Annotated in this window: 388 protein-coding genes, 7 tRNA genes, 3 rRNA genes, 1 other RNA gene and 9 pseudogenes (2 of these 408 only partly in view); 198 read left to right on the top strand and 210 right to left on the bottom strand. The window is 58.8% G+C overall.

Translation table 11 applies throughout. From position 1 onward, the window contains the following. Window positions 1-641, bottom strand: partial view of a Glu/Leu/Phe/Val dehydrogenase family protein gene (locus ACMXYH_RS05680; RefSeq protein ID WP_415766554.1) — the 5' portion only. Its footprint begins 379 nt before the window's first position; 641 of the gene's 1,020 nt are visible here — the first part of the coding sequence; it begins with the start codon at window positions 639-641; its stop codon lies beyond the left edge, outside the window. Window positions 642-824: 183 nt separating this feature from the next. Between ACMXYH_RS05680 and ACMXYH_RS05675 the strand changes: the two genes are divergently transcribed. Then, on the top strand, window positions 825-1,628 hold the full coding sequence (locus tag ACMXYH_RS05675; RefSeq protein WP_415766553.1) for a SirB1 family protein: 804 nt from the start codon (window positions 825-827) through the stop codon (window positions 1,626-1,628). Between the two features lie 108 nt (window positions 1,629-1,736). On the opposite strand, the gene maiA is transcribed toward ACMXYH_RS05675, so the two are convergent. Genes maiA through hmgA form a run of 3 tightly spaced genes read right to left on the bottom strand, consistent with a single transcriptional unit; the run spans window position 1,737 to window position 4,997 of the window. After that, window positions 1,737-2,372 carry a maleylacetoacetate isomerase gene (maiA, locus tag ACMXYH_RS05670; RefSeq protein ID WP_129438374.1) on the bottom strand — a complete coding sequence of 212 codons (636 nt, stop codon included), beginning with the start codon at window positions 2,370-2,372 and terminating at the stop codon, window positions 1,737-1,739. A 12-nt stretch (window positions 2,373-2,384) separates the two neighbouring features. Further along, the gene (gene fahA / locus ACMXYH_RS05665) at window positions 2,385-3,689 is read right to left on the bottom strand and encodes a fumarylacetoacetase (RefSeq protein WP_415766552.1); all 1,305 of its coding nucleotides are present in this window, start codon (window positions 3,687-3,689) and stop codon (window positions 2,385-2,387) included. 3 nt (window positions 3,690-3,692) lie between these two features. After that, the gene (gene hmgA / locus ACMXYH_RS05660) at window positions 3,693-4,997 is read right to left on the bottom strand and encodes a homogentisate 1,2-dioxygenase (RefSeq protein ID WP_415766551.1); all 1,305 of its coding nucleotides are present in this window, start codon (window positions 4,995-4,997) and stop codon (window positions 3,693-3,695) included. 165 nt (window positions 4,998-5,162) lie between these two features. On the opposite strand from hmgA, the gene ACMXYH_RS05655 reads away from it, so the two are divergent. After that, complete coding sequence (locus ACMXYH_RS05655) at window positions 5,163-5,954, top strand: IclR family transcriptional regulator (protein WP_415766550.1); 792 nt, start codon at window positions 5,163-5,165, stop codon at window positions 5,952-5,954. A gap of 3 nt (window positions 5,955-5,957) precedes the next feature. Here ACMXYH_RS05655 and ACMXYH_RS05650 read toward each other — a convergent pair whose 3' ends face one another. From ACMXYH_RS05650 to ACMXYH_RS05635, 4 genes are all read right to left on the bottom strand, one after another. Then, on the bottom strand, window positions 5,958-8,363 hold the full coding sequence (locus tag ACMXYH_RS05650) for a dermonecrotic toxin domain-containing protein (protein ID WP_415766549.1): 2,406 nt from the start codon (window positions 8,361-8,363) through the stop codon (window positions 5,958-5,960). Between the two features lie 189 nt (window positions 8,364-8,552). Further along, on the bottom strand, window positions 8,553-11,108 hold the full coding sequence (locus tag ACMXYH_RS05645) for a LuxR C-terminal-related transcriptional regulator (protein WP_415766548.1): 2,556 nt from the start codon (window positions 11,106-11,108) through the stop codon (window positions 8,553-8,555). A gap of 306 nt (window positions 11,109-11,414) precedes the next feature. After that, a complete protein-coding gene (locus ACMXYH_RS05640; protein WP_415766547.1) occupies window positions 11,415-12,782 on the bottom strand; it encodes a DUF1329 domain-containing protein in 1,368 nt (455 codons plus the stop codon). A 23-nt stretch (window positions 12,783-12,805) separates the two neighbouring features. Next, entirely contained in the window at window positions 12,806-14,599 is a 1,794-nt protein-coding gene (locus tag ACMXYH_RS05635; protein ID WP_415766546.1) for a DUF1302 domain-containing protein, read from the bottom strand. A 754-nt stretch (window positions 14,600-15,353) separates the two neighbouring features. On the opposite strand from ACMXYH_RS05635, the gene ACMXYH_RS05630 reads away from it, so the two are divergent. The 3 genes and pseudogenes from ACMXYH_RS05630 to ACMXYH_RS05620 all read left to right on the top strand — a co-directional run. After that, window positions 15,354-17,525 carry an S-type pyocin domain-containing protein gene (locus ACMXYH_RS05630; RefSeq protein ID WP_415766545.1) on the top strand — a complete coding sequence of 724 codons (2,172 nt, stop codon included), beginning with the start codon at window positions 15,354-15,356 and terminating at the stop codon, window positions 17,523-17,525. Between the two features lie 2 nt (window positions 17,526-17,527). Further along, window positions 17,528-17,794 carry a bacteriocin immunity protein gene (locus ACMXYH_RS05625; RefSeq protein WP_134422118.1) on the top strand — a complete coding sequence of 89 codons (267 nt, stop codon included), beginning with the start codon at window positions 17,528-17,530 and terminating at the stop codon, window positions 17,792-17,794. Between the two features lie 224 nt (window positions 17,795-18,018). Then, a pseudogene (locus tag ACMXYH_RS05620) lies at window positions 18,019-18,483 on the top strand (N-acetylmuramoyl-L-alanine amidase); the annotation flags it as partial. Window positions 18,484-18,863: 380 nt separating this feature from the next. Here the strand turns inward: ACMXYH_RS05620 and ACMXYH_RS05615 are convergent. From ACMXYH_RS05615 to ACMXYH_RS05595, 5 genes are all read right to left on the bottom strand, one after another. After that, entirely contained in the window at window positions 18,864-19,775 is a 912-nt protein-coding gene (locus tag ACMXYH_RS05615; RefSeq protein ID WP_046052916.1) for an SDR family oxidoreductase, read from the bottom strand. A 111-nt stretch (window positions 19,776-19,886) separates the two neighbouring features. Continuing rightward, window positions 19,887-20,789 (bottom strand): alpha/beta fold hydrolase, encoded by a 903-nt coding sequence (locus ACMXYH_RS05610; RefSeq protein WP_415766544.1) that lies wholly within the window; start codon window positions 20,787-20,789, stop codon window positions 19,887-19,889. Continuing rightward, window positions 20,789-21,571 (bottom strand): class II aldolase/adducin family protein, encoded by a 783-nt coding sequence (locus ACMXYH_RS05605; protein ID WP_415766543.1) that lies wholly within the window; start codon window positions 21,569-21,571, stop codon window positions 20,789-20,791. Before ACMXYH_RS05605 ends, ACMXYH_RS05610 begins: the two co-directional genes overlap by 1 nt. A gap of 147 nt (window positions 21,572-21,718) precedes the next feature. Further along, window positions 21,719-22,405: an LrgB family protein gene (locus ACMXYH_RS05600; RefSeq protein WP_415766542.1), complete on the bottom strand. Its 687-nt coding sequence runs from the start codon at window positions 22,403-22,405 to the stop codon at window positions 21,719-21,721. Beyond that, entirely contained in the window at window positions 22,395-22,781 is a 387-nt protein-coding gene (locus ACMXYH_RS05595) for a CidA/LrgA family protein (protein ID WP_415766541.1), read from the bottom strand. The genes ACMXYH_RS05600 and ACMXYH_RS05595 overlap by 11 nt, the downstream gene beginning before the upstream one ends. Window positions 22,782-22,877: 96 nt before the next feature. On the opposite strand from ACMXYH_RS05595, the gene ACMXYH_RS05590 reads away from it, so the two are divergent. Continuing rightward, window positions 22,878-23,774 carry a LysR family transcriptional regulator gene (locus ACMXYH_RS05590; RefSeq protein WP_415766540.1) on the top strand — a complete coding sequence of 299 codons (897 nt, stop codon included), beginning with the start codon at window positions 22,878-22,880 and terminating at the stop codon, window positions 23,772-23,774. Here ACMXYH_RS05590 and ACMXYH_RS05585 read toward each other — a convergent pair. Then, on the bottom strand, window positions 23,755-24,210 hold the full coding sequence (locus tag ACMXYH_RS05585) for a flavodoxin (RefSeq protein ID WP_008150685.1): 456 nt from the start codon (window positions 24,208-24,210) through the stop codon (window positions 23,755-23,757). The two genes, ACMXYH_RS05590 and ACMXYH_RS05585, sit on opposite strands and share 20 nt — an antisense overlap. Before the next feature lie 154 nt (window positions 24,211-24,364). Between ACMXYH_RS05585 and ACMXYH_RS05580 the strand changes: the two genes are divergently transcribed. Continuing rightward, entirely contained in the window at window positions 24,365-24,841 is a 477-nt protein-coding gene (locus tag ACMXYH_RS05580) for a PAS domain-containing protein (protein ID WP_415766539.1), read from the top strand. Window positions 24,842-24,895: 54 nt separating this feature from the next. Further along, entirely contained in the window at window positions 24,896-25,501 is a 606-nt protein-coding gene (locus tag ACMXYH_RS05575) for a hypothetical protein (protein WP_129438411.1), read from the top strand. Window position 25,502: 1 nt separating this feature from the next. Here the strand turns inward: ACMXYH_RS05575 and ACMXYH_RS05570 are convergent, their stop codons facing one another. After that, window positions 25,503-26,462, bottom strand: coding sequence for a MerR family transcriptional regulator (locus ACMXYH_RS05570; protein ID WP_415766538.1), 960 nt, complete (start codon window positions 26,460-26,462; stop codon window positions 25,503-25,505). Between the two features lie 211 nt (window positions 26,463-26,673). Between ACMXYH_RS05570 and ACMXYH_RS05565 the strand changes: the two genes are divergently transcribed. The 11 genes from ACMXYH_RS05565 (at window position 26,674) to ACMXYH_RS05515 (ending at window position 35,438) form a co-directional block, all read left to right on the top strand. Beyond that, window positions 26,674-27,243 carry an antibiotic biosynthesis monooxygenase gene (locus ACMXYH_RS05565; RefSeq protein ID WP_129438415.1) on the top strand — a complete coding sequence of 190 codons (570 nt, stop codon included), beginning with the start codon at window positions 26,674-26,676 and terminating at the stop codon, window positions 27,241-27,243. A gap of 183 nt (window positions 27,244-27,426) precedes the next feature. Beyond that, window positions 27,427-28,137 (top strand): dihydromonapterin reductase, encoded by a 711-nt coding sequence (gene folM, locus ACMXYH_RS05560; protein WP_415766537.1) that lies wholly within the window; start codon window positions 27,427-27,429, stop codon window positions 28,135-28,137. 22 nt (window positions 28,138-28,159) lie between these two features. Further along, complete coding sequence (gene folE / locus ACMXYH_RS05555) at window positions 28,160-28,720, top strand: GTP cyclohydrolase I FolE (protein WP_129438419.1); 561 nt, start codon at window positions 28,160-28,162, stop codon at window positions 28,718-28,720. 2 nt (window positions 28,721-28,722) lie between these two features. Further along, window positions 28,723-29,094, top strand: coding sequence for a dihydroneopterin triphosphate 2'-epimerase (folX, locus tag ACMXYH_RS05550; protein WP_129438421.1), 372 nt, complete (start codon window positions 28,723-28,725; stop codon window positions 29,092-29,094). 69 nt (window positions 29,095-29,163) lie between these two features. After that, window positions 29,164-29,460 carry a DUF1244 domain-containing protein gene (locus ACMXYH_RS05545; RefSeq protein WP_095129425.1) on the top strand — a complete coding sequence of 99 codons (297 nt, stop codon included), beginning with the start codon at window positions 29,164-29,166 and terminating at the stop codon, window positions 29,458-29,460. Next, complete coding sequence (locus ACMXYH_RS05540; protein ID WP_033057919.1) at window positions 29,453-29,791, top strand: HopJ type III effector protein; 339 nt, start codon at window positions 29,453-29,455, stop codon at window positions 29,789-29,791. The genes ACMXYH_RS05545 and ACMXYH_RS05540 overlap by 8 nt, the downstream gene beginning before the upstream one ends. Window positions 29,792-30,009: 218 nt before the next feature. Next, window positions 30,010-31,260 (top strand): 2-aminoadipate transaminase, encoded by a 1,251-nt coding sequence (locus ACMXYH_RS05535; protein WP_415766536.1) that lies wholly within the window; start codon window positions 30,010-30,012, stop codon window positions 31,258-31,260. 131 nt (window positions 31,261-31,391) lie between these two features. Continuing rightward, window positions 31,392-32,366: an amino acid ABC transporter permease gene (locus ACMXYH_RS05530; protein ID WP_149630575.1), complete on the top strand. Its 975-nt coding sequence runs from the start codon at window positions 31,392-31,394 to the stop codon at window positions 32,364-32,366. A gap of 60 nt (window positions 32,367-32,426) precedes the next feature. Next, on the top strand, window positions 32,427-33,155 hold the full coding sequence (locus tag ACMXYH_RS05525; protein WP_415767656.1) for an amino acid ABC transporter ATP-binding protein: 729 nt from the start codon (window positions 32,427-32,429) through the stop codon (window positions 33,153-33,155). Window positions 33,156-33,201: 46 nt separating this feature from the next. Next, entirely contained in the window at window positions 33,202-34,029 is an 828-nt protein-coding gene (locus ACMXYH_RS05520) for a transporter substrate-binding domain-containing protein (RefSeq protein ID WP_415766535.1), read from the top strand. A 125-nt stretch (window positions 34,030-34,154) separates the two neighbouring features. Next, window positions 34,155-35,438, top strand: a complete 1,284-nt coding sequence (locus ACMXYH_RS05515; RefSeq protein ID WP_415766534.1) for an NAD(P)/FAD-dependent oxidoreductase — start codon at window positions 34,155-34,157, stop codon at window positions 35,436-35,438. A gap of 199 nt (window positions 35,439-35,637) precedes the next feature. Here ACMXYH_RS05515 and trxB read toward each other — a convergent pair whose 3' ends face one another. Next, window positions 35,638-36,600 (bottom strand): thioredoxin-disulfide reductase, encoded by a 963-nt coding sequence (gene trxB, locus ACMXYH_RS05510; protein WP_129438437.1) that lies wholly within the window; start codon window positions 36,598-36,600, stop codon window positions 35,638-35,640. A gap of 316 nt (window positions 36,601-36,916) precedes the next feature. Between trxB and cysZ the strand changes: the two genes are divergently transcribed. Then, window positions 36,917-37,672, top strand: coding sequence for a sulfate transporter CysZ (cysZ, locus tag ACMXYH_RS05505; protein ID WP_415766533.1), 756 nt, complete (start codon window positions 36,917-36,919; stop codon window positions 37,670-37,672). A 28-nt stretch (window positions 37,673-37,700) separates the two neighbouring features. On the opposite strand, the gene ACMXYH_RS05500 is transcribed toward cysZ, so the two are convergent. Then, the gene (locus tag ACMXYH_RS05500; RefSeq protein WP_415766532.1) at window positions 37,701-38,276 is read right to left on the bottom strand and encodes a hypothetical protein; all 576 of its coding nucleotides are present in this window, start codon (window positions 38,274-38,276) and stop codon (window positions 37,701-37,703) included. Window positions 38,277-38,393: 117 nt separating this feature from the next. Between ACMXYH_RS05500 and ACMXYH_RS05495 the strand changes: the two genes are divergently transcribed. After that, the gene (locus tag ACMXYH_RS05495) at window positions 38,394-39,593 is read left to right on the top strand and encodes a glycosyltransferase family 4 protein (RefSeq protein ID WP_415766531.1); all 1,200 of its coding nucleotides are present in this window, start codon (window positions 38,394-38,396) and stop codon (window positions 39,591-39,593) included. Between the two features lie 127 nt (window positions 39,594-39,720). On the opposite strand, the gene ACMXYH_RS05490 is transcribed toward ACMXYH_RS05495, so the two are convergent. From ACMXYH_RS05490 to ACMXYH_RS05480, 3 genes are all read right to left on the bottom strand, one after another. Further along, window positions 39,721-40,824, bottom strand: a complete 1,104-nt coding sequence (locus tag ACMXYH_RS05490) for an NADH:flavin oxidoreductase (RefSeq protein WP_415766530.1) — start codon at window positions 40,822-40,824, stop codon at window positions 39,721-39,723. Window positions 40,825-41,010: 186 nt separating this feature from the next. Next, a complete protein-coding gene (locus ACMXYH_RS05485; protein ID WP_134421995.1) occupies window positions 41,011-41,493 on the bottom strand; it encodes a glutathione peroxidase in 483 nt (160 codons plus the stop codon). Window positions 41,494-41,617: 124 nt separating this feature from the next. Then, window positions 41,618-42,103 carry an FKBP-type peptidyl-prolyl cis-trans isomerase gene (locus ACMXYH_RS05480; RefSeq protein WP_008150718.1) on the bottom strand — a complete coding sequence of 162 codons (486 nt, stop codon included), beginning with the start codon at window positions 42,101-42,103 and terminating at the stop codon, window positions 41,618-41,620. Here ACMXYH_RS05480 and ACMXYH_RS05475 point away from each other — a divergent pair. Genes ACMXYH_RS05475 through ACMXYH_RS05465 form a run of 3 tightly spaced genes read left to right on the top strand, consistent with a single transcriptional unit; the run spans window position 42,072 to window position 45,476 of the window. Continuing rightward, complete coding sequence (locus ACMXYH_RS05475; RefSeq protein ID WP_056742973.1) at window positions 42,072-42,410, top strand: DUF3565 domain-containing protein; 339 nt, start codon at window positions 42,072-42,074, stop codon at window positions 42,408-42,410. The genes ACMXYH_RS05480 and ACMXYH_RS05475 overlap by 32 nt on opposite strands. A 60-nt stretch (window positions 42,411-42,470) precedes the next feature. Continuing rightward, window positions 42,471-44,570, top strand: a complete 2,100-nt coding sequence (gene pta / locus ACMXYH_RS05470) for a phosphate acetyltransferase (RefSeq protein ID WP_415766529.1) — start codon at window positions 42,471-42,473, stop codon at window positions 44,568-44,570. Then, entirely contained in the window at window positions 44,571-45,476 is a 906-nt protein-coding gene (locus ACMXYH_RS05465) for an acyltransferase (RefSeq protein WP_415766528.1), read from the top strand. Window positions 45,477-45,661: 185 nt separating this feature from the next. Here the strand turns inward: ACMXYH_RS05465 and cysN are convergent, their stop codons facing one another. The 3 genes from cysN to ACMXYH_RS05450 all read right to left on the bottom strand — a co-directional run bounded on the left by cysN (window position 45,662) and on the right by ACMXYH_RS05450 (window position 49,492). Further along, on the bottom strand, window positions 45,662-47,560 hold the full coding sequence (gene cysN / locus ACMXYH_RS05460; protein WP_415766527.1) for a sulfate adenylyltransferase subunit CysN: 1,899 nt from the start codon (window positions 47,558-47,560) through the stop codon (window positions 45,662-45,664). A gap of 9 nt (window positions 47,561-47,569) precedes the next feature. Next, a complete protein-coding gene (gene cysD / locus ACMXYH_RS05455; RefSeq protein ID WP_131061189.1) occupies window positions 47,570-48,487 on the bottom strand; it encodes a sulfate adenylyltransferase subunit CysD in 918 nt (305 codons plus the stop codon). 246 nt (window positions 48,488-48,733) lie between these two features. After that, the gene (locus ACMXYH_RS05450; protein WP_134421999.1) at window positions 48,734-49,492 is read right to left on the bottom strand and encodes a Nif3-like dinuclear metal center hexameric protein; all 759 of its coding nucleotides are present in this window, start codon (window positions 49,490-49,492) and stop codon (window positions 48,734-48,736) included. 102 nt (window positions 49,493-49,594) lie between these two features. Between ACMXYH_RS05450 and algW the strand changes: the two genes are divergently transcribed. Then, window positions 49,595-50,755: a Do family serine endopeptidase AlgW gene (gene algW, locus ACMXYH_RS05445; protein ID WP_129438464.1), complete on the top strand. Its 1,161-nt coding sequence runs from the start codon at window positions 49,595-49,597 to the stop codon at window positions 50,753-50,755. Window positions 50,756-50,878: 123 nt separating this feature from the next. On the opposite strand, the gene hisC is transcribed toward algW, so the two are convergent. The 10 genes from hisC to ACMXYH_RS05395 form a co-directional block, all read right to left on the bottom strand. Beyond that, window positions 50,879-51,931: a histidinol-phosphate transaminase gene (hisC, locus tag ACMXYH_RS05440; protein WP_415766525.1), complete on the bottom strand. Its 1,053-nt coding sequence runs from the start codon at window positions 51,929-51,931 to the stop codon at window positions 50,879-50,881. A gap of 2 nt (window positions 51,932-51,933) precedes the next feature. Next, window positions 51,934-53,271 (bottom strand): histidinol dehydrogenase, encoded by a 1,338-nt coding sequence (gene hisD / locus ACMXYH_RS05435; RefSeq protein WP_415766524.1) that lies wholly within the window; start codon window positions 53,269-53,271, stop codon window positions 51,934-51,936. Between the two features lie 126 nt (window positions 53,272-53,397). Further along, a complete protein-coding gene (hisG, locus tag ACMXYH_RS05430) occupies window positions 53,398-54,033 on the bottom strand; it encodes an ATP phosphoribosyltransferase (protein WP_007901570.1) in 636 nt (211 codons plus the stop codon). A gap of 143 nt (window positions 54,034-54,176) precedes the next feature. Next, window positions 54,177-55,442, bottom strand: coding sequence for a UDP-N-acetylglucosamine 1-carboxyvinyltransferase (murA, locus tag ACMXYH_RS05425; protein WP_046045865.1), 1,266 nt, complete (start codon window positions 55,440-55,442; stop codon window positions 54,177-54,179). 22 nt (window positions 55,443-55,464) lie between these two features. Continuing rightward, window positions 55,465-55,704 (bottom strand): BolA family protein, encoded by a 240-nt coding sequence (locus tag ACMXYH_RS05420; protein ID WP_007912386.1) that lies wholly within the window; start codon window positions 55,702-55,704, stop codon window positions 55,465-55,467. 113 nt (window positions 55,705-55,817) lie between these two features. Further along, complete coding sequence (locus tag ACMXYH_RS05415; protein WP_134422002.1) at window positions 55,818-56,123, bottom strand: STAS domain-containing protein; 306 nt, start codon at window positions 56,121-56,123, stop codon at window positions 55,818-55,820. After that, on the bottom strand, window positions 56,120-56,776 hold the full coding sequence (locus ACMXYH_RS05410; protein WP_415766523.1) for an MlaC/ttg2D family ABC transporter substrate-binding protein: 657 nt from the start codon (window positions 56,774-56,776) through the stop codon (window positions 56,120-56,122). The genes ACMXYH_RS05415 and ACMXYH_RS05410 overlap by 4 nt, the downstream gene beginning before the upstream one ends. Window positions 56,777-56,787: 11 nt before the next feature. Continuing rightward, entirely contained in the window at window positions 56,788-57,255 is a 468-nt protein-coding gene (gene mlaD / locus ACMXYH_RS05405) for an outer membrane lipid asymmetry maintenance protein MlaD (protein ID WP_046045861.1), read from the bottom strand. Further along, a complete protein-coding gene (mlaE, locus tag ACMXYH_RS05400) occupies window positions 57,255-58,052 on the bottom strand; it encodes a lipid asymmetry maintenance ABC transporter permease subunit MlaE (RefSeq protein ID WP_008150745.1) in 798 nt (265 codons plus the stop codon). The genes mlaD and mlaE overlap by 1 nt, the downstream gene beginning before the upstream one ends. Further along, on the bottom strand, window positions 58,052-58,861 hold the full coding sequence (locus tag ACMXYH_RS05395) for an ATP-binding cassette domain-containing protein (protein WP_129438474.1): 810 nt from the start codon (window positions 58,859-58,861) through the stop codon (window positions 58,052-58,054). Before ACMXYH_RS05395 ends, mlaE begins: the two co-directional genes overlap by 1 nt. A gap of 276 nt (window positions 58,862-59,137) precedes the next feature. On the opposite strand from ACMXYH_RS05395, the gene ACMXYH_RS05390 reads away from it, so the two are divergent. The 10 genes from ACMXYH_RS05390 to ACMXYH_RS05345 all read left to right on the top strand — a co-directional run bounded on the left by ACMXYH_RS05390 (window position 59,138) and on the right by ACMXYH_RS05345 (window position 66,165). After that, the gene (locus tag ACMXYH_RS05390; protein ID WP_129438476.1) at window positions 59,138-60,112 is read left to right on the top strand and encodes a KpsF/GutQ family sugar-phosphate isomerase; all 975 of its coding nucleotides are present in this window, start codon (window positions 59,138-59,140) and stop codon (window positions 60,110-60,112) included. Then, complete coding sequence (locus ACMXYH_RS05385) at window positions 60,112-60,636, top strand: KdsC family phosphatase (RefSeq protein ID WP_134422004.1); 525 nt, start codon at window positions 60,112-60,114, stop codon at window positions 60,634-60,636. The genes ACMXYH_RS05390 and ACMXYH_RS05385 overlap by 1 nt, the downstream gene beginning before the upstream one ends. Window positions 60,637-60,643: 7 nt before the next feature. After that, window positions 60,644-61,216, top strand: a complete 573-nt coding sequence (gene lptC / locus ACMXYH_RS05380; RefSeq protein ID WP_129438478.1) for an LPS export ABC transporter periplasmic protein LptC — start codon at window positions 60,644-60,646, stop codon at window positions 61,214-61,216. Beyond that, a complete protein-coding gene (gene lptA / locus ACMXYH_RS05375; RefSeq protein WP_415766522.1) occupies window positions 61,203-61,751 on the top strand; it encodes a lipopolysaccharide transport periplasmic protein LptA in 549 nt (182 codons plus the stop codon). Before lptC ends, lptA begins: the two co-directional genes overlap by 14 nt. Beyond that, window positions 61,751-62,476, top strand: a complete 726-nt coding sequence (gene lptB / locus ACMXYH_RS05370) for an LPS export ABC transporter ATP-binding protein (protein ID WP_033057997.1) — start codon at window positions 61,751-61,753, stop codon at window positions 62,474-62,476. Before lptA ends, lptB begins: the two co-directional genes overlap by 1 nt. 184 nt (window positions 62,477-62,660) lie before the next feature. Then, window positions 62,661-64,154 carry an RNA polymerase factor sigma-54 gene (locus ACMXYH_RS05365; RefSeq protein ID WP_046045855.1) on the top strand — a complete coding sequence of 498 codons (1,494 nt, stop codon included), beginning with the start codon at window positions 62,661-62,663 and terminating at the stop codon, window positions 64,152-64,154. A gap of 74 nt (window positions 64,155-64,228) precedes the next feature. Beyond that, window positions 64,229-64,537 (top strand): ribosome hibernation-promoting factor, HPF/YfiA family, encoded by a 309-nt coding sequence (gene hpf, locus ACMXYH_RS05360; RefSeq protein WP_007941242.1) that lies wholly within the window; start codon window positions 64,229-64,231, stop codon window positions 64,535-64,537. Between the two features lie 12 nt (window positions 64,538-64,549). Beyond that, window positions 64,550-65,014, top strand: a complete 465-nt coding sequence (gene ptsN, locus ACMXYH_RS05355; RefSeq protein ID WP_008150761.1) for a PTS IIA-like nitrogen regulatory protein PtsN — start codon at window positions 64,550-64,552, stop codon at window positions 65,012-65,014. A 2-nt stretch (window positions 65,015-65,016) separates the two neighbouring features. Then, on the top strand, window positions 65,017-65,874 hold the full coding sequence (rapZ, locus tag ACMXYH_RS05350; RefSeq protein ID WP_046045854.1) for an RNase adapter RapZ: 858 nt from the start codon (window positions 65,017-65,019) through the stop codon (window positions 65,872-65,874). A 15-nt stretch (window positions 65,875-65,889) separates the two neighbouring features. Next, entirely contained in the window at window positions 65,890-66,165 is a 276-nt protein-coding gene (locus tag ACMXYH_RS05345) for an HPr family phosphocarrier protein (RefSeq protein ID WP_033058002.1), read from the top strand. 189 nt (window positions 66,166-66,354) lie between these two features. Here ACMXYH_RS05345 and ACMXYH_RS05340 read toward each other — a convergent pair whose 3' ends face one another. The 6 genes and pseudogenes from ACMXYH_RS05340 to pmbA form a co-directional block, all read right to left on the bottom strand. Further along, window positions 66,355-67,248: a ZIP family metal transporter gene (locus ACMXYH_RS05340; RefSeq protein ID WP_415766521.1), complete on the bottom strand. Its 894-nt coding sequence runs from the start codon at window positions 67,246-67,248 to the stop codon at window positions 66,355-66,357. Between the two features lie 30 nt (window positions 67,249-67,278). Further along, on the bottom strand, window positions 67,279-67,890 hold the full coding sequence (locus ACMXYH_RS05335) for a superoxide dismutase (protein ID WP_415766520.1): 612 nt from the start codon (window positions 67,888-67,890) through the stop codon (window positions 67,279-67,281). Window position 67,891: 1 nt separating this feature from the next. Then, window positions 67,892-68,320, bottom strand: a pseudogene (locus ACMXYH_RS05330) (hypothetical protein). A 27-nt stretch (window positions 68,321-68,347) separates the two neighbouring features. Continuing rightward, window positions 68,348-69,730, bottom strand: a complete 1,383-nt coding sequence (locus tag ACMXYH_RS05325) for a class II fumarate hydratase (RefSeq protein WP_415766518.1) — start codon at window positions 69,728-69,730, stop codon at window positions 68,348-68,350. Between the two features lie 252 nt (window positions 69,731-69,982). Continuing rightward, window positions 69,983-70,378 (bottom strand): FagA protein, encoded by a 396-nt coding sequence (locus ACMXYH_RS05320; protein ID WP_129438490.1) that lies wholly within the window; start codon window positions 70,376-70,378, stop codon window positions 69,983-69,985. A 179-nt stretch (window positions 70,379-70,557) separates the two neighbouring features. Beyond that, complete coding sequence (pmbA, locus tag ACMXYH_RS05315; RefSeq protein ID WP_134422008.1) at window positions 70,558-71,904, bottom strand: metalloprotease PmbA; 1,347 nt, start codon at window positions 71,902-71,904, stop codon at window positions 70,558-70,560. A gap of 108 nt (window positions 71,905-72,012) precedes the next feature. Between pmbA and yjgA the strand changes: the two genes are divergently transcribed. Then, a complete protein-coding gene (gene yjgA / locus ACMXYH_RS05310; RefSeq protein ID WP_033058015.1) occupies window positions 72,013-72,537 on the top strand; it encodes a ribosome biogenesis factor YjgA in 525 nt (174 codons plus the stop codon). A 48-nt stretch (window positions 72,538-72,585) separates the two neighbouring features. Here yjgA and tldD read toward each other — a convergent pair whose 3' ends face one another. The 8 genes from tldD to mreB form a co-directional block, all read right to left on the bottom strand. Beyond that, window positions 72,586-74,028, bottom strand: coding sequence for a metalloprotease TldD (gene tldD, locus ACMXYH_RS05305; RefSeq protein ID WP_008148876.1), 1,443 nt, complete (start codon window positions 74,026-74,028; stop codon window positions 72,586-72,588). Between the two features lie 18 nt (window positions 74,029-74,046). Beyond that, window positions 74,047-74,895: a carbon-nitrogen hydrolase family protein gene (locus tag ACMXYH_RS05300; protein WP_129438496.1), complete on the bottom strand. Its 849-nt coding sequence runs from the start codon at window positions 74,893-74,895 to the stop codon at window positions 74,047-74,049. 178 nt (window positions 74,896-75,073) lie between these two features. Beyond that, on the bottom strand, window positions 75,074-78,877 hold the full coding sequence (locus ACMXYH_RS05295) for a YhdP family protein (RefSeq protein ID WP_415766517.1): 3,804 nt from the start codon (window positions 78,875-78,877) through the stop codon (window positions 75,074-75,076). Window positions 78,878-78,952: 75 nt separating this feature from the next. Then, a complete protein-coding gene (rng, locus tag ACMXYH_RS05290) occupies window positions 78,953-80,410 on the bottom strand; it encodes a ribonuclease G (protein ID WP_033058026.1) in 1,458 nt (485 codons plus the stop codon). A 57-nt stretch (window positions 80,411-80,467) separates the two neighbouring features. Continuing rightward, window positions 80,468-81,064: a Maf family protein gene (locus ACMXYH_RS05285; protein ID WP_415766516.1), complete on the bottom strand. Its 597-nt coding sequence runs from the start codon at window positions 81,062-81,064 to the stop codon at window positions 80,468-80,470. 44 nt (window positions 81,065-81,108) lie between these two features. Next, window positions 81,109-81,600 (bottom strand): rod shape-determining protein MreD, encoded by a 492-nt coding sequence (mreD, locus tag ACMXYH_RS05280; RefSeq protein WP_129438504.1) that lies wholly within the window; start codon window positions 81,598-81,600, stop codon window positions 81,109-81,111. Beyond that, on the bottom strand, window positions 81,600-82,757 hold the full coding sequence (gene mreC / locus ACMXYH_RS05275) for a rod shape-determining protein MreC (RefSeq protein ID WP_129438506.1): 1,158 nt from the start codon (window positions 82,755-82,757) through the stop codon (window positions 81,600-81,602). Before mreC ends, mreD begins: the two co-directional genes overlap by 1 nt. A gap of 142 nt (window positions 82,758-82,899) precedes the next feature. Beyond that, the gene (gene mreB, locus ACMXYH_RS05270) at window positions 82,900-83,937 is read right to left on the bottom strand and encodes a rod shape-determining protein MreB (RefSeq protein WP_002555108.1); all 1,038 of its coding nucleotides are present in this window, start codon (window positions 83,935-83,937) and stop codon (window positions 82,900-82,902) included. 214 nt (window positions 83,938-84,151) lie between these two features. On the opposite strand from mreB, the gene gatC reads away from it, so the two are divergent. The 6 genes from gatC to ACMXYH_RS05240 all read left to right on the top strand — a co-directional run bounded on the left by gatC (window position 84,152) and on the right by ACMXYH_RS05240 (window position 89,515). Continuing rightward, window positions 84,152-84,439, top strand: coding sequence for an Asp-tRNA(Asn)/Glu-tRNA(Gln) amidotransferase subunit GatC (gene gatC, locus ACMXYH_RS05265; RefSeq protein WP_008026876.1), 288 nt, complete (start codon window positions 84,152-84,154; stop codon window positions 84,437-84,439). Window positions 84,440-84,455: 16 nt separating this feature from the next. After that, entirely contained in the window at window positions 84,456-85,907 is a 1,452-nt protein-coding gene (gatA, locus tag ACMXYH_RS05260; protein ID WP_415766515.1) for an Asp-tRNA(Asn)/Glu-tRNA(Gln) amidotransferase subunit GatA, read from the top strand. Between the two features lie 71 nt (window positions 85,908-85,978). Then, entirely contained in the window at window positions 85,979-87,502 is a 1,524-nt protein-coding gene (gatB, locus tag ACMXYH_RS05255; RefSeq protein WP_432760529.1) for an Asp-tRNA(Asn)/Glu-tRNA(Gln) amidotransferase subunit GatB, read from the top strand. Window positions 87,503-87,651: 149 nt separating this feature from the next. Then, the gene (locus ACMXYH_RS05250; RefSeq protein WP_134422013.1) at window positions 87,652-88,026 is read left to right on the top strand and encodes a septal ring lytic transglycosylase RlpA family protein; all 375 of its coding nucleotides are present in this window, start codon (window positions 87,652-87,654) and stop codon (window positions 88,024-88,026) included. Window positions 88,027-88,076: 50 nt separating this feature from the next. Next, a complete protein-coding gene (locus ACMXYH_RS05245; RefSeq protein ID WP_415766514.1) occupies window positions 88,077-89,138 on the top strand; it encodes a calcium/sodium antiporter in 1,062 nt (353 codons plus the stop codon). Next, the gene (locus tag ACMXYH_RS05240) at window positions 89,135-89,515 is read left to right on the top strand and encodes a carboxymuconolactone decarboxylase family protein (protein ID WP_123365263.1); all 381 of its coding nucleotides are present in this window, start codon (window positions 89,135-89,137) and stop codon (window positions 89,513-89,515) included. Before ACMXYH_RS05245 ends, ACMXYH_RS05240 begins: the two co-directional genes overlap by 4 nt. A 95-nt stretch (window positions 89,516-89,610) precedes the next feature. Here the strand turns inward: ACMXYH_RS05240 and ACMXYH_RS05235 are convergent, their stop codons facing one another. The 5 genes from ACMXYH_RS05235 to kdgD form a co-directional block, all read right to left on the bottom strand. Continuing rightward, window positions 89,611-90,552: an AEC family transporter gene (locus ACMXYH_RS05235; RefSeq protein ID WP_415766513.1), complete on the bottom strand. Its 942-nt coding sequence runs from the start codon at window positions 90,550-90,552 to the stop codon at window positions 89,611-89,613. Between the two features lie 159 nt (window positions 90,553-90,711). Then, window positions 90,712-92,265 carry a galactarate dehydratase gene (gene garD / locus ACMXYH_RS05230; protein WP_415766512.1) on the bottom strand — a complete coding sequence of 518 codons (1,554 nt, stop codon included), beginning with the start codon at window positions 92,263-92,265 and terminating at the stop codon, window positions 90,712-90,714. Between the two features lie 11 nt (window positions 92,266-92,276). Continuing rightward, entirely contained in the window at window positions 92,277-93,644 is a 1,368-nt protein-coding gene (locus ACMXYH_RS05225; protein ID WP_219095709.1) for an MFS transporter, read from the bottom strand. A 151-nt stretch (window positions 93,645-93,795) separates the two neighbouring features. Continuing rightward, entirely contained in the window at window positions 93,796-95,241 is a 1,446-nt protein-coding gene (locus tag ACMXYH_RS05220; protein ID WP_415766511.1) for an aldehyde dehydrogenase family protein, read from the bottom strand. A gap of 61 nt (window positions 95,242-95,302) precedes the next feature. Further along, the gene (kdgD, locus tag ACMXYH_RS05215; RefSeq protein ID WP_415766510.1) at window positions 95,303-96,214 is read right to left on the bottom strand and encodes a 5-dehydro-4-deoxyglucarate dehydratase; all 912 of its coding nucleotides are present in this window, start codon (window positions 96,212-96,214) and stop codon (window positions 95,303-95,305) included. A 238-nt stretch (window positions 96,215-96,452) separates the two neighbouring features. On the opposite strand from kdgD, the gene ACMXYH_RS05210 reads away from it, so the two are divergent. Next, window positions 96,453-97,769 carry a phospholipase gene (locus ACMXYH_RS05210; RefSeq protein WP_415766508.1) on the top strand — a complete coding sequence of 439 codons (1,317 nt, stop codon included), beginning with the start codon at window positions 96,453-96,455 and terminating at the stop codon, window positions 97,767-97,769. A 14-nt stretch (window positions 97,770-97,783) separates the two neighbouring features. Then, window positions 97,784-97,975 (top strand): hypothetical protein, encoded by a 192-nt coding sequence (locus ACMXYH_RS05205; protein ID WP_415766507.1) that lies wholly within the window; start codon window positions 97,784-97,786, stop codon window positions 97,973-97,975. A 166-nt stretch (window positions 97,976-98,141) separates the two neighbouring features. Here ACMXYH_RS05205 and ACMXYH_RS05200 read toward each other — a convergent pair whose 3' ends face one another. From ACMXYH_RS05200 to ACMXYH_RS05185, 4 genes are all read right to left on the bottom strand, one after another. Further along, a complete protein-coding gene (locus tag ACMXYH_RS05200; protein ID WP_046045828.1) occupies window positions 98,142-98,891 on the bottom strand; it encodes a FadR/GntR family transcriptional regulator in 750 nt (249 codons plus the stop codon). Between the two features lie 188 nt (window positions 98,892-99,079). Then, window positions 99,080-100,807: an ABC transporter ATP-binding protein/permease gene (locus ACMXYH_RS05195; RefSeq protein WP_129438527.1), complete on the bottom strand. Its 1,728-nt coding sequence runs from the start codon at window positions 100,805-100,807 to the stop codon at window positions 99,080-99,082. A gap of 97 nt (window positions 100,808-100,904) precedes the next feature. Then, complete coding sequence (locus tag ACMXYH_RS05190) at window positions 100,905-101,471, bottom strand: response regulator transcription factor (protein ID WP_008148925.1); 567 nt, start codon at window positions 101,469-101,471, stop codon at window positions 100,905-100,907. Beyond that, window positions 101,464-102,726, bottom strand: coding sequence for an ATP-binding protein (locus ACMXYH_RS05185; protein WP_046045825.1), 1,263 nt, complete (start codon window positions 102,724-102,726; stop codon window positions 101,464-101,466). Before ACMXYH_RS05185 ends, ACMXYH_RS05190 begins: the two co-directional genes overlap by 8 nt. 364 nt (window positions 102,727-103,090) lie before the next feature. On the opposite strand from ACMXYH_RS05185, the gene ACMXYH_RS05180 reads away from it, so the two are divergent. Then, window positions 103,091-103,807 carry an SIMPL domain-containing protein gene (locus ACMXYH_RS05180; protein WP_415766506.1) on the top strand — a complete coding sequence of 239 codons (717 nt, stop codon included), beginning with the start codon at window positions 103,091-103,093 and terminating at the stop codon, window positions 103,805-103,807. 310 nt (window positions 103,808-104,117) lie between these two features. On the opposite strand, the gene ACMXYH_RS05175 is transcribed toward ACMXYH_RS05180, so the two are convergent. Then, window positions 104,118-104,468 (bottom strand): NIPSNAP family protein, encoded by a 351-nt coding sequence (locus tag ACMXYH_RS05175; protein WP_129438533.1) that lies wholly within the window; start codon window positions 104,466-104,468, stop codon window positions 104,118-104,120. Window positions 104,469-104,613: 145 nt separating this feature from the next. Here ACMXYH_RS05175 and ACMXYH_RS05170 point away from each other — a divergent pair. The 9 genes and pseudogenes from ACMXYH_RS05170 to ACMXYH_RS05130 all read left to right on the top strand — a co-directional run. After that, window positions 104,614-104,934 (top strand): annotated as a pseudogene (locus ACMXYH_RS05170) (ABC transporter substrate-binding protein); the annotation flags it as partial. 259 nt (window positions 104,935-105,193) lie between these two features. Next, on the top strand, window positions 105,194-106,819 hold the full coding sequence (locus tag ACMXYH_RS05165; protein ID WP_415766505.1) for an ABC transporter substrate-binding protein: 1,626 nt from the start codon (window positions 105,194-105,196) through the stop codon (window positions 106,817-106,819). Between the two features lie 308 nt (window positions 106,820-107,127). After that, window positions 107,128-108,729: an ABC transporter substrate-binding protein gene (locus ACMXYH_RS05160; RefSeq protein ID WP_129438537.1), complete on the top strand. Its 1,602-nt coding sequence runs from the start codon at window positions 107,128-107,130 to the stop codon at window positions 108,727-108,729. Window positions 108,730-108,903: 174 nt separating this feature from the next. Next, window positions 108,904-110,322: an OprD family porin gene (locus ACMXYH_RS05155; protein WP_415766504.1), complete on the top strand. Its 1,419-nt coding sequence runs from the start codon at window positions 108,904-108,906 to the stop codon at window positions 110,320-110,322. A 78-nt stretch (window positions 110,323-110,400) separates the two neighbouring features. Beyond that, window positions 110,401-111,996 (top strand): ABC transporter substrate-binding protein, encoded by a 1,596-nt coding sequence (locus ACMXYH_RS05150; RefSeq protein WP_415766503.1) that lies wholly within the window; start codon window positions 110,401-110,403, stop codon window positions 111,994-111,996. A 72-nt stretch (window positions 111,997-112,068) separates the two neighbouring features. After that, a complete protein-coding gene (locus ACMXYH_RS05145) occupies window positions 112,069-113,079 on the top strand; it encodes an ABC transporter permease subunit (RefSeq protein WP_415766502.1) in 1,011 nt (336 codons plus the stop codon). Between the two features lie 13 nt (window positions 113,080-113,092). Then, window positions 113,093-114,004, top strand: coding sequence for an ABC transporter permease subunit (locus ACMXYH_RS05140; RefSeq protein ID WP_046046053.1), 912 nt, complete (start codon window positions 113,093-113,095; stop codon window positions 114,002-114,004). Between the two features lie 10 nt (window positions 114,005-114,014). Next, window positions 114,015-114,983, top strand: a complete 969-nt coding sequence (locus ACMXYH_RS05135) for an ABC transporter ATP-binding protein (RefSeq protein ID WP_129438545.1) — start codon at window positions 114,015-114,017, stop codon at window positions 114,981-114,983. Then, entirely contained in the window at window positions 114,983-115,963 is a 981-nt protein-coding gene (locus ACMXYH_RS05130) for a peptide ABC transporter ATP-binding protein (RefSeq protein ID WP_415766501.1), read from the top strand. The genes ACMXYH_RS05135 and ACMXYH_RS05130 overlap by 1 nt, the downstream gene beginning before the upstream one ends. Before the next feature lie 188 nt (window positions 115,964-116,151). Here ACMXYH_RS05130 and ACMXYH_RS05125 read toward each other — a convergent pair whose 3' ends face one another. Together ACMXYH_RS05125 and ACMXYH_RS05120 are read right to left on the bottom strand one after the other, a co-directional pair. After that, window positions 116,152-116,409: a hypothetical protein gene (locus ACMXYH_RS05125; protein WP_415766500.1), complete on the bottom strand. Its 258-nt coding sequence runs from the start codon at window positions 116,407-116,409 to the stop codon at window positions 116,152-116,154. Window positions 116,410-116,743: 334 nt separating this feature from the next. Beyond that, window positions 116,744-118,327, bottom strand: a complete 1,584-nt coding sequence (locus ACMXYH_RS05120) for a peptide chain release factor 3 (protein ID WP_131062973.1) — start codon at window positions 118,325-118,327, stop codon at window positions 116,744-116,746. Between the two features lie 441 nt (window positions 118,328-118,768). Between ACMXYH_RS05120 and ACMXYH_RS05115 the strand changes: the two genes are divergently transcribed. The 5 genes from ACMXYH_RS05115 to ACMXYH_RS05095 all read left to right on the top strand — a co-directional run bounded on the left by ACMXYH_RS05115 (window position 118,769) and on the right by ACMXYH_RS05095 (window position 124,134). After that, window positions 118,769-119,485, top strand: a complete 717-nt coding sequence (locus ACMXYH_RS05115) for an ABC transporter permease (protein WP_129438555.1) — start codon at window positions 118,769-118,771, stop codon at window positions 119,483-119,485. Between the two features lie 20 nt (window positions 119,486-119,505). Next, window positions 119,506-120,414, top strand: a complete 909-nt coding sequence (locus ACMXYH_RS05110) for a glycine betaine ABC transporter substrate-binding protein (protein WP_415766499.1) — start codon at window positions 119,506-119,508, stop codon at window positions 120,412-120,414. A gap of 12 nt (window positions 120,415-120,426) precedes the next feature. After that, a complete protein-coding gene (locus tag ACMXYH_RS05105) occupies window positions 120,427-121,080 on the top strand; it encodes an ABC transporter permease (protein WP_008148960.1) in 654 nt (217 codons plus the stop codon). Further along, a complete protein-coding gene (locus ACMXYH_RS05100) occupies window positions 121,077-122,234 on the top strand; it encodes an osmoprotectant ABC transporter ATP-binding protein OsmV (protein ID WP_008148962.1) in 1,158 nt (385 codons plus the stop codon). The genes ACMXYH_RS05105 and ACMXYH_RS05100 overlap by 4 nt, the downstream gene beginning before the upstream one ends. 736 nt (window positions 122,235-122,970) lie before the next feature. After that, window positions 122,971-124,134, top strand: a complete 1,164-nt coding sequence (locus tag ACMXYH_RS05095; protein WP_033058084.1) for a type III PLP-dependent enzyme — start codon at window positions 122,971-122,973, stop codon at window positions 124,132-124,134. Between the two features lie 61 nt (window positions 124,135-124,195). Here ACMXYH_RS05095 and ACMXYH_RS05090 read toward each other — a convergent pair whose 3' ends face one another. The 4 genes from ACMXYH_RS05090 to ACMXYH_RS05075 form a co-directional block, all read right to left on the bottom strand. Continuing rightward, window positions 124,196-125,089, bottom strand: coding sequence for a hypothetical protein (locus ACMXYH_RS05090; protein WP_415766498.1), 894 nt, complete (start codon window positions 125,087-125,089; stop codon window positions 124,196-124,198). A gap of 76 nt (window positions 125,090-125,165) precedes the next feature. Further along, entirely contained in the window at window positions 125,166-127,430 is a 2,265-nt protein-coding gene (locus ACMXYH_RS05085; protein WP_415766497.1) for an alpha-xenorhabdolysin family binary toxin subunit A, read from the bottom strand. A 212-nt stretch (window positions 127,431-127,642) separates the two neighbouring features. Next, window positions 127,643-128,398, bottom strand: a complete 756-nt coding sequence (locus ACMXYH_RS05080) for a tetratricopeptide repeat protein (protein ID WP_415766496.1) — start codon at window positions 128,396-128,398, stop codon at window positions 127,643-127,645. Continuing rightward, window positions 128,395-129,075, bottom strand: a complete 681-nt coding sequence (locus tag ACMXYH_RS05075) for a Fe2+-dependent dioxygenase (protein WP_415766495.1) — start codon at window positions 129,073-129,075, stop codon at window positions 128,395-128,397. Before ACMXYH_RS05075 ends, ACMXYH_RS05080 begins: the two co-directional genes overlap by 4 nt. A 206-nt stretch (window positions 129,076-129,281) precedes the next feature. Here ACMXYH_RS05075 and ACMXYH_RS05070 point away from each other — a divergent pair, with 206 nt between their 5' ends. After that, window positions 129,282-131,618 (top strand): TonB-dependent receptor, encoded by a 2,337-nt coding sequence (locus ACMXYH_RS05070; protein WP_415766494.1) that lies wholly within the window; start codon window positions 129,282-129,284, stop codon window positions 131,616-131,618. A 132-nt stretch (window positions 131,619-131,750) separates the two neighbouring features. Then, entirely contained in the window at window positions 131,751-134,279 is a 2,529-nt protein-coding gene (locus ACMXYH_RS05065) for a PepSY domain-containing protein (RefSeq protein ID WP_415766493.1), read from the top strand. Between the two features lie 148 nt (window positions 134,280-134,427). On the opposite strand, the gene ACMXYH_RS05060 is transcribed toward ACMXYH_RS05065, so the two are convergent. Both ACMXYH_RS05060 and ACMXYH_RS05055 read right to left on the bottom strand, forming a co-directional pair. Next, window positions 134,428-135,969 carry an alkaline phosphatase D family protein gene (locus tag ACMXYH_RS05060; protein ID WP_415766492.1) on the bottom strand — a complete coding sequence of 514 codons (1,542 nt, stop codon included), beginning with the start codon at window positions 135,967-135,969 and terminating at the stop codon, window positions 134,428-134,430. Window positions 135,970-136,154: 185 nt separating this feature from the next. Further along, window positions 136,155-136,484: a DUF6124 family protein gene (locus ACMXYH_RS05055; RefSeq protein ID WP_415766490.1), complete on the bottom strand. Its 330-nt coding sequence runs from the start codon at window positions 136,482-136,484 to the stop codon at window positions 136,155-136,157. 608 nt (window positions 136,485-137,092) lie between these two features. On the opposite strand from ACMXYH_RS05055, the pseudogene ACMXYH_RS05050 reads away from it, so the two are divergent. From ACMXYH_RS05050 to ACMXYH_RS05040, 3 genes and pseudogenes are all read left to right on the top strand, one after another. Continuing rightward, a pseudogene (locus ACMXYH_RS05050) lies at window positions 137,093-137,536 on the top strand (colicin E3/pyocin S6 family cytotoxin); the annotation flags it as partial. Continuing rightward, entirely contained in the window at window positions 137,533-137,763 is a 231-nt protein-coding gene (locus tag ACMXYH_RS05045; RefSeq protein WP_415766488.1) for a DUF7683 domain-containing protein, read from the top strand. The pseudogene ACMXYH_RS05050 and the gene ACMXYH_RS05045, both read left to right, overlap by 4 nt. Next, window positions 137,760-138,020 (top strand): hypothetical protein, encoded by a 261-nt coding sequence (locus ACMXYH_RS05040; protein WP_256657678.1) that lies wholly within the window; start codon window positions 137,760-137,762, stop codon window positions 138,018-138,020. The genes ACMXYH_RS05045 and ACMXYH_RS05040 overlap by 4 nt, the downstream gene beginning before the upstream one ends. Before the next feature lie 216 nt (window positions 138,021-138,236). On the opposite strand, the gene ACMXYH_RS05035 is transcribed toward ACMXYH_RS05040, so the two are convergent. From ACMXYH_RS05035 to ptsP, 3 genes are read right to left on the bottom strand one after another with little or no spacing between them, the layout of a single operon-like run. After that, window positions 138,237-139,976 (bottom strand): PTS fructose-like transporter subunit IIB, encoded by a 1,740-nt coding sequence (locus tag ACMXYH_RS05035; RefSeq protein ID WP_415766486.1) that lies wholly within the window; start codon window positions 139,974-139,976, stop codon window positions 138,237-138,239. An 11-nt stretch (window positions 139,977-139,987) separates the two neighbouring features. Further along, window positions 139,988-140,929 (bottom strand): 1-phosphofructokinase, encoded by a 942-nt coding sequence (pfkB, locus tag ACMXYH_RS05030; RefSeq protein WP_134422037.1) that lies wholly within the window; start codon window positions 140,927-140,929, stop codon window positions 139,988-139,990. Continuing rightward, window positions 140,929-143,790: a phosphoenolpyruvate--protein phosphotransferase gene (gene ptsP, locus ACMXYH_RS05025; protein WP_415766485.1), complete on the bottom strand. Its 2,862-nt coding sequence runs from the start codon at window positions 143,788-143,790 to the stop codon at window positions 140,929-140,931. Before ptsP ends, pfkB begins: the two co-directional genes overlap by 1 nt. A gap of 302 nt (window positions 143,791-144,092) precedes the next feature. Between ptsP and cra the strand changes: the two genes are divergently transcribed. Both cra and ACMXYH_RS05015 read left to right on the top strand, forming a co-directional pair. After that, window positions 144,093-145,088: a catabolite repressor/activator gene (cra, locus tag ACMXYH_RS05020; RefSeq protein ID WP_415766483.1), complete on the top strand. Its 996-nt coding sequence runs from the start codon at window positions 144,093-144,095 to the stop codon at window positions 145,086-145,088. 3 nt (window positions 145,089-145,091) lie between these two features. Beyond that, the gene (locus ACMXYH_RS05015) at window positions 145,092-145,868 is read left to right on the top strand and encodes a TatD family hydrolase (protein ID WP_415766482.1); all 777 of its coding nucleotides are present in this window, start codon (window positions 145,092-145,094) and stop codon (window positions 145,866-145,868) included. Here ACMXYH_RS05015 and ACMXYH_RS05010 read toward each other — a convergent pair whose 3' ends face one another. From ACMXYH_RS05010 to ACMXYH_RS04990, 5 genes are all read right to left on the bottom strand, one after another. Then, window positions 145,869-146,258, bottom strand: a complete 390-nt coding sequence (locus ACMXYH_RS05010) for a hypothetical protein (protein ID WP_415766481.1) — start codon at window positions 146,256-146,258, stop codon at window positions 145,869-145,871. It lies immediately after the preceding gene. 245 nt (window positions 146,259-146,503) lie between these two features. Next, window positions 146,504-148,534 carry a methyl-accepting chemotaxis protein gene (locus ACMXYH_RS05005; protein WP_415766480.1) on the bottom strand — a complete coding sequence of 677 codons (2,031 nt, stop codon included), beginning with the start codon at window positions 148,532-148,534 and terminating at the stop codon, window positions 146,504-146,506. A gap of 288 nt (window positions 148,535-148,822) precedes the next feature. Next, the gene (gene ampE, locus ACMXYH_RS05000; RefSeq protein ID WP_415766479.1) at window positions 148,823-149,659 is read right to left on the bottom strand and encodes a regulatory signaling modulator protein AmpE; all 837 of its coding nucleotides are present in this window, start codon (window positions 149,657-149,659) and stop codon (window positions 148,823-148,825) included. Further along, window positions 149,656-150,216 (bottom strand): 1,6-anhydro-N-acetylmuramyl-L-alanine amidase AmpD, encoded by a 561-nt coding sequence (ampD, locus tag ACMXYH_RS04995; protein ID WP_415766478.1) that lies wholly within the window; start codon window positions 150,214-150,216, stop codon window positions 149,656-149,658. Before ampD ends, ampE begins: the two co-directional genes overlap by 4 nt. 64 nt (window positions 150,217-150,280) lie before the next feature. Beyond that, window positions 150,281-152,491, bottom strand: coding sequence for a DUF1631 domain-containing protein (locus tag ACMXYH_RS04990; protein WP_415766477.1), 2,211 nt, complete (start codon window positions 152,489-152,491; stop codon window positions 150,281-150,283). A gap of 283 nt (window positions 152,492-152,774) precedes the next feature. Here ACMXYH_RS04990 and nadC point away from each other — a divergent pair, with 283 nt between their 5' ends. Beyond that, the gene (gene nadC, locus ACMXYH_RS04985; protein WP_129438593.1) at window positions 152,775-153,623 is read left to right on the top strand and encodes a carboxylating nicotinate-nucleotide diphosphorylase; all 849 of its coding nucleotides are present in this window, start codon (window positions 152,775-152,777) and stop codon (window positions 153,621-153,623) included. Between the two features lie 114 nt (window positions 153,624-153,737). Here nadC and ACMXYH_RS04980 read toward each other — a convergent pair whose 3' ends face one another. The 17 genes from ACMXYH_RS04980 to rlmE all read right to left on the bottom strand — a co-directional run bounded on the left by ACMXYH_RS04980 (window position 153,738) and on the right by rlmE (window position 169,841). Continuing rightward, window positions 153,738-154,043: a DUF6388 family protein gene (locus ACMXYH_RS04980; RefSeq protein WP_134422043.1), complete on the bottom strand. Its 306-nt coding sequence runs from the start codon at window positions 154,041-154,043 to the stop codon at window positions 153,738-153,740. A gap of 136 nt (window positions 154,044-154,179) precedes the next feature. Continuing rightward, a tRNA-Thr gene (locus ACMXYH_RS04975) sits at window positions 154,180-154,252 on the bottom strand. A 139-nt stretch (window positions 154,253-154,391) separates the two neighbouring features. After that, complete coding sequence (pnp, locus tag ACMXYH_RS04970; RefSeq protein WP_201114931.1) at window positions 154,392-156,497, bottom strand: polyribonucleotide nucleotidyltransferase; 2,106 nt, start codon at window positions 156,495-156,497, stop codon at window positions 154,392-154,394. 197 nt (window positions 156,498-156,694) lie between these two features. Next, entirely contained in the window at window positions 156,695-156,964 is a 270-nt protein-coding gene (gene rpsO / locus ACMXYH_RS04965; protein WP_003176135.1) for a 30S ribosomal protein S15, read from the bottom strand. A gap of 262 nt (window positions 156,965-157,226) precedes the next feature. Then, the gene (truB, locus tag ACMXYH_RS04960; protein ID WP_129438597.1) at window positions 157,227-158,144 is read right to left on the bottom strand and encodes a tRNA pseudouridine(55) synthase TruB; all 918 of its coding nucleotides are present in this window, start codon (window positions 158,142-158,144) and stop codon (window positions 157,227-157,229) included. 3 nt (window positions 158,145-158,147) lie between these two features. Then, entirely contained in the window at window positions 158,148-158,549 is a 402-nt protein-coding gene (gene rbfA, locus ACMXYH_RS04955; protein WP_008149016.1) for a 30S ribosome-binding factor RbfA, read from the bottom strand. 159 nt (window positions 158,550-158,708) lie between these two features. Next, a complete protein-coding gene (gene infB, locus ACMXYH_RS04950; RefSeq protein WP_129438599.1) occupies window positions 158,709-161,240 on the bottom strand; it encodes a translation initiation factor IF-2 in 2,532 nt (843 codons plus the stop codon). Between the two features lie 27 nt (window positions 161,241-161,267). Further along, entirely contained in the window at window positions 161,268-162,749 is a 1,482-nt protein-coding gene (gene nusA / locus ACMXYH_RS04945) for a transcription termination factor NusA (protein WP_008024459.1), read from the bottom strand. Window positions 162,750-162,796: 47 nt separating this feature from the next. After that, window positions 162,797-163,255: a ribosome maturation factor RimP gene (gene rimP, locus ACMXYH_RS04940; RefSeq protein ID WP_010463487.1), complete on the bottom strand. Its 459-nt coding sequence runs from the start codon at window positions 163,253-163,255 to the stop codon at window positions 162,797-162,799. A 138-nt stretch (window positions 163,256-163,393) separates the two neighbouring features. Further along, window positions 163,394-163,470: transfer RNA gene (locus ACMXYH_RS04935), tRNA-Met, on the bottom strand. Window positions 163,471-163,566: 96 nt separating this feature from the next. Then, window positions 163,567-163,652 (bottom strand) — tRNA-Leu (locus ACMXYH_RS04930). Between the two features lie 22 nt (window positions 163,653-163,674). Continuing rightward, a complete protein-coding gene (gene secG, locus ACMXYH_RS04925; protein ID WP_017336473.1) occupies window positions 163,675-164,058 on the bottom strand; it encodes a preprotein translocase subunit SecG in 384 nt (127 codons plus the stop codon). A gap of 4 nt (window positions 164,059-164,062) precedes the next feature. Continuing rightward, window positions 164,063-164,818: a triose-phosphate isomerase gene (gene tpiA, locus ACMXYH_RS04920; protein ID WP_415766476.1), complete on the bottom strand. Its 756-nt coding sequence runs from the start codon at window positions 164,816-164,818 to the stop codon at window positions 164,063-164,065. A 66-nt stretch (window positions 164,819-164,884) separates the two neighbouring features. Continuing rightward, a complete protein-coding gene (glmM, locus tag ACMXYH_RS04915; RefSeq protein ID WP_134422046.1) occupies window positions 164,885-166,222 on the bottom strand; it encodes a phosphoglucosamine mutase in 1,338 nt (445 codons plus the stop codon). Window positions 166,223-166,238: 16 nt separating this feature from the next. After that, complete coding sequence (folP, locus tag ACMXYH_RS04910; protein WP_415766475.1) at window positions 166,239-167,090, bottom strand: dihydropteroate synthase; 852 nt, start codon at window positions 167,088-167,090, stop codon at window positions 166,239-166,241. A gap of 8 nt (window positions 167,091-167,098) precedes the next feature. After that, entirely contained in the window at window positions 167,099-169,009 is a 1,911-nt protein-coding gene (ftsH, locus tag ACMXYH_RS04905; protein WP_129438606.1) for an ATP-dependent zinc metalloprotease FtsH, read from the bottom strand. A 202-nt stretch (window positions 169,010-169,211) separates the two neighbouring features. After that, a complete protein-coding gene (gene rlmE / locus ACMXYH_RS04900; protein WP_007900501.1) occupies window positions 169,212-169,841 on the bottom strand; it encodes a 23S rRNA (uridine(2552)-2'-O)-methyltransferase RlmE in 630 nt (209 codons plus the stop codon). Window positions 169,842-169,942: 101 nt separating this feature from the next. Here rlmE and ACMXYH_RS04895 point away from each other — a divergent pair, with 101 nt between their 5' ends. Beyond that, window positions 169,943-170,251, top strand: a complete 309-nt coding sequence (locus tag ACMXYH_RS04895; protein WP_008005472.1) for a YhbY family RNA-binding protein — start codon at window positions 169,943-169,945, stop codon at window positions 170,249-170,251. Window positions 170,252-170,260: 9 nt separating this feature from the next. On the opposite strand, the gene ACMXYH_RS04890 is transcribed toward ACMXYH_RS04895, so the two are convergent. The 8 genes from ACMXYH_RS04890 to grpE form a co-directional block, all read right to left on the bottom strand. Then, complete coding sequence (locus tag ACMXYH_RS04890) at window positions 170,261-170,665, bottom strand: MFS transporter (RefSeq protein WP_415766474.1); 405 nt, start codon at window positions 170,663-170,665, stop codon at window positions 170,261-170,263. Window positions 170,666-170,693: 28 nt separating this feature from the next. After that, on the bottom strand, window positions 170,694-171,170 hold the full coding sequence (gene greA / locus ACMXYH_RS04885; protein WP_046045786.1) for a transcription elongation factor GreA: 477 nt from the start codon (window positions 171,168-171,170) through the stop codon (window positions 170,694-170,696). After that, window positions 171,167-174,388 carry a carbamoyl-phosphate synthase large subunit gene (gene carB, locus ACMXYH_RS04880; RefSeq protein ID WP_129438612.1) on the bottom strand — a complete coding sequence of 1,074 codons (3,222 nt, stop codon included), beginning with the start codon at window positions 174,386-174,388 and terminating at the stop codon, window positions 171,167-171,169. The genes greA and carB overlap by 4 nt, the downstream gene beginning before the upstream one ends. A gap of 119 nt (window positions 174,389-174,507) precedes the next feature. Beyond that, window positions 174,508-175,644, bottom strand: a complete 1,137-nt coding sequence (gene carA, locus ACMXYH_RS04875; protein ID WP_415766473.1) for a glutamine-hydrolyzing carbamoyl-phosphate synthase small subunit — start codon at window positions 175,642-175,644, stop codon at window positions 174,508-174,510. Between the two features lie 259 nt (window positions 175,645-175,903). Next, on the bottom strand, window positions 175,904-176,710 hold the full coding sequence (gene dapB, locus ACMXYH_RS04870; protein ID WP_129438614.1) for a 4-hydroxy-tetrahydrodipicolinate reductase: 807 nt from the start codon (window positions 176,708-176,710) through the stop codon (window positions 175,904-175,906). Window positions 176,711-176,719: 9 nt separating this feature from the next. Further along, a complete protein-coding gene (gene dnaJ / locus ACMXYH_RS04865; protein WP_008149037.1) occupies window positions 176,720-177,844 on the bottom strand; it encodes a molecular chaperone DnaJ in 1,125 nt (374 codons plus the stop codon). A gap of 453 nt (window positions 177,845-178,297) precedes the next feature. Then, a complete protein-coding gene (dnaK, locus tag ACMXYH_RS04860; RefSeq protein ID WP_134422052.1) occupies window positions 178,298-180,214 on the bottom strand; it encodes a molecular chaperone DnaK in 1,917 nt (638 codons plus the stop codon). Window positions 180,215-180,316: 102 nt separating this feature from the next. Beyond that, complete coding sequence (gene grpE / locus ACMXYH_RS04855) at window positions 180,317-180,883, bottom strand: nucleotide exchange factor GrpE (RefSeq protein ID WP_129438618.1); 567 nt, start codon at window positions 180,881-180,883, stop codon at window positions 180,317-180,319. Between the two features lie 242 nt (window positions 180,884-181,125). Here grpE and recN point away from each other — a divergent pair, with 242 nt between their 5' ends. Then, a complete protein-coding gene (recN, locus tag ACMXYH_RS04850) occupies window positions 181,126-182,799 on the top strand; it encodes a DNA repair protein RecN (RefSeq protein ID WP_033058136.1) in 1,674 nt (557 codons plus the stop codon). 75 nt (window positions 182,800-182,874) lie between these two features. On the opposite strand, the gene fur is transcribed toward recN, so the two are convergent. Next, window positions 182,875-183,279 (bottom strand): ferric iron uptake transcriptional regulator, encoded by a 405-nt coding sequence (fur, locus tag ACMXYH_RS04845; RefSeq protein ID WP_003197684.1) that lies wholly within the window; start codon window positions 183,277-183,279, stop codon window positions 182,875-182,877. A gap of 97 nt (window positions 183,280-183,376) precedes the next feature. Here fur and ACMXYH_RS04840 point away from each other — a divergent pair, with 97 nt between their 5' ends. Beyond that, the gene (locus ACMXYH_RS04840) at window positions 183,377-183,904 is read left to right on the top strand and encodes an outer membrane protein assembly factor BamE (protein WP_033058138.1); all 528 of its coding nucleotides are present in this window, start codon (window positions 183,377-183,379) and stop codon (window positions 183,902-183,904) included. Window positions 183,905-183,964: 60 nt separating this feature from the next. Here ACMXYH_RS04840 and ACMXYH_RS04835 read toward each other — a convergent pair whose 3' ends face one another. The 3 genes from ACMXYH_RS04835 to ACMXYH_RS04825 are packed head-to-tail and all read right to left on the bottom strand — an operon-like array spanning window position 183,965 to window position 186,117. Beyond that, window positions 183,965-184,279, bottom strand: coding sequence for an RnfH family protein (locus ACMXYH_RS04835; protein ID WP_129438620.1), 315 nt, complete (start codon window positions 184,277-184,279; stop codon window positions 183,965-183,967). Then, on the bottom strand, window positions 184,272-184,706 hold the full coding sequence (locus ACMXYH_RS04830) for a type II toxin-antitoxin system RatA family toxin (protein WP_129438622.1): 435 nt from the start codon (window positions 184,704-184,706) through the stop codon (window positions 184,272-184,274). Before ACMXYH_RS04830 ends, ACMXYH_RS04835 begins: the two co-directional genes overlap by 8 nt. Before the next feature lie 7 nt (window positions 184,707-184,713). Next, window positions 184,714-186,117, bottom strand: coding sequence for a sodium-dependent transporter (locus tag ACMXYH_RS04825; RefSeq protein WP_129438624.1), 1,404 nt, complete (start codon window positions 186,115-186,117; stop codon window positions 184,714-184,716). 118 nt (window positions 186,118-186,235) lie between these two features. Here ACMXYH_RS04825 and smpB point away from each other — a divergent pair, with 118 nt between their 5' ends. Continuing rightward, window positions 186,236-186,718, top strand: coding sequence for an SsrA-binding protein SmpB (gene smpB, locus ACMXYH_RS04820; protein WP_008149046.1), 483 nt, complete (start codon window positions 186,236-186,238; stop codon window positions 186,716-186,718). Between the two features lie 159 nt (window positions 186,719-186,877). Here smpB and ACMXYH_RS04815 read toward each other — a convergent pair whose 3' ends face one another. Further along, window positions 186,878-187,645, bottom strand: coding sequence for a GntR family transcriptional regulator (locus ACMXYH_RS04815; RefSeq protein WP_008149047.1), 768 nt, complete (start codon window positions 187,643-187,645; stop codon window positions 186,878-186,880). 262 nt (window positions 187,646-187,907) lie between these two features. Between ACMXYH_RS04815 and ACMXYH_RS04810 the strand changes: the two genes are divergently transcribed. From ACMXYH_RS04810 to ACMXYH_RS04770, 9 genes are all read left to right on the top strand, one after another. After that, window positions 187,908-189,602 carry a lactate permease LctP family transporter gene (locus tag ACMXYH_RS04810; protein WP_415766472.1) on the top strand — a complete coding sequence of 565 codons (1,695 nt, stop codon included), beginning with the start codon at window positions 187,908-187,910 and terminating at the stop codon, window positions 189,600-189,602. A gap of 151 nt (window positions 189,603-189,753) precedes the next feature. Further along, a complete protein-coding gene (locus ACMXYH_RS04805) occupies window positions 189,754-190,578 on the top strand; it encodes a (Fe-S)-binding protein (protein WP_415766471.1) in 825 nt (274 codons plus the stop codon). After that, the gene (locus ACMXYH_RS04800) at window positions 190,575-192,029 is read left to right on the top strand and encodes a LutB/LldF family L-lactate oxidation iron-sulfur protein (protein WP_134422055.1); all 1,455 of its coding nucleotides are present in this window, start codon (window positions 190,575-190,577) and stop codon (window positions 192,027-192,029) included. Before ACMXYH_RS04805 ends, ACMXYH_RS04800 begins: the two co-directional genes overlap by 4 nt. Then, window positions 192,029-192,700: a LutC/YkgG family protein gene (locus ACMXYH_RS04795; RefSeq protein ID WP_415766470.1), complete on the top strand. Its 672-nt coding sequence runs from the start codon at window positions 192,029-192,031 to the stop codon at window positions 192,698-192,700. The genes ACMXYH_RS04800 and ACMXYH_RS04795 overlap by 1 nt, the downstream gene beginning before the upstream one ends. Further along, window positions 192,697-195,516 carry an FAD-binding and (Fe-S)-binding domain-containing protein gene (locus ACMXYH_RS04790; RefSeq protein WP_415766469.1) on the top strand — a complete coding sequence of 940 codons (2,820 nt, stop codon included), beginning with the start codon at window positions 192,697-192,699 and terminating at the stop codon, window positions 195,514-195,516. The genes ACMXYH_RS04795 and ACMXYH_RS04790 overlap by 4 nt, the downstream gene beginning before the upstream one ends. Before the next feature lie 119 nt (window positions 195,517-195,635). Next, on the top strand, window positions 195,636-195,911 hold the full coding sequence (locus ACMXYH_RS04785) for a hypothetical protein (protein WP_415766468.1): 276 nt from the start codon (window positions 195,636-195,638) through the stop codon (window positions 195,909-195,911). Window positions 195,912-196,252: 341 nt separating this feature from the next. Continuing rightward, complete coding sequence (locus ACMXYH_RS04780; protein ID WP_415766467.1) at window positions 196,253-196,531, top strand: hypothetical protein; 279 nt, start codon at window positions 196,253-196,255, stop codon at window positions 196,529-196,531. Window positions 196,532-196,626: 95 nt separating this feature from the next. Continuing rightward, window positions 196,627-197,020, top strand: a transfer-messenger RNA (tmRNA) gene (gene ssrA, locus ACMXYH_RS04775). A gap of 186 nt (window positions 197,021-197,206) precedes the next feature. Beyond that, window positions 197,207-198,463 (top strand): integrase domain-containing protein, encoded by a 1,257-nt coding sequence (locus tag ACMXYH_RS04770; protein ID WP_014719966.1) that lies wholly within the window; start codon window positions 197,207-197,209, stop codon window positions 198,461-198,463. Window positions 198,464-198,630: 167 nt separating this feature from the next. Here ACMXYH_RS04770 and ACMXYH_RS04765 read toward each other — a convergent pair whose 3' ends face one another. From ACMXYH_RS04765 to ACMXYH_RS04730, 8 genes are all read right to left on the bottom strand, one after another. Continuing rightward, window positions 198,631-198,900 (bottom strand): hypothetical protein, encoded by a 270-nt coding sequence (locus tag ACMXYH_RS04765; protein WP_415766466.1) that lies wholly within the window; start codon window positions 198,898-198,900, stop codon window positions 198,631-198,633. Continuing rightward, window positions 198,897-199,877: an integrase domain-containing protein gene (locus ACMXYH_RS04760; protein ID WP_415766465.1), complete on the bottom strand. Its 981-nt coding sequence runs from the start codon at window positions 199,875-199,877 to the stop codon at window positions 198,897-198,899. The genes ACMXYH_RS04765 and ACMXYH_RS04760 overlap by 4 nt, the downstream gene beginning before the upstream one ends. Next, window positions 199,861-200,214 carry a hypothetical protein gene (locus ACMXYH_RS04755; protein ID WP_415766464.1) on the bottom strand — a complete coding sequence of 118 codons (354 nt, stop codon included), beginning with the start codon at window positions 200,212-200,214 and terminating at the stop codon, window positions 199,861-199,863. Before ACMXYH_RS04755 ends, ACMXYH_RS04760 begins: the two co-directional genes overlap by 17 nt. After that, window positions 200,201-201,607 (bottom strand): YfjI family protein, encoded by a 1,407-nt coding sequence (locus ACMXYH_RS04750; protein WP_415766463.1) that lies wholly within the window; start codon window positions 201,605-201,607, stop codon window positions 200,201-200,203. Before ACMXYH_RS04750 ends, ACMXYH_RS04755 begins: the two co-directional genes overlap by 14 nt. Before the next feature lie 1,406 nt (window positions 201,608-203,013). Continuing rightward, a complete protein-coding gene (locus tag ACMXYH_RS04745) occupies window positions 203,014-204,195 on the bottom strand; it encodes an RES family NAD+ phosphorylase (RefSeq protein ID WP_415766462.1) in 1,182 nt (393 codons plus the stop codon). A 119-nt stretch (window positions 204,196-204,314) separates the two neighbouring features. Next, window positions 204,315-205,193, bottom strand: a complete 879-nt coding sequence (locus ACMXYH_RS04740; RefSeq protein ID WP_339518427.1) for a S8 family peptidase — start codon at window positions 205,191-205,193, stop codon at window positions 204,315-204,317. Window positions 205,194-205,544: 351 nt separating this feature from the next. Next, window positions 205,545-207,758 carry a S8 family peptidase gene (locus ACMXYH_RS04735; protein WP_339518426.1) on the bottom strand — a complete coding sequence of 738 codons (2,214 nt, stop codon included), beginning with the start codon at window positions 207,756-207,758 and terminating at the stop codon, window positions 205,545-205,547. After that, on the bottom strand, window positions 207,755-208,933 hold the full coding sequence (locus tag ACMXYH_RS04730) for an AAA family ATPase (RefSeq protein WP_339518424.1): 1,179 nt from the start codon (window positions 208,931-208,933) through the stop codon (window positions 207,755-207,757). The genes ACMXYH_RS04735 and ACMXYH_RS04730 overlap by 4 nt, the downstream gene beginning before the upstream one ends. Window positions 208,934-209,343: 410 nt before the next feature. Between ACMXYH_RS04730 and ACMXYH_RS04725 the strand changes: the two genes are divergently transcribed. From ACMXYH_RS04725 to rimJ, 16 genes are all read left to right on the top strand, one after another. Further along, window positions 209,344-210,660 carry a GTPase-associated system all-helical protein GASH gene (locus tag ACMXYH_RS04725; protein ID WP_415766461.1) on the top strand — a complete coding sequence of 439 codons (1,317 nt, stop codon included), beginning with the start codon at window positions 209,344-209,346 and terminating at the stop codon, window positions 210,658-210,660. A 5-nt stretch (window positions 210,661-210,665) separates the two neighbouring features. After that, window positions 210,666-211,613, top strand: a complete 948-nt coding sequence (locus ACMXYH_RS04720; protein WP_415766459.1) for a TRAFAC clade GTPase domain-containing protein — start codon at window positions 210,666-210,668, stop codon at window positions 211,611-211,613. A 2-nt stretch (window positions 211,614-211,615) separates the two neighbouring features. Next, window positions 211,616-212,455, top strand: a complete 840-nt coding sequence (locus ACMXYH_RS04715; RefSeq protein WP_415766458.1) for a hypothetical protein — start codon at window positions 211,616-211,618, stop codon at window positions 212,453-212,455. A 6-nt stretch (window positions 212,456-212,461) separates the two neighbouring features. After that, window positions 212,462-214,939, top strand: coding sequence for an effector-associated domain EAD1-containing protein (locus ACMXYH_RS04710; RefSeq protein WP_415766457.1), 2,478 nt, complete (start codon window positions 212,462-212,464; stop codon window positions 214,937-214,939). 49 nt (window positions 214,940-214,988) lie between these two features. Next, window positions 214,989-216,068, top strand: coding sequence for a caspase family protein (locus ACMXYH_RS04705; protein WP_415766456.1), 1,080 nt, complete (start codon window positions 214,989-214,991; stop codon window positions 216,066-216,068). Window positions 216,069-216,263: 195 nt separating this feature from the next. Continuing rightward, window positions 216,264-216,641 (top strand): IS66-like element accessory protein TnpA, encoded by a 378-nt coding sequence (tnpA, locus tag ACMXYH_RS04700; protein ID WP_415766455.1) that lies wholly within the window; start codon window positions 216,264-216,266, stop codon window positions 216,639-216,641. Next, window positions 216,638-216,982 (top strand): IS66 family insertion sequence element accessory protein TnpB, encoded by a 345-nt coding sequence (gene tnpB / locus ACMXYH_RS04695; RefSeq protein WP_415766454.1) that lies wholly within the window; start codon window positions 216,638-216,640, stop codon window positions 216,980-216,982. Before tnpA ends, tnpB begins: the two co-directional genes overlap by 4 nt. A 35-nt stretch (window positions 216,983-217,017) precedes the next feature. Further along, entirely contained in the window at window positions 217,018-218,523 is a 1,506-nt protein-coding gene (gene tnpC, locus ACMXYH_RS04690) for an IS66 family transposase (RefSeq protein WP_415766453.1), read from the top strand. Between the two features lie 3 nt (window positions 218,524-218,526). Next, entirely contained in the window at window positions 218,527-219,105 is a 579-nt protein-coding gene (locus ACMXYH_RS04685) for a plasmid pRiA4b ORF-3 family protein (RefSeq protein ID WP_415766452.1), read from the top strand. A gap of 483 nt (window positions 219,106-219,588) precedes the next feature. After that, window positions 219,589-220,050 (top strand): cysteine hydrolase family protein, encoded by a 462-nt coding sequence (locus ACMXYH_RS04680; RefSeq protein ID WP_415766451.1) that lies wholly within the window; start codon window positions 219,589-219,591, stop codon window positions 220,048-220,050. 92 nt (window positions 220,051-220,142) lie between these two features. Beyond that, window positions 220,143-221,066 (top strand): hypothetical protein, encoded by a 924-nt coding sequence (locus ACMXYH_RS04675; protein WP_415766450.1) that lies wholly within the window; start codon window positions 220,143-220,145, stop codon window positions 221,064-221,066. Window positions 221,067-221,192: 126 nt separating this feature from the next. Next, window positions 221,193-222,599: a DUF2252 domain-containing protein gene (locus tag ACMXYH_RS04670; protein WP_415766449.1), complete on the top strand. Its 1,407-nt coding sequence runs from the start codon at window positions 221,193-221,195 to the stop codon at window positions 222,597-222,599. 38 nt (window positions 222,600-222,637) lie between these two features. Then, window positions 222,638-223,306, top strand: a complete 669-nt coding sequence (locus tag ACMXYH_RS04665; protein WP_415766447.1) for a hypothetical protein — start codon at window positions 222,638-222,640, stop codon at window positions 223,304-223,306. Continuing rightward, the gene (locus tag ACMXYH_RS04660) at window positions 223,303-224,763 is read left to right on the top strand and encodes an RAD55 family ATPase (RefSeq protein ID WP_415766446.1); all 1,461 of its coding nucleotides are present in this window, start codon (window positions 223,303-223,305) and stop codon (window positions 224,761-224,763) included. Before ACMXYH_RS04665 ends, ACMXYH_RS04660 begins: the two co-directional genes overlap by 4 nt. 9 nt (window positions 224,764-224,772) lie before the next feature. Then, window positions 224,773-225,795, top strand: coding sequence for a sensor histidine kinase (locus ACMXYH_RS04655; RefSeq protein WP_415766445.1), 1,023 nt, complete (start codon window positions 224,773-224,775; stop codon window positions 225,793-225,795). A 57-nt stretch (window positions 225,796-225,852) separates the two neighbouring features. After that, entirely contained in the window at window positions 225,853-226,419 is a 567-nt protein-coding gene (gene rimJ, locus ACMXYH_RS04650; protein WP_415766443.1) for a ribosomal protein S5-alanine N-acetyltransferase, read from the top strand. Window positions 226,420-226,431: 12 nt separating this feature from the next. Here rimJ and ACMXYH_RS04645 read toward each other — a convergent pair whose 3' ends face one another. The 3 genes from ACMXYH_RS04645 to ACMXYH_RS04635 form a co-directional block, all read right to left on the bottom strand. Next, on the bottom strand, window positions 226,432-227,304 hold the full coding sequence (locus tag ACMXYH_RS04645) for a metallophosphoesterase (protein ID WP_415767655.1): 873 nt from the start codon (window positions 227,302-227,304) through the stop codon (window positions 226,432-226,434). A gap of 432 nt (window positions 227,305-227,736) precedes the next feature. Then, the gene (locus ACMXYH_RS04640) at window positions 227,737-228,570 is read right to left on the bottom strand and encodes a phosphatase PAP2 family protein (protein WP_415766442.1); all 834 of its coding nucleotides are present in this window, start codon (window positions 228,568-228,570) and stop codon (window positions 227,737-227,739) included. A 26-nt stretch (window positions 228,571-228,596) separates the two neighbouring features. After that, complete coding sequence (locus tag ACMXYH_RS04635; protein WP_415766441.1) at window positions 228,597-229,268, bottom strand: histidine phosphatase family protein; 672 nt, start codon at window positions 229,266-229,268, stop codon at window positions 228,597-228,599. A 261-nt stretch (window positions 229,269-229,529) separates the two neighbouring features. Between ACMXYH_RS04635 and ACMXYH_RS04630 the strand changes: the two are divergent. Together ACMXYH_RS04630 and ACMXYH_RS04625 are read left to right on the top strand one after the other, a co-directional pair. Then, window positions 229,530-230,591: pseudogene (locus tag ACMXYH_RS04630) on the top strand (methyl-accepting chemotaxis protein); the annotation flags it as partial. After that, entirely contained in the window at window positions 230,586-231,449 is an 864-nt protein-coding gene (locus ACMXYH_RS04625) for a methyl-accepting chemotaxis protein (protein WP_411741511.1), read from the top strand. The pseudogene ACMXYH_RS04630 and the gene ACMXYH_RS04625, both read left to right, overlap by 6 nt. A 180-nt stretch (window positions 231,450-231,629) precedes the next feature. Here ACMXYH_RS04625 and ACMXYH_RS04620 read toward each other — a convergent pair whose 3' ends face one another. From ACMXYH_RS04620 to ACMXYH_RS04585, 8 genes are all read right to left on the bottom strand, one after another. After that, window positions 231,630-231,998 carry a glyoxalase superfamily protein gene (locus ACMXYH_RS04620; protein ID WP_129438690.1) on the bottom strand — a complete coding sequence of 123 codons (369 nt, stop codon included), beginning with the start codon at window positions 231,996-231,998 and terminating at the stop codon, window positions 231,630-231,632. Window positions 231,999-232,118: 120 nt separating this feature from the next. Further along, complete coding sequence (locus ACMXYH_RS04615; protein WP_415766440.1) at window positions 232,119-233,576, bottom strand: N-acyl-D-amino-acid deacylase family protein; 1,458 nt, start codon at window positions 233,574-233,576, stop codon at window positions 232,119-232,121. Window position 233,577: 1 nt separating this feature from the next. Beyond that, window positions 233,578-234,438 carry a MurR/RpiR family transcriptional regulator gene (locus tag ACMXYH_RS04610; protein ID WP_415766439.1) on the bottom strand — a complete coding sequence of 287 codons (861 nt, stop codon included), beginning with the start codon at window positions 234,436-234,438 and terminating at the stop codon, window positions 233,578-233,580. A 15-nt stretch (window positions 234,439-234,453) separates the two neighbouring features. Beyond that, window positions 234,454-235,803 carry a GntP family permease gene (locus ACMXYH_RS04605; protein WP_111450494.1) on the bottom strand — a complete coding sequence of 450 codons (1,350 nt, stop codon included), beginning with the start codon at window positions 235,801-235,803 and terminating at the stop codon, window positions 234,454-234,456. A 203-nt stretch (window positions 235,804-236,006) separates the two neighbouring features. Next, window positions 236,007-237,452 carry a SulP family inorganic anion transporter gene (locus tag ACMXYH_RS04600; protein WP_415766437.1) on the bottom strand — a complete coding sequence of 482 codons (1,446 nt, stop codon included), beginning with the start codon at window positions 237,450-237,452 and terminating at the stop codon, window positions 236,007-236,009. Between the two features lie 207 nt (window positions 237,453-237,659). Continuing rightward, entirely contained in the window at window positions 237,660-238,553 is an 894-nt protein-coding gene (locus ACMXYH_RS04595) for an NAD-dependent epimerase/dehydratase family protein (RefSeq protein ID WP_415766436.1), read from the bottom strand. 103 nt (window positions 238,554-238,656) lie between these two features. After that, the gene (locus tag ACMXYH_RS04590) at window positions 238,657-239,568 is read right to left on the bottom strand and encodes a LysR substrate-binding domain-containing protein (RefSeq protein ID WP_415766435.1); all 912 of its coding nucleotides are present in this window, start codon (window positions 239,566-239,568) and stop codon (window positions 238,657-238,659) included. Between the two features lie 145 nt (window positions 239,569-239,713). Continuing rightward, the gene (locus tag ACMXYH_RS04585) at window positions 239,714-240,304 is read right to left on the bottom strand and encodes an NAD(P)H-dependent oxidoreductase (RefSeq protein WP_415766434.1); all 591 of its coding nucleotides are present in this window, start codon (window positions 240,302-240,304) and stop codon (window positions 239,714-239,716) included. Window positions 240,305-240,464: 160 nt separating this feature from the next. Here ACMXYH_RS04585 and ACMXYH_RS04580 point away from each other — a divergent pair, with 160 nt between their 5' ends. Beyond that, complete coding sequence (locus tag ACMXYH_RS04580) at window positions 240,465-240,779, top strand: putative quinol monooxygenase (RefSeq protein WP_415766433.1); 315 nt, start codon at window positions 240,465-240,467, stop codon at window positions 240,777-240,779. Here ACMXYH_RS04580 and ACMXYH_RS04575 read toward each other — a convergent pair. Beyond that, window positions 240,769-241,533: a sulfite exporter TauE/SafE family protein gene (locus tag ACMXYH_RS04575; protein WP_415766432.1), complete on the bottom strand. Its 765-nt coding sequence runs from the start codon at window positions 241,531-241,533 to the stop codon at window positions 240,769-240,771. The genes ACMXYH_RS04580 and ACMXYH_RS04575 overlap by 11 nt on opposite strands. Before the next feature lie 221 nt (window positions 241,534-241,754). On the opposite strand from ACMXYH_RS04575, the gene ACMXYH_RS04570 reads away from it, so the two are divergent. The 4 genes from ACMXYH_RS04570 to ACMXYH_RS04555 all read left to right on the top strand — a co-directional run bounded on the left by ACMXYH_RS04570 (window position 241,755) and on the right by ACMXYH_RS04555 (window position 244,132). After that, window positions 241,755-242,639, top strand: coding sequence for a LysR substrate-binding domain-containing protein (locus ACMXYH_RS04570; RefSeq protein ID WP_415766431.1), 885 nt, complete (start codon window positions 241,755-241,757; stop codon window positions 242,637-242,639). Between the two features lie 45 nt (window positions 242,640-242,684). Next, window positions 242,685-243,260 carry an NAD(P)H-dependent oxidoreductase gene (locus ACMXYH_RS04565; protein ID WP_129438708.1) on the top strand — a complete coding sequence of 192 codons (576 nt, stop codon included), beginning with the start codon at window positions 242,685-242,687 and terminating at the stop codon, window positions 243,258-243,260. A gap of 46 nt (window positions 243,261-243,306) precedes the next feature. Continuing rightward, window positions 243,307-243,678 (top strand): MerR family transcriptional regulator, encoded by a 372-nt coding sequence (locus ACMXYH_RS04560; protein ID WP_415766430.1) that lies wholly within the window; start codon window positions 243,307-243,309, stop codon window positions 243,676-243,678. Between the two features lie 109 nt (window positions 243,679-243,787). Further along, entirely contained in the window at window positions 243,788-244,132 is a 345-nt protein-coding gene (locus ACMXYH_RS04555) for a cupin domain-containing protein (protein ID WP_007946320.1), read from the top strand. A gap of 160 nt (window positions 244,133-244,292) precedes the next feature. On the opposite strand, the gene mmsB is transcribed toward ACMXYH_RS04555, so the two are convergent. Both mmsB and ACMXYH_RS04545 read right to left on the bottom strand, forming a co-directional pair. Beyond that, the gene (gene mmsB / locus ACMXYH_RS04550) at window positions 244,293-245,180 is read right to left on the bottom strand and encodes a 3-hydroxyisobutyrate dehydrogenase (protein ID WP_129438712.1); all 888 of its coding nucleotides are present in this window, start codon (window positions 245,178-245,180) and stop codon (window positions 244,293-244,295) included. A 10-nt stretch (window positions 245,181-245,190) separates the two neighbouring features. Then, the gene (locus tag ACMXYH_RS04545) at window positions 245,191-246,717 is read right to left on the bottom strand and encodes a CoA-acylating methylmalonate-semialdehyde dehydrogenase (RefSeq protein ID WP_415766429.1); all 1,527 of its coding nucleotides are present in this window, start codon (window positions 246,715-246,717) and stop codon (window positions 245,191-245,193) included. Between the two features lie 163 nt (window positions 246,718-246,880). On the opposite strand from ACMXYH_RS04545, the gene ACMXYH_RS04540 reads away from it, so the two are divergent. Further along, window positions 246,881-247,828: a LysR family transcriptional regulator gene (locus tag ACMXYH_RS04540; protein WP_129438716.1), complete on the top strand. Its 948-nt coding sequence runs from the start codon at window positions 246,881-246,883 to the stop codon at window positions 247,826-247,828. A 7-nt stretch (window positions 247,829-247,835) separates the two neighbouring features. On the opposite strand, the gene recD is transcribed toward ACMXYH_RS04540, so the two are convergent. From recD to ACMXYH_RS04490, 10 genes are all read right to left on the bottom strand, one after another. After that, entirely contained in the window at window positions 247,836-249,926 is a 2,091-nt protein-coding gene (gene recD, locus ACMXYH_RS04535) for an exodeoxyribonuclease V subunit alpha (protein WP_415766427.1), read from the bottom strand. Then, window positions 249,923-253,609 carry an exodeoxyribonuclease V subunit beta gene (gene recB, locus ACMXYH_RS04530; protein WP_415766426.1) on the bottom strand — a complete coding sequence of 1,229 codons (3,687 nt, stop codon included), beginning with the start codon at window positions 253,607-253,609 and terminating at the stop codon, window positions 249,923-249,925. Before recB ends, recD begins: the two co-directional genes overlap by 4 nt. Next, a complete protein-coding gene (recC, locus tag ACMXYH_RS04525; protein WP_415766425.1) occupies window positions 253,609-257,058 on the bottom strand; it encodes an exodeoxyribonuclease V subunit gamma in 3,450 nt (1,149 codons plus the stop codon). Before recC ends, recB begins: the two co-directional genes overlap by 1 nt. Window positions 257,059-257,214: 156 nt before the next feature. Beyond that, window positions 257,215-257,330 (bottom strand): 5S ribosomal RNA (gene rrf / locus ACMXYH_RS04520). A gap of 173 nt (window positions 257,331-257,503) precedes the next feature. Beyond that, window positions 257,504-260,395, bottom strand: a 23S ribosomal RNA gene (locus ACMXYH_RS04515). A 250-nt stretch (window positions 260,396-260,645) separates the two neighbouring features. Continuing rightward, window positions 260,646-260,721, bottom strand: a tRNA-Ala gene (locus tag ACMXYH_RS04510). Window positions 260,722-260,748: 27 nt separating this feature from the next. Further along, a tRNA-Ile gene (locus ACMXYH_RS04505) sits at window positions 260,749-260,825 on the bottom strand. A gap of 161 nt (window positions 260,826-260,986) precedes the next feature. Then, window positions 260,987-262,525 (bottom strand): 16S ribosomal RNA (locus tag ACMXYH_RS04500). Together the 16S, 23S and 5S rRNA genes with 2 tRNA genes alongside form the textbook arrangement of a ribosomal RNA operon. A 624-nt stretch (window positions 262,526-263,149) precedes the next feature. Next, window positions 263,150-264,643, bottom strand: a complete 1,494-nt coding sequence (locus ACMXYH_RS04495; RefSeq protein WP_129438724.1) for a CoA-acylating methylmalonate-semialdehyde dehydrogenase — start codon at window positions 264,641-264,643, stop codon at window positions 263,150-263,152. 65 nt (window positions 264,644-264,708) lie between these two features. After that, window positions 264,709-266,058 (bottom strand): aspartate aminotransferase family protein, encoded by a 1,350-nt coding sequence (locus ACMXYH_RS04490; RefSeq protein ID WP_415766424.1) that lies wholly within the window; start codon window positions 266,056-266,058, stop codon window positions 264,709-264,711. A 124-nt stretch (window positions 266,059-266,182) separates the two neighbouring features. Between ACMXYH_RS04490 and ACMXYH_RS04485 the strand changes: the two genes are divergently transcribed. The 6 genes from ACMXYH_RS04485 (at window position 266,183) to ACMXYH_RS04460 (ending at window position 272,563) form a co-directional block, all read left to right on the top strand. Further along, the gene (locus ACMXYH_RS04485) at window positions 266,183-267,103 is read left to right on the top strand and encodes a LysR family transcriptional regulator (protein ID WP_415766423.1); all 921 of its coding nucleotides are present in this window, start codon (window positions 266,183-266,185) and stop codon (window positions 267,101-267,103) included. An 85-nt stretch (window positions 267,104-267,188) separates the two neighbouring features. After that, window positions 267,189-267,839 (top strand): TetR/AcrR family transcriptional regulator, encoded by a 651-nt coding sequence (locus tag ACMXYH_RS04480; protein WP_056746120.1) that lies wholly within the window; start codon window positions 267,189-267,191, stop codon window positions 267,837-267,839. A 7-nt stretch (window positions 267,840-267,846) separates the two neighbouring features. Further along, window positions 267,847-268,428: an IMPACT family protein gene (locus tag ACMXYH_RS04475; protein WP_123369256.1), complete on the top strand. Its 582-nt coding sequence runs from the start codon at window positions 267,847-267,849 to the stop codon at window positions 268,426-268,428. A gap of 531 nt (window positions 268,429-268,959) precedes the next feature. Further along, on the top strand, window positions 268,960-270,519 hold the full coding sequence (locus tag ACMXYH_RS04470) for an ABC transporter ATP-binding protein (protein ID WP_415766422.1): 1,560 nt from the start codon (window positions 268,960-268,962) through the stop codon (window positions 270,517-270,519). 11 nt (window positions 270,520-270,530) lie between these two features. Continuing rightward, entirely contained in the window at window positions 270,531-271,637 is a 1,107-nt protein-coding gene (locus ACMXYH_RS04465) for an ABC transporter permease (protein WP_134418731.1), read from the top strand. Next, window positions 271,637-272,563, top strand: a complete 927-nt coding sequence (locus tag ACMXYH_RS04460; protein ID WP_134418730.1) for an ABC transporter permease — start codon at window positions 271,637-271,639, stop codon at window positions 272,561-272,563. The genes ACMXYH_RS04465 and ACMXYH_RS04460 overlap by 1 nt, the downstream gene beginning before the upstream one ends. An 85-nt stretch (window positions 272,564-272,648) precedes the next feature. Here the strand turns inward: ACMXYH_RS04460 and ACMXYH_RS04455 are convergent, their stop codons facing one another. Next, window positions 272,649-273,071, bottom strand: a complete 423-nt coding sequence (locus tag ACMXYH_RS04455) for a hypothetical protein (protein ID WP_415766421.1) — start codon at window positions 273,069-273,071, stop codon at window positions 272,649-272,651. 82 nt (window positions 273,072-273,153) lie between these two features. Between ACMXYH_RS04455 and ACMXYH_RS04450 the strand changes: the two genes are divergently transcribed. The 3 genes from ACMXYH_RS04450 (at window position 273,154) to ACMXYH_RS04440 (ending at window position 275,829) form a co-directional block, all read left to right on the top strand. Continuing rightward, window positions 273,154-273,504, top strand: a complete 351-nt coding sequence (locus ACMXYH_RS04450; protein WP_129445079.1) for a MerR family transcriptional regulator — start codon at window positions 273,154-273,156, stop codon at window positions 273,502-273,504. A 25-nt stretch (window positions 273,505-273,529) separates the two neighbouring features. Further along, window positions 273,530-274,216, top strand: coding sequence for an SDR family oxidoreductase (locus tag ACMXYH_RS04445; protein WP_415766419.1), 687 nt, complete (start codon window positions 273,530-273,532; stop codon window positions 274,214-274,216). A gap of 254 nt (window positions 274,217-274,470) precedes the next feature. After that, entirely contained in the window at window positions 274,471-275,829 is a 1,359-nt protein-coding gene (locus tag ACMXYH_RS04440) for an 8-oxoguanine deaminase (RefSeq protein WP_134418728.1), read from the top strand. Between the two features lie 138 nt (window positions 275,830-275,967). Here ACMXYH_RS04440 and ACMXYH_RS04435 read toward each other — a convergent pair whose 3' ends face one another. Next, window positions 275,968-277,056, bottom strand: coding sequence for a calcium:proton antiporter (locus ACMXYH_RS04435; RefSeq protein ID WP_129438732.1), 1,089 nt, complete (start codon window positions 277,054-277,056; stop codon window positions 275,968-275,970). A 298-nt stretch (window positions 277,057-277,354) separates the two neighbouring features. On the opposite strand from ACMXYH_RS04435, the gene ACMXYH_RS04430 reads away from it, so the two are divergent. The 3 genes from ACMXYH_RS04430 to ACMXYH_RS04420 all read left to right on the top strand — a co-directional run bounded on the left by ACMXYH_RS04430 (window position 277,355) and on the right by ACMXYH_RS04420 (window position 280,609). Further along, window positions 277,355-278,437: a BMP family ABC transporter substrate-binding protein gene (locus ACMXYH_RS04430; protein ID WP_415766418.1), complete on the top strand. Its 1,083-nt coding sequence runs from the start codon at window positions 277,355-277,357 to the stop codon at window positions 278,435-278,437. A gap of 170 nt (window positions 278,438-278,607) precedes the next feature. Further along, the gene (locus ACMXYH_RS04425) at window positions 278,608-279,573 is read left to right on the top strand and encodes a 2-oxoglutarate and iron-dependent oxygenase domain-containing protein (protein WP_415766417.1); all 966 of its coding nucleotides are present in this window, start codon (window positions 278,608-278,610) and stop codon (window positions 279,571-279,573) included. An 82-nt stretch (window positions 279,574-279,655) separates the two neighbouring features. Further along, on the top strand, window positions 279,656-280,609 hold the full coding sequence (locus ACMXYH_RS04420; RefSeq protein ID WP_415766416.1) for an adenosine deaminase: 954 nt from the start codon (window positions 279,656-279,658) through the stop codon (window positions 280,607-280,609). A gap of 71 nt (window positions 280,610-280,680) precedes the next feature. Here ACMXYH_RS04420 and ACMXYH_RS04415 read toward each other — a convergent pair whose 3' ends face one another. From ACMXYH_RS04415 to ACMXYH_RS04400, 4 genes are all read right to left on the bottom strand, one after another. Further along, window positions 280,681-281,676, bottom strand: a complete 996-nt coding sequence (locus ACMXYH_RS04415; RefSeq protein ID WP_415765780.1) for an IS110 family transposase — start codon at window positions 281,674-281,676, stop codon at window positions 280,681-280,683. A gap of 299 nt (window positions 281,677-281,975) precedes the next feature. Next, entirely contained in the window at window positions 281,976-283,355 is a 1,380-nt protein-coding gene (locus tag ACMXYH_RS04410; RefSeq protein ID WP_415766415.1) for an MFS transporter, read from the bottom strand. 127 nt (window positions 283,356-283,482) lie between these two features. Then, entirely contained in the window at window positions 283,483-284,217 is a 735-nt protein-coding gene (locus tag ACMXYH_RS04405) for an ArsR/SmtB family transcription factor (RefSeq protein WP_129438742.1), read from the bottom strand. A 317-nt stretch (window positions 284,218-284,534) separates the two neighbouring features. Beyond that, the gene (locus tag ACMXYH_RS04400) at window positions 284,535-285,464 is read right to left on the bottom strand and encodes a LysR family transcriptional regulator (RefSeq protein ID WP_129438744.1); all 930 of its coding nucleotides are present in this window, start codon (window positions 285,462-285,464) and stop codon (window positions 284,535-284,537) included. 119 nt (window positions 285,465-285,583) lie between these two features. Between ACMXYH_RS04400 and ACMXYH_RS04395 the strand changes: the two genes are divergently transcribed. The 3 genes from ACMXYH_RS04395 (at window position 285,584) to ACMXYH_RS04385 (ending at window position 287,317) form a co-directional block, all read left to right on the top strand. Further along, complete coding sequence (locus tag ACMXYH_RS04395) at window positions 285,584-285,877, top strand: putative quinol monooxygenase (RefSeq protein ID WP_134421269.1); 294 nt, start codon at window positions 285,584-285,586, stop codon at window positions 285,875-285,877. A 32-nt stretch (window positions 285,878-285,909) separates the two neighbouring features. Beyond that, the gene (locus ACMXYH_RS04390) at window positions 285,910-286,923 is read left to right on the top strand and encodes a zinc-binding alcohol dehydrogenase family protein (protein WP_415766414.1); all 1,014 of its coding nucleotides are present in this window, start codon (window positions 285,910-285,912) and stop codon (window positions 286,921-286,923) included. Between the two features lie 223 nt (window positions 286,924-287,146). Further along, window positions 287,147-287,317, top strand: a complete 171-nt coding sequence (locus tag ACMXYH_RS04385; protein ID WP_415766413.1) for a hypothetical protein — start codon at window positions 287,147-287,149, stop codon at window positions 287,315-287,317. Between the two features lie 8 nt (window positions 287,318-287,325). Here ACMXYH_RS04385 and ACMXYH_RS04380 read toward each other — a convergent pair whose 3' ends face one another. Next, the gene (locus ACMXYH_RS04380; RefSeq protein ID WP_415766412.1) at window positions 287,326-288,522 is read right to left on the bottom strand and encodes a multidrug effflux MFS transporter; all 1,197 of its coding nucleotides are present in this window, start codon (window positions 288,520-288,522) and stop codon (window positions 287,326-287,328) included. 233 nt (window positions 288,523-288,755) lie between these two features. After that, entirely contained in the window at window positions 288,756-288,953 is a 198-nt protein-coding gene (locus tag ACMXYH_RS04375) for a heavy-metal-associated domain-containing protein (protein WP_415766411.1), read from the bottom strand. A 147-nt stretch (window positions 288,954-289,100) separates the two neighbouring features. On the opposite strand from ACMXYH_RS04375, the gene ACMXYH_RS04370 reads away from it, so the two are divergent. From ACMXYH_RS04370 to cueR, 3 genes are all read left to right on the top strand, one after another. Further along, window positions 289,101-289,484: a hypothetical protein gene (locus tag ACMXYH_RS04370; RefSeq protein WP_046044720.1), complete on the top strand. Its 384-nt coding sequence runs from the start codon at window positions 289,101-289,103 to the stop codon at window positions 289,482-289,484. A gap of 187 nt (window positions 289,485-289,671) precedes the next feature. Continuing rightward, window positions 289,672-292,065 (top strand): heavy metal translocating P-type ATPase, encoded by a 2,394-nt coding sequence (locus ACMXYH_RS04365; protein ID WP_415766410.1) that lies wholly within the window; start codon window positions 289,672-289,674, stop codon window positions 292,063-292,065. After that, entirely contained in the window at window positions 292,062-292,475 is a 414-nt protein-coding gene (cueR, locus tag ACMXYH_RS04360; protein WP_008156539.1) for a Cu(I)-responsive transcriptional regulator, read from the top strand. The genes ACMXYH_RS04365 and cueR overlap by 4 nt, the downstream gene beginning before the upstream one ends. On the opposite strand, the gene ACMXYH_RS04355 is transcribed toward cueR, so the two are convergent. Both ACMXYH_RS04355 and ACMXYH_RS04350 read right to left on the bottom strand, forming a co-directional pair. Beyond that, on the bottom strand, window positions 292,429-293,649 hold the full coding sequence (locus ACMXYH_RS04355) for an MFS transporter (protein ID WP_415766409.1): 1,221 nt from the start codon (window positions 293,647-293,649) through the stop codon (window positions 292,429-292,431). The two genes, cueR and ACMXYH_RS04355, sit on opposite strands and share 47 nt — an antisense overlap. A 231-nt stretch (window positions 293,650-293,880) precedes the next feature. Beyond that, on the bottom strand, window positions 293,881-294,774 hold the full coding sequence (locus ACMXYH_RS04350; RefSeq protein WP_415766408.1) for a PA4780 family RIO1-like protein kinase: 894 nt from the start codon (window positions 294,772-294,774) through the stop codon (window positions 293,881-293,883). 402 nt (window positions 294,775-295,176) lie between these two features. Between ACMXYH_RS04350 and ACMXYH_RS04345 the strand changes: the two are divergent. Further along, window positions 295,177-296,265: pseudogene (locus tag ACMXYH_RS04345) on the top strand (cache domain-containing protein); the annotation flags it as partial. A 90-nt stretch (window positions 296,266-296,355) separates the two neighbouring features. Beyond that, complete coding sequence (locus tag ACMXYH_RS04340) at window positions 296,356-297,123, top strand: methyl-accepting chemotaxis protein (RefSeq protein ID WP_371916927.1); 768 nt, start codon at window positions 296,356-296,358, stop codon at window positions 297,121-297,123. A gap of 103 nt (window positions 297,124-297,226) precedes the next feature. Here the strand turns inward: ACMXYH_RS04340 and ACMXYH_RS04335 are convergent, their stop codons facing one another. Beyond that, complete coding sequence (locus ACMXYH_RS04335; protein WP_134421263.1) at window positions 297,227-298,018, bottom strand: AraC family transcriptional regulator; 792 nt, start codon at window positions 298,016-298,018, stop codon at window positions 297,227-297,229. A gap of 84 nt (window positions 298,019-298,102) precedes the next feature. Here ACMXYH_RS04335 and ACMXYH_RS04330 point away from each other — a divergent pair, with 84 nt between their 5' ends. After that, window positions 298,103-299,131, top strand: a complete 1,029-nt coding sequence (locus ACMXYH_RS04330) for a bile acid:sodium symporter family protein (protein WP_415766407.1) — start codon at window positions 298,103-298,105, stop codon at window positions 299,129-299,131. On the opposite strand, the gene ACMXYH_RS04325 is transcribed toward ACMXYH_RS04330, so the two are convergent. After that, window positions 299,118-300,395 carry an acetyl-CoA C-acetyltransferase gene (locus ACMXYH_RS04325; protein ID WP_415766406.1) on the bottom strand — a complete coding sequence of 426 codons (1,278 nt, stop codon included), beginning with the start codon at window positions 300,393-300,395 and terminating at the stop codon, window positions 299,118-299,120. The genes ACMXYH_RS04330 and ACMXYH_RS04325 overlap by 14 nt on opposite strands. A 218-nt stretch (window positions 300,396-300,613) precedes the next feature. Between ACMXYH_RS04325 and ACMXYH_RS04320 the strand changes: the two genes are divergently transcribed. Together ACMXYH_RS04320 and ACMXYH_RS04315 are read left to right on the top strand one after the other, a co-directional pair. Beyond that, window positions 300,614-301,966: a 3-oxoacyl-ACP reductase gene (locus ACMXYH_RS04320; protein WP_129438768.1), complete on the top strand. Its 1,353-nt coding sequence runs from the start codon at window positions 300,614-300,616 to the stop codon at window positions 301,964-301,966. 2 nt (window positions 301,967-301,968) lie between these two features. Further along, entirely contained in the window at window positions 301,969-302,823 is an 855-nt protein-coding gene (locus ACMXYH_RS04315) for a MaoC family dehydratase (protein ID WP_415766405.1), read from the top strand. 86 nt (window positions 302,824-302,909) lie between these two features. On the opposite strand, the gene ACMXYH_RS04310 is transcribed toward ACMXYH_RS04315, so the two are convergent. After that, a complete protein-coding gene (locus ACMXYH_RS04310; protein ID WP_129438772.1) occupies window positions 302,910-303,323 on the bottom strand; it encodes a response regulator in 414 nt (137 codons plus the stop codon). A 74-nt stretch (window positions 303,324-303,397) separates the two neighbouring features. After that, window positions 303,398-303,598 (bottom strand): Flp family type IVb pilin, encoded by a 201-nt coding sequence (locus tag ACMXYH_RS04305; protein ID WP_056746171.1) that lies wholly within the window; start codon window positions 303,596-303,598, stop codon window positions 303,398-303,400. A gap of 324 nt (window positions 303,599-303,922) precedes the next feature. Between ACMXYH_RS04305 and cpaB the strand changes: the two genes are divergently transcribed. The 8 genes from cpaB to ACMXYH_RS04265 are packed head-to-tail and all read left to right on the top strand — an operon-like array spanning window position 303,923 to window position 311,425. Next, window positions 303,923-304,870: a Flp pilus assembly protein CpaB gene (gene cpaB, locus ACMXYH_RS04300; protein WP_415766404.1), complete on the top strand. Its 948-nt coding sequence runs from the start codon at window positions 303,923-303,925 to the stop codon at window positions 304,868-304,870. Window positions 304,871-304,891: 21 nt separating this feature from the next. Beyond that, window positions 304,892-306,163 carry a type II and III secretion system protein family protein gene (locus ACMXYH_RS04295; RefSeq protein ID WP_415766403.1) on the top strand — a complete coding sequence of 424 codons (1,272 nt, stop codon included), beginning with the start codon at window positions 304,892-304,894 and terminating at the stop codon, window positions 306,161-306,163. Beyond that, window positions 306,160-307,356, top strand: coding sequence for an AAA family ATPase (locus ACMXYH_RS04290; protein ID WP_129438782.1), 1,197 nt, complete (start codon window positions 306,160-306,162; stop codon window positions 307,354-307,356). Before ACMXYH_RS04295 ends, ACMXYH_RS04290 begins: the two co-directional genes overlap by 4 nt. Continuing rightward, window positions 307,353-308,633: a CpaF family protein gene (locus tag ACMXYH_RS04285; RefSeq protein WP_129438784.1), complete on the top strand. Its 1,281-nt coding sequence runs from the start codon at window positions 307,353-307,355 to the stop codon at window positions 308,631-308,633. Before ACMXYH_RS04290 ends, ACMXYH_RS04285 begins: the two co-directional genes overlap by 4 nt. Before the next feature lie 10 nt (window positions 308,634-308,643). Continuing rightward, window positions 308,644-309,528 (top strand): type II secretion system F family protein, encoded by an 885-nt coding sequence (locus ACMXYH_RS04280; protein ID WP_415766402.1) that lies wholly within the window; start codon window positions 308,644-308,646, stop codon window positions 309,526-309,528. Then, window positions 309,525-310,415 (top strand): type II secretion system F family protein, encoded by an 891-nt coding sequence (locus tag ACMXYH_RS04275; protein ID WP_415766401.1) that lies wholly within the window; start codon window positions 309,525-309,527, stop codon window positions 310,413-310,415. The genes ACMXYH_RS04280 and ACMXYH_RS04275 overlap by 4 nt, the downstream gene beginning before the upstream one ends. A gap of 10 nt (window positions 310,416-310,425) precedes the next feature. Then, window positions 310,426-311,136 carry a hypothetical protein gene (locus tag ACMXYH_RS04270; RefSeq protein ID WP_415766400.1) on the top strand — a complete coding sequence of 237 codons (711 nt, stop codon included), beginning with the start codon at window positions 310,426-310,428 and terminating at the stop codon, window positions 311,134-311,136. Between the two features lie 13 nt (window positions 311,137-311,149). Then, the gene (locus ACMXYH_RS04265) at window positions 311,150-311,425 is read left to right on the top strand and encodes a DUF3613 domain-containing protein (protein WP_415766399.1); all 276 of its coding nucleotides are present in this window, start codon (window positions 311,150-311,152) and stop codon (window positions 311,423-311,425) included. Between the two features lie 247 nt (window positions 311,426-311,672). Here ACMXYH_RS04265 and ACMXYH_RS04260 read toward each other — a convergent pair whose 3' ends face one another. Both ACMXYH_RS04260 and ACMXYH_RS04255 read right to left on the bottom strand, forming a co-directional pair. Further along, window positions 311,673-312,443 (bottom strand): response regulator transcription factor, encoded by a 771-nt coding sequence (locus tag ACMXYH_RS04260; RefSeq protein WP_129438793.1) that lies wholly within the window; start codon window positions 312,441-312,443, stop codon window positions 311,673-311,675. Window positions 312,444-312,822: 379 nt separating this feature from the next. Then, the gene (locus ACMXYH_RS04255) at window positions 312,823-313,293 is read right to left on the bottom strand and encodes a prepilin peptidase (RefSeq protein WP_415766398.1); all 471 of its coding nucleotides are present in this window, start codon (window positions 313,291-313,293) and stop codon (window positions 312,823-312,825) included. A 75-nt stretch (window positions 313,294-313,368) separates the two neighbouring features. Here ACMXYH_RS04255 and ACMXYH_RS04250 point away from each other — a divergent pair, with 75 nt between their 5' ends. After that, complete coding sequence (locus ACMXYH_RS04250) at window positions 313,369-313,809, top strand: TadE/TadG family type IV pilus assembly protein (RefSeq protein ID WP_415766397.1); 441 nt, start codon at window positions 313,369-313,371, stop codon at window positions 313,807-313,809. Further along, a complete protein-coding gene (locus ACMXYH_RS04245) occupies window positions 313,806-316,559 on the top strand; it encodes an ATP-binding protein (protein ID WP_415766396.1) in 2,754 nt (917 codons plus the stop codon). The genes ACMXYH_RS04250 and ACMXYH_RS04245 overlap by 4 nt, the downstream gene beginning before the upstream one ends. Here the strand turns inward: ACMXYH_RS04245 and ACMXYH_RS04240 are convergent. From ACMXYH_RS04240 to ACMXYH_RS04220, 5 genes are all read right to left on the bottom strand, one after another. Further along, window positions 316,529-318,511, bottom strand: a complete 1,983-nt coding sequence (locus ACMXYH_RS04240) for a pilus assembly protein TadG-related protein (RefSeq protein ID WP_415766394.1) — start codon at window positions 318,509-318,511, stop codon at window positions 316,529-316,531. The genes ACMXYH_RS04245 and ACMXYH_RS04240 overlap by 31 nt on opposite strands. Before the next feature lie 112 nt (window positions 318,512-318,623). Next, entirely contained in the window at window positions 318,624-319,184 is a 561-nt protein-coding gene (locus ACMXYH_RS04235; protein ID WP_415766393.1) for a DUF4136 domain-containing protein, read from the bottom strand. Window positions 319,185-319,238: 54 nt separating this feature from the next. Then, entirely contained in the window at window positions 319,239-319,853 is a 615-nt protein-coding gene (locus ACMXYH_RS04230) for a DUF4136 domain-containing protein (RefSeq protein ID WP_415766392.1), read from the bottom strand. A gap of 12 nt (window positions 319,854-319,865) precedes the next feature. After that, a complete protein-coding gene (locus ACMXYH_RS04225; protein ID WP_129438807.1) occupies window positions 319,866-320,615 on the bottom strand; it encodes a methyltransferase in 750 nt (249 codons plus the stop codon). Beyond that, window positions 320,615-320,917, bottom strand: a complete 303-nt coding sequence (locus tag ACMXYH_RS04220) for a MazG-like family protein (protein WP_129438809.1) — start codon at window positions 320,915-320,917, stop codon at window positions 320,615-320,617. Before ACMXYH_RS04220 ends, ACMXYH_RS04225 begins: the two co-directional genes overlap by 1 nt. A 195-nt stretch (window positions 320,918-321,112) precedes the next feature. Here ACMXYH_RS04220 and ACMXYH_RS04215 point away from each other — a divergent pair, with 195 nt between their 5' ends. Further along, entirely contained in the window at window positions 321,113-321,406 is a 294-nt protein-coding gene (locus ACMXYH_RS04215; protein WP_109627794.1) for a hypothetical protein, read from the top strand. 160 nt (window positions 321,407-321,566) lie between these two features. Then, complete coding sequence (locus tag ACMXYH_RS04210; protein WP_415766391.1) at window positions 321,567-322,916, top strand: MATE family efflux transporter; 1,350 nt, start codon at window positions 321,567-321,569, stop codon at window positions 322,914-322,916. On the opposite strand, the gene ACMXYH_RS04205 is transcribed toward ACMXYH_RS04210, so the two are convergent. The 7 genes from ACMXYH_RS04205 to ACMXYH_RS04175 all read right to left on the bottom strand — a co-directional run bounded on the left by ACMXYH_RS04205 (window position 322,910) and on the right by ACMXYH_RS04175 (window position 330,546). Further along, the gene (locus ACMXYH_RS04205) at window positions 322,910-323,785 is read right to left on the bottom strand and encodes an alpha/beta hydrolase (RefSeq protein ID WP_415766390.1); all 876 of its coding nucleotides are present in this window, start codon (window positions 323,783-323,785) and stop codon (window positions 322,910-322,912) included. The genes ACMXYH_RS04210 and ACMXYH_RS04205 overlap by 7 nt on opposite strands. An 18-nt stretch (window positions 323,786-323,803) precedes the next feature. Next, window positions 323,804-324,586, bottom strand: a complete 783-nt coding sequence (locus tag ACMXYH_RS04200; RefSeq protein WP_415766389.1) for a DUF4123 domain-containing protein — start codon at window positions 324,584-324,586, stop codon at window positions 323,804-323,806. Further along, window positions 324,583-325,911, bottom strand: a complete 1,329-nt coding sequence (locus tag ACMXYH_RS04195; RefSeq protein WP_415766388.1) for a contractile injection system protein, VgrG/Pvc8 family — start codon at window positions 325,909-325,911, stop codon at window positions 324,583-324,585. The genes ACMXYH_RS04200 and ACMXYH_RS04195 overlap by 4 nt, the downstream gene beginning before the upstream one ends. A gap of 233 nt (window positions 325,912-326,144) precedes the next feature. Continuing rightward, the gene (gene speA, locus ACMXYH_RS04190; protein WP_008153741.1) at window positions 326,145-328,058 is read right to left on the bottom strand and encodes an arginine decarboxylase; all 1,914 of its coding nucleotides are present in this window, start codon (window positions 328,056-328,058) and stop codon (window positions 326,145-326,147) included. A 214-nt stretch (window positions 328,059-328,272) separates the two neighbouring features. Continuing rightward, a complete protein-coding gene (locus tag ACMXYH_RS04185; RefSeq protein WP_007907444.1) occupies window positions 328,273-328,644 on the bottom strand; it encodes a translation initiation factor Sui1 in 372 nt (123 codons plus the stop codon). A gap of 273 nt (window positions 328,645-328,917) precedes the next feature. Next, window positions 328,918-329,475, bottom strand: a complete 558-nt coding sequence (locus ACMXYH_RS04180; protein ID WP_415766387.1) for an NUDIX hydrolase — start codon at window positions 329,473-329,475, stop codon at window positions 328,918-328,920. Between the two features lie 3 nt (window positions 329,476-329,478). Beyond that, window positions 329,479-330,546, bottom strand: coding sequence for a DUF2333 family protein (locus ACMXYH_RS04175; protein ID WP_415766386.1), 1,068 nt, complete (start codon window positions 330,544-330,546; stop codon window positions 329,479-329,481). 287 nt (window positions 330,547-330,833) lie between these two features. Here ACMXYH_RS04175 and gcbA point away from each other — a divergent pair, with 287 nt between their 5' ends. From gcbA to ACMXYH_RS04110, 13 genes and pseudogenes are all read left to right on the top strand, one after another. Continuing rightward, window positions 330,834-332,504, top strand: coding sequence for a diguanylate cyclase GcbA (gcbA, locus tag ACMXYH_RS04170; RefSeq protein ID WP_134419939.1), 1,671 nt, complete (start codon window positions 330,834-330,836; stop codon window positions 332,502-332,504). Between the two features lie 1,492 nt (window positions 332,505-333,996). Beyond that, a pseudogene (locus ACMXYH_RS04165) lies at window positions 333,997-334,503 on the top strand (methyl-accepting chemotaxis protein); the annotation flags it as partial. A gap of 164 nt (window positions 334,504-334,667) precedes the next feature. After that, the gene (locus tag ACMXYH_RS04160; RefSeq protein ID WP_415766385.1) at window positions 334,668-336,407 is read left to right on the top strand and encodes a protein-disulfide reductase DsbD; all 1,740 of its coding nucleotides are present in this window, start codon (window positions 334,668-334,670) and stop codon (window positions 336,405-336,407) included. 131 nt (window positions 336,408-336,538) lie between these two features. Continuing rightward, window positions 336,539-336,991: a type II 3-dehydroquinate dehydratase gene (gene aroQ / locus ACMXYH_RS04155; RefSeq protein WP_129438831.1), complete on the top strand. Its 453-nt coding sequence runs from the start codon at window positions 336,539-336,541 to the stop codon at window positions 336,989-336,991. Window positions 336,992-337,037: 46 nt separating this feature from the next. Continuing rightward, window positions 337,038-337,499 (top strand): acetyl-CoA carboxylase biotin carboxyl carrier protein, encoded by a 462-nt coding sequence (gene accB, locus ACMXYH_RS04150; RefSeq protein ID WP_008153753.1) that lies wholly within the window; start codon window positions 337,038-337,040, stop codon window positions 337,497-337,499. Window positions 337,500-337,516: 17 nt separating this feature from the next. Next, window positions 337,517-338,875, top strand: coding sequence for an acetyl-CoA carboxylase biotin carboxylase subunit (gene accC / locus ACMXYH_RS04145; RefSeq protein ID WP_008153754.1), 1,359 nt, complete (start codon window positions 337,517-337,519; stop codon window positions 338,873-338,875). A 214-nt stretch (window positions 338,876-339,089) separates the two neighbouring features. Then, complete coding sequence (prmA, locus tag ACMXYH_RS04140; protein WP_129438833.1) at window positions 339,090-339,968, top strand: 50S ribosomal protein L11 methyltransferase; 879 nt, start codon at window positions 339,090-339,092, stop codon at window positions 339,966-339,968. Between the two features lie 30 nt (window positions 339,969-339,998). After that, entirely contained in the window at window positions 339,999-341,207 is a 1,209-nt protein-coding gene (locus ACMXYH_RS04135) for a DUF3426 domain-containing protein (protein WP_415766384.1), read from the top strand. 185 nt (window positions 341,208-341,392) lie between these two features. After that, the gene (gene dusB / locus ACMXYH_RS04130) at window positions 341,393-342,403 is read left to right on the top strand and encodes a tRNA dihydrouridine synthase DusB (RefSeq protein ID WP_008153758.1); all 1,011 of its coding nucleotides are present in this window, start codon (window positions 341,393-341,395) and stop codon (window positions 342,401-342,403) included. Further along, window positions 342,400-342,720 carry a DNA-binding transcriptional regulator Fis gene (fis, locus tag ACMXYH_RS04125; protein WP_007907419.1) on the top strand — a complete coding sequence of 107 codons (321 nt, stop codon included), beginning with the start codon at window positions 342,400-342,402 and terminating at the stop codon, window positions 342,718-342,720. Before dusB ends, fis begins: the two co-directional genes overlap by 4 nt. A gap of 81 nt (window positions 342,721-342,801) precedes the next feature. Beyond that, window positions 342,802-344,409: a bifunctional phosphoribosylaminoimidazolecarboxamide formyltransferase/IMP cyclohydrolase gene (purH, locus tag ACMXYH_RS04120; RefSeq protein WP_415766383.1), complete on the top strand. Its 1,608-nt coding sequence runs from the start codon at window positions 342,802-342,804 to the stop codon at window positions 344,407-344,409. 153 nt (window positions 344,410-344,562) lie between these two features. After that, window positions 344,563-345,858 (top strand): phosphoribosylamine--glycine ligase, encoded by a 1,296-nt coding sequence (gene purD / locus ACMXYH_RS04115; protein WP_129438839.1) that lies wholly within the window; start codon window positions 344,563-344,565, stop codon window positions 345,856-345,858. A 99-nt stretch (window positions 345,859-345,957) separates the two neighbouring features. Then, entirely contained in the window at window positions 345,958-348,732 is a 2,775-nt protein-coding gene (locus tag ACMXYH_RS04110; RefSeq protein ID WP_415766382.1) for a hybrid sensor histidine kinase/response regulator, read from the top strand. A gap of 22 nt (window positions 348,733-348,754) precedes the next feature. On the opposite strand, the gene ACMXYH_RS04105 is transcribed toward ACMXYH_RS04110, so the two are convergent. The 3 genes from ACMXYH_RS04105 to ACMXYH_RS04095 are packed head-to-tail and all read right to left on the bottom strand — an operon-like array spanning window position 348,755 to window position 350,957. Beyond that, entirely contained in the window at window positions 348,755-349,396 is a 642-nt protein-coding gene (locus ACMXYH_RS04105) for a hypothetical protein (RefSeq protein ID WP_415766381.1), read from the bottom strand. Then, window positions 349,393-350,121: a hypothetical protein gene (locus tag ACMXYH_RS04100; protein WP_415766380.1), complete on the bottom strand. Its 729-nt coding sequence runs from the start codon at window positions 350,119-350,121 to the stop codon at window positions 349,393-349,395. The genes ACMXYH_RS04105 and ACMXYH_RS04100 overlap by 4 nt, the downstream gene beginning before the upstream one ends. 59 nt (window positions 350,122-350,180) lie before the next feature. Further along, window positions 350,181-350,957: a hypothetical protein gene (locus tag ACMXYH_RS04095; protein WP_415767654.1), complete on the bottom strand. Its 777-nt coding sequence runs from the start codon at window positions 350,955-350,957 to the stop codon at window positions 350,181-350,183. Window positions 350,958-351,228: 271 nt separating this feature from the next. Here ACMXYH_RS04095 and ACMXYH_RS04090 point away from each other — a divergent pair, with 271 nt between their 5' ends. Beyond that, window positions 351,229-351,825 (top strand): MarC family protein, encoded by a 597-nt coding sequence (locus ACMXYH_RS04090; protein WP_007937197.1) that lies wholly within the window; start codon window positions 351,229-351,231, stop codon window positions 351,823-351,825. Here ACMXYH_RS04090 and ACMXYH_RS04085 read toward each other — a convergent pair. Beyond that, the gene (locus ACMXYH_RS04085) at window positions 351,794-358,876 is read right to left on the bottom strand and encodes a TcdA/TcdB pore-forming domain-containing protein (RefSeq protein ID WP_415766379.1); all 7,083 of its coding nucleotides are present in this window, start codon (window positions 358,874-358,876) and stop codon (window positions 351,794-351,796) included. The two genes, ACMXYH_RS04090 and ACMXYH_RS04085, sit on opposite strands and share 32 nt — an antisense overlap. Before the next feature lie 75 nt (window positions 358,877-358,951). Beyond that, the gene (locus ACMXYH_RS04080) at window positions 358,952-366,013 is read right to left on the bottom strand and encodes a TcdA/TcdB pore-forming domain-containing protein (protein ID WP_415766378.1); all 7,062 of its coding nucleotides are present in this window, start codon (window positions 366,011-366,013) and stop codon (window positions 358,952-358,954) included. Window positions 366,014-366,368: 355 nt separating this feature from the next. On the opposite strand from ACMXYH_RS04080, the gene ACMXYH_RS04075 reads away from it, so the two are divergent. Next, complete coding sequence (locus ACMXYH_RS04075) at window positions 366,369-366,533, top strand: hypothetical protein (RefSeq protein WP_415766376.1); 165 nt, start codon at window positions 366,369-366,371, stop codon at window positions 366,531-366,533. Here ACMXYH_RS04075 and cobJ read toward each other — a convergent pair. From cobJ to cobG, 4 genes are read right to left on the bottom strand one after another with little or no spacing between them, the layout of a single operon-like run. After that, window positions 366,530-368,233: a precorrin-3B C(17)-methyltransferase gene (gene cobJ, locus ACMXYH_RS04070; protein ID WP_415766375.1), complete on the bottom strand. Its 1,704-nt coding sequence runs from the start codon at window positions 368,231-368,233 to the stop codon at window positions 366,530-366,532. The genes ACMXYH_RS04075 and cobJ overlap by 4 nt on opposite strands. Further along, window positions 368,233-368,964, bottom strand: a complete 732-nt coding sequence (locus ACMXYH_RS04065) for a precorrin-2 C(20)-methyltransferase (RefSeq protein WP_033053597.1) — start codon at window positions 368,962-368,964, stop codon at window positions 368,233-368,235. Before ACMXYH_RS04065 ends, cobJ begins: the two co-directional genes overlap by 1 nt. Beyond that, window positions 368,964-369,590, bottom strand: a complete 627-nt coding sequence (locus ACMXYH_RS04060) for a precorrin-8X methylmutase (protein WP_008038718.1) — start codon at window positions 369,588-369,590, stop codon at window positions 368,964-368,966. The genes ACMXYH_RS04065 and ACMXYH_RS04060 overlap by 1 nt, the downstream gene beginning before the upstream one ends. Next, complete coding sequence (cobG, locus tag ACMXYH_RS04055) at window positions 369,583-370,902, bottom strand: precorrin-3B synthase (protein ID WP_415766374.1); 1,320 nt, start codon at window positions 370,900-370,902, stop codon at window positions 369,583-369,585. The genes ACMXYH_RS04060 and cobG overlap by 8 nt, the downstream gene beginning before the upstream one ends. A gap of 144 nt (window positions 370,903-371,046) precedes the next feature. Between cobG and cbiE the strand changes: the two genes are divergently transcribed. From cbiE to ACMXYH_RS03940, 23 genes are all read left to right on the top strand, one after another. Then, complete coding sequence (gene cbiE / locus ACMXYH_RS04050) at window positions 371,047-372,258, top strand: precorrin-6y C5,15-methyltransferase (decarboxylating) subunit CbiE (protein WP_415766373.1); 1,212 nt, start codon at window positions 371,047-371,049, stop codon at window positions 372,256-372,258. Next, the gene (locus ACMXYH_RS04045) at window positions 372,251-373,348 is read left to right on the top strand and encodes a cobalt-precorrin-5B (C(1))-methyltransferase (protein WP_415766372.1); all 1,098 of its coding nucleotides are present in this window, start codon (window positions 372,251-372,253) and stop codon (window positions 373,346-373,348) included. Before cbiE ends, ACMXYH_RS04045 begins: the two co-directional genes overlap by 8 nt. Then, window positions 373,345-374,073: a cobalt-precorrin-6A reductase gene (locus tag ACMXYH_RS04040; RefSeq protein WP_415766371.1), complete on the top strand. Its 729-nt coding sequence runs from the start codon at window positions 373,345-373,347 to the stop codon at window positions 374,071-374,073. The genes ACMXYH_RS04045 and ACMXYH_RS04040 overlap by 4 nt, the downstream gene beginning before the upstream one ends. Before the next feature lie 306 nt (window positions 374,074-374,379). After that, window positions 374,380-374,778 carry a DUF2946 domain-containing protein gene (locus tag ACMXYH_RS04035; RefSeq protein WP_415766370.1) on the top strand — a complete coding sequence of 133 codons (399 nt, stop codon included), beginning with the start codon at window positions 374,380-374,382 and terminating at the stop codon, window positions 374,776-374,778. 48 nt (window positions 374,779-374,826) lie between these two features. Next, on the top strand, window positions 374,827-375,306 hold the full coding sequence (locus ACMXYH_RS04030) for a copper chaperone PCu(A)C (protein WP_415766369.1): 480 nt from the start codon (window positions 374,827-374,829) through the stop codon (window positions 375,304-375,306). Window positions 375,307-375,326: 20 nt separating this feature from the next. Then, a complete protein-coding gene (locus ACMXYH_RS04025; RefSeq protein WP_415766368.1) occupies window positions 375,327-375,776 on the top strand; it encodes a DUF2946 domain-containing protein in 450 nt (149 codons plus the stop codon). A gap of 190 nt (window positions 375,777-375,966) precedes the next feature. Beyond that, entirely contained in the window at window positions 375,967-378,084 is a 2,118-nt protein-coding gene (locus ACMXYH_RS04020) for a TonB-dependent copper receptor (protein ID WP_415766366.1), read from the top strand. Between the two features lie 142 nt (window positions 378,085-378,226). After that, the gene (locus tag ACMXYH_RS04015) at window positions 378,227-379,606 is read left to right on the top strand and encodes a PepSY-associated TM helix domain-containing protein (protein WP_415766365.1); all 1,380 of its coding nucleotides are present in this window, start codon (window positions 378,227-378,229) and stop codon (window positions 379,604-379,606) included. A gap of 176 nt (window positions 379,607-379,782) precedes the next feature. Next, complete coding sequence (locus ACMXYH_RS04010) at window positions 379,783-380,571, top strand: ABC transporter ATP-binding protein (protein WP_415766364.1); 789 nt, start codon at window positions 379,783-379,785, stop codon at window positions 380,569-380,571. Then, on the top strand, window positions 380,568-381,515 hold the full coding sequence (locus ACMXYH_RS04005) for an ABC transporter substrate-binding protein (protein ID WP_129438878.1): 948 nt from the start codon (window positions 380,568-380,570) through the stop codon (window positions 381,513-381,515). The genes ACMXYH_RS04010 and ACMXYH_RS04005 overlap by 4 nt, the downstream gene beginning before the upstream one ends. After that, window positions 381,512-382,522, top strand: coding sequence for a FecCD family ABC transporter permease (locus ACMXYH_RS04000; RefSeq protein WP_415766363.1), 1,011 nt, complete (start codon window positions 381,512-381,514; stop codon window positions 382,520-382,522). Before ACMXYH_RS04005 ends, ACMXYH_RS04000 begins: the two co-directional genes overlap by 4 nt. Window positions 382,523-382,831: 309 nt before the next feature. Then, a complete protein-coding gene (gene urtA, locus ACMXYH_RS03995; protein WP_033055613.1) occupies window positions 382,832-384,097 on the top strand; it encodes an urea ABC transporter substrate-binding protein in 1,266 nt (421 codons plus the stop codon). A gap of 163 nt (window positions 384,098-384,260) precedes the next feature. Beyond that, on the top strand, window positions 384,261-385,763 hold the full coding sequence (gene urtB, locus ACMXYH_RS03990; protein WP_415766362.1) for an urea ABC transporter permease subunit UrtB: 1,503 nt from the start codon (window positions 384,261-384,263) through the stop codon (window positions 385,761-385,763). After that, entirely contained in the window at window positions 385,763-386,842 is a 1,080-nt protein-coding gene (gene urtC, locus ACMXYH_RS03985; RefSeq protein WP_046044782.1) for an urea ABC transporter permease subunit UrtC, read from the top strand. The genes urtB and urtC overlap by 1 nt, the downstream gene beginning before the upstream one ends. Further along, a complete protein-coding gene (urtD, locus tag ACMXYH_RS03980; protein ID WP_056746276.1) occupies window positions 386,839-387,711 on the top strand; it encodes an urea ABC transporter ATP-binding protein UrtD in 873 nt (290 codons plus the stop codon). Before urtC ends, urtD begins: the two co-directional genes overlap by 4 nt. 133 nt (window positions 387,712-387,844) lie before the next feature. Beyond that, window positions 387,845-388,543: an urea ABC transporter ATP-binding subunit UrtE gene (gene urtE, locus ACMXYH_RS03975; protein WP_129438890.1), complete on the top strand. Its 699-nt coding sequence runs from the start codon at window positions 387,845-387,847 to the stop codon at window positions 388,541-388,543. Between the two features lie 43 nt (window positions 388,544-388,586). Beyond that, window positions 388,587-389,426, top strand: a complete 840-nt coding sequence (locus tag ACMXYH_RS03970; RefSeq protein WP_415766361.1) for an urease accessory protein UreD — start codon at window positions 388,587-388,589, stop codon at window positions 389,424-389,426. A 156-nt stretch (window positions 389,427-389,582) separates the two neighbouring features. Beyond that, entirely contained in the window at window positions 389,583-389,885 is a 303-nt protein-coding gene (gene ureA, locus ACMXYH_RS03965) for an urease subunit gamma (protein ID WP_415766360.1), read from the top strand. 9 nt (window positions 389,886-389,894) lie between these two features. Further along, entirely contained in the window at window positions 389,895-390,428 is a 534-nt protein-coding gene (locus ACMXYH_RS03960; RefSeq protein WP_415766359.1) for a GNAT family N-acetyltransferase, read from the top strand. Between the two features lie 6 nt (window positions 390,429-390,434). Beyond that, window positions 390,435-390,968 (top strand): GNAT family N-acetyltransferase, encoded by a 534-nt coding sequence (locus ACMXYH_RS03955; protein WP_282481540.1) that lies wholly within the window; start codon window positions 390,435-390,437, stop codon window positions 390,966-390,968. Then, window positions 390,968-391,276 (top strand): urease subunit beta, encoded by a 309-nt coding sequence (locus tag ACMXYH_RS03950; RefSeq protein WP_008011171.1) that lies wholly within the window; start codon window positions 390,968-390,970, stop codon window positions 391,274-391,276. Before ACMXYH_RS03955 ends, ACMXYH_RS03950 begins: the two co-directional genes overlap by 1 nt. A 153-nt stretch (window positions 391,277-391,429) precedes the next feature. Next, window positions 391,430-393,130 carry an urease subunit alpha gene (gene ureC / locus ACMXYH_RS03945; protein ID WP_415766358.1) on the top strand — a complete coding sequence of 567 codons (1,701 nt, stop codon included), beginning with the start codon at window positions 391,430-391,432 and terminating at the stop codon, window positions 393,128-393,130. A 138-nt stretch (window positions 393,131-393,268) separates the two neighbouring features. Next, a complete protein-coding gene (locus tag ACMXYH_RS03940; RefSeq protein WP_415766356.1) occupies window positions 393,269-394,396 on the top strand; it encodes a sensor histidine kinase in 1,128 nt (375 codons plus the stop codon). Between the two features lie 153 nt (window positions 394,397-394,549). Here the strand turns inward: ACMXYH_RS03940 and ACMXYH_RS03935 are convergent, their stop codons facing one another. Together ACMXYH_RS03935 and ACMXYH_RS03930 are read right to left on the bottom strand one after the other, a co-directional pair. Next, a complete protein-coding gene (locus ACMXYH_RS03935; protein WP_129438902.1) occupies window positions 394,550-394,855 on the bottom strand; it encodes a chaperone modulator CbpM in 306 nt (101 codons plus the stop codon). Window positions 394,856-394,878: 23 nt separating this feature from the next. Beyond that, window positions 394,879-395,826, bottom strand: coding sequence for a DnaJ C-terminal domain-containing protein (locus ACMXYH_RS03930; RefSeq protein ID WP_129438904.1), 948 nt, complete (start codon window positions 395,824-395,826; stop codon window positions 394,879-394,881). Between the two features lie 299 nt (window positions 395,827-396,125). Here ACMXYH_RS03930 and ACMXYH_RS03925 point away from each other — a divergent pair, with 299 nt between their 5' ends. Continuing rightward, a complete protein-coding gene (locus ACMXYH_RS03925; protein WP_111449224.1) occupies window positions 396,126-397,400 on the top strand; it encodes an Hsp70 family protein in 1,275 nt (424 codons plus the stop codon). A 71-nt stretch (window positions 397,401-397,471) separates the two neighbouring features. Here ACMXYH_RS03925 and ACMXYH_RS03920 read toward each other — a convergent pair. Beyond that, window positions 397,472-398,433 (bottom strand): annotated as a pseudogene (locus tag ACMXYH_RS03920) (IS110 family transposase). A 960-nt stretch (window positions 398,434-399,393) separates the two neighbouring features. On the opposite strand from ACMXYH_RS03920, the gene ACMXYH_RS03915 reads away from it, so the two are divergent. After that, window positions 399,394-400,161, top strand: coding sequence for an SDR family oxidoreductase (locus tag ACMXYH_RS03915; RefSeq protein WP_056746308.1), 768 nt, complete (start codon window positions 399,394-399,396; stop codon window positions 400,159-400,161). Between the two features lie 101 nt (window positions 400,162-400,262). On the opposite strand, the gene ACMXYH_RS03910 is transcribed toward ACMXYH_RS03915, so the two are convergent. The 7 genes from ACMXYH_RS03910 to ACMXYH_RS03880 all read right to left on the bottom strand — a co-directional run bounded on the left by ACMXYH_RS03910 (window position 400,263) and on the right by ACMXYH_RS03880 (window position 405,531). After that, a complete protein-coding gene (locus tag ACMXYH_RS03910) occupies window positions 400,263-401,396 on the bottom strand; it encodes an AGE family epimerase/isomerase (protein ID WP_415766355.1) in 1,134 nt (377 codons plus the stop codon). Between the two features lie 167 nt (window positions 401,397-401,563). Continuing rightward, on the bottom strand, window positions 401,564-402,136 hold the full coding sequence (locus ACMXYH_RS03905) for a HupE/UreJ family protein (protein ID WP_129438924.1): 573 nt from the start codon (window positions 402,134-402,136) through the stop codon (window positions 401,564-401,566). Between the two features lie 33 nt (window positions 402,137-402,169). After that, window positions 402,170-402,784 (bottom strand): urease accessory protein UreG, encoded by a 615-nt coding sequence (gene ureG / locus ACMXYH_RS03900; protein WP_008157381.1) that lies wholly within the window; start codon window positions 402,782-402,784, stop codon window positions 402,170-402,172. A gap of 23 nt (window positions 402,785-402,807) precedes the next feature. Then, the gene (locus tag ACMXYH_RS03895) at window positions 402,808-403,482 is read right to left on the bottom strand and encodes an urease accessory protein UreF (RefSeq protein WP_415766354.1); all 675 of its coding nucleotides are present in this window, start codon (window positions 403,480-403,482) and stop codon (window positions 402,808-402,810) included. After that, window positions 403,479-403,979 carry an urease accessory protein UreE gene (gene ureE / locus ACMXYH_RS03890; protein WP_134419875.1) on the bottom strand — a complete coding sequence of 167 codons (501 nt, stop codon included), beginning with the start codon at window positions 403,977-403,979 and terminating at the stop codon, window positions 403,479-403,481. The genes ACMXYH_RS03895 and ureE overlap by 4 nt, the downstream gene beginning before the upstream one ends. A gap of 250 nt (window positions 403,980-404,229) precedes the next feature. Next, the gene (locus tag ACMXYH_RS03885; RefSeq protein WP_129438920.1) at window positions 404,230-404,862 is read right to left on the bottom strand and encodes a TetR family transcriptional regulator; all 633 of its coding nucleotides are present in this window, start codon (window positions 404,860-404,862) and stop codon (window positions 404,230-404,232) included. Window positions 404,863-405,018: 156 nt separating this feature from the next. Continuing rightward, entirely contained in the window at window positions 405,019-405,531 is a 513-nt protein-coding gene (locus ACMXYH_RS03880; RefSeq protein ID WP_415766353.1) for a hypothetical protein, read from the bottom strand. 387 nt (window positions 405,532-405,918) lie between these two features. On the opposite strand from ACMXYH_RS03880, the gene ACMXYH_RS03875 reads away from it, so the two are divergent. Next, the gene (locus ACMXYH_RS03875; RefSeq protein ID WP_415766352.1) at window positions 405,919-407,994 is read left to right on the top strand and encodes an AsmA family protein; all 2,076 of its coding nucleotides are present in this window, start codon (window positions 405,919-405,921) and stop codon (window positions 407,992-407,994) included. 156 nt (window positions 407,995-408,150) lie between these two features. Here the strand turns inward: ACMXYH_RS03875 and ACMXYH_RS03870 are convergent, their stop codons facing one another. Next, entirely contained in the window at window positions 408,151-409,095 is a 945-nt protein-coding gene (locus tag ACMXYH_RS03870) for a LysR substrate-binding domain-containing protein (protein WP_415766350.1), read from the bottom strand. 108 nt (window positions 409,096-409,203) lie between these two features. Between ACMXYH_RS03870 and ACMXYH_RS03865 the strand changes: the two genes are divergently transcribed. The 3 genes from ACMXYH_RS03865 to ACMXYH_RS03855 all read left to right on the top strand — a co-directional run bounded on the left by ACMXYH_RS03865 (window position 409,204) and on the right by ACMXYH_RS03855 (window position 411,148). After that, complete coding sequence (locus ACMXYH_RS03865) at window positions 409,204-409,842, top strand: FMN-dependent NADH-azoreductase (RefSeq protein ID WP_415766349.1); 639 nt, start codon at window positions 409,204-409,206, stop codon at window positions 409,840-409,842. Continuing rightward, window positions 409,843-410,148, top strand: coding sequence for a DMT family transporter (locus tag ACMXYH_RS03860; protein WP_415766348.1), 306 nt, complete (start codon window positions 409,843-409,845; stop codon window positions 410,146-410,148). It begins immediately after the preceding gene. Between the two features lie 109 nt (window positions 410,149-410,257). Continuing rightward, window positions 410,258-411,148 carry an alpha/beta fold hydrolase gene (locus ACMXYH_RS03855; RefSeq protein ID WP_415766347.1) on the top strand — a complete coding sequence of 297 codons (891 nt, stop codon included), beginning with the start codon at window positions 410,258-410,260 and terminating at the stop codon, window positions 411,146-411,148. A gap of 84 nt (window positions 411,149-411,232) precedes the next feature. Here ACMXYH_RS03855 and ACMXYH_RS03850 read toward each other — a convergent pair whose 3' ends face one another. Further along, window positions 411,233-412,120, bottom strand: a complete 888-nt coding sequence (locus tag ACMXYH_RS03850) for a DMT family transporter (protein ID WP_415766346.1) — start codon at window positions 412,118-412,120, stop codon at window positions 411,233-411,235. A 96-nt stretch (window positions 412,121-412,216) separates the two neighbouring features. Here ACMXYH_RS03850 and ACMXYH_RS03845 point away from each other — a divergent pair, with 96 nt between their 5' ends. From ACMXYH_RS03845 to ACMXYH_RS03830, 4 genes and pseudogenes are all read left to right on the top strand, one after another. After that, window positions 412,217-413,011 carry an AraC family transcriptional regulator gene (locus ACMXYH_RS03845; protein ID WP_415766345.1) on the top strand — a complete coding sequence of 265 codons (795 nt, stop codon included), beginning with the start codon at window positions 412,217-412,219 and terminating at the stop codon, window positions 413,009-413,011. Window positions 413,012-413,075: 64 nt separating this feature from the next. Next, window positions 413,076-413,381: a PsiF family protein gene (locus ACMXYH_RS03840; protein ID WP_033055593.1), complete on the top strand. Its 306-nt coding sequence runs from the start codon at window positions 413,076-413,078 to the stop codon at window positions 413,379-413,381. A 144-nt stretch (window positions 413,382-413,525) separates the two neighbouring features. Then, complete coding sequence (locus ACMXYH_RS03835) at window positions 413,526-414,539, top strand: AI-2E family transporter (RefSeq protein WP_129438906.1); 1,014 nt, start codon at window positions 413,526-413,528, stop codon at window positions 414,537-414,539. A gap of 249 nt (window positions 414,540-414,788) precedes the next feature. After that, window positions 414,789-415,750: pseudogene (locus ACMXYH_RS03830) on the top strand (IS110 family transposase). Between the two features lie 86 nt (window positions 415,751-415,836). On the opposite strand, the gene ACMXYH_RS03825 reads toward ACMXYH_RS03830, so the two are convergent. The 7 genes from ACMXYH_RS03825 to amaB form a co-directional block, all read right to left on the bottom strand. Further along, the gene (locus tag ACMXYH_RS03825) at window positions 415,837-416,553 is read right to left on the bottom strand and encodes an ABC transporter ATP-binding protein (protein WP_415766344.1); all 717 of its coding nucleotides are present in this window, start codon (window positions 416,551-416,553) and stop codon (window positions 415,837-415,839) included. Continuing rightward, window positions 416,550-417,425 carry an ATP-binding cassette domain-containing protein gene (locus tag ACMXYH_RS03820; protein WP_129438930.1) on the bottom strand — a complete coding sequence of 292 codons (876 nt, stop codon included), beginning with the start codon at window positions 417,423-417,425 and terminating at the stop codon, window positions 416,550-416,552. Before ACMXYH_RS03820 ends, ACMXYH_RS03825 begins: the two co-directional genes overlap by 4 nt. Further along, the gene (livM, locus tag ACMXYH_RS03815) at window positions 417,422-418,705 is read right to left on the bottom strand and encodes a high-affinity branched-chain amino acid ABC transporter permease LivM (protein ID WP_129438932.1); all 1,284 of its coding nucleotides are present in this window, start codon (window positions 418,703-418,705) and stop codon (window positions 417,422-417,424) included. The genes ACMXYH_RS03820 and livM overlap by 4 nt, the downstream gene beginning before the upstream one ends. A 3-nt stretch (window positions 418,706-418,708) precedes the next feature. Further along, complete coding sequence (locus tag ACMXYH_RS03810) at window positions 418,709-419,623, bottom strand: ABC transporter permease subunit (RefSeq protein WP_054044085.1); 915 nt, start codon at window positions 419,621-419,623, stop codon at window positions 418,709-418,711. A 170-nt stretch (window positions 419,624-419,793) separates the two neighbouring features. Beyond that, a complete protein-coding gene (locus ACMXYH_RS03805) occupies window positions 419,794-420,927 on the bottom strand; it encodes a branched-chain amino acid ABC transporter substrate-binding protein (protein ID WP_129438934.1) in 1,134 nt (377 codons plus the stop codon). 364 nt (window positions 420,928-421,291) lie between these two features. Then, window positions 421,292-422,575 carry an L-pipecolate oxidase gene (amaA, locus tag ACMXYH_RS03800; protein WP_008153371.1) on the bottom strand — a complete coding sequence of 428 codons (1,284 nt, stop codon included), beginning with the start codon at window positions 422,573-422,575 and terminating at the stop codon, window positions 421,292-421,294. A gap of 158 nt (window positions 422,576-422,733) precedes the next feature. Beyond that, window positions 422,734-424,224 carry an L-piperidine-6-carboxylate dehydrogenase gene (amaB, locus tag ACMXYH_RS03795; RefSeq protein WP_134419869.1) on the bottom strand — a complete coding sequence of 497 codons (1,491 nt, stop codon included), beginning with the start codon at window positions 424,222-424,224 and terminating at the stop codon, window positions 422,734-422,736. 174 nt (window positions 424,225-424,398) lie between these two features. Here amaB and ACMXYH_RS03790 point away from each other — a divergent pair, with 174 nt between their 5' ends. The 3 genes from ACMXYH_RS03790 to nadE all read left to right on the top strand — a co-directional run bounded on the left by ACMXYH_RS03790 (window position 424,399) and on the right by nadE (window position 427,608). Further along, window positions 424,399-425,310: a LysR family transcriptional regulator gene (locus tag ACMXYH_RS03790; protein ID WP_283182732.1), complete on the top strand. Its 912-nt coding sequence runs from the start codon at window positions 424,399-424,401 to the stop codon at window positions 425,308-425,310. A 230-nt stretch (window positions 425,311-425,540) separates the two neighbouring features. After that, window positions 425,541-426,776 (top strand): nicotinate phosphoribosyltransferase, encoded by a 1,236-nt coding sequence (gene pncB / locus ACMXYH_RS03785; RefSeq protein ID WP_415766343.1) that lies wholly within the window; start codon window positions 425,541-425,543, stop codon window positions 426,774-426,776. A 4-nt stretch (window positions 426,777-426,780) separates the two neighbouring features. Next, on the top strand, window positions 426,781-427,608 hold the full coding sequence (gene nadE, locus ACMXYH_RS03780) for an ammonia-dependent NAD(+) synthetase (RefSeq protein ID WP_415766342.1): 828 nt from the start codon (window positions 426,781-426,783) through the stop codon (window positions 427,606-427,608). A gap of 193 nt (window positions 427,609-427,801) precedes the next feature. On the opposite strand, the gene azu is transcribed toward nadE, so the two are convergent. After that, window positions 427,802-428,248, bottom strand: coding sequence for an azurin (azu, locus tag ACMXYH_RS03775; RefSeq protein WP_046054918.1), 447 nt, complete (start codon window positions 428,246-428,248; stop codon window positions 427,802-427,804). Between the two features lie 343 nt (window positions 428,249-428,591). Between azu and ACMXYH_RS03770 the strand changes: the two genes are divergently transcribed. Next, entirely contained in the window at window positions 428,592-429,179 is a 588-nt protein-coding gene (locus tag ACMXYH_RS03770) for a TIGR00730 family Rossman fold protein (protein WP_415766341.1), read from the top strand. A 68-nt stretch (window positions 429,180-429,247) separates the two neighbouring features. Next, window positions 429,248-429,439: a hypothetical protein gene (locus ACMXYH_RS03765; RefSeq protein WP_018928487.1), complete on the top strand. Its 192-nt coding sequence runs from the start codon at window positions 429,248-429,250 to the stop codon at window positions 429,437-429,439. 226 nt (window positions 429,440-429,665) lie between these two features. Here ACMXYH_RS03765 and ACMXYH_RS03760 read toward each other — a convergent pair whose 3' ends face one another. The 4 genes from ACMXYH_RS03760 to ACMXYH_RS03745 form a co-directional block, all read right to left on the bottom strand. Further along, entirely contained in the window at window positions 429,666-430,556 is an 891-nt protein-coding gene (locus tag ACMXYH_RS03760; RefSeq protein WP_415766340.1) for a transglutaminase family protein, read from the bottom strand. Beyond that, complete coding sequence (locus ACMXYH_RS03755) at window positions 430,556-433,042, bottom strand: circularly permuted type 2 ATP-grasp protein (RefSeq protein WP_134419855.1); 2,487 nt, start codon at window positions 433,040-433,042, stop codon at window positions 430,556-430,558. Before ACMXYH_RS03755 ends, ACMXYH_RS03760 begins: the two co-directional genes overlap by 1 nt. 88 nt (window positions 433,043-433,130) lie before the next feature. Further along, entirely contained in the window at window positions 433,131-436,406 is a 3,276-nt protein-coding gene (locus ACMXYH_RS03750; protein WP_129438954.1) for a DUF2126 domain-containing protein, read from the bottom strand. 387 nt (window positions 436,407-436,793) lie between these two features. Next, a complete protein-coding gene (locus ACMXYH_RS03745; RefSeq protein WP_415766339.1) occupies window positions 436,794-439,109 on the bottom strand; it encodes a YgiQ family radical SAM protein in 2,316 nt (771 codons plus the stop codon). 225 nt (window positions 439,110-439,334) lie between these two features. On the opposite strand from ACMXYH_RS03745, the gene ACMXYH_RS03740 reads away from it, so the two are divergent. Both ACMXYH_RS03740 and ACMXYH_RS03735 read left to right on the top strand, forming a co-directional pair. Next, window positions 439,335-442,295 (top strand): dermonecrotic toxin domain-containing protein, encoded by a 2,961-nt coding sequence (locus tag ACMXYH_RS03740; RefSeq protein ID WP_415766338.1) that lies wholly within the window; start codon window positions 439,335-439,337, stop codon window positions 442,293-442,295. Window positions 442,296-442,316: 21 nt separating this feature from the next. Then, entirely contained in the window at window positions 442,317-443,300 is a 984-nt protein-coding gene (locus ACMXYH_RS03735; protein ID WP_415766337.1) for a hypothetical protein, read from the top strand. 32 nt (window positions 443,301-443,332) lie between these two features. Here ACMXYH_RS03735 and dnaB read toward each other — a convergent pair whose 3' ends face one another. The 7 genes from dnaB to rnr form a co-directional block, all read right to left on the bottom strand. Continuing rightward, window positions 443,333-444,727, bottom strand: a complete 1,395-nt coding sequence (dnaB, locus tag ACMXYH_RS03730) for a replicative DNA helicase (RefSeq protein WP_415766336.1) — start codon at window positions 444,725-444,727, stop codon at window positions 443,333-443,335. Window positions 444,728-444,847: 120 nt separating this feature from the next. Next, window positions 444,848-445,294 (bottom strand): 50S ribosomal protein L9, encoded by a 447-nt coding sequence (rplI, locus tag ACMXYH_RS03725; RefSeq protein WP_003197251.1) that lies wholly within the window; start codon window positions 445,292-445,294, stop codon window positions 444,848-444,850. Between the two features lie 19 nt (window positions 445,295-445,313). Continuing rightward, window positions 445,314-446,207, bottom strand: a complete 894-nt coding sequence (locus ACMXYH_RS03720) for a hypothetical protein (RefSeq protein WP_415766335.1) — start codon at window positions 446,205-446,207, stop codon at window positions 445,314-445,316. Between the two features lie 36 nt (window positions 446,208-446,243). Beyond that, window positions 446,244-446,474: a 30S ribosomal protein S18 gene (gene rpsR / locus ACMXYH_RS03715; RefSeq protein WP_002551829.1), complete on the bottom strand. Its 231-nt coding sequence runs from the start codon at window positions 446,472-446,474 to the stop codon at window positions 446,244-446,246. Between the two features lie 28 nt (window positions 446,475-446,502). Further along, on the bottom strand, window positions 446,503-446,925 hold the full coding sequence (gene rpsF, locus ACMXYH_RS03710) for a 30S ribosomal protein S6 (protein ID WP_054595362.1): 423 nt from the start codon (window positions 446,923-446,925) through the stop codon (window positions 446,503-446,505). A gap of 315 nt (window positions 446,926-447,240) precedes the next feature. Next, entirely contained in the window at window positions 447,241-448,008 is a 768-nt protein-coding gene (gene rlmB / locus ACMXYH_RS03705) for a 23S rRNA (guanosine(2251)-2'-O)-methyltransferase RlmB (protein ID WP_415766334.1), read from the bottom strand. Beyond that, window positions 448,005-450,635, bottom strand: a complete 2,631-nt coding sequence (rnr, locus tag ACMXYH_RS03700; protein ID WP_134419843.1) for a ribonuclease R — start codon at window positions 450,633-450,635, stop codon at window positions 448,005-448,007. Before rnr ends, rlmB begins: the two co-directional genes overlap by 4 nt. Before the next feature lie 226 nt (window positions 450,636-450,861). On the opposite strand from rnr, the gene ACMXYH_RS03695 reads away from it, so the two are divergent. Both ACMXYH_RS03695 and ACMXYH_RS03690 read left to right on the top strand, forming a co-directional pair. After that, window positions 450,862-450,948: transfer RNA gene (locus ACMXYH_RS03695), tRNA-Leu, on the top strand. Window positions 450,949-451,114: 166 nt separating this feature from the next. Next, window positions 451,115-451,201: transfer RNA gene (locus ACMXYH_RS03690), tRNA-Leu, on the top strand. 28 nt (window positions 451,202-451,229) lie between these two features. On the opposite strand, the gene ACMXYH_RS03685 is transcribed toward ACMXYH_RS03690, so the two are convergent. Next, entirely contained in the window at window positions 451,230-451,439 is a 210-nt protein-coding gene (locus tag ACMXYH_RS03685; protein ID WP_129438964.1) for a hypothetical protein, read from the bottom strand. 23 nt (window positions 451,440-451,462) lie between these two features. Between ACMXYH_RS03685 and ACMXYH_RS03680 the strand changes: the two genes are divergently transcribed. Both ACMXYH_RS03680 and ACMXYH_RS03675 read left to right on the top strand, forming a co-directional pair. Continuing rightward, complete coding sequence (locus ACMXYH_RS03680) at window positions 451,463-452,473, top strand: iron ABC transporter substrate-binding protein (RefSeq protein ID WP_134419841.1); 1,011 nt, start codon at window positions 451,463-451,465, stop codon at window positions 452,471-452,473. Further along, window positions 452,473-454,038, top strand: coding sequence for an ABC transporter permease (locus tag ACMXYH_RS03675; RefSeq protein WP_415766333.1), 1,566 nt, complete (start codon window positions 452,473-452,475; stop codon window positions 454,036-454,038). Before ACMXYH_RS03680 ends, ACMXYH_RS03675 begins: the two co-directional genes overlap by 1 nt. A gap of 136 nt (window positions 454,039-454,174) precedes the next feature. Here ACMXYH_RS03675 and ACMXYH_RS03670 read toward each other — a convergent pair whose 3' ends face one another. From ACMXYH_RS03670 to hflX, 6 genes are all read right to left on the bottom strand, one after another. Further along, entirely contained in the window at window positions 454,175-456,109 is a 1,935-nt protein-coding gene (locus tag ACMXYH_RS03670) for a methyl-accepting chemotaxis protein (RefSeq protein WP_415766332.1), read from the bottom strand. A 150-nt stretch (window positions 456,110-456,259) separates the two neighbouring features. After that, the gene (locus ACMXYH_RS03665) at window positions 456,260-457,552 is read right to left on the bottom strand and encodes an adenylosuccinate synthase (RefSeq protein ID WP_010464193.1); all 1,293 of its coding nucleotides are present in this window, start codon (window positions 457,550-457,552) and stop codon (window positions 456,260-456,262) included. Window positions 457,553-457,606: 54 nt separating this feature from the next. Continuing rightward, the gene (locus ACMXYH_RS03660) at window positions 457,607-458,794 is read right to left on the bottom strand and encodes an ATP phosphoribosyltransferase regulatory subunit (RefSeq protein WP_415766331.1); all 1,188 of its coding nucleotides are present in this window, start codon (window positions 458,792-458,794) and stop codon (window positions 457,607-457,609) included. 317 nt (window positions 458,795-459,111) lie between these two features. After that, a complete protein-coding gene (gene hflC / locus ACMXYH_RS03655) occupies window positions 459,112-459,981 on the bottom strand; it encodes a protease modulator HflC (RefSeq protein ID WP_008156983.1) in 870 nt (289 codons plus the stop codon). Further along, window positions 459,981-461,150 (bottom strand): FtsH protease activity modulator HflK, encoded by a 1,170-nt coding sequence (gene hflK / locus ACMXYH_RS03650; RefSeq protein WP_129438974.1) that lies wholly within the window; start codon window positions 461,148-461,150, stop codon window positions 459,981-459,983. The genes hflC and hflK overlap by 1 nt, the downstream gene beginning before the upstream one ends. A 96-nt stretch (window positions 461,151-461,246) precedes the next feature. After that, window positions 461,247-461,373, bottom strand: partial view of a ribosome rescue GTPase HflX gene (hflX, locus tag ACMXYH_RS03645; protein ID WP_033055543.1) — the final stretch only. Its footprint extends 1,175 nt past the window's final position; only the last 127 of its 1,302 coding nucleotides appear in the window; its start codon lies beyond the right edge, outside the window; the stop codon is at window positions 461,247-461,249.

The following is a 461,373-nucleotide window of genomic DNA, read 5'->3' as shown; positions in this document are numbered from 1 at the left end:
GGGTGAGCGCCGAGTTGTTCCATCGCCAATTGCACTTTGCCGTGATCGATGTCACTGACCAGCAGCTCGGCACCGGCGGCGTGCAGTTGTTCGGCGAGGGCAAAACCAACGTTGCCGAGCCCTTGAATCGCCACTCGCAGGCCTTCGAGGTTATCGCTGCCCAGCCGGGCCATGGCGGTGGCACGAATACCGGTGAACACGCCCATCGCCGCGTGCGGTGCTGGGTCGCCCGCCGAGGTGGTGCTGGTGACGTGCTGGGTCTGTTGGGCGATGCAATCCATGTCCGCCACGGAGGTGCCACTGTCGATGGCGGTGATGTAACGGCCGTCGAGCTGATTGATGCAACGCCCGAAGGCTTCGAATAGCGCGGCGCGGTTTTCCACATGGACCGGGCGAACAATCACTGCAACGCCGCCACCCTGAGCCAGGCCAGCCAGCGCCGCCTTGTAACTCATGCCTTGGGCGAGGCGCACAGCATCCTCGACGGCGGACTCGTCGCTGGGATAGGCAAGGTAACGACACCCGCCGAGGGCAGGCCCCAGACGGCTGTTATGAATGGCAATGACCGCCTTCAACCCGGTGACCGAGTCGACGCTCAGATGCAGGGATTCAAGGCGAGTGCTTTGCATGAGAGCGAACATCGTAGGGCTCCCGAATCACTTCTTGTAGTCGCCAGTATAGGCTTGCGCCCGAAAATTGCAGAAGCGCACCGGAATAAGCGACGCCGCCATGCAGACTTTCGGACATAACCTGCAACCGCCTCTGTGCGGCACTGGACGAATGGCGGAGACGGGGCTAAAACGAGGCATTACCCGGAGATTTTGATGACCCCCCGCCAACGTTTCTTCGACTGCCTGCAACGTTCACCGCCTGCGCTGTTCGAGGCGGCGCTGTGGATTGCCGCCGAACACGACACTGAGGTAAACCCCGAGGCGGTGCTGAACGATTTCAAGGACCTGCAACAACGGGTCAGTTATGGCTTGCCGATGTTGCCGGTCAGCGAGTTGGCCCAGCCGTTGTTACGGCGTATGAATGACCTAGGATTCGCTCAGGACGACTCCACGCCATTGCGTCCGCAAGTCGCGCTGGTCAATAAAGTGCTGGAACGCAGACGTGGGCAGCCGCTGAGTCTGGGATTGATTGCCCTGGAACTGGCCAAAGGTCTGGAAATCCCCATGGTTGGAGTCAACTTCCCTGGGCATTTCCTGCTGCGGGTACCGGGCGCCGATCACTTGCTCGACCCTTGCGGCGGGCGTCGGTTGTACCCCAACGATTGCCGGGAGTTGCTGCAACGCCAGTACGGCCCGAACATGCAGCTTGGCGCCGAGCATTTGCTCACCGCCGAGCCGGTGCAAATGCTGCAGCGGCTGTCGCGCAACCTGCGTCAGTTACACCTTTCTAACGATGACTACATCGGCGCCCTGATCGACGCCGAACGTGTGCTGGAACTGGGCAATGCCAGTGCCTCCGACTACCTGGCCCGGGCCAGCCTCTATCAACGGCTGGATTGCCCGAACGCCGAACGCTTTGACCTGGAGCATGCCCTGCTGCTCAGTGACGACCCGATCCAGCGGATTCGCCTGACTGAGCGATTAGGGCACCTGCCGCCAAACTCCATCGTCCATTAAAAGCAAAAGATCGCAGCCTCGTTTCACTCGACAGCTCCTACAGGGGGTCGCGATTTCCTGTAGGAGTTGTCGAGTGAAACGAGGCTGCGATCTTTTGATCTGATGTTTTTAAGGGGTGTCTGGCTGGTTCGCCGGATGCGCCTTGATGAACGCCGGGTGCATGGTCGCCAACGCCGCCACTCGACGAATCCGCGGATACGCCTCAAGTGAAATGTTGAAGCGCTCGGCCGCGTACAGCTGCGGGATCAGGTAAACATCCGCCAGCCCAGGCGTCGGACCAAAGCAATAACCCTCATCGCCGATCAACTGCTCCACCGTCGCCAATCCTTGGCTGATCCAGTGCCCGATCCACTCCACCACTTGCGGTTCATCGTGCCCCAACTGCCGAAGTTTATTGAGCACGCTGACGTTGTGCAGCGGATGCACGTCGCAACCAATCACTGCCGCCACACCACGCTCATGGGCGCGAGCGGCGAGGTCTTTGGAGAGCAGCGGCACCTGTGGATAACGTTCTTCCAGGTATTCAATGATCGCCGGCGACTGGATCAACAGCTCACCTTCGTCAGTGCGCAAGGCCGGCACTCGGCCTTGCGGATTAATGCTCAGATACGGCGGCTGTCGATGTTCGCCACCTGGCGGTGCGATCAGATTGATCGGCAGCGCCTGGTAATCCAGCCCCTTGAGCGCCAACGCAATGCGCACCCGAAAGGACGAAGTCGAACGATAGTAGGTATAGAGTTCCATGACCCGATCCTCTTAGCGCGCCGGCAGCACTTTGCCGCGGCATTCGCCGAAACCGATGGAGGCAAAACCCTCGCGGTTGCAACGGGCGCGCAGGATGATTTCGTCGCCATCTTCAAGGAACTTACGCACCTCGCCGGACGCGAGTTCGATCGGCTTTTTACCGCCCTCGGTGATTTCCAGCAGGCTACCGAACTGACCGTTTTCCGGCCCCGACAAGGTGCCCGAACCGAACAGGTCACCGGCCTGCAACTGGCAGCCGTTGACGCTGTGGTGCGCGACCATTTGCGCCACGGTCCAGTACATGTGTTGGGTATTGCTCAGGGTCAGGCGATGGGCCGGCAGTTTTTGCTCGCGCAGACCTTCGGTGAGCAGCAGCACTTCCAGCTCGATATCGAACGCGCCCGCGGCTTGATCGCGCTTGTCGAACAGGTACGGCAGCGGCTGCGGATCGCCTTCCGGACGTGCCGGTTGAGCACGACGGAACGGCTCCAACGCTTCGGCAGTCACCACCCACGGCGAGATGCTGGTGATGAAACTCTTCGACAGGAACGGCCCCAGCGGCTGGTATTCCCAAGCCTGAATGTCTCGCGCCGACCAGTCGTTGAGCAGGCAGAAACCGGCGATGTGATCGGCGGCGTCACCGATGGCGATCGAGTCGCCCATCTCGTTGCCCTGACCGATCCAGATGCCCAGCTCCAGCTCATAATCCAGACGTGCACATGGACCAAACGTCGGCTCGGTCTGGCCGGCTGGCAGCGTCTGGCCTTTCGGACGGCGAACGTCGGTGCCGGACGGGCGAATGGTCGAGGCGCGGCCGTGGTAGCCGATCGGCACGTACTTGTAGTTCGGCAGCAATGGGTTGTCCGGACGGAACAGTTTGCCGACGTTCTGCGCGTGCTCGATGCCGACGTAGAAGTCGGTGTAGTCGTTGATTTTCGCTGGCAGGTGCATCTCGCAATTCGCCGCCAGTGGCAGCAATTTTGCACCTTGGGCTTCGATCTTGCCGTGCAGGGTGCTGCCTTCTTTGAACAGTTCCAGCAGGCGTTCGCGCAGGGCAACGCGAGCTTCACGACCCAGTTCGAAGAACGCGTTCAGCTGACCGCCACGGGTGGCTTCGACTGCAGTTTTTGCGACGCCATCGAACAGGCCGGCGTCCAGTGCAGCTTCCAGATCAAAGATATGTTCGCCAATGGCCACGCCACTGCGCGGTGCCGAACCCTTCACGCTGAACACGCCCAGCGGCAGGTTCTGCAGAGGGAAATCAGCATGGCCGTTGGCGGAGGCAACCCAGCTACGAGTGATGGAAGTCTGAGTCATGGGTTATCTCCGGGGCGGGTCGAAAGTGGCGGGCAGCGTGGCCCAGCAGGCATCGTAGTTGTTTTGCAGTTGCGGGCAATCCAGCGCGAAACGGCTCGGGCGCAGCACCTGGCTGGTCTCGAACATGAAGGCCATGGTGTTGTCGATTTTCGCTGGCGCGAGTTCGGCGTTGATCGCCTTGGTGCAGGTTTCGCCGTCCGGGCCGTGGGCGCTCATGCAACTGTGCAAGGACGCGCCGCCGGGCACGAAACCTTCGGCCTTGGCGTCGTACTCGCCCTTGATCAGGCCCATGAATTCGTTCATCAGGTTGCGGTGGAACCATGGTGGACGGAAGGTTTTCTCGGCGACCATCCAGCGTGGCGGGAAGATCACGAAGTCGAGATTGGCCAGACCGTGGACGCAGGTCGGCGACGTCAGGACAGTGAAGATCGATGGATCCGGGTGATCGAAGCTGACCGTGCCGATGGTATTGAAACGGCGCAGGTCATATTTGTACGGCACGTTATTGCCGTGCCAGGCGACCACGTTCAGCGGCGAATGATCGAGTTCGCAGCCCCACAATTGGCCAAGGAATTTCTGCACCAGCGTGGTCGGTTGCTTGAGGTTTTCGTAATGCGCGACCGGGGTCAGGAAGTCCCGCGCGTTGGCCAAACCGTTGCTGCCAATAGGCCCCAGGTCGGGCAGGCGCAGCGGCGCGCCGTGGTTCTCGGCAATGTAGCCGCGAGCTTGCGGGTCGAGCAGTTCGACGCGAAATTTCAGACCGCGCGGCAGCACGGCGATTTCCAGCGGTTCCAGTTCCAGCACGCCCAATTCGGTCGCAATACGCAAGCGTCCCAGCTCAGGCACCAACAGCAGTTCGCCGTCGGCGTTGAAAAACACGCGCTCCATGGAGCGGTTGGCGCGGTAGCTATAAATGCTGATCCCGGCTGGTTTTTCCGCGCCCGAGTTGGCGGCCATGCTCACCAGCCCGTCGATGAAATCGGTTGGCTCGGTCGGAACATCCAGCGGGTTCCAGCGCAGACGGTTGGGGGTCACTTCACCCAACGGGCCGCCAGCCAGTTGCCGATCCAGTTTGACGAATGCCGGGTGATTGGCCGACGGCTGAATCCGGTACATCCAAGTGCGCCGCGCTTCGCTGCGGGCCATGGTGAACGCGGTACCAGAGAACAGTTCGGTGTAGAGACCGTACGGGGCTTTTTGCGGGGAGTTCTGGCCGACGGGCAGTGCGTCGGGCAACGCTTCGCTGCTGAATTCGTTGCCGAAGCCGGACTGATAAGCCAGCGCGGGCGCCGTTGAATCGAGGTTCATGGAGCCTCCTGAACAGGGAGTAGGCAATGGCCTGTCGCTCCGTTTGAGAGGTCTCGGCACGCCCGGGTTGTTTTTATCGTAATTCGATTACGCTTAACGTAATTTGATTGGTATTGACCGTCAAGCTATAAAGACGCCCATTCGTCCCGGGATCAGACCGCCTCCATGGAAACGCCGCGCAGCAACGATAAACAGAAAGTCCGCTCGGCCGAGGTCGGCACCGACATCCTCAAGGCCCTGGCCGAGTTGTCGCCATCCACCTCGTTGTCACGCCTGGCCGAACACGTGCAGATGCCGGCAAGCAAGGTTCACCGCTATTTGCAGGCGCTGATTGCCAGCGGTTTTGCTGAACAGAATGCTGCCACCAACCATTACGGCCTGGGCCGCGAAGCCTTGCGCGTAGGTCTCGCCGCACTCAACAGTATGGATGTGCTGAAAGTCGGCGCCTTGCCCCTGGCCGAATTGCGCGATGAGTTGAACGAGACCTGCTTCCTGGCGGTGTGGGGCAACCAGGGCGCGACCGTGGTGCATATCGAACCGGCGGTGCGCGCGGTGACGGTGGTGACTCAGTTGGGTTCGGTGTTGCCGTTGCTCAGTTCGTCCACTGGCCTGGTGTTCAGCGCCTTTCTGCCACATCGGGAAACCGATGAATTGCGCGAACGGGAGATCGCCGTCGCCGACCACCTGCTGGCGGATGAAAAGGCCTACGCCATCTTGTGCGAACAGATCCGCGAACGCGGTCTGCATCATGTGCATGGCTTGCTGATGCCGGGGGTCGATGCTTTGTCGGCGCCGGTGTTCAACGCCATCGGGAATGTTGCGGCGGTGATGACTATTGTTGGCCCGGCATCGTTGTTCCACGCCGACGAAAACGGCCCGGCGGCGCAGCGATTGCTGGCGGCGACGCGGGCCGTTAGTTGGCGGATGGGGTATCAGAGCGAAGATACCCTTCCTTAATAGCTACACAATAGTTGTTTTGCTGGTGATGGATTCGGGATCATCAAGAATGCCTTGAATCACTTCCAGCGCCTGTAAAGGCAATCGCTTTTGTCCGGTTGCCTGGGAAAACAACTTCTCTACTGCGTACACATCGCCCAGCAACCCGATAAAGTCTTTCTGCAACTTGCTGGGTTGCGACCCGCTGTACCCCGCCTTGCCCAGCGACGCCAGTTCGATCAGTGCATCCAGAAAATGCGTTGCCGCAGTGGCGCGATCCCCGTCGTTATAGGCTTCGGCACCTTCCAGCACACTTTTGGTGAACAACACCACACCCATTGCAATGCCCACCGGCGGAATAACCACGCTGACAACGGTGGCCGCAGCCTGCACCGCGCCGAACACCAACTTGAAGATGACTTCGTCAAGGCTTTCGGTCTTTTCATCGACATCGGAAATCGTGCAATAAATCAGATCGTCATAACTGCTGCCCAGGTCTTTGACGCGACTGTCGCGTCGCAGAACCGGGGCCTCATTAAAGTTGCCAAGCTGTTCCAGATCGGTGATGTACGTACCCACCACCCGCTGATCCTTATAACGAACCCGGTCATAGAAATAGTTGCCGAATTTTAGTTTTTTGACGGCGGATACAAACTCCGAATGCGGACGAATCAGTCGGCCGTCAGGTGCGTCAGGCGCATACAGGAACTCCTCAATCCGATCACCAATGACCAATCGGAAAACGAATACGCCGACCACCAGTTTTTCTCGCAAATGCAACTTGAACATTGCGCTGAAGCGAACATCACTCGGATATTCACCCATGGGATGCGACGGTCGTGTGTCAATTTTTTCCAGGGCTTCAATCACATTCATCAGTTGCCGATACTGCTCGGCAGTCAAACGACCGTTAAAACGTTCCTGCATCACCCCCACTTTCATTTGGCGGCGCTGGACTTCCAGGTGAACCATTCGTTTAAGCGCACCCTCGGGATGGCTTCTATTCAAATGCTTCGAACGCAGCATTTCGATGTACTTTTCGCCCGGGCGCAGCGTACGCGACCAGCCGGCAATATCCCGGATATCAAGTTTGCTGATCGGCGGATGATCATGTTCCAGGGTAAATCGCGGATAGCTCCAAGGCGTTTGTCTTTCATCGGCGTAAAAATGCGTTTCGGTGCTGATCAGTTCGGTCAGCGTCATGCCCAATTGCGAACTGACGGATACAAAGATGCGATCAGGATTGACCGTTGCCCGCTCCCCCCTGTCAGCCAGCACTTGCTCGATACGCTGTTTAATCAGATCGAAGCAGAACTTGCCGTAGGGAATGAAACCGCCCTCACGTGTGGCAATGACCTGCAAGGCCTTGAGTTCACACCGAGTGCGGGCAAAGTTCTCGCGTTGAGCGTCAGAAGCCGTGCGATAACCGTAAGGTGTCCGGGACTCTTCCTCGGACACTCGCCAGGCGCGAATGTTTTCAATGATGGCGGTCAGTACTTCAGCGCCTTTGAAAGGCGATGCAACCAGGCTCACTCCCTTCCAGTTATTCGGCAGACGTTCGACCTGTTTCAGATAGGTGGCAATGGCTTCTCGATCCACACTGTGGGACTGCCAGGTCAGGTAGTCCCGACCTTTGCCGTCTATTGTCCATTCGCCAACCCGTATGCCTACTCCTCGCAAATCCTGGCATTCGTACCAGTCCTGTCCGCTTGGCGAGCCTGGCGCATACAGCAAGAAACCGTCCTGACCATCGCGTCTTGCGACCAGAATCAACTGCTGAAGCGCACGCGTGTTGTCGATGAGGCGCACGCCATCAATGGTGAATGCCTGGTCGCCGCGCACGGCGGAGACAATCCGTGCGAAGCTCTTGTCGTTGATGTGCCCTTGATGGCGAGCAGCCATCGCACTTAGAAACAGGCGCTCGATCATGACGTTCTTCAAGGCTTGCATGACTTCTTGGCGCTGATATTGAGAACGAAATTGGGCACCGTAGGCAGCCCGGGCATCGGCGCTCATCATCTCTTCAAACCATTGCTGATTCAGCTCGGCGGGAAGTCCATCACCCTTGAATACGAGTTTGGCCCTTTGTCCCTCCTCGTAAAGGCCGTAGATAAACTGCTCGGTCAGGGTACGAGTATCTTCCTGCTCGATCTTCCGCCCTCCCACCTGGAATGTATAACGGGCATTGCACACAATTTCATCGGCATCGCGGTCCTGGTCAAATTCCAGTTTAATGTTCTGATTGACAATACTACGGGCAAAGTCTTTGAGCGAGCTGAAGTGCCCCAACTGTATTTTCAACTCACTCTCACTCGCAACCAGCCGTTCTTCCTGACTTAAATAGTGCTCGCGATCATCCTGAGTTATTCCGTCCAGCCACGAAGGTCTTGCATTGGCAATCAACGTCTTTGCATCAAATAAACTGCTCATATTCATCGTCCTTTGTTAACACGTTTATGCCTGACTTGGCGTCAAAGCACTTAGCGAAACTTACTCCAGAACAATGCAAAGCAACACGAATCAAAAAGCACAAAATATTATAGAAGCGAACAACTTATTACCGAAAACAGAAACACACTAGAGCAAACACATATAAAAAAAATCAAACACAGACAACTTTTACGAACACACACCTAACAACTTAGCTTTGGCCACAGCTTGCGTTCTTCGTTCAACCCCCAACTTTCCATTAATTCTACGGGCATGAGTTTTTACTGTATGTAACGAGATGAACAATACATCGGCAATCTGTTGATTGGAGTTGCCCTGTGCGATCAACTGCAAAACTTCAAGTTCCCGTTTACTGAGGGGACTGGAACTGTGAGCCTCAACAGACAGTTCAGTGATCGACACCTCCGTTGCAGATATACGCAGCCACTGCGGTTGTCGTAATTGCAACTCGCGCCACGCTTGCCGCCCTTGGCAGCGGCTGATCATTTGCTCCCCTTCTTGCAAAGCTGCAGTGGCCAGATGCGATTCCCCCTGAAGCCAGATCACTTCGGTCCGCGCCAGATGCAATTCCGCTTCGAGAGCGTACATACCGTTGGCGTGCGCATTGTCGATCAGAGTTTGAAGCAGCGCTGCGGCGTTGCTGCGTTGTTGCAGATAAACCTCGGCCAGAATCAACAGATACTCAATCCGCGGAACAAGCTCCAGTGTTGCCGGGGGAGCCTGGCGAGCCTGCGGTCCACAATAATGACGCAGTACCCGCGTCAGGGCCTCATGGGCCAGTTGCGGTCGCCCCTGCTGCAACCAGAACTGACTACTGACTTGCAACAGGACGCCACGATAGACGGTATCCGGAATTTGCCGCTGCTGCATCAGCCGTTCAGCATCGCGCAATTGGACAAACGCCTGGGTGTAATCCCCCTGATTGGCCGCCAGTTGCGCGAGACCAAGAAATCCATATAACACACGCTTGTCGTGACTGCGCAGACACAACTCGAGACCGCGCTGAAAGCACTCGCGCGCGTGTTCATCCTGGCCCATGGTTAACGCCAGTCGCCCACGTCGCAAAGCGATACGCCCAAGCAACGGTGCGGGCCGGTCGGCCTGCTGGCAGAGCAGTTCATGTATGTTGAACAACAAACTCTCGGCGCGAGCCGGGGCGCCACGCTGCTCCAGCCATTGCGCATGATCGAGCTCCATCAGGCCCTCGAACACCAGCGAACCTTGCGCCCGCGCCAGACACAGCGCCTCGCGGTTGTGGGCTTGCGCCACGTCGAGTTCGCCCCTTAGCAATGCCTGTTGCGTCAAACCGGACAAACACATCAGGCGTGCCGTCCAACATTCGGGATCGAGCGCGCTCAACGCGTCAAGAATGTGCGCGCGCGAAGCCTCCATTCGTCCCTGTAAATGCAGCAACCAACCCTGCAGGGCCTGCCAACGTGCAATCAGTTGACGCTGAAGCACCGCCGAGGGTTGAGGCGTGAAATGCGCCAAATGAGCGATACAGGCAGTCGCCTGTTCGAAACGTCCGGCGAATAACAGCGCAGCTGAAATCAATCCGACCAATTGCGGGCTGCCCAGCGTCAGTTCTTCGCCTTGCTGCTCATGCAAACGCAACAACAGCACCACCGTTTGCTCCTCGAACAAATGCTCGAAACTGAAGTGCTGCAACAGGCTGACCGCCACTTCGTATTCCTCGGCGAGCAATGCCTGTTCGAAGGCCGATTTCCAGTCCTGTTCGGTACAGAACCATTGGCAGGCACGCCGATGCCAGGAGCGTCCCGCCGGCCATTGCTCATCGCGCAACAACTGCGTGAACGGGGTGAATATCTGCAGCCAATCGGTGGAGTCCCCCCAAGGTTCGATAAAACAGCCCAGCGCTTGCAAGGTCCGCAAGTACTGAGCGCCCTCTCCGGCCCCGAACAGGTGATCGCACAGCCGGGCATTGAAGCGGGGCAAGTGGGCCAGCACGCGCCAGGCCTCGCTCAACTCAGGCGTCAGCGAGCTAAACAACTCATGCTCCAGGTAATCGAGCAAGGTGTCCGCCCGTCCCAGGGGTTTGTCCTGACGCGACCAGTCGCACTTGTGCAGCAATGCAATCCGCACACCGGCACACCAGCCGCCGGTGCGCTGGATGATCCGACTGGCCACCTTGCTGGCCTGCTCCGGCACCCAGGGCTGCAGTATCTGCTCGACTTCACCTGGCTTGAAAGCCAGCGAAGTGCTTTCGCACTCGTACAACTCATCGTCGAGCAACAGCCGTGGCCAGTTGCAGGGCGGCCGGCGGCGAGCACCCAGCCACCAGGTCAGCATCGGGCTGCTGATCGCCAGCATGCGATCCAGTAGCAGGTCCAGCTCCGGGTTTGGCAGGCGGCAATAGTCATCGAGAAACAGCCAGGTTGGCGTCTGCAATCGTGACAGATACCCCAGCAAATCGGATTCGCCCGACGAAGCCAACCCCAGCGTTTCTGTCAGACGATGACGAAAATCCACCGCGCTCAACACCGTGCCAGACAATGGCAACCAGAACACGCGGCACTGCGGCGGTGCCTGCAACAGGCATTCGGCGAGCAGCGCTGTCTTGCCACTGCCGGCCGGCGCGCAAAGTAATTTCACCCGGGCCGTGGAGGCCAGTAACGGCTCGGTCAAGCGAACCCGCAACTGGTGATGAGTGGACAGACGGGGCAGAAATCCAGAACGGTCCAGACACGGGATCATGGCGGTCATTGCGGCGTGCCTTTTTATAATTGTCCGGCAACCCTAGCCCTCTCTAACCCGCTTGTTGAGAAGTATTCAGCACGCTGATTGGCAGCCATAAAAAAGGCGACCACCCGGTTAATGCCGGTCAGTTAAGGTGCAAAACCTGTGGGAGCGAGCTTGCTCGCGATGGCGGCGCAACATTCAACATCAATGCTGACTGACCTGCCGCTATCGCGAGCAAGCTCGCTCCCACAGAGGTTGCGGTGTTCACACCCTTAACTGACCGGCATTAACCAACCGGTCGCCTTTTGTACTGTCGATGTATCAAAACCCTTACCGAACGCCCTCGGCGCGCAAGGCCGATGGCGTGTAGTCGGCAGCCTTGGCTTCGAAGCCGAATTCGAAACTGTGCTTCTCTTCGTTCTTCATTCCCAGGGCAATGTATCGGCCGGCAATGATGTCGTAGAGCGCTTCGAGGGTGTAGGCCGGGGTCTGGTGATCGTAATAGTACTGAGCGTGACCCTCGGCCACCCGCCACAGCTGACCGCGACCGTCGTAGTGGTCCGCCAGCGCCACTTGCCAGCTGTCTTCGTCGAGGTACATGTGGCGTTTGGCGTAGATGTGCCGTTCGCTCGGCTTGACCGTACCGATCACTTCCCAGACCCGGTGCAACTCATAACGGGTCAGGTCCTGATTGATGTGGCCGGCTTTCACAATGTCATCGTACTTGAGGCTCGGCGAATCGAGTTTGTAGCTGTTGTAAGGGATGTACATTTCCTTCTTGCCGACCAGTTTCCAGTCGTAGCGATCCGGTGCACCGGAGAACATGTCGAAGTTGTCGGACGTGCGCAGGCCGTCAGCGGCAGTACCCGGCCCGTCATAAGCCACTTGCGGTGCGCGACGCACACGACGCTGGCCGGCGTTGTAGATCCAGGCCAGACGCGGCTCTTTCACCTGATCGAGGGTTTCGTGCACCAGCAGCACGTTACCCGCCAGTCGTGCAGGTGCCGTCACCGACTGTTTGAAGAAGGTCAGCACGTTGGCAGCTTTTTCCGGGTCCAGTTCCTTCATCAGTTGCGGTACGGCGATCTCTTCCTCGAAGCGGATCGGCGTGTAGCTGCCGTTCGTTTGCGGGGTCACCTGAGTGATGATGCGTCGCAGGTTGCCGCCGTGATAGCGGGTGATGTGGTTCCACAGCACCTCGACGCCGACCTTCGGAATCGGGAAGGCGTAGTAGCGGTTGCCGGTGAAGTTGGCCAGGCCGTTACCGTCGTTGATGCTGTTCACGTTCAGCGCGCTGCGCTTGGCCGACTCGTAAATCTCCGGGGGTACGGCCACGGTGCGGTGGGTCGGATAGACCGGGATCTTGTAGGTTTCCGGGTAGCGCTTGAACATCGCGACCTGACCTTCCGACAACTTGTCTTTGTACTTGTCGACGTTGGCAGGCGTGATGACGAACAGCGGTTTTTCGCTGGCGAACGGGTCGGCCAAGAAGCCTTTACTGTCCACCGCGCCGGCATTTTTCGGGATACCACCGGTCCAGGCCGGGATCGAGCCGTCGGCGTTGCCGGCCTTCTCGGCGCCCAGCGGAGTGAGGCTGGCGCCAAGCTTGTTGGCTTCTTCAGGCGAGACCGCCGCCATCACGTTGGCAGCCAGTAGACTCAAGGCCAGGGCGCCGCATTGCAGAATCATCTTGCGCATTAAAATCATCCTTCTCAGCCAGATCAGAAGTTCACGCCGAAGCTCAGCGCCAGGAAGTCGCGGTCCTCCAGGGTGTTGTAGTCACCGCCGAAGAAATCGGTGTAACTGAGGCTCGCGGTATAGGTGTTGCGGTAGTCGGCATCGACGCCGACGCTGACGGCCTTGGCGCCTTCGTTGAACAGCCCGTTGGGGCCGTAGCCGGCGACGTCGTGGGACCAGGACAGGTTGGGCTTGAGGTTGATCCCGCCAATCACGTTGGCGTAATCGAGGATCGCCCGGGCGCGGTAGCCCCAGGAGGTCGAGGTGACGAAGCCGTCGGTATCGCCGCCAAAACCGTACTGGCCATAGACCGAGTCACGGCCGTAACGCAGCTTGGTTCGAGACTCCAGACCACCCACGTGCACCACCGCCGCTTCGCCAACCAGGGTCAGCCGTTGGGCACCCAGCACTTGGTCGAAGAAGTGCGTCAGGGTGCTCTGGACCTGCGTCACTTCTTTGCGGCGGTAGCCTTTGTTGTCGGCACCTGGCGTGGTCGCGATAGGCGATGCCGCGCCGCCTGCGATCGGGTTGAGCAACGCCAGGGTCAGGTCGTTGGTGTTGACTTGCACCGGAGCGTTGGGGCGATAGCTGATCTCGCCGGTCCACGCCGTACCGGTAGGCAAGGTGGTGGAAAAGCTCGCACCGTAGAGACGAATGTCTTCCGGGTACTCAAGGTAATACTGGCCGCGTCCGAGCATCACACTCTGAGCCAGTGCAGACCCGGTACCGGGTGCGATTCTGTTGGCGGCACCGACGATGGCCGGGATCCGTGCCAGCGTTGTCAGGCCGGCAGTGGTGGTGCCGACCGTCGGAGTACGGCTGTGATAGTTCATGAAGTACAGGCCGTACTCGGTGTCGTCGCCGAGCCAGCGCAGCGCCGTCCCCCACTGCCCGGAATCGCGGGCATCGCGGTCCCCACCGCGCGGGACGATCACACCTTCCTTGCTGACTTCGAAGCCTTGGCCAAACGCTGCAGCGATCGGTTGCAACGGTGCAATCGCCGGGCTGGCAACCGTGTAATTCTTGTTGCAGCCGTCTGCCACCACGTCGTTGCCGAAGAAGGTGCCGCAGTTGTCGACGACGGTCTGGTCCCACTCCAATTGATAGAAACCTTCCACCGAGAGTTGGTCGGTCAGGCTTTGGGAGGCGAACAGCATGTTCACCGGAATCAGGCCTTCCTTGATTTCGGCGCCAGGACGACGGAACGCTGAAACGTCGATCGGGTTGATGCTGTTGATCGAGTTACCGATGAAGGTACTTTCACCCCAACTGACCACTTGTTTGCCGGCGCGCACAGTGCCCGGCAGGTCGGCGATGGAATAGTTGTGATAGACGAAGGCGTCGAGCAGCTGCGCACCGGAGGACTTGGCGCCTTCTTTACGACCGCTGTCACTGATCTGCTTGAATTCGCGATCTTCGTCCTTGAGTTCGAAGTCGTACCAGTACTTGCCACGCACGAACACCCCGGTGTCGCCGTACTTCAATTCAAGGTCATGAATACCCTTGAAGATCTTGGAGAAGGTTTCGCCCTTCTTGAAGTTCAGCCGCCCGTCATCCCCGGTCGAAGACTGGCCGGTCCCGCCATTGACGATGCCCACCAGGGATTTGTCGGCATCGCGCATGCCCCAGCTCGCGCCGACGGACAGCGAAGAGTCAAAGGTCCCCTCGATTTCCCCGATGTTGAATGAAACAGCCTGCGCCTGGGCGCAGCAACCCAAGGCAACCGCAGCGGCGAGCGCTTGCGGCGTGAAGATGGCGCGCATTGTTGTTTTTGTCATGCGTCTTCCCCGGTGAGTGACAGAAGGCCCCACCCTACTGCCGCACGTTGGGAGCGATAAGCGCACCAAGGAGGTATTCGCGGTGTACCTCCAAAGGATGAATGCCCGCATGGGACGGGGATTTGCGCGGGTTATGGATGGGCTGGATGGGGGGTTATCAACGCAGCGCATGGCGTGTGGGCGGGGCTTGTTGCGACTGTTACTCATGCTGCAACAGTTCATGTCATGAATCGCTATTTTTCCTTTTGGCTCAAGGCCTTATTCTTGCCGGGCTTTCACGGCAAACGGCCGGAAAGCACGAAGCAATGGCCAGTGTCCCGTCCACGCCATTGGTGACAGATTTCAGAAGAGTTGAAGATTTTCGACTCATCGCCCCGTGTTCACTGACGTTGATTTATTGCTCCTTGATCAATCGTCTTACTTTGGCCGCTGCGTTTGCAGCGGCCTTTTTTATGGGTGGTGGTTTTGTGACGGTGGTGAAGAGCAACTTTTGTTTAATACATTCCTACAGGATGTTTCCGATAACGCTATAAGAAACATCTTTTTACGCAAAAGATAATCATGCAGTTATTCCTATCCAATAGAAACTTCCCTCGATCTTATATGTAACGCCCCACACACCTCTCAGACCCATGATTCCCACTTCTGCTGTAGCTTTAAATGGCACGAAGCAATAGATGGCATCCGTTTTCGTAATGACTGACCAGCAAGTCGTTATTTTTAAAGCACCAAGCACATTCAAAAGGATATGAATATGCAAAAGCCTCCAAGGCCGCCCAATCAATCAAGGCCAGTTTATTATCTCGATGAAGCTGTCGATATAACAGCTGATGCACCCGATCACATGATTACCGTACCTCGAACATCAAGCACTTTGATGTCAGGTGCATTCGGCCGCAGCGTGCCGACCTATTATCAAAATCAAAACGCGGTAAAAGCCACAACTAAAGGGCTGGAACAGGAATATCAGGCGAAGGCCAGTCAACTACCGCAGTCCATCGAAGCCGAACTGGCAGCGACCCGACTTCAAGGCCCAACTGATCCACTTCCACCCTTGCAATCAATAGTCAGGGAACTGGGAGTTCTGAATAAACTTACACAACAGAAAACCGCTGAGTTTCACAGTAAAACAGTGATTGCCAATGCGTTTTATGGGGGCGACCCATCTAACCGGCATATCAATGAGTTCATGAAGAAAGCCACGACGATGGAAAAGCGGCCGGGGCCGACCGGCATTGCCATGCAAGCCTTGAATCAATCACTCAAAGCCGCGATCGAAGCCAGATTACTGTCTCAAACCTTGCAGTCGCTCCACCAGCGAACAGTCAATCTTCAACACACCCTCAGTGCCATGCAGGCCACTGAACAGACGCGATTGGCAGCGGAACAGGAAGCTCAACGTGTCGCTGCTGAACAGGCACGCATCAGGGCGGAAGCTGAAGCACTGGCCCATGCCCAAGAGCAGGCCCGGTTAGCAGCACTGGCAGAAGCCGAGCGATTGGCCGCCGAGCAAGCCCGGATTGCCGCTGAGGCTACTGCTCGATACATCGCTGCTGAACAGGCTCGCCTCAAAGCCGAGGCCGAAGTTCAAGCCGAACTACTACGCTTCCAAGCGCAACGGGAAGTAAACAGAAAAGCGCTTATGGAGGTGTTCGCCGAATTTCAAAGGCAAAACCAGCAGGAACGCATTGAAAAACAGCTGCGAGTGGAGAGAAAGGCACAAGAACAGAAACAGCAACAAGCTCTTCTGAATGCCCAGGCTGAGGCCCAACGACAAGCCGAGCAGGCACGCCTACTCGCGCAATGGCGAGAGGAAACAGAGGCTCGTTGGCAGAGCCCCACGTTTGCCAATGTCGGTTCGATGGCGGCATTCGGCCCAACGTTTACCGGCACACTCGGAACTGTAGGCGTTAGTCCAGCGACCTCCTTGGCACTCAGGACCGCGTTACGTGCAGCGGTATCCGCGGCTATCGCAGCACTCGCGTCAGTAGCAGCGCCGGTACTGGTCGGGTTCGCTGCCCTATTGGTTCCCTCCAGGCTGGGTAGCGGTGATCTTTTCTCCGTAAGTGTTCCGCTGTCAGAACTCGCTCCTGATTCAACGGCCGACCTGTATGAACTGGCAGCCGTCGGAGGGGAAATCGACCTGCCGGTGAGACTCGGCTCGAGGACGATAGGCAATAGCGTAGAGATTGTCGTTGTTGCCACTGACGGAGTGACAGTACCCGCCAGCGTGCCGGTAAGGCTTGCTCACTTTGACGCGCGCAAGAATGTTTACGTTTCCGGCAGCACCGTCTCCAACGGTCCCGTTATCACCTGGACACCGTTGGTTGAACCGCAGGATCCTTCAACGGAATTTCCTCTGATCGACACTGACCTGCCGATCTATGAAGGCGCTACCGTCACCCCCGCCGCGGGACGAATCGATCCGTTTCCGGAGCTTGACCGCTACGGGTTTGGCGGCTTCATCACCGTCTTTCCGATCGATTCCGGCATCCCTCCGACGTTCACGATGTTCAGGGATCGGCGGCAGGATCCCGGTATTGCCAGCGGGAGCGGACATTCGGTTTCAGGAAATTGGTTGGGTGCAGCCTCGACGCTGGAAGGGGCGCCGATCCCCAAGCAGATTGCGGATAAACTTCGGGGGCGGGAGTTTTCGAGCTTCAAAGCGTTTCGCAGAGTCTTTTGGAAGACAGTAGCAAGTGAGAGATTTTTGAATAGACAGTTCACTCCACTCAATAAAATTGATTTGAGAGATGGATTATCACCAAGTGCCAAGTCTTCGGAACAAGTGGGCAGACGGAAAAAATTTGAAATACACCACGTTAAACCTATCAGCGAAGGTGGCGCAGTCTACGATATAGACAATCTTCGTATACTGACACCAAAGCAGCACATCGAAGCCCACTCCAAAAAAGGAGAAATGTGAAAATGACACTTAAAGATAGATATGAAGATTACACAGAGTCCGAATACCTGAATATTATAAAACGTTTGTTCCAGGGGAGATTCTCATCAGAGAAAGAGCACGATGCTTTTGTGGATAATATTGTAAGCACTTCAGAACATCCAAACGGCACCGATATCTTATATTATCCAGAGAAGGGTGTTAAAGACGGTCCTGCCGGTGTACTAAAGGCCATAAAACAATGGCGAGCAGCCAACGGCAAACCAGGTTTCAAATCCGAAGCACAGTAATCCAAACAAAGAAGCAAGCATTCGTGCTTGCTTCTTATACTGCACCTTCACCGCCAGTCCTTATGCAAACTCGCGAGACTTCCTACCACCTACACATTTCTCGGAAAGCGACTACATAGTTCTGTAATAACGCGAAGCGTCCCAGCGATTAAGGTTAATCACAAGTCAGCCACTCGTTTAAAACCTTGCTGACTTCAACCTAATTCACTGCGAGCACTCTTTTCATGAAGCCTATTGACTACAACAAATACCGCTCCACCAAAAGTTTCAACACCCGAGTACGTTTTCTGATCTTTCACTACACAGCCGGCAACTTCTCCAGTTCGGTGAATGCACTCACCGGCCCGAATGTCAGCGCCCACTATCTGGTTCCCGACATCACCGATCCGAGCTACTTGAAAGCAGGTTATACCGGGCAGGAAGTTTTCAATCTCGTCGACGAAACCAAGCGTGCGTGGCATGCGGGCGTCAGTACCTGGGGCAATCGAAGCAATCTGAACGACACGTCTATCGGCGTTGAAATCGTCAACCTTGCAACGTTTAGCCAAGGGGTTTTCAATTTTCCGCCGTATCAGCCAGAACAAATTGCCGCCATTGAAGAGCTGGCGTTGAACATCCTTGAACGCTATCCGGATATCAGTCCGACTCTTGTTCTGGGGCACTCGGATATTGCGGTCGGCCGCAAGAGTGACCCAGGGCCGAAATTCCCCTGGCATGCCCTTTACTTGAAAGGCGTCGGTGCCTGGTTCGACGATGCCACCCGAAATACCTATCTGCAGCAATATTGCGAGACCGGCATTCCAGCCCGAAGCGACTTGCTCAAACTGTTCAAGACTTACGGGTACGACGTTTCCGGTGCGTCAACCGAACAAGGCTTCACACACCTGGTTCGGGCCTTTCAGCTGCACTTTCGCCCGGAAACGTACGACGGGATCATGGATGCGCAAACGGCCGCGAATCTGGCGGCATTGGTTCACAAGTATTTTTCTTGATCACCGCTGCAAACCAGATGTCGGGACCGATTATTAAGAACCAGCAAGGTCAAGAGCGGTGACCTTGCTGGTTTCCATTAAATCGAATACTTCTGCAAATTCGCCATCATTTCCTTCAGCGCTTCAAGGTTGTCCTGCGGGTGCGCCGCGCCTTCGAAATCACAAATCTGCTGCCAATGCGCCGCCACATCTTCGGGGGAGAAACCAACCCGAGGATCAAACCCCGCGCCGAGGCTTCGTTCCCAGCGCACCTTGCCCATCCAGCCGCCACCGACTTCAAACAGCCCGGAGGTTTCCTGGCAGTTCTCGCTGGCGAGGTACACCACCAGCGGGCTGACCAGTTCCGGTTTGAGTTGTTCAAAGACTTGCGGCGGGATCAGGCCTTCGGTCATGCGGGTGCCGCCGGTGGGGGCGATGGCGTTGACCAGGATGTTGTTCTTGCGGCCTTCGATGGCCAGGGTGCGGGTCAGGCCGTAGAGGCCGAGTTTGGCCATTCCGTAGTTGGACTGGCCGAAGTTGCCGTAAATGCCCGAGGTCGAAGCGGTGAAGATGACGCGGCCGTAGTTTTGCTCGCGCAGGTGCGGCCAGGCGGCACGGGTAACTTTGTAGGCGCCTTCGACGTGGACGCGGTAAACCAGGTCCCAGTCGCCGTCTTCCATTTTGTGGAAGGTTTTGTCCCGCAGGATCCCGGCGTTGTTGACCACTACATCGACACGGCCGAAGGTGTCCAAGGCGTTCTGAACGATTTTGTCGCCGTCGGTGACGGAGTCATGGTTGGCCTCGGCGATACCACCGGCCTCGCGAATTTCGGCCACCACCCGGTCGGCCGCCGAAGCGTTTGCGCCTTCGCCCTGAGCCGAGCCGCCGAGATCGTTGACCAGCACTTTGGCGCCCTGTTTGGCGAACAGCAGCGCGTGGGCCCGGCCCAGGCCGCCGCCAGCACCCGTGATGATCACGACTTTATCTTCGAAGCGCACAGACTCATTCATTGGGGGACTCCAGCAGGCCAGGGGACAATGAGTCCGAGTGTCAGGCACGGCGACGCGGGTCACAATGAACTGGGGTGAGGCTGAATGGTGCGCGATAAGGCAGAGGGATAATCAGGAGCAGGCGGCCTTGCGCGGCGGTGAAACCAGCTGATCGCGAAACTCCAGATAGTGCTTGAGTACCTGCCCCGGCGCCTCGGTTTGCGGGTAGTGGCCAATACCGGGCAACAAGACCGTGTCCGGGTTCGGGATCAGTTCCCGATAACGCTCGACCATGTGCGCACCGGAAATCGGATCGACCTCACCATCGATCACCCGCAACTGCACTTCACCACGCTGCATCGCCGCGACCCAACGCTCGCGCTGGGCACGCCGCTCAGGGATGTAGGCGATCAATTTGTGCATGATCCGTGGCCCGTGATTGCTCTCGATCAGGCTCCAGAAATCATCCATTTCGCTCTCGGTGGGACGGCTCTGCGGACCGAAGATCTGCCGGAAACTCTTCACCAGACCGTCACGGGAAAAGGCTCGCCCGATCATCCAGCCCAAGGGGCTGAGCAGGAGCTTTTGCATCAGTACCGGACGATGGGTTTCGGGAAAGAGGCCGCCATTGAGGAACACACAGCTGGCGATATGGATGCGCGCTTCGTAATGCCGGGCCAACAGTTCCTGAGCCACGCTGTCGCCATAATCGTGGGCCAACAGGTGCACCGGCTGCTCGACCTTCACATGCTCCAGCAAGGCCTGTTGCAGATCAGCCTGCTCCAGCAGGCTGTATTCGTGGTCCACCGGTTTTGCGGAGTCGCCAAAGCCGAGCATGTCGCAGGCAATCACCCGATAGCGCTGGGTCAGCGGCTGCCAGAGGAAATGCCAGTCCCAACTGGCGGTCGGGAAGCCATGAATGAGCAACAGTGGCTCACCCTGCCCGGCCGTCCAGTAACGGATGGTCTGGCCACGGAATACGAACGTCTGGCTGCGTTTGCGCCAGACACACAGGGGGATCTCGGCGAGTGCCATTAGAGTTTATAACCCGGGTCTTGTTTATCGAGTTTGCGCAGCAGCGCTGGCCATGCGAGTGCGCCGCCCATCCCTTGAGCACTTTTGGTGACGCCGGCGATCATTGCCTTGGCGCCTGCCAGAATCTGCGGTTCGATGGCGATCAACTCGGCGCCACCGTTCTGCGCCAGCACCTGGATATCGCAGGCGCGCTGGAAGGTAAACATCATCAGGAATGTGTCGGCGATGGTGCCGCCGCAGGTCAGCAGACCGTGGTTGTGCAGCATCAGGAAATTGTTTTCGCCGAGGTCGGCTTGCAGTCGCGCCTTCTCTTCATGGTTAAGCGCAACACCTTCGTAGGCGTGATAAGCCAGGCTCGACAGCACAAACAACGATTGTTGGCTGATCGGCAAAATGCCTTGTTTCTGCGCCGACACGGCGACACCGGCAGCGGTGTGGGTGTGCAGCACGCAGACGACATCGTGACGAACCTCGTGCACCGCGCTGTGGATGGTGTACCCGGCCGGGTTGATCTCGTAAGGGCTGTCCATCAGCTTGTTGCCGGCCTGATCGACCTTGACCAGGCTCGAGGCGGTAATTTCGTGGAACATCAGCCCGAACGGGTTGATCAGAAAGTCTTCGGTACCGGGGACCTTGGCCGAGATGTGGGTAAAAATCAGGTCATCCCAGCCATGCAGGGCGACCAGACGATAGCAGGCGGCAAGATCGACGCGGGTCTGCCACTCGGCGGCGCTGACCTGGTCTTTGACACTGTGTGGCGATGGGACGGGGGCTACGTTCACGGCAAGGAACCTCTAATTTTTATTCTTGGGGTTTCTATTGTTTACCGACGTTACAGCAGTCTAGTCACGCCCCGGGAATCGTGTAGTTGCATTGGCAGCCAGCTTGATGGCCTAGCGAGTCAGTACGCCGATGGTCCTGGATCCATGTCAAAGTACTGCCGCCAACAATGGTGCGGCGAACAGATTCAGCAGCCCCGTCAGAACCATGACTAACCCCGCCACCGAGCCCTCTTCACCCCCCACTTCATGTGCTCGACTAACCCCGGCACCGTGCGCGCCGACGCCAAACAATGCCCCTCGAGCCAAGGCACTGCGCAGGGGCAACCACTTGAGCAGAATGCCGCCGAGCATCGCCCCGAACACCCCGGTGAACATCACAAACACCGCCGTCAGTTCCGGTACGCCACCCAGCTCCTGGGCCAGCGGCATGGCAAAAGGCGTGGTGATCGAACGCGGCACCAGCGACATCGTCACCGAACTGTCCAGTGCCAGCGCCTTGGCCAACCCGAAGGAACTGCCGATGGACGCCGCGCTGCCCGCCATCATCCCAAGCAACAACGCCGACCAATGCCGCATCAGCATCTGCCGTTGCTGCCAGATCGGTACCGCAAAAGCGACGGTGACCGGTCCCAATACCAGCATCAGCCAATGGGTGTTGCTCGAATATTCGGCATACGCGGTGTGCAGCGGCACGGCGAGTGCCAACAAAAGGGCCGGGACCAGAATCAGTGGCGACAGTACATAGCGACCAGTGCGACGGTAGATCCAGCGGCTGAATAAATAAGCCAGCAGCGTGAAGGCCAGCCAGAACATCGGCATCAGCTCAAGCTTCACGAGATCTCCTCAACCGCACCACCAGTTCCACGGTAAAGGCGGTCACCAGCATCACCATCAGCGTGCTGACGCCGATCACCAGCAAAATCCGCCAACCGTCGCTGCGCAGCAGACCGCCGTAATCGAGCAGGCTCATCAGCGCCGGAATGAAGAACAACAGCATCTCGGCCATCAACAGGCCGGCGCCCATTTGCAGCGCTGCCGGTTTGACCACACCCAAAGCGAACGCCAGCAGCAACAGCACCATGCCGATGACACCACCGGGAATCGGCCAGGAAAACCAAACGGCCATCTGGCAGCCGAGCAGATAGATGGCCAGCAGCACGGCCAATTCGGTCGTCAGTCGAGCCAAGCTTTTTAAGGTTGATGCGTTCATGTCTTCGGTCCTCACAGGTGCTCATTTTACGGAGCGGGCTGCTATACCCGAAGCGAATTGTTAGACTCGAAAACATTCCAAAATGGAATCAGGCAGATGGAATTCAAACAGCTACGCAGCTTCGTCGAGGTCATGCATCAGGGTGGTTTTACTCAAGCCGCCAAGACCCTGCACATCAGTCAATCGGCGGTGAGCAAACAGGTCGCTCAACTGGAACAGAGCCTCGGCACTGCGCTGCTCGAACGGCAGGGTTCGCAGCTGCGCCTGACCGCTGCCGGCAGCGTGGTCCTTCTACGGGCCGAAGGCATGTTGCGGCAGCGCAACGAACTGCTCAGTGAGCTGGATGACTTGAGCCAACTGGCCCGCGGGGAATTGCGTCTGGGTTTGCCGCTACTGGGCAGTGACGCGCTGTTCGCCGGACTGTTCGCTGAGTACCGGCGACGCTACCCGAACATCAGCATTCAATTGCTGGAGGGTGGCAGCCTGAACATCGAACAGGCCGTTTTGAGTGGAGAGTTGGAACTGGGTGGCAGCCTGTTGACGAAAGACCCGCAATTCGCCTTCCAGCCTTTCTGCGACGAACCGCTCGACGCCCTGCTGCCCGCCGATCATCCGCTGGCGTCGAAGACGGTGATTGGCCTGGAGGAATTGGCCGACACGCCCTTCCTGCTGTATCAGCGCAGCTTCGTGCTCAACGACCGTTTGCTGCAAGCCTGCCAGCAGCTGGGGTTTACGCCGAAGGAAGGCGGTCGTAGCGGCCAGGCAGATTTTCTTGCAGCGCTGGTGGCGGCCGGTCAAGGCGTGGTGTTGTTGCCGCGCGTGGTGGCTCGCGGGCTGGTGCGGCCAGGCGTGGTGCGCCTGACCTTGAACGCGCCGAGCTATCTGCGTTGGGATATCGCCTTCATCTGGCGTCAGGGCGCGTACTTGTCAAAAGCCGCGCAAGCCTGGCTCGCCTTGCTGCGCGAGCGACCGGTCAGCCCCGCAGAGCGCTGACCAACTCCGCCAGCCAAGGCTCGGCGTCGGTTTCCGGCGTCACGCTTTCGCTGGCGTCCAGGCGCAGCATGGGCAGGACTTCGCGTAGGCCCAGTTCGCCGAACAATTCACGCATTTGCTCGCCGCCACCGCAGAACGTATCGCCGTAGCTCGCATCGCCCAGCCCAATCACGGCGCCCGGCAAGCCACGCCAGGCAGCCGGCAACTGATCACGGATTGCGAAATACAATGGTTGCAGGTTGTCCGGCAACTCGCCCATGCCGGTGGTCGAGGTCACCGCCAGGAAGGCTTCGGGGCCAAAGGCCTGAACATCGGCGAGGCTCGCACGCGGGTTGTGCCAGGTTTCGAAACCCGCAGCTTTTAAAATATTGGCGGCGTGGCGGGCGACTTCTTCAGCCGTGCCGTACACCGAGCCGGAAAGGATGGCGACTTTCATCAATCTGATCCTGAAGCTGAGTAAAAAGACGGGGGATATTAACAGCCGTGGCAAAAAAGCTGCGATTGACTCTCAATTAACGCTGGTGACCAGTAGAAAGTTCTCAGTGTTCTTTTAGAATGCATCCCACAATCAAATTGGAAAGGACTCTCCGATGATTAACGCCCAACTGCTGCAAATGGTGATCAACGCTTCCAACGACGGCATCGTGATTGCCGAAAAGGAAGGCGAGCAGGACTACATCCTGATTTACGTCAACCCGGCATTCGAACGCCTGACGGGTTACACCAGCGAAGAAATTCTCTACCAGGATTGCCGTTTTCTTCAGTCCGGTGACGGAGATCAGGAAGCTCTCCCGTTGATTCGCGAGGCATTGAGCAGTGGCGGTTCCTGCCGGGAAATCCTCAGAAATTACCGCAAGGACGGCACGCCATTCTGGAACGAGCTGTCCCTTTCGACTGTGAAGAACCCTGATGACGGACAGACTTATTTCGTCGGTGTGCAGAAAGATGTCACCCATCAGGTCAAGGCGCAGCAGCGAGTCGTGCAATTGGAGGCGCAGTTGGCCGAGGTCCAGGCCGAACTAGCCGCACTAAAAGCGACGAACGGCGAAAACAAATCAAAGAATTGATTGTCATTAACTACAATCACCAGTGACTTTGTAACTATTTCTGTCGAGCAGATTATGCAACGCGACGCACTCCTGACTCAGGATGAGCTGGATTTTATCCAGACCATGCAACACAACCCGCAACTCAATGTGCGGGATGCGACGTCGAGCCTGCTCGTCAACGGTGGTTCGCAGATCCGTGACCTGCTCACGCGCCTTGCCGCTCATGAGCAAGTCACCATCCAGGCCAACTTCGAAAATCAGCAAATGACCTTCCCGCTGCACCTGGTGGAAGACGAGTTTCATGCGCTGCATTTACGCCTCGGCGTCCCCAGCATCTATGAAGACGGACCGATGGTCCGGCCATGGCGCCTGGTACTCGAAGAACCGGTAGCGCTGGAGAATGCCAATGGCCAGCCCGGTACGATGTGGGTGCACGAAGTGTCGTTCAAAGGGGTCTTGCTGGAAGTTCGCAACAAGACCAAGCCGCCAAAGCATTTCGCCTTGTGGTTCAGCCCGTCTGGCTACGAGCGCATCGCGTTGCGCGGCACCTTCGAGAAAGAAACCGAGAGCGGCTTCTTTGCCTATCAGTTGAATCAGGGTGACAAGGACGAAACCGAGCGTCTGCGCCAGTACATCCTTCAACAGCATCGGCTGACGCATCCGGCCATGCATCTCTGATTCAAGTGTCCAGGTTGCCTGTCAGGAACTGTTTCAAACGCTGACGCATGACCAATCCTTCGTTACCCAGACATCCAATCGACGATCCAGCCAGGCTTTCCTGCACCAGATCGGACGCATCCCCCGCCAGCATCAACTGACAATCCAGGCTCAAGGCCAGGCGCTTCAATCGCCGTGGCAACTCGGGCGCAGGCGCGTGATTGGAAAACAGCACCAGCGCCTGGGGCTTGACCCGTTCGCAGACCAGGGCCAATTCGTCGAATGGCTGACCGATAGCCAGCACTTGAATAGCCGAATCGACACTGCTCAGAAACAGCGCCGCTACCAGCACTTCGAGTTCACGACACTGATCGTTCAAGGCGCAGACAATCACCCGTCGCGGCTGCATGACACGCACCAGCAGCAGGCGTTGCAACACTCGAGAACGCAGAAAACCATCCAGGAAAAACCACTCGCTGGCCTGACCGAACGCTTCATGGCGCTGCAGCAATTGCTTCCAGAGTGGAAGCAGAATGTCCTGAAACACGACAGTCAGGGGATAACTGGAAAAGATCTGTCCATAGACCTGCTCCAGTTGAACCTCGTCAAAGGCATTCACCGCCACCTGAACCTGTTGCTTCCATTGCGTGTAGTCAGCGTGTACGAGTTCATTCGGGATGATGTGCGACAGGGCCTGAAGCGGGGCAGTCCTGGCCAGTATCTTGCCGACTTTACTGACAGCAACGCCGCGTTCGATCCAGCGGATGATGCTGCGGACCCGATCGATATCGGTCATCGAATACAGTCGGTGCCCACCTTCGGTGCGCGTGGGCTGTATCAGTCCATAGCGGCGCTCCCATGCGCGTAGCGTGACCGGGTTGACCTTGGTCAGGCGCGCCACTTCGCGAATCGGAAACAGCTCTTCCTGTTCGAGAGGAGTTTCGGGCTGCATTACACGGACAACGTCAGTTGGCACAGGCATTTTATAATTCTACGTCCATGTATAAATTGGATCCCATTCTACCTCCGCTGCCCCCATACCATTCAAGACGTTGATGGCGACGAATGTCACTGACGTTCCAGGCAGAATCAGGAATAATCCTTGCTTGTTCCAAGACGCAGCCCACCACCCCGGCGCTGCGCCTGGCGAAACTCCTATCCGGAGCGACGCGATTGTCATACGGAGATACAAAATGTCTACTTCACCCGTCACGCTGATGGTTGCGCGCCGCGTCGCCGATGGGCGTTATCAAGACCTGATCGCCTGGTTGCGCGAAGGCGAACAACTGGCCACCGATTTTCCCGGCTACCTCGGTTCTGGCGTGCTCGCTCCGCCGCCCGACGATGACGAATTCCAGATTATTTTCCGCTTTGCCGACGAGCAGACGCTGCACGCCTGGGAGCACTCTGTATCGCGCACCGCATGGCTGGCACGCGGCAGCGACTTGTTTGCCCATCCAACGGAACATCGTGTCAGCGGCATCGAAGGCTGGTTCGGCGCGGCCGGCCAGCGACCACCACGCTGGAAACAGGCCGTGGCAATCTGGTTGGCATTCTTTCCGGTTTCCCTGCTGTTCAACTTTATCCTCGGGCCGTTGCTGAGCGACATGGGTCTGCTGAGCCGGGTGTTCATCAGCACCTTGTGCCTGACCCCGCTGATGGTCTACTTCTTCATTCCGCTGTCGACCCGCCTGCTGGCCAACTGGCTGAACACCGCTGCGACCCGACGTTTGCCCGCCGAGCCCTCCACCCAAAACCACTGATCCCCATGTGGGAGCGAGCTTGCTCCGGGCGGAGATCCGACGATGAGGCCATAACATTCAACATCTTTGTTGGCTGTGATACCGCCATCGCGAGCAAGCTCGCTCCCACAGAGGAAGCCCCACGGTAGGTGAATGCCGCCGCGCGCTGGTATAGTTTTGCTCTTACCGCGACGCGAGCCGTTCATGACCTTTTTCGTAGCCCCAATCCTCATCACCGGTGCCGGCCAACGTGTCGGCCTGCACTGTGCGCAGCGTTTGCTCGAGGATGGCCAGCCGGTGATCTTCAGCTACCGCAGTGAACGCCCCGGCGTGCAAGTTCTGCGCGACCTGGGGGCGACCGCGGTGTGTGCCGACTTCTCCACTGAAGCCGGAATCTTCGCGTTCATCAGCGAACTGAAAAACCACACCGACAGTCTGCGGGCGATTGTCCATAATGCCTCCGAATGGTTGGCCGAAACCCCGGACACCGACGCCACCGCCTTCACCCGCATGTTCAACGTACACATGCTGGCGCCCTACCTGATCAATCTGCATTGTGCCGACTTGCTGCAACGCTCAAGCCCGGCGGACATCGTGCACATCAGCGATGACGTAACCCGCAAGGGCAGCAGCAAGCACATTGGCTACTGCGCCAGCAAAGCCGGGCTCGACAGCCTCACCCTGTCCTTCGCCGCGAAATACGCGCCGACAATCAAGGTCAACGGTATCGCCCCAGCCCTGCTAATGTTCAACCCCGACGACGACGCGGCGTACCGCGCCAAGGCACTGGCCAAGTCCGCGCTGGGTATCGAACCCGGATGCGAAGTGATCTACCAGAGCCTGCGTTATTTGCTCGACAACCCTTATGTCACCGGCACGACCCTGACCGTCAACGGCGGACGGCACATCAAATAAGCGGCCCCCGCGAGGATGTTCCATGACGTTATCCCTGTCCCAGAGCTACCGCGAGATCCTCATCGGCCTTGGTGAAAACCCCGACCGCGAGGGCCTGCAAGACACCCCGGTTCGCGCGGCAAAAGCCATGCAGTACCTCTGCCATGGTTACGAGCAAAGTGTCGAAGAGATCGTCAACGGCGCGCTGTTCGCTTCCGATGCCGATGAAATGATCATCGTCGACAACATCGAGCTGTACTCGCTCTGCGAACATCACATGCTGCCCTTCATCGGCAAGGCGCATGTGGCTTATATTCCAACGGGCAAGGTGCTGGGCCTGTCGAAGATTGCACGACTGGTGGACATGTTCGCCCGTCGCCTGCAAATCCAGGAAAACCTCACCCGGCAAATCGCCGACGCGGTGCAGCAAGTGACCGGTGCGGCGGGCGTCGCGGTGGTCATCGAAGCCAAGCACATGTGCATGATGATGCGCGGCGTCGAGAAACAGAATTCGACCATGAACACCTCGGTGATGCTCGGCGCCTTCCGCGAGTCGAGCAACACCCGACAGGAGTTCCTGCAATTGATTGGACGGAGCAAGTAGCAATGCCACAACTTCAACCAGGAACGGCACGCATCCGGGTCAAGGACCTGTGCCTGCGGACCTTCATCGGGATCAACGAGGATGAAATCCTCAACAAGCAGGATGTACTGATCAACCTGACCATCCTGTATGCCGCTCAAGAAGCGGTGCGTGACAACGACATCGATCACGCGCTGAATTACCGCACCATCACCAAGGCAATCATCGCCCATGTGGAAGGCAATCGCTTCGCCCTGCTCGAGCGCCTGACTCAGGAAATTCTCGATCTGGTCATGGCCAACGAGTCGGTGTTGTACGCCGAGGTCGAAGTCGACAAGCCCCACGCCCTGCGATTCGCCGAGTCGGTGTCGATTACCCTGGCCGCGAGCCGCTGACCGCGTCTGGCGCATTGTTCGCCAGGCTTTTATCATCCGCGCCACGATTTGATTGCACAGAGCCCCGCCATGAACGACCAACAACGCCTGGAACTCGAAGCCGCCGCCTTTCGCCGGCTGGTCGCCCACCTGGACAGCCGCAAGGATGTGCAGAACATCGACCTGATGAACCTCTCCGGTTTCTGCCGCAACTGCCTGTCCAAGTGGTACAAGGCCGCTGCCGACGAACGCCAGATCGAGGTCAGCCTCGATGACGCCCGCGAAGTGGTTTACGGCATGCCGTACGCCGAGTGGAAAGCCCAATACCAGCAAGAAGCCAACGCCGAACAACAAGCGGCGTTCGCCAAAGGAAAACCCAATGAGTGATTTGAACACCCTGCGCGCCAGCCTCAAGAGCGGCGAACACGTTTTTGCCGACACCCTGGCGTTCATCGCCGCCGGCTACGACTATCAGCCTCAGGCTTTCAACAACGGCGGCGTGGAAAACGCAGCCGGGCAGAATGAAGGCTCGTGCAAGACCCTGGGTCTGGCGCTGCTGGAAGGCTTGAGCGATGAAGAAGCGCTGTTGGCGTTCGGCGAGCATTACCGTTCGGTGGTGGCGACGCCTGAAGGCAGCGATCACGGCAATATCCGCGCGTTGATTGCTCATGGATTAGCCGGTGTGAAGTTCTCGCAGCAACCGCTGACTCGCCGCTGACTCAAAATCAAAAGATCGCAGCCTCGTTTCACTCGACAGCTCCTACAGCGAAATACAATCCCTGTAGGAGCTGTCGAGTGAAACGAGGCTGCGATCTTTTGACCTTCACCGCACATCCCGACTTTTAAGATTGACCCGGCAACTTTATTTCGTTTGCCGGGCACCGCTGCTCACGGCTTAGATAAAAAGAAGCATCCCTTCTTCAGAGTCGGTCATCCATGAGCAGCGTAACCATCAGCCAGTCGATCAACATCGTTCATCCCGTCACGCTCAGCCACGGCAAAAATGCCGAGGTCTGGGACACCGATGGCAAACGCTACATCGACTTCGTCGGCGGCATCGGTGTATTGAACCTCGGCCATTGCCATCCGCGCATCGTCGAGGCCATTCGCGAACAAGCCACCCGGCTGACCCACTACGCGTTCAACGCCGCCCCGCATATGCCCTACATCGAACTGATGGATCGTCTTACCGCGTTTATTCCAGTGGACTACCCGGTCAGCGGCATGCTCACCAACAGCGGTGCGGAAGCGGCGGAAAACGCCCTGAAGATCGTGCGTGGTGCCACCGGTCGCACGGCCGTCATTGCCTTCGACGGCGCCTTCCACGGCCGCACCCTCGCCACGCTCAACCTCAACGGCAAAGTCGCGCCCTACAAACAGAAAGTCGGCGTGCTGCCGGGTCCGGTTTATCACCTGCCCTTCCCGAGCAAGGACAACGGCGTGACCTGCGCCGAGGCCCTGAAAGCCATGGACCGCCTCTTCAGCGTCGAGATCGACGTCGATGACGTCGCCTGTTTTATCGTCGAACCGGTGCAGGGCGAATCGGGTTTCCTGACGCTGGACGTGGAGTTCGCCCAAGCGCTACGTCGCTTCTGTGATAAAAAAAACATCCTGCTGATCGCTGATGAAATCCAGTCCGGCTTCGGTCGCACCGGCCAGCGCTTTGCATTTTCGCGACTGGGCATTGAGCCGGACCTGATTCTGCTGGGCAAAAGCATCGCCGGCGGTGTGCCGCTGGGTGCGGTGGTCGGGCGCAAGTCGCTGCTCGACACCTTGCCCAAGGGCGGACTGGGCGGCACCTATTCAGGCAACCCGATTGCCTGCGCCGCAGCACTGGCAACCCTGGACGAGATGACCGATGCGAACCTGCACGCCTGGGGCTCGCAACAGGAAGAAGCCATCGTCAGCCGCTATGAGGCCTGGCGCGCCAACAAGCTTTCCCCGTTTCTGGGCCGCTTGACCGGCGTTGGCGCGATGCGCGGTATCGAACTGATCAATCCCGACGGCACACCCGCCTCAGCGCAGTTGACCCAATTGCTGGCCCTGGCCCGCGACGCCGGTTTACTGCTGATGCCCAGCGGCAAGTCGCGCCACATCATTCGGCTGCTGGCACCACTGACTACTGAGGCAGCGGTGCTGGAGGAAGGGCTGGATATCCTCGAGGCTTGCCTGGCGAAGCTTTCCTGAAAAGCAAACTACGATCAGGGACTGACATAGCGAATTATGTTCGCTTGTAGTCCCCGATTTTGCGTCGCAATACTGGCCAAATACCCCTTTTACCAAGCGAGATCACTACCACCTACAAGCCTGAGGCATTCATGTATCACGACAATATAATTTATAAAAAAAAGTCCAATGATCCTCAATTCCTGCTTGGCGTAGCCGTGGTGCTGTTTCTCGGCTCCTACCTGATGAACCTGGGTAACAGCGCCCTCAGTCATTTCCTGCATCCGCTGCTGGGCAATGCCCCGGACAGCCTGACTGCTCGCAATATCGCCATCGGCCTGGCGATTGCCGCACTGGGCACGCTGAACTTTCACGTCCTCGGACGCTTGAAATTCAAAGTGCAGACCACCGTGGTATGGATCGAACTGCTGATCCTGTTTCTGGCGTTCTTCGACACATTCGACCTTTCCTACAGCTTCATCCTCGACAAGATCGGTTTCCTGATCATCCAGGGCGCCGCGACCACGCTGTACATCTCCGCCGTGGCGATCGTGATTGCCTTCGTGCTTGCGTTGATCGGTGCCGTGGCCAAGCTGTCGAACAACGGCTTGGCCAACGCCATCGCCTCGTTCTACACCTCGTTCTTTCGCGGTGTTCCGCTGCTGATCCAGATCTACCTGATTTACCTCGGACTGCCGCAACTGGGTTATGTGGTGGACGCAGTGCCGGCCGGCATCCTCGCGTTGTCGCTGTGCTACGGCGCCTACATGACCGAGATTTTTCGTGCGGGCATCCAGAGCATTCCGGTGGGTCAGTGGGAAGCCTCACGAGCCCTGGGCATTAGCCCGTTCAAGACCCTGAGCCGGGTGATCATGCCGCAAGCCTTGCGGGTGATCATCCCGCCCACCGGCAACCAGTTCATCGCCATGCTCAAGGACAGTTCGCTGGTGTCGGTGATCGGCGTCTGGGAATTGATGTACCTGGCCAAGACCCAGGGCCGAGCGGATTTTCGCCACCTGGAAATGCTGATCACCGCCGCGATGATTTACTGGGCCCTGTCGTTCATCCTCGAACGGGTGCAGGCGCGGATCGAAAAACGGGTCAACCGATCCATCGCAAGGGGCTGATGCGTGATGACTACGGCAGAACGAATCGAACTGGCACCTGTTGCGCAGACCAGTCCTTCGATGATTTCCATCATCGGTTTGAACAAGTGGTACGGCGACTTTCACGCGTTGCGCGATGTCGACCTGAACGTCGCCGCCGGCGAAATCCTGGTGGTGTGCGGACCGTCGGGCTCAGGAAAATCGACGATGATTCGCTGCATCAACCATCTGGAGAATTTCCAGAAAGGCCACATTCAGGTCAACGGCATCACACTCACCAGCGAAGCAGAAAGTGTCAGCGCGGTACGCCGGGAAATCGGCATGGTGTTTCAGAGCTTCAACCTGTTCCCACACTTAAGCGTGATGGACAACCTGACCCTGGCCCCGCAACTGGTGCAAGGCGTGTCGAGCGCCGAGGCGAAAAAACGCGCTCAGGTCTACCTGGAGCGGGTGCGAATTGCCGAGCATGCGCACAAGTACCCGTCGCAACTGTCCGGCGGTCAGCAGCAACGCGTGGCGATTGCCCGGGCGCTGTGCATGAACCCCAAAGTGATGCTGTTCGACGAACCCACCTCGGCCCTCGATCCGGAAATGGTCCACGAAGTGCTGGACGTGATGAGCGAGTTGGCCACCGACGGCATGACCATGATTTGCGTAACCCACGAAATGGGTTTTGCCAGCAAGGTCGCCGACCGCGTGCTGTTCATGGACCAGGGCCAGGTCATCGAACAAGCCACCCCTTCCGAGTTTTTCAACAACCCGCAAACCGAACGCGCACAGAAATTCCTGTCACAGATCATTGGTCACTGAGCACCGCTTTGCCCCTTCATAACAATAACGATAAGTGGAGATGGACATGGTCAGAAAAAAACACGTAATCGCAGCCGCAATGTCGCTGGTGTTCGTCGGCGCCGCCAACGCCGGAGCCGTACTGGACAAAATCCAGAGCAGTAAAACAATGACCGTCGCCACGTCGGCGACCTGGCCACCCCAAGGGTTTATCAACGACAAGAATGAAATCGACGGGTTTGATATCGATGTTTCCAAGGAGATCGCCAAGCGTCTCGGCGTCGAGGTCAAGTTCATTACCCCCGATTGGGACGTGATCACCGCCGGCAAGTGGAACGGGCGCTGGGACATGTCCGTGGGCTCGATGACCGCCACTAAAAGTCGCGCGCGAATTCTCGACTTCCCCGCGACCTACTACTACGTGCCCTACGTGTTTGCGGTTCACAACAAATCCACACTCACCGACCACAAAGCGCTCAATGGCAAAACTATCGGTGTCGAAGGCGGCACCACGTCCGAGGATTACCTGAACCAGGCGCTGGCCATCGAAGCGACGGACCTGCCCCCCGTCACCTACGACGTACAGACCAAAAAGATGAAAACCTATGCCGGCTCCCTTGGACCGTTGGATGACTTGCGACTGGGCGACGGTGTTCGTCTAGACGGCATCCTCACTCAGCGCAGCACGCTGGAAGCGGCCATCAAGAAAAATTACCCGCTGCGTGCGGTCGACAACGGCGTGGTGTTTTACGAACCCCTGGCCATTGCCACCGACAAGGGTGACGCAGAGTTGAAGGCCAAACTCGGTCAAATCATCGGCGAGATGCACAAGGACGGCACGCTGACCAAGCTGTCGACCAAGTGGTACGGCGTGGACTATTCGACCGTCAAGTAACCCCACACCCTGTGGGAGCGAGCTTGCTCGCGATGAGGCCATAACATTCAACATCGATGTTGTGTGTTCGACCGTCATCGCGAGCAAGCTCGCTCCCACAAAAAGCAATTTTTCAAGGATTGACCATGTCCTTCCCCACCACTTGGTATTCCCAAACCTCGCTGCCCCGCGCAGCCAGGCCCGAACTTCGCACTGACGAGACTTGCGACGTCTGCATCATCGGCGCCGGGATCGCGGGCCTTACCGCGGCCCTGGAGCTGACCCGGCGCGGCAAACGCGTGATCATCCTCGAAGCCCGGCAAGTCGCCTGGGGCGCCTCCGGTCGAAATGGCGGCGTGGTCTCGCCGGGCTGGGCTGAAGGGTCGGGAGCGATCCGCAAGAAACTTGGACTGGAACAGGCCAAGGCGCTCTTTCAAATGTCGGTCGAGGGTGTGGAGATTGTCCGCCGCAACATCGCCGAACTGGCATTGTCCGGTTGCGATCCATCCGCCGGTACGATTCGGATCAAGCGTTACGACGACAGTGCTGGTGTGAAAAACCACATCGAGAGCATGCGCCGGGACTTCGGCTATGAACTCAACTACCTCGACACCCCTCAGGTCCGCGAGCGGGCCCACACCCTGCGTTATTTCCAGGGCATCGAGGATCCGAAAGCGCTGCACTTTCACCCGCTGAATTATTGCCTGGGACTGGCCCTAGCCATCGAAGCAGCAGGAGGCCGGATCTTCGAACAATCAAAAATGCTGGCCTGGCATCGCGAAGGCGCCGACAAAATTGTCCAGACCGCTCACGGCACCGTGTGCTGCCAGGACCTGGTGTTCTGCGCCGGCGGTTACGGCGGCCCGGAGTTGCAAAAACTCAGCCGCGCCTACCTGCCCATCGCTACCTATGTGGTGCTGACCGAGCACCTTGGCGACTCGATCAAAAACGTCCTCGACTCCGGCGCCGCGTTCTCCGACGACCGCCGCGCCTCGGACTATTACCGCGTGGTCGAAGGCGACCGCCTGCTCTGGGGCGGACGCATCACCACCCGCAACGAACAGAACGAAAAGGCCCTCGCCGCCATGCTCAAGGCCGACATGGTGTCGGTCTATCCACAACTGGCCCCGGTCAAAATCGAATTGGCCTGGTCCGGCCTGATGGGTTACTCCACCAACAAGATGCCCAACCTGGGATTGCTCGAATCGGGCGTCTGGGCCTGCACCTCGTTTGGTGGCCATGGCTTGAATACCGGCTCGATTGGCGGCAGGGTCATCGCCGAAGCGGTGTGCGGGGAAAGTGCGCGTTATCAGTTGTTCAAACCGTACTTGCTGGACTGGAACGGCGGGCCGTTCGGGCGGATTGCCGCCAATGCCATCTATCAATCGTTGAAAGTCATGGACTTCGTCCAGGAGCGATTTCGCGGCTGATCGCAATCGACTTCGGCCAATGCAAAAACCTGTGGGAGCGAGCTTGCTCGCGATAGCGGTATGTCAGTCGATATCACTGCTGAATGATAAATGGCTATCGCGAGCAAGCTCGCTCCCACAAGGGCCGGGGTCGGCAATGCATCTTTTATATATGGGCACAAAAAAACCGGCCGAAGCCGGTTTTTTCATTTCAACACAATCAGAACGAAGCGTTCTGCAGGTCGTCAAGGTAACGCTCGGCGTCCAGTGCCGCCATGCAGCCAGCGCCGGCCGAGGTGATGGCCTGACGGTAAACGTGGTCAGCCACGTCACCGGCAGCAAAGATGCCTTCGAGGCTGGTGGCAGTAGCGTTGCCGTCACGGCCGCCCTGCACAACCAGGTAGCCGTCTTTCAAGGTCAGCTGACCTTCGAACAACGACGTGTTCGGGGTGTGGCCGATGGCGATGAACACGCCGTCAACTGTCAGCTCGTCGAAGCTGCCGTCATTGTTCTTCAGGCGGGCACCGGTTACGCCCATGTTGTCGCCCAACACTTCGTCCAGGGTCGAGTTCAGCTTCAGCTCGATTTTGCCTTCGGCAACCCGGGCATTCAGCTTGTCGATCAGGATCTTCTCGGCGCGGAAGGTTTCGCGACGGTGAATCAAGGTCACTTTGCTGGCGATGTTGGCCAGGTACAGCGCTTCTTCCACAGCAGTGTTACCGCCACCCACCACAGCCACTGGCTTGTTGCGATAGAAGAAACCATCGCAGGTCGCGCAGGCCGAAACGCCTTTGCCCATGAACGCTTCTTCCGACGGCAGACCCAGGTAACGAGCGCTGGCGCCGGTGGCAATGATCAGGGCGTCGCAGGTGTAGGTCGCGCTGTCGCCGGTCAGGGTGTACGGCTTGGCAGCGAAGTCCACGGCATTGATGTGATCGAAGACGATTTCGGTTTCAAAGCGCTCGGCGTGCTCTTTCATGCGGTCCATCAGCGCCGGGCCGGTCAGGCCGTGGACGTCGCCAGGCCAGTTATCGACTTCGGTGGTGGTGGTCAGTTGACCGCCGGCTTGCATGCCGGTGATCAGCAGTGGCTTGAGGTTGGCACGGGCGGCATAGACCGCGGCGCTGTAACCGGCAGGGCCGGAACCGAGAATAATCACTCGCGAATGACGGACTTCAGACATGACCTGCTCCTGTTGACCGGCCCGAAACTTCTGGCGCGGAACGCCGGGTTGTCGGCGGGAATAAAAAAGGACCGTTGAAAGCACTTGGGGAAGGCTTGAGCTCGACAGTCCTGTAAAAAGTATGGGGTGCAGCGTATCGAGGGGGCGAAGATTAAGGAAATACGGTTTAACAATCCAGCTCATAGGCGGTCTCTATCCCATCACGATGGATACATAGGCGCCTTTGTTACAGTTAATGTCGATGCTGCTACCGCGCTTTCGCCTGTCAGGCAAAGCCGGTAAGGTCGGCGCGTTTCCCCTTTGCTCGGAGCACGTTATGCCCGCCCCCGTTCTGTCCGGCCCGCAATACCTGCGCGAAGGCCTCAAGCTGGTCCTGAGCCCAAGCCTGCGTTTGTTTGTGCTGTTGCCGCTGGTGATCAACCTGGTGCTGTTCGTCGGATTGATCTACCTGGCCAGCCATCAATTCAGCCTGTGGGTCGATACGTTGATGCCGTCCCTGCCCGAATGGCTGAGTTTTCTCAGTTATGTCCTCTGGCCGTTGTTCGTGGTGCTGGTGGTGTTAATGGTGTTCTTCACCTTCACCATGCTGGCCAACGTCATCGCCGCGCCATTCAACGGTTTCCTCGCGGAAAAAGTCGAAGTCGTGGTGCGCGGCACTGACGACTTCCCGACCTTCAGCTGGGGCGAACTGATCGCCATGATCCCCCGCACCCTGGCCCGGGAAATGCGCAAGCTCGGCTACTTCCTGCCCCGCGCCATCGGGTTGTTCATCCTCTCGTTCATCCCGGTGGTTAACATCATTGCCGCACCATTGTGGCTGCTGTTCGGGGTGTGGATGATGGCGATCCAGTACATCGACTACCCGGCGGATAACCACAAACTGGGCTGGAACGAGATGCTCGCCTGGCTGCGCGCGAAGCGCTGGCAGAGCATGAGTTTTGGCGGCAGTGTTTATCTGGTGCTGCTGATTCCGGTGGTCAACATTCTGATGATGCCGGCGGCTGTGGCGGGGGCGACGTTGTTCTGGGTGCGTGAACGCGGCGCAGAAGCCATTGTGGTGGAGAGACGCTGAAAGGCGACCTCCACCACCGTGGGTTATTTCAATGGTGGATAATCCACACCCCGAAAAGAGTCATCGCCCAAAGCAGCACCCCTGGAATCATGAACAGGCAGTTCAACGCGGTGAAACGCGAATTGGTCAGTGCCTGCGGATCATTGGCAGCGAAGTTGATCATCGGCTGGCTTTTGCTCACCACAAAGGCCCTCAACGGGATCATCAACAGCAGCCAGCCGCCCAGGAATGCAAAGCCATCCACGCGCCGCACCACGGCATCAAGCAGGTTGGCACCCACCGTCAGCACCACGAAAACGGTCGCCCACTGCTCAAAGTCCCACTCAAAGGTGCGACCGCTGCCCTGAATTTTTTCATTCGCTCGACGATACAACTGATGAATGAAAAAAATGCACAACAGGCCACGTGCCCATGGCCAGATGTCCGCCTGAGTCGATTGTTTGTACAGGCTCCAGTTCTTAAACGACCAGTAATAGAAATACAGGCCGAATGTGAGGGTGGCCAGGATCATGAGCTTACGTGGCGAAACGACATAAAACTCGTAGGGCCGCTCAACAACCGGCTCCAGCTCTGCCAGTGGCGGCGCATAAACATTTTCGGACACGATCGCTTCCTTGTTGAGTGTGTTCAGCCAAGGTTAACGACCTGCCCCCCGGAAAATTGAGAGAGCGGCGAAAAAAACATCGTCACAAATCCATCATCCCCCCGTCACAACGGCGACATGACCTCAGCCGACACTGAGGTCATGACGACAGCTCTGCATATCACTCTGATCACCGAAACCTTCCCTCCCGAAATCAACGGAGTAGCCAATACCCTCGGCCGCTTGTGCGACGGCTTGCGCGCGCGCGGGCATCAGGTGGAATTGGTGCGACCGCGGCAGGGTTGCGATCAGCAGTTGGGCAGCGACGATGCGTTGTTGCTATGTCGGGGCTGGCCGCTGCCGGGTTATCCCGGCTTGCAATGGGGTCAGTCGTCGATGCACAAGTTGCTGCGGCGCTGGAAGCGTCATCGCCCGGACGTGCTGTACATCGCCACTGAAGGACCGCTGGGATTGTCCGCGTTGCGCGCGGCACGGCGCTTGGGGATTTCCGTGGTCAGCGGCTTTCACACTAATTTCCAGCAGTACTCCAGTCAGTATGGGCTTGGACTGCTGACGCGATTGCTGACCCACTACCTGCGCTGGTTTCATAATCGTTCGACGCTGACCCTTGTGCCGAGCGTGAGCCAAAGAATGGAACTGGAGCGCCGGCATTTCGAGCGCCTGGCGTTGCTGTCGCGTGGGGTCGACAGCCAGTTGTTTCACCCGACCAAGCGGATTAACGCCTTGCGTGAGAGCTGGGGGTTGGGTAGCGACGACATCGCTGTCATCCACGTAGGACGTCTGGCACCGGAGAAAAATCTGGGCCTGCTCAAGCGCTGCTTCGACGCACTGAAAGCCACTTATCCACAGCGCAACATTCAGTTGATTGTGATCGGCGACGGTCCGCAACGAGCGGCATTTGAGAAAGAACTGCCCGAGGCGATTTTCTGTGGCTCACAACGCGGCGAAGCCTTGGCCAGTCACTATGCGTCGGGAGATGTGTTTCTGTTTCCAAGCCTGACCGAAACCTTCGGCAATGTCGTGCTTGAGGCGCTGGCCTCGGGACTGGGTGTGGTGGCCTACGATCAGGCAGCAGCGGCTCAGCACATCCGCCATAGCTACAACGGCGTACTCGCGATGCCGGGGGACGAAGAGGCGTTCTGCGATGCGGCGTGTTGGCTGTTGGAAGAGCGCGAAACCTTGCGCTGCGTGCGGCTTAATGCGCGTCAGCATGCGAGTCGCCAAGGGTGGGCAGCGATTATCGAACAGTTTGAAGGGCAGTTGCGCGGGGCTTGTGTTGTGGAGCAGGTGGTTCCTGGCGCAGCGACCTTACCCTGAATCCTCGGTGACATTGAGTCAGTCTTCGCGAGCAAGCCCGCTCCCACATTCGACCGAGTTTCTACATGCAGAATACGGTTAATTGTGGGAGCGGGCTTGCTCGCGAAGGCGTCAGTCAAGGCGCCGCTTAAACCAGGGTCATCAACGCCTCACGACTGAACGGCAGGATGTCTTCTTCACGGCCGTCACGCACTTTCTGCGCCCAGTCCGGGTCCACCAGCAACGCACGACCTACCGCCACCAGGTCGAACTCATCATTGTTCAAACGCTCCAGCAGTTTTTCCAGGCTGGCCGGCTGCGCAATCTTGTCGGTGTTGACCATGAACTGCAGGAACTCGCCATCCAGGCCGACGCTGCCCACGGTGATGGTCGGTTTACCGGTGAGTTTGCGAGTCCAGCCGGCCAGGTTCAGCTCGGAACCGTCGAACTCCGGTTCCCAGAAACGGCGCGTCGAGCAGTGGAAAATATCCACGCCGGCGTCGGACAACGGCTTGAGGAACTCGCCCAGTGCTTCCGGGGTTTGTACCAGACGCGCGGTGTAATCCTGCTGCTTCCATTGAGAGAAACGGAAAATAATCGGGAAGCCTTCGCCGACCGCTGCACGCACCGCCTGGATCAGTTCAATGGCGAAACGCGAACGGTTGGCCAGGTTGCCGCCGTATTCGTCAGTGCGCTGGTTGCTGCCTTCCCAGAAGAACTGGTCCACGAGGTAGCCGTGGGCACCATGAATTTCCACGCCGTCCATGCCGATGCTCTGGGCATCTTGGGCGGCCTGGGCAAATGCGGCGATCACGTCCTGGATATCTTGCTGGGTCATGCCGTGAACCACGACCTGACCGTCCTTCAATTTCTCCGACGGACCGTAACCCGGCACGCTGGCGTCCGGCTCGGTGCCGATGCGGCGCACGCTGCCGACATGCCACAGCTGAGGAACGATCTTGCCGCCTTCAGCGTGAACCGCGTCGACCACTTTCTTCCAGCCGGCCAGCGCCGCTTCGCCGTAGAAATGCGGCACATTCGGGTAACCGTTGGAAGCCTTGTGGCCGACGGTGGTGCCTTCGGTGATGATCAAGCCAACGCCTGCAGCGGCGCGACGACGGTAGTACTCGATCACTTTGGAATTGGGAACGCCACCCGGCGAAAACGAGCGGGTCATCGGCGCCATGACGACGCGGGTCGGCAGTTCGAGAGTGCCGAGGTGGAACGGTTTGAACAGGGCTTTGACGGGCATGGGACGCTCCACGGGACATAGACTTTATGACGGCGATAATATGGAGAGTGCCAAGCATTGAACAGCACTATTGATTTAAGTGATTAAGGGTTAGAAACGAAAAGATCGCAGCCTTCGGCAGCTCCTACGGGTGTACTCATTCCCCTGTAGGAGATGCCGAAGGCTGCGATCTTTTGATCTTTCTCTTTAGCTCAGGGCTTTTTCGATCGCATGAACGACAGACGGATCATCCGGCGCCGTGCGCGGCGAGAACCGCGCCAGCACGCGACCATCCTTGCCCAGCAGGAATTTTTCGAAGTTCCAGGTAATGTCACCCGGGAATTCAGCACCCTCGCCCGCCAGCAGACGGTACAGCTGATGACGATCATGACCGTTGACTTCCAGCTTGCTGGACAACGGAAAACTCACGCCGTAGTTGAGGCTGCAAAACTCCTGAATCTCTTGCTCGGTACCCGGTTCCTGCCCGGCAAACTGGTTGCACGGCAGGCCGAGTACGCTGAAACCTTTGTCCTTGTATTGCTGGTAAAGGTTTTCCAGCGCCGCGTACTGTGGGGTCAAGCCGCATTTGGAGGCAACGTTGACCACCAGCACGACACGCCCCTTGAAAGGCGCCAGCGGTAGCTCCTGACCATCCAGGGCTGTCAATTTAAGGTCGTGAAAAGCACTCATGACGAACTCCAAATTCCCGTGTTCTTCTCGAAACAGCCACTTGGCGGTGTCACCAGGGACAGCCGCGGACTAAAAAGGCGCCCCTCGGGCGCCTCTCCAGTTCTCGAAAGCTTAGCGCAGAAAATCAGTGGTGATGGCCACCTTCGCCATGGACGTGACCATGAGCGATTTCTTCCTGGCTGGCATCACGGATGTCGATGATCTTGACCTGGAAATTCAGGCGCTGACCAGCCAACGGGTGGTTGCCGTCGACGGTGACATCGTCGCCGTCCAGATCGCGAATGGTGACGATCTGCATCTGGCCGTCCGGAGCGGATGCGTGGAACTGCATACCCACTTCCAGCTCGTCGACGCCTTCGAACATGCTGCGGCTCAAGGTGCTGACCAGTTCGGCAGCGTATTCGCCGTAGGCATCTTCAGGTTCTACGGCGACAGTCAGTTCGTCACCGACTGTTTTGCCTTCCAAAGCCTTTTCCAGGCCCGGAATGATGTTACCTGCGCCTTGCAGGTAGACCAGCGGCGCGCCGCCGGCGGAGCTGTCGATGACCTCACCAGCGTCGTTGGTCAGGGTATAGTCGATGGAGACAGCCTTATTGGCGGCGATCAGCATGGGGCGAGACCTTTTGCATAAGAATGAAGAATGGCCAAGTTTAGCGAAGCAATCGCCCGAAAGCGAACACAACCCGGACAGACGGGTGGCGGCGAAAGGCTCAACGGTCACAGGCTTCCATCAGGATGAGGACGGGCACTGGGTGGCCGAGCTTTCCTGCGGTCACACCCAGCACCTTCGCCACCAGCCACCGTGGCAATCGCGCGCCTGGGTCCTGGACCCCGCGCAACGTATTGAAAAAATAGGCCAGCCCTTTGATTGCGGTTGGTGCGCACAAGGCTCGGTTAGCGATAACCTTGGCGACTGAATTTCGGTAAACGGCCAGACATAGGTCGTCACCATTGCCATGCACCTCCAGAGAATACGCATGCAAACTTTTTTTATCGCGCCCACCGATTTTGGTGTGGGTCTGACCTCCATCAGCCTCGGGCTGGTGCGTACTCTTGAGCGGGCCGGCCTCAAGGTCGGCTTTTTCAAACCGATTGCCCAGCCGCATCCGGGTGACACCGGGCCTGAACGGTCCACTGAACTGGTGGCGCGCACTCACGGTTTGAAACCGCCTCAGCCGCTCGGTCTGGCGCACGTCGAGCGCATGCTCGGCGACGGTCAACTGGACGAGTTGCTCGAAGAAATCATCACCCTCTATCAGCAGGCGGCTGTCGGCAAAGATGTGCTGATCGTAGAAGGCATGGTTCCGACCCGCAGCGCCAGCTACGCCGCGCGGGTCAATTTGCACTTGGCGAAAAGCCTCGACGCCGAAGTGATCCTGGTCTCGGCGCCGGAAAACGAAGTGCTGACCGAACTGTCCGGCCGAGTGGAATTGCAGGCCCAATTGTTCGGCGGCCCGAAAGACCCGAAAGTCCTCGGCGTGATCCTCAACAAGGTCAAAACCGAGGAGAGCATGGAGGCTTTCGCTTCGCGTTTGAAGGAACACTCACCGTTGCTGCGCAGTGGCGACTTCCGTCTGCTGGGTTGCATCCCGTTCCAGCCGGAATTGAACGCCCCGCGCACTCGCGACGTCGCCGATCTGATGGGCGCGCAAATTCTCAATGCCGGTGATTACGAGACCCGGCGCATGACCAAAATCATCATCTGCGCCCGTACCATGCGCAACACCGTGGAGCTGCTCAAGCCCGGCGTGTTGGTGGTGACGCCCGGCGATCGCGACGACATCATCCTCGCCGTCAGCCTCGCTGCCATGAATGGCGTGCCGCTGGCCGGCCTGTTGCTGACCAGCGACACTTTGCCCGACCCGCGCATCATGGACCTCTGTCGTGGCGCCTTGCAGGCTGGCCTGCCGGTGTTGTCGGTGAGCACCGGTTCCTACGACACCGCCAACCAGTTGAACGGTTTGAACAAGGAAATCCCGATCGACGACCGCGAGCGCGCGGAGATCATCACCGACTTCGTCGCCAGCCACCTCGACGCCAAGTGGCTGCACCAACGCTGCGGCACTCCACGGGAAATGCGTCTGTCGCCCGCCGTGTTCCGTTATCAATTGATCCAGCGCGCCCAGGCTGCCAACAAACGCATCGTCCTGCCCGAAGGCAGCGAGCCGCTGACGGTGCAAGCCGCAGCGATCTGTCAGGCGCGCGGCATTGCCCGTTGCTTGCTACTGGCGAAACCGGCGGACGTCGAAGCCGTCGCTCGCGCCCAAGGCATCGAGCTGCCGCCGGGCTTGGAAATCCTCGACCCGGACCTGATTCGCGAGCGCTACGTCGAGCCGATGGTCGCCCTGCGCAAAACCAAAAGCCTCAACGCACCGATGGCCGAGCAGCAACTGGAAGACACCGTGGTGATCGGCACCATGATGCTGGCGCTGGATGAAGTCGACGGCCTCGTGTCGGGGGTCATTCACTCCACCGCCAACACCATCCGCCCGGCCCTGCAACTGATCAAGACCGCGCCGGGCTGCACGCTGGTGTCGTCAGTGTTCTTCATGCTCTTCCCCGAGGAAGTGCTGGTTTACGGCGACTGTGTGATGAACCCGCACCCGAGCGCCAGCGAACTGGCCGAGATCGCGCTGCAAAGCGCCGACTCGGCAGCCGCCTTCGGCATCACCCCGCGCGTGGCGATGATCAGCTACTCCAGCGGTGAATCGGCCAGCGGCGAAGAAGTCGAAAAGGTTCGCGAAGCGACATTGCTCGCCCACGAGCAACAAAACTCGCTACTGATCGACGGCCCATTGCAATACGACGCCGCCGCCAACGAAACCGTTGCCCGGCAACTGGCGCCGAACAGCCAAGTGGCCGGTCGCGCCACAGTGTTCGTGTTCCCCGACCTGAACACCGGCAACACCACCCACAAAGCCGTGCAGCGCAGCGCCGACTGCGTCAGCCTCGGGCCGATGCTGCAAGGCCTGCGCAAACCGGTGAACGACCTGCCGCGCGGCGCGCAAGTCGACGACATCGTCTACACCATCGCGTTGACCGCGATTCAAGCTGCCAACCGACCTTTGGATCTTTAAATGCTGGATTCCCTACCTGCACCGCTGCGAGGCGTCATTGCCTCGCTGCTGTTGGCACTGAACACGATTGCCTGCTGCACACCGCTGTTCATCGTGGCGATTTTCAAACTGCTGCTGCCCTTCCCCGCCGCCCAGCGTTTTACCGATTGGCTGATGAGCCACATCCACGAAGCCTGGATCAGCAACAACAAAGCGTGGATGGACTTGCTCGGACACACACGCTGGAAACTCAGCGGCCTGGAAGGCCTGGACTATCAGCACTCGTATTTGATCACCAGCAACCACCAGAGCTGGGTCGACATCATGGTGTTGCAGTACGTGCTGAACCGGAAGATTCGCCCGCTGAAGTTCTTCCTCAAACAGGAACTGATCTGGGTGCCGGTGATTGGTCTGGCGTGGTGGGCGCTCGGCTTTCCGTTCATGAAGCGCTACTCCAAGGCCTACCTGGAGAAGCACCCGGAGAAGAAAGGCAAAGACCTGGAAACCACCCGCAAGACCTGCGACAAGTTCCGCCATAACCCGGTGGGAATTTTCAACTTCGTCGAAGGCACGCGTTTCACCGAAGGCAAGCATGCCCAGCAGAAATCGCCGTTCCGCCACTTGCTCAAACCGAAGGCGGGCGGCATCGCGTTTGTGCTGGATGCCATGGGTGAGCAATTGGAAGCCATCGTCAACGTGACCATTCACTATCCGGCCGGCCGTCCCGGTTACTGGGATCTGCTCTGTGGGAATGTGAAGGATGTGGTGGTGCACTTTCAGGAGCTGAAGATTCCGCCGCAGTTCATCGGCAAGAACTATGACCAGGACGGCGAGTATCGATTGCAGTTTCAGGGCTGGATCAACCAGTTGTGGGATGACAAGGATGCGTTGCTGGACCAGATGCACCGCGAGTATCCAGCGAAGTAGTCCGGCGTCTATACCGGCCTCTTCGCGAGCAAGCCCGCTCCCACAGTGGATTTTTGTCGTACAAAAAATTTGTGTCTCATGAAGATCCACTGTGGGAGCGGGCTTGCTCGCGAAGACGATTTCAGGGACACAAAAAAACCCGCCGATGATCACTCATCGGCGGGTTTTTTATTAATGGCTAACGCTTAGATCGCGCCACGCTTGCGCAGCAGATCCAGCACTTGCTTGACGCTTTCTTCCAGCGACAGCGACTGGGTGTCGACCACAAGGTCGGCGTCCAGCGGCACGTCATACGGGAAGGAATCGCCCGGGATGTTATCCCCGGCCGCCGCGTACAGGCCTTGTGGGTCACGCTCGGCACAGACCGTCGGCGAGGCCTGGACGTAGACCGTCAGCAGACGTTCCTTGCCGATCAGTTCCCTGGCCTGCTCACGACCTTCAGCACTTGGCGCAACGAATGCAGCCAGCGTCAGCAGACCGGCTTCGTTGAACTGACGCGCAACGTGCGCCGCACGACGCCAGTTCTCGGTACGCCCGGCGCGATCCTGTGGCAGACCTTTGTTCAGGTCGTGACGCAGGTTCTGACCATCGAGTACAAACACCGCACGGCCCATGTCGAACAGCTTGCGTTCAACCGCGTAGGCCAGGGTGCTTTTGCCGGCGCCCGACAAGCCGCTGAACAACACGGTGGCCGGTTGCTGGCCGAAGCGCTGCACGCGTTCTTCGGTGGCTACATGGGCAAGCTTGCCGTGGTGAGTGCTGCTGCCATGGCTCAACGGCTGAGCGATGATCATGCCGGCGGCAACGGTGCCGTTGGTCAAACGATCGATGACGATGAACGAACCGGTGGTGCGGTTGCTCGCGTAACCGTCCAGTGCGATGGCGGCGTCGAGGCTGACCTTGACCCGACCGATCTCGTTCAGCTGCAACGAGCTGGCCGGCCCTTCTTCCAGAGTGTTCACATCAACGCGGTTGACGATGCTGGTAATCGAACCCGGCACATAAGACGTGGCGCGTTTGATGTCGTATTTCTTGCCCGGCAGCATCGGTTCTTCGGCCATCCACACCAGCATGGCGTCGAAGGCGTCAGTCACTTGCGGCAGGTTGTCGGCGTGCACCAGCAAGTCGCCGCGGGAGATGTCGATCTCGTCTTCCATGGTCAGCGTCACCGCCTGACCCGGACCGGCGTGCTCCAGTTCACCTTCGAAGGTGACAATGGATTTCACGCGGCTGCTCTTGCCCGACGGCAGCACAACGACTTCGTCGCCCTTGTGCACGACGCCGCTGGCCAGGGTGCCGGCGAAACCACGGAAGTTCAGGTTCGGACGGTTGACGTACTGCACTGGGAAACGCAGGTCGGTGTAGTTGCGATCATTGGCGATCTCGACGGTCTCGAGAATTTCCATCAGCGACTGGCCGGTGTACCACGGCGAGCGCTCGGACTTGTTCACCACGTTGTCGCCTTTCAACGCCGACATCGGCACGAAGGCCATGGTGGTCGGCTTGAACGCGATGCCTTCGGCGAACTTCAGGTAATCGGCCTTGATCGACTCGAACACGCTTTGGTCAAAACCATTGATGTCCATCTTGTTGACGGCCACCACGATGTGTTTGATGCCCAGCAACGAGGCGATGAAGCTGTGGCGACGGGTCTGGGTCTGCACGCCGTAACGGGCGTCGATCAGGATGATCGCCAGGTCACAGGTGGACGCACCGGTGGCCATGTTGCGGGTGTACTGCTCATGGCCGGGGGTATCGGCAATGATGAATTTGCGTTTGGCGGTGGAGAAATAACGGTAAGCGACATCGATGGTGATGCCCTGCTCACGCTCGGCCTGCAGGCCGTCGACCAGCAATGCCAGGTCGATGTCATCGCCGGTGGTGCCGACTTTTTTCGAGTCGCGGGTAATGGCTTCCAGGTGATCTTCGTAGATCATTTTGGAGTCGTGCAGCAGGCGCCCGATCAGGGTGCTCTTGCCATCGTCGACATTGCCACAGGTCAGAAAGCGCAGCATTTCCTTGCGTTCGTGCTGGCCCAGGTAGGCGAGGATGTCCTCGCTGATCAAATCAGATGCGTGCGACATGACAACCCCTTAGAAATAACCCTGACGTTTCTTTTCTTCCATCGAGCCTGCGCCATCGTGATCGATGACCCGGCCCTGGCGTTCGGAAGTTCGCGTCAGGAGCATTTCCTGAATGATGTCGGTCAGGCTGGTGGCCTCGGACTCGACCGCACCGGTCAGCGGGTAGTCGCCAAGCGTACGGAAACGGACCTTCTTCTTGACGATGCGTGCCTTGTCTTCATCACTCAGGTGATTGAGCAGGCGTTCGTCGTCGATCATGATCCAGGTGCCATTCATCTCGATAACGTCGCGCTCGGCAGCGAAATACAGCGGCACAATCGGGATGCCTTCGAGGTAGATGTACTGCCAGATGTCCAGTTCGGTCCAGTTCGACAACGGGAAAACACGGATCGATTCGCCCTTGTTGACCTTGCCGTTGTAGACGTTCCACAACTCGGGACGCTGGTTCTTCGGGTCCCAGCGGTGTTTGGTATCGCGGAAGGAATACACGCGCTCTTTGGCACGGGATTTCTCTTCGTCACGACGGGCACCACCGAAAGCGGCATCGAAACCGTACTTGTCGAGGGCCTGCTTGAGGCCTTCGGTTTTCATGATGTCAGTGTGCTTGGCGCTACCGTGGGTCAGCGGGTTGATGCCCTGCGCGACGCCATCGGGGTTCACGTGCACGATCAGGTCCAGGCCGAGTTCTTCGACCATGCGATCGCGGAACGCGTACATTTCCTTGAACTTCCACCGGGTGTCGACGTGCATCACCGGGAACGGCAGTTTGCCGGGGAAGAATGCCTTGCGCGCAAGGTGCAGCATCACGGCGGAGTCTTTACCGACGGAGTACAGCATCACCGGGTTATCGAACTCGGCGGCGACCTCGCGGATGATGTGGATGCTTTCGGCCTCCAGCTGTTTCAGATGCGTCAGTTTGTCGACCATGGCTACTCACGAAAACGATCTTATGGACGGCCAGCGGGCCGTGTTCGAGCGGGGAATCCTAGCACAGCGACCTCTTCTAATCAGGACGTGAGCTAGATCGAAAGGGTATATGAATATACCCCCTCGTTTGGGCTACGGTCTCTGTAGGAGCTGCCGAAGGCTGCGATCTTTTGACTTTGATTTTCAAGATCAAAAGATCGCAGCCTTCGGCAGCTCCTACACAGGGGAATGCATTAGTTCAGGAAATCAGATGGGGTTCGGGCAATCGATGAAGATGTGCTCAAGGGCAAAACGCCGCGCCAGATAATCGCCCAGGGCCTGCACGCCATAGCGCTCGGTGGCATGGTGGCCGGCGGCGATGAAGCTGATGTCGTTTTCCCGGGCGCTGTGAAAGGTCTGCTCGGACGCCTCACCGCTGAGGTACAAGTCGACGCCAGCCAGCACGGCCTGATCGATGTAACCCTGACCGCCACCGGTGCACCAGCCAACGCGGCGAATCATCTCGCTGCCTTCGATCAGCAACGGCTCGCGACCCATGACTTCTTGTACGCGACGGGCAAAATCGCGGGCCGTCACCGGCTCGCTCAATGAACCGACCAGGCCGACAACTTTGAGATTGTCCGGATCCAATGGGCCTTCCACAGTGATATCGAGCTGACGTGCCAGTTGAACGTTATTGCCGACTTCCGGGTGCAGATCCAGCGGCAGATGGTAGGACAATAGACTGATATCGTGCTTGAGCAGGGTTTTCAACCGACGCTGCTTCATGCCGGTGATGCACGGATTCTCGCCCTTCCAGAAGTAGCCGTGATGCACCAGCACCAGGTCGGCGCTGGCTTCCACTGCGGCGTCGAGCAACGCCTGGCTGGCGGTGACGCCACTGACGATGCGCATGACCTGCGGCCGGCCTTCGACCTGCAACCCGTTGGGGCAGTAATCGGCAATCTTTGCACTGTTAAGGTAACGGTCGGCTTCTTCGACCAGGGTGCTCAGGGCGACGGCCATAAAAGACTCCTAAATATCCCGTTCAGAGGCACGCTTCGCCTCGTATAATGCGCGACATTATGGGCGGTCTCATACCGCCTGCAACCTCTCAGGACGTGCTTAATGCTCAAGGCGCTGCGTTTTTCCGGCTGGCCGCTGTTGGCCGGCGTGCTTATCGCTCTGTTAATCATCCAGCGTTACCCGCAGTGGGTCGGGCTCCCGAGCCTCGACGTCAACATGCAGCAAGCCCCGCAAACCACCACCATGCAACAGGGTCCGGTGTCCTATGCCGACGCGGTAACCACGGCCGCGCCGTCGGTGGTCAACCTGTACACCACCAAAGTCATCAACAAACCGAACCATCCGCTGTTCGAGGATCCGCAGTTCCGCCGCTTCTTCGGCGACAACTCGCCCAAACAGAAGCGCATGGAGTCGAGCCTCGGCTCCGGCGTGATCATGAGCCCGGAAGGTTACCTGCTGACTAACAACCACGTGACCACCGGTGCCGACCAGATCGTGGTGGCGCTCAAGGACGGTCGTGAAACCCTGGCCCGAGTGATCGGCAGCGACCCGGAAACCGACCTCGCGGTCCTGAAGATCGACTTGAAGAATCTTCCATCGATCACTGTCGGGCGTTCCGACAACATCCGAATCGGCGACGTAGCCCTCGCTATCGGCAACCCGTTCGGTGTCGGCCAGACCGTGACCATGGGCATCATCAGTGCCACCGGGCGCAATCAGCTGGGCCTGAACAACTACGAAGACTTCATTCAGACCGATGCTGCGATCAACCCCGGCAACTCCGGCGGTGCGCTGGTGGATGCCAACGGCAACCTGACCGGCATCAACACGGCGATCTTCTCCAAGTCCGGCGGTTCGCAGGGCATCGGTTTCGCAATCCCGGTGAAACTGGCCATGGAAGTGATGAAGTCGATTATCGAGCACGGCCAGGTGATTCGCGGCTGGCTCGGTATCGAAGTGCAGCCGTTGAGCCAGGAACTGGCGGAATCGTTTGGCCTGTCGGGGCGCCCGGGCATTGTGGTCGCGGGGATTTTCCGTGACGGTCCGGCGCAGAAGGCCGGCCTGCAACTGGGTGACGTGATTCTCAGCATCGATGGCGAACCGGCCGGCGATGGTCGTCGTTCGATGAACCAGGTCGCGCGGATCAAACCGACCGACAAGGTCACGATCCAGGTGATGCGCAACGGCAAAGAGCTCAAGCTCACCGCCGAGATCGGTTTGCGCCCGCCGCCTGCGCCGGTCAAAGAGAAAGAAGAAGAGTAAGCAGCCAACACAAAACCCTGTGGGAGCGAGCTTGCTCGCGATGAGGCCATAACATTCAGTATCTATGTTGAATGTAAGATCGCCATCGCGAGCAAGCTCGCTCCCACAGGATCGGGGGATGCTTTAGAGAGTGCCCAAGCCGTCGATCAACGCCTGATTCTGCTCCGGCGTGCCAATCGAGATCCGCAGGAACTGGGCAATCCGCTCCTGTTTGAAGTGCCGAACGATCACGCCTTGCTCACGCAACTTCGCCGCCAGCCCCGCCGCATCGTGTTTCGGATGACGGGCGAAAATGAAGTTCGCCGCCGACGGCAGCACTTCAAAGCCCTTCGACTCCAGCTGCGCAACCACCTTATCGCGACTCTCAATCACCAACCGGCACGTCTTGTCGAAGTGCTCACGATCCTCGAACGCCGCCGCAGCTCCCACAATCGCCAGACGATCCAGCGGATAGGAGTTGAAGCTGTTCTTGATCCGCTCCAGCGCCTCGATCAGGTCCGGATGCCCCACCGCCAGCCCCACTCGCAGGCCGGCCAGCGAACGGGACTTGGACAGGGTCTGGGTCACCAGCAGGTTCGGATAACGATCCACCAGGCTGATCGCCGTCTCACCGCCGAAATCGATGTAAGCCTCATCCACCACGACCACTGAATCCGGGCTGGCCTTGAGAATTTGCTCTACAGCATCCAGCGCCAACAGACAGCCAGTCGGTGCGTTCGGGTTAGGGAAGATGATCCCGCCGTTCGGCTTGGCGTAGTCCGCCGGGTTGATCTGGAACTGCTCGTCCAGCGGCACCGCGTCGAAGGCGATGCCGTACAACCCGCAGTAAACCGGATAGAAGCTATAGCTGATGTCCGGGAACAGCAGCGGCTGATCGTGTTGCAGCAAACCGTGAAAGATGTGCGCCAGGACTTCATCGGAACCATTGCCGAGAAACACCTGATTGCTCTGCACGCCGTAGTACTTGGCGACCGCTTGCTTGAGCAGGTCGCTGTTCGGGTCCGGGTACAGACGCAGGTTGTCATTCAGTTCGGCCTGCATCGCCGCCAAGGCTTTTGGCGATGGACCGTACGGATTTTCGTTGGTGTTGAGCTTCACCAGCTTCGCCAGTTTCGGCTGCTCGCCCGGCACATAAGGCACCAGATTCTTGACGAACGGGCTCCAGAATTTACTCATGTTCAGTTCCCCTGCCCTTGTGAAGAGTCTTCGTCAAGGATGCGGTATTCGGCGCTCCGCGCGTGGGCGGTCAGCGACTCGCCACGGGCCAGCACGGAAGCGGTTTTGCCCAGTTCCGACGCACCCTGCTCGGAGCAGAAGATGATCGACGAACGCTTCTGGAAGTCGTACACACCCAGCGGCGAGGAGAAACGCGCGGTGCCGGAGGTTGGCAACACGTGGTTCGGACCGGCGCAGTAGTCGCCCAAGGCTTCGGAGGTGTGACGGCCCATGAAGATCGCGCCAGCGTGGCGAATCTTCGGCAGCCAGGCCTGCGGATCAGCAACGGACAACTCAAGGTGTTCCGGTGCAATGCGGTTGGCCACTTCGATGGCTTGGTCCATGTCGCGGACCTTGATCAGCGCGCCACGGCCATTGATCGACGTTTCGATGATCTCGGCGCGCTCCATGGTCGGCAGCAGTTTGGCGATGCTGGCGGCGACCTTGTCGAGGAACTCGGCGTCCGGGCTGACCAGAATCGCCTGGGCGTCTTCGTCGTGCTCGGCTTGGGAGAACAGGTCCATGGCGATCCAGTCCGGATCAGTCTGGCCGTCGCATACCACGAGGATTTCGGATGGGCCGGCGATCATGTCGATGCCGACCTGGCCGAATACGTGGCGCTTGGCGGTGGCGACGTAGATGTTGCCCGGGCCGACCACTTTGTCGACCTTCGGCACGCTTTCGGTGCCGTAAGCCAGCGCGGCGACCGCTTGAGCGCCGCCGATGGTGAACACGCGGTCGACGCCAGCGATGCAGGCTGCGGCCAGCACCAGCTCGTTGATTTCGCCACGAGGCGTCGGCACCACCATGACCACTTCGGTCACGCCAGCCACCTTGGCCGGAATCGCGTTCATCAGTACCGAGGACGGATAAGACGCCTTGCCGCCCGGTACATACAGGCCGGCGCGATCCAGCGGCGTGACCTTCTGGCCCAGCACGGTGCCGTCGGCTTCGGTGTAGCTCCAGGAATCCTGTTTCTGTTTCTCGTGGTAGCTGCGTACTCGGGACGCGGCTTTTTCCAGCGCTTCACGCTGCGGCACGGTGATTCGGGTCAGGGCCAGTTCCAGGCGTTCGCGAGGCAGGATCAGGTCCGCCATGGACGCGACCTGCAGGCCGTCGAACTTCTGGGTGAATTCCACCAGCGCCGCATCGCCACGCTCACGTACAGCCTTGATGATGTCCAGCACCCGCTGATTGACCGAGTCGTCAGACACACTTTCCCAGCTCAGCAGATGATCCAGATGATGTGCGAAATCCGGGTCAGCAGCGTTGAGTCGGCGAATTGCAGTCGGTGCGGTCATAGCGAGAGCCTCATAGGAATGGCAAAAACTCAGGTGCCCTAACTTAGCAGTCGTTTCCGCTTGGGCACCTGAGAATTCTGGCTATGAGGCGGATAGACGGGCGCGACTTAACGTCGCGCAGGTGAATCAGCCGCGGTGTCGAGACTCCACTGCCTTGCGCAGGGTGTCGATCAACGCCTGGATACGGGCGTGCTGCATTTTCATCGACGCTTTGTTCACGATCAGCCGGGAGCTGATGTCGGCAATGAAATCCTGGGGTTCCAGACCATTGGCGCGCAGGGTGTTGCCGGTGTCGACCACGTCGATGATCTTGTCTGCCAGACCGATCAGCGGCGCCAGTTCCATTGAGCCATAGAGCTTGATGATGTCGACCTGACGGCCCTGTTCGGCGTAGTAGCGCTTGGCAACGTTGACGAATTTGGTCGCCACACGCAGGCGGCCCTTGGGCTCGACATCGCCGACACGGCCGGCGGTCATCAGCTTGCAGAGGGCAATTCTCAGGTCCAATGGCTCGTACAAACCCTGGCCGCCGTATTCCATCAGCACATCTTTACCGGCGACGCCCAGGTCAGCGGCACCATGTTCGACGTAAGTCGGCACATCGGTGGCGCGCACGATCAGCAGACGCACATCGGCCTGAGTCGTGGGGATGATCAGCTTGCGGCTCTTGTCCGGATTCTCGGTCGGCACGATGCCCGCTTCGGCCAGAAGCGGCAGGGTGTCGTCAAGGATGCGGCCCTTGGACAGTGCGATGGTCAACATGGGAAACGTCAGTCCTTATCAGGCTACTGATGCCCGGTCGCAAATGGCGCCGGACACACTTCGAGGGCTTTCTCAATAATGAAAAGACACCCTCGACTTGAAACGAAACCAACGGGCACGTCCCTGCGCCCATGCAGCAGAAACTAGCCCGGTACGCGGCGGATCTTGGCGCCGAGCATCTGCAGTTTCTCTTCGATGCACTCGTAACCACGGTCGATGTGGTAGATGCGGTCGATCAGGGTGTCACCTTCAGCGATCAACGCCGAGATCACCAGGCTGGCCGAAGCACGCAGGTCGGTGGCCATGACTGGCGCGCCCTTGAGCTTTTCGGTACCCGTGACGATGGCAGTGTTGCCTTCGACCTGGATCTTGGCGCCCATGCGGTGCAGTTCGTAAACGTGCATGAAGCGGTTTTCGAAGATCGTCTCGATCACGGCACCGGTGCCTTCGGCAATGGCGTTGAGGGAGATGAACTGCGCTTGCATGTCGGTCGGGAATGCCGGGTACGGAGCGGTGCGCACGTTAACGGCTTTTGGCCGCTTGCCGTGCATGTTCAGCTCGATCCAGTCTTCGCCGCAGGTGATTTCGGCACCCGATTCCTTGAGTTTCTCAAGAACGGCTTCGAGGATGGTCGGATCGGTGTCCTTGACCTTCACACGACCGCCGGTCACAGCAGCTGCGACCAGGTAAGTGCCGGTTTCGATACGGTCAGGCATCACTTTGTAAGTGGTCGGGTGCAGACGCTCGACGCCATCGATGGTGATGGTGTCAGTGCCGGCGCCAGTGATCTTGGCGCCCATGGCGATCAGGAAATTCGCCAGGTCGATGACTTCAGGCTCGCGAGCGGCGTTTGCCAGTACGCTGCGGCCCTTGGCCAGAGCGGCCGCCATCATGATGTTTTCGGTACCGGTCACACTGACGGTGTCGAAGAAGAAGTGCGCACCGCGCAGGCCACCTTCAGGCGCCTTGGCCTTGATGTAGCCGCCTTCGACGTCGATGACCGCGCCCATGGCTTCGAGGCCACGGATGTGCAGGTCAACCGGACGCGAACCAATGGCGCAACCGCCAGGCAGTGCGACTTCGGCTTCACCGAAACGGGCAACCATCGGGCCCAGCACCAGGATCGACGCACGCATGGTTTTAACCAGTTCGTACGGAGCGATCAGGGTCTTGATGGTGCGCGGGTCGATTTCGACGCTGAGTTTCTCGTCGATCACCGGCTCGATGCCCATACGACCGAACAGCTCGATCATGGTGGTGATGTCGTGCAGGTGCGGCAGGTTGGCCACGGTCACCGGGCCATCGCACAGCAAGGTTGCAGCCAGGATCGGCAGGGCAGAGTTCTTTGCCCCGGAGATGCGGATTTCGCCATCAAGACGAACGCCACCGGTAATTATCAATTTATCCATAAGAATCTCGACGCCCTTGGGCTCAGGTGCGCTCGGCCCAGGCCGCGCTGCTGAAAAATTTCATAGTGACCGCATGGATGCTGCCATCGGTGATCCATGGGTTCAAATGGGCATAGATCTGCTGCTGACGCTTCACCGGGCTCAACGCCGCCAGTTCATCGCTAATCACGTTCAGCTGAAAGTTGCAGCCTTCGCCCTCGACTTCTACTAGGGTTCCTGGCAGCTTTCCTTCAAGGAAGCTCTTCACTTCTACGGCCTGCATGCTCAACCTCAATCGGCGCCCTGTGCGCGCGGGTCGGACATCATACAAAAAAGCCCCGCGCCTGCGAACCCCGCGAAGCAGGACTCTGACGGGGGGCTTCTTTATAGATGCGGTTAGGGATGCGCCAACAACTCGGTCAATTCGCTGACCTGAGCGATTTCGCGCATGTCTTCTGGCATCTTGCGGATGCTCAGCGCCTTCCCGGCCGCCTCGGCATCACGCATGAAACACAGCAGCAACGACAAGCCGACACTGCTGGACTTCAACACAGCCGAGCAATCGACCACCAGTGCAGCGGCCTTGCTGGATTTAATCAGCGCCTGCCCCTGCTTGCGCAAGCCGGGGCCGGTGCGGTAATCCAGCATGCCGCTAAGCGTCAGCTCGCCGGATTCGCTCATGCGAATGGCCGACACACTCATTGAGCTTGCGTCTCGGTTGTTTGCTTCTGACTGGCTTCCTTGGCTTTGGCGACTTCCCCGGCCCAACCATTGATGGTCTTGTCCAGGTCATTGCCATTGCGCTGCATCGCATCAGCGAACTGATCACGGAACAGCTTGCCAATGTTAATGCCGTTGATGATCACGTTGCGCAGTTTCCACTCGCCACTGATCTTTTCGAGTGTGTAAGACACAGGATAGATCGCGCCGTTGCTGCCTTTGACCGTCATGGCAACGCTTGTACGATCTCCCGACTCATCCTTGGCAGGGTCGACGACGATCCCCTGATTGTTGTATTCGAGCAAAGCGTTGCCATAGAACTGGAACAGACCCTTTTTGAAGTTTTCTTCAAAGGTCTTCATTTGCGCAGGCGTGGCTTTGCGCGAGTATTTGACCGTCATGATGCTCTTGGAAATGCCCTCGGCATCCACAACAGGTCCGACGATGGTGTCCAGCGCGGCATAAAAGTCTTTCGGATCCTGCTTGTACTTCTCTTTATTGGTCGCCAGATCGGCAAGTAACCGATTGGTGGTGTCCTGTACCAGTTCGTGCGCGGAAGGCGCCGCCACGGCGTTAGCCATCAACGGCAGGGCCGCGAGTAATACCAACAGGCCACGTCGCAAGGTAGAGATCATTCAAAAGCTCCTCATTTGGCGTCTTTACTAACGGTATTGAGCAGAAACTTACCGATCAGGTCTTCGAGTACCAGCGACGACTGGGTGTCGTGGATGGTTCCACCATCCTTGAGCAAGCCTTCTTCGCCGCCCACGCTGAGACCGATGTACTTCTCGCCCAACAGTCCAGCGGTCAGGATAGATGCAGTGGAGTCAGTCGGCAGGTTATCTACGCGTTTTTCCAGCTGCATGGTCACTCGACCGGTGAAACTGTCGCGGTCCAGATCGATCGCAGTGACCTTGCCGATGGTCACACCGGCCATGGTCACTTTAGCTCTGACAGTCAAACCGGCGATATTGTCGAAATACGCATAAAGTTTATAAGTGTCGGTGGTTGCGCTCGGGGACAGGCCACTCACCCGCAACGCCAGCAACAGCAAAGCCAGGATGCCAGCCAGCAAGAAAAGGCCGACACCGATTTCCAGGGTGCGGTTTTGCATCAGAAATCTCCAAACATCAAGGCGGTCAGAATAAAGTCCAGGCCGAGTACAGCCAAAGAGGCATACACCACGGTCTTGGTAGTGGCACGACTGATCCCCTCGGAAGTGGGCTCGCAGTCATAGCCTTGGAATACGGCGATCCAGGTCACGACAAAGGCGAAAACGATGCTTTTGATGATGCCGTTGAGCACATCGTCTGCAAAGGTCACGCTGTTCTGCATGTTGGACCAGTAGGAACCTTCATAGACACCCAGCCAGTCGACGGCCACCCACGAACCACCCCAGATTCCCACCACGCTGAAGATCATCGCCAGCACAGGCAGGGAAATGAAGCCGGCCCACAGGCGCGGGGCAATGATGTACTTGAGCGGGTCGACACCAATCATTTCCAGACTGGACAACTGCTCGGTGGACTTCATGTTGCCGATTTCGGCAGTCAATGCCGAACCAGCGCGCCCGGCGAACAACAATGCCGTGACCACGGGCCCCAGTTCGCGCAACAGCGTCAGCGCAACCATCTGGCCGACCGCCTGCTCCGAACCATAGCTGGATAGAATATTGAAGCCTTGCAGCGCCAGCACCATGCCGATGAATACCCCGGAGACCACGATGATCACCAGGGACATCACGCCCACCGAATGCAGTTGCTTGATCAGCAAGCCAAAACCGCCGCCAATGCCGCCCCGGCCAAGCAAGGCATGGAACAGGAATATCGCGGAACGGCCGAACACCCCCAGCACGTCAATGCCAGAGTGGCCGAACCGGCGAACCCGTTCTATTAGTGAAATCTTGCGCATCAACGCTTCCCCAGAAGATCTGCGCGGTAATCCGTCGCTGGAAAGTGATAGGCGACCGGACCGTCGGGCTCGCCTGTCATGAATTGACGGATGCGTGGCTCCTGCGAGTTCATCAGCTCCTCGGGAGTGCCCTGCCCCAACACCTGGCCTTCGCCGACGACATAGATGTAATCGGCGATGCTCGCGGTCTCGGCCAGGTCGTGGGAGACCACGATACTGGTGATGCCCAGCGCATCGTTGAGCAGGCGGATCAGGCGCACCAGTACGCCCATGGCGATGGGGTCCTGGCCGACAAAGGGCTCGTCATACATGAGGATCTGCGGATCGAGGGCAATCGCCCGGGCCAGCGCGACGCGACGCTTCATGCCGCCGGACAACTCGTCAGGCATCAGGTCGATGGCGCCACGCAAGCCCACGGCCTGCAATTTGAGCAGGACAATGTCCCGGATCATTTCTTCCGGCAGTTCGGTATGGACGCGTAGCGGAAAGGCGACGTTCTCGAACACATCGAGATCGGTGAACAGTGCACCACTCTGAAACAGCACGCCCATGTGCTTTCGCGCATCGAACAGATCACTGCGCGACAGTTTCGGCAGGTTCTGTCCATTGACCCAGACTTCGCCTTTGGTGGGCCGCAACTGTGCGCCCATCAGCCGCAACAGCGTAGTCTTGCCGCACCCGGAAGGCCCCATGATGCCGGTGACCTTGCCGCGCGGGATACGTATATCGACGTTATTGAAAATGCTGCGCGTTCCGCGCTTGAAGGACAGTCCCTTCAGCTCGACCGCGTAGGCTTTATCGGCACTCATCTAAACTCCTTGCGATGCAGCCTCTCACTCGGACGCCTGACTCTCTGACGAAAGCACATCCCTCCCGGGCAGGCCGAACTGGCGGCGAACTATATCACTGCAAAGGCCAAGCGCCCAAGGCCCAAGCCGGGCCATGTTCAGCAACATGACGGGGTAAAAGCTTACATTTAAGGGTATTGGGTAACCGGGAATGACAAAGCGTGACGAACTTGCGTGAGGGTTTCGATCATTACCGTTATAATCGCCGCCTTTTCATCAGGCTATACGATTTCTGACATGAGCCAATCCAGCGACCTGATTCAATCTGCCCAACGCACCATCCGCCTCGAACTGGAAGCCGTACAAGGCTTGTTGCCCCGTATCGACGCAGATTTCGTACGCGCTTGCGAGATGATTCTGGCCAGCAAAGGGCGCGTGGTCGTGGTCGGCATGGGCAAATCGGGGCACATCGGCAACAAGATCGCCGCCACCCTGGCCAGTACCGGCACCACGGCCTTTTTCGTGCACCCGGCCGAAGCCAGCCACGGTGATATGGGCATGATCACCCGCGACGACATCATCCTGGCGCTGTCAAACTCCGGCTCCACCAATGAAATCGTCACCCTGCTGCCGCTGATCAAACGCCTGGGCATTCAATTGATCAGCATGACCGGCAACCCTGACTCACCGCTGGCGAAGGCTGCCGAGGTCAACCTCAACGTGCACGTCGAGCACGAAGCCTGTCCGCTCAACCTGGCACCGACCTCGTCGACCACTGCCGCGCTGGTCATGGGCGACGCCCTGGCCGTTGCGCTGCTGGAAGCCCGCGGTTTTACCGCTGAAGATTTCGCCTTTTCCCACCCCGGCGGCGCGCTTGGCCGACGCCTGCTGCTGAAAGTGGAAACCGTCATGCACGCCGGAGCAGAACTGCCCCAGGTACAACGTGGCACGCTACTCAAGGACGCCTTGATGGAAATGACCCGCAAGGGCCTGGGCATGACCGCGATTGTGGAGGCCGACGGCAAACTGGCCGGGATCTTCACCGACGGCGACTTGCGCCGAACCCTTGACCGGACCATCGACATCCACCATACGACCATTGACGAGGTCATGACCGTTCACGGCAAGACCGCCCGTCCCGATATGCTGGCAGCCGAGGCCCTGAAAATCATGGAAGACCATCGAATCAATGCGCTGGTAGTGGTGGACAAGGAGGACCGTCCGATCGGCGCCTTCAACCTGTCCGATCTGCTGCGTGCAGGAGTAATGTGATGAGCACCGACCTGCTGCAACGCGGCAAGAATATCAAGCTGGCGGTTTTTGACGTCGATGGCGTACTGACCGATGGACGCCTGTACTTCCTCGAAGACGGCAGCGAATTCAAGACGTTCAACACCCTCGACGGCCAAGGCATCAAGATGTTGATGGCAGCCGGTGTGCAGACCGCTATCATCAGCGGCCGCAAGACCCCGGTGGTCGAGCGACGAGCGAAGAACCTCGGTATTCCACACGTGTACCAGGGGCGCGAAGACAAACTGGTGGTGCTCGACGAGCTTCTCGCCCAACTCAACCTAAGCCATGAGCAAGTTGCCTATCTCGGCGACGACCTGCCAGACCTGCCGGTGATTCGCCGCGTCGGCCTGGGCATGGCGGTGGCAAACGCTGCCAGTTTCGTCCGTGAACACGCCCACGGCATCACCCAGGCCCGCGGTGGCGAGGGTGCCGCTCGCGAATTCTGCGAATTGATCCTGCGCGCGCAGGGCCGCCTTGATGCGGCAAACGCCGCGTACCTGTGAGCCAACTATGCTGAGCAAAAAGTTTCGCAAATTCCTGGTGTTCGGTTGCATCGCAGCGATATTCGCGGCGGTCGGCTACTGGAACATCAGCCCGGAACGCTTCCTCGATCAGCCGGTGGCAAAGATCGATGAAACTGCGATCGACTATTACGCGATCAACGCCCACAGCGTGCAATACCTGCCGGACGGCAAACTGCAATACGAAATGACGTCCGACAAGGTTGAACACCTGAAAGCCACCGAAGTGACGCTGTTGACCAATCCCGACCTGAACATGTTCCGCGGCACCGAGTTTCCGTGGCATATCCAGAGCGAGCACGGCGAAGTGAATCCCGACGGCACTCAGGTCGAACTGATTGACTCGGTGCGCATCACGCGCTTCGACGAGAAAAACCGCAAGACCCTGATTACCAGCACCCGCATGACAGTGTTCCCGCAGCAGCAATATGCGCAGACCGAGCAACCCGTTAGAATCGACGGCGCTGGTGGTGTGTCGACTGGCAAGGGAATGAAAGCGTATTTGAAAGAAAGCAGGATACACCTGCTATCGAACGTAAGAGGACAGTATGAGGCTCGTTAAAACCCTCCCTATTTTGCTCGGTCTGAGCGCAGCACTGGGAAGCGTGAGCGCCTGGGCTCTGCAGACCGATCAAGCGCAGCCTATCCGCATCCAGGCCGACGACGCCCAGCTGGACGACAAGAATGGCATTGCCACCTATAAAGGTGACGTGATCATCACTCAGGGCTCGATGATCGTTAAAGGCAATACTGTGACCATCACCCGCACCCCGACCGGCGACATCGACGTGGTGACTTCGGTGGGCAACCTCGCCTATTTCGAGCAAATGCAAACCCAGGGCGACACCAAGCCTGTTCAGGGCTGGGGAGTGACTATTCAGTACCACGCCTCGCAAAACCGGGTCGTACTGATCGATCGTGCCAAAGTCATCGACAAGGACAACAACGTCACCCAAGGCGAGAAAATCGTCTACGACACGGTCAAAAAGCTTGCGAGCGCCGGTCGCGCGACGGGCAACAAGGTCACCGAGTCGCGTCCGCGCATTGACATGGTGATCCAGCCGAAGAAGAAAACCGACGAGCAAAAGGCCCAGTAATGGCAACTCTGAAAGCTCAGCATCTGGCCAAGAGCTACAAGAGCCGCCAGGTCGTGCGCGATGTCAGCCTGTCGATCGACAGCGGTCAGATCGTCGGCCTGCTGGGTCCCAACGGCGCCGGCAAGACCACCTGCTTTTACATGATTGTCGGTCTGGTACAGGCCGATCAGGGTCGCGTATTGATTGACGACATGGATGTCAGCCACCAGCCTATGCACGGTCGTGCGAAGGCCGGTATCGGCTATCTTCCGCAAGAAGCATCGATCTTCCGCAAACTCTCGGTAGCCGACAACATCATGGCGATTCTCGAGACCCGCAAGGAACTCGACAAGGCCGGTCGTCGCAAAGAGCTGGAAAGCCTGCTGCAGGAATTCCACATCAGCCACATTCGCGACAACCTCGGCATGAGCCTGTCCGGTGGTGAACGCCGCCGTGTGGAAATCGCCCGGGCACTGGCCACCAACCCGAAATTCATCCTGCTCGACGAACCATTCGCCGGCGTGGACCCGATTTCGGTGGGCGACATCAAACAGATCATCTATCACCTCAAGGCCAAGGGCATTGGCGTGCTGATCACTGACCACAACGTCCGTGAAACCCTGGATATCTGCGAAACCGCCTACATCGTCAACGATGGCCAGCTGATCGCCGAAGGTGACTCTGCCACCATCCTGGCCAACGACCTGGTCAAGGAAGTGTATCTGGGCCATGAATTCCGCCTGTAAGCACTGAGGTGTCTGGCTGGTTGCTCGGGCGCTTGCCTCGATAAAAAATCAACATTTTTTTATTGTTACAGCGCTCTAGGCAAACGCTGCAGTTTCGGGCATATAATTTGCTTATGTTTGGCGCTCCGGCGCCCTGTAGTGGATGGCGCATGTGCGCCGGCGAATAAGGTGTTAAGCCCCTGCCATGAAACCATCGCTAGTCTTGAGAATGGGCCAGCAGCTGACGATGACACCGCAGCTGCAACAGGCCATCCGCCTGCTCCAATTGTCGACCCTGGACCTGCAACAGGAAATCCAGGAGGCCCTGGAGTCCAATCCGATGCTCGAACGCCAGGAAGAAGGCGACGACTTCGATAACGCCGACCCCTTGGCCGATAAAGCCGAACAGCAACCCAACGTCGACATTCAGGAACCCTCCTACCAGGAAACCGCCCCGACGGTGGATAACCTCGAGGAAGGCGACTGGAACGAGCGCATCCCCAATGAACTGCCCGTCGATACCGCGTGGGAAGACGTCTATCAGACCAGCGCCAGCAGCCTGCCGAGCAACGATGACGACGAGTGGGACTTCACCACCCGGACATCGGCCGGCGAAAGCCTGCAAAGCCACCTGCTGTGGCAACTGAACCTGGCCCCGATGTCCGACACCGATCGCCTGATCGCCGTGACCCTGATCGACTGCATCAACAATCAGGGCTACCTGGACGAAACCCTCGAGGAGATTCTCGAAGCCTTCGACCCGGAACTGGACATCGAACTGGACGAAATCGAAGCCGTCCTGCACCGCATCCAGCAATTCGAACCTGCTGGCATCGGTGCCCGCAATCTGGGCGAATGCCTGCTGCTGCAATTGCGTCAGTTGCCCGCCAAGACGCCTTGGCTGGTCGAGGCCAAACGCCTGGTCACCGACTATATCGACCTGCTCGGCAGCCGCGATTACAGCCAGCTGATGCGTCGCATGAAGCTCAAGGAAGACGAACTGCGCCAAGTGATTGAACTGGTGCAGAGCCTCAACCCGCGCCCAGGCTCGCAAATCGAGTCCAGCGAAGCCGAATACGTCGTTCCCGACGTGATCGTACGCAAGGACAACGAACGCTGGCTGGTGGAACTGAACCAGGAATCCGTGCCACGACTGCGGGTCAATGCTCAATACGCCGGTTTCGTGCGCCGCGCCGACACCAGCGCCGACAACACCTTCATGCGCAATCAGTTGCAAGAGGCCCGCTGGTTCATCAAGAGCCTGCAAAGCCGCAACGAAACCCTGATGAAAGTAGCCACTCAGATCGTCGAGCATCAGCGCGGCTTTCTTGAATACGGCGACGAAGCCATGAAACCGCTGGTCCTGCATGACATCGCCGAAGCGGTGGGCATGCACGAGTCGACGATTTCACGGGTGACAACGCAGAAATTCATGCATACCCCACGGGGCATATATGAACTGAAATACTTTTTCTCCAGCCACGTCAGCACCTCCGAGGGCGGTGAATGCTCGTCCACGGCGATCCGCGCGATCATCAAAAAACTGGTTGCCGCGGAAAATCAGAAAAAGCCGTTGAGTGACAGCAAGATCGCTGGTTTACTGGAGGCACAAGGCATTCAGGTGGCTCGCCGCACCGTCGCCAAGTACCGCGAATCCCTCGGGATCGCGCCTTCGAGCGAACGCAAGCGGTTGATGTAGAGCCACGCCACAGCGTTCCAGTGGCAGGCATTTCTGCCTGCCGCTTTATGCACTGGCAACGAAGGAGAAGCTGTATGCAAGTCAACATCAGTGGACACCAACTGGAAGTGACCGAACCTCTTCGCACCTACATCGGCGAAAAACTCGAACGATTAGAGAGGCATTTCGACAAGATCACCAACGTGCAGGTCACGATGACGGTCGAAAAGCTCAAGCAGAAAATCGAAGCCACGCTGCATATTCCCGGCAATGAAGTAGTCGCAAACGCGGAGCATACCGATATGTACGCGGCGATCGACGCACTGACCGACAAGCTGGATAAACAACTCAAAAAGCATAAGGAAAAGACCCAAAGCCTCCTCCAGGGCGCGACCGGTCGTTAACACTCCCAACCCATGATCCGACTTGAAAGCATCCTGACCCCCGGCCGTTCCCTCGTGAACGTGCCGGGTGGCAGTAAAAAGAAAGCCCTCGAGCAAATTGCCAACCTTATCCACAAAGAAGTGCCGGATCTGGAGATGCAAGATGTCTTCGAGGCTCTGATTGCCCGTGAAAAACTCGGCTCAACCGGTTTTGGCAATGGCATCGCCATTCCCCACTGCCGCCTGAAGGGCTGCACCTCGCCCATCAGCGCCCTGATGCACCTTGATGCACCCATTGATTTCGACGCCATCGACGGTGCCCCGGTTGACCTGCTGTTCGTTCTGCTGGTCCCGCAAGCCGCTACCGATGCGCACCTGGAGTTACTGCGCCAGATCGCCAGCATGCTCGACCGCAAGGAAGTGCGCGAGAAACTGCGCAGTGCCCCGAGCAATGAAGCCTTGTATCAGGTTGTCCTGGACGAGCAAAACGGTCACTAATCATGCGCTTGATCATCGTCAGTGGCCGCTCCGGCTCAGGTAAAAGTACCGCACTCGATGTTCTCGAGGACAACGGCTACTACTGCATCGACAACCTGCCCGCCGGTCTGTTGCCGGAACTGGCCGAACGCGCGTTGATTCACACCGAGCTGGCACAACCGCTGGTTGCCGTATCCATCGATGCGCGTAACTTGCCGAGTCACTTGTCGCGGTTTCCCGAATTGCTGGAAGAAGTGCGCAGCCGGCATATCCAGTGTGATGTGCTTTATCTGGACGCCGACGAAGAAACCTTGCTCAAACGTTTCTCGGAAACCCGCCGTCGCCACCCGCTGAGCAATGCCAATCGCTCGCTGGCCGAGGCCATCAACGATGAGACCGCCCTGCTCGGGCCGATTGCCGACCTCGCCGATCTCAAAGTAAACACCACCAACCTGAACCTGTATCAGCTGCGAGATACCATCAAGCTGCGCCTGCTGAACCAGCCGGAACCCGGTACGGCGTTCTTGGTGGAGTCTTTCGGCTTCAAGCGTGGCATGCCGGTGGACGCTGATCTGGTGTTCGACGTGCGCTGCCTGCCGAACCCTTACTGGAAGCCAGAGTTGCGCGATCAATCCGGGCTCGACCAACCGGTTGCCGAGTACCTGGCGGCACAGCCGGACGTCGAAGAGATGTTCCAGGACATCTCCACCTACTTGTTCAAGTGGCTACCACGCTTCGCCGCCAGCAACCGCGCTTATGTCACCATTGCCATTGGTTGCACCGGCGGCCATCACCGCTCCGTCTACCTGACCGAACGTCTGGGCCAGGCCCTGCAAAAATCCCTGAAGAACGTCCAGGTTCGCCACCGCGACCTCAGCTAAAGGATTCACACCGCGATGCCTGCTCTGGAAATTGAAATCATCAACAAGCTGGGCCTGCATGCCCGCGCTTCTGCAAAATTCGTTGGCGTCGCCGGTGAGTTCAAGGATTGCACGATCAGAGTAGGACGCACGCCGGAATCCACGGTCGACGGAAAAAGCATCATGGCAATGATGATGCTCGCTGCAGGCAAGGGCACCAAAATCCACCTGAGCACCGAAGGTGAACAGGCTGATGAGGCGCTGCAGGCATTGGTTAATTTGATCAATGACTACTTCGGCGAAGGCGAATAACACTCGCCCTGTAGCAGCTGCCGAAGGCTGCGTTCGGTTCGGGCCGCGTTCGGACGCAGCAGTCGTAAATACACGCGCGGTTGAACTGACGCACCACAAATTTCGAACTGGCGACTGCTTCGTCCGAACGCGGCCCGAACCGAACCGAACGCAGGCTTCGCCAGCTGCTACAAAGTTCGTGCTCTGCAGCTAAGCCAACGCCGTATCCATCACCATCATCAAGCAAAACCCGATCAGCAACCCAAGACTTGCAAGCTTGTCGTGACCATTGCGGCGCGACTCAGGGATGACTTCATGGGTGACCACCAGCAACATTGCCCCGGCCGCCAGTGCCAACCCCAAGGGCAACAACAATTCGGCCAGGCTCACCAGCCAGGCACACAGCAACGCGAAGACCGGCTCGACCACCCCTGACGCAGCACCAATCAGGAACGCCTTGACCCGCGACATCCCTGCCCCGGCCAATACCAGCGCGATCACCAGACCTTCCGGCACATCCTGCAAGGCGATGCCCATGGCCAGGCTATCGGCGTCGGGCATGCCACCCCCCGCCGACACACCGACCGCCATGCCCTCGGGGATGTTGTGGGCAATGATCGCAAACACAAATAGCCAGATTCGCGGTGGAATCACCGGCCGTTCAAGAGTGCCAACCAACATTTCCGGGCTGGCTCCGGAGACCTTTCGATCCACCAGAAACAGCCCGAACGCCCCCAACATGATGCCGAAACTGATCAGTCCGCTGGCCGCCCAAGGCGTCAGCCCCAGGTTTTCAGCGGCAGAAATCCCAGGAACGATCAACGAAAACGCTGTCGCCGCGAGCATTACCCCGGCCCCGAAGCCAAGCAGTGAATCGCTGACCGCCTGGGGCATCCGTCGAATCACCAGCACGGGCACCGCGCCCAAGGCAGTGCCCAAAGCGCAGATCGCCCCACCTTGCAGCGCGCGCAGCAGTTTCGGCTCGAGGTCCAGCCACGCCAAGCCTTGGGCAACCAATAACGTCATGCCTGCCAGCAGTAACAGCGATCCGAATGCGTAACGAAACATTCGTCCACTTCCGATCGCCAGTGTTTCAGTGCCCATAGCCAGCCTTGGATTGTTTTTGCAGAAGTCTTAAACCAGTGCAGCCTGATAGCGCGCAGCGACTTCAGGCCAATTGATCACGTTGTAGAACGCGTTGATGTATTCCGGGCGACGGTTCTGGTACTGCAGGTAATAAGCGTGCTCCCAGACATCCAGGCCGAGGATTGGCGTATTGCCGTTCATCAATGGACTGTCCTGATTGCCGCTGCTTTCAACGACCAGTGTCTTTTGCGGCGTCACACTGAGCCACGCCCAGCCACTGCCGAAACGAGTCAGCGCGGCTTTGGTGAAGGCTTCCTTGAAACTGCTCAGGCCGCCCAGTTGCTCATCGATCGCCTCAGCCAACGAGCCTTCAGGATTGCCGCCGCCGTTGGGCGCCATCACTTCCCAGAACAGCGAATGGTTGGCATGCCCGCCGCCCTGATTAATCACCGCCGCGCGCAGCTTCTCCGGTAGTTGCTGGACAGCAGACACCAGTTTCTCCACCGGCCACTCGGCAAACTCGGTGCCTTCCACCGCAGCGTTGAGGTTGTTGATGTAGGTCTGGTGATGCTTGGTGTAGTGGATTTCCATGGTCTGCGCATCGATGTGCGGTTCCAGGGCGTCGTAGGCGTAGGGCAAGGCAGGCAAGGTAAAAGCCATTTCAATGAACTCCATGATGTAGGGGCGCAGGCGAGGCGGCATCGATGTGCAGCAATCGATGCGTACGCGGGTATTCGCCGTGTTCGCTGATGAAGTTCAGCAGCTCGACGTAGGTTTTACTGCTCTGGCGCAATGCTGCTTCACGCAGGGCTGGCGACAGTCGCGGATCCTGCATGGTCTGCAACAACCGTTGATGGATGGCGCACAAGTACTCGGCGCTCTCCTCCGGCTGGTTCAGACGCAAATGCAGATCCGCCAGGTTGTGGTGGGAAATCACGCAGGCCGCGACCGCCTCGTCGGCATCTGCCCAGCGCTCGAACAACACCTAGGCCAGGGCCAATGCCTGCAAGTAAGCCTCGCGGGCATCGACGTATTCGCCCAGCATGAAACAACGATTTGCCCGTTCGATCGTGCGTTTCCAGTGTTCCATGGTGAACCTCCAAAGCGGTTGCGGTGGTTACACGCCGCCTGCGGTGAGCTTTTCCGGGTCCAGCAAGACCTCAAGCTGGCTGCGCGTCAGATCGGTGTGTTCCAGAGCGACATCGATCACCGGCCGGCCCTGTTGATAGGCCTTCTTGGCGATCTCCGCGGCTTTTTGGTAACCAATGATCGGGTTGAGTGCGGTGACCAGGATCGGGTTACGCGACAGCGCTTCCTTCAGCCTGGCTTCGTTGACCTTGAAGCTGGCGATGGCCTTTTCACCCAGCAGATGGCTGGAGTTGGTCAGCAACTCGATGCTGCTCAGCAGGTTCTGGGCGATGATCGGCAGCATCACGTTCAGCTCGAAATTGCCCGACTGACCGGCAATGGTGATGACCGTGTCATTGCCGATGACCTGAGCGGCGACCATGGCGGTCGCTTCCGGGATCACCGGGTTGACCTTGCCAGGCATGATCGAAGAACCCGGCTGCAAGGCTTCGAGCTCGATTTCACCAAGACCGGCCAGCGGGCCGGAGTTCATCCAGCGCAGGTCGTTGGCGATTTTCATCAGCGAAACGGCCGTGGCCTTGAGCTGACCGGAAACACTGACCGCCGTGTCCTTGGAGCCGATCAGCGCAAACAGATCCTCGCCCGGTTTGAATTGCACTCGGGTCAGCTTGCTCAGTTGCTCACTGAAACGCGCCGCGAATTGCGGATGAGCGTTGATTCCGGTGCCCACTGCCGTGCCGCCCTGAGCCAGGGATTGCAGACTCGGCAGCAGATCCTGCAGATGACCGATGTTGGCCTTGAGCTGCTGCGCCCAACCGTTGAGCACCTGGCTCATGCGCACCGGCATCGCGTCCATCAAGTGAGTGCGGCCGGTTTTGACGTGGTGATGAACCTCATCGGCCTTGCGCTCGATCACCTGAACCAAACGCACCAGCGCCGGCAACAATTGCTCGTGCAACGCCAACGCAGCACTGACGTGGATGGTGGTCGGGATGATGTCGTTGCTGCTTTGGCCGCAATTGACGTGATCGTTGGGGTTCACCGGCTCGCCGAGCAGGCGGCTGGCCAGGGTGGCGATCACTTCGTTGGCGTTCATGTTCGAACTGGTGCCGGAACCGGTCTGGAAGATATCCACCGGAAAATGCTGCATGAAGTCGCTTTGGAGCAGACCCAGCGCCGCATCGACGATGGCTGTGCCCTGGGATTCGCTGATTTGTTCGAGCTCGACGTTGGCTCGGGCAGCGGCGGCCTTGGCCAGGATCAGCGCGCGAATGAACTGCACGGGCATTGGTTTGCCGCTGATGGGAAAGTTATCCACCGCGCGCTGGGTCTGCGCGCCATAGAGCGCATCCACTGGGACCTGAAGTTCGCCCATGCTGTCGCGTTCAATGCGTGTCTGAGGGTCTGTCATCAGTTATTTCCTATGCCGCGTTGTGTATGAAAGCGGGCCAGGCAAGGCGCAGTCCGCTGGTAATGTTTTTCCCTTGCCAAGGACTGCAACGCAGTCTGGCCCGCTTTCAGACACAACCCGGAGGGCCGGGCCTGCTGTGGCGCAGGGCTGCGTTGCTCGGAGCTTATTTGGAATGACCAAACCACGCTCCTCGCGCCTTGCCCTGCACCACAGCAGGCCCGGCGCGGCATAGGAAATAACTGATGACAGACCCTACTCATCAGAAAATCCTTGCACCTGTTCTATGAGAGGAATCGAGGGCTGCAACTCGCAGGTCGCCAGTTGCCAGGTGTAGCTCTGCCAGCGCTTGAGGCGGCATTTGCACAATGAGAGGCGTTCCAGGTCGCGCAACGGCCGCCAGGCCTGGTCCAGACAAAAGGTGCGCCAGTGCCAGGGCAGCGCGACATCGGCGGCGGTGTCGAGTAACAGGCGCAAAGAAGTTTCGGCGATGGTCCAGGGAGAGGTTGCCGTGCAACAGGCGAGATAACGACCTTCGGCCAGGTAATGTTCGATCAGGCGGGGCTCGTCAGGGTCCATCGCGCAACGGATCTGGCGACTCATCCAGCGCCAGCTTTCGAGGTAAGGCTGCTCGTGCAAGGCAGAACTCATGATCCGGGCCCATTCGGTAATGAGATTTATTATTAGATGATAATGAGAACCAAAACAACCCCGGCGAAATACATGCTGTTCAATGTGGGAGCGAGCTTGCTCCCACAGGGGACTGCGCAAGGCGCATAAAAAAAGGCGCGCCACCCAATGGGTGGCGCGCCTCTTTTGTATCGGTGGGTTTAGCTACCCGCCACCGTCATGCGTTCTATCAGCACAGAACCTGTACGGATGTTGCTGCGCAGTTCCAGGTCATTACCCACCGCAACGATCTGTTTGAACATGTCACGCATGTTGCCGGCGATGGTCACTTCCTGGACCGCAAACTGGATTTCGCCGTTCTCGACCCAGTAACCCGCCGCGCCACGGGAGTAATCGCCAGTGACCATGTTCAGACCCTGACCCATCAATTCAGTCACCAGCAGGCCGCGACCCATACGGCGCAGCAAGGCTGCCTGGTCTTCGTCGCCATGGGTGACGAACAGGTTGTGCACGCCGCCGGCGTTGGCGGTGCTCGGCATGCCGAGTTTGCGGCCGGAGTACGTGCCAAGGATGTACGACACCAACTCGCCTTTTTCGACGAACGGTTTGGCGTAAGTTGCCAGACCATCACCATCGAACGCCGAACTGCCCATGGCCCGCATCAAGTGCGGACGCTCATCGATGGTCAGCCATTCCGGGAACAGTTTCTGCCCCAGCGTACCTTCAAGGAACGAGGATTTGCGATACAGGCTGCCGCCGGAGATCGCCGAGAGGAAACTGCCGAACAAACCACCGGCCAGCTCCGCGGAAAACAGCACCGGCACTTCGCAGGTCGGCACCGGGCGCGCGCCCAGACGGCTCGCCGCTCGTTGCGCGGCACGCTGGCCGATGCTCACCGGGTCGGCCAGCAAGTTGCCCTGACGGTTCACGTCGTACCAGTAATCGCGCTGCATCTGGCCGTCGGCCTCGGCGATCATCACGCAGCTCAGGCTGTGCCGGGTCGACGCGTAACCGCCGATAAAACCATGGCTGTTGCCATAAACACGGCAGCCCTGATGGGTGCTGAGGGTGGTGCCATCGGCGTTCTTGATCCGGCTGTCGGTGGCAAACGCCGCCGCTTCACAGGCCAGGGCCTGCTCGATGGCTTGCTCCGGGGTGATGTCCCATTCGTGGAACAGATCGAAATCCTGCAGATCCTTGGCCATCAGCGCGGCGTCTGCCAGGCCCGAAGCTTCGTCTTCCGACGTGTGCTTGGCGATGGCCAGCGCGGCGGCGACGGTTTCGCGAATCGCCTCCGGGCCGCTGGCGGATGTGCTGGCCGAGCCCTTGCGCTGGCCAACGTACAAGGTGATGCCGAAACCCTGATCGCGGTTGAATTCGACGGTTTCGACTTCACGCTGACGCACCGAGGTCGACAGGCCCTGCTCCAGGGACACCGCCACTTCACAGGCACTGGCACCCTGGCGCTTGGCTTCAGCGATGATCTGCTCGACTTGTTCTTGCAGTGCCGGCAACGCTTGTGGGCCGACGCTTTCAACTGCACTCATGCTGTTCTCCACTCAAATTCTGCTTTCGGCTGGGGCCTTCGAGCGACCGGGCCGGACAAGCGGCCCCCGACTGGTTATCATGGCGGCGTTTCTTTGCGGACGGCCACCATGGTTGATTCTTACGACGACTCCCTCGATACGGGAGAAAAAAGCAAATCCCAGGTTAAACGCGAGCTTCATGCTCTGGTTGACCTCGGCGAGCGCCTTACAACGCTCAAGCCTGACTTGCTGGCAAAACTGCCGTTGACCGACGCTATGCGCCGGGCACTGGCCGATGCGCCCAAGCACACCGCGAATATCGCGCGTAAACGGCACCTTATGTTCATCGGTAAACTGATGCGCGATCAGGACACTGACGCCATTCTGACTCTGCTCGATCAACTCGATGCCTCCACTCGGCAGTACAACGAACGTTTCCATGGCCTGGAACGCTGGCGTGATCGCTTGATCGCTGGCGACGATGCGGTCCTGGAGAAGTTCGTGGTCGACTACCCGGAGGCTGATCGTCAGCAATTGCGCTCCCTGATCCGTCAGGCCCAGCACGAACTGGCGACCAACAAGCCACCGGCATCGAGCCGTAAAATCTTCAAGTACATCCGTGAGCTGGACGAGACTCAACGCGGTCTGCGTTAAGTCCCGAATCGGGTGAGTCGCTACGCGGTTCACCCGAAGCTCCATCCCTCAAGATCCTGTGCCACCCACAGTGATCGCATCGATTTTCAGCGTTGGCTGGCCGACACCCACCGGCACCGACTGCCCATCCTTGCCACACGTCCCGACGCCGCTGTCCAGCGCCAGATCGTTACCGACCATCGACACCTTGCTCATCGCTTCAGGGCCATTGCCGATCAACGTCGCGCCTTTGACCGGGGCAGTAATCTTGCCGTCTTCGATCAGGTAAGCCTCGCTGGTGGAGAACACGAACTTGCCGCTGGTGATGTCCACCTGACCGCCGCCGAGGTTGGCGCAGTAGATGCCGCGCTTCACCGAGGCGATGATTTCTGCAGGGTCGCTTTCGCCAGCCAGCATGTAGGTGTTGGTCATGCGCGGCATCGGCAGGTGCGCGTAGGATTCGCGACGACCGTTACCGGTACGGGCCACACCCATCAGACGGGCGTTGAGCTTGTCCTGCATATAGCCTTTGAGTACGCCGTTTTCGATCAGTGTCGTGCACTCGGTCGGGGTGCCTTCATCATCGACGCTCAGGGAACCGCGACGCCCGGCCAGCGTGCCGTCATCGACGATGGTGCAAAGCTTGGACGCAACCATCTCGCCCATGCGCCCGCTGTAGGCGGAACTGCCCTTGCGGTTGAAGTCGCCTTCCAGACCGTGGCCGACTGCTTCGTGCAGCAACACGCCGGACCAACCCGAACCCAGCACCACCGGTAACGTACCGGCCGGCGCAGGGATGGCTTCCAGATTCACCAACGCCTGACGCAACGCTTCACGGGCGTAGCTCATGGCGCGGTCATCGCTGAGGAAATAACGGTAATCGGTACGACCGCCACCGCCATGACCGCCGCGCTCACGGCGACCGTTCTGCTCGACGATCACGCTGACGTTAAAGCGCACCAACGGCCGTACATCGGCAGCCAGGCCGCCATCGGTGGAAGCCACGAGGATTCGTTCCCAGACACCGGCCATGCTCACGGTGACTTGCTGGATACGCGGGTCGAGGGCGCGAGTCGCGACGTCGATACGCTTGAGCAGTTCGACCTTCTCGGCACGGGTCATCACTTCCAACGGGTTGTCCGGCCCGTACAACTGGGCGACATCCTGGGTCGTGAACGCTTGCACCGTGCCGTTCTGACCGGCGCGGGAGATCGAACGCGCCGCACGGGCCGCGGCGCCGAGGGCTTCGAGAGTAATGGCATTGCTGTAGGCAAAACCGGTTTTCTCACCCGATTGCGCGCGCACGCCGACACCTTGGTCGAGATTGAAGCTGCCTTCTTTGACGATCCCGTCTTCCAGCGCCCAGGACTCGGAAATCTGCCCCTGGAAATACAGGTCGGCAGCATCGATGCCCGGGCCGGCCAGATCGCCGAGCACCCCTTGCAGGCTCTCGATTGTTACGCCGCCGGGCGCCAGGAGGTGTTCACTGACTGAGGACAACAACTCGCTCATATGCTTTACGCCTTAAATTCATCGTTCTGAGGCAGGTCGCCGGGCGCCCTGCGAGAAAAATCGCCGGTGACTGGACACCGGCATCCGCGCCCTGATGGACGCCTGTTCGCTGCTATCGCGTTCGGCCAGCAGCACGGCCTCGCCTTGATCCTGTTGCGCCAGCACACGTCCCCACGGGTCGACAATCGCGGCATGGCCAAAGGTTTCTCGCGGCCCCGGATGCGTCCCACCCTGGGCAGCCGCGAGCACATAACATTGAGTTTCGATGGCCCGCGCGCGAATCAACACCTCCCAATGCGCCGCGCCGGTCACCGCGGTAAAGGCCGACGGCGCGGTAATCAACTCCGCACCGGCCGCGCGTAACTCACTGTACAGCTCCGGGAAGCGCAGGTCGTAACACACTGTCAGCCCGACTCGACCGACAGGCGTGTCCGCCACGACAACCCCACTGCCATAAGCATAGTCATCGGATTCGCGATAACGCCCGCGATTGTCCGCCACATCGACGTCGAAAAGGTGCAACTTGTCATACCGTGCAACGGTTTCGCCGTGGTCATCCACCAGCAACGAGCAGGCATGCACTTTGGCCGTCGGTTGATCCACCGGCGGCAACGGCAATGTGCCGGCCACTATCCATAACTTGAGGTCGCGGGCGGTCTGTTTCAACCATGGCAGGATCGGGCCTTCGCCCAATGCCTCGGCGCGGCCAATGTCGGCGATGTCGCGACGGCCCATGGCGGCGAAGTTTTCCGGCAGTACGGCAAGCTGCGCACCACTGGTCGCCGCTTGCTCGAGCAGCCGACGGGCCTGGGCCAGATTGGCCAGCACATCGCTCTGGCTGACCATTTGAATCACCGCTACAGACATGGCCTTTTCCTGATCTGGAATCAACACATACCTGTAGGAGCTGACGAGTGAAACGAGGCTGCGATTTTTTGATCTTGATCTTAAAAGGAAAAATCAAAAGATCGCAGCCTCGTTTCACTCGTCAGCTCCTACAGGGACTTACGGCCATGCTACTCCATCGGCCTTAGGCGTGGCGTTGTCAAAAAGGCTTGTCGAAGGTGATTTTCGGCTCTTTCCACGGCCCCTTGACGGTGTATTGGACGCTGGCGAAACGCGCCACACGGTCACCGATCAGCTTATCGATCAGGAACAGCGCGCCGCCGATAGCCGGTGCACCGACGATCAGCGCGGCAATCGGCAGGTTGTTGGTCACAGGTAACGTCACCAGCAACTTGGCATCGACCTTATCGCCCACCAGGTCCAGCGTCCCGTTGAGTTCGATGTTGCTCGACGGACCGGTCAACAGGATCGGCTCACGCGTCACGTATACGCCGTTGTTCGCGACCAGCAGGCCTTTGACCCGGTCGTAACTCAAGCCTTTGCCGAACAGGTCGGAGAAGTCCAGGCGCAGCCGGCGGCCGATGGAGTTGAAGTTCAGCAAGCCAAACACGCGCAATGCCTGGGCGCTGCCCTCAACTTCAACGAACTGGCCTTTATTCAGCGAAGCATCGAGGGTTCCAGAGAAGCGCTTGGTGGCCAGCCAGGCCGGCGAACCGGGCCAGCGACCATCGACATTCATATGAAAATCTTCACTGGTGACACTCGGCGCAAATCCCCAGCCCTTCAGCACATCGGCGAGATTCTTGCCGCTGATCCGGCCTTTGTACCAGCTGCTGCTGGAACCGGGCATACCTTCCCAACCGCCGCTGCCCTGCAGGAGAATGCCCTTGAGGCCCAGATCCAGCGTGGTAAACGCAATGCCCTTGGCGGTCGGACGAACTTTCAGATACCAGGCCCCGACGAGGTCGTTGCCCTGGAACAGCTGATTGATGGTGATATCCAGTGCCGGGATCTTCGTCGGATCCACCGAGGCCAGCGGATCTGGCGAGTTTTCGTCGGCCAGGACCGTCGGGTCTGGCGCCGGCAAACGCACGTATTGCAGATTGATCGCAATCGGCGTGGCTTTCGCATCGGGGATGCTGGCGCTGCCCTTGACCTGCTGACTGTCGAGTTGCAAGGCCCATGTGGCAGGTTTGCGGTTCAACTGCACCGACGCCTGATCGAGCGTAGTGCCGACACCGCTGAGCTTGCCAATCTTGAAATCCGCGCTGCTGAGCAACTGTTTGGCGTTGCCGCCCGGATCCTGGCCGGCGTACTTGTCTACCAGGTCCTTCCAGGGGCCGACGTCCAGTTCCGACAGCACACCGCGCACCCGCAGGCCTTTGGCGCCGGGTAACACGGCATTGCCGCCCCCCAGGAACAACTCACCGCGACCGTCGGCAAAGTTGCCGGCCGGCGCCGCAAACGTGAAGTTCGCCAGCTCACCGTAGTTGACCCAGTAGCGTCGCTCCGGCCCCTGCAGCGTCATGCGGAACGTGGTGTCGCGACCGACGTCGGCTGCCATGCCGAACGGCGCCGGCAAATCGATTGCTACGCCCTTGAGGTTGGAGCTGACCATCAATTGACTGTCGGCCCCATCAAGGTTCAGTTGCAGCTGATAAGGGATCACACCGGACACTGGCAACGGCTGAGTAACACTCAGCCAGTCCGTCAGTCTCTTGACCTCGACCTGGCCCGAGGCAGCGACGCGAGTCTTGAGGTTGCCGGGGCCGCCATCGGCGAAAATCTGTGCGGTGACAGGTTTATCAAAAGCGCGCGCGGTGATGTTTTGCCCACTCAAACCCTTGGTGCTGTCGAAACGGAAATCGCCCTTGAGCTGAGTCAGCTCCAGGGTTGGCTCGGCCAGTTTCAGACGGGCCTTGGCGGTCTTGAAGTCGACGAGGATCTTCGGCTGCTCGCCTTTGACCAGCGGAATATCCAGTTTCAGTTTGCCTTGCAGATCGCCTTCACCTTCCCAACCGGCAAAGGTGGCTGCGGTGCCGATCGGCGCTTCCTGGAGAATCTTCAGGCCATCGCCCAACCCGCCCGCGAATCCGCCGTCGAGGAACAGATGGACGTTTTGCCCTGCTGGCACATGGGGAATATTGACGTAAATGTCGCTGACCTCGGTATTGAGCAATTGACCCTTGCTGGCCAGTATCCGCACACCGCTGTCTTCAACAAACACGTCACCCGTGACCTTGCTGACATGTGGCCAGCCTGGCTGGAAGGCCAGTTCCGCATCGTGAACCTTGAAGAACAGACTGATGCTGCGGGCAGTCTCGGCGGCCCCGTGGTTCAGCGAACCCTGGTACTGGAAGAAGCCTTCGTCCACCGCACCTTTGAGAATCGCCGTACGCAGCCATTCGTCCAGCCCCGGGCTGAGCATTGTCGGCAAGTACTTGGCGGTGTAACGACCGTCGCCGTCCACCAGACCGACCCGCAGGTCCATGTAGTCTTCCTGGGTGTGGTCGAAATGCAGGCGGATCAGGAAGTCGCCAGCAATCTTGCCCTCCTCGCCCAGCACCTTCAGGTATGGCGCGATCAAGGTGAAGGCTTCTTTGTCGAGCTTCCAGGTCAGTCGGGCATTGGCCTGAATGTACTGCCATGGCTTGGCGAAGATCGGGTCCAGGTGCAGGGAAAAATCCTTGCTGTCCATGCGCAGCTCGCCACCACCCAGATCACCGCTGATGCTGCCACTGACATTTCGCGCCGCCGGAGCGCCGTGATAGGCATCGAAGCCGACCCGATCCAGGTTGGCGGCAAAGCTGAATTTGCTGTCGTCGGTGGCATTGGGCCGGAAGTCGATCAGCACGTTGCGCAGGCCGCCGGTCACTTTGAGTCGCTCGACGGCGGTGGCGATGCCTTCGGGCAGCGGCCCCAAGGCATTCAGTATCGGGGTGATCGGGGTGAGATCGAGACGGTCGGCTTGCAGATGCCAAAGCTCTTCAGTCTTGTCGGTCGCCGCATTTTGTTTGAGTTGCAGATGCGATTCCCAACGGGTCTCGCCAAGGTTCATAGCTAGCGAATCCAGGGTAACCAGCACGCCTTCGGAGCTGCGCTGAAAATAGCCATTGAGCGCTAGATTGTTGATCTGGATCGGCTTGCGCTCGCCGTACGCGCCCTTGAGTTGCGGCGCGTTCAAGCGAATCGCAGCACTTTGCAGGGCGCCCCTGTTCCAGTTCACCCAAAGCTCGCCGCCGGCCTTGAACTCGGAAAAATTCCATTGTTGGGTCAGGCGCTCAGGCAACCATTTCGACCAGTCGCTTTGCGGCAGGCTCAAATAAGCTTCGGCCTCGCCGTCTTTCCATTCGCTGGCGCGCAGACGGGTACGCAGATTGATGGCCACCGGTTGTCCGTCGGGCAGGGTCAAACGGGCGTCGAGTCGCTGGCGGGAGACGCCAGTTTTCAGATTCAACCCGACGTAAGTCAGGGTCAGCGGCTGCTCTTGCAGTGGCTGCAAAGTGACCTGGCTATCGAGTACCGACAGTTGCTGAACCCTCTGCATGCGATTGAGCATTTGTTCAGGATCCAGCGGCTGATCCTGCTGCACCGGCAAACCTTCCAGCGCCCAAGTCCCGTCCTCGCTTTCCTTGAAGCTGATCTTCAGGCCGCTGAGTTCCAGGTGAGCGATGCGCACTTCACGAGCCAGCAGACTGGCCCACAGATCCGGCACCGCGCGCACCTGATCCAGCCGCAGGGCATTGGCGCCCTCGCCGACCATCACATCGTGAGCCAGCATGATCGGCGCAAAGCCGCTCCAGTTGCCTTCCAATTCGCCGATAGTCAGCGGCATGCCCAAGGCAGCGCTGGCTTTGGCTTCGACTTCGGCACGGTACTCGGCCACCAGCGGCGTCAGCTCTCGGCCGAGGCTGACGTATAACGCCATCAACACCAATGCCAACGCACACAGCCCCAGCCCCCAGCGGGTCAGTGCGGCCAAAATGCGTGTCAGACGTTCCATGTCAGTTGGCTCCCATGGCAAAAATACTGCAAAAAGCTGAGGCCAGCCGTTCTAACAGGGTTGAATTACAGCGATTCAGAGCAGCACCACGTCGTATTGTTCCTGGGAATACATGGTTTCCACCTGGAACCTGATGGTGCGCCCGATAAAACCTTCGAGCTCGGCGACATTGCCCGATTCTTCATCGAGCAAACGGTCGACCACTTTCTGGTTTGCCAATACACGATAGCCTTCCGCCTGATAGGCGCGAGCCTCTCGGAGGATTTCGCGGAAAATCTCGTAGCAAACGGTTTCCGGCGTCTTGAGCTTGCCGCGACCCTGACAGCTGCTGCACGGCTCGCACAGCACTTGTTCAAGACTTTCACGGGTACGCTTGCGGGTCATCTGCACCAGGCCCAACTCGGTGATGCCGATGATGTTGGTCTTGGCGTGATCGCGCTCCAGTTGCTTCTCGAGGGTGCGCAGCACCTGACGCTGGTGCTCTTCATCTTCCATGTCGATGAAGTCGATGATGATGATCCCGCCCAGGTTGCGCAGGCGCAGCTGGCGAGCAATGGCGGTCGCGGCTTCGAGGTTGGTCTTGAAAATGGTTTCTTCGAGGTTGCGATGACCGACGAACGCCCCGGTGTTGACGTCGATGGTGCTCATGGCTTCCGCCGGATCGACCACCAGGTAACCGCCGGACTTCAGCGGGACTTTGCGCTCCAGGGCCTTCTGGATTTCGTCTTCGACGCCGTACAGGTCGAAGATCGGCCGCTCACCCGGGTAATGTTCAAGACGATCGGCGATTTCCGGCATCAGCTCGGCGACGAACTGTGTGGTTTTCTGGAAGGTTTCCCGGGAGTCGATCCGGATCTTCTCGATCTTCGGGCTCACCAGATCACGCAAGGTGCGCAGCGCCAGGCCGAGGTCTTCGTAGATCACACTCGGTGCGCTGATGGTTTTGATCTGCTCGTTGATCTGATCCCAGAGCCGACGCAGGTAGCGGATGTCCATGAGGATTTCATCGGCACCGGCACCTTCGGCAGCGGTACGCAGGATGAAGCCACCGGCCTCTTGGATGCCTTCTTTGGCCACGCAATCAGTGACCACTTGTTTGAGACGTTCACGCTCGGCTTCGTCTTCAATCTTCAACGAAATGCCAACGTGTGCAGTGCGCGGCATGTACACCAGATAACGCGATGGAATCGACAACTGAGTCGTCAGGCGTGCGCCTTTGGAGCCGATCGGGTCCTTGGTCACTTGCACCACCAGGCTCTGACCCTCATGAACCAGAGCGCTGATGCTCTCGACCGCAGGGCCTTCGCGCAGGGAGATTTCCGAGGCGTGAATGAACGCGGCGCGGTCCAGTCCGATGTCGACGAAAGCCGCCTGCATGCCGGGTAATACCCGCACGACCTTGCCTTTATAGATGTTGCCGACGATCCCGCGCTTTTGCGTGCGCTCGACGTGGACCTCTTGCAGAACACCGTTTTCAACCACCGCCACGCGCGATTCCATCGGCGTGATGTTGATCAGGATCTCTTCACTCATGGCAGGGTCTCGTTCAGGCATGTTCACGATAATGGCCGCATCTTGTCAGTACGACGCTCAACGCGCGTTAAGGGTTTGCCAACAGGGTATGCCGAAATGGCCAAGCAGCTCAGCGGTTTCGCACAGAGGTAGTCCGACCACCGCCGAGTAACTGCCATTGAGCCCGGCGACAAACACCGCGCCGAGCCCTTGAATGCCGTAGCCGCCGGCCTTGTCCTGCGGCTCGCCGCTGGCCCAGTAGGTCACCGCTTCATCACGACTGATGTTGCGAAAACGCACCAGACTGCTCACCACCCGAGACTCGCAACGCTCACCATCGAGCACCGCAATCGCCGTCAGGACTTCATGCTCACACCCGGACAACATCATAAGCATGGCGCACGCCTCGGCTTCATCAACCGGCTTGCCGAGAATTTTTCCGTCCAGCACCACGGCGGTGTCGGCGCCCAGCACGCAAAAATCTGCGGCGGACACGACAGTCCCGCGCCCGGCCTCGGCTTTGCCGCACGCCAGGCGCTCGACATAGGCCGAAGGGGATTCATTTTCTAAAGGGGTTTCATCGATGTCCGCGCTGATGGCGGAGAACGGCACGCCGATCTGCGTGAGCAGTTCACGCCGACGCGGCGAGCCTGAGGCGAGGTACAACAACTTCATCAAGACATCTCCCTTGTCGAGGTGCGGGCAAATGCCTGACCGAATTAATTGATTTTGTAGCGTCGACGCAAACCGCGCAAACCGTAGCTGATCCACGGCCAGAGCAATGCGCTGACCAGTGCCGGCAAGACCAGCGCCAGCGTCGGCTGACGATTGCCGGTCAGGGCGCTGAGCCATAGTTGAACAAGCTGCGCGAGGCCGAAGATCACCAGGATCACCAGGCTCTGTTGCCACATCGGGAACATGCGCAGACGCTGTTGCAGCGCCAGCACCAGGTACGTGATCAGCGTCAGGATCAATGCGTTCTGGCCCAGCAGCGTGCCATAAAGCACGTCTTCGGCCAGGCCCAGGCACCACGCGGTGACCATCCCGACTTTCTGCGGCATGGCTAACGCCCAGAATGCCAGCAGCAAGGCCAGCCACAGTGGACGGAGGATTTCCATGAATTGTGGCAGCGGCGAAACGCTGAGCAGCATACCTATGGCGAATGTCAGCCAGACCATCCAGTCGTTTCGGGAGGCAGTAGCACCAACCATTATTCTCGTCCCCCAGTGGTAGCCGGCGCAGAGACAGGCGGTTTGGCTGCAGGCTTCACGGCAGCGGGTGGCGTGGCCGGCGGTTTAGCAGCCGCAGGCTGCGTCGCGGGAGGCTTGCTGGCGGCAGGTTTCGCAGGAGCAGGATGAGTTGCCGCAGGTTTGGGCAGGGTTGTAGCCGCTGGGGTAGCCGTCGGCGCAACCGGAGTCACGGGTGCAGCGACAGCAGCCGGGACGATGGCAGGTTTCGGCACTGTCGCTGGAATGATTGGTCCACCACCGTGCTGGTCCAAGGCTTCTTGAGCCTGGGCAGCTTCGTTGGCGCGCTCTTCGGCCGTGCGGCCGTCGGTGAACACCAGCAACAGGTAACGGCTGCGGTTCAAGGCGGCGGTCGGCACGGCACGCACAATAGCGAACGGCTGACCGGAATCGTGAATCACTTCCTTGACCGTCGCTACCGGATAACCCGCCGGGAACCGCTGACCCAGACCAGAGCTGACCAGCAGATCGCCTTCTTTAATGTCGGCGGTATCGGCCACGTGACGCAGCTCCAGGCGTTCCGGGTTACCGGTGCCGCTGGCAATCGCCCGCAGACCGTTGCGGTTCACCTGCACCGGAATGCTGTGAGTGGTGTCGGTCAGCAACAGCACACGAGAGGTGTATGGCATCAACTCGACCACCTGGCCCATCAAGCCACGGGCATCGAGCACCGGCTGACCGAGGACCACACCGTCACGCTCACCTTTATTGATGATGATGCGATGGGTGAAGGGATTGGGGTCCATGCCGATCAGCTCGGCCACTTCGACCTTCTCGTTGACCAGCGCGGAGGAGTTGAGCAACTCGCGCAGCCGAACGTTCTGCTCGGTGAGGGCGGCAAGCTTTTGCATGCGGCCTTGCAACAGCAGGTTTTCGGTTTTGAGTTTTTCGTTTTCGGCGACGAGTTCGGTACGGCTGCCAAACTGGCTGGCCACACCCTGCCATAACCGCTGTGGCAGGTCGGTGATCCAGTAAGACTGCATCAGCACCAGCGACATTTGGCTACGCACTGGCTTGAGCAGTGTGAAGCGGGCATCGACCACCATCAGCGCGACCGATAGCACGACCAGCACCAACAAGCGCACGCCCAGTGAAGGCCCTTTGGTGAAAAGCGGTTTAATAAGCCGCTCCTCCCAGGCAAATGTTCTCTTTATTCATACGGCATCAAACCGGCCTGGATGCAGACTGACAGAAGATAAACGCCAACAGGCAGCACTGCAAAGTGCTGCCTGCGCGCCAACAGCATAGATGCGTCGGGCGAGATCACTCGCTCGACAGCAGGTCCATGGTGTGTTTATCCATCATTTCCAATGCACGGCCACCGCCGCGAGCAACGCAGGTCAGCGGATCTTCCGCGACGATTACCGGCAGACCGGTTTCCTGGGCCAGCAACTTGTCGAGGTCACGCAGCAAGGCGCCACCACCGGTCAGTACCAGACCACGCTCGGCGATATCGGAAGCCAGTTCCGGAGGCGATTGCTCCAGTGCACTTTTCACAGCCTGAACGATGGTGGCCAGGGACTCTTGCAGAGCTTCCAGCACTTCATTGGAGTTCAGGGTGAATGCGCGTGGAACGCCTTCGGCCAGGTTACGGCCACGAACGTCGACTTCGCGAACTTCGCCGCCCGGGTAGGCAGTACCGATTTCCTGCTTGATGCGCTCGGCAGTGGATTCGCCGATCAGGCTACCGTAGTTGCGACGCACGTAAGTGATGATCGCTTCGTCGAAGCGGTCGCCGCCAACCCGTACGGACTCGGCGTAAACCACACCGTTCAGGGAGATCAGCGCGATTTCAGTGGTACCGCCACCGATATCGACAACCATCGAGCCGCGAGCTTCTTCAACCGGCAGGCCGGCACCGATCGCAGCAGCCATTGGCTCTTCGATCAGGAACACTTCACGGGCACCGGCACCGAGGGCCGATTCACGGATGGCACGACGCTCAACCTGGGTGGATTTGCACGGAACGCAGATCAACACACGAGGGCTAGGCTGCAGGAAGCTGTTTTCGTGAACCTTGTTGATAAAGTATTGCAGCATCTTTTCGCAGACGCTGAAGTCGGCAATCACGCCGTCCTTCATCGGACGAATGGCAGCAATGTTGCCCGGCGTACGGCCGAGCATGCGCTTGGCCTCGGTGCCGACAGCAACGACACTTTTCTGGTTACCGTGTGTCCGAATAGCCACAACCGAGGGCTCATTCAGGACGATACCGCGCTCGCGCACGTAAATAAGGGTGTTGGCAGTGCCCAGGTCAATGGAAAGATCGCTGGAAAACATGCCACGCAGTTTCTTGAACATGGGAAAGGGACCCTAGGCAACGCGTGGGTAAAAAAGTGCGGCAAACTCTAACAACGACAGGGATTTTGGGCAAGGCGCCAATATGTTAAATTGGCCGCTTTTCTGTGCACCAACCCCCACAATCGCGGCCTTATGACCGTAGAAATGCGGTAGTGTTCCGACAATCTAACACACGGATAGCATCCGTTCTGTTTTCCTTCCACTGGAGAATCCCATGACGCTTGAACGCTCCGACGTGGAAAAAATCGCTCATCTGGCCTGTCTTGGCCTTAATGATGCCGATCTTCCACACATCACTTCGGCCCTGAACAGCATTCTGGGACTGGTCGACGAAATGCAGGCGGTCAATACCGACGGTATCGAGCCGCTCGCCCACCCACTGGAAGCCAGCCAGCGCCTGCGTGCAGACGTCGTGACCGAGACCAATCATCGCGAGGCCTATCAGTCCATCGCACCAGCGGTCGAAAACGGCCTGTACCTGGTTCCGAAAGTCATCGACTAAAGGGAAAGAGCCTGCAATGCATCAATTGACTCTGGCCGAGATCGCCCGCGGACTCGCCGATAAAAAGTTTTCTTCCGAAGAGCTGACCAAAACCCTGCTGGCGCGTATCGCCCAGCTCGACCCTCAGCTCAACAGTTTCATCAGCCTCACCGAAGACCTGGCGCTCCAGCAGGCGAAAGCCGCTGACGCACGCCGGGCCAATGGTGAGAGCGGCGCCCTGCTCGGTGCGCCGATCGCCCATAAAGACCTGTTCTGCACCCAGGGCATCCGCACCAGCTGCGGATCGAAGATGCTCGACAACTTTAAAGCCCCATACGACGCCACCGTGGTCGCCAAGCTGGCCGCCGCGGGTGCCGTGACCCTGGGCAAGACCAACATGGACGAATTCGCCATGGGTTCGGCCAACGAGTCGAGCTACTACGGCGCAGTGAAAAACCCGTGGAACCTGGAACACGTGCCCGGCGGTTCGTCCGGTGGCTCGGCCGCAGCCGTTGCCGCTCGTCTGTTACCGGCCGCCACTGCCACCGACACCGGCGGTTCGATCCGCCAGCCGGCCGCGTTTACCAACCTGACCGGCCTGAAACCGACGTACGGTCGCGTTTCGCGCTGGGGCATGATCGCTTACGCCTCCAGTCTCGATCAGGGCGGCCCATTGGCGCGCACTGCCGAAGACTGCGCAATCCTGCTGCAAGGCATGGCCGGTTTCGACCCGCAAGACTCCACCAGCATCGACGAGCCCGTGCCGGATTACAGCGCCGGCCTCAACGGTTCGCTGCAAGGCCTGCGCATCGGCGTTCCTAAAGAGTATTTCAGCGCCGGTCTCGACCCGCGCATTGCCGAGCTGATCCACAACAGCGTCAAGGAGCTGGAAAAGCTCGGTGCCGTGGTCAAGGAAATCAGCCTACCGAACATGCAACACGCGATCCCTGCGTATTACGTGATCGCCCCGGCAGAAGCCTCTTCCAACCTGTCGCGTTTCGACGGCGTACGTTTCGGCTATCGCTGCGAAGACCCGAAAAACCTGGAAGACCTGTACAAGCGTTCCCGTGGCGAAGGTTTCGGCGCGGAAGTGCAGCGCCGGATCATGGTCGGTGCCTACGCGCTGTCGGCGGGTTACTACGACGCCTACTACCTGAAGGCGCAGAAGATTCGCCGCCTGGTGAAGAACGACTTCATGGCTGCCTTCAATGAGGTCGACATCATCCTCGGCCCAACCACGCCAAACCCGGCCTGGAAGCTTGGCGCCAAGAGCAGCGACCCGGTTGCTGCGTACCTGGAAGACGTCTACACCATCACCGCCAACCTCGCCGGTCTGCCGGGCTTGTCCATGCCAGCCGGTTTTGTCGACGGCCTGCCGGTCGGCGTGCAATTGCTCGCCCCGTATTTCCAGGAAGGTCGCCTGTTGAACGTTGCCCACCAGTATCAGCTCAACACTGACTGGCACACCCGCACCCCACAGGGGTTTTGAAACTGCTGCGCTCGGTAATGCTGCGTTGAAAACTGGCTCATAATGCTCATTGACTAAAGTCAACTCCGCTTATTCTCCAGTTTTCGCCTTGCCTTACCCTCGCTCGCGACGTTTCAAAATCCCCTGTAAAGGCTTCTGAGGAGAAACACATGCAATGGGAAGTCGTGATCGGGCTGGAGATTCATACCCAGCTCACCACCCGGTCGAAAATCTTTTCCGGTAGCTCCACCACTTTCGGTTCCGAGCCGAACACCCAGGCCAGCCTGGTTGACCTCGGCATGCCTGGCGTATTGCCGGTGCTGAACCAGGAAGCAGTGCGCATGGCGGTGATGTTCGGTCTGGCCATCGATGCCGAGATCGGCCAGCACAACGTGTTCGCCCGTAAAAACTATTTCTACCCGGACCTGCCCAAGGGCTACCAGATCAGCCAGATGGAATTGCCGATCGTTGGCAAAGGCCACCTGGACATCGCGCTGGAAGACGGCACGGTCAAGCGCGTCGGCATCACCCGCGCGCACCTGGAAGAAGACGCCGGTAAAAGCCTGCACGAAGAATTCAGCGGTGCCACCGGTATCGACCTGAACCGTGCCGGCACGCCGCTGCTGGAAATCGTTTCCGAGCCGGACATGCGCAGCGCCAAGGAAGCCGTGGCTTACGTCAAGGCTGTCCACGCGATGGTCCGTTACCTGGGCATTTGCGACGGCAACATGGCCGAAGGCTCGCTGCGTTGCGACTGCAACGTGTCGATCCGTCCAAAAGGCCAGGTTGAATTCGGCACTCGCTGCGAGATCAAGAACGTCAACTCGTTCCGTTTCATCGAGAAGGCGATCAACACCGAAGTGCAGCGTCAGATCGAACTGATCGAAGACGGCGGCAGGGTGATCCAGCAGACCCGCCTGTACGATCCGAACAAGGACGAAACCCGTCCGATGCGCAGCAAAGAGGAAGCCAACGACTACCGTTACTTCCCCGATCCGGACCTGCTGCCGGTGGTCATCGAAGACTCGTTCCTCGACGACGTGCGCGCCACCCTGCCAGAATTGCCACCGCAGAAACGCGAGCGCTTCCAGGCGCAGTTCGGTCTGTCGGTCTACGACGCCAGCGTCCTGGCCACCAGCCGCGAGCAAGCCGATTACTTCGAGAAAGTCGTGAGCATCGGCGGCGACGCCAAGCTGGCGGCCAACTGGGTGATGGTTGAACTGGGTAGCCTGTTGAACAAACAGGGCCTGGACATCGACCAGTCACCGGTCTCGGCCGAGCAACTGGGCGGCATGCTCCTGCGCATCACCGACAACACCATCTCCGGCAAGATCGCCAAAGTGGTGTTTGAAGCCATGGCCAACGGCGAAGGCAGCGCGGACGAGATCATCGACAAGCGCGGCCTGAAGCAAGTGACCGACACGGGCGCGATCTCGGCAGTGTTGGACGAAATGCTCGCGGCCAATGCCGAACAAGTTGAACAGTATCGCGCGGCAGACGAAGCCAAACGCGGCAAGATGTTCGGCTTCTTCGTCGGCCAGGCCATGAAAGCCTCCAAAGGCAAGGCCAACCCGCAACAGGTTAACGAACTGCTGAAAAGCAAGCTCGAAGGCTGATGAGAATGGAGCCAGATTTAACGCCTGGCTCAAATCCCTGTGGGAGCGGGCTTGCTCGCGAAAGCGGTGTATCAGTCAACATTGATGTTGGATGTGATGCCCCCTTCGCGAGCAAGCCCGCTCCCACATTTGTATGTGGAAACCTTCGAATGAAACGCTTCCTCAGTACCTGTGCCCTGCTCTCTCTGCTGGCCGGTTGCGCCAGCACCGACACCATCGATCCACACGGCTATGACAAGACCGGTGTTGCCTCGTATTACGGCGCCAAACACCAAGGTAAACGCACCGCCAGTGGCGAGCGTTTCAACAAGAATTCCCTGACCGCCGCCCATCGCCAGTTGCCCTTTGGCACGCGAGTGAAGGTCACCAATCTGAACAACGACAAGTCCTGCGTGGTTCGCATCAACGATCGCGGGCCGCACACCCGTGGGCGTCTGATCGATGTTTCACATGAAGCGGCCGAACAACTGGGTATGCTCAGTAGCGGCACCGCGAAGGTTCGCGTGCAAGCCCTCGACGACTGATAGACGGAGCGCTGACCATTTTCGGACTTGCCGATTTACCCCTGATCAGCGTGATTGAATTGCTCAGCGGCTTGCTGTTGCTGATCGCCGGCGCCGAGCTGATGGTGCGCGCCGCCGTGCGCCTCGCCGCGCGCCTGCATGTACGGCCGCTGATTATCGGCCTGACCATCGTCGCCCTCGGCAGCAGCGCACCGCAGATGGCAGTCAGCCTGCAAGCCACCCTGGCGCAGAACGCCGATATCGCCGTCGGCAGCGTGATCGGCAGTAGCATCTTTAACATTCTCGTCACCCTCGGACTCTCGGCGCTGATCATCCCGCTGCGGGTTTCACGGCAACTGGTGCGCCTGGATATTCCGCTGATGATCGGCGCCAGCCTGCTGGTGTTCGTATTGGCGTGGAACGAAGAACTGACCCGCGTCGATGGCGTGATGCTGCTCTCGGCACTGGTGCTGTATCTGGGCCTGCTGCTGCGCCAGTCGCGACACTCGACCCGTCCGCAATCGACGACCCACGAAGTCCCGCAAGCGCCATGGCTCAGCAGTCTGCTGATGATCGTCGTGGGTTTGGCGATGCTGGTCTACGCCGGGCACTTGCTGTTGGGCGCGGCGGTTTCGGTCGCGACCGATCTGGGATTGTCGGAGCGGATCATCGGCCTGACCATCGTCGCCGTCAGCACCTCCCTGCCGGAACTGGCCACCTCGTTGATCGCCGCGTTGCGCGGTCAGCGCGACATCGCCGTGGGCAACGTGATCGGCAGCAACCTGTTCAACCTCTTGGGCGTGCTGGGCTTCACCGCGTTGATCGCGCCATCGCCGCTGTCGGTGTCGCCCAACGCCCTGGATTTTGACTTGCCGGTGATGCTCGGCGTCGCGGTGGTGTGCCTGCCGGTGTTCTATTCCGGTTACCGGGTGACCCGCGCCGAAGGTCTGATGTTTTTGGGTTTGTATCTGGCTTACGGTCTGCACGTGGTGTCGTTCACCACCGGCATGCCGCTGGCCGGCAAGCTTGAACACCTGATGCTGTTTTTTGCACTGCCGGCGCTGGTGGCGTTCTTACTGTTCACGTCGCTGCGCGCCTGGCGTCGCCAACACCACAATAAGGAATTGCCATGACCGATGATAAAAAGCCTGGGGTTGAAGTCCGCCGCCAAGTGATGGGCGACGCCTTCGTCGACCGCGCGCTGGGCAATGCCACCGAGTTTACTCAACCGCTGCAGGATTTCGTCAACGAGCACGCCTGGGGCAGCGTCTGGAACCGCGAAGGTTTGCCATTGAAAACCCGCAGCCTGATCACCCTCGCCGCGCTAACCGCCTTGAAGTGCCCGCAGGAATTGAAAGGCCACGTGCGCGGCGCGCTGAACAATGGCTGCACCGTGGAAGAGATTCGTGAAGCACTGCTGCATTGCGCGGTGTATGCCGGTGTACCGGCGGCCATCGATGCGTTTCGGGCGGCGCAGGAAGTGATTGATACCTACCAAAAACCTGAATAATTTGTAGGAGCTGCCGAAGGCTGCGATCTTTTGATCTTCAACACTTTCGAACACCCCGAAAAATAAGATCAAAAGATCGCAGCCTTCGGCAGCTCCTACATCCATCCGCCCAATTGCAATACGAAGATCCCGAGGTTGGTGGTAACCGCCGCCATCAACGTGGTGATCACGATGATCGCTGCCGCCAGTTCATGATTGCCATTGGCCTGACGGGCCATGACAAAACTGGCCGCGGCGGTCGGGCTGCCGAAGTACAGAAACAGAATCCCCAACTCCGCACCACGAAAGCCCCAGAGCCACGCCCCCAGTGTCGCCAGAATCGGCAGGCCGATCATCTTCACCAGGCTTGAGCTGAGCGCCATGTTGCCGCTTTTGCGCAGGGCCGCCAGCGACAGCGTGCCGCCAATGCAGATCAGCGCCAATGGCAGGGTGGTTTGCGCCAGGTATTGACCGGACGTCTCCAGCCATCCCGGCAAGCTGATCTTGAAGTAGGCAAACGGCGCCGCCGCAAACACGCTGATGATCAGCGGATTGACCATCACACTTTTGCAGATACTCCAGGGGTCGGACTTGATCACCGGGCTGTACACCGCCAGCACAATGGTCGAGAGCGTGTTGTAAAACAGGATGACCAACGCCGCGAGAATCGCACCGAGGGAAATCCCGTAGTCGCCGTACATGCTCGCCGCCAGTGCCAGCCCGATGACCCCGTTATTGCCGCGAAAGGCGCCTTGGGTATAAATCCCCCGATCTTCCCGCGGGCACTTCCAGATCGCCCAGCCCCAGGCGATGGCAAAACACACCAGCGTCGCCAGCGAGAAATAGATCAGCAGCGCCGGTTGCAACGCGGCGTGCAGGTCGGCATGCAGGATGCCCAGAAACAGCAACGCCGGCATGGTGACGTTAAACACCAGGGCCGACGCGGTGTGGATGAAGTTGTCGTTGATCCAGTCGATGCGCTTGAGCAGCGCCCCCAGAAACAGCATGGCAAACACCGGCGCGGTGATGTTCAGGGTTTCGAGGAAGATAGCCAGCATGCCGGGGATAACCTTGGGTGAGCGTCGTTAGGAGGCTAATGATAAGCCACTAGGGACTCCGCCGTCTGATAGACCGCTTTCGCGAGCAAGCCCGCTCCCACAGGGGAATGCATTTCAAATGTGGGAGCGGGCTTGCTCGCGAAGAACGATAACGCGGTTTCAGGTGATTGGCGCCGGGTTAAACAGGGTGATGTCGTTATGCAGCTTGTGCTTCTCCGCCCAGGTTTGCTTCTTGCCGCTGGCCACATCCAGGTAGTAGTGGAACAACTCCCAGCCGAGGTCTTCGATCGACGCCCGCCCGGTCGCAATCCGCCCGGCATCGATGTCGATCAAGTCCGGCCAACGCTGAGCCAGCTCGGTCCGGGTCGACACCTTCACCACCGGCGCCATCGCCAACCCATACGGCGTGCCACGTCCGGTGGTGAACACGTGCAGGTTCATCCCCGCCGCCAGTTGCAACGTCCCGCAGACAAAATCACTGGCCGGGGTCGCACAGAAGATCAGCCCTTTGCGCTTGAACCGCTCACCAGGACCCAGCACCCCGTTGATCGCGCTGCTGCCGGATTTGACGATCGAGCCCAGGGACTTCTCGACAATGTTCGACAACCCGCCCTTCTTGTTGCCCGGTGTGGTGTTGGCACTGCGATCCGCCTCACCCTTGGCCAAATAGCGGTCGTACCAGTCCATTTCCCGCACCAGTTCCAGGGCAACCTCCTCGGTCTCCGCGCGAGAAGTCAGCAGGTAAATCGCATCGCGCACTTCGGTCACTTCGGAAAACATCACCGTTGCACCGGCCCGCAATAACAGGTCCGAGGCATAACCCAACGCCGGGTTGGCGGTAATGCCGGAAAACGCATCGCTGCCGCCGCACTGCATGCCGAGAATCAGCTCGGACGCCGGTACGGTTTCCCGGCGACGCTGATCGAGCCTCTTCAAACGTGTTTCGGCCAACGCCATGATCTGCTCGATCATCTCGGTGAAACCGTGACTGGAATCCTGCAAGCGATACAGCCACGGATCGCTCAAATCCACCGAGCTGTCGTTCTCGTGCATCACCTGCCCGGCCTGCAATTTCTCGCAGCCCAGGCTGATCACCAGCGCTTCGCCACCCAGGTTCGGGTTGCGCGCCAGGTTGCGCACGGTACGAATCGGGATGTACGCGTCAGTCGCGGTAATCGCCACGCCACAGCCGTAGCTGTGGGTCAGCGCGACCACGTCATCAACGTGCGGATACTTGGGCAGCAACTCGTCCTTGATGCGCTTGACCGCATGGTCCAGCACGCCGGTGACGCACTGAACAGTCGTGGTAATCCCGAGAATGTTGCGCGTGCCGACGGTGCCGTCGGCGTTGCGATAACCTTCGAACGTGAAGCCTTCCAGCGGTGCCTGCGCCGCCGGCACTTCGGTGGACAGCGGCAAGCTGTCCAGCGGTGGCGCGGTGGGCATGCGCAGTTGATCTTCCTTGACCCAGCTGCCGCGCGGAATCGGCTGCAACGCGTAGCCGATGGTCTGGCCGTAACGAATCACCTGGCCACCCTCGGGAATATCCTCAAGGGTGACCTTGTGGCTCTGTGGCACGAAATCCACGGTGACCAGGCCGTCCGGAAACTCGGTACCGGCCGGCACGCCTTGGTCATTGACCACGATCACGACGTTGTCCCGCTCGTGCAGGCGGATGTAGCGCGGCGAGTCGGAATGTTCAATCAACTGCATGACGCCGCTCCTCAGGAATGCGCTTGAGACAATTTGTTATTGGTTTCAGGACCGCTGACTGGCGGTTCCTTGAGTACCACACGTTTGATCGGACCGACGATCACCAGGTAACTGAACACTGCGACCAGTGCGTTGCAACCAACAAACACCAGTGCCCATTTGAACGAACCGGTGGAGCTGATGATGTAGCCGATGACAATCGGGGTGGTGATCGAAGCGATGTTGCCGAAGGTGTTGAACAAGCCACCGCTGAGACCGGCGATCTGTTTTGGCGAGGTGTCAGACACCACGGCCCAACCCAGCGCACCCACGCCTTTGCCAAAGAATGCCAGGGCCATGAAGCCGACAACCATCCATTCAACGTCCACGTAGTTGCAGGCCACGATGCTGCTGGACACCAGCAAGCCAGCAATTATCGGCGCCTTGCGGGCGAAGGTCAGGGAATGGCCCTTGCGCAGCAGGTAGTCGGAAATCACGCCGCCGAGCACGCCACCAATGAAGCCGCAGATCGCCGGCAACGAGGCAATGAAACCGGCCTTGAGGATGGTCATGCCGCGTTCTTGCACCAAGTACACCGGGAACCAGGTCAGGAAGAAGTAGGTGATGCCGTTGATGCAGTACTGCCCCAGATACACGCCGAGCATCATGCGGTTGGTCAGCAACTGGCGGATGTAGTCCCACTTCGGACCGTCGACCTTTTTGCCTTTGCCTTTGTCCTGGTCCATGTCGACCATGCCGCCGTTGTCGGCGATGTGTTTGAACTCGGCGTCATTGATCATCGGATGCTGACGCGGGCTGTGGATAACCTTCAGCCAGATCCCCGAGAAGATGATGCCGATCACGCCCATGACGATGAACACGTGCTGCCAGCCGAAGCTGTAAACGATCCAACCCATCAGCGGCGCAAACAGCACCGTGGCGAAGTATTGCGCCGAGTTGAAAATCGCAGACGCCGTACCGCGTTCGGCGGTCGGAAACCAGGCCGCAACGATGCGCGCGTTACCGGGGAAGGATGGCGCTTCGGCCAGGCCCACCAGGAAGCGCAGCATGAACAGCGCAACCACTGCCGTGGACATGCCGAACTCACCGACATAGCCCTGCAACACGGTGAACAGCGACCAGGTGAAGATGCTGAGCGCGTAGATTTTTTTCGAGCCGAAACGGTCCAGCAGCCAGCCACCGGGAATTTGCCCGGCCACGTAGGCCCAACCGAATGCGGAGAAGATATAACCGAGAGTGACCGCGTCGATGCCGAGGTCTTTTTGCAGGCTGGAGCCCGCGATGGCGATGGTAGCCCGGTCGGCATAGTTGATCGTGGTCACCAGAAAAAGCATGAGCAAAATCAAATAGCGGACGTGGGTCGGCTTGGTCGCTTGCATGTAGATGTACTCCCACTGATTATTTTTATGCGCGGGTGAATCTTTGGTTGTTCCCTGTAGGAGCTGCCGAGTGAAACGAGGCTGCGATCTTTTGATTTTTTAAAGCAAAGATCGCAGCCTGCGACAACTCCTACAGGGGTATTACGGTGTGTCAGGAACCGACGTAGGCAGTTTTTACGACCGTGTAGAACTCTTGCGCATAGCGACCTTGCTCGCGGGAGCCATAGGATGAACCTTTACGCCCACCGAATGGAACGTGGTAATCCACGCCCGCCGTCGGCAGGTTGACCATCACCATCCCGGCCTGGGAGTGGCGCTTGAAGTGGTTGGCGTACTTCAACGACGTGGTGGCAATGCCCGCCGACAGACCGAATTCGGTGTCGTTGGCCATGGCCAGCGCAGCCTCGTAATCCGCGACGCGAACCACGTTGGCCACCGGGCCGAAGATCTCTTCGCGGCTGATACGCATCGCGGCTTCGCTGTCGGCAAACAGGGTTGGCTCGAGGTAATAGCCTTCGGTATCGCAGGTCACCAGACCGCCGCCGCTGACCAGACGTGCACCTTCGGACTGACCGATGTCGATGTACTTCATGTCCTGTTCAAGCTGTGCTTGCGAGACGACCGGACCGATGTCGGTGCCAGCTTTCAGCGCGTGACCGACCTTGATCGACTTCATGCGCTCAGCCACGGCTTCGACGAACTTGTCGTGAATCCCGGCGGTGACGATGAAGCGGCTCGAGGCAGTGCAACGCTGGCCGGTGGAGTAGAACGCGCTCTGCACCGACAGCTCGACCGCTTGCTTGAGGTCGGCGTCGTCGAGAATGATCTGCGGGTTCTTGCCACCCATTTCCAACTGAACCTTGGCCTGGCGCGACACGCAGCTGACCGCGATCTGACGACCAACGCCCACGGAACCGGTGAAGCTGACGCCGTCGACTTTCGGGCTCTGAACCAGCGCATCGCCAACCACACGACCGCTGCCCATCACCAGGTTGAACACGCCGGCCGGGAAGCCTGCGCGGGAGATGATTTCGGACAGCGCCCAGGCGCAACCCGGCACCAGATCGGCCGGTTTCAGGACGACGCAGTTGCCGTAGGCCAGGGCCGGGGCGATTTTCCACGCTGGGATCGCGATCGGGAAGTTCCATGGCGTGATCAGACCGACCACGCCCAGCGCTTCGCGAGTCACTTCGACGTTCACACCCGGACGCACCGACGGCAGATAGTCGCCGGACAGACGCAGGCATTCACCGGCGAAGAACTTAAAGATGTTACCGGCGCGAGTCACTTCGCCGATGGCTTCGGGCAGGGTCTTGCCCTCTTCCCGAGCCAGCAAGGTGCCGAGCTCTTCGCGGCGAGCGAGGATTTCAGTGCCGACTTTATCCAGCGAATCGTGGCGAGCCTGAATGCCCGACGTGGACCAGGCTGGGAACGCGGCGCGAGCGGCGTCGATGGCGGCGTGGACCTGCGCCAGATCGGCTTTGGCGTATTCGCCAATGGTGTCGGTCAATTCGGACGGGTTGATATTGGTGGAGTAATCGCTACCCGCAACCCATTCACCGTTGATGTAGTTATCAAAACGCTTTGCATCTGCCACGGGATGTTCTCCTCACGCAAAAGGCCGCTGAATACTCAGCGGCCTTGTTTAATCGGATGTGTTACTGCGCACCTTGCTTGTCGATCAGCGCGGCCAGAGCTTCGTACTCTTCTGACAGCAGATCGGTCAGCGGCGCACGCACAGGACCTGCGTCATAGCCGACAATTTTTGCCCCGGCCTTGACGATGCTCACCGCGTAACCGGCTTTGCGGTTACGGATGTCCAGGTACGGCAGGAAGAAGTCGTCGATGATCTTGCCGACAGTGGCGTGATCTTCGCGGGCAATCGCGTGGTAGAAATCCATCGCGGTTTTCGGGATGAAGTTGAACACCGCCGAGGAGTAAACCGGTACGCCCAATGCCTTGTAGGCTGCGGCGTAGACTTCGGCGGTCGGCAAACCGCCCAGGTAGCTGAAGCGATCACCGAGGCGGCGACGGATCGACACCATCAACTCGATATCGCCCAGGCCATCCTTGTAGCCGATCAGGTTCGGGCAGCGCTCAGCCAGACGTTCCAGCAGCGGCGCGGTCAGGCGGCAGACGTTGCGGTTGTAAACCACCACACCGATTTTTACCGATTTGCACACAGCTTCAACGTGGGCGGCAACGCCGTCCTGGCTGGCTTCGGTCAGGTAGTGCGGCAGCAGCAACAGGCCTTTGGCGCCCAGACGCTCGGCTTCTTGTGCGTATTCGATGGCTTGACGAGTCGAACCGCCAACGCCGGCCAGAATCGGCACGCTGGTTTCGCAGGTGTCGACAGCAGTCTTGATGATTTCCGAATATTCGCTGGCCGCCAGAGAGAAGAACTCACCGGTGCCGCCCGCGGCGAACAATGCCGAGGCGCCGTATGGGGCCAGCCATTCGAGACGTTTGATGTAGCCCGCGCGATGGAAGTCGCCCTGAGCATTGAAATCGGTAACCGGGAAAGACAGCAGACCGGAAGAGAGGATGGACTTCAGTTCTTGTGGATTCATTATTCGAACACCCTGGATAGCGACGTATGTGTGTGAGAAAACCGCTCAGCCTTCGCCGAAGTTGTAGGTCATCGTACAACTTAAATAATAACCGTCAACTGCATTTCATCGCCAACCGCAGAATTTGAGTCGGAAAGGTATTTTCTTGACGTAGGAAATTTCTCATCTATGATCCAGATAACTGTATATGCATACAGTTATTTTTTGATCGTCCCGACGACATATCAAGGAGATAGAAATGTCAGGTCTACACGCACAATCGAAGGAAAAACCGAAACAGGTCATTTCCGAACTGGATGATCTTTTTACCGAGCATGGCATCCCTCTCATCGGGAATAACCCACATGTGATCTTGCAGATTGCTGATCATCACAGCTCTACGCCTACCCTTCCCGCGCCTCTGCCCACAGCCTCCGGCAATGCCCTGAAAGGCAAGCCACAGCTGAGGTTCGAGGGTGGCGAACACACCGCCATCGGCGACAGCACACTGCTGCGCTTCATCAAGGACGCACCGGCTATCCCCGCTTCGCAGGTGGAACTGCATCTACCCAATGGGCTGGCGCTAACCTATGGCCAGGTCATTGCGCTGGGGGGTGATTTCTATGGAATTCCCGATCAACCGATCAGCGAAGGCGCGACAGGCGCTGACCGAATCCAGCGTTTTACCAACGCCTTCAACTCGCTGGCCGTGCTGCCTGCTGCTAACGCTGAAGCCAAGCTGATCCTCGGCGTGATGCAAAAGGAAATCGCCGCGATCAAGCAGGCGATCAAGGACGGTAAACAACCTCACGAAGCCTATGACGCCCTCGGTGATACGTTGTCGGAAGAGTGGAACAAGATCACCGGCGGCGGCAGTGTCGTTTCGGCGCTGTTCCCATTTGGCCGCTACCTGAAACTGGCCGCCAACAATGCCGATCACTTCGCCAAATGGGCGCTGCTGGCCTATATCGCCGGGCACACCGCAGCGGTGCAACAAGCGGTGCTGGCCCACACCAGCGGCGATGAAAAGCAGCTGGAGCTGGCCTATGCGATGAACGCTTTTGCCGATCACTACCTGACCGACCTGTTTTCCACCGGCCACCTGCGAGTGCCGCGCAAACAATTGGCAGCGGTGGTCACGCCCAGTGATCTGGGTTCGTTAATCACGCGTTTCATGCACGACGAAGACAGCAAGTTCGGCCTCAATGTGCGCAATGGCAACGGCGATCAATGGCACGCGTATGGGGACAAGCGCTACTTCGACGACCTCTCCAGCGCCAATCGCATCCAGGTGAATCAGGCGGTTCAGGTGTCTGCGGATGAAGTGTTCGCGGCTTATCTCAGCGGAATCGCCCCATCGGCCGGCCAATTCGGCGCCTTGAAAAAGATGCCTGATCTGCAAGCCGTACTGAACCTGGCGACCAACTTCTCGCCGCTGTTCAGGGTCGAGGGCAACAAGGTGCTGCGACGCAAGGACGTCAACAACCTGAACGACACCGCCACCGTCGATGACTGGTGGGGCTGGAGCACTTATTTGCTGCTCAAGGATTACAAACCCACTGGCAACGTTGCCTGATAAGGAGATCGATGATGACTATCAAATTGAAACTGGAATTGGCTTCGGGGCAATCGCTGAAGGGTGCGCCGTTGGAGTTGTTGGCCAAGGGAGTGCCGATTGCTCGGGCGGTGCTGGGTGAACAAGGCGAGGTGATGTTCGATGCCAGGCCCGAAACCGCACAACTGGCGGTGCGGGTGGATCGGACGATACTGAAGACTCGCTGATGTTATAGCGAGAAGGCTGCCGGCCCCATCGTCGGAACGCCGCCCGGACCAAGCTCGCTCCCACAGGAATCTGTGTGCGACGCAAAACACTGTGGGAGCGAGCTTGGTCCGGGCGGCGTTCCGACGATAGCGTCCTGTCAGGCAATGCATTACTCGACAGCAGAAACTACCCCCGCTGAGCTTCTGCCTCTTCATGGGCATGGCGCAACCGCTCACGGCTATTCGTCAAATGCAACCGCATCGCCGCCCGCGCCGCATCCGAATCCTGACGGGCAATCGCATCGTAAATTTCTTCGTGCTCTCGGCTCAGACGATTCATGTAGTGCTGTTGGTCGTCATGGGCCAGACGCGCGGAGTTGAGGCGCGTACGCGGAATGATGCTAGTGCCCAGGTGGGTCATGATGTCGGTGAAATAGCGGTTGCCCGTCGCCAGGGCGATTTGCAGGTGGAACTGGAAGTCGGACGCCACGGCATCGCTGGCATGGGAGACACTTTCATTCAACGCATCCAGCGCAGCTCGCATCAATGCCAGCTGCTCGGGGCTGCGGCGTTGCGCAGCAAGGCCGGCGGATTCCACTTCGAGGCTGATGCGCAGTTCCAGAATCGCCAGCACGTCACGCAGCGTGACCACGGTCGCCGGGTCGATACGGAAACCGCTCGGGCTTGGGGTGTCGAGCACAAAAGTACCGATGCCGTGGCGGGTTTCAACCTGCCCGGCCGCCTGCAAACGGGAAATCGCTTCGCGCACCACGGTGCGGCTGACGCCATGGGCATCCATGATCGCCGACTCGGTGGGCAACTTGTCGCCACGCTTGAGGTGACCGTCGCGGATCTGCTCGGACAGCACCGTCACCAGTTCCTGAGCGAGGCTGCGGCGCTTGCGAGGGAGGCGTGGTGCGTCGATCGGGTTTTCCATGGTGAACGTCTTTCTCGAAAGTTGCGGCTGAAACCGCATCATAGCTCAACGCGGTTGTACGATCACCGTCGGCGAACGCCGGCCCCTGTGGGAGCGAGCTTGCTCGCGATGGCGGAGTGTCAGACACCTTCATTCTGAATGTCAGACCGCCATCGCGAGCAAGCTCGCTCCCACAAGGGTTGTGGTGTTTATGCGGTCACGGTCTGGTCCACCAGATGCCCATTCTCGATACGAACATGCCGTGGATGGAAGCGCTTCAGGCTGCTGCGATGCCCGACGCTGACAATGCTCAACCCCGGAATCTCATCGATCAAGGCCTGATACAGCGACGCTTCGTCCTCCTCGTCCATCGCCGAGGTCGCTTCGTCCATGTACAGCCATTGCGGTGCATACAGCAGCGCACGAGCGAAGGCCAGGCGTTGCTGCTCACCCGGCGACAACATGCGCTGCCAGTGATTGGCTTCGTCCAGACGGGCAACGAGATGCGGTAAACGGCAGGCTTCCAGCACATGAACGTAGCGTTCGTGCGGATATGTATCGCCAGACTGTGGATAACTCAGCGCTTCACGCAACGTGCCAATCGGCAGATAGGGTTTTTGCGGCAGGAACAAATAACGCGCCGCCGGCAGACGAATGCTGCCGTGGCCAGCCGGCCACAGATGCCCCATCGCCCGCAGCAAGGTCGACTTGCCGCTGCCGGAACGGCCGCTGAGCATGACGCGCTCGCCCTCTTCCACAGTCATGTCGGCGCTGGTCAGCAGATGACGACCATCCGCCAGGTCGAGGCCGAGGTTGTGCATCTTCAACGCTGAACCTGAATTCTGCACGTCGATGGCCGGCGCCCGCTCTTCGTTGTCGGTCATGGCCTGGCGGAAACTCAGCAGTCGATCACAGGTGGCGCGCCACGCGGCGAGATTCTGATACGCACTGATAAACCAGCTGAAACTCTCCTGCACGTTGCCGAACGCCGAACTGATTTGCATCAGATCGCCGAGTTCGATCTTGCCAGCGAAGTAACGCGGTGCCGCGACCATGAACGGAAAGATGATAGCGGCCTGGCTATAACCGGCGGTGAAGAACGTCAGACGCTTGGACACCTTCATGATGTCCCAGAAGTTGTGCCAGACCATCCCGAAACGGTAGCTCAAGCGACGGTTTTCATTGGGCTCGCCGTTGTACAGCGCAATGCTTTCGGCGTTTTCGCGAATCCGCACCATGGAAAAACGCAGGTCGGCTTCGAAACGTTGTTGTTGGTTGTTCAAACCGATCAAGCGACGACCAATCAAATGCGTCAGCCAGCTGCCGATCACGGCATAGACCAGCACACACCAGAACATGTAGCCGGGAACGGTGAAACCGAACACTTCGATACTGCCCGACACGCCCCACAGAATGATCGAGAACGACACCAGGCTGACAATGTTGCGAAGCAAACCAATGCCCAGTTCCAGGGTGTTCGAGGTGAAGTTGTTGAGGTCTTCGGAAATCCGCTGGTCCGGGTTATCGGTGTAACCGCCCTGTTCCAGCTGGTAGTAATTCTTGTTGCCGAGCCAGCGGGCAAAATGCTTTTCGGTGAGCCAGGCTCGCCAGCGGATGGTCAGCATCTGGGTCAGATAGAGCCGGTAGACGGCACCGATGATTGCCACCGCCGCAATCCCGCAGAAATACAGGATCAGCCGCCAGAAGGCCGCCTCGTCCTTTTGTTGCAGGGCGTTGTAAAAATCCTTGTACCAGGTGTTGAACCACACCGAGATCCCCACGCTGACCAGCGACAGCGCGATCACAGCGATCAGCAACGTCCAGGCCTTGCCCTTCTCTTCACTGCGCCAGTAAGGCGTGATCATCGCCCAGACTTTGCGAAAAAACTGCCCGCGCACAGCATCGTTGACCGCGGAATATTCAGCGTTCTGATTCATGGATAAGGCTCGATAAAGAAAAGAACACACACGAACCGATCATAGATGATCGGTTCGGTTTGTCGCGAGGAGCGGCCCGCATTCGTTCAGCGCAGGTTCAGCGACGAACGGGACGCTTCTGCAGTTTGCGCTGCAGCGTGCGGCGGTGCATGCCCAGGGCGCGGGCAGTGGCGGAGATGTTGCCTTCGTGTTCGGTCAGCACGCGCTGGATGTGCTCCCACTGCAGGCGATCCACCGACATCGGGTTTTCCGGCACCAGCGTGTCGAGGTCGGCGTGCTCGGAGAGCAGCGCGGCCAACACGTCATCGGCGTCCGCCGGTTTGCACAGGTAATTGCAGGCGCCGCGCTTGATCGCCTCGACGGCGGTGGCGATGCTCGAATAACCGGTGAGGATTACCACGCGCATTTCCGGATCCAGCTCAAGCAGCTTGGGCAACAGCACCAGGCCGGAATCGCCGTCCATTTTCAGGTCCAGCGCGGCGTAGTCTGGCAGGTCAGCCTGAGCGATGGTCAGGCCTTCTTCGGCGGAACCGGCGGTGCTGACGCGAAAGCCGCGGCGGGCCATGGCACGGGCCATCACCCGGGTAAACGTTGCGTCGTCGTCGACCAGCAGCAAATGCGGCAGTTCTTCGCCTTCGCCTTCGACTTGGATCTCGTCACTCATGTTCGTCTCCTCGGGCGACACGGGGCAGGCGCAGCTCGGTGAGCGTGCCGCCTTCCTCATGACTGTAGAGTTTCACTGAGCCGCCGGCGCGTGTCACGCTGGCCTTGCTCAAAAACAGGCCCAGGCCGAAACCTTTGCCCTTGGTGGTAAAAAACGGCTTGCCGATCTGCTCGGCGATGGCCAGCGGCACACCGGCGCCGTGGTCGCGAATGCTGATGGTCAAATCCTCGGCATTCCAGTCCAGCGTCACTTGCAGCCCTTCGGGGCAAGCGTCGGCGGCGTTGTTGAGCAAATTCAGCAGCGCCTGGGTCAGGTCCGGTGGCGGCGCCATGCGCGGCACGGTGCCTTGGCCCAGTCGCTGGAAGCGATAACTGGCTTCCGGGCGCATCAGGTGCCAGCGGTTCAGCGCTTCGTCGAGCCAATCAGTGACGTCCTGCATCTCCACGGCCAAGCGGCGATTGGCCTCGGCGGCGCGCACCAGTTGCTGCAAGGTTTCCTTGCAGAGTTTGACCTGATCCTGCAGCACGCTCAGGTCGTCCTGCAACATCGGGTCGTGATGGTCCTGACGCATTTCCTTGAGCAACACGCTCATGGTCGCCAGTGGCGTGCCCAGTTCATGGGCCGCACCGGCGGCCTGGGTGGCGACGGCCAGCAGTTGCTGATCACGCAGGCCCTCTTCGCGACGGATGGCGCGCAGTTCTTCCTGACGGCGCAGCTCTTCGGCCATGCGTGCGGCGAAGAAGGTGATGACCGCCGCGGCCAGGGCGAAACTCAGCCACATCCCGTAAACCTGCAGGTTTTCCCGAGCGATCGGGAAGGTTTGCAGCGGATAGAAGCGGGCCAGCAGCAGGGTGTACATCGTCAACGCGATACCGGACAGAATCACCGAATAACGCCACGGCAAGGTCACGGCGGCGATGGTCAGCGGCACCAGGTAATAAGAGACGAAAGGGTTGGTCGAGCCGCCGGAGAAATACAGCAAGGCACTGTGGATAAACAGGTCGCAAGCCAGTTGCACGGCGTATTCGAGTTCGGTAACCGGCCATGAGGTGCGCAAGCGAATCGCCGTGAACGCGCACAGCAACATCGAGCAACCCAGGGTCGCGGCCAGTTGGAACCAAGGCAGCGGCAGCAAGTTGAGCCAGTAGGCCAGGCCCACGGAACCGGCCTGAGCGGCCAACACCAATGTACGGATGAACGTCAGCCGCCAGAGATTCTGGCGAGTTGCGGAAGTGATTTGAACGGGGGCGAGCATGAGCTCTCCTGATGAGCGCTCCAGGCGGATCGCACGGAGTATAACCAAGCACGGGGGCTGGCAGGCAAAAGTGCGGCAAACGGCCACAGCCTATTGGCCGACACACATCCCTTGTAGCAGCTGCCGAAGGCTGCGTTCGGCTGCGAAGCAGTCGCAGATCCGGTATCCGTGGTTTTCCTGAAGGAACGAAGCGTCGGATTTTACGACTGCTACGCAGCCGGACGCAGCCTTCGGCAGCTGCTACACAGGATCGCGTCGATCTGTATAGAAGTTGTAACTGTGCGAACCGGATCATAAAAGCTAGAGTCTGATGGTTTCACGCAGGCTCGGACCCTAACCCCTGCGCATCGTCCAAGGAGTTTTCATGCACAGTTTCCGCCGCAGCGCCGCCCTTCTTGCCCTTAGCGTTGGTACCGTCGCCAGCCTCCCGGCCCTGGCCGCCGACGAACTTCATTACAACCAGATCGCCCTGCGCGCCGAAGTCTGTCAGGAAGTGGCCCGCGACCTGATGATCGTGACCCTCTACACCGAAGAACAAAACAGCGACCCGGCCAAACTCGCCGCCGACGTCAGCACCACCATGAACAAAGCGCTGGCCCAGGCCAAACAGGTCAAAGACATCACCCTGCGCCAGGGCAGCCGCAACAGCTACCCGATCTACGACACCAAGGGCCAGAAAATCACCGGCTGGCGCGAACGCGCCGAACTGCGCCTGGAAAGCTCCGACTTCGCGGCACTGTCGAAGTTGACCGGCGAACTGCTCACCGACCTGAAAATGGGCGGCATGGACTTCGCCATCGCCACACCAACCCGCAAGGCCAGCGAAGATGCGCTGCTTAAAGAAGCCGTGACAGCCTTCAAGGCCCGTGCTCAATTGGCGACCGACGCGTTGGGTGGCAAGGGTTATAAGATCGTTAACCTGAACTTGAACAGCAACGGTTATCCACAGCCGTACATGCGTGGGCCGATGATGATGAAAGCCGCCGCCATGGACTCCGCACCAGTGACCCCGGAAGTTGAAGCCGGCACCAGCCAGGTCAGCATGACGGCGGAAGGAGCGATTGAAGTGTTGATGCAGTGATTCGATAACACGGACACAGAAACGGCGATCACCGAAGTGATCGCCGTTTTTTATTGCCTGGCGGAAGCTGGGGTGGGTCTGATGACTTTGTGGTGATTGATCCGCCGTCATCGCGAGCAGGCTCGCTCCCACATTTGATCTGTATCGTGCACACAATCCATGTACACACTCGATCCCTGTGGGGGCGAGCCTGCTTCGGGCGGCGTTGCGACGATGAACGCTAACGCGGTCTATACCGGATCGATGGTGTCCAGCACACGGTTCACCGACTACCCCGTGATTGTTAGTGAATGGCTACGCTGATTGAGCATCAGCCCTGGTTAGATTTACGGGAAGCTCTGATGGTATCAATCGCATCTTGAGTGAGCGCCATAACTGTCTTTGTACTGACTTCAATTCGGCTGATGATGCCTGCTCTCGGACCTTGCTTCCACTCAGTACTTGAGTAAAAAAGATCTTGAGAAGCTTGGCGATGGCTCTCGCTCTCATAGGAGCGAATCAAATGATAGCTATCATCGTCATGCAAAGAGCCGCCATAAGAAACGACATCCACACCCGCCTTTAAATGAAGCGGAACGCTTACTTCCTGCATTATTCGATGGAAATCCAGTCCTGATCCCGGTTTCAAGGTGTACATCAGGATTTCAACAACTCGAGTCATTCCAAATCTTCCATGTGGGATTTCAAGCTCCTGCCTTACGAGCATGCATCCCTCGCCTATATCTAACGAGGGATTTGTGCTCACTTACCTGCCGCCGACATGGACCTGAACAAAACGATCAAGAGCGTAGACAAAATCGACGACCATAGATGGCTGGACGGGCGACAACGGCGACCCGGACAACTGGCTCGGCGTGCTTTACAGCTGCGCCGCGGTGAAAGGTAGCAACTACGCCAAGTGGTGCGACCCGGCGTACGACAAATTGATTCAGCAAGCCAAAGTGTCCACTGACAAACAGCATCGGGTCAATTTGTACCAACAGGCACAACAAATCCTTAAACAACAAGTACCTATCACACCGATTGCGAACTCGACGGTGTTCCAGCCGCTGCGCAAGGAAGTGACCGACTTCAAGATCAGCCCGTTCGGCCTCACACCCTTCTATGGTGTGGGTATAAATAAGTAACACCTCGCTCCAACCGGGTGCGCCAGGCGCCCCGGCCGCCCTCTGTAGGTGCGCGATTTGCACTGGAAAAAACCTGCGCAAACGGTCAAATGCTCCTGAATTTATACATATGCGACATTAAGGTACGTTCGTGCCACTGTTTAAGACTTGTGGCCGCTCCGGATCTTGCAATGGGTATGGCCCCTGCATAAGTATCCGTAGGCACGACTCACGAGGTCGTCCTCTAATTCCAAAAATGACAACAAATCATGAGGCCACCATGCTTAAACACGCGGTCATTCCGTTTTTAGTCGGCGCAAGTTTGTTAGCTAGCGCACCTTTCGCCCAAGCGGCGACTAACCTGGTGTTTTGCTCCGAAGGGAGCCCGGCCGGTTTTGATCCTGGTCAGTACACCACCGGAACCGACTTCGACGCCTCTGCAGAAACCATGTTCAACCGTTTGACTCAGTTCGAACGTGGCGGCACCGCTGTCATTCCTGGTCTGACGACCAAGTGGGACATTTCCCCGGACGGCCTGACGTACACCTTCCACCTGCGTGAAGGCGTCAAGTTCCACACCACCCCGTACTTCAAGCCGACTCGTGAGTTCAACGCCGACGACGTGCTGTTCACCTTTAATCGCATGATTAACAAGGATGATCCGTTCCGTAAGGCGTACCCAACCGAATTCCCGTACTTCACCGACATGGGGATGGATACCAACATCACCAAGATCGATAAAGTCGACGACAAAACTGTCAAGTTCACCCTGAAAGACGTCGACGCCGCGTTCATCCAGAACATGGCCATGAGTTTCGCTTCCGTCCAGTCCGCCGAGTACGCCGCCCAGCTGCTGAAAGAAGGCAAAGCCGCCGACATCAACCAGAAGCCGGTCGGCACTGGCCCGTTCGTGTTCAAGAGCTACCAGAAAGACTCCAACATCCGTTACACCGGGAACAAGGACTACTGGAAGCCTGACGACGTCAAGATCGACAACCTGATCTTCGCCATCACCACCGACCCGTCGGTACGCATCCAGAAGCTGAAGAAGAACGAGTGCCAGATCACTCTGTTCCCACGTCCAGCCGACCTGAAGGCGCTGCAAGAAGACAAGACTCTGAAAGTGCCTAACCAGGCTGGTTTCAACTTGGGTTACATCGCCTACAACGTGATGGACAAGATCAAGGGCAGCGATCAGCCGAACCCGATGGCTCAACTGAAAGTGCGTCAGGCACTGGACATGGCCGTCAACAAGCAGCAGATCATCGACTCGGTTTACCAGGGTGCAGGTCAACTGGCGGTCAACGCCATGCCGCCAACCCAGTGGTCTTACGACACCACCATCAAAGATGCGCCGTACAACCCTGAGAAAGCCAAGGAGCTGCTCAAGGAAGCCGGCGTTAAGGAAGGCACCGAGATCAACCTGTGGGCGATGCCGGTGCAGCGTCCGTACAACCCGAACGCCAAGCTGATGGCTGAAATGCTGCAGTCCGACTGGGCCAAGGTTGGTATCAAGGCCAAGATCGTGACCTACGAGTGGGGCGAGTACATCAAGCGCTCCAAAGGCGGTGAAAACGGCGCGATGCTGATTGGCTGGAGCGGCGACAACGGTGACCCGGACAACTGGCTGAACGTGCTGTTCGGCTGCGATTCTCTGGAAGGCAACAACTTCTCCAAGTGGTGCGACAAGAAGTTTGACGGCATCGTGAAAGAAGCCAAGCACACGACCGATCAGTCCAAGCGCACCGAACTGTACAAACAGGCGCAACACGTCCTCAAAGATGCCGTTCCAATGACACCTATCGCTCACTCGACGGTGTTCCAACCCATGCGCGACAACGTGCAGGACTTCAAGATCAGCCCGTTTGGCTTGAACTCCTTCTACGGCGTCAGCGTCAGCAAATAAGGTTTTGCAGCGGCGACGTTTTTGACGTCGCCGTTGTTTTATCTGCCGAGAAAGTAGGAAACCACCTACATCCAATTCCGCTGAGTATTACAGCAGCGGCGTCGGACGCGTTGCCATTTCCTACGAGTCTTTAGGACTCTACGCATTTACTGCCAGGTCCGCGGCTCATACCGTCGGGATCTGACCAGTTCCTGCGTGGGCTCTCGGTTATTGCTGCCTGTCATGGCTTGTGATCAGTGATGCCTCCACGTCCCCGGACGGGACGGCAGTTCATTGAAAACACTTAGAGAAAGAGAAAAGGGAGCGTCATGCGCCATACCTTGGTTTTATCCGCATTGCTGGGCACCGGCCTGTTGGCCGCCACTTCCATCAGCCAGGCCGCCAATAACAGCCTGGTGTTCTGCTCCGAAGGCAGCCCTGCTGGCTTCGACACCGCGCAGTACACGACCGCGACCGACAATGACGCCGCCGAGCCGTTGTACAACCGACTGGCAGAGTTCGAAAAAGGCGCCACCAACGTCGTACCAGGCCTGGCCACTCGCTGGGATATTTCCGAGGACGGCCTCAAGTACACTTTTCACCTGCGCGAAGGGGTGAAATTTCACACAACCAAATACTTCACGCCCACCCGTGATTTCAACGCCGATGACGTGTTGTTCACGTTCAATCGCATGCTCGATCCGCAGCAACCTTTCCGTAAGGCTTATCCGACCGAGTTCCCGTATTTCAACGGGATGAGCCTGAACAAGAACATCGCCAAGGTCGAGAAGACCGGGCCTTTGACCGTGGTCATGACGCTCAACAGCGTGGACGCCGCGTTCATCCAGAACATCGCCATGAGCTTCGCCGCCATCCTGTCCGCCGAATACGCCGACAAACTGCTGGCGGTCGGCAAACCAAGCGATATTAATCAGAAGCCGATCGGCACCGGGCCGTTCGTGTTCAAGAGCTACCAGAAAGATTCCAACATCCGTTACACCGGCAACAAGCAGTACTGGGACCCGAGCCGGGTCAAGCTTGAGAACCTGATTTTCGCCATCAACACCGATGCCTCGGTGCGCGTGCAGAAGCTCAAGGCCAACGAGTGCCAGATCACCTTGCACCCGCGGCCTGCCGACGTGACCGCACTGAAGAACGACCCGACGCTCAAGCTCATCGAGAAGCCCGGTTTCAACCTCGGTTACATCGCCTACAACGTGCGCCACAAGCCTTTCGACCAGCTCGAAGTGCGCCAGGCGCTGGACATGGCGGTGAACAAGCAAGGGATTCTCAACGCGGTCTATCAAGGGGCCGGTCAACTGGCGGTCAATGCCATGCCGCCGACCCAATGGTCCTACGACGAGACCATCAAAGACGCCGCCTACAACCCGGAGAAAGCCAAGGAATTGCTCAAGGCTGCCGGCGTGAAGGAAGGCACAGAAATTACCCTCTGGGCCATGCCGGTCCAGCGCCCGTATAACCCCAACGCCAAGTTGATGGCCGAAATGCTCCAGGCTGACTGGGCGAAAATCGGCCTCAAAGTGAAGATCGTCAGCTACGAATGGGGCGAGTACATCAAGCGCACCAAGAATGGCGAACACGACATCAGCCTGATTGGCTGGACCGGTGACAACGGGGACCCGGACAACTGGCTCGGCACGCTTTATAGCTGCGACGCCATTGGCGGCAACAACTACTCCATGTGGTGTGATCCGGCTTACGACAAGCTGATCAAACAGGCCAAGGTCGTCACCGACCGCGACCAGCGCACCGTGCTTTACAAACAGGCGCAACAGTACCTCAAGCAGCAGGTGCCGATTACGCCAGTCGCCCACTCGACGGTTAACCAGCCGTTGAGCGCCAAAATCGAAGGATTCAAGGTGAGTCCTTTCGGTCGTAACGTGTTCTCGGGCGTCAGCATAGAAAAATAACCGATTAGCCAGAAACGCTGGGGGCGGATTTCGCCCTCACGCAAGCGTATTGCCGTAATTCGTCAATCCGACCTACAGCAAACGTTTGCGATGCCTTGAATGAGTTCTAAACCAAATAGCCGGATCACCAAAAAAAGACCGGCATTAAAAAAAGAAAGAAAGGAGCTTCACCCCATGAAACTGAGTAGCACCGCGTTACTGGCCTTGGCCATCAGCAGCGTAACCGCCTCGGCGTACGCAGAAACCCAGAGCCAGGCGTACACCCCGGTTACCGTGAAAGAGAAAAGCGCTCAGAGTGAAGCCACTGGCTTTGTCGAAGGCCAATCGATCACCGGGAGCACGCGTAACTGGTATGCAAACGAGCAACTGAAGCGTGGCGCCCATTTCAAGTACAACAAGAATGGTGTACCGACCGACACGGATCGTCGTATCAACTGGGTCCAGGGCACCATCATCAAGTACAACTCGGGCTTCACCGAGGGTACTGTCGGCTTCAGTACTGAAGTCGCGGCTTACAACGCCATCGCCCTGGACCGTGACCGCAAAGACCTTGCTTCCGCCAATGGTGGCGCACCACTGAACGGCGTTCGTGGTCTTGGCAACAACCGAACCCTGACCAAAGACGGCGGTGACGCCCAGGGTCAGTGGAGCAAACTGGGCCTGGCCAACGTCAAGGCGCGTTTCTCCAACACCACCCTGACCGCGGGTCGTCAAAACTTCAGCAGCCCACAGGTAGACGTCATCGGTAACCGTCCTCTGCCTTCTAGCTTCCAGGGTGTCACCCTGCACAGCGAAGAATTGGAGAACCTGTCGTTCGACCTCGGCACCTTCGATCGCAACTCACCGCGGACTGAAGAAAGCCAGCGTAAATTCCGCTCCGAATACGCCGACACCGTCATAGAAGCCGATCACGTGAACACCGCTGGTATCACTTACCAGCCGTTCGCGAGCCTGACCACCAGCCTGTGGGGCACCCAGGCCGAAGACTTGTGGAACCAATACTATTTCGGCGCCAGCCACGTATTGGGTGACAGTTCGGTACTGAGCCTGACCACCGGCCTGAACTACTACAAAACCGTCGACGAAGGCAAAAAGCTGCTGGGCGAAATCGACAACGACACGTACTCCCTGTCGCTCGGCCTGACCCACCAGGCCCACAGCCTGACCTTCTCGTACCAGGAAGTGAACGGTAACGAGTACTTCGACTACCTGCACGAAACCAACGGCATCTACCTGGCCAACTCCCTGCTGTCGGACTTCAACGGACCGAACGAGAAGTCCTTCCAGATCGCCTACGGCTTGAACATGGCCGAATACGGCGTGCCAGGCCTGAAGTTCAACATCTATCAGGCTCGCGGCTGGGGCATCGACGGTACTCACAACAAAGGCGGCGCCTACGCCAGCGTGCAGGCGATGGACGGCGAGCACCATTACGAGTACGGCATCGGTACTTCGTACGCAGTGCAGAGCGGCCCATTCAAAGCCACCACTGTTCGCGCGACTTACACCACACACCGTGCCAGCGAAGAACAAGCTGATGGCAACATCAACGAGTTCCGTCTCGTGACCACCATTCCGTTCAAGGTTTTGTAAAAACGCCAACCGGCGGCTGACTCATGACGAGTCGGCCGTTTCGGTTTTTTCGCTTAACCGATTGCAGAGGGTTCTTTGATGAAAATGCTTCCCCTACGTGCGGCCATCGCGGCCGCGTTGCTGAGTGTCGCTGTTGGCGTCTCGGCCAAACCCCTGGTGGTCTGCACCGAAGCCAGTCCGGAAGGCTTCGATATGGTCCAGTACACGACTGCAGTCACAGCCGATGCGGTGGCCGAAACCATCTTCAATCGTCTGGCGGACTTCAAGCCCGGCACCACTGAAGTGATTCCGGCACTGGCCGATTCCTGGGACATCAGTGAGGACGGTCTGACCTACACGTTCCACCTGCGCAAAGGTGTCAAGTTTCACACCACCGAATACTTCAAGCCGACCCGCGACATGAACGCCGACGACGTGGTCTGGAGCTTCCAGCGTCAGCTGGACCCGAATCACCCGTGGCACAAACTGTCGAGCGTAGGCTTCCCGTACTTTGAAAGCATGGGCTTCAAGGAACTGCTCAAAAGTGTCGAGAAGATCGACGACAACACGGTCACCTTCACCCTGACCCGCCGCGAAGCGCCGTTCCTGGCCGACATCGCCATGGCCTTCTCCTCGATCTACTCCGCCGAGTATGCCGACCAACTGCTCAAGGCCGACAAGACCGGCGACCTGAATAACAAACCGGTCGGTACCGGCCCGTTCATCTTCCAGCGTTATGCCAAGGATGCTCAGGTCCGCTTCAAGGCCAACCCGGATTACTTCCGTGGCAAGCCACCGGCTGATTCGTTGATTCTGGCCATCGCCACCGACAACAACGTACGCCTGCAAAAACTGAAAGCCAACGAATGCCAGATTGCGCTGTATCCCAAGCCAGATGACATTCCGAGCATCAAGAAAGACGCCAAACTGAGTGTCGATGAACTGAACGCGATGACCGTCTCGTACATCGCCATGAACACCTCGCACAAGTACATGAGCGATGTTCGCGTACGTAAAGCTATCGATATCGCCTTCGACAAGGCCGCATACGTCAACGCGCTGTTTGGCAAAGGCAATGCGACCGTGGCGGTCAATCCGTACCCGGACACCTTGCTGGGCTACAACCACGACCTGAAGAATCCGCCACGTGATCTGGACAAGGCTCGCGCCCTGCTCAAGGAAGCCGGCGTGCCGGATGGCACCACGTTCACCCTGTTCACCCGTAACGGCGGCGGTCCAACCAACCCGAACCCGATGCTCGGCGCGCAGATGATGCAGGCGGACCTGGCCAAGGTCGGGATCAAGGTCGATATTCGCGTCATGGAATGGGGCGAAATGCTCAAACGCGCGAAAAACGGCGAGCACGACATGGTGTCTGCCGGATGGGCCGGCGATAACGGCGACCCGGATAACTTCCTGACGCCTATGCTCAGTTGCGAGGCCGCCAAAAACGGCGAAAACTACGCACGCTGGTGCAATGAAAAGTTCCAGGCGCTGATCGACGAAGCAAGGGCTAAAGTAAACCCGGCGGAACGTGCAGCGCTCTATGAGCAAGCCCAAGAAGTCTTTAACCAGGACCAACCTTGGATCAGCATGGCCCACACCCGTATGTTCACCGCAATGCGCAACAACGTAGAGGGCTATCACATTAGCCCGCTCACCACTAATAACTTCGCCACCACCCAGGTGAAGTAGATAAGAAACTACCGGCATTCCTGACCCAGGAATGCCGGGCACGCCTAACCGGCTGATGAGGTACACCACAAGATGTTTAGTTTTATTGCCCGCCGATTGGGGTTATTGATCCCCACGTTCTTCGGCATCACCTTGCTGACTTTCGCGTTGATTCGCATGATTCCTGGCGACCCCGTGGAAGTAATGATGGGCGAACGTCGAGTCGACCCCGAAATGCATGCTCAGGCAATGGAACGCCTAGGTCTGAACAAACCCCTGTATGCCCAATACCTGGATTACATCGGCAAGTTGGCCCACGGCGACCTTGGCCAATCCCTGCGTACCCGTGAAAGCGTCTGGACCGAATTCACGTCTCTATTCCCCGCGACCCTGGAACTGTCCACGGCCGCCCTGTTGTTCGCCGGCGTCCTGGGCCTTCTGGCCGGGGTGATCGCGGCACTCAAGCGAGGATCCCTGTTCGACCATGGGGTGATGGGCATCTCCCTGGCGGGATACTCGATGCCGATCTTCTGGTGGGGCCTGATCCTGATCATGTTCTTCTCGGTGTCCCTGGGCTGGACCCCGGTGTCCGGGCGGATCGACCTGCTCTACGACATCGAGCCGCGGACTGGCTTCATGCTTATCGACACGCTGCTGGCCGATGACGTCGGTGCGTTCTTCGATGCCCTGCATCACCTGATCCTGCCGGCCATTGTGCTCGGCACCATCCCGCTGGCAGTGATCGCGCGGATGACCCGTTCTTCGATGCTCGAAGTGCTGCGTGAAGACTACATCCGTACCGCCCGCGCCAAAGGCCTGTCGCCGTCGCGCGTGGTGTTCGTTCACGGCCTGCGTAACGCGCTGATTCCGGTACTGACCGTGGTCGGCCTGCAAGTCGGCACATTGCTGGCCGGTGCGGTCCTGACCGAAACCATCTTCTCCTGGCCCGGCATCGGCAAATGGCTGATCGAAGCCATTGGCGCACGGGATTATCCCGTGGTGCAGAACGGCATCCTGTTAATCGCCTGCCTGGTGATTCTGGTCAACTTCGTGGTGGACATCCTCTACGGCTTTGCCAACCCACGCATTCGTCACCAGCGCTGAGATCATTATGACCATGACCACTTCAATTCCAGCGGTAGCAGTCGATCAAAGCCTGCTGTATCCGTCTCCATACAAAGAATTCTGGCAAGCGTTCTCCAAGAACAAAGGCGCCGTCGCCGGCCTGCTGTTCATGCTGCTAGTGATTTTCTGCGCGCTATTCGCCCCTTGGGTAGCACCGCACAACCCGAGCGAGCAATACCGCGACTTCCTGCTGACCCCGCCGTCCTGGCTGGAAGGTGGGCAAATCCAGTTCCTGCTCGGCACCGATGAGCTGGGTCGCGACCTGCTGTCACGACTGATCCACGGTTCGCGCCTGTCCCTGCTGATCGGCTTGTCGTCGGTGGTGATGTCGCTGATTCCGGGCATCCTTTTGGGTCTGTTCGCCGGGTTCTTCCCGCGCTTGCTCGGTCCGACCATCATGCGTCTGATGGACATCATGCTGGCCCTGCCGTCCCTGCTGCTGGCGGTGGCGATTGTCGCCATCCTCGGCCCTGGCCTGATCAACACCATTATTGCCATCGCCGTGGTTTCGTTGCCGTCCTATGTTCGTCTGACCCGCGCCGCGGTGATGGGCGAACTGAACCGCGACTACGTGACCGCCGCGCGCCTGGCCGGTGCCAATCTGCCACGCCTGATGTTCGTCACCGTGCTGCCCAACTGCATGGCGCCGCTGATCGTTCAGGCCACCCTGAGTTTCTCCTCGGCGATTCTCGATGCCGCCGCACTGGGCTTCCTCGGCCTTGGCGTTCAACCGCCAACCCCTGAGTGGGGCACCATGCTGGCTTCGGCTCGCGACTACATCGAACGCGCCTGGTGGGTGGTAAGTCTGCCTGGTTTGACCATTTTGCTCAGCGTGCTGGCAATCAACTTGATGGGCGACGGCCTGCGCGATGCGCTGGACCCGAAACTCAAGAACGCCGCCTGAGGAGATTCAAATGTCACTGTTAGAAATCAAGAATCTCAACGTTCGCTTCGGCGACAAGAACGCCGTTCCGGTGGTCGACGGTCTCGACATTACCGTGGACAAGGGCGAAGTTCTGGCCATCGTTGGCGAATCGGGTTCCGGCAAGTCCGTGACCATGATGGCGCTGATGGGCCTGATCGAACATCCGGGGATCGTCACCGCCGACGCCCTGAATTTCGACGGCAAGAACATGCTCAAACTGAGCAACCGTCAGCGTCGGCAGATTGTCGGCAAAGACCTGGCGATGGTTTTCCAGGACCCGATGACCGCGCTGAACCCGAGCTACACCGTCGGTTTCCAGATCGAAGAAGTGCTGCGCCTGCACCTGAAAATGTCCGGCAAGCAAGCCCGCGCACGCGCCATCGAACTGCTGGAAAAAGTTGAAATCCCGGGTGCCGCCAGCCGTATGGATGCTTACCCGCATCAACTGTCCGGTGGTATGAGCCAGCGTGTTGCGATTGCCATGGCGATTGCCGGTGAGCCGAAACTGCTGATCGCCGACGAACCGACCACCGCACTGGACGTAACGATTCAGGCACAGATCATGGACCTGCTGTTGGCCCTGCAGAAAGAGCAGAACATGGGCCTGGTGCTGATTACTCACGACCTCGCGGTCGTGGCTGAAACCGCTCAGCGCGTGTGCGTGATGTACGCCGGCCAAGCGGTCGAAGTGGGTCAGGTGCCTCAGCTGTTCGACATTCCGGCGCACCCGTACAGCGAAGCGCTGCTCAAGGCGATTCCGGAACACAGCCTGGGCGCCACGCGCCTGGCGACGCTGCCGGGCATCGTTCCCGGTCGTTATGACCGTCCGCAGGGTTGCCTGCTGTCGCCGCGTTGCCCGTACGTGCAGGATACCTGCCGTCAGCAACGTCCAACCCTTGACCCGAAAAGCAACAGCCTCGCCCGCTGCTTCTACCCGCTGAATCAGGAGGTGGCGTAATGGCCGTCGTACTTACCGCCCGCGACCTGACCCGTCACTACGAAGTGTCCCGTGGCCTGTTCAAGGGCCATGCGACCGTACGCGCGCTTAACGGTGTGTCGTTCGAACTGGAAGCCGGCAAGACCCTCGCTGTCGTCGGCGAATCGGGCTGCGGCAAATCCACCCTGGCCCGCGCCCTGACGCTGATCGAAGAACCGTCCTCCGGTTCCTTGAAAATCGCCGGGCAGGAAGTCACCGGCGCTGACAAGGCCCAGCGCAAGCAACTGCGCAAAGACGTGCAGATGGTGTTCCAGAGCCCGTACGCATCGTTGAACCCACGGCAAAAAGTCGGTGATCAACTGGCCGAGCCGCTGCTGATCAACACCAACCTGTCGGCTGCTGAACGTCGCGAGAAAGTCCAGGCGATGATGAAGCAGGTGGGCTTGCGCCCTGAGCACTACCAGCGTTATCCGCACATGTTCTCCGGTGGTCAGCGCCAGCGGATCGCCCTGGCCCGCGCGATGATGTTGCAGCCTAAAGTGCTGGTAGCGGATGAACCGACCTCGGCGCTGGACGTGTCCATTCAGGCGCAGGTGCTGAACCTGTTCATGGACTTGCAGCAAGAGTTCAACACCGCCTACGTGTTCATCTCCCACAACCTGGCGGTGGTGCAACACGTCGCCGATGACGTGATGGTGATGTACCTCGGTCGCCCGGTGGAAATGGGCCCGAAGAACGACATCTACGAGCGTCCTCTGCACCCGTACACCCAGGCGTTGCTGTCGGCCACCCCGACCATTCACCCGGACCCGAACAAGCCAAAAATCAAGATCGTCGGCGAATTGCCCAACCCGCTGAACCCGCCGTCGGGTTGCGCATTCCACAAGCGCTGCCCGTATGCCACTGAGCGTTGCAGCACTGAAGAGCCGGCCCTGCGTCTGCTCGACACCCGCCAGGTGGCTTGCCACTACGCCGAGCAGTTTCTCGACAGCGCGGCATAAAAATGTGGGAGCGGCGGTGCGGCGATCCGACTTGCTCGCGAAGAGGGAGTGTCAGTCACCATTAATGTGCCAGACATACCGCTTTCGCGAGCAAGCCCGCTCCCACAGGGATACATGACCTGTTCAATAGCCCCTTCTGCTTCGATTGCGCATCAATCGGTCAGAAGGGGTTTTCTTTTGGCTGTTATTTAAGCCCCTTCATCCTCGTCGGGGTCCGGTTCGTCGGTGGTCGAGTCGTCATCGCCCGCGCTGCCACCCTGATCTTGATCGCCCGGCTCCGATTTGGATTTGGCGATCATCAGGGCAGTGTGCGTCACCTGCCCGCTCGAGGCCTGCTCACCGTGGTCCGGGCACTCCGCCCACGCTGCCGACATGCCAACCGACATGCCAACCGACAGCATCACCAAAACCTTAAGCAACAGCACAATGCGTTGAAAAATGCTCATAGCCGAATCCATCCTGCATAAGTGAAGCGTGGGTGTCTGTGTGGCACTGAATGAAATTTAGTTCCGATCAGCGCGGTTCTCCAGATAGGACGCTAACGAATGGACGGAATGCCATTGGCAGGGAGATTGGTTTTGAATAAGGGTTATCTCCAAACCAACTAACAGCGATGATCCCTGTGGGAGCGGGCTTGCTCGCGAAGGCGGTCTATCAGCCAACATTGATGTCGACTGACACTCCGCCTTCGCGAGCAAGCCCGCTCCCACATGAGACCGCGTTGGCAATAAAAAACCCCGGGGCTCACGCATCGGGGTTTCCGGTTTCTCAGCTCAGAGCTTAGTGATGCTCACGCGTCGCACGGAATTTCACGTCCGGCCAGCGCTCTTCCATTAACGCCAGGTTGACCCGCGTCGGGGCCAGGTAGGTCAGGTGACCACCGCCGTCGATGGCGAGGTTTTCCACAGCCTTGATCTGGAATTCTTCGAGCTTCTTCTTATCGCTGCAATCGATCCAGCGCGCGGAATAGACCGTAATCGGCTCATAAGAGCACTCGACCTTGTATTCCTCTTTCAAACGGCTGGCGACCACATCGAACTGCAGCACACCGACGGCGCCGAGGATGATGTCGTTGCTGCGCGTCGGGAAGAACACTTGGGTCGCGCCCTCTTCCGCCAATTGCTGCAGACCCTGGCGCAGTTGCTTGGATTTCAGCGGATCGCGCAGGCGCACGCGACGGAACAGTTCCGGGGCGAAGTGCGGGATACCGGTGAAGCCCAGGACTTCGCCTTCGGTGAAGGTGTCGCCGATCTGGATGGTGCCGTGGTTATGCAAACCGATGATGTCGCCGGCAAACGCTTCTTCCAGTTGCTCGCGCTCGGAGGAGAAGAAGGTCAGCGCATCGCCGATCCGCACGTCTTTGCCGGTGCGCACGTGGCGCATCTTCATGCCTTTTTCGTACTTGCCGGAGCAGATACGCATGAAGGCGATACGGTCGCGGTGTTTCGGGTCCATGTTCGCCTGGATCTTGAACACAAAGCCGGCGAACTTCTCTTCAACCGGCTCCACGGTGCGCTCGTTGGCGACACGGGCCAACGGTTTCGGCGCCCAGTTGACCACGGCGTCGAGCACGTGATCGACACCGAAGTTGCCCAGTGCAGTACCGAAGAACACCGGGGTCAGTTGGCCGTCGAGGAATTCCTGTTGATTGAATTCGTGACAGGCGCCCTGCACCAGTTCCAGCTGATCGACGAAGCGATCGTACTCGTCGCCCAAGTGTGCGCGAGCTTCATCGGAGTCGAGCTTCTCGATGATTTTCACATCGGTGCGCTCGTGGCCGTGGCCCGCGGTGTACACGATGATGTAGTCGTCGGCGAGGTGATAAACGCCCTTGAAGTCGCGGTAGCAACCGATCGGCCAGGTGATCGGCGCTGCCTTGATCTTCAGGACCGCTTCGATTTCGTCGAGCAGTTCGATCGGGTCGCGGATGTCACGGTCGAGTTTGTTGATGAAGCTGACGATCGGCGTGTCACGCAGACGGCAGACGTCCATCAGCGCGATAGTGCGTGGCTCTACACCCTTACCGCCGTCGAGGACCATCAAGGCCGAGTCCACCGCCGTCAGGGTGCGGTAGGTATCTTCGGAGAAGTCTTCGTGGCCCGGGGTATCGAGCAGGTTGATCATGTGGTCGCGATACGGGAACTGCATGACCGACGTGGTAATGGAAATACCCCGTTGTTTTTCCATTTCCATCCAGTCGGAGGTGGCATGGCGGTCAGACTTGCGAGATTTCACCGTGCCAGCAATCGCAATCGCCTTGCCCATCAGCAAGAGCTTCTCGGTGATGGTGGTTTTACCGGCATCGGGGTGGGAAATAATGGCGAAAGTGCGGCGTTTCGCGACTTCGGCGGCCTGTTTGGTCATGGGAAATCGCCTGGCAGGTGATTCAAAAAAGGGCGGCGAGTATAGCTTAAAAAGTGACCTACGGACCACCGTCCGTAGGGCTTCCCGAACACCGCATGCCCTGTAGGAGCTGCCGAAGGTTGCGATCTTTTGATCTTGTTTTTTTTAAGACCACCGAAGTTCAAGATCAAAAGATCGCAGCCTTCGGCAGCTCCTACGGTGGCTATTTGCTGTTAATTATGGAACCTTTTAAAAGGTGCAGACGTCCACTCCCCTGTTACGGCACTCGTACCAGGGGCTGAAAAATCAGCAAGTTGGCCTGACGAGGCTGCGCTTATGGCTCGATCTCATGCGGTTTCATCAGCATGAAGAGCTGCTTCTCGCGAACGTTTTTTTCCCGGCAGCCAGGAATGGCATGCCACACGGGACTGCGTTCGCCGACAAAGAAAAAGGAGTCTGCCTGTGGCTATTCGCTATGGCAAAGGGCTGATAGGAGGTGCGGTTGTCGTCGCCCTTCTGGCCCTGCTGGTCCACTGGATTGGCATCAACACGATCGAACATTACCGCGACGATTTGTTGTTTTACCTGCAAGCCCATTTGATTCTTGTCCTTGTTTCCATGCTGGCCGCCCTCATTGTGGGCATTCCCGCCGGCATCTTCCTCAGCCGCCCGACCATGGTGGGCCGCGCTGAACGCTTCATGCAGATCTTCAACATCGGCAACACCGTGCCGCCTCTCGCCGTACTGGCCATCGCCCTGGGTATCCTCGGCATCGGCAGCGGCCCCGCGATCTTCGCCCTGTTCCTCGCCTCGCTGTTGCCGATCGTGCGCAACACCTACGAAGGCCTGAAAAACGTTCAGGGTTCGCTCAAGGAAGCGGCCGTCGGCATCGGCATGACACCGACTCAGGTGCTGTGGCGGGTCGAACTGCCAAACGCCGTGCCGATCATCATCGGTGGCGTGCGCGTGGCGCTGGCGATCAACGTCGGTACCGCACCGCTGGCATTCCTGATTGGCGCCAACAGTCTGGGCAGCCTGATTTTCCCTGGCATCGCCCTGAATAATCAGCCGCAACTGCTGCTCGGCGCGGCCTGCACCGCCCTGCTGGCCTTGCTGCTCGACGGCCTGGTGACACTCGCCAGCCGCCTCTGGCTCGAACGCGGCTTGCGCCCGTCTTAAGCCTCGGCAAAGGAATCTCTATGAAAGCTCTTTTTTTAAAAGGCAGTAGCTTAATTTTAGGCTGCGCCCTGCTGTTCGCAGGATTTGCCCAAGCCGCTGAAAAACCCGTGATCCGCATCGGCGCCCGGGTGTTCACCGAACAAACCCTGCTGGCGGAAATCACCTCCCAATACCTGCGCACCAAGGGTTACGACACTCAGGTGACCGGCGGTCTGGGCAGCAACCTGGCTCGCAGCGCCCACGAAAGTGGTCAGCTTGATTTGATGTGGGAATACACCGGCGTGTCGCTGGTGGCTTACAACCACATCACTGACAAGCTCGACAGCGCTCAGTCCTACGCCAAGGTGAAAGAACTCGACGCGAAAAAAGGCCTGATCTGGCTCACCCCGTCGAAATTCAGCAACACCTACGCCCTGGCCCTGCCAGAAAACACCGCGAAGGCGTATCCGCAGATCAACACCATCAGCGAGCTGAACACGGTGATGCAGGCTGAGGCGAAGACCAATCACCTCGTCGCCCTGGACACCGAGTTCGCCAACCGCTCCGACGGTCTGGACGGCATGGTCGACCTCTACGGCATGAACCTGACCCGCAAAAACATCCGCCAGATGGACGCCGGGCTGGTCTATACCGCCCTGCGCAATGGTCAGGTGTTTGCCGGTCTGGTCTACACCACGGACGGTCGTTTGAACGCCTTCAAGCTGAAACTGCTGGAAGACGACAAGCATTACTTCCCGGACTACACCGCTGCGCCGGTGGTGCGTCAGGTCTACCTCGACGCTCACCCGAAACTCGCCGAAGAACTCAAGCCGCTGGCCGAGCTGTTCGACGACGTCACCATGCGCCAGCTCAACGCGCGGGTCGATGTCGATCACGAAAGCCCTTCATCCGTTGCCGCCGATTTCCTGCGCCAGCATCCCATCAAATAAGGAGGAAAAGACATGGAATTTCTGAACGCCTTTTCCCATCTCGACTGGCCGCTGGTCCTGCAACTGACCGGGCAGCACATCACCCTCGTCGGTATTGCCGTGACCCTGGCGATTCTGGTCGGCGTGCCGCTGGGCATCCTGATGACGCGCTTCCCGACCCTCGCCGGCCCCTTGCAGGCCAGCGCCACGGTGCTGCTGACGGTGCCGTCGATTGCCCTGTTCGGCCTGCTGCTGCCGTTCTACTCCAAATTCGGCCAGGGCCTGGGCCCGATGCCGGCGATCACTGCGGTGTTTTTGTACTCGCTGCTGCCGATCATGCGTAACACCTACCTCGCTCTGACCGGCGTCGATCCCGGCATTCGCGAAGCCGCCCGTGGCATCGGCATGACCTTCGGCCAGCGCCTGCGCATGGTCGAGCTGCCGATCGCGGTGCCGGTGATCCTCGCCGGTGTGCGCACCGCCGTGGTCATGAACATTGGTGTCATGACCATCGCCGCGACCATCGGTGCCGGTGGCCTCGGTGTACTCATTCTCGCTTCCATCAGCCGCAGCGACATGTCGATGCTGATCGTCGGCGCCGTGCTGGTCAGTCTCCTGGCCATCTTCGCCGACCTGCTTCTGCAATGGCTGCAACGCACGCTGACTCCAAAAGGACTCCTGAAATGATCGAACTTCAAAACCTCAGCAAGACCTTCCAAAGCAACGGCAAAGATGTGAAAGCCGTGGACTCGGTAAGCCTGACCGTCAATGAAGGCGAGATCTGTGTGTTCCTCGGGCCATCGGGTTGCGGCAAAAGCACCACGCTGAAAATGATCAATCGCCTGATCAAGCCGACCTCCGGCAAGATCCTGATCAACGGCGAAGACACCACTGATCTCGACGCGGTGACCCTGCGTCGCAACATCGGTTATGTGATCCAGCAGATCGGTCTGTTCCCGAACATGACCATCGAGGAAAACATCACCATCGTTCCGCGTCTGCTGGGCTGGGACAAACAGAAATGCCACGACCGCGCCCGCGAGTTGATGAGCATGATCAAGCTGGAACCCAAGCAGTACCTGAATCGCTACCCGCGTGAATTGTCGGGCGGTCAGCAGCAGCGGATCGGCGTGATTCGCGCGCTGGCGGCGGATGCGCCGTTGTTGTTGATGGATGAACCGTTTGGCGCGGTCGACCCGATCAACCGCGAAATGATCCAGAACGAATTCTTCGAGATGCAACGCGCACTGAACAAGACCGTGATCATGGTCAGCCACGACATCGATGAAGCGATCAAGCTGGGCGACAAAATTGCGATCTTCCGCGCCGGCAAGCTGCTGCAGATCGATCATCCGGACACGTTGCTGGCACACCCGGCGGATGATTTCGTCAGCAACTTCGTGGGTCAGGACAGCACGCTCAAGCGTTTGTTGCTGGTGAAAGCCGAGGACGCGGCGGACAACGCACCGTCGGTGAGCCCGGAAACCCCGGTGGCCGAGGCCCTGGAGTTGATGGACGAACTGGACCGTCGTTATGTCGTGGTGACTTGCGCCGACAACAAGGCGCTGGGTTACGTACGACGTCGCGACCTGCACCGTCAGACCGGCACCTGCGCGCAATACCTGCGCGAGTTCAACGCCACGGCGGCGTTTGACGAGCATTTGCGCATCCTGCTGTCGCGCATGTACGAATTCAATCGCTCTTGGCTGCCGGTGATGGATGCCGAGCGGGTGTTCCTCGGGGAAGTGACCCAGGAATCGATTGCCGAGTACTTGAGCTCCGGCAAGTCCCGTGGTGGCAAGACCAGCATTGTGTCGCCGGCTGAGACTGCGGTGGCCTGACCGACGCCTTCGCGAGCAAGCCCGATCCCACATTGGACCTGTGATGTGCATGCAATCCATGCATCAACACAAATCCCCTGTGGGAGCGGGCTTGCTCGCGAATGGCAGCACCACATATCCCGCCTGAAACACCTCAAATATCCCCTCTACGGGAACATCACACTGTCATGCAGGTCGGTTACATCAGTAGCTGTCCGGGACCGCACGACGGATGCGTGTAAAAACGCGACATTTTTTGTTGATCTCAAGCCCCTCACGCCCTAAAGTTCGCGCCGAACGTCCGTGCTGGAAACGATCCATCCGGCTCAAGTACTGACGACGAGACAGCAAGGCCAAGGGAAAGCACCGCTTCCCATGGCCTTTTTGCTTTCGGCGACATGCCTTGGGAAGTAGGCGAACCAAAGTGGGGATACGGAGGACGTTCAGGAGGGTGTGTCATCAATGAAATCACGAGTGCGCCGGAGCCTGCTTTTGCGCAGGGCAAGGCGTGAGGCCCGCGGTTTGGTTGTTCCAAATAAGGGACGAGCAACGCAGCCCTGCGCAAAAGCAGGCCCGGCCCTTCGGGTTGTGCCTGAGCGCGCGCCATGCTGCGTTGCAGGCCTTGCGAAGGGAATGACCATGAGCGGCGGCCTGCGCCTTGCCTGGCACGCGCTCAGGCGCAACGCACTCGCGATTTCATTGATGACACACCCTCGCACCCATTGATTAATCTAGTTTGCCAGTAGGAGTTCCCAGCATGTCGATCAACGTCGAAGACTATTTCGCGCGCGATACCTTCAACAAAATGAAGGCCTTCGCCGACAAACAAGAAACCCCGTTCGTGGTGATCGACACCGCGATGATCAGCCAGGCCTATGACGACCTGCGCGCCGGTTTCGAATTCGCCAAGGTCTACTACGCGGTCAAGGCCAACCCGGCCGTCGAAATCATCGACCTGCTCAAAGAGAAAGGCTCGAACTTCGACATCGCCTCGATCTACGAGCTCGATAAAGTGATGAACCAGGGCGTTGGCCCGGATCGCATCAGCTACGGCAACACCATCAAGAAATCCAAAGACATTCGCTACTTCTACGAGAAGGGCGTGCGTCTGTATGCCACCGACTCCGAAGCCGACCTGCGCAACATCGCCAAGGCTGCACCGGGTTCGAAAGTCTACGTGCGCATCCTCACCGAAGGCTCGACCACCGCTGACTGGCCTTTGTCGCGCAAATTCGGCTGCCAGACCGACATGGCCATGGACCTGCTGATCCTCGCTCGCGACCTGGGCCTGGTGCCGTACGGCATCTCGTTCCACGTCGGCTCGCAACAGCGCGACATCAGCGTCTGGGACGCGGCGATCGCCAAGGTCAAAGTGATCTTCGAACGCCTGAAAGAAGAAGACGGCATTCACCTGAAGCTGATCAACATGGGCGGCGGCTTCCCGGCCAACTACATCACCCGCACCAACAGCCTGGAAACCTACGCTGAAGAAATCATCCGCTTCCTCAAGGAAGACTTCGGCGACGAGCTGCCGGAAATCATCCTGGAACCGGGCCGTTCGCTGATCGCCAACGCTGGCATCCTGGTCAGTGAAGTAGTGCTGGTAGCGCGTAAATCCCGTACCGCGGTAGAGCGATGGGTGTACACGGATGTGGGCAAGTTCTCCGGCCTGATCGAAACCATGGACGAAGCCATCAAGTTCCCGATCTGGACCGAGAAGAAAGGCGAGATGGAAGAAGTGGTCATCGCCGGTCCAACCTGCGACAGCGCTGACATCATGTACGAAAACTACAAGTACGGTTTGCCGCTGAACCTGGCGATTGGTGACCGTTTGTACTGGTTGTCGACCGGTGCGTACACCACCAGCTACAGCGCCGTTGAGTTCAATGGCTTTCCGCCGTTGAAGTCGTTTTACGTGTAACTGACGCTTCGAGTTTCAAGCGTCCAATGAAAAACCCATGACAGTGTCATGGGTTTTTTTATTAGAAGACTCTGGCCATTTTCAGCAGTTGGTCAGACATGGATTTAACATCCTCCAGTGAGCCGGTAATCATCGGCAAAGAGGTCTTGGCACGCAGCATCGTTTGCTGAGGATAATGAGTTGCCAGCGACCGTTTGGTTTCATCGAGCATGTAGGTCCAGCGGTAGCAGAAATCACCGAGGTTGCATGCGGCGATGCTGGCTTGCCGGTAAAGATCGCCAAGGCGTCCCATGTGCGCTCGGGACATCTCTTGCCGTTGCGTTTGCGAGTACGGCTGGCCAGGATCGTAATCCATGCCCGGCAACCCAATTCGACCCAAGGTGTAATAGGCTTCAATCTTGGACATCGGGCCTTCGGTACTTAACGGCAATGTCAGCGATTCGATGAAGCGAATAAAAATGCTGTGGATCGACACCGCAAGTTTAGTTACCTGCAACTTGAAGTCCGTCACTGCATATTGGCAACGTTCGAGCCGCGCATAGAGTTCGCGCATCACATCAATCACATTGGCACAGGGCGCATTGCCCCAACCGGCAGATCTGACAACGGCGAACTGCTGCGGATCAATTACCGAAATCGCCAAACGCCGATTCTCGGTAACGCTGACAATCGCCTGAAACTCGCGGATAAAACCGCTCACATCCTGCAGTACCCGAGTCGACACGTTACCAAGGCAAGGTACGGTAATACCGATCGCTCGCCAGCAGACCGCGTTGCCACGCGCAACTTGAATCAATGCCTGAGAATCGGGCCGAGGCAATAAGGTATATCCGGATCGGGCGATAGAATCTGAGAACCGGTTGATTTCCCCAAGTGCGCCAGGCAAGTCGTTCAAAAAAACAATGTATTGCTTCAACGAGGCAAAATTCTTTTCTGCCAATAAATAATCCAGCATCAGTCTCTCCTTGGCCTGACAAAACCTCGACTGCCAGCGTCAACGTTGCCGCTGGCAGTCCGTGGTCATCCGTTTGTCAGCGCCTTGGCACCGACACGGGCGCGAGGAACTTGATAAACAGCGGTGCCTGCACCTTGAATGCATTGTCCAGCGCTTCGACATCGGCAAATTGCGCTGCGGCGGTGGCCGTCAGGAACTGCCGATAAGCTGTCGCAGCACCGCTATAGACAGTGGCGTATTCATGTCGCGAGTCCTCTATCGAAAGAATCGCCTGCAAGTATTTAGTCCTGCCGAGTGATGCCTGAATAATTGAATTCTCGACATCAATCTTCTCGACCAGGGCATCAATCTTCAGCTTCAACTTGTCACTCTCGCGAAGCATGTCGATAAAAGCAATTGTCTTGCCGGCGTCGATTAATGTTTTTTTAAGTTGGTCGATCGCCATCATCACCAGTTGAATTTCTGTAGGAGCCAGGCCCAACTGAGTGACCTTGGCAAGGGTCAGTTCAATGTCTTTGCCAAGTGCTTCAATGCCTGCCTTTTTCAGGGTAGCGACGGCTTCAGAGATGGTTTTGCGCTCATCCATGAACGCCTGCAACTTCAATTGCAGATCACTGATTTCATCTTTGGCCATTTGCTCTTCGTGCGCAAAATCAACCAGGTAAGTCTGGACCAGGCGTCGATCGAACGAATCGCTGATATTCGCCAGGCATTGGTCAATTTTGGACGACTTCTCCTTGATTACATCGGCTGCCTGCTTCAAGAGTCCCTTACGATCGCCATCGATTTCTTCGATAACTAGCGGGTCAGCCTCGCTCAGTCGTTCTTTTTCGAGGTCTTCAAGACCGCGCTGAATGATTTCGAGTTCGTACTTGCTGGTCTGAGCGGCGCCTTGTAACTCGTTGCTTCCCCGACCGACCTCTCTGACAACGCTGTCGAAGCGGCTGAACAAGTCCGGCAAATAACCAAGCTTGACCTGCCAGGTATTGGCCTGAATGCGCGCATTACGCATGTGTTCGTGATGGGTACTTAATGCCGCCAAATCCAGCGGCGGATAGGCCGAATTGAACAGGCTTACAACATTCATTGAACGTGCTCCCAACGAGTTATTGCGTGAAAATTCCTCCTGCGCCTCCTTGAACACCAGAATAAGAGCGTCGGCATCGGTCTCGATTTTTCTCCATGGATTAACGACCAGCCTGAATTGCGCGATGAACTGTCGCAGCGACAACGCATCGTTGATGGTAGCGATAGCTTTGGAAGAGTTTGCGACAGCATCGTGCAAGACGTTCCAGGTATAGATAAGGTTTTTTGTTGCGATTTCGGCATCGATTGCCACGATTTCAAGACTCTGCAAGTCGTGCTTTACACGCGCCAGAGAACCCAAGGTCTGATTCATGCTGTCCAGCTTCAGAATGTCGCGATCCTGTTGGGCATACAGTTCGTTACGCGCTGCACGAATGTTTTCAGCTTCGACGCCCATATAGATAGCCATCGCCAACCCGACAATGTTCATACCAGCCGCGGCTTTCAATGCCTCCTGAACGGCCGCTTTGTACTCAGTATTCTTTAGTTCAATCTCGGCGGAACGATCATCAATTTTCACTTGGAGATTTTTTATTTCTGCCGACAAGGTATTATTTTTTATCAAATCAACCTTGTATTGGATGCCAGGCAGAATGTATTCCTGAAGATCCATACCAAACGCATCGAGATCTTTCTTGATGCCGCGAGTAATATTTAAGTTCTTATCAACTTCTTCAAATATCCTGTCGAGAAAATAACCCAAATCACTCAGCGTATCGCTTTCCAGTTGCAGACCTGGAAACTTGTCGCCCAACGCGGCCTCCAGCGCTCTTAGTTGTTCAACCGTTTTAATGTCGTGCAGGTCCAGCAGATTGCCAGCCCTTACGTCGGAGTAGACTTCTTCCATCGATGCACCATACGTCAGCATGCTCGTTGCGAAGTTACTGAGGCCGCGGCCCGTCATCATGATGCGTTCGCGCAAGTCCGTCCAACGCGAGGCATGGTTGTGAGTATTGAGAAAAGTGGTCAGGAAGTCTTCGGGGTAAAGGCCCGGGCCACCATTCTGACCGACACCGAAACGCAGATAGTCAGTAACGTCTTTCAAAGTGCGAGGAAGCCTGAAAGCGGCAGCCTGATACTTGTGCAGATCGATGATTTGTTTTTTAGTCAGCAACAATCCCGTGGCACGTACATCGCTATTGAAGTCCGAAGCGGATGCACTGATTAACCGCGCCGGAGCTTCAGCGGCGTACTGCAATATTTGCTCGGGAGAAGCGTTTTTCAGAGCGTCATCCCACAACTTATTACCAGACATAATTATTCCTTTAATTAGTCAACACACAATTGAATATTTAATAACGTGATTTGCAGAGCCGGAACATTACAACCATTCAAACTGCGCACTGGAAATAAAACACAATGCAGCGCCGCTGCAAAGTGCAAACTTACGAGGATATGTTTATAAAAAATACCAACGCCTGGCGAGCAAGCAACTAATCCACTCGCGTGACAAGCCGACGGCGAACTTCAAATGTTTACTTGGTTGGCTGCCCGTGCGCGATATTCCACGGCCATTGCTTGCACTTGCGCGTGGGGCACGTTCGACAGTGTCTGCGCCGCGATACTTAAAAAAGCCGAATGCCCCGCGTGCATTGCCCGGCGATACCAGACCAGCGCTTCTTCGATGTGCGAGAGTTCCACCAGAACACTGGCATAACTGAACTGCCCACGAAAATCACCGCCCAGCGCCGAACGTCGATACCAATCAAACGCCGTCACAGGATCAGCAGGACAAAAATGGCCTTGCTCCAGATATCGTCCCAGCAAGTTCATCGATTTTGCATGGCCCAGTTCCGCTGCCCGGCGATAAAGATTCAACGCTTGCGCGTGATCTTCAATAACGCCGCGCCCGGTCGCCAGCAGGTTGGCGTAGTTGTACATCGCCCAATCCAGACCACTTTCAGCTGCAACGCGATAATGCGCGGCGGCAACTGACGCATCGGCAGTACAACCCCAACCCTGCTCATGGCAACGACCGAGCATGTTCCGCGCCATCAAGTGCCCGCCCTGGGCGGCGATCTCGAACCAGCGCACGGCCAGCCGCTGATCCTGCTCGATACCCTGCCCGTCCAGCAGAATCTGCCCGAGCAAGGCCTGAGCATCGAGCACGCCTTCGCGGGCAGCGATCAGAATCGCCTGTGCCGCGCGCGCCGGGCTTTCGTCGAGCATGGATTTGAGACGATCACCGTCGAGGACTTCCTCGCGGCGCAGTCGATAACTCATACCTCGACCCAGCGACGCAACAGGTTGTGATAAGTACCGGTGAGGCGAATCAGCGAAGGGTGATCGGGCATGTCCTGGGTCAGCTGCTGGATCGCCCCGTCCATCTCGAACAGCAAGGCGCGCTGACTGTCTTCGCGGACCAGGCTTTGGGTCCAGAAGAACGAGGCGTAGCGAGTGCCGCGCGTCACGGCGTTGACCTTGTGCAGGCTGGTGCCGGGGTACAGAACCATGTCGCCGGCCGGCAACTTCACCCGTTGGGTGCCGAAAGTGTCCTGGATTTCCAGTTCGCCGCCGTCGTAGTCGTCCGGCTCGCTGAAAAACAGAGTGGCCGACAAATCGGTGCGCACTCGCTCGAGACTGCCTTTGGGCTGGCGCACGGCGTTGTCGATGTGAAAGTCGAAACTGCCGCCGGCCGTGTAACAGTTCAGTAACGGAGGAAAGACCTTGTGCGGCAACGCGGCCGACATGAACAGCGGATTTTTCCACAGCCGTTCCAGCATCGCCGCGCCGACTTCCTTGGCCAGCGGATGACCTTCAGGCAGCTGCAGATTGTGCTTGGCCTTGGCCGACTGATAACCGGCGGTGATTTTGCCGTCGGCCCAATCTGCCTGCTCCAGAGCCTCACGGATGCGCTGCACTTCTTCTTTCGCGAACACGCCGGGAATGTGCAGCAGCATGGGATGACACCTGAAGACAAAGAGGCGGCAATGGTATTGATTCTTATTGACTCTGTAAAACCCCTGTGACGAACGAGACAGCAAAAACCGTAAGGGTAAATTGTAAAGAATGTAAATTCCTCGCGAATAGTAACGTTTCGCAATTGATACAAATACCTGTTTACCCTATATTCCGCGGCCTCAAATCCTTGGGGAGGGGAATTCTCATGTCACGCCAACAACCACAATTACCGGTCAGTTCACCGCGTTTGCTCGCGTCTGCAATTGGCGTGGCGATCACTGCCAGCTCTGCGGGCCACATGGCTTTCGCGGCTGAAAAGACCGACGAAAAAGCACCGAGCAACGTGATTTCCCTGGGCGCTACCGCTATCACCGGCGAGACCCAGGACGAGACTTCCTACAACGTCGAAAAAGCCTCCTCGCCCAAGTACACCGCACCGCTTGTGGACACGCCGCGTTCGATCACCGTCATCCCGCAACAAGTGCTCAAGGACACTGGCGCCCTCAACATGCAGGACGCCCTGCGCACTGTTCCAGGCATCACCTTCGGTGCCGGTGAAGGCGGCAACCCGCAAGGCGACCGCCCATTCATCCGCGGCTTCGATGCCCAGGGCGATACGTATCTGGACGGCGTGCGCGATACCGGCTCCCAGAGTCGTGAGATCTTCGCCGTTGAGTCGATCGAAGTCAGCAAAGGCCCGAACTCGGCCATGGGCGGCCGTGGCGCTGCCGGTGGCAGCATCAACCTGGTGAGCAAAAAGGCGCACCTTGGCAATTCGCTCGATGGCGGTTTCACCTGGGGTTCCGACCAGACCCAGCGTTACACCATGGATGGCAACTATCAGTTCACCGACACCGCCGCTGGCCGTCTGAACCTGATGAGCCACGAAAGCAACGTTGCTGGCCGTGACAGCGTCGACTACGACCGTTGGGGTATCGCACCGTCGCTGGCCTTCGGCCTGGGCACCGACACTCGCGTCAACCTCGACTACTACCACCTGGAAAGCAACGACACGCCAGATTCCGGCATTCCATACAGCATTCCGGTCGCGGGCTCGACGGCTCGCACCAAGTCCAACCCGGACAAGCCTGACGATGGCGGCGACAGCAGCAACTTCTACGGCCTCGACGGCCGCGACTTCCGCAAGGGTCGCACCGACACCGCAACCATCGCCATCGAGCACGATCTGAGCGACGCGCTGACCGTCAAGAACACCCTGCGCCACGGCACCAGCATGCAGGACTACATCCTGACCCAGCCGGACGACAGCAAGGGCAACGTCAACAACGGCAGCGTCTGGCGTCGGGCCAACACCCGGGTCAGCAACACCGAAACCACCACCAACCAGACCGATCTGTTTGGCGACGTCTACATCGCCGGATTCAAAAACAGCTTCTCTACCGGTATCGAGTTGAGCCGCGAGGAAAGCGAAAAGTCCTCGTATAACGTCAACACCGACACCACCCCGGGAACAGCTGCCGCGACCACCAACTGCTCGCCGGCGTTGATTGGTGCGCCGAGCGGCTACAACTGCACCTCGCTGTCCAACCCGAACCCGAACGACCCATGGAACGGTGCAATCTCGCGTAACTACGCTGGCACCGACACCAAAGCCAACACCTATGCGCTGTATGTGTTCGACACGCTGGAGTTGTCCGAGCAATGGCTGGTGAACATGGGTCTGCGTTATGACCATTTCGACACCCAGTACCGCACCTTTGACAGCGCAGGGGCGACTGTCCTAAACAAAGGCGTACCTGCAAAAGGCAAAGACACCAGCGAATTCGTCACCGGTCAATTCGGTGTGGTCTACAAGCCGGCCGAAAACGGCAGCATTTATGCGTCCTACGCGACTTCTGCCACTCCACCTGGCGCCACCCTCGGCGAAGGCATGGACGGCAACCCGCTGGGTGGCACGGTTGATCGCAACAAAGATGTGCTCAAAAGCGACATGGAGCCGGAAACCACCAAGAACTACGAAATCGGTACCAAGTGGGACCTGCTGAACGATCGCCTGTCGTTGACCGCCGACATCTTCCGTACCGAGAAAGAAAACGCTCGCGTTCAAGTCGACACAACCGCCTATGAAAACGCCGGAAAAACCCGCGTTCAAGGTATCGAACTGTCGGCCAGCGGCAAGATCACCGACAAATGGCAAGTGTTCGCCGGTTACGCATACATGGACAGCGAGCAGGTCGATGGCGGCCCGCTGAACCGCGCCACCGAAGGCAACGAGCTGCCTAACACACCGAAAAACAGTGCCAGCTTGTGGACGACTTATCAGGTCACGCCGAAGCTGACCATCGGTGGCGGTGCGTTTTATGTCGATGATGTGTTCGGCAGCGTGGCCAACACCACCATGGTTGATTCCTACGTTCGTTACGACGCAATGGCCGCGTACAAGCTGAGCAAAAACGTCGACCTGCAACTGAACGTACAGAACCTGACCGATGAAACCTACTACGACAAAGCTTTCGCGACCCACTTCGCCAACCAGGCGGCGGGCCGTACGGCATTGCTGAGCACCAACTTTCACTTCTGATAGAAGCGTGAAGACCAGGGCCCCGTTCATCCAGGTGAACGGGGCTTTTGTGCGTAATAAAGAATGTTTCTCGACAACCCACGGCATAATGCGCGCCGTGATCATTATTTTCGAACGAACAAGGCGAGCGACGTGTTGAAGAAAACCCTGTTCCAGTTGCACTGGTTTTTCGGCATCAGCGCCGGACTGGTCCTGGCCCTGATGGGCATCACCGGGGCGACGGTGTCGTTTCAGGATGAAATCCTGCGCGCGCTGAACCCTTCTGTGCTGCAGGTCGAGAAGCAGGTCGCCGGCGTCCTGCCGCCCGCCGAACTGGTGGAAAAAATCGAGGGTGCATCCGGCAAAAAAGTCGCGATGCTCTGGGTCGAGACCGACAGCGGAAACGCCGCGCGGGTGTCCTTTACCCCGCCACCGGGCGAGCGCCGTGGGCAGATGCGCTACTTCGACCCATACACCGCCGAGTTCATGGGCGACGCCACTGGCCAGGACTTCTTCGGCCTGATGCTGCAACTGCACCGCTTCCTCGCCATGGGCGATAGCGGTCGGCAGATCACCGGTGCCTGTACGCTGATACTGGTGTTCTTCTGCCTGTCCGGCCTTTACCTGCGCTGGCCGCGCCAGTGGAAAAGCTGGCGCGCCTGGCTGACCCTCGACTGGAAGAAAAAGGGCCGCAGCTTCAACTGGGATTTGCACTCCGTCGCCGGCACCTGGTGCCTGGTGTTTTACCTCCTGGCAGCGCTCACCGGGTTGTCCTGGTCCTATGAGTGGTACAACAAGGGCCTGACCCGATTGCTTTCCGACTCACCGCAGAACGAGCGCGCTCGCGGCGGTCGCGGCCCGGCGCCAAGCGGCCCGGCCCCCACCGCCGACTACGCCGCGATGTGGAGCAGCATCTACAGCGCCGCCGGTCCGGCACTGAGTGCCTACAACATCCGCATGCCACCCGTGGCCGGACAATCGGCCACCGTGTTCTACCTGTTGAACACCTCACCCCACGACCGTGCGCTGAACCAGATCACGCTGGACCCGGCGACCGGCATCGTCGCGCGGCATGATCGCTACAGCGACAAGAGCCTCAAGGCGCAACTGCTGACCAGCATTTACGCGCTGCACGTCGGCAGCTATTTCGGAATCATCGGGCGGATCATCCTGACGATTAGCGCACTGACGATGCCACTGTTTTTTGTTACTGGCTGGTTGTTGTACCTCGATCGTCGACGCAAGAAAAAACAGATCAAGGAGGCCCGCAAAGACCTCGCACAACCGGACAATGACGCACCGGCGTGGCTGATCGGCTTCGCCAGCCAGAGCGGCTTTGCCGAGCAACTGGCGTGGCAGACCGCCGGGCAATTGCAGGCTGCGGGCCTGCCGGTGAAGGTTCAGCCGCTGGCGGATGTCAGCGAGCAGGATCTGCGTGATTCCGGCAATGCGCTGTTCGTGGTCAGCACCTTCGGCGACGGTGAAGCGCCGGACAGCGCCCGGGGGTTTGAGCGCAAAGTGCTGGCACGGACGTTGAGCCTGGAAAGCCTGAACTACGCCGTGCTGGGCCTCGGTGATCGGCAGTATCAACATTTCTGCGGTTTCGCTCGACGCTTGCACACATGGCTGGGCGAGCACGGCGGCAAGACTCTGTTCGCGCCGGTGGAGGTCGACAGCGGCGACCCTTACGCCTTGCGTCACTGGCAGCAGCAACTGGGTCTGCTGACCGGACAGGCGCCCGTGGACACCTGGCAAGCGCCAAGCTACGACAACTGGAACCTGACCCGCCGCGAACTGCTCAACCCTGACAGCACGGGTTCTGGTGTGTACTTGCTGGGCCTCACCGCCCCTACCACCAGCAGTTGGCTGGCCGGCGATCTGGTGGAAGTGTTACCGCGCAATTGTCCGTGGGCGATCGAACATTTCCTCGATGGCCTGGGCATTGACGGTCGCGCTACGGTTGCGCTCGGTGGCTTGTCGCAACCGCTGGAGCAAGCCCTCGCCAGTAGACAACTGCCGGAAAACAGAGCTCACCTGGTCGGCCTGCATGCCCAGGCGCTGGTGGATGCGCTGGTGCCCCTGGCCATGCGCGAATACTCCATCGCCTCGATCGCCGCCGATGGCATCCTCGAACTGATCGTGCGCCAGGAACTGCATCCCGACGGCAGCCTGGGCGTCGGCTCCGGCTGGCTGACCGAACACGCCCCGGTGGGCGGCACCATCAGCCTGCGCGTACGACGCAACAGCGGTTTCCACCTGCCGGTCGAACCGGTGCCGATGATCCTGCTGGGCAATGGCACCGGCCTGGCCGGGCTGCGCAGTTTGCTCAAGGCGCGGATTGCCGATGGGCAGCAGCGTCATTGGCTGCTGTTTGGCGAACGCAATCGGGAACATGACTATCTGTGCCGTGCCGAGCTTGAAGAGTGGCTGATTTCGGGGGATCTGGAGCGGTTGGGCCTGGCGTTTTCCCGAGACCAGGCCGAGAAGATTTATGTGCAGGATCTACTGCGCGAGTCGGCGGGCGAGTTGAAAAAATGGCTGGCCGAGGGTGCGGTTATTTACATCTGCGGCAGCTTGCAAGGGATGGCTTCAGGCGTGGATCACGTGCTCAACGAAATACTCGGAATTGCAGAGGTCGACCGCCTGATCGAGCAAGGCCGCTACCGCCGCGACGTCTACTGACCCCCCACATCCCATATGGGAGCGAGCTTGCTCCGGGCGGCGTTCCGACGATAGCGATTTAACAGTCACTGCAGTTGTTGACTGAGACGCCGCCATCGCGAGCAAGCTCGCTCCCACAGGGGTCAGGTGTACAACTCTCGACTTCTTTTCACTCCGGCTGCAGCTTCTGCTCAAACACCCCAACCCCATCCGAATCCCGCAACACCACACTCATCTCCCCCGTCTGCCCATCAATATTCACCTCACCAAAAAACTGAAACCCGGCAAACGGTGAGGTGTTCTGTGCCGGTGGTGCTTTCTCGAACACCACTTCCGGGCCAAAGGTCTTATCCAGCAAATCAGGCCCGAAACTCCCAGCACTCAAAGGCCCGGCGACAAACTCCCAGAACGGTTCGAAATCCTGAAACGCCGCACGGTCCGGGTGGTAATGGTGCGCGGCGCAGTAATGCACGTCCGCCGTCAGCCAGACATAATTGCGCACCTGCTGCGCCCGCAGAAAACCCAACAATTCGGCGATTTCCAGTTCACGCCCCTGGGCCGGACCCGGATCGCCATTGGCCACGGCTTCCCAGCGCGCCACACCGGGGCTGACCTCACCATCCGGTACGCCGAGGCCAATCGGCATATCAGCAGCGATGACTTTCCACTGGGCATTGGAGGCCTTCAATTCACGCTTGAGCCAGTCCAGCTGTTCACGTCCGAGGAACGCTTTAGCGGCCCCCAGGTTGGCGTCATTCGCCCCGCGATAGCTGCGCATATCGAGCACGAACACATCGAGCAACGGACCGTAACCGAGCTTGCGATAAATCCGCCCGCCGCCATCGGCGCTCTGCAACCGCATCGGTGCGTATTCGAGCCAGGCCTGACGCGCGCGATCGACCAGGCTGTGGATATCTTTGCTCTTGTAGCGATCATCCAACTGCTTGCCCGGCGACCAGTTGTTCACCACTTCATGGTCGTCCCATTGCCAGATCTGCGGGACCTCGGCGTTGAAGCGGCGGATGTTTTCGTCCATCAGGTTGTAGCGGTAATTGCCGCGATAGTCGTCGAGGGTTTCGGCGACTTTGCTCTTGGCTTCAGTGGTGATGTTGCGCCACACGCGGCCGCTCTCTGTAGTGAGCTGCGCAGGTACGGGGCCGTCGGCGTAGATGGTGTCGCCGCTGTGGATAAAGAAGTCTGGCAGGCGTAAACGCATGGCTTCGTAGATGCGCATGCCGCCGATGTCCGGGTTGATGCCGAAGCCCTGGCCAGCGGTGTCGCCGCTCCAGACGAAACGGATGTCGCGACGGGTTTTCGGCACGCTGCGCAGATGGCCGAACCAGGGTTCGCTGGCGACGCCGCTCTGGGCGTCTTCGAAGTGCACGCGGTAGAAAATCGCCTGGTCCGCGGGCAGGCCAGTGAGTTCGACGCGGGCCGTGAAATCGGTATTGGAGACGGCCAATGGCGAGACAAAACGACGAGGGTTACTGAACAGGCTGCGGGTGTCCCATTCCACCACCATTCGCGCCGGACGATCACATCGGCTCCAGATCATCGCCCGATCGCCCAGCACGTCGCCAGACTGCACGCCATCGGTGAGTTGCGGACGATCCTTGACCGAGGCAATCACCGCCGGCGCCAGGCCTGGCAACAACAGCCCGGCACCGACGGCTTGTATGACACGACGGCGACCGAGGTCGAATTCACTCATGGTGCTCTCCCTGAAAAAGGAAAACTAAAACACGGCTGGATGACTCAGACATGACACAGAAATCTGCCAATGCAGCAGATCCCTTGTGGGAGCGAGCCTGCTCGCGAAAGCGGTCTAACAGCCAACATATTTGTTGAATGTCGGTCCGTCATCGCGAGCAAGCTCGCTCCCACAGTATCCGGCGGCTAGGCGGGCGGATCCAGATTATCCAGCACCCGATTCACCGCCAGTTCTCCCAACATGATCGACTGCTGAATCCCCAACATCGTGTTGCATTGCGATCCTTGCAGATACCTCGCGAAGTCACTTGCCATGACGTTCGCTGATGCCAGTGATTCACAGGCGTATTCCAGCAGAGTTTGGTTATCGATATCGGGGGCGATGAGGAAGATGTTACTGGGTTGGCGCGGGGGATCGAGGACTCGGTCAACGGTATCGTAGAGCTTTTCAGAATCGAGGTTTTCGTTTGGGGATGCCGGGTCAGTGTCCGGCGGATTAGGCGTTACCTTGAACATAATTTGCTGCTCCAGACTGGAGCCGTTTCGCTTCTCTACTAAAAGAAGGGTGGCGGCTGTGCGCAGGTTAGTAGACCGGGGGAGTCAGCAATACCGGCGCGCCCAAAGGCGCCCTACGCACAACCACCATCAAGTGCAGGGATATGAATACCTGACTGAATGGAGCTCATGCACATTACTGACAACCATGGGCTACTAAACCCGATCACTGAGGATCAGTGACACGAACCAAGTTACCGACGACCTCCAAAGCGCACAAGCCGGCGGATTCTGGCGCAGTTGTAGGCAACGACGCAACGTTCTGTAGCCCCAGGACGACGGCACTTTGATGCAAAACATCGCAGCTCCCGCCCCTATCAAGGAATAGGAAATTTCAGCGCCACATTTAGGAAACGTCCTAACGCCAGCCCTGAGCGAGCCAAGTAGGTTCGAGGCTCCCCAGCCACACTCAGAACAGGACGCCTATGGCTCGCAACAAGGACATCCCCCAAGTCTGGGAGCATGGCGGTGGTGGCGGCGGATCGGGCATCGGATACCGTTACCTGCGAGACATGACCCCGACTGAGTTAGCCGAGCGCAATGCCAGACAAAAGTCTTACGACGACGTTGTACTAGGAATTCCTGCATTGGAAGGCGCCCCGCAACTACCGTCTGTATGGGTGTACCCGCCCACCGAGCAAGCCAATAAAGCACTAGTGAACCCCGAGCATCCGCCCGAGTATCAGGATGCGATCATCTGGTTTCCTGCAGATGCTGGACTTGAGCCGATCTATATTGTTCTGAGTGTGCCTGGAGACTACAAATACCGCCCTGCTCCTACGACACTCCCGGCTTTTCCAGATATAAAACCTGCTCCGTTAAAAACTTCAGTGCGTGGTGGTGGTAAAAAACGTCGGCGATGGAAAGATCCCTCAGGAAGGATTTATGAGTGGGACTCGCAACATGGCACCGTTGAGATGTACACCAAGCAAGGAAAACACCTTGGGGAGTACGACCCGCAAACAGGGGAGCAAACCAAGCCAGCTGACCCGTCTAGGAAAGTAGAAAAATGACACACGTAATAGAGGTCTTCGACAGACACAGTGAGGAACTTCTCCTGAGTGTGGAAATACCCAAAAGCCGTCACGAAGAGCTAGCAAAACTAATGGATTGGCAAACACCAGAGGATGAGTTTGATGGCTACGACCTTTCTCCAGAACAAGTGCAAACACTTGAAACCTGGACTGGCAAGATCCTGGGAGACGCAAACCACATCGTGCAGTTGGTGTGCGTTGATTGATTTACTCCACCGCCATGAAATACGAACTGAAGTTTCAGATTTACGGAATACCTGAAAACGATGACTTGGCTGTATTCGAGATGGATTTGTCCCGGTCCATTACAACGGATGCCCTGAAGCCAATAATGGCTTGGCATGAAGAAGAGGATGCCATGGCAAGCCATCGACTATCCGCCAAGCAGGTTACAGCCATTGAGAATCTCGCAATGATTGAACTCCCCAAGGAACTAATGCTGTATCTCAGCAGCTACGAGTGAGCCTTGAATGGCGCGCAACTCAGGGCCTGGATTTAAAGAAAAATGCAGCATGGCGACGTTACCGGGACATGACACAGAAATCTGCCAACACAGCAGACCCTTGTGGGAGCGGCGGTGCGGCGATCCGACTTGCTCGCGAAAGCGGTCTAACAGCCAACATAATTGCTGAATGTCAGTCCGTCTTCGCGAGCAAGCCCGCTCCCACAGGGTTGGGTGTCAGGCCTTGGCTGGCTCCAGCGCCAGCTCAACGACTTCCGGCCGCTTGAGCACCGCATACGCCACCGCCGTCAGCAAACTCCCCGCCACAATCGCCAGCAAGTACAACAGCGCATGGTTGATCGCATTCGGGATCGCCAGCACGAACAATCCGCCGTGCGGCGCCATCAGTTTGCAGCCGAAATACATCGACAACGCACCGGTCAGCGCACCACCGGCAATGCTCGCCGGGATCACCCGCAGTGGGTCTTTCGCGGCAAACGGAATCGCGCCTTCGGAGATGAAGCACAACCCCAGTACCAACGCCGCTTTACCGGCCTCGCGTTCGGTCTGAGCAAACTTGCGTCGGGCAATAAACGTAGCGATGCCCAAGCCAATCGGCGGCACCATGCCGGCTGCCATGGTCGCGGCCATCGGTGCATAACTTTGCGACGCCAGCAGCCCCACCGAGAATGCATACGCGGCTTTGTTGATCGGCCCGCCAAGGTCGACGCACATCATCCCGCCCAGCAATACACCGAGCAGAATCGCGTTGGTGGTGCCCATGCTGTCGAGGAAGTGCGTGAGCCCTGCGAGCATCCCCGCCACCGGTTTACCCACCACGTAGATCATCACCAGACCGGTGAACAGACTCGCCAGCAACGGGATGATCAGAATCGGTTTCAGCGCCTCAAGACTTTGCGGCAAGCGCGCATAACGATTGATCGCCTGCGCCGCGTAACCGGCGATGAAACCGGCAATGATCCCGCCGATAAAACCGGCGCCCAAGGTGCTTGCCAGCAGACCGCCAATCATCCCCGGCGCCAGGCCCGGACGGTCGGCGATCGAGTAGGCGATGTAACCCGCCAGCAGCGGCACCATCAGCTTGAACGCGGTCTCGCCGCCGATCTGCATCAATGCCGCCGCGAGCGTGCCCGGCTCCTTGAACGCCGTAATGCCGAACACGAACGACAAGGCGATCATCAGACCGCCCGCCACCACCATCGGCAGCATGAACGACACGCCCGTCAGCAGGTGTTTGTAGACACCGGTTTTCTCTTGCTTGGCCGGGCCTTTGGCACCGCTCGAAGCGGTTTCCTGCGAGCCTTCGGCCAACGCTTTGTTCAGCGTCGCCTCGGCTTGTTTGAGGGCGATTCCAGTGCCGCAACGGTAAATCTTCTTGCCGGCGAAACGCTCGGTGGCGACTTCGATATCGCAGGCCAGCAGCACCACGTCCGCATCGGCAATTACCGCTGCACTCAGCGGATTGCGCGCACCGACCGAGCCCTGGGTTTCCACTTGCAGGTCGTAGCCCAGACGCTTGGCCGCTTGCTGCAAGGCTTCAGCGGCCATGAACGTGTGAGCGACGCCGGTCGGACACGCAGTAATCGCGACCAAACGCGGGGCGTTTTTTACGGGGGCGGCAGGCTCGACCACAGCTTCGGGGGCAACGTAAACCTGAGCCTCTTCAGCACCGCGACGCAGCACCGCTTCAACCTCTTGCAGGGCTTGCGCCGGGGTACTTTGGAACACCCGCTTGCCGACGAATCGCGACATATCCACCGGCGCACTGGTCACCAGCAATACCCACTCGGCCGCCTCGATCGTGGCCGCCGACAATTGGCGTTCAGGGTGCGCGGCATCGTTGACTTCGACACTGGTGCTCCAGCCCTGACGCTGGGCCGCCGCATCAAGCAAACGGGCACACAGCACACTGGTGACCATACCGTTCGGGCAGGCCGTAACAATGGCTAACTTCATGACAAACCCTCTTATTGTTCTGTCAGGGTGCGTATGCGCACGCCCTGTTCGAGCCGCGCCAACTGCGTGGCGTCGCCAATACCGAAACCGATCTGGGTGACCGCCATCGCGGCAATCGCCGTGGCGGTGCGCAAGGTCTGTTCCGGCGTGTCGGCGCTGAGCAAACCGTGGAGCATGCCGGCCAGCAACGAATCGCCTGCGCCCACTGTGCTGACGACACTGACCTTGGGCGGCGTGGCATGCATCGCCGAGCCGACACTGAACCAGTTCACGCCATCGGCGCCGTCGGAGATCACCACGTGCTCGATGCCTTGAGCGTGCAAGCGGCTCGCGGCGTGCGCTTGCGCAGCCACCGAAACCACCTCGCAGCCGAGCGCGTCGGCCAGCTCTTCGGTATTGGGTTTGATCAGCCACGGACCAGCCTTGAGCGCCGCCCGCAAGGCTTCACCACTGGTGTCCAGCGCCACGTTCAAACCGAGATTTTTCAAACGCACAATCAACGCCTGCAACCACTGAGGACTGATGCCTTGGGGCAAGCTGCCGGCAACGACGACCGCGTCATGATCGGGTGCAATCTGATCAAGTCGATCAAGCAACGCCTGTTGCGCGGCTTCACTCACCAAGGGTCCGGGACCGTTGATGTCGGTGATGCGCCCATCGCTTTCCGCCAGTTTGATGTTGCTGCGCGTCTCACCCGGAACACGGATGAACGCGTCGACAAACCCGCGTTTGGCGAACAGGGTTTCGAACGCCTGGAGGTTGTCCTCCCCGAGGAAACCGCTGACCGTGAGCTGATGCCCGAGGTCCGCCAGCACTTGTGCCACGTTCACGCCCTTACCGGCGGCATGCGTGTGCATCTCGTCGCTACGGTTGACTTGGCCGGGGGCAAGTAGCGGCAACTGGACGGTGAGGTCCAGCGCCGGGTTGAGGGTCAGGGTCAGGATCTTGGCCATTACAGAGCCTCCACTAATGCGCGCACTTCATTGGCGCTGCCCACGGCCAGGGCCTGTTGGGCAAGGATTTGGGTCTGGGCCAGGTTGAGTTCGCGTATCCGCGCCTTGACCTCGGCAATGCTGCGACCCGACACACTCAACTCATCCACACCGAGACCGACCAGCACCGGCACCGCCAGCGGATCGGCCGCCAACTCGCCGCACACGCCGACCCACTTGCCGTTGGCATGCGCCGCGCGCACGGTGATGTCGATCAGTTGCAGCACCGCCGGGTGCAAGCCGTCAGCCTGGGCCGACAAGGTCGGATGACCACGGTCGATGGCCAGGGTGTATTGGGTCAGGTCATTGGTGCCGACGCTGAAGAAGTCGACCTCTTTGGCCAGTACCGGAGCGAGCAGTGCAGCCGACGGCACTTCAATCATGATCCCCAATTGCAGGTCGGCAACCGGAATTTCCAGACGCAGCCGTTCGGTCATGTCCCGCGCCTGGCGCCACTCATCAACGCTGCCGACCATGGGAAACATAATCCGCAGCGGACGGTTGTCCGCCGCACGCAGCAACGCGCGCAATTGCGCTTCCATGATGTGCGGACGTTGCAGAGTCAGGCGAATACCACGCACGCCGAGGAACGGGTTTTCTTCTTTGGCAATCGGCCAATACGGCAGCGGCTTGTCGCCGCCGACATCGAGAGTACGCACCACCAGCGGCCGACCGGCCAGGCCATCGAGTACACGACGGTATTCAACCTCTTGGGTCGCTTCGTCCGGCGCTTGCGAGTGGGCCATGAAAATCAGTTCGGTGCGCAGCAGGCCAATGCCTTCGGCGCCCTGCTCCACCGCGCTGGTCACGCCGGCGCTTTCGCCGATGTTGGCGAACACTTCGACTGCATGGCCGTCGGTGGTCAGTGCCGGCTGATGACGTTGTTCGGCAGCCGCTTTCAGACGCAGCTCGCGGGTGTCGCGCTCTTCGGTGGCGCGCTGCAAGGTCGCCGCGTCGGCGTCCACGTGCAGGCGGCCGCGTTGGCCATCAATCAGCAATGGCGTGCCCGGCGCCAGCAGCAACACGGCCGGGCCGGCGCCGACCAGCGCTGGAATACCAAGCGCTCGGGCGACAATCGCACTGTGCGCGGTAGCACCGCCACGGGCGGTGAGGATGCCGGCGACGCGGGCGGGGTCAAGACGGGCGACATCGGATGGACCGACTTCATCCATCACCAGAATGTACGGTTGCTCAGGCTCGCTCGGGGTTTCGACGCCACTCAGTTGCGCCAGCACTCGACGGCCGATGTCGCGTAAGTCGGCGGCGCGCTCGGCGAGCAAGGCGTCCTGCAGCGATTCCTGTTGTTTGGCCGCCGCTTCAATCACCGCCATCCACGCCGCTTCGGCGCTTTCGCCCTGCTTGAGACGGGTGTCGACGTCATCGGTCAATTCCGGGTCGTCGAGCATTTCCTGGTGGGTGATGAAGATCTCGCGAATGGCCTTGGACTTGCTGCGCTCGATCAGACCTTCGATGTCGCGACGCACGTCCGCCAACGCCTGTTGGAGACGCGCGCGCTCGATGGCGGCAGACTCACCGCGCAGCGGGTACTCAATGGTTTGCAGCACTTGAATGTGCGCCGGGCCGATGGCGATGCCCGGTGCAGCGGCGATAGCCTGAACCAGACTGCCGGAGGCTGGCGCAAGGACCACTTCGGCCACATCGGCGATCACTTCGCGCTGCTGGCTCACGGCTGGCAACGGCTCGACTTCTTCACCGAGACCTTCTTCGATGGCGGCCAGCAAGGCTGGCAAGGCATCGGCGGCGATGCTCGGTTCGGCGACAAATTCCAGCACCTGACCGCGACGGGCCCCGAGGCTGAGCAGTTTGCTCAAGCTCTTCACCGACACCGCGCTGTCCTGGCCATCGACGATGCGTACGCGGATTTCACCTTCAAAACTCTTCGCCAGTTGCGCGAGGATCTTCGCCGGACGCGCGTGCAAACCGTGGGCGTTGGCTAACGCGATGCGAGCGCTGGGCCAATCGGCCGGCAGCTCACCGCCGAGGACTTCGAGGACTTTACGGCTGCTGGTGGCGCGGCCCAATTCGTGGCCGCGACCTTCGATCAGCAACGCACAAAGACGTTCGAGCAAGGCCTGATGGGCTTCACCGAGGCTGGCCAGGCAGAACAGACCGCTGAGTGGCTGGCCGAGGTAGCGCATGGGTTTGTCCGGCGTGACGAAGGCGAGGCCCGGACGCTTGACCGTTTGCTCGCTGTGCAACCACCACAGGCCATCGCCCAGGGGCAGCGCATCGACTTGTTGCAACACGGCGGAGAAACCATTGCTCACGCAGTCGGCTTGACGCAGCAAGCGTGCACCGCGCCAGACCAGCTCTTCGAAGTCATCGGCGGACACACCGAGGCCGATCATCTGTGCATCCAGCGCCAGTTCTTGCGGCGCGCCTTGCAGCAGTTTCAACAAGGCTTCGGCGGAACTGGCGCGGCGCAGGGCTTGGCCCAGGTCGGTTTCGCCGAGGGCACGGGTCAGCAGTTGTAACAGGCGCAGGTGTTCGTCGGATTTGGCTGCAATACCGATCGCCAGGTAGACGATCTGACCGTCGCCCCAGTCCACGCCTTCAGGAAATTGCATCAGCCGCACGCCGGTGGAAAACACCAGATCGCGGGTTTCCGGCGTACCGTGGGGGATGGCAATACCTTGCCCGAGAAAGGTCGAGCCCTGGGCTTCGCGCGCCTGCAACCCAGCGAGATAACCCTCGGCCACCAGGCCATCGGCGACCAGATGCTGGGCCAACAGGTGCAACGCTGCGGACTTATCCACAGCCGATTGGCCCATGGATATCTGCTCTATGGTGAGCTCGAGCATGCTTTCTCCTTTTTGGCGCCTTGTGACGCCAGGTATTGTTTTGAATGATTCAGCTTAGGCTCTTAGGCACACCTTTTCAGGGGCAGTTTTGGCGGTTTCGCGGCAGAACCGGCAAAGGAGCCTATAACGTAGAAAATACGCTTGCTGAAACGTTTAATCTAGAATGATTGGCACGTTACTCGATAATGTCTCATCCTTGAAGTCCAATTGTCGGATGGGCTGCGACAATGGTCGTCTGCCTGAATCGGGTAGGATTGGCGAAAATGTCGGGCAAGCTCGAAAAAAAACAAGGAAATCCCGGGTTGAAACTCAGTGATATCGCCCAGTTGGCCGGTGTGTCCGTTACCACCGCCAGCTATGTCATTAATGGCAAGGCAGAACAACAACGTATCAGCAGTGCCACCGTCGAGCGCGTGCGCGCGGTCGTCGAACAACATGGCTTTACGCCCAACCCCCAGGCTGCCGGGCTGCGCAGTCGGCACACCCGAACCCTGGGTTTCATTCTGCCGGACCTGGAAAACCCCAGTTACGCGCGAATCGCCAAACTACTGGAACAAGGCGCCCGGGCTCGCGGCTATCAGCTGCTGATCGCCAGTTCCGACGATGCGCCGGACAGCGAACGGCAATTGCTCAAACTGTTCCGGGCCCGTCGTTGCGATGCGTTGATCGTTGCCAGTTGCCTGCCGGCCGGCGATGACAGCTATCGCCAATTGCAGGCCAAGGGCATTCCGATCATCGCGATCGACCGGGTCATGGAGCCTGAGCATTTCTGCTCGGTGATCAGCGATGACCGCGAGGCCAGCCTACAACTGACCGGCAGTCTACTGGACCCGCTGCCCAAACAGATCGCACTGATCGGCGCACGCCCCGAACTGAGCATCAGCCAGGAGCGGGCCGCAGGATTCAAAGAGGCTCTGGCCGAATTCAAAGGCGAGGTGCTGATCGAGCACGGCGAGTCGTTCAGCCGTGAGTGCGGCAAACAGTTGATGGAAGAACTGCTACAGCGTCTGGGCCATTTGCCGGATGCGCTGGTGACGACTTCCTACGTACTGCTTCAGGGCGTATTCGATGCCTTGCACGGCTTCCCGCTCAAAACCCGCCCGTTGCGCCTCGGCACCTTCGGCGACACGCAGCTGCTGGATTTCCTGCCGCTGCCGGTCAACGCCATGGCCCAGCAGCATCAGCTCATCGCCGACAAGGCTCTGGAACTGGCCTTGGCCGCCATCGAGCAATCGGATTACCGACCCGGCGTGCAGGCCATCGCGCGGACCTTCAAGCAGCGTATTCGCCAGGACTGAACCGTGGAGCTGATCGACAGCCACACTCATCTGGACTTTCCGGACTTCGACGAGGATCGCACGGCGTTGTTGGCCGAGAGCCGCGCCCTCGGAGTGCGGCGGATGGTGGTGCTGGGGGTTTATCAGGGCAATTGGCAGCGGGTCTGGGATCTGGTGCAAAGCGATCCCGATCTGTATGCGGCGTTCGGTTTGCATCCGGTGTATCTGGATGATCACCGTCCCGAAGACCTGACGGAACTCGGTGACTGTCTGACTCGGTTAACCGGCCATCGACAGCTCTGCGCGGTGGGCGAGATCGGTCTGGATTACTTTATCGAAACCCTGGACCGTGAACGCCAACAGGCACTGTTCGATGCGCAACTGCAACTGGCGGCGGACTTCAATCTTCCCGCGCTGATTCATGTGCGACGCAGCCATGCGACGGTGATTGCCACGCTTAAACGGTTTCGCTTGAAACGTGCGGGAATCATTCATGCCTTTGCCGGCAGCAAAGAAGAAGCCCGCGAATACATCAAGCTCGGTTTCAAACTGGGTCTGGGCGGTGCCGCGACCTGGCCTCAGGCCCTGCGCATGCACCGTGTGCTTGTCGAATTACCGCTTGAATCGGTGGTACTGGAAACCGATTCGCCGGACATGGCGCCCGCCATGTTCCCCGGCCAACGCAACAGCCCGGCGCATCTGCCGGCGATCTGCTCGGCACTGGCCGGGATCATGGCGATCAGCCCCGAGCAATTGGCCACCGCCAGCACTGCCAATGCCTGTGAGCTGTTCAATTGGTAATCAGTCGGCGTAGGCCTTGGCGGCTTCCAGCGTCAGCGTCATGTGTAGCCGGTGCCGGGCAAACCGCATGACGGCGAAATAGACGAGAATCGCCAACAGCGAAAAATTCAGCTGCTCCACGACGCTGAACATCCCGATCCACTCCAACACCAACGCCACCAGCAACGCGGTGCAAATCATGACCAACGTGCTCGCCCGCAGTAATGCCAGGGAGTCGAGGGACTTGAAGCGCTTGATCTGTTTCGGATCGTTCAGTTGCAAGGCTTTCTGGCAGTGAGAACACGCGAACGCTTCGTTGATCGCAATGGCGTTGAGTTGCCAGGGTTTGAGCAGGAGTGTGCTCGCGCAATGAGCGCAATGACCCTGGATTCCAATCGTTGCAGCAGACATAACCGAGCCTCCTCAGGGCGGGTCCAAGTGATTGATCTTCCTTCATTAAAGACGAAAAGCCAGACGGCGGAGGAAAACCGGACATTGCCTACCTGAGGAGGGAACAAATACTACAGACAGAGCACACATACCTGTGGGAGCGGGCTTGCTCGCGAAGGCTGATCAACATTCAACATAGATGTCGCCTGTCAGGCCGCTTTCGCGAGCAAGCCCGCTCCCACATTTTTTTTGCGCCGCAGAGTTCTTTAAACCCGGAACGCGCTGATCAGCTGCTTCAACTCCACCACCTGGGCCGACAACGCACGACTGGCGTCTTCGGTCTGGTGTGCACCTTCGGCGGTACGCTCACCGGCGCGGTTGATCTCGACAATATTCTGGTCGATGTCATGGGCCACGGCGGTCTGCTGCTCTACCGCTGCGGCAATTTGCTGATTCTGATCGACGATCATGCCGACGGCACCGAGGATGTTTTCCAGCGCTTGCTGAACCTTTTCCGACTGCCCCACCGTGCCGTTGGCCATCTGATGACTGGTACCCATCGCCTTCACCGCAGCGCCGACACCACTGTGCAGCTTGGCGATCATCTGCTCGATTTCCTCGGTCGATTGCTGGGTGCGCTTGGCTAGTGTCCGAACCTCGTCCGCCACCACCGCAAAACCACGGCCCTGCTCACCGGCCCGAGCGGCTTCGATGGCCGCGTTGAGGGCCAAGAGGTTGGTCTGTTCGGCGATGCTCTTGATCACCTCCAGCACACGGCTGATGGACTGGCTGTCGCTGGCCAGCTGATTGATCACCAGCACCGACTGATCGATCTCACTGGCCAGTGCAGCGATGCTGCCCTGCTGGGATTCCACCAGCCCGCGACCGCTGATGGTCTCGTCATTGACGCTATGAGCGCTGCTGACCGCTGCCGCGGCACTGCGTGCAACCTCAAGGGACGTGGCGGACATCTGGTTCATGGCCGTGGCGACCTGCTCGATCTGCGTGCGCTGCCCCGCCACCGCCTGGTTGCTCTGGGCGGAAACGTTCTCCACCTGCCCGGCCTGGCGCTCGACCTCAGTGACGGTCTGGCCGACCCGCTCGATCAGGTCATGGATTTTCTTCACGGTGCCGTTGAACACCTCGCCCAACTCGCCCAGTTCATCGCGGCTGTTGGCGCTGAAGGTTACCGTCATGTCGCCGGCCGCGACCTTGTCCATCACCGCGCCAAGACGCTTGAGGGTGGTGCGGGTCGAGGCGTAGAAGCCGCCGTAGAGGTAAAAAATCAACACAAACACCACCGACAGCGCCACGGCCTGCAAGACCATGTGGGTGCGGTTCTGCTCCAGTCGCTGTTGCAACTGGGTGCCGAGAAACTTCAGGGTGGCTTCGTTGAGTTGGTAGGTCTGGTCCATCAGGCCCGTGACCTGATCGTAAAAGCCCTGCCACGGCGCATCCAGCGTGTCGGCCATCACCACCTGCTCTTCGAACAGTTCACTGGCCTTTTTCAACGATGCCTTGCTGCTATCAGCCTGGGCGGCCAGGGTTTCCCGTGCCGCTTTGCTGGAGCCCAGCGCGTCCTGCAACTTCAAGGCATATTCGGCCTGCAGTTTTTCGATCTGCGCCAGCAACTCATCAAAACGGGTACTCGATGCCGAGTTGAGAAAGCCCTGCCCCAGCGAAAAAGAACCCATCGCCCGGCCTTCGCCCAGAAGCTGGGTCACGGGCGGGGTGACATTGGTAATGAGTTCGCTCAGCTGGCGCATGTCGCTCTGGGTGTCGCGGCTCAGGCCGGCCTGACTGGCGATGATCTGGCTGAAAATTTGTGCGTTGCCGAGCAACTTGCCGATCATCGCGCTTTTGCTTTGCAGGGAGTTTTCCGTTTGCTGGGCCTTGAACGCGGCGATCATTTCATCGCGTTTGCCATCGAAAACCATGATTTGCTCAGCGTCCGCGGTCATCGCCGTCAGCCCTTGCAAACGGGTCAGCACACTTTGCCCCAGGGTACTGATCTGTGACTCGACATTGCCGGCCTTGCCGGACTGACCAAGGGTGACGTTGATCTGCACAAGGTTGTTCAGGGTTTCCAGATCGCGCCGTAACGTCAGGCTACTGCCCAGCAGGTCGAGGCTTTGCAGTTCGACCCGGGTGCCCTGGAATTCTCGATAAGAATCACGCACCAGATAGAAGTTGGTCACCAGCATCGGCACAAGGAACAGCACGCTGATCAGGCTGAACTTCATGCCAAAGCTCAGGCGGTTCATCAGCGCGACGGCGGGATAGAGCAAGCTCTTCACTGGAAGTCTCCCTTTGATTTCTTATTTTTATTGGCAGGCGCGGGTCGAGAGCAGATAGCCACTATTCGGCGCTGTCTCTGTATAGCTCAAATCGGCGGGAGGTTTTGTAACTTAAGGTTAACGGGAGGACGCTCCCGGTCTGGTAGCAGCTGCCGAAGGCTGCGTCCGGCTGCGCAGCAGTCGTAAATCCTGATTACGCGGTGAGCCTGACAAACCGCGGTGACTGAGTTGGCGACTGCTGCGCAGTCGGACGCAGGCTGCGCCAGCTGCTACAGGGGGTCAGTGTGCTTACGGAAGGACGGTCCACAGCGCGAAACCGGCGTACCAGAGCACCGCCGCGCGCAGCAGCAGTTCCCAGATCCGGTCGAGGCTGTTGATGCCGTCAGGCCCGACCACCGGGGCCGGGATCTCACCGGCCACCAGCCCGACCTTTTCGATCAGCTGAGCGGCGCTGATGTTCCAGTTCAGCAGCTCGTGCAGCATCACCCGGCTGACCGCGACAAAGTTGCCGACCAACGCAAAGCTCGCCGCCAGCAGACGCACCGGCACCCAGTCGAACGCATGACGCAGTTTTGCCGCGCGCTCGACCACGGCCGGGTTCTGCCCGTGTTCTTCGGCCAGGGCCAGCAGTCGATAGCTCAGGGCCGCGACCGGCCCCAGCAGGAAGTACCAGAAAATCACCGCGAAAAAGCTCTGATAAGCCTCCCACAGCAGATGCCCTTCGACCCGTTCCAGCAGTTGTTCACCGCTATCGGCGCAGATACCCACATCGCGGTCCGCTACATGAGCGGCCGCTTGCAGGTCTTCCCGGCGCCAGGCATCGCGAAACGGCCCGAGACCGGCCAGCAGATCACCGCGGCCGAGACTGTAAATCACCACCAGCAGATGCACCGGCAACGCCAGCAGACCGTAAGCCACTGGGTCCAATACCAGTAGCAGCAAACCCAGCAGTGCCGCTGGCAACAACACCAGTATCAGCAAAATCAACCACGGACTTTTCGCCAGACGCGGACTGACCTCAAGCTTGTTCAGCTCGCGAACCCATCCACCATCACGCTGAACCCGATGGCGCAGGGCCGAGAACTTCTCGATCCAGACCGCCAACAGCAACACCAGAAAACTCATTGTTGTTCCTCTTTTGCCAGGGCCGCCCGATAGCGTGCCCAGTCGAACGCAGCCCCCGGATCGGTTTTACGCCCGGGTGCAATGTCGCTATGCCCGCAAATGCGCTGTGCGGTGATGGCCGTGAACGCGCTTTGCAGCTGCCGGGTCAGGGTCGTCAACGCTTGATACTGAGCGTCGGTGAACGGCAGATCATCCGTGCCTTCAAGTTCGATGCCCAAGGAAAAATCGTTACAGGTTTCCCGCCCTTCGAAACTCGAGACGCCGGCATGCCAGGCACGCTCAAGACAAGAGACAAACTGAGTGACGGTGCCGTCACGTTCGATCAGAAAGTGCGCAGACACTCGCAGGTCGGCGATCCCTTCAAAGTAAGGGTGCTCCGTGACATCCAGACGATTCTGGAAAAATTCCTGCACCTTGCCGGTAGCGAACTGCGCTGGCGGCAGACTGATGTTGTGGATCACCAGCAGGGAAATTTCGCCCGAGGGGCGCGCATTGAAGTTGGGCGAGGGGCAAATATCTACGCCCTGACACCAACCGCTCGCGGGGTCCAACTGCATACAGGTTCCTTCAACGACGACTGTGTAGGCGCCCAGTATGCCGCGATAGACCCTCGGGGCGCGATCACTTGCCGCGATTGAGGCGACGCAGATTGCCGATCACCGACTCCAGCGCCCGGTCGAACAGCAAGGTGTCGTCCAGCGCGCGCACCGCGCCACGACGCAATTCCAGCGCCAGACTGGTGCGGCTGCGCTCCAGCACTTTCATCCCAGTGCGATTGACGAAAATGTACTTGCCGGTGGCTTCAATGATCGCCGCCAGCTTGCAGCGAAGGGTGTTGTCCTCGTCTTCCTGAAACTCGACCCAGCACCCCAACCGCAGTTGATCGACCTGAAGCAAACCGGCATCGTCCTCCGGTAAACGAACTGACGCCGTTTCGGCCGGCCCTTCGTCCGCGGTTCGCAGGACGATTTCCTGCAGCACTTGGACCATTACCGGAGTATCGAGAGACTGTTCAAGCTTTTGCCCTGGACGCTCGAACAGTTGAACGTGCAAGGCTTCCAGCTCACTGAAAAATTCGCTGGTGGCGAACGGATCGAAGGCCGAACTGTTCAGCCCGTCGCGCAACGACTTGAGCAATCCAGGCACCAGCGCCAACAAGCGCAGACTCGCATCAGCCTCATCATGACGCTGCACGCTCCAGATCAGTTGCTCCATGGACTGCACATTGGCGTGCCACTCGGCCGACTGATCGCCGTGCTTGAGACAGGTCAGCAGCAGCACCTGGCTCCAGGCTTCCTGGACAAACACCACCACCCGTTGCGGCAATACTTTGCCTAACAAGGCCTGATTCAGCACCTGCTCGACGCGCTGGCGGGCCAGTTCAGTCCTGGCGCGGCCTTCTTCGGCGTCACGGGTACGTTGCTCCAGCAGCTCACTGCGACGGCGCTCATCGTTGGTGAAGGCGAGAAAATCCGCCAACAATTCGGAAAAGACCGCCGGATCATCGACAAAATCGTTCAGCAACCGTTGCACCACTTGCTCGATGCGCAGATACAGACTGTCGCGCTCATGGTCATCGAACTCACCCCAGCCCATGGCTGCGGTGGCGATTTCATTGAGCAGGCGTCGGGCCGGGTGACTGCTGCGGCTGAAGAAGCTCTTGTCGAGCACCGCCACTTTCAGCATCGGGATCTGCAGGCGGCCGATCAACGCCTTGAGCGAGTCCGGCAGGTTGCGGTCATCGAGGATGCATTCGAAGAGCATGGCGTTCAGGTTGATCACGTCTTCGTCAGCCACCCCGACCACGCGTGACTTGCCACTTTTGACGCTGACCCGGGTCAGCAGTTGTTCGAGCTGGTTTCGCAGATCGAAGTCGTCCTGGGCTGCCGGCGCCGGCACGTATTGCTGCAAGTGCGAGAGCAGCCGCATTAGGTCACGGGTGGAAATCGGCTGTGTCTGGGCACTGGCTTCCAGGGTTGGCGCTACACTGCCACGCACGTGAAACAGCAACTCCTGCAACGCCGCGAAGACTTCCTGCACGCTGTCGTCGATCGGCGGGCCACCGACGCGAGTGTTGGCCTGTGCGGGTTCAGTACCAACGCTGGCAGTCGCACGATCCGTGACCCGACGCGCAGGGGCGGGCTTAAGGTCAGGCAGAACACCGGTGGCGATCAGCAACTGATTGGCTTCGGCGTAGAGCTGATTGGCATCCCTGAGCACATAGCGCTCGAACAGTTTGAGGATGATCAGCTTGACCTTGATCTCCACCCCCAGGTTGCGCCCGGCCTGCAAAAAGTACTCGCAGAGCATCGCCGGCCCCATGGGATTGTGCTGATCGAGCAGTTCCCTGCCCAGCAGTGCGCTGAGTCGGGCGGTCAGTTGGTCCAGGGCGAATCCGTCGCGGTTCAGCACTTTTCTGACCATCGCCTCCACCGCCACGCTACGTTCCATGTCGTCATCGGGCAGCGCCACCGAATCGTCGAAGACCAACGCCATGGGCAAGGCAGACTGAGTGATGTCGTACTGGGTGAGGCTGACAAAAGCCGCGAAGAATTGTTCGAGAAAGCCGCGTTCGATGTTTTTGCGCTTGAGGCGCAAGTCGCGCATGGCTTCGAAGAAGAGGTTCTGTTCGACGTCAATGCGGGCCCGGTCGGCCATTTCGAACAGCGTGTCGTCGGCGTTATCGAACAGTTCCTGCAAACCATGCCTGAGCTGTTGAGCGGCCTTGTCGCGAACCTGAAGCAGAATCACAGGCAGGCGGGCGAGCGGCGAGTGAGTCGCCTGGTCGGTAGCAACCTTGTGCAAAGGCACTACATTCCCGTCGTTGTGCATTCAGGCCTCCTGAAACGGTGAGTCTTCGAAGTCGTCAATCCAAATCCACGTCAAAGCCATGACGTCAAAAGCAAGGCGGATTATCTTGCAAAAGATGCCCCCTCTACCAGCAGACTCTGCGTTTCCCATTGAAATAGACGCTTATGGCAGACGCTGACTTAGTGCCGATTACTCAGGCGAATCGACCAAATGCAGGTTTCAGAGCGATGGGAACGCCTCTGACGCCTTGGGTTGCCCAGCGCCATGGCCCTATAATCGGACCACTTTGTTTGTGGAGTCCGTTATGCCGAATCTACGTCTCGCCGATTTGACCGCCGAAATCGAAGCCAACGTGCGCCGTGCGTTGCTCGAAGACATCGGCAGCGGCGACATCACCGCACAGTTGATCCCCGCCGAACGCCTGGCCAAAGCCACCATCATTACCCGCGACGCTGCCGTCATCTGCGGCACAGCCTGGGTTGATGCAGTGTTTCGGCAGCTGGACCCACGTGTTGCGGTGCACTGGCAGGTGCGCGATGGCGAGCGGGTGAAACCCAATCAGGTGCTGTTCCACCTCGAAGGCCCGGCGCGCTCACTACTGACGGGCGAACGCAGTGCACTGAACTTCCTGCAGTTGCTTTCTGGCGTGGCCACGCGCGCGCAGTACCTGGCGGATTACGTTGCCGAGACTCAGGTGAAGTTGCTCGACACCCGTAAAACCTTGCCGGGGCTGCGTCTGGCGCAGAAGTACGCCGTGACCTGCGGTGGTTGCCACAACCACCGCATCGGCCTGTACGACGCCTTCCTGATCAAGGAAAACCATATTGCCGCCTGCGGTGGCATCCCGGAGGCCATCAAAGCCGCGCACAAGATTGCCCCGGGCAAACCGGTGGAGATCGAAGTGGAAAGCCTGGAGGAGCTGAAGGAAGCCCTGGCGGCCGGTGCCGACATCATTATGCTCGATGAGTTGAGCCTGGATGACATGCGCGAAGCCGTGCGCCTGAACGGCGGCAAGGCGAAACTGGAGGCCAGCGGCGGTATCAACGAAAGCACGCTGCTACCGATCGCCGAGACCGGGGTGGATTACATCTCGATTGGTGCAATGACCAAGGATGTGAAGGCTGTCGATCTGTCGATGCGACTGAGCCTCTGATCGAGAAAACGTCCGTACCAAATGTGGGAGCGAGCCTGCTCGCGAAAGGGGTGAGTCAGGCGCCAATTACGTCGACTGACACGCCCTCCTCGCGAGCAAGCTCGCTCCCACAGTTCAGACCACCAGATTATTCATCTCGCAGTACTCTTCCCACTCGACGCCCAACACCTCGGCAGCCTCCTTGTGCAGAACAAGGCGCGCAACCTCGAACTCTTCAGGGGTTGAGGTGTACTTGAGCGTCAGTTCCCACGGCTGCAAGCCCTGAGACTCTGCCTCATCCTCGAATGCCCACTGGATCTGGTCTTTCTGATCGTCGGCGGGCAAGTCCTTGATCTCTTCGGCTAGCTGGGGCGATTCCAGCAAGTACTTCTTCAGCGCTTCTGCGTGTCTGGCTTCTTGGGTCAATTCTTTAACGGTCATGGCGTTCTCTTTGATCTGGGGAATGGAAGATGGATCTGGATCATCAAGGATCTCTCTGACGCAAAAAACCGTTTGAAGCCCGGTTTATCTGGCCTTCAGAACCATTCGGGATCATCTGAAAACAACGTGTCGCTCGTGCCCGAGACAGGAATCGAACCTGCGACCTTCGCGTTACGAGTGCGCTGCTCTACCAACTGAGCTACACGGGCAGTGGGCTAAACCTAGCACTGACTTTGGGGTCAGGCAACTTCATGACTCGTCTCATTTTTTTGCAGACAAAAAAATGCCCCGCAGCTTTCACTGCGGGGCATTTTTTATAACGTTGAAGCGGTCAGGCGTGGGGAGTGATTAAACGCCCGAAGCCTTGGCTGCTGCTACGTCTTTGATGGACAGCTTGATACGGCCGCGGTTGTCCACGTCCAGTACCAGTACTTCCACTTCCTGGCCTTCTTTCAGGATGTCGGTCACTTTCTCTACGCGAGCGTCGCTCAACATCGAGATGTGGACCAGACCGTCCTTGCCCGGCAGGATGTTGACGAATGCGCCGAAGTCGACGATGCGCTCAACCTTACCAACGTAGATCTTGCCGATTTCGGCTTCAGCGGTGATACCCAGAACGCGCTGACGTGCTGCTTCAGCCGCTTCCTTGGTTTCGCCGAAGATCTTGATCGAGCCGTCGTCTTCGATGTCGATCGAAGCCTTGGTCTCTTCACAGATCGCACGAATGGTCGCGCCGCCTTTACCGATGACATCACGGATTTTGTCGGTGTCGATTTTCATCGCGATCATGGTCGGAGCGTTTTCCGACAATTCGGTACGCGACTGGCCAATGATCTGGTTCATCTGACCGAGGATGTTCAGGCGCGCTTCCAGGGCTTGGCCCAGAGCGATCTCCATGATTTCTTCGGTGATGCCTTTGATCTTGATGTCCATCTGCAGCGCGGTCACACCTTTGGCGGTACCGGCTACTTTGAAGTCCATGTCGCCCAAGTGGTCTTCGTCACCCAGGATGTCGGTCAGGATGGCGAACTTCTCGCCTTCTTTAACCAGACCCATGGCGATACCGGCAACTGGTGCCTTCATCGGAACGCCAGCATCCATCAGAGCCAGGGACGCGCCGCAGACCGAAGCCATGGAGCTCGAACCGTTGGACTCGGTGATTTCCGACACCACACGGATGGTGTACGGGAACACGTCGGCAGCAGGCAGCATGGCTGCAATCGAACGACGGGCCAGACGGCCGTGACCTATTTCGCGACGACCAGCGCCACCCATGCGGCCACACTCACCTACCGAGAACGGAGGGAAGTTGTAGTGCAGCATGAACGGGTCTTTTTTCTCGCCTTCCAGGGTGTCCAGCAGTTGTGCGTCACGGGCGGTGCCCAGTGTTGCAACGACCAGAGCCTGGGTTTCGCCACGGGTGAACAGTGCCGAACCGTGGGTCTTAGGCAGAACACCGACTTCGATGTTCAAAGGACGTACGGTCTTGGTGTCGCGGCCGTCGATACGTGGCTTGCCGTTAACGATGTTTTCGCGAACGGTGCGGTATTCGATTTCGCCGAAAGCAGCTTTGACTTCGCTGGAAGAAGGCTGGCCTTCTTCACCGGACAGTTTGGCAACAACCTGGTCCTTCAACTCACCCAGGCGAGCGTAACGGTCGGCCTTGATGGTGATGGTGTAAGCCTGGGAGATCGCGTCGCCGAACTCGGCACGGATAGCGCCCAGCAGAGCGGTCGCTTCTGGTTGTGGAGCCCAGGCCCAGGTTGGCTTGGCCGCTTCGGCAGCCAGTTCTTTAACAGCGTTGATCACAACCTGGAACTCGTCGTGAGCAAACAGTACCGCGCCCAGCATCTGGTCTTCGGTCAGCTCTTTGGCTTCCGACTCAACCATCAACACGGCTTCCGAAGTACCGGCAACGACCATGTCCAGGCTCGAAGCTTTCTGTTGTTCGTAAGTCGGGTTCAGCAGGTAGCCGGTGCTTTCGTGGAACGCAACGCGGGCAGCGCCGATCGGGCCATCGAAAGGAATGCCGGAGATAGCCAGGGCAGCCGAGGTACCGATCATCGCAGCGATGTCCGGATCGGTTTTCTTGCTGGTGGAAACGACGGTGCAGACAACCTGCACTTCGTTCATGAAGCCTTCTGGGAACAGCGGACGGATCGGACGGTCGATCAGTCGGGAAGTCAGGGTTTCTTTCTCGGAAGGACGGCCTTCGCGCTTGAAGAAACCGCCAGGGATCTTACCGGCAGCGTAAGTCTTTTCCTGGTAGTGAACGGACAGAGGGAAGAAGCCCTTGCCTGGATCGGCTTGTTTGGCACCGACTACGGTCACCAATACGCTGACGTCGTCGTCAACGGTGACCAATACTGCGCCGGAGGCCTGACGGGCGATACGGCCAGTCTCGAGGGTAACGGTCGACTGACCGAACTGGAATTTTTTGATTACCGGGTTCACGGTGTCCTACCTTCTTTTGTGGCTCTTGGGGAACTTGTCTTCTTGCGAAATTCTTGGGCAACGCCGGGAATCGGCCCGACTGTCATTGTCCAGGTAAAGCAGGTATCCAGATAAAACTTGAGGCTGGGAGCCTGCCATGCGCCAGCGGGAAACCCACTGACGTACGACAGACAACCAACCTCTAGCGCAATCGCTTATTAGCGACGCAGACCCAGGCGACCGATCAGAGCCTGGTAACGACCCAGATCCTTGCCTTTCAGGTAGTCCAGCAGCTTACGACGCTGGTTTACCATGCGGATCAGACCACGACGGGAGTGGTGATCTTTACCGTTGGCCTTGAAGTGACCTTGCAGCTTGTTGATGTTGTGGGTCAGCAGTGCAACTTGCACTTCTGGCGAACCAGTGTCACCAACAGCTTGCTGGTAGTCAGCTACGATTTGAGCTTTTTCTTGAACGTCGAGAGCCATGAGGCAATCCTTTTATCAGGAAACTGTTTCAAAGAAACAGCTTCAACAGGCCAGGGACAAATCCCTGTATCTAAAAATGAGTAGTGACCGTGCCTGTTAACAGCCACCCTCGTCCCAGTTTGTGCAAAAGCTACTGCGCTCGGTAATCCTGCGTCAAAAACAGGCTCGGAATGCTCATTGACAGCAGTCAACTCCGCTTCCTCGCCTGTTTTTTCCTTGTCTTCCCTTCGCTCGTTACGCTTTTACACCAAACTGGTTCCGGTCATTCTGACCGAATCAGTCGACGTGGCGCGATGCGCCCGTCTTCGCTCACTTCACCTATACCGATGAAGCGACCATTGTGATCCTGTACCCGTACCATGCCGAACTTCGGTGCATCCGGGGCTCGTACCGGTTGGCCGTTAAGCCAGTAGAACGAGCTGTGCTCCGAGAACTGCAACAGTGGCCAATCCAGCAGGCCGCTGTCCGATGGCATCAGGAAGCGGTCGACCGCTTCGTTGCCGCCTTCGGCATGTACCGCTTCCAACTCTTCAAGCGTGACCGTCTGGGCCAGCGTGAAAGGCCCGGCCTGGGTACGTCGCAGTTCAGCAACGTAAGCGCCACAACCGAGTTGCTCACCGATATCCTCCACCAGGGTGCGGATATAGGTACCTTTGGTGCAATCCACTGCAAGCCGCGCAGTATCACCTTCAAAGGCCAGTAATTCCAAGCGCGCAATAGTAACAGAACGCGGTTCGCGCTCCACTACTTCACCTGCCCGGGCCAGCTTGTACAACGGCTGGCCATCACGTTTGAGCGCCGAGTACATGGGCGGTATCTGACTGATTTGCCCACGAAATTTCGGCAGCACCGCTTCAACATCGGCGCGACCAACGGTCACCGGGCGCTCCAGCAAAACGTCACCCTCGGCATCCGCCGTGGTGGTGGTCTTGCCCAGTTGCGCCAGGGTTTCATAAGCCTTGTCGGAATCGAGCAGGTATTGCGAAAACTTGGTGGCCTCACCGAAGCACAACGGCAACACGCCGGTGGCCAGCGGATCGAGACTGCCGGTGTGCCCGGCCTTCTCGGCGTTCAGCAGCCAGCGGACCTTCTGCAACGCCGCATTGGAGGTGAACCCCAGTGGCTTGTCGAGCAGGATGATACCGCTGACGTTACGACGGATACGTTTGACCTGAGCCACCGATTACTCCTTGGTGTCTTCGGCTTCTGCCGCAACCGGATGCTGATTGTCTTCAGCTACTGCACGTTCGATCAATGCCGACAGATGAGCACCACGCACGACGCTTTCGTCGTAGTGGAAGTGCAACTGCGGAACGCTGCGCAACTTCATTTCGCGAGCCAACTGCATGCGCAGGAAACCGGCGGCGGAGTTGAGCACCTTGATGCTTTGCGCGATGTCTTCAGCGTTGTCCTGACCCATCACGGTGATGAAGATCTTGGCGTGACCGACGTCACGGCTGACTTCAACAGCGGTAATGGTGACCAGGCCGACGCGCGGGTCTTTGACTTCACGACGGATCAGCTGTGCCAGCTCACGCTGCATCTGATCGCCGATACGTTGGGTACGGCTGTATTCTTTTGCCATGTCTTGTTACCTGTTACTGCCCCACGGTGAAACCCGAAGGGTCTGAAAGCGGCAAACGCCCGGCCTGACAAAAGCCAGACCGGGCGTTGCATTTAGAGTCCTGACGCTGCGCCGCGCATCTGCATGCGACGGCTCATCGTGGCCCTTGAAGTGCGCGAGTTAGAGGCTGCGAGCAACCTGAACCTTCTCGTAGACTTCGATCTTGTCGCCTGCTTTGACGTCGTTGTAGCTCTTGACGCCAATACCGCATTCCATGCCGGCACGTACTTCGGAAGCGTCATCCTTGAAGCGGCGCAGGGATTCCAGCTCGCCTTCGAAGATAACGATGTCTTCACGCAGTACACGGATTGGACGGTTACGGTGAACAACACCTTCGATAACCATGCAACCGGCGATCGCGCCAAACTTCGGCGAACGGAACACGTCACGCACTTCAGCGGTACCCAGGATGTTCTCGCGAACATCGCTGCCCAGCATACCGGTGAGGGCTTTCTTGACGTCTTCGATGATGTCGTAGATCACGTTGTAGTAACGCATATCCAGACCTTCCTGCTCGACGATCTTGCGAGCGCCAGCATCGGCACGCACGTTGAAGCCAAACAGTACAGCGTTGGAGGCCAGTGCCAGGTTGGCGTCGGATTCGGTGATACCACCGACACCGCCACCGACAACACGCACTTGCACTTCGTCGTTACCCAGGCCGTTCAAGGCACCGTTCAACGCTTCCAGCGAACCACGGACGTCGGATTTGAGGACGATGTTGAGCGTCTTCTTCTCTGCCTGACCCATGTTTTCGAAGATGTTTTCCAGCTTGCCGGCGTGAGCGCGAGCCAGTTTGACTTCGCGGAACTTGCCTTGACGGAACAGAGCCACTTCACGGGCTTTCTTCTCGTCCGACAGCACGCTCATCTCGTCGCCAGCGTCCGGGGTACCGTCCAGGCCGAGGATCTCGACAGGGATGGAAGGACCGGCTTCCTTGATTGGCTTGCCGTTCTCGTCGAGCATGGCACGTACACGGCCATAGTTCGAACCGACCAGCACCATGTCGCCTTGGCGCAGGGTACCGTCTTGAACCAGAACGGTTGCAACCGGGCCACGACCTTTGTCGAGACGCGATTCAACCACGACCCCACGGCCAGGAGCCGAAGGAGTCGCTTTCAGTTCCAGAACTTCAGCTTGCAGCAGAACAGCTTCGAGCAACTCGTCCACGCCAGTACCGACTTTCGCCGAAACCGATACGAACGGGGTGTCGCCGCCCCACTCTTCCGAAGTCACGCCGTGAACCGACAGTTCGCTACGGATGCGATCGAGATCAGCGCCCGGCTTGTCGATTTTGTTCACAGCAACCACCAGTGGAACACCGGCAGCCTTGGCGTGCTGGACCGCTTCAATGGTCTGCGGCATAACGCCGTCGTCCGCTGCAACGACCAGGATCACGATGTCAGTCGCCTTGGCACCACGAGCACGCATTGCGGTAAACGCAGCGTGACCCGGGGTGTCGAGGAACGTGACCATGCCGCGATCAGTTTCAACGTGGTACGCACCGATGTGCTGGGTGATACCGCCGGCTTCGCCAGCAGCTACCTTGGCACGACGGATATAGTCGAGCAGCGACGTCTTACCGTGGTCAACGTGGCCCATTACGGTCACGACTGGCGCACGGGAGAACGTCTCACCTTCAAACTTCAGGGACTCGGCCAGGGAATCTTCCAGGGCGGTGTCGCTGACCAGGGTCACTTTGTGGCCCAGTTCTTCGGCTACCAGTTGAGCAGTTTCCTGATCAAGCACCTGGTTGATGGTCGCTGGAGTACCCAGTTTGAACATGAACTTGATGATTTCAGCAGCCTTGACCGACATCTGATTGGCGAGATCGCCAACAGTGATGGTCTCGCCGATCTGCACATCACGCACGACAGGGCCTGTTGGGCTCTGGAAACCGTGTGCGTTGCGTTTTTTCAGCTTGGCCTTGCCGCGACCACCACGACGGAAGCCATCGCTTTCTTCGTCGGTAGTACGTGGGGCAACGCGTGGTGCAGGCGCTTTCTCTTTGACCGAAGCACGATGCGGAGCGTTTTTACGCTCGCCGTCGCCACCACCGCTGCGACGATTGTTATCGTCGGCACGTGGTTTATCCGGACGGCGCTGTTCGTTCTGCTTGTTGCGAACGTCAGCAGACGGTGCTGGAGCAGCGGCTACAACCGGTGCGCTTTCGCGTACTGGCTCGGCAACTGCAGCAGGCGCTGCAACGGCGTCGTTAGTAGCGGTTTGCGCAGCAGCAGGCTGGCGACGCGCTTCTTCTTCGGCGCGACGCTTGGCTTCTTCTTCAGCCTTCTGACGTGCAGCATTGTCTACTGCGCGACGTTCTTCCAGTTCGCGTTTGCGCTCGGCTTCGATTTCTTCCGGGCTGCGCTGTACGAAGACTTTCTTCTTGCGTACTTCAACGCTGATGCTTTTGCTGCCAGCAACACGCAGTGTACTGGTGGTTTTGCGCTGCAATGTAATCTTGCGCGGTTCTTCCACTTTCGCCTTGTGGCTGCTCTTCAAGTGAGTCAGCAAAGACTGCTTCTCACTATCGCTCACACCTTCATCGGCGGCGGTGTGCGGCAGACCTGCCTCACGCATCTGCTGCAACAGGCGCTCTACCGGTGTTTTGACCTCATCGGCCAGTTGTTTCACCGTGACTTGCGTCATGCACTTCTCTCCTCAGGCCGCGCCTAATTACTCGAACCAGTGGGCTCGGGCGGCCATGATCAACTTGCCGGCACGATCATCGTCAATGCCGTCGATGTCGAGCAGATCGTCAATAGACTGCTCGGCCAGGTCTTCGCGGGTAATTACGCCGCGCACCGCCAGTTCCATCGCCAAATCCTTGTCCATACCCTCAAGCGAGAGCAGGTCTTCGGCCGGATGGGCGTCTGCCAGCTTTTCCTCAGTAGCGATGGCTTTGGTCAACAAACGATCCTTGGCGCGAGCGCGAAGCTCGTTGACGGTTTCTTCGTCAAAGCCGTCGATGTTGAGCATTTCTTCCAACGGTACGTAGGCAATCTCTTCCAGGCTGGTAAAGCCTTCATCTACCAGCACCTGTGCCAGGTCTTCGTCGACTTCCAGCTCGTCGATGAAGTTGCGCAGGATGTCGCCGGTTTCTGCTTGCTGCTTAGCCTGGATGTCCGATTCGGTCATCACGTTCAGGGTCCAGCCAGTCAACTGGCTAGCCAGACGCACGTTCTGACCACCGCGACCGATGGCCTGAGCGAGATTGTCTGCGCCAACGGCGATGTCCATTGCATGGGCATCTTCGTCAACGATAATTGCCGCCACTTCAGCCGGCGACATTGCATTGATCACGAACTGAGCCGGGTTGTCGTCCCACAGGACGATGTCCACACGCTCACCGCCCAACTCACCCGACACTGCCTGGACGCGCGAACCGCGCATACCGATGCAAGCGCCTTGCGGGTCGATGCGTTTGTCCTTGGAGCGGACCGCGATCTTGGCGCGCGAACCCGGGTCACGGGATGCTGCCATTACTTCGATCAGGCCTTCAGCGATTTCCGGCACTTCGATGCGGAACAACTCGATCAGCATTTCCGGCGCGGTACGCGACAGGATCAGCTGCGGGCCGCGGTTCTCGGTGCGGATTTCCTTGAGCAGCGCACGCAGACGCACGCCAACCCGGAAGGTTTCGCGAGAGATGATGTCTTCACGAGCCAGCAACGCTTCGGCGTTGTTGCCCAGGTCGACGATCACGTTGTCGCGGGTCACTTTCTTCACGGTGCCGGAGATAATTTCTCCCAGGCGCTCGCGATAGGCATCAACGACTTGAGCGCGCTCGGCTTCGCGAACTTTCTGCACGATGACTTGCTTGGCAGTCTGTGCAGCGATACGGCCGAACTCGATGGATTCGATCTTTTCTTCGACTACATCACCAACCTGAGCACCAGGATGCGTTTCTGCAACCTTGCTCGGCCAGGTTTCGATGGCCGGATCGTCCAGGTCTGCTTCTTCGACGACCGTCCAGCGACGGAATGTCTCGTAAGCACCGGTGTGGCGATTGATTTCCACACGCAGATCAACTTCGTCCTCGAAACGTTTTTTGGTAGCAGTGGCCAGAGCCAGCTCCAGCGCTTCAAAAATTACGTTTGCCGGTACGCCCTTTTCATTGGATACCGACTCAACAACCAGCAGTACTTCTTTGCTCATCGTACGCCTCGCCTTTCGCAAGCCATTGGATCCGCGGGATCCGCGTCTCAGTCAAAACTGGGAATAATGTTGGCCTTGTCGATCATATCGATCGGCAACAGGAACTCATGGTCTTCTACCTGCACCACGACGTCCTGCTCTTCTACACCGCGCAGAAGGCCCTGAAAGTTGCGTCGGCCTTCAAAAGGCGAGCGCAGCTTGATCTTCACTTGTTCACCGGCAAATTTTGCAAACTGCTCAATAGTGAACAGCGGGCGTTCCATGCCAGGCGAGGAAACTTCAAGGGTGTATTCAACGGCGATTGGATCTTCAACATCCAGAACACCGCTGATCTGACGGCTGACAATGGCACAATCGTCCACCAGCACTCCGCCCTCTTTATCGATATAAACGCGCAACATTGAGTGGCGACCTTGAGCCGAAAACTCAATACCCCAGCATTCATAGCCTAGGGCCACGACCACCGGGGCCAGCAAGGCCTGCAACTCTTCTAGCTTGCTCGACACCTGAACCCCCTCGTGCATGTATGTGCATGCTGTGCAAAATAAAAAAATGGGCGAAACGCCCATCCTTGAAACGCCGTCGAACAGCGGCGTTGAAAGTGTCCAGCTAACAAAAAGCCCCTTAAAAGGGGCTCCTTAAACTGGTTGCGGGGGCCGGATTTGAACCGACGACCTTCGGGTTATGAGCCCGACGAGCTACCAGACTGCTCCACCCCGCGACAAAGCTGGGGCGGAAGTATACGACCGATCCCTGACAGGGTCAATGTAACCTTCCACCTACAAGAAAGCCCGCAACAGCGGGCTCTCCTGATAATTGGTACCGAGAAGGGGACTCGAACCCCTACACCCTATGGGCACAACCACCTCAAGGTTGCGTGTCTACCAATTCCACCACCTCGGCAATACTACGTTTGAAACCCTTCTTACTTTTGCTCTTGAGCTGGAGGCACGTCAGTCGCTGGAGTAGCCGACTTTTGCTCTTGAAGCACCGGTACATCATCAGAAGCCGGTTGTTGCTTTGGAACTTCCAACACTGCTGGATTTGGCAAACCTACTTGAGTCAGCTGGTGAGCCTTCTCTTTAGCAAAGTAACCTAACCCTAAGCTGGTTATGAAGAAACCGGCGGCAAGTATAGCAGTAAACTTACTAAGAAAGGTAGAGGAACCTTGGCTTCCGAACACAGTATTTGAAGCACCTGCTCCGAACGACGCGCCAGCATCCGCACCTTTACCCTGCTGCAGCAATACCAGAGCAACTACGCCCAATGCACCCAGCAGATGAAAAACGACTACGACTGTTTCCAGCATTTTTTCAGTTTCCCGCGGCGCGACAAATCGCACCGAACTCATCTGCATTCAGGGAAGCTCCACCAATGAGCCCCCCATCGATATCCGGCATGCCGAACAGTTCGACCGCATTGGCCGCCTTCACGCTGCCGCCGTATAGAAGCCGCACACCTTGTGCGACCTCAGAATTCTCTGCCGCCAACTGAGCGCGAATGGCTGCATGCACATCCTGCGCCTGTTGCGGCGAAGCAGTCAGCCCGGTACCAATGGCCCAGACCGGCTCGTAAGCGATTACTGCCTTTGCAAAGGCACCAACACCCAGCTCCTCTATGATACTGCCTAGCTGACGCCCGACAACCTCAAGAGTTTTTCCAGCCTCGCGCTCTTCAAGGGTCTCCCCTACGCACAACACCGGAATCAAGCCACTTGCCTGTGCCGCTGCGAACTTGCGAATCAGCATTCCGTCCTGCTCGCCCATTATCTGGCGGCGCTCGGAGTGCCCGACAAGCACAAAAGAACAGCCCGCATCCACCAACTGACTCGGCGCAATTTCACCGGTCAACGCACCTTGCATGGATTCCACCGCAGAGTTCTGCGCGCCGACCGAAATCGACTTTTCCTTCAAGCCATCAATCACTTGATTGATATGCAAGCAAGGCGGGAATACCGCTACATCAACATCGCTCGGCAAGGCCAGATGACGAAGGCCATTGATCAGCTCAGCGACGCTGGCGCGGGTACCGTGCATCTTCCAGTTACCAGCTACCATAGGGCGACGCATGCTGTACCTCGTCGGTCAAAGTGGGCGCAGATGTTACCCAACACAATCATGGCTGGCAAGCCGAAATCAGGCAGAAACTTCAGTAACCAGTTTTGCCAGCTCTTCGGCGTAGCCGCGAACCTGTGTTTCGTCCTCGCCTTCGACCATGACCCGCACCAGCGGCTCCGTCCCGGACTTGCGCAACAGCACGCGCCCACGACCAGCCATAGCCTTGGTAACGCGCTCACTTGCCTCCTTGACGGATGGATGATCAAGAGGGCTCGCACCGCCGCCGAATCGTACATTGATCAGCACCTGAGGGCACTTGCGCAGCGCCTGACGCGATTGCGCCAGCCCCTCGGAGCGGGTCTTCAGCGCCATCAATACCTGCAATGCGGCAATGATCGCGTCACCGGTGGTGGTGTGGTTGAAGCAGACAATGTGCCCCGAATTTTCACCACCCACCAGCCAATCACGCTCCAGCAACTCGGAGATTACGTAACGGTCGCCAACATTGGCCCGCACAAAAGGAATTGCCAGATCCGCCAGGGCCAACTCCAACCCCAGATTACTCATCAACGTACCGACCACACCACCCTGCAACTTGCCCTGCTCATGCAGGTCACGAGCAATGATGAACAGCAACTCATCACCGTCGACGACAGTACCGGTATGATCAACCATCTGAACGCGGTCACCATCACCGTCAAAGGCGATACCCAAATCAGCATGCTCGGCCAATACAGCAGCTTGCAGCGGCCCCATATGGGTCGAACCGCAATTTTCATTGATGTTCAGGCCGTTAGGATGAGCAGAAAGCACAACGACATCGGCTCCCAGCTCACGGAATACACTAGGCGCCACCTTGTAGGTCGCACCATGAGCGCAGTCGATCACGATCTTCAGGCCCGCGAAGCTGGTGCCGGTCGGGACGCTGCTTTTGCAGAATTCGATATAGCGGCCCGAAGCATCGTTGATGCGCGATACCTTGCCGATCTTGCTCGATTCAACCACAGTCATCGGGGTGTCGAGCAACTCTTCGATCATATGCTCGACTTCATCAGGAAGCTTGGTGCCCTTCCCGGAGAAAAACTTGATGCCATTGTCATCGTGAGGGTTGTGCGAGGCACTGATCACGATGCCCGCTTCAGCTTGGAAGGTACGCGTCAGGTAGGCGATGGCCGGTGTCGGCATCGGGCCCAGGAGCATGACATCGGCACCTGCCGAAGTAAGTCCGGCCTCGAGCGCAGATTCGAACATATAGCCAGAGATCCGAGTGTCCTTGCCCACCAACACCTTGCAGGCGCCCATTTTGCGGAACGCCATACCAGCAGCCCAGCCGAGCTTGAGCATGAAGTCAGGAGTAATCGGATATTCGCCGACCCGACCACGAATGCCGTCGGTGCCAAAGTATTTTTTAGTCATAAGTGCTCCATCATTCTTATTCGGCTGATTCCACTGCGGCGATCATCCGCACCACATCGACGGTTTCGGCCACATCATGGACGCGCAATATACGCGCCCCCTTGACCGAAGCCAGCGCTGCAAGCGCCAGACCACCATGCAGACGCTCGCCAACTGGACGATTCAATGCCTGACCTATCATGCTCTTTCGCGAGACCCCGACCAACAGGGGCCGCCCCAAGGCATGCAGGGCCTCCATATGCTTGAACAAGCTTAGATTGTGCTGCAAGGTTTTTGCGAAGCCAAAGCCCGGATCAAGGATGATCCGGTCCGCTGTAATTCCTACCGACGCACACTGAGCCATGCGCTCGGCGAGAAACTCGCCCACCTCTTTCGTGACGTCCTGATACTGCGGATTGTCCTGCATGTCGCCCGGCTCACCGAGCATATGCATCAGACAGACCGGCAGACCAGTGGCCGCAGCCGCATCCAGAGCGCCATCGCGCCGCAGAGAGCGCACGTCATTGATCAACCCCGCGCCAAGTCGTGCGGCTTCGCACATGACAGCCGGGGTGGAAGTGTCGACCGAGATAATTACATCCAGCTCGCGGTGTATTCGCTCGACGACCGGAGCTACGCGCTCAAGCTCTTCCAGCGGTGAAACCACCCTGGCACCCGGCCGGGTCGATTCGCCACCGACATCAATCAACGTCGCGCCGGCCGCTACCATAGCCTCAGCATGGCGCAAGGCTGCATCGAGCTGGCTATATTGGCCGCCATCAGAGAAGGAATCGGGAGTGACATTGAGAATACCCATGACGTGCGTCAGGGCTAAATCGAGAACCCGATTGCCGCAAGGCAACCGGGTCGAGGACTGAACAGAAGTCATTTCAAACCTTAAACGTCAGCAGCCGGACCGCCGATCGGTGTTTCCGGACGCGGATCCTGTGCCACCGGAGGAGTTCCGGAGGTACCGGTGCCGCCTGACCAGTCGCGAGGTTCACGAGGCGTACGACCCGCCATGATGTCGTCGATCTGATCAGCGTCGATCGTTTCGTACTTCATCAAGGCATCAGCCATGGCGTCGAGCTTGTCACGGTTATCGGTGAGGATCTGCTTGGCCGTGCCGTAGCACTGATCAATGATGCTGCGGACTTCGGAGTCGATCAACTTGGCCGTCTCACCGGAGAAGCTTGCACCCTGACCGCCACCGCCGCGACCGAGGAACACTTCGCCCTCTTCTTCTGCGTACATCAACGGGCCGAGTTTTTCCGACAAACCCCACTTGGTCACCATGTTCCGTGCAATCTGGCTGGCACGCATGATGTCGTTTGATGCACCGGTGGTGACGCCATCGAAGCCCAAGGTCATTTCTTCAGCAATACGGCCGCCGTACAACGAGCAGATCTGACTGATCAACGCACGCTTGGACAGGCTGTAGCGATCTTCTTCCGGCAGAAACATGGTCACACCCAGCGCACGACCGCGCGGGATGATCGACACCTTGTAGACCGGGTCATGCTCAGGCACGACGCGCCCAACAATAGCGTGACCTGCCTCGTGGTAAGCGGTGTTCTGCTTCTCTTTTTCGGACATGACCATGGATTTGCGCTCGGCGCCCATCATGATCTTGTCTTTGGCCAATTCGAACTCTTTCATTTCGACGATGCGCTTGCCGGCACGGGCCGCGAACAACGACGCTTCGTTCACCAGGTTAGCCAGGTCGGCACCAGAGAAACCAGGGGTACCACGAGCGATCACGGCCGGAGCGACATCGTCACCCATTGGCACTTTTCGCATGTGAACCTTGAGAATCTGCTCGCGACCACGGATATCCGGCAGACCGACGACAACCTGACGGTCGAAACGGCCAGGACGCAGCAACGCAGGGTCCAGTACGTCCGGACGGTTGGTTGCAGCGATAACGATAATGCCGTCGTTCATTTCGAAGCCGTCCATCTCTACCAGCAACTGGTTGAGAGTCTGCTCCCGCTCATCGTGACCACCACCCATCCCGGCGCCACGATGACGACCGACGGCGTCGATTTCATCGATGAAGATGATGCATGGCGCGTGCTTCTTGGCCTGCTCGAACATGTCACGAACACGGCTGGCACCGACACCCACAAACATTTCGACAAAATCGGAACCAGAAATAGTGAAGAAAGGTACTTTTGCTTCGCCTGCAATCGCTTTGGCGATCAAGGTTTTACCGGTCCCCGGAGGACCCACCATCAGCACGCCGCGAGGAATGCGACCACCCAGACGCTGAAACTTGCCCGGATCACGCAAGAACTCGACCAACTCACCGACTTCTTCCTTGGCTTCGTCACAACCGGCAACGTCACCCAAGGTGGTTTTCACTTGATCCTCGGAGAGCAGGCGCGCCTTGCTCTTGCCGAAGCTCATTGGCCCGCCCTTTCCTCCGGCGCCGCCCTGCATCTGCCGCATGAAGAACATGAACACGGCGATGATCACCAGGATCGGGAAGCTTGCGACCAGGAGCTGAGTCCAGATGCTTTGCTGTTCAGGCTGCTTGCCTTCGACGACGACATGGTTGTCCACGAGGTCGCCGATCAGACCGTTGTCCTGGATTGCCGGACGAATGGTCTTGAAGCTGTCGCCATCGTTGCGTTTACCGGTAATCACGTAGCCGTCAACCGCTACGCGCTCGACCTTTCCATCCTTGACCTGCTGGATGAAGTCGGAATAGTTGAGGGTCTGCGGCTCGTTAGGGCTGGAGAAGTTGTTCATCACTGTCACCAGGACAGCCGCGATGATCAACCACAGGATCAGATTCTTTGCCATATCGTTCAATTAACTACCCTCTGAAGCAAGCTCCGCTAATGGCGCGCGCTTCGCATGATATTCACCGGCCTAACTTACTACATTACCTACGGCTCTGGCAGGCGCCGTCTGTAACCCTTTGTGAAACACTTTCTACACAATATTCGCAAATGCTCACGGGGCGAAATACGAAAATCCTATCGACCCGCAAAAAAACCTCGATTTACTCACTACGGCCGCGGTAGCCCCAAGCCAGCATGTATTGCTCGCGGGAACTGCCACGGGAAGAGTCCGGCTTGATCATCTGGACCTTGTCGAATTTCTGACGAGCGTCCTTCACGTAAGCATCAAACCCTTCGCCCTGAAACACCTTGATCACGAAATTACCACCCGGCTTGAGTATCCGAGCCGCCAGATCAAGAGCCAGCTCACATAGAAACATGGCTTTTGGCATGTCCACCTCAGGCGTACCACTCATATTGGGGGCCATATCGGAAATCACAAGGTCCACCTGCGAATTACCCACGGCTTCAAGGATCTGAGCGAGCACTTCGTCCTGGGTGAAGTCACCCTGGATGAAAGTCACGTCCGGAATGCTGTCCATTTCCAGGATGTCCGAGGCGATCAGACGCCCCTGACCACCGATCAACCGACTAGTGACCTGCGACCAGCCGCCGGGCGCCGCACCCAGGTCGACAACGCTCATACCCGGACGGATCAGCTTGTATTTCTCCTGGACCTCCAGAAGCTTGTAACTCGCACGCGAGCGGTAACCATCCTTCTGCGCCTGCTTCACATAGGGATCATTGACATGTCTTTTCAGCCAACCAAGGCTTGTCTTGGAACGCGCCATTGGGCACCTCGATGATAAGGGTCGTGATTAATTGGGCGGATCCACGAACCCTCGGGTAAAATGGCCGCCATTTTACAGAATCCAGACTAAAGGGTCAGATTATGCCGCTCACTCAAGAGCAGAAGAAACAGTACAAATCCATTGGCCACCATCTGAAACCAGTTTTGACTGTGGCTGACAACGGTTTGACTGAAGGTGTGTTAGCCGAACTTGAACGCGCTTTGGCGGATCACGAGCTGATTAAAATCAAGCTCAACATCCTCGATCGCGAGTCGCGCCTGGCGAACATTGCAGAACTGTGCAAGGTCGGCAAAGCGGACCTGGTTCAGGTCATCGGCAAGATGGCACTGATTTACCGCAAGAACTTCAGCGTCAACAAGCAGCTGTCGAACGTCCATCGCTTCAAGTGATGACAAGGGTCAAGGGTGTGCTTCGCGCACCCTGCCACTCCATCCAGGCACCGACTGCAACACCAGCGCCAGCCCGGAAAAGCCCAGAACAAGATAGCTGAACACCTGCCAACGCACGGCATCCGGCCAACTGATACGCACCGCGGCATACATCGCACACGCATACAGCGCCATCAGCAGCAGCTGCCCGCGAATATCGCGCCATAGACTGGCAAGGCCCTCGGCCTGAACCAGCACCAAAGCCTGAAAAATCACACACGCTGCGGCGAACCCCACCATCAGCGCATCAAGCATGCCTGCGATTTCGTCGATCAGCAGCGGTGCCAGGCCGATTTTGCCCAGCACCGGCAGCAGACCGATGTGCAACAGCCACAGACCACCAACCCACAACATCTGAGTCAGCTGCCAAAGCATGGCGCCCGCACGTAGCGGGCGCCTGCGCTTAGATGTGGCGAACTTCGACAATCTCGTACTCGATAACGCCGCCAGGCGTTTTCACGGCAACCACATCACCCTCTTCCTTGGCAATCAAGGCGCGGGCCAATGGCGAGCCGACCGAAATCTTGCCGAGCTTGAAGTCAGCCTCATCCTCACCAACGATGTGGTAAGTGACGCTTTCATCCGTCTCGACGTTGGCGATTTCAACGGTGGTGCCGAAGATCACTTTGCCGGTGTGAGGAATGGTCGTGACATCGATGATCACCGCGTTTTGCATGCGGCCTTCGATGTCGCGGATCCGCGCCTCGACCATACCTTGCTGCTCGCGAGCAGCGTGGTATTCGGCGTTTTCTTTCAAATCACCCAACTCGCGGGCCGTACCGATGTCCTGGCTGAGCTTCGGACGGACGACCTTGGTCAGGTGAGCGTGTTCTTCTTCCAGGGCTTTTGCGCCCTTGACGGTCATTGGGTATTTGATCATGCCTTCAATCCTGCGTGTAGATCCTGCAAGCGGCGCACGGTCTTCTCGGGACCGAACTTCAGCGCTTCGCAGATAGCTTCGCCAGCAGCAATGGTAGTGGTGCAGTAGATTTTGTGCTGCAAGGCATTACGACGAATGGAGTACGAATCAGCGATCGATTGACGACCTTCGGTGGTGTTGATGATCAGGGTGACTTCGTCATTCTTGATCATGTCGACCACGTGCGGACGACCTTCGGTCACCTTGTTCACACGACGCACTTTCAGGCCTGCGGCTTCGATCAGCTTGGCAGTACCGGCAGTGGCGACCACTTCGAAGCCCAAGTTGATCAGATCACGGGCCACGCCTGCAACCAGTGGCTTGTCGTCATCACGCACACTGATGAACGCGGTACCGCCGGTCGGCAGCACTTCGCTGGCGCCCATTTGGGCCTTGGCAAACGCTTCACCAAAGGTGTCGCCCACGCCCATCACTTCACCCGTGGACTTCATCTCTGGGCCCAGGATCGGGTCCACACCAGGGAATTTGGCGAATGGGAACACCGCCTCTTTCACACTGTAGAAGTTCGGAATGATTTCTTTGGTGAAACCGATTTCCTTCAGGGTTTTACCGGCCATCACGCGAGCCGCGATCATCGCCAGGGAAACACCGATGCACTTCGACACGAACGGTACGGTACGGGAAGCGCGCGGGTTGACTTCGATGACGTAGATGTCTTCGCCTTGCAGCGCCAGCTGAACGTTCATCAGCCCGACAACGCCCAGTTCCAGGGCCATTTTCTTGACCTGTTCGCGCATCTCGTCCTGGATGTGAGCAGGCAGCGAGTACGGCGGCAAGGAGCACGCGGAGTCACCGGAGTGAACGCCGGCCTGCTCGATGTGCTGCATGATCGCGCCGATCACCACGTCGGTGCCGTCGCAGACCGCATCCACGTCCATTTCGATTGCGCAGTTGAGGAAGTGGTCGAGCAGCACCGGGCTGTCGTTGGACACTTTCACCGCATCGCGCAGGTAGCGCTTGAGCTCTTCTTCTTCGTAAACGATTTCCATCGCGCGGCCGCCCAGTACGTAGGACGGACGAACCACCAACGGGTAACCGATCTTGGCAGCGGCACGAATCGCTTCGTCTTCGCTGCGCACGGTGGCGTTTGGCGGCTGACGCAGGTTCAGGCGTTCGACCATTTGCTGGAAGCGCTCACGGTCTTCGGCACGGTCGATGGCGTCAGGGCTGGTGCCGATAATCGGCACGCCAGCTTCTTCCAGGGCGCGAGCCAGTTTCAGCGGGGTTTGGCCGCCGTACTGGACGATCACGCCTTTCGGCTTCTCGACGCGGACGATTTCCAGTACGTCTTCCAGGGTCACTGGTTCGAAGTACAGGCGATCGGAGGTGTCGTAGTCGGTGGAAACGGTTTCCGGGTTGCAGTTGACCATGATGGTCTCGTAACCGTCTTCGCGCAGGGCCAATGCCGCGTGCACACAGCAGTAGTCGAACTCGATGCCTTGGCCGATACGGTTAGGACCGCCGCCGAGGATCATGATCTTGTCGCGGCCCGACGGCGCGGCTTCACACTCCTCCTCATACGTCGAGTAGAGGTAAGCGGTGTCGGTGGCGAACTCGGCCGCGCAGGTGTCAACGCGCTTGTAGACCGGAAAAATCTCCAGCTTGTGACGGTGGCGACGCAGAGCCTTCTCGGTTACGCCCAGCAGCTTGGCCAGACGCATGTCGGAGAAGCCTTTGCGCTTGAGGCGGAACATCAAGTCGCGGTCGATGCTGGCCAGCCCCAGGGTCTTGACCTTCTCTTCTTCCTTGATCAGATCTTCGATCTGCACTAGGAACCACGGGTCGATCATGTTCATGCCGAAGATGTCTTCGACCGACAGGCCGGCGCGGAAGGCGTCAGCCACGTACCAGATACGCTCGGCACCCGGCACGGTCAGTTCGCGCTTGAGCACGCTCATGCTTTCCGGGTTGCTCAGGTCGAGCTTCTCGTCCAGGCCGCAAACGCCCACTTCCAGACCGCGCAGGGCTTTCTGCAGGGATTCCTGGAAAGTCCGGCCGATGGCCATGACTTCACCGACCGACTTCATTTGAGTGGTCAGGCGTGCGTCGGCTTTCGGGAATTTTTCGAAGGCGAAACGTGGCAGCTTGGTGACGACGTAGTCGATCGACGGCTCGAAGGATGCAGGAGTAGCGCCGCCGGTGATTTCGTTCTGTAGCTCGTCCAGGGTGTAGCCGATCGCCAGCTTGGCAGCGATACGCGCAATCGGGAAACCAGTGGCTTTCGAGGCCAGTGCCGAAGAGCGGGATACACGCGGGTTCATCTCGATCACGACCATACGGCCAGTGTCAGGGCAGATGCCAAACTGAACGTTGGAGCCGCCGGTTTCCACGCCGATCTCACGCAGTACCGCCAACGAGGCGTTACGCATGATCTGGTATTCCTTGTCCGTCAGGGTTTGTGCCGGAGCAACAGTGATCGAGTCACCGGTGTGCACGCCCATCGGGTCAAAGTTTTCGATGGAGCAGACGATGATGCAGTTGTCCTTCTTATCGCGGACAACCTCCATTTCGTACTCTTTCCAGCCGATCAGGGATTCGTCGATCAGCAGCTCTTTGGTCGGCGACAGGTCGAGGCCTCGGGCGCAGATTTCTTCGAACTCTTCACGGTTGTAAGCGATACCGCCACCGGTGCCGCCCATGGTGAAGGACGGACGGATGATGCACGGGAAGCCAAGCTTCTCGAGGACCACGTTGGCCTCTTCCATGCTGTGGGCGATACCTGAACGCGGGCAGTCCAGGCCGATGGATTTCATCGCCTTGTCGAAGCGCGAACGGTCTTCAGCCTTGTCGATGGTGTCAGCGTTGGCGCCGATCATCTCTACGCCGAACTTCTCCAGAACGCCTTCGCGCTCCAGATCCAGTGCGCAGTTCAGAGCGGTCTGGCCACCCATGGTCGGCAGCAGCGCGTCCGGACGCTCTTTCTCGATGATCTTGGCAACGGTCTGCCACTTGATCGGTTCGATGTAGGTGGCGTCGGCCATGTCCGGGTCGGTCATGATGGTCGCTGGGTTGGAGTTCACCAGAATGACGCGGTAACCCTCCTCGCGCAGGGCTTTACAGGCCTGGGCGCCGGAGTAGTCGAATTCGCAGGCCTGGCCGATCACGATCGGGCCAGCGCCGAGAATCAGGATGCTTTTAATATCTGTACGTTTTGGCATGGGTTTGTCACTCAAATCCGCAGGTCAGTCGGCAAGCCGTCTTGTTCAATCTTTGAAGACTTGAGGGGGCCACCGTGTGTCGGGACCGCCCTCAAGCTTTGCTACATCACGGCGAGCGATTAGCGTCGCTTGGCCATTTCGTTGATGAAGCGATCAAACAGTGGTGCTACGTCGTTCGGGCCAGGACTGGCTTCCGGGTGACCCTGGAAGCTGAAGGCGCTCTTGTCGGTACGCTCGATACCTTGCAGGGTGCCGTCGAACAGCGATTTGTGGATCGCGCGGACGTTGGCTGGCAGGGTCGTTTCGTCTACCGCAAAACCGTGGTTCTGGCTGGTGATCATCACCACACCGGTATCCAGATCCTGGACCGGGTGGTTGGCACCATGGTGGCCGTGACCCATTTTCAGGGTCTTGGCACCGGAAGCCAGAGCCAGCAGCTGGTGACCAAGGCAGATACCGAAGACCGGAATTTCGGTTTCCAGCACATCTTTGATCGCCTGGATCGCGTAATCGCAAGGCTCCGGATCACCTGGGCCGTTGGACAGGAACACGCCGTCCGGCTTTAATGCCAGCGCTTCAGCAGCTGGCGTCTGTGCCGGCACCACGGTCACGCGGCAACCGCGCTCGACCAGCATGCGCAGGATGTTCAGCTTGACGCCGTAGTCGTAGGCAACCACGTGGTACGGCAGCTCAGCGGCTTCGATGGTCGCATGGCTGTCGGTTTTCAAATCCCAGACAGTCGAGCGCCACTCGTATTTCTCTTTGGTGCTGACGACCTTCGCCAGGTCCATGCCTTTGAGGCCAGGGAAACCCTGAGCGGCGGCGATGGCGGCTTCTTCGGAAATGTTGTCACCGGCCATGATGCAGCCGTTCTGCGCGCCTTTTTCACGCAGGATGCGCGTCAGGCGGCGAGTGTCGATACCGGCGATTGCCACAACGTTGTTGGCTTTCAGGTAGTCGGACAGAGACATCGTGTTACGCCAGTTGCTCGCAACCAGTGGCAGGTCACGGATAACCAGGCCAGCGGACCAGACGCGGTCGGACTCGGCGTCTTCCGGCGTGGTGCCGGTGTTGCCGATGTGCGGGTAAGTCAGGGTAACAATCTGTTGGGCGTAGGAAGGATCGGTAAGGATTTCCTGATAGCCGGTCATTGCGGTGTTGAACACCACCTCACCAACGGTTTGACCGTCGGCTCCAATGGCTTCGCCGCGAAAAATGCTGCCATCAGCAAGGGCGAGTATGGCTGGCTTAGTCAAGAAGACCTCCCGTAAATAAAGCCTGAAAGGGCGATCGCAGGTTGTAAAAAAGCGGAGTGACGTATGGACACGTCACCCCGCTTCTTCACCGAATAATTCTGCGCGCTTTTAGTGGACACACTAAAGCTGTAGCTTACAGAAAAAGGCATTTTTGGTCTACCGCCAATGAGCCTTAAAGGCCGGAGAATGCGACAGGACGTCGCTTGGCGGAGTAAAACCGGGCTCAAACACACTATTTGAACCCGATTTCGGGCGCATCTTAACGCAGATCGAGTACGTCTTGCATGTCGTAAAGACCCGGCTCACGACCGTCCAGCCACAACGCAGCACGTACCGCGCCCTTGGCGAAGGTCATGCGACTGGACGCTTTATGCGTGATCTCCAGTCGCTCACCCTCACAGGCGAACAGCACCGTATGATCGCCGACTACATCACCACCGCGAACAGTGGCAAAGCCGATCGTTTCACGTTCGCGAGCACCGGTATGGCCTTCACGACCATAAACCGCAACCTTCTGCAGATCACGATCCAGGGCGCTTGCGATGACTTCGCCCATGCGCAGAGCCGTACCTGAAGGCGCATCGATCTTGTGCCGATGATGAGCCTCGATGATCTCGATATCCGCGTCATCACCCAGCACACGAGCAGCCATGTCGAGCAGCTTCAGGGACAGGTTTACACCGACACTGAAATTGGCTGCGAACACGATCGGAATATCTTTGCCGGCCTCGGCCAGCAGCTGCTTCTGCGCGGCGTCCAGCCCTGTCGTGCCGATCACCATGGCCTTGCCCGCCTTACGGCAGAACGCCAGGTTTTTCAGCATGACTTCCGGGAGCGTGAAGTCGATCAGCACGTCGAACTCATCAGCCACCGCGTCCAGATTGCCGGACAGTGGAACGCCGATACGCCCCAGCGAGGCCAGCTCACCAGCATCCACGCCAATCAGCGTGCTGCCGGGGCGTACGATGGCTGCCGTCAGCCCGGTCAGCGGCGCGCGCTGCTGCACCGCCTCGACCAGAATCTTGCCCATGCGCCCGGCAGCGCCCATCACAGCTATACGTCGCATGCCGACTCCTTACAAATCGCCGAAGAAGCGCTTCACGCCTTCAAACCAACCAGTGGTTTTAGGTGAATGGCTGTTGTCATCCGCCAGCGAGCTACGGAACTCTTCCAGCAGTTCGCGCTGACGACGCCCCAGATTGACAGGGGTTTCGACCGCCACTCTGCACATCAAGTCACCAGCACCGCCGCCGCGCACTGGCGCAACGCCCTTGCCGCGAACACGGAACTGCTTGCCGGTCTGAGTCCCTTCAGGGATTTTCAGTTTGACTCGACCATCAAGGGTCGGAATCTCCAGCTCGCCACCCAGCGCAGCATCAACAAAACTGATTGGCACTTCGCAGAACAGGTGCTTGCCGTCGCGCTGGAAGATCGCGTGCTCACGCACGTTGATCACCACGTACAGGTCGCCAGTCGGACCACCCTGAGCCCCCGCCTCGCCTTCGCCGGACAGACGAATGCGGTCACCGGTATCAACACCGGCCGGCACTTTCACCGAGAGGGTTTTGTACTCTTCGACACGACCTTGACCGTCGCACGAGTCGCACGGATCGGAAATGATCTTGCCCTGGCCATGGCAGCGCGGGCACGTCTGCTGCACCGAGAAAAAGCCCTGCTGCATACGTACTTGACCGATACCGCCACACGTCGGGCATGTGATCGGCGAGGAGCCTTTCTTGGCACCCGAACCGTCGCACGGCTTGCAGTTGACCAGCGTCGGGACGCGGATATTCACAGTCGTACCGCGAACCGCTTCTTCCAGATTCAGTTCCAGAGTGTAACGCAGGTCGCTGCCGCGCTGAGCGCCGCCACGAGAACCGCCGCGACCGCCGCCGAAGAAGTCACTGAAGACATCACCAAAGATATCGGAGAAGTTCTGACCGCCAAACCCGGCACCGCCGCCACCCATGCTCGGGTCGACACCGGCATGACCGTACTGATCGTAGGCCGCGCGCTTGCTGGAATCGGACAGTACTTCGTAGGCCTCGTTGGCCTCCTTGAACATATCTTCCGACGCTTTGTCATCGGGATTACGGTCCGGGTGGTGCTTCATCGCCAGGCGACGGTAGGCCTTTTTCAGGTCTGCTTCGCTTGAGCCGCGCTCAACACCTAATACTTCGTAATAGTCACGCTTTGCCATAAGTCTTTGCACTCTTAAGGACGTTCGGCAAACCTCTCCTGAGCCTTGCCAAACTCGTTGAGCCCCAATACAGGCCCGGACCCAACTCACGTCAATTCAACGATCCTGGTCTTTGATTCGATGCGGTACTTTCGGCTCGAAAAGCAGGAGCATTCCCGGCCATACCGCCAACACTGGGGCGGACTGAATGGCTTGTTCGTTAGGCAATTCCGGCGCCTGGACACCATATCCTGCGTTGCCGCTCCTCCCCATAGCGAGCTATGAGTCGTCGCAGCGCCTTGGCTATGGCGTTCAGGAATCCGAACTTGCTCTAACGAACAAGCCACTCACTCCGCCTTTGTCGCATGCTGTAAAAATTCGCTAACTCCAGACACGCCAACGCGGGAGCAAGCCCCCGCGCGGCGACATCCTACCAGTCACTGCCTAAAGGCAGTCAACCGGCCGACCAACAACTTACTTGTGGTCTTTGACTTCTTCGAACTCAGCGTCGACAACGTCGTCAGCCTTTTCAGCCTTTTCGTCGTGCGGTGCAGCGCCTTCAGCTGGCTGAGCCTGCTCGGCGTACATTTTCTGAGCCACTGGCGCGGAGACTTTCGACAGCTCTTCAACCTTGGCTTCGATCGCGGCCTTGTCGTCGCCTTTGACAGCGGCTTCCAGGGCAACAACAGCAGCTTCGATTGCAGTCTTCTCTTCAGCAGTCACTTTATCGCCAGCGTCTGCGACCATTTTGCGAGTCGAGTGAACCAGCGCATCGCCCTGGTTGCGAGCGGCTGCCAGCTCTTCGAACTGGCGATCTGCGTCGACGTTGGCTTCAGCATCGCGAATCATCTGCTGAATCTCTTCCTCGGACAGACCGGAGTTGGCCTTGATCACGATCGACTGAGTCTTGCCGGTAGCCTTGTCTTTGGCGCCTACGTGCAGAATGCCGTTGGCGTCGATGTCGAAGGTCACTTCAATTTGTGGCACGCCACGTGGTGCTGGTGGAATTTCGGCCAGGTCGAACTTGCCCAAAGACTTGTTCTGAGCGGCTTGCTTACGCTCACCTTGCAGCACGTGAATGGTCACTGCGCCCTGGTTGTCGTCGGCAGTCGAGAACACTTGCGATTTCTTGGTAGGAATCGTGGTGTTTTTCTCGATCAGCGCGGTCATCACGCCACCCATGGTTTCGATACCCAGGGTCAGCGGGCTAACGTCCAGCAGCAGAACGTCTTTCACGTCACCGGCCAATACTGCGCCCTGGATAGCAGCACCCATGGCAACGGCTTCGTCCGGGTTCACGTCTTTACGTGCTTCTTTACCGAAGAATTCGGTCACCAGCTTCTGAACCAGTGGCATACGGGTCTGACCGCCGACCAGGATCACGTCATTGATAGCGCCAATGTCGATACCGGAGTCTTTCAGAGCGATGCGGCAAGGTTCGATGGTGCGTTGAACCAGGTCTTCTACCAGCGCTTCGAGCTTGGCGCGGGAGATTTTCACGTTCAAGTGCTTAGGACCGGTGGCGTCTGCAGTGATGTACGGCAGGTTCACGTCGGTAGAATTGCTCGAAGACAGTTCGATCTTGGCTTTTTCAGCGGCTTCTTTCAGGCGCTGCATGGCCAGCGGGTCGCCCTTAAGGTTCATGCCGCTTTCTTTCTTGAATTCGTCAACGAGGTAGTCGATCAGACGAATGTCAAAGTCTTCACCGCCCAGGAACGTGTCACCGTTGGTGGCCAATACTTCGAACTGGTGCTCGCCATCGACTTCAGCGATTTCGATTACGGAAACGTCGAAAGTACCGCCGCCCAAGTCGTAAACGATCACGGTGTGATCGCCCTTCGCCTTGTCCATACCGTAAGCCAGAGCGGCTGCGGTTGGTTCGTTGATGATACGTTTTACGTCCAGACCCGCAATACGGCCGGCGTCTTTGGTGGCTTGACGCTGGCTGTCGTTGAAGTAGGCCGGAACGGTGATCACTGCTTCGGTCACAGGCTCGCCGAGATAGTCTTCGGCGGTCTTCTTCATTTTCTTCAGAATTTCAGCCGAGATTTGTGGCGGCGACATTTTCTGGCCGTTCACTTCAACCCACGCATCGCCGTTATCAGCCTTGGCGATTTTGTACGGAACCATCTTGATGTCTTTCTGTACGACTTCTTCGTCGAACTTACGACCGATCAGACGCTTCACCGCATACAGGGTGTTGTGCGGATTGGTCACAGCCTGACGCTTGGCCGATTGACCAACGAGGATTTCACCATCGTTGGCGTAAGCGATGATCGACGGCGTGGTACGCGTGCCTTCAGCGTTTTCAATAACTTTGGCTACGCCATTTTCAAGCACGGAGACGCAGGAGTTGGTAGTCCCCAGGTCGATACCGATAATTTTGCCCATGTTCACTCTCCCGAAACTTTGGATTTGGTTGCCGCAGCAGTGGTGGCTAACTGCGGTAGCACTTAAACGCTTGACTTCTAAATGGGGGCCTTGCGGCTAATTTCAAGCCTGCTCGTCAATCGAAGGCGAAACCGGTGCCGGGGCCTTGCTGACCACGACCATGGCCGGGCGCAGCAGGCGACCGTTGAGCTGATAGCCCTTCTGGAACACCTTGAGCACGCTGTTCGGCTCGACGTCGGCGGCTTCCTGCATGGCCATTGCCTGATGCTGAACGGCGTTGAACGGTTCGCCATGCGGATCGATCGCTTCCAGCTGATAACGTTTCAGGGTGTCTTGGAACATTTTCAGGGTCAGCTCGATGCCTTCGCGCATTGGACGAATGCTTTCGTCGTCCGGGCTGGACAACTCCAGACCACGCTCCAGGCTGTCGATGATCGGCAACAAGTCACCGGCGAATTTTTCCAGTGCGAACTTGTGAGCCTTTTCTACATCCTGCTCGGCGCGACGGCGGACGTTCTGCAGATCAGCTGCTACACGCAAAGCCTGATCATGAGCGCCAGCCAATTGCTCTTCGAGCACTTGAACACGAGCCGCCAGTTCATCACCCGAGTCCTGGGCAGCCTGATCGGCGTCTAGATTTTGCGTATCCACTGTCTGTTCGTCAGCCATAGATTTCTCCTTTCAATATCGTCCGCGAGCTCAACTCGCGCTTCTGCCCAGCTATATGGGGCCGCAAAATTCAGCTTCAAGGGGTGCTTATTTATTAACCCTACAAAAAACAGCTGCATTGTCATTTCCCGGGCGCACCAAGGATTTCGTCGGATCAAGCAAATCGAGCTAAGGGAGGGCATTGTCAGCCAGAAACAAAACACTGTATAAATAACCAGACCTAAAGCCTGGGAGCGGCCTTTATGCTGGTGCACCTGTCCGTACATAACTACGCCATCGTTGAACATCTCGATCTCGAACTCGATCGCGGGATGAGCGTGATCACTGGGGAAACCGGCGCCGGCAAGTCGATCATGCTCGACGCCCTCGGCCTGACCCTGGGCGATCGCGCCGACAGCGGCGTGGTCCGTCCCGGTGCCGACAAGGCCGATATCCTGGCAACCTTCGACCTGGTCGATATTCCAGAAGCCAGCGCTTGGCTGGCCGAGCGCGACCTGGAGAGCGATGGCCCGTGCATCCTGCGCCGGGTGATCACCGCCGAAGGGCGCTCGCGTGGCTATATCAACGGCACGCCCTGCCCCCTCGGCGACCTCAAAGCCCTGGGTGAACTGCTGATCGATATCCACAGCCAGCATGAACATCAATCCCTGCTCAAGACCGACACGCACCGCCGCCTGCTCGACGAGTACGCCGGTGCAACGGACCTTGCCCGTCAGGTACATCTGGCCGCCCAGCGCTGGCGCCAGACCCGCCAGGAACTGGAACGCCTTTCCAACTCCGGCGACGAGCAGCGTGCTCGCCATCAATTGCTCAGCTATCAGCTCGAAGAGCTGGAAAACCTCGGCCTCGGCGAAAACGAGCTGGAGCAGCTGGAACAGGAACACAAGAACCTGACCAACGCCGAAACCCTGCTGGGCATTTGCCGGCAGGTGGTCGAGCAATGCAGCGAAAGTGATTCCGGGAATGTGCTGAACGCCCTCACCGCCAGCCTCAATCGCCTTTCGAGCGTCAACAATTCGATTGGGGCCCTGGGTGAAGCCAGTAGCCTGCTGACCAGCGCGCAGATCCAGGTCGAAGAAGCCGTGGGAGAACTGAACCGCTTCCTCGATAACTTCGATGCCGATCCAGCGCGCCTTCAGTACCTGGAGGAACGCCTTGATGCGATCTATACCATGGCGCGCAAACACCGCATCCAGCCGACCGAAGTGGCCGAGATGCAGCAGCGCTTGCTGGATGAAATCGAAACCCTGAATGCCAACGACGAATCCATCGAGCGACTGAGCGATGAACTGGCCTCCTATGCCCGTCATTATCAGGAAAAGGCTCGCGAGCTCAGCGATTTGCGCCATCAGGCCTCGAACAGCCTGGCCAGCGCCGTGGAGCAGGAAATCCAGCGACTGGGCATGCCCGGCGGTCGTTTCACCATCGAGCTGCGCCCCAACAGTAGCGATGAACTGCTACCCAATGGCCTTGAGCAGGTAGAGCTGCTGGTAAGTGCTAACCCGGGCCAACCTTTGAAAGCGCTGGCAAAAGTAGCATCCGGCGGCGAATTGTCACGGATCAGCCTGGCGATTCAAGTGATCACCGCGCAGACCTCCCGCGTACCGACCCTGGTGTTCGACGAAGTGGACGTGGGCATCGGTGGTCCGACCGCCGAAATCGTGGGCCAATTGCTGCGTCGACTTGGGGAGCGCGGGCAGGTATTGACGGTAACTCACTTGCCGCAAGTAGCAGCGCAGGGACATCAACATCTATTCGTACACAAAGTGCGCGGCGAAGATGCCACTCACACAGCCGTCTCCAAGCTGAGCAAGAACGATCGTGTCGAAGAAGTGGCGCGGATGCTGGGAGGCATCGACCTTACAAAGGAATCCCTGGCTCATGCCAGGAAAATGGTCGTCACCGCGAAAATTTAAGACCGGCAGAAAGCACGAAGGCGACCCTGGGGTCGCCTTCGCTCGTTTCGCGAACCTTAAGTTCGCGCGACATGCTTACTTTTTCTTGCGTACGTACAGTACAAGGTTGTGATCAACCATCTCGAAGCCATACTTGTCGACGATTGCCTTCTGCAGTCGCTCGATTTCTTCGTCGAAGAATTCGATCACTTCACTGGTCTCGACGTTGACCATATGGTCGTGATGCTTGCCGTCGTCCAGCTCGAAGACCGCATGGCCCCCGTCGAAGTTGTGCCGCACCACAAGGCCAGCTGCCTCGAACTGGGTCAGGACACGGTAAACCGTGGCCAGACCGACGTCCTCACCAGCCTCCATCAGCGCCTTGTAGACGTCCTCGGCACTCATGTGGCGTTGCTCGGCGGAATCGAGCATTTGCAGAATTTTGACCCGTGGAAGGGTCACTTTGAGGCCGGCTTTGCGTAGTTCGCTATTTTCAACCATGGTCAGCTTTCTCGCGATGCTGCTTCGCAGCTTCTCTTAATGCGGGTATGATCGGCGTTTACGTTGTCCCAGCCAAGATAGTGGAAGTCGCCCACCGATGCAAAACACCAAGCTCTTGCTAACCAGTTTCACCTTTGTGGGACTGCTCGCACTCGCCGGTTGTTCATTCCCCGGGGTTTACAAAATCGACATCCAGCAGGGCAATGTCGTCACGCAGGACATGATAGACCAGTTACGCCCGGGAATGACCCGCAAGCAAGTACGGTTTATCATGGGCAACCCTCTGTTGACCGACACGTTCCATGCCGATCGCTGGGATTATCTGTACAGCCTGCAACCGGGTGGCGGTGAACGCCAACAGGAACGCATTAGCGTTATCTTCAACCCAAATGACCAGCTTGTCAGCCTCTCTGGTGATTTCATGCCAGGCGTGAGCCGCGACGAAGCCATTCTCGGCAAGGACAGCGGCACTACAGTTGCTGCGCCAACAGAAAACGCCGAGAAGCCGAAACCAGAAAAACCGGTCAAGCCAGGTTCGCTGCTGGACCAGATCCAGAAGGATGTCGACGGTGTAGAAACCGTTCCAGTCCCGACTCCAGAACCTCTGGAAACCTCGCCGCAATAATTTGCGACGCAATAAAAAACCCGGCATGTCCGGGTTTTTTATTGTCTGGCGTTTAGTGATTCACTGATTCCGGTTTTTGGCCTCAGCAGCCTTGGCTGCGCGTAACCGACGAACTTCTTTCGGATCAGCCAGCAATGGTCGGTATATCTCGATGCGATCTCCAGCCTGGACTGGATGCTTGTCCGGATCAGCGATCACTTTACCGAAGATCCCCACCGGGCAACTGGCCAGAGCCAGCTCCGAAAACGCCTCGCCGATGCCTGACTTCAGCAAAGCCGCCCGCACTGTCGTTCCTGCTGGAACCGTCACCGAGAGAAGCACCTGACGATCAATGGCGGCATACACCACCTCAACGTCGATCACGACCTCAACCATGCATCTGCTTCGCGCGCTGGCAGAAGGCATCCACCAGCGTATTGGCCGCCTGATTGAACAACGGCCCCAAGGTCGCGCGGACAATCGAACCGGCGTAATCGAACGACAGGTCCAGGCTGATCTTGCAGGCTTTCTCGCCCAACGGCTTGAACACCCAGACGCCATGCAATTGATTGAACGGGCCTTCCTCGAGGTTCATCTCGATCGAATGCCCAGGCACCAGCGTGTTGCGCGTTACGAAATGCTGGCTGAGACCGCCCTTGGCCACGCCGACGCTAGCGCGCATATGCTCAGGAGAACTCTCCAGGACTTCGGCCGATGAGCACCACGGCAGAAATTCCGGGTAACGCGCCACGTCGTTGACAAGGTCATACAGCGCTTGTGCCGGATACGGCAGCAGGGCCGAACGTTGAATGTGTGTCGTCATGTCAGCGTCACTTCCACAGCTGGGCGGCAAACACTACGAGAATGCCGATGGGCGCCACATAGCGCATCAAGAACAAGGACAGGGCGAACATCGCAGGGTTGCGGATCGACAACTCGTCGCGTACCGCTTCACGCCCCATCACCCATCCTGCAAACACCACGAAACACAAACCACCGAGTGGCAACATGATCCGCGAGGTGAAGAAATCGATCACACCAAAGAAGTCCAGGCCACCGGCCGCACCCCATTGATAGAGGTGGAACATCCCGCCTTCGTTCACGAAAAATTTGGCTTCCTTCCAGATATTGAAGGAAAACACCGTGCCCAGACCGACGAACCAGCAGATGAATGCCAGCCAGAAGGTGACCCAGGCGCGGCTGACTTTCGTGCGCTCAACCAGGTAAGCCACCATCGGCTCAAGCAGGGAAATTGCGGAACTCCAGGCTGCAATCGCTACCAGCACGAAGAACACTACGCCCATCAACTGGCCGAACGCTACGTTACCAAAGGCAAAGGGCAAGCTGACGAACATCAGGCCAGGGCCTTCGCTTGGGTTCAGGCCCGCGGCAAACACGATCGGAAACAATGCCAGACCAGCCACTAGGGAAACGAAGGTATCGAGCAGTGCCACGCCGACGATGGTGCCGGAAATCGATGAGTTCTTCGGCATGTAGGCGCCGTAAATCATGATCGAGCCGACGCCCACGCTCAGGGAAAAAAACGCGTGCCCCATGGCAGGTAGCAAACCGTCGAGTACTTTTTCCGGGTGGAAGTCGAACATGAAATGCACGCCTTCCATGAAATGGCCGGTGGTCATGCTGTAGCCCAGCAGAACAATCACCATCACGAACAGTAGCGGCATCATGATCCGCAGGCTGCGTTCCAGGCCGGCGACCACCCCTTTGGCAATCACCACCGCCGACAGCAGCATAAATATTGTGTGCCAAAGTGTCAGGCGCCATGGATCGGCGATCACATTGCCAAAGTAGGCGCCGACCTGGTCAGCCGTCACCCCCTGGAAGTCGCCACGGCCCATGTCGATGATGTAATCCAGCGACCAGCCGCCGACCACACTATAGAAAGACAGGATCAGCAACGCCGTGATCATCCCGGCAAATGCGCCCCAGGACCACTTCGTCGAATGCCCGGCTTCCAGCGCCAATACCTTCAGGGCGTTGGCCGGGCTCTGCCGTGCACGGCGACCGATCAGGGTTTCGGCCAGCATGACCGGCACACCGATCAGCGCGATACAGGCCAGGAACATCAGCACGAAGGCGCCGCCGCCGTAGACGCCGACCATGTACGGGAATTTCCAGATACTACCCAGGCCCACGGCCGAACCGGTCGCGGCGAGTATGAAGACCCAGCGGCTAGCCCAACTGCCGTGGACAGAAACCTTGTCTGTCGACATCGTTATCACGCCCAAGCGTTCAAAAAAGAGGCCGCATTGTCCGGGATTCAATCAACCTGCTCAAGCACGTAGCGATACCGTAGCCGACTCGCGTGCAACTCCCTATAATGCCGCCCCTATGGCTAAACAGAAGAAACACCCAACAGGGACCATCGCGCAAAACAAAAAGGCGCGACACGATTACTTCATCGAGCACAAGTTCGAGGCTGGTCTGGTCCTGGCCGGCTGGGAAGTAAAAAGTCTGCGGGCAAGCAAGCTGCAACTGGTCGACAGTTACGTGCTGCTCAAGGATGGCGAAGCCTGGCTGCTCGGCAGCCACATTACGCCGCTGATGACCGCCAGCACCCACGTCATCGCTGATCCGACCCGCACCCGAAAATTGCTGCTCAACCGACGCGAGTTGGAAAAGCTGGCCACTGCCGTACAGCAAAAAGGTTACGCCTGCGTGTGCCTGTCCTGGTACTGGAGCAAGCACATGGTCAAGTGCGAGATCGCTCTGGGCAAGGGCAAGAAGGAATACGACAAGCGTGATACCGAACGCGAACGCGACGCCGGCCGCGAGTTGCAGCGTGCGGTGCGCAACAAGGGCAAGGAAGATTAATTCTCTTTTTGCCTGAGACAGCCATCGTCGGATCGCCGCCCGGAGCAAGCTCGCTCCCACATTTGTTTTGTGCCGTTCACAAATCCACTGTGGGAGCGAGCTTGCTCCGGGCGGCGATCCGACGATGGCGATTGCACAAATCACCACAAAACCGACTGACTACATCCCCTTGCGCCGCTCCGCCCGAGCCATGCGCTGCACTTCCTGACGCACTTCTTCCAGCACTTCCTGCACATACAAGATATGTCGGCTGGAGACTTCCCGCGCCTGCTCTGCCCTTCCTTCAATAATCGCCAGGTACAACTCCCGGTGCTGTGTGATCAGCATGTCGCGGGTTTCCGTACGCTGCTTGTACATACCGCCGATGTTGGTCACCACGTTACGCTTGAGCAGATCGAACAACCCACGAATGGTGTGCAGCAACACCGCGTTATGACTGGCTTCAGCAATTGCCAGGTGGAATTTCGCATCCGCCGCCCCCTCTTCCGCCCGACTTACCTCGTCGTGACGCGTATAGCAGTCCTGCAATTCATTGAAGGCCGCGGTCAATCGCTCGCGATCAACATCCGTAGCACGCATGGCTGCGTAATAGGCGCAGGAGGCTTCCAGGGTGTGACGAAATTCCAGCAGATCGCGCTGCGCTTCAGGGTTGCTTTCCAGCAGATGCAGCAGCGGATCGCTGAAGGTTGACCCCAGCGACTCCACCACATAATTGCCACCACCCTGGCGACTGACCAGCAAGCCCTTGGCCGCCAGTTTCTGAATCGCTTCGCGCAACGAAGGGCGTGACACGCCGAACTGCTCGGCCAACGCACGTTCGGCCGGCAAGCGCTCACCCGCCTTCAGCGTGCCCTCGAGAATCATCCCCTCGAGCTGCTCGACAATATCGTCAGACAAACGGCGCTGACGAATCTGATCAAACCCCATAACTCATTTCTCCACGATCCCGACGGCTCGCCGGGGTCTCTATTCTGGCCTATCAGGGCTGTGTCAGCACCTGCCAGACGGCATTTGGTCGAGCGGACCAGATGACTTCTGCAGCGCGCATTCGACAAAAGTTTTAGGGCGGCAAATTGACACGCCGCCTACAAGGCTTTTACCCTAGCCAACAGCGATTGTAAATTGGTATTACCAATTATCCAAGAACGCTGACCAGTGCCTGACCAACAACAATTAGGGGCCACCCCATATGCAAACCTGGCAACAGCTCTATTCACCGCTCGGCAGTCTCGGCGTATCCGCGCTCGCGGCCGTTATCCCCATTGTGTTTTTCTTCCTGGCATTGGCCGTGCTCCGACTCAAAGGACACGTGGCCGGCAGCATCACGCTGGCCTTGTCCATTGCCGTGGCGATCTTCGCCTTCCAGATGCCCGTCGACATGGCCTTCGCCGCCGCCGGCTATGGTTTCGCCTACGGTTTGTGGCCGATTGCCTGGATCATCGTGGCGGCGGTATTCCTCTACAAACTGACGGTAAAGAGTGGTCAGTTCGAAGTGATCCGCAGCTCGGTTCTGTCGATTACCGATGACCAGCGCCTGCAGGTGCTGCTGATCGGCTTCTGCTTCGGTGCCTTCCTGGAAGGTGCCGCCGGTTTCGGTGCGCCGGTCGCGATTACTGCCGCCCTGCTTGTAGGACTGGGCTTTAACCCGCTGTACGCCGCTGGCCTGTGCCTGATCGCCAACACCGCGCCCGTTGCCTTCGGCGCCTTGGGGATTCCGATCATCGTCGCCGGGCAAGTGACCGGTATCGACGCGTTCAAGATCGGCGCCATGACGGGTCGCCAACTGCCGCTGCTGTCGCTGTTCGTGCCGTTCTGGCTGGTGTTCATGATGGATGGCCTGCGCGGCGTTCGCGAAACCTGGCCGGCAGCACTGGTGGCCGGTTTAAGCTTTGCCGTCACCCAATACTTCACGTCGAACTTCATCGGCCCGGAACTGCCGGACATCACCTCGGCCCTGGCCAGCCTGATTTCCCTGACGCTGTTCCTGAAAGTCTGGCAGCCAAAGCGTGCCGCAGGCCAACACATCGTCGGTGCCGTCTCGGCTTCCGTGGTGAGCGCCAGCGCCGGCGGTTTCGGTCAGCCGCGCAGCACCGTGGCTTCGCCCTACAGCCTCAGTGAAATTCTCAAAGCCTGGTCACCGTTCCTGATCCTCACCGTGCTGGTCACCATCTGGACCCTGAAACCGTTCAAGGCAATGTTTGCCGCTGGCGGTTCGATGTACAGCTGGGTGTTCAACTTCGCGATCCCGCACCTGGACCAAATGGTGATCAAGGTCGCACCGATCGTGGCCGCCCCGACCGCCATTCCAGCGGTGTTCAAACTTGACCCGATTTCCGCGACCGGCACGGCGATATTCTTCTCCGCGCTGATCTCGATGCTGGTACTGAGGATCAATGTCAAAATTGGTCTGACCACTTTGAAAGAGACCTTCTACGAGCTGCGCTGGCCGATTCTGTCCATCGGCATGGTGCTCGCCTTTGCCTTCGTCACTAACTACTCGGGCATGTCCTCGACCATGGCGCTGGTTCTGGCAGGCACCGGTGCAGCATTCCCGTTCTTCTCGCCGTTCCTCGGCTGGCTGGGTGTGTTCCTGACCGGTTCCGATACCTCGTCCAACGCACTGTTCAGTTCGCTGCAAGCGACCACTGCGCACCAGATCGGTGTGAACGACGTGTTGCTGGTTGCGGCGAACACCAGCGGCGGCGTGACCGGCAAGATGATCTCGCCACAATCGATCGCCGTCGCCTGCGCCGCGACCGGTCTGGTGGGCAAGGAATCGGATCTGTTCCGTTTCACCCTCAAGCACAGCCTGTTCTTTGCAACGATCGTCGGCCTGATCACGCTGGCTCAGGCCTACTGGTTCACCGGCATGCTTGTGCACTAAGTACTACACGATAAAAAGCAAAAACCGACGCCGGACCACGATTCCGGCGTCAGCTATTCACAACCCGGTCTGTAAGGCTGCTGAAAGCTTGCCTCTCTATATTCAGCAGCCACAACAGACGGATAACCGGGACCACCCGGAGACACGCCTGATGAGCGAGCTTTTTTACAACGCTGTTCCAAATGCGACCCGCGTCGCCCCGCCACTGCCCGAGCCTCGGCAATACCCCAGCGAGAAACCGTCTCGGGTCTATCTGTTCGGAACCTGCGTGGTGGATTTGTTCTACCCTGAAGCCGGGATGGACGCGATTCACTTGCTGGAACGCGAAGGCATTCGTGTCGAGTATCCGCAGGGGCAAAGCTGCTGCGGGCAACCGGCCTACACCTCGGGTTACACCGAGCAGGCGAGGACCGTGGCACGCTCGCAACTGGCGCTGTTTGCCGGGGACTATCCGGTGGTGGTGCCTTCGGGATCGTGTGCCGGGATGTTGCGCGAACACTACGCCGACTTGTTCAAGGACGAGCCGGACACGCTGAAACAGGTTCAGGCGCTGGCGGCCCGGACTTATGAACTGGCCGAGTTTCTGTTGTTTGTCTGCAAGGTGCAGCTCAAGGACGGTGGCGAGCCAGTCAAAGTAGCGCTGCACACGTCGTGCTCGGCACGCCGTGAGATGAACACCCACTTGCATGGCCGCGAGTTGTTGGCGCAGCTCCGTAACGTGGAGCGAGTCGACCACAGTCATGAAAGTGAATGCTGTGGCTTCGGTGGGACTTTCAGCGTCCGTATGCCAGACATTTCCGGCGCGATGGTGGCTGACAAGACCCGCTCGTTGAAGGAATCTGGCGCGCACAAGGTACTGAGTGCCGACTGCGGTTGCCTGATGAACATCAACGGCTCGCTGGAGAAACAGAAGGAAGCATTGCGCGGCCAACATCTGGCCAGCTTCCTTTGGCAGCGAACCGGAGGTGTTCTATGAACGCTTCCGCGATTATTCCTACGGTTGCCGTAGAAGAAGATTTCCGCACCCGTGCTCACAAGGCGTTGGGTGACAAGCAACTGCGAAATAACTTTCGCACGGCGATGGATTCGCTAATGACAAAACGGGCAGCGTCTTTCAGCGATGCCCACGAAAGAGAACATTTGCGAGTGCTGGGCAATGCTGTCCGCGCCCGTGCTTTATCCAAGTTGCCCGACCTGCTCGAACAGCTTGAACAGAACCTGACCCGCAACGGTGTGACAGTGCACTGGGCGGAAACGGTGGATGAGGCCAATGGCATCGTCCTCTCGATCATCCGCGCTCACGAGGGGCGGCAAGTGATCAAGGGCAAATCGATGGTCAGCGAAGAGATGGAGATGAATCACTTCCTCGCTGAACAGGGCATTGAATGCCTGGAATCGGACATGGGCGAGTACATCGTCCAGCTCGACCACGAGAAGCCTTCACACATTATTATGCCGGCGATCCACAAGAATGCCGGTCAGGTCGCGTCCTTGTTCCACGACAAACTTGGCGTGGAATACACCAAGGACGTTGACCAACTCATTCAGATCGGTCGCAAGGTCTTGCGGCAGAAATTCTTCGAAGCGGACATCGGCGTCTCCGGCGTCAACTTCGCAGTGGCCGAAACCGGCACCTTGCTGCTGGTGGAAAACGAAGGCAACGGGCGCATGACCACTACCGTGCCGCCGGTGCACATCGCCGTCACAGGCATCGAAAAAGTCGTGGAAAACCTGCGCGATGTGGTGCCGTTGCTGTCACTGCTGACCCGTTCAGCCCTCGGCCAGCCGATCACCACCTACGTCAACATGATCTCCGGCCCGCGCAAGGAACATGAACTCGACGGCCCTCAGGAAGTGCACCTGGTATTGCTCGACAACGGTCGCAGCCAGGCCTTCGCCGACAGCGAATTGCGCCAGACCCTGAACTGCATCCGCTGCGGCGCCTGTATGAATCATTGCCCGGTCTACACCCGAATCGGCGGCCACGCCTATGGGGAGGTTTACCCTGGGCCTATCGGAAAAATCATCACCCCGCACATGGTCGGCCTGGCGAAAGTCCCGGACCATCCGAGCGCATCGTCATTGTGCGGCGCTTGCGGCGAAGTTTGCCCGGTAAAAATTCCTATCCCGGCGCTGCTGCGTCGCCTACGGGAAGAGAACGTCAAAGCCCCGGACAGCCCTCATCAAGTGATGCGCGGCCAGGGCAGCAAGTACTCGCGTAAAGAACGGGTTATCTGGAATGCCTGGGCGAAGCTCAACAGTTCACCCACGCTTTATCGACTGTTCGGCTTCTTCGCCACTCGCTTGCGCACGCTGGCACCGAGCAATGTCGGCCCCTGGACGCAAAACCACAGCGCACCGAAACCCGCTGCCCGCTCACTGCATGACATGGCCCGCGAACATCTGGCCAAACAGGGAGATCGCTGATGAGCGCCAAGCAAAATATCCTCGCCAAATTGCGTAAAAGTCTGACGGGCACCACGCCGGTGCCTGACGAATTTGACGTCGAACTGGTGACAGCGCCCTACACGTACACCGCCGAACAACGCATCCCGCAGCTGCGCAAACTGATGGAAGCGGTGCACACCGAAATCCATCTGACGTCCGGCGAAGGTTGGCCTTCGTTGCTTGCTCAGTTGTTGCGGGACCGTCAGTTGCCGAGTCTGTTGATCGCACCGACTACACCTCACGGGCAACGCGTCACTCAGCACTGGGCGAAAAATCCTGATCTGCCAACGCTCAAGTCCTACGACCGTCCGGTTGAAGAATGGAGGACCGAATTGTTCAACGACACGCCGGCCAGCCTGACCGGCACCCTTGGCGCAATCGCTGCCACAGGTAGTCTGATTCTCTGGCCGACGCGGGAAGAACCGCGACTGATGAGCCTGGTGCCGCCAGTGCATTTCGCCCTGCTCAAGGCCAGTGAAATCCGCGACAACTTCTATCAAGTGCAGCAGGAATTCGAGTGGGCCCAAGGCATGCCGACCAACGCCCTGCTGGTGTCCGGCCCGTCGAAAACCGCTGACATCGAGCAGGTCCTGGCCTACGGCGCTCACGGTCCGAAAGACCTCGTGGTCATAATCCTGGAGGACCAATGAATCTACCCGCGGCTTTCCTGCGAGATGCGCAGCAACTGATTCCCCAGGAGCGACGTTTCGACGACCCGCTGTCGACCTTGGCCTTCGGCACCGACGCCAGTTTCTACCGGTTGATTCCGAAACTGGTGATTCGTGTCGAGTCGGAAGATGAAGTAGTCGCGCTGCTGAAACTGGCGCAACGGGATCTAGTCCCGGTAACCTTCCGCGCCGCCGGCACCAGCCTGTCCGGCCAGGCCATCAGTGACTCGGTGTTGATCGTCCTGGGGGATAACTGGAACGGTCGCGAGATTCGCGGGCAAGGTACGCAAATCCGTCTGCAACCGGGTGTGATCGGCGCACAGGCCAACGCATGGCTGGCACCGTTCGGGCGCAAGATAGGCCCGGACCCGGCCTCAATCAATGCCTGTAAAATCGGCGGCATCGTCGCCAACAATGCCAGCGGCATGTGCTGCGGCACGGCGCAAAACACCTATCACACGTTGGCTGGCATTCGTCTGGTGCTGGCCGACGGCAGCCGTCTCGATACCGAAGATGCGGCGAGTGTTGCTGCGTTTCGTGAGAGCCACGCTTCGCTGCTTGAACGCCTGGCAACGTTGGGCCGCGAAACCCGCGCCAATGCCGAGCTGGCGGCGAGAATTCGCCACAAATACCGTCTGAAAAATACCACCGGGCTGTCACTCAATGCGCTGGTGGATTTCGACGAGCCTGTGGATATCTTGAGCCACTTGCTGGTGGGCTCCGAAGGCACCCTCGGCTTCATCAGCGCGGTCACTTATGACACGGTGATCGATCATCCGAACAAGGCCTCGGCGCTGATCGTGTTCCCGGATGTGGAAACCTGCTGTAACGCTGTGACGGTGCTGAAAAGCCAACCGGTGTCGGCCGTCGAACTGCTAGACCGGCGCAGTCTGCGCTCGGTGCAGGACAAACCCGGCATGCCCGCTTTCGTACAACAGCTGTCGAACAATGCCTGCGCGCTGCTGATCGAATCCCGCGCCGCATCGTCCACTTTGCTACAGGAACAACTGGCGCACATCATGGCGTCGTTGACTTCTTTCCCGGTGGAAAAACAAGTCGACTTCACCGAAGACCCAGTGGAAAACGCCCGGCTCTGGGCAATCCGCAAGGACACCTTCCCCGCCGTCGGCGCCGTGCGCAAAACCGGCACCACGGTGATCATCGAAGACGTGACCTTCCCGGTGGAACAACTGGCCATCGGCGTAAACCGCTTGATCGAGCTGTTCGACAAACATCACTACGACGAAGCGATCCTTTTCGGACACGCGCTGGAAGGGAATCTGCATTTCGTCTTCACCCAAGGCTTCAACAACCCGGAAGAAGTCGCACGCTACCAAGCGTTCATGGACGACGTGGCGCAGTTGGTGGCGGTGGAGTTCGGTGGTTCGCTGAAGGCCGAACACGGCACCGGCCGCAACATGGCGCCCTTTGTCGAACTGGAGTGGGGCAGCGATGCCTACCAGTTGATGTGGCAGCTTAAACGTCTGCTCGACCCCAACGGCATTCTCAACCCGGACGTGGTGCTCAGCGAGGATCCGCAGATCCACCTCAAGCACCTGAAGCCGTTGCCGGCCGCCGATGAGATTGTGGATAAGTGCATCGAGTGCGGCTTCTGCGAACCGGTCTGCCCATCTAAAGGCCTTACCTTGAGCCCGCGCCAGCGCATCGTGATCTGGCGTGACATTCAGGCGAAGAAACGCGCTGGCGTGGACACCACCGAACTCGAAGCCGCTTACGAATACCAAGGCATCGACACCTGCGCCGCCACGGGACTCTGTGCGCAGCGTTGCCCTGTAGGAATCAACACCGGCGAGCTGGTGAAAAAGCTCCGCAGCCGGAAGGCAACTCATACAAAAACCGCCAATTGGCTGGAAGGCAATTTCGCCACCGCGCTGCAAGGTGCACGTTTCACCCTGCACGTGGCCAACGGCGCACGGATGCTGCTGGGGGCGCCACGATTGGCAAAGCTTTCGGCAACGTTGACGCGCCTATCCAAAGGTCAGGTCCCGCAATGGACCAACGCCATGCCGCAACCGGAAAAAGCCATTCGTTTCAGCCCGACCGTGTCGGACGAACGCCCTCGAGTGGTGTACTTCGCGGCCTGCGTGTCGCGGGCAATGGGCCCGGCGGCGGGTGATAAAGAGCAAATGTCGCTGTACGACAAAACCCGTGGGTTGCTGGAAAAGGCCGGTTACCAAGTGGTCTTCCCGGACAACCTGGACAACCTCTGCTGCGGGCAACCGTTCGCCTCCAAGGGCTACGCCGAACAGGCCGAGCACAAACGCCAGGAACTGATCGGCGCCTTGCTGCACGCCAGTCGCGGCGGGCTCGACCCGATCTACTGCGACACCAGCCCCTGCACCTTGCGCCTGGCCCAGGACCTGGGCGATGTTCGCTTGGACCTGTACGACCCGGTGCGTTTCATTCGTACGCATTTGATGGATCGACTGCATTTCACGCCGCAGGAAGCGCCGATTGCGGTGCACGTCACTTGCAGCACCCAGCACCTTGGCGAAAGTCAGACGCTGATTGATCTGGCGCGTAAATGCAGCAAAAACGTGGTCATTCCCGAAGGCATTCACTGCTGCGGGTTTGCGGGGGATAAGGGTTTTACTACGCCGGAACTGAATGCACATTCGTTGCGCACGCTCAAGGATGCGGTGCAGCAGTGCAGCGAGGGGATTTCGACCAGCCGCACTTGTGAGATCGGTCTGACGCAGCACGGCGGAATTGATTACCACGGGCTAGTCTATCTGGTGGATCGGGTAACGCAGGCGAGGGTCATGCAAGAAAAATAGAACCCTGATGCGCCGCCATAGTCCACAGAATAAGCCCGGACGTTACCGGGCTTTACCCAAACTCGGCAGCCCGTCCTGACGGCCAGCGCAGCCTGGACCCTCAGTTCAAGGAGATACACATGAAACGTTCTGTACTGTTAGGTCTGTTCGTTACTGTCTCACTGATGGCGTCCACCTCGTTTGCCGCCGAAGACCTCTGTTCGGTCAACTTGAAAACCATCGAAAATGCCAAGGCACAGACTCCTCCGGAAATGTCTGATCAGGTAATGGAAAGCGTCACGAAAGCCAAAGCCGATCAGGCAAAAGGCACCAAGCAAGGGACTGAAGATTGCATCGCCGAGACCACCCAAACTATTCAGGCCATTCAGAAGTCAAGTGACGGCGGCAAACAATAGTCCCAGCACAATGCCAACCTTCGGGTTGGCCTTCTGCCCCCTCTGGTACCACCCAATACGAGCAAGCCAAAACCCGTCAATTGCGGGTTTTGTTGCATCTGGGGTTCGTACCAACTCCGCAGAAGGAGCGAGGCCCACCAGCGAAAAGAGGCAATCGCTCCCTTTTTACTGCGATTGTTTCTATCAAACAGTTTTTTCATAGCCTTTTTTGCAAAAACCGAATTCCTGCGCAGCGCCGTAGTCTTTTAAGTAGGCCCCATCAATCGTGGCTTATGTTCCGACCTCGGCCGAGCCGCCCGCTCATACGGCAGCACCGAGACCATCAGTACAAGGAGATATCCATGAAACGTACCGCACTCGCTGGTCTGTTCATTTCTGCTGCCATGTTGGCCTCTCCCGTATTTGCTGCGGACAACAACCTTTGTACGAGCAAGCTGCAAGAGCTCAAAAGCAAAGTGAATTCACTGCCGGCGAGCTCCGGCAACGCCACAATGGAGATCAAAAGACTGATGTCCAGCGCCGAAGCTTCCCAAGCCTCCGGGGACGACAAAAAATGCGTCACCGAGGCCACCCAGGCAATGTCACTCGCTGACCAACAACGCAACCAACCCACCCCATAATCTGTGGTGGCCAACCTTCGGGTTGGCCTTCTCACGCGTGTTGGCGTACACTGCGCAGGCTTGTTGCTCACTTTGATTCACAGAGCAACAGGCTTGGGGCCGTTTAGGATTCGACGCCGGTTGCGAAACTTTAGGTGCATGCCGAGTTGGTAACAGAACTCGTAAATCCACTGTTGCAACTTTCTATAGTTGCCAATGACGAAACCTACGGGGAATACGCTCTCGCTGCGTAAGCAGCCTTAGCCCTTCCCTCCTGGTACCTTCGGGTCCAGCAATCATCAGGGGATGTCTGTAAACCCAAAGTGATTGTCATATAGAACAGAATCGCCGTGCAGTACGTTGTGGACGAAGCGGCTAAAACTTACACAACTCGCCCAAAGCACCCTGCCCGTCGGGTCGCTGAGGGTTAACTTAATAGACACGGCTACGCATGTAGTACCGACAGCGGAGTACTGGCGGACGGGGGTTCAAATCCCCCCGGCTCCACCACTTCATCATCTAAAGACGTCCACGGACGTCTTTTTTTGTGCCTGAAATCCAGTAAATACAGGGGCTTCAGCTCTTTTGGAGGCTTTGGAGGATTTCTGAGTTCCAGGCGCTTTGGTATCCCAGGTGGTATCCCGGACTACCAAATGCTATTTTCAGGATACCAAAACGGTGCTGGAGGTAGCCCCCATGCCTACTAACGCAACCCGTCTCTCCGATCGCCAGCTCAAGGCAGTCAAGGCAACTGGTAAAGACTTCGTCCTCAGCGACGGCGATGGCTTGCAGCTTCGAGTACGCGCGAGCGGCTCGATGATGTGGAATTTCAATTACCGCGAGCCGTTGACCAGAAGCCGTATCAACATGGCGCTTGGTCCATACCCCGACCTCTCGCTAGCCAACGCCCGGAAGAAAGCCGCAGAGGCGCGTGAGTTGCTCGCTTTGGGCACTGATCCCAAAACCCAGCGTGATGAGGTAAGGCAAGCCAAACTTGCTGAGACTGAACACACTTTCGAGAAGGTGGCCACTGCCTGGTTCGAGCTGAAGAAAGACTCCGTAACCAAAGCTTACGCCGAAGACATTTGGAGATCGCTGACGCTTCATGTTTTCCCAAGCATGAAAACAACGCCGCTCTCTCAAATCACTGCTCCGATGGTTATCAAAATCCTTCGCCCAATCGAGGCCAAAGGGAGCCTCGAAACCGTGAAAAGATTGAGCCAACGACTCAACGAGATCATGACCTACGGGGTCAACTCCGGGCTGATATTTGCGAACCCCCTAAATGGAATTCGGGCGGTGTTCAAGAAACCCAAGAAAGAGAACATGGCTGCGCTACCACCTGAGGAGCTTCCCGAGCTCATGATGGAAATCGCTAACGCCAGCATCAAGCGCACGACCCGATGCCTGATCGAATGGCAGTTGCACACGATGACCCGCCCTGCCGAAGCAGCTACCACACGATGGGCAGATATCGACTTCGACAAGCGCATTTGGACCATTCCGCCAGAGCGAATGAAAAAGCGTCGGCCGCACACAATCCCTCTTACCGATCAGGCACTTTCGTTACTGGAGACGCTCAAGCAACTCAGCGGTAACAGAGAGTACGTGTTCCCCTCAGATAGAAACCCCCGCACCCATGCCAATAGCCAGACCGCCAACATGGCGTTGAAGCGCATGGGCTTTCAGGACCGCCTAGTCAGCCACGGCTTGCGCTCGATGGCGAGCACCATCCTGAATGAGCATGGCTGGGATCCGGAGCTGATCGAGGTCGCGCTGGCGCATGTCGACAAGGACGAAGTTCGTAGCGCCTACAACCGGACGGATTACATCGAACGCCGGCGTCCGATGATGGCCTGGTGGAGTGAACATATCCAGAAGGCGGCCACCGGCAGCCTGTCGGCATCGGCCATCAATCAAACCAGGGACCGCAACGTCGTACCGATTCGCTGAGCATCCAAAGGTACGCGACGCCGGCTACAATCCGTGTCGTGCAGCAGGGCGACAGGAGTGACGACTGTCACTAAATCTCTGGCATGCCTGCGCCTCTTCAGCCAAGCCCCTGAGTATGGGAAGGCTCCGCATTCCCATACTCAGGGGCTCACGCTTAAAAGCGTCTATCAGACAACCACGAGTTGCGCCTTTCTGCGGCGGATCAATCCTGCCGTTAATTCATAGTAATAGACGGTCGCTGGTGCTGAGCAACGCAGATAGTGCTCTAAAAACCATCTGGCGTGCTTTTCCTTCCAGGACCAGGGGGTCTTACAACTCCAGCGCTCACGAATTACCTCTTGCATCCTTTCTGCTTGCCTGATGTGCCGCTGGCGCGTTGCGTACGCACCTTTGAGCACCGGACTCAGAAACAACGCCATGTCGAACTCGGGCTTCATCGCCGACCTCCGATGTAGGCACTCACCACATCCATGCGGTTATGTCCCAACTCATGGCTGATTTGCTGACGGGCGTGCTGATCAAGCTCTCGATCTTCTCGATGAACATGACCGCCGTTGACGGGTGCATCGAAGCCTGTGAGTTGCTCATAGCGCTCGCAGGCGTAAGCGGCACGCAGTTCATGAAAGCCTTTCAATCCATGCTCATGCAGGAGGTCCCGTGCCGGCCGCACGACTGTCTGTATGAAGTCTTTGTAGCTTTCGTTGGGCGCCAACAAATTCCGACTGCCAGTGGGTGAGGCCTCGGTGGCGGTATTGAGGGCATCGAGGACTTGATCCGTGACCGCGACCCAGCGCGGTGCCGATGCCCCTGACCGACCGCCTTTAGTACCGTCCTGGATGTTGATTTTCCCCAGCTGTTGGGCCTCTCGTTGCAGCCGTGGCAAGTCTGCCAAGATCGCTTCACGCAGGCGCATGCCGGTCTCCCGAGCGAGAAGCACAATGGCACTCACCCTCGATTGCTGACGCTCTGAGAGTGCCTGTGCAATCAGCTCGACCCGCACACGATCTTGGCCTTGCGGTGCCTTACTACGAACACCTGAGCGCTGCAGGCCTAGCGCCTTGCTCGGACTGGGGATTTTGACGTACTGATCACCGCGCAGCGCGGCCATCGTTCGGTTCACGCTGGACAGGCGATTCTGGGCGGTAGCGATGCCGACGTTGCCCTGATCAACCAGCTCCCGCAGGTGGGTGGCGTACCGCATGAGGATCTCGCGGTCGATCTGTCGCGCGTCATTGAGTCCCGGTCCTTCATCGGATCGACACCATTGCACGAATGCCTGCCAGCGATCGTCATGGGCTTTGACGGTAGCAAAATGGCCGTCGCCAAACAGATCTTTCAAGGCTTGCGGTCCGGCATAGCTGAGCTGGCGACCGAAGCCAAAATTGCGTCCCGCTCGCTTACCGACCCGAGCCACTTTTCTGTTCCTGATCGACTGCAGTGAGGTCATGCAAAAGGGCTCGCCAGTTCGCACTCACGATAGCGAATTGAGTCCAATCAGTCGGGCGAAAACACAGCGTGTTGTCAGCGACGTAGAGATGCGCGCCCTCCTCTTCCAACCATTGGATAATGGCGGTCGTCGAGGCGATAGCTTTACGGAGGGTGGCGACATCGGCGACACCGGCGACAACCCTTGCCCTGCCTGGCTTTGAGCGTGGCGACAAAGTGGCGACAGTAGCGGCGACAAATCGCGCCTTGGGCTCCTTTTGACGCTGAGCCAGATGGTTGCGCAGCGCTTCATCAAGATTGAACATGGCGCACCTCGAAGGTATGACCGTCGGTGATCAGCCACTGATGAGCAATCAACTCGACCAGCAACTTGGCGGCATGACGGCTGCTTTTACGGGCAAAGCGGGGACCGTTGCGATTCAGCTCTCGAATACTGAAGCGCTTCCAATCCTTGATCTGCAGCCAGCGCAGCAGGCGGTCCGCCTCCTCCTTTACACGGCACACCGGTTCCTGTTCGGTCAGGCGCTGGATCTCGGTGAGGTAGTAGCCGACTAAGGCCGATGCCCGCTGGATATGGTCGACCTCCACGACGCGGCTCTCCTCCACCACTGCCAGGATGCCGGCGACGCGCAGTAGGTTATCGGCGGCCTTCGATCCGCTGGGACGTATGCTTGCCAGTTCCCCAAACTCACCCAACTGGGCCTCGATAGCATCATGCAGATCAATCCAGCGACGGTGGGCTAACGAACTTAGGGCCAGCGGTGATAGCTGCAGAGCACCGTCAGCGGAAAGTGACCAAGGCTGATGAAACAGGGCCGAAAGGCGGTGGTGATAGCGCTTTAGGGCGGCGTCTTTGGACAAGTCGACAGCCTGGTAGCTGCGCTGTCCGGCCAGGCTAGTGGGCCAGGTCATCAAGCAGCGCCCTAGAATGCCCTGCCCCTGCAGCAACGGGTCACTGAGTAACTGCATAGCCAAGTACGGTTGCAGCATTAGGTGCAGGCTCAAGCGTCGATCGTAGGCTCGCAAGCTTTCACCAACCATGGAGCGCGCACGATCTATCGGACTGCCATCCCAGAGTGACGACAAGGTCGTGACCGCTTTCAAACGGTTATCCCGGCTCATGGTGCTGCTGCCAAGGAACTGTCCGCCTTCGTCACAGAACAGGCCCATGCTGGGCAAGTCATGACAGAGCCCCTTAATCAAGGCCTCGATAGTCGGGTCTGTGGTGATCAGCCGGGGTGCAGAGGGCTCCGCTTCGAGCAGCACGCCATTTGCGGAGTCGGGGTCGGCAGGATTGATACGCTGCGCCTGTCGCAGTGCGGCACGGTACCGAGCAAGTTGTTCGCGGTAGCGCTGCCACTGTTCACGCTCCCATTGTCGTGCTGGCAGCAATGCAGATCGGTCTGCGGCCGTCTTGCGATCACCGGACGCGGCCACCGTGATCAGGTACAGCGACAGGGGATAATTTCTCCCGTCGAGCTGTAAGCCCGCATGACCTTGAGTGGCCAGCGCCGAGGCCGCCAAGACCGATTGTGCCGCCAATGCCTGGGGCACCCCGATGACCTCGGCCATGCGCTCGACCGCGGGCCCAAGAATTCCGCCCAGTGCCTGAACCGGATAAGGCTCGGCCGTCGGATTCGACTCGATTAATGGTCGAGGGCATTGTGGGAGTTCAAGCTTCGGATCTAACTGCTGCATGGGCCTTCTCCTCGATGATGGCTGGCTGTCCTCACGTACTCCCGCCACGGCTGTTGAGTGTTATCAGGGATCAAGGCCCCTGCGGCCTGTGAGGTGTTCACTTACGCGGAACGAACGGCTCCTTACGACCGGGAGCGAGGGCATGAACCCATGAACCTGACCTCCTTGGCGCATCCGAAGATGCGGGCGGGCGGAGGCTGTGCCGACTGACGAGTTCGGCACCTGGAGATCCGGGGGGGGAAGAAGGCAAAGACTTGGACACCTGGGGCATGCCTGACTGTCAGTCAGGTGCAGCCCTTCCATGGGCTGCGGCACCGGTGTCTGTGTCGTTGCGGATGGCGACGAATCGGATTTGTCAGGCCGATTGTCACGAGGAGAGTTGCGGCAATGCCTTGTACGGCGAGGCTTGCAGCAGCGGTACGAGCGCCCGTCTCTTTCCAGGAGAAAGAGACGGGCGCAGTCTGGCGCAACGAAGTGTGCCGAAAGGTGAGGTTGCTGCAGCGCAGCGAGGGAGGTCCATCGTCTGCCGCAGCGGACAGATTAGAAGAGTAGGCATCCATCACTCTTGGGGAGTGACCGTGCGAGCCGCCGGACGCTAATCGCACTTCGGGAGAACCACCACGTAAGTGGTATAGCCTTGAAGGTTCTGGCTACCTGGGCAGGTGCTGTCAACGACAGCGGTCCGTGCGCCAATTGTTATACCCACTCGAATAGGTGGTCAAGCATCACGGCCAAAGCGTGCAAAAAGTGGCGACTGTCGCCACTTTTGTCGCCACGCTCCAGGCCCTGTTCTGCATGGGTTGTCGCCGCTGTCGCCGGTGTCGCCACATCTCTAGCCATGGCCCCACGACAAGATCCGCTCTCACACTGGAGCTGTACTCGATAACCATCGTGAGTCATTTCTGACGGGTAAAAGATGGCGTGACGCTAATCAAATTTGAAATGGGAGGGGGAACGAGGTGACTTCGAGAAAAAGCGAGTGAACCCTCCGATCGGCGCGATCAAAGATCGCTGGATCGGAGGGTTTGGCCGGAAAAGCAAATCTCAAACGTAATACAGCCTCAAGCATCAACGCTGGTTGATTGGGAATTGACGGTTTCACGCCGCATGATCAGCGTCTGCTGCAACCGCAGCAGAAAACCGGCTTCGAACGCTTCTTGGGGATCACCTGGGCGATGACGCTTTCGGTTCTGCGCCAGCGACTCTTTCCGACAGATTCCGGCACGCTGACAGAATCGGTAAGGTTAAACAAAACGTCCTTTATACGCATGAGGCGCTCCGGGAGAGTCAGTGATGGGCACGCCGCCGGCCCCATCCGGCACCAGCCTTTAGGGGAGGCTTCCTGTTTCGGTTGAGGTGTTTTTTTGAACGAAATATGGGCACCAGAACGGCATATCTTAGGCTGATTACTCGGTGAAGTGGTGCGTTGTAACGGCAGTGTTGGATATCTCCAGGTCGAACCTAGATCGGCCACCATGACTATACATAGTCTCAGAATTGCTTTTGTCGAAGAGGACAAAGTTAACACCGCCGTCATGCTGTACAGAACGAAAGGAGATGCCGTCGAAGGGTTGCTGCTCGTGGTAGCGAATGAACTCTGCCAGAGCTTGTGTCATCACGTAATGCGTGTCGCGGACTCGGACAGGTCGAGCAATCTCGTCATGGAGATAATGCAGCAATCTTTGGTGGTCGCCGCGCCTCTGATAGTCAGGACTGAACAAGCTAAGTGGGGTGTGCTTCAGTTGGTTGCTGAGTGTGGTGAAATCAAAGATTGTCAGTGGCGACGTGGACGAGAATTCGCCTACTACGACGGTCGCGCCCGCGGATGGCTGGACTTCGGCAATGCAAGTGGCGGTGTCCTGCGACACATACAACAACGAAACTCCTGCGGCACTCATCCGGTTGTTGCCTGCATGCTCTTTGGGGGGCGCGCCTAATTCTTTGGCCGGATTTTCTTTAAAGACTTGAACCTCAATTTGGTTTTTGGCGGTTCGGGCACGGTAAAAGTTCGTTCCCGACGGTAGCGTTTTGATAACGGCCAATGTTCCTGGGCACTCAGCACTTTCTGCATTAAGCGCCTCGAAGATCAGTGAATCAAAAAACTTCCGCGCTTTGTCGTTGAAAAAACGACGACCATGACTCAGCTCTTCGGCAATACTGTTCCATTCACCCACGACCCACCAGCGCTCATGTTCCTCCGATTCAAAAGGACTGGGCGCCCAGCAATACTCTTGCCCTGGCCAATAGAAACCCTCCTCGTCGGCATCGGCTTCAATCAGATGCTGCGCGATCGCCTCGCCTATGAGTGCGTTATCGCATCGAATGGCGATATTCACCACGTCTGCCAAGGTCATTTCATAGCCTGGGTGAAGGCCATAATCCACCATGAAATGCGTCGGTAAATACTTGCCTATGAAGCGCGCTATACGCTTGGGCGTGAGCGCTTTGCGTGTTGGTTGACTGCATGCGGCGCAGATCCTCTCCGACATCAGTGCAGCTTTGGACATTCTCAGCATGGGATCCCCAACGCATTCCAGGCAGACAAACATTGGCTCGTTGTCTTCCATCTCTAAGAATTCCAATTGCATGTGATGTTTTGTTCGGAAGCGCATTGATTGTCGTCGACTGTCTTCTGGTGGCTTGTTGAAGGTCAGGGTAGATGCCCATAGCAAGACAACGCCTGAGCATCCTTGGAAACCGTCTGGTGTTAGAGCGGGGACGTGACCAGGCCATGACCGAAATCGCTCGAATCAAATTCTGCCGCGAAACAATCGGAACGCGCGTGAGCTGTTAGGTGCGAAGCAACAGCTTGGGAACGATTAGGTGCGTTTTTTTCTTGCATGTGCTGCCACCAAAGCGCGGCCACGCCGGCAACGTGCGGACAGGCCATGCTTGTGCCATTCAGAGCGTTCAATGTACCTCCTGGCCAGGCAGAGACAACATCTACTCCCGGTGCGCTCAAGTGAGCGAAGCTGTTGGAAAAATCAGCTATCTCGTATTGCTGGCCGGAGGCAGAAGCGGCTGCCACAGAAATCACGCCTTCTGCGGCCGCAGGTAAGGAGGCAGCAATCTTGTATTGTCTGTTCACCGACCTTCGACTGTCATTGCCTGCGGCGGCAATCACCAACGGCGCAGAATTGAAGGCAGACTGCGCTTTGAAAAAGCCCATGAGGGCATCTAACAAACGCAGATTTCCGCGATAGGTTTCAAGCGCCTGGGAGGTGGCCAAGTCTACCGGCCATCCGTTGCTGACCTTGTTCTCAACTTCGCCAGGGAAATTAAAACCGAGCGACATTGAGATAATGTTCGCCCGCTCTTTAAGTGCCCATTGAAGCCCTTCGAAGATCATTTGCGAATCGCCGCCATTCTGGCCAAGCACCTTGCCGATAAGTGCTCGGCTGATTCCTCTCGCGACCCCGATCCTTTGTCCGCTCACATCTCGGCCAAAAATTGTGCCTGCACAGTGGGTACCATGACCATCGACGTCACCATTTCCTTCGCCAGTGAAATCCTGCTCCAGGATATCCACACCAGCGAAGGCAGGATGGGATGTATCAATGCCTGTATCGAGTACAGCGACTGTCACTCCTCGACCGGAATATGGAGACCGATCAGCTCTAACGGACGCTATTCCCCATGCATCGCCATTGGCGGGCGCGGTGCTAGTACCCTGCGTTGGACGGATCAACCTCGTGGCCATCGGTGGTGTGATAGCTAGAACGTCCGGGTCTCTGATTAGATCCGACAAGGCATGTTGCGGGATACGCTCAACAGCGAGTGTGGCAAGTCCCGACGATCCAGCAGAACTGGAACGTGTGATCGATTTCACCGTGCTGCTCGGCTTTCTAAGAACTATGTACTTTTCCATCCGCGATCCCTGCAGTGCCACTTGGGTTTATGTTGATAGTGTTCATTTCGCAGATCCTTAACCGATCACTTACAGTCTTACCGGCAGCGAAATCTGTGGCTGGATCGGTACCAGCGTATCGGCATAGGCTTTCAGAATGTCTGCATACAGATCTGGATGTTTTGGAGCCTCTACTGTGATGATCAGCGCGTACTTGATCTTCTCGGGTTTGTCAGCGGTACCGCCTTTTTCCCGCGCGTTGTAATGAATGTCGAATGTTGCATTGTTCAAGCTGCTGCCGTACATCCTTTTGGAGTCATGGAGCACGGTTTCCCACTTCCCTGAATCCGAGCGCCGCTCTTCCTCCGTGGCAAATTTCTTTTTCTCAAAAAAAGATTTTGAAGTGGCGTTTGTCTTGCCCTCTTCGACCTTGTCTTTGTTGGGTCTGAAGGTTACCTCCAGGCCGGCGCGGGTGTAGGACGCAGAGTCTTGCGGGTCAGTGGCGCTTGCAAAGCAGAATGTCGCTTTCAAGGTGACCATACCACTCAGGGAGCCGCCGGGGAGCGGAATCGGTGCGCGAATGTATTTGCCGGGTTTAAGCTCGCCTTGGTAGACAATCCTTGCCACTCCTGAAGGGCAGGTAATGATTTCCATTAGGTCTTCTGGGACTTTTCCCCAGCCAACATCAATAGGTTCGTGCCCATTCTTTTGCGCAGCATGAACCAGGAGCGCTTTGATCGCTAAGGCGGAAAGCTCTTGACCCAAGACGGCTCGAACCCCTACGGCGCTACGAAGAATATAGGGGGCAGCAAAGCTGGTACCCAGCAAAGGAACCAGAGACGGTTTTTTACCTGGAATCAATGCATGAAAGTACTGCTTGCCGCCACCGAAAGCCATGAGATCCGGTTTTATAACGCCAGGACTTCGTCCAGGGCCTCTAGCACTGTAGGAAGCCCGAGTCCAGGTATCACTTGTGCAGTTCGCTGCGCCTACCGTGATCGCGTTTACGCAATCCGAAGGCACTTGCACGCGATCAAGTTGAACGATCGAATCTCTCGTTCCATTGTTGCCGGCGGCGATAGTCATGAACGTGTTGCCATCGCTGAGCAGGTCGTCGATGACAGATGTCCAGGCGTGCACATCGTTGTCTTCAATGGCTACATCGGGGCCCACACTGAGATTAATGAATTCATATTGGCGCGAAAGCAAAACCTCTTCGATATGCCCAAGGGTGCGATAGAGCTCCAAAGGGTTTTCGAGGCTGGCGCCTTCATCGAGGACACGCAAGTGATCTACGTAGGAGTAAGGTCGGGATGCGGTACCTTCAGGCTCAATCGGCCCGAAAAGGAATGCAGAGGTCGCTGCGAGGCCATGTTCCGGCCCTTCGGGGTCATCACTTGCATTCTCGTCCAACACCCGATAGTTACGCAGCCATTTCCCTATGGTGTGGTCTTGAGGTAACCCTGCATCGAGGATCGCAACCCTGGGATCGGACGAGAGTGGGTCCTGAGTGGGAAGTGTGCAACTGACCGAGGGTCCCCCTCGCTTAGTGGCGGGTAGCAGTCCACGCATTTTGGGGACCGGGCGAATGACTCGGACGAAGACGAATTGTGCCAGTTTAAGGGCTTTATTCTGTGCACCTTCGATAGGCACGAACCACAAGTTGCCAACCTCAAAGCTCAGTTCGCTGTGGACAATCAAGTCCAAGCTTGAGGCGTATTCTACAAATGATTCTTGGATGAAAGTGCTGTCCTTGTCCGGCAACAGATGGATCCCAAACTCGTAGTACTTGTCGTTCTCCGTCCCCGGATTGACGATGCGGTCGCCGGGCTCAAAGGCGAAAATGTTCTCGATATGAGTGAGATCCGCAGCTTCGTCAGATTTTTCTTCAACCTCGTTCATCCAGTTACTCAATGCGCGGAAGGCATTTCGCTTGCCGGCTACGAAAATCTCAGTGGTTGAGCATTCGTGGGGCTCTATCTTGCGAGTCCAGCTTTCAGGGGTGACCCTTACTCGTCTGCTCCCAATGGATTCCAGTCCAGTTGCTCGTAGCAAATCAGACGGAAAAAAGGAGCGGGCAATGTAGCTTGGATTGAGAATGAGCCGAGCGACGCCAAAATCGAGCGGACAGGCAACCGAAGGAAGCAGATTCAGCGCTACAGAGACGCTGTGCGCCTGCCCAGTTAGTCGCTCGCGCGCACGCTCCAATGTATAGGCGTGAGCTTTATCCATGTTTCTCTTCGGGCCTTTGATATCCCGCGTCAGAAGTTCGCCACGACCAATGAGAAAATTCGTTTGGCTCATGCAGTAGTTCTCGTCCTTGATGTGCGATTAGTAGGCGTTGTCTCGTTTTTTCGATGCTTGCGTATGGTGTCTCTACTGACCCCAGTAATTTCGTGGATCGCTCGTTGGGAAAGAGAGGTTTGGCTGTCCAATTGCAGCGCAAACTCGATCTGCTCTGTACGACCCAAAGCGGCCGCTTTGTGTTTGACCAGGTCTTCAATCAGCTTTTGTATGCTGCTGCCACCCAAGGCCAACGTTCGGCGAAAGCGCTGTATCTCACGCTCAATATCACTAAAGGACTGATTTTGTAAGGCATACGAAAGTATCCCTATCCATTTTTCAAATTTATGGAGGTCGGGTCCGAGAAAGCGCTTTATCGCAATCTCAACTGCCTGTGCATCGGGCGACTGGAATTCGATGACTAGATCAAAGCGGCGCCAGAGCGCTGGATCTATGAGCTCCGGATGATTCGTAGCCGCCAAAAGAAGCCCGGTAGAAGGCCACTCATCAACTTCTTGCAAAATCACCGTCACAAGACGTTTTAGCTCGCCAATGTCACTCTCATCGCTGCGCCGTTTAGCAATCGCATCAATTTCGTCAAGGAACAGCACGGAGGGGGTTCGTTTCGCGTAATCGAGTGCCGCTCGAATATTTGCACCACTCTTGCCTAGTAGGCTGCTCATGACAGTCGTCAAGTCGAGGACAAACAGTGGCACACCCAGTTGCGCTGCAATCCATCGTGCAGTGATCGTCTTGCCCACGCCGGGAGGCCCTACAAAAACTGAAGATTTGGTGGGGTGCAGCCCCAGAGATGCTAGCTTCTTGATCTGCTTTCGTTCTTTGATCAGCTGAGCGAGAGATTCCTCAATCGTAACTGTCAGCAGCGGCGCGGGATAACTTGCTTCATCGCTGAAAACCTTGAGCAACGACAAGCGGGACTCGTTGTCCACTGGCGCGGGAGGAGCGCTATCACCATTTGTAGAGGGCTTTTCTCTACGCATGAACGCCGTTGACCCGCTAGGTGCAATGGTGCGCAGGTAGTTGTCGAGCTGATCCGCCAAAGTTGGCTCGCTGCTTCGATATTGCCTGACGAGCCGGGCAATAAAGAGCCTCACGTCATCAGTTTTTTCACTCAAAGCCAAGCGTGCAACCTGGGCTAAATCTGATTTAACCTTAGTAAGTTCTTCCGTTGTCATGGTAATAGGCTGATTTCACAGGGGTTTTTTTGCATTAGGAAGTGGACTAAATTGTAGCACATTCTCTAGGCATTCGTCCTCTGGCTATCCGCACTTGCCGAGCCGCTCACGCGTTGTGCCCGACGAACGGCGGGGCAAGCTACGCCTCAGGTAGCACTCCTAATTTTGCTGCTGCACGGGCGCCCTATGGGGGCTTTGCGCATTTAGAGTTGCAAGTGGAAATGCGGGAATTGTGTCGCAGAGCGACGATTGGTATAGAGCATGCTTGCGAGGCAAGCATCCTAGGGAGGGGGGTGAGGACCACAGCAGATGCTTTTGATCTTGACCAGTTCAGCAATGCCAAATGTTTTGGGTTCTGATATCGTCTTGCCATTCTCAAAAGCATTGCATGCAGGAGCTATAGGTCAGTTATGGATGATGAAATTCTTCTGCGCTTTTTAGCAATTGGCGTTATCGACGTCGGTGGGGACGACACTAAGCTTGAGAAATTGCGTGCGACGGTGGCGGATTTAAGCGGTGCTCTTAAGGCGGCGCCATCTAAGGCTTCCAGCTTTACAATGGTTGCTGCTGATCCTGCGGTGGACGCCACTGACCCTACGATCCAAGAAGCAATGAGCGCGCTGAAGAAAAATTGGACTACGGTCGCCAATACCTTCTCCGCTACCCCCATTACAGTCATCCGGGCAATGCTCCTGGACGCAGTAGTGCAGTGTTCCCGCCAAGATGATTCGATCGCAGTTGCCTTCGTCAATTCCGCTCGCAACACCCTTCCCCACTTGGAGTCCGGTAACGAACAGCCAATCTGGGAAGATGCGGTTGCCGAGATCGAAGTAAAGGTCGACGCGCGAGCTGAATCCGAGTGGGCTACGCCTGAAATGATCAGCATTAACCCGCTTTCCTATAAGTCGCCGAGTGAAATTGCAGTCACCGCAAAGAAATGGAGCGCTGACCGCGAAACACTAACAACAGCGATCAAAGGCGCAACAAGCCCAACGGTAGGAAGCTGGCCTAATCAGTACTTTCCACATAACTATCCAGAGCAATGGGCTGCCGAATTTGCCAGTCGTCTAAGCACAATTCTCGGCGATACTATCGAAGAGGCCGTGACTGAGGCCAGAATCGGACCGATAGACTTAGGCACACCGCTCACTACCCTTGCGAAAGCTGTTTCGACCCATGTCGAGAATGCTCTCGCGGGGTTTAGTGGGGCCACCGCGGGCCTACAGCGTCGGACGAATTTGCTGTGGTGGAAGGAGGCGCTCTATTCCACCAGTGCTCGAGTTAGTTACCGCGATCTTCCGATTTTCAGTGCAGCTGCGTTGATGGCGCTCGATCTAATTAAACAGGTGCCGACCTACTCACCAGCAAGCGTAGCCGCCTTCCTAAGCGAGGCAATTTTGCAGCTGCCGGCAGTTGCCAAAATTGAGAATGAAACAGTGCTCGTTCTTGTTGCGGACGCGCTAAATTCCACCGCCCTGGCGCCGCTTCGTGATGCAGCGGCTCAACTTGTACCTGCTGCTGAGGGGCGTGGCCCCCTGCTCTCGGTGATCGGTCACACTAACGAAGCCGCTTCGCTAGACGCAGCGACACTTCGTCGGCTGTGCGGAGTAGGCGCTGAGGTCGTTTTCTCACCGCCGGCTTGGGGGGCGTGGTTGTATCGAGAGCTTCAAGCGGCCAGAGCCACTGGCGAATCAAATACTAAGCATTCGCGACGCAACAAAGGCTGAACAATATGGACAGCTGCCCACATTGCAACTGCTTTGCTCCAGACACTACTTGCGCTCTTGGCAATATGGAGCTCTCACAATGTCCTGAGTGGAAGGGCGCAGTCCCTGAGGTGACAACGCTCGACAGCGAAAAGGACGATATCCTACTTCCCTGGACCGGCAGTGCTCTAGGGCTGACTGATCTAAGTTTCGTCACCGGGCGCGCAAAGCCAATCATCGTGGGCATCGCCGGGCCAGAGAGCTCAGGAAAGACGACGCTACTCGCCTCTTGGTATTTGCTCCTAGCTCGCTCGCTTCTGACCGATAAAGCTTGGCAGTTTGGTGGTTCTTTTTCTCTCGAAGGCTGGGAGGCAGTGGCGTCCGCACTGCGCTGGGCTCCCGGACAGCCACCAAGTTTTCCACCCCATACATCGAGTCGCGGTGCTCGTGCCCCGGGGCTTCTTCACGTGGCCTTCCGTCAAGAGAACGAGCAACTTCGCGATTTCTTGTTCGCTGACGCCCCTGGCGAATGGTTTCAGCGATGGGCTATTGATGCCCACGCAGAGGACGCAGAGGGAGCCCGTTGGCTCGCACAGCACGCAGATGTGCTATTGCTTGCCGCCGATCGCCAAGCGCTCTCTGGATCACGTCTAGGCGCCGCACGAAACGCGTTCCAATTACTCGCAACACGGGTGGCTGCGGAAAGGCGCGGCCGTCCCGTTGCGCTGGTCTGGACCAAGGCGGATGTAAGTATTGCCCCCGAAATGGAGGAAAGAATTCGCCAGGCCGTCACGAGTGTTATGCCAGATGCAGCAGAGTTCTCAGTAAGTATCTTTCCTGAGGGCACGGGCAACACAGGTGTTGGTTTCCAGGAATTGTTTCGATGGATATTAGGTACACGACGCCCCAGCGTCCGACTACCCTCCGTCGCCCCTTCGGGCAATGACCCGCTCTTTGTCTTCGGAAGGAGGTAACGGTGTCCGTCAAGCAGCAATCAATTCTTGTGATTGGGGAGTCCAATGTCGGAAAAACTCATTACGGTGCACAGCTCCTCAAGCGCCTAATTGTCGGTGACTGTGCGCTTCGCATGGCAGGTGCCGCTTCTAATCTGAAACCCTTTGAGAAGGCGATGGACAGTCTGGCCGAAGGCATGGCCACGGAGCACACTCCAGCCACCACTTATGTTGAGAGTGTCTGGCCGATCGCCGACGCCTCGGGACGGTCTGGGAGTCTGATCTGGCCGGACTATGGCGGTGAGCAAGTTCGCAACTTGATTGCCCAGCGCAAAGTGCCTGGTCAGTGGCGAGATCGTGTGCTGTCGGCTACTGACTGGGTACTTCTTATTCGGCTGCACACAATTCGTTCGACTGACGATATGTTCTCCCGACCGATTGCGACTCTCGGTAAGGCGAATGCGGAAGAAGTCCATCATCAGGTCTCGGATCAGAGCAAATTAATCGAACTACTTCAGATGCTTTTATACGTCGCCGGGCTGGATCGAGACGCGCGCCGCAATACTCCCAGTCTGACTGTACTGCTCACCTGCTGGGATGAGCTTGGAGTAAAGGGTAATCCGCAGGAGGTCATGCGCGAACAACTCCCAATGCTGTTCTCTTTCATCGACAGTACTTGGCGAGAACCAGCGGTATTTGGTCTTTCCGCTCTGGAGAAGCCACTTAGTCAGAACGATCCCGATCAGGAGTATGCAATCCGCGGTCCTGAGCAATTCGGCTTCGTTATCCTTGCCGACGGCACTCGCATCGAGGACATCACCGTACCTATTCAGCGTCTGCTCGCAGACGAAGATGTGGTCTAACTAGCCATGTGGGTAGAAGAAGCCATTTATGGAGAAGTGAAGGGTGGCCATGACCTGAGGGCAGCAAGCGGGAATAGGCAGTTCGCGTTAGACATCGCGTCTAGGCTCGACCTTCCGGACACCGCCCCGCCCGGCGTTTCATGGTCGCCTTATGTAAGCGGGTTTTCGCTTGGGGATCGCTATGTGATAGCCCGAACCTTCATTGATACCTCGGCCCCCCGTTCGGGTATGGTTCTTTCCCATGCCCTGATCATGCCGCTCACAGAGTTGATTGAGTTCCAGAACCTTAACTCCTTATTCGGCAGGCTCGTCACGTCGATTGACCAAGTGATAACTCCTGTAGGTTTCAGCTTGGAGAAGGACGAACTCCTACCCGAAAGCTCGATAGATCTCATCGGTGCAGCTAACGCGTTGACTGGTCGCGGAAGTGGCCCCGTAGTAAGGCTTGGCACGGAAGGTTTCGAGCTGCTCGCAGCCTCAATTTGGGCGTCTCTTTGGCCAGAGGCGCGAGCAAATTTCGGGTTTCGGCTTAGCTTTGGTCCTGCAGACATCGTCGAAAACGCTGTTCCCACCCTTGTATGTACCCCCGTGAGCCTAGCGGCACGCTGGTCGCGATTTCGGGTCTTGAATGGCGAAGACCAGGTTCCAGCTTCGACTTCGGCGGAGTTTCTCGCGGGCATAGCAGATCCCAAGCCTATCTTGGAATTTGGGCAGGAGATCGGAGCCGACATACAGCATCTGTCGCAGCTACCATTTCTTGAGCAAGCTCATAAGACCCTTTCAAGAACGGTCGGGCTCGACGATTTTCTTACTGCGATCCGTTTGGTTGAAAAACTTTCACCCGATTCGATGAAGGGTTGCGAAAAAAAGAAGGTTATTGCAGTCGGTTTAACAGCCCATGTTTCATCGGCCAGGCCCGGTCAGATCCTGTCAATGCGCAACCTACGACTCTCGGGATTCCCTGTAATACCAGAGCTCTGGCAGGAAGTTGAGAGCTGGCTTACCGCGCGGCACTTCGATCAGGGCGATGATGAGTTAATGGGACAAATGATCGCATCCGCCACTAATCGAGACGCTGCCGTAGAATCTTGGCGCGTTGCGGTTGGACAAGGCATAGCAGCTGCGGCGCGGGTTGACGCGCAGTACTTTCCAAGAGCGCTCTGGCGGTGGATCCGCGTTCGACCTGAGCTTCTGGATGCGATCTTTGTTCTACTTCCAACCGAACGCTCAGTCGAGCTCCTGGTTGCATCGTCGACACCCGAAAAACTGTCTTCGTCGTTGGGCACAGCCTTACTTCAACAACTTCTGGCACGCAGCTGGCTGGCTGTGCATGGAGCGGTACTTTCCGCGTTGGATTGTCCTACTGAGGCTGTGCGTCGACAGATCAAAATCGATGTCAGCGTAGCTGACAAAACCGGGATTGAGTTCGCACTCAGATTCGCGTCACCGGCTCAAGTCCTTGAATGTGCAGTTCAACTTGAAGACTCGCGTTTAATTGATCTTGCCGCTGACTCCGTCATATCGAAACCAGAGATATTCGCGGGCTCGCAATGCAGTGAAGTCGCCGAGCAAAAGATCTGGGATGCCGCTATACGTAGAAACGGAAATCTCTGGAGGGCTCCGAGCTCCCCATTCTCCGTCCGTGACAAGGTGCTAGAAGGGCTTATCGGTGGAGGTAAGATCCATATACCTCTCCTCCAGTCTCTGGCGCGGACACCGCTGGCCGACCTTTCTGATTTTGCACGCAGGGAAAAAGTCTGGATGAAGCTAGAGGCAAGCCTTCAGCGTGAATACCTCAATGCTACTTCGGTGGGTTGGCTCAGGCGTGTGACTGAGATGGGCGCTCCGTTTGCACCCGACGCAGTCCTGAAGTTGGCCATACTTAGACATGCAGAACTCGATGTGACGTTGTTGGATGCGGCGTCGAGTATTGCCTCAAGGGTTCAGATCGTCGAGGCGCTCGAAGACTTCGGCGAGCAGCGCTTTCTCTTGTGGTTTGAGGCAATCCTTTCCCAAAACACAGCATTGCCAAGCAGTGATGTGGAAAGGCTCGGGCAGTTGGTGCAAAGGCGAGGTTGGCAGCGGGTTGTCGATGAAATGCTCGCTCGTTATCTTGGTCACCGCACAGATTTGAAGCCGGCGCTGAGGATTTGCTTGTCTATGCTTGGAGTTTTTACACGCTGGATGCTTAATCTCTCGGCACCGACTCCCGCCGAAAAATGGGAGTCATTCGTTCAATTGGCGGCCGAGCTTTATCCGAGTGGTCCCGATCACGACGAGCTCTGGTCACGTGCTGGCGGTACAAATTCGGACCTACCGAAGAGCGGCACCGGGCGATCTATCTGGCTCTCAGTTATCGGTCAGATGCGTAATGGACGAGGTCCGTTACCAGCCCGGCTACTGCTCCAGATGAAGCAGGACTACCCCACCAATGCACAGCTGCTCTTCATAGCTGACGACTCAGATATATCCGGAATTCGGTGACAGAAAGGTCTCCGTAAATTTTGATCTTCAAGGGAGCATCGATCATTTAATGAGCACTTCAGGATATCCGCAGGGGCACGCTCTAATTGTGGCTGTTGCAAGTTATAGCCACATCAACCCGCTTCCCCAGGTCGTGCTTAACGATGCGAGAGTGATAGCTGATGTTCTGAGTTCGCCGCAGCATTGTGGTTACGACCCGGCAAATATCACACAACTCTTGGATGGCTTTGCTACGCGCACGGCCGTATTAGCTGGGCTTGAGGATTTGGCTGCGCGTACGGGGCCCGAGGACATGGCCTGTGTCTACTTTTCAGGACATGGTGCTCTTACAGGAGGGGTGGACGAAAGCAGTCTGCTCACCGTGGATTGCATCGAAAGTGATCTCGCGGGTACGTCGATCAGTGCAACTGAGTTCTCCGATGCTCTGCATCAGATAAAAGCGAAACGACTGATTGTTTTTTTAGACGCCTGCCATGCTGCGGGAGCTGGGACGCTAAAGAGTGCCGCGTTCGCCGATAAACTCCCATCCGGTTTCAGTGAGAAGATGCTCTCTCGTCTAGCGGAGGGGTCCGGCAGGGCGCTGATGGCTTCGTCTAGGCCGAGCGAAACATCGTTAATTATGCGAGGGGCTCAAAACAGCGCATTCACCGAAGCTCTGATAGAGGGCTTAAAAGGCGCTGCTGATCGTAACAGCGAAGGAGTCATCCGCGTTTTCGACCTGTTTGATTATGTCGCGCGTCAGGTGCCAAAGACCACAGGGGACTGTCAGCATCCAATTTTCAAGGCAGGTCAACTTGAACAGAACTTTCCTATCGCCCTCAGTCAGAGGACGGTTGAGGCCCTAATATCCCCCAAAGATCATAAAGCGAGCCAAGGAGATGCTTGGCAGGTATTGGGTACTGTCCTTCCCGAACTCTACCCAACTGGTCCGAGCGATCAAGAAATTTGGGAAAGGGCTGGAGGCGATGTATCACGACTCCGATTACAGGGATCTGGTCGTGGTGCATGGTTTGCAGCCCTTAAGGTGCTTAAACATGGTGGGGGTGGCGCACAAATAAGCATCAACTCTCTCTTAAGAGAAGTTCTCGAGGACTTCCCGAACCATCCTAGCTTGGTAAACGTTCACTGAAACTTCCTAAAAGCTAGTTATAAAAAAATCCCAGCCCGACGAACAGTAGCTAGGACTTCTTAACCGCTCCAATAACAAAACCTGCGTTCAGGCTCGGGAATCGCGGTTGAGACGTAACCGTCCGCTCAGCACCCACTCCTGACCGCTACCAAAATTAGCCAAGATAGTGTCCACCATTTTTTAGTGGACACTATCTTGGATACTACTGTTCCCGCCCGTCGAACCGGTCGCCGTCCCAACTTCCCGTTGGACTTCAAACGCCAAGTCGTCGAGGCCACGCTTCAGCCTGGCGCCTCCTTGTCGTTGATCGCTCGTGAGCATGACGTCAATGCCAACCTGGTCTTTCGCTGGCGGCATCAATATCTGGAAGGGGCCTTCGGCCCGGTTAACCAGAGTGCAACGTTTTTGCCTGTCCAGGTGATCGAGGCGTCAACGGATGTCTCGCAAGCCGCCCGGCCTCAACTCGAGCTTCATTCCGAGCTGGTTGTTGAAGTGGGTAAAGCCACGCTACGCATCACTGGCACGCCTGACCCGCAGACGGTGCAACTCGTCTTGCAGCAGTTACTGCGATGATTGCCCCGCCCGCTGGAACCCGTATCTGGATCGCCGCCGGCGTCACCGACATGCGTCGTGGCTTCGACGGTTTAGCGGCACTGGTGCAGACTCAACTGGAAGCCGACCCCTTTTCGGGGCAGATCTTTGCCTTTCGCGGACGGCGCGGTGACCGGATCAAATTGCTGTGGTGGGATGGCGACGGTTTGTGCCTGTTTTGCAAACGGCTGGAACAAGGACGCTTTGTCTGGCCGCAAGCGACCAATGGCAGCGTGTCGCTGACGGCCGCGCAGTTGTCGATGCTGTTGGAAGGCATTGATTGGCGTAGGCCAATTCGTACCGCGCCTGTCCTCGCGGTCTGACTTGCGGCGCTGAATAACCCCGGTAACATTCGGGCATGACTTCCATGACCGACTCCCTGCCGAACGATCTTCAGACCTTGAAGGCTCTGGTCGCTGCCCAGCGTGCAGAGATTGAGCGCTTGAAAATGATGATCGCCAAGCTGCGTCGCACGCAGTTCGGTCGCAGCTCCGAGCAACTGGAAGCGATGATCGACCAGCTCCAGTTGAGTCTCGAAGAACTGGAAGTCAGCCAGACTGAACTGACACCACCAACCGAATCGCCACCTCGCACCGTCTCTCGGCGCAAGCCATTGCCCGAACACCTGCCACGCGAAATTCACGCCCATCAGCCCGAGTCGCAATGCCCTGGTTGCGGTGGGAAGCTTCGCCATTTGGGTGAGGACGTGGCCGAAGTGCTGGAGTACGTCCCGGCGCGTTTCAAGGTGATTCGCCATGTGCGCCCCAAGCTGGTCTGCCGCTGCTGCGAGCACATCGCCCAAGTGCCGGCCCCGAGTCGCCCGATAGCACGAGGCCTTGCCGGCCCGGGGCTGTTGGCCCATGTGCTGGTCTCCAAATTTGTCGATCATCTGCCGTTATATCGGCAGTCCGAGATTTACGCCCGTGAAGGCGTGGACTTGGAGCGCTCGACCCTGGCCGACTGGGTCGGCCAGAGCAGCCAATTGCTCAGACCACTGATCAACGCCCTTGAGCGCCATGTCATGAGTGGCCATAAAGTTCATGCCGACGACACGCCGATTGGCGTGCTCGCGCCAGGCCACGGCAAAACCAAAACCGCTCGCTTGTGGACGTACGTGCGGGACGACCGACCTGCCGGTTATACGACGCCGGCGGCTGTATGGTTTGCTTACTCGCCGGATCGCAAGGGGCAACATCCGCGTGCTCACCTCAAGAGCTTCAGTGGGATCTTGCAGGCTGACGGCTACGCCGGTTTTGCTCAGCTGTATGCCTCGGGCACCATTCAGGAAGCCGCATGCTGGGCTCACGCCCGGCGCAAGTTTTACGATGTCTACAAAGACCAGGCCTCGCCGCTTGCAGCCGAGGCGCTGCAACGGATTGCGGCCCTGTATGCCATTGAAAGCGAGATTCGCGGGCAACCACCCGATCAACGAAGAGCCGTTCGACAAAGCCGGGCAAGCCCGCTGCTTGAACAATTAAACGCTTGGCTCAACCAGACGCTGACTCAACTGTCGAAGAAATCGGCATTGGGCGGTGCGATCCTCTATGCCCTCAACCGTTGGCAGGCGCTGACGCGCTACTGCGATGACGGCCGGATCGAAATCGACAACAATTGCGCCGAACGCGCGCTGCGCGCCGTAGCGTTGGGTCGCAAGAATTACCTGTTTGTCGGTTCCGATGCCGGCGGAGAACGAGCGGCTGCGATTTACAGCCTGGTGGGTTCGGCCAAACTCAACGACCTGAACCCGCAAGCCTATTTGACACACGTGCTGGAGCGCATCGCCGACCACCCGATCAATCGGGTCGACGAACTGCTGCCCTGGAACGTTTCTCTCACACTTACAGAACTCTGCGAGGCTGCCTGATCCATGGCTAAAAATGTTCGTTTGCTAAAGCCCGAGCCTGATTTGTTACTACTGCACATTGAATTGAAGTGGATTGAACCTGCCATCTGGCGCCGTGTGGCGGTGCCCGAAAACATCACCTTGGGCAAATTACACACGGTGATCCAGTTCGCGATGGGCTGGGAGGGAGGGCATATGCATGAGTTTGAAATTGCCAGTGAGAACTACGGCATTCCCGACCCCGACGGGTGGGGGCCACCAGTCAACTCGGAAACCCGAAAGACCTTGGTCAAAGCGTTGTCCGGGAAAAAGACGTTTCGCTACCTCTATGACTTTGGCGACGGCTGGGATCACCGGATCAAAGTCGAAAAGAAACTGCCCGCAGGGGCCTGTCCTCAGGTGCCGTATTGCATCGACGGCGCCAATGCTTGCCCGCCGGAAGATATTGGCGGTGGGCCGGGTTATGCCGACTTCCTTGAAGTGATGGCTGACCCCAACCACCCAGAGTATGAAGACATGCTGGAGTGGCATGGCGGCACCTTCGATCCAACGGTTTTTGAATGGGAGCGCGTCAATCAGTGGTTAAAGGAGATTAAGGTCTGAGTTTCAAGGTGGTGTAGTTCGAACGCTTACGTTGAGACGATCGGTTGATACTTTTCAACAGAATCGGCCGCTTGCTGCCTGCCGCCACCGAGCGATGCACAGTTCACGGCTGATCACGGCTACGAAGTAACCTAGTCAGCCTTGATGCGCTCAGTTGTCAGATCGAGTAAAAGCGGGGAAGGAAGATAAATTAGAGTGCAATTTCGCGAGGTATTCCAGCTGGTATTCCAACTAAAAATGACAACGGATATTAATCATAAAAATCAACAACATAAAAAACAGGTTCAGATTACCCCGGCCCACCAAATACGAAGCAAAACAAAACCCGCCAAGTGCGGGTTTTGTTGCATCTGGGATTCGACAATCCATGCCCCACCGCGGCCCCCTGTGGGAGCGGGCTTGCCCGCGAAGAGGCCAGCCCTACCAATACAAAATACCCAGCGGCCGCCGAAGCCGCCGCCGCGACCTCCCTCGGAGACGCCCATGCGCCAAGCCCTCCTTATCATCGACGTCCAGCCCAGTTTCGCCCCACCTCAATGGCTCATCGAAGGTTTCCAGACACTCATCGGCACGCTGCCCAGCGTCGCCACGGTCGAGCGCCACGACGAATCCAAAACTCCGTTCCAGAAACAACTCGGCTGGCATACCGCACCCGACGATGACAGCCTGATTCAGGCCGACCGCCTCTTCATCAAGCACGGCTACGCGCCTTCACTGGAAACCATCGAGTATTTGAAAAGCCTGAAGGTGGATCGCGTGCTCGTCTGCGTTCTTCAGACCGAGACCTGCTGCCTGGCGGCGGGGTTTGCATTGTTTGATGCGGGGTTGCAGCCGACGTTGATTACGGACTTGACGATGGGGTCATCGCTGGATCGGACGGGAGAGTTGGGTGTCAGGCTTTGGAAGCATCATTTCAAGCACACGCTCAAATCGAGTGAGCTGTAATCAACGTATTAGTCGGCGATTCAACACAACAGGACCTATGCTGCGGGTTTGCCTGCAACCGCTTGAGCAACCACTCACTCAGGAAGATCAACATGAACGTATGGATCGCAGCCGTCCTGGCCGCCATGGTTTCTGTGTCTGTACACGCCGCCACCGAGATCGCTCCTCGTGTCGAGCAGGTCACCTTCAAAAAGGGCTCCGACACCGCCAGGTTCGCCCGATCCATCAAAGGCCCGCTCACCGCGCAGTACCGCCTAAACGCGAAGGCCGGCCAAATGATGACCGTGGACTTCAAGTCTTCCAACGCCTCTGCCTACTTCAACATCACCGCGAAAGGTGCGGACTATGCGTTGTTTAACGGATCGATCATGGGCAATCACTTTCTGGGACCATTGCCCGCCGATGGCGAATATACGGTTCAGGTATACCTGATGCGCAGCGCTTCTCGGCGCAATGAAGTGGCCAACTACAACCTTTCGTTAAGCCTGAGCTCGGGTGATGCAACGGATAGCAACCAGCCGTTCGACCAGACACTTGAATTGCAGGGCATTGGCTTTCACGTGACGAGCGTGTCGGTCGATGGAAGTCGTGCTCTACGCATTGCACCCCAAGGTCTGGAAATCGATAACACAGAGATCGTACGCCCGCTCACCGGCACCATCGTCCGAGCGGAGGTCGCCGACCTTGATCGCAATGGCTCTCCAGAGATTTACGTCTTCATCAGGTCGCCGGGACGCGGGATGCCGGGCGAACTCATTGCTTACGCTGCCAATCGCAAGAAGTCACTTAGCGAGATTTATCTACCACCTGTCAGCGAGAACCCAAAAATAGCGGTGGGCTACCAGGGCGAGGACGAGTTTGCCGTGGTGGAAAATGCGTTGGTGCAGCGGTTCCCGGTTTATGACAGCACGGATGCCGACGCGGGCAGGACAGGGAAAATTCGGCAGGTTCAGTACACGTTGATGCCTGGTGAGGCCGGGTGGGTTTTGAGGGCTTTGGGGACGACTGAGTATTGAAGGATGCTCGTTGGTGAGTTGCTCCCGTTCGCCCCCACGGTCAAAGCCAAAACACTTCGGATGAAGACCCGAAGCCCTTCTACACTCACCTCTCACACGTCTAAAACACTCACCATACGAGCCCACATGACCTCCCTCAAAGACCGCTTGAAGCAAGGCAAGGATGCTCGCAAGAACTGCTCCCGCAGTTCGCAGGCGGCCATGGGGAAAGTAAATCGCGACCCGCTGCCGCTGATCAAAACGTCCAGTGAAGGCCGGATCACGTCGCTGGTCGAGTTGCGCTACGGCCGCATGCTGGTCTCGCCGTTCACCTTCTATCGCGGCAACGCGCTGCTGCAAGCCCACGACTTGGCCGAAATAGCCAACATGGGCCTGGTATCGCCCATCTGCGGCGACAGTCACCTGATGAACTTCGGCGGTTTTGCAACGCCGGAACGCAATCTGCTGTTCAGCGTCAACGATTTCGACGAAGCCCATCCCGGGCCTTGGGAATGGGACTTGAAACGTCTGGTGGCGAGTTTCGTAGTGGCCGCCCGCGACCTGCGCCATGGCGACACGGTCCAGGAAACAGTCTGCCGCCAGGTGGTCGGCGCCTACCAACAGACCATGCTCGAGTGCGCCGAACAAAGCGCCATGGAAACCTGGTACGAGTCCATCACTTATAACGATCTGCGGCAACAGGCAAGCAAAGCGACCCTGGAGCACGTGGAGCGCGCCATCGAAAAAGCCGAACGTCGCACCCATGCTGAACTGCTGCCGAAGATCAGTGAACGTGACGCACATGGCCGACTGATCATTCGCGATGACCTGCCGGAAATTTTCCACTTACACAACAACACCACGCTGCTGGATGCCGATGACGACTGGCTGCGCCTGTCGGACTGGCGGCCGCTTTACGACACGTTCATGCGCGACTATCCCGACACCCTGCAAGCCGACCGTCGCGAGCTGTTGTCGCGTTTTCATGCCCACGACATGGCGTTCAAAGTGGTCGGTGTGGGCAGCGTCGGGACTCGTTGCCTGGTGGCCCTGCTGACCGACGATCAGGAGTTCCCGCTGTTCCTGCAGTTCAAGGAGGCACGTCGTTCGGTGCTTGCCGATTATGTGAAGACTAAATTGCGGGTGCGGCATAACGGTCAGCGCGTGGTCGATGGCCAACGGTTGATGCAATCGGCCAGTGACCTGTTCCTCGGCTGGACCACCGGCCCCAGTGGTCGACACTTCTACGTGCGCCAGTTGCGCGACATGAAAGTCTCGGCTGAACTCGAGACTTTCGATGCGGACACCTTCGCCGCCTACGGACGCATTTGTGGCCGCGCCTTGGCCCGTGCCCATGCCAAATCATCCGGGAACGCTGCACACATCAGTGGCTACATCGGCAAGAGCGATGCGCTGGCCGACGCGCTATTCAAGTATGCGCAAAGCTACACCGCGCAGAATGAGCGCGACTTCGAACGATTCCAGCAGGCCTGCCGCAAGGGCCGTTTGCGGGCGCGCTCGGAGGTGGACTTTGCGGCGGATCATTTGCCGTAGGCGTGTCTCAGGGCGTGAAACGGCGGGCACTCATCGACATGAATTTTTCTTCACCCCACGACCTTTCACCAACGGGTACATTGCGCTCGCTCATTCAAGAAACTACGGTTTGCCCGCCCTCCCGCGGGCTTTTTTTTGCCTGCTGTTTTGTTTGCCCATGCACTAAAGAGTCGGTTTTTCGGGCCCTGCTGCAATCCCCTGACGCAAACCACTCCCGACACCGCCATAGGGTGCACCATCAAGCACTGTCCATCAGATATCAGTTAGCCATGTCCACGCTAAGCGATGAGAGCCGCCAGATCGTAGCTTCTCTGGCGCACCGCGTTGGCCCCAACGCTGACATTGCAACAGTCGCGCAAGCGATCGCATCAATATTGCAGGATATGGACGCAGCCCTCACGCCCATCATTGGCCAGCAAGGGGTTGTCGCGCTTTATCGCCGCAGCCTTCATCTGTGCGCCTCCAGCCATCCGCGTTTGGCCGGCACCTATGACAGTGTGCAGGCGGCCTCCCTGGATCTGACTGCCCTCAAGTCCGTACTCGTTGAGCAAAGCGATGCCGATGCGCTGTTTTTCGGTGAAGTGTTGCTGACCACGTTTTACGAGCTGCTGACCACGCTGATCGGGCCCTCGCTCACCGCACGTTTGCTTCGTGGCGTGTGGGAACCTTCTTTGAGCGACACCCCTTCGCAGGAAATTTCGCCATGAGCACCAAAGTGACTATCAACCGCCTGGCCACCGGCGTGCCAGGACTGGACGAGGTGCTGGGCGGAGGATTGCCGGAGTTTTCGTTCAACCTGATCGCAGGTCCGCCTGGCTGTGGCAAAACCACCCTGGCGCATCAGATGATGTTCGCCCTGGCGACGCCCGAGCGCCCGGCGCTGTTTTTTACGGTGCTGGGCGAGCCGCCGCTGAAGATGCTGCGTTACCAGCAGCAATTCGACTTTTTCGACAGCGAAGCGATCAACCAGTCAATCCGCTACGTCAACCTGGCTGACGACACCCTGGCCGGGAATCTGGACGAAGTGCTGCGACGTATCGTCAGCGAGGTGGAGGCTCACTCCCCGTCACTGGTATTCGTCGACTCGTTCCGTTCGGTGGTCCTGGCGAGCCAGACCCAGGACAACCCCAACAACAACCTGCCGCAGTTCGTTCAGCAACTGGGCATGTTGATGACCACCTGGCAGGCCACGACCTTCCTGATTGGCGAATACTTCACCGAAACCGACACCAACCCGATTTTCACCGTGGCCGATGGCCTGATCTGGCTGCGCCAGAGCGTTCAGCGCAATTCCATGGTGCGCAAGATGGAAATCATGAAGATGCGCGGCCAGCCGACGCTGCCAGGGCTGCACACCTTCCGTATCGCGACGTCGGGGATCAAGGTCTTTGCGCCTGCGCCACTCAATCCGGTTGAAGCGCCGCTGGAGTTCCCCATCAAGCGCCTGAAAATGGGCGTGCCACAGCTCGACGAGATGCTGGGTGGTGGCCTGCCCCGTGGTTATTCCTTGCTGGTGGCCGGGCCATCAGGCTCGGGCAAAAGCATTCTGGCGTCCACCTTCCTGGCCGAAGGCGCGCGTAATGGCGAAACCGGTGTGATCGCGGTGTTTGAACAACGGCCTAATCACTCCCAGAACGCCACCCTAACGGGCCTGATCCAGAGCGGACAGGTCGGTCTGGTGGACAGCCGGGCCCCGGACCTGTCCATCGACGAGATCGTGCAATTGCTGCTCAGCGAGATCAGCCGGCTGAAAGCCACCCGTGTGGTGATCGATTCATTGTCGGGTTTCGAACTGGCGCTGGCGCCGACCTTCCGCGAAGACTTTCGCGAGTCGCTGTCGCGCATGGTCACTGCGTTGACGAGCGCCGGGGTCAGCGTGTTGATGACCTCAGAGCTGGAAGACCGCTACACCGACCTGCGTTTCAGCCCTTACGGCACGGCATTTCTCACCGACGCCATCATCGTTCAGCGCTACATTGAAGTGCAGAGCCGTTTGCTGCGCATCATGGCCGTGGTCAAGGTGCGGGCCAGCGCCCATTCCGATGAACTGCGCCAGTACCACATCGACGAGAACGGCCTGCAAATCGGCGAGATGTTGCCAGACCAGGAAGGCTTACTCGGTGGCCGGCCTACCCGGCAGCGTTCGAGCAAAGACGACGGATGAGCAAAAATCATGAGTGAGGCCAATGGCAAGAACGAGCAAGCGATGGCCACCGCCGCTCGCGAACTGTTCCTGCTCGGCCAGAAAACTGTTGAGGCACGGGCAGTGCTGGCGGCGCTGCAAAAAGAGCTGAGCGACGCCAACACCCGGCTGGTCGATAGCCAGCAGGTCGAGCAACTGATCGAGGCCAATCAGCAATTGGTGCTGGCCATTTTGCTGGCGCAGTCCGATGCAGAAAAACCAAAACGCACGCAGGAAGAACAACGCCTGTTCCTGGAGATGCGTGAAGCCAACGCGCAATTGGTGATCGCGGCCCTCAGCGCGCAAGACCTGCAAGCCTCAGCCGAACAAACCCTGGAACAACAACGCAACATCCTCACCCTGGTGGCCCACGAACTGCGCAACCCGCTGACGCCCATCAGCATGATCGCCGGGCGTCTGGTGCGCGTGCCCAGTGAGGAACTGCCGCGCATGCAGGCGTTGATCGAAAGCCAGGTGCAGCACATGTCGCGGCTGGTGGACGATTTGCTCGACGTCTCCCGCGCCAGCACCGGCAAGCTGCGCCTCGATTGCCGCATCGTGGACATGGTGCAGATCATCCATCAGACCATCGACGTTTGTAGCCCGGTGATGACGGCTCACCATTTGCACTTCACCGTTGAACTGCCCGAGTGCGCGTTGGCGGTGAATGGTGACCCGGTGCGCCTTACGCAGATCCTCGGCAACCTGCTGGGCAACGCAGCCAAATACACACCGGCACACGGCAATGTCACGCTGTCGGTGACCGCTGAAGCCGACGTGCTGCAGATGAGCATTTGCGATGACGGCATCGGTATTTCCGCCAAAGCGCTGCCCTTTATCTTCGAGCCCTTTGTCCAGGACGTTCATGCGGTCGGTTTCAATGGCGCGGGCCTCGGCATTGGCCTGACGGTGGTGCGCGAGCTGGTAGAAGCCCATGGCGGCACCGTGATCGGCATGAGTGACGGTGACAGCAAAGGCAGCACCTTCATCGTGACATTGCCGCTGGCGATTTGAGTTTTCCCGCTGGCCACGCAATGCTTGCGCGACGATCCCCGTGAACCGGAGCGCCCTATGCCGCTGTTGTCCCTGCCCTGTAAACGCTTGACGCTAGTGGTGCTCGACCCTGAACAGGCGGCGCTGGAAAGCGACTTCTACCGGCGCAACCTGAGGCATCTCGCCCGGTGGTCGCCGATTCGCCCCGTCGATTACCACAGCCCTGAACGCATCCGCCCGCGCCTTGAGGTGCAAGCCAGTGCTTTCCAGGCCGGTCTGGCGGTGCATTTCGCGCTCCTGGATCCGGACAACGGCCAGATGATCGGCGCCTGCAACTTCAGCGGCATCACTCGCGGGGCGTTTCAGGCCTGCTATCTCGGTTACCACATCGACGAATCTCATCAGGGCCGCGGCTTGATGCAGGAAGCACTGGAAGCGGGAATCGGCTACATGTTCGATGAGCAGAAGCTGCACCGGATCATGGCCAATTACATCCCTGGCAATGAACGCAGTGCGCGGCTGCTGCAGCGCCTGGGATTTGAACGTGAGGGCTATGCCAAGGCCTACCTGAGTATCGCCGGGCGCTGGCAGGATCATGTGCTGACAGCGTTGATCAACCCGGCGCCGAATGCCGGGTACCGCTAAGCGCTCATCGTGTTATTGCACGACCACCTTTTGCGCAACGTCGGGCAACAGGCAGCCTTTGGCCATCCACTGACAATCCCGGTCCCAACGATAACCGGTTTCCAGGTTGCCTCGATCGTCATAGTAGGTCAGCCGCAATTGGCTGGGATTCAAATCAAGTTTGGCAAAACCGGCATGTGCGGTGGCAAACGAGGTGTCCTGCGATCCGGCGCCAACGGCGTAGAGTTTCTGGCCCCCGGCCCCGGAAACCACCCAGGCTGGCTCGGCCGCGCGTAGCAGCAGTTGCTGATTGTGGTCGTGCCCGGCCAGGAACATGTCGACCTTGTTGCGTTCCAGTGCGGGCAACAACAGGTTGACCAGTTCACCGTCTTCACCATGCTGGCCATGATTGCGGACCGGGTGATGGGCCGCCGCGATGCGCCATACAGGTGCCGGTCCCGGTTGCTGGAAGGCCTGGTCAAGCATGTCGATCTGACGCTGAAAGGATTCCCGTGGCGCCGAGGTGTCGAGGAACACCATTCGCACCAACGGTCGACCATCGACGCTGCCGAAATCCTTGACGTAGAAGTTGCTCGACATCTGCCAGCGACCCGAGCCCTTGCGCTGCCGGCCATATTCGAGTTCGACCTTTTGCGACGTGGGGTAATCGTGATTGCCCAGCACGGCGTAGAACGGCACATGACTCAGCCACTGGCCCCAATAGACGCGCTCGAATTTCATTTGCCAACTAAGGTCGTGGGTACTGGTCAGCGGTTTGCCATAGAAGTTGTCGCCCAACAACACGACCATGTCCAGCCGCCCGTCTCTGGCCGCGACTCGCTCCATGGCCTGCCCCACTCGCCACTGTTGCAAATCGCCGCTGCCCTGATCGCCCAAGGCGATCATCGACACGGTGGAAGGATCCAGACCACTCAACGGAACAAACGGCGCTGGCGGTGTAAATATCCAGTACCCGACTATCGCTGCGCCAATCAGCAAGAAGATCGCGACGATGCTTAGCCTGCGAACAGCCTTTCCGGGGACAAAACGTTTTGCCGCGGGTGATGGAGTTTGGGGTCGTTTCAATCAAGGGCTCACTTGGCATGGCCAACCAGACATTAAGGGAAAGCAAGGGTCGACATTTGCCATTAATAGATCACACCACTTGTTCACACTTTGTTAAGAATTCGCCCCGTGTACTTTTTTTAGCCCGTTGTTTTTCAGTAGGAGTGAGCCTGCTCGCGAAGGCAATCTCCTGACTTCCCCCCACAAGACGGACAACAAAAAACCCGCCACTCTCTTCAGGGTTGGCGGGTTTTGTCGTTCAAGTCTTTTGAATCAGCTAGCCGTCTGAGGTTGTGCAACGCTTTCAGGCCGCTCATGCGCTTGCAGCACCGGTTGCTCCAGCCGGGCTCGCCCATAGAACGCCAGCGCTGTCAGCAAACACGCCAGCCATACGAAGATCCCGGCCCAGAAGGTGTGGGACATGTAGTGCCAGCCTTGCACAACCCGCGTCGTGCCGTAGACGAAACCGAGCAGCAGCGAGCCATACATCACCGCTTTGGAATAGCGCCAGCGGTAACGACGCGCCACGAAGTACAGCGCGAGCATGGTGAAACCACCCGAGGCGTGCCCGCCCGGCCAGCAGCGACCCTTGCCGGCAACTTTCAGCAGATCGAAATTCTGATACCACTCCTTATGCTCGATTTTCCCCGCGTACTGGGTCGTTTCGATCGGGCAGTACACGCTGGTGTGGCCCTTGAGGTAGTGGATCACACCGGTGCAGATGGAGAACGCGAACACCACGTAGAGGAAGTCCCGACGGTGCTTGCTGGCGAACCGAAGCACCGGCGCGACTTTGATTTTTTCCAGGAATGCGATGATTTTCGAATGCTTTTCGGCCTTCAAACGCGGCCAGAGAAACGACAGCAAGGCGCCGACGATCGCTAACTCTCCGGTCCAGTTCGGGATGATCCGCGCCCATTTATGGGTGATCTTTTCGAACAGTTGGATATGATCCAGCGGAAACGTCTGCGTGACCGGGTCATAAAAAAGATCATTGAAAGCAATATCGATTTTGGTCAGGTCGAACAGCAGGAAAACCACGACCGCACAGGCCAGCGGAATGCCGAAGTTCACCCAGTAAAAGCGGTAGCGGGAAGAAGTCAACATCGTGTTTCCTGATCCAGAAAGTGAATTCATTCGGCGGTCACCGAGTGCCAATCCGAGGCTTCGATGACACCGAGCATCCGGGGCGCCTGAGGCGTTTCGGCCGAGATAAACAAAGAAGCACCGTAGCCAAGGGTAGCGCTCGGCAATTTGAGGTCTTTCTCAAGTTGTGACATGCATTCGCTGTGGGTCACCAGAATCAGGTTTCGCCCGGCCACCTTGTGCGCCAGAGCGTCGCGCAGCATGGTGCCCTTGCAATTGATCAACCATTCTTCACCGACACTGACCTTGTTGAACATGTAGCCAGCGGTCTGCGCTGTACGGAGGACGGGGCTGTTGTAGATGTCGGCCTTGTTCAGCCCCAGTTGTCCGAACTGCGCACCGACACCCACCGCGACACTGCGAGAGCGTTCGGTAATGCCATCGTTACCGTTCAGACAGGCGGCGCTGGAGTGATCGCAGCGTTCAACGTGACGCACCAGCACGATCACATTGCCCTTGGCCCAATCGGCCTTCAACGCCCGGGCGCCGGCCACATTGCCGTGGGCCAGGTCCGGTACAGCGGCAGGATGCAACAGCCAGACCGTCAGCGCAATCACCAACAGCGACGAGGTGAGCACGACAGCCGCATTGCGATAGCGGGCCAAACGGCTCAGATCAATCGAGCGTTTTACCCCGAACAGACTCAGTCTCAATACCACATCAAACCGCCTCGCCGGCACGCATCACTTTCATTCGGTGCGGCGAGAGTAAAGAGGCTGGCGTCGGCAGTCGGTGAAACGTATGTGAAAAAAAGCTTAAGACCTGCACAAAAGCCTTGTTACACATCGGTCCTACAAAAACCATTCAGCTCTAGCAATAGCTGCCGATACAGTCCTGCTACACACCTTGCTGGCTACCAAAAACAACAATCTTCCAGCCAATCGACGATCTTGAAGCACAACGTTCCTGGAGGACTTTTGATGAATAGCTGGTTCGGCAATATCAGCGTGAACATGAAGCTGGGCCTGGGATTCGGCCTGGTCCTGGCCCTGACCTGCGTCCTCGCCCTGACCGGCTGGACGAGCCTGGGCGGATTGATTGACCGCAGCAACTGGATGAGCGACATCACCCAGCTCAATGCCGGCCTGACCAAGCTGCGTGTGGTTCGCCTGCAATACATGCTGACCAACGGCGACGAAACCGCCGCACAGAACGTCCAGACCACGCTCGAGGCGTTCTCCGCTCAGCAACAAGCGCTGCTGGTGAAGTTCAAGAGCCCGGAAAACCTCAAGCTGCTCAAAGAGCAAGGCGCCGTCATCGACGCCTACAAGACGTCCCTGAACAAAATGCGCAGCGCCTACCGCACCGGTAATAGCGCGCGCGACGCCATGGGCGTCAATGCCGACACCGCGAACACGCTGATCAACGCCATCAACACCCGCGTGCAACAAATGCCTCTGAGCGACCAGCGCTTCGAACAATTCCAGGCCATCACGGCGGCCAAGGAAGCCTTCTTGCTGGCCCGCTACGAAGTGCGCGGCTACACCGCGACCACCAACGCCGAGACCGAGCAAAAAGCCGTCGGCCAACTGGACGTGGCAATCGCCAGCCTGAAACCCCTCAACGTGCATTTCGCCGACACCCAGCAAGATGCCCTGCGTCAGCTGGAAACCGCACTGACCAACTACCGCAGCGCCTTGCAGGCTTATAAAGCGGCGAATAGCGATGCGGTGCAGGCACGCAAGGAAATGACCGACCAGGGCGCCGCCATCGTGACCCTGAGTGATGAGCTGTATCAGATCCAACTCGACCGCCGTGACGTCGAAAGCGCCCAGGCTCGCACACTACAGCTGATCAGCACCTTGCTGGCGTTGCTGGTGGGCATCATTGCTGCCGTGATCATCACCCGTCAGATTACCGGCCCGCTGCGCGACACCTTGGCCGTGGTTGAACGCATTGCCAGCGGCGATCTGTCCCAGGACGTCAAAGTGACTCGCCGCGACGAACTCGGCGTGTTGCAACAAGGCATCGCTCGCATGGGTGTGACCCTGCGCGACTTGATCAGCGGCATCCGCGACGGCGTCACCCAGATCGCCAGTGCTGCCGAAGAACTGTCTGCCGTGACCGAGCAAACCAGCGCCGGCGTAAACAGCCAAAAGATCGAAACCGATCAGGTAGCCACCGCCATGCACGAGATGACGGCCACCGTGCAGGAAGTCGCGCGCAACGCCGAAGAAGCCTCCCAGGCGGCGGCCGCTGCTGACGGCGAAGCCCGTGAAGGTGACAAGGTGGTGAACGAAGCCATCGCCCAGATCGAACGTCTGGCCACCGAAGTGGCGCGCTCCACCGAAGCCATGAGCGTGCTGCAACAGGAAAGCGACAAGATCGGCAGCGTCATGGACGTGATCAAGGCGGTAGCCGAACAGACCAACCTGCTGGCGCTCAACGCCGCCATCGAAGCGGCCCGTGCCGGTGAAGCCGGTCGTGGTTTTGCCGTGGTGGCCGACGAAGTCCGTGGCCTGGCTCAGCGCACGCAGAAATCCACCGAAGAAATCGAAGGCCTGGTGGCCGGTCTGCAGAACGGCACGCAACAAGTGTCGGCGGTGATGAACAACAGCCGCGCCCTGACCGACAGCAGCGTCGCGCTGACCCGCAAGGCTGGCGTATCACTGGAAAACATCACCCGCACGGTGTCCAACATCCAGTCGATGAACCAACAGATCGCCGCCGCTGCCGAGCAGCAAAGTGCCGTGGCCGAAGAGATCAGCCGCAGCATCATCAACGTGCGCGACGTGTCCGAACAGACCGCCGCCGCCAGCGATGAAACCGCTGCGTCCAGTGTTGAACTGGCGCGGTTGGGCAATCAGTTGCAGATGATGGTGAGTCACTTCCGGGTCTGACATTCACTTTGCGGTGAATGAAAGAACCATTCGCGAGCAAGTCGGATCGCCGCACCGCCGCTTCCACACTTGATCGATGCCGACCACTTAACCGTGGAACGACGCAAACCATTGTGGGAGCGAGCTTGCTCGCGATGGCTATCTAACAAACAAACGAGAGATTCGCTGTTAACCCCATTCTCAAACACTAATCGCATTGGTAAACACCAACCGATTCCCGAACGGATCACTGATCGTCATGTCCTGGCTTCCCCAGGGCATGGCCTGAATCTGCGGGTGAGCAAAGGGATACTCCTTGGCCAGCAACTGCTGCTGGAACACTTCCAACTCATCAGTCTCAATCCGCAGCGCCGAGCCCGGCGTGCTGTCACCGTGGTGCTCGGAGAGGTGCAGCACACATTCGCCGCGAGAGACTTGCAGGTACAGCGGAAAACCGGGTTCGAAGCGATGCTGCCAGTCGATCTTGAAACCCAGGAAGTCGACGTAGAACTCCACGGCCTTGATTTCATCGAAAATCCGCAGGATCGGGGTGGTTTTGCCGAAGCTCATGGAGTTGCTCCCAGACTGATAAGGCCCAGAGTGTAGCTGGGCGAGATGTCAGCGCTTCGGCTTGGCGATGGCTTTCTTTAGTCTCAATGTGCCATCACTGTGACGCAGCACTCGGAATGTTTACTGAAACCCATCACGCAAGTCCCCTTGCCGCGCCAGAAACCGCCCTTCCCTTCTTCCGTTTGCCTGACCTTCGCTGTAACTCAACACACCGTTGACCCAAACCCCATCGATACCTTCCGCCGCCCGTTGCGGATCATTGAAATCCGCCACATCGCGAATGGTCACAGCATTGAACAACACCAGATCCGCCCAATGTCCTTCACGGATTTCGCCACGTTCCTTCAAGCCAAATCGCGCCGCCGACAACCCCGTCATCTTGTGCACGGCGGTGTGCAGCGGAAACAGCCCTACGTCTCGACTGAAATGTCCGAGCACGCGTGGGAATGCACCCCACAAGCGTGGATGCGGGAACGGGTCTTCCGGCAATCCGTCAGATCCCACCATCGACAGCGGATGCGCGAGGATTCTTCGTACATCCGCCTCGTCCATTCCGTAGTACACCGCACCGGCCGGTTGCAGGCGTCGGGCGGCATCAAGTAGCGGCACGCCCCACTCAGCAGCGATGTCCATCAGGTCACGGCCACCCACTTCAGGGTGCGGCGCTGACCAGGTGATGGTGATGCGATGAGCGTCGGTGACTTGCTTGAGGTCCAGCGTCGATGAACTCGCCGCGTAGGGGTAACAGTCGCAGCCTACCGGGTGGGTTTTCGCCGCCTGCTCAAGGGACGCCAACAGTTGCGGACTGCGCCCCCAGTTACCGGCGCCCGCACATTTGAGGTGGGAAATGATCACCGGTGTTTTCGCATGACGGCCGATCCGGAATGCTTCGTCCATGGCCTCCAGCACCGGCTCGAATTCGCTACGCAAATGGGTGGTGTAGACCGCGCCGAAGGCGGTCAACTCTTCGGTCAGCTGCATCACTTCATCGGTGGAAGCCGAGAAGGCGTTGGCATAGGCAAGCCCCGTAGACAGGCCCAACGCACCGGCCTCAAGACTGTCGCGCAGTTGCTCGCGCATCGCGCTGATTTCGTCCTGCGTGGCAGTACGAAACAGATCGTCGAGGTGGTTGCTGCGCAGCGCCGTGTGGCCGACCAGTGCGGCCACGTTCAGCGTAGTTTTCGCCGCTTCGACGGCGGCGCGGTAGTCGCTGAACCTCGGATAAACGAACGCAGCAGCGGTGCCGAGCAGGTTCATCGGGTCGGGAGGATCACCGCGCAAACTCACCGGCGATGCGCTGATCCCGCAGTTGCCGACAATCACTGTGGTCACGCCCTGGCTGAGCTTGGGCAGCATCTGCGGCTGGCGGATCACCACGGTGTCGTCGTGAGTGTGCACGTCGATGAAACCTGGCGCCAACACGCGGCCGGCGGCGTCGATTTCTTCGGTGGCGTTGGCATCGTGCAAGTCGCCGATACGCTCGATGCGGCCGTTCAGAATCGCCACGTCGGCGGGGTAACCGGGCGCGTCGCTGCCGTCGATGATCAGGGCGTTGCGGATAAGCGTGTCGTACATCACGTCAGTCTCCCAGCGGCAAGTGATCGTCGCCGCCGCGGTAATCGTCCAGGGCGAGTTTGATCCGCCGCAGACGCTCTTGATTGTCTTCAGGATTGGCCAGCGCCAGCTCGGTGGCGAGCACGTCGATGGCCAGCAACATGCCGTAGCGCGCCGCCGTGGGTTTGTAGATGAATGAGGTTTCGACGCCTTGCAGCGGCAGCAGCACATCAGCCAATTGCGCCAGGGGCGAGTCGGCCCGGGTGATGGCGAGAATTCGTGCGCCGTAACTGCGCGCCAGCTCGACGGCCTCGAGCAGTTCGGGCGTGATGCCGGTCAGCGAACAGGCAATGACTGCGCGTTCGGCATCGAGGCTGGCGGCAGTCACGCGCATCATCACCGGGTCGTGGCACACCGCAATCGGGTAGCCGAAACGCACCAGCCGTACTTGCAATTCATCACTGCACAAAGTCGAGCAACCGCCCATGCCGAAGGCGTGAATCATCCGCGCCTTGCCCAGCAATTTCACCGCGTCGGCGAAACGTGATTCGTCGAAGGCCGACAGATGCTGGCGTAGGGTCGATTCGATATCGCCAACGATCTGCCCATAAAACGCCGACTGCTCGGGCGCACTCGCGGGGTCGAGAAAACGGCTGCCAACACCGCTGGCCTGGGCCAGTTGCAGACGCAGATCGCGCAAGTCGCGGCAGCCGACCGTACGAGCAAAACGCGAGAGCGTGGCGGTGCTGACTTCCGCTCTCAGCGCCAGTTCATCGAGACTGGCGGCGGAGGCAAATCCTACGTCGTCGAGCATCAGCCGAGCGATGCGTCCTTCGCCCGCGCTGAAGGAATCCTGACGGGCGCGGATCTGGTAGAGGATGTCCATGGCGGGCGGCTCCGGCTAAAGCAGGTAAGAAAGGCCAACGGTCAGACCGAAGGCGACGACCGAGATAATGGTCTCGAGCACCGTCCAGGTCTTGAAGGTCTGGGCGACGGTCATGTTGAAGTATTCCTTGATCAACCAGAAACCGCCGTCATTGACGTGGGAAAAGATAACCGACCCCGCGCCCGTCGCCAGCACCAACAGCTCCGGATGGGGATACCCCAGACCAATGGCCACCGGCGCGACGATCCCCGACGCGGTGGTCATGGCCACGGTGGCGGACCCGGTGGCGATGCGCATCAGCGCGGCGAACAGCCAGCCCATCAACAGAGGCGACAGGTGGAATACCTGGGCCAGGCTGACGATTTGGTCGGTGACACCGGCGTCCACCAGAATCCGGTTCAAACCACCGCCGGCGCCAACCAGCAAGGTGATGCTGGCAGTCGGTGCCAGGCATTCGTTGGTGAATTTGAGGATCGATTCGCGGTTGAAGCCTTGGGCCAGACCAAGCGTCCAGAAGCTCAGCAAGGTCGCCAGCAGCAAGGCGATCACCGAATTGCCGATGAACAACAGAAACTGATTGAAACCGCTGCCCGGCGTGGAAATCAGATTGGCCCAGCCGCCGATCAGCATCAGCACCACTGGCAACAGAATGGTCGCCATGGTGATGCCGAAACCCGGCAGGCTGTCGCGCGGTTCACGCTCGAGAAACTGACGCTCCAGCGGGTTATCTTCCGGCAGTTGAATGCGCGGCACGATGAACTTGGCGTAGAGGGGGCCGGCGATGATCGCGGTCGGAATCCCGATCAGGATCGCGTAAAGCAAGGTCTGCCCCACCGAGGCCTGATAGGCCTGCACCGCCAGCATCGCCGCCGGGTGTGGCGGCACCAGGGCGTGGACCACCGAGAGCCCGGCGACCATTGGCAAACCGACCATCAGAATCGACACGCCCACGCGCCGCGCTACGGTGAAAGCGATCGGCACCAGCAGTACAAAACCGACCTCGAAGAACAGCGGCAGTCCTACAAGGAAAGCGATGCAAACCATCGCCCAGTGCGCATTTTTCTCACCGAAGCGGTCGATCAACGTACGCGCCATCTGCTCGGCACCACCGGACTCGGCCATCATCTTCCCGAGCATCGTGCCCAGCGCGACCACCAGCGCGATATGGCCCAGCGTTTTGCCGACGCCCGCTTCGTACGCCCCCACTACGCCCGACGGTGGCATCCCGGCCAGCAACGCCAGGCCGATGGAGACCAGGGTGATTACGATGAACGGATTGAGCCGATAGCGGGCGATCAGAACGATCAGCGCGATGATGGCGATGGCGGCGTAAACCAGCAGCCAATAGCCGAAGGACGGTGTCATGCGGTACTCCTCGAAAGGGTCACGTCGAATGGGTTGTGAAACTCATAAAACATTTCGAGGTGTTATTTTCAAACTAGGTGAAAGTAATTTTCGTGGAGGGATAAGGGTTGTCGCGCAGAGGTATGGGCGGTCGTAGGTTATGAAAATCACGGGGAGTTATTTACATGATCGTTCCCACGCGTGGGAACGATCAGTTGCCAGTCTCAGTCGTGATTGACGCGGGCGCGCTTGAGCAGTTTCTTGCAGCGTTCGGACAAGTGCAGCACGCGCAGATGTTTGCCTGCCTTGCCGTAGCGTTCACGCAGCGTCTTTAGCGCGGCGATGGCCGAATAGTCGACAAAGCTCAGGTGGCGACAATCGATCGTCACGACGGGCGGATCGTTGGCGGGATCGAATTGATTGAGGAAAGGTGTGGTCGATGCGAAGAACAGCGTGCCATGCAGGTGATAGAGCTTACTGCCGTCGGCTTCGATATGAGCGTCAGCATAGAGCTCGCGGGCCTGCTGCCAGGCAAAGTTGAGCGCCGCAATGATAATCCCGCAGAGCACCGCAGTGGCCAGATCGGTGAACACCGTAATGACCGTTACCGCGATGATCACCAACACATCGTTCAGCGGCACTTTGTTCAACACCCGAAGCGAGGCCCAGGCGAAGGTCTGCTGCGACACCACGAACATCACCCCGACCAATGCAGCCAGCGGGATGCGCTCGATCAGCGGCGAGAGGAAGAGGATGAACAACAAGATCATCACCCCGGCCACCACACCAGACAGCCGACCGCGACCGCCGGAACTGAGGTTGATCACCGTCTGGCCGATCATCGCGCAGCCACCCATACCGCCGAATACACCAGAGACCATGTTGGCCGCGCCTAGCGCCACGCATTCGCGATCCGGGTAGCCACGGCTCTCGGTGATCTCGTCGGTGAGGTTCAGGGTCAGCAGGGTCTCCAGCAGACCGACCAACGCCATCAATATCGCGTAAGGGGCGATGATGCGCAGGGTTTCCAGGCTCCAGGGGATGTCTGGCAGCGCAAAGGTCGGCAAGCCGCCGGCGATGTGCGCCATGTCGCCCAAGGTACGGGTCGGCAGACCGAGCAGATAAACCGCCAGACCAACGCCCAGAATCGCCACCAGCGCCGGCGGCACGGCGCGCGTCAGACGCGGCAGCAAGTAAACGATGGCCATCGTCACGGCAACCAGCCCTGCCATCAAGTACAGCGGCGTGCCGCTGAGCCAGACGTCACCGCTCTTGAAGTGTTCCAGCTGCGCCAGAGCAATGATGATCGCCAGGCCGTTGACGAAGCCGAGCATCACCGGGTGCGGCACCATGCGCACCAGCTTGCCAAGCTTCAGCAACCCGAACGCGAGCATGATCAGCCCACCCAGCAGCACGGTCGCCAGCAAATACTGCACACCGTGCTGCACCACCAAAGCGACGATCACCACGGCCATCGATCCAGCGGCGCCGGACACCATGCCCGGCCGCCCACCAAAAAGCGCGGTCAGGGTGCAAATGATGAAGGCGCCGTAAAGCCCCATCAATGGATTGAGGTGAGCAACCAGCGCGAAGGCGATGCATTCGGGTAGCAGGGCGAAAGACGTGGTGAGTCCGGCCAGGGTCTCGGCGCGCAGACGTTTGGATTTCATGGCTGACCTAGAATACAGGCGGGAAAAGAGGGGGCGGATGTTACGGAATTGAGGGCGACCCGGCCAGTTATTGGGTCGCCAGAAACGCAATCGCGAGCAAGCTCGCTCCCACAGTGGATCTTCGTCGTACACAAAATCTGTGTCGGCTAGAGATCAAATGTGGGAGCGGGCTTGCTCGCGAAGGCAGCGACGCGGTCTAGAGTGAACTCAAACCATCTCGTCACGAATCCATTCAATCACCGATGTCCGCTTCGGCGCCCAGCCCAGCAACTCCCGCGCCTTTTTACCGCGAACCCGGCTGTTGGAGCCCAGGCCATAGTTGGCCATTTCATAACCCCACTCGGCTTCGGCCTCTTTCAGCGGCCAGTCTTGTGGCTCACCCAGATTCAGCGCTTGGGCAATCGCAGTGGTCATGTCGATGAACGACGCTTCACCGCTTTCGACGAAGTAGAAGGTGCCCGGTACGTTTTTGGTCAGCGCCAGCAGGTACAGGGAAACCACGTCTTCGATGTGTACGTTGGACCAGATGTTCTGGCCGGTACCGACATGCCGGACCACACCACTTTTACGCGCCTGTTTCAGCAAGCGCGGCAATTGCACGCTGTCACGTTTGACGCCCAGGCTGTGGCCGTAGATCAAAGTGTTGCAGATGACTGCCGAGTTCACTCCGTCTTTCGCAGCCGCAAGGATCAGGTTGTCGATGGCCACGCGAGCAGCCTTGTCGACAGTCGGCTCCGGCAGGTTGTCTTCGTAATAGATAACGTCGCTGGATTTGCCGCCCGACGCATCGCCAACAATGCTCGAGCCGCTGGTGTGCAGGAACACTTTGTTGGAACCGCGAAGTGCATCGAGCAAAGCATCAACCGCACCGCGGTGGTCGCTGCTCGCGGCGTTGATCACCGCATCGGCAGCACGGGCCTGTTCGGCCAGCAATGCGCTGTCGTCAAGCGTGCCGATTACCGGGGTGATGCCCAGTTCGCGCAATTCATTAGCTTGTTCGGTGCTGCGCACCAGACCGGTGACGTTGTGGCCGGCGCGGACCAGACCCGTGGCGATGGAGCCGCCGATGAAACCCGCGGCGCCGGTAATGAATACGTTCATGGAGAAACTCCCTGCGTTAATAAGTGATGCAGCCAGTATCGAGGACCGATGCTTGTGGAAACAGACAGCGTTGCCCAATTCACTCTTGCGCAGGGATCACGAATCAGCCCTTGAAATCCGCGTTCGCATAAGCCGCCAATTTGCCCTGGATGAAGTCCAGGAAGCATTGAATCCTTAGCGCAAGTTGCGAGTTACGGTAGTACACCGCATTGATCGGCTGGCGATAGCCGCTGTTGAAATCCGCCAGCAGCACCTGCAAACGACCGGCGCGGATGTCATCAATCGTCATGAAATGCGACAGGCAGGCAATGCCCTGACCTTCCAGCGCCAAGTGCCTGATCGTCTCACCGCTGGACGCGCTGATTGAAGCCTGAATCGGCCAGCGATCACCATGCACGTAGCGCAACGGCCATTGGTTGAGGCCTTCGTTCTGGGTAAAGCCCAGCAGCGTATGCCCGGACAAATCCGCCACTTCGGCCGGCACACCGTGTTTTTCAAGATAGGCCGGGCTGGCGACGATGTGCAGCGGACTGCATCCCAGCGATCGAGCGTGCAAGGTCGAGTCGGCGAGCGTGCCAATGCGGATGGCGATGTCGGTGCTTTGCTCCAGCAAATCGATGATCAGATCGTTGCTGTTGAGTTCCAGCTGGATGTCCGGATAGAGCCGGCGGAACTCATCGATGTAGGGCACGATGGCGTGCAGCATGAACGGCGATGCGGCGTTGATCCGCAGACGCCCGGATGGGGTTTGTTGGCGTGAGGTCAGCCGTTCTTCGAGCTCGTCCATTTGATCGAGAATCAGCTTGGCGTGCTCGAAGAAGTACTTGCCCTCTTCGGTCAAGTCCATGCGCCGCGTGGTGCGGTTGATCAGCGTGGTATCGAGTTTCGCCTCCAGCCGCGACAGCGTGCGGCTGACTGCCGAAGGCGTTTGCCCGACCTGTTCGGCCGCAGCGGAAATCGACCCGCATTCAATCACGCAGACGAAAATCTGCAATTCATCGAATCTGGCTTTCACGTGTGTCCTCTTTCGCGAATGGGCGTGACATGAATCGCCAAGATCGCAGCCTTCGGCAGCTCCTACATGATGATGCGTATACCTTTCGGAGCTGCCGCAGGCTGCGATCTTTCCGGCCGTTGCGCCGGATAGTAGCCCGAAACGCTTACGCCGGCAGGCCGAACACCTCGGTCAAATGCTGCTCATAGCGCGCCACATCGGCTTCGACATTCGGGCGTTTCATCACGTCAACGCACAGGAACGTCGGCAGGCCGGTCATGCCGAGGAAGGTGTTGGCCTTGTGGAACGGAAAGTACACCGCGTCCACGCCCTTGGCTTCGAAGAAGTCAGTCGGATCGTTGAAGGCTTGCTGCGGCGCGTTCCAGGTCAGGGACAACATGTATTGCTTGCCTTGCAACAGGCCACCGCTGCCGTACTTTTGCGACGAGTCGGAGCGCGTACGGCCGTCACTGGCGTACAGGCTGCCATGGCCTTCGGTGAACACTTCGTCGATGTACTTTTTCACGGTCCAGGGCGCGCCCATCCACCAGCCGGGCATCTGATAAATGATCACGTCGGCCCAAAGGAATTTGGCGACTTCTTCGGCGACGTCGTAACCCTCATCGATGAAGGTGGCTTTCACGTCGACACCGCCGCGATCCAGCACGCTCAGCGCGGCTTCATGCAGGGTGGCGTTGTAACGGCCATCGGAGTGGGCAAATTTTTTGCCGCCATTGAGCAACAGGACTTTTTTCATGGGAAGTCTCGGAAGGTTGGAATTCGATGGCGGCAGAGTAGCGATCTGCCTCGCCCGGAATAAGCGCTGAATCCGCAACATTCATTTGACCAATACGCACGAATCGACAGCCGATTGTTGCCATACACTTGCGCCGATTCTGAACTTGAGGACATTTCTGATGAGTGAAATGCAAGGCTTCATCCTGCACGCCAAGACCCGACCGGAAAAGTCCGACGCCTTTGAAGCGTTTTTCAGCGCTTATGTGCAAGCGAGCCGCGCCGAACCCGGTTGCATCGAGTACCACATGTTGCGCGACAACCAGGACCCGACGCTGTTTATCTTCTTCGAGAGTTGGCTGTCCAAGGCTCACCTCGACGTGCACTCGAACCTGCCGCACATGAAGCAGTTCCTGGAGCAACGCGATGAGTACCTGGAACGGGATTTCGATATCCGCGCCATCGACATGCTCAGCCCGTCGTCCGCTACCCGCTGATCAGCAAGTGGCCGCCGAGCACGCCCAGGCCAATGAAGAACACGCGCTTGAACAGCACGGCGCTGATCCGCTGGCGCAGCCATTGCCCCAGCAACATGCCGAGCACCGCCGGGATCAGCGCCAGCAACGACGCACTTAACTCGCCACCGCCCAGTGCGCCACGCCACAACAGGCCGGCGGCCAAGGCCAGGGTCGAGACGGTGAACGATAGACCCAGCGCCTGCACCAGTTCATCCTTGGTCAAGCCCAACGCTTGCAGATAAGGCACGGCCGGAATCACGAAGACGCCGGTGGCCGAGGTGATGACGCCCGTCAACAGGCCGCAAAGCGGACCGAGCCAGCGCTCGGTGTGACGGCCGACACGCAAGGTCGGCAGAAACAACCCGCTCAACGCATAGAGCAACAGCGCCGCGCCCAATTCCCGTACGACCCAATGACCACCCGCCATGCCGATCCACAACGTGCCGGCTCCGGTGCCGATGAAGATCGCCAGCAACATCGGCCACAGGCGTTTGATCAACCCCCGCAGATGCCCACCGAATGCTAGTTGCCAGACATTGGTGAGCGTCGCGGGGATGATCAGCAGTGCGGCAGCCTGCGACGGAGCCATAGCCAGACCGAGTAGACCCATGGCGATGGTTGGCAGACCGAGGCCGATCATGCCCTTGATCATGCCGGCCAGCAGAAAGGTCGTAATGACCATCAAGGAAAGGGCCAGACCGAGGTTTTGATAGAACGCGGCGAGAGTATTCATGGCGCTATCGTGGGCCTGGATTGGCTGCTTGAAAATCTGCCATATACTGAGGCAGCCTCTCGTCAAGCAATAGGCTGAAAACTTCGTCGTTTTGAAGGCCGCTATCGCGAGCAAGCTCGCTCCCACAGTGGACCGAGTCGGTGCGGATGACGCGGTCACCTGTGGGAGCGAGCTTGCTCGCGATAGCGGCCTTCCAGACAACACAGATCAAGAGGTTGCCGATGCACTTCGACCTGACCGACCTGCGCCTCTACCTGAACATCCTCGACAGCGGCAACATCACCGCCGGCGCGGCTCGCAGTCATCTGTCCCTGGCGGCGGCGAGTGCACGCATCCGCGCCATGGAGGCTTCGTTGGGGATCGAATTCCTGGAGCGAGGTCGCCGCGGTGTCAGCCCGACCCCGGCCGGCAAAGCTCTGGCGCAACACGCCCGCGTCCTGCTGCAACAGGCCGAACGCATGCAACAGGACCTGGCCGAATACGCCAAGGGCGTCAAAGGCCAGGTCCGACTGTTATGCAATACCACGGCGATCACCGAGTACCTGCCTGAGTTGCTTGCAGACTTCCTGCGCAGCCACCCCAACCTCGACATCGATCTACAAGAACTGCCCAGTGCACGCATCACCCACGCCTTGCGCCAAGGTGCGGCAGACCTGGGCATCGTCTCTGACGCCGTCGACACCGATGACCTGCAGACCCGCCCGTTTCGCGACGATCCGCTGGTGCTGATAATGCCCGGCGATCACCCCTTGGCACACGCAGGTGTCGTGAGCTTCAACGATACCTTGCACCACGACTATGTCGGTCTGAACGCCAACAGCGCGTTGGCGGTGTACCTGGAAGAACAGGCGCTGCACACCGGGTCACGCATGCAAATCCGCATCCGTGCCGACGGTTTCGAGGGTGTGATGCGCATGGTCGCTCGGGGGGCCGGGCTGGCGATCGTGCCCCTCGCGGCGGTTGAGCGCTGGCGTGGAGAACAATCCTTCAAGAGCCTCGCCCTGCGAGAACCTTGGGCCATGCGCAAACTGTTGCTCTGTGCTCGGGATTTCGCCGCCTTGCCCGGTTACGCCAAGGCCTTGCTGCACGCCTTGACTCTCCCCTGAGGGGCAGACTTTACCCTTGAGCTTTCATCTTCAAGGACAGAGACGATGGGCAAACGAATTCTGGTGATTCTGGGTCATCCGGCGAGCAACAGTTTCTGCGGCGCACTCGCCGAGCGTTACGCACAGTCGGCGGTGCGTGCCGGGCATGAGGTGCGCCAGTTGTTTCTGGGCGCAATGGACTTTGACCCGGTGCTGCGTGAAGGTTATCAACAGGTCCAACCACTGGAAGCCGACTTGCGCCGCGCCCAGGCGGACATTGTGTGGGCCGAGCACCTGACGCTGGTTTATCCGATCTGGTGGGGTGGAATTCCGGCATTGCTAAAGGGCTTTTTCGATCGGGTGTTCCTGCCGGGTTTCGCGTTCAAATACCGCGAAGGCAAAGCCTTTCCCGAGAAACTCCTGCACGGTCGCAGCGCCCATTTGCTGGTGACCATGGACACGCCCCCCTGGTATTACCGCTGGATCTATCGCATGCCTGGACTGCATCAGATCCGCAAAACCACCTTGGCTTTTTGCGGTATCGAACCTCAACGAACGCTCACGTTTGGCCCGATTCTCGGCTCCAGCGCTGATCAGCGTGAAACCTGGTTGCTGCAGGCCCAGGCTATCGCCAGCCGCTGAGACTGCCGATAATGCACCGGGCTACCACGGCGAAAAGGGACTTTCCATGTACATCGGCCAAGCCGCGCAACGCTCCGGAACCACGATCAAGAGCATCCGCCATTACGAGTCGATCGGCCTGCTGCCTGCCGCTCAGCGGTTGGGAAAATACCGCGTCTACGACCAGCAAAGCGTTGACCTGCTGATCTTCATCAAGTGCGCGCAGCAGCTGGGTTTCAGGCTCAAGGAATTGCAGTCGATCCTCGCCGGACATCAAGGGCCGCAAATGCCGTGGGAACTGGCCCATCAGGTCATCGCCGCCAAGAAGCAGGAAATCAGCGAACGGATCGCTGGGCTGTCGCAGCAGCATTCGCAATTGGTCGAGTTCGAAGCCAGCCTCGAACGGAGCCGGTTCGATTGCCCGCTGAACAGTCTTTGAGGGCAATGCGCGTTTCTGGACAGCTCAATGTCGAGCACAGACAACTGACCGGTGGACGGGCGCTATAGGGTGCGACTTCAGTTCTCTAGTCCACTGCCCCGGAGTCCACATGACCGCACCTATTACCGTTCTTCGCGATACCCACCCACTGCCGGTACTCGACGCCTGCAAATGGGAAAAACTCGAAGGCGACCCGCACACCGTCAACCTCAACGCCTACACCAGCGAAGACGGCAGCAAAATCATGGGCACCTGGATCTGCACACCGGGCAAGTGGTATGTGGAATACGTGAAGTGGGAATACTGCGATTTCCGCGAGGGGTACTGCATCATCACCCCAGAGGGAAAGGAACCGATCCATCTGCGCGCCGGTGATATTTTCGTCATTGAGCCGGGCATGAAAGGCACGTGGGAAGTGGTTGAAACCGTGCGCAAGTATTTCGTGTTTGCCTGATGCAAAAAAACCGGGAGATCACCCGACGTGATTTCCCGGTAAATGTCGATAGGAACATGCCGTACTTGTGGGAGCGAGCTTGCTCGCGATGGCGGTGGAACATCCACAACCAGTGTTGACTGTGCCGCCCCCATCGCGAGCAAGCTCGCTCCCACAGGTTTTATTGCGGTTTGCGATAGCTGTTGATGATTGCCGAGAAGTCTTTGCCACCATCCCCACGCTGGCTCATCGCCTGATACAACTGCTGGGCCACCGCGCCGAGCACCACCGGTTGGTGCGCCTGACGTGCCGCCTCAGTGGCCAGTCCCAGATCCTTGAGCATCAGTTCGGCACCGAAACCGCCAGTGTAGCCACGCGAGGCCGGCGACGTTTCGACGATACCCGGCCACGGGTTGTACATTTCCGAACTCCAGCAACGGCCGGTGGAACTGTTGATGATTCCGGCCAACACTGTTGTGTCGATCCCGAGCGCATCACCCAGTGCCATGGCTTCGCTGACACCGACCATGGAGATCGCCAGCAGCAGGTTGTTGCAAATCTTGGCGATTTGCCCGGTGCCGACTTCACCGCAATGGACGATGTTGCGGCCCATCTGCGCCAGCACTGGTTGCAGGGTGGCGAACAGCTCTGGGGTAGCGCCCACCATAAACGTCAGGGTCCCGGCTGCCGCACCGCCAGTACCGCCCGACACAGGCGCATCCGCCATGGCCACGCCTTGCTTGGCCGCCGCAGCGGCGACATCACGCGCCGTCTGCGGATCGATGGTGCTGCAATCGACTGCCGGCACGCCCTTGGCGATACCCGCCAGCACGCCGTCTTCACCCAGCCACACGCTGCGCACATGCACAGCAGCTGGCAGCATGGTGATCACCAGTTCTGCGCCTTGAGCCGCTTCACGTGCCGAAGCGCTGATGCTGCCGCCCAGTTGTTCCAGCTCGGCCAGAACGGTTTTGTTCAGGTCGACCAGGTTCAGTGCGTGGCCGGCCTTGATCAGGTTACGCGCCATCGGCGCGCCCATGTTGCCGAGACCGATAAAAGCGATTTTCATGTCCGGCTCCTTAACGCAAGTTGATGGTGGTGTTCACACCGTCGTTGACGCTGTTGTCATCGAACCAGCGACTGGTGACAGTCTTGGTCTGAGTGTAGAACTGCACCACTTGCTTGCCATACGGACCGAGGTCGCCGAGTTTGGACCCGCGCGAACCGGTGAAGCTGAAAAACGGAACCGGCACCGGAATCGGGATGTTGATGCCGACCTGGCCAACGTCGATTTCCGTCTGGAATTTACGCGCCGCCGCCCCGCTCTGAGTGAACAGGCCAGTGCCGTTACCGAACGGGTTGGCGTTGACCAGTGCGATGGCCTCATCGAGCGTATCGACTTCAAGCACCACCAGCACCGGACCGAAGATTTCCTGGGTGTAGATCTGCATCTCGGGGGTTACGCCGGAGAACAGGGTCGGGCCGACAAAGTTGCCCTTCTCGAAGCCTGGAACCGTGATATCGCGACCGTCCAGCTCCAGCTTGGCGCCTTCCTTGATGCCGCTTTCGATCAGATCCAGAATCCGCGCCTTGGCCTTTTTGGAAATCACCGGACCGACGTCAGTGCCCGGCTCACTGCCGGCATTCACTTTGAGTTTCTGCGCCAGCGCCTTCAGGTCAGGCAGCCATTGCTTGGCCGCGCCCACCAGCACCACGACGGATGTGGCCATGCAGCGTTGCCCGGCCGCACCGAAACCGGCACCCACCAGCGCATTGAGCGCTTGTTCGCGGTTCGCGTCCGGCAGCACAACAGCGTGGTTCTTCGCACCCATCATCGATTGCACGCGCTTGCCGTGTTTACCGGCCAGGTCGTAGACGTGAGTGCCGACGGCGGTCGAACCGACGAAGGAAACAGCCTTGATGTTCTTGTGGGTGCAGAGCGCATCCACCACGTCTTTACCGCCATGAACGACGTTGAGCACGCCCGCCGGAACACCGGCCTCGATCGCCAGTTCCACCAGCAGCATGGTCGACATCGGGTCCTGTTCGGACGGCTTGAGCACGAAGGTGTTGCCGCAGGCGATGGCCATCGGGAACATCCACAGGGGAATCATGGCCGGGAAGTTGAACGGGGTGATGCCGGCGCAAACGCCGATTGGTTGACGCAGGGTGTAGGTATCGACGCCGCCAGCAACGTTCTCGGCGAACTCGCCCATTTGCAGGCTGCCGATGGAGCAAGCGTGCTCGACCACTTCCAGGCCGCGGAAGATATCGCCTTCAGCGTCGGCGATGGTTTTGCCTTGTTCGTTGCTGAGCACCACGGCGATGCGCTTGGAGTGTTCGCGAATCAACGCCTGGAGCTTGAGCATGATGCGCATCCGCGCGCCGATTGGCGTCAGCTTCCAGGTCTGGAAGGCGCGATGGGCGGCGCTGATCGCGGCGTCCACTTCCTGTGCGGTTGCGAACGGCACTTTCGCCAGCACTTGCTGGGTCGCCGGGTTGACGATGTCGTGCCACTCGGTGGTTTGGGACTCGACCCACTCGCCGTCGATCAACAGCTTTACCGTTTGGACAGTGGTTTCGTTTGGCGTGAGCGATGCGTTCATGTTGGGTCTCCGGGACGTTGTTCTTATTTAGAGAGCTATCTGGGGAGCCAAGGCGAGAATGTCGCCTTGAGATGAGACGTGTGTCGCGAATTGGTTGTCGGACTGTTTTTGGAGTATAGATGTGCAAACTTCTAATAAGAACGCACATAAAAGCCGGTCCATCATGCAAAAAAACATCACGTCTCTAGGCTCGTTGAACTGGGATGACCTCAAGTTTTTCCTTGAAGTCGCCCGCACCCGCAAGGCCAGCACCGCGGCGAAGCGCCTGGCGGTCGACTACACCACTGTGTCGCGGCGCATCAGCTCGCTGGAAGCGGCGTTGGGCACTTTGCTGTTCGAGAAATCCCGGACCAGCGGTTTTGTCCTGACCGCCGAAGGCCAGCGGTTGCTGGGTTACGCCGAGTCGATCGAAAGCACGCTGCACATGGCCTGCGAGCAGGTTTCGGGGTCCGGGGTCGCGTTATCCGGGCATGTGCGCATGGGCTGTACCGAAGGCTTCGGCAGCTTTTTCATCACCCCGCAGCTGAGCCATTTCGTCGACGCCTACCCGGCGATCTCGGTGGACATCCTGCCGCTGCCGCACTTCATCAGCCTGTCCAAACGCGAGGCGGACATCGTCATCGCGTTGGAGCGCCCGGAGCATGGTCCGTACGTCTGCTGCAAACTCTGCGATTACCGATTACAGCTCTACGCGACCCAGGATTATCTGGATAAGCACCCACCGATCCGCCGCCCGGCTGACTTGGGCAAACATTCATTCATTAGTTACGTCGACGATCTGGCGTTCAGCTCGGAGCTGTTGTACCTGGCGAATGTGTTGCCCGGCGCCAGTGCCAACCTGCGCAGCACCAGTGTGATTGCGCAATTCGTGGCCGCACAGCAAGGGCGGTCGCTGGCGATTCTGCCGTGCTTCCTGGCAGCCCAGGATCCGCGATTGCTGCCGGTGTTGCCGCAAGAGATCAACATCACTCGACAGTTCTGGATGTACTGCCGCGAAGACCTGCGCAAGCTCAAGCGAATCACTCTGTTGTGGGATTACATCCGCGCGGTCACTGAGCAGAATCAGGGGCTGTTGATGGGTGAAAGTCGCGAGATGCTGTTCGCGGATTAGTCGGTGCTCACTCATCCAGTTCCAGCATCAACCCGCTCAAGCGCTTGACCTTACGTCGCACTGCCTCTTCGAATACGCCGGAACGAGGTTCGATCAGGGTGAACCAGTTTTTGGCCCGGGTAATCCCGGTATAGATCAACTCCTTGGTGAGCACTGGGTTCAGGGCATCCGGCAAAATCAACGCTGTATGGGCAAATTCTGAGCCCTGGGATTTGTGCACCGTCATCGCGTATACGGTTTCGACATCATTGAGACGGCTTGGCAGAACAAACCGTACGCCGCCCTGACCATCATTACGTGGGAACGCCACACGCAACACCTGCTTCCCAACCTCTGGCCCCTCACGTTCCGGCAGCTTGAGGGCAATGCCGATGTCGCCGTTCATCAAACCCAGACCATAGTCGTTGCGGGTCATCAACACCGGCCGACCTTCGTACCACTGCTGGTCGCTGTCGATCAGCCGAGCCTTGAGCAGCGCGGCAGTCACTCGCAAATTCAAACCTTCCACGCCCCACGGCCCTTTGCGTACGGCGCACAACAACTGGAAGGCGTCGAAAGCTTGCAGTACCTGGCGAGCCCAATCGGTCCAGCAGGGATTATCAAGCGTGCTGTCGAGCGGTGGCCGCAGGCTGCGCAAGAGACTCAGGTAATGGCGATAACCCTGCGGTCCATCGCCATGCCCCTCAAGCAGCAAGCGTTCCAGCGTCCGGTCCTGCTCCCCCTTGAGAGGCAGGGAAAACACGTCGTCATGGCTTCGGGCTGCCAACAACTTGCGGGCTTCCTCGGGTTGCTGCTGGTTGACCCAACGAGCCAGTTGGCCGATGCCGCTGCCCTCGCCGAACCGACGTGAATGACGCAGCATCACAACTTGCTGAGCCAGGGGATGAGTCCCTTGGGTGTCTTCCTGCAAACCGCTGGCATCCAGGCTTTCACCACTGACCGCTTGCAGCCACAGGCGAGTCTGTGGACTGTACCAACCGGCCTCGGCGTCGCGGCACAGGTCGCCCAGCACGGCGCCGGCTTCCACCGATGCCAGTTGATCCTTGTCACCGAGCAGCACCAGACGGGCATGGGCCGGCAACGCATCGAGCAGGTTGGCCATCATTTCCAGATCGATCATCGAGGCTTCGTCCACCACCAACACATCCAGCGGTAAACGATTACCGGCGTGGTGACGGAAGTGTCGAGTACCGGGACGACTGCCGAGCAGACGGTGCACGGTGGTGACGTCTGACGGGATCTTCACTCGTACGGTTTCATCGACTTCCAGGGTTCTCACCTGCTGACTGATGGACTCCGTCAGTCGGGCTGCAGCCTTGCCGGTGGGTGCCGCGAGACGAATACGCAACGGCTTGCCCGCCTCCACTGCCGGCGCCTGGAGCAACGCCAGCAAACGCACGACCGTCGTCGTCTTGCCGGTCCCCGGGCCACCGGTAACGATGCTGAATGCGCTGCGGGTTGCGAGGGCACAGGCGAGTTTCTGCCAGTCAATCACTTCGCCGGGCTTGGCTGGGCCGAACAAGCTGGTGAGGCGTTGGGACAAATCATCCGGTGTGGTTTCGTGTTCCACCAGGCGTTGACGCAGCGAGTTGTCGATACGCCGTTCGTAAGCCCAGTAACGACGCAAGTACAGGCGTTTGCCCGACAACACCAATGGTCGATGCTGCGCCGCCTCGCGACCGTCGACCGCCAATGCGACCAGAGTGCTGGAGGCCAGGACCTTGCACCAATGGGCACCGTCCAGCGCCTCAAGCAATTGCGACGGCAACAACATCGCGCCACTTTGCAGATCACCTTCCGGTGGCAGCGACAGGGCGAAGTCCGGTTCCTTAAGCGTCTCGAACACATCCAGGCACACATGACCGTGGCCCAGTTGATGGCTGGCCAACGCGGCAGCCAGCAGCACCAGTGGATCATCGCCGGGAGCGAGCTCATGAAGAAAGGCGACGAAGGCCTTGTCCAGCGCTCGCAGCCAGCCGCGCTCAACCCAGCGCGTCAGCAACAGCAGCAAGTCATCGGCGCGACTCAATGGCGCCAGATCCGCCAGGCTTTCGGCTGTCAACGAAGTGGGCAGCAAATCAGCGAAGGTGCGACTCATAGCAAAACTCCCTGTTCCCAGGCGGGTTCGGCCTTGGGTTCTGGCTTGCCCTGGAACAGTCGGTCCAGACGCTCGATCAACGCTCTTGGAGGACGGGCGAAATACACGCCCTGGCTGGACGCGCGCGTACCGCGCAGGAACAGGTACAGCGCACCACCGACATGCCGGTCGTAATCGTAATCGGCAAGTCGCGCCTTGAGCTGGCGATGCAGGGCCAACAGGTACAGCACGTATTGCAGGTCGTAACGGTTGTCGAGAATCGACTGCTCCATGGCCTGCTCGGTATAGGCCGCGTCATCGACGCCCAGCCAGTTGGATTTGTAGTCGGCGACGTAGTAGCGGCCGTCGTGCTCGAATGTCAGGTCGATGAAGCCCTTGAACATGCCATTGAGCAACACCGGCTCGGCAGCCACCCGGGCCACGCCGTTGTGGGTGTATTGGCGCACCAGTTCATCGAGCTTGAGCACATCGACCTTATGACTGGCGAACCAGAACTCCATCTCGACGCGATATTGGGTGAGCTGCTCGAATACCACGGGGGCCTGCCCGCCGTCGATATGCAGCGGGGACGTAAGCAGATGCTGCAGCCAGTCGCTCAGGGCAGTTATCCAGCCCTCCCAGCCACGTCGATTGCAACGACGGGCAATGGCGTCTTCCACCGCTTGCGGCGTGGCGGCAAAACCTTCGTCACCGGCCCATTCGAGCAAACCATGGAGAAAGGTGCCGGGGTTCGGGCCACGAGGGAATCGATGGATATCAGCACCACCGGCCACCACTTCTCGTGGTGCTTGCGGATCGAGGCGTTCGTCGTCGAAGAGCTTTTGCGCCTGTGGGCTCTCCGGCGCTTCATCAGTGCCCACGCTCATGCTGTCGCCAATGCGCAGGGCACTGTAGGAAGCAATCCACCAGTTTTCGCTGGCCTTGCGTTTGGGTATCAGAGGAGCAAGCAACGTCGCATCGTTGTGCGGCGGATGGTAGTGCTCGGCGGTCGCTTCAGGCATTTCACCGTAGTTCAGCGCTGCACAATCCTGCTGCAGGTCTTCCAGCCAACGCTTCAAACCTGCCGACTCGGCCAATGGTGCTCCGCCGCCCAGCAGATAACCCAATGCTGACAGGTGCAGCACCGAGCTGTTGTTATTGCCACGTTTGAGATCAGTCACTCCGAGCCAGCAGGCGTGTTGTGCCCGGGTCAGGGCCACGTAAAGCAAGCGCAGATCCTCGGCAAGACGCTCATCATCCGCCTGAACAATCAACTCGGCTGTCGGCCTCAAGGTCACTTGAGCCTTGCCGCTTTCGTCGTGGTAATGCAGCGGCAGACGACTGCCATCCACCGGCTTCGCCGAGCAAATGAACGGCAGGAACACCAAGGGATACTCAAGCCCCTTGGACTTGTGAATGGTCACGACTTTGACCAGTTGTTCGTCGCTCTCCAGACGCAGTATCTGCTCTTCGCCGGCCTGACCGGACAACGCCAGATGCTCGGACAAATGACGGATCAGCGCTTGCTCACCATCGAGTTCGGCGGCCGCCTGTTGCAGCAACTCGGACAGGTGCAGCAAATTGGTCAGCACCCGCTCGCCGTCACTGCGCGTGATCAATGTCTGTGGCAGCTGGAAGTCATGCAGCAATCGCCGCAGCATTGGCAACACGCCCTGCTTGCGCCAGAGCTCGCGATAATGGCGGAACTGCATGACCCGCGCTTCCCAGGCCAGTTCGTCCTGATTGAGCCGTTCCAGTTCGGCCAGTGACAGGTTCAGCGTGATGCAGGCCAACGCGGCTCGCAGCGGGCGCTCGACATCCGGCTCGGCGCAAGCCTTGAGCCAGGTCAGCAGGTCGTGGGCCTCCTGGGCGGCAAACACCGAGTCCTTGTCCGATAGATAGACGCTGCGAACGCCACGTGCGGAGAGTTCGCCGCGCACAGCCTGGGCCTCTTTACCGTCGCGGACCAGGATCGCGATATCCGCTGGCAGCAGCCCTCTGAAGTCCTTGCCGTCCTGTATGAAACCCGCGCGACCTTGTTGCCCGCCGTTGAGCAAAGCGGTGATTTCACTGGCGCAGGCGGCGGCGAGTTGTTGTCGGTACACCGCGCCGGACAGCGGCTGATCGGCGGACAGGTGCCAGATGTTCAGGGCGGGCACGACCTGGCCATCAATGTGCAGAACTTCTTTACGCCCTTGGGATTCGACGGGCAGGAACGGTACCGGGTTCTCGCCGCTCTTTTCACGAAACAGGAAAGCGCCCCGCCCGGTCTCACGAGACTCGGCACGTTCGAACACATGGTTGACCGCACTGACCATGCCATGGCTGGAACGGAAATTCGTACCCAGGGTATGCAATCGGCCAGCGGTGGCCTGGCGGGCGCGCAGATAGGTGTAGATGTCAGCACCGCGGAACGCGTAGATCGCTTGCTTGGGGTCGCCGATTAGAAACAGACCGCATTCGGGATTGTTGTCTTCGATGCGATAGATGCTCTCGAAGATCCGGTACTGCACTGGGTCGGTGTCCTGGAACTCGTCGATCAACGCCACCGGAAACTGCTCGCGAATCAGGGTCGCCAGCCGCTCACCGCCGTCGGACTGCAACGCTGCATCGAGGCGCAGCAGCATGTCATCGAAGCCCATCTCCGCACGGCGACGCTTCTCTTCCTCGAACCGTGTACCGACCCACTGGGCGGCGTGTTGCAGCACGGCGGCATCAGGTGTCGGCAATCCATCGAGATTGGCCTTGAGGCCGGGCATGGCGTCCAGCCCGGGATGACTGGGTACTTCACCCTTCCAGGCTTCGGTCATACCCTCGGGAGTCAGGCGCGTGAAGCCGGTGCCGATATCCAGTTGCTCAAGGGATTCGTCTTCAGCCCAGGCCCTGATCTTTTCGAACCAGGGTTCGAAATAGCGCGCCTGCATCTTGCGACCGTCGACGCTCTTGCTCGCAACACCCTGGTGACAAATGGCAAGCAGTTCGTCCGCCCACAGGCGCCAGGGCATCTTGAGTTCGAGCAAGGCTGCCCGTCGCTCTTGCAGACACTCAGTGATCAGCTCGGCAGGCTCTTTACCTTCAACGCTGTCTCGCTCACTGGCGAACAAACCACGTACTCGCGGCAGCAATGCTGCCGGACCGCCCCAATTACCGCGCACCCAGTTCAGCGCATCACCTTGCATCGGGTAGCAAAACAGGCGCCAGTAATCGCGCAGGACTTCGCCCAGCAAATCGCTGTGATCGGTTTCCAGGGTCTGTGTAAACAGACTGCCACTGTCGAACGCGTGCTCGCGCAACATGCGCTGGCACCAACTGTGGATGGTGGAAACTGCGGCCTCGTCCATCCACTGCGCGGCGATGTCCAGGCGGTTTGCGCACCCGGACCACTGCTCGGGAAGGTACTCCTCACGAAGCTCTGCGATAAGGCTATCGGGCGCCGATGTTTCATCACGGAAAAACCGTGCAGCTTCAGCAAGACGTGTGCGGATACGTTCGCGCAATTCTTTGGTCGCGGCATCGGTGAACGTTACAACAAGGATTTGCGGCGGCAACAGTTCACGTCCGAAGCCGCGCGACTCTGCGCCGTGGCCAAGGACCAGGCGCAGATAAAGCGCAGAAATGGTGAAGGTCTTGCCGGTCCCTGCGCTCGCTTCGATCAGTTGGCTGCCGCGCAGGGGAAACGCCAAGGCCAGAGGTTTTGTGGTCATCAGCGCGCCTCCTCGCTGTTCAACGAACGCCAAGGCGCTTCAAGCAGCGGCCGGTACAATGCGTTGCACCAATCCGGGAACGTTTCGTCTGCGGTAAGCGTGTCGTAGTCAGCGAACTGCCGGGCGAGTGCCGGGCTTTCGCGACGCTCGCCGTCGGTGGTCAACCCATCACCTTCATAGGCCTTGCGGGCTGAGGCCTGGGCTTTGACCGGATCAGTTTGACCAAGCCATGCGAAGCCGGTCTTCACCGCAATCGGCAGTGGTTGACGCATGCCGGTTTGCCAAGCCATTAACAAGTCACCCAGTATCCGCAACGCTGCATCCTCCGCCATCGGACCGAGCAGCAGACTGTCGTCGCTGGCCACCAACGCGGTGGTCATCGCCATACCACTGGCGCAAGCAACCAGATGATTGACCCATGGCCGTGTCAGGCGATGCCATTTGCGAGACTTGATTGAGCCGATGCTGTTGGGGATTGTAGTGACTGATAACAAACCACCGTCCGCACGTTGATGCAGGCCGCTGAGCCAACCTTCCAGGCGCAGCCCCTGCAACTCCAGATTCACTGGCAGAGCGTTGGTGAGCGACGTTGGCCATAACGCCAAAAGCTGTTGGTAACGCTGCAACAGATCCGGCAACGGTTCGATCAACTCTCGCTGAAGGCATTCGCCGAATCCGGCCATAGGCAGAAGCCCACTGTTTTGCAGACGTTTTGCCTGCGCTTCCAGTATCTGATCGGTGCTATCCAGATGTCCCAGCGCCGCTTCGAGCAAGCTGTCGCTGAGGCTGTAACGTTGCAACGCGTCGAGTACAAATGGCTCTTCATCAGCCAAGGGCACTTCAGCCGCTTCGAAGTACACCTTCAGTCGTTGACTGAAGAAATGTCGCACAGGATTACGCAGGAAGTCCTGCAGTTGGCCGAGACTCAGGGGCTCCTCCTGAACGTAGGGATCAAGGACTTCGATATCAGTCGACGGCTCACTGGTTTGATGCAGCACCTGCCATTCATTCGCGTAGCTGAACAAATCATCGCCCTCATGGAAGTAGCGGGCGCTGAACGGTTGCAGTGGATGTTCCTGAGTGATGGCCTCAAGCAGATCTTCGTCGACATCATGCAGTCGCCAACCGCTGGCCAGATGATCTCGCAATTGGCCAATCAGTACCGACGCAGGGCGTTCACTGTTATCGCGAATGCTGCGACCGACCCAGCTGATATAGAGTTGGTCACGTGCCGACAACAGGGCTTCCAACAGCAGATAACGGTCATCTTCACGTCGGGAGCGATCGCCAGGGCGGTAATCACTGCCCATGAGGTCGAAGTCCAGTGGCGGTTGTGCACGCGGGTAGTCCCCGTCATTCATGCCCAGCAGACAGACCAGTTTGAACGGGATCGCTCGCATGGGCATCAAGGTGCAGAAGTTAACCGCACCGGCCAGAAAACGCTGGGACAGGCGGCCTTGGTCGAGACCGGCGAGCCAGGCTTCACGGACCACGGTCAACGGCAGATCATCATGCAAGCCAACTGACTCGCAGGTCTCAAGCCAGGTTTCACGCAGCTCTTCGAGCTGGGCCAACACATAGTCGTCATGCTCGTTACTGGCCAGGAAAAACAACTGAACCAGTACGTGCAATCGAAAGCCCCATTGTTTGGGAGCTGCGGGTTGAGAGAGCTCCTGGTGAGCAATCTCCAATGCGTCCAGCAGCGCGACCAAAGGCCCAATGAGCGCGGCATCCAGACCACCGATCTCGTCGTAGGGTTCGATCCCCTCGCAAGCACTGGCACTGCCCACGGCATAACCGAGCAGCATCCGTCGCAGACCGAAACGCCAACTGTTTTGTTCCAGCTCCTGCGGTAGACCGAGACCCGCGCGCTGCTCGGCATTCATGCCCCAGCGGATGCCTGCGCCTTCGATCCAACGGTGCAGGGTCGGCAGATCACGTTCCTCTACACCGAAGCGAGCGCGTAGTGCAGGAACGTCCAGCAGATCGAGGATCTCGCTCACGGGGAAACGGCTGTCGGGCAGTTTGAGCAGATGCTCGATCGCAATCAGTAGCGGATCACGGCCACGTTGGCCTTGATCGGCGAGCGTGAAGGGAATGAAACGCGGATCGTGGCGTTCAAGCTGAGCAAATACCGCACGAATATGCGGTGCGTAGCTGTCGATGTCCGGGACCATCACGATCACATCACGAGGCCTTAATTCCGGATCAGCACTGAAGCGTGCAAGCAACTGGTCGTGGAGGACCTCCACTTCACGCTGGGCGCTATGGGCAATGTGAAAACGGATCGACTCGTCCTTCGCCGGATCGACAGCTGGCCAGCGCTCGCGAGTCTCGTTCAAGGGACGTAATTCAAGAATGTCGTCCTGCAATTGATTGAGCATGTTCTGTGGCTGGCTATCGCTAAAAAGATCGATACGGCCATCGCGGAATGCCGAGCGGTAGCTGTTGGGATCGTCGTAGCTGTCGAGCAGATTGATGTAGTCCCGCCCCTGCTTGCCCCACGCGGCCAGTAGTGGATGGGCATGCTGGTGAAGGGTTTGCGGGTCGAGCACAACCGGCATTCCGCTCTTGCGAGCCTGACGCTTGTACTGATGCCGCAACAGATCTTTATCGGCGACGATGTCTGCCCAATGGTGACGACACGGGTTGTGCACGCAAAGCAGAACCTGGCTGAACCGGGCCAGCCCCGCCAGTGCTTCCAGGGCTTGAGCAGGCAGTGAAGAAATCCCGAAAACGATTACCCGTGAAGGTAATCCGCTGGGGGCTACGTCGAGGCTGTTGATGCGCTCGATAAACCGTTGATGGACGCCGGCTCGGCTTTGCGCCATGCCTTGTTCACCCACATCCAGCAACAGCGCACGCCACAACTCTGCCTGCCAGCAGTTAGCCGGGGTCAGAGGTTTGGTTTCACCTCTGCCATTTCGTAGTTGATGACGACCTTCTGCCCAGTCTTCGAGCCAATCGGCCCTGTACACCTGATATTGGTCGAACAGGTCCGCCAGTCGCTCCGCCAATTGATAGCGTTTACGTAAGTCTGTGTCATTCGTAAGGAAGCGCTGCAGGGGTTCGAAGTGCGGTTGGTTGATCAACTGCGGAAGCAGACGCATCAGACGCCAGGTCAAGGGAGCTTTATCAAGCAGGGATTTGACCGGGATTTCGTCACGCCCAAGCACCATGCGATAGAGCTGCCACATGAAGCTACCTGGTAACTGCACGTCGATGGCTGCTGCGATTCCGCAACCGCCCATGTCATCGTCTTCAGGGTCTTCCGCCAGTGCCAGCTTCAGCCATTGGGCGATGCCGTTGCTCTGTACCAGGGCAATTTCATTTTCCAAGGGAGCCAACGGGTAACGCCGCATCCAGCTGACCACCAGGCTGCGCAACTCGTCCAGGCGGTTGCCGTGAACCACCATAAAACCAGCACTGAGGGACGTCGCGTCCGGCATAAAGGCTTCCTTGGGAAAATACAAAAGCTAGGGCCGAACCTTAGCATTGTCGGGAGACTGTGACAGCCGGGAGCCGTCCGGTAATGCTGTGCGAACTTTCCTGCGGACAAAACAAAACCCCTACCTGCATACGCAGATAGGGGTTTCGGAATTTAATCTTGACGATGACCTACTCTCACATGGGGAAACCCCACACTACCATCGGCGATGCATCGTTTCACTGCTGAGTTCGGGATGGGATCAGGTGGTTCCAATGCTCTATGGTCGTCAAGAAATTCGGTAGCCAGGTCGTGGGCCTTTGCAGGTTCACGCTCCAGCGAATGGGTATGCGATAGTTGGGTGTTTTGTGAGTATCTCGAACTTTCGGTTCGTTTCGTCTTCACACACCGCAATCTGGTGCTCTTTCGCTTTTTAGCTCGAAGCATGCAAATTGCTTGGGTGTTATATGGTCAAGCCTCACGGGCAATTAGTATTGGTTAGCTCAACGCCTCACAGCGCTTACACACCCAACCTATCAACGTCGTAGTCTTCGACGGCCCTTCAGGGGACTCAAGGTCCCAGTGAGATCTCATCTTGAGGCTAGTTTCCCGCTTAGATGCTTTCAGCGGTTATCTATTCCGAACATAGCTACCCGGCAATGCCACTGGCGTGACAACCGGAACACCAGAGGTTCGTCCACTCCGGTCCTCTCGTACTAGGAGCAGCCCCTCTCAAATCTCAAACGTCCACGGCAGATAGGGACCGAACTGTCTCACGACGTTCTAAACCCAGCTCGCGTACCACTTTAAATGGCGAACAGCCATACCCTTGGGACCGGCTTCAGCCCCAGGATGTGATGAGCCGACATCGAGGTGCCAAACACCGCCGTCGATATGAACTCTTGGGCGGTATCAGCCTGTTATCCCCGGAGTACCTTTTATCCGTTGAGCGATGGCCCTTCCATACAGAACCACCGGATCACTAAGACCTACTTTCGTACCTGCTCGACGTGTCTGTCTCGCAGTCAAGCGCGCTTTTGCCTTTATACTCTACGACCGATTTCCGACCGGTCTGAGCGCACCTTCGTACTCCTCCGTTACTCTTTAGGAGGAGACCGCCCCAGTCAAACTACCCACCATACACTGTCCTCGATCCGGATAACGGACCTGAGTTAGAACCTCAAAGTTGCCAGGGTGGTATTTCAAGGTTGGCTCCACGCGAACTGGCGTCCACGCTTCAAAGCCTCCCACCTATCCTACACAAGCAAATTCAAAGTCCAGTGCAAAGCTATAGTAAAGGTTCACGGGGTCTTTCCGTCTAGCCGCGGATACACTGCATCTTCACAGCGATTTCAATTTCACTGAGTCTCGGGTGGAGACAGCGCCGCCATCGTTACGCCATTCGTGCAGGTCGGAACTTACCCGACAAGGAATTTCGCTACCTTAGGACCGTTATAGTTACGGCCGCCGTTTACCGGGGCTTCGATCAAGAGCTTCGCGTTAGCTAACCCCATCAATTAACCTTCCGGCACCGGGCAGGCGTCACACCCTATACGTCCACTTTCGTGTTTGCAGAGTGCTGTGTTTTTAATAAACAGTCGCAGCGGCCTGGTATCTTCGACCGGCATGGGCTTACGCAGTAAATGCTTCACCCTCACCGGCGCACCTTCTCCCGAAGTTACGGTGCCATTTTGCCTAGTTCCTTCACCCGAGTTCTCTCAAGCGCCTTGGTATTCTCTACCCAACCACCTGTGTCGGTTTGGGGTACGGTTCCTGGTTACCTGAAGCTTAGAAGCTTTTCTTGGAAGCATGGCATCAACCACTTCGTCACCCAAAGGGTAACTCGTCATCAGCTCTCGGCCTTAGAATCCCGGATTTACCTAAGATTCCAGCCTACCACCTTAAACTTGGACAACCAACGCCAAGCTGGCCTAGCCTTCTCCGTCCCTCCATCGCAATAACCAGAAGTACAGGAATATTAACCTGTTTTCCATCGACTACGCTTTTCAGCCTCGCCTTAGGGACCGACTAACCCTGCGTCGATTAACGTTGCGCAGGAAACCTTGGTCTTTCGGCGTGGGTGTTTTTCACACCCATTGTCGTTACTCATGTCAGCATTCGCACTTCTGATACCTCCAGCAAGCTTCTCAACTCACCTTCACAGGCTTACAGAACGCTCCTCTACCGCATCACCTAAGTGATACCCGTAGCTTCGGTGTATGGTTTGAGCCCCGTTACATCTTCCGCGCAGGCCGACTCGACTAGTGAGCTATTACGCTTTCTTTAAAGGGTGGCTGCTTCTAAGCCAACCTCCTAGCTGTCTAAGCCTTCCCACATCGTTTCCCACTTAACCATAACTTTGGGACCTTAGCTGACGGTCTGGGTTGTTTCCCTTTTCACGACGGACGTTAGCACCCGCCGTGTGTCTCCCATGCTCGGCACTTGTAGGTATTCGGAGTTTGCATCGGTTTGGTAAGTCGGGATGACCCCCTAGCCGAAACAGTGCTCTACCCCCTACAGTGATACATGAGGCGCTACCTAAATAGCTTTCGAGGAGAACCAGCTATCTCCGAGCTTGATTAGCCTTTCACTCCGATCCACAGGTCATCCGCTAACTTTTCAACGGTAGTCGGTTCGGTCCTCCAGTTAGTGTTACCCAACCTTCAACCTGCCCATGGATAGATCGCCCGGTTTCGGGTCTATTCCCAGCGACTAGACGCCCTATTAAGACTCGCTTTCGCTACGCCTCCCCTATTCGGTTAAGCTCGCCACTGAAAATAAGTCGCTGACCCATTATACAAAAGGTACGCAGTCACCCAACAAAGTGGGCTCCCACTGCTTGTACGCATACGGTTTCAGGATCTATTTCACTCCCCTCTCCGGGGTTCTTTTCGCCTTTCCCTCACGGTACTAGTTCACTATCGGTCAGTCAGTAGTATTTAGCCTTGGAGGATGGTCCCCCCATATTCAGACAAAGTTTCTCGTGCTCCGTCCTACTCGATTTCATGACCAAGAGATTTTCGCGTACAGGGCTATCACCCACTATGGCCGCACTTTCCAGAGCGTTCCGCTAATCTCAAAGCCACTTAAGGGCTAGTCCCCGTTCGCTCGCCACTACTAAGGGAATCTCGGTTGATTTCTTTTCCTCAGGGTACTTAGATGTTTCAGTTCCCCTGGTTCGCCTCTTAAGCCTATGTATTCAGCTTAAGATAACCATCTTATGATGGCTGGGTTCCCCCATTCAGACATCTCCGGATCAAAGTCTGTTTGCCGACTCCCCGAAGCTTTTCGCAGGCTACCACGTCTTTCATCGCCTCTGACTGCCAAGGCATCCACCGTATGCGCTTCTTCACTTGACCATATAACCCCAAGCAATCTGGTTATACTGTGAAGACGACATTCGCCGAAAATTCGATTCTTGCTCATAAAGAGCAACTCACAAATTTTACCTTAGCCTGATCCGCTACCAGTGAAAGTAACGTCCAGTCTATCTTTCTATCACATACCCAAATTTTTAAAGAACGATCTAATCCAAAGACTAGAAATCAACATTCACCATCGTCACGATGGAATGCTCATTTCTAAGCTTTCAACAAACAGAAGCAGTAGTGGTGGAGCCAAACGGGATCGAACCGTTGACCTCCTGCGTGCAAGGCAGGCGCTCTCCCAGCTGAGCTATGGCCCCGTATTTCTACAGGTTCCCACACAAAATTGGTGGGTCTGGGCAGATTCGAACTGCCGACCTCACCCTTATCAGGGGTGCGCTCTAACCAACTGAGCTACAGACCCAATTTCGAGCTTTAAGGCCGACCTCACCCTGCTCCTTACCACAGAGCATGGGGTGCGCTCCAACCAACTAAGCTACAACCTGTTAGGGCTGCTTCTTATCGTCTTCTTCAATGAATCAAGCAATTCGTGTGGGAACTTATGGAGCAGCTGATGTCGTCGATTAAGGAGGTGATCCAGCCGCAGGTTCCCCTACGGCTACCTTGTTACGACTTCACCCCAGTCATGAATCACACCGTGGTAACCGTCCTCCCGAAGGTTAGACTAGCTACTTCTGGTGCAACCCACTCCCATGGTGTGACGGGCGGTGTGTACAAGGCCCGGGAACGTATTCACCGCGACATTCTGATTCGCGATTACTAGCGATTCCGACTTCACGCAGTCGAGTTGCAGACTGCGATCCGGACTACGATCGGTTTTCTGGGATTAGCTCCACCTCGCGGCTTGGCAACCCTCTGTACCGACCATTGTAGCACGTGTGTAGCCCAGGCCGTAAGGGCCATGATGACTTGACGTCATCCCCACCTTCCTCCGGTTTGTCACCGGCAGTCTCCTTAGAGTGCCCACCATTACGTGCTGGTAACTAAGGACAAGGGTTGCGCTCGTTACGGGACTTAACCCAACATCTCACGACACGAGCTGACGACAGCCATGCAGCACCTGTCTCAATGTTCCCGAAGGCACCAATCCATCTCTGGAAAGTTCATTGGATGTCAAGGCCTGGTAAGGTTCTTCGCGTTGCTTCGAATTAAACCACATGCTCCACCGCTTGTGCGGGCCCCCGTCAATTCATTTGAGTTTTAACCTTGCGGCCGTACTCCCCAGGCGGTCAACTTAATGCGTTAGCTGCGCCACTAAGAGCTCAAGGCTCCCAACGGCTAGTTGACATCGTTTACGGCGTGGACTACCAGGGTATCTAATCCTGTTTGCTCCCCACGCTTTCGCACCTCAGTGTCAGTATCAGTCCAGGTGGTCGCCTTCGCCACTGGTGTTCCTTCCTATATCTACGCATTTCACCGCTACACAGGAAATTCCACCACCCTCTACCATACTCTAGCTTGTCAGTTTTGAATGCAGTTCCCAGGTTGAGCCCGGGGATTTCACATCCAACTTAACAAACCACCTACGCGCGCTTTACGCCCAGTAATTCCGATTAACGCTTGCACCCTCTGTATTACCGCGGCTGCTGGCACAGAGTTAGCCGGTGCTTATTCTGTCGGTAACGTCAAAACACTTACGTATTAGGTAAATGCCCTTCCTCCCAACTTAAAGTGCTTTACAATCCGAAGACCTTCTTCACACACGCGGCATGGCTGGATCAGGCTTTCGCCCATTGTCCAATATTCCCCACTGCTGCCTCCCGTAGGAGTCTGGACCGTGTCTCAGTTCCAGTGTGACTGATCATCCTCTCAGACCAGTTACGGATCGTCGCCTTGGTGAGCCATTACCTCACCAACTAGCTAATCCGACCTAGGCTCATCTGATAGCGCAAGGCCCGAAGGTCCCCTGCTTTCTCCCGTAGGACGTATGCGGTATTAGCGTCCGTTTCCGAGCGTTATCCCCCACTACCAGGCAGATTCCTAGGCATTACTCACCCGTCCGCCGCTCGCCACCAGGTACAAGTACCCGTGCTGCCGCTCGACTTGCATGTGTTAGGCCTGCCGCCAGCGTTCAATCTGAGCCATGATCAAACTCTTCAGTTCAAACATCTTTGGGTTTTTAAGAAACCCTAAACTTGGCTCAGCAATCGTTGGTTACATCTTTGATTTCTCGCGGAGTAACTTGTGATGCTGATAATCTTGTTGACTATCAGTCTGACTCCACAAGCACCCACACGAATTGCTTGATTCAGTTGTTAAAGAGCGGTTGGTTAAGATCTTTCGTCTCAACCGAGGCGCGCATTCTACAGCAGCCTCTGTTGCTGTCAAGCGGTTATTTTTCGAAGTTTTCAAAGTTTCCTTTGCAACTTCAACCACTTGCGCTTGCGATCTCTCGTTAGCGGGAGGCGAATTCTACAGCGTTACTCGCTGCTGTCAACACCTCTTTTACACCGCTGTCGACCGAGAAGATCGAATCGTCAAAAGAGCCAAACAACCCCGCTCTTTCAACTCCTTCTGGGCTTCGATGACCTGAAGCAACTCGCTGTCGAAAACCGCGTAACTCATTGTTTAGCAAGGAGTTTTCCGTTTCGACTGCGCCGGAAGTGGGCGAATTATAGACTTCCAGAATCTGCCGTCAACACCTATTTTCACAATTCTGTCATATAGGTAAAAAAGCCCCTGAAACACAAAGGCCGGCCCCAAGGGGCCGGCCTTCTTCCCTTCTACTTACAAGCTAGGGAATGCGAACTGCGAAGCTTCATGGCTCGCCCGTTGTGGCCAGCGCTGGGTAATGGCCTTGCGACGGGTGTAGAAACGCACGCCATCCGGACCATACGCATGCAAGTCGCCGAACAGCGAGCGCTTCCAGCCGCCAAAGCTGTGATAAGCCACCGGTACCGGCAGCGGTACGTTGACGCCGACCATACCGACTTCGATTTCGTCGCAGAACAGCCGTGCCGCTTCCCCATCACGGGTAAAGATGCAGGTGCCGTTGCCATACTCGTGATCGTTGATCAGCTGCATCGCCTCTTCCAGGCTGTTAACCCGGACAACACACAGCACCGGCCCGAAGATCTCTTCTTTATAGATGCGCATTTCTGGCGTGACGTTATCAAACAGGCAGCCACCCAGGAAGAAACCTTCCTCATGACCCGCCACGCTCAGACCACGACCATCGACCACCAAAGAAGCACCCGCCGAAACACCGTCTTCTATATAGCCACTGACTTTGTCGCGAGCCTGACCGGAAACCAGCGGCCCCATGTCCAGACCGCATGAAGTCCCGGCACCGATTTTCAGCGCCTTGATCTGCGGTACCAGTTTGGCCACCAGCGCATCCGCCACCTGGTCACCGACGCACACAGCCACCGAGATCGCCATGCAACGCTCACCGCAGGAACCATAAGCCGCCCCCATCAGTGCGCTGACCGCGTTATCCAGATCCGCATCCGGCATCAGCACCGCATGGTTCTTCGCGCCACCCAGTGCCTGAACGCGTTTGCCGCGCTTGGTGCCTTCGGCGTAGATGTATTCGGCAATCGGCGTCGAACCAACGAAGCTCAACGCTTTGACTTCCGGCGCTTCGATCAGCGCATCCACCGCAGCCTTGTCGCCGTGCACCACACTCAGCACACCTTTAGGGAGGCCGGCTTCCAGCAACAATTGAGCGATCAACAGCGTTGAGCTTGGATCACGCTCGGAGGGCTTGAGGATGAAGCAGTTGCCGCAGACGATTGCCAGCGGATACATCCACAGCGGCACCATGGCCGGGAAGTTGAACGGCGTAATACCGGCCACCACGCCCAACGGCTGGAAGTCCGACCATGCATCAATGTTCGGGCCAACGTTACGGCTGTATTCGCCCTTGAGGATTTCCGGTGCGGCGCAAGCGAACTCGACGTTCTCGATTCCGCGCTTCAGTTCACCAGCAGCATCTTCCAGCGTCTTGCCGTGTTCTTCGCTGATCAGTTGAGCGATACGTGCTTCGTTCTGCTCCAGCAATTGCTTGAAGCGGAACATCACCTGCGCACGCTTGGCCGGCGGAGTGTTACGCCAGGCCGGGAACGCAGCCTTGGCCGAGTCGATGGCTTTTTGAATGGTTTCGCGGCTGGCCAATGGCAGCTTGTGGATCGCCTGGCCAGTAGACGGGTTGAACACGTCAGCTGTGCGACCGTCTTCGGTCACCAGTTCGCCATTGATCAAATGCGGGATAAGGCTCATGCGGGGCTCCTGAAAAGTTGTCCACAGGCGCCCTTCAAGGGGCGCCTCTATATAGAAGGGAAAAATCAGTCGATTTTGTTCAGCACTTCGCCGACCGCGTCGAACAGACGATCAAGGTCTTGCGGCTTGCTGTTGAAGGTTGGGCCGAACTGCAGGGTGTCGCCGCCGAAGCGCACGTAGAACCCGGCTTTCCACAGGGCCATGCCGGCTTCGAACGGACGCACAATGGCGTCGCCGTCACGAGGCGCGATCTGGATCGCACCGGCCAGGCCGTAGTTACGGATATCGATGATGTTTTTCGAACCCTTCAAACCGTGCAGCGCATTTTCAAAATGCGGCGCGACTTCGGCCACGCTCTGCACCAGGTTTTCCTTTTGCAGCAGGTCGAGTGCTGCCAGGCCAGCGGCGCAAGCCACCGGGTGCGCGGAATAGGTGTAGCCGTGCGGGAATTCCACCGCGTACCCCGGCGTCGCCTGGTTCATGAAGGTCTGGTAGATCTCGGAGCTGGCAATCACCGCGCCCATCGGAATCGCGCCGTTAGTGACTTGCTTGGCGATGCACATCAGATCCGGGGTCACGCCGAAGCTGTCGGCGCCGAACATCGAACCGGTACGGCCGAAACCGGTGATCACTTCGTCGAACACCAGCAGGATGTTGTGCTGATCGCAGATCTCGCGCAGACGCTTCAGGTAACCCTGTGGTGGAACCAGCACGCCAGCGGAACCAGCCATTGGCTCGACGAATACCGCCGCGATGTTCGAAGCATCATGCAACTCGATCAGCTTGAGCAGTTCATCCGCCAGGGCGATACCGCCCTCTGTCGGCATGCCACGGGAATAGGCATTGCTCGCCAGCAAGGTGTGCGGCAGGTGATCGACGTCCATCATCGCCTGACCGAACATTTTGCGGTTGCCGTTCACGCCACCGAGGCTGGTGCCGGCGATGTTCACGCCGTGATAACCACGGGCACGGCCGATCATCTTGGTCTTGGTGGCCTGGCCTTTCAGACGCCAGTAAGCACGAACCATCTTCACCGCCGTGTCAGCGCACTCGGAGCCCGAGTCAGTGAAGAACACGTGATTGAGATTGCCCGGGGTCAGGTCGGTGATTTTCTCAGCCAGCTGGAACGACAGCGGATGGCCATACTGGAAACCTGGCGAGTAATCGAGGGTGCCCAACTGCTTGGAGACCGCTTCCTGAATTTCCTTGCGGGTATGCCCAGCGCCGCAGGTCCACAAACCAGAGAGCGAGTCGTAAACCTTGCGGCCCTTGTCATCTATCAGCCAACTGCCTTCAGCCGCCACGATCAGTCGCGGATCGCGCTGGAAATTACGGTTGGCGGTGTAGGGCATCCAGTGAGCATCGAGCTTGAGCTGGCTGGCCAGGGAAGTCGGGTTGTTTTCAGGCAAGTTCATGGGCAAAACCTCGCAGGGCAATAAGCGGCATAGAGATCAAAAGCGTTCTTGCAGCTAAATTGCCATGGGGATAAAGTCGGTGAAATCCAACTCTTCTAACGTTCAGTCAGGTAACCACTAAACTATGAGCAGCCGTCGCCCCGATCCGCTGGCGCAAGTCAGTGACTTTGATATCCGCCTGCTTCGGATTTTTCGCAGTGTGGTGGAGTGCGGCGGCTTCTCGGCAGCGGAGTCGGTGCTGGGAATCGGTCGCTCGGCCATCAGCCAGCAAATGAGCGATCTGGAACAGCGCCTGGGTCTGCGTTTATGCCAAAGGGGTCGCGCCGGATTTTCCCTGACCGAGGAAGGCCGCGAGGTCTATCAATCTGCGTTGCAGCTATTAAGCGCGCTGGAAAGTTTTCGCACCGAGGTCAACGGCCTGCACCAACATCTGCGCGGCGAATTGACCATCGGCCTGACCGACAATCTGGTCACCCTGCCCCACATGCGCATCACCCACGCCTTGGCGCAATTGAAGGAACGCGGGCCGGACGTGCAGATTCAGATCCGCATGATCGCGCCCAATGAAGTCGAACAAGGCGTGCTCGACGGTCGATTGCATGTCGGCGTGGTACCGCAAGCCAGCGCGCTGTCCGGGCTGGAATATCAACCGCTCTATAGCGAACGCTCGCTGCTGTATTGCGCGGTCGGTCATCCGTTGTTTTATGTCGACGATAAACAACTGGATGACGAGCGCCTCAATAGCCAGGACGCGATCGCGCCGACTTTCCGTTTGCCCGCGGAAATCCAGGCCCATTACCAGGCGCTCAATTGCACCGCCAGTGCCTCGGACCGGGAAGGCATGGCGTTCCTGATCCTCACCGGACGCTACATCGGCTATCTGCCGGACCACTACGCCAGCCTCTGGGTGCAGCAAGGCCGATTGCGCGCGCTGAAACCAGTGGTGCGTTTTTATGACCTGAGCCTCGCATCAGTCACCCGCAAGGGCCGTCGCCCGCATTTGGTGCTGGAAAGTTTCCTGGAGAGTCTGGCTGCGACACGCTAGGTTTTATCGCGTCAGGACTTGTCTGATGCCTGTGGGTGCGCTATCAACGCACTGGTTGCACCCACCCACTTGTCCGGAAGTGCCTATGACCTTTGAAGTCCCCGCTCACGGCGGCAAACCTGCCAGCCGCATTCGTCAGAAGAACGAAGAGACCATCATCAAAGCCGCCGAAGACGAGTTCGCCCGTCACGGGTTCAAAGGCACCAGCATGAACACCATTGCCCTGAATGCCGGATTGCCCAAGGCGAATCTGCATTACTACTTCACCAACAAGCTCGGTTTGTACGTGGCGGTGTTGAGCAACATCCTCCAATTATGGGACAGCACCTTCAACACCCTGACCTTTGATGATGATCCGGCCGAAGCGCTGACACGTTACATCCGCGCCAAGATGGAATTCTCCCGTCGTCAGCCGCAAGCCTCGCGGATCTTCGCGATGGAAGTCATCAGCGGCGGCGAATGCCTGACCGAGTATTTCAACCAGGACTATCGCGCCTGGTTCCAGGGTCGGGCGGGCGTGTTCCAAGCGTGGATCGACGCCGGAAAAATGGACCCGGTCGACCCGGTAAACCTGATCTTCCTGTTGTGGGGCAGTACCCAGCATTACGCCGATTTCGCCACGCAGATCTGCCGTGTCAGCGGTCGCACCAAGTTGACCAAGCAGGACATGGAAGACGCCGGCAACAACCTGATCCGCATCATTCTCAAGGGCTGCGGCCTGACGCCAACAATCTAAGACTCTTATGCCTTTTACCCTCAGCGGTTTTTGCGAGTACCGCGAAGAGATTCGCAAAAGCCGCTTCATCACCTTCGCCGCGCCGATCAGTAGCCCTGCTGAAGCCCAGGCGTTCATCGAACAGCACAGCGATTTGAATGCCTCGCACAATTGCTGGGCCTGGAAACTTGGCGACCAATACCGCAGCACTGACGATGGCGAGCCTGGTGGCACCGCTGGCCGACCGATTCTGGCGGCAATCGACGCGCAGGATTGCGATCAGGTCGCCGTGCTGGTGATTCGTTGGTATGGCGGCATTCAACTCGGCACCGGCGGCCTCGCCCGGGCGTATGGCGGCGGCGCCAATAAGTGCCTGCAAGCGGCGGCAAAGGTTGAGTTGATCAGTCGGGTGCCAGTGAGTTGTGCCTGTGCTTTTGCAGAGTTGCCGCTGGTGAAGCTTCGGGTGGCGGAACTGGGTGGATTGGTTGTGGAAGAAACCTTCACGGCCAACGGCGTGGAACTGCAATTGGCGATCGGCGAAAGCCAGATCGATACCCTGCAAACGCAGCTGGCGGATTTGAGCCGCGGACGCATTTTGTTGCAGCACTAATCGCACCAATAACGTTCGCAGCCCTTTCGTCGAACCAGTGCATTTGCCCACATCTACTGTGCACCCGGCTGTGGATAACCTGAGCACACCCGGCTGTAACCCTTCTGTAATGCGGCTTTGCGGTCTTTGCTCACTTTTCGTCCAATCCGCCATCAAAAAAGCTAAATCCACGTAAAAACAATCAGTTAGAGCGGTTTATCACCTTTAGAAGAAAGCTACGCAGTGCTTATGCCCGAGCTTCGGGCTTGCGCACAAATACTGTGGAGCAATCTGTGGATAACCCGTTCATGGCTGTCGCCGTCCCCTGTCCGGTATGGCTTGCCGTCAGTTGCTCGTTTTTTGACCAAACACCCTGAGCAAAACCGGAGCCTGATCAACGGCTTTGCCCTCAAGTGGTGCCGGGGTCGGGATCGATATAGGGCGAGGCGCCGTCCTCAAAGCCTTTATCTGTAACGCTTTTGATTTTTCCTGACTCAATGGCCAGGAAATTGCTTTATCCACCGGCATCACTTCACTCGACCCGAGCCTGTCATGCCCAACCCCGTGCCGATCTCCGATCCAACACCTCGTCTGCAACTGCGCAGAATCAGCAAGCGCTACCCCGATTGCCTGGCCAACGATGCCATCGACTTGAGCATAGCCCCTGGCGAAATCCATGCCCTGCTTGGCGAAAACGGCGCGGGCAAAAGTACGCTGATGAAGATCATCTACGGCGTCACCCATGCGGACTCGGGAGAGATGATCTGGCAAGGGCAACCCGTGACGATGCGCAACCCGGCTCAGGCTCGGGGTCTTGGAATCGGCATGGTGTTCCAGCATTTCTCGCTGTTCGAGACCCTGAGCGTGGCGCAAAACATAGCCTTGGCGATGGGCGCGGAGGCTGGCACACCGAAACAGCTTGAGCCAAAGATTCGTGAAGTCTCCCGGCGCTATGGCATGGCGCTGGAGCCGGAGCGACTTATCCACAGCCTGTCGATCGGCGAACGCCAGCGGGTGGAAATCATTCGTTGCCTGATGCAGGACATCCGTCTGCTGATTCTCGATGAGCCAACCTCGGTACTGACCCCGCAGGAAGCCGACGAATTGTTCGTCACCTTGCGCCGACTGGCTGCCGAGGGCTGCAGCATTCTGTTTATCAGCCACAAACTCGGTGAAGTTCGCGCGTTGTGCCATAGCGCCACGGTGTTGCGCAGCGGTCAGGTGGCCGGGCATTGCGTGCCGGCCGAGTGTTCGGATCGGCAACTGGCGCAGTTGATGGTTGGCGAAGCCGCTGCGCTGATTACGGATTATCCGAAAGTCACTGGCGCTAATGCATTCCTGAACGTGACGGGATTGTCCTGGCACAACCCGGACCCGTTCGGCTGCTCGCTGAATGACATTGACCTGCAAGTGCGCAGCGGCGAAATCGTCGGCATCGCCGGGGTCGCGGGCAATGGTCAGGAGGAGTTGCTGGCCCTGCTCAGTGGCGAAGAACCGCTAAGCCGCAACGACGGCGCAACGATCAGTTTCGCCGGGCAACCGGTGGCGCACTTGCGGCCGGATGCACGGCGCAAACTGGGCCTGGCCTTCGTCCCCGCCGAACGTCTGGGCCATGGCGCGGTGCCGGATTTGAGCCTGGCGGACAACGCCCTGCTCACTGCCTTTCAACAAGGGCTGGTCAGCAACGGCCTGATCCAGCGTGGCAAGGTCGAAACCCTGGCCAAAGAAATCATCCATCGCTTCGGGGTGAAGACGCCCGATACCCAGACACCAGCCCGCAGCCTGTCCGGCGGCAACTTGCAGAAATTCATCCTCGGCCGGGAAATCCTGCAGCAACCGAAACTGCTGGTGGCCGCACACCCGACCTGGGGGGTGGACGTCGGCGCCGCCGCGACCATTCACCGAGCGCTGATTGCCTTGCGCGACGCCGGTGCAGCGATCCTGGTGATCTCCGAAGACCTCGACGAACTGTTCCAGATCAGCGACCGCCTCGGCGCTTTGTGCAGTGGTCGATTGTCGCCGCTCAAGGCCACGCTCGACACGCGCCTGATCGATGTCGGCGGCTGGATGGCCGGCCAGTTCGACGGCCCTCAATCACGTGCAACGGTTTAACGGAGTTTCACATGCTGCTTTCTCTCGAACCCCGTGGCCAGCAATCGCGCCTGATGCTGTGGTGCTCGCCATTGCTGGCGGCTGTCCTGACGTTGGGCTGTGGCTCGCTGCTGTTTATCGCGCTGGGTCATGACCCGTTGCTGACCTTGCACACGTTGCTGATCGCACCGATCAGCGACCTGTATGGCGTCTCCGAACTGCTGGTCAAAGCGCTGCCGATTCTGCTTTGTGCATTGGGTTTGGCGGTGGCGTACCAAGCACGAATCTGGAACATCGGCGCCGAAGGTCAGTTGCTGCTTGGCGCGCTGGCCGGCAGTGCGCTGGCGGTGAACATCATCGGCATGCAAACTCGCTGGGCGCTGGTGTTGATCCTGCTCGTCGGCACCCTGGCCGGTGCCGCGTGGGCCGGGCTGACAGCGTGGTTGCGCACGCGTTTCAATGCCAATGAAATCCTCACCAGCATCATGCTCAATTACATCGCCCTGAACCTGTTGCTGTTCTGCGTGCATGGGCCGCTGAAGGATCCGGCCGGGTTCAACTTTCCCGAATCAGCGATGTTCGGTGATGCCAGTCGTTTGCCGTTGCTGATGGAGGATGGTCGAGTCCACATGGGCGTGTATTTCGCCTTGCTCGCGTTGGTGGCGGTGTGGGTGTTGCTGCAGAAAAGTTTTATCGGGTTCCAGATCAAAGTGCTCGGGCTGGACAAGCGCGCAGCGGGGTTCGTCGGCTTTCGCGAGAAGCGGCTGATCTGGCTGGCGCTGTTGATCAGCGGAGGGTTGGCGGGGCTCGCCGGTGTGTGTGAAGTCACCGGGCCGATCGGCCAATTGGTGCCGCAGGTGTCGCCGGGTTACGGCTATGCGGCGATCACCGTGGCGTTTCTCGGGCGACTCAATCCCATCGGTATTCTGTTTTCCAGTCTGCTGATGGCGCTGCTGTACATCGGCGGCGAGAGCGCGCAGATGAGCATGAATCTGCCGCAAGCAATCACCCAATTGTTCCAGGGAATGATGCTGTTTTTCCTGCTGGCCAGTGACGTGCTGATTCTCTACCGACCGCGCTTGAACCTGCGCGGGTCCCGTCGTGCACAAGCCACCGCCGTACAAGCAGGAGCGCTGTGATGGATATCGATCTGCTGAGCAACATTTTCTACGCCATGGTCCGCTGCGGCACGCCGTTGCTGTTGGTGGCTTTGGGTGAATTGATCTGTGAAAAGAGCGGAGTCCTCAATCTCGGTCAGGAGGGGATGATGCTGTTTGGCGCGGTGATCGGTTTTATCGTCGCGCTGAACAGCGGCAACCTGTGGCTCGGTGTGTTGCTGGCGATGCTGGCCGGGATGCTGTTGTCGTCGTTGTTTGCGCTGGTGGCGCTGGTGTTCAACGCCAATCAGGTGGCCACCGGGTTGGCGCTGACGATCTTCGGTGTGGGCCTGTCGACCTTTGTCGGCGCGGCGTGGGTCGGTAAACCGCTGGCAGGTTTTGAGCCGGTGGCGATTCCTTATTTGAGTGAAATCCCGCTGATCGGGCGGATGTTGTTTGCGCAGGATTTGCTGGTGTACCTGTCGTTCGCGCTGTTTGCGCTGGTGGCCTGGGTGATTGTGAAAAGTCGCGTGGGGCTGATCATTCAGGCGGTCGGGGAAAACCCGGATGCAGCCAGTGCCATGGGCTTGCCGGTGTTGGGCGTGCGCACGCTGGCGGTGCTGTTTGGCGGGGCGATGGCTGGATTGGCCGGGGCTTATTTGTCGCTGGCCTACACGCCGATGTGGGCGGAAAACATGAGCGCCGGGCGCGGCTGGATTGCCTTGGCGCTGGTGGTGTTTGCCAGTTGGCGGGTGTGGCGGTTGCTGCTGGGGGCGTATCTGTTCGGACTCGCCAGCATCCTGCATTTGGTGGCGCAGGGGTTGGGGCTGGCGATTCCGTCGAGTCTGCTGGCGATGCTGCCGTATGTCGCGACCATTGTGGTGTTGGTGTTGTTGTCCCGGGATGCGCTGCGCACGCGGTTGTATGCGCCGGTGTCGTTGGGGAAACCGTGGCAGGCCGGGCATTAGTGGCTGGCCGGGCGGGCCTATTCGCGAGCAAGCCCGCTCCCACATTTGGACCGAGTCGAGCCTGGATTTTGTGATCAACCCACATCTACCGTGGGAGCGGGCTTGCTCGCGAAGGCGCCCTCACGGGCAACACCTGAACAACGCCCCACGCCAATTCAAAGATCAAGAAGATCACCAATATCGAACTGGCACCGTGGGCCAAGGCATAGAGCTGCCAAGCCGAAAACAGAAATCTGCCGACTGCGTCATACCGCCCATACACCTGCTGCGGATCACGAATCCGCAGCACCGCCCACACGCAGACAATCGACCCCAACAGATTGGCCATCAGCATGTGCATCGGCTCAAACGGCGGCAGCTCGCCAGGCAAATTGAACGCCTGACTCACACTCAACAAAACTCCATGTAACGCCGAAAAACTCCACGGCGTGACAAACGCCACCATGACGATCAAGTCATACCAGGCGCTACCCTTCACCAACTGGCGATATTGCGTTGAAGTCCACATCCGTCTTGCTCCATAAATTCAGGGAGCAACAAGGCTAAAGCCTGGAGTATGCTCCAGGGTCAAGCCCTCTCGAGACGTCATGATGCGCATCGGTGAATTAGCCCAGGCCAGCGCCGTCAGCCGCGACACGCTGCGCTTCTACGAGCAGCGCGGGTTGATTGCGGCGCAACGCAGCGCCAACGGTTATCGCGACTATCCGGCGGACATGGTGCAACTGGTGCTGTACATCAAGACCGCTCAGCGGCTGGGCTTTACCCTCGGCGAGATCGGTAACAGCGTCGCCGCGTTATGGCAGTCGCCCGATCCGGACAGCGCCGTCACGCAATTGCTGCAAGACAAACTCAAACTGATCGAAACCCGAATGGACGAACTCGGCGCGCTGCGTCAGGAGTTGCAGCAACGGCTCGGTCAACGTTGTCCATTGAATCCGTGATCCTCATTTATCAAGGAAGCCACTCATGTCTACGGCAAAAACCGCACTCATCATCGGCGCCTCCCGGGGCGTGGGCCTCGGTCTGGTGAAAACCCTGCTGGCCGACGGCTGGCAGGTCACCGCCACCGTGCGCAACCCGCAGAACGCCGAAGCCTTGCAGGCCTTGGGCACGGTGCGGATCGAAAAACTCGACATGGACGACCAGCAGGCGGTCATCGCCCTGAGCCAACAACTCAAGGGCGAAGTGTTCGACCTATTGTTCGTGAATGCCGGGGTCAAGGGGCCGGAGGTTCAGACACCGGGCGGCGCGACGTTGGCCGAGGTCGGTCAATTGTTCTTCACCAACGCCGTGGCGCCGATCAATCTGGCCCAGCGTTTTGTCGGGCAGATTCGTCCGGCTACCGGCGTGCTGGCGTTCATGAGTTCGGTGCTGGGCAGCGTGACCATGCCGGATGCGCCGGAGCTGGCGCTGTACAAGGCCAGCAAAGCCGCGCTGAACTCGATGACCAACAGCTTCGTCACTCAGTTGGGCGAGCAGAAACTCACCGTGCTGTCGCTGCATCCGGGTTGGGTGAAGACCGACATGGGCGGTGAAGGCGCTGACATCGATGTGGGCACCAGTACGCGCGGCTTGGTCGATCAGGTGAATGCGTACACCGGCAAGGGCGGGCATCACTTCGTGAACTACAGAGGCGAAACCATTCCCTGGTAAGCACCGCCGTCCCAATGTGTGTGGGCTTGCTCGCGAAGGCGGAGTGTCAGTTGACATCAATGTTGCCTGACACACCGCCTTCGCGAGCAAGCCCGCTCCCACAAGGTTATTTATCGTCCTGTCGGGCCGGGCTTGCTCCCAGCTTACTTTTGTTTGAAACTCCGCACCTCGTCCCCGCGACGACCCTGGATCAGCAGACAGGGTAATCACTGAGCTGGCTAACCTGAACCCAACTTTCAGAGGAGCCGGCCAACATGCCTGCGACCCGTACCTGGTTAAAAAATCCCCTCGCAATCTTCACTGCCAATGGTCTCGATGCCCGTGGCGGCCTGGTGCTGCAAGACGGTTTGATCGTCGAAATGCTCGCCGCTGGTCAGCAACCGTCTGCGCCCTGTGGACAAGTGTTCGATGCCCGCGAGCATGTGATCCTGCCGGGACTGATCAACACCCATCACCACTTCTATCAAACCCTGACCCGCGCCTGGGCGCCGGTGGTCAATCAGCCGTTGTTCCCGTGGCTGAAAACCCTCTACCCGGTCTGGGCCCGCCTCACCCCTGAAAAGCTCGCCCTCGCCAGCAAAGTCGCGTTGGCCGAATTGCTGCTGTCTGGCTGCACCACCGCGGCCGATCACCACTACCTGTTTCCGCAAGGCCTGGAAAATGCGATCGACGTACAAGTCGAAAGCGTTCGCGAACTGGGTATGCGCGCCATGCTGACGCGCGGATCCATGAGCCTCGGCGAAAAGGACGGCGGCCTGCCGCCGCAGCAGACCGTGCAGGAAGGCGAAGTGATTCTCGCCGACAGCCAACGCTTGATCGCCGAGTACCACGAGCGTGGCGACGGCGCGCAAATCCAGATCGCCCTGGCGCCCTGCTCACCGTTCTCGGTGACTCCGGAAATCATGTCGGCCAGCGCCGAACTGGCGAACAAACTCGACGTGCGCCTGCACACCCATCTGGCCGAAACCCTCGACGAAGAAGACTTCTGCCTGCAACGTTTCGGCTTGCGCACCGTGGATTACCTGGACAGCGTCGGTTGGCTCGGCCCGCGCACCTGGCTCGCTCATGGCATTCACTTCAACCCGGATGAAATCGCTCGCCTCGGTGCCGCCGGCACCGGTATTTGCCATTGCCCGAGTTCGAACATGCGCCTGGCTTCCGGCATCTGCCCGACGCTGGACCTGACGGCTGCGGGTGCATTACTGGGCTTGGGCGTGGACGGTTCGGCGTCCAACGATGCGTCGAACATGATGCTGGAAACCCGTCAGGCGCTGTACATTCAACGGCTGCGTTATGGCGCCGAGAAGATCACGCCGGAGTTGGTGCTGGGGTGGGCGACCAAGGGTTCGGCGCAGTTGCTGGGCCGTACCGATATCGGCGAACTGGCAGTGGGCAAGCAGGCGGATCTGGCGCTGTTCAAGCTCGATGAGCTGCGGTTCTCCGGCAGTCATGATCCGGTGTCGGCGTTGCTGCTGTGCGGCGCTGATCGGGCGGATCGGGTGATGGTCGGGGGCAAGTGGCGAGTGATCGATGGGCAGGTTGAAGGGCTGGATTTGAAGGGGTTGATTGCCGATCACAGCCAGGCGGCTCGGCAGCTAATCGCCGGTACCTGACACAACACAAATCAAAACTGGGAGCGAGCTTGCTCGCGAAGAGGGAGTGTCAGTCGACATTACTGTTGAATGACAAACCGCATTCGCGAGCAAGTCGAATCGTCGCACCGCCGCTCCCACATTGATTCTGTGGTGCGTTCAAAGCCCAAGCAGCGACAACATGATAAATGTCGCAAACAGCACAAAGTGGGTCATGCCTTCGATGGCATTGGTTTCGCCATCGTTGAGATTGATCGCGCTGACTATCAGGGTGAGGAAGACCATCACGGTCTGCACCGGGGTCATCGCCATCTGGAATGGCTGGCCGGTGTAAAGCGCCATTGCTTCCATCACCGGCACCGTCAGGATGACCGTCGACAGTGACGCGCCCATGGCGATGTTGACCACCGACTGCATACGGTTGGCCAGTGCCGCCCGCAACGCCGTCAGAATCTCCGGGGCCGCCGAGATCGCCGCCACCAGGATCGCCGTGATCACCGGCGGTGCGCCCGTCCCTTCCAGGCCCAGGTCGAGGGTTTTGGACATCACTTCGGCCAATGCGCCGATCACCACCACGCCGAACACCAATGTCCCAATACTCAACCCCAGATTGATGGGTTCAGGTTCTTCCTCCGGGACTTTCTTGCGGCGTTTTTCCGGGTAGCTGTAGCTGAAGAAATAACTGTGCGGCCCGACCTGCATGCGCAGGAACAGGGTGTAGAGCACGACCATCGCACCAATGGTGAACGCCGAATAGAGTTTCCAGCTGGCCTCGGGAATGAACTCCGGCACCACCATGGAAACGCCCATGGCGGTGAGGATCATCGCGCTGTAACTGCGCGCCGAGTCATCGTTGTAGGACTGTTCGCCATGCTTGAGCCCGCCCATCAACGCGGCCAGGCCGAGGATGCCGTTGATGTCGAGCATCACCGCCGAATAAATCGTGTCGCGCACCAGGGTCGGCGAGGCTTCGTTGCTCATCATGATCGCCAGGATCACCACTTCCACCAGCACGGCGGCCAGGGTCAGGATCATCGTGCCGTAGGGGTCACCGACTTTTTCCGCGAGCAACTCGGCGTGATGGGCGACGCGCATGGAGGCGGCGACGATGAAGGCGATCAGTACGAGGCCGGCGGTCAGCGCAATGGGTTGGCCGCTGTGCAGCATCCAGTGTTCCAGCGGATAAGCGACGACAGCGGCGATCACGGCCAGCAGCAGAAACTTTTCTTGCTTGAGGAGTGTGAGCATTGCGGGCCTTTTTGCCGTGTGAAGCGAAACCAGGGTGATGAGCTAATGACTGCGGGGCGGCGCTAACGTTTCGTTACACCTTAGCGCACCAGTGGATGGCAGCCGTGTCAGGCCATGCACTTTTATCGGCCTCAAGGGCCTCATCGCGAGCAAGCTCGCTCCCACATGACCTGCACAAATCCTGTGGGAGCGAGCTTGCTCGCGATGGCTGTTACGCGATCTCGAGCCATTTGTTGTCCTGTTGGTCAGTAATTTGCATTGGCCTTGCCAACCTCACAACACCATGGAGTTCGAATTCATGCACAAACGTCCGTTGAAGAAGCTGCTTTGCGCCGTCGCCGCAGCCATCAGTCTGAGCACCACCCTGACCGCCAGTGCCGCCGACCCGCTGAAAGTCGGCTTCGTCTACATCGGTCCGATTGGCGACCACGGCTGGACGTATCAGCATGAACAAGGGCGCAAGGTGCTGGCCGAGAAATTCGGCAACCAGATCACCACCAACTATGTGGAAAACGTCGCTGAAGGCGCCGACGCGGAGCGGGTGATTCGCAACATGGCCAAGGACAAGTACGACCTGATCTTCACCACGTCCTTCGGCTACATGAACCCGACGCTGAAAGTCGCCAAACAATTTCCCAAGGTGACCTTCGAACACGCCACCGGCTACAAGCAGGACAAGAACCTCGGCACCTACCTGGCACGCACGTATGAAGGTCGCTATGTCGGCGGTTTTCTCGCGGCGAAGATGACCAAGACCAAGAAGATCGGTTACGTCGCGTCCTTCCCGATCCCGGAAGTGATCCGCGACATCAACGCCATTCAACTGGCCCTGAACAAGTACAACCCCGGCACCGAGATCAAAGTGGTGTGGGTCAATTCCTGGTTCGATCCGGGCAAAGAGGCCGATGCCGCCAACGCGTTGATCGATCAGGGCGTGGACGTGGTGTTCCAGCACACCGACAGCCCGGCGCCGATCCAGGCGGCTGAACGTCGCGGCGTGTATGCCGTGGGCTACGCTTCGGACATGGCGCACTTCGGGCCGAAAGCGGTGCTGACGTCCATCGTCAACGACTGGGGCCCGCACTACATTCAGGCGACCCAAAGCGTGCTCGACCACACGTGGAAGTCGCAGGATTACTGGGGTGGTTTGAAGGAAGGTACGGTTGAGTTGCCGATCAGCGATCTGGTGCCAGCGCCGGTGAAAGCCGAGGCAGAGCAGATCATTGCCGACATCAAAAGCGGTGCTTTCCACCCGTTCACCGGACCGATCAAGGATCAGGCAGGCGTTGAGAAAATCGCGGCGGGTGCGACGGCCAGCAATGCGGAACTGGCATCGATGAACTACTACGTTGAAGGCATGAAGGCCGACATTCCGAAGTAACTGCTGCGCCACACACAATCCACTGTGAGCGGCGGTGCGACGATTCGACTTGCTCGCGAAGAGGGAGTGTCAGTCAACATTTATGTATCTGACACTCCGCCTTCGCGAGCAAGTCGAATCGTCGCACCGCCGCTCCCACAGTGGACTTTCAGCGTTCTTGAGGACTGCGCATGAACCAACTCCCGATCATCGACATCGCCCCGCTCTACAGCAATAACCCATCCGCCTGGCAATCAATCGCCACGCAAATCGACCATGCCTGCCGCAAGTGGGGCTTTTTCTATATCAAGGGGCACCCGATCAGCGCCGTGCGTATTAACGCCGTGCTCGACAGCGCCCAACGTTTCTTCGCCCTGCCCGCCGCCGAAAAACTCAAGATCGACATCACTCAAACCCGCCACCACCGCGGTTACGGCGCAATCGCCACCGAACAACTCGACCCGAGCAAACCCAGCGACCTGAAAGAAACCTTCGACATGGGCCTGCACCTGCCGGCCGATCACCCTGAGGTGCTGACGGAAAAACCGCTGCGCGGCCCCAACCGTCATCCGTCGATGCCCGGCTGGGAGTCGCTGATGGAGCAGCACTACGTCGACATGCAGGCCTTGGCCTTAACCCTGTTACGGGCCATAACCGTGGCGCTGGGCATCGAGCGCGACTTTTTCGACACCCGCTTCGTTGAGCCGGTCAGCGTGCTGCGGATGATTCATTACCCACCGCGCCACACCGCCAGTTCCGAAGAGCAGCAAGGCGCCGGCGCCCACACCGATTACGGTTGCATCACCCTGCTGTATCAAGATGCCATCGGCGGCCTGCAAGTGCGAAACGTTAAAGGCGAGTGGATCGATGCACCGCCGATCGACGGCACGTTCGTGGTCAACCTCGGCGACATGATGGCGCGCTGGAGCAACGACCGTTACCTGTCGACGCCTCACCGGGTGATCAGCCCGCTGGGCGTGGACCGTTACTCGATGCCATTCTTCGCCGAGCCGCACCCCGACACGGCCATCGAATGCCTGCCCGGCTGTCAGGATGAGCGGCACCTGGCAAAGTATCCGGCCACCACCTGCGCCGAATTCCTGCTCTCGCGCTTCGCCGAGACCTACGCCTATCGACGGGAACAGGAAGCGGTGTGATGAACCGGCTGGTCAGGTTTTGCTAATTGTTTCTACGGGCATCTGTAGAATGCTCGCCATCTGCACCTGATGAGAAAAGACTATGTACGACTGGCTGAACGCCCTGCCCAAGGCAGAACTGCACCTGCACCTTGAGGGTTCGCTGGAGCCCGAGTTGCTGTTCGCCCTGGCCGAACGCAACAAGATCGCCCTGCCGTGGAGCGACGTCGAGACCCTGCGCAAGGCCTACGCCTTCAACAACCTGCAAGAATTTCTCGACCTGTATTACCAGGGCGCCGACGTGTTGCGCACCTCTCAGGATTTCTACGACCTGACCTGGGCCTACCTGTTGCGCTGCAAGGCGCAGAACGTGATTCACACCGAACCGTTCTTCGACCCGCAGACCCACACCGACCGTGGCGTGCCGTTCGAAGTGGCGCTCAACGGCATCGCCGCCGCGTTGAAGGATGGCGAGCAGCAACTGGGCATCACCAGCGGTTTGATCCTGAGCTTCCTGCGCCACTTGAGCGAAGAAGAAGCTGAGAAAACCCTTACCCAGGCGCTGCCGTTCCGTGATGCGTTTGTCGCCGTCGGTCTGGACAGTTCGGAAATGGGTCATCCGCCGAGCAAGTTCCAGCGCGTGTTCGATCGTGCCCGTCACGAAGGCTTCCTGACCGTCGCCCACGCCGGTGAAGAAGGCCCGCCCGAGTACATCTGGGAAGCCCTCGACTTGCTGAAAGTCCAGCGCATCGACCATGGCGTGCGCGCCATCGAAGACGAGCGTTTGATGCAGCGGATTATCGACGAGCAAATCCCGCTGACCGTGTGCCCGTTGTCGAACACCAAACTCTGCGTGTTCGATCACATGTCTCAGCACAACATTCTCGACATGCTCGAGCGTGGCGTGAAAGTGACCGTGAACTCGGATGACCCGGCGTACTTCGGCGGTTATGTCACCGAGAACTTCGACGCGCTGTACACCCATTTGGGTATGACTCAGGATCAGGCCAAGCGTTTGGCGCAGAACAGCCTGGATGCCAGATTGGTCAAACCTTAAAGTCAAAAGATCGCAGCCTTCGGCAGCTCCTACAGGGTGTACACATAACCTTGTAGATACTCTGTTCACGGTCAAGCTTTCGCGAGATGTTTTTCGCTAAAAAGCTTGGCCGTATTAAATTCTTCTCCGGAGCGCATGCATGCCCATAACCCGGTTAGGTATTTGCGCATGACCGCACCGATGGCCTGCATTTTCTTCTTGCCGCGCGCTACCAGAGCCTCGTAGAAGGCCTTCACATTCTCATCACAACGAATTGCCGTCATCGCCGGCATGAACATCGCTGCGCGCAAGTAAGCATTACCGCATTTGGACATTCGCCCTGGTCGGTTCACGCTGGTGCCTGACTGGGTCAACCTGACATCCAGGCCTGCATAGCGGCTTACCTGCGCCGATTTAAGCGTTACCGGAAGGGTCGTCAGCTCAGCCAGTGCGGCGATGGCTGAGGCTTCTCCAACGCCGGGGGCCGCCATCATGCAGCGAAACTGCAAACTCAGATCCGGGCATTTGGCGATGGCATCACGTGCGGCTTTCTTCAAGCGATCAATCCGTGTGTCCAGCCCTGCAATCGCCTCTTTCTCATCCTCGATCAGCAGCTCCACACTCGTTTCTGTCGCTTGTAGCGCGTGTAATTCGTTTTTGGCTCGTGTTCGATGACCAATCAGCCGATTGATATGGCGGCCAATCGCACGCAGCGTCATTTGATCGGCAGTAGGCGCAACCCAAAGCCTGGGAGTCATGCGCTCGCCATATTCAGCCAGCAATTGAGCGTCTATCTGGTCAGTTTTGCTGTTTTGCAGCATCAATTTTGCAAAATTGTGGAAGCTTTTGGGGTTGATCACCGAGACCGGCAGGCCGGCGGCGTGCAACTCCAATGCAAGATCCAGGTAGTAAATGCCGGTGGCCTCCATGACCACGCTCAGCGGTTTGAGACCCAACATTTTTGTCACGGCAGCCTTACGTCCTTTGGGCGTGTGCTGAATATCCCACTGGCCTGATGTTCTACCGCTCTGCCGCCATCCCATGACAGACGTGCGCGCACCAATGTCTATGCCGACATGAGTATTCATGCTTTTCACTTCCCTGACTTTCGGTAAGATTGCTCCTGGTTCCCCCGACCTCGAACTTCATGCCACTGCAACCTTGTAATGCGAAGTCCGACTTGTCGGCTTCTCGATACTCTTCGTGGTGGGCAATGAGGCGGGGGGGCCTCTCTACAGACAAGGTCAGGAGCAAATCCTGCCTTCAGGAGCGATCGGCCTCCCCCAGAAACGCACTTGCTGTTGTATGAATCCTTGAGCGTAACCTCTCTCGTTGGAATCAAGGTCAACATACAAGGAGCTGCCGAAGGCTGCGATCTTTTTTGCATCTACCCCGCGGTGGCTTCGCTCAATTCCTCCAATGTCTTGCCCCGGGTCTCCATCCCGAACACCCACACCACCCCCGCCGCAATCGCAAAACACATCGCCCCCAGCGCAAACACCCCGCCCTGCCCGGTCATCGGGAACACCAGCCCGGTCACCATTGGCCCGAGCAACGAACCCACGCGGCCAATCGCCGAAGCGAAACCCGAGCCCGTGGCCCGCGCCGATGTCGGGTACAACTCCGGCGTGTAGGTGTAAAGCACCGCCCACATGCCGAACAGGAAAAACTGCATCAGCAGCCCCGATGCAATCAACAGGCTGACGTTGCCGCCAAATACCGCGCTCTGACCATACAGAAACGCCATCACCCCGCCGCCGAGTAACGTCACCACGCACACCGGTTTACGTCCCCAACGCTCCACCAGCCAGGCGGCCATCAGGAAACCGGGAATCCCGCCAAGGGAGATCAGCACCGTGTAATACACCGACTGGGTCACAGCAAAACCCGACTGCTGCAGCAAGGCACTGAGCCAGGACGTCAGGCCATAGAAACCCAGCAAGGCGAAGAACCAGACACTCCAGATCATCATCGTGCGCTGGCGATACAGCGGCGACCAGATCTGCCGCAACGCGGAAAAGAAGTTGCCCGGCGTACTCGCCACTCGCGGCAAGCGAATCGGCGCGGGCAACTCCGAACGCCCCAGAGATGCCCGGACTCGATCTTCGATGCGCAGCAAGACCTTGTCTGCCACGTCATGGTGCCCGGCCTGTTCCAGCCAACGCGGTGATTCGGGAATGAAAAAGCGAATCGCCAGGACAAACACCGCCGGCACCGCCAACACCAGAAAGATGTCTCGCCAGCCAATCACCGGCAGCAGGAAGTACGACAGTACGCCGGCGGCGACGAAACCCAGCGGCCAGAAACCATCCATCAGCGCAATGTAACGCCCGCGACCTTTGGCTGGAATCAGCTCCGAGAGCATCGACTGAGCGATGGGAAACTCCATGCCCATGCCGATCCCCAACAGGATTCGAAACAACGTCAGCGTTTCGACGTTCTGCGCCGTGGAGCACAGGTAGCTGGCGATCCCCCACAACACGATGCTCCACTGGAACACCGGTTTGCGGCCGAAACGGTCGGCCAGCATGCCGGACAGTGACGCCCCCACAACCATGCCGAAAAAGCTCGAACTGGCCAGCAACCCGGCCTGTGCCGTGCTCAGGCCGAACTCGGTTTTGATCGAGCCGAGCAGGAAGGTCATCATCGCCAGGTCCATGGAGTCGAAGAAAAACGCCAAGGCAATGATGATGAAAATGATCCGGTGATAACCACTGATGGGCAACCGTTCCAGTCGTTCTGCCGCGCTGAAGCCTCGTGTTTCCATGCCACATCCCCCCAATCCGAAAGTCCCCGGACGAGTGTGCGCGATAGCTGCTGGGGGTTACTGCCGGATGCGACCTGTTCGCAGCTCTGAGCGACGCCCGAAGCTTCGGACGTCGATCTCGATGCGTCTACAACGCCATTTCCAGCTCGGTTTCTTTGGCGAATCGATGGATTTCACGCTGCCCCGCGGCGGTGATCTGCAAGGCTCGCGAATCGTTGGGCAAGCTCAACCAACCTGACTGCATGAACAATTGCAGCAACGCCGCACCCAGCGATCCGCCCATGTGCGGGCGTCTTTCGCTCCAGTCCGGACAAGCGCAGGCGACTCGGCTGTTGCGATGAGCCAGCGCCTGGATGAACACACCCCGTGTCGCCAATTGCGTGGCGCCCTTGTGGGTGATCATGACCCGCTGATCGAACTGTTCGATCCAGCCTGCATCCAGCAGACGCTGGTAAAGATCGGCGGCAAGGGTGCCGCCCAAATGGTCGTCGCAAAGCCTGGCGCGCAAGAGTGACGAAGGCGCCGCCTGAGGTTTGGCGAGGGGGGGCGTGCGCTTGAAAACGTCCGGGATTTCCCGAGGCGTGCTGGCCAGGGTGGCGCTGGCCAGTGCCTCTATCGCGGCACCCACTTCAGGCGCGGCAAGACGGAAGAACCGCTTGCGGCCGCGGAATTCGACTTTCAACAGACCTCCGGCGGACAAACGCCCCAGATGCGCACTGGCCGAAGACGGTGACAGGCCGGCCAACAAGGCCAGCTCTTCGGTTTGCCGTGCCGAGCCGTCCATCAAGGCCCACATCATTGCGCTGCGCTTTGGGTCAGCCAGCAACGTGGCGATCTGGCTGATGCAAGGTGCATGTTCCATGTATTCACTCCCTGTTGAATCGTTTCGTCTACTGCTCAGAGACATCTTGACCAGTAATGTGTCGTCGGCCAAGGCGTGGAAACCGCCATAAACCGGGCAAAGCCGCCCAATCGCACAGGCCATTGCTTCGCAGGTTTCGCAAAGCCGCGGCGATTGACCATGGGGCCTGGCTGACTCGGACGTGGACTCGCCATGGCGAGATCGACGGTGCGTACATGAGGCGAGCGCTAGTATAGGCGGGTTAACCGCCGGTTCCTGCCCTTGGGAAACCATTGGTGGTGATAGTTCCTGAGTGAAATTTCGCTATTTGCCTGCGACTAATGATCGGGGCCCGATAACGTCGGAAATTGGCTACTCAAACGGGCGCAACGGCTGGCGAGCATTTCCCGCAAAAGGTTCACCGGCTTACTCAATTGTGCGCGATGGGCGCACAGCAAATTCAGCGGTGCGCGCTCACAGAGCAGTTCCGGCATGAGCACTTTCAATCGACCGGCCAGCACATCGGCCGCGACATCGAGCCAGGATTTGTAGGCGATCCCGGCACCTGCCACGGCCCACAGACGGACGACATCGGCATCATCGCTGAAACGATCACCGCTGACGGTCAGGCTGACCTCGCGTTTGCCGTCGTGGAAACTCCAATGATCGTGGACCCGGCTGCCGAGCATGAACAGCAGGCAGTTGTGCTGAGCCAGTTGCTCCAGTTGCCGAGGCTCGCCATGCCGGGCCAGGTAACTCGGAGCGGCACAGAGGACGCGGCGGTTCTGCGGGGCGATGGGCAGCGCCACCAGGCTTGAGTCTTCTGGCTCGCCGTAACGCAGGGCGATGTCCACCGGTTGGCGGAACAGGTCGGCGATGCGGTCGCCCAGCAGCAAACGCACCGTGAGTTTCGGATGTTCACGCTGAAACTCGTCCAGCCAGGGCAGCAGCAGGTTGCGGCCAAAGTCCGAAGGCGCCGAGAGCTGCAAAATCCCGCTGACCTGGTCCTGACCGCTGGCCAATAAACGGCGGCCCTCATCGAGATTGCTCAAGGCGGCCCGAGCGTATTCGAGAAATCCCTCACCTTCAGCGGTCAGCCGCAGGCTACGGGTAGAACGGGCGAGCAACCGGGCGCCGAGCTGCTGTTCGATACGCTTCAACGCCGCACTGGCTACCGCGGCCGACATGTCCATCCCGCGCGCCGCTGCTGACAGACTGCCCAGGTCCGCCGCCCGGACAAACAACTGCAAGTCATCGAAACGCAGCATTGTTCAGCCTCGATTATCAAAAAAATATTGAAAGAGACTGCTCTTTTAGCGGGTTTTATCTTGCAGAGAAATAGCCAATCATCCGTCCCATCGAATTCATCCCGTTCCCGGAGCCGAACATGTCCCAGCCTTTCACCGCTATCGCCACCCTCATCGCCAAAGCCGGCCAGCAGGACGCCCTCGAACAGCATCTGCGAGCGCTGCTGGAACCGACCCGCGCCGAGGCCGGTTGCGGTCAATACGACTTGCACCAGGACCTCGCCAATCCTCATGCCTTCTACATGATCGAAAAATGGAGCAGTGACGAAGCCCTGCAAGCCCATGACGCCAGCGCGCATATCCAGAACTTCCGCGCCAAGGCTGGCGACTTTCTCGAACACTTCGACCTCAAGCGCCTGCGCTCCATCGTCTGATCTGCCTTCTTTATTACTTCTCAGGAGCCCGTATGAAAGCCATTGCCTACTACGCCTCGTTGCCAATCAGCGACGAAAAATCTCTGCAAGACATCGAACTGCCAGAACCGGTTGCCGGCCCGCGCGACCTGTTGGTGGAAGTCAAAGCCATCTCGGTCAACCCGGTGGACACCAAGGTCCGCCAAAACGTCCAGCCTGAAGCGGGCGCGCCGAAAGTGCTGGGCTGGGACGTGGCCGGTGTGGTCAAGGCCGTTGGCAGTGAAGTCACGCTGTTCAAGGCCGGCGACAAAGTGTTCTACGCCGGGTCCATCGCCCGCGCGGGCGGCAACAGCGAGCGGCACGTGGTAGACGAGCGGATCGTCGGCCATATGCCGAAAACCCTCGGCTTCGCCGAAGCCGCCGCGCTGCCGCTGACCGCTATCACCGCCTGGGAATTGCTCTTCGAACGTCTGCAAGTGCGTGAAGGCAAGACCGATGAGGGCCAGAGCCTTTTGATCGTCGGTGCCGCTGGCGGTGTGGGGTCGATCCTCACGCAATTGGCCAGCCAGCTCACTGGACTGAAAGTCATCGGCACGGCTTCCCGCCCGCAAACCCAGAGCTGGGTTCGTGAGCTGGGTGCCGACCTGGTGATCGATCACAGCCAACCGTTGAGCGAAGAGCTCAAACGCGCGGGTGTCGATCAGGTGACCCACGTCGCCAGCCTGACCCAAACCGATCACCACCTGGATCAATTGGTCGAGGCACTGGCGCCGCAAGGCAAACTGGCCCTGATCGATGATCCGAAGGCGCTGGACGTGACCAAGCTCAAGCGCAAGAGCCTGTCGCTGCACTGGGAGTTCATGTACACCCGCTCGCTGTTCGAAACCGCAGACATGATCGAGCAGCACACATTGCTCAACCGCGTGGCTGAGCTGATCGACGCCGGGACGCTGAAGACCACGGTCGGCGAGCACTTCGGGACCATCAACGCGGCGAACCTGCGCCGTGCCCATGAGCTGCTCGAAAGTGGTAAGTCCAAGGGCAAGATTGTGCTTGAAGAGTTCTAAAGATCAAAAGATCGCAGGCTGCGCCAGCTCCTACAGGGATTTGTGTACGACCTAAACTTGCGGACTGTACGCAGATCCCTGTAGGAGCTGGCGCAGCCTGCGATCTTTTGCCGTCAGTCCGAGAGTTGACCCTTGTCACAATTGCGATCGTATTCGGGTCTACAATCGAGGCTCTGCGGCACAATCGTTTACGTGACATCTTTTACGAGAGGAGAGATCAGCAATGAAGATCCTGATAAAAGAATTGGCAAAATCCCAGTGGCAAGTCCGTCTTGACCAACACGCCGTGACGTTCCGCAGCGAAGCCGAGGCCCGCGCCTTCACCCGCACCCTCGAAGCGCGACTACAAGCACCTCATCAAATTGTTGACCGCCAGCAGCGTGCCGCTGGCTGAGTCCGCCCTCAGACCTGGGCTTGCGCCAGCGCCCGGGCATTTTGCAAACGCCGGGTGAGCATCGCCACGCTCACCACCAGAACTCCGCACAGGCTGATGACCATGGCCATCGGCATGGCGCTGCCATCGTGTAAAACACCCACCAATGCTGCTGCCCCGGCGGCGACGCTGAATTGCAGGCAACCGAGCATCGCCGATGCACTGCCGGCCCGCGCGCCCTGCCCGTTCATGGCGCAGGCCGAGGCGTTAGGCAGGATGCAACCGAGGCTGGCGATACAGACAAACAGCGGAATCAGCAACGGCCATAGCTGCGCGGTGTGCAACGAACTGACGGCCAGCAGCGCCAGACCGGCGCCGACGTAGATCCACACGGTGCGCACCAGCAGAAAAGCCGGACCACGCTTGGCCAGCAATCGCGCGTTGAGCTGCGCCACCAGAATGAAACCCGCCGCGTTGGTACCGAACAGCCAGCCGAAATGCTCGGGCGGCACGCCATACAGCTTGATGAAGACGAACGGTGAACCGGCGATGTAGGCAAACATCCCGGCGATGGCGATGCCACCGGTCAGGGCGTGGCCGAGGTAGACCGGGGCCGACAACAGTCGACCGTACTGACGTAACGCCCCCGACAACGGTTGACGCGGCACATGGGCCGGCAGACTTTCCGGCAGCCCGAGCGCCACGGCCAACCCTGCCAGCGCACTGAAACCGGTCAACACGAGAAAGATCGACTGCCAGCCCGTGGTGTTGACCAACAGCCCACCCAGCATGGGCGCAAGAATCGGCGCCAGGCCCATCACCAGCATCAGCTGCGAAAAGACCTTCGCCGAACCCACCGCATCGCATTTATCGCTGACAATCGCCCGCGCGATCACCATCCCCGCGCACCCGCCCAACGCCTGAACGAAACGTGCGCCGATCAGCCATTCGAGGTTCGGCGCATAGGCACAGGCCAGAGAGGCCGCAGTGAACAGCCCGACACCGGTCAGCAAGGGAATGCGGCGCCCAAAACGATCTGCCACCGGGCCGTAAGCCAGTTGACCGATGGACAAGCCAAGGAAATACGCCGCCAGGGTCAGCTGAACGTGTTTTTCATCGGTGCCGAAGGCGAGCGCCATCGCCGGGAAGGCCGGCAGATAGAAATCGATCGCCAGCGGACCGAAGGCGCTCAAGGCGCCAAGAATCAAAATGGAACGGAAATTCATCAGGCATCCAGTTGGACAGGGTCGGCAGCCCCACAGTCTAGCCGCGCATGGACGCCTTGAACATTCCGTTAGGTCGCTAACTATTAAAAACCACTGAATGAATGCAAAACCTGTGGGAGCGGCGGTGCGACGATTCGACTTGCTCGCGAAGACGGTGTGTCAGACAACGTTGATGGCGACTGACACACCGTCTTCGCGAGCAAGCCCGCTCCCACATGGAATTGTGTTTGGACTCAGGCGACTTTCGCCTCGTAACCTTCTTCGGTGATCACCGCGATTACCTGATCCGCCGACAAAGCGCTCTCGACGCCGACTTCTTTCGCGGCCAGATCGATACGCACGCTGGCCGCAGGATCCTTGGCTTGCAGCGCCTGGGTGATGGTTTTGACGCAGTGACCGCAGGACATGCCTTGAACGTTGAACACTTGCATGGGATGACTCCTTTCGTGAAGTTGTGTGCAGTCTCGAGCTTGCCATCATGGCAAGGTCAAGTTCTGAAGTGAGCTGCCGGGCTGGCAATCGGCGTCGTGCTCGGCCAAGCTGCGTCCATCAATGACTCGACATCAGGAGATTCAGCCATGCGCTGGTCAGCTCTCAGCCTGTTTGGCTTTCTCAGCCTATTTGCCGCGACACCTTCAGTTCAAGCCGCCGGGGAGGACTATGGCGTACTGATCATTTCCCGCGAGCGCCTGGAAGTCGCGACCTCCTGCGAGATCGGCGTGTACATTCACGATCAGCTGTCGGCGCGGTTATTCCAGGAACAAAGCACCTCGTTCAACCTGCCGCCGGGCAATGTGTCCTTGCGCCTTAAGTTGCTGCCGGGCCAGGCGCCGGGCTGCAACCCGGGCATGCTCGCACCGGGTTCACAGAACATCACGCTCAAGGCCGGTGACGTGTTGAAGTTCCGGATTGCGATGACGCAGGAAGGGATGTACCTCAAGCCTGCGGCTCTCGAATATTGAGTCGCCGGTAAAAAAAGATCAAAAGATCGCAGCCTCGTTGCACTCGACAGCTCCTACAAGGTTTCGTATCCCTGTAGGAGCTGTCGAGTGCAACGAGGCTGCGATCTTTTGATCTGAGACATGGCGCTTGACCTTGCCAGCATGGCAAGGTTGATCCTGTAGTCATCTTCTACAGGGAGCGTGACCGATGTCCGAATCCACCACTTTCGATCTGCCGATTGCCGGCATGACCTGCGCCAGTTGCGCCGGGCGTGTCGAGCGTGCCTTGAGCAAAGTCATCGGCGCCTCTGCCGTCAGCGTCAACCTGGCCACCGAACAGGCCCGGGTTCAAGCACCCAGCGACAGCCTGCCGGCCTTGATGGATGCGGTGCAGCAGGCGGGTTACAGCGTGCCGCAGCAGAGTCTGGAATTGAGCATCGACGGCATGACCTGCGCCTCCTGCGTTGGCCGAGTCGAACGAGCGCTGGCCAAGGTGCCGGGAGTCAAAAGTGTCAGCGTCAACCTGGCCAACGAACGCGCCCATCTTGAGCTGCTCGGCCAGATCGATCCGCAAACCCTGATCGGTGCAGTGACTAAGGCAGGCTATAACGCCAGTGTCTGGGAAGTCGAACACCCGCAAGCCGATAATCAGCAACAACGCCTGCACCGCGAGCGTTGGGCCTTGATCATGGCGATCGTCCTCGCCTCGCCGCTGGTGCTGCCAATGCTGCTGCAACCGTTCGGCGTGCACTGGATGCTCCCGGCCTGGGTGCAATTCGCGTTGGCCACGCCAGTGCAATTCATCTTCGGTGCACGCTTTTACGTCGCTGCCTGGAAAGCCGTGCGCGCCGGTGCGGGCAACATGGATTTACTGGTCGCGCTGGGCACCAGCGCCGGTTATGGCTTGAGTCTCTATGAATGGGCCACCGCCGCCGGGCGCATGCCGCACCTGTATTTCGAAGCCTCGGCGGTGGTGATTGCCTTGGTGTTGTTGGGCAAATACCTGGAAAGCCGCGCCAAACGCCAGACCGCCAGTGCCATTCGCGCCCTCGAAGCCTTGCGCCCGGAGCGGGCGATTCAGGTGATCGACGGCCGCGAGCAAGATGTCGCCATCAGCGCCTTGCGTCTGAATGATTTGGTCATGGTCAAGCCCGGCGAACGCTTCCCGGTGGACGGTGAAGTGGTCGAAGGCCAGAGCCACGCCGACGAAGCGCTGATCAGCGGTGAAAGCCTGCCGGTGCCCAAACAACCCGGCGACAAGGTCACCGGCGGCGCGATCAATGGCGAAGGCCGGTTGCTCGTTCGCACCCTGGCCTTGGGCGCAGAAACCGTGCTCGCCCGCATCATCCGCCTCGTCGAAGACGCTCAAGCCGCAAAGGCGCCGATCCAGAAACTGGTGGATAAAGTCAGCCAGGTGTTCGTGCCCACGGTCCTGTTGATCGCGTTGGCGACCTTGATCGGTTGGTGGTTGTACGGCGCGCCGATGGAAACGGCGCTGATCAATGCTGTGGCGGTATTGGTGATCGCTTGCCCGTGCGCCCTGGGGTTGGCCACGCCGACAGCGATCATGGCCGGCACCGGCGTGGCGGCGCGCTACGGGATTCTGATCAAGGACGCCGAAGCGCTGGAGCGTGCCCATGAAGTCAGTGCTGTGGTATTCGATAAGACCGGCACGCTGACTTCGGGTACTCCGCGCATCGCTCATTTGAGCGCAATCAACCATGACGAAGCTGCGCTGCTGCAAATGGCCGGCGCCCTGCAACGCGGCAGCGAGCATCCGCTGGCCAAGGCGGTGCTGGACGCTTGCGCCGAGCGCGGTTTGACGGTGGCCGATGTTACCGACAGCCAGTCCCTGACCGGCCGTGGCATCGCGGGCACTCTCGACGGTCGTCGATTGGCGCTGGGCAATCGTCGTCTGTTGGAAGAGAGCCGCTTGAGCGCCGGTGAATGGGCGGACTCCGCCACCGCGTGGGAAACCGAAGGCCGGACCCTGTCCTGGCTGATCGAGCAAAGTCCCGAACTTCGAGTGCTGGGCCTGTTCGCTTTCGGTGACACCCTCAAACCCGGCGCGCTGCAAGCCGTGCAACAACTCAACGCACGCAACATCAGCAGCCACCTGCTGACCGGCGACAATCGCGGCAGTGCCAAAGTGGTTGCCGAGGCGCTGGGCATCAAGGATGTCCACGCCGAAGTACTGCCGGCGGACAAAGCCGCCACCGTCGCGGAACTGAAAAAAACCGGCGTGGTAGCAATGGTCGGCGACGGCATCAACGACGCCCCTGCCCTGGCCGCCGCCGACATCGGCATCGCCATGGGCGGTGGCACCGACGTTGCGATGCACGCGGCCGGAATCACCCTGATGCGCGGCGACCCACGGCTGGTGCCAGCGGCGCTGGAGATCAGCCGCAAGACCTACGCGAAGATTCGTCAGAACCTGTTCTGGGCCTTCGTCTACAACCTGATCGGTATTCCGCTGGCAGCCTTCGGTTTCCTCAACCCGGTGCTGGCCGGTGCGGCCATGGCGTTGTCGAGCGTCAGTGTGGTGAGCAATGCGCTACTGTTGAAAACCTGGAAACCCAAGGATCTGGAGGACAACCGATGAACATCGGCCAAGCGGCCCGCCAAAGCGGCCTGAGCGCGAAGATGATCCGTTATTACGAATCCATCGGCTTGCTCAAGGCCGCCCATCGTACCGACAGCGGCTATCGGGTTTACGGCGACGACGACCTGCACACCCTGGCGTTCATCAAGCGCTCCCGGGACCTGGGGTTCTCACTGGAAGAGGTCGGCAAACTGCTGACCCTCTGGCAGGACCGCCAACGAGCCAGCGCCGACGTGAAGGCCCTGGCCCGTCAGCACATTGATGAACTGAACCAGAAAATCCGCGAACTCGGTCAGTTGCGCGACACGCTGCAGGACCTGGTCGAACACTGCCACGGTGATCACCGTCCCGACTGCCCGATCCTCAAGAACCTGGAGTCGGGCTGTTGCGCACAACCCGCTCGCCCCTGATTGCCAGCCCCTTCACCACCAACAAGGTGGTGAGGGGAATCCCGTGAAACAACAGCACCACGGCACCCGGCGCCCACCATGAATAGAACGGCGCGGCGATCAGCATGCCGATGCCGAACCCGGTCATTTGCAGCAGCGTCAGGAAGCTGAAAATCGGCAGGCGCAGGCTGTCCGGTTCGCGCTGCAGGCGCGACATCAGACCGACCTCCGAGAAGCCGTCGCCGAGACCCGCCGGCAGCGCGAACAGCAGTAGCCCGTAAAGGGTCTGTTGCTGAAACATCAGGATGAAGCCGCAGGACATCAGCAACACACCAAAGAAAAATCGCCGCTCCAGGTTCACGTTATCAGAGCCTTTCAGTCGGCTCGCGATGCGCGCGCCGATGAGTTTTCCGCTGGCCCAGACCGCCAACATCAGGCCCAGCGTGGTGCTGGCCGACTCGGGCGTCAGCAGTCTGGAAATGATCGGAAACCCCACGTTGTGCGCGGCACTGCCCAGGGTGTCGGCCATGGCCACCGAGAGCATCGCCGCCACCACCGGTGTACTGCGCAGGCCCTGGAGCAGGGCCGCCCATTCACCACGTTCACCGGTTGGCTCGGCACTGGGCGCAGGTTTTGAAAAGCGCAGCGGCAAGATGAACAACGCGGCCAGCAGATAAGTGACCACGTTCAATGCAAACACTGTTTCAAAGCCGAATGCCGCCACCAATAGCCCTGACACCAGACTTCCGCCGACCATGGCTGCCGACGACGCCGAGGTGATCCAGGCGTTGGTCTTGAGCAGGTGTTCGCTTTCGATCAAGTGCGGCAACTGACTGTTGAGGCCGATGGCGAACATCGAGTTGCCGAATCCCAGACCGAAAGCGATCACCGGTAACAGCAGCATCTGCTGTGCGACAGGTAGCACCAGCAGCAGGCCCAGCAGCCCGGCGCGCAACAGGTCGAAGGCAATCAGCGGCGGGCGCCCGGCCCAGCGGCGATAAAAAGTCGTGCCGATGAGGCTGGCGAAGATCCCACCCGCCACGCGGCTGGCGAGGAAGATGCCGACGCTCATGGCGCTGTTGCTGAGCAGGTAGACGTAAGTAGCCAGGGCGACCATGTTGAGAAAGGCGCCGAAGTCCGAGACCAGACGGGCGGTGATGATGAGTTGGGCGTTGCGAGGGGATGCGGTGTTCACATTCAATCCTTGAGTGTGGGGAGCAGCAGGGAGAACACAAAATTCTGTTACACCAAAAATCTACTGTGGGAGCGGGCTTGCTCGCGAATGCGGTAGATCAGTCGACATTGATGTTGAATGACACACCGCATTCGCGAGCAAGCCCGCTCCCACACTGGTTCTTCGGTGTTTGGAGGATTCGGGGCAGGCATCTAAAAAAACCCGGCCGAAGCCGGGTTTTTCGTTAACCAATCACTGCATCCAGGGCGGAGGCGGCTCTTCGGTTTTGCCCGGTGGCGCGTCATCTGCCGCGCGCACCGCTTGCTTGCGCTCTTCATCAAGGCGTGCCGCCTCGATCTCGCGCATGATCCCGCCAACATCGGCCAACTCTTCCGGCTCATCGAACTCGCCGGTCAAAATGCTGGCCGGGTGCAAGGTGCCGGCTTCGAACAGGGCCCACATTTCCTTGGCGTACTTGGTCTTTTTCAACTCCGGCGCAAACCGCCCGAAGTAGGACGCCATGTTGCCCACATCCCGTTCCAGCATGCTGAACGCGTGGTTGTTGCCCGCCGCGTCGACCGCTTGCGGCAGGTCGATGATCACCGGGCCGGTCGGGGTCAGCAGTACGTTGAACTCCGACAGGTCACCGTGCACCAGACCGGTACACAACATCAGCACGATCTGCGAAATCAGGAACGCGTGATACTCGCGCGCCTGATCCGGTTCCAGCACCACGTCGTTCAGACGCGGCGCGGCATCACCGTACTCATCGGCCACCAGTTCCATCAGCAGCACGCCTTCAAGGAAGTCGTAAGGCTGAGGAACCCGCACGCCAGCACCGGCCAGACGGAACAATGCCGCCACTTCGGCATTTTGCCAGGCGTCTTCGGTTTCTTTCTTGCCAAACTTGGAGCTCTTGGCCATCGCTCGAGCCTGACGGCTGTTGCGCACCTTGCGGCCTTCCTGATACTCGGCCGCCTGACGGAAACTGCGTTTATTCGCCTCCTTGTAGACCTTCGCGCAACGTAACTCGTTGCCGCAGCGCACCACATAAACAGCTGCTTCTTTACCACTCATGAGTGGGCGCAGCACCTCGTCGACCAGACCGTCCTCGATCAGGGGTTCAATGCGTTTTGGAGTCTTCATCAGCTTTTATTGGGGGTCCTTTATTACCAAACACGCGAAAGTCATTCGTTATACGGCAATCCACTCATTCGGGGGAGGGGTTGCCGACCTATGAACGTTCCAGTGACGGTCAAGAAGCACACAATGTGCCGGTTTAATCGGTCAACAACCGCAGGTCGTCATCGGCCGTCACAGATCATAGCTGACCCTGCGTCACTTGTTGCTGAAGGGCTAAGCGGGTATTTGCGACAGAAGCTGACATCTCGATTCATCCCCTTCGTAGGATTTTTCTTAATAGGCCTCAATTTCCGCCTCGGCCAGCCGAAGTCATCAGAGACAAAGTGATTTGTCCGACAATCGTTCTGCCAATAATCCGCGAGTCATCTGCACTGCGTGGGCCTACAAGAAAAATCTGGAGCGCGGATGAACATCAAACAGAAGTTGACCTGGGCGTTTGCAATCATCGCCTGCTTGCCGGTGGTGCTGGTCGCTACCCTGGTTGTGCTGAACTTGCGCAGTGATGCCAAGGACAGTTTCGTCGACGGCAGTGGACGCGAGATTCGTCAGGTCAGCAACGCCATGCAACTGTTCTTTGACGACATCAGCCAGAACGTGGATTACCTGGCGACCCAACCGCTGATCAAGAACTCCGACGACAGCCTCAAGACCTACATGAGCGCCAACGCCGAGAGCATTCCCCAAGGCGAGATGGACAAGAAGGTCTTCGGCCTCCTTCAGGACCTGGGTAACAGTCACCCGTCCTACGCCTATGCCATCCTCGGCACCGCGGCGGGCGGTTATGTGTCCTGGCCGGACGATGCGAAGCTGAGTAACTACGACCCGCGCCAGCGCCCGTGGTACAAGGCTGCCCAGGCCAAACCGGGCAAACCGTTGCGCACTGAGGCCTATTACTGGGCCCAGGACGACGCGACGTACGTCAGTACCGTGCGCACCATCGACAACAAATTGGGCACCAATGGCGGCGTAGTCAGCATCGACGTGACGCTTAAACAGCTCACCGAAATCGTCAAACAGATCAAGCTCGGTGAAACCGGCTACCTGATGCTGCTGGAAAACACCGGCACTGTGCTGGTGGATCCGAAGCAACCGGAACACAACTTTAAAGCGCTGAGCAGCCTCGGCGAGGGCTACGCGCAACTGGCCAAGGCCGGCAAAGGGCTGGTGGAAGTCGAGCTGAACGGCGAACGCTACATGGCCAACGTCTGGCCGTCGGAGCAGTTGGGCTGGACCTTCATCGGCCTGATCAAGCAGACCGACGTGATGAGTTCGGCAACCCAGTTGACCTGGCTGATCGCGATCATCGCCGCCGTGCTGGCCGTGTTCTTCGCCATCGTCGGCGCCAGTTTCGCCAGCCTCATCGTGCGGCCGATCCGCAGCGTGGCCAGCGGTCTGGAAGGCATCGCCCAAGGCGAAGGCGACCTGACCAAGAACCTGCAAATCCGTGGCAGCGACGAAACCGCGCAACTGGCCAACTGGTTCAACCAGTTTTTGGCGGCAATTCGCAACCTGATTCAGAGCATCGGCGGCGCCGCGACCAAGATCCTCGCCACCTCCAAGAGTTCGACCCAGGTTTCCAGCGACATGGCCGAAGCCGCCGGGCGTCAGCGCGAAGCGGTGGACATGGTTTCCACCGCGTTCCACGAAATGGTCGCCACCGCCAACGAAGTCGCGCGCTCTTGCAGCCAGGCGGCGGAATCGGCCGACAGCGGCCAGCGCCAGGCGCGTGAAGGTCAGCAACAGATTGATGCGGCCGTGACCAGCGTTGATCGCTTGAGCCAGGAAATCGAACAGTCGGCCCAGTCGATGCAACAGCTTGAGCGCGATAGCAACGACATTCAGTCAATCCTCGGGACCATTCGCTCGATTGCCGAACAGACCAACCTGCTGGCGCTGAACGCGGCCATTGAAGCGGCGCGGGCCGGTGAACAGGGTCGTGGGTTTGCGGTGGTGGCCGATGAAGTTCGGGCGCTAGCCAAACGCACGGCGGATTCCACGGCGGAAATCGACGGTTTGCTGGGCAACCTCGCCAAACGCACCAGTCAGGTGACTCAGCAAATGCATGCGAGCCTGGAAGTGTCCCAGCAATCGGTGACGCGGATCGGTGAAGCACGCAGCAGCTTCGGGCTGATTCGGGAATCGGTGGACGTGATCCGCGACATGAACACCCAGATCGCTACCGCGGCGGAAGAACAGCATCAGGTGGCTGAAGACATCAATCGGCACATCAGCCAGATTCATGGTGATGCGCAGTTGGTGGCAGAACTGGCGAACTCGGCGCGGCTGGATTCGCAGAGTCTGGCGGGGTTGTCGAATGAGCTGGATGGGTTGGTTCGGCGGTTCAGAACCTAAAGATCAAGAGAGAAGATCAAAAGATCGCAGCCTTCGGCAGCTCCTACAGGGGATCGGCGTACATCCTGTAGGAGCTGCCGCAGGCTGCGATCTTTTAGCGTCGTCACTGCTTGAACAGCTCGCCGGGGGTAAACCCGAACAGGCTTTTGAACGCCGCAATAAACGCCGAAGTCGAGTCATACCCGCAAGACAGCGCAGCATTCGTCACGCTGTCCCCCTCCTCCAGCAAACTCAACGACGACAGCAACCGCATCCGCTGGCGCCACCCTCGAAAGCTCAACCCGGTTTCCCGCTGAAAGAGCCGCATCAAGGTCTTCTCCGACGTCCCCAATCGCTCGGCCCACTCCTGCAACGTCACATTGCGCTCAGGGCTTTCGATCAGCTCGTTGCACAACCCCAGCAACCGTTCATGGCGCGGCAACGGCAGCGAGAAGCCGACCTCGGGTAGATGCGCCAACTGATCCAGCAGCACACTCACCAGCCGTGACTCCTGGTTGTCGCCCTGCGGATATTCAACCGGCAGTAAACAAAAACTCTTGATCAGCTCCCGGGCCAACGGCGTCACTTCCAGCACCCGGCAACGCCCGTCCGCCCATTCACAATCCTCGCGACGCACATAGAGGCTGCGCATCTCGGCGCGCATCGAAGTCACCACCTGGTGTTCGAGATCTGCCGGAATCCAGATTCCCCACTGCGGCGGCGCAAAGAAACTGCCTTCGGCGGTGTGCACGCCGAGAACGCCGCTGATCGCGTAGGAAAACTGCACCCAATCGTGCCGATGCGGCGGCGTCCATGAACCGGCGTTGAGACTTTCCGCGCGGGCATACAGCGGACGCGGCAGCGCTGTCAGCGTCGGAATCGTCCGTTCGAGGGAAAGTTGTCCGTTAGTCGGCATTGATTGGCCTTATGTCGCAAGACGGCTGATGGAGCCGACGTTAGGCTAAGTCACCAATTCTTACAAATGTATTCGGTGCCTGTTATGCATGCCTTCAAACACCTCAAACGCGTGGTCACCGACTGGTTCTTGTGCGGCATGTTGATCGCCACGCTGCTGGCGTATTTCTTCCCGACCTTCGGCGCCTCCGGTGGGGGAATGCACGCTGAATACGTGATCAATATCGGCGTGTTCCTGGTGTTCTTCCTGCACGGGGTCAACCTGTCCAGCGAGCAGATCACTCACGGTCTGAAAAATTGGAAGCTGCACGTGATGGTCCAGGGTTTCACCTTCGCGGTGTTTCCGCTGATCTGGCTGCTGAGCGACAAGCTGTTGGGTTCGCACATTCCGTCTCTGCTGATGCTGGGTTTCCTGTACCTCTGTGCCCTGCCCTCGACCATTTCCTCGTCCGTGGCCCTGACCGGCAGCGCGGGCGGCAACGTACCGGCGGCGATTCTCAATGCGAGCCTGTCCAGCGTGCTGGGGATTTTCCTGACGCCGTTGCTGGTGAGTTTCGTGGTCGGCAGCGGTGCTGGCGGTATCGATCTGGGCTCAACCCTGCTCGACCTCTGCGCCATGTTGCTGTTGCCACTGGTACTCGGCCAATGGGTTCGGCCGTTCCTCGGCAAGTTCTTCGCCCGCCACAAGCGCTACACCAACATCGTCGACAAGCTGGTGATTCTGTTGCTGGTCTACGCGGCGTTCTGCAATTCGATGGTGTCGGGGATGTGGCAAAAACAGGGCAACAGCGTAATCCTCACAGCACTGATCGGCAGTGCGATCCTGCTGGCGATCATCCTGTGGATGACCACCCGCACCGCTCGCGCATTGAAATTCAGCCCGGCCGATGAAATCGCTGCGGTATTTTGCGCCAGCAAGAAATCCCTGGCCGCCGGTGCGCCGATGGCAGCGCTGATCTTCGGCGCCAACCCAGGGCTTGGGCTGATCCTTCTGCCGATCATGATCTACCACCCGTTGCAGCTGATCGTCTGCTCGGTCATGGCCGAGAGTTACGCCAACCGCAACCGGCAGCTGGCCCAACAGCAAAGCGCCGCAGTCCTCAGCGCTCAATAATCACTGTCACCCCCTGGCCTCCGGCGGCGCAGATCGAGATCAACCCTCGGCCCTGCCCCGCCGCATCCAGCAACTTCGCCAGGCTCGCGACGATGCGTGCGCCAGTCGCGGCAAACGGATGCCCCGCCGCCAGTGAACTGCCTTTGACGTTGAGGCGGCTGCGGTCGATGGAGCCCAGTGGCGCATCGAGACCGAGGCGGGTTTTGCAATATTCCGCATCCTCCCAAGCCTTCAGCGTGCAGAGCACCTGCGCGGCGAAGGCTTCGTGGATTTCGTAGTAATCGAAGTCCTGCAAGGTCAGGCCGTTGCGCGCCAGCAAACGCGGCACTGCATACACCGGCGCCATCAACAATCCTTCCGCACCGTTGACGAAATCCACCGCCGCCACCTCGCCATCGCGCAAATAGGCAAGGACCGGCAAGCCGCGCTCCTTGGCCCATTCTTCACTGCCCAGCAGTACCAGCGACGCGCCATCGGTGAGCGGCGTCGAGTTGCCCGCCGTCAGGGTGCCCTTGGCGCTTTTCTCGAACACCGGTTTGAGTGACGCGAGTTTTTCCAGGGTCAGTTCCGGGCGCAGGTTGTCGTCGCGGGTCAGACCGAGGAACGGCGTCATCAAGTCGTTGTGCCAGCCTTCGGTGTAGGACGCGGCCATTTTCTGGTGACTTTCCAAGGCCAGTTGGTCCTGTTCGTCGCGCGGAATATTCCAGGCCTGGGCCATCAATTCGCAGTGCTCACCCATCGACAGGCCAGTGCGTGGCTCGTTGATGCGTGGCAGATCCGGGATCAGGTGACGGGGGCGCAGTTGCAGGAAGGATTTCAGTTTGTCGGCGGTGGTTTTGGCGCGGTTGGCTTGCAGGAGGATTTTGCGCAGGCCTTCGTTGACCCCAATCGGCGCGTCGGAGGTGGTGTCGACGCCGCCGGCGATTGCGCATTCGATCTGGCCCAGCGCGATTTTATTCGCCACCAGCAACGTCGCTTCCAGACCGGTGCCACACGCCTGCTGAATGTCGTAGGCCGGGGTGGTTGGCGACAGCCGCGAGCCGAGCACACATTCGCGGATCAAGCTCATATCCCGGGAGTGCTTGAGCACTGCCCCCGCCACCACTTCGCCCAGGCGCAAACCGTGCAGGTTGTAGCGTTCGATCAGGCCTTCGAGCACGGCGGTGAGCATCGCCTGGTTACTGGCGGTGTCGTACGGCCCGTTGGAACGGGCGAAGGGGATACGGTTACCACCAATAATCGCAACGCGGCGCAGCTGAGTCATGAAAAGCTCCTGATGAAATATCCAAATTGAGAGCACCGCCCCCTGTAGGAGCTGCCGAAGGCTGCGATCTTTTGACTCTGTTTTTTGGGATCAAGATCAAAAGATCGCAGCCTTCGGCAGCTCCTACAATGATCAAGCGTAGGCCTTATCTCGTGGATCGAACGACTGATCGCCATTTTTGGTCCACACTTTGAACCCCAGCTGCTGGAGCGCGTTCCATGTCTGACCGTTATATCGACTTCGCCAATTCGTCCATCGGCCATCGTGTGGTCGGGGCCCTGGGTCTGCCGTCGCCGGTTCGGCTGGAGCGCTGGCAAGCAGGCCGGCTGCGGCCTGTCGAGGGGGCGCTGTTGTTAGGCGGTGGCCCGTTGACGGAAAAAATCGGCACCTTCGCCAACCGTCTGACCGACGCGATTTACAGCTACGGCACCGACCCTGCCCTGGCCACCGCGTGGATTCCCGGCCACGGCCCCAAACTCAAAGCCGTGGTATTCGACGCCAGCGACCTGGTGCAAACCGATCAACTCAAACAGCTGCGCGAGTTCTTCCAGCCGTTGATTAAAAACCTCGACCACAGCGCGCACCTGGTGATTCTGGGGCGCGCGCCGGAGACCTTGAGCGATCCGTTCGCCGCCAGCGCCCAGCGAGCGTTGGAAGGTTTCAGCCGTTCGTTGGCCAAGGAGCTGCGCAGCGGCGGCACCTTGCAGCTGATCTATGTCGGCGAAGGTGCGGAGGATCAACTGGAAGGCCCGCTGAGGTTTTTCCTCTCGCCCAAAAGTGCGTTCGTTTCCGGGCAAGTGATTCGCTTGAATGCCTGCGATACGCAGGTCACGGACTGGACTCGTCCATTGTCCGGCCGCAAGGCGCTGGTCACGGGTGCTGCACGCGGCATCGGCGCCTCCATCGCCGAAACCCTGGCCCGTGACGGGGCCGAAGTGATCCTGCTCGACGTAGCACCGGCCAAGACTGATCTCGAAGCCCTCGCCGCACGCCTCGGCGGGCGCAGCATCACCCTGGATATTTGCGCCGAAGATGCCGCCGCGCAGTTGATCGAGCAACTGCCCGACGGCATCGACATCGTGGTGCACAACGCCGGCATCACCCGGGATAAAACCCTGGCCAACATGACCCCGGAATTCTGGGACGCGGTGCTGGCGGTCAACCTCAATGCGCCGCAAGTGCTGACCAAGGCACTGCTCGACAGCGGCACCCTGCACGACAACGGCCGAGTGATCCTGCTGGCGTCCATCAGCGGCATCGCCGGCAATCGCGGGCAAACCAATTACGCAGCGAGCAAGGCCGGGCTGATCGGTCTGGCCGAGGCCTGGGCGCCGTTGTTGAATGAGCGCGGTATCAGCATCAATGCGGTAGCACCGGGCTTCATCGAGACTCAGATGACCGCGCATCTTCCGTTCGGCGTGCGTGAGGCCGGGCGGCGCATGAGCTCGCTGGGCCAGGGCGGCCTGCCGCAAGACGTCGCCGAAGCGGTGGCGTGGCTGGCACAACCGGGCACCGGCGCGTTCACCGGCCAAGCGTTGCGAGTGTGCGGACAAAGTGTTTTGGGGGCTTAGGCATGATCATCGATTGGCACATACTCAACCGCGAACCAAGCCTGTCGGGACTGTACGTGCGGGCTGCGACGCGGCGCAAAATCACCGGCACCACCCTGCCCGATTCGGGGTTGCGCTGTTGGATCAATGTCGATACGGAGCGCTTGGCGGCCTATCGCAAGGTCTGCGGTTTTGCCGACAACGGCCTGCTGCCGCCGACCTATCCACACATCCTCGCGTTCGCCTTGCAGATGCAATTGCTGACGGCCAAGGAGTTTCCATTTCCGCTGCTGGGATTGATTCACCTGAGCAACCGCATTCGCATCTTTCGCCCAATGGGCGGCGTGAATCGTGTGCGGGTCAGCGTTCAGGTGCAAAACCTTCAGCCCCATGAAAAGGGCGCGACGTTCGACCTGGTGACCACGCTCGACGATCAGTTGGGGACGTTGTGGGAAGCTGAAAGCCAGATGCTGTGCCGCGGGGTCAAACTCGCAGGCGAGCCCGTCGAGGACGTGGTGGCATCGACGCTGGAAATGTCGGAAGTGGCCCGCTGGAAAGCGCCGTCGGACATTGGGCGGCAGTACGCCAAAGTGTCCGGCGACTACAACCCGATTCACCTGAGTGCCGTCAGCGCCAAACTTTTCGGATTCCCGACGGCCATCGCCCATGGGTTGTGGAACAAGGCGCGTACCCTCGCGGCGCTTGCCGATCATCTGCCGGCGGCGAATGTCGAGATTGCGGTGCAATTCCGCAAACCGGTGCGATTGCCCAGTGAGGTGACATTGCTGGCCAGTGCGGCGGGATCCAGTGGGGATTTGAGGTTGGTAGGTGCAGGGGATTTGGAGCATATGGTGGGCCATTGGCGACCGGTTGCCTGACCCGACCGTTCCTGCGCTCTGCGTTCGGCTCCTGGGACGCGGAGCGTCCCTGGCTGCATTCCCACGCAGAGCGTGGGAACGATCAATCACGGACTCACTAAACCCATGCAAGGCTGCGGAAACAAATTATTCAACGTCTCCAACAACCGCACGTGATAAATCGGCTTGCGAAACAGGTCTAGCACCTGCAACCGCAACATGTCACTGACATCCTCCATGTCCGCATGCCCCGACGTCACAATCACCGGCAAATGCTGGCGGGACGTATGTTCACGCAACCGCTTGATCAACGACATGCCACTCTCCTCCGGCATCCGCAAATCAGTAATCACCAACGCAATATCAGGATGGCGCGTCAGATGATTCAGCGCGAGCTTGACCGAGGTGGCGGTAAAGCAATTGAAGCCCTCGCCCTCCAGCAATTCCGCCAATTCCAGTAGCGCATCTTCCTCATCATCGACCAGAAGAAGCTGTTGGCGTGGAAGTGAGGGAGCGTTCATGGGCAACACCTGCAATGGACTAAGCGCTGACGTTAGAAGCCCTTTGGAACATTAGCAAGTTGCCTCTGCTCTCGTCATGAGAGTGCAGTCTTGATACTTGTAAAAAGAGTTGTAACCGCGGTTTCAATGCCCGAGCTCAGTCCAGCAATCACCAGCGCAACCATCGCGGCAACGACCGCGTACTCAATACCTGAAGCACCTTCGGTATCTTTGGCCAGGCCTTTGTAAAAAGCGATTTCGGATTTGATCTTCTGAGCAATCTTGGTAAAGGACATGGCAGTTCTCCTGAAAGACGACGGGTGTTGCTCGGTCGCAACATGATTCCCCTTTGCCAGCATCAGCATTGTCCGCATTCCCCGTACCCACAACTGTAAGAACGAATTATCACTAAAGTATTAGTCGCTTCGTTGACGTCAAAAAGGCCACGTTTTCGCCCTGGCGACTTACTTTCGTGAGTTATTTTCAGGCCCGTAATGGCTTTTTGCTCTAGCTGAGCTACCTTCAAATAGCGAAATAGTTCCATGTTCATAGCTGCCTGATTGCGAAGTTGTCTCGTTGGATGCGACGAGGTCTCAAGCAGCAGGAAAGGGAGAGCCGTCATGAACAGTCGTATCACTCTGGGCCTGGCCGGTTTGTTTCTGGTGGGCGCCATTATTGCCGGTTACTGGGGCCTCACGCTGAGCCGCCAACCCGTTCCCGAGCCTGTCGTGCAACCCGGGATCGTCTCGCCTGCGCCCATTGCCCAGACGCCTGTCCCCGTGGACGACTCCACCCGCCAACCGGTGGTGGTGTTGCTGCATGATGTGCCACCGTTCATGCCGATCAGCGCCACCGACGTGACCCTGGAAAAACTCCGTACCGTCCCGGCCGGCAGCCTGAGCCGCCTCGATCAAGCAATTGGCCGAACACCCTGGCGCGCCCTCAGTGCCGGCACCTGGCTCAATGATGAAAGCTTTGAAGCCGGCGGCAGACTGGCGCGGATGATTCGTCCCGATGAGCGCGCCCTCGCCGTCGCGGTGGACGAAGTGATCAATGCCGGTGGGCAACTGACACCGGGGGACTATGTCGATGTGCTGCTGTTTCTGCGCATGGACAACAACAACCTGCAGCCGTCGGCTCAATTGGTGGTACCGGCCTTGCGGGTGCTCGCGGTGGGCGAACAGATGGGGTTGACCAACGACGGTCAACCCGCAAGCCCGGCCCGCAGCTTCGAAGAAAAACTCAGGCAGGAACAATTGCGCGCCAGCGCCCGCAGCGTTTTGCTTGCCGTCCCCGAACAACTATTGAGTCGCCTGATGTTGGCGACCCAGGCCGGCGTGTTGCGCCTGGCCGTACGCAGCGCCGATGAAAGACGTCTGGCTCGTTACTGGGCCGGCGAAAGCGATTCATCGGCCAACCTTGCCAGTGCCAACCGCGAGTTGATCCAGTTCAGCCAACTGGCCATGACGCCCCCTCCCAAACCTGTCGTCACCCACGGCGGCACAGCACCGCGCAAGTTGAGCGTGGAAGTCATCCGCGGCAACGAAATTACCCAACAAACCCCCTGAATAGAGCAAGGACGCATCTGAATGCGCAGTCGTACCATGCCGCTGTTTCAAGGCCTGCTCTGGGTCTCTTTACTGAGCGGTGTGCCGCTTGGCGTAACGTTCGCAGCCGCCGGCAATTGCGCCGCGCTGGGTTCGTTGCCTGCGGTGCTGGAAGTCAGTGAAGGGCTGCAACAGGAGGTGCAATCACCGGTGGCGATCACTCGGGTGGCGGTGGGCGACCCGAAAATCGCCGACGTGCGAGTCAACTCTAATCAAGCATTTTTGCTAACCGGGATGGCCCCCGGCGCGACCAGCCTGATGGTCTGGACCGCCTGCGCCAGTGCTCCGCGCCAGAGCATGGTGTTCGTTCAGGGCAAGGCCACCGCAGCGATGACCACCGCTACACGGTTACCCTCTGATGACCCACTGCTACCGTCGCAAGTACAGACCGACATTCGTTTCGTCGAAGTCAGCCGGACCAAACTGAAAGAGGCCGGCACGTCGATTTTCGGCAAGGGCTCGAACAACTTCCTCTTCGGCGCACCCGGTACGGTGCCCAACACGGCCGTGACGCCGGGCGTGGTGCCGCTGTTCAACCTAGATCCCCGAATCGCGGTGCCCAGCATTCCGTTGCTCAACGACAGTTTCAACATTGTCTGGGGCGGGGGCAGCAGCAAATTCCTCGGCATCGTCAACGCCCTGGAAGGCAGCGGATTCGCCTACACCCTGGCACGGCCAAGCCTGGTCGCCCTCAGCGGGCAGAGCGCGAGCTTCCTGGCCGGTGGTGAAATTCCGATCCCGGTGCCCAGCGCCAACAGCAACAGCTACTCCATCGAATACAAGGAATTCGGCATCCGCCTGACGCTCACACCGACCGTGGTCAGCCACGACCGCATCGCCCTCAAAGTGGCGCCGGAGGTCAGCGAACTCGACTACACCAATGGCGTGACCATCGGGGGCACCACCGTCCCGGCGTTCACCATTCGCCGCACCGACACCAGCATCTCGCTGGCCGATGGCGAGAGTTTCGTCATCAGCGGTTTGATCAGTACGCATAACATTTCGCAAGTCAGCAAGTTTCCAGGCCTGGGCGATATCCCGATTCTCGGTGCGTTTTTTCGCAACTCATCGGTCAACCGTGAAGAGCGTGAGCTGCTGATGATCGTCACGCCGCACCTGGTCCAACCGTTGGCTGCCAACGCACAACTGCCGTCGTTGCCGGGTGAAAAGCTGCGCAACTATGACCCGAACTGGTATCGCCTGTACTTCCTCGAAAACGGCAACTTCGATAAACGCAGCGGATTATCGCAATGAGCCAGAGCCAGAACCTGAGCCAGACCTTCCTCGCGATCACGCGCAACAGCACCGACCTTGAGTGGCTGCAAGGCGCCCTCGCCCCGTTGGGCCAAGTGGTCAGCGCCGGCGGTGGCAGCCTCGACGAATTGCTGGCGCTGGTGGACGTGACCTTCGCCAGTCTGGTGTTCGTCGGCCTGGACCGCGAACACGTGGTGGCCCAAAGCGCACTGATCGAAGGTGCCCTGGAAGCCAAACCGATGCTGGCGATCGTCGCGCTGGGCGATGGCATGGACAACCAACTCGTGCTCAATGCCATGCGCGCCGGAGCACGGGATTTCGTGGCCTATGGTTCGCGTTCCAGTGAAGTCTCGGGATTGGTGCGACGGCTGAGCAAACGCCTGCCGCCCGTGGCCCCGAACACTCAACTGGGTAGCCTGACGGTGCTCTACGGTGTGCAGATCAACGCCGACGGCGCGCTGCTCGCCACGCACATGGCGCAAGTGGTGCACAAGAGCGGACAGCAAACGCTGTTGCTGGACCTGGGCCTGCCGCGCGGTGACAGCCTGGCCTTGCTCGGGCTGGAGAGTTCGTTCCACTTCGGCGATGCACTCCGGCACTTGCGGCGCCTCGACGCGACGCTGATCGACAGCGCGTTCACCACCTGCGCCGCCGGGTTGCGGATCCTCGCCTACGCCAGCCACGATGAGCCGCTGGAACACACCAGCACCGCCGAGTTGTACATGCTGCTCAGCGCCCTGCGCCAACACTTCCAGCACATCGTGGTGAACCTGACAGGCCAGCCGGACAGCGAAGCGCTACGCACCTTCGTCACCCATTGCGACAAGTTGCTGTGGTACACCGATCAGAACGTTCTCGATTGCCGTCGCAACCTGGCGGTACTCAACCTGTGGCGTGAAAAAGGCATGAAGCTCGATCACGCCAGACTGCTGGTGGACCGCTACCTGCGCAACGTCGCACCGGACGCCGACACCCTGAGCAAAAGCTTCGGCATGGAGATCATTGCGACCCTCGTCTACAGCCCGGAAGTGCGGCTTAACGCCAAGAACCAAGGTATGACTCTGTTTGAACTGGCCCCGCGCGAAGGCCTGACTCAAAGCCTGCGCGCCCTCGGCGATCGGTTGGCCAAGCGCTCCGAGGGCCTGGCCAAGCCCAAGTCTGGCTGGTTCAACCGGTTGAGGGGTGCGCAATGAGCGGTGAAAAACTCTTCGGCGCCCCTGTACGCACAACCAGCGGCAACACCGATAACGAAGGTCTGAAACTGGTGCTGCACCGCTACATCATCGACGCCATCGAGGAATCCGGCAAAAACCTGCTGGAGGGTTCGCGGCAGGTACTCTCGCAGTTCGTCATCGACAAGGTTGCCGAGTACGTCGCCCGGCTGCACCTGGCGATTTCCCGCTATGAAATGGAGCGTCTGGCCGAAGAAATCGTCGACGAACTCACCGGTTTCGGCCCCTTGGAAGTGCTGCTGCGGGACCCGGCGGTGACGGAGATTCTGGTCAACGGCCCGCACCGGGTGTTCATTGAACGCGACGGCGTACTGCATCAAAGCGACCTGCGCTTCATCGATGCACATCACGTCGAACGGGTCATGCAACGGATCCTCGCGCCCCTCGGCCGACGGCTCGATGAGTCGTCGCCGATGGTCGACGCACGACTGCCCGACGGTAGCCGGGTCAACGCGATCATTCCACCAATTGCGCTCGATGGCCCCTGCCTGTCGATACGTAAATTTCGCAAGGACATGCTCAAAAGCTCGGACCTGATGGCGATGCAAACCATCGACCAGGCGATCTTCGACTTCATTCAGGAGGCCGTGGGCAAGCGCTGCAACATCCTGATCAGCGGCGGCACCGGCACCGGCAAGACCACGCTGCTGAACATTCTCAGCCAGTTGATCAACCCTCACGAGCGAATCGTCACCATCGAAGACGTCGCCGAACTGCAACTGGGCCACCCTCACGTAGTGCGTCTGGAAACCCGGCCGCCGAATGCCGAAGGCCACGGCGAAGTGAAGGCCAGTGACCTGATTCGCAACGCCTTGCGGATGCGCCCGGACAGAATCATCCTCGGCGAGATTCGTGGCGTCGAAGTGGTGGACGTACTCACCGCAATGAACACCGGCCACGACGGTTCCATGAGTACCGTGCACGCCAACAACGCCCAGGATGCGCTGTTGCGCCTGGAGACATTGGTGGGCCTGACGGGCCGCACCATCGCCGAACGTACCTTGCGGCAAATGATCTGCGCCGCACTGGATGTAGTGATCCAGCTGACGCGCATGCCCGACGGCCGCCGCTGCGTCAGTGAAGTGGTGGAGGTGATCGGCTTGCGTGATGACGTGTATGTCACCAACACGTTGTTCCGGCTCGACCGGCGCAGCGGTTTCGGATTCATGCGCGAGGCGGTCAACCCCGCCGGCGACAAACTGCGCCGTGAGTTGGCGCTCTCTCCCTCTGCGTACTGAAGGCCACGGCATGCTCAAACCCGTGCTGCTCATCCTCGTTTGCCTGGCCTTGCTCGGACTGTCGATCCGCCTGTTTTATCGCGGTTTGCGCCAGACCGGCACCGAGCGGGTGCTGGGACGCCTGACCCAGGGGCAGCCGCAGCCGGTGCTGACGAAAACCTCCTGGGTCGGTCTGGATCGGGCCTTTCTGCGGGCTGGCCTTGGGCGTCCCTCCAAGCATCTGGGGGTGTGGCTGCTGCTCTGGGCCTTTGGCAGCGTGCTCGGATTGGCTACCGGTGGCTGGGTCGGCTTGCTGGTTCTGTTACTGCTGCCGCCGCTGATTCTGCGTCTGTATGTCAATTGGCGTTATCAGCGCCGACTCCAGCGCATGATCGAACAACTGCCACAAATGCTCGATCACACCGTGCGCAGTCTGAAGTCCGGGCGCACCCTGGCCGATGCGGTGCTGGGCGCCATCGATGCCGCCGAAGATCCGCTGAAAAATGCCATGGGCCGGGTTCAGCGCAACGTGCAGCTGGGGGTCAGCCTGCCGGATGCCGCGGCTGACCTGGCCGAGCTGTACGAGAAAGACGAACTTCGCCTGTTCGCGCTCGGTTTGAAGGTCAATCACCGCTATGGCGGCAATGCCAGCGAATTACTGGAAAACCTGATCAAGATGATCCGCGAGCGCGAGCAGGCTGCGCGCCAGCTCAGGGCCATGACCGGCGAAACCCGGGTGACCGCGTGGGTCCTGGGCTGTCTGCCGATTAGCCTGGCCGGCTATTTCCTCGCGACCAACCCTCATTACTTGCTCGCCATGTGGCACGACCCTTCGGGGCAAATCATGCTCGCGTCCGCGTTCGGCTTGCAGGTGGTCGGCAGCCTGGCGCTCTGGCACATGTTGCGCAGCGTATGAAAGTGCCTTTGCTGATCTGCGCATTGCTGTTTCTGGGGGCAACCTTGTTGCTGCTCAGCGGTTTGCTGGAACACCGCCGGCGGGTTCGCCAGGTGGCGCAACGACTCGACGGCAAACTGGCGAGCGACAACCGGGTAAATCAGTGGTTACAGCTGCTGGGCAGCAGCCGGATCGGTCAGCGCTCGGTCAACCTGGATAACGAAACCCAGGCATTGCTTAACCGTCTCGGCTGGCGCAGCGCCCGGCGACGCTCACTGTTCGCGGCGTTCCAGGTAGGCGCCCCGGTGCTGGCCCTGGCCCTGACCTTGCTGATCCAGGGCGTGTTCTTCCCTCACACAGACAACCACTGGATGGCCCCGCTGTTCGCCACCGGCATCGGCTATCTGTTGCCCAAACGATTGCTGGCCGCTGCCGCGCAGCGTCGGCAAAAACACCTGGCGACCGAGATTTCCACCTTCATTCCGCTGCTGCGCATCCTGTTCGAATCGGGCATGGCGGTGGAGCAGTCGCTGCGAGTGTTGAGCAATGAAGGTAAACAATTATTGCCGGCCCTGACCCATGAATTGCGGCTGGTATTGGCCCGGGTCGATTCCGGCCTGGAACTGGGCGAAGAACTGAACAAAGCCACCCGATTGCTGGCCGTCGACGAGTTCACCGATACCTGCGTCATCCTTGAGCAGTTGATCCATCAGGGGGGCGGTGCGATGAAATCCCTGCTGACCCTCAAGCAATTGCTCGATGACCGGCGCCTGACGCACTTGCAGGAATACATCTCCAAACTGTCCGCCAAAATGTCCGTCGTGATGATGCTGTTTCTCTTCCCGGCGTTATTGATCGTACTGGCCGGCCCGGGCTTCACCGCCCTGTCCCATGCCTTTGGTTCTTAGAGGGATCGTGATGAAAGCAATAATTGCCGGTTTGACGCTGCTGTTGTTAGGCGGTTGCGCGAGCAACGGCGCGACGCCCTGGAGCGCCCTGACCAACACGGCCAGTTGCGGCAAGCTGACCTCCGAGGAACAGCTGTCGCTGAACCTCGCCGATGACATGGCCAATGACGGCAAACTGCACGCCAGCCTCGCCAACCTGCAAAGCCTGCCCGACAACCTGGCCGACGTGCGCCTGCGCAAGGCCAAGGTCTATCGACTGCTGGGCCGCAGCGAAGCCGAGCCGTTGTACCGCAGCCTGCTCGGCAGTTGCCTGGCCGCCGAAGCCGAACACGGCCTGGGCCAACTCGCCGCCGCCAAGGGCGACAACGGCCTGGCACAAGCCCACTTGCAACGGGCCGCACGGCTAGCACCGACCGACGAGAAAATCCGCAACGACCTGGGTGTGGTGTACCTCAATCAATTACGCGTCGAGGATGCGCGTTTTGAATTTCTGACGGCCATGGAACTCAAGCAAAGCGATCAACTGGCCGCGTTGAATCTGGTGACGCTGCTGATCTACCAGGACGACTGGAGCCGCGCGGCCGAACTCGTCAGCAGTCTTGGCCTGAGCCCCGCCCAAGTCACCGAAGCCCAGGCCCGCGCGCAAAGACTCAAGACACCGAGCAAGTCCGGCCCGACCGCCGTAAACCAGGTCGCCGTCGCCACACCGACGCTTCAATAAGGAGAGGCTTTTGATGAAACCAACCATCCTCTGCTGCCTCGGCCTGCTGGCCCTGCCCCTCACCACTCACGCCATCGACCCCGGCCCCGCTTCGGCCCAACAACAGGAAACCGAAGGCTGGCTGCAACTGCAAAGCAGTAACAAGGCGGCTTCCCAGAAACCGCAAACCTCAACCGCGACCGAGCGCGAGCTGAGCATGCAGCGTTGGTTGAAAAGCTATCAGCATGAGATCCCGGAGTACTTTGATCAGTATGAGAGCGGGCAGGTGGACGGTGGGTCGGGGGGGTAGTTTGATTCGGGCAAACTCTTTGTAGCAGCTGCCGAGCCCGCGAGGCTGCGTTCGGCTGCGTAGCAGTCGTGAGTCTGGCTGACGCGGTATGCCTGACGTACCGCAATGACTGATTTGCGACTGCTGCGCAGCCGAACGCAGCCTCGCGGGCTCGGCAGCTGCTACAGATCGCGTTACGGCTTAACTGAATGGTAGAAAGTGAGTCGCGGTCGTTACCGCCGGAATGGATAGGCACACCAACAAAAACCTAATGCGCAGTCACCCCCTGACGCAATCCAGAATGACCGGGTAACAAAGCCAGCGCCAACTGCGTCCGATTATGCATATGCGTCAACCGCAAAACCTGCGACACATAAAGCTTCACCGTGTTCTCGGTAATCCCCAACTCACAGGCAATCTGATAATTCGTCTGCCCCTTCCCCACCAACCGCGCCACCTCCCACTGCCTTGGCGACAGCTGACTGAAAATCGCCGGAATCTCAACCCGATCCACAGCGATGACATCCTCATCAGAACGCGGCCCGCGCCGAACCTTATCGAGATCCTGATACAGATCATCGATCGACTCGGCAAGATACTGCAGCTTCTGATCCAAATGCCCCAGCTGCACACTCTTCTGCCGTTCCTGCAAAACCACTGCCTGACGCGCAATCCCTTCGAGCAACTCATCCAGATTAATCGGCTTCTGGTAGTAATCGGCAAACCCGGCCCGCAAGGCCTTGATCACATCCTGCTTGTCCGCACGCCCAGTGAGCATGATTGCTTCAAACACACGGTGCTTGCCGGATAACCGTTGCAGCTCCTGAACCAGTTGAATCCCGTCCAGACCGGGCATGTGCAAATCGCAAAGCACCAGGCCAATCGCTTCGTCTTCATTGAAACGCTCGACTGCCTGTTTGCCAGTCTCGCAAGGAACGCAACGGTAACCGCGGCCTTCAAGAAACTCACAAAGCTGCGCGGCAATAAACGGTTGGTCGTCGACCACAAGGATTTTTACAGCCGAAGAAAGCTTGTTCACGCGCGACTCCCTGCGAGGTCAAAGTTGACCGTTCCTCTAGGGGGCGTTCTCAATTAGTTTCCCCGCCGCGTTGTCGCCTTAAAGCGGGCCAGGCAAGGCGCAGGCCGCCGGGAATGGTTGTTCCCTTTCCAAGGCCTGCAACGCAGCCTGGCCCGCTTTAAGGCACAACCCGAAGGGCCGGGCCTGCTGTTGTGCAGGGCTGCGTTGCTCGAAGCTTATTTGGAACGACCAAACCACGCTTCTCGCGCCTTGCCCTGCACAACAGCAGACCCGGCGCGGTGGGGAAACTAATTGAGAACGCCCCCTAGTGACAGCCACAGGCTGTACAACTACTGAATTGAAAGTAGACGTACTTTCCGACTCTGTATAGAACGGGCGACTAGTGAAACCAGACGAGTGTGAGCAACAGGCCCACCAATACGAAGGGTGCAAAGGGCTGTTTCTTTGACATTCCAGGCCCCAGATATCGAAGATGACTTCTAAGCCCTTGCCCCATATGAAGCCAGACTCTTGGCGCCAGTAGCAGCCACAGCACACTGGCCAATCCGGCACCGATGAACACGCCGAGCAGGTGCATGCCGTCCGTCGCCAGACCCAGGCCAGTCATCAGTTTCACATCGCCTGCGCCCAAGCGTCTCAGCGCATAACCGGGCAAGGTAAAGGCCAGCGCCAGCAAAAAAGCCCAGCCGCCCTGCACCGCCTCGGCCCCCAGCCAGGTAGTGCCCGTCCACAAGAGATACGTTAGCGCCAACAGCGCTGCGCCAAGGGTCAGGCCATTGGCGATGTGCCGTTCTCGAGCATCCTGTGCTGCGCATAGCGTCAGCCAGATCAGTAGTACAAAGCTCTGCATCCGGTAAAAAACGTCCGTTTTGGCTGAATGATTCTATGCTGATATCACGTGGTGAATATCAGGGTAGACGCAGTCATGAAAATAGGCCTCCCCCGTAAGCAAAAAGGCGCTGTAGCGATTGAATTCGCGTTGGTGTTTCTCATCTTTTTCGCCGTGTTTTATGGAATTGTCACTTACAGCTTGCCGCTGTTGCTGATGCAATCGTTCACCCAGTCGACTGCCGAAGCGGTGCGCCGCAGCGTGGCGCTGGATCCGAGCACCCCCGGATACGACACCGCGGTAAAAACCGTTGCCACGACAGAACTGAGCCGACAGCTGGCCTGGATTCCTGCCGCACTGAATTTCAATGTCGACACCGACGCCAGCGCCACCTACGTGGGCGGGGTGTTGACGGTCAGCATCAACTACCCCACCAGCAAACTGCAGCAAGTCATCCCGTTTCTGAACGTACCGGGAATTGGCCAAGTGCCCAATCTGCCGGCAAGCCTCACCGTCCGTTCGAGCCTGCAATTTTGAGTTCCGCAGACAAACTCTTCGGGCGCCTGCTCCACCGCCATCCGCCTGAGCCAGTGGACACGCCAGACACCCTGAGTGTGCAAAGTGTCGGTTTGCAGATGCATCTGGATGCCGAAGGTCGAGTGATTCATCTGACCGGTCCGTTGCGGCATGTGCTGGCCCAGCAGACGCCCGTTGCGCAAGCACCGCACCTGCTCGATTTCCTCATGCCCCACAGCTGCCTCGCCGTTGAAGGCTCGCCCGTCGACTGGCAGGGACAGTCTCTGGACCTGGACTTTTACAGCCTCAACGGACAACCCCTGCACCTGCGTGGCTGGGTCCAGCCGTTGGCCGATGCCTGGCTGCTGCAGTTGCTGGACATCGGCGACTTGTTGCTCGATCGCCGGCAATCACGCAGCCGCGAGCAATGCCAATTACTCGCAGCGCAGATCGGCGAACAGTTGCGCCGATGCAACCTGACGCGCCTGCCCGAGGTGTTGATGGAACAGCTGCAAGGCCTGGCCCAGCGTTTCCACATGCCATGCATTGCGGTGGCGTTGCTCGATGAACAGGAAGAAGGCTGGCAGATACACCAGCATTACGCGGCCTTCGATGCGCCCCAGCTGTGGCAAAACGCTCAGCGCCTGGGCACGGGGCTCGACAGTCTGAGCGGCTCTGCGCCGCAATGCCTGACGCCCGCTGAACATCCCCGTTTGCAAGGCATCTTCGGTAATGCCGAAGGGTTCGCAGTGCCCTATCACGATGCTCAGGGTGTGGTCGCCTGGTTGCTGTGCGGCATTTATCCGGTGCAGCAACATGCGCCCGACCTGAATGATCGCGACTGGTTACAACTGACCGCCGCGCTGGCAGGCCCGTTGCTTGAGCGCTTGCGCGAGCACCGGCACCATCTGCAACTGGAACGGCTGGAATCGCTGCAAGCCTTGCTCGGCACCGGATGGTGGGAGGTGTTCAGCGACAGTCGCGAGGTGCAGTTGGCGCCGTCGTTGGCCAGTAACCTGAACCTTGCGATCGATCGTTTGCCGCTGCACGACTGGCTGGATCGGGTGCACCCCGCCGACCGTGAAGAGTTGAGCAGTCGTCTGCAAGCCTTGCAAGACGACGGCATCCCGCTGCTGCTGTGCGTGCGTTTGGCACAAACGCCGAACTGGTATCGCCTGCAGGGCCAGGTCCTGGGCATCGGTAAAAACCGGCGGTTGGTGGGCTTCATGCTCGACATCAGCGACATCAAAAACCAGGAGCAAAACGCCGCGGCGGCCCATGCCCGACTGGACAACCTGATCGCCAGCTCACCGGCGGTGATCTACGTGCAGCGCTATGACGAAGGTGCGCTGCAACCGACGTTTTTCAGTGACAGCCTGCTGCCGCTGCTCGGCTGGACACTGGCTGATTGCGCGGCGGGAGCCTTGGTTGAAAGGGTCCACCCGGATGACCGCGATCGGTACTTCGAACGTACCCGACATTTGCTGCGTGAAGGTTCGGTGCGCGCCCGCTATCGGCTGCGCGACAGTCGCGGCGAATACCACTGGCTACTCGATGAAGCCAAGCTACTGCGCGACGACCTTGGCTTGCCGGTGGAGGCCGTCGGCCTGTGGCTGGACGTCACCGAAGCAACCCTGGCCGCCGAACAGGTGAAGCAAAGTGAAGAACGTTACCGGATCCTGGTGGAAGACTCTCCGGCGATGATCTGCCGCTACCGCCCGGACCTGACCCTGACCTTCGGCAACCGCCCGCTGGCGACTTACCTGGAGTGCCAGCCCGAGCAACTGCCCGGGGTGAATCTGGGCAGCTGGATGTCGCAGGAACAGCGCGAAGCGTTTCTCCAGCGGCTCAGCCGACTCAGCCCGGAATTCCCGATCAGCACCGCAGAAATCAACCTGCAACTGCCGGGACGGGAACATGCCTGGTGGGTGTGGTCGGATCGCGGGGTGTTCGATGAGCACGGCCATTTGTTGGAGATTCAGGCCGTGGGGCGCGACAACACCGAGGTCCGCCGCGCCCAGCAGCAGCTCACCCAAAGTGCAAAAATGGCCACCCTCGGTGAAATGGCCACAGGGCTGGCCCATGAAATCAATCAGCCGTTGAATGTGATGCGCATGGCCATCGTCAACGTGCTCAAGCGTCTGAGCAACGGCGATGCGCAGATCGACTACCTGACCGACAAGCTCAACCGCATCGATGCACAGGTCCAGCGCGCCGCGCGGGTGGTGGATCACATGCGGGTGTTTGGCCGTCGCTCGGAGATCGAGCAACATCCGTTTAATCCGGCGCAAGCCATCGAAGGCACGCTGTCGCTGCTGGCCGAAGGGATGCGCGGCAAAGGGGTCGATCTGCGGGTCAGCGAGACCGGGTTTGACGTGCAAGTGCGCGGTTACGTCGATCAGCTCGAACAGGTGTTGATCAATCTGATGGTCAACGCTCGGGATGCGTTGCTCGGCAAACGCGAGGCCGACCGCGAGTTCAAACCGTGGATCTCGGTGTACGCCGAACGTGATGTGGATTCGGTGCGGCTGTGGGTCGAGGACAACGGCGGCGGTATCGATCCGCGGTTGCTGGAGCGGATTTTCGAGCCGTTCTTCACCACCAAACCCGTGGGTGTCGGCACCGGGCTCGGGTTGTCGGTGAGTTACGGCATCGTCGAGAACATGGGCGGAAAACTGAGCGTTAGAAACTCGGTCGAGGGCGCACGGTTTTGTATCGAACTGCCGATTGCCGCCGACGATCAGATTGCCAGCGTCGCTCGTCCTGAGTGACAACTGAGGTTGGCGCCGACATCGACCTTGTTCAGATCGATCCCCAGGCTGAGCAGCAGTGTGTTGATCAAGGTGTCGAGTAACGGGCTGAGCACGCTGTTGATCGCGTTGACCAGCAATGTGGTGACAGTGCTGAGGATTGCCCCCAGACCACCGACCAGACTGCCCGTCGGGCCGTACATGTTGACCTTGATGTTAGTCGCCGTGTCGGTAAGGCTGCTGACGATATTGCTGGTGGAATAGGAGTAGTAGAACGGTGGCTGGTTGATCTCCGGCAGGCTGGTGGCCGGCGGTGCGGAATAGACGTGCAGCATGTTGGCGCTCTGTGCCACGGTGGTGTCGGCCATGATATCGATACCGCCGCCGACGCCTGGAATTCGCGGGTCGCAACTGACGGGTAAGATCAGGAACCGGCGGCAGGTTTTCACCCCGATATCGATCACCTTCAACGGCTGTACCACCACGGTGGGCGGCGCGGTGTTGCTGCCGAAAGCCGTGTTCGGATCGATCTTGCCGATTTTCAGCTTCACCAGTGAAGTGTTGGTATTGGTGGTCAGTGATTTGTTGGTGGCGCTGACGCAGCTGTAGGCGGTGACGTAACTGTCGGCGCTCGCAACGTCCAGTGCGACATCGAGCCTTACGGTAGTGGAAAGCGGCACGATCGAGGGTGTTTCACAGGCCGCCCCCAGCGCGCAGGTCAGTGAATCAATGACACCGACCAGATTGAGATGCAGCAAGGCGTTCAAGGTATTGGTCAACGGTCCGGCAAGATCAGCCGCCGCCTCGAGCAAGGGTTGAATCGCACTCAGAATGGGCAAGTCGATCGACAGCAATGTACGCACCTGAGCGGTTTTCACATAGATCCGGTTGGGCCCCAAAGGGGCGAGCGCGGCGTTTTTCGGATTGCCGATGGCCGAGAGCTGTGGCGGCTCCAGTATCTGTACCCGAGCGGTGATTTGCGCGAGCCCCGCGAGGTTGATCGGCAGGGTCGCCACCAGGCCGTTTTTCTTGTTGGCCAGTTGCACGACCGCCTCGATCAGGTCGAACACTTTCAGGTTGGTCGCCAGCGCGGTCACGGTGCTGCCAGCCTCGACGTGCAGCACGTTGCCGAGTACGACGGTGGTTGCACCTGCCGCGACCTTCAGCGCTTGAAGACTCGCAATGGTTGCGGTCGCGCCGAGTGTGCCGCCGGGGTCCAGCACATTGACGGCGGTCTGGATCAGCTGGCTGACGGCAATCGTATTGCCCAATACCTGGTTATACCCGGCAGCGCTGAGGTTAAGGTCGACCTTCAATCGATCAAGGTAGCCGAGCAGGCTGATGTTGGTGTTCACCAGTCCGTTCCAGCCCGCCGCGTTGATGTTCAGGTTGCCCCCGAGCAAACCACCGAACAGTGCGTTGAGCGTGGCCGATTTGCTGGTGTCGACGCTCAACGTCGTGCTGCGCAGGGTCAGCGAAGCCTGCGGTGGCGGTAATGCGGCGACAGCGCTGGCCGTCAGGTTGATGGTCGCTGCGCGTGGAGCGCCACCGAACAGGGCGCCGACACCGCCGGCGAGGCTCTGCTGGACCGAATGGCTGGCGATCACCCGAATGGCTTCGCTCTTGCTCGGGTCGGCGCCAAATACTCGAAGGTTATTGGCATCCAGGGTCAAGGCGCCGCAAGCGACCAGCAGATTGTGATTGGGGTCAGGAAGGGTGAAGCCATTACGGTTTGCGCTGGCGGTGGCATAGACGGTAGCGGTGTTGCCAGCGGCGCAATCCCCCCCTCGGGTGGAAGCTTCAAGTGCGGCCATGTCCGCTACGCGCTGCAGGTCACGTTTTTTCAGGTACAAACGACCGCTGTCGACCACGACCAGCAAGAACATCAGGGCCATGCCCAATGTCAGCGCCGCCATCAAACCGATCGCCCCCCGTTGCCGGGACGGGCTGCGAAACTGCAAACGGGGAGACATCGCACACTCCTTTGCCGGTGCACAGCCGAGGGCTACCTCCTTGGGTGAACAGCAGTGTAGTTGGGCTTTCCCGGGCTGCTCGCAGATCACAAGCAAAAGATCTTCCAGCTGTTTATTTCGGTGGGTAGTTGGCGAGAATTCGCCCGACCGTTTCACGTATTGCCGTGCTGCGATCCGACGGATTCGTTGTGCGGCTGAGTATCTGCTCGTCACTGCCGCGCCACACCAGTTTGCCGTCCTTGCCGTCGAGCAGGTCGATCTGGATGATCGCCACTTTGTAGCTGACGTTACGGGTTTCGTTGTACATCGGCCCCCCCCAGTAGCCGTTCCATGGATTACCCCAACCGCCGCCGCCGTAGTTAGTGGTGACTTGTTGCTGGCGTTGTTCCACGATCAGATAGGTCTGCACGCTTAAATCGCCCTTTTGGCCACCCGCAGCCGGACGCAGGCCACGCTGATCCAGCTGATCGGTCACCGATTGGCGGATGCGTTGTTCAGTCAGGTCGCTCTTGATCCGTGGGTCATCGGGGCGATATTGCAGGGCGGGTTCTTTCCAGCTCCAGCTGCGATAGGCGGCGAAGTCGCGGCTGGCATCGAAGTCATGATTGACCTGGCTGCCGGCGCAGGCACTGAGCAGCACGGCCACAGCCAGTAAAGCGAGACGGCGGAACATGATATTTCTCCAGTTGAAGACATGAACCTGCGTAATGCTTCTTAACTACAGAAGCTAACTAGGAGGATACGCCGACATTGCCTTTTCTACAGCCTCCCGTATCGCATCGGCACGCTCGCTCTGGCTGCCGCGATTGCTGGTTTCGGCGCTGGCACTCCACACCGGTTGACCGCTCTGGGCGTCAAACAAATCAACCCGCACCACCACGACCTGTTCCTGATAAGTCCGAACGATCGGCACGGTGTTGTACATGCCGTAACCGCTGCCGTAGCGGTTGTAACCGCCATAGCCGCCGCCGTAATAACCATAGTCATCCCGAACCTGACGCAGGCGGGTTTCCAGGTGCAGTTCGGCGCTGACAAACAGGTCGGCCGGGCGGTTATCGTGCAGCGGGCGCAAGCCACGTTGATCGAGGGCATTGCTGACGGCTTCGGCGACCTGCGCCGAATCCGCCCAGGCGCTGCCCGGCGGCAGGCGCCCGTTGAGCCAGGCCCAACTGCGGTAGTGCCCGTAGTCGCGCGGCGGTGCCGGGTAGGCGCTGCGGTCAAAGGTGTTGGCCGCCTGAGGCGGCGCGGGTGGCAAGGGGTTGGATGACGCCACATAAGGGTTGCTGCCCTGACAAGCCGCCAACCCGAGACAGATCATCAATAACCCCGAACGACTGTTCATTTCACGCTCCGATCAGACCGGCCGACAGATCCAGTGCAAGTAGCGCCCAAGCCCGGCAAAGCTTGGGTGACGACGGTGGGCCAGTTCCATTTCCAGCAAGTCCACCAGTTCGGCGCGGGCCTGGAATTCCACTGGCATGTAGTCGTGAAAAACCCGCACCCCGCTCTGGGTTTCGACCTGCCACAGGCCTTCAAGTTGCGCCGCCAGTTCGCGCGGATCAAGGGGCTGCTGCGGAGTGAGGCTTTGCTTTTCGCCGGCCATGTCGTTCTTGCGCATCTTGCGGAAATGGCCTTTGAGCAGGTTGCGATAGATCAACGCATCGCGGTTGTAGAAGGCCAGGGACAACCATCCATCCTGCTTGGTCAACTGATGCAGCACCGGCAGGATTGCGTGGGGTTCGGCCAGCCATTCCAACACGGCGTGGCACAGCACCAGGTCGTAGGGCTCGGTGAGTTGGCCGAGCAGATCCTGCCACGGTGCCTGAATGAACGTCGCTGTTTGCCCGGCGTCGGCGAAACGCTGACGGGCGCCTTCGAGCATCGGCTCGGCGGGCTCGGCCAGTGTGACCTCATGACCACGTTGGGCGAGCCACAACGACATGTGGCCCAGGCCGGCGCCGATATCCAGTACGCGCAACGGTCGGTCCGGCAAGGTTTCGGCCAGGTCGGCCTGAAGCACCGCCAGACGGATCGCGCCTTTGGCACCACCGTAGATTTTTTCGGCGAAGCGGGTCGCCAGTTGATCGAAATGACGGTCGCTCATCAGCTGAACCTCCGTTCGCTGTCCGCGAGTTTGCTGCGCACCACTTCATTCATGTCCAACCCCAACTCGCTGCACAGCAACAGTAGATAGAGCACGATGTCGCCGATTTCCTGCCCGGCATGGGCCAGTGTGTCCGCCGGCAACTGGCGCGACTGGTCTTCGGTCAGCCACTGGAAAATCTCCACCAGCTCGGACATTTCCACGCTCGCGGCCATGGCCAGGTTTTTCGGGCTGTGAAATTGCCGCCAGTCATTGCGGTCACGGATGGCGTGCAGGCGTTCGGTCAGTTCAACAAGGTTCATCGGGCTCTCCTGAAGGCGTATAGCTTCGGGGGGATGACGGGGGAAGGCAAGCGTCTCGGTGCGGCGCGGATCTTTGCACCATAATCAAAAGATCGCAGCCTGCGGCAGCTCCTACGGGAACTCGGCACCCTGCTCGATAGCCCAAGGCTCAAGTCCGGCAACCACGCCACCACTTTCATCAAGGACGCTCACGACATGCAGGTAGAAAGTTTTTTCGAATGGCTCGGCCAGGCACTTGGTTCGGTTATCCGTTTCATCGTTGACGGCCTCAGTGGCTTGTTCAATCTGTTGAGCCACGCCGGCAGCAACTTTGTCGAAGGGCTGTCCCGTGCGCTGGGCATGGACACGTCGATCATCAGCATCATTGCGCTGATTTTGGGGTTGATGCTGTTGTGGTCGGCAATTCGGGCGTTCATGAATGCGTCGATCATCATGGGGATTATCTGGTTGCTGCTGGGGTTGTGGTTGTTGAGCTGGATAATCCACTAACATCCACAATCCCCTGTGGGAGCGAGCTTGCTCGCGATGGCGTCGGCACATCCGGCATTACCTTGACTGACACACCGCTATCGCGAGCAAGCTCGCTCCCACATTGGATCGCGGCGTTTCCTAATGTGTCGCTACAATGCCGCTCCCCCAAGGAGCCTGCATGTCCAACCTGATCGCCGACTGGCGCGACCGCCCTACCCATCGTCGAGTCTGGGCGCTCGCCGCGCCGATGATTCTCTCGAACATTTCCGTACCGCTGGTGGCGCTGGTCGACAGCACCGTCATCGGCCACTTGCCCCACGCCCATCAGTTGGGCGCCGTCGCGGTCGGGGCCAGCCTGTATACCTTTCTCGCGTGGGCCATGGGTTTTCTGCGCATGGGCACCACGGGGTTCGCAGCACAGGCCGCCGGGCGTGGGGACGGCGCGGCATTGCGGCAGATCTTGCTACAGGGTCTGTTGCTGGCCATGGGCCTGGCCATTGTCCTGGGAGCACTGGGTGTACCGTTGAGCGGGGTTGCGCTGCATTTCATGCAGCCGTCGGCGGAGCTGGATCAGCTGACCCGCGAGTTTTTCCACACACGCCTGTTCGGTTTGCCGGCAGCACTGGCCAGTTATGCGCTGGTCGGCTGGTTCCTCGGCACTCAAAACGCCCGGGCGCCGCTGGCCATTCTGCTGAGCACTAACCTTGTGAACATCGCGCTGAACCTGTGGTTCGTTCTCGGGCTGGAATGGGGTGTGGTCGGCGCGGCCCGAGCGTCGGTGATCGCCGAATGGACCGGCGCGCTGATCGGCCTGCTGATGACCCGCAACGCCCTGCGCGCCTATCCCGGTCACATCGCCTGGGCCGCGCTGGCGTTGTGGCAGAGCTGGCGGCCGCTATTGGCGGTCAACCGCGACATTTTCATCCGCAGCCTGGCGCTGCAATCGGTGTTTTTTCTGATCACCGTACAAGGCGCGCGGCTGGGTGATGCCACCGTCGCCGCCAACGCGCTGCTGCTCAATGGTTTGCTGCTGACCGCCCATGCGCTGGACGGCCTGGCCCACGCGGTGGAGGCCCTTTGTGGGCATGCCATTGGTGCTCGCGATCGAGAGGCCCTGCGCCGCTCATTGGTGGTGGCTTGCGGCTGGTCGTTGCTGGCGAGTCTGGGCTTTGCCGTGCTGTTCCTGTTCGCCGGGCATTTGTTTATCGAGATGCAGACCAACATTCAGAGCGTGCGCGACACGGCGTTCATCTACCTGCCCTACCTCGCCGCGCTGCCGCTGATTGCGGTCGGGAGTTACCTGCTCGACGGGTTGTTTATCGGCGCCACCCGTGCCCGGGAAATGCGCAACGGCATGCTGCTGACGGTGGTTTTGTTGCTGCCGTTCGCTTGGGCGCTGCAAGGTTTGGGCAACCATGGACTGTGGATAACCTTTCTATTGTTCATGTTGCTGCGCAGCCTGACCCTCGGCACGTTCGCCTGGTATCTGCACAAAAACGACGGCTGGTTCGCAGGCAAAGCTCACTGAGTCGGCGTGGCTTTGACGAAGGCCGTGACCACATCCAGCACCGGAGCCAAACCGCGCATCGGCCGGGACAGCGTCGCCACCAGCGTGGCGTGGCTGGTGCGCGAGAAATACAGGTCCTGCACCGGCACGCCCGCCTCGCGCAGTTTGCGTGCAAGACCACCGGTGTTGCGGGCCGGGTTGACCAGCTCATCATCGCTCGCAGCGATCAACAAGGCCGGCGGCGCGCCACGACTGACATGGTTGATCGGCTGCGACCGGGGTGGTGAATCCGGCCAGAAAAACACCGGGCGCACCTGCGGATTCTTGATCGGCAGAAAATCATAAGGCCCGGCCAGGCCGATCCAGCCGCTGAGGTTGTGCGGCGACAGGCCCACCGCCCCCAGTAACCCGGGGTCCAGCGCCAGCATCGCGACGTTGTAGGCCCCGGAACTGTGGCCCATCAGATACAACCGCTGTGGGCTCCCGGAATATTGACGAATGTGCTCATGGGTCCAGGCCACGGCCCGGGCGCCATCTTCAAGGAACAGCGGATAACGCACCTGCGGATACAACCGATAGTCCGCCAGCACCGCAATAATTCCCCGGGACGCCAAGGCCTCGCCGACAAAAGCGTAATCGCTGCGTGAACCGCTGTTCCAGCTGCCGCCGTAGAAAAACACCACCACCGGGGCGTTTTCCATGGGATGGCGCGGTGCATACACATCGAGTTTTTGCCGCGGGTCAGGACCGTAGGCAATGCCCTCGGTCTTGTCGTAGGTTGTGTCAGGGGTCAGCGCATTGAGCAACTTCAGCGGCGAGCACGCCGTCATCACGGCCAGCAATACGCCGCCGACTATCAGGCTGAACAAGCGCCGCGTGGTGCTCGCCATCGATGTTGAACCTCGTGTTCAGGGTTGATCGTTCTGCCACAGGTTGCGCAGGCTATCGAGACGCTCCTGCTGGGTGAGTCCCGGCAATGCGTGCCCAGGCAAAGCGCCGGGGTACTGCAAGCGTAGCCATAACCAGTCATCGAGTACCGGGCGCTCGGTAAAATCCAGCGCCAGCCCTTCCTGCACGAGGGACCACAGCGTGTTGTAGTCAGTCCCTGTAGATCGACTCCAGTGCCAGGCATGTTGCTCCAGCAGGCAGGTTTGCAGTTTTTCCTGCTGACGAGGACTGAGGTTTTCTTCAACTGCCAAAGGGCTGACGGCAAGCCCCGGATTGACCAACTGCTGCCAGCCCTGACTGCCGATCGCGCGGTCCGCCCACGTCCCGCCGAACCAGCGCAATTGGCTGAAAGGACCCAGCCAGCGACTCAGCTCCTGCGCATCGCAGGCATCGAACAAGTAACTGGCCGTTTGCGGGTTGTAGTAACTCAACAAAGCTCGGTGATGCAGACCGAACGTGACCGTGAGCATGCGGCGCAAATGCTCCAGCAACAGAGGCGACGACACCTCGCTGGCCATCAGCAAGCCTCGCCAGAGGGGCACTTCGCTGTCACATAACCCGACCAGCGCAGGGCATGTCCGAAGGTAGATCAGGGCCGGGCCGTGTTCACGCAACGCATGCCACTCAGTACCTTCGAACAACCAGAACCACTGGGCATGCGCAAACTTCTGTTGCAGCATCGCCCCCGCCTGTGGCGCACCCGGTACATCCAGCAATAGCCATTGCGGGGTCGCGGCGATCATGCCGCACCGCTCTGGCCAAACTGCATCGCTGCCCGGCAGGTGCAGAGGGCCTGCGTGCAATGGCTGAAACTGCCGCCACCGGGCAGCAGACATAGCAACATCAATGGCTCGCTCGATTGCAGAAACTCCAGCAAGCCCTCGACGTCATCTGTCGCGGATGTGCGCGGTGCGCCGACCTCCTCAGCGCCTTCAACGGACGAAGGGGCGTGAAGAAACCCGGTAATCAGCGGCTGATCCGGATCCCCCTCGATAAAGCTCACCACCACCTCAGCCCCCTCACTCAACTGCGTGACTGCCGCGTCGCCCAGTACAGCGGCCAACGGCAGCCAACAGTGGCTGGGCGCCGCACCCTCGCCCTGATAGAGCCAGTCAAATTGCACGGCAACCGGTCTGGACGGATCGGGGCGTGACTCATCAATGTCGACCACCCAGGCCCGTTGCAGGCTGTGCATTCTGGGTTTCACAGCAGAATGAGGTGACACAAATGGCACCTCCCCGTGAATCGCGCGGATCTGGTTGCTGTAGGACGCCGTTAAATCCTGGCTGCCCTGATGCTCCACATGGGTCAGCAGCCAGAGATGATTCCAGTCGGCAATCGGATGGCCGGACACCGACATCAACTGACCGCTGCGCAGCGCCGTCAAGTCCGTCCGACCTTCGGCAATCGGCGCGGTTCGTTGCCCAGCGCACCCCAGAAGCTTGAACTGACGCACGGCCGATTGCTCACTATTTACATTGAAGACCGCGCTCTCACCGAATCGAAAGTGCCCCTGACCATCACCGAAAACCACGCAATGCCCGCGCTCGCCGTGTTCGAAATGGTAGTGAAGCCGTTCCTGGGCACATAGACGCTGGATAAATTGCAGGTCTGATTCTCGGTACTGCGTACAGAAATCACGGGGCGGGTAATCGCCACTCAGCTCAAAGCGCCGACTCTTGCCGGCAATACCGTGCTCCTTGAGCACCTGACTGAGGATTTGCGGCACCGAGCGCGCGCTGAAAATTCGCTGGCTAAAGCGCAGGGAAAGGCACGCCAGCTTCGGCCCCAGACGTACGCGGCAGAGCCTGACAGCCGGGTCATGATCACGCTGGACGAGTTCATGCAATTGTCCGTGAAAGCCGTTTCCCGCGGGCCCGACATGCAGAAAGGCCGGACGGTACAGCAGGCTTGCAAGGTCGAGTGTCGGGTCATCGATCAGCAGATCCATGTCGAACACAAAAGGCTCGCTGATGGCTTCACTACCGGTAAACGCCAAGACCTCAAAGGGGTCGGGCAGACCCTCTACATCCAGACGAAATGACGGCTCGTTGACTGGATCGAACATCGGCGATTCTCTACAGGAGGGGCGGCCGGGGATTCTCTCCGAGAGAGTTGGCCGAGTAGAGTGCCGAAGTACAACTTAGGAAATGACCTACGCGAAAAGAAGACCACATCGCTTGGATGGCCAAGAATGTAAGTCATTTCGCTTGAAATCAGAGAGGCATCCCACCAAGTCATCTGAAATTTCCGCTACGTGCGGAACATTTTCAGACAACTTGATGGGAGCGGTGCCTTACCTCAAGAAGACAGGTAAGAGGAACGGGTCAGACCAAGACGCAGCGCGTCGAGGAACTGGGTACGCTCGGCGGCGGTGATGCGGGCACTGGCGCATTTGTCGCGGTAGTGGGTCATCAACTCTTCCGGCGACAAGTGCACGTAGCGCAGCATGTCTTCGATGGTGTCGTGGGTTTCGATACCTGCGTGGTACACGCTGCCGTCAGCGTTCTGGTAGATGTTCACCGAGTCGGTGTCACCGAACAGGTTGTGCATGTCGCCGAGGATTTCCTGGTAGGCGCCGACCAGGAAGATACCCAGCAGGTAGTCTTCACCGTCGTTCAAACCGTGAACCGGCAGGCTGGTTTCGATGCTCTGCTCGTCGACGTATTGCTTGATCTTGCCGTCGGAGTCGCAAGTCAGATCTTGCAGTACGGCACGGCGCAGCGGCTCTTCGTCGAGACGGTGCAGCGGCAGGATCGGCAGGACCTGGCCGATGGCCCAGGTGTCCGGCAGGCTCTGGAATACCGAGAAGTTGCAGATGTACTTGTCGGCCAGCTTGTCGTTGAGTTCGTCGAGCACCTGACGGTGCGAACGCTGACGAGCCTTCAGCGAGTTGTGCAGGCGACGGCATACCGCGAAATAGCATTGCTCGGCCAGGGCTTTCTCGGCCAGGGTCAACTTGCCATCGGCGTACTGGGTGGCGATGTCGCTCATGTAGTGAGTGGCGCGCCAGTAGGTTTCGGTGACCATCTCGATGTCGGTCGGGCCCAGCAGGTCAACCAGCCACTGCACGGTTTCCGGCAGTTCTTCCTTGTTGTCGATCTGCGGCACGTCGTCGTTGTGTTTCTCGACGTCGGTCACTTGCACCACCAGCATCGCGTGGTGAGCGGTCAGGGAACGGCCGCTTTCGGAGAAGATGTTCGGGTGCGGCAGGTTCTGCGCGTCGCAGAATTCCTTGAGCATCCCGACCACGACACCGGCGTAATCGTCCATGTCGTAGTTGATCGAGCTGGCGTTACGCGAGTGCGTACCGTCGTAGTCCACGCCCAAACCGCCGCCGACATCGATGTGATCCACCGGCAGGCCAAGGTTGCGCAGTTCGCCGTAGTAACGAATCGCTTCCTTGAAGCCGTGCTGGTAGTCCGCCAGGTTGGCGATCTGCGAGCCCATGTGGAAGTGCAGCAGGCGAATGCCCTGATCCAGGCCAGCCGCGCGGAAACGCTCGACCACCGACAGCAGTTGCGCCGCCGACAGACCGAACTTGGATTTCTCGCCACCGGTGTCAGCCCATTTGCTCGACGCCAGGGATGACAGACGCACGCGCAGGCCTACCTGTGGCTTGACCTTCAGCGAGGCGGCTTCTTCGATCACCAACCCGACTTCGGATTCTTTCTCGATCACGATGAACACGTTGTGGCCGAGCTTCTGGCCCATCAGCGCCAGACGAATGAATTCGCGATCCTTGTAACCGTTGCAGACGATGGTGCCGCCCTTCGGCGCCAGGGCCAGCACGGCCAGCAGCTCAGGCTTGGAGCCGGCTTCAAGACCAATGGACACGTCTTGGGTCGCGATGATGTTCTCGATCACCGCTTCTTGCTGGTTCACCTTGATCGGGTACAGCGCGGTGTACTTGCTCTGGTATTCCAGGCGCTCGATGTTGGCGTCGAAGGCGCCGGTCAGCTGACGCACGCGGTCTTGCAGAATGTCAGGGAAACGCACCAGCAACGGCAAGGACAGGCCGCTTTTACGCAGCTGGTCGACTTGCTCGAACAGGTCGATAGGCGAACTGGTCGGACCGTTCGGACGAACTTCGACGCGACCGGCGTCATTGATCGCGAAGTACCCGGCCCCCCAATGGCGAATCCCGTAAACACTGCGGCTGTCCGCAACTGTCCATTGGCTGCCATCGTCTTTGCGTGTGCGTCGTACGGACATTGAAGTCCCCTATAAAGAAGTCATAGAGCGTCGCCTGGGTTCAGGCCGGCGCAGTCTAAAGAATGAAAATGACGGTTCGTCAACGAGGGGATAGACCTCGCTGACCGCAGTGAGTTTAGAAACCGGTCAGAACAGGCTCTGTGAAAACCATGTAGACGACGCCAGACCTGCTGTCAGGACTGGATCAAGCCGAGGGTGGTTTTCACAGAGGCTGCTAGCCGCCGGACTTCTTCGCTTTGAAACCGTGTTTGATCAGCTCGGCCAAGAGTAGCTCGACATGATCGCCCTGGATTTCAATGATTCCGTCTTTCAATGCACCACCGGTCCCGCAACGTTTCTTCAACGTGGTCGCCAGGTCCTTGAGTGCGTCTTCGGCCAACGGCACGCCGGTGATGGTGGTCACCGTCTTGCCGCCACGGCCCTTGCTTTCGCGACGCACGCGAGCGATGCCGTCGCCGGCCGGGATAACGGTCTGTTTGCAGATGCAGGCATCCACCGGTTGACTGCAATCCGGGCAATGACGACCTGCGTCGGTGGAAAATACCAGGCCACCAAGGGCGGCGAAGGATGCGGCTTTTTTGGCCACCGGCAATCCTCTTGGGAGGACAAAGACTGGTCGCGGCAACTTGGGCAAGTGCCATCGACCGCGAAGCCCCACTCAGGCAGGGGCAGCGCTACTGAAACGGTACAACTCTGTGTATGCGTGTAGGAGCTGTCGAGTGCAACGAGGCTGCGATCTTTTGATTTTGATTCAACGGTAAAATCAAAAGATCGCAGCCTCGTTGCACTCGACAGCTCCTACAAGGTCGCGCAGTGTAACGGCAAAAAGCCGACTTGCTAAGAGCCAATCGGCGCCAATTTATGCCTCTTTTGCGATGTCCGACCCACGGGCCCGAAGATACCGCTTCAACGCGGCCAGAGAGTCCGGGCAATAAGGCTTTTGCTGGATTTCCAGCAGGACCTGGTCGACGGGGATGAAGCGCGCTTCAAGGACTTCTTCGGGTTGCAGGATCAATGGACCGTCCCACACCGCCGAAAACGCCGAACACCAGAGCCGATTACCGGTGTCTTCGAAGAAAAAGTGATCATGGGCAGTCAGTTCCACACCGCTCACGCCCAGCTCTTCCTCCAGCTCGCGGGCAGCCGATTCGGCGTAGGTTTCGCTAGCGAGCACCATCCCCCCCGCCGCCACATCCCAGAAACCTGGATAAATGGCTTTGCTCAGCGTGCGTCGATGCACGCAGAGTTCACCGGCGCAATTGAACAGCATGATGTAAGTGCCGCGCCCGATCAGCCCGCGTTCACGCAGGTCGGAGCGGACCAGGGCGCCGAGCAGGTTGTCCTGCTCGTCGACCCAGGCGATCTGTTCGGCATCCGAGGCCGCGCGGTGCGCGACCTCTCTGGCGCTATCGACCATGACTTAGCCCTGATTGAGCAATTGACGCAAATCGATCACTGCGGCGTTGGCCCGGGAGATGTAGTTGGCCATGACCAGCGAATGGTTGGCCAGCACCCCGAAGCCGCTGCCATTAAGGATCATAGGACTCCAGACCGGTTCCTGCGAGGCTTCCAGTTCACGAATGATCTGACGCACGCTGACCGTGGCGTTCTTCTTGGCCAGAACATCGGCGAAGTCGACTTCGATGGCGCGCAGCAAGTGAGACAAGGCCCAGGCCTGACCGCGAGCTTCATAGAACACGTTATCGATTTGCATCCACGGGGTCTCGACGATCTCTTCGTCGACCTGCGGCACCTGACCCGGAGCCAGGACTTCGGTTTTCAGCGCGGTGTTGAGCTTGACCCGGCCTACGCTGGCCGACAGCCGTTGCGACAGCGAGCCCAAACGAGTACCGACATCGCCCAGCCAGTTGTTCAGGTTGTCGGCGCGAGCATAGAACAGCGCGCTTTTCTGACTCGGGTCGGACAGCCGCGCCTGATAACGGCTCAGGGAGTTGATGCCTTCCTGGTATTCGGACTCACTGGAGGGCAGCACCCAGCTCTTGTTGTCGAAGTTGAAGCGCGGCTCGGCCTTGGCCAGGTCAGCATCTTCGGTGGACTGCGACTGCGAACGGGCGAAGTCTTTACGCATGGCACGACTCAGGTCGCGGACCTGGACCAGCACGCCATATTCCCAGCTCGGCGTGTTGTCCATCCACAGGCCCGGCGGGAAACGGTCGTTGGAAATATAACCACCCGGTTTGCTCAGCAAAGTACCGGCGACGGTCTTGAGGGTTTCGACCGTGGTGTAGCCGATGACCATTTGCTTGCCTTCTTTCTCGGCGGCCATCTGGGCATTCTTCTGAACCGGGAACAGCGCAGGTTCCTGGCTCCAGTACCAGCCCAGCGCAATAGCCACCAACAAGTAAATGGCAATCAAAGTGGCCAGCGCCCGGCTGAACAACAGGCCACCCAAGTAACTGCGGGTGGCCGATTTCGGTTCAGCGGCACGTTCAGGGGTGCTGCCCGCGCGGTTCTTCCAGTCCAGCATGGCGATATCCTTTCAATCACTTGAGTTCATCGGTTCGACCACAACCCTATCTCATCGTGCCTCGTTTGCCGCGCATTAAATCCTGCGCAAACACCTACCCGCACAATGGCCACGATCGACGGCCACTATAAGTGAAGCACAGCGCTGAGCCTATGCGACCAGTCGGTCAGAAACTGAATAAGGTCGCTTTACAGTTAATTGATGTACGACACTCATGCGATGGAAAAGAGGTGCTAGCATAGAGCCACCAGTCGATCTCAGCATGCACCCTAACTAGTAGTCAGGATATGACCGAGCCAGAAGACCCCAGCCGTGAGCGCCTCAAGCACCACTTTGCCCAGCGGGTAATTCATCAGGCACGTCAAATTCTTGAGATATGGCAGCGCCTGCAACGCAGCGAGTGGTCCACCACCGACTTATCGGAACTGAGCGAGGCCAACCTGCGCCTGCTGCGTTTCGCCGAACGCTTCGATCAACCTGAACACACCCAACTGGCACGCCACATCGGTCAGTCGCTGGAGGCGGTCGACGCCAATCGCGGACGCCTGAGCAGCGGACTGATCACTGACCTCAATCGTTTGATGCAGCGCCTGTCGCGCACCGGTCTGCGCCACGGCGACCAACTCGAACAAACCTTCCTGCCGCCGCTGCGCAAGCCGGTCTACGTGATGCTGCAGGATTACGACCGCGCCGAGCGTCTGGCCAAGCAGCTGGAATTTTTTGGGCTCAGCGCGCAAGCCCTCGACAGCGTTGCGGCGTTCCGCTCTTCGATGGTCGAGCGCTTGCCTGCGGCGATCGTCATGGACGTGGACTTCAGTGGAGCCGGCATCGGCCTGAAACTGGCTGCCGAAGCCCAGGAAGGCCTTGATCATCAATTGCCGCTGTTGTTCTTCAGCCTGCACGAAACCGACACCCCGACCCGCCTCGCCGCCGTGCGTGCCGGTGGCCAGGAATTCCTGACCGGCACCCTCGAAGCCTCGAACCTGCTGGAGAAAATCGAAGTCCTGACCTGCGTCGCCCAGTACGAACCTTATAAAGTGCTGATCATCGACGATTCCCGCGCCCAGGCCCTGCACACCGAGCGCCTGCTCAACAGCGCCGGGATCGTCACGCGGACCTTGATCGAGCCGATCCAGGCCATGGCCGAGCTCGCGGATTTCCAGCCAGACCTGATCATCCTCGACATGTACATGCCGGCCTGCACCGGTACTGAACTGGCCAAAGTGATCCGCCACAACGACCGTTACGTCAGCGTGCCGATCATTTACCTGTCAGCCGAAGACGATCTGGACAAGCAGCTCGACGCCATGAGCGAAGGCGGCGACGACTTCCTGACCAAACCGATCAAGCCCCGACACCTGATCACCACCGTGCGCAACCGCGCGGCGCGGGCGCGCAATCTCAAGGCGCGGATGGTGCGCGACAGCCTGACCGGCTTGTACAACCACACCCACATTCTGCAATTGCTCGAAGACTGTTCGTTCCGCGCCCGTCGCGAGAACAAGCCGCTGAGCTTTGCGATGCTCGACATCGACCACTTCAAACGGGTCAACGACAGCCACGGCCACCCCATGGGCGATCGGGTGATCAAGAGCCTGGCGCTGTTTCTCAAGCAACGCTTGCGCAAAACTGATTTCATCGGCCGTTACGGCGGTGAAGAATTCGCCATCGTCATGCCGGACACCGATCTCGAATCGGCCCACAAAGTGCTCGACGAAATCCGTCGACGCTTTGCCGAGATTCACTACCCGGCTCAACCGCAGGACCTCTGGTGCACGTTTAGCGCCGGGGTGGTGGAACTGTGTGAAAACTCCGACAGCCTGATGATGGCCAGCCAGGCAGACGAAGCGCTGTACCGCGCGAAGGACGCCGGACGCAACCGCGTGCAGGCTGCGCGGACGTCAAAGCAAAGTGCCACCTTTTCATCGGAATCGACCCATTCGGTCATAACCCTGTAACACAAACGCAATAAATTCAGGCGCTTACCATTCTGCCGCTGGTAGACCCGCGATGCGCCTGAAGCTGCTGACCAATCTCAATACCCTCCTTTTAGTCGCCGTGTGCGTGGCCCTTGGCGCCACACTGTGGTGGTCGCAAAAAGCCCTGGAGCGCCCGTATTTATTGATGGAGCGTTACCTGGGCTTGTCCCAGCAATTTCAAAATGAAGTCGCGCGCAACATCGAGGACTACCTCGCCAGCGGCGATGCCCTGCGCCTGAGCAGCGCCAGCCAATCCATCGACAGCCTGCAAAAGGACCTCGACGAGTTGCCGCCAGCGTTAGCCGACACCTTGCGCCCGAGCCTGTCGAACCTCGAAGAATTCAGCAAAACCGACTTGTTGGCCGCCGGCAAACTCGCGGGCGATCCACAAGCGCTGCTGCTTCAGGCCGAACGCGAACTCGGCGCCAGCCTCGATCAGCTCAGCCAATACGCCAGCGCTAACGCGGCGTATCTGACGCCGTTGCTCGCCGCCTCACAGCACTTGGGCAAGTTGTCTCTGGCCCGGGACAAACTGGTCAGCAGCGGGCGCAGCGAATTGGCCGCCGATGTCGAGCGTGAAGTCGCCAACATTCGCACTCAGGCTGAGTTGCTGGGCGCCTTGCCGCTGCTCGGTGTAGCCAGCAGCAGCGAATCCGGCACCGATGATTTCGCCGCGATGATGGGCCTGGAGAACACCGAAAAGGCCGTTGCCGAAGATGCGGGCGTCGGCCTCAAGCGTGAACTGAACAGCCTCCTCACTCGCTACCCGGCCGAACTGGCGCGCACACGTGACCAGATCCAGAAACGCACCGACCTCAGCGCCGCCACTCACCTGAAAATCGCAGCCGTGCAACAGGCCATCGCCGGACTGGAGCCGGTGGTTCGCGCCCAGCACGGACAGATCCAGGGCGAAGTGCGGCTGATGCAAGGGGTGATGATTGGCCTGATTCTGCTGATTGCTTTGCTGATCGACACCTTGCAACGGAAACTGGCCCGGACGCTGACCAACCTCGCCCCGGCCCTTTCGACCTGGGCTGAAGGCGACTTCAGCCAGGACATTCAACTGGGTAAAACCAATCGTGAACTGCACGACATTGAAGCGTCGCTCAATCGCTTGCGCGCCTATCTGGTCGACCTGGTAGGGACCATTCGCCTCAACGCCGAGCAGGTCGCCGGTAGCAGCCGAACCCTGGCCGAGTTGAGCAATGACCTGCACAGCGGCGCCGAACATCAGGCCGGTGACACGGCGCTGATCCGCGATTCTCTCGGCGAACTGGAAGCGACCATTCAACAGGTTGCCGGCGATGCCAGCCAGGCGGCCGACGCCAGCCGCCATGCCGGGCTGGCGGTGGAGCACGGCCAGAAAGTCATCGGTTTGAGCCTCACCGGGCTGCACGCGCTGGTCGGCGAAGTGCAAGGCAACGCGCAAATGATCGAACACCTGGCCGAGGAGTCGGCAACCATTGGCGGCGTGCTGACGGTCATCCGTTCGATTGCCGACCAGACCAATCTGCTGGCCCTGAACGCCGCCATCGAAGCGGCCCGAGCCGGGGAAATGGGTCGAGGGTTTGCGGTGGTGGCCGAAGAAGTTCGTTCACTGGCACAACGCACCGCTGGCGCCACAGCAGAGATCCAGACCCTGATCGCAGGGTTGCAAACAGCCGCGCGACAATCGGTGGAAGGCATGCGCGCCCAGGTCGAACACGCCGAAGCCACTGCCAATCAGGCCCAGGCCGCCGACGGAGCGCTGGATAAAATCGTCGGCGCGATCCAGACCATTTCCGACACCGCCGTGCGCATCGCCGATGTCACCGCCCAGCAGAGCGGCGCCGTCAGCGAGATCCGTGATCACAGTGAGCGGATCCACCAATTGGGTGGGGATAACTTGCTGCGCATTGGTCAGGGGCGTGAGCAAGGGGAACATTTGTTGGTGCTGGGTGGACGACTGCATACAGCCGTCCAAGCCTTCCGCGTCTGAAAGATCGCCTTCGCGAGCAAGCTCGCTCCCACATTTGGAATGCGTTCCCCTGTGGGAGCGAGCTTGCTCGCGATAGCGCCAGAACAATCACCACAGAATTCCCGGCCCTGCACGCCCGCCGACTGTCCGCTATCATGCCCTCACTTTCGATACGCGAGATTGTCATGCGCCGTTTGCTCTGCCTGTTGTTTTTAGTGCTCGCCCTGCCGGCCACCGCCGCCGGGTTGCTGGACAGTCGGCCCAGTTCAACGTTGGGCTCGATCAACAACAGCGCCGACTTCCTGCCGGTGCGCGAAGCCTTTCAGCTGAGCCTGGTAGAAAGCACACCGCAATCGATCAAGCTGCGTTTCGTCGCTACCGAGGGTTACTACCTCTATCGCCATCGCTTTCAGTTTCGTGCCGACCCGGCCGATGCAGGCCTGGGCGCCGCGCAACTGCCCAAGGGCGAACAGAAGCACGATGAGTATTTCGGCGATGTCGAGGTCTACCACGGCATTCTCGAAGTCGAACTGCCGCGCACCGATCAACGCGCCTTCACCCTGGTGGTTACGTATCAGGGTTGCGCCGACAAAGGCTTGTGCTATCCACCCGAGACCGAGCGCCTGAGTATTGATGGCAGCGCAGGCACGACTCCGGCCTGGAGCTGGCGCGAATTGGCGCTGTTCTTCCTCGCAGGCATAGGCCTGACGTTCACCCCGTGTGTGCTGCCGATGCTGCCGATCCTGTCCGGCGTGGTGTTGCGCGGTCAGGTGGGTGGTTTGCGCGGCTTCAATTTGTCGCTGGCCTACGTGCTGCCAATGGCCGCCTGCTTCGCCCTGCTCGGGGCGTTGATGGGGATGTTCGGCGCACAACTCAATCTTCAGGCGCGGCTGCAATCGGCGTGGGTGCTGGTGCCGTTCGCGATGTTTTTTGCACTGTTTGCCTTGGCGATGTTTGGCGTCTTCGAACTCAAGCTGCCTCACGCTATCAGCAGTCGGCTGGATCGGATCGCCGGTCGCACCGAGGGTGGTTCGTTGTGGGGCGCCGCCGTGCTGGGCGTGGTTTCCAGCCTGTTGGTGTCGCCCTGCGTCTCGGCGCCGCTGGCCGGCGCGCTGCTGTACATCAGCGCCAGCGGCGATGCATTGGGCGGTGGTCTGAAATTGTTCATGCTCGGCCTTGGCATGGGTGCACCGCTGTTGCTGGTTGCCACTGGTGGCGCCGCTTGGCTGCCGAGAAGCGGACCCTGGCTGATCTATGTGAAAAACGCGATTGGCGTTTTATTGCTGGGGCTGGCGATCGGTCTGCTCAGTCGAGTACTGCCGGGCCAGATCACGTTGCTGCTGATCGGCTTGCTGGCCGGTGGCGTCGGGTTGTTCATGGGTGCGCTGGAGTTCGTCTACAAACCGCCGAGAAAACGCCTGGGCCAGTTGCTGGGAATGTTCCTGCTGTTTTATGCGCTGGCGTGTTGGTATGGAGCGTTCAGCGGCCAGACCGATCCACTCAATCCAATTGGCCAGCCGCGCACGGTTGCCGGCAATGAGCAACCGCAAAACACCAGCGCCTGGCAAACCGTCAGCACCCCGGCAGACCTGGACCGCGTCCTCGCCGAAGCCAAATCATCGGGCACCCCGCTGCTGCTCGACTGGTACGCCGACTGGTGCATCAGTTGCAAAGTCATCGAACATAAGGTGCTCAACGACGCCAGGGTCGTCGAACTTCTCAAAGGCTATCGACTGATCCGCTTCGACATCACCGCCAGCAACGCCGAGCAACGCGCCTTGCTTGACCGCTACAAACTGTTCGGCCCGCCAGCGCTGATGTTTTTCGGCAAAGACGGCGTCGAACACGCCGATGTGCGAGTGATCGGCGAGATCAACGCCACCGACTTCGCCGAACGTGTTGCGAAAGCAAATGACCGGATTTAATAACCCGGTCACATATTTCGCGCAAACATCGGCCATCGTGCTGGCTATTGCATAGAACTGGACAGTCACAAAGGCTTTGCGGCATAGTCGCCGGGTTCTGACAATTGCACACAGATAACAAGGAACAGCAGATGGCGACGCTACTGGTTCTGCACGGACCCAACCTGAACATGCTCGGCACCCGTGAACCGGGCACCTACGGCGCCACGACACTGGCGCAGATCAACCAGGACCTGGAACGCCGTGCCCGTGAAGCCGGCCACCATTTGCTGCACCTGCAAAGCAACGCCGAGTACGAATTGATCGACCGCATCCACGCTGCCCGCAGCGAAGGTGTGGACTTCATTCTGATCAACCCAGCAGCTTTTACGCACACAAGTGTCGCATTACGTGACGCGCTGCTGGCGGTGAGCATCCCATTCATCGAAGTGCATTTGTCTAACGTGCACAAACGCGAACCTTTCCGCCATCACTCTTACTTCTCCGACGTAGCGGTGGGAGTGATCTGCGGCCTTGGCGCCAGCGGTTATCGACTGGCCCTGGAGGCCGCACTAGAGCTGCTTGAAAGACAGGCAACGGCTTGAACAACAAGCGTAACGCCCCTGACCGACCCTTGGGAGTTGATGATTCATGGATATCCGTAAAGTTAAGAAACTGATCGAACTGCTGGAAGAGTCCGGCATCGACGAACTCGAGATCAAGGAAGGCGAAGAGTCCGTACGCATCAGCCGTCACAGCAAGACCCCGGCTCAGCAGTACTACGCACCGGCTCCAATGCATGCTCCGGCGCCTGCGCCTGTTGCTGCTGCCCCGGTTGCTGCCGCCGCACCTGCTGCTCCGGCCGCGCCAGTTCTGAACGGTAACGTTGCCCGTTCGCCTATGGTCGGCACCTTCTATCGCAAATCTTCGCCATCCTCGCCATCCTTCGTTGAAGTCGGCCAGACCGTGAAGAAAGGCGACACCCTGTGCATCGTCGAAGCCATGAAGATGATGAACCACATCGAAGCTGAAAGCAGCGGTGTGATCGAATCTATCCTCGTCGAAGACGGCCAGCCGGTTGAGTACGACCAACCGCTGTTCACCATCGTTTGAACCGCGGAGAGACTTTGATGACTGCGAAGTTGGAAAAAGTTCTGATCGCCAACCGCGGTGAGATCGCCCTGCGGATCCTGCGTGCCTGCAAAGAGATGGGCATCAAGACTGTCGCCGTTTACTCCAAGGCCGACAAAGAGCTGATGCACCTGGGTCTGGCAGACGAATCCGTCTGCATCGGCCCGGCCTCGGCCGCGCATTCTTACCTGCACATCCCGGCAATCATCGCCGCGGCTGAAGTGACCGGCGCTACCGCCATTCACCCAGGCTACGGTTTCCTTGCGGAAAACGCTGATTTCGCTGAACAGGTCGAGAACTCCGGCTTCGCGTTCATTGGCCCGAAAGCCGACACCATTCGCCTGATGGGCGACAAGGTATCGGCCAAGCACGCCATGATCGCTGCGGGCGTTCCAACCGTTCCGGGTTCCGACGGCCCACTGCCTGAGGACGAAGAAACCGCTCTGCGCATCGGTCGCGAGGTCGGTTACCCAGTGATCATCAAAGCCGCTGGCGGCGGCGGTGGTCGCGGCATGCGCGTTGTGCATAAAGAAGAAGACCTGATCTCCTTCGCCAAACTGACCCGCACCGAAGCAGGCGCGGCGTTCGGCAACCCGATGGTCTATCTGGAAAAATTCCTGACCAACCCACGCCACGTGGAAGTTCAGGTACTTTCCGACGGCCAGGGCCACGCCATCCATCTGGGCGACCGCGATTGCTCGCTGCAACGTCGTCACCAGAAGGTGCTCGAAGAAGCGCCGGCACCGGGCATCGACGAGAAAGCACGCGCAGAAGTCCTCGCACGCTGCGTCAAGGCTTGCATCGACATCAACTACCGTGGCGCGGGCACTTTCGAGTTCCTGTACGAGAACGGCGCGTTCTATTTCATCGAAATGAACACCCGCGTTCAGGTTGAGCACCCGGTATCGGAAATGGTCACCGGCATCGACATCGTCAAGGAGATGCTCAGCATCGCCGCTGGCAACAAGCTGTCGTACACCCAGGAAGACGTGGTTATCCGCGGTCATGCACTGGAATGCCGAATCAACGCCGAAGACCCGAAAACCTTCATGCCGAGCCCAGGTACGGTCAAGCATTTCCACGCACCAGGCGGCAACGGCGTTCGCGTCGATTCGCACCTGTACAGTGGCTATGCCGTTCCGCCGAACTACGATTCGTTGATCGGCAAGCTGATCACCTACGGCGCAACCCGTGACGAAGCGTTGGCGCGCATGCGCAATGCGCTGGACGAAATCGTTGTCGACGGGATCAAGACCAACATCCCGCTGCACCGCGACCTGGTCCGTGATGAAGGCTTCTGCAAAGGTGGAATCAACATCCACTACCTGGAACACAAGCTGGCTGGCGAAAAGCACTAAGCTTCGACCCAATCAACAAAGCCGCCTTCGGGCGGCTTTGTTGTTTCTGGACATTTCATCAAGCAGCACACATCCCCTGTGGGAGCGGTGTGAATCAGGAGCCGTGCAGTGGATGCAGGCCAAGCCACTCCCACAAACCCTCCGCGCTCGCGTAAACTTGCGCGCTTCTCGCAGCCCGCTAGGCTGCAATCAATATTTTTCAAAGGTGCCCGCCATGCCTTGGCTGCAAGTCCGTCTCGCCATCAGCCCAGAACAAGCCGAAACCTTCGAAGACGCTTTCCTTGAAGTGGGCGCCGTATCGGTGACGTTCATGGACGCCGAAGATCAGCCGATCTTCGAGCCGGAACTCAACACCACGCCGCTGTGGTCGCACACGCACCTGCTGGCCCTGTTCGAAGGTGGCACCGAAGCCGCCACCGTGCTGGCCCACCTTGAGTTGCTGACCGGCAGTCCGCTGCCCGAACATCACAGCGAAGTCATCGAAGACCAGGATTGGGAACGCAGTTGGATGGACGGTTTCCAGCCGATGCGTTTCGGCCAGCGCCTGTGGATCGTTCCAAGCTGGCACGCTGCGCCAGAGCCTGACGCGGTGAATTTGCTGCTGGATCCGGGCTTGGCGTTCGGCACCGGCACTCACCCGACCACCGCGCTGTGCCTGGAATGGCTCGACGGTCAGGACCTGAAAGACTGCAACGTGCTGGACTTCGGCTGCGGCTCGGGGATTCTGGCGATTGCCGCCCTGTTGCTGGGTGCCAAGGAAGCCGTCGGTACCGATATCGACGTGCAAGCCCTGGAAGCTTCTCGCGACAATGCCGGGCGCAACAACATTGCCGAAGCACTCTTCCCACTGTATCTGCCGGAAGATCTGCCGCAGGTTCAGGCCGACGTGCTGGTGGCCAACATTCTTGCTGGCCCGCTGGTTTCCCTGGCGCCGCAATTGTCCAGCCTGGTCAAATCCGGTGGTCGTCTGGCGCTGTCGGGCATCCTCGCCGAGCAAGGTGAAGACGTCGCCAAAGCCTACGCCCAGGACTTCGATCTGGACCCGATCGCCAATCGCGATGGCTGGGTGCGCATCACTGGCCGTCGGCGCTAGAATGAGCGCCTGCATAAACCGGATCGCCGCATGACCGACAGCTTCGTCACCCAGTGCCCGCATTGCCAAACCAGCTTCCGTGTCAGCCATGCTCAATTGAGCGTGGCCCGCGGAGTGGTTCGTTGCGGCTCGTGTTTGCAGGTGTTCAACGCCGCCAAGCAGCTACTTGAGCAACGGGCCGGCAAGGACGCGATCACGCCGGCTGCCCCGGCCATCGTCGAACCGCCGGAGCCGCGAGCCATCAGTCAAAAGCAATGGACCGCCGCCGAGCTGGATCTGGACAGCCTGGACCTGGACGAAGAGCTCGCTCGCCTCGAACAACGGGAGATCCAGCCGACCACGGATTTCGGCCGACAGCGCGAAGACAACCTGAGTGCCAGCCGGGATACCGTCGAGCACGAAGAAGCGCCGTGGCCCGACAGCCTGTTCAGCGAATCGGCTGCCGATCGTGCGCAGACCACCGAAGCCGACTTGCCAGAGCTGGAACTCGATCCGAGCAAATATTCGCGCACCGAACCTTCGCTGTCCCTGGAACCGGTGGAGCTGGACGACGAGTCTCTGCCGCCACAGCTGCGCCTGCACGACCCACTCGACGCACCGATGCATCACGAGCGCCTGTCGGCGACCGATGATATCGACGACGATCTGCCCTCGATCGAACCTGTGCGCAAAAAGCGTGAGCCGGCTGTCCGCGCTGAAGCTCTGCAAGACCTGACCGATGACCCACTGCAACTGGACTGGCAAAAACGCCGTTCACCCTGGGGCCGCCGATTTTTCTGGCTGCTGTTGATCCTGCTCGGCGCCGCCGCGCTCGTCGGCCAGTACATCGCCTACCATTTCGAGGAGCTGGCGCGTCAGGACCAGTACCGTCCGTGGTTCCAGCAACTGTGCCCGCAAATCGGCTGCACCGTGCCATCCAAAGTCGACATCGCCAAAATCAAAAGCAGCAACCTGGTGGTCCGCAGCCACCCGGACTTCAACGGTGCACTGGTGGTCGACGCGATCATCTACAACCGCGCGCCCTTCTCCCAGCCGTTCCCGCTGCTGGAGTTGCGGTTTGCCGACCTCAACGGCCACCTGATCGCCAGCCGTCGCTTCAAACCCGGCGAGTACCTCAACGGCGATCTCGAAGGGATGGCGGAGATGCCTCCGCAGACGCCGATCCACATCGCACTGGATATCCTCGATCCAGGCTCCAAAGCGGTGAATTACAGCCTGAGCTTCCATTCGCCCGAGTGAAACGGTTCAGTGTTACGGCTTTGACGGCATATTTCTGACTTTGACCGCTCATACCAAACCGCTGGCGATAACAGAATAACTGTTCAGATTTTGTTCAATTCAGCCTTTATCCAGTCATCGAGAGCGGGTATCATGCCAACCCTTTTTCGAACTCTCATGATCCGACCCCACAACAGGGAAGTCCTATGTCGGCGGTACGCATCGGTCCTTACACATTGCACAACGGCTTGATTCTCGCCCCGATGGCGGGGGTCACAGACCAACCCTTTCGTCAGCTGTGCAAGCGTCTGGGCGCAGGACTTGTAGTCTCGGAAATGGTCACCAGCGACATGAGCTTGTGGAACACCCGCAAATCGCGGATGCGCATGATCCACGAAGGTGATCCCGAGCCCCGCTCGGTACAGATCGCCGGTGGTGATGCACAGATGCTGGCGGATGCGGCCCGGGCCAACGTTGAACTGGGCGCACAGATTATTGATATCAACATGGGCTGTCCGGCGAAAAAGGTCTGCAACAAGGCCGCCGGGTCCGCGCTGTTGAAGGATGAAGCACTGGTGACCGAGATCCTGCAGGCCGTAGTGGCTGCGGTTGATGTGCCGGTCACCCTGAAGATCCGCACCGGCTGGGACCGGGACAACAAGAACGGCCTGACCGTGGCGAAGATCGCCGAGCAGGCAGGCATTACGGCGTTGGCGGTCCATGGCCGCACCCGTGCCGATCTGTACACCGGCGAAGCCGAGTACGACACCATCGCCGCGATCAAGCAGGCCGTGTCGATTCCGGTCTTTGCCAACGGCGATATCGATTCGCCAGAGAAGGCCCGGTACGTGCTCGATGCGACCGGTGCCGATGGCCTGCTGGTAGGCCGGGCCGCCCAGGGGCGGCCATGGATTTTTCGTGAGATCGATCACTTTCTGCGTACCGGCGAGAAACTCCCGGCACTGGAACTGATCGAGGTGGAACGCATTCTGCTAGAGCATCTGGCTGCGCTGCACGTCTTCTATGGAGACGTCATGGGCGTACGCATTGCTCGAAAGCATGTGGGCTGGTATCTCGCAACCTTGCCGGGCGCCAGGGAGTTTCGCGCCCACTTCAATCGTTTGGAAGATACGGAAGCACAATGCGCCAACGTTCAGGGCTTCTTCGCCGAACGTTACAAGAGCCTGACAGGGGACGGAGACGAGGTGGCCGCATGACGATGATGACCGAGACTTTAGTGAGTGGAACAACACCCGTGAGCGACAACGTGAATTTGAAACAGCACCTCAATACGCCGAGCGAAGAAGGTCAGACCCTTCGCGGGAGTGTCGAGAAGGCGCTGCACAATTATTTCGCCCACCTTGAGGGCGCTGCCGTCACGGATGTGTACAACCTGGTGCTCTCCGAAGTCGAGGCTCCCCTGCTCGAGTGCGTGATGAACTACGTCAAGGGCAACCAGACCAAGGCCAGCGAGCTGCTCGGGCTGAACCGAGGCACGCTGCGCAAGAAACTCAAGCAGTACGATTTGCTGTAAGCATTCAATCAAACCAGAAAGGCGCCCGCGTAAAAACGGTCGCCTTTTTTGCTGACTCCTTTGCTTTTGATGGAAATTGAAATGACCGACCAGACTACCCGCCTGCCGATCCGCCGCGCCTTGATCAGCGTTTCCGACAAGACCGGGATCCTCGAATTCGCCAAAGAGCTTGAAGCCCTGGGCGTCGAGATCCTCTCCACCGGCGGAACGTTCAAGCTGCTGCGCGACAACGGTGTTGCCGCAGTGGAAGTCGCGGATTACACCGGTTTCGCAGAAATGATGGACGGTCGGGTAAAAACCCTGCACCCGAAAATCCACGGTGGGATCCTCGGTCGTCGCGGTATCGACGACGCCATCATGAACGAGCACGGCATCAAGCCGATCGACCTGGTAGCGGTCAACCTGTACCCGTTCGAAGCGACTATCAACAAGCCAGGCTGCGACCTGCCGACCGCAATCGAGAACATCGATATCGGCGGCCCGACCATGGTCCGTTCGGCTGCAAAAAACCACAAAGACGTGGCCATCGTGGTGAATGCCAGCGACTACACCAGCGTCCTCGAAAGCCTCAAGGCCGGCGGCCTGACCTACGCTCAGCGTTTCGACCTGATGCTCAAGGCCTTCGAACACACCGCCGCCTATGACGGCATGATCGCCAACTACATGGGCACCGTGAACCAGGCGGCTGACACCCTCAGCACCGAAGGTCGCAGCGAGTTCCCGCGCACTTTCAACAGCCAGTTCGTCAAGGCTCAGGAAATGCGCTACGGCGAGAACCCGCACCAGAGCGCGGCGTTCTACGTTGAAGCCAAGCCTGCCGAAGTTGGTATTGCCACCGCGACCCAACTGCAAGGCAAAGAGCTGTCGTACAACAACGTGGCCGACACCGACGCCGCGCTGGAATGCGTGAAGAGCTTCGTCAAACCGGCCTGCGTGATCGTCAAGCACGCCAACCCGTGCGGCGTGGCCGTCAGCCCGGACGCCGAAGGTGGCATCCGTCAGGCTTACGAACTGGCCTACGCCACCGACACCGAGTCGGCGTTCGGCGGCATCATCGCCTTCAACCGCGAACTGGATGCTGAAACCGCCAAGGCCATCGTCGAGCGTCAGTTCGTCGAAGTGATCATCGCCCCGTCCGTCAGCGAAGAAGCTCGCGCAATCGTGGCGGCCAAAGCCAACGTGCGCCTGCTGGCCTGCGGCGAGTGGTCGGCTGATCGCGCTGCTGCGTGGGACTACAAACGCGTCAACGGTGGCCTGCTGGTGCAGAGCCGCGACATCGGCATGATTGGCGCCGACGACCTGAAAGTCGTGACCAAACGCGCCCCGACCGAGCAGGAGATCCACGACCTGATCTTCGCCTGGAAAGTCGCCAAATACGTTAAGTCCAACGCCATCGTCTACGCCAAGAACCGTCAGACCATCGGTGTCGGCGCTGGCCAGATGAGCCGCGTGAACTCCGCTCGTATTGCTGCGATCAAGGCTGAACACGCTGGTTTGCAGGTACAAGGTGCGGTCATGGCATCGGATGCATTCTTCCCGTTCCGCGACGGCATCGACAACGCGGCCAAGGTCGGTATCACTGCGGTGATCCAGCCAGGCGGCTCGATGCGTGATAACGAAGTGATTGCTGCAGCAGACGAGGCCGGCATCGCGATGGTCTTTACTGGCATGCGCCACTTCCGTCACTGATACACCGATCCCTGTGGGAGCGGGCTTGCTCGCGAAGACGGCAGCACATTCAGCATTGATGTGACTGACACACCGCTTTCGCGAGCAAGCCCGCTCCCACATAAGAGCACCCTGCGGTGCTATCAAGAATTAGCGTCATCCGAGGTTTTTGAAATGAATGTTTTGATCATTGGCAGCGGTGGCCGTGAACACGCCCTGGCCTGGAAAGTGGCTCAGGATCCGCGCGTGCAAAAGGTTTTCGTGGCTCCGGGCAACGCCGGCACCGCCATTGAAGCCAAGTGCGAGAACGTCGCTATCGACGTGCTGGCCCTTGAACAGCTGGCAGACTTCGCCGAGAAGAATGTTTCCCTGACCATCGTCGGCCCGGAAGTGCCGCTGGTCGCTGGTGTCGTCGATCTGTTCCGCTCCCGTGGCCTGGATTGCTTCGGTCCGACCGCTGGCGCTGCTCAGCTGGAAGGTTCGAAAGCCTTCACCAAGGATTTCCTGGCGCGCCACAAGATCCCGACCGCCGATTACCAGAACTTCACCGAGATCGAGCCTGCCCTGGCTTATCTGCGTGAAAAAGGCGCACCGATCGTGATCAAGGCCGATGGCCTGGCCGCCGGTAAAGGTGTGATCGTTGCCATGACGTTGACCGAAGCCGAAGACGCCGTACGCGACATGCTCGCGGGTAACGCATTCGGCGACGCAGGCTCGCGCGTAGTGATCGAAGAGTTCCTGGACGGTGAAGAAGCCAGCTTCATCGTCATGGTCGACGGCAAGAACGTATTGCCGATGGCCACCAGCCAGGACCACAAACGCGTCGGCGACGGCGACACCGGTCCGAACACCGGCGGCATGGGTGCTTACTCCCCTGCCCCGGTCGTGACCGCTGAAGTGCACAAGCGCGTCATGGACCTGGTGATCTGGCCAACCGTGCGCGGCATGGCCGATGAAGGCAACGTCTACACCGGTTTCCTGTACGCCGGTCTGATGATCGACAAAGCCGGTAACCCAAAAGTTATCGAGTTCAACTGCCGTTTCGGCGACCCTGAGACCCAACCGGTGATGCTGCGTTTGCAGTCGAGCCTGGTGTTGCTGGTCGAAGCGGCGCTGGCGCAAGCCCTGGACAAGGTCGAAGCACAATGGGATCCGCGTCCGAGCGTCGGCATCGTGCTGGCGGCTGGCGGCTATCCTGGTGACTACGCTAAAGGCGTTGCCATCAACGGTCTCGATGCAGCTGCAGCACTGGAAGGCAAAGTCTTCCACGCTGGTACTGCACTCAAGGACGGTCAAGTGGTGACAGCCGGTGGTCGGGTACTCTGCGCCACAGCAATGGGTGCCAGCGTCGATGCCGCTCAGCAGCAGGCTTACAAGCTGGCGGCCAAAATTGACTGGGAAGGCTGTTTCTATCGCAAGGACATTGGCTACCGTGCCATTGCCCGCGAGCGTGGCGAAAATCAGGAATAAGAGCGCCATTGGGCCAGGCAAGGGCTTCGGGCCCTTGCCGGACTATTCCGGCGCCGCGCATAGTTATATTCTGGCATCAACCTACGAAGGGATTTCGCCGTGCGCTGGCTCAGGATTGCCATAGGTTTCACCGTCACTCTGCTGACCTTGCTCTGCATGCTCCCGGCCCAGGCCACGCAAGGCAGTGGCTGGGCGGTATTGCTCGACGAACAGGGTGACCTGCAGCTCAGCGACATCCGTTCCGCTCGCTACACCAACCAATTCAGCCCCATTGAACTCGACCGCCTCACCGCCGCCGAACCCGATGGTGCGTTATGGCTGCGTTTCAGACTCGCGCCCGGCAAGCATGAACAGTTGCTGCGAGTATTCGCGCCCGACCTGTCGCATCTCAATCTGTATGTGCTGGACGGCGACACGCTGATCGAGCAAGTGAACACCGGCACCGGCCAGCCCCAGGCTGAACGGCCACTGCCCAGCAGCGACTTCATGTTGCCGTTGCCGCAAAACGAAAAACCTCTCGACGTTTACCTGCGACTGGTCTCCGACCATCAGTTGAGGCCTTACATCACCCTGCAGTCGGCGGTCATGACCGCGGCCAATCAGAATCAGACGCTGATCTACGGACTGTTGTTCGGCTGTATCGCGATGCTGATCCTGCACAGCCTCGTCCGCTACGCCTATACCCGCTCACGCAGCAGTTTCTGGCTGGCCGGATGCGAAGCATTGTTGATGCTCAGCCTGTTGCTGTTGCTGAATCTGGCAGGGCCTTGGCTGCCGAACTGGCACGCGGTGCAGACACCCGGCGCCTACCTCGCCTTGCTGCTGACGGCGCCATGCGGCCTGATGTTCGCCTATCGCTTCTTCGCCCCACTTGGCCCGCACCCGCTGAACAAGTTGCTGCTGGGGGACATTCTGTTCATCGTGGTCTGCGGCTTGCTGCTGTTGTTCGTCAACACGTTGCCGCTGAACATCATGACCTACGCCCTGGTCGCTCTGGCAGGTCTGAGCATGTTGTTCGTCAGCGCCTATCACTGGCAAAAAGGTTATCGCCCGGCGCGCCTGTTCGTCGCGGCGATGGTGGTGTTCAACATTGGCACTCTGATCATGTTGCCGGCACTCCTGGGATTGACCCTGGTCGCACCGCAGGGCTTGATCATGACGCTGCTGGGGTTAATCTGCATCAGCGGCGTGCTGATGAGCATTGCACTGAGCGAACGTCAGCGCAGCATCACCGAAGACCGTTTCAGCGTCAGCCGCGACCTGGCCGCCAGCAACGCCGAAATCAACGCCAAGGCCGAATTCCTGGCAAAAATCAGCCACGAAATCCGCACCCCGATGAATGGCGTGCTGGGCATGACCGAGCTGCTGCTGGGCACACCGCTCTCGGTCAAGCAGCGCGACTATGTACAGACCATCCACAGTGCCGGCAACGAACTGCTGACACTGATCAACGAGATTCTCGACATCTCCAAGCTTGAATCCGGGCAGATCGAACTGGACGATGTGCAGTTCGACCTCAACGCACTGATCGAAGATTGTCTGAGCATCTTCCGCGCCAAGGCCGAACAGCAGAACGTCGAGCTGATCAGCTTTATCCAGCCGCAAGTGCCACGCGTCATCAGCGGTGACCCTACTCGCCTGCGCCAGACCTTGCTGAGCCTGCTGGAAAACGCCCTGAAGAAAACCGACGAAGGCGAAATCCTGATCGTCGTCGCGCTCGATGAGCGCAGTGCCAAACCGCGCTTGCGCATTGCCGTGCAGGACAGCGGTGAGCCGATGGACGCCGAAGAGCGCGACGCATTGATGCACGCCGAACTGCACAGCAAGCACTTCCTCTCGGCCACCCGTTTGGGAGGCAACCTGGGGCTGGTGATCGCCCGTCAACTGATTCGCTTGATGCAAGGGGAGTTCGGGGTCAAGAGCGGCGCCAATCAGGGCAGCACCTTGTGGCTGACCCTGCCACTGGACCCTGACCGCCTCGAACACCCGACGTCGGACCTCGATGGCCCACTGCAGGGTGCACGGGTATTGGTGGTGGACGATAACGACACGTGTCGCAAAGTGCTGGTGCAACAGTGCAGCGCCTGGGGCCTGAATGTCAGTGCCGTAGCGTCCGGCAAAGAAGCGCTGGCGCTGCTGCGCACCAAGGCTCACTTGCGCGATTACTTCGACGTGGTCCTGCTGGACCAGAACATGCCCGGCATGACCGGCATGCAACTGGCCGCCAAGATCAAGGAAGACCCGAGCCTGAACCACGACATCCTGCTGATCATGCTCACCGGCATCAGCAATGCGCCCAGCAAGATCATCGCACGCAACTCCGGGATCAAACGCATCCTTGCCAAACCGGTGGCCGGGTACACCCTCAAGACGACGTTGGCCGACGAGCTGAACCAGCGAAACAAGGGCCTTTCCATCTCGCAGCACCTGCCCGCCGGCCCTACCTTACCGGTTAAGGTGCCAAGTGATTTCCGCATCCTGGTGGCCGAAGACAACAGCATCTCGACCAAGGTGATTCGCGGCATGCTAGGCAAGCTCAACCTGCAACCGGATACCGCCAGCAATGGCGAAGAAGCCTTGCAGGCGATGAAAGCCCAGCGTTATGACCTGGTCCTGATGGACTGCGAAATGCCGATCCTCGACGGCTTCTCCGCGACTCAGCAATTGCGTGCCTGGGAAGTCGGTAATCAGCGGATTCGCACGCCGGTGGTGGCGCTGACTGCGCACATCCTCGCCGAACACAAAGAACGTGCACGCCAGGCCGGCATGGACGGGCATATGGCCAAACCGGTCGAGCTGTCGCAGTTGCGCGATTTGATCGAGCATTGGGTTGGGCAGCGGGATCAGCAGAACCGCACAGAGTCGACCATCTGAGAGCCCTCGGGCTGACGCTCGGTCAGATGTCCAGAGCACTCAAGTATTTCAGGGACTGGGACACCACAGACTTCTTTACCTTCTCCCGAAACTCGGCGTAATGAAGCGTGTTGAACGTGATCGTGGTTATCTGTTCGGTGCTTTTTTGCTCAAGCGATTCATTTTTGCTGAACAGGAACCGAGAGATGTTTCGCAGTATCGAAAACTTGCGGTGATAGACCGCCATATCCACCTTGTGCGCGCCGTTCTTCACGCAAGGAATCATCTGAAAGTAGGCGATATCTCCCTTCAGGATCGTGGACTCAAACGTTTCGAGCGCCAGCGAATTGCGCTCCAACTTTGTCAGGGCGCGGCTGATGGGTATGGAAAATCTATCACCGATGGATTCCCGGATACGTTGTATCGCCTTGCTGCCCATCGGAGCGGCAGGCCCGGGCGATAACGTTTGAGGTGTGGGCACATCCCATCCCACAAAACGGAGTTGCCTGCAGTAGTAGTCGAACCAGTCGCCCGATAATCCATCATTAATTGCATCGCGCGTGACTCTTTGTGCAAAAGCTGTGCTCATGTAGACGTCTTCGCGGTGCGACGCAGGCAGATCGCTGGCGAACGACACGATACTGCCGCCAACCACAGCTGCCGGTGGTGCAATCAGATCCGTCATGACCGAATCTCCTCTGGCTGCGTGGTGCTGCAGGCATCGTCGTGCAGGGTTAACGTTGCAACATTGGTCTCGATCCGGTCCTTGACCTTCAGAGCAATTTGAGCCCGTACAGGGGCATATACCGTTTCCGACAGATTCGCCCGGACGTAACGGCGGCTAATGATGCCTTGTACATCTTCGCCCCAATAGAGATGCGCCAACGGGTTGGAACTCAGCAATTGATGGGTTTTGAGCTCGATACAAACACTGCTGAACGAAGTCGGTGTTGGCGCCACGATCACCAGCAAACGAACATCCATCGCAGGTGCCGGCACCTCGATAGACTGCTTTTCGGACACTTTTTGCATATGGCTGCGCAACAAGTTGGTTGCCGGGTTGATGTCCGATTCGTTGACAATTTTTGACAACACTTCGGCAGTCACATGCCCTTCATCTGCCCCCACCTTGGACATCGCTGCGGCCGCCCACTGAACCGCCGACTCAACGCTCTCTGAAGGGAGATTCAAGTCTTCGCGCGCTTTACCGCGCCACATCCAGATACCATTCAGAACTTTTATGTAGGTGTCGTACCAACTCACACCCGGCTCTAGTTCTGTTTTTTTATTGGCTGCCAACTGTGCATACAACACCGTATTGACCACATCATCATAAGTGGTCAGATCCTCTGATTCGGGCACCATCAAAACCGCAGCCCCGACAATCAATACTGAATAATCACATCTCATTTAAATACCTCCACACAGAGAAGGACAGTCGTTATTTCGACCGCCCTTCCAGGCATCCATCAAATGTCGTAGTCGAGTTTATCAGTCGAGTACTTCACAAGTTTCGATGCAATCAATTCTCGAGTCGCCGCAGCCAGCAGATCATTCTTTTCGAAAGCTGTCTCACCGCGATACAGACCTACGTTACGAACATCCGTATCGACGAACATTACTTTTGTCGATGAATTCCGGCGTGTAAAACGTACTGCGCCAATGGCAAAAACAGTCGTACCGTTAACATCGATACACGAGCCGGTCGTTACTCCACCCACACCTTGTTTCAGCAAGTTGCGCTCATAAAGCGTCATTGCGGTATCGCGTTTTTGCAGGGCGGCAATCGCATCACCCGCGGTTTTCAGCATCAGTGCAGTAGCCGGGCCCGGTACGGTAAGGCCAGCGACTACCGAAGCAAGGATCTCCAGCACCAGCTTGTCCATGCGGACACTGGTTCCCGACACGTTCAGATCGTTGTAGTACTTGCTGATGGTCATCCAACCCGTTTCACCCATGACTTTACAGAACAGCGCGTACCATTCTTTACCCTGGTGTTCCAATGGAAACTTTTTGTTTGCCACAAGCGACGCATAGTGAAAAGCATTCTGCGCGTCACTGCGGTTAATACCGGTGAGGTTACCGCTAAAACTAATGAGGCCTTCGCCTACGACCGATCCTTTCGACGGCACTTCAACTTCTTCACCCGACACAAACAAACCACGAGGTCTAATAAGCAGTGGCTCACCCAGATCATAACTCTGTAGTTTCTCTATACAGGCAGCAATATGACTTTCACTAAACATATTATTCACAATTTCTTCCTTATCGACATTAATGCAAGCTCCTCATGAACTTGTCGAAAAGAACAATAAACAAACAAACAAACTCAGACAAACCAAAACATGTAACTCCATATACAACACCAACCCAACACAACCAACCAATCAATCAAACTCAACCCAACTAAATATAAGTCAATAAAATCAATTCCATACCTTTTCAAACTCAACACCCACAGACACTTGACCAACTGATAGACTCCGACTCACCCGTCTCTGGATGCGAGCCGAAACCATGCTCCATGTGTTATTCAGCGTTTACCTGAAAATGCTAGTGCTCTACAGCCCGTTCTTCGTGTTGTCCTGCTTCATCAGTCTGACCCGCGGTTATTCGCGCAAGGAACAGCGTCGACTGGCCTGGAAAGTGGCGACTGCCACCCTGGTCTCCAGCGTGTTGCTGTACCTGTTCGGGCGAGTGATTTTCAGTGTCTTCGGCATCACCGTGGACGCGTTCCGCATCGGCGCCGGCAGTGTGTTGTTCATCTCGGCGCTGGGCATGGCTCAGGGCAAGTCGGCGGTGCAAACCGACAACGTGCAGCAGGACGTGACCATCGTCCCGCTGACCATTCCCCTGACGGTCGGCCCCGGCACCATCGGCGCCTTGCTGGTGATGGGCGTGAGTCAGCCGCATTGGGACGACAAACTCACGGCCATTCTCAGTATTGCCCTGGCCAGTTTCACGGTCGGCGTGGTGCTTTATCTGTCCAACCGCATCGAGCGCATTCTCGGTGACCAGGGTTTGCAGATCGTCAGCCGGTTGATGGGGTTGTTCGTCTGCGCATTGGCGGCGCAGATCATCTTTACCGGAGTGAAGGGCTATCTGGTTCCGTGACGCCCACCTTCGTCATTAGCGCGGCGAGCTGCCTGTCCTCGCCATCGATGGCCAGTGCCTGCACCAACTCATCAAGGGTTACGGTCATTGTGGTGCCATGAACCTGCAGACTCAGACTCATCGAACGGCGCGCGGTCAAATCGTCGGGGTGACTGCGCAAGATCAGGCTGTGTCCGGTATTCGGGTCGGTGAGCAGCAACTGCCTTTCAACCAGGCTGACCCGCCACACATCCTGCGGCCCGGTATCCAGAATCAATGTGCCAGGCATCAGTGACTCAGCACTCAACGAACGACGACAATCAACCACAATGCATTCAAGCCGCTGCCAGACAGTACTCGATACGTTGCAGCTGATCGCTCTGGGCCCATAACTCAAGATCAACTGGGTAACGCCGTCAGGTATCAACGGCATAACGTCATTGAGCTCACCCTGAAATTCCAGCATCAACACCTCGGCTTCACGACGTGCAACGCTGTTCTCCAGCCACACATCCCTCGAAGCGCTGTATGTCCGTTGGCTGGGCGTTTCATGGAGCAAGGCAACAGTTTTGTTTCGAACACCCAGCAGTCGGGTTTCCAGGCTCGTATTGACCTCACCCACCACACGATCGATGCCCTCGACGTACCATTGGCAGCCCAAGTAACCGCCAACCGATACAAATGCTTCGTGGGGATGCTTGCTCAGCAGCGCCTTCAACGCTTGCCTCACGCCCGCATCGTAAGGGTCATTCGTACCCTGTTGCGCCAGAACCCAGTCTCCCGTGACGCCGACAATAAGTGCCGGTTCACCGAACATCATCTCGAGTTCAACCCCTTCAAGCGTCCGCCCTCGCAGACCGGGGCCATGTGTCCATACCTGCGCAAAAGACCATTCGGGCCAGACCTTTTGTGGAACAGGCAACAGGTCCTGCCGCAGAAGCTGCAGACCATTATCAAAGAGTGTCGGTAGTTTTTCAGGCTCAAGGAACGCTTGGCGGTAAAGTTGCCCAACGGAAACATCCAGCAGCCAGCCCGCCTCCTCATCTGGCGTCGTTGCCACCAACTGCACTACCTTGCCAGGGCCCACATCAGCAATCAGCAATCGATGGTCGACGTACCAGGCACACAGTTTTTCATCCCGTACGCCGTTACCCAGACCAAGAATCGAAAAGCTCGACGCTTGATGCGCCTTCGCAAGCGCCTCAACGTCGGTCCAAAACTCAAAGCCAAGGCCCAACGGCCCTCTGGCATCCTCCAGCCAGTCTTCGTTGACTCCGGCCAGCTGCGACTGCCCTTGCTCGTTGATATCGAAATACAGCCCGTCCCTGGTCAACGCAACGTAGCGTTTTTCATTGGCGATGATTTCAATCACATTCCAGGGCCCGATAGGCTCAGCCTGGGCATCCACACCGGTGACGGTTATCCCGATCTTCTGGCGATAGAGGGTCCGATTGCGCTTGTCAAAGAACAGGACGGTATCGTCCGTGCTGGTCGCGGGTGTCAGCAACATCGGGCTGACCGCGCCGCCCGGCCCCTCAACCTGCGGCACATTGGGACGAATCACCAGGCCATCGGCAGCACGGACCCACGTGCTGACCGGATCCTTTCTGCCCTGTGTCAAAGGTGTTATCGAGACAAACGCCGCTGGCTGATAATCCACGACTTTCACTTGGGTCAAAGGCCAAAGTTTCGAGTCCTTGACCAGCAGTTCGTAATCCCACAAGAAGTTCGACCACCCTGGCATGGCGCCCTTGAGCAGCAGGTCTTGCTGACGGTCGGTCAGATGACCTGCAATCGCCAGCAGCAAGACTTCGTCCTCACCCAACAGGTAAACCACCTCGGCTTCACGCCCAGTGCGCTGGGTCACTTGCTGGACAATCCGAATGACCCCCTGCCCCAGGACCTGGAACACCGAAATGCTCGAACCGGGCACCGGATCCATCAGCCTATAGAATCGATTGACCCGCCCGGTGACCACGTCAGAGCGCCAGATGAGTGCTTCCCGGGAGCAATAGAAATACGCCTGCCCACCCATAACCGCGCCCAGCCTGACTTGGTTCGCCAGTGCTGATGGGAGGTCGCGAGCGTAGATAAAACGATCACGGGCCTGCTCATAAAAAGCCGTGGTGAGTTGTGGTTCTTGTGGGTCTGCGAACGGAACCGGGAAATTCTGTACCGCTGTGAACGGGCTGGCCAAACGATTGGCGCGGGCCAGTTTCCTGACTCGGGCCTGGATATTCGCCGTGTCGACAGTCGGGTCGCTCTCCAGCTCTTCGAGCAGCAATTGCTGTTTCGCCTCAACTCGAAACGAGTGATGCGAAGTCTGGATAACCAATTCAGGCGTACCCATGACGTGAACGTCGACAGCCCCTACCTTCAAAAGGCCTTCGCCGACAACGATATCCTCTTCGCTCAACCAGAGCGCACGCAGCGTCCAGGCCATGGGGCGAGCCTTCTGTGCCAGTGACAGATTGACCGAACGTACGCCCGGAGTGAGTGTCAGCGCGCAATGACCACCCACCCCTTCAATCCTGTAAGACAGCTTGCCGTGCAACATCTTGGGCAGCTCGGGCACCAGCAACGAACGCGGCTCCTGATCCAGCAAGACACTGATCGTCGTCTCGCCTTCTATCGGATTCAAGTCTCGCATGATGTATTCGGAGGGGAACTTGTAAAAGGTAAACCAGAACTGGCGATTGCCTGCTGCGTCGTACTCCAGCTTCAGCGCAGTTTCAAAATGCTCGGAACGCGTGGTCGAAAACGGCAGGGCCGAGTAATCGAAACCGAACCAGGTGTTGGCCACACACGGCAGGACAATGGCCTGAAAGGTCGTCAAATCGCCAATAGCCGCATGCTCCGGCAACTCGAGGTGTTGTCGAATGTTGATGGCTTTCGAACGATCAAGATTGTGATTCGGCGGGTGCAGCGCAGAGGTGTTGGCCGATAAAATTTCCTGACTGCCGAACGTCAGTCGCTGGTTGCGTAAATCAATCTCGCGGATGAGCGCATAAGGGTTCGGATAAAACACGCCCTCCCTGATCGAGTGACCGCCCGAGCGATACGCCTTATCGACGCGGTTCAGGTACTGACCGATCCGCCGTCCTCGCTCCAATGTGCCGTTGAACCCTTCGACCAGCGCGCTCACGCCAATGGCCAACCCGCCCAGAATCACACCGGCCCCGCCAAGAAACGCAGCCGCCGTACTGGCACCGGCCAGGCCGGCGCCTATGCCGGCCACAGACAGTGCCAACCCCGCCGAATCGAACGCCAACTGTGTGCCGTATTGCGCCTGTTGCAGATCGTCCTTGGCATTGGCCAGCAGATAGATATCGAAACCCAGAGTCGCCAGTTGCATCACCGTGGCCAAACCATCCCGGGCAATATGTCCCAGCGCATTGACCACTACCGAGGCGGTGGTCCGGGCCACCAGCGGTGCATCGTTTAACGCCACCCTGAACAGTTTGACCAGATCCACGATGTCGAGCAGATTGCCATGGGCCAGTTGCGCGTAACTGAGGTACCCGTGCATTCGCACGGCAGTCGTCAGGCTCCGGTCTTCATTGATGTCGCTGATTTGCTCATGGGACTGGAGCGCCACCAGCAGCGCCTGAACCGTAAAAGCCGCATTCAAGGTATGCACGGCGCTGACATCGGTCGGGTCAACCTTGCCCGGTATGGACGGCTTGACCGACAGCGTCTGGAAGGTCTCCGTCAGGTAGGAGCGGATCCGCGACAGAACTCCGTCGGTGCTTGACACTCTGACGGTGAGCGTGGGGTCCTTGAGATTGACCAGGCTGATTTCATAGTGTCCACCCGATACCTCTCGCACACTGTCGAACACCGGAACAAAGTCTCGCCCAAGGTTACTTTCCGCGTGGAGGCGATCAGCGCTGTGCTGAATCTGCTGCGCCCAGTGACGGGCGTCCAGTTCGTTCAGTCCACGCCCCAGTCGGGCGTTTTCCGCCAATGAACGGGCCCGTAACGCAGCGTGATGTTCCCATGGTGCCACCGTTACACCGGTGCTGATCGGATCATGGCTCAGCAAACCCGACACATTGATCTGCGACGGCAGCGCCAGATCGGCGATACGTGGGCCATTGAGGTCGACGAGGTTGAACGTCGCTTCCGTCAGGTGACTGATCTCATAGAGTTTGGCCAGCTCAGGAATGCTCAGAAACTGCTCAAGAGCACGGTGCAGGTCCTGCGCCTGGTCAAATCCGAAGACACCGAAATTCGGATCGTAGAAGCGGTAGGCAATCGACTCGCCGTCGACGATTTTTGCCACCAGCATGGAATGGCTTTCGGTGTTGAGCATCAAGGTACTGGTGGAAGTCCTGGTATCCAGTGTCTGCATGACCTGATCCAGCCGGGACGCTCCTGATAAAGTGCCCGACCGCGCCATTGGCACAGTTCGCAGCTCATCGAGGGTTCGCAGAAACGCATGGGTTTCATTGGCATCGGGCGCAAGGTTGGCATTGGCCAACCGGCCGCTCAAAGCGTCCACGGCTGCGGGGCCCTTTTCGATGGCTGCCGCCATGGCCAACACCAGTGGATAACAGCGCCTTCCGGGATCGCCTTCACCCCTGACCAGTAATCCTTGAGGCATCAACCTCCCCGTCGAAGCACCTTGCGCGATGAAGGTTTCCAGCACCGTGGCGCTGCGCTGAAAGATGTGGTGACGCAGCTCGTATTGGGCCTGAAACCTGATGCGGGCTATGTGCTCGCCCCATTGGCGCAACGTCAACGGCTTCTCGAACGCAAGGGCCTTGAGCACCTGAGCGCTGTTCTTCGATGGCTCAACCGTTGCCTGGGCAGCTGCAAACCCGGCTTCGAATGCAGGATGCCTGCGTGCGAGCAAGGCCTGCTCGATGGCCATATAACGCTGGGCGAAACCCAGGTCGGCGGTGCTCTGCGCGAGGGTTCGGGTGTGTTGCCAGGCATCGTCGAACCCGGCATTATCCAGCGTCTGCGCGCCGAACAGCCCACCGAGTAGTACTCGATGCACCGGGCTCAGTTGATCAAGCGGCAGAGAGCCGTGGCCAATACGGACAATCATTTCATTCAAGTTACCGATCGGCTCAAAACCGTGCGAGACCGGAAGTTCGACACGGGCTTGCGCCAGGATCCGCTGACGCTCATCGAAGCTCAGGGACCAAGGCTTATCGAAGCTCAGGTCGCCACTGAGTTTTTCGTTCATGGCCCTGATGAAGGGGCCTCCCAGGTCATCCACCCATTGCTGCAAGATGTCGGTCTGTAAAACCGGGCGGCCTTCAATCACAGGCCAACCCTTTTCAAACGTCATAAGCTGACCTTTAAGCAGCTCAGTGATGTTGCCTTTGAAATGGGCCTTATAGCCGCCCTGGCCCGCTTTTGTTGTTTCAAGCTCGAACCAGGCCGCCTCAGTCCTGGCGTTGTCTTTCCAGCTGTGATGGGTTTCTTCTTCGGTGGCGAGGTTAAAGCCGTCGAACAGGTCAACCTTGTCGCTGATCAGTTGGCGGCTTTCAAGCACCGCATGGTCTTCGACAAAGTCACCCAAACCGCTGGATACCGCCGTCGGCCCGCTCATCGCAATGGCCGATTGGGCACCGAATTTGATGCCATCGGCATCATAGTCATTGATCGCCTGCAAAAAACTGTTGAGGCTTTGCAGATTTGCCTTCCAGCTTGAAATCGGACCGTGTTGTTTCTCCAGCTCCCGGATAATCAGATCGGGAAATGCCTGGCGATCCTGAAGCGATACATTGCTGCTCAACGCCTGCGCAACGACCCGGTCCAGGAACTGATAGTTGCTGCGAATTTTTTCCATAACGGCGGCGAGTTGCGCAGAACCCGCATGACCACTCAACAGGGCATTGGATAATCCGTTGAATGGCGTCTTGATTTGATTCGTCATCGAATCAGGCGTGTTTTTATTACCGACACGCAGACCGTTCGACGCAACCATGACGTCATTGAACGGGGCAAAAATATCGCTGAGGGACGGCATGCTTTTGGCAAATGCTGTTATCGCCTCTCTGTGTTGTTCAGGCACCTTGGGGCGAAAATCCGCATAGGCCTGCCCCCGATTCGGAAGTATTGTCGGGTTGTGATCGAACAATACCTGCATCACACCTATACGTTCTTCGGCACTGAAGGCGGCGAGATCCACACCACCGAGCACTTTATGCAGAGACGGCAGCAAATCAGCATCAAGATAGGTTCCACTCTCGACGTTCAGAACCTGTAAACGTGTGATATCGGATGCAGCCGCCAGGTTGGTGCGAAACGAAATTTCGCGTTCATAAATATCGAACAACGGTTGATCGATAAGCTCTACGTGAATGTCTCGATGGGCAACTTCCACGTGTTGCAGAGATTGAAGATTGCGGGCCTTGAGCGCCTTGAGCGCACCTTCATCCTGGCCATAGGCACTGACTAAAAGATCGATCCGCGCCTGATCGGCACTCCCGCCCGCCGGGGTGACAGTCTGGATATGCTCGAACATCTGCTGTCGCAACACTCGAGTTCGCTCGATGTAACGACGGGCCAGCGCAGCAGGCGTATCGACGGCGCCTTGTGGCGCAGAAATCGCCCCCAGCGCCTTGGCTGACTCGACGATGATGCGATTGGTCTCATGGGCCAGCAAAGCATCGCTGTCATACCACAGGTTGAGGCTGTAACCCTGCGGGGCAAGCATTTGCCGCCAGACATTGATGTAGTCTCCCTGAATAGCGCCAATACCGCCGCCCACCCAGACAAAGTGCAACTTTTTAGGGACGGGTTTGGCAGTATTCAATAGTTCGACCGTTGTACTCAAACGCAGTAAATAGTTCGTCAATTTATCCCGGACTTTTTGCAGTGTGGCAGACGAACCTTTCGGGTTTATTGATTCGAGCGTTTCCTTCAACAGACTTATCGGCGTCAGTTGGGCCTCCACACTCGACGCTTCGGTAGCACCATCGAAGTAACGCAAGGCCGCTGCGTGCTCCGGCATTTCTTTGAAGCCGCTCAACGCAAACTCCAACTCGCGGCGATCAAACGGCGTGGAAAAAGTGTCAGTCTGATTCAGTGTTCCGGTAGGTGTACTTTTCATTTTCATATCCATATGAAAAAAGCCGACAGCCACTCACGCATCGAACAGGCTCAATGTGTGAATGGCTGTCAGAACTCAATCTTCTATTTTTTCAACTATTGCGGTGGGCAAAATGTCTTTGAGTAACACACTGCTCGTGTTGCCTTTCCTGGCAACCAGGGCACTCACCAGTGTTGACACCGCGAAGGACTGATAGCCGCTCATCGCCAGAAATACGTTCCGTTGCAAAACGACATCGGTCGAGAACACGTCGCGAAAGATCAAGCTGTGTCCGCTGTCCGCATCCACAATCACCAAGTGCTCATCGACCCGGCTCGCCCACAACTGATCCGCAACCACGATATCCCAGGTCAGTTTCCCCGGAACCGATGGCAAGTGGTCGAGCGAATGGCGGCAATCGACAATGACCGATTCAAGTTTCAACCACGCGGCTCTGGTAAGCCGACAGGTCGTTGAACCTTGACCCAGTTTGAGCACCAGGATGCTGACATCATCGGCAATCAACGGGAGCAGGTCCGTACGCGTTTTCGACCCCTCGACCACCAGTACTTCGGCGTTTCGCTGGACATAGTCGAGCGGCCCGACCCTGTTGTTTTGCGGATAGGTGTGCAAAAAACCATCCCTGCGGTCATGCAGCATCACATTGGTTTGATGCTGGGTGCCGACGAGCGTGGATTGCGCAGCAATAGCGGTCTTCGGAATGCGGATCAACCGTCCGGTCCGGACCACGTACCATTGTTGGTAGTCAGGATCTTTGACGGACAGAAAATCGGCGCATCGATGTTCGTTCGCCAGCGCCGCCAGGCCCTCACTCAATTCACCTTCCAGTGCAGCAACCCAATGGCTGTTAACGCCCGAAATCCGTACCGGTTCGTTGTACTGTAAATCCACCTCCACACCTTCAAGCGTCGTTGCCCTCAGGCCAGAGCCTTCCACTGTTACGTCGCTAAAGGTCCAGCTCGCCCATTCCTGCGTCGGGGCTGGCAATGCCTCAGCCAGTAACAGTTTCGTTCCCTGGGCAAATGCCGTGTTCAAGTGGTCTGGATCGATAAAAACCTGACGGACAATCTTGCCGGTAGAAAGATCGAACAGCCAGGTGGCCTGATTGTCTGGAGTAATACTCAGCAACCGTACTTCTTTGCCGTGCCCCATTTCAGCGAGCAGCAGCCGACCACCCAAGTACCAGGCGCACAAACCGGCCTTGAAACCGGCCAAACCCAGGATGGCAAAACTCGGCACCGGGTATTGCAACGCAACCGTTGCCAGCGCCGACCACCATTGAGTTTGATCCTTGAACCAGTGCTCGGTCAGCCCGCCGAGTCTCAGATTCCCGTCCGGCATAATGTTAAAGAACAGACCAGAGTCGGTCAGGACGAGATAGTCCTGCTCAACGGCGACAACATTTTTCAGCCCAGGGGGGGAGATGTTGCTGGACGACCATTGTGCGCGACCATCCACCATCGACCTTTGCTGACACATGAGGCGTTGGTGAAGTTTGTCGTAGGTAACGAACACTTCGCCCTCGACACGGGCGGGAGCAATGAGCACAAGATCATTCAAGGCCTTGATCGAGTCTGCCCATCCCCGCTCACGGTGACGCCTGGCAGGTGCACGAATAATCAACCCATCACTGCTGCGCACCCAAACCAGATCCCGCCACTTTTCATCGATCTGCCAACAAATCGAAACCAGCGCACCGGGACGCCAGTTCACTGTATTGGAGGACTCTACCGGCAAGTGATAGTAGCCCAGTACCTGCTTCCAGTCCGTCAGCGTGTCAGCCTCCAAAACAGCCTGCAGTGCAGGATCCTGACCGCGGGTGATCGAGCTGAGCAACACGGCCCGGTCATGGATCACAAAGGTCAGTTCATCGCGCTGGCCGTCCTTTCCAGTGAGCTGCTGCACGATCTGAATGCCGCCATTGGTCACGGCCTCACAGCGGACAATCGCCAGGTCAGCTCTAACAAGCAAACGATAGTGCTGAACCAGCGTCCCGGTGATCGCATCGACCTGCCAGACATCGAAACTCTCGGGGTGATAGAAGTAAGCCGAATCCTCCAACACCGCGCCCAATATCACCTCATCGGACAACAGGACATTCGGGTCGCGGATGTACAGAAAACGATCCTGTGCCGAGTCGTAATACGCGACTACCGTCCTGGGTTCGTCCGGCTTTTCGAACGGCACCACGAAGTTGCGAACGGGGGTGTAAGACGTGGCCAGGCGATGTTCATGGGTCAGTGTCTTGAAGTGATCCAGCAACGCTTGTTCCCCGAGGGCCGGATCGGCCTCTTCTTCGACAACCTCCAGCCGCCGGGCAGCAAGATCTACACGCACGATTTCGTTGTTCGACAGCTTGAGCAACACATGGTGAACGCCACCGCCACGGAACGTCACATCCAGCGTCCCCGAAACAAGGTGTCCCCCCGCTTCTATCCGGATGTCTGTCTCCGCCAGCCATGGAGTCAGCAGCACCCATTGCATAGCAATGTGACCGGGTGCGACGAGTTCAAGGCTCACCCCGGGATTGAGCAGCACGGAACATTGAGCTCCTGCGCCTTCTACCCGGTAGGACACCAGCCCGTGCCACACCTTCGGCAGCGCAGGTACCGCCAGTGAACGCTCGACGTTATCGAGACGAACATTGAATACCGTTGGCTTGTAGACCGGGTTCAGCCGGTTGACCACGTACTCGCCGGGAAACGAATAGAACGAAAACAGAAACTGCCATTGCCCCTGTTTGTTCTTTTTCTCCAGTCGACGTGCCGTGTCGTACCCGCCGGCATGACGAAACGTGACAAACGGCAGCAACTTGTATTCGTAGCCGTACCAGGTCTTGGGTCTGCAGGGCAGAACGATCGTCTGTCCTGCCTGTGGTGAGAAACTCGCCGAGTCCGGCAACTCAAGTCCCTGACGAATATCGATGGCTCGGTTGTAATCCAAATCGAAATCCGGGACCCCGAAATGGTCCCGAAGGGGGAACAATTTCGGGCTGTCGAAATGGACGGTGGATGCGCGCAAATCCAAATCGGCAAACACAACCAAGGGCTGCGCAATCCAGGCATTCGACGCCTTGTCCAGGTAATAGCCGCCTTGTACATATGCCTTTTCAAGCCCATCAAAAAACAGCGCGACTTCCTTGGCTTCCTCCGCAATCGTCGCAAAACCTTCGGCCAGCGCAGTAACGCCTACTGCCAACCCGCCCAGAATCACCCCGGCGCCCCCCAGCACCGCGGCCACCGTACCCGCGCCAGCCAGTGCCGCACCCAGACCGGCTGCGCCTACCACCGCACTCGCGGAGTCAAAGGCCAACTGCGTCCCGAACTGCGCCTTTTCAATCTCATTGGTGGCGTGGCTTAGCTGATAAATATCAAACCCGACATTCACCAGCCCCAGCACAGTACCGACGCCTTCATTGGCGATATGCCCCAAGGCCTTTTGCACCAACGGTGCGCTGGTGCGGGCGATCAGCTTTTCATCGTCCAGTGCCTGACGGACCAGTTTCACAACGCCAATCAAATCCACCACGTTGCCATGGGCCAGTTGGGCATAGTTGACGTAGGCATGCAGGCGTATAGCGGTGGTCAGGGCCTTGTCACCACCGCTCGCTGCAGTCTCGTGATGACGCAGTACGTTCATCAAGGCTTGTACGGTGAACCCGGCATTGAGCGTATGAACGCTGCCGGCGTCCGTCGGATCAAGCGGATTGACCGGCGCACGCGGGCGAGCGGCCAATGAATGGAAGGTTTCGGAAAGGAAGTTTTTAATTCTCAGGAACCGGTGATCGCTGGTGGTGACACGCTCAATGGTCTGCCCGGCATCGGTGTTGACCAGACTGATTTTGTATTCCCCTGTTGGGGTTATCTCCAGTGTCTCGAACAACGCAACAGAATCCGACGCCAGCCCGTGTTGCTCCTGCAATTGCCGTGTCGCCTGCGCGATCTGCCCACCCCACCAGTGAGCGTCCAGTTCCAGCAATGAACTGCCCAGCGTCGTGTTGTTGACCAGCGACTGCCCCCGGGCACTGGCCAGCCGTTGTCTTACCCGCGGCGCCGTTTGCTCCGGCAACGCGCCTGGCTCCGACAGGCTTGAGACCTGAACACCGGACGAAAGCACCGTGGCGTTCAGCCCGGCACCATCGAGTTCAATCAGATCAAAGGTCGGACGCGCCACATCCCCAAAAGCGGCGTAATGCCTGGCCATCTCCTTGCGGATAAAAAAATGCGTCAGCGCCTCACCGAACTCCGAGGCAGTCGCAAACTCGAAGATCCCGAAATTCGGATCGTAGAGCAGGTAAGTGCTATGCGGTCCCTCTAGCGTTTTTGCAATCAGCATCGAGTGGTTGTCAGAGTTGAGCATCACGGTGGTAGTGGCCGTTTTTTCTTCCAGCATCGCTACGATCTCAGTCAGATCGGAGCGCATCAATGGCTTGCCTATTTCATTGACGGGGGCGTCACGCAGCTCCTCGATCATGCTCACAAACGCCCTTGAGTCGGCGGCTTCAGGTTCGGTAACTGCCAGGTAAAAACGTTCCCGCAAAGTGTTGGCCGCGGTGCTGTTTTTGTGGAGCGCAGCAGCCATGGTCAGCGCCAGCGGGTAACAGCGTCCGGCAACCCGGTCGCCCGCTCCTTCGAGCAACAAATCCTGGGGCACCAATTTGAAACTGCCGTGATCAAAGCTCTCCAGCACTTCACCGATTCGTTCGCCAATCCGGTCGCGGTATTCGAGCTTCGACACTTGCTGAATTTTGGCGACCAACCGTCCCCACTCCTGCAGGGTCAGCGGACGTTCGAGTGCCTGTTTCTTGAGTTCGACACTGGTTTCGGACAGGGCCACGGGCGGATTGGAAGCACGCGTCAAACCAGCAAGGAAAGCCGGGTGACGTTGCTTGAACAGCTCCCGTTCAATGATCCCGTAACGGTGGCTGACCCCCAACTCCGACATCGTATTGGCAAGGTTGTCAAGCATTGCACTAGCGGCGTCAAAATGCTGGTTATCCAGTGCATTGACCCCCAACAGGCCACCCAGCAAAAGACGTTGCAGCGGGTTTAGGTTCACCGTGAGAAGCGGGTCTTTGCCGACCTGGCTCAGCAGTTCATCCATCGACAGAGTTTGTGTCTCCGTGTCCAGGAGGGAAGCCGGGGGGCGGATGCTGGCATCCTGAGCGATGATCGCTTGCCGGTCATCGAAGCTCAGGGACAATGACTTTTCAAACGTCACGCTGCCGTTGTGGCGCTGACTCATCGCCTGGCGAAATGGCTCACCGAGATCATCAGCCAGTTGCTGCAACAGGTCGGTGATCAACACATGACGACCTTCGATGACCGGCCATCCTTCTTCGAAATCAATGCTCTGGTACTTGAGCAGCTGCGTGACATCACCGGCATAGCGGGCCTTGAACTTTCCCTCCTGCCAGTGCTTTTTTTCATCGATCAGCCATCGATTCGAGTTACCCTCGGCGACTTTCCAGGAGTGGTCCTGCTCCTCCTCGGTAAAGCGGTTGACGCCATCTGCGAGTATGGCCTCTGCGTTCCAGCGTTCGACCATTTGGACGGTGTAAGGCATTTTCTGTGCCTCGGCCATGCCATGACGTACCGCCGCTGGCCCCGTCATATAGATGGTGCTATCACCATCTGGAAGGATGCCATCGCCAAAATAACCGACGACTCCCTTCATTAAGTTTTCCACCGCTATCTCTTCTAGCTCCGCCAACTGTCCCAGCACGCCAAAACGTTGCAGCGCAACTTCACGTGCCACCCCGATCATCGCCTCAACATCTGTAAAAGAGACACCGTACTTGATGGCCAGCCGTGTAACGCTATCGAGATAGTCATAATTGGCTCTGAAACGCTCGAGCACAGTTTCTAGTGTTTTCGAACCTGGGTGCGCCATCAGAAACGCATTGTTCAGACTGCTAGAGTCAAGTACTGCCCGCAAACCATCGGGACGTACAAGGCGTTCGCGAGGGGGAAGAAAAACGTCATTGAGCGAAGGACTGCTTTTGGCAAATTGTTCCAATGCTGCACGATGTTCCTGCGGGATACTCTGGAAATGGTTTGAATATTTGCTTGCCTGTCGGCCCGGCATCCACTCCGGATTCTGATCAAGCAGTAATTGCAAAACGCCCAAGCGAGCATTGGGGTTAAATTGGCTGATATCTACAGTACCCAGTGTGTTACTCAGGGGTGGCAGGTTATCGACATCGGAGTAAAAGCCTCCTTCGGCTAAAACTACCTCGACACGCACAACATCAGAGGCAGCCGCAAGGTTTCCCCGTAATCCGATTTCACGCTCGTAGATATCGTTCAACCGAAACAACGACTTATCAGCCCTCACATCCCGCAGTTCTAAACCTTCAATGGAAATACTTTGAAGGTTTTTTTCTCTCAACGCTCTCAGCGTGATCTCATCCTGACCGTAGCCGCGCACCAGAAGATCAATTCTTGCTTCATCGGCTTTTCCTCCTTTTTTTTCCGCCTCTTTGATATGCGAAAACATCTGCGTCTTGAGTACGATTGCGCGTTGCTCGTACAGGGTTGAAAGTTCTTGCGGATCGCTAACCGCTTGCCCTCCCTGAGTCATGGCATCTGCTTTTGCCGCCTCGACAATGACCCGAGTGGTTTCGTGGGCGAGCAATGCATCACTGTCATACCAAAGTTTCAGCGTATAGCCCTGATGACTCAGCACTTGCTTCCATACGTAGATGTAGTCGCGCTGAATACTCCCCAGTCCCCCGCCTAGCCAAACGAAGTGAAGGTTCTTCGGCACGTCGATCGGGGTGGATTGGGATAACGCGACATAACTATTCAAACGCTCTTGAAACGCTTCGACCCGGTCGTAGATTTCCGTCAGGTCGGGTGCGTGGTTAGCGCCGGGACCGACCGGAAACTCCAACTCGGAGGCGCGCCGACGACGTATTTTGGACCTGGGTAACGCTGCCAGGGCCTCCTTGAGTAACCCAATCGGCTCCAGTTGCCGTTCAGGCTTGAGCGTATTGATACACGCAAAGTAATACCGAATGATCGCCTCATACCCTGGTGTTTTATTGAAGTCCTGCAGTGCCTTTTCAAGTTCAACCAGTTTAAAAAGCCCAATAAAATCCTTGAAGTCCGCCGCCTTGCCATCCCTATAGCTCATAACGCGTCACACCTTTTTTCAATCAAACAAGTTTAATAAGTAAATATCCACACACGAAGCAGTACGCCCGACAGATAAATTCGGACATTATTCCAACTTCGTAATTAAATGTGAAAAGCACTCGAGAAAGAGCCGAAGACAATTGAGGAAATAACAAACACCCAACAGGGCCAGCCCTCACCAGACCGAAAAAACACTAATTGATAACAACCAAGACTTCAACCACACACTTAAGAAATTAATTAAGCACACTTAACCCACAGAGCAAATGTAACTATTAATCTTTCGCCCTAAAACACACTTACAAACTGCGCATATCAAGAAGGACCAAGGCCTCTAACGACTGTTTCAGAACATGAAAACAACGGAAGTAAAAAAACTTATGCGCGGGCACGACAGTTCAACACTCGCGCCGCCGATTTACGACTTCAATACGAGCGTGTTTCCGGTGTCTTTCAGTGAAAAATCTTACGCGGTCGAGGGGCAGTGGCGGCCAGCAAAACTGACCGCCATGGCTTAATTGGTCGGTTTTTCGCCGTACCAACGCGGCGTATACACCCACTCACCACCCTCGGCACGAGGGAACACGCAGGTGGTGGAGGAACCGATCAGCACCATGGTGCGCATGTCGACCTGATCGGGGGTCAGTTCGCCGAGCGTGGTGACCCGCAACGTCTGGCCAGGGCGGCCAATGTCGCGACCCAGCACCACCACTGTTTCCGGTGCACGATGCCGGCCGACGATTTCCAACGCTTGGCCCAGTTGCCACGGCCGCGCACGGGAGATCGGGTTGTAGAACGCCAACGCCAGATCGGCTTCGGCGGCCAGGTCCAGGCGCTTCTCGATGATCGCCCAAGGCTTGAGGTTGTCCGACAGCGACATCACGCAGAAGTCATGCCCCAACGGCGCACCGGCCTGCGCAGCGGTCGCCAGCGAAGCGGAAACACCCGGCAGGATTTCCAGATCGACGCTGTGCCAGCTCGGCTCGCTCGACTCATGCAACGCTTCAAGCACCGCCGCCGCCATGGCGAACACGCCGGGATCACCGGACGAAACCACAATCACCGAACGGCCTTGCGCCGCCAGCTCGAAGGCGTGACGGGCACGCTGCATTTCTTCGCGATTGTCGGTGCAATGCAGCACCTGATCTTCACGGAACGGCCCGGCCATGCGCACGTAGGTTTCGTAGCCGAGTACGTCGGTGGCCCTGGCCAGTTCGGCCTTGACCGCTGGCACCATCAGTTCGGCGGCGCCAGGGCCCAGACCGATTACCGCCAAACGACCGCGTGCACGGCCGATCTGCGCAACGTCCAGCGGCTGAGTGGCCACCGCGATGGCAATGCCGGTATCCGCTGACACGATGGTAGCGTTCGGCACGGTGTGGCGGGACAACTCGCTAACGCCGCCGCTGACCGACGCAAACCGCAGAGGCACACCCAGTTCAAGTGCCGCTTCGCGCAATGCCGTGCTGGCCATGTTCAGATCGCTCGCCAACAGGCACGCCACCGATTGCACGGCGATTTTCGCTTGATGCAGGGCCGTGCGAATCGCGCCTGGCAGACCCGTCACCTCACCGCTCACCGCCACCAACACATTGCGCGGGTAGATCATCAATTCATTGGCCGCCGGTGTCCGCTCGGCATGGCCGACATGGATCGACAGCTGCGCTTGAGGATCTTGCGGCAACTGCGCCTGCGCCAGCCACGGCGCAGCCCCTTCGACGCGTACGCTTTGGCCGGCGAGCAAATCCGAGACGAAGCGCTTGCCCAGTTCCAGATCGCCGAGGGCGTAACCGCTGGGTGGATTGAGCAGGCAGGAGCCGAAGCGCAATTCACCGCTGGTGGTGATCGCCGCAGCAACCTCGAGACCGGCGGCAATCTCTCGCGCCATGACGTTCACGCCACCTAGGCCACCGAGCAGCGGCACCACGGCGCTGCCATCTTCAGCCACGGCCAGCACTGGCGGCTCGGCGCCTTTCTCCAGCAGAAGCGGGGCCAGGGTGCGGATCACGATCCCGGCCGCGCACAGAGCGATAATCGGCGTGTCCTGCTGATAGAACTCACGCAAGGTGGCGCCGAATTCGTGATAGACGCGGTCCGCGCCTTCCACCCGTTCGGCCAGACCATGGATCAATGCGCCAGGGTATAGCTGCGCAATCTTGCGCGCAGTCGCGAGGCTGCCATTGCCCAGAATGACAATCGCCGGAACTGGACGGGACATCAGCCTTGCCACCTTTCGCCGGGCACAATGATCAGCGAGAAGTACGGCGAGGACATCGGCTCGACCTGATCCAGCGGGACGATTTTCTGATTGGCCATGGTCGCGCGCTCAACGTACAACGCACGTTCCGCCAGCCCGAGCTCTTCGAGTACCTGACGGACCTTGGGGAAGTTGCGTCCCAGCTTCATGATCACGGCGGCATCGGCATCGGCCAGACGACGCTTGAGATCGTCGGCGGGCAACACACCCGACAGCACCGACAAACTCTGATTGCGATACACGAGCGGCGCACCCAGCACCGAAGCACCGCCGAGCATCGAGCAAACGCCCGGCACGACTTCGGCTTCATAGCGCTCGGCCAGTCGATCGTGCAGGTACATGTAGGAGCCGTAGAAGAACGGATCGCCTTCGCAGATCACCGCCACGTCACGGCCAGCGTCCAGGTGCGCGGCCAGTTCTTCGCCGGCTGCATCGTAGAAATCGCTGATCACTTGTTCATACGACAGCGGCGCCGGCAGCGCCTCGGTGGTCACCGGATACACCAGCGGCAGCAGCGTTTGCGCGTCCTGCAAATGCGCCTCGATGATACCGAACGCGTTGCCCTTTTTGCCCTTGGCGACGAAGTACGCCACCACCGGCGATTCGCGCAGCAGGCGCAGGGCTTTGACGGTAATCAGTTCCGGATCACCGGGGCCGACGCCCAGGCCAATCAAACGTCCAGGTTGCTGCATCATTCGATCTCCGTGGCGAGGGCATTGACAGCGGCGGCGGCCATGGCGCTACCGCCCAGCCGGCCTTGCATGATGACGAAAGGCACACCACGGCTGTCTGCCGCGAGCGCTGCCTTGGATTCGGCGGCGCCGACGAAGCCTACCGGGAAGCCGAGAATCAGCGCCGGTTTCGGCGCGCCGGCGTCGAGCATTTCCAACAGATAAAACAGTGCGGTCGGCGCGTTGCCGATCACCACCACGCTGCCTTCCAGATGCGGGCGCCATAGCTCCAGCGCGGCGGCGGAGCGGGTGTTGCCCAGCTCGCGGGCAAGCTCTGGAACACTTTCATCACGCAGGGTGCAGATGACTTCGTTGTTCGCAGGCAAACGCGTGCGGGTCACGCCTTCGCTGACCATCCGCGCGTCGCACAGAATCGGTGCACCGGCGGCCAGCGCATCACGCCCGGCCTTGCCCGCGCCTTCGGAAAATTGCAGGCCGTCGATGGCGTCGACCATGCCGCAGGCGTGGATCACACGGACCGCGAGTTTTTCCAGGTCGGCCGGAATACGCTCGAGGTTGGCCTCGGCACGAATGATCGCGAAGGAGTTGCGATAGATCTCCTGACCGTCGCGGATGTAATCAAGCATCAAGGGGGCTCCGTGAGCGGGCGTCGAGCAAGGCTGCGACCGCTTCAATAGTAAGGTTGCATGCGTGCAGCGCGCCGAAACCCGGCTGCGCTGCATCGCGAAAATAGAGGTCGTAGTGACCGGGAGAAACCGCCAGCAACGTGATGGGTGCGATGTGTGCAGCCGCGCAGGAACGCTGGCAGCCGGACAGGTGCACGTTCAGTGTCTGGCCGTGACGTTGCAGCAGCGCCGCCAGTTGTCGGGCATCGCCCTTGGTGTCGGCCAACCCTTTGCCGCACCCCGTCGAGCCGGTGCAGGCGATCAGATGCGCCAAGGCATCGTCGGCCGAGCAACGCAGACCGAGTTGTTCAAGGTTGTGGATAACTTGCGGCGCATCGACGACATGAACACCGGGTAACAACAGGCTTTGCCAAGGCGTGAAACGCAGGCTGCCGTCACCCTGATCACGTGCCAGTTGTACGACGCCTCTGAGCATCGCGGGATTGAGGCGACCCAGCGGCGGCACCGCGCCGATATACACACGCTCGGCCTCACCCTGTGGATGAGCGCCGATGTGCAAGACACTCGGACTTACCTTGCGCTGCCAACCCGTGATGGGCATCAGCGGCACACGCTCGGCCAGACGGGAGAGAAATTCGTCGAGCGAGCATTCAGCGAGTAAATGCCGCATGCGTGTCTGATCGGGACGCGCCAGCTCAAGAAACAACTCCAGCACCGCGACCACCAGCGGGTGGCCCTGCGCCAGTGACACCGTACCCACAGGCGAGTCCACAGGCGAGTCCACAGGACACCCTGCCAGGCCGAATGCAAAAACCAGCTCGCCGTCTCGCTCAGTGGCGGACAACCACAGGTCATGGGGATGTTCGAGCATCGCCAAGCCTTCGCCGCCATCCAGTTGCACGGCAAACTTGGCGCTGAGGTCGTGGAAGCGTTCATGGCTTTGCAAGGTGACAAGGATCTGTTCAGCCAGCGGGCGCGTGTCGAACAGCATCTGCCGATCAATCCCGGCGCTGGGGCTGAGCATCAAATTGCGCACATCGTCGCCAGCGGCAGTGCTTGGGCCCAACCCGGCAGCCATCAGGCCATCGATCATGGCACCGTGTTCACTGCCGATCCCGCGAATTTGCAGATTGGCACGGTTGGTCGCCTCGATCACGCCGCCGGCGAACCGCTCAGCAGCACTGGCCACCGCTTCGGCCTGAGCCGCACTGATCGAACCGCCATTCAACTTGATCCGGCAGATACCTCCATCCAGCGCCTGGACGATACGCAGCAACCCCGGACAGGCCGAGGGACGTAAGGCTAAGGACATCGGGCGTTTGTTCAAGGGGGCGACCGGCTGTGTGGGAAAGGCGCTTCGCGGGCGAAGGCGCGGTATTATGCCTGCTTTGTTCGACGGCATGAAAAGCCTGCCCGTCGGAACAGTCCGTTTGAGGACTATATTTGAGGACTGTAGATGTCACCGTGGCTGACAGTAGTGGGAATCGGCGAAGACGGCTTCAAGGGCCTGGGCAAAAACGCCCGGCACACTCTGCTGCGCGCTTCGCGGATCATTGGCGGTCAGCGGCAACTGGATTTGCTGCCGGTGTGCATCCGTGGCGAGCGACAGTTGTGGCTCAGCCCTTTCTCCCTTGAGCCGGTTTTAGCGCTGCGCGGCGAACCGGTCTGCGTACTGGCCAGCGGCGATCCGATGTTCTTTGGCGTGGGCGCAAGCCTGGCCCGGAAACTGCCCAACGATGAAATGCTGATACTGCCAGCACCCTCCTCTTGCTCGCTGGCGGCGGCGCGAATGGGCTGGCCGTTGCAGGATGTCGTCACGCTTTCGGTGGTTGCCCGTCCCATCGCCGCACTCAATGCGCAGTTGTTCAGCGGTGTTCGCTTGCTGGTGCTGAGCAACGACGGCAGGAGCCCGGCTGCAATCGCGACACTGTTGCGTGAACGCGGTTTCGGGCGAAGTCGCCTCACCGTGCTGGAACATCTGGGCGGAGCAGCCGAACGACGCATCGAGAGTGTCGCCAATGACTGGAACAATCCTCTGATCGCCGATCTGAACCTGATCGCCATCGAGTGTATCGCCGAGCCCAATACGCCGCGCCTGTCGCGACTGGCCGGCCTGCCGGACTCAGCCTTCAAACACGATGGCCAATTGACCAAGCGCGACGTGCGCGCAATCACCCTCGCCCGCCTCGCTCCGATACCCGGTGAACTATTGTGGGACGTCGGCGCAGGCAGCGGCTCGATCGGCATCGAATGGATGCGCGCCCACCCCAGTTGCCGGGCGCTGGCCATCGAGGCGGATGAAGGGCGGCAGCTGTTGATCGAACACAACCGAGATGCCCTCGGTGTTCCCGGCCTGCAGCTGATTCGCGGCAGTGCGCCGCTGGCCTTGGCCGGACTCGAGGATCCAGACGCCATTTTCATCGGTGGCGGTGTCACCCGCGAGGGCGTGCTCAACACGTGTTGGGCCGCACTCAAGCCCGGCGGTCGACTGATCGCCAACGCCGTCACGCTACAAAGTGAAATGACTTTGATGGCTTGGCGCGAGCAGCACGGCGGCGAGCTGACTCGGATCCATATCGCTCAAGCCCAACCGCTGGGAGACTTCGATACCTGGCGTCAGGCGTTGCCGATTACCTTGCTGGAAGTGACGAAGCCTTTCGATGCGTGACGAAACCGCCGAACAACCCGCACCGTTGCGCAGCGGCCTGACCACCGGCAGCTGCGCGACCGCAACCAGCCTGGCGGCTGCACGTTTGTTGCTGGAAGGCACGCATTCGGACGCGGTGGACATCGTCCTGCCCAAGGGCAAGCAGGTGCAGATGCGGCTGGAGTTCTGTCGTCTGATCGACAACGGGGCCGAAGCAGGGACGATCAAGGACGCGGGCGATGACCCCGACGTGACCCATGGCGCGCTGCTTTATTCCCAGGTACGACTGAACACGGCGCCGGGCATTCGCTTCAATGCCGGGCGCGGCGTCGGCACCGTCACCCGGCCGGGGTTGGTGCTGGGCGTCGGCGAACCCGCGATCAACCCGGTACCACGCAAGATGATCACCGATCACTTGACCCTGCTGGCCGAGGAACTCGATTACCGCGGCGGTTTCGAGGTCACGGTGAACGTCGAGGGCGGTGAAGCGCTGGCCTTGAAAACCATGAACCCGCGCCTGGGGATTCTCGGCGGTTTGTCGATTCTCGGCACCAGCGGCATAGTCCGGCCGTTTTCCTGCGCGGCGTACATTGCCTCGATTCATCAAGGCATCGACGTCGCAAAGACCAACGGCTATCTGCACATCGCCGCATGCACAGGAAACGCCAGTGAAGACACCATGCGCCGGGTCTACGACTTGCCGGAAATCGCCCTGATCGAAATGGGCGACTTCGTCGGCGCAGTGCTCAAACATCTTCGCAAAGTGCCGGTGGATAAACTCAGCCTCTGCGGCGGCTTCGGCAAGATCAGTAAACTGGCGGCCGGGCACATGGATTTGCACAGCCGACATTCGAGCATCGACCTGCCGCAACTGGCCGAGTGGGCGGCGGCGATTGGCGCCGATGAGGCGTTGCAGCAAGGGATTCGCGAGGCCAACACCAGCCAGCAAGCCTTGGCGATGGCCAGCGCTGCAGGTATCGCGCTCGGAGATGCGGTGTGTCAGCACGCGTTGGACTTTGCTCGCAGCGTGGTGCCGGCGCAGGTTCAGGTTGAAGTATTTTCCATCGATCGCCAGGGCGGGATTGTGGGCCATGCGGGAGCTTTTCAATGAAGCGCGTGTTGTTGCTGGGTGGCGTGACGGAAGCCTTGGCCATCGCCCGGACCCTCGGGCCAGAACACATCTATAGCCTGGCCGGCGTCGGGCGTGTGCCGACGGATCTGACCTGCCAGGTTCGCGTTGGCGGTTACGGCGGTGCCGAAGGGCTTGCAAAGTTCATTCGGGATGAAGGGATCGACCTGCTCCTGGACGCAACCCACCCCTACGCCGCACAAATCAGCCAAAACGCCGCCACCGCTGCACGGTTGAGCGGCATTGCATGCTGGGCGTTAAGGCGTCCAGCCTGGCAACCACAGGCCGGGGATGACTGGCGAGATGTCAGCGACTGGGCCGAGTTGATCGAAGCGCTGAAACCGTTCCGGCGACCGCTGTTCACCCTCGGCCGCGAACCGTTGCAGCACCTGCACGAAATCCCGCCAGAGCAATTCTGGACCCTGCGTGCCCTGGACGTTTACCCCGGTAACGAACGCTGCGAAGTCATCGGCGCGCGTGGGCCGTTTCTGATTGAAGATGAACGTGAGCTGTTTGAACGTCGGCAGGTTGATGTGCTGATCAGCAAGAACAGCGGCAGCACCGCGACCGAGCCGAAGCTGGAAGTGGCACGGGAGCGTGGGGTGCCGGTGATAGTTTTGCAGCGGCCGGTGTTGCCGGGGGTTGATCGGGAGTTTGGGTCGGTAACAGACGTATTGGCAGCCCTGATAACAGAAACCACCACATAACCTGTAGCAGCTGGCGAAGCCTGCGTTCGGCTGCGAAGCAGTCGTAAATCCTGCATCCACGATTAACCTGAAAGACCGAGGCTTTTGATTTTACGACTGCTGCGCAGCCGAACGCAGCCTTCGGCAGCTGCTACAAAATTGTGTGAAGTCTGATCTGCACGGTACTGGCAATCCGTAATTCGCGACTATCATGAAGGCTACGGAAGCCTTGCACTGCGACACCACACCGCACGCCACTTTTTTACTTATCGGCCCTGATCAGGCTAAATAGCCGCGCCTGATCCCCCACCCAACCGGATTTTTCCCATGTCCCGACAACGGCTCGCATTTGCCTGGATCGCCTGCTTCGCAGTGCTGTTCAACATGCTCGCCATGCCGATGTCCGGAGCGATGGCACAGACGGCGAAATCACCCGCCGAGCAGTTGTTGTGGGGCAGTTTCTGTTCGTCCAGCGGCACCAGGATGGTGGCGATTTCCCTGGGCGATATCGAACAGAAAGCCCCGCAGAACGACGATCACTCCAACATGCAACATTGCTGGTGCTGTTCAGGTTCCGCGCCACTGGTGGCGCTGCCCGGGCACATGCCGCAACTGTATTTCGCGCGTTTCGAGGCCAATCGAAGCCTGCCTCACGCCTCTCTCGATACACCGACACCGCGCCAGCAATGGCCGAGCCTCAACCCCCGCGCTTCCCCTCTGGTGTGATTCCTTCTCGCAATTGACCTGCGTTTTGAATCGCTCTGGAGAACTGCCATGTTGAACAAACTCATCGTCCTGGCTGTATTGCTGCTGCCTGCCTGTTTTGCCAATGCTCACGAATACAAGGCCGGGGAGCTGGAAATCGCTCATCCGTGGTCGCAAGAGTTGCCGCCCAACGCGCCAACTGTTGCGGCTTACTTCGTGGTTCACAACAACGGTAAAACGGCCGACCGACTGCTCAGTGTCGACTCGCCCATTGCAGGCGAAGCCCAGTTGCACGAGCACGTCATGCAAAACGATCTGATGAAAATGCAGCAGGTGCCGAGCGTCGACATTCCTGCCGGTGGCAACGTCACCTTTGCGCCGATGGCCTATCACGTGATGCTGGTAAACCTGAAGGATCGCAGCCTGCTGAGCGACGGCAAACGCTTCCCGCTGACGATGCATTTCGAGAAGTCCGGCGAAGTGACGGTCGACGTCTCGGTGCAGAAGAAGCCGCCGGAAGACATGCAGACACACGCACACGCCCAGTAATCGACTGAGCAAAAACGTCCATGCGCCCGCTTAGCGCCAGGTCATCCGCACACCGTCGTCAGCCGTTAAGCCTGACGCGCGGTAGCTGGATCAGCCTGTTCGCCATGTTGATGATCTTTATCGGCCCGCTGATTTCTCAGTCGATGCCGATGGATCAACGCGCCTCTTCGATGACCATGAGCATGTCGATGGACATGAGCATGGACATGTCGGCGATGGAGCACGCCGACCACAGCGCGCAAACCACCGCCGAACACTGCCCGCCAAAAGCCTCACATCACGCGCTCTGGGAAAAATGCGGCTATTGCAGCCTGCTGTTCAATTGCCCGGCGCTGACCGGAGGCCAGTCCTTCGTCGCATTCGACACGCCAAAAGCCACCACCTTCACCACACTCTCCCCCCGCCTGGGCCACGCCCGGCAAACCTTCTTCCCCGGCGCCCGCACCCGCGCCCCACCCATCGACGCGTAAACACCCACCTCCGATCTCACACAGTCCGAAGACAGCCAAAGCTACCTGTGGGAGCGAGCTTGCTCGCGATCGCGATGGGTCATTCAACATCCATGTCGTCTGACACACCGCTTTCGCGAGCAAGCTCGCTCCCACAAGGATTGCGCAGGCTGCCGGCCGTGTCGTTTACGACTGTTCGATGGAAATTGTCATGTCCAGGTTTTCTGCTGACACACGCTTGAGCGCTGCCCAAGCTTCTTTTGCCTTGAACGAATCCAGCATTCGTTTCAGGCACGCCACCGCCTTCCTTTGCGGCGCACTGCTGACACCCATGGTGCTGGCCGATGAACACGCCGGTCACAGCGAAGAACTGAGCCCGACGGTGATCACCGCCATCGCGCCGAGTTCACCACTGACCATCGTCACCAATCCCAAGGACCCGCGCCAACCGGTGCCGGCCAGCGACGGTGGCGATTACCTGAAAACCATCCCTGGCTTCGCCCTGGTGCGCAATGGCGGCACCAACGGCGACCCTGTGCTGCGCGGCATGTTCGGTTCGCGGTTGAACATACTCACCAACGGCGGCCAGTTGCTCGGCGCCTGCCCCGGCCGAATGGACGCTCCGACCTCATACATCTCGCCGGAAACCTACGACAAACTCACCGTCATCAAAGGCCCGCAAACTGTGCTCTGGGGACCGGGCGCGTCGGCCGGGACCATCCTCTTCGACCGTGAGCCGGAAAGCTTCGGCGAACTCGGCACGCGGGTGAACGCCAGCGTGCTGGCGGGCTCCAACGGCCGTTTCGACAAAGTGGTGGATGCTGCTGCCGGCGGGCCATTGGGTTACGTGCGAGTGATCGGCAACACCGCGCATGCCGACGATTACCAGGACGGTAACAACGACACCGTGCCGTCGCGCTACGACAAATGGAACGGCGACGTTGCGGTGGGCTGGACACCGGACGCCGACACCCTGCTGGAGCTGACCGCCGGCACCGGCGATGGCGAAGCGCGTTACGCGGGACGCGGCATGGACGGCTCGCAGTTCAAGCGCGAAAGCCTGGGCTTGCGTTTCGAGAGGTCGAACATCGGTGATGTGCTGGATAAGGTCGAGGCGCAGATCTACTACAACTACGCCGACCACGTGATGGACAACTACACCCTGCGCACGCCGTCCGGCACCGGAATGATGGCCGGCCCGATGGCCTCCAACGTCGACCGTCGAACCCTCGGCGCACGGATCAAAGCCACCTGGCGCTGGGCCGATGTGCAGTTGATCAGCGGCATCGATGCGCAGACCAGCGAACATCGCCAGCGCAGCGCCATGGGCATCGACGTCTACAAGGACTTGCCGCGCAACAAGGACGCCGACTTCCACAACTACGGCGTGTTCAGCGAATTGACCTGGTACGCCGCCGACCGTGACCGGCTGATTACCGGCGCGCGCCTGGACCGCGCTTCGGCCAAGGATTTTCGGCAGACCACTGGCTCCGGGATGATGGCGCGTCCCAACCCAACCGCCGACGACACCCGTGCCGACACCCTGCCAAGCGGCTTCGTCCGTTACGAGCATGACCTGGCTGACAGTCCGACCACGCTGTATGCCGGCCTCGGTCACACCCAGCGTTTCCCGGATTACTGGGAGCTGTTTTCACCCAAGTCCGGCCCCGCCGGCTCAGTGAATGCCTTCGATTCGATCAAGCCTGAAAAGACCACCCAGCTCGACTTCGGCCTGCAATACAAAACCGCAGACCTCGAAGCCTGGGCCTCGGGTTACGTCGGGCAAGTGCGCGACTACATCCTGTTCAACTACACGCCAACAATGATGGGCATGACCTCGCAAGCACAGAACATCGACGCGCGAATCATGGGCGGCGAGTTGGGTGCGGCCTACAAGCTGACCAGCTACTGGAAAGCCGACGCGACCCTGGCCTACGCCTGGGGCAAAAACAGTAGCGACGGCAACGCACTGCCGCAAATGCCACCGCTGGACGCACGTTTCGGCCTGACCTACAGCGAAGACAACTGGAGCGCCGGAGCGTTGTGGCGGGTGGTCGCAGCGCAAAACCGCATCGACCAGAACAAGGGCAACGTGGTCGGCAAGGACTTCGACAAGACCTCGGGGTTTGGCGTGTTCTCGCTCAACGGTGCCTATCGGATTAACAAAAACTGGAAGGTCAGCAGCGGCGTCGACAACCTGTTCGGCAAGGCGTACGCCGAGCACTTGAACCTGGCCGGCAACGCCGGTTTTGGCTATCCGGCCAATAACCCGCAAGCCATAAAAGAACCGGGGCGAACGCTCTGGACCAAGGTGGATATGAGTTTCTAACAAGAAAAGTCAAAAGATCGCAGGCTACGCCAGCTCCTACATTGGAACACGTACCCCCTGTAGGAGCTGTGTAGGAGCTGTCGAGTGAAACGAGGCTGCGATCTTTCCAAGACAATTGAATCGTCAAAGCGGAGCACAACCGATGAAACAGCCCAAAGTGAATTTCTACAACCTGGCCTGGCGCTGGCATTTCTATGCCGGTCTGTTCGTCGCGCCTTTCATGGTGATGCTGGCTTTGACCGGCGTCATTTACCTGTTCAAACCGCAACTCGACCCGTTGATGTACGGCAGCCTGCTGAACGTCCCGGCCGGGCATCACAGCGTCCCGGCCGATGACCTGCTCAAGCGGGTGAAAGAGGCTTACCCACAAGCCACGATCAAGCAGTATTTGCCACCGGTCAACGCCGAGCGCAGCGCGCAATTTGTCGTGATCAATGGCGGTAGCGAGCTCAACGTATTCGTCGATCCCTACCACGGCGACATCCTCGGAGAGCAAGACGCCAAAAAGAATCTGCAAGCCGTTGCGCGAGCGATTCACGGCGAATTGATGATCGGCACCGTCGGTGATCGACTGATCGAACTGGCCGCCGGCTGGGGCGTGGTGTTGGTGGTCTCCGGCGTGTTCTTGTGGTGGCCGCGTGGCCAGGCGGCCGGCATCCTGTGGCCACGCTTGAGCAGTCGCGGTCGAGTGCTTTGGCGTGACCTGCACGCAGTGACAGGGTTCTGGGGCGCGTCGTTGCTGCTGGTGATGCTGCTCAGCGGCATGACCTGGACCGGGTTCTGGGGCAAGCAATACGCCGAAGTGTGGAATGTCTTTCCGGCAGCGATGTGGGATGACGTACCCAAATCCGATGTGGAGGCCCGCGGCCTCAACACCGCTACCCGCCAGACCGTGCCTTGGGCGATGGAAAACACACCGATGCCAATGTCCGGCGACCACGCCGAACACATGGCCCACGGTAGCGCGCAAGCGGGCCCTGCCGCACCGACCATCAGCTTGCAGGACGTGCAGAACATCGCTGCGCAACGCCAGGTCGAACCGGGTTACAGCATCACCTTTCCGGCCACGACGACTGGCGTGTTCACTATCGCGGTGTTCGCCGACGACCCGCGCAACGACGCCACGCTGCATGTGGATCAATACACCGGCGACGTCCTCGCCGACGTGCGCTTCGCGCAATACGGCACCGTCGCCCGCGCGACGGAAATCGGCGTGATGCTGCACGAAGGTAAAATGTTCGGTGCGTTCAATCAGATCATTGTGCTGCTGATCTGCCTGATGATTCTGCTCAGCGCCGTCAGCGGCGTGGTGATCTGGTGGAAGCGCCGTCCACAAGGAAAGTTCGGTGTTCCGCCGCTGCGCCACGACTTGCCGAAATGGAAAACCGCGATGGTCATCATGTTCGCATTGGCGGTGGCGTTTCCATTGGTGGGCGCGTCCTTGGTGGCGGTCTGGCTGCTGGATCGGGTGCTGCTGTCGCGATTCAATCGGCAAACTGAATCGGCCTCACCTTCATCATGAAACAGGCGAGATGCGCGGTTTAGAGGGACCTGTAGACTTCCCGCGCTTATCTCCCGGCCGACTTCAAAGGCCCCTTCGCGAGCAAGCCCGCTCCCACATTTGACCGCGTTCTAATGTGGGAGCGGGCTTGCTCGCGAAGGCGTCATCAGCCGCACCAAAAATCTCAGAGTTAATGCATGACCTCGCTGAACCTCACGAACCTCGCCTGGACGCCCTTGGGCCAGGGCCATTGCCATCACCAGTTCCAACTGCGTGATGCAACCTTGCACGTGCTCCCCGGTGAGTTCGTTGGTCTGATCGGCCCCAACGGCAGCGGCAAAACCAGCCTGCTGCGCTGTGCCTGGCGCTTCAGCAAACCCGAGAGCGGCGAGGTCAAGCTCGACCACCACAACGTCTGGAAGCAATCCTCGCGCTGGTGCGCGCAACGCATCGCCGTGGTCCTGCAGGAATTCCCCGACGCCTTCGGCCTCACCGTCGACGAAGTCGTCGCCATGGGCCGCACACCGCACAAAGGTCTGTTCGACGGCGACACCCTGGAGGACAGAGAACTCGCAACCCAGGCCCTCGATTCAGTCGGTCTGAAAGGCTTCGAGGATCATGCCTTCGCCACCCTCTCCGGCGGTGAAAAACAGCGCGTGATCCTCGCCCGCGCCCTGGCTCAGCAACCGCAAATGCTGATCCTCGACGAGCCGACCAATCACCTCGATCCGCGCTATCAGCTCGAAATGCTGCAACGGGTCAAACGCCTGAAGATCGGCACTCTGGCGAGCATCCATGACCTGAACCTGGCGGCCGCTTTCTGTGATCGGCTGTACGTGATCAATCACGGTCGCATCGTCGACAGCGGCACGCCCAAAGAAGTCCTGACCGCCCCACTGCTGCGCGACGTGTTCGGCGTCGAAGCGCTGATAGATGAACATCCCTTGCACGGCTACCCACGAATCACCTGGATAACCCAACCATGACTTTGCGTTCCCTGCTTTGCGCCACTCTGTTGCTGGGCAATGCCCAGGCATTTGCCGAGGCCACTCACTACCCGTTGACCGTGCAGAGCTGCAACCGCGAAGTGACCTTCAAGCAAGCGCCGAAACACGCGGTCAGCCACGACATCAACATGACCCAGATGATGCTCGCCCTTGGCCTCAAACCCAGCATGGCCGGCTACAGCGGTGTGACCGGTTGGAAGTCGGTCACGCCCCAGATGCAGACCATCCTCGATGGCTTGCCGGAGTTGGCGGCCAAGTACCCGTCGGTGGAAACCCTGCTCAACGCCAACGTCGATTTTTTCTTCGCCGGCTGGGATTACGGCATGCGCGTGGGTGGTGACCTGACGCCGCAAACGTTGCAGCCGCTGGGCATCAACGTCTACGAGCTGACCGAGTCCTGCGCGTTCGTGATGAAGCGTCCGCCGGCCAGTCTGGAAGACACTTACAACGACCTGCGCAACCTCGGCAAAATCTTTGACGTGCAGGATCGCGCCAACGTCTTGATCACCCAGATGCAGGCGCAAGTCGCCGAAGTGCGCAAGGATCTGCCGGCGGACAAACCTCGCGTGTTCCTCTATGACAGCGGTGAAGACCGCGCCATGACCTCCGGCCGCCTCGGTATGCCGCAAGCGCTGATCGACGCCGCTGGCGGGCGCAATATTCTCGACGACGTCGACGCGAGTTGGACCCGGGTCAACTGGGAGAACGTGGTCGAGCGCAATCCGCAGGTGATCGTGATCGTCGACTACGGCGAAGTCACCGCCGAACAGAAAGAGCAATTTCTGATGAACAACAAGGCGCTGCAATCGGTGGACGCGATCAAGAACCAGCGCTTCATCGTGATTCCGTATGTGCAGGCCACGCCGGGGATCGACAACGTGCTGGCGGTTGAAACCCTGGCCAAGGGTTTCCACGGCGAATGATCAATCGTCGCTACGCCTTGTTGCTGGTTGCCCTCGGCGCGTTGTTGCTGGTGTCATGCGTGGTGTCGCTGGGCTTCGGTCCGGCGCGGGTGCCGGTGGACGTGGTGTGGCGGATTCTGTTGCACAAGATTTTCGGTTTCGGCGTGCCGGACTGGGCCGCTGGGCAGGAACACATCGTCTGGCTGATTCGCGTGCCTCGCATGCTGTTGGGTGCGTTGGTCGGCGCCGGGCTCGCGCTGATCGGTGCGGTGCTGCAAGCGGTGACGCGCAATCCGCTGGCCGACCCGCATTTGCTCGGGGTCACCTCCGGCGCGACCCTCGGTGCGGTGATTGTGGTGCTGCATGTCGGTGAAATTGTCGGCCTGCTGACCTTGCCCATTGCGGCGTTTATCGGCGCGTTGGCGAGCATGCTGATCGTGCTGATGATCGCCAACCGCAACGGGCGGCTGGACAGTGATCGGCTGCTGTTGTGCGGCGTGGCGGTGTCCTTCGTGATGATGGCGATCGCCAATCTGCTGCTGTTTCTGGGCGATCACCGCGCGAGTTCGGCGGTGATATTCTGGATGCTCGGTGGGCTCGGGTTGGCGCGCTGGGAATTGCTGGCAGTGCCGGCGGCCAGCGTGTTGCTCGGGTTGGTGTTGTTGCTGGGAATGGCTCGGCCACTGAATGCGTTGATGGCGGGCGAGCAGACGGCCGTGACCCTCGGACTCAACGCTCGTACCGTGCGGTTGCGGGTGTTTTTGATTGCTTCGCTGATGACTGGAGTGCTGGTGTCGATCAGCGGGTCTATCGGGTTTGTCGGGCTGATGGTGCCGCACATTGCGCGTCGTTTGGTTGGGGCGGAGCATCGGCGATTGCTGCCGGTGTGCGTGTTGTTGGGCAGCATCTTTCTCGTCTGGGTCGACGTCGCCGCCCGCACCCTGATCGCCCCCGAAGACTTGCCCATCGGCGTTGCCACCGCCGCCATCGGCGGCTTGTTCTTCATCGGCCTAATGCGCCGACGCTGAACCCCCACATCCCCCTGTAGGAGCTGTCGAGTGAAACGAGGCTGCGATCTTTTGATCTTAAAAAATCAAGATCAAAAGATCGCAGCCTCGTTTCACTCGACAGCTCCTACAGGTCTACGCCCCAATGTGGCGCACCTCTTCGCACCAGCGCGCCAGGCGCGATCCTTCATGGTGCGTCGCCCAAACCGCGCAACCGCTCTAATACGACATTTCCCTGCCTTTTGCCGACCAGGCACAGCCCTTGCTAAAGACCCTTCAGTAGTCCGCATCTGCCACCAAGAAAATTCATAAGTTCATGGAGATCGCACAATGAAGCGTCGCAGCTTGATCAAGGCTTTCACACTATCGGCAAGCATTGCCGCGATGGGCATGACCTGGAGCCTCCAGGCCGCCGAGACCATCAAGGTCGGTATTCTGCATTCGTTGTCCGGGACCATGGCGATCTCCGAAACCTCGCTGAAAGACATGGCGTTGATGACCATCGACGAGATCAACGCCAAGGGCGGCGTGAACGGCAAGATGCTGGAACCGGTGGTGGTGGACCCGGCGTCGAACTGGCCGCTGTTCGCCGAGAAAGGCCGCCAGCTGCTGACCCAGGACAAGGTGGCGGTGGTGTTCGGTTGCTGGACGTCGGTGTCGCGTAAATCGGTGTTGCCGGTGTTCGAAGAGCTCAACGGCCTGCTGTTCTACCCGGTGCAGTACGAAGGTGAAGAGATGTCGCCGAACGTGTTCTACACCGGCGCCGCGCCGAACCAGCAAGCGATCCCGGCGGTGGAGTACCTGATGAGCGAAGAAGGCGGCAGCGCCAAGCGCTACTTCCTGCTGGGCACCGACTACGTCTACCCGCGCACCACCAACAAAATCCTGCGCTCGTTCCTGCACTCCAAAGGTGTGGCGGACAAGGACATCGAAGAGGTCTACACCCCGTTCGGTCATAGCGATTACCAAACCATCGTGGCCAACATCAAAAAATTCTCGGCCGGTGGCAAGACCGCGGTCATCTCCACCGTCAACGGCGACTCCAACGTGCCGTTCTATAAAGAGCTGGCCAACCAAGGTTTGAAAGCCACCGACGTTCCGGTCGTGGCTTTCTCGGTCGGCGAAGAAGAACTGCGCGGTATCGACACCAAACCGCTGGTGGGCAACCTCGCGGCATGGAACTACTTTGAATCGGTCGAGAATCCGGCGAACAAGAAATTCGTCGCCGACTGGAAAGCCTACGCCAAGAAACACAACTTGCCGGGCGCCGACAAAGCGGTGACCAACGACCCGATGGAAGCCACGTACGTGGGCATCCACATGTGGGCGCAAGCGGCTGAAAAAGCCAAGTCCACTGACGTCGACAAAGTCCGCGAAGCCCTCGCCGGCCAGACCTTTGCCGCGCCGTCGGGTTACACACTGACCATGGACAAGACCAACCACCACCTGCACAAACCGGTGATGATCGGCGAGATTCAGGCGGACGGTCAGTTCAACGTGGTGTGGCAGACCGAAGGGCCGATCCGTGCCGAGCCGTGGAGCCCGTTCATCTCGGGTAACGACAAGAAGCCGGATTATGCGGTGAAGAGCAACTAAGCCACTGGATGTCGGGGCCGGGTATGGAGCTCGGGCCCGACACAAATCCCTGTGGGAGCGAGCTTGCTCGCGAAGACGGCGGCACATCCAACATTAATGTGACTGACACACCGCATTCGCGAGCAAGCCCGCTCCCACATTTAGTCCGCGCAAGGCCATACATATGCCCACCGCCCTTTACCGCTTCTTCCTGGTCATCGCATTGCTTTTACCGATGGCTGCTTTTGCCAGCGACGCCGAAGACTTCGTCGCGGCCAATCCCGTGCAGCAAGCCAAGCTTCTGGAAGCCTGGGCCGCGCAGCCCGATCCGGCCCGTATCGAGCTGATCAACGCCCTGCAACAAGGCGAGCTGACCGTCGACGGCCAACCGAAAACCCTGCGCCTGAACAACCGCCTGCGGGGTCTGATCGACACCACACTGGCCAGCCACCAATTGCTCGCCACTGACGCCAAAACCCGCCTGGCCGCCGCGCAGCAATTGCAGAAAAGCGCCAAACCGGCACAGTTGAAATTTCTCGACCAGCAACTGGCTGGCGAAAAAGACGAAACCGTTCACGCCGCCCTGAGCCTTGCCTTGGCCAACCTGCAACTGGTCGACACCGACCCGGCCGTGCGCCTTGCCGCTGTGCGTCTGCTCGGTGAAACCGGTGACCCACTGGCTCGCACCCGCCTCGAAAGCCTGCTGCAACCTGGTGTCGAAGCCGACGCCGGCGTACGCACCGCTGCCGAAACCAGCCTCGCTCAGGTCAAACGCAAATTGCTGATCGGCGAGATCCTCGGCCAAGCCTTCAGCGGCATGTCCCTCGGTTCGATCCTGTTGCTTGCCGCACTCGGTCTGGCGATCACTTTCGGCCTGCTCGGCGTGATCAACATGGCCCACGGCGAGATGCTGATGCTCGGCGCGTACTCGACGTACGTGGTGCAGCTGATGTTCCAGCGCTTCGCCCCGCAAGCCATCGAGTTCTACCCGCTGATCGCGTTGCCGGTGGCGTTTTTCGTCACCGCCGCCATCGGCATGGCGCTGGAACGTACGGTGATTCGCCACCTCTATGGCCGTCCATTGGAAACCCTGCTCGCCACGTGGGGCATCAGCCTGATGCTGATTCAACTGGTGCGATTGGTGTTCGGTGCGCAGAACGTCGAAGTGGCCAACCCGGCGTGGCTATCGGGCGGGATTCAAGTGCTGCCGAATCTGGTGCTGCCGTACAACCGCATCGTCATCATTGCCTTCGCGCTGTTTGTGGTGGTGCTCACCTGGTTGCTGCTGAACAAGACGCGCCTCGGTTTGAACGTGCGCGCCGTCACCCAGAACCGCAACATGGCCGCTTGCTGCGGCGTACCAACCGGGCGTGTCGACATGCTCGCCTTCGGCCTCGGCTCAGGCATTGCCGGACTCGGTGGCGTAGCCCTCAGCCAGATCGGCAACGTCGGCCCGGACCTCGGCCAAAGCTACATCATCGACTCGTTCCTGGTAGTGGTGCTCGGTGGTGTCGGTCAGCTGGCCGGTAGTGTGCTCGCCGCGTTCGGCCTCGGCATCGCCAACAAAATTCTCGAACCGCAGATCGGTGCCGTGCTCGGCAAGATCCTGATCCTCGCGCTGATCATTCTGTTCATCCAGAAACGTCCGCAAGGCCTCTTCGCACTGAAAGGACGGGTGATCGACTGATGAATCAGCCTCTGATGCTCACGGCCACACAAAAGGCCGGCCCCAAAGTCACGATCGCCGTTGGCGCGGTGATCCTCGTTCTGCTGCTGGCGTTGCCGTTGCTGTCGTTGTTGTCGCCGGACAGCACGTTTCACGTCTCGGCTTACACGCTGACGTTGGTAGGCAAGATTCTCTGCTACGCGATTGTCGCGCTGGCCCTCGATCTGGTCTGGGGTTACGCCGGCCTGTTGTCCCTCGGCCACGGCTTGTTCTTCGCCCTCGGCGGTTATGCGATGGGCATGTACCTGATGCGCCAAGCGTCGGGCGATGGCTTGCCAGCGTTCATGACGTTCCTCTCGTGGACTGAATTACCGTGGTACTGGACCGGCACCAGCAGTTTCCTCTGGTCGATGTGTCTGGTGGTGCTGGCGCCGGGGTTGCTGGCGCTGGTATTCGGCTTCTTCGCCTTCCGCTCACGGATCAAGGGCGTGTATTTCTCGATCATGACCCAAGCCCTGACCTTTGCCGGGATGCTGCTGTTCTTCCGCAACGAAACCGGGTTTGGCGGCAACAACGGCTTTACCAACTTCCGCACCATTCTTGGCTTTGGCATCACCGAACCGGGCACTCGTGCGGTGCTGTTTTTCGCCACGGTGGTGTTGCTGGTGGCGAGCCTGTTCATTGGTTGGCGCCTGGCGCAGAGCAAGTTCGGTCGCGTGTTGACCGCCCTGCGGGATGCGGAAAACCGCCTGATGTTCTGCGGTTACGACCCACGCGGTTTCAAGCTGTTTGTCTGGGTCTTGAGCGCGGTGTTGTGCGGCCTGGCCGGTGCGCTGTACGTGCCGCAAGTCGGCATCATCAACCCGAGCGAAATGTCACCGACCAATTCCATTGAAGCCGCCGTGTGGGTGGCGCTGGGTGGTCGCGGCACGCTGATCGGCCCGTTGCTCGGCGCCGGCGTGGTCAACGGGATGAAGAGCTGGTTCACCGTGGCTTTCCCGGAATACTGGCTGTTCTTCCTCGGTGCGCTGTTCATCGTCGTGACCTTGTACCTGCCCAAAGGCGTGATCGGTTTGCTGAAAAAAAGGGGTGAGCAATGAGAGTGACTGCGACGGCTGAATTCATGCTCGAACCGGCGTTTTTTCCGCCACTGGAACCCAACCGGGACGCCGGCAGCAGCCGCGACGCCATCGGCCTCGGTCAACGCGTCGGCCCCGGCCTGAATACGCGCCACGGCACGATCCTGACGCTTGAAGACATCAGCGTCAGCTTCGATGGTTTCAAGGCGCTGAACGATCTGAACCTGTACATCGGCGTCGGCGAATTGCGCTGCATCATCGGCCCCAACGGCGCGGGCAAGACCACGCTGATGGACGTGATCACCGGCAAGACTCGCCCCAGTCACGGCAAGGCCTGGTTCGGTGAAACCCTCGACCTGACGCAGATGAGCGAAGTGCAAATCGCCCAGGCCGGCATCGGTCGCAAGTTCCAGAAGCCGACAGTGTTCGAAGCCTTGAGCGTTTTTGAAAACCTGGAGCTGGCGCAAAAAACCGACAAATCGGTGTGGGCCAGCCTGCGGGCTCGCCTGAGTGGCGAACAGAAAGATCGCATCAGCGAAGTGCTGGAGACCATTCGCCTGACCACGTCGGTCAATCGACCGGCGGGCTTGTTGTCCCACGGTCAGAAGCAGTTTCTGGAAATCGGCATGTTGCTGATGCAGGACCCGCAGCTGTTGCTGCTCGACGAGCCGGTAGCGGGCATGACCGACGCCGAGACCGAGTTCACCGCCGAATTGTTCAAGAGCCTGGCGGGCAAGCATTCGCTGATGGTGGTGGAACACGACATGGGCTTTGTCGGTTCCATCGCCGACCACGTCACCGTGTTGCACCAGGGCAGCGTGCTGGCCGAAGGGTCGCTGGAACAGGTGCAGGACAACGAGCGCGTGATCGAGGTGTACCTCGGCCGCTAAGGCCAGTTGAGGACTGCTCTATGTGGGAGCGGGCTTGCTCGCGAAAGCGGTGTGTCAGTCAACTCATATGTTGAATGTGAGTCCGCCTTCGCGAGCAAGCCCGCTCCCACAGGGGACTGAGGAGAATTTAAAGATGCTGCAAGTCGACAAGCTGCACCAGTATTACGGCGGTAGTCACATCCTGCGCGGCCTGACGTTTGACGTGAAGGTCGGCGAAGTCACCTGCCTGCTCGGCCGTAACGGCGTCGGCAAGACCACCCTGCTCAAGTGCCTGATGGGTTTGTTGCCGGCCAAAGAAGGCGCGGTGAACTGGGAAGGCAAACCGATTACCACGTTCAAGCCACACCAGCGGGTTCACGCCGGGATCGCTTACGTGCCTCAGGGTCGGGAAATTTTCGGCCGGCTGACCGTGGAAGAAAACCTGTTGATGGGCCTGTCGCGATTTCCCGGTGCTGAAGCCAAGGAAGTCCCGGCGTTCATCTACGAGCTGTTTCCGGTGCTGCTGCAGATGAAGCAGCGGCGAGGCGGTGACTTGTCCGGTGGCCAGCAGCAGCAATTGGCGATCGGCCGAGCGTTGGCCAGCCGTCCACGCCTGCTGATTCTCGACGAGCCCACCGAAGGCATCCAGCCATCGGTGATCAAGGAAATCGGCGCGGTGATCAAGAAGCTTGCGGCCCGTGGTGATATGGCGATTTTGCTGGTGGAGCAGTTCTATGATTTCGCCGCCGAACTGGCCGATCAGTATCTGGTGATGTCCCGGGGCGAAATCGTGCAACAGGGTCGCGGCGAAAATATGGAGGCCGAGGGTGTACGCGGTCTGGTTACGATATAAGGCTACGATCTAATCTGTAGCGTCCCAACGATAATTAGAAGCCATGAATTTACCTGTTCCCACTGCCCTGTTTACCCCGAGCTGGCACGCCGAGCTGGAACTCGGCTACGCCCGATTCGGCGACAGTACGCGCCCGATACAGCGCCGGCACAAAGGCCCTCTGCGGGTGCAGAAGCACCTGTATGCCGAAGGGCCGGAGGTTTGCCAGCACATCATCGTCCACCCGCCCGGCGGGATTGCCGGGGGTGATCGGCTGGACATCTCGGCCAGTGTCGGCCGCGATGCCTGGGCGCAAATCACCAGCCCCGGCGCGGCCAAGTGGTATCGCGCAGCGGGGCCCGCTTATCAGCAGCTGGATTTGAAAGTAGCTGCCGGCGCGACACTGGAATGGCTGCCGCAAGAGACGATTATCTTCAGCGACGCCCAGGCAGAGCTCAGCACTTCGATTGATCTGGAAGGCGATGCTCGGTTGTTTTACTGGGACGTTGTGGCGCTGGGCAGGCCGGCCAGCGGCGAGCGTTTCGACCTCGGCCATTTTCAGGCGCAGCTGGACATCCGCCGCGACGGTCAGTTGCTCTGGCATGAACGCCAGCGCATTGTCGGGGGCGATGGTTTGCTTGATTCGCCGATTGGCCTGGATGGGCAACCGGTGTTTGCGACGTTGTGGGTGACTGGGGAGGTTGATAGTGAATTGCTGGAGAGGTGCCGTGCTCTGCCCAACGAGGTGCGCGGAGATCTGACGCAATTGCCGGGGCTTCTGATTGCACGGTGCCTGGCCAGTGAAGCGCTGCTGGCGCGGGGCTGGCTGATTGATTTGTGGCGATTGCTCAGGCCGGTGTTACTTGGCCGGGAAGCGGTCCCACCCAGAATATGGAGCACCTGAAATGCGATACAAATGTGGGAGCGGGCTTGCTCGCGAATGCGGTGTGTCAGTCAGCATTAATGTCGCCTGACACACCGCATTCGCGAGCAAGCCCGCTCCCACAGGTTTTGTATTCACAGATCCAATAACTTTATCTGCCCAGATGGATTCCAAACGATGGACCTGACCCCACGCGAAAAAGACAAGCTGCTGATCTTCACTGCCGGCCTCGTGGCCGAGCGGCGTTTGGCGCGCGGCGTGAAACTCAACTACCCGGAAGCCATTGCCTACATTTCCGCCGCGCTGCTCGAAGGCGCCCGTGACGGCCGCACCGTGGCCGAGCTGATGCACTTCGGCACCACCCTGCTCAGCCGCGAACAAGTGATGGAAGGCATCCCGGAAATGATCCCGGAGATCCAGGTCGAAGCGACCTTTCCCGACGGCACCAAACTGGTCACCGTTCACCAACCGATCGCCTGAGGCCGCGCCATGACTTACCACATCCGCGATGCAGCGCATGCCGACTTGCCGGCGATCCGCGACATCTACAACGACGCCGTGCTCAACACCACGGCCATCTGGAACGAACAGGCCGTGGATTTGGGTAACCGCCAGGCCTGGTTCAGCGCCCGGCAATCCCAGGGCTACCCGATTTTGGTGATCGTCGACGGCGACAACACGGTGCTGGGCTACGCTTCATTTGGTGACTGGCGACCGTTCGACGGTTTCCGCCATACCGTCGAGCACTCGGTTTACGTGCGCAGCGACCAGCGTGGCAATGGTCTCGGCCCGCAATTGATGACCGCGTTGATCGAGCGCGCCAAAGGTTGCGACAAGCACGTAATGGTCGCCGCCATCGAAAGCGGGAATGCAGCTTCTATTCGCCTGCATGAGCGAGCCGGCTTCGTGACGACCGGGCAGATGCCCCAGGTGGGCACCAAGTTCGGTCGCTGGCTGGACCTGACTTTCATGCAACTGATCCTTAATCCTGGCGCGGAACCGCCGACCGCTAACAAGGAGTAATTGCCCATGAACGCCGCCCAACTGCGCCGCGTCAATGTTGAAAGCTTTGCGCACTATCGTCAGGGTTTGATTGATCTGCTGCTCGACGCCGTCGGCTATGGCGCCAGCGTCGGGTTCATGGCCAATCTGGACGCCACCCAGGCCCGAGCCTATTTCGATGATGTCCAGGAGAACCTGAACAAGGGCAACGTGCTGCTGTGGGTGGTGGTCAAGGACGAGCAAGTACAGGCCAGCGTGCAACTGACCCTGTGCCAGAAAGCCAATGGCCTGAACCGCGCCGAAGTGCAAAAACTGCTGGTGCGTGAACATGCGCGTCGCCGGGGCCTGGGCCAACAGTTGATGAGTGCGCTGGAAACGGCCGCCCTCCAGCACAAGCGCGGCATGCTCTACCTCGACACCGAGGCCGGCTCCCCTGCCGAAGACTTCTACAAGGCGCTGGGTTACACCCGAGCGGGCCAAATCCCCGACTATGCCTGCGACCCGAGCGGCCGCTACAAGCCGACCGCCCTCTACTACAAGATTCTCCAGGGAGCCCATTAATGATTCCTGGGGAATACCAGATCCAGCCCGGCGACATCGAACTCAACGTTGGCCGCCGCACCCTCAGCCTGAAAGTGGCCAACAGCGGCGACCGCCCGATCCAGGTCGGCTCGCATTACCACTTCTTCGAAACCAACGATGCGCTGACGTTCGACCGCGCCGCCAGCCGCGGCATGCGCCTGAACATCCCCGCCGGCACCGCCGTGCGCTTCGAGCCGGGACAGAGCCGCGAAGTCGAGTTGGTAGACCTGGCCGGGCATCGCCGGGTGTTCGGGTTTGCCGGCAGGATCATGGGTGACCTCGACTGAAAGATGCGGCGCTCCCAAAAGATCGCAGCCTCGCTCCGCTCGACAGCTCCTACAGGAAAACGCGGTCCCCTGTAGGAGTTGTCGAGCGGAGCGAGGCTGCGATAGCGAGCTATGCGAGCGGTCTTAAATCCAATTGAATCTCAAGGCAAGCGCATGAAAATCTCAAGACAAGCCTACGCCGACATGTTCGGCCCCACCGTCGGTGACAAGGTCCGTCTGGCCGACACCGAGCTGTGGATCGAAGTGGAAAAGGACTTCACCACCTACGGCGAAGAAGTGAAATTCGGTGGCGGTAAAGTCATCCGCGACGGCCAGGGTCAAAGCCAATTACTCGCCGCAGATGTCGTCGATACGCTGATCACCAACGCGTTGATCATCGACCACTGGGGCATCGTCAAGGCCGACGTCGGCCTCAAGGACGGCCGCATCGCCGCCATCGGCAAGGCCGGCAACCCGGACATCCAGCCGAACGTGACCATCGCGGTCGGCGCCAGCACCGAAGTCATCGCCGGTGAAGGCATGATCCTCACTGCGGGCGGCATCGACACGCACATCCACTTCATCTGCCCGCAGCAGATCGAAGAGGCGCTGATGAGCGGCGTCACCACCATGATCGGCGGCGGCACCGGTCCGGCCACCGGCACCAACGCCACCACCTGCACGTCCGGGCCGTGGCACCTGGCGCGCATGCTTCAGGCGGCTGATGCGTTCCCAATGAACATTGGCTTCACCGGCAAGGGCAACGCCAGTCTGCCGGAGCCATTGATCGAGCAGGTCAAGGCCGGCGCCATCGGCCTGAAGCTGCACGAAGACTGGGGCACCACGCCGGCGAGCATCGACAACTGCCTGAACGTCGCCGACCAGTACGACGTGCAGGTGGCGATCCACACCGACACGCTCAACGAATCGGGATTCGTCGAAACCACTCTCGCCGCCTTCAAGGGCCGCACCATCCACACCTATCACACCGAAGGCGCCGGTGGCGGCCATGCCCCGGACATCATCAAGGCCTGCGGCTTTGCCAACGTGCTGCCGAGTTCCACCAACCCGACCCGGCCGTTCACCCGCAACACCATCGACGAACACCTCGACATGCTGATGGTCTGCCATCACCTGGACCCAAGCATTGCCGAAGACGTAGCCTTCGCCGAAAGCCGCATCCGCCGCGAAACCATCGCCGCCGAAGACATCCTCCACGACCTCGGTGCGTTCTCGATGATCAGCTCCGACAGCCAGGCGATGGGCCGCGTTGGCGAAGTGATCACCCGTACCTGGCAGACCGCCGACAAGATGAAAAAACAGCGTGGCCCATTGCCCGGTGATGGCGAAGGCAACGACAACTTCCGCGCCAAACGCTACATCGCCAAGTACACGATCAACCCGGCGATCACCCATGGCATCAGCCATGAAGTGGGCTCGGTCGAAGTGGGTAAATGGGCCGACCTGGTGCTCTGGCGCCCGGCGTTCTTCGGGGTCAAACCGACGCTGATCCTCAAGGGCGGCGCTATTGCCGCCAGCCTGATGGGCGATGCCAACGCGTCGATCCCGACACCGCAACCGGTGCACTACCGCCCGATGTTCGCCAGTTACGGGGGCTCGCTGCATGCCACCAGCCTGACCTTCATCAGTCAGGCCGCGCAGGACGCCGGATTGCCCGAAGCCCTGGGTTTGAAGAAGAAAATCGCAGTGGTCAAAGGTTGCCGCGAGGTGCAGAAAACCGATCTGATCCACAACGACTATCTGCCGAACATCGACGTCGATCCACAGACCTATCAAGTCAAGGCCGATGGCGTGCTGTTGTGGTGTGAGCCGGCAGAAACCCTGCCGATGGCCCAACGGTATTTCCTGTTCTGAATCCGCAAGGCCCGACTTCAAGCGGCACCAGCCCTGAGGTCGGATTTGCCCCGGTTCGAGCGCCATCCGGAGTATTCGCTAACGTCAGATATGGGGCTAAGATGCCTCACCCGCCCTTTGCGCTTAAGGTAAACGCCCATGCGCCTCAGTGATTTCATCGCCCAGCACGTAGACCGTATCGTCGATGAATGGGAACAGTTCGCCAGTACCATCACCCCGGCAGCCGAAAACATGGACCGAGTAGCCTTGCGCGACCACGCCAGGGCGATTCTGCTCGCCGCCGCCCGGGACATGACCAAGCCCCAGACCGCCAGCGAACAGCTCGCCAAAGCCAAGGGTGAAGGCCCGAAAAAAACCCCAAGCCTGGACGAAGCCGGCGCCAGCCATGGTGAATTGCGCCACACCGTGGGTTTCGATCTGGTGCAGATGACCAGCGAATTCCGCCACCTGCGTGCCTGTGTGATTCGCCTGTGGGTCGACAGCCTGGAATCGCCGGACCTGGCCTATTTCCAGGACATGATCCGCTTCAACGAAGCCATCGATGAAGCGCTTGCCGAATCGACGGCGGCCTATGCCGAGCAGGTCAATCGCTCACGGGATATTTTCCTGGCAATCCTCGGCCACGACCTGCGCGCGCCGCTGCAAGCGATCAGCATGTCCACAGAGTTGCTGCTGCGCAAAGCACCGCTAGAAGGCGATGCGCTGACCTGCGCGATCAATATCAAGCGCGGCGCGCGGCACATGGCGGTGATGGTCAGCGATTTGCTGGAGCTTGTGCGCAGTCGCCTGGGCAAGAGCCTGCCAGTCGAACCGGCGCCCATGGACTTGGCCGATGCGACGCACACGGCGATTGCCGAAGCCTGCGCCGGTAACCCGGAGTGCGATCCGACGGTGAACGTGCAGGGAGATACCCGAGGCGTCTGGGATGCCGGACGGCTTGGTCAACTCCTGCAAAACCTGATCGGTAATGCGTTACAGCATGGTTTGAACAAGCGCGATGTGACAGTCACCCTCAGCGGCGAACCCGACGCGGTTCGCCTCACGGTGCATAACTACGGAGCGCCGATTCCCGAGGATGCTATCGGCACGATCTTCGATCCACTGGTGCGCAGCGCCGACGAAGAACTGGGCCAGCCATCCACCAGCCTCGGTTTGGGCCTGTTTATCGTCAAGGAAGTGGTCAACGCCCATTCCGGGACGATCGAGGTCAGTTCCAGCGAGGCGGATGGCACGCTGTTTACCGTGGTGTTGCCCAGGAAGTTGTGACGCAGGGAGACCGCGTCATCGTTCTTCGCGAGCAAGCCCGCTCCCACATTGGATCTCCTGTGAACACATTATTTGTGAACGCCAGAGATCCAATGTGGGAGCGGGCTTGCTCGCGAAAGCGTCCGACCAGGTAACACAAAAGCATCAGAACGATTACTCAACCACCAACCGCCCCAACCGCTGCTTGAGCATGCGGTTCTCGGCCCGCAGTTGCTGGACCTCTTCAAGCAGGTCCAGCGCCAGGGCGACGCCTTCCCATTCCAGCTCCAGATCGTGCCGCAGCTTCGCGGCACGTTTGGCCAGCGCCAACTCATAATCGTTGAAACGCCAATCCTTGGGCTGGTTGCCCTGAGGTTCGAGGATGCCGTGTTCGACGATTTCGATCACGTAGACGTCCGACAGGTCGGTCGCCTCACAGAATTCTGCCATGTCCAGTTGAACGATCAGGGGGTTGCTCATGATGGGCTACTCCGTCTCTTGGATCAGAAGTGTTCTCTGGGGTTGAAAGCCGCTTTTTTCGCCAGTTCCTGCCACAACGCCTTGACCTCGTCGTCCGAGGCGTTAGGCATGACGGCCTTGAGTTGTACAAACAGATAACCGCGATGGCCGGCCTTGTTCATCAAGCCGTGGCCCTTGGCGCGCATGCGCTGGCCATTCTGACTGCCGGCCGGAACCTTGAGGTTGATCTTGCCCGTCAGGGTCGGCACGGCAACTTCGGCGCCCAACGCCAATTCCCACGGAGCCAACGGCAAGGTAATGATCAGGTTCTCGCCTTCGACGTCGAACTTGGGGTGCGGCGCAAAGCGAATGATCAAGAACAAGTCGCCATTGGCCCCGCCACCAGTGCCCGGTGCACCCTGGCCCTTGAGGCGGATGCGCTCGCCGTCGGTCACGCCGGCCGGGATCTTCACGTTCAGGCTTTTGCTGGTGTTGCTGACATGCTGGCCGGCAGCATTGTACTGCGGCACCTGGAAGGTGACCTTCTTCGATTCGTTCGAGAGGGTTTCTTCCAGAAAAATCCCAAGTTCCATTTCCACGTCTTGCCCTCGACGTCCGGCGCTACGGCCCGACTGTCCACCACCAAAACCAGGGCCACGGTTGCCGAAAATCGAACTGAAGAAGTCCGAAAAATCGCCTGTGTCCTGACCACCGCCGAAACCGCCTGCGCCACGACCCTGCCAACCCGGCGGGCCCTGGAACGGTTGGCCGTGCTGGCCGTATTTGCGCAAGTCGTCGTATTCGGCGCGCTTGTCGGCGCTTTTCAGCGCTTCATAGGCTTCCGAGGCGTCTTTGAATTTGGACTCGGCGTCCTTTTCCTTGCTGACGTCCGGGTGATACTTGCGCGCCAGCTTGCGATAGGCGGCCTTGATCGTCTTATCGTCCGCGGTCGGTTCCACACCGAGAATCTTGTAATAGTCTTTGAAGTCCATCTAAGGATCACCATCCGTTATCGATATCGCGCCACCACCGGCAGCATGCGCTTATTGGCAGCCGCCGGGTTGACCGATCTCAAGGTTGTGACCGGGCAGCGCATCAGAAGTTTATATCGGCAGCGGTGGGCGGTTCTTGCGACCGTCCGATGGCTGCCAGGCCCAATGCAGACAAGTTTGGGGCATCGGGGCGTCTTATCAAGGCGCTAATCGCTGAGATTTAGCGGATAGTCGGCCTTCGAATCTGCGCCGCACTGACATACACTGCGCGGCCGTTTTTTAACCGGAACTCGAAAGACATGAAAAACGCATCTCCAGCCCGTGCCTGTGGTATCGACTTCGGCACGTCCAACTCCACCGTCGGCTGGCTGCGCCCCGGCATGGAAACGCTGATCGCGCTGGAGGACGACAAGATCACCCTGCCTTCGGTGGTCTTCTTCAACATGGAAGAACGCCGCCCGGTGTACGGCCGCCTCGCGCTGCACGAGTACCTGGAAGGCTATGAAGGCCGGTTGATGCGCTCGCTCAAGAGCCTGCTGGGCTCCAAGCTCATCAAGCACGACACCAGCGTCCTCGGCACGGCGATGCCGTTCAAGGACCTGCTCGGACTGTTTATCGGCCAGCTGAAGAAGCGCGCCGAAACCGCCGCCGGTCGCGAGTTCGATGAAGTGGTGCTCGGTCGTCCGGTGTTCTTCGTCGATGACGATGAAATGGCCGACCAGGAAGCCGAAAACACCCTGGTGGACGTGGCCCGCGCCATCGGTTTCAAAGACGTTTCGTTCCAGTACGAACCGATTGCGGCGGCTTTCGACTATGAGTCGACCATCGAAAAAGAAGAGCTGGTACTGATCGTCGACATCGGCGGTGGTACGTCAGACTTCTCGCTGGTGCGTCTGTCCCCTGAACGCCGTACCCACGACAACCGTCACGATGACATCCTCGCCACCGGCGGCGTGCACATCGGCGGGACCGATTTCGACAAGCAGTTGAGCCTGCAAGGCCTGATGCCGCTGTTCGGCTACGGTAGCCGGATGAAGAGCGGCGCTTACATGCCGACCAGCCACCACATGAACCTGGCGACCTGGCACACCATCAACTCGGTGTATTCGCAGAAGTCGACCCTGGCGCTGGGCAGCATGCGCTACGACATCGAAGACACCGGCGGCATCGATCGCCTGTTCAAGCTGATCGACCAGCGTGCCGGCCACTGGCTGGCCATGGAAGTGGAAGAAACCAAGATCCAGCTGACCCACGCCGACAGCCGCCATGTGCCGCTGGACCGCATCGAACCGGGTTTGAGCGTGGAGTTGAGCCGGGCACTGTTCGAATCGGCCATCGACAACCTGCTCGAGCGCGTGCGCAACAGCGTGACCCAGCTACTGAACGACGCCAACGTGCGGGTCGATCAGGTGGATACGGTGTTTTTCACGGGCGGTTCGAGTGGGATTCCGGCACTGCGTAACAGCGTCTCGGCGATGTTGCCGAACGCGCGGCATGTGGAAGGGAACATCTTCGGCAGCATCGGCAGTGGCTTGGCGATTGAAGCGATGAAGCGCTACGGCAACATGGATTGACCTGAAACTGCGGCGAGGCCATCGCGAGCAAGCTCGCTCCCACAGGGGAACGCATTCCAATGTGGGAGATTCTATGTTGCAGGGCAACCCCGCAACTTCAGGCCGGCTGGTATTTGCTCTGATTTTTCATCAGGGCAAATGCCACCCGGCAGAGTTTCCGGGCAAGGGCCACCAATGCCTGGGTTTTCGAGAAGCCTCTTGCCAAATATGACTCGTAAAACGGTTTCCATTTAGCTGAGCGACAGGCTGCCATTGCGGCGTTGTAAGCCAACCGGCGTACTTCCGGATCCCCTTTTTTGGTCAAGTGCCGGGGGCCGTTCTTCTTCCCGGAGTCATCGACCGTAAGGTCCATCCCTAGAAACGCGATGAACGCATCACTATTGGCAAAATCACCGCGCATAAAGGTCGTCGCCAACCCGGTTGCAGTCAGTTCGCCAACCCCTTCGATGGCTTTGCAGCGGTCGATATTCTCTTCAATACCCGCCTCTTTGCAGACCTTGCGCAGCAGTTTCTGAATGGCCTGATCCGCTTGCTTGAAGGCCTTTTGCTGGGCGGTCTGCACTTTCTTCAACAAGGGTTCATTGGCCCAGCTCAGCATCAGACCGGCATGGTTCTGGATTAGCGTTGCACGCCTGTGGAGCAGGCTTTTCAGCGAGGTGTAGGCCTTGGGTGGCGGGCTCCAGATCCGCAGTCCGTCTTGTTCGTTCGTCAAATAACGCGCCAGCAGACGGGCATCGCAGGGATCGTTCTTGGCTCGCTGGCCGATGCCGCGGCGATAGTTGCTCACCCGATAAGCATCCACGACATAGACCTGGTGACCCATCGCATGGGCCAACTCGACAGTGTCCAGGTGGTAGATGTTGGTGGCTTCAACGGCGATAGCGCTTTGGGCGGGCAATGTTTTAAGCCAGCGTTTAAGGGCTGTTCGATCGTTCTTGATGGCGTCAGTGGTTTGCAGGTCGGAGCGATAGATAACTATTTCAGCCTTGGCGATATCGATGCCAACAACCGTCTGCGAAGTAAGGATTGTCATGACGAATCCTCGGAGCTAGGGTTTAAGAGCTTGTCGGGGTCTACCGTTGCGCTGGCTTGCCTCTATCGTCGGTTTTACCGATGAATTCCTTATCGGCGCTTTGGGTAGAAAGGGCGGGACGAGAAGTCTCCCACGGTCTGTACTGGTCAGAGTCAGAATCGAGCTTTTAGTCCCGCCCACCCCTTCAAGTCTAAACATACAAGCGAGCTTGCTCGCGAAGGCGGCGTTCCAGTCACTTTGATGCTGAATGTGCCACCGCATTCGCGAGCAAGCCCGCTCCCACAAGGACGGTGGTGTGCTTTCGGCAAATTGTGGAAAACAAATTTGCCAAGCTCTCAAAGCGCGACATAAAGCCGCTGCAAATAGTTGTTTTGTCACGGTTTTGACTTGTCCCCGTTTGCTGTGGAGCTGGCTGTGAATAACGTGGGAGTAGCTGGCTGAAAGCCTTTTAAACCGTGGCTTGCAGAGTTGTGGTTGTTTTTTGATCAGGCGTTTTTGCGGGACCGCAAGCGGGCTTTGTCAACCTTTTTGTTGGTGACGAAAACAGGCCGAAATGGATTGGAGCTGCCTGTGGATAAGTCTGTGGTTAAACTCTGGAAAGACTCGGCTGAAGGCCGTAGTTGCTGGCTTGGCGCCATCGTCGGTATGGCGGGTCAATCGTGCAAAATGCCATGGGCTACACAGCCGGCGTTCCAGGGTCAAGCAAAAAAATTTCCAATTTGCCCGCAAAGCCTTGTGCACAGCGGCTTACAGCTTTTCCACTTGCCCCCGGAAACTGTGGACCGGCCTGTGGATAAGGTGCGCGCACATGGCTGTAAGCCACGGCAGGTAAGGCGCGGCAACGTTTGATCGTTTTTTGTACAGCTTCTGCGGTAGTTGCCGCTGTGGGCAAGGCCGGGCATGCTGGCTGCTGATTTTCTATTCCAGTGGCTGTCGATCAGCCGAAGCAAGGAGAACACGATGTCCAACACCCTGTTTATTACCGGCGCGACCTCCGGTTTTGGTGAAGCCTGCGCCCGTCGTTTTGCCGAAGCCGGCTGGAAACTGGTGCTGACCGGCCGTCGTGAAGAGCGCCTCAATGCGCTGTGCGCCGAGTTGTCGAAGCAGACCGAGGTCCATGGCCTGGTGCTCGACGTGCGTGATCGCAAGGCCATGGAGGAGGCAATCGCCAACCTGCCGCCGTCCTTCGCCAAACTGCGCGGGCTGATCAACAACGCCGGGCTGGCCCTGGGTGTTGACCCGGCGCCCAAGTGCGATCTCGACGATTGGGACACCATGGTCGACACCAACATCAAAGGCCTGATGTACAGCACTCGGCTGTTGTTGCCCCGCCTGATCGCTCACGGTCGTGGTGCCGGCATCGTCAACCTTGGTTCCATCGCCGGCAACTACCCGTACCCGGGCAGCCACGTGTATGGCGCGAGCAAGGCGTTCGTTAAACAGTTTTCCCTGAACCTGCGCTGCGACCTGCAAGGTACAGGCGTGCGGGTCAGCAATATCGAGCCGGGCCTGTGCGAAAGCGAGTTCTCACTGGTGCGTTTCGCCGGTGACCAGGAGCGTTACAACGCGACCTACGCCGGTGCCGAGCCGATCCAGCCGCAAGACATCGCCGACACCATTTTCTGGGTGCTCAATGCTCCGGCGCACATCAACATCAACAGCCTGGAGTTGATGCCGGTGAGCCAGACGTGGAGCGGGTTTGCGATTGAGCGTAATGCCAAGGCTTAAGACCGCGTAACGGCCATTCGCGAGCAAGCCCGCTCCCACATTAGTCCTGCGAACACAGGTCCAGTGTGGGAGCGGGCTTGCTCGCGAAGGCGATCGCCCAATCAACGAAGATAGTCGGCTATTCCGCGATAGCAGGTTGCCAAGTGATAAGGCGTGGTCGACGGCATGTCCCGACGGGTCACGTCACCGTTCTCGTCACGGCACTCATACCAGCCCCCCGCATGCAGAAAGCGCAGCTGCAACGCCTGCAATTGGTGCAGCACCGCTGCCTCGCTGTCTGGCCGCAAGGTCAGGGCACGCAGGTATTCAGCCTGCGCCCAGATTCGCTGCGTAGCGTCCCGAGGCGGGCCGTTCGATTCCAGGTCGAGCATGGCCCGCACGGCGCCGGTGTGTTGATCGACGCCCAGTTGTTCGGTGAACGCAAAAGCACGTTCCAGAGAAGCATGCAGTGCCGAACCGCGCAGCAACGAAGATGATTCCAGCAGGAAATACCACTCGAACTGGTGCCCCGGTTCAAACCAGTTATCCACAGCGCCCAGCGGTTTTTCCATCAACACACCGTGTTGCGGGTCGATAAAACGCTTCTGCATCGTTGTGCATAACTCGACGAGCGCGTCTTGCACGGCGACGTCTTTGCGCACCGACAGCGTGGCGAGGAAGGCTTCGGCCAAGTGCATCAGGGGATTTTGCAGCGGCCCGGACTCGAGCGAGGACCAGTCACGGTCGAGGCTGGCTTCGTACAGGCCGTCGCCTGTGGCAAAGCGCTGTGCGACCACTTCCAGTACGGCGTTGAGCACCGATTCCACCAGCGGCTCGCGGACTTTGTCCCAGTAATGGGCGCAGGCGAACAGGATGAAGGCGTGGGTGTAGAGGTCTTTGCGCTGATCCAGGGGCGCGCCCTGCGGGTCGACGCTATAGAACCAGCCGCCATGCTCGGCATCGTGGAAATGCTGCTGCAAGGAACGGAACAGCGCTGCGGCGCGCTCTTCGGCGGCCGGTACCTGGCCGATCAGGCTGGAAAACAGGTAGAGCTGCCGCGCGCAGGCCATGGCCCGGTAGCGTTGGGGCGGCAGCGGTTGATGCCCGGCGTCCAGCGCCTCATAGGGCAGCGCCATGTCGGCATTCCAGCCGGGGCCTTGCCAGAGCGGCACGATCACGTCCTGGAAGTGCTGTTGCACCGAGGCAAACAGAGCGGTCAATTCAGGCGGGGAGGCGGAGCGGGAAACAGGTGGCATTGGCTGGCGTCGTCACGGCAGGGTTGATTGCGCGACATGTTATCAGGCCTGAGAGATGCGGTGTCTGTCAGACCGCTATCGCGAGCAAGCTCGGCTCCCACAGGAGTACGCATTCCAATGTGGGAGCCGAGCTTGCTCGCGATGAGGCCCTCGCAGGCGATAGAAAGTCAGCCTGCCAGCAACCACACACCTGTCGCCGCCGACGCTGCACCCGCCAGTCGAACCAATGGCGCCGCCGCTTGAGGCAACACCCGCACGACGGCGTAACCCAACCCATGCAACGCAGCTGTCGCCGCGACAAAACCGGTGGCATACGCCCAAGGGCTAGACATGTCCGGCAATTCCAAGCCATGCGCCACCCCATGGAACAGCGCAAACAACGCGGTTGCCGCAACCGCCAGGCTCAACGGCGGACGCACGGCCAACGCCACCGCCAGACCCAGCGCCAGCACCGACGCCGCAATCCCGCTCTCCAGCGCTGGCAGGTTCAGCCCTTTAAACCCCAATAACCCGCCGATCAGCATGATGCCGACGAATGTGCACGGCAGCGCCCAGCGTGCAGCGCCTTTCTGCTGCGCTGCCCACAAACCGACCGCAACCATCGCCAATAAGTGATCGAGGCCTCCGATCGGGTGGCTGATGCCGGCGATCAAACCGTTGTCGCCATGCCCCGGGTGGGCGAAGGCGATGGCCGGGGTCAGCAGCAGGGCCATGGCGCCCAGAATGCGTTTAAGTGTCATGGATAAGCTTCCTTGTTGATAAGTTGATCGTGTTCACGCCGCTGTCAGCAGGCCCTGGCGTTCGATAAAGGCGATGATTTCTTCCAGGCCGAGGCCGGTTTTCTGGTTGCTGAAAACGAACGGTTTGCCGTTGCGCATGCGCTTGGTGTCGCTGTCCATCAACTCCAGCGACGCACCCACCAATGGCGCGAGGTCGATTTTGTTGATCACCAGCAGATCCGATTTGCAGATCCCGGGCCCACCCTTGCGCGGCAGCTTGTCGCCGGCCGAGACGTCGATCACGTAGATGGTCAGGTCGGACAGTTCCGGGCTGAAGGTGGCGGACAGGTTGTCGCCACCGGACTCCACAAGAATCAGGTCCAGTCCCGGAAAACGGCGGTTCAGTTGATCCACGGCTTCAAGGTTGATCGAGGCGTCCTCGCGAATCGCCGTGTGCGGGCAGCCGCCGGTTTCCACGCCGATGATTCGCTCCGGCGCCAATGCTTCGTTGCGCACCAGAAAGTCGGCGTCTTCGCGGGTGTAGATGTCGTTGGTGACCACCGCCAGGTTGTAGCGGTCGCGCAGCGCCAGGCACAGGGCCAAAGTCAGAGCGGTTTTGCCGGAACCGACCGGGCCGCCGATGCCGACGCGCAGGGGTTGTGTGTTCATGTGATTCTCCAAATTTAAAGGCCCTAGGAACGGAACAGACGGCTGTACTGGCGCTCATGGGCCATGCACGCCAGGGACAGGCCGAAAGCGGCGCTGCCATAGTGCTCGGGGTTGATTCGGGTGGCGTTCTGTTGGGCTTGTTGCAGCAGCGGCAGCAGTTCGCTGGTCAGGCGTTGCGCGGCTTGCTGGCCCAGTGGCAGGGTTTTCATCAGCACCGCTAATTGGTTTTCCAGCCAACTCCAGAGCCATGCTGCCAGTGCGTCCTGCGGGCTGATATTCCAGGCGCGAGCGGCCAGTGCCCAGCCGAGGGCCAGGTGCGGCTCGGGACGTTGTTCAAGAAAGGCGCGGGCCGGTGCATCAAGCTCAGGCAAACCGTTGAGCAGTTGCTGCAACGAATAACCCATCTGCCGACTTTCCTGATGCAGTTCGCGGGTTTCCCGGCTGGCGCGATGTTCTTCGCAGCGTTGCAGTAATTCACCCCAGTTTTCATCAAAGGCGGCCACACAATGGGCGAGCAGCAACGGCGCTTCGAAGCGCGCCAGGTTCAGCAGCAACTGATCACTGATCCAGCAACGGGCGCTATTGGAGTCGCTGACGCGGCCGTTATCCACCGCCATTTCCAGGCCTTGGGAATAGCTGTAACCGCCAATCGGCAACTGCGGACTGGCCAGGCGCAACAGCGCCCAGGCTGGGTTCATAGCCGTACGCCGAACTGGTGCAGTTTCGGCGGGTAGTTGAAGTCTTCATCGCCGTGGCGCGAATGATGATGGCCGCCGCCATAGGCGCCGTGTTCCGGTTGGAACGGCGCTTCGATGTTTTCGACCTTGGCATCAAGCTGTTCGAGCATGGCCTTGAGCACGTAGTCGTCGAGCAGGCGCAACCAGCCATCACCGACTTGCAGGGCAACGTGGCGGTTGCCGAGGTGATAGGCGGCGCGAGTCAGTTCGAAAGCATTGGCGCAGGTGACGTGTAGCAGTTGCTCGGCCCGGGCGCAGACGCGCACGGTGCGCCCGTCTTCGGCTTGCAGACACTCGCCGTCATGCAGCGGTGGCTGACCGCGCTCCAAAAACAGCCCGACGTCTTCACCCTCGGCACTGAAACAGCGCAAACGGCTTTTGCTTCGGGCTTCGAAGGTCAGGTGCAACTCGGCGGCCCAGACGGGTTGAGGGTCGATTCTGCGATGAATCACCAGCATCGGAAGGCTTCCAGCAATGGACAATGCTTAGGCTAGAGCAAGGGGCTTGCCAATCGGGTGATACGTAGGAAATGCCTGTCGGAGCTCAGCAAATTCTCCAGGATGCTGCGGCGATTTGGATGAATTTGGTGCGGTGCAGAGCTGCTCGCACCAAATTGCGGCGCACAAAAAAAGATCGCAGCCTTCGGCAGCTCCTACAGGGAAATGCGATCCATGTAGGAGCTGCCGAAGGCTGCGATCTTTTAAGAAGTCACTCGGTGCTGCCCAAGCCTTGCCAGTGTTTGAGGCCGATAAAGATAAAGCGCAACTGCTGAGTGATTTTCGCCTGCGGCGTCAGATGCTCGGGCAGCGCCTGCGCAGGCGGATCAATGATATCCGGCAAGGTCGCGAACACGCTTTTAACAATCAGATCGGCCATAACGCTCAGGCCGGCGATGTCCAGGTGTTGCAGTTTCGGCATCAAGGACAAGTCGGCTGCCAGGTCCGAGCTGATGTCTTCGCGCAAGCGGCCAATGGCCTGGCGCACTGGCAGCGAACCGCCGTACTGCTCGCGAGCGAGAAACAGGAACTGCGAGCGATTGGCCGTGACCACGTCGAGAAAGATCCGCACCGAGGCGTCGATGATGCCGCCCATGACGAACTCGTTGTGGCGTACCAGGCGAATAGTTTCGCGGAAGGTCTGACCGACTTCACTCACCAGTACCAGGCCCAGTTCATCCATATCGGTGAAATGCCGGTAGAAACCGGTGGGCACAATCCCGGCGGTTCTGGCGACTTCGCGCAGGCTCAGGCTGCCGAATCCTCGGCCGCATTCCATCAAGTGGCGGGCAGCGTCCATCAGGGCGTTGCGGGTCTGTTGTTTCTGTTCGGCGCGGGGCAGCATCGCTAGGGTGTTTTCTGGATAAGACAGCGGCGCACTCTAGCAAATCGGCTTTGCCGGCGTCGAATGACTATCGGGGAATCAAGCGGGGAAGTGAGGCATCTATAACGTCAAAAGCCCAATCCGGAGATTGGGCTTTTTTTCAGGGCCGCCATGGGCTCAGCTCAAAGCGCTGTTGCGTTCGATGACACGGTCACCACCACCTTCGGCCAGGGTTTGACCTTGTGGGGTGCGGTCGGAGCCATCAGCAGCCAGGGTTTGACCTTGTGGAGTGCGATCGGAACCATCAGCAGCCAGGGTCTGACCTTGTGGAGTGCGATCGGAACCGTCAGCAGCCAGGGTTTGACCTTGTGGAGTGCGGTCGGAACCGTCAGCAGCCAGGGTCTGACCTTGTGGAGTGCGATCGGAACCGTCAGCAGCCAGGGTTTGACCTTGTGGAGTGCGGTCGGAACCGTCAGCAGCCAGGGTTTGACCTTGTGGAGTACGGTCCGAGCCATCCTGGGTGATCAGGCCTTTTTCTTTCAGGCGATCATTGCCACCTTCGGCGACGGTTTGGCTGAACACCGAGTGGGTGGATTTGACTTGTGGGGTCGCCTGGTCAGCAGCTGGCAGGGCGAAAGCCGTGCTGGCCAGCATCGAGAGGGTAAGGCTAAACAGTAATTGGCGTTTCATGATTGGGTGCTCCGTAGGAGGGCGATAAAGTGGGTACGAGGGCAATGCTACTCTCGATAAGTCGATATAAAAGTTCATAAACGCAATGGTAATAATCAACGGAATTGATTGTTCCGTGGAACAGCTCTAAATCGGGCGTTTCCGGCAGACGTTTTTGCGCTGAGATGGGTATTTTCGACTCACTTGCGCCTTGCAAAAGTGCGGGTCCGGTAACGCTGGATTGAGGGGGCATCCTGTCGCCGACCGATTAATTGAGCGTTAAGCGGCATTTCGGTTAAACCTGCGCGCCATTTCCCAGTCGTAGACTCCATGGCAGGCCGGTTCTGGCCTAACGTTTCAAACGTGCGTCGCAGTCAGGGCGCTCAGTCGTATCAGGAGCCCTGTGCAATGACGCGCACTCGTAAAGTTTTTACCTGGACCCTCGCCAGCCTTGTTGTCCTGCTGGTGGTCCTGGTTCTGATCATCGCGTTCTTCGATTGGAACCGGATCAAGCCACCGCTTAACGCCAAAGTTTCCGAAGAGCTGCACCGCCCGTTCGCCATCAACGGCAACCTCGCGGTGGTCTGGCAACGTGAACCCGACGAGAGCGGCTGGCGCGCGTGGGTGCCGTGGCCGCATGTCGTGGCGCAGGACTTGAGCCTGGGCAGCCCGGACTGGTCGAAGAAGCCGCAGATGGTCACCCTCAAACGCGTCGAGTTGCGCATCTCGCCGCTGGCCTTGCTGGCGCAGCGCGTGGTGATCCCGCGTATTGACCTGACCGAACCGAATGCCGACCTCCAGCGCCTGGCCGACGGCCGTGCAAACTGGACCTTCAAGTTCGACCCCAAAGACCCGAACGCCGAGCCTTCAAGCTGGGTGGTGGACATCGGTGCGATCGGCTTCGACAAAGGCCACGTCACCCTCGACGACCAGAGCCTGAAAACTCAGCTCGACTTGATCATCGACCCGCTGGGCAAACCGATTCCATTCAGCGACATCGTCGGTGACAAAGCCGCGAAAACAGCGTCGGAAAAGGGTGCCGCGCCGCAGGATTACGCGTTCGCGCTGAAGGTCAAAGGCCAATACCACGGCCAGAAACTCGCGGGCGAAGGCAAGATCGGCGGTCTGCTGGCGTTGCAGGACGCCGCCAGACCGTTCCCGCTTCAAGCACAAGTGAAAATCGCCGACACCAGTGTCGAACTGGCCGGCACCCTCACTGATCCACTGAACCTCGGCGCCCTGGACTTGCGCCTGAAACTGGCCGGCACCAGCCTGGGCAATCTCTACCCGCTGACCGGCGTGACCCTGCCGGACACACCGCCATACGAGACTGACGGGCACTTGATCGCCAAACTGCATGAAGCGGACGGTGCAGTGTTCCGTTACGAAGAATTCAACGGCAAGATCGGTCAGAGCGACATCCGTGGCAGCCTGGCCTATGTCGCCAGCCAGCCGCGCCCGAAGCTGAGCGGATCGCTGGTTTCCAATCAACTGCTATTTGCCGACCTAGCCCCGCTGATCGGTGCCGATTCCAACGCCAAACAAAAGGCCCGTGGTGGCGAAAGCAAGCAGCCGGCTGACAAGGTCTTGCCGGTCGAAGAGTTCAAAACCGAGCGCTGGCGCGATATGGACGCTGACGTCGAGTTCACTGGCAAGCGCATCGTCCATAGCGAAAAACTGCCGTTCAACGATCTCTATACCCACCTGATACTCACTGACGGTGTGCTGAGCCTTGAGCCCCTGCGTTTCGGCGTGGCCGGCGGCAACCTGGATGCTCAGATTCGCCTCAATGGCCGAACCGAACCGTTGGAAGGCCGGGCCAAACTCACCGCACGCAAGTTCAAACTCAAGCAGTTGTTCCCGACCTTTGAACCGATGAAAACCAGTTTCGGCGAACTAAATGGCGATGCCGATATCACCGGTCGTGGCAACTCGGTGGCCAAACTGCTGGGCACCGCCAATGGCAATCTGAAGATGCTGATTAACGATGGCGCTATCAGCCGCGAGTTGATGGAGCTGGCCGGGCTGAACGTCGGCAACTATGTGGTGGGCAAGATCTTTGGCGACAAGGAAGTGAAGATCAACTGCGCTGCCGCCGACTTCGACATCAAGACCGGACTGGCGACCACGCGCCTGTTCGTCTTCGATACCGAGAACGCGATCATCTACATCGATGGCACGGCGAACATGGCGACTGAGCAACTGGACCTGACCATCACCCCGGAATCCAAGGGCTGGCGCTTGATTTCGCTGCGTTCGCCGCTGTATGTGCGGGGCAAATTCATCAAGCCTGATGCGGGTGTGAAGGCTGTGCCACTGATACTGCGTGGGGCGGGGATGGTGGCGTTGGGTGTGATTGCGGCGCCGGCGGCGGGGTTGCTGGCGCTGGTGGCGCCGAGCGGTGGCGAACCGAATCAGTGCGCTCCGTTGCTGGAGCAGATGAAGGCCGGCAAGGCGCCCGTGACCGTTAAACCCACCAAGTAATCAGGTGCCTATAAGGACGCCATCGTCGGATCGCCGCCCGGAGCAAGCTCGCTCCCACAGGTACAGTGATCTCCTGTGGGAGCGAGCTTGCTCCGGGCGGCGATCCGACGATGGCGGTCTGGCAGGCGCTACAGGTCTTTCAGAGTGTCGGCCATGTCATCCCCTCATAGGAGCTACCGAAGGCTGCGATCTCGGCAATAGCCCTGATAACGCTGCTTCCTCCTTTAACCACGCAAAAAACGCCCGCACCGGCGGATGCCGTTCGCGGCCTGGCACGCACAGTGCAGCGTAACCGGCACCATCGACCTGAACCTCACCCTTGTAAGCCACCAGCAAACCATTGGCCACGCTCTCGGACACCAGAATATTGCTCGCCAGCACCAGCCCTTGCCCGGCAATCGCCGCTTGCAGGGCGTAATGCTCTTCATCGTATTCGCGCACGGTCGGTTGTCCGCTGAGCCAGCGTTCGCCTGACTGCGAGCACCAAGCCTCCCAGCCGTACGCGCAAAATTTCGAATTACACCAACGTACGCTGATCAGCGTCGGCACTTGCCTGGCCGCCAGGGCCACCTGTTCGGGAGAGCCATAGACGCCAAAGGATTCGTCGAACAGACACAGCCCATAAAGGTTCGGATAGTCGTCGAGGGTGTAGCGCACCACCAGATCGACGCTGGCGTCCTGATGCAAATCGATGACGTCGCAATGGGTGTCGAGCCGCAGGCTGATATTCGGATGGCGGGCATAGAAGCGCCCCAATCGCGGCACCAGCCACAGCGCGGCGAAGGCGGCAATGGTAGAGATCGTCAAGCTCGCGCCACTGCGCTGCGGGCGCAGGGTATCGACGCTTTGTGCCACTTCCAGCAAGGCGCCGTGTAGGCTCTGGAACAAGCGTTCGCCGCCGTCAGTGAGGCGCACCTGGCGCGGCAATCGCTCGAACAGCGCGATACCGAGCCAGCTTTCCAGCGAGCGAATCTGATGGGAAATCGCGGTAGGCGTCACCGAGAGTTCTTCGGCGGCGGCCTTGAAGCTCAACAAGCGTGAGGCGGATTCGAATGCGCGCAGGGCGGTCAGCGGCAGCGAGGCAAACATTGGATACTCCATGGATGAAATCAATTCATCCTGAATGACTTTTGCTCATTTGAAGGGAGTGGCTACGCGCTTCAGGCTGCAAGCCACAAAAGGTTGAGTGTAGTCTTTCAGGAGATTCAGATGAGCACAGTTCTTGCGATTCACGCGAGCCCCCGTGGCGAGCGTTCCCATTCCCGGCGCCTGGCCGAGGTTTTTTTGTCGGCCTGGCAGGCCCGTCATCCGCAGTCGCAACTGACCCGCCGTGAAGTCGGTAGGGCGTTGATTCCACCGGTTAACGAGGCATTTGTCGCGGCGGCTTTTTACCCGGAACCCGAAGCCCGGCCACTGTCCATGCAGGCTGATCTGGCGTTCAGCGATGAACTGGTGGACGAATTGCTCGGCCATGATTTGCTGGTGATTTCCACGCCGATGCACAACTTCAGCGTGCCCAGTGGCCTCAAGGCATGGATCGATCAGATCGTGCGGCTTGGGTTGACGTTCAATCACACCCTGGACAATGGCGTGGCGCAGTACGAGCCGTTGGTGCAGGGCAAAAAAGCGCTGATCGTCACCAGTCGCGGCGGATTCGGTTTCGGGCCGGGCGGGGCGCTGGAAACCATGAACCACACTGATCCGTTGTTGCGCACGGCGTTGGGTTTTATTGGCATTACCGACATCACTGTGATCGCCGCAGAGGGCGAAGAGTCCGCCGAGCGGACGTTCCAGATTTCCGCCGCCGAGGCGGAACAGCGTCTGCTGGCGCTGGCGGGGGAGTTCTAAATGTCCTGGTTATTTTTGCTGATCGCCGCAGGCTTTGAAATCACCTTCGCCATGAGCATGAAGTACTCCGAAGGTTTCACCCGACTTTGGCCATCGTTGATCACCATCGTAGCGGCTATCGCCGGGATCTACTTCCTGACCCTGGCCATGCGTGAGTTGCCGGTGAGCATCGCCTACCCGATCTGGACCGCCATCGGTTCGCTGGGCACGGTGTTTCTCGGGTTCGCGCTGCTGGGCGAAAGCCTGACAGCGCTCAAACTGGTCTCCGTCGGGTTGATCGTGGCAGGGGTGGTAGGGCTGAAGTAGGGTGGGGTGTCATAGACTTGTCGTCGAGTTGTCATCTTCGATGCCGATGCTTGGCTGATGGCTTGCATTCAGCCTTGCGTCACCTCACCGATCACAAGGACGTTCGCCCATGTCGCAAGGTTCCGCCACGCGTTACCCGTTGGTGCTGGTCCCGGGAATGCTCGGGTTTATCCGTCTGCTGATCTATCCGTATTGGTACGGGATTATCTCGGCGTTGCGCCGGGGTGGGGCGACGGTGATAGCGGTGCAGGTCTCGCCGATCAACTCCTGCGAAGTGCGCGGCGAGCAACTGCTGGCGCGGATCGAGGAAATTCTGTGCGAAACCGGGGCCGAGAAAGTCAACCTGATCGGCCATAGCCAAGGGGCGCTGACCGCCCGTTATGCCGCCGCCAAACGCCCGGACCGGGTCGCCTCGGTTACCTCGGTCGCAGGACCCAATCACGGTTCAGAATTGGCGGATTACCTGCACAAACACTATCCGGGAGACAGCGCCAAGGGGCGTTTGCTCAGCGTTTTACTGCGCTGGATCAGTGCGCTGATGAGCCTGCTGGAAACCGGTTATCGCGGACCGAAATTGCCGGTGGATATCCATGCCTCCCATCATTCACTGACGACTGAAGGCGTAGCGCTGTTCAACCAGCGTTATCCACAGGGCTTGCCTGATACCTGGGGCGGGCATGGGCCGGAAGAGGTCAATGGCGTGCGGTATTACTCATGGTCCGGGACCTTGCAGCCGGGCAAGACCGATCGCGGGCGAAACCTGTTTGATGGGACCAACCGCAGTTGTCGGTTGTTTGCCAGGACCTTCGTTCGAGAAGTCGGGCATTGCGACGGAATGGTCGGGCGTTACAGCTCGCACCTTGGGACAGTGATCGGCGATGAGTATCCGATGGATCACTTCGACATCGTCAATCAGTCGTTGGGTTTGGTGGGGAAGGGCGCAGAGCCGGTCCGGTTGTTTGTCGAGCATGCTGCGCGGTTGAAGGCCGCGGGTCTATAAGATCAAAAGATCGCAGGCTTCGCCAGCTCCTACGTTGGAATGCGTTCTCCCGTAGGAGCTGCCGAAGGCTGCGATCTTTTTCTATCAGGCGACGCTTATCTTACGGCCCAACACCGTGGTCCAGCGCTCGGAAAGAATCACCCCACCCAGTGTCAACATCCCACCCACCAAGTGATACATCGCCAACTGCTCATGCAGCACCACCGCCGCAATCAGCGCAGTAATCAACGGCAGCAGATTGAAAAACAGCGTGGTCCGGCTCGGCCCCAGGCGGATCACTGCCTGCATCCACGCCAATGGCGCAAGCATCGAGGCCAGCAGGCAGGCGTAAAGCACCAGCGGAATGTTCTGCAGCGTCGGGCCGATCTTCGGTGAGGCGAGGAACAGCGGAAACAGCACCACCACCGCCACCCATACCTGCAAGTACAGCAACACCAGCGGCGGCAAACGCAGCTGCCACTTTTTCAGCAGCGTGCTGTAGATCGCGTAGGCCAGGGTGGCGATCAGCATCATCGCGTCACCCAGGTTCATCCCGTGTTCAAGCAGCGCACCAAGGCTGCCGGATGAGACGACCACCAAAACCCCCGCGAGCGACAGCACCGCACCGGCCAGGGCCCCGATGGTCAGGCGCTGGCCCAGGCTAATGATCGCCATGGCCAGCGACATCAGTGGCATCAGCGACAGGATGATGCCCATGTTGGTGGCCGAGGTCAGGCTCGCGGCGAAGTACGCCAGGCTTTGGTAAACAGCCATGCCGAGCACGCCGAGCACAACGATCTTGCCCAGGTTCGGGCGGATCGCTGGCCAATGGGCGATCACCGGTTTGAGCATGAAGGGTGTGAACAGCAGTCCGGCAAGCAGCCAGCGGTAAAAGCCGATCTCGGCGGGGAAGATCGCCCCGGCCGACATCTTGGTGATCACGGTGTTACCGGCCCAAATGAAAATGGCCAGCAGGGGATAAGCGTATTGCATCAGAGAAAACCAGAACGTTAATGAGGGGTGATTATCGCCTGTCTGGATACAAGCCTATACTTCGATCCAGACAACCTGCCCCTGATGACGGACAGCATGAACAGTAAACACATCGATCTGCTCGACTTCAGCGAACTGCCTGCTCCGGTGTACTTCCGTTATGCCGACTTTGATGCGCATCGTTATGCCTCGGCGCACCGTCATCCATGGGGCACGCTGGAGTATTCGGCCCACGGCGTATTGCACATGGATATCGGTGGCAGCCGCTTCATGTCACCGCCGCAATATGCAGTGTGGGTGCCGCCACAGACCGAGCACAGCTTCTACAGCCATCAGCCGATCAACTATCGCGCGGTCTGCCTGGCTCCGCCGATGTGCCAGGATCTGCCGCAACAGGCCTGCACCCTGGCCATCAGCGACATCCTCAAAGCGATCCTCAAAGACTTCGCCGCACGCGATGTGAAGATTCCCGAGCACGACGCTGACAAACGTCTGGCTCAGGTGTTGGTGGATCAGCTGCAACAGGCGCCCATCCACGAGTGTTATTTGCCCTACGCCAGCAGCCCCGGCTTGCTCGGGATACTCGAAGCCTTGCAGGCCGAGCCCGGTGATAACCGGTCCTTGGCGGAGTGGGCCGCGCAGATCCATGTCAGCGAACGCACCCTGGCGCGGCAGTTCTTGCGTGAGTTGGGCATGAGTTTTGGCGAGTGGCGGCAGCGGTTGCGGTTTCTGGCAGCGATCGAAGCGCTGGACAGCCACCGCAGCATTCAGGAAATCGCCTTCGATATGGGCTACAGCACCGGGTCAGCGTTTATCGCGATGTTTCAACGCCAGGCGGAGTGCACGCCGGAACAGTATCGACGCAGTCACCTTGAGACCAGGAAGGTGTAACAGGTGTTGTCTACACTCCAGAGCGAGGCCGTGCTCCTCGGTGCGGCAACAAGGAGAAAACTCCATGAAGATGTTGCGTGTCCCTTTGTTGATGATCGGACTACTGCTTTGCGCCCAGGGCTTCGCCGCCACTGAGCAACAGAACAAGATGACCACCTGCAACGCTGACGCTACCGCGAAAACCCTGAAGGGAGACGAACGCAAAGCTTTCATGAGCAATTGCCTCAAAGCTGCACCCGCCGCCGATGCCGCCAAACCCCTGACGCCTCAGCAAGAAAAAATGAAAACCTGCAACGCCGATGCCGCCACTAAGGCGCTCAAGGGCGATGCGCGCAAAACCTTCATGAGTGATTGCCTGAAGAAGAAATAAACAACAGGGTCATGGGTGGGGCGGGAGATTTGTGGGGGCTGTGAGGTCCCCTTCGCGAGCAAGGTCGACCTACACAATCCCTAGTGCTGGCATCGGAACGCTGGCAGACTGCCAATCCTTTTACGCCGTTCGTTTTGAGGCTGTATGCCAACGTTTTCTCAACGTCACGTCTTGCTATTCATCAGTTGGGTCATCATTTTCGGCGGTTTGTTGCTGGTGATACCGCTGCGGTTGCTGCCCAGTCTGCTGGCCGGGCTGCTGGTGTTTGAACTGGTCAACATGCTCACCCCGCAATTGCAGCGCCTGATCGAAGGTCGGCGTGCGCGCTGGCTGGCGGTGGCGTTGTTGGGAACGCTAGTGGTCAGTGTGTTGACGCTGATCTTTGCCGGTGCCTTCAGCTTTCTGCTGCATGAGGCGGAAAACCCCGGCGCTTCTCTCGACAAATTCATGGGTGTGGTTGATCGGGCGCGCGGGCAACTGCCGCCGTTCATCGACGCCTATCTGCCCGCCAGCGCTGCCGAGTTCCGCGTGGCGATTGGCGAGTGGGTGAGCAAGCACCTCAGCGACTTGCAGCTGGTGGGCAAGGACGCGGCGCACATGTTTGTGACGCTGCTGATCGGCATGGTGCTGGGGGCGATCATTGCCTTGCAGCGCGTGCCGGACGTGACCAAGCGCAAGCCCTTGGCCGCCGCGCTGTTCGACCGCTTGCACCTGCTGGTCCAGGCGTTTCGCAACATCGTGTTCGCCCAGATCAAGATTTCCCTGCTCAACACCTTCTTCACCGGGATTTTCCTGGCGGTGGTCCTGCCGATGTTCGGGATCAAGCTGCCGCTGACCAAAACTCTGATCGTGCTTACCTTCCTGCTCGGCCTGCTGCCGGTGATCGGCAACCTGATGTCGAACACCCTGATCACCATCGTCGGTCTGTCGCTGTCGATCTGGGTGGCCGTGGCGGCGCTGGGGTACCTGATTTTTATCCACAAGCTCGAATACTTTCTCAACGCGCGCATCGTTGGCGGGCAGATCAGTGCCAAGTCGTGGGAGTTGCTGCTGGCAATGCTGGTGTTCGAGGCCGCGTTCGGCCTGCCGGGGGTGGTGGCGGGGCCGATTTATTACGCGTACCTGAAGAGTGAGTTGAAGCAGGTGGGGATGGTTTGATCCAAGGGATGCAGTGCCTGGTCTGACGTCATCGCGAGCAAGCTCGCTTGTATGTTTAGACTTGAAGGGGTGGGCGGGACTAAAAGCTCGATTCTGACTCTGACCAGTACAGACCGTGGGAGACTTCTCGTCCCGCCCTTTCTACCCAAAGCGCCGATAAGGAATTCATCGGTAAAACCGACGATAGAGGCAAGCCAGCGCAACGGTAGACCCCGACAAGCTCTTAAACCCTAGCTCCGAGGATTCGTCATGACAATCCTTACTTCGCAGACGGTTGTTGGCATCGATATCGCCAAGGCTGAAATAGTTATCTATCGCTCCGACCTGCAAACCACTGACGCCATCAAGAACGATCGAACAGCCCTTAAACGCTGGCTTAAAACATTGCCCGCCCAAAGCGCTATCGCCGTTGAAGCCACCAACATCTACCACCTGGACACTGTCGAGTTGGCCCATGCGATGGGTCACCAGGTCTATGTCGTGGATGCTTATCGGGTGAGCAACTATCGCCGCGGCATCGGCCAGCGAGCCAAGAACGATCCCTGCGATGCCCGTCTGCTGGCGCGTTATTTGACGAACGAACAAGACGGACTGCGGATCTGGAGCCCGCCACCCAAGGCCTACACCTCGCTGAAAAGCCTGCTCCACAGGCGTGCAACGCTAATCCAGAACCATGCCGGTCTGATGCTGAGCTGGGCCAATGAACCCTTGTTGAAGAAAGTGCAGACCGCCCAGCAAAAGGCCTTCAAGCAAGCGGATCAGGCCATTCAGAAACTGCTGCGCAAGGTCTGCAAAGAGGCGGGTATTGAAGAGAATATCGACCGCTGCAAAGCCATCGAAGGGGTTGGCGAACTGACTGCAACCGGGTTGGCGACGACCTTTATGCGCGGTGATTTTGCCAATAGTGATGCGTTCATCGCGTTTCTAGGGATGGACCTTACGGTCGATGACTCCGGGAAGAAGAACGGCCCCCGGCACTTGACCAAAAAAGGGGATCCGGAAGTACGCCGGTTGGCTTACAACGCCGCAATGGCAGCCTGTCGCTCAGCTAAATGGAAACCGTTTTACGAGTCATATTTGGCAAGAGGCTTCTCGAAAACCCAGGCATTGGTGGCCCTTGCCCGGAAACTCTGCCGGGTGGCATTTGCCCTGATGAAAAATCAGAGCAAATACCAGCCGGCCTGAAGTTGCGGGGTTGCCCTGCAACATAGAATCTCCCACAGGGATTAGTGGTGTTTTGGAGGTGTAAAAAAGCCCCGGCGATTGCTCGTCGAGGCTTCGGGTACTTCAACAGAACTCAGTGTCCGCCGAGATAGGCGTTACGCACTTCCTCGTTAACCAGCAGCTCCTTGCCGGTGCCTGTGAGGCGGATCTCGCCGTTGACCATCACGTACGCCCGGTCCGACAGTTTGAGGGCGTGGTTGGCGTTCTGCTCGACCAGGAAGATCGTCATGCCGGTTTTGGCCAGTTCCCGCAGAGTCGCGAAGATCTGTTTCACCACAATCGGCGCCAGACCCAAGCTCGGCTCGTCAAGCAACAGCAGTTTCGGCCGGCTCATCAGCGCACGTGCGATGGCGAGCATTTGCTGCTCGCCGCCGGACATGGTCATGGCCCGCTGGGTGCGCCGCTCTTCGAGTCGCGGGAACAACTCGAACATGCGTTGCATGTCTTCCTTGGCGTACTTGTCACCGATAGGAATGGTGCCCATCAGCAGGTTTTCCTCGACGGTCATGTCGGGGAACACCCGCCGCCCTTCCGGCGATTGAGCGATGCCATTGGACGCGATGTAGTGAGATGACTTGTGAGTGATATCCACACCCTGATAGATGATCTCCCCGTCCGCCGCCCGCGGCTGACCGAAAATCGACATCAGCAGGGTCGATTTACCGGCGCCGTTGGAGCCGATCAGGCTGACGGTTTCACCTTCATTGATGTGCAGCGAGACTTTCTTCAGGGCCTGGATCGGCCCGTAGAACACATCCAAATCCTTCAGTTCGAGGATGGGTCGGCTCATAGCACCACTTCCTCTTCATCAGCGCCCAGGTAGGCCGCAATCACTTTCGGATCGTGTCGGATGGCGTCGGGGCCGCCCTCGGCGATGACGATGCCGTGGTCCAGTACCACGATGTGGTCGGAAATGCTCATTACCATGCCCATGTCGTGCTCGATCAGCACCACGGTCAGATCGTGCTCGTCGCGCAGCAGCCGGATCATCGCGCTCAGCGCTTCGGTTTCCTGAGGGTTGAGGCCGGCGGCCGGTTCGTCGAGGCAGATGATCTGCGGCCGGGTGCACATGGCCCGGGCGATTTCCAGACGGCGCTGCTGACCGTAAGACAGCTCACCGGCCAGACGGTTGGCGCAATCCACCAGGTCCACCACTTCCAGCCAGTAGAACGCGTGGTCCAGCGCATCGCTTTCGGCTTTGCGATAACCCTTGGTGTTGAGGATGCCGGCCAGCATGTTGCGGTTGACCCACATGTGTTGGGCCACCAGCAGGTTTTCCAGCACCGACATTTCCTTGAACAGGCGAATGTTCTGGAACGTCCGCGCCAGGCCGGCCCGGTTCACCAGGTGGGTGCCGCCGAACATTTTGTAGAACATCCGGCTGGCAAACGCTTTCGGCGAAACGAAATCGGTGGGTTTGAACGATTCGCCCAGCAGCTTGATAACGTTGGTTTGCTCACCGCGCACATTGAGTTCGATCTTGCCGCCCGAGGCCTTGTAGAACCCGGTCAGGCAGTTGAACACGGTGGTCTTGCCGGCGCCGTTGGGGCCGATCAGGGCGAAGATCGAGTTGCGTTTGACCTTCAGGCTGACATCGTTCAACGCCTTGATGCCGCCGAAGTGCATCATCAGTTTCTCGACCGAGAGTACGACTTCGCTCATGGCGCTACTCCTTTACGCGGGGTCACACCGGTACGGCTGATCCGAATCAGGCCGCGCGGTCGCCAGATCATCATCAACACCATCAGGATGCCGAACAGCAGCACGCGATATTCCGCGAAACCCCGCAGCAGTTCCGGGGCGACGGTCAGCACGAAGGCCGCAATCACCACGCCGATGGTCGAGCCCATGCCGCCGAGTACCACGATGGCAAGAATCAATGCCGATTCGAAAAAGGTGAATGAGGTCGGGTTGACGAAGCCTTGGTAGGTGGCGAAGAACACGCCGGCCAGACCGGCCGTCGATGCACCGATGGTGAACGCCGAGAGTTTGACCAGTACGTGGTTCAGCCCCATGGAGCGGCAAGCGATTTCGTCTTCACGCAAGGCTTCCCAGGCGCGACCGACCGGCATGCGGGTCAAGCGGTGCTTGATATGCAACACGGCCAATACCACCAGGAACAACACCGCGTAGATGAAGTAATACTTCACGTCCGGGTTGTAGGCGATGCCAAAGAACTCATGGAACGGTACCCCGCCCTCTTTCGCCCTTTTGCCGAACTCGATGCCGAAGAAGGTGGGCAACGGAGCGGCCATACCATTCGGGCCGCCGGTCAGGGAAAGCCAGTTATTGAGGATCAACCGGATGATTTCACCGAAGCCCAGGGTCACGATTGCCAGGTAGTCACCGTGCAGGCGCAGCACCGGGAAACCGAGGATGCAACCGGCAAGGCCAGCGGTGATCGCCGCCAGCGGCAGCACCGTCCAGAAGCCCAGACCGAGGTATTGGTAACCGAGCGCCAGCCCGTAGGCACCGATGGCGTAGAACGCCACATAACCCAGGTCGAGCAGACCGGCCAGGCCGACCACGATGTTCAGCCCCAGGCCCAGCAATACGTAGATCAGCCCGAGGATGACCACGCCCAGCAGGTAGGAGTTGGAGAAAAACGGGAACACCACGGCAATGACGATCAACAGCGGGATGATCCAGCGCAACCGGGATTTGTAATCAGGCGGCAGTACATGAACGCCGGAGCCGGTGCTTTCAAAGCCTTCGAGAATTCTCAGACCCTTCGGCGTTTGCAGGAACAGGCTCAAGGCAAAGCGGCCAGCCATGACGATAGCGACAATCCATGCCACGCGGGTCGGCTGCAGGTTGAAGCCATAGCCGTCGAGGACGATGCCGACAATCGGGCCGAACACAATCAGGGCGACAAGGCCGGCGAGAATCGCGTCAACCAGGCTTCTTTTGATATCAATGGTTTTTTTAGTGGTTGAAGACATCGCTTACACCTTCGACACAAGAGGACGGCCGAGCAGGCCTTGAGGCCGAAAGACCAGAACAAGAACGAGCAGCGAGAAGCTGAAAACGTCTTTGTAGTCCGAGTTCACCAGACCTGAGAACAGTGATTCGGAGATCCCCAGAATAATCCCGCCAAGCATGGCGCCAGGCAGCGAACCGATCCCGCCGAGTACCGCGGCAGTGAACGCTTTGATCCCGATGACGAAGCCTGCGTAGAAGTCGAACGTGCCATAGTTCATGGTGATCAGAACGCCGGCCAGGGCCGCCATCGCTGCACCGATGATGAACACATAGGAAATCACCCGGTCGGTGTTGATCCCCAGGATCGAGGCCATCTTGCGGTCTTGCTGGGTGGCGCGGCACATACGGCCGAGCTTGGTGTACTTGATGACATAGGTCAGCAGGCCCATACCGACGAACGCTGCGACCAGAATGAAGATCTTGGTGTAGGTGAGCTGGACGAAGCCGGTCCCGACTTCAACTCGCCATGCACCGGTCAGCAGTGTGGGCACGCCTTGTTGACGGGCGCCCTGGGCGATCTGTGCATAGTTTTGCAGGATCAGGGAAATACCGATGGCGCTGATCAACGGTGCCAGTCGTGTGGAGTTGCGCAACGGTTTGTAGGCGACGCGCTCGATGACCCAGCCATACACCGCCGTGACGATGATGGTGAAGACCAGTGTGCCGAGCATCAGCAGGGGGAAGGATTCAATACCGAAGTAAGCCAGCAGAGCCAGACTGATTGCCGCGAGGTAAGCGGAAATCATGTAAACCTCGCCGTGGGCGAAGTTGATCATGCCGATGATGCCATAGACCATTGTGTAGCCGATGGCGATCAGGCCATAGACCGACCCGAGGGTCAGGCCGTTGACCAGTTGCTGCAGGAAAATACCATCCATAACGCAATCTCACGCATTTGAGAGACTGCACAGAAACCGTGTACGACGGACCGGGGTTCAGCCGCCGGCGCAACACGGTTGTGTGCAGCTCTACGAGAAAAGACAGGTACTGCACGGACATGTTGATTGATGGCCCGGCGCACAAGGCGCCGAGCCATCAGCAGTTCATATCACTTCTGTTTTTCCAGTTGGTGGTATTTGCCGTCCTTGTCCCACTGGTAAACCACGTAGTCGGAGACTTTCAGGTCGCCCTTGGCGTCCCAGGTCTTCTCGCCCATCACGGTTTGGACCTTGTTGGCTTTCAGCCATTTGGCAGCGTCTTCGCCCTTGTTGGTCTTGGCACCATTGAAGGCAGCGGCCAAGGTCTGGACCGAGGCGTAGGCGTACAGGGTGTAGCCTTCAGGCTCGGTGCCTTTTTTGCGGAACTCGTCCACTACGGTTTTGCTGTCTGGCAGAAGACGTGGGTCGGCGCCGAAGGTCATGTACACGCCGTCAACGTTCTGCGGGCCACCGGCGGTGGTCACCAGCTCGTCGGTCACGATGCCGTCATCGGACATGAACTTGACGTCTTTGAGGCCCTGTTCACGCAGTTGGCGAACCAGTGGACCGGCTTCCGGGTGCAAGCCACCGAAGTAGACCACATCGGCACCGGCCGCACGGATCTTGGTCACCACGGCGCTGAAGTCTTTCTCACCGCGGGTCAGGCCTTCGTACAACACCGGCGTTACGCCACGCTTGACCAGTTGCGCCTTGGTGGCGTCCGCCAGGCCTTGGCCGTAGGTGTCTTTGTCGTGCAGAACCACGACTTTCTTGCCCTTGAGCACGTCGACGATGTAGTCGCCGGCCACGATACCTTGCTGGTCGTCACGCCCGCACATACGGAACATGGCGCCCAGGCCACGCTCGGTAACGGCTGGGTTGGTGGAACCTGGAGTGATTGCAATGATGCCCGCTTCGTCATAGATCTCGGAAGCCGGGATGGTCGAGGAGGAGCAGAAGTGACCGACTACGCCAGCGACTTTCTGGTTGGTCAGGTCCTTGGCGACCGTCACAGCCTGTTTCGGTTCGCAGGCGTCATCGCCTTTGACCAGTACGATTTTTTCCCCGTTTACGCCGCCCGCTGCGTTGACCGCATCGGCCGCAGCCTGTGCACCCTTCATGTACTGCTCGCCAAATGCCGCGTTGGCGCCTGTCATCGGTCCCGCCACACCGATTTTCACATCAGCCTGTGCAAACGCAGAAACACCCAACGCAGTTGCCACTGCGAGGGCCAGAAAGCCTTTCTTGTAAAACGTCTGGGACATGAGGTGGTGCTCCAAGGTTTTTTTTTAGTTGGCACTGCGACTTCCTGAATGCTCAGAGCAAGGGCCGTGCCATCGGTTTTTTATTCTGAAAAAAGTCGCTGCTTTATTGTTATTTCGACTGTTTCGATCCCATTTTCATTGGGCGTGCAACCGTCTAAACCGCGGAAGGTGAAACCATTTATTTTTAAAGGCGCAACCCGAGCGCGCCATCATTGCAACCGCGGCGCCAAACGACGTGCAACCAGCCTGTAACAACGTGCGTCACCGAAGTGCACACTGCTGGTGCGGGACTGCTACAACCCGCACCTTTTACAGGCTAGTCGCTGCGCGAAAAAGCGCCGCTTTCAGCAACAAATTTCAACAATCAAATAACGATCCGCAGGCACTGGCCTGCGTGATACAGCGAGAATCCGGCCTCGTACAGACAGCTGCGCAATCCCACGCCCGCCAATGGCTGCATGGGCGCAAAGGGAATCGGCAGCGCTTGAGGATTTCCGTTACACAGGTAATCGGCAAAGGCTTTGCCGACGACAGTGCCAGTAGTGACGCCCCGGCCGTTGTAACCGGTGACTGCCACTAAACCGGGCGCCGGCTCGAACAAACGCATCAAATGATCGGGGGTGAAGGCGATGCAACCGGTCCAGGTGCATTCCCATTCCACCGGTTTGAGATAAGGGAAATAGTGCTGCTGAACCCGGTCGGCCCAAGCTTTAAGGAACCAGGTCGGCTTCTGATTGCCATTACCGAGACTGCCGAGCAGCAGACGACCATCCTTATCGCGACGAACACTGCTGAGGACCTGGCGGGTGTCCCAGGAACCCTGGCCACCCGGGAGAATTTGCTGCGCAGCCTCTTCGGTCAGCGGGACCGAGGCCACTTGATAGTAATAACCGGGGAAGAAATTGCGCCGCAATTCCGTCCAGTCACCTTCGGTGTAAGCATTCGAGGCAATCACGACTTGCTCGGCAAGCACCGAACCCTGAGCGGTTTGTACCGACCAGCGTTGGCCCTGACGTTCGAGCCGGGTCACCGGGGAATGATCGAACAACTGACCGCCGAGACCGATGGCCGCTTTGGCCAGCCCCGTCGTGTAGGCCATTGGATTGATCGTGCCGGCACGTCGATCAAGCAGCGCAGCGGCGATCTTTTTGGTACCCGTCGCTTGTTCGCAAGCTTGACCGGTCAGCAATTCCACCGGCGCGCCGCGACGCTTCCATTGTTCTTCACGACTGCGCAAGTCCGCTTCGCCACGGGCGTTGTGCGCCATGTGCAACGTGCCTTCACGGCGTAACTGGCAATCGATGTTGTACTTATCCACAAGGCTGAACACCAGGGACGGTGCCGCACCGAGCATGCGATTGAGCTGACTGCCGACCGCCTCGCCGAAACCGGCTTCGATCTCGTCCGGTGGAATCCACATCCCGGCATTGACCAGCCCGACGTTGCGCCCCGAACCGCCATGACCGGCGCGATGGGCCTCCAGTACACAGACGCTTTTGCCTTTTTCCAGCAGATGCACCGCCGCCGACAGACCGGTGAAACCGGCGCCGATGACGCAGACATCCACCGTCACCTCACCCTTGAGCGCCGCGTTATCAGGCCTTTGCGGCGTCAGTTTTTCCCACAGACACTCTTCGCGTAACGGCATTGCCAGACTCCAATCAGAAACCTAACCAACACACAGTTCCCAGTGTGGGAGCGGGCTTGCTCGCGAAAGCGGTGTGTCAGACAACATCAATGTCGACTGACAGATCGCATTCGCGAGCAAGCCCGCTCCCACAGGGGGATCACTGTTCGACTCGAGGTTTAGTCGAAGGTAATGCCCTGAGCCAACGGCAATTCCAGCGAATAGTTCACGGTGTTGGTCTGACGGCGCATGTAGCCGCGCCATGCATCGGAACCGGATTCACGACCACCGCCCGTTTCTTTCTCGCCGCCAAACGCCCCGCCGATTTCCGCGCCGCTCGGGCCGATGTTGACGTTGGCGATGCCGCAGTCGCTGCCCACCGCCGACATGAACTGCTCGGCTTCACGCACGTCAGTGGTGAAGATGCACGAGGACAGGCCTTGTGGCACGGCGTTGTTCAGGCGCAGCGCTTCGTCGAAATCCTTGTAACCGACCACGTACAGAATCGGCGCGAAGGTTTCGCTGCAGACCACATCGCTCTGCTCCGGCATTTCGACGATGGCCGGGGAGACGTAATAAGCGTTAGGGAATTTGTCTTCCAGTTGGCGCTTGCCGCCGAACACCCGGCCGCCTTCGCTCAAGGCCTGCTCAAGCGCATCCTGCATGTTTTCGAAGCTGTGCTTGTCGATCAGTGGACCGATCAAGTTGCCTTCCAGTGGATTGCCGATGCGCACTTTGGAGTAAGCGGCTTTCAGGCGGGTGACGATTTCTTCTTTCACCGATTCATGGGCAATCAGGCGACGCAACGTGGTGCAACGCTGACCGGCAGTGCCGACGGCGCTGAACAGGATGGCCCGTACGGCCATGTCCAGGTCGGCGCTTGGGCCGAGGATCATTGCGTTGTTACCGCCCAGTTCCAGAATGCTGCGAGCGAAACGTGCGGCGATTTTAGGTGCCACTTCGCGGCCCATGCGGGTGCTGCCGGTGGCGCTGATCAGCGCGACACGCGGGTCATCGACCAGGGCTTCGCCGGCATCGCGACCGCCGATGATGACTTGGCTCAGGTGCGGCGGCGCGTCGCTGAAGTTCTTCAGTACGCGGTCGAACAGCGCCTGGCAGGCCAGGGCGGTCAGCGGGGTTTTCTCCGATGGCTTCCAGATCACCGGGTTGCCGCAGACCAACGCCAGCGCGGTGTTCCAGGCCCAGACCGCAACCGGGAAGTTGAACGCACTGATGACGCCGACGACGCCCAGCGGGTGCCAGGTTTCGCGCATGTGGTGGCCAGGACGCTCGGAAGCGATGGTCAAACCGTACAGCTGACGGGACAGGCCGACGGCGAAATCACAGATGTCGATCATTTCCTGAACTTCACCCAGACCTTCCTGAGTGATCTTGCCGGCTTCCCAGGACACCAGCTCGCCGAGGTCGGCCTTGTATTCGCGCAAGATATCGCCCAGTTGGCGCACCAGTTCGCCACGGCGCGGGGCCGGGACCTTGCGCCACAATTCGAACGCATGATCTGCACGACTGATGTGCTGCTCGACTTCAGCGGCGCCTTCCCAGTTCACGGCGGCGATCTGGCTGCCATCGATCGGCGAATGCACCGGCACTTTGCCGTTCTGGTACAGGGCCGGGTTCACACCAAGACGATCAAGCAATGCGGCAACCATGGGTCACTCCTCAAGCGAAAAACAGAAAACGTGCAGCCGGATTGATTCGGCTGGTGAGGCCTGTAGTTTTAGCGCTCTCGACGTTACCCAACAAACGACCTTTAAGAGAGATATCATTCCGTTTATTCATGCTGCGAATTGCTGGTAAGAAAGAAACAAGAAAAAGGACAACCCATGCTGAATAAACGCTACTTGCCGTCGATCACCGCGCTGCAGTGTTTTGAGGCCGTCACCCGGCATTTGAGCTTCACCCGGGCGGCTGAAGAGCTGAACCTGACCCAGAGCGCGGTCAGCAAACAGGTCGCGCAACTAGAAGAATTGCTGCAGCACCTGTTGTTCCGCCGGGTACGCCGTCGCCTGCAAATGACCCCGGCCGGTGATTTGTACCTGGTGGAGGTACGAAAAATCCTCACGCAGGTCGAGATGTCGACCCACTACCTGCGCTCCTACGGCGGTGAAACCGAAGTCCTGCGCGTCTCGACGCCTCCGACCTTCGGCGCGCGCTGGCTTGTGCCACGCTTGAAAGGCTGGCGCCTGCGCCACCCCTCGATCCATCTGGACCTGTGCAGCGAACAGGAGGCCGACGATCTGCTGCAAGGTCGCAGCGACCTGGCGTTCTACTTCGGCCAGGGTTCACGCCCCGGCACTGAATGCCTGAAGCTGTTCGGCGAAGAGCTGGTGCCGGTCTGCGCACCGGGCAGTCTGCCGGACACGCCGTTCACCGATCCTACACAACTCACCGACCTTGTCCTGCTGCAAAACGCCTCCCGGCCCCAGGCCTGGCACGACTGGTTCGACAGTCAGGGCTACCACACCGAACACAGCTACCACGGCCCGCGTTTCGAAACCTTTTACATGTGCATCCGCGCAGCCCAGGTCGGCTGCGGTGTGGCGCTATTGCCGCGGTTTCTGGTGGAAGAGGAATTGGCCGACGGCAAACTGGTCATACCCTGGCAGCACGCGATGCCCAGTACCGATGCCTATTACCTGGCGTACCCGGAGCATTCGGCGGAAGTGCCGAAAGTGCGGGATTTTGTGAAGTGGATGCTGGAGCAGATCGATAACCCGGACATACCGCAAATTTGAAGCTACACACAATCCCTGTGGGAGCGGGCTTGCTCGCGAAAACGGTGGGTCAGGCGACATCAATAGCGACTGACCGATTGCATTCGCGAGCAAGCCCGCTCCCACAGGGATTGTGTGTAGCCAAAAAAATCGCTGGCAATCACCACTGCCGATATGCGCCACTAGCCCCATTCATTGAAACAGCTGCAACGTCGCCGCCACGGGCCGTGGCCAGCCTGGAGAACCCCGTTATGAGCGAGAGCGTGTTTGGCGATCGCATCGTGCAGAACCTGCTCGACACCGACTTCTACAAACTGACGATGATGCAGGCGGTGCTGCACAACTACCCGAATGTGGAAGTCGAATGGGAGTTTCGTTGCCGTAACAGTGAAGATTTGCGCCCGTATCTGGCGGAAATCCGCTTCCAGATCGAGCGCCTTGCCGAATTGAGCCTGAGCGCCGACCAGTTGAGTTTCATGGAGCGCATCAGCTTCATGAAGCCGGATTTCCTGCGCTTTCTCGGGTTGTTCCGCTTCAATCTGCGCTACGTCCACACCGGTATCGAAAACGGCGAGCTGTTCATCCGCCTGCGCGGGCCATGGCTGCATGTGATCCTGTTCGAAGTGCCGCTGCTGTCCATCGTCAGCGAGGTGCGTAACCGCTATCGCTACCGTGAGGTCGTGCTGGAGCAGTCGCGCGAGCAGCTCTACCGCAAGTTCGACTGGCTCACCGCCAACGCAAGCGCGGAGGAATTGTCCGAATTGCAGGTCGCCGATTTCGGCACTCGTCGTCGCTTCTCGTACCGCGTGCAGGAAGAAGTGGTGAACGTGCTCAAGCACGATTTCCCCGGTCGTTTTGTCGGCACCAGCAACGTGCACCTTTCACGGGAGCTGGACATGAAGCCGTTGGGCACCATGGCCCACGAATGGATCATGGCCCATCAGCAACTCGGCCCCCGGCTGATCGACAGTCAGATTGCCGCCCTCGATTGCTGGGTCCGCGAGTACCGCGGCCTGTTGGGGATCGCCCTCACCGACTGCATCACCACCGATGCCTTTCTCAGCGATTTCGATCTGTACTTCGCCAAGCTGTTTGACGGCCTGCGCCATGATTCCGGTGATCCGGTGCTCTGGGCGGAAAAGGCTATTGCCCATTACCACAAGCTCGGCATCGACCCGATGAGCAAGACGCTGGTGTTCTCCGACAGCCTGACGCTGCCCAAGTCCCTGGAGATTTTTCGGGCGTTGCGCGGTCGGATCAATGTCAGCTTTGGCATCGGCACCAACCTGACGTGCGATATTCCGGGTGTTGAACCGATGAGCATCGTGCTTAAAATGGCCGCCTGCAACGGCCAGCCCGTGGCAAAGATTTCCGATGAGCCTGGCAAGACTCACTGTAAAGACCCGAATTTCGTCGCCTATTTGCGACACGTTTTCAAAGTACCTGCCGCCCTTTCCAGCACATCAAGCACATCAAGCAAGGAGTGAATTCATGCAAGCCGAACAGCGTGAGATTGCTGAACAGCTCAAGGTCCAGCCGCCGTTCGCCGACCAGGCCGCCCTCGAGGCTGAAGTCGCCCGGCGGATTACCTTCATCCAGGATTGCCTGGTCAATTCCGGGCTCAAGACCTTGGTTCTCGGCATCAGCGGCGGCGTCGATTCCCTGACCGCCGGCCTGTTGGCCCAGCGTGCCATGCGCGAACTGCGCACCCGCACAGGCGACAACAGCTACAAGTTCATCGCTGTGCGCCTGCCGTACGAAACCCAGTTCGACGAACACGACGCCCAGGCCTCGGTGGATTTCATCGCCCCGGACGAGCGCCACACCGTAAACATCGGCCCGGCGGTCAAAGCCCTGGCCATTGAAGTAGCGGCCTTTGAAGGCAAGCATGCAGTCTCGGTGGATTTCGTACTCGGCAACACCAAGGCGCGGATGCGCATGGTCGCCCAATACACCATCGCCGGCGCGGCCCAAGGCCTGGTGATCGGCACTGACCACGCGGCGGAAGCGGTGATGGGGTTCTTCACCAAGTTCGGTGATGGCGCGTGCGACCTGGCGCCACTGAGCGGCCTGGTGAAAAACCAGGTCCGGGACATCGCCCGCAGCTTCGGCGCGCCGGAGTCGCTGGTGGAAAAAATCCCGACGGCCGACCTTGAAGACCTGTCGCCCGGCAAACCGGACGAAGCGTCCCACGGCGTGACCTACGCCGAGATCGACGCGTTCCTGCATGGCGAACCGGTGCGTGAGGAAGCGTTCAAGATTATTTGTGACACGTATAAAAAGACCCATCACAAGCGAGTGATGCCGTTCGCGCCTTGACTCTGCCCCTGTAGAAACTTGTAGGAGCTGTCGAGTGAAACGAGGCTGCGATCTTTTGATTGTGATCTTAAAAGCAAGATCAAAAGATCGCAGCCTCGTTTCACTCGACAGCTCCTACAAGGATTCGGGCTGGCCCAAAAATGAGCAAAAAAAAGCGTCCCGAGCGGACGCTTTTTTTATGAGAACGATTCTATTACTTCAGGACAACAGTGCCTTTCATCATCGAGATGTGGCCAGGGAACGAGCAGAAGAAACCGTACTTCTCGGCAGCATCGAGCTTCGATACGTCGAAGGTCACCGAGTCGGTTTCCTTGGCGCCGATGATTTTGGTGTGGGCGATGATGCGCGCGTCACCTTCCGGCAGGTAGTTCTTTTCGATGCCTGCGGCCAGGCCCGCAGTGGCGATCGGCTGCATATCAGCCTCTTTACTCAGCACCCAGTTATGACCCATGACGTTTTTCGGCAGGTTGCCGGAGTGTTTCAGCTCCACGGTGAACGTCTTACAGCTCTTGTCGATGCTGATTTCCTTGGTATCGAAGGACATTTGATCAGTCGAATCGACAGTGACCTTGCATTCAGCAGCCATCAATTGGCTGCTGGCCAGTGTCAGCAGGGATACCGCAACAAGTTTGGCAAACATGGTGAATCTCCAAGGCAGGGTTAACAAAAGTGCGAATGGACAGAAGACTGCCTGAAAACTTCGCAAGTTCCTATGACCTGAATCAAAAATTGTATACAACTTTCGGGCTATGACACCTATCGAAACAATCTACCAGCCAGACGTCTGGGGCGGCCCTATCATCAGGTCGTCCTCACCCATCTGGAGCGTCAGTCATGTCCCTTAACAGCCTGTTGCGCAGTTTGCTCGCCGCCTACGCCTGTGGCGCCAGCGGAACCTGTGAAACACCTGAACGCGAAGTGTAGACCTTGGAACGCCGCGTGCCTGCCTTTACTCTGTGGTCATCCTGACCATGGAGTAAGGCATGTCTTTAGCGTCCGTTTGTGTATTTTGCGGTGCCAGCACTGGCACCAACCCGGCTTATCGTGAAGCGGCTGTCGCCTTGGGGCGAGCATTGGCCGAGCGTAAGCTGACTCTGGTCTATGGCGGCGGCGCCGTCGGGCTGATGGGCATCGTCGCCGATGCTGCGCTGGCGGCCGGCGGTGAAGTGATCGGGATCATCCCGCAAAGCCTCAAAGACAAGGAAATCGGCCACAGCGGCCTGACTCGTCTGGAAGTGGTCGACGGCATGCATGCGCGCAAGGCACGGATGGCCGAGCTCAGTGACGCCTTTATCGCCCTCCCCGGTGGCCTGGGCACACTGGAAGAACTGTTCGAAGTCTGGACCTGGGGCCAGCTCGGCTACCACGGCAAACCGCTGGGGCTGCTGGAAGTGAACGGTTTCTACAGCAAATTGACGTCTTTTCTCGATCATATCGTCGGCGAAGGCTTCGTTCGCGAACCGCACCGTGACATGCTGCAAGTGAGCGAATCGCCGCAAACCCTGATCGATGCGCTGGACACCTGGCAGCCGACAGTGGTGCCAAAGTGGATCGAGCAAAAACCCAGCTAACGGCTGGGCATCGATACAGGGCAGAATACGCGCCGCTCAACCTCACCTTCGACCCCAGAGGATCGCCCATGGCTAAACCCAATTATTCCTTCGCCAAACGTCAGAGAGACTTGGCCAAGGAGCAGAAGAAAGAGGAAAAGCTTCAGCGCAAGAAAGCTACAGCTGAAGAAGAAGCCGCCGCACTGAACCCGGATGCAGAAGGTGAAGTGGCCGCAGAAGATGATGTTGAAGCACCGAAAGATCAGGCGCCCGACGCCTGAGACCCTCAGGGCCCGATGATCTGATCAGGCCCACCGGATCTGTGTCCAGGGTCAGCAGTCACTTTGCTGACCCTCACAGTCCCCTCTGAAATACCCCCATCTAGAAACTATTTACACATCTCCACTGTGGGAGCGGGCTTGCTCGCGAAAGCGGTGTGTCATTCAACATTAATATCGACTGACACACCGCTTTCGCGAGCAAGCCCGCTCCCACAGGGGATCTGCGTTAGTCCAGCGGCATTACGGTGACACGGACTTCGGGGTCATGGTTGCCGCCACCCAGAATCACCCCACGCAACGGTGAGACATCGGAGAAATCCCGGCCCCAGGCCAAGGTGATGTGTTCCAGCGCCGGCTGCACGTTGTTGGTCGGGTCGCAATCCACCCAACCGAGTACCGGGCAAAACACCGAGACCCAGGCATGAGACGCGTCCGCGCCGATCAATCGAGGCTGCCCGGGTGGTGGCTGGGTCAGCAGGTAGCCACTGATGTACCGCGCCGCCAATCCACGGGAGCGTACGCAGGCGAGCATCAGATGCGCGAAGTCCTGACAAACACCGCGCCGGCGCTCCAGCACTTCCACCAGCGGTGTCGCCACTTGGGTCGCTGCAGCGTCGAAGGTGAATTCGCTGAAAATCTTCTCCATCAGCGCCTGAACACCCAACAGCAGCGGCCGACCCGGTGGGAAACAGCTTTCGGAAAACTCGACGAAGTTGCGCTTCAAATGCACGTAGGGTGATTCGAACCGGTAACGACACGCTTCCAGCAATTCGGGGGAAAGCGGCAGACTGCTGTAGGTCAGCGCATTGCGGGTTTCTTCCCATGCGGGGGATTGATTGAAATCCAGCGCAGGCCGGGCCAGCACTTCGACGGTGAGCCGGGCGTTGACCAGCAATTCATCGTGCGGCCGCTCGAACGCCAACCGGGTCAGCGGATTGCCGAACACATCCAGTTCATCTCGGCGCGTAGTCGGGTCGGGACTGATCTGCAGTTGCTGCTCGGTGCAGCGCTGCCAGGCACACGCCCGCGGCCATAGGTGCGCGAGCTGCTGAGCCAGAGAGACCGGGCTGTCGTAGTGGTAATGGGTGTCGTGGAGAATCTGGTAATGGGCGCTCATCAGACGGACACCGTGCGCTGGCTGACGTCATCGACGTGGGCGAAATGGCGCAAGGCCAGACGATCCGACACTTGCCCACTGGCGTCGGCGATTTCTTGCAACAGGTCGGCTAGCCCCTCAATGGCTGCCCGAACGCTGGCTTCGCCGAACAGCGAGTTCTCCAGGCATCCCAGATCGAACTGTGCCAAGCGTTCCACCAACTGCGGCAAGCCCGCTTCGCGAGGCACACCGAAGTCGTCATTCAAGCGTTTCAAGGTTCGAGTCACCAGTTTCAACTGAAACAGCACGGCGTGGGGGTTCTGCTCGTCGAGCAGCAACAGGTCAAGCACCGGGATCAGTTGCGCCACCGCCAGATACCGCGAACGGTAAGTGATGCTGCTGTTGCCCAGCTCCAGCAGCCACTCCAGTCCGGCCTGATCGAATGCACCGGCACCGCGCAGAAACGCCGCCAGGCTGGCGCTGAGAAACTGCAGACGTTCGATCCGGCGGCCGATCATCAGGAAGCGCCAGCCTTCGTCCCGGGTCATGTCGTCGAGGGCGAAACCGGATAACGCCGCCAGGGACATCACCAGACGGTTGAGGAAATCCAGCAATTCGCCGAAATCCGGCTCTTCGGCTTCCAGCTCCATGGCTTCGCGCTGCAGCTCCACCAGCGCTTGCCAGTTTTCCCGCGAGAGCTTGCCGCGCACTTGCGAGGCCGCCCACTGCAAACGTTGCAGGTTGGAGCGCAGACTGAACGACCAGTCATCGCCGAGCAATGCCGCCAGCAAACGCTCCGGCAACTCGCCTTCATCGGGCAACAACATCAATCGTTCGCCCAGATCGACCGCCGCCTCCAGGGCTTGCGGGTCATCGCCATCGACATACCGAGCCAGCATGATTCGCAGCAGCCGCGCGCTGTCATCACAGCGCTCGCAGTAACGGCCGAACCAGAACAGGTTTTCCACCACCCGCGACGGCAGATACGGATCCCGTCGCACCAGGTCGTGCACACCGATCGTACGCTGGGTTTTCCATTGCTCACCACTCGGCGGGCGATCGCCCAACACCCAGGTGTCTTTGCTCGCGCCACCGCGCTGCATCGACACCACTTCGGCGTCAGCCTCGGCGGCAACCCGGGTAAGGCCGCCGGGCAGAACCCGATAACCCTCACGGCTGGCCACGGCGTACACACGCATGCCGATGGCCCGGGGTTGCAGATGACCCTCTTCAGCCTGCCAGATCGGGGCTTGAGAAAGTTGAGCCAATTCTTGCGCCACATAGGCGTAAGGCCTGGCCTGCATGCGCTCAGCCAGCTCCTGGCGCTGTTTTTCACTCAAATCGCGCCCAAATACTGGCGTGAAGCTCTGTGACGGGAAAGCCGGTTTGATCAACAACTCCGGCAATTTTTCCAGGGCCTGAGCCAGCACCGGTGCTTCACCGCACCACCAGGTCGCGATGGAGGGCAGAATCAGTTCTTCGCCGAACAGGAATTGATTGATCTTCGGCAGGAAACCCAACAATCCCGGCGACTCCAGCACACCGCTGCCGAGGGCATTGGCCACCAGCACTCGCCCTTGGCGTACCGCTTCCAGCAATCCCGGCACGCCAAGGGCCGAGTCGGTGCGCAGCTCCAGCGGATCGCAGAAGTCATCGTCGAGCCGCCGCATGATCGCGTGGACCCGGCGCAGTCCGCTCAAGGTTTTCAGGTAGACCGTGGCATCCCGGACGGTCAGGTCGCCGCCCTCTACCAGTGGATAACCGAGCTGACGCGCCAGATACAGATGTTCGAAATAGCTTTCGTTGAAACGTCCCGGTGTCAGCAGCACGATCAGCGGCGCTTCGTCATCACTCGGCGCCTGTCGGGCCAGGGTTTCCTGAAGCGTGCGGAAGAATCCGGCCAGGTGCTGCACTTTCAAATCGCGGTACAACTCGGGAAAGGCCCGGGACACGATGGTGCGGTTTTCCAGCGCATAACCGGCACCGGATGGTGCTTGCGTCCGGTCCGCCGTGACCCACCAGCGACCGTCGGGTGTACGCGCCAGATCCACGGCGTACAGGTGCAGAAAAGCCCCGTCGGGCGGGGTGATGCCCTGACAGGGCCAGAGGAAGTTGTTGTGGCCGAAGACCAGCTCAGCAGGCAGCAAGCCCTCGGCGATCAAGCGTTGCGGGCCGTACAAATCTGCGAGCACAGCATTGAGCAAGCGTGCCCGTTGGGCGATACCGGCCGATAACTGCTGCCATTCATCAGCAGCAATCACATGCGGTAGCAGATCGAGTTCCCACGGCCGATCGGCACCCTTGGGGTCAGCGTAGACGTTGTAAGTCACGCCGTTTTCCTGGATCTGCCGGGTCAGCAGCGCCTGACGCTGCACCAATTGCGTTGGTGTGCTGCGTTGCAGTTGGTCGAACAACCGACGCCAGTGCGGGCGCACCGCGCCGCTGTCGTCGAGCAGTTCGTGATAAGTGCCCGCCGTCAGCGGGTAGCGGTCAAGCAGGTCAGGCATGGAAAGCTCGGCAGACAGCAAAGAACGGTCAGACTAACGCAGGCTCATGACGCCCGGATATACGAAAAATCCGAGCGTCGCGTACGGTTTAGAAACGTCGTAAATCGAGAGTCATCGGCAGCTCGTCGTTAATTTCCATATTGGGTATAGGAAGTTTCCCCGGCGTATGTCCGATGCGGAAGAAACGCGCCATTCGCCGGCTCTCTGCCTCATTGGCGTTCACCGGCAAGCTGTCGTAGTTGCGCCCGCCCGGGTGGGCGACGTGGTACTGACAGCCACCCAGCGAGCGCTGCATCCAGGTGTCGAGCAGGTCGAACACCAACGGCGCGTGGACCGGGATAGTCGGTTGCAGGCAGTTGGCCGGTTGCCAGGCGCGGAAGCGCACGCCAGCGACAAACTCGCCGACCCGCCCGGTGGGTTGCAATGGCACCGGGATGCCGTTGCATGTCAGAAGATAACGCTGCGGCGGCAAGCCCGTAAGTTTGACCTGCAAGCGTTCCAGCGACGAATCCACATAACGCACCGTGCCGCCGACTGCGCCCTCCTCGCCCAGCACATGCCAGGGCTCCAGCGCCTGACGCACTTCCAGCTCGATCCCGCTCACCGCGTAATCGCCGACCTTGGGAAAACGGAATTCCAGATGCGCCGCGAACCACTCCGCACGTACGGGATAACCGGCGGCATTAAGGTCGACGATGACGTCGGCGAAGTCTTGCTCGATAAAGTGCGGCAACAAAAACCGATCGTGCAGCTCAGTGCCCCAGCGTGCCAGTTTCGGCGGCGCATAAGGCTCGCGCCAGAACCGAGCCACCAACGCCCGCAACAACAATTGCTGAGCCAGGCTCATGCGCGCATGGGGCGGCATTTCGAAGGCTCGCAGCTCAAGCAATCCAAGGCGACCGGTAGCACCGTCCGGTGAATACAGTTTGTCGATGCAGAACTCGGCACGGTGGGTGTTGCCGGTCACGTCGATCAGCAGGTTGCGCAGCAGCCGATCCACCAGCCACGGTGCGCACTCCTCACCCAGCTCAGGCATCTGGGCAAAGGCGATTTCCAGTTCATACAAGGCATCGTTGCGTGCTTCGTCAACCCGTGGCGCCTGAGACGTCGGGCCGATGAATAATCCGGAAAACAGGTAGGACAAAGACGGATGGTTATGCCAGTAGCTGATCAGGCTGCGCAGCAGATCGGGGCGGCGTAGAAACGGTGAGTCAGCCGGCGTCGCGCCGCCCAGTACGAAATGGTTACCGCCGCCGGTGCCGGTGTGCCGGCCATCGATCATGAATTTCTCGGTGGTCAGTCGGGTCTGGCGTGCCTCTTCGTATAGAAATTCGGTGCGCTCGACCAACTCATCCCACGTGGCAGAAGGCTGCACGTTGACCTCGATCACACCCGGGTCGGGCGTGATGCGGAAGTTACTCAGCCGCGGATCGCTCGGCGGTTCATAGCCTTCCAGCAACACCGGGCAATGCAGTTCCTCGGCGGTCGCTTCGATGACGCTAACCAGTTCCAGATAATCCTCGACCCGTTCCAGCGGCGGCATGAACAGATACAACCGCCCTTCTCGCGCTTCGGCGCAGAACGCCGTGCGGGTCAGCCAGTCGGCGGATTCGTCGATCTTTGGCGTGCGTTCATCAGCAACCGCAGGCTCGCCTTGGCTCTGAAGTTGTGCAGTGTCGGGCAGTGCTGGGAAATCCTGATTCGGGTCCACAGGGTGAATGAACGGGTACTCCGCCGCTTTCACCCAAGGCTGCGAGCCCAGCGGCAAGCGATAGCCCAGCGGCGAATCCCCCGGCACCAGTCGGCAATGCTCATCGCGCAGATACCAGCGGCCGCTCTGCCATTGATCCCCCTTGGCGGTGCGTGCCAGCGGCAGGACCTGGCCGATGACTTTGTCCAGACCCTGGCTGAAGACTTTGCGCAGGCGTGCACGCTCCAGAGGCTCTTCAAGACGCGAGTCTTCGGCGCTGACGTTCTGCGGCAAAGTGCCTTCGCGCCAGAGGTAATAGAAATTGTCTTCGTAGGCAGGGAACACAAACCGTGTGGGGATTTTCAGGCGTTCGGCGACACTCGCCAGAAAGCGTCCGGCCAACTCGCCATTGGCACCGTAGTCTTGCTGCTCATCGGCAATCAACGCGCTGTTGTGCCAGATCGGTACATCGTCGCGGCGCCAGTAGCAGTTCAGCGACCAGCGCGGTAATTGCTCGCCGGGGTACCACTTGCCCTGACCGAAATGCACCAGGCCTTGGGGCGCGTAGTGCTTGCGCATGCGCTGGAACAGTTCGGCGGACAGACGCCGCTTGTCTGGCCCAAGTGCCGCCGTGTTCCATTCGGCCCCGTCCGGGTCATCGATGGAAACAAACGTCGGTTCGCCGCCCATGGTCAGGCGTACATCACCCTCCAGCAGGTCGGCATCAATCTGCCGACCCAACGCCTGGATCGCCAGCCATTGGTCTTCGGTGTAGGGCTTCGTTACCCGTGGTGCTTCCCAAATCCGCTCCACGGACATTTCGTGGGTGAATTCGCACTCGCACGGTTCAACCAAGCCACTGATCGGTGCCGCAGAGCCCGGATCGGGGCTACAGGCCAACGGAATGTGTCCTTCACCGGCAAACAGCCCTGACGTCGCGTCCAGGCCGATCCAGCCTGCACCGGGCAAATAAACCTCACACCAGGCGTGCAGGTCGGTGAAGTCCACGTCAGTGCCCGACGGGCCGTCGAGGCTTTTGACGTCGGCGGTCAGTTGAATCAGGTAGCCGGAGACGAAACGCGCCGCCAGACCGAGGTTGCGCAACAGTTGCACCAGCAACCACGCGGAGTCGCGGCAGGAACCGGAGGCATGTTCGAGGGTATGTTCGGGCGTTTGCACGCCCGGCTCCATGCGAATCAGGTAGCCAATGTCTTCACTCAGGCGCTGATTGAGCGCGACGAGGAAATCCACACTGGGCAGTGGCGTGCGGTCGATGCCATCCAGGTACGCCTTGAACTTCGGTGTCAGGGGCAAGGTTTCCAGGTACGGCGCCAGCTCCTTGCGCTCATCCGCGGCGTAGGCGAACGGAATCTTTTCCGCGTAGGGCTCAAGGAAGAAGTCGAACGGATTGAAGACCGCCATCTCCGCCAGCAGATCGACTTCGATCCGCAGCTCATCGGTTTTCTCCGGGAACACCAACCGCGCCAGGTAATTGCCCTGAGGGTCTTGCTGCCAGTTGATGAAGTGCTGCTCGGGCGACACTTTCAGCGCGTAGGACAGTATCCGCGTGCGACTGTGGGCGGCCGGGCGCAGGCGAACGATCTGCGGACCGAGCTCGACGGCGCGGTCGTAGCGGTAATGCGTGACGTGGTGCAATGCGACATGAATCGACACGGCGTGCCTCCTGCGAGCCTTAAGCGTATTGGAAAGCGCGCAAGACTTATGCCATCGCGCAGCGCTGGCGCTTTCTCCGGTTGCTTGAGGCAGTACAGCACCAAAATCGGGCGATGCGGGAATTTGGTTTGCATCGATTGCACGGATTTGTGGCGTTCAGCTGCATAGTCGCCACCAACACCGGCCTCTTCGCGGGCAAGCCCGCTCCCACAGTGTTCGAGGTTGTCTCCGGTTCTGTGTTCACAGCAGATCCCTGTGGGAGCGGGCTTGCCCGCGAAGAGGCCGATTGCCCCAACACAGCTTCCGACCCAGCGCCCCGGTTTTCCGTGGCGCAGAAACGCAAAACGCCAACCCGAAGGTTGGCGTTTTGTTCAGCTCAAGCGAGGCTTAGCGTGGTACGACGGGCTTACGCGCAGGCTTGGGCCCCTTGCCTTTGGCCGCGTCCTTGCGCTCTTTGGCCGCCTGCTGGTTGCGGGCGAATGCCGCAGCCTTGGCCTGTTCACGCTTGTCCCACGGGTTGCCGCCATCGCTGGCGCGCGGTGGCAAGCCAGTGTGCTGGGTCAGGATCTTGGTGGTCTTTTCCCCGGCCACTTTATGGCTGCCGGCCGGTGTCGAGTTCTTGCGACGGGCGCTCTGGTAGCTGTCGGTCGCTGGCTGATGCAGCGGGATCAACTGGTTCTTGCCCGGCCCGATCAGGTCGGCGCGGCCCATGCGGGTCAGCGCTTCACGCAGCATCGGCCAGCCTTTCGGGTCGTGATAACGCAAGAAGGCCTTGTGCAGACGACGCTGCTCTTCGCTCTTGACGATGGTCACGGCGTCACTCTTGTAAGTGACTTTGCGCAGCGGGTTCTTGCCCGAGTGGTACATCGCGGTGGCGGTGGCCATCGGCGACGGGTAGAACGCTTGCACCTGGTCGGCACGGAAGCCGTTGCCCTTGAGCCACAGGGCCAGGTTCATCATGTCTTCGTCGGTGGTGCCCGGGTGAGCGGCGATGAAGTACGGAATCAGGTACTGCTCTTTCCCGGCTTCCTTGGAGTACTTCTCGAACATGCGCTTGAACTTGTCATAGCTGCCAATGCCCGGTTTCATCATCTGGTTGAGCGGACCTTCCTCGGTGTGTTCCGGGGCGATCTTCAGGTAACCACCGACGTGGTGGGTCACCAGCTCTTTGACGTACTCCGGCGACTCGACCGCGAGGTCGTAGCGCAGACCGGAAGCGATCAGGATCTTCTTCACACCCGGCAAGGCACGGGCGCTGCGGTACAGCTGGATCAGCGACGAGTGATCGGTGTTCAGGTTCGGGCAAATGCCCGGGAACACGCACGAAGGCTTGCGGCACGCGGATTCGATTTCCGGGGTCTTGCAGGCGATACGGTACATGTTCGCGGTCGGGCCGCCGAGGTCGGAAATGACGCCGGTGAAGCCGGGGACCTTGTCACGGATCTCTTCGATTTCGCGAATGATCGACTCTTCGGAACGGTTCTGGATGATCCGGCCTTCGTGCTCGGTGATCGAGCAGAAGGTGCAGCCGCCGAAGCAGCCACGCATGATGTTCACCGAGAAGCGGATCATGTCGTAGGCAGGGATCTTTTCCTTGCCGTACGCCGGGTGCGGAATGCGCGCATAGGGCATGCCGAACACGTAGTCCATTTCTTCGGTGGTCATCGGAATCGGAGGCGGGTTGAACCAGACATCGACTTCGCCGTGCTTCTGAACCAGCGCACGGGCGTTGCCCGGGTTGGTTTCCAGGTGCAGCACGCGGTTGGCGTGAGCATAAAGAACCGCGTCACCGCGGACTTTCTCAACCGAAGGCAGACGAATCACGGTCTTGTCGCGAGTCATCTTCGGGCTCGCCAGGATCTGCACGACCTTGGCTTCGCTCGGGTCTTCTGCACTTGAAAAAGTCGCACCCTTTTCCTGCTCGATGGTGCACGCCGCAGTGTCCTGGGTGTTCACGTACGGGTTGATGATCTTGTCGATCTTGCCCGGACGGTCGATGCGCGTGGAATCGACTTCGTACCAGTCTTTCGGCGTGTCGCGACGAATGAACGCGGTACCGCGCACGTCGGTGATGTCTTCGATCTTGTGACCGTAGGACAGACGCTGGGCGACTTCGACGATCGCACGCTCGGCGTTGCCGTAAAGCAGGATGTCGGCGCAGGCATCGATCAGGATCGAGTTGCGAACCCGGTCCTGCCAGTAATCGTAGTGGGCGATGCGGCGCAGGGACGCTTCGATGCCACCGAGAACGATCGGCACGTTCTTGTAGGCTTCCTTGCAACGCTGGCTGTAAACCAGGCTCGCGCGGTCCGGACGTTTGCCCGCCATGCCACCCGGGGTGTAGGCGTCATCGGAACGGATTTTCTTGTCGGCGGTGTAGCGGTTGATCATCGAGTCCATGTTGCCGGCCGCGACACCGAAGAACAGGTTCGGCTCGCCGAGTTTCATGAAGTCGTCTTTGGACTGCCAGTTCGGCTGGGCAATGATCCCGACGCGGAAGCCTTGCGACTCCAGCAGCCGGCCGATGATTGCCATGCCGAACGACGGATGGTCAACGTACGCATCACCGGTGACGATGATGATGTCGCATGAATCCCAGCCAAGCTGATCCATCTCCTCCCTGCTCATCGGCAGGAATGGCGCTGGACCGAAACATTCGGCCCAGTACTTGGGATAGTCAAATAACGGCTTGGCTGTTTGCATGACGATGACCGGTGTTGAGATGAAAAATCGCGGGCGCGGAATATAGCACAAAAATTAACCAATTCCGACAATAGCGGTCGGCTTTTACCATCAGGTCTGCCCTTGACCGATACATCACATTTCGCTGAACACACGTCACTACATAGATATTCTTCAAGAAAAAAACCCGCGAGTAGTCTGGCGCTTCAACTACCAGACTGGCTTATCCAGAGCCACGGAGCTCCCTTGAACGATTCGACTTTACTCAATACAGTCCCCGCACCTACCCCGCCGCCCCTATCTGCTCATGCAAGCTTCATCCAGAGCAAGCTGCCTGGCTGGCTAGTCGAGGGATCACCTGAACAGCGCAAAACGTTTCGCGCCTGCCTGCTAAAAAGCAATGCAGCCAGGCAGGCGTTGGCCCCCGTCTTCGAAGATCTGAAAAACCCCTTGAACTTTGCCCGAACCTTGTTGAGCGAAAAGTTCACAGGACACCTGGGATCGCTGGACGCTGAAAAATCCACACTGCTACGCGAGTGGAAGAACTCCCACCTCTTGGGGCTGATCAAAACACACCATAAAACCACCGAACAAACGCTTGTAGACGCCGCTCTGCAGAACTTCGAACCTTCCGAAGCCCTGAGCGGTGGTTTTGAAGCGGGATCGGCCATCTATTTGTCCGGGCGCGACGAAAAGAAAAAAAGCGCTATCAGCCCAGAGCACTTCGCCGAGGTTTGTCGCGAACTGGACATCGGCATGCAGTACCAGAGACACATCAGCGAAATACTGGAACCTTCTGCGACTGCGGGAACAACCGCCACTCGCTCGGCAAACCAGATAAAAGCCCTGATCAGGAACGACGACCAAAATACCTTTGAGGCGGCGATCCACATCGCCCTGATGAAGAAATCCATCAGCACAGATCTTTACGCACTATTACTCGAACTGAGCCACGCAGGCAGCCACAAGGACTTGATCTGTTCACACCTGACCCTGGACGGCATAGCCCTTCCGGGCATCGTGGTACTTCAGGATAAATGGCCTCAGATTAAACACGTTCTTTACATTCCCGATGATCCCGATGACGCGATCAAACGATATGACTCGTATAACGCTCTTCAAACAGCCCTGGCAATTAAACTGGACACACCCTCCTACCGGAAATTCTTCAATCGCTTCATTCCGTTTGAGCGCCAGGGAACGCCGCTGACCACAGGCACTTTGTGGTCAGGCGCAAACCGCCCTAGTAATCCGTCGTTTGCCAAACCCTTGGTGCGTGTGAATATTGCCGGTGACTTCTATGAAACGGTCTTCAGGCAACGCATTGCCCACCTGAAAGCTGACGCACGTGTGCTGGCGGTCCCCACGGCAGATGCCAACACCGCCGGCAGCTTGAAAAAACGTCAGGAGCTCGAGGCAGCAGGAGAGTCGCTGTTATTTTTCGCCGCGTCCTTCATACCGATCATCGGTGAAGTGATGTTGGCGGTAACAGCCTTGCAGTTACTCAACTCGGTCTATCACGGCGTTGCCGCCTGGAGTCGTGGCGATACCGATGAAGCCCTGAATGATCTGCTGGATGTCGCAGACGCCGCTGCCCTGGGCATCATCACGGCCGGCGCAATAAAAACCACCGGGATCGCCACCAACCTGGTAAAAATCAGGTTGCGCGACAATAGCGAACGACTCTGGCACCCCGATCTGACGCCCTATCGGAAGGCACTTCAACTCCCTGAAAATATCCACCCCAACGCTCAAGGGTTGTATAACCACAACGCAAAAACCTATGTAGCGCTGGAAGACCATTTCTATGAAGTAAAGGTCGACACCGCCACCCAGCAGTGGGAGCTGCAACACCCTTCTGACCCAAACGGGTATGCCCCACAGATGTTTCAAAACGATGCCGCCGGATGGCGCCATCTGCACGAGGACCCAAGCACTTGGGATGGGTTGAAACTGATCAGGCGTCTTGGCACTGTCGCACGCAATATCCGCCAAGAAGCCGTCGAGCCCATTCTGCTGGTCAGCGGATTAGACAGATTGGCTCTCATTGAACTTCATCTGAGCACCCAACGTCCGCCGGCCCTGCTGACCGATGTATTGAAGCGCTTTGATTTGAGACAGGAAATAAAAGATTTCAAGATAGAACGTAGCAAAGGCACTAAAACCGGCCCTTACTCACCGTTCATCTTGCTGCACCTGCTCACCACACTGAGCGGCTGGCCAACCACTCGACACCTGACCGTCGTCGATGGGACTGAAACGCTGTTTGCTTTTGGTGACTCCGTCAATGCAGCACTGCCCGAACTTAGATTGACCTACGCCCAACTCAGAAACGGTGAACTGACAGACGCTGTTGTCGAGAAGCTGAGAATTGAAGAGCTCAGTGAGCTATTCAAAGGGCTGGTGCCATCCACTGCCTCTAACGCAGAGCGCCTGGCGCAGTGTCTTGAGACCCACCTTGCGGCAACAAAAGACCTGCTGTTCCCAAAAATTTATGCGCTGACCGATCAACCGGAAAACCCGATAGACGAACACATTCGCACGAAGTATCCAACGCTGCCAAAAAGCTATCTGCAGCAGCTGACACTCAGCCTCAGCGCACTGGAAAAACAGCAAATCGTGCGGGAAAGGCAGTTGCTGCCTCTCATGGAAACGGAAGCAGACGAATATTCCAAAGAAGTTGAAACAGCACGTACTTATGAGGGGCTTTATCTTGATTCCGCCCGCCCTCTTGACACCGACCAACTCATCCTCATGAACCTCAGGCACTTGCCCAACTGGGCCGACTCGGTGCACATCGAAATGCGTGATGCCACCCTCAACGGCACATTGCTGAGCAGCGTCGGCAGTGACACAGCCGTTCATCGCAGAGTTCTGGTTCGAGAAGGAGCGCAGTACAGGGCTTACGATGCTGCGGGAAATCCGCTTAGTGGACTGGCCGATCTCTACATCTCGATCAAAGCGGCCCTGCCTGAAGCCGAGCGCTTTGCCGCGGCCAATAGTTGGGCTGACCGTGTAAAAACCGCGATCAACAGCGTCATAGAGCGTCTGCACAAACAACCACTGGCTATTCGGGAAGGTGTTGCGTCATGGCCTACCGAGCCCGCAAACCCAGGCTTCCCCCTTGACACCCATTTCGCCCGGCAAGAAACACCGACGAACCTGTCGCTGCGCGCAGACGGCGTTTATGAACAGCGCCCCCTATAAGGTGGCACGCACACGTATTACGTGCTGGAAAACCGCCTGTACTACCAAGTGCAATATGCCAAACCGGGTTGGCAAGTCATCGATGCACGCAGCCCCTATCGAGCGTACAAGCCCTACGTGCGGCAAAAGGCTGGAGGTGGTTGGGAGATCGATACCGATAGCGGGTTACCGGGCGGCACGCCGGGCGTTGGCTCGTCAAGGCACCTCGATATCCCGGAGGAGGCAAGCGGCAGCTATCACAGCGCTACCGAATACGTCATGCCTGTGCCATTCACTGCCGCCGAACACGACCGCATGTCCAGCATCAGATCCTTTCAACAGACCCCCAACACACGCGGTAACTATGATCGTGCCAACAACGGCCGCTACCCCCTCAGGGACCTGAAAGGGCAACCGTTACGCATCAAAAAAATTCAGCAGCAGGTCAAATCTGCTGATGGCGGTACCCGCTACGGGGCCGCGGCAATCAAACCTTACATTCAATGGGAGGGCTTCGAAGGCGTTGCCAACCTGTACGAAGAAAAACTGGCGCTACGCACATTCACCGCCGCCGACTGCAAGGTGCCTGAGGAAAGGACCTTGATTGGGCAAGACATGGTGAGCAGCAAAAAGCCGCTGGTTAAAGGGGAGATTCTTGGGGTCTATGGTGGAGGATTGATACCCGGTTATGTCGGTGTCGCCAGAAAGGACCCGTTCCTCATCGATGTACTGCCTGGGAAGCTGTTCACCCACGCCAGGCCTCCTACCGTTCTGTTGTCCGGAGACAATGTGCTGTCCCGAATGAATACCCTCTTCGAGTACGAACAGGGCAAGCCGGCACGACAGGCAACAACGGGTTACAACGTCGAAGCCGTGCCGTTTGATGTGGAGGTTCAAGCCCAAGGCGGGGGCAAGGAAAAATACCTGCTGTATGCATTCTTTGCCATCGACGACATTCCCGTCGACAACGAGCTACGTTGGAACTATGGCTACACCGAGCAAGCGATCAGAAACCTGTTCGCCTGAAACACAGCTATCAACCGCCGACACCCTCGACGTTACTCGTCGTCGAAGTTGTAGCTGCCCGGCGCCAGGTTTTCGAAACGGGTGTACTTGCCGATGAACGCCAGTCGTGACGTGCCGATCGGGCCGTTCCGCTGCTTGCCGATGATGATCTCGGCGATGCCTTTGTGTTCGGTTTCCGGGTGATACACCTCGTCCCGGTACACGAACATGATCACGTCGGCATCCTGCTCGATCGCTCCGGATTCCCGGAGGTCGGAGTTGATCGGGCGTTTGTTCGGTCGTTGCTCCAGGGAGCGGTTGAGCTGGGACAACGCCACCACCGGACAGTTGAATTCCTTGGCCAGGGCTTTCAAGGAACGGGAGATCTCGGAAATCTCGTTGGTCCGGTTGTCGCCACTGGAACCTGGAATCTGCATCAGTTGCAGGTAGTCGATCATGATCAGGCCAACCTCGCCATGCTCACGCACCAGGCGTCGAGTCCGCGCACGCATTTCCGACGGGCTGATACCGGCCGTATCGTCGATGAACAGCTTGCGATCATTGAGCAGGTTGACCGCCGAGGTCAGGCGTGGCCAGTCATCGTCTTCCAGACGTCCGGCACGGACCTTGGTCTGGTCGATCCGACCCAGCGACGACAACATACGCATGATCAGCGATTCGCCTGGCATCTCCAGCGAGTAGACCAGCACGCACTTGTCGCTGCGCAGCACGGCGTTTTCCACCAGGTTCATCGCAAAGGTGGTTTTACCCATGGATGGACGGCCGGCAACGATGATCAGGTCGGACGGTTGCAGGCCACTGGTCATTCCGTCGAGGTCGGTATAACCGGTGGACAGGCCGGTGATGGCGTTGTCGGTGTTGAACAAGGTGTCGATGCGATCGATGGCCTTGGTCAGCAGGTCATTCACGCTCACCGGGCCGCCGGTTTTTGGCCGGGCCTCGGCGATCTGGAAAATCTGGCGTTCCGCTTCGTCGAGAATCTCTTCAGCCGAGCGGCCTTCCGGGTTGAAGGCGCTGTCGGCGATTTCGGTGGCGATGCCGATCAACTGCCGCAACGTTGCTCGTGCGCGGACGATCTGCGCATAGGCCTTGATGTTAGCGACGGACGGCGTGTTTTTCGCCAGTTCGCCAAGGTAACCAAGGCCGCCGACCTGCGAGGTCTGACCTTCCTTGTCCAATTGCTCGGCAAGGGTCACGACGTCGATCGGCGAGTTCTGGTCAGCGAGCTTGGCGATCGCGCGGAAGATCAGACGGTGGTCATGCCGATAGAAATCGCCGTCGGAGACTTGATCGAGCACGCGTTCCCAGGCGTTGTTGTCCAGCATCAGACCACCGAGCACGGCCTGTTCGGCCTCGATGGAATGCGGCGGCACCTTCAGGGAAGCGGTTTGCAGATCGTATTGCTCGGGAGCGGAGATATCGTTCATGGCCACTTGGTTTATTTAAGAAAAGCAGGGGTTACAGAAAGACAAAGGGCACGACCTGTAAACAGGATCGTGCCCGATGTTACCGGCAAGCACCCGAGGGTGCCAGCCGACAAGTGCTGCTTAAGCTGCTACCACGACAACGCGTACGGTGGCTTCAACTTCGGCGTGCAGGTGCACGGCTACGTCGAATTCGCCTACGTTGCGGATAGTGCCGTTCGGCAGACGAACTTCGCTTTTTGCAACTTCAACGCCAGAGGCGGTCAGTGCATCAGCGATGTCGTGAGTACCGATCGAACCGAACAGCTTGCCTTCGTCGCCAGCGGTGGCAGTGATAGTCACTTCCAGCTCAGCCAGTTGGGCAGCGCGGCTTTCAGCCGAAGTTTTACGATCTGCTGCGGCTTTTTCCAGCTCAGCGCGACGCTCTTCGAACGCAGCCAGGTTGGCAGCGGTCGCAGCGGTAGCTTTGCCGTAAGGCAGCAGGTAGTTACGACCGTAACCAGCCTTAACGTTCACTTTGTCACCCAGGTTGCCCAGGTTGGTGACTTTTTCCAGAAGGATCAGTTGCATGTGAAAATCCTCTTAACTTTTAACCTTCACCGTTCGCGCTATCGACGTCTTTCGGCGTCGAACGACCGCGAAAATCAATCAGGCTGTCGACGATGGCCAAGACCACCAGCAACGGATAGATCAGCTGCATGAACAGCAACAGCGTGACGTACAACCCCACCAGCCAGAATCTGGCCAGTCGCTTTTGCGCCACCAGCCCGTGAATCAGGGCCAGCCCGGCGAACACCAGCGGTACACTGCACAACGGCGTCAACATGGCCATCTGCGGACCGATATTCGGCCCCAGAAGCATGAACGCCAGCAGTAACATCGCCAGCCCCAGCGGGAATCGGATGGCGCGAAACTCGCGACCAAAACCACCCGGGTTGTACAACAACGCCTGCCAGTAGCGCCCGACAAGCAGGCTCAGCACACTGACGATTTGCAACAAGGCCGCAATCAGGCCGGTCAGGACCGGTGCGATCAGGGACGCAAAATGCGCTTGCTCGTCTACCGACAACTTCTGGTAGACATCACCGAGTAGCGACGGCATGACTTTTATCAAAGCCTGCGCCAGCATCTCGATTTGGGGACCAAAAGCCGTCCCCAGCACCACTGAAAACACCACTCCCATCGCTATGCTGACCAGCAGCACGCGGTTCCAGGACTCGCTTGCGCGCAAAACCAACGCAAGGCTCCAAGACCCCAGCAGCACCAGAAGTGCCCGTGGGTCATCGGAGTAAAGCCACCAGATCAACGCCGGCAGCAGTCCCAGAGCAAGAACACCAATGGCGTCCTTCAATCCGCGCCGCAGGAGCACAAGGCATCCAGCGGCAGCACCCAACCAATACAACAACGGCAATGTTGCGCATCCGGCCACTACCAGAGTGGCCTGCATACGGCCGCGCATGATGAACTCAGCTATGGCACGCATGCTTTCAATCCTTTGCTACGTGTCGACTGCCCGGTCTCAGCGGCCGTGGCTGTCGGTGTAGGCCAGCAGGGCCAGGAAGCGGGCGCGCTTGATAGCGGTGGCCAGCTGACGCTGATAACGTGCTTTGGTACCGGTGATGCGGCTTGGAACGATTTTGCCGGTCTCGGATACATAAGCTTTCAGAGTGTTGAGATCTTTGTAATCGATCTCTTTCACGTCTTCAGCGGTGAAGCGGCAGAATTTACGACGACGGAAGAAACGTGCCATGTAATAGGCTCCTCAAAAGGTCCGTGGATTACTCGTCAGCGTTATCGCTGTTGTCGCTGTCATCACTATCAACGCTTTCAGCGCCTTCGTGCTCAGGACGGTCGCGACGCTCACGGCGCTCACTGCGGTTTTCTTCAGCCTTGAGCATCTCGGATTGGCCGGTAACGGCTTCTTCGCGACGGATGACCAGGTTACGGATCACTGCATCGTTGTAGCGGAAGTTGTCTTCCAGCTCGGCCAGGGCCTTGCCAGTGCACTCAACGTTCAGCATCACGTAGTGAGCCTTGTGAACATTGTTGATTGCGTAGGCCAGTTGACGACGGCCCCAATCTTCCAGACGGTGGATTTTGCCGCCGTCTTCTTCGATCAGCTTGGTGTAACGCTCTACCATGCCGCCGACTTGCTCGCTTTGATCCGGGTGGACCAAAAAGATGATTTCGTAATGACGCATGAATGCTCCTTACGGGTTGTAGCCTGCCGCTCAAAAGCGGTCAGACAAGGAGTGAATGACACTTATGGACTTGCTTGCGATAGACACATGCGTGCCTGCCGTCACAGCAAGGGGCGCAATTGTAGAGAAGGGACAGAAGAGGTGCAAGGCAATTGGTGATTATTTGAACAGTTCGTCCACACGCCAAATTTTGCCTCACCACAAACTACTGTGGGAGCGAGCTTGCTCGCGATGTGGATATAACATTCAACATTGATGCTGAATGCTACACCGCTATCGCGAGCAAGCTCGCTCCCACAGGGGGCTTACAGCAGATCAGGACTTTTTGGCGGTTCCGGCGGCTTTGACGCTACGCTGGCGCTGAGCCTCGAACAGGCAAACGCCAGTCGCCACAGACACGTTGAGGCTGCTGACGCTACCGGTCATCGGCAGGTGCACCAGATAATCGCAAAGATCGCGAGTCAGGCGACGCATCCCGCTGCCTTCCGCGCCCATGATCAGGATGGTCGGGCCGGTCATGTCGTGCTGATACAGGCTCTGCTCAGCCTCGCCCGCCGTACCGACGACCCACAAGCCGCGCTGCTTGAGTTTTTCCAGGGTGCGCGCCAGGTTGGTCACGGCGACCAACGGAATCACTTCCGCCGCGCCACAGGCGACTTTTCGCACCGTCGGGGTCAGCGTGGCTGACTTGTCCTTCGGCACGATCACCGCCAATGCGCCGGCCGCATCGGCCGAACGCAGGCAAGCGCCGAGGTTGTGCGGATCGGTCACGCCGTCGAGCACCAGCAACAGCGGCGCGCCTTCGGTGCGATCGAGCAGCTCGTCGAGCATCGCCTCGCCCCAGACCTGGCTCGGACTCACGTCCGCCACCACGCCCTGGTGCACACCATCAACCCAGGCATCCAGCTCACGGCGCTCGGCGTTGCCGACGGCCACGCGATTTTCGTTAGCCAGCTCGATCAGCGTCTGAACCCGCGGATCACTGCGGCCTTCGGCCAGCCAGATCTGCTTGACGCGTTTCGGGTGGTGACGCAGCAACGCTTCTACAGCGTGCACGCCGTAGATCTTTTCCAACTGACTCATGACTTGGCCTTCGGTTTACGCGCCCCGCCGCTTTTGGCGGCTGGAGCAGAACCCGCTTTTGGCGGGCCTTTACGGTGTTTGCTCGGTTTGGCTGGCTTGCCGCCGGGAGCCTTGTCAGGCGCCGACCGTCCGGTCTTTCCCCCAGACGCCGCTTTACCGCCACTTTTCGCTTCAGACAGCAACGCCTGCTTCATCTCACGGCTTTTGCGCAATTCAGCATTTTTCGCCGCAGCATCGCCTGGACGATAGGCTTCGACAGCCTTTTCCTTGGCAGGACGACGACCGGTTTTCGCCGGGGCCGGCTCTGCAGCCGTTTTGGTAGCTGGTGCAGCGGTTTCAGTCCCGCGCTTCTTGCGACCGATCGGCGCGCTGATGGTCTTTTCAGCCATCTCGAAGTCGATCTTGCGCTCGTCGAGGTCGACGCGCATGACGCGCACTTCAACAGTATCGCCAAGGCGGAAGCTGCGACCGGTACGCTCACCGGCGAGGCGGTGGTGCACAGGATCGAAGTGGTAGTAATCACCCGGCAGCGCGGTGACGTGCACCAGGCCTTCGACGTAGATATCGGTCAGCTCGACGAACAGACCAAAACCGGTCACGGCAGTGATCACACCCGGGAACGATTCGCCCACGCGGTCTTTCATGAACTCGCACTTGAGCCAGTTCACGACATCGCGGGTCGCTTCGTCGGCACGGCGCTCGCTCATCGAGCACTGCTCGCCGAGCTGTTCCAGAATCGCTTCGTCGTACGGGTAGATGCGCGCTTTCGGAATGGTCATCGCGCCAGCACGGCGAACATGCGGGGTGTCCATTTTCGAATGGATGACACTGCGAATCGCCCGGTGCGTTAGCAAGTCCGGGTAGCGGCGGATCGGCGAGGTGAAGTGGGTATAGGCTTCGTAATTCAGGCCGAAGTGGCCCTGGTTATCGGCGCTGTACACCGCCTGACTCAACGAACGCAGCATGACGGTCTGGATCAGATGGAAATCCGGACGGTCCTTGATGCTCGCCAGCAATGCCTGGTAATCCTTCGGCGACGGGCCGTCCTTGCCTTTGTGCAGGGACAGGCCGAGCTCGCCAAGGAAAGCGCGCAGTTTTTCCAGACGCTCCGGTGGCGGGCCATCGTGGACGCGATACAGCGCAGGGATTTCGTGCTTTTTCAGGAATTCGGCGGTGGCCACGTTGGCCGCCAGCATGCATTCCTCGATCAGCTTGTGGGCGTCGTTACGAACGGTTGGACGGATTTCGGCAATCTTGCGCTCGGTCCCGAAGATGATCCGGGTTTCCTGCGTTTCGAAATCGATCGCGCCACGCACGTGACGAGCGGCCAGCAGCACTTTGTACAGTGCGTAAAGCTGCTTGAGGTGCGGCAGAACGTCGTTGTACTCACCACGAAGCTGGCGAGCTTCGGTGACTTTCGGCGTTTCCAGCATCGCGCTGACCTTGTTGTAGGTCAGGCGAGCGTGGGAGTGAATCACCGCTTCGTAGAAGCAGTAGTCGGTCATCTCCCCGGATTTGGAGATGGTCATCTCGCAAACCATGGCCAGGCGATCGACATGCGGGTTCAGCGAGCACAGGCCGTTGGACAGCTGCTCAGGCAGCATCGGCACGACGCGCTCGGGGAAATACACCGAGTTGCCGCGAACCTGGGACTCATTGTCCAGCGCCGAACCGATTTTCACGTAGCTGGAAACGTCGGCAATCGCCACGTACAACTTCCAGCCGCCGGAGAACAGGCGCAGTTTGCCCGGCTTGGCTTCGCAGTAAACCGCATCATCGAAGTCGCGCGCATCTTCGCCGTCGATGGTCACGAACGGCAGATGACGCAGGTCGATGCGCTTCTCTTTGTCTTTCTCTTCGACTTCCGGCTTGAGCTTGGCGGCTTCTTTCAGCACAGCCTCAGGCCAGACGTGAGGAATATCGTAGGTGCGCAGGGCAACGTCGATTTCCATGCCCGGCGCCATGTAGTTACCCACGACTTCAACCACGTCGCCTTGCGGCTGGAAGCGTGGTGTCGGCCAGTGAGTGATCTTCACTTCGACGAACTGACCGATCTGGGCGTTGGCGTTACGGCCCGGCGTCACCAGCACTTCTTGCTGGATCTTCGGATTGTCCGCAACGACGAAACCAATACCGCCCTCTTCGAAGTAGCGACCGACGATGGTCTCGTGGGCACGGGAGACCACTTCGACGATCATGCCTTCGCGACGACCGCGACGGTCAAGACCGGAAACACGGGCCAGCGCACGGTCGCCATCGAACACCAGACGCATTTGCGCAGGGCTCATGAACAGGTCGTCACTGCCGTCGTCCGGGACCAGGAAGCCGAAGCCGTCACGGTGACCGCTGATGCGGCCCAGGATCAGGTCGAGCTTATCCACCGGCGCATAGGTGCCGCGACGGGTATAGATGAGTTGAGCGTCGCGCTCCATGGCGCGCAGGCGGCGGCGCAGGGCTTCGATCTGATCTTCTGTAGTCAGACCAAACTCTTCGACCAGCTGCTCGCGGTTAGCAGGCGAACCCCGATCAGCAAGGTGCTGAAGGATCAGTTCGCGGCTAGGAATAGGGTTTTCATATTTTTCCGCTTCACGAGCGGCCTCGGGATCGAGGGACTGCCAATCGGCCATTAGAGAGTTTTCACCTTGTCTATATGCGGGTTAGTTTGGCATAGGCGTAATGAAACGGGAAATTTCAGGCTATGACAGCCCATCTAAAGCCCTTTATCGACAGCGCGAAGCTGAATTAAATGCCATTGGTAAAATTTTCCAGGTTTTTTAGACCTCAGGGGTTTACAGTTAAAAAGACGCTCCGTATAGTGCGCGCCATCGACGACGCAGACGCATTGTCGATAATGCCCAGATGGTGAAATTGGTAGACACGCCAGCTTCAGGTGCTGGTGACCGCAAGGTCGTGGAAGTTCGAGTCTTCTTCTGGGCACCAATTTCGAGCTTGAGATTAGATCAATTTCAAGGCTCACACAAAAACCCGCGAAAGCGGGTTTTTTGCATTCTAAGCCTCTGATTTATTAAAACTAAATCAGGGGTTTACAGATCAAAAAGCTCTCCGTATAGTGCGCCACATCAACAGCGGCAACGCTGAAGATTATGCCCAGATGGTGAAATTGGTAGACACGCCAGCTTCAGGTGCTGGTGACCGCAAGGTCGTGGAAGTTCGAGTCTTCTTCTGGGCACCAATTCAAATTTCAGAGTCGATCTGAAATTTCACAAAAACCCGCGAAAGCGGGTTTTTGCGTTTCCGGGGTTTGTGTAGGAGCTGCCGAAGGCTGCGATCTTTTGATCTTCAGCAATTTCAGCTCCACCAACAATCAAGATCAAAAGATCGCAGCCTTCGGCAGCTCCTACCAACCCCTCACCCGCTGCAAGGCGCACTTGAGAAACAATATCGTTTATCATTGTTTCAAGTTTTTGCAATGCGACAGTGAGGAACCTTGCGAATGATGTTTCGAAATACCCTACGCCGCGGCCTGACCATGACCCTGCTCGGCCTGGCACTCGCCACTCCCCTCACCCAAGCCGCCGAACCGGTTTCCCTGACACTCTATAACGGTCAACACAAAGAAGTCGGCGACGCCATCGCCAAAGCCTTCGAAGCCAAGACCGGGATTCACGTCAATGTGCGCAAAGGCAGCAGCAACCAGCTCGCCAGCCAGGTCGTCGAAGAAGGCGATCGCTCCCCTGCCGACGTGATCTACACCGAAGAATCGCCACCACTGAACAAACTCGGCGAACAAGGCCTGCTCGCACAGACCGATGCCGCCACCCTCGCCGCTCTGCCAAAAGATTACGTTGCCGGCAACGGCACCTGGATCGGTGTCACCGCACGGGTCCGCGTGGTCGCCTTCAACCCGAAACTGATCGACGAAAAAGACCTGCCCAAGTCGGTCATGGAGTTCTCCGATCCGAAATGGCAAGGCAAGGTCGGTTTCGTGCCTACCAGCGGCGCCTTCCAGGAACAGGCTGTGGCAATCATCAAAGTGCACGGCATGGACGCAGCCGAAGAATGGCTGACCGGCTTGCGTGCTTTCGGTAAGACCTACAGCAACAACATGGTTGCACTGAAGGCAGTGGAAAACGGCGAAGTCGCCACCGTGCTGGTGAACAACTATTACTGGTTCGCCTTGCAGCGTGAAAAAGGCCAGCTCGATTCGAAACTTCATTATTTCACCGGCGGCGACGTCGGTGGGCTGATCACTGTTTCCAGTGCGGCCGTGCTGAAATCCAGCAAGCATCCAAAAGAAGCCCAGCAATTTCTCGCCTACATGGCCAGCGAAGAGGGTCAGCGCGTTATCACTCAGACCACCGCTGAATACCCACTGCACAAAGGCATGGAATCGGATCGTGGGCTCAAGCCGTTTAGCGAGCTCGAAGCACCGAAGGTCACGCCAGCCGATCTCGGCAATGCCGAAGAAGCCCTGGACCTGGAACGTGACGTTGGCTTGAACTGATGAGCGCATCGTTATCAGCTCCCGTCACGCGCGGGGGTTACGTACCGCGGCGCAAGCGGCCATCGATCTGGCTGTTGCTACCGGTTTTGCTGCTGGTGGTACTCAGCCTGTTGCCGCTGGCGTATGTCGGGCTCAAAACCTGGCAGGCCGGTTGGGCCGAGGCGCTGCATTTGTTGTGGCGCCCTTATGTGTTTGGCCTGCTGCGCAACACCCTGGCGCTGATGGTCGGTGTGACGCTCGCCTGTGGCGTGATCGGCCTGTCGCTGGCCTGGCTGCTTGAGCGCAGCAACTTGCCGGGGCGGCGCTTGTGGGGCGTGATTCTGTGCCTGCCGTTCGCGGTACCGGCATTTGTCAGCAGCTTTACCTGGGTCTCGTTGAGCGCTCATTTCGAAGGCTTGGGCGGGGCGATCCTGGTGATGACCCTGTCCAAGTATCCGCTGATCTTTCTGCCGGTCGCGGCGACCCTGCGCAATCTCGATCCCTCCCTCGAAGAATCCGCCCGCACACTGGGGCAAAATCGCTGGGGCGTATTTTTCAGAATCACTCTGCCGCTGCTCTGGCCTTCGTTGCTCGCCGGTTCGCTGCTGATCGCGCTGCACATGCTGGTGGAATTCGGTGCGCTGTCGATCATCGGCTTGCAGACGTTCACCACCGCGATCTATCAACAGTTCGAACTGGAATTCAGTAACGCGAATGCTGCAATGCTTTCCGCCGTGTTGCTGGCGCTGTGTCTGATGCTGCTGTGGTTGGAACTGCGCGTACGCGGCAAGGGCCGACACGTGCGCACCGGTCAGGGCGCGGCCCGGCATGCGGAACAGGTTCGGCTGGGGCCTTGGGCTGCTGTCGGACAACTTTATTGCCTGGCGCTGGCGATCATCGGCAGCGGTATTCCGCTCGGGATGCTCGCGTACTGGCTGGCAGTGGGTTCGTCGGCAGCATTCCCGGTGGCGGCAATCAGCGAGGCGCTGCTCTCCTCCCTGGCGTTGTCACTGGGCGGCGCGGCGCTGTGCCTGGTGCTGGCAGTGCCGGTGGGTTTGTTGGTGGTGCGCTACAAAGGCCAGCTGGCAATCTGGGCCGAACGCTTGCCGTATCTGCTGCATGCACTGCCAGGACTGGTGATCGCGCTTACGCTGGTGTATTTCGCCCTGCACTATGTGCCGGCGCTGTACCAGACTTCTGCGCTGCTGCTGATTGCTTATGCGTTGCTGTTTCTGCCGCTGGCGCAGGCGCCGATTCGTACGGCGCTGAACAAGGCTGCGCCGCAACTGGAAGAGGCTGCACGCACACTGGGGGCGTCGTCCTTCAGTGCGTTTTGCCGGGTGACGTTGCCGATCATCTTCCCGGCATTGGGCGCGGCGTTTGCGCTGGTTTTTCTGGATGCGATGAAGGAATTGACGGCGACGTTGCTGCTGAGCCCGACTGGGCTCAATACGCTGGCGACGGAAGTCTGGGCGCATACCGCGAATGTAGAGTTTGCGGCGGCGGCGCCTTATGCGGCGTTGTTGATTTTGGTGTCGGGGTTGCCGGTTTATCTGCTTACTACCCGGATGTATTTGAGCCGCTGAGACCGCTATCGCGAGCAAGCTCGCTCCCACATTTGATCTATGGTGCTCACAAATCATGTGTTCACAGAAAATCTAATGTGGGAGCGGCGGTGCGACGATTCGACTTGCTCGCGAAGGGGCCAGACCAGAAAACCGATCAGGCCCTGAACTGCCCCAGACTCGCCTTCAACTGCGCTGCCAACCCATCCAGCACCTTGCCGCTGGCCGTGGTTTCCACCACCGCTTGAGCCGCCTTCTCAGCCTGCACATGAATGGTTTCAACCCGACCGCGCACCGCTTGCGCGCCTTGCGCCTGATGCGCCGCTGCCTGCGTTGCCAGACCAATCGCCGCATGAACCTGCTCGACCGACGCCTGCACCGATTGCTGCAACCGCGCACTGTCACGCAGCACCAGCAAACCTTCGCTGGCCTGACGCCCGGCCTGACCGATCGCTGCCACCGCCTCACGCGCACCTTGCTGCAAGGCAACGATGTGCGCCTGAATGTCGCCGGTGGAGCTCTGTGTCTTGCTCGCCAGCGCCCGCACTTCATCGGCCACCACAGCAAACCCGCGACCGGTCTCGCCCGCACGCGCCGCTTCGATCGCCGCGTTCAGCGCCAGCAGGTTGGTTTGCTCGGCGATCCCGTGAATCACCGTCAGCACCACTTCAATCTGCTCACTCTGCTGCGCCAGCCGCTCGATAACTTTCGCCCCGGTATCGACCTGCCCGGCCAACGCCTCGATCAGGCTGCCGACTTTCGCGGAGGTCCGCGTGTTTTCATCCGTGGCCGAACGAATATCCACCACCTGCTGCAAAGCTGCCTGCATGGCATGACTTTCAGACTGGGCTTCGTCAGCCATTTGCGACAACGCACGCAGGCTCTCGGCTACTTCATCGCGCTGCATGCCCGCCGCTTTATCGGCCCCGGCATTGCGTAAAGTCATGGCGCCGATTTCCACGCCAGTGCGTTGAGCCACATCGCCCGCTTCGCGCACAATCGGCTGCAACTTATCCACAAAGCGATTGACCGCCGAGGCCATGTCGCCGATTTCGTCCTTACTGTTGATCTGCACGCGCTTGGTCAGGTCGCCCTCGCCCGCAGCCAGGTCGTCCATGGCAGCGATGAGCAATTTCAAGCGATTGACCACCCGACGGCCCAGCACCACCGCGAGCAACAGCAGCACACCGCTTCCCACCAGCGCCAGACCCATGCCGATGCGCCAGCGCAAGGTCGCCGCAGCTTCCTGCACAGTGCTGGTGGTATTGGCTTTCATTTCAGATGCCGTGGACTGAGCGGACGTCAGACGCGCACGCATCGCCGCGGCACTGTCAGCTGCCGCGCCCTTGAGGCTATCGCCCACCAATTGATCACTGCTGGCGATCAGCGCCGAGAAGCGTTTGTCCAGGGCCGCCAGATCGGTTTCCACCGAGGCGGTCGAGACGCCCATCAAGACCTTGCCGATTTCCACGCCGTTAGGATTGATCGAGGCTTCGAGGTAATAGACCGATGGATCGTTCTTCGCCGCATCCAGCACCTTGTCCAGGGCGCGCTCGCCCTGACCCTTCTCAAGCAGCGCCTTGTTGATCGGGTTCTCGCGGTTGAGGTAGCGCGTCAGATGCTGCCCCGTCGCGTCGTCGTAGACCACGAATAGCACATTGGGATTACGCTGAGCCCGGCGGGCAAATTCGGACAGGGTTGGAACATCGCTGTCCCACATGGCGCGGGGTGCGACCGAAGCCAGAAGCTGCGCCATATCATTGGCGGAGTCCTTCAGATCTTTCTCCAGCGTCGCACGCAGTTGTGCCTGCTCGTCCTTCAATCGCGAGGACAAACCCGCCGTAAGGCGCTGACGAGTACTGATGGAGAGACTGTCGAGGCTCGACGTGACTTCACGCCCTGCCTGCTCAAGCTCACCGGAAAGTTTTTGACTGTCGGCACCCAGGCGCACACCCAGATCGGCTTCCAGTGCGGTCACTGTGCTCCGAGTCAGGGCGACAGCCACCAGCACCTGCACCAACAGTGCGATACCAAGGGTAACGAACACAGGCCGTAATAGACGGCTTTGTAACAGTGAGAGAACGGCCGACACTTAGAATCCCTCTGCTTTAACGCCATTAAATTGATGGCACGCTAGAAGCGATGCGCTTAATGAAGTTCACAGCAAGGGTCGTGCCGTCCGACAGACAGAAACGACAAAGGCCCCAATTAAGGGGCCTTTGTGTTTTACATCAACGACTTATTAAGCGAACGGGTGACGCAGAACGATGGTTTCGTTGCGGTCCGGGCCCGTCGAAATAATGTCAATCGGCGCACCGACCAACTCTTCAACGCGTTTGATGTAGTTGCGTGCAGCCTGTGGCAGCTCTTCCAGGGTCTTGGCACCGACGGTGGATTCGGTCCAGCCCGGCATCTCTTCGTACACCGGCTCCAGGCCGATATAGCTGTCGGCGTCAGTCGGTGCGTCGATCACTGCACCATCCTGGTTCTTGTAGCCAACGCAGATGTTGATGGTTTCCAGACCGTCCAGCACATCCAGCTTGGTCAGGCACAGGCCCGAGATGCTGTTGACGTCGATAGCGCGACGCAGGATCACGGCATCGAACCAACCGCAACGACGGGCACGACCGGTGGTAGCGCCGAACTCGTGGCCACGCTTGGCCAGGAAAGCACCCACGTCATCGAACAGCTCAGTCGGGAACGGACCCGAACCAACACGAGTGGTGTAAGCCTTGGTGATGCCGAGGATGTAATCCAGGTACATCGGACCAAAACCCGAACCGGTAGCGATGCCGCCCGCGGTGGTGTTGGAGCTGGTGACGTACGGGTAAGTACCGTGGTCAATGTCCAGCAGGGAGCCTTGGGCGCCTTCGAACATGATGTCTTTGCCAGCGCGACGCAGTTCGTGCAGCTCAGCGGTGACGTCGAGCATCATCGGCTTCAGCAGCTCGGCGTATTCCATGCACTCGTCGAGTGTTTTCTGGAAGTCGATCGCAGGCTCTTTGTAGTAATTGACCAGAACGAAGTTGTGGTAATCCAGCAACTCGCCCAGCTTGGCGGCGAAACGCTCGCGGTGGAACAGGTCACCGATGCGCAGGCCACGACGTGCAACCTTGTCTTCGTACGCCGGACCGATGCCACGACCGGTGGTGCCGATCTTCAGCTCGCCACGGGCCTTTTCACGCGCCTGGTCCAGCGCTACGTGATAGGACAGGATCAGCGGGCAGGACGGGCTGATACGCAGGCGCTCGCGCACCGGTACGCCTTTCTCTTCCAGCTTGATGATTTCCCGCAGCAGAGCGTCGGGGGCAACCACCACGCCGTTGCCGATCAGGCACTGCACGCCTTCGCGCAGCACGCCCGACGGGATCAGGTGCAAGACGGTTTTTTCGCCATCGATCACCAGGGTGTGACCAGCGTTGTGGCCACCCTGGTAGCGCACTACGGCGGCAGCATGTTCGGTCAGCAGATCAACGATCTTGCCTTTGCCCTCATCACCCCATTGGGTGCCCAGGACTACGACATTCTTACCCATAACACTTGTCCTCATTCGCGCAAACTTGGTGCCGGCCGCGGCCGGCAGGAAAACTCAAGAAGCCAGTGGCGATACTTGCCAAAGCCCGTTCTGCTGAATCAATTGCCGGTCGCAGTCCGCTTCACGGGCGGCGGCCAAAGGTTGTCCAGGCAACGCCTGAACGACACGCTGACCCTCACTGCGCAACTGGCAAACCTGCTGCCAGAGTGCCGCATCCGTACTGTCAGGCATCCAGATACCGCCAGACGGTAATTCGATCTCAGCACGCCCCAGGGTCACCAGGGTTTTCAAATCGGTAGAGAAGCCGGTTGCCGGACGGGCGCGACCGAAGTCGGCACCGATGTCGTCGTAACGACCGCCCTGAGCAATGGACTGGCCAACACCCGGTACGAACACCGCAAACACCACACCGGTATGGTAGTGGTAGCCGCGCAACTCGCCCAGGTCGAAATACAACGGCAACTCAGGGAAACGCGTGGACAGGCGTTCGGCAATCGCCAGCAAGTCGTCCAGAGCGGCCAGTACCGGTGCCGGCGCATTCGCCAGACGCTCGCGGGCAGCGCTCAATACTTCACGGCCGCCACACAGGTCGACCAGCGCCCGCAACATGCCCGACAGATCGGCAGGCAAGCCTTCGGTCAAGGTAATGACCTCGTCGATGGCTTTACGTTGCAACGCATCGAACAACTGTTGTTCGACTTCACCGGACAAACCGGCGGCGCGAGCCAGGCCGCGGTAGATACCGACATGACCGAGGTCCATGTGCACATCCGGCACATCGGCCAGTTGCAGCATAGCCAACATCAGGCTGATGACTTCCACGTCGCTGCTCGGGCTGGCATCGCCGTACAACTCGGCACCCAGCTGGATCGGGCTGCGCGAGGACGACAAGGCGCGCGGCTGAGCGTGCAGGACGCTACCGGCATAGCACAGACGGCTCGGGCCTTCGCGACGCAAGGTGTGCGCATCGATGCGCGCCACTTGCGGCGTGATGTCGGCACGGAAACCCATCTGCCGGCCCGATTGCGGGTCGATGACCTTGAAGGTACGCAGATCGAGGTCCTGGCCCGCGCCGGTCAGCAGGGATTCCAGGTACTCGATATGGGGAGTCACGACAAACTCGTAACCCCAGCTCTGGAACAGATCCAACACCTGACGACGCGCAATTTCAATTCGCGCCGCCTCTGGTGGCAGTACTTCTTCGATGCCATCTGGCAGCAGCCAGCGGTCTACCGTTGCCATTACGCCATTCCCCTATAATCCGGGCGGCCAGCCTTTGGGCGAGCCTTGAGTGAAGCAGAAAATGATCGGCTCATGTGTACAAACCACGCGCATGAACAACAAGGCGAAAAGCCTGAAATCAGCTTCGCCAACCACTTTCCTCGAAAAACCAGTCGAGTCATTCAACTCGGACGCCTGCATAAAAACAGCAATCAAACGTGCAGACGCAAAAAAGCCGGGAATTTCCCGGCTGCCGCATCATACACACGTTTTCCCAAAGGATCACCCCGCCCGAGGCGTTAGCCGCCAGGCGGGGGATGATTCAGGTCAACGTCGTATCAAGGCTTGGCTTTTTCCAGGTAACGGAAGAAGTCGCTGCTTGGGTCCAGGACCATGACGTCGGATTTGTTCGCGAAGCTTTCACGGTAGGCACGCAGGCTACGGTAGAAACCGTAGAACTCCTGATCCTGGCCGTAGGCCTTGGAGTAGATCGCAGCCGCCTGGGCATCACCGTCACCGCGAACCTCTTCAGATTCACGATAGGCTTCAGCCAGCAACACGCGGCGTTGACGATCAGCGTCGGCACGAATGCCTTCCGACAGTTCGTTACCCTTGGCGCGGTGCTCGCGAGCTTCACGCTCACGCTCGGAACTCATGCGCTCGAACACGCTGCGGTTCACTTCTTTTGGCAGATCGATAGCCTTGACCCGAACATCGACAACTTCGATGCCCAGCTCTTTTTCCGCCATCTTGTTCAGCGAAGCGGTGATATCGGTCATCAACGCATCGCGCTCACCGGAAACCACTTCGTGCAGCGTGCGCTTACCGAACTGGTCACGCAGGCCCGACTCCAGACGACGGGAAAGTCGCTCGTCAGCAATCTGCTTGAGGCCGGAAGTCGCGGTGTAGAAGCGCTCGGCATCTTTCACGCGCCACTTGGCGTAGGCATCAACCATGACGGCTTTCTTTTCCAGCGTCAGGAAGCGTTGTGTCGGTGCATCCAGCGTCATCAGTCGTGCGTCGAATTTGCGCACCTGGTTAACGTAAGGCACTTTCACATGCAGGCCCGGCTGAACATCAGTCTGGACCACACGACCGAACTGCAGCAGCACCGCACGCTCGGTCTGAGCCACGATGTAGAAGCAGTTCCAGGCAGCGATCGCCACGACGACGCCGACAATAAGGGCGATCAGCGATTTATTGCTCATCAGCGACTCTCCCTGGTGCGTGCTTGCTGTTGCTGCAGATCGACTGCACGCACATTCGCTTCATTGCTGGTGGCTGCCGCGCCGGTCACCGGAGTGCTGGTGTTGCGACCGCTTTCGACCATCTTGTCCAGCGGCAAGTACAGCAGATTGCTCTGGCCATTCTTGTTGCCGGTCACGAGAACCTTGCTGGTATTGCTGAAGACTTCCTGCATGGTGTCCAGGTACAGACGCTGACGGGTCACTTCAGGTGCCTTGCGATATTCGCTCACCAGCTTGGTGAAGCGATCAGCCTCACCCTTGGCGCGCGAGACGGTTTCGTCACGGTAACCATTGGCATCTTCGATGATGCGCTGGGCCTGACCACGGGCTTCCGGCACGACGCCGTTGGCGTAGGTTTCAGCCTGGTTACGCGAACGCTGCTCGTCTTCACGGGCGCGGATCACGTCATCGAAGGCTTCCTGCACTTCACGCGGTGCGGCTGCGCTCTGTACGTTGACCTGAGTGACGGTGATGCCGGTGCGGTATGTATCCATGAAGCGTTGCAGACGCTCCTTGATTTCGCTGGCCATCAATTCACGACCTTCGGTCAGCACCTGATCCATAGCGGTGGAACCCACCACGTGGCGCAAGGCACTTTCGGTCGCGTGCTGCAGGCTGATTTCCGGCTGATCGACGCTCAGCACGAAGTCCTGCAGGTTGCTGATCTTGTACTGCACGGTCAGCGGCACTTCGACGATGTTCTCGTCTTCAGTCAGCATTTGACCCTGCTTGGTATAGGCACGCTCACGCGTGACGTTTTCCAGGTACTTGCGATCGATCGGCGGGAAATAGATGTTCAGGCCCGGGCCGACGGTTTCGTAGTACTTGCCGAAGCGCAGCACCACGGCTTGCTCCTGCTCGTCGACTACATAGACCGCGCTGTACAGCCACACGGCCGCCAACACGACCAGGCCGATGCCGAGCAGACCGCCGAAGCCGCCACTCCTGCCCGAACCACCGCCGTCATCACCGCGTTTCTTACCACCACCGAACAACCCATTCAGGCTTTCCTGCAGCTTTCGGAAGGCCTCGTCGAGATCCGGTGGTCCCTTGCGGTCGCCGTTATTGCGGCGCTTGCCACCCCAAGGATCCTGATTATTCGAGTTGCCACCCGGCTCATTCCAAGCCATAGCGCTCTCCATCTGATAAAGCAAAGACGCACCCACGGCGCGCCGACCAATGCTACAGAATGCCCGTCACCGCGGCACAACCGCTTTTCCAGGCTTTTATTGCAAAGTGTGTTGCTCGATGAACTCTGTCGGCACAACGCCTTCACGGCTGACCAGCCGATTGAGCTCCGAACGGGGCAATCGAACGGCCAGCAAGCTGACACCTTCTTCGTCGTGTTCTTCT

The organism is Pseudomonas frigoris (genome assembly GCF_047758635.1).
In the GTDB taxonomy this organism is placed as follows: domain Bacteria; phylum Pseudomonadota; class Gammaproteobacteria; order Pseudomonadales; family Pseudomonadaceae; genus Aquipseudomonas; species Aquipseudomonas frigoris.
This window is presented reverse-complemented; position numbering and strand designations above follow the sequence as displayed.

Coding starts and splice junctions, on each gene's coding strand:
- purD (WP_129438839.1), top strand. CDS start 344,563: ATGAATGTTTTGATCATTGGCAGCGGTGGCCGTGAACACGCCCTGGCC.
- dnaB (WP_415766336.1), bottom strand. CDS start 444,727: ATGAACGATATCTCCGCTCCCGAGCAATACGATCTGCAAACCGCTTCC.
- cobJ (WP_415766375.1), bottom strand. CDS start 368,233: ATGTCCCGTCCAGTTCCGGCGATTGTCATTCTGGGCAATGGCAGCCTC.
- ACMXYH_RS05630 (WP_415766545.1), top strand. CDS start 15,354: ATGCAAAAGCCTCCAAGGCCGCCCAATCAATCAAGGCCAGTTTATTAT.
- recB (WP_415766426.1), bottom strand. CDS start 253,609: ATGACCACAAAACCTCTGGCCTTGGCGTTTCCCCTGCGCGGCAGCCAA.
- hflK (WP_129438974.1), bottom strand. CDS start 461,150: ATGGCTTGGAATGAGCCGGGTGGCAACTCGAATAATCAGGATCCTTGG.
- ACMXYH_RS04710 (WP_415766457.1), top strand. CDS start 212,462: ATGTGGGTAGAAGAAGCCATTTATGGAGAAGTGAAGGGTGGCCATGAC.
- ACMXYH_RS04375 (WP_415766411.1), bottom strand. CDS start 288,953: ATGCAAGTGTTCAACGTTCAAGGCATGTCCTGCGGTCACTGCGTCAAA.
- ACMXYH_RS04890 (WP_415766474.1), bottom strand. CDS start 170,665: ATGCTTTGGCAGCTGACTCAGATGTTGTGGGTTGGTGGTCTGTGGCTG.
- nusA (WP_008024459.1), bottom strand. CDS start 162,749: ATGAGCAAAGAAGTACTGCTGGTTGTTGAGTCGGTATCCAATGAAAAG.
- ACMXYH_RS05205 (WP_415766507.1), top strand. CDS start 97,784: ATGACTATCAAATTGAAACTGGAATTGGCTTCGGGGCAATCGCTGAAG.
- ACMXYH_RS05420 (WP_007912386.1), bottom strand. CDS start 55,704: ATGCAGGCCGTAGAAGTGAAGAGCTTCCTTGAAGGAAAGCTGCCAGGA.
- ACMXYH_RS04735 (WP_339518426.1), bottom strand. CDS start 207,758: ATGAGCCAAACGAATTTTCTCATTGGTCGTGGCGAACTTCTGACGCGG.
- rimJ (WP_415766443.1), top strand. CDS start 225,853: ATGCCGCTGTTGTCCCTGCCCTGTAAACGCTTGACGCTAGTGGTGCTC.
- ACMXYH_RS04030 (WP_415766369.1), top strand. CDS start 374,827: ATGTTGAACAAACTCATCGTCCTGGCTGTATTGCTGCTGCCTGCCTGT.
- ACMXYH_RS05110 (WP_415766499.1), top strand. CDS start 119,506: ATGAAAGCTCTTTTTTTAAAAGGCAGTAGCTTAATTTTAGGCTGCGCC.
- ACMXYH_RS04220 (WP_129438809.1), bottom strand. CDS start 320,917: ATGAACCTTGTTGAACTGACCGAACGCCTGCACGCCATCCGTGACCGC.
- cueR (WP_008156539.1), top strand. CDS start 292,062: ATGAACATCGGCCAAGCGGCCCGCCAAAGCGGCCTGAGCGCGAAGATG.
- ACMXYH_RS04420 (WP_415766416.1), top strand. CDS start 279,656: ATGTACGACTGGCTGAACGCCCTGCCCAAGGCAGAACTGCACCTGCAC.
- ACMXYH_RS03940 (WP_415766356.1), top strand. CDS start 393,269: ATGCGCCTCAGTGATTTCATCGCCCAGCACGTAGACCGTATCGTCGAT.
- ACMXYH_RS03805 (WP_129438934.1), bottom strand. CDS start 420,927: ATGTCCCAGACGTTTTACAAGAAAGGCTTTCTGGCCCTCGCAGTGGCA.
- ACMXYH_RS04475 (WP_123369256.1), top strand. CDS start 267,847: ATGCCTTTTACCCTCAGCGGTTTTTGCGAGTACCGCGAAGAGATTCGC.
- ACMXYH_RS05490 (WP_415766530.1), bottom strand. CDS start 40,824: ATGCCCGTCAAAGCCCTGTTCAAACCGTTCCACCTCGGCACTCTCGAA.
- ACMXYH_RS05250 (WP_134422013.1), top strand. CDS start 87,652: ATGAAACGCTTCCTCAGTACCTGTGCCCTGCTCTCTCTGCTGGCCGGT.
- ACMXYH_RS04455 (WP_415766421.1), bottom strand. CDS start 273,071: ATGTGGACTTCAACGCAATATCGCCAGTTGGTGAAGGGTAGCGCCTGG.
- ACMXYH_RS05325 (WP_415766518.1), bottom strand. CDS start 69,730: ATGACAGACCCTCAGACACGCATTGAACGCGACAGCATGGGCGAACTT.
- urtD (WP_056746276.1), top strand. CDS start 386,839: ATGAGAGTGACTGCGACGGCTGAATTCATGCTCGAACCGGCGTTTTTT.
- amaB (WP_134419869.1), bottom strand. CDS start 424,224: ATGGTTGCCGCATTGCTTGATCGTCTTGGTGTGAACCCGGCCCTGTAC.
- ACMXYH_RS04010 (WP_415766364.1), top strand. CDS start 379,783: ATGACCTCGCTGAACCTCACGAACCTCGCCTGGACGCCCTTGGGCCAG.
- ACMXYH_RS03910 (WP_415766355.1), bottom strand. CDS start 401,396: ATGCCACCTGTTTCCCGCTCCGCCTCCCCGCCTGAATTGACCGCTCTG.
- urtE (WP_129438890.1), top strand. CDS start 387,845: ATGCTGCAAGTCGACAAGCTGCACCAGTATTACGGCGGTAGTCACATC.
- recN (WP_033058136.1), top strand. CDS start 181,126: ATGCTGGTGCACCTGTCCGTACATAACTACGCCATCGTTGAACATCTC.
- ACMXYH_RS04980 (WP_134422043.1), bottom strand. CDS start 154,043: ATGACCGTTAAAGAATTGACCCAAGAAGCCAGACACGCAGAAGCGCTG.
- rbfA (WP_008149016.1), bottom strand. CDS start 158,549: ATGGCAAAAGAATACAGCCGTACCCAACGTATCGGCGATCAGATGCAG.
- ACMXYH_RS04665 (WP_415766447.1), top strand. CDS start 222,638: ATGAATTTTTCTTCACCCCACGACCTTTCACCAACGGGTACATTGCGC.
- recC (WP_415766425.1), bottom strand. CDS start 257,058: ATGCCGGACGCGACGTCCCTCAGTGCTGGTTTTATGGTGGTTCACGGC.
- ACMXYH_RS04385 (WP_415766413.1), top strand. CDS start 287,147: ATGAAGATCCTGATAAAAGAATTGGCAAAATCCCAGTGGCAAGTCCGT.
- ACMXYH_RS04620 (WP_129438690.1), bottom strand. CDS start 231,998: ATGAGCTTCGGCAAAACCACCCCGATCCTGCGGATTTTCGATGAAATC.
- ACMXYH_RS04645 (WP_415767655.1), bottom strand. CDS start 227,304: ATGATCGCCTTGGGCGATCAGGGCAGCGGCGATTTGCAACAGTGGCGA.
- ACMXYH_RS05580 (WP_415766539.1), top strand. CDS start 24,365: ATGATTAACGCCCAACTGCTGCAAATGGTGATCAACGCTTCCAACGAC.
- ACMXYH_RS04020 (WP_415766366.1), top strand. CDS start 375,967: ATGTCCAGGTTTTCTGCTGACACACGCTTGAGCGCTGCCCAAGCTTCT.
- gatC (WP_008026876.1), top strand. CDS start 84,152: ATGACGCTTGAACGCTCCGACGTGGAAAAAATCGCTCATCTGGCCTGT.
- ACMXYH_RS05165 (WP_415766505.1), top strand. CDS start 105,194: ATGCTTAAACACGCGGTCATTCCGTTTTTAGTCGGCGCAAGTTTGTTA.
- ACMXYH_RS05130 (WP_415766501.1), top strand. CDS start 114,983: ATGGCCGTCGTACTTACCGCCCGCGACCTGACCCGTCACTACGAAGTG.
- ACMXYH_RS04480 (WP_056746120.1), top strand. CDS start 267,189: ATGACCTTTGAAGTCCCCGCTCACGGCGGCAAACCTGCCAGCCGCATT.
- ACMXYH_RS05060 (WP_415766492.1), bottom strand. CDS start 135,969: ATGAGTGAATTCGACCTCGGTCGCCGTCGTGTCATACAAGCCGTCGGT.
- ACMXYH_RS03760 (WP_415766340.1), bottom strand. CDS start 430,556: ATGAGCGCCCATTACCAGATTCTCCACGACACCCATTACCACTACGAC.
- ACMXYH_RS04720 (WP_415766459.1), top strand. CDS start 210,666: ATGGACAGCTGCCCACATTGCAACTGCTTTGCTCCAGACACTACTTGC.
- ACMXYH_RS05540 (WP_033057919.1), top strand. CDS start 29,453: ATGAGTGATTTGAACACCCTGCGCGCCAGCCTCAAGAGCGGCGAACAC.
- ACMXYH_RS05300 (WP_129438496.1), bottom strand. CDS start 74,895: ATGTCTGTAGCGGTGATTCAAATGGTCAGCCAGAGCGATGTGCTGGCC.
- ACMXYH_RS04340 (WP_371916927.1), top strand. CDS start 296,356: ATGGCCGAAGCCGCCGGGCGTCAGCGCGAAGCGGTGGACATGGTTTCC.
- ACMXYH_RS04045 (WP_415766372.1), top strand. CDS start 372,251: ATGCGTGACGAAACCGCCGAACAACCCGCACCGTTGCGCAGCGGCCTG.
- rlmB (WP_415766334.1), bottom strand. CDS start 448,008: ATGAGTCAGTTGGAAAAGATCTACGGCGTGCACGCTGTAGAAGCGTTG.
- ACMXYH_RS03820 (WP_129438930.1), bottom strand. CDS start 417,425: ATGAGCGAAGTCGTACTCTCGGTCGAGAAACTGATGATGCACTTCGGC.
- ACMXYH_RS04265 (WP_415766399.1), top strand. CDS start 311,150: ATGAAACCAACCATCCTCTGCTGCCTCGGCCTGCTGGCCCTGCCCCTC.
- rapZ (WP_046045854.1), top strand. CDS start 65,017: ATGCGCTTGATCATCGTCAGTGGCCGCTCCGGCTCAGGTAAAAGTACC.
- ACMXYH_RS05340 (WP_415766521.1), bottom strand. CDS start 67,248: ATGGGCACTGAAACACTGGCGATCGGAAGTGGACGAATGTTTCGTTAC.
- ACMXYH_RS04990 (WP_415766477.1), bottom strand. CDS start 152,491: ATGCACAACGACGGGAATGTAGTGCCTTTGCACAAGGTTGCTACCGAC.
- ACMXYH_RS04275 (WP_415766401.1), top strand. CDS start 309,525: ATGAAAGTGCCTTTGCTGATCTGCGCATTGCTGTTTCTGGGGGCAACC.
- ACMXYH_RS04670 (WP_415766449.1), top strand. CDS start 221,193: ATGACCTCCCTCAAAGACCGCTTGAAGCAAGGCAAGGATGCTCGCAAG.
- cysD (WP_131061189.1), bottom strand. CDS start 48,487: ATGGTCGACAAACTGACGCATCTGAAACAGCTGGAGGCCGAAAGCATC.
- ACMXYH_RS04705 (WP_415766456.1), top strand. CDS start 214,989: ATGAGCACTTCAGGATATCCGCAGGGGCACGCTCTAATTGTGGCTGTT.
- cpaB (WP_415766404.1), top strand. CDS start 303,923: ATGAACAGTCGTATCACTCTGGGCCTGGCCGGTTTGTTTCTGGTGGGC.
- pta (WP_415766529.1), top strand. CDS start 42,471: ATGCAAACTTTTTTTATCGCGCCCACCGATTTTGGTGTGGGTCTGACC.
- ACMXYH_RS04040 (WP_415766371.1), top strand. CDS start 373,345: ATGAAGCGCGTGTTGTTGCTGGGTGGCGTGACGGAAGCCTTGGCCATC.
- ACMXYH_RS03840 (WP_033055593.1), top strand. CDS start 413,076: ATGAAGATGTTGCGTGTCCCTTTGTTGATGATCGGACTACTGCTTTGC.
- ACMXYH_RS05155 (WP_415766504.1), top strand. CDS start 108,904: ATGAAACTGAGTAGCACCGCGTTACTGGCCTTGGCCATCAGCAGCGTA.
- urtA (WP_033055613.1), top strand. CDS start 382,832: ATGAAGCGTCGCAGCTTGATCAAGGCTTTCACACTATCGGCAAGCATT.
- ACMXYH_RS05035 (WP_415766486.1), bottom strand. CDS start 139,976: ATGAAGTTAGCCATTGTTACGGCCTGCCCGAACGGTATGGTCACCAGT.
- ACMXYH_RS03680 (WP_134419841.1), top strand. CDS start 451,463: ATGATGTTTCGAAATACCCTACGCCGCGGCCTGACCATGACCCTGCTC.
- ampD (WP_415766478.1), bottom strand. CDS start 150,216: ATGCAGTTGGACCCCGCGAGCGGTTGGTGTCAGGGCGTAGATATTTGC.
- ACMXYH_RS05160 (WP_129438537.1), top strand. CDS start 107,128: ATGCGCCATACCTTGGTTTTATCCGCATTGCTGGGCACCGGCCTGTTG.
- ACMXYH_RS05615 (WP_046052916.1), bottom strand. CDS start 19,775: ATGAATGAGTCTGTGCGCTTCGAAGATAAAGTCGTGATCATCACGGGT.
- ACMXYH_RS05210 (WP_415766508.1), top strand. CDS start 96,453: ATGTCAGGTCTACACGCACAATCGAAGGAAAAACCGAAACAGGTCATT.
- ACMXYH_RS04250 (WP_415766397.1), top strand. CDS start 313,369: ATGAAAATAGGCCTCCCCCGTAAGCAAAAAGGCGCTGTAGCGATTGAA.
- ACMXYH_RS03895 (WP_415766354.1), bottom strand. CDS start 403,482: ATGAACCCAGCCTGGGCGCTGTTGCGCCTGGCCAGTCCGCAGTTGCCG.
- ACMXYH_RS04685 (WP_415766452.1), top strand. CDS start 218,527: ATGGCTAAAAATGTTCGTTTGCTAAAGCCCGAGCCTGATTTGTTACTA.
- lptB (WP_033057997.1), top strand. CDS start 61,751: ATGGCAACTCTGAAAGCTCAGCATCTGGCCAAGAGCTACAAGAGCCGC.
- fahA (WP_415766552.1), bottom strand. CDS start 3,689: ATGACTCAGACTTCCATCACTCGTAGCTGGGTTGCCTCCGCCAACGGC.
- ACMXYH_RS04755 (WP_415766464.1), bottom strand. CDS start 200,214: ATGTTCAATCTTGATGAAGCGCTGCGCAACCATCTGGCTCAGCGTCAA.
- hisG (WP_007901570.1), bottom strand. CDS start 54,033: ATGTTGACCATCGCACTGTCCAAGGGCCGCATCCTTGACGACACCCTG.
- cysZ (WP_415766533.1), top strand. CDS start 36,917: ATGCCCGCCCCCGTTCTGTCCGGCCCGCAATACCTGCGCGAAGGCCTC.
- amaA (WP_008153371.1), bottom strand. CDS start 422,575: ATGCCGTTACGCGAAGAGTGTCTGTGGGAAAAACTGACGCCGCAAAGG.
- ACMXYH_RS04810 (WP_415766472.1), top strand. CDS start 187,908: ATGCAAACCTGGCAACAGCTCTATTCACCGCTCGGCAGTCTCGGCGTA.
- ACMXYH_RS04100 (WP_415766380.1), bottom strand. CDS start 350,121: ATGAGATGTGATTATTCAGTATTGATTGTCGGGGCTGCGGTTTTGATG.
- ampE (WP_415766479.1), bottom strand. CDS start 149,659: ATGAGTTTTCTGGTGTTGCTGTTGGCGGTCTGGATCGAGAAGTTCTCG.
- smpB (WP_008149046.1), top strand. CDS start 186,236: ATGGCTAAACAGAAGAAACACCCAACAGGGACCATCGCGCAAAACAAA.
- livM (WP_129438932.1), bottom strand. CDS start 418,705: ATGTCTTCAACCACTAAAAAAACCATTGATATCAAAAGAAGCCTGGTT.
- cysN (WP_415766527.1), bottom strand. CDS start 47,560: ATGTCGCACGCATCTGATTTGATCAGCGAGGACATCCTCGCCTACCTG.
- ACMXYH_RS04240 (WP_415766394.1), bottom strand. CDS start 318,511: ATGTCTCCCCGTTTGCAGTTTCGCAGCCCGTCCCGGCAACGGGGGGCG.
- ACMXYH_RS03855 (WP_415766347.1), top strand. CDS start 410,258: ATGTCGCAAGGTTCCGCCACGCGTTACCCGTTGGTGCTGGTCCCGGGA.
- ACMXYH_RS05530 (WP_149630575.1), top strand. CDS start 31,392: ATGTATCACGACAATATAATTTATAAAAAAAAGTCCAATGATCCTCAA.
- lptC (WP_129438478.1), top strand. CDS start 60,644: ATGCTGAGCAAAAAGTTTCGCAAATTCCTGGTGTTCGGTTGCATCGCA.
- ACMXYH_RS03665 (WP_010464193.1), bottom strand. CDS start 457,552: ATGGGTAAGAATGTCGTAGTCCTGGGCACCCAATGGGGTGATGAGGGC.
- ACMXYH_RS04680 (WP_415766451.1), top strand. CDS start 219,589: ATGCGCCAAGCCCTCCTTATCATCGACGTCCAGCCCAGTTTCGCCCCA.
- ACMXYH_RS05055 (WP_415766490.1), bottom strand. CDS start 136,484: ATGTTCAAGGTAACGCCTAATCCGCCGGACACTGACCCGGCATCCCCA.
- ACMXYH_RS04770 (WP_014719966.1), top strand. CDS start 197,207: ATGCCTACTAACGCAACCCGTCTCTCCGATCGCCAGCTCAAGGCAGTC.
- ACMXYH_RS05235 (WP_415766513.1), bottom strand. CDS start 90,552: ATGCTGGCTATCTTCCTCGAAACCCTGAACATCACCGCGCCGGTGTTT.
- ACMXYH_RS04675 (WP_415766450.1), top strand. CDS start 220,143: ATGAACGTATGGATCGCAGCCGTCCTGGCCGCCATGGTTTCTGTGTCT.
- ACMXYH_RS05590 (WP_415766540.1), top strand. CDS start 22,878: ATGGAATTCAAACAGCTACGCAGCTTCGTCGAGGTCATGCATCAGGGT.
- ACMXYH_RS05085 (WP_415766497.1), bottom strand. CDS start 127,430: ATGTCTGGTAATAAGTTGTGGGATGACGCTCTGAAAAACGCTTCTCCC.
- ACMXYH_RS04730 (WP_339518424.1), bottom strand. CDS start 208,933: ATGACAACGGAAGAACTTACTAAGGTTAAATCAGATTTAGCCCAGGTT.
- urtB (WP_415766362.1), top strand. CDS start 384,261: ATGCCCACCGCCCTTTACCGCTTCTTCCTGGTCATCGCATTGCTTTTA.
- azu (WP_046054918.1), bottom strand. CDS start 428,248: ATGTTTGCCAAACTTGTTGCGGTATCCCTGCTGACACTGGCCAGCAGC.
- ACMXYH_RS04400 (WP_129438744.1), bottom strand. CDS start 285,464: ATGCTGCGTTTCGATGACTTGCAGTTGTTTGTCCGGGCGGCGGACCTG.
- purH (WP_415766383.1), top strand. CDS start 342,802: ATGACCGACCAGACTACCCGCCTGCCGATCCGCCGCGCCTTGATCAGC.
- ACMXYH_RS04895 (WP_008005472.1), top strand. CDS start 169,943: ATGCCGCTCACTCAAGAGCAGAAGAAACAGTACAAATCCATTGGCCAC.
- dnaK (WP_134422052.1), bottom strand. CDS start 180,214: ATGGGCAAAATTATCGGTATCGACCTGGGGACTACCAACTCCTGCGTC.
- ACMXYH_RS04430 (WP_415766418.1), top strand. CDS start 277,355: ATGCACAAACGTCCGTTGAAGAAGCTGCTTTGCGCCGTCGCCGCAGCC.
- ACMXYH_RS05320 (WP_129438490.1), bottom strand. CDS start 70,378: ATGAGTTCTGCCTTGCACGAGCAGCCTTACCTCGAAAGCTGGCGCTGG.
- ACMXYH_RS03825 (WP_415766344.1), bottom strand. CDS start 416,553: ATGAGCCGACCCATCCTCGAACTGAAGGATTTGGATGTGTTCTACGGG.
- ACMXYH_RS04595 (WP_415766436.1), bottom strand. CDS start 238,553: ATGAACGTATTCATTACCGGCGCCGCGGGTTTCATCGGCGGCTCCATC.
- ACMXYH_RS04470 (WP_415766422.1), top strand. CDS start 268,960: ATGCCCAACCCCGTGCCGATCTCCGATCCAACACCTCGTCTGCAACTG.
- ACMXYH_RS03950 (WP_008011171.1), top strand. CDS start 390,968: ATGATTCCTGGGGAATACCAGATCCAGCCCGGCGACATCGAACTCAAC.
- ACMXYH_RS04015 (WP_415766365.1), top strand. CDS start 378,227: ATGAAACAGCCCAAAGTGAATTTCTACAACCTGGCCTGGCGCTGGCAT.
- murA (WP_046045865.1), bottom strand. CDS start 55,442: ATGGATAAATTGATAATTACCGGTGGCGTTCGTCTTGATGGCGAAATC.
- ACMXYH_RS04080 (WP_415766378.1), bottom strand. CDS start 366,013: ATGAGCTATAGGGATGGCAAGGCGGCGGACTTCAAGGATTTTATTGGG.
- greA (WP_046045786.1), bottom strand. CDS start 171,170: ATGATCAAATACCCAATGACCGTCAAGGGCGCAAAAGCCCTGGAAGAA.
- ACMXYH_RS04495 (WP_129438724.1), bottom strand. CDS start 264,643: ATGAGCCTTATCCCGCATTTGATCAATGGCGAACTGGTGACCGAAGAC.
- ACMXYH_RS05475 (WP_056742973.1), top strand. CDS start 42,072: ATGGAGACAGCCTTATTGGCGGCGATCAGCATGGGGCGAGACCTTTTG.
- ACMXYH_RS04330 (WP_415766407.1), top strand. CDS start 298,103: ATGCATGCCTTCAAACACCTCAAACGCGTGGTCACCGACTGGTTCTTG.
- ACMXYH_RS05295 (WP_415766517.1), bottom strand. CDS start 78,877: ATGGAACGTCTGACACGCATTTTGGCCGCACTGACCCGCTGGGGGCTG.
- ACMXYH_RS05385 (WP_134422004.1), top strand. CDS start 60,112: ATGAGCACCGACCTGCTGCAACGCGGCAAGAATATCAAGCTGGCGGTT.
- ACMXYH_RS05185 (WP_046045825.1), bottom strand. CDS start 102,726: ATGCTCGCCCCCGTTCAAATCACTTCCGCAACTCGCCAGAATCTCTGG.
- ureC (WP_415766358.1), top strand. CDS start 391,430: ATGAAAATCTCAAGACAAGCCTACGCCGACATGTTCGGCCCCACCGTC.
- ACMXYH_RS04795 (WP_415766470.1), top strand. CDS start 192,029: ATGAGCGCCAAGCAAAATATCCTCGCCAAATTGCGTAAAAGTCTGACG.
- lptA (WP_415766522.1), top strand. CDS start 61,203: ATGAGGCTCGTTAAAACCCTCCCTATTTTGCTCGGTCTGAGCGCAGCA.
- ACMXYH_RS03960 (WP_415766359.1), top strand. CDS start 389,895: ATGACTTACCACATCCGCGATGCAGCGCATGCCGACTTGCCGGCGATC.
- ACMXYH_RS04090 (WP_007937197.1), top strand. CDS start 351,229: ATGCTCCATGTGTTATTCAGCGTTTACCTGAAAATGCTAGTGCTCTAC.
- pmbA (WP_134422008.1), bottom strand. CDS start 71,904: ATGAGTGCAGTTGAAAGCGTCGGCCCACAAGCGTTGCCGGCACTGCAA.
- ACMXYH_RS04105 (WP_415766381.1), bottom strand. CDS start 349,396: ATGACGGATCTGATTGCACCACCGGCAGCTGTGGTTGGCGGCAGTATC.
- ACMXYH_RS05485 (WP_134421995.1), bottom strand. CDS start 41,493: ATGAGTGCTTTTCACGACCTTAAATTGACAGCCCTGGATGGTCAGGAG.
- ACMXYH_RS04750 (WP_415766463.1), bottom strand. CDS start 201,607: ATGCAGCAGTTAGATCCGAAGCTTGAACTCCCACAATGCCCTCGACCA.
- rnr (WP_134419843.1), bottom strand. CDS start 450,635: ATGGCCGATTGGCAGTCCCTCGATCCCGAGGCCGCTCGTGAAGCGGAA.
- ACMXYH_RS03860 (WP_415766348.1), top strand. CDS start 409,843: ATGTCCTGGTTATTTTTGCTGATCGCCGCAGGCTTTGAAATCACCTTC.
- ACMXYH_RS04745 (WP_415766462.1), bottom strand. CDS start 204,195: ATGCAATTGGAATTCTTAGAGATGGAAGACAACGAGCCAATGTTTGTC.
- ACMXYH_RS03880 (WP_415766353.1), bottom strand. CDS start 405,531: ATGAAACGCCAATTACTGTTTAGCCTTACCCTCTCGATGCTGGCCAGC.
- ACMXYH_RS04465 (WP_134418731.1), top strand. CDS start 270,531: ATGCTGCTTTCTCTCGAACCCCGTGGCCAGCAATCGCGCCTGATGCTG.
- ACMXYH_RS04320 (WP_129438768.1), top strand. CDS start 300,614: ATGTCTGACCGTTATATCGACTTCGCCAATTCGTCCATCGGCCATCGT.
- ACMXYH_RS05395 (WP_129438474.1), bottom strand. CDS start 58,861: ATGAGTGCCGATAAAGCCTACGCGGTCGAGCTGAAGGGACTGTCCTTC.
- accB (WP_008153753.1), top strand. CDS start 337,038: ATGGATATCCGTAAAGTTAAGAAACTGATCGAACTGCTGGAAGAGTCC.
- ACMXYH_RS04230 (WP_415766392.1), bottom strand. CDS start 319,853: ATGAACAGTCGTTCGGGGTTATTGATGATCTGTCTCGGGTTGGCGGCT.
- ACMXYH_RS05010 (WP_415766481.1), bottom strand. CDS start 146,258: ATGTCTGCTGCAACGATTGGAATCCAGGGTCATTGCGCTCATTGCGCG.
- fur (WP_003197684.1), bottom strand. CDS start 183,279: ATGGTTGAAAATAGCGAACTACGCAAAGCCGGCCTCAAAGTGACCCTT.
- yjgA (WP_033058015.1), top strand. CDS start 72,013: ATGGTTGATTCTTACGACGACTCCCTCGATACGGGAGAAAAAAGCAAA.
- ACMXYH_RS04075 (WP_415766376.1), top strand. CDS start 366,369: ATGAAAACAACGGAAGTAAAAAAACTTATGCGCGGGCACGACAGTTCA.
- ACMXYH_RS05625 (WP_134422118.1), top strand. CDS start 17,528: ATGACACTTAAAGATAGATATGAAGATTACACAGAGTCCGAATACCTG.
- ACMXYH_RS05080 (WP_415766496.1), bottom strand. CDS start 128,398: ATGAGTTATCGACTGCGCCGCGAGGAAGTCCTCGACGGTGATCGTCTC.
- mlaE (WP_008150745.1), bottom strand. CDS start 58,052: ATGCGCAAGATTTCACTAATAGAACGGGTTCGCCGGTTCGGCCACTCT.
- ACMXYH_RS04335 (WP_134421263.1), bottom strand. CDS start 298,018: ATGCCGACTAACGGACAACTTTCCCTCGAACGGACGATTCCGACGCTG.
- ACMXYH_RS04835 (WP_129438620.1), bottom strand. CDS start 184,279: ATGGTTGAGGTCGTGATCGACGTTGAGGTGGTGTATGCCGCCATTGAT.
- ACMXYH_RS05570 (WP_415766538.1), bottom strand. CDS start 26,462: ATGCCTGTGCCAACTGACGTTGTCCGTGTAATGCAGCCCGAAACTCCT.
- ACMXYH_RS03930 (WP_129438904.1), bottom strand. CDS start 395,826: ATGGACTTCAAAGACTATTACAAGATTCTCGGTGTGGAACCGACCGCG.
- ACMXYH_RS05415 (WP_134422002.1), bottom strand. CDS start 56,123: ATGAGTGTGTCGGCCATTCGCATGAGCGAATCCGGCGAGCTGACGCTT.
- ACMXYH_RS03925 (WP_111449224.1), top strand. CDS start 396,126: ATGAAAAACGCATCTCCAGCCCGTGCCTGTGGTATCGACTTCGGCACG.
- ACMXYH_RS05645 (WP_415766548.1), bottom strand. CDS start 11,108: ATGACCGCCATGATCCCGTGTCTGGACCGTTCTGGATTTCTGCCCCGT.
- ACMXYH_RS04035 (WP_415766370.1), top strand. CDS start 374,380: ATGTCCCGACAACGGCTCGCATTTGCCTGGATCGCCTGCTTCGCAGTG.
- ACMXYH_RS04580 (WP_415766433.1), top strand. CDS start 240,465: ATGAGTGAAATGCAAGGCTTCATCCTGCACGCCAAGACCCGACCGGAA.
- ACMXYH_RS03660 (WP_415766331.1), bottom strand. CDS start 458,794: ATGGCAACGGTAGACCGCTGGCTGCTGCCAGATGGCATCGAAGAAGTA.
- ACMXYH_RS04800 (WP_134422055.1), top strand. CDS start 190,575: ATGAACGCTTCCGCGATTATTCCTACGGTTGCCGTAGAAGAAGATTTC.
- ACMXYH_RS03745 (WP_415766339.1), bottom strand. CDS start 439,109: ATGCAAACAGCCAAGCCGTTATTTGACTATCCCAAGTACTGGGCCGAA.
- ACMXYH_RS04210 (WP_415766391.1), top strand. CDS start 321,567: ATGTCCAACCTGATCGCCGACTGGCGCGACCGCCCTACCCATCGTCGA.
- ACMXYH_RS04000 (WP_415766363.1), top strand. CDS start 381,512: ATGATCAATCGTCGCTACGCCTTGTTGCTGGTTGCCCTCGGCGCGTTG.
- ACMXYH_RS04175 (WP_415766386.1), bottom strand. CDS start 330,546: ATGCTGGACTGGAAGAACCGCGCGGGCAGCACCCCTGAACGTGCCGCT.
- rlmE (WP_007900501.1), bottom strand. CDS start 169,841: ATGGCGCGTTCCAAGACAAGCCTTGGTTGGCTGAAAAGACATGTCAAT.
- ACMXYH_RS04435 (WP_129438732.1), bottom strand. CDS start 277,056: ATGCTCACACTCCTCAAGCAAGAAAAGTTTCTGCTGCTGGCCGTGATC.
- tldD (WP_008148876.1), bottom strand. CDS start 74,028: ATGAGCGAGTTGTTGTCCTCAGTCAGTGAACACCTCCTGGCGCCCGGC.
- ACMXYH_RS03970 (WP_415766361.1), top strand. CDS start 388,587: ATGAATTTACCTGTTCCCACTGCCCTGTTTACCCCGAGCTGGCACGCC.
- ACMXYH_RS04205 (WP_415766390.1), bottom strand. CDS start 323,785: ATGGCGAGCACCACGCGGCGCTTGTTCAGCCTGATAGTCGGCGGCGTA.
- ACMXYH_RS03870 (WP_415766350.1), bottom strand. CDS start 409,095: ATGGAGTATCCAATGTTTGCCTCGCTGCCGCTGACCGCCCTGCGCGCA.
- ACMXYH_RS05090 (WP_415766498.1), bottom strand. CDS start 125,089: ATGCTGGATTATTTATTGGCAGAAAAGAATTTTGCCTCGTTGAAGCAA.
- ACMXYH_RS04215 (WP_109627794.1), top strand. CDS start 321,113: ATGCAGGTAGAAAGTTTTTTCGAATGGCTCGGCCAGGCACTTGGTTCG.
- ACMXYH_RS04560 (WP_415766430.1), top strand. CDS start 243,307: ATGTACATCGGCCAAGCCGCGCAACGCTCCGGAACCACGATCAAGAGC.
- ACMXYH_RS05635 (WP_415766546.1), bottom strand. CDS start 14,599: ATGACAAAAACAACAATGCGCGCCATCTTCACGCCGCAAGCGCTCGCC.
- ACMXYH_RS04135 (WP_415766384.1), top strand. CDS start 339,999: ATGACCGACAGCTTCGTCACCCAGTGCCCGCATTGCCAAACCAGCTTC.
- recD (WP_415766427.1), bottom strand. CDS start 249,926: ATGAGTCGCACCTTCGCTGATTTGCTGCCCACTTCGTTGACAGCCGAA.
- folE (WP_129438419.1), top strand. CDS start 28,160: ATGACGTTATCCCTGTCCCAGAGCTACCGCGAGATCCTCATCGGCCTT.
- ACMXYH_RS04270 (WP_415766400.1), top strand. CDS start 310,426: ATGAAAGCAATAATTGCCGGTTTGACGCTGCTGTTGTTAGGCGGTTGC.
- folM (WP_415766537.1), top strand. CDS start 27,427: ATGACCTTTTTCGTAGCCCCAATCCTCATCACCGGTGCCGGCCAACGT.
- accC (WP_008153754.1), top strand. CDS start 337,517: ATGACTGCGAAGTTGGAAAAAGTTCTGATCGCCAACCGCGGTGAGATC.
- ACMXYH_RS05135 (WP_129438545.1), top strand. CDS start 114,015: ATGTCACTGTTAGAAATCAAGAATCTCAACGTTCGCTTCGGCGACAAG.
- ACMXYH_RS05495 (WP_415766531.1), top strand. CDS start 38,394: ATGACCTCAGCCGACACTGAGGTCATGACGACAGCTCTGCATATCACT.
- dapB (WP_129438614.1), bottom strand. CDS start 176,710: ATGCGACGTATAGCTGTGATGGGCGCTGCCGGGCGCATGGGCAAGATT.
- ACMXYH_RS05070 (WP_415766494.1), top strand. CDS start 129,282: ATGTCACGCCAACAACCACAATTACCGGTCAGTTCACCGCGTTTGCTC.
- glmM (WP_134422046.1), bottom strand. CDS start 166,222: ATGACTAAAAAATACTTTGGCACCGACGGCATTCGTGGTCGGGTCGGC.
- ACMXYH_RS04440 (WP_134418728.1), top strand. CDS start 274,471: ATGCCTGCGACCCGTACCTGGTTAAAAAATCCCCTCGCAATCTTCACT.
- ACMXYH_RS05105 (WP_008148960.1), top strand. CDS start 120,427: ATGGAATTTCTGAACGCCTTTTCCCATCTCGACTGGCCGCTGGTCCTG.
- rpsF (WP_054595362.1), bottom strand. CDS start 446,925: ATGCGTCATTACGAAATCATCTTTTTGGTCCACCCGGATCAAAGCGAG.
- dnaJ (WP_008149037.1), bottom strand. CDS start 177,844: ATGGCAAAGCGTGACTATTACGAAGTATTAGGTGTTGAGCGCGGCTCA.
- nadE (WP_415766342.1), top strand. CDS start 426,781: ATGCAAGCCGAACAGCGTGAGATTGCTGAACAGCTCAAGGTCCAGCCG.
- ACMXYH_RS04625 (WP_411741511.1), top strand. CDS start 230,586: ATGGGTGTGACCCTGCGCGACTTGATCAGCGGCATCCGCGACGGCGTC.
- ACMXYH_RS04825 (WP_129438624.1), bottom strand. CDS start 186,117: ATGTCGACAGACAAGGTTTCTGTCCACGGCAGTTGGGCTAGCCGCTGG.
- ACMXYH_RS05240 (WP_123365263.1), top strand. CDS start 89,135: ATGACCGATGATAAAAAGCCTGGGGTTGAAGTCCGCCGCCAAGTGATG.
- ACMXYH_RS04310 (WP_129438772.1), bottom strand. CDS start 303,323: ATGAACGCTCCCTCACTTCCACGCCAACAGCTTCTTCTGGTCGATGAT.
- ptsN (WP_008150761.1), top strand. CDS start 64,550: ATGATCCGACTTGAAAGCATCCTGACCCCCGGCCGTTCCCTCGTGAAC.
- ACMXYH_RS03915 (WP_056746308.1), top strand. CDS start 399,394: ATGTCCAACACCCTGTTTATTACCGGCGCGACCTCCGGTTTTGGTGAA.
- ureG (WP_008157381.1), bottom strand. CDS start 402,784: ATGAACACACAACCCCTGCGCGTCGGCATCGGCGGCCCGGTCGGTTCC.
- ACMXYH_RS05125 (WP_415766500.1), bottom strand. CDS start 116,409: ATGAGCATTTTTCAACGCATTGTGCTGTTGCTTAAGGTTTTGGTGATG.
- ACMXYH_RS05365 (WP_046045855.1), top strand. CDS start 62,661: ATGAAACCATCGCTAGTCTTGAGAATGGGCCAGCAGCTGACGATGACA.
- gatA (WP_415766515.1), top strand. CDS start 84,456: ATGCATCAATTGACTCTGGCCGAGATCGCCCGCGGACTCGCCGATAAA.
- ureA (WP_415766360.1), top strand. CDS start 389,583: ATGGACCTGACCCCACGCGAAAAAGACAAGCTGCTGATCTTCACTGCC.
- ACMXYH_RS04395 (WP_134421269.1), top strand. CDS start 285,584: ATGTCCCAGCCTTTCACCGCTATCGCCACCCTCATCGCCAAAGCCGGC.
- ACMXYH_RS04490 (WP_415766424.1), bottom strand. CDS start 266,058: ATGAACTTGCCTGAAAACAACCCGACTTCCCTGGCCAGCCAGCTCAAG.
- ACMXYH_RS04555 (WP_007946320.1), top strand. CDS start 243,788: ATGACCGCACCTATTACCGTTCTTCGCGATACCCACCCACTGCCGGTA.
- mreD (WP_129438504.1), bottom strand. CDS start 81,600: ATGGTTGGTGCTACTGCCTCCCGAAACGACTGGATGGTCTGGCTGACA.
- ACMXYH_RS04780 (WP_415766467.1), top strand. CDS start 196,253: ATGAAACGTACCGCACTCGCTGGTCTGTTCATTTCTGCTGCCATGTTG.
- ACMXYH_RS04200 (WP_415766389.1), bottom strand. CDS start 324,586: ATGATCGCCGCGACCCCGCAATGGCTATTGCTGGATGTACCGGGTGCG.
- ACMXYH_RS04235 (WP_415766393.1), bottom strand. CDS start 319,184: ATGTTCCGCCGTCTCGCTTTACTGGCTGTGGCCGTGCTGCTCAGTGCC.
- ACMXYH_RS04570 (WP_415766431.1), top strand. CDS start 241,755: ATGCACTTCGACCTGACCGACCTGCGCCTCTACCTGAACATCCTCGAC.
- hmgA (WP_415766551.1), bottom strand. CDS start 4,997: ATGAACCTCGATTCAACGGCGCCCGCGCTGGCTTATCAGTCCGGCTTC.
- ACMXYH_RS04790 (WP_415766469.1), top strand. CDS start 192,697: ATGAATCTACCCGCGGCTTTCCTGCGAGATGCGCAGCAACTGATTCCC.
- ACMXYH_RS05480 (WP_008150718.1), bottom strand. CDS start 42,103: ATGCTGATCGCCGCCAATAAGGCTGTCTCCATCGACTATACCCTGACC.
- ACMXYH_RS04380 (WP_415766412.1), bottom strand. CDS start 288,522: ATGAATTTCCGTTCCATTTTGATTCTTGGCGCCTTGAGCGCCTTCGGT.
- ACMXYH_RS04540 (WP_129438716.1), top strand. CDS start 246,881: ATGCAAAAAAACATCACGTCTCTAGGCTCGTTGAACTGGGATGACCTC.
- ACMXYH_RS05565 (WP_129438415.1), top strand. CDS start 26,674: ATGTCTACTTCACCCGTCACGCTGATGGTTGCGCGCCGCGTCGCCGAT.
- ACMXYH_RS05175 (WP_129438533.1), bottom strand. CDS start 104,468: ATGACTCGAGTTGTTGAAATCCTGATGTACACCTTGAAACCGGGATCA.
- ACMXYH_RS04460 (WP_134418730.1), top strand. CDS start 271,637: ATGGATATCGATCTGCTGAGCAACATTTTCTACGCCATGGTCCGCTGC.
- ACMXYH_RS04840 (WP_033058138.1), top strand. CDS start 183,377: ATGCAAAACACCAAGCTCTTGCTAACCAGTTTCACCTTTGTGGGACTG.
- mlaD (WP_046045861.1), bottom strand. CDS start 57,255: ATGCAAAACCGCACCCTGGAAATCGGTGTCGGCCTTTTCTTGCTGGCT.
- ACMXYH_RS04025 (WP_415766368.1), top strand. CDS start 375,327: ATGCGCCCGCTTAGCGCCAGGTCATCCGCACACCGTCGTCAGCCGTTA.
- pfkB (WP_134422037.1), bottom strand. CDS start 140,929: ATGGCCAAGATCCTGACCCTGACCCTCAACCCGGCGCTGGACCTCACC.
- ACMXYH_RS04350 (WP_415766408.1), bottom strand. CDS start 294,774: ATGAAGACTCCAAAACGCATTGAACCCCTGATCGAGGACGGTCTGGTC.
- maiA (WP_129438374.1), bottom strand. CDS start 2,372: ATGGAACTCTATACCTACTATCGTTCGACTTCGTCCTTTCGGGTGCGC.
- ACMXYH_RS04605 (WP_111450494.1), bottom strand. CDS start 235,803: ATGACACCGTCCTTCGGCTATTGGCTGCTGGTTTACGCCGCCATCGCC.
- infB (WP_129438599.1), bottom strand. CDS start 161,240: ATGACGCAAGTCACGGTGAAACAACTGGCCGATGAGGTCAAAACACCG.
- ACMXYH_RS04450 (WP_129445079.1), top strand. CDS start 273,154: ATGCGCATCGGTGAATTAGCCCAGGCCAGCGCCGTCAGCCGCGACACG.
- ACMXYH_RS05585 (WP_008150685.1), bottom strand. CDS start 24,210: ATGAAAGTCGCCATCCTTTCCGGCTCGGTGTACGGCACGGCTGAAGAA.
- ACMXYH_RS05640 (WP_415766547.1), bottom strand. CDS start 12,782: ATGCGCAAGATGATTCTGCAATGCGGCGCCCTGGCCTTGAGTCTACTG.
- ACMXYH_RS05075 (WP_415766495.1), bottom strand. CDS start 129,075: ATGCTGCTGCACATTCCCGGCGTGTTCGCGAAAGAAGAAGTGCAGCGC.
- ACMXYH_RS04445 (WP_415766419.1), top strand. CDS start 273,530: ATGTCTACGGCAAAAACCGCACTCATCATCGGCGCCTCCCGGGGCGTG.
- ACMXYH_RS03810 (WP_054044085.1), bottom strand. CDS start 419,623: ATGGATGGTATTTTCCTGCAGCAACTGGTCAACGGCCTGACCCTCGGG.
- ACMXYH_RS04830 (WP_129438622.1), bottom strand. CDS start 184,706: ATGACGACACACATTCAACGTTCGGCCCTGCTGCCGTATCCGGCACAA.
- nadC (WP_129438593.1), top strand. CDS start 152,775: ATGCCGAATCTACGTCTCGCCGATTTGACCGCCGAAATCGAAGCCAAC.
- garD (WP_415766512.1), bottom strand. CDS start 92,265: ATGCAGTTGATTGAACATTCCGACTCGCCGCGCTACATCCGCCTGCAC.
- fis (WP_007907419.1), top strand. CDS start 342,400: ATGACGATGATGACCGAGACTTTAGTGAGTGGAACAACACCCGTGAGC.
- trxB (WP_129438437.1), bottom strand. CDS start 36,600: ATGTCTGAAGTCCGTCATTCGCGAGTGATTATTCTCGGTTCCGGCCCT.
- ACMXYH_RS04765 (WP_415766466.1), bottom strand. CDS start 198,900: ATGAAGCCCGAGTTCGACATGGCGTTGTTTCTGAGTCCGGTGCTCAAA.
- ACMXYH_RS04425 (WP_415766417.1), top strand. CDS start 278,608: ATGAACCAACTCCCGATCATCGACATCGCCCCGCTCTACAGCAATAAC.
- ACMXYH_RS03675 (WP_415766333.1), top strand. CDS start 452,473: ATGAGCGCATCGTTATCAGCTCCCGTCACGCGCGGGGGTTACGTACCG.
- ACMXYH_RS05225 (WP_219095709.1), bottom strand. CDS start 93,644: ATGCAAGCGACCAAGCCGACCCACGTCCGCTATTTGATTTTGCTCATG.
- ACMXYH_RS03865 (WP_415766349.1), top strand. CDS start 409,204: ATGAGCACAGTTCTTGCGATTCACGCGAGCCCCCGTGGCGAGCGTTCC.
- secG (WP_017336473.1), bottom strand. CDS start 164,058: ATGCTGGAAACAGTCGTAGTCGTTTTTCATCTGCTGGGTGCATTGGGC.
- ACMXYH_RS04655 (WP_415766445.1), top strand. CDS start 224,773: ATGAGTGAGGCCAATGGCAAGAACGAGCAAGCGATGGCCACCGCCGCT.
- cbiE (WP_415766373.1), top strand. CDS start 371,047: ATGTCACCGTGGCTGACAGTAGTGGGAATCGGCGAAGACGGCTTCAAG.
- ACMXYH_RS05515 (WP_415766534.1), top strand. CDS start 34,155: ATGTCCTTCCCCACCACTTGGTATTCCCAAACCTCGCTGCCCCGCGCA.
- ACMXYH_RS03905 (WP_129438924.1), bottom strand. CDS start 402,136: ATGACACTTAAACGCATTCTGGGCGCCATGGCCCTGCTGCTGACCCCG.
- ACMXYH_RS03790 (WP_283182732.1), top strand. CDS start 424,399: ATGCTGAATAAACGCTACTTGCCGTCGATCACCGCGCTGCAGTGTTTT.
- ACMXYH_RS05610 (WP_415766544.1), bottom strand. CDS start 20,789: ATGGCACTCGCCGAGATCCCCCTGTGTGTCTGGCGCAAACGCAGCCAG.
- ACMXYH_RS04805 (WP_415766471.1), top strand. CDS start 189,754: ATGAGCGAGCTTTTTTACAACGCTGTTCCAAATGCGACCCGCGTCGCC.
- ACMXYH_RS04325 (WP_415766406.1), bottom strand. CDS start 300,395: ATGACTCAGCTGCGCCGCGTTGCGATTATTGGTGGTAACCGTATCCCC.
- ACMXYH_RS04640 (WP_415766442.1), bottom strand. CDS start 228,570: ATGTTGACTTCTTCCCGCTACCGCTTTTACTGGGTGAACTTCGGCATT.
- ACMXYH_RS05180 (WP_415766506.1), top strand. CDS start 103,091: ATGCACAGTTTCCGCCGCAGCGCCGCCCTTCTTGCCCTTAGCGTTGGT.
- ftsH (WP_129438606.1), bottom strand. CDS start 169,009: ATGGCAAAGAATCTGATCCTGTGGTTGATCATCGCGGCTGTCCTGGTG.
- tnpC (WP_415766453.1), top strand. CDS start 217,018: ATGACTTCCATGACCGACTCCCTGCCGAACGATCTTCAGACCTTGAAG.
- ACMXYH_RS04815 (WP_008149047.1), bottom strand. CDS start 187,645: ATGGGGTTTGATCAGATTCGTCAGCGCCGTTTGTCTGACGATATTGTC.
- ACMXYH_RS04305 (WP_056746171.1), bottom strand. CDS start 303,598: ATGTCCTTTACCAAGATTGCTCAGAAGATCAAATCCGAAATCGCTTTT.
- ACMXYH_RS05410 (WP_415766523.1), bottom strand. CDS start 56,776: ATGATCTCTACCTTGCGACGTGGCCTGTTGGTATTACTCGCGGCCCTG.
- ACMXYH_RS04180 (WP_415766387.1), bottom strand. CDS start 329,475: ATGGTCGATAGCGCCAGAGAGGTCGCGCACCGCGCGGCCTCGGATGCC.
- ACMXYH_RS05120 (WP_131062973.1), bottom strand. CDS start 118,327: ATGACCAAACAGGCCGCCGAAGTCGCGAAACGCCGCACTTTCGCCATT.
- ACMXYH_RS04785 (WP_415766468.1), top strand. CDS start 195,636: ATGAAACGTTCTGTACTGTTAGGTCTGTTCGTTACTGTCTCACTGATG.
- mmsB (WP_129438712.1), bottom strand. CDS start 245,180: ATGAAAATCGCTTTTATCGGTCTCGGCAACATGGGCGCGCCGATGGCG.
- ACMXYH_RS04255 (WP_415766398.1), bottom strand. CDS start 313,293: ATGCAGAGCTTTGTACTACTGATCTGGCTGACGCTATGCGCAGCACAG.
- ACMXYH_RS04405 (WP_129438742.1), bottom strand. CDS start 284,217: ATGGAACATGCACCTTGCATCAGCCAGATCGCCACGTTGCTGGCTGAC.
- folX (WP_129438421.1), top strand. CDS start 28,723: ATGCCACAACTTCAACCAGGAACGGCACGCATCCGGGTCAAGGACCTG.
- speA (WP_008153741.1), bottom strand. CDS start 328,058: ATGTCCGTACGACGCACACGCAAAGACGATGGCAGCCAATGGACAGTT.
- rng (WP_033058026.1), bottom strand. CDS start 80,410: ATGAGTGAAGAGATCCTGATCAACATCACGCCGATGGAATCGCGCGTG.
- ACMXYH_RS03835 (WP_129438906.1), top strand. CDS start 413,526: ATGCCAACGTTTTCTCAACGTCACGTCTTGCTATTCATCAGTTGGGTC.
- prmA (WP_129438833.1), top strand. CDS start 339,090: ATGCCTTGGCTGCAAGTCCGTCTCGCCATCAGCCCAGAACAAGCCGAA.
- ACMXYH_RS05650 (WP_415766549.1), bottom strand. CDS start 8,363: ATGAGCAGTTTATTTGATGCAAAGACGTTGATTGCCAATGCAAGACCT.
- ACMXYH_RS04285 (WP_129438784.1), top strand. CDS start 307,353: ATGAGCGGTGAAAAACTCTTCGGCGCCCCTGTACGCACAACCAGCGGC.
- rplI (WP_003197251.1), bottom strand. CDS start 445,294: ATGCAACTGATCCTTCTGGAAAAAGTCACCAACCTGGGCAACCTGGGT.
- urtC (WP_046044782.1), top strand. CDS start 385,763: ATGAATCAGCCTCTGATGCTCACGGCCACACAAAAGGCCGGCCCCAAA.
- ACMXYH_RS05195 (WP_129438527.1), bottom strand. CDS start 100,807: ATGAATCAGAACGCTGAATATTCCGCGGTCAACGATGCTGTGCGCGGG.
- ACMXYH_RS04415 (WP_415765780.1), bottom strand. CDS start 281,676: ATGAATACTCATGTCGGCATAGACATTGGTGCGCGCACGTCTGTCATG.
- kdgD (WP_415766510.1), bottom strand. CDS start 96,214: ATGAATCCACAAGAACTGAAGTCCATCCTCTCTTCCGGTCTGCTGTCT.
- hisD (WP_415766524.1), bottom strand. CDS start 53,271: ATGACCGCACCGACTGCAATTCGCCGACTCAACGCTGCTGACCCGGAT.
- ACMXYH_RS04160 (WP_415766385.1), top strand. CDS start 334,668: ATGCGCCGTTTGCTCTGCCTGTTGTTTTTAGTGCTCGCCCTGCCGGCC.
- ACMXYH_RS03955 (WP_282481540.1), top strand. CDS start 390,435: ATGAACGCCGCCCAACTGCGCCGCGTCAATGTTGAAAGCTTTGCGCAC.
- hflC (WP_008156983.1), bottom strand. CDS start 459,981: ATGAGCAATAAATCGCTGATCGCCCTTATTGTCGGCGTCGTCGTGGCG.
- ACMXYH_RS03845 (WP_415766345.1), top strand. CDS start 412,217: ATGAACAGTAAACACATCGATCTGCTCGACTTCAGCGAACTGCCTGCT.
- ACMXYH_RS04390 (WP_415766414.1), top strand. CDS start 285,910: ATGAAAGCCATTGCCTACTACGCCTCGTTGCCAATCAGCGACGAAAAA.
- folP (WP_415766475.1), bottom strand. CDS start 167,090: ATGACTTCTGTTCAGTCCTCGACCCGGTTGCCTTGCGGCAATCGGGTT.
- rpsO (WP_003176135.1), bottom strand. CDS start 156,964: ATGGCTCTCGACGTTCAAGAAAAAGCTCAAATCGTAGCTGACTACCAG.
- ureE (WP_134419875.1), bottom strand. CDS start 403,979: ATGCTGGTGATTCATCGCAGAATCGACCCTCAACCCGTCTGGGCCGCC.
- ACMXYH_RS05520 (WP_415766535.1), top strand. CDS start 33,202: ATGGTCAGAAAAAAACACGTAATCGCAGCCGCAATGTCGCTGGTGTTC.
- ACMXYH_RS05575 (WP_129438411.1), top strand. CDS start 24,896: ATGCAACGCGACGCACTCCTGACTCAGGATGAGCTGGATTTTATCCAG.
- ACMXYH_RS03770 (WP_415766341.1), top strand. CDS start 428,592: ATGTCTTTAGCGTCCGTTTGTGTATTTTGCGGTGCCAGCACTGGCACC.
- ACMXYH_RS04370 (WP_046044720.1), top strand. CDS start 289,101: ATGCGCTGGTCAGCTCTCAGCCTGTTTGGCTTTCTCAGCCTATTTGCC.
- grpE (WP_129438618.1), bottom strand. CDS start 180,883: ATGGCTGACGAACAGACAGTGGATACGCAAAATCTAGACGCCGATCAG.
- ACMXYH_RS05045 (WP_415766488.1), top strand. CDS start 137,533: ATGACACACGTAATAGAGGTCTTCGACAGACACAGTGAGGAACTTCTC.
- ACMXYH_RS05595 (WP_415766541.1), bottom strand. CDS start 22,781: ATGAACGCATCAACCTTAAAAAGCTTGGCTCGACTGACGACCGAATTG.
- ACMXYH_RS05390 (WP_129438476.1), top strand. CDS start 59,138: ATGAGCCAATCCAGCGACCTGATTCAATCTGCCCAACGCACCATCCGC.
- aroQ (WP_129438831.1), top strand. CDS start 336,539: ATGGCGACGCTACTGGTTCTGCACGGACCCAACCTGAACATGCTCGGC.
- ACMXYH_RS03875 (WP_415766352.1), top strand. CDS start 405,919: ATGACGCGCACTCGTAAAGTTTTTACCTGGACCCTCGCCAGCCTTGTT.
- tpiA (WP_415766476.1), bottom strand. CDS start 164,818: ATGCGTCGCCCTATGGTAGCTGGTAACTGGAAGATGCACGGTACCCGC.
- ACMXYH_RS04085 (WP_415766379.1), bottom strand. CDS start 358,876: ATGAAAAGTACACCTACCGGAACACTGAATCAGACTGACACTTTTTCC.
- ACMXYH_RS04545 (WP_415766429.1), bottom strand. CDS start 246,717: ATGAACGCATCGCTCACGCCAAACGAAACCACTGTCCAAACGGTAAAG.
- ACMXYH_RS04280 (WP_415766402.1), top strand. CDS start 308,644: ATGCTCAAACCCGTGCTGCTCATCCTCGTTTGCCTGGCCTTGCTCGGA.
- ACMXYH_RS05450 (WP_134421999.1), bottom strand. CDS start 49,492: ATGGCCGTCGCCCTGAGCACCCTGGTCGAAGAAGCCGACCGTTACCTT.
- ACMXYH_RS05145 (WP_415766502.1), top strand. CDS start 112,069: ATGTTTAGTTTTATTGCCCGCCGATTGGGGTTATTGATCCCCACGTTC.
- pncB (WP_415766343.1), top strand. CDS start 425,541: ATGAGCGAGAGCGTGTTTGGCGATCGCATCGTGCAGAACCTGCTCGAC.
- ACMXYH_RS03935 (WP_129438902.1), bottom strand. CDS start 394,855: ATGAGCAACCCCCTGATCGTTCAACTGGACATGGCAGAATTCTGTGAG.
- ACMXYH_RS04065 (WP_033053597.1), bottom strand. CDS start 368,964: ATGCAGCAACCTGGACGTTTGATTGGCCTGGGCGTCGGCCCCGGTGAT.
- ACMXYH_RS05190 (WP_008148925.1), bottom strand. CDS start 101,471: ATGAGTGACGAGATCCAAGTCGAAGGCGAAGGCGAAGAACTGCCGCAT.
- ACMXYH_RS05200 (WP_046045828.1), bottom strand. CDS start 98,891: ATGGAAAACCCGATCGACGCACCACGCCTCCCTCGCAAGCGCCGCAGC.
- ACMXYH_RS04575 (WP_415766432.1), bottom strand. CDS start 241,533: ATGAATACTCTCGCCGCGTTCTATCAAAACCTCGGTCTGGCCCTTTCC.
- ACMXYH_RS05525 (WP_415767656.1), top strand. CDS start 32,427: ATGATTTCCATCATCGGTTTGAACAAGTGGTACGGCGACTTTCACGCG.
- ACMXYH_RS05100 (WP_008148962.1), top strand. CDS start 121,077: ATGATCGAACTTCAAAACCTCAGCAAGACCTTCCAAAGCAACGGCAAA.
- ACMXYH_RS04060 (WP_008038718.1), bottom strand. CDS start 369,590: ATGCTTGATTACATCCGCGACGGTCAGGAGATCTATCGCAACTCCTTC.
- ACMXYH_RS04610 (WP_415766439.1), bottom strand. CDS start 234,438: ATGGACATCCTCTACCAGATCCGCGCCCGTCAGGATTCCTTCAGCGCG.
- ACMXYH_RS04295 (WP_415766403.1), top strand. CDS start 304,892: ATGCGCAGTCGTACCATGCCGCTGTTTCAAGGCCTGCTCTGGGTCTCT.
- ACMXYH_RS04600 (WP_415766437.1), bottom strand. CDS start 237,452: ATGAAATCCAAACGTCTGCGCGCCGAGACCCTGGCCGGACTCACCACG.
- ACMXYH_RS04225 (WP_129438807.1), bottom strand. CDS start 320,615: ATGAGCGACCGTCATTTCGATCAACTGGCGACCCGCTTCGCCGAAAAA.
- hpf (WP_007941242.1), top strand. CDS start 64,229: ATGCAAGTCAACATCAGTGGACACCAACTGGAAGTGACCGAACCTCTT.
- ACMXYH_RS05675 (WP_415766553.1), top strand. CDS start 825: ATGACCCCCCGCCAACGTTTCTTCGACTGCCTGCAACGTTCACCGCCT.
- rpsR (WP_002551829.1), bottom strand. CDS start 446,474: ATGGCACGTTTCTTCCGTCGTCGTAAATTCTGCCGCTTCACCGCTGAA.
- carB (WP_129438612.1), bottom strand. CDS start 174,388: ATGCCAAAACGTACAGATATTAAAAGCATCCTGATTCTCGGCGCTGGC.
- ACMXYH_RS04585 (WP_415766434.1), bottom strand. CDS start 240,304: ATGAAAAAAGTCCTGTTGCTCAATGGCGGCAAAAAATTTGCCCACTCC.
- ACMXYH_RS04005 (WP_129438878.1), top strand. CDS start 380,568: ATGACTTTGCGTTCCCTGCTTTGCGCCACTCTGTTGCTGGGCAATGCC.
- ACMXYH_RS03765 (WP_018928487.1), top strand. CDS start 429,248: ATGGCTAAACCCAATTATTCCTTCGCCAAACGTCAGAGAGACTTGGCC.
- ACMXYH_RS03885 (WP_129438920.1), bottom strand. CDS start 404,862: ATGCTGCCCCGCGCCGAACAGAAACAACAGACCCGCAACGCCCTGATG.
- ACMXYH_RS04660 (WP_415766446.1), top strand. CDS start 223,303: ATGAGCACCAAAGTGACTATCAACCGCCTGGCCACCGGCGTGCCAGGA.
- ACMXYH_RS04195 (WP_415766388.1), bottom strand. CDS start 325,911: ATGTTCGATCCAGTCAACGAGCCGTCATTTCGTCTGGATGTAGAGGGT.
- ACMXYH_RS04365 (WP_415766410.1), top strand. CDS start 289,672: ATGTCCGAATCCACCACTTTCGATCTGCCGATTGCCGGCATGACCTGC.
- cobG (WP_415766374.1), bottom strand. CDS start 370,902: ATGTCCTTAGCCTTACGTCCCTCGGCCTGTCCGGGGTTGCTGCGTATC.
- ACMXYH_RS05535 (WP_415766536.1), top strand. CDS start 30,010: ATGAGCAGCGTAACCATCAGCCAGTCGATCAACATCGTTCATCCCGTC.
- ACMXYH_RS05335 (WP_415766520.1), bottom strand. CDS start 67,890: ATGGCTTTTACCTTGCCTGCCTTGCCCTACGCCTACGACGCCCTGGAA.
- gcbA (WP_134419939.1), top strand. CDS start 330,834: ATGACCGAGCCAGAAGACCCCAGCCGTGAGCGCCTCAAGCACCACTTT.
- ACMXYH_RS04315 (WP_415766405.1), top strand. CDS start 301,969: ATGATCATCGATTGGCACATACTCAACCGCGAACCAAGCCTGTCGGGA.
- mreB (WP_002555108.1), bottom strand. CDS start 83,937: ATGTTCAAGAAACTGCGTGGCATGTTTTCCAGCGATCTTTCCATTGAC.
- algW (WP_129438464.1), top strand. CDS start 49,595: ATGCTCAAGGCGCTGCGTTTTTCCGGCTGGCCGCTGTTGGCCGGCGTG.
- ACMXYH_RS03755 (WP_134419855.1), bottom strand. CDS start 433,042: ATGCCTGACCTGCTTGACCGCTACCCGCTGACGGCGGGCACTTATCAC.
- ptsP (WP_415766485.1), bottom strand. CDS start 143,790: ATGCTCGAGCTCACCATAGAGCAGATATCCATGGGCCAATCGGCTGTG.
- ACMXYH_RS04095 (WP_415767654.1), bottom strand. CDS start 350,957: ATGTTTAGTGAAAGTCATATTGCTGCCTGTATAGAGAAACTACAGAGT.
- ACMXYH_RS05150 (WP_415766503.1), top strand. CDS start 110,401: ATGAAAATGCTTCCCCTACGTGCGGCCATCGCGGCCGCGTTGCTGAGT.
- tnpB (WP_415766454.1), top strand. CDS start 216,638: ATGATTGCCCCGCCCGCTGGAACCCGTATCTGGATCGCCGCCGGCGTC.
- ACMXYH_RS05655 (WP_415766550.1), top strand. CDS start 5,163: ATGGAAACGCCGCGCAGCAACGATAAACAGAAAGTCCGCTCGGCCGAG.
- ACMXYH_RS04410 (WP_415766415.1), bottom strand. CDS start 283,355: ATGGAAACACGAGGCTTCAGCGCGGCAGAACGACTGGAACGGTTGCCC.
- hisC (WP_415766525.1), bottom strand. CDS start 51,931: ATGAGTAAATTCTGGAGCCCGTTCGTCAAGAATCTGGTGCCTTATGTG.
- ACMXYH_RS05545 (WP_095129425.1), top strand. CDS start 29,164: ATGAACGACCAACAACGCCTGGAACTCGAAGCCGCCGCCTTTCGCCGG.
- ACMXYH_RS04290 (WP_129438782.1), top strand. CDS start 306,160: ATGAGCCAGAGCCAGAACCTGAGCCAGACCTTCCTCGCGATCACGCGC.
- ACMXYH_RS05465 (WP_415766528.1), top strand. CDS start 44,571: ATGCTGGATTCCCTACCTGCACCGCTGCGAGGCGTCATTGCCTCGCTG.
- ACMXYH_RS05095 (WP_033058084.1), top strand. CDS start 122,971: ATGTCGATCAACGTCGAAGACTATTTCGCGCGCGATACCTTCAACAAA.
- ACMXYH_RS03850 (WP_415766346.1), bottom strand. CDS start 412,120: ATGCAATACGCTTATCCCCTGCTGGCCATTTTCATTTGGGCCGGTAAC.
- ACMXYH_RS05140 (WP_046046053.1), top strand. CDS start 113,093: ATGACCACTTCAATTCCAGCGGTAGCAGTCGATCAAAGCCTGCTGTAT.
- ACMXYH_RS04725 (WP_415766461.1), top strand. CDS start 209,344: ATGGATGATGAAATTCTTCTGCGCTTTTTAGCAATTGGCGTTATCGAC.
- ACMXYH_RS03720 (WP_415766335.1), bottom strand. CDS start 446,207: ATGCGTGCCATAGCTGAGTTCATCATGCGCGGCCGTATGCAGGCCACT.
- dusB (WP_008153758.1), top strand. CDS start 341,393: ATGTCGGCGGTACGCATCGGTCCTTACACATTGCACAACGGCTTGATT.
- ACMXYH_RS05285 (WP_415766516.1), bottom strand. CDS start 81,064: ATGAAGTTGTTGTACCTCGCCTCAGGCTCGCCGCGTCGGCGTGAACTG.
- ACMXYH_RS04565 (WP_129438708.1), top strand. CDS start 242,685: ATGGGCAAACGAATTCTGGTGATTCTGGGTCATCCGGCGAGCAACAGT.
- ACMXYH_RS04485 (WP_415766423.1), top strand. CDS start 266,183: ATGAGCAGCCGTCGCCCCGATCCGCTGGCGCAAGTCAGTGACTTTGAT.
- ACMXYH_RS05345 (WP_033058002.1), top strand. CDS start 65,890: ATGCCTGCTCTGGAAATTGAAATCATCAACAAGCTGGGCCTGCATGCC.